The 461373-nt window shown below is 39.9% G+C and carries 379 protein-coding genes and 10 pseudogenes (1 of these 389 only partly in view); 160 read left to right on the top strand and 229 right to left on the bottom strand.

All coding sequences use genetic code 11. The features are described 5' to 3' along the window. From AAGD16_RS17340 to AAGD16_RS17315, 6 genes are all read left to right on the top strand, one after another. A protein-coding gene (locus AAGD16_RS17340) for a hypothetical protein (RefSeq protein ID WP_024600891.1) crosses the window boundary here: on the top strand, positions 1–189 show its 3' portion. 114 nt of this gene lie to the left of the window's left edge; 189 of the gene's 303 nt are visible here — the last part of the coding sequence; the start codon falls outside the window, past its left edge; it ends in the stop codon at positions 187–189. Positions 190–627: 438 nt separating this feature from the next. After that, complete coding sequence (betI, locus tag AAGD16_RS17335; protein WP_377115749.1) at positions 628–1203, top strand: transcriptional regulator BetI; 576 nt, start codon at positions 628–630, stop codon at positions 1201–1203. 1 nt (position 1204) lies between these two features. Further along, positions 1205–2668, top strand: a complete 1464-nt coding sequence (gene betB, locus AAGD16_RS17330; RefSeq protein WP_377115431.1) for a betaine-aldehyde dehydrogenase — start codon at positions 1205–1207, stop codon at positions 2666–2668. A 9-nt stretch (positions 2669–2677) separates the two neighbouring features. Further along, positions 2678–4345 carry a choline dehydrogenase gene (gene betA / locus AAGD16_RS17325; RefSeq protein ID WP_377115428.1) on the top strand — a complete coding sequence of 556 codons (1668 nt, stop codon included), beginning with the start codon at positions 2678–2680 and terminating at the stop codon, positions 4343–4345. A 166-nt stretch (positions 4346–4511) separates the two neighbouring features. Continuing rightward, on the top strand, positions 4512–5729 hold the full coding sequence (locus AAGD16_RS17320; RefSeq protein WP_013463220.1) for a BCCT family transporter: 1218 nt from the start codon (positions 4512–4514) through the stop codon (positions 5727–5729). A gap of 8 nt (positions 5730–5737) precedes the next feature. Beyond that, positions 5738–6442 carry a TorF family putative porin gene (locus tag AAGD16_RS17315; RefSeq protein ID WP_076921792.1) on the top strand — a complete coding sequence of 235 codons (705 nt, stop codon included), beginning with the start codon at positions 5738–5740 and terminating at the stop codon, positions 6440–6442. A gap of 97 nt (positions 6443–6539) precedes the next feature. Here the strand turns inward: AAGD16_RS17315 and AAGD16_RS17310 are convergent, their stop codons facing one another. Both AAGD16_RS17310 and fdxA read right to left on the bottom strand, forming a co-directional pair. Beyond that, entirely contained in the window at positions 6540–8786 is a 2247-nt protein-coding gene (locus AAGD16_RS17310; protein WP_377115423.1) for a DUF5916 domain-containing protein, read from the bottom strand. 142 nt (positions 8787–8928) lie between these two features. Next, on the bottom strand, positions 8929–9252 hold the full coding sequence (fdxA, locus tag AAGD16_RS17305; protein ID WP_008114035.1) for a ferredoxin FdxA: 324 nt from the start codon (positions 9250–9252) through the stop codon (positions 8929–8931). A 188-nt stretch (positions 9253–9440) separates the two neighbouring features. On the opposite strand from fdxA, the gene AAGD16_RS17300 reads away from it, so the two are divergent. Both AAGD16_RS17300 and AAGD16_RS17295 read left to right on the top strand, forming a co-directional pair. Beyond that, positions 9441–11048: an NAD(P)/FAD-dependent oxidoreductase gene (locus AAGD16_RS17300; RefSeq protein WP_377115419.1), complete on the top strand. Its 1608-nt coding sequence runs from the start codon at positions 9441–9443 to the stop codon at positions 11046–11048. Between the two features lie 92 nt (positions 11049–11140). Beyond that, positions 11141–12646 carry an amidase family protein gene (locus AAGD16_RS17295; RefSeq protein WP_377115416.1) on the top strand — a complete coding sequence of 502 codons (1506 nt, stop codon included), beginning with the start codon at positions 11141–11143 and terminating at the stop codon, positions 12644–12646. A 29-nt stretch (positions 12647–12675) separates the two neighbouring features. On the opposite strand, the gene AAGD16_RS17290 is transcribed toward AAGD16_RS17295, so the two are convergent. Then, positions 12676–13977 carry a DEAD/DEAH box helicase gene (locus tag AAGD16_RS17290; RefSeq protein ID WP_377115413.1) on the bottom strand — a complete coding sequence of 434 codons (1302 nt, stop codon included), beginning with the start codon at positions 13975–13977 and terminating at the stop codon, positions 12676–12678. Between the two features lie 317 nt (positions 13978–14294). Here AAGD16_RS17290 and AAGD16_RS17285 point away from each other — a divergent pair, with 317 nt between their 5' ends. Both AAGD16_RS17285 and AAGD16_RS17280 read left to right on the top strand, forming a co-directional pair. After that, complete coding sequence (locus tag AAGD16_RS17285; RefSeq protein WP_008115277.1) at positions 14295–14762, top strand: DUF3015 family protein; 468 nt, start codon at positions 14295–14297, stop codon at positions 14760–14762. A gap of 39 nt (positions 14763–14801) precedes the next feature. Further along, positions 14802–16619 carry a DUF4105 domain-containing protein gene (locus AAGD16_RS17280; RefSeq protein ID WP_377115410.1) on the top strand — a complete coding sequence of 606 codons (1818 nt, stop codon included), beginning with the start codon at positions 14802–14804 and terminating at the stop codon, positions 16617–16619. A gap of 72 nt (positions 16620–16691) precedes the next feature. On the opposite strand, the gene dapA is transcribed toward AAGD16_RS17280, so the two are convergent. Next, the gene (gene dapA, locus AAGD16_RS17275; protein WP_377115407.1) at positions 16692–17609 is read right to left on the bottom strand and encodes a 4-hydroxy-tetrahydrodipicolinate synthase; all 918 of its coding nucleotides are present in this window, start codon (positions 17607–17609) and stop codon (positions 16692–16694) included. A 171-nt stretch (positions 17610–17780) separates the two neighbouring features. On the opposite strand from dapA, the gene AAGD16_RS17270 reads away from it, so the two are divergent. Further along, positions 17781–18434: a DUF6058 family natural product biosynthesis protein gene (locus AAGD16_RS17270; protein WP_377115404.1), complete on the top strand. Its 654-nt coding sequence runs from the start codon at positions 17781–17783 to the stop codon at positions 18432–18434. A 137-nt stretch (positions 18435–18571) separates the two neighbouring features. Here AAGD16_RS17270 and AAGD16_RS17265 read toward each other — a convergent pair whose 3' ends face one another. The 6 genes from AAGD16_RS17265 to AAGD16_RS17240 all read right to left on the bottom strand — a co-directional run bounded on the left by AAGD16_RS17265 (position 18572) and on the right by AAGD16_RS17240 (position 23587). Next, a complete protein-coding gene (locus AAGD16_RS17265) occupies positions 18572–18886 on the bottom strand; it encodes a hypothetical protein (RefSeq protein ID WP_377115401.1) in 315 nt (104 codons plus the stop codon). 92 nt (positions 18887–18978) lie between these two features. Continuing rightward, complete coding sequence (locus tag AAGD16_RS17260; protein WP_377115398.1) at positions 18979–19530, bottom strand: hypothetical protein; 552 nt, start codon at positions 19528–19530, stop codon at positions 18979–18981. A 624-nt stretch (positions 19531–20154) separates the two neighbouring features. Then, entirely contained in the window at positions 20155–20718 is a 564-nt protein-coding gene (locus AAGD16_RS17255; RefSeq protein ID WP_377115395.1) for an AbiJ-NTD4 domain-containing protein, read from the bottom strand. A gap of 379 nt (positions 20719–21097) precedes the next feature. After that, positions 21098–21385: a putative quinol monooxygenase gene (locus AAGD16_RS17250; protein WP_377115392.1), complete on the bottom strand. Its 288-nt coding sequence runs from the start codon at positions 21383–21385 to the stop codon at positions 21098–21100. Between the two features lie 66 nt (positions 21386–21451). Then, entirely contained in the window at positions 21452–22267 is an 816-nt protein-coding gene (dkgB, locus tag AAGD16_RS17245) for a 2,5-didehydrogluconate reductase DkgB (RefSeq protein ID WP_013463211.1), read from the bottom strand. A 147-nt stretch (positions 22268–22414) separates the two neighbouring features. Further along, a complete protein-coding gene (locus tag AAGD16_RS17240) occupies positions 22415–23587 on the bottom strand; it encodes an MFS transporter (protein WP_024600898.1) in 1173 nt (390 codons plus the stop codon). A 115-nt stretch (positions 23588–23702) separates the two neighbouring features. On the opposite strand from AAGD16_RS17240, the gene AAGD16_RS17235 reads away from it, so the two are divergent. Next, a complete protein-coding gene (locus AAGD16_RS17235) occupies positions 23703–24590 on the top strand; it encodes a LysR family transcriptional regulator (RefSeq protein ID WP_377115745.1) in 888 nt (295 codons plus the stop codon). 113 nt (positions 24591–24703) lie between these two features. Next, positions 24704–25744, top strand: coding sequence for a metal-dependent hydrolase (locus AAGD16_RS17230; protein ID WP_377115389.1), 1041 nt, complete (start codon positions 24704–24706; stop codon positions 25742–25744). Between the two features lie 68 nt (positions 25745–25812). Here the strand turns inward: AAGD16_RS17230 and AAGD16_RS17225 are convergent, their stop codons facing one another. The 3 genes from AAGD16_RS17225 to AAGD16_RS17215 form a co-directional block, all read right to left on the bottom strand. After that, positions 25813–26724 (bottom strand): diguanylate cyclase, encoded by a 912-nt coding sequence (locus tag AAGD16_RS17225; protein WP_013463208.1) that lies wholly within the window; start codon positions 26722–26724, stop codon positions 25813–25815. Between the two features lie 4 nt (positions 26725–26728). After that, the gene (locus AAGD16_RS17220) at positions 26729–27535 is read right to left on the bottom strand and encodes an alpha/beta fold hydrolase (protein WP_013463207.1); all 807 of its coding nucleotides are present in this window, start codon (positions 27533–27535) and stop codon (positions 26729–26731) included. Positions 27536–27812: 277 nt separating this feature from the next. Beyond that, positions 27813–28082 (bottom strand): hypothetical protein, encoded by a 270-nt coding sequence (locus AAGD16_RS17215; RefSeq protein ID WP_013463206.1) that lies wholly within the window; start codon positions 28080–28082, stop codon positions 27813–27815. A 252-nt stretch (positions 28083–28334) separates the two neighbouring features. Between AAGD16_RS17215 and AAGD16_RS17210 the strand changes: the two genes are divergently transcribed. Both AAGD16_RS17210 and ykgO read left to right on the top strand, forming a co-directional pair. After that, the gene (locus tag AAGD16_RS17210; protein WP_013463205.1) at positions 28335–28601 is read left to right on the top strand and encodes a type B 50S ribosomal protein L31; all 267 of its coding nucleotides are present in this window, start codon (positions 28335–28337) and stop codon (positions 28599–28601) included. Beyond that, complete coding sequence (ykgO, locus tag AAGD16_RS17205; protein ID WP_004586489.1) at positions 28598–28732, top strand: type B 50S ribosomal protein L36; 135 nt, start codon at positions 28598–28600, stop codon at positions 28730–28732. Before AAGD16_RS17210 ends, ykgO begins: the two co-directional genes overlap by 4 nt. Positions 28733–28786: 54 nt before the next feature. Here ykgO and AAGD16_RS17200 read toward each other — a convergent pair whose 3' ends face one another. Together AAGD16_RS17200 and AAGD16_RS17195 are read right to left on the bottom strand one after the other, a co-directional pair. Then, positions 28787–29173 (bottom strand): OsmC family protein, encoded by a 387-nt coding sequence (locus AAGD16_RS17200; protein WP_016899710.1) that lies wholly within the window; start codon positions 29171–29173, stop codon positions 28787–28789. Between the two features lie 9 nt (positions 29174–29182). After that, positions 29183–29572 (bottom strand): cytochrome b562, encoded by a 390-nt coding sequence (locus AAGD16_RS17195; protein ID WP_377115382.1) that lies wholly within the window; start codon positions 29570–29572, stop codon positions 29183–29185. A 136-nt stretch (positions 29573–29708) separates the two neighbouring features. On the opposite strand from AAGD16_RS17195, the gene AAGD16_RS17190 reads away from it, so the two are divergent. Then, entirely contained in the window at positions 29709–30788 is a 1080-nt protein-coding gene (locus tag AAGD16_RS17190; protein ID WP_058155971.1) for an ABC transporter substrate-binding protein, read from the top strand. 52 nt (positions 30789–30840) lie between these two features. Here the strand turns inward: AAGD16_RS17190 and AAGD16_RS17185 are convergent, their stop codons facing one another. The 19 genes from AAGD16_RS17185 to AAGD16_RS17095 form a co-directional block, all read right to left on the bottom strand. Then, positions 30841–32619: a sugar phosphorylase gene (locus AAGD16_RS17185; protein WP_064663010.1), complete on the bottom strand. Its 1779-nt coding sequence runs from the start codon at positions 32617–32619 to the stop codon at positions 30841–30843. Between the two features lie 20 nt (positions 32620–32639). Then, positions 32640–33860, bottom strand: a complete 1221-nt coding sequence (locus AAGD16_RS17180) for a glycosyl transferase (RefSeq protein ID WP_028834751.1) — start codon at positions 33858–33860, stop codon at positions 32640–32642. Positions 33861–34136: 276 nt separating this feature from the next. Further along, on the bottom strand, positions 34137–35861 hold the full coding sequence (locus AAGD16_RS17175; protein WP_377115742.1) for an HAD-IIB family hydrolase: 1725 nt from the start codon (positions 35859–35861) through the stop codon (positions 34137–34139). A 146-nt stretch (positions 35862–36007) separates the two neighbouring features. Next, on the bottom strand, positions 36008–37246 hold the full coding sequence (locus tag AAGD16_RS17170) for a uracil-xanthine permease family protein (RefSeq protein WP_028834749.1): 1239 nt from the start codon (positions 37244–37246) through the stop codon (positions 36008–36010). A gap of 9 nt (positions 37247–37255) precedes the next feature. Then, positions 37256–37888, bottom strand: coding sequence for a uracil phosphoribosyltransferase (upp, locus tag AAGD16_RS17165; RefSeq protein ID WP_008115315.1), 633 nt, complete (start codon positions 37886–37888; stop codon positions 37256–37258). A gap of 133 nt (positions 37889–38021) precedes the next feature. Further along, positions 38022–38984: a kinase gene (locus tag AAGD16_RS17160; RefSeq protein WP_377115376.1), complete on the bottom strand. Its 963-nt coding sequence runs from the start codon at positions 38982–38984 to the stop codon at positions 38022–38024. Between the two features lie 225 nt (positions 38985–39209). Further along, complete coding sequence (locus tag AAGD16_RS17155; protein WP_055011978.1) at positions 39210–40316, bottom strand: serine hydrolase; 1107 nt, start codon at positions 40314–40316, stop codon at positions 39210–39212. Between the two features lie 108 nt (positions 40317–40424). Next, positions 40425–40739, bottom strand: a complete 315-nt coding sequence (locus AAGD16_RS17150) for a hypothetical protein (protein WP_008466158.1) — start codon at positions 40737–40739, stop codon at positions 40425–40427. Positions 40740–40851: 112 nt separating this feature from the next. Then, a complete protein-coding gene (locus AAGD16_RS17145) occupies positions 40852–41241 on the bottom strand; it encodes a hypothetical protein (RefSeq protein WP_377115372.1) in 390 nt (129 codons plus the stop codon). Between the two features lie 128 nt (positions 41242–41369). Next, positions 41370–41756 carry a hypothetical protein gene (locus tag AAGD16_RS17140; RefSeq protein WP_016899705.1) on the bottom strand — a complete coding sequence of 129 codons (387 nt, stop codon included), beginning with the start codon at positions 41754–41756 and terminating at the stop codon, positions 41370–41372. Positions 41757–41894: 138 nt separating this feature from the next. Continuing rightward, a complete protein-coding gene (locus tag AAGD16_RS17135; RefSeq protein WP_368485886.1) occupies positions 41895–42284 on the bottom strand; it encodes a hypothetical protein in 390 nt (129 codons plus the stop codon). Between the two features lie 113 nt (positions 42285–42397). Then, positions 42398–42910 carry a DUF4410 domain-containing protein gene (locus tag AAGD16_RS17130; RefSeq protein ID WP_010388992.1) on the bottom strand — a complete coding sequence of 171 codons (513 nt, stop codon included), beginning with the start codon at positions 42908–42910 and terminating at the stop codon, positions 42398–42400. A gap of 119 nt (positions 42911–43029) precedes the next feature. Next, a complete protein-coding gene (locus AAGD16_RS17125) occupies positions 43030–43734 on the bottom strand; it encodes a polysaccharide deacetylase family protein (protein WP_010388993.1) in 705 nt (234 codons plus the stop codon). Between the two features lie 239 nt (positions 43735–43973). Further along, positions 43974–44291, bottom strand: a complete 318-nt coding sequence (locus tag AAGD16_RS17120) for a heavy metal-binding domain-containing protein (RefSeq protein ID WP_008112402.1) — start codon at positions 44289–44291, stop codon at positions 43974–43976. Between the two features lie 322 nt (positions 44292–44613). Further along, positions 44614–46869, bottom strand: coding sequence for an acyl-CoA dehydrogenase (locus AAGD16_RS17115; protein ID WP_138765055.1), 2256 nt, complete (start codon positions 46867–46869; stop codon positions 44614–44616). A 293-nt stretch (positions 46870–47162) separates the two neighbouring features. Next, the gene (locus AAGD16_RS17110; protein WP_290190483.1) at positions 47163–48188 is read right to left on the bottom strand and encodes a zinc-binding dehydrogenase; all 1026 of its coding nucleotides are present in this window, start codon (positions 48186–48188) and stop codon (positions 47163–47165) included. Between the two features lie 8 nt (positions 48189–48196). Next, entirely contained in the window at positions 48197–49609 is a 1413-nt protein-coding gene (locus AAGD16_RS17105) for a TolC family protein (RefSeq protein WP_377115365.1), read from the bottom strand. Further along, complete coding sequence (locus AAGD16_RS17100) at positions 49602–52751, bottom strand: efflux RND transporter permease subunit (protein WP_096039071.1); 3150 nt, start codon at positions 52749–52751, stop codon at positions 49602–49604. Before AAGD16_RS17100 ends, AAGD16_RS17105 begins: the two co-directional genes overlap by 8 nt. Before the next feature lie 9 nt (positions 52752–52760). Then, on the bottom strand, positions 52761–53930 hold the full coding sequence (locus tag AAGD16_RS17095) for an efflux RND transporter periplasmic adaptor subunit (protein WP_013463181.1): 1170 nt from the start codon (positions 53928–53930) through the stop codon (positions 52761–52763). Positions 53931–54048: 118 nt separating this feature from the next. Here AAGD16_RS17095 and AAGD16_RS17090 point away from each other — a divergent pair, with 118 nt between their 5' ends. Then, positions 54049–54987: a LysR family transcriptional regulator gene (locus AAGD16_RS17090; protein WP_013463180.1), complete on the top strand. Its 939-nt coding sequence runs from the start codon at positions 54049–54051 to the stop codon at positions 54985–54987. Here AAGD16_RS17090 and AAGD16_RS17085 read toward each other — a convergent pair. Together AAGD16_RS17085 and AAGD16_RS17080 are read right to left on the bottom strand one after the other, a co-directional pair. Beyond that, positions 54984–56006 carry a GGDEF domain-containing protein gene (locus AAGD16_RS17085; RefSeq protein ID WP_377115360.1) on the bottom strand — a complete coding sequence of 341 codons (1023 nt, stop codon included), beginning with the start codon at positions 56004–56006 and terminating at the stop codon, positions 54984–54986. The genes AAGD16_RS17090 and AAGD16_RS17085 overlap by 4 nt on opposite strands. A 111-nt stretch (positions 56007–56117) precedes the next feature. Then, on the bottom strand, positions 56118–56981 hold the full coding sequence (locus AAGD16_RS17080; protein WP_377115357.1) for a DUF6279 family lipoprotein: 864 nt from the start codon (positions 56979–56981) through the stop codon (positions 56118–56120). A gap of 316 nt (positions 56982–57297) precedes the next feature. On the opposite strand from AAGD16_RS17080, the gene AAGD16_RS17075 reads away from it, so the two are divergent. After that, complete coding sequence (locus tag AAGD16_RS17075; protein WP_013463177.1) at positions 57298–58023, top strand: tetratricopeptide repeat protein; 726 nt, start codon at positions 57298–57300, stop codon at positions 58021–58023. A gap of 63 nt (positions 58024–58086) precedes the next feature. On the opposite strand, the gene AAGD16_RS17070 is transcribed toward AAGD16_RS17075, so the two are convergent. From AAGD16_RS17070 to dnaK, 11 genes are all read right to left on the bottom strand, one after another. Then, positions 58087–59505, bottom strand: coding sequence for a coniferyl aldehyde dehydrogenase (locus AAGD16_RS17070; RefSeq protein ID WP_096039069.1), 1419 nt, complete (start codon positions 59503–59505; stop codon positions 58087–58089). Positions 59506–59693: 188 nt separating this feature from the next. After that, positions 59694–61169, bottom strand: coding sequence for an SLC13 family permease (locus tag AAGD16_RS17065; RefSeq protein ID WP_377115353.1), 1476 nt, complete (start codon positions 61167–61169; stop codon positions 59694–59696). 11 nt (positions 61170–61180) lie between these two features. Continuing rightward, complete coding sequence (locus tag AAGD16_RS17060) at positions 61181–62137, bottom strand: porin (RefSeq protein ID WP_377115350.1); 957 nt, start codon at positions 62135–62137, stop codon at positions 61181–61183. Between the two features lie 174 nt (positions 62138–62311). Next, positions 62312–63673 (bottom strand): sigma-54-dependent transcriptional regulator, encoded by a 1362-nt coding sequence (locus AAGD16_RS17055; RefSeq protein WP_377115347.1) that lies wholly within the window; start codon positions 63671–63673, stop codon positions 62312–62314. Next, on the bottom strand, positions 63666–65396 hold the full coding sequence (locus AAGD16_RS17050) for an ATP-binding protein (RefSeq protein ID WP_377115344.1): 1731 nt from the start codon (positions 65394–65396) through the stop codon (positions 63666–63668). The genes AAGD16_RS17055 and AAGD16_RS17050 overlap by 8 nt, the downstream gene beginning before the upstream one ends. Before the next feature lie 171 nt (positions 65397–65567). Then, positions 65568–65831: a hypothetical protein gene (locus AAGD16_RS17045; protein ID WP_029609945.1), complete on the bottom strand. Its 264-nt coding sequence runs from the start codon at positions 65829–65831 to the stop codon at positions 65568–65570. Between the two features lie 163 nt (positions 65832–65994). Continuing rightward, positions 65995–66246: a hypothetical protein gene (locus AAGD16_RS17040; protein ID WP_377115341.1), complete on the bottom strand. Its 252-nt coding sequence runs from the start codon at positions 66244–66246 to the stop codon at positions 65995–65997. A 135-nt stretch (positions 66247–66381) separates the two neighbouring features. Next, a complete protein-coding gene (locus tag AAGD16_RS17035) occupies positions 66382–66750 on the bottom strand; it encodes a response regulator (RefSeq protein WP_058155943.1) in 369 nt (122 codons plus the stop codon). A 182-nt stretch (positions 66751–66932) separates the two neighbouring features. Continuing rightward, positions 66933–67394: a Cys-tRNA(Pro) deacylase gene (gene ybaK, locus AAGD16_RS17030; protein ID WP_377115339.1), complete on the bottom strand. Its 462-nt coding sequence runs from the start codon at positions 67392–67394 to the stop codon at positions 66933–66935. Between the two features lie 104 nt (positions 67395–67498). Then, positions 67499–68638 (bottom strand): molecular chaperone DnaJ, encoded by a 1140-nt coding sequence (dnaJ, locus tag AAGD16_RS17025; protein WP_013463168.1) that lies wholly within the window; start codon positions 68636–68638, stop codon positions 67499–67501. Between the two features lie 215 nt (positions 68639–68853). Then, positions 68854–70770, bottom strand: coding sequence for a molecular chaperone DnaK (dnaK, locus tag AAGD16_RS17020; protein WP_013463167.1), 1917 nt, complete (start codon positions 70768–70770; stop codon positions 68854–68856). Positions 70771–71009: 239 nt separating this feature from the next. On the opposite strand from dnaK, the gene AAGD16_RS17015 reads away from it, so the two are divergent. After that, positions 71010–71819: a thioesterase family protein gene (locus tag AAGD16_RS17015; RefSeq protein ID WP_377115336.1), complete on the top strand. Its 810-nt coding sequence runs from the start codon at positions 71010–71012 to the stop codon at positions 71817–71819. On the opposite strand, the gene AAGD16_RS17010 is transcribed toward AAGD16_RS17015, so the two are convergent. Further along, on the bottom strand, positions 71820–72590 hold the full coding sequence (locus tag AAGD16_RS17010; protein ID WP_368485788.1) for a substrate-binding periplasmic protein: 771 nt from the start codon (positions 72588–72590) through the stop codon (positions 71820–71822). It lies immediately after the preceding gene. Between the two features lie 130 nt (positions 72591–72720). Between AAGD16_RS17010 and AAGD16_RS17005 the strand changes: the two are divergent. The 3 genes and pseudogenes from AAGD16_RS17005 (at position 72721) to AAGD16_RS16995 (ending at position 76209) form a co-directional block, all read left to right on the top strand. Beyond that, a pseudogene (locus AAGD16_RS17005) lies at positions 72721–73949 on the top strand (PqiA/YebS family transporter subunit). Next, complete coding sequence (gene pqiB, locus AAGD16_RS17000) at positions 73946–75601, top strand: intermembrane transport protein PqiB (RefSeq protein WP_377115333.1); 1656 nt, start codon at positions 73946–73948, stop codon at positions 75599–75601. Before AAGD16_RS17005 ends, pqiB begins: the two are co-directional and overlap by 4 nt. Further along, positions 75601–76209, top strand: a complete 609-nt coding sequence (locus AAGD16_RS16995; RefSeq protein WP_028834116.1) for a PqiC family protein — start codon at positions 75601–75603, stop codon at positions 76207–76209. The genes pqiB and AAGD16_RS16995 overlap by 1 nt, the downstream gene beginning before the upstream one ends. A gap of 2 nt (positions 76210–76211) precedes the next feature. Here the strand turns inward: AAGD16_RS16995 and AAGD16_RS16990 are convergent, their stop codons facing one another. Beyond that, positions 76212–76721: a GNAT family N-acetyltransferase gene (locus tag AAGD16_RS16990; RefSeq protein WP_377115330.1), complete on the bottom strand. Its 510-nt coding sequence runs from the start codon at positions 76719–76721 to the stop codon at positions 76212–76214. Between the two features lie 302 nt (positions 76722–77023). On the opposite strand from AAGD16_RS16990, the gene AAGD16_RS16985 reads away from it, so the two are divergent. Continuing rightward, on the top strand, positions 77024–78406 hold the full coding sequence (locus AAGD16_RS16985; protein WP_008112356.1) for a Na+/H+ antiporter NhaC family protein: 1383 nt from the start codon (positions 77024–77026) through the stop codon (positions 78404–78406). A gap of 102 nt (positions 78407–78508) precedes the next feature. On the opposite strand, the gene AAGD16_RS16980 is transcribed toward AAGD16_RS16985, so the two are convergent. Next, positions 78509–81391: an insulinase family protein gene (locus AAGD16_RS16980; protein ID WP_377115326.1), complete on the bottom strand. Its 2883-nt coding sequence runs from the start codon at positions 81389–81391 to the stop codon at positions 78509–78511. Between the two features lie 153 nt (positions 81392–81544). Between AAGD16_RS16980 and AAGD16_RS16975 the strand changes: the two genes are divergently transcribed. Continuing rightward, positions 81545–81964 carry an MAPEG family protein gene (locus tag AAGD16_RS16975; RefSeq protein WP_377115323.1) on the top strand — a complete coding sequence of 140 codons (420 nt, stop codon included), beginning with the start codon at positions 81545–81547 and terminating at the stop codon, positions 81962–81964. Between the two features lie 44 nt (positions 81965–82008). Here AAGD16_RS16975 and AAGD16_RS16970 read toward each other — a convergent pair whose 3' ends face one another. Next, the gene (locus AAGD16_RS16970) at positions 82009–82752 is read right to left on the bottom strand and encodes a peptidylprolyl isomerase (protein ID WP_008112351.1); all 744 of its coding nucleotides are present in this window, start codon (positions 82750–82752) and stop codon (positions 82009–82011) included. Positions 82753–83047: 295 nt separating this feature from the next. On the opposite strand from AAGD16_RS16970, the gene AAGD16_RS16965 reads away from it, so the two are divergent. Together AAGD16_RS16965 and ushA are read left to right on the top strand one after the other, a co-directional pair. Then, positions 83048–83242 (top strand): hypothetical protein, encoded by a 195-nt coding sequence (locus tag AAGD16_RS16965; protein ID WP_377115319.1) that lies wholly within the window; start codon positions 83048–83050, stop codon positions 83240–83242. 75 nt (positions 83243–83317) lie between these two features. Next, on the top strand, positions 83318–84937 hold the full coding sequence (gene ushA, locus AAGD16_RS16960) for a bifunctional UDP-sugar hydrolase/5'-nucleotidase UshA (protein ID WP_290171996.1): 1620 nt from the start codon (positions 83318–83320) through the stop codon (positions 84935–84937). A gap of 169 nt (positions 84938–85106) precedes the next feature. Here the strand turns inward: ushA and AAGD16_RS16955 are convergent, their stop codons facing one another. Further along, entirely contained in the window at positions 85107–86054 is a 948-nt protein-coding gene (locus AAGD16_RS16955; RefSeq protein WP_377115316.1) for a hypothetical protein, read from the bottom strand. Next, positions 86054–86923: a hypothetical protein gene (locus AAGD16_RS16950; protein WP_377115313.1), complete on the bottom strand. Its 870-nt coding sequence runs from the start codon at positions 86921–86923 to the stop codon at positions 86054–86056. Before AAGD16_RS16950 ends, AAGD16_RS16955 begins: the two co-directional genes overlap by 1 nt. A gap of 235 nt (positions 86924–87158) precedes the next feature. Here AAGD16_RS16950 and AAGD16_RS16945 point away from each other — a divergent pair, with 235 nt between their 5' ends. The 3 genes from AAGD16_RS16945 (at position 87159) to AAGD16_RS16935 (ending at position 94779) form a co-directional block, all read left to right on the top strand. Beyond that, complete coding sequence (locus tag AAGD16_RS16945; RefSeq protein ID WP_377115310.1) at positions 87159–88013, top strand: S1/P1 nuclease; 855 nt, start codon at positions 87159–87161, stop codon at positions 88011–88013. Positions 88014–88056: 43 nt separating this feature from the next. After that, positions 88057–91263, top strand: coding sequence for a TonB-dependent receptor domain-containing protein (locus tag AAGD16_RS16940; protein WP_377115307.1), 3207 nt, complete (start codon positions 88057–88059; stop codon positions 91261–91263). Positions 91264–91590: 327 nt separating this feature from the next. After that, the gene (locus tag AAGD16_RS16935) at positions 91591–94779 is read left to right on the top strand and encodes a TonB-dependent receptor (RefSeq protein WP_013463148.1); all 3189 of its coding nucleotides are present in this window, start codon (positions 91591–91593) and stop codon (positions 94777–94779) included. A 48-nt stretch (positions 94780–94827) separates the two neighbouring features. Here the strand turns inward: AAGD16_RS16935 and AAGD16_RS16930 are convergent, their stop codons facing one another. Beyond that, positions 94828–95259, bottom strand: a complete 432-nt coding sequence (locus AAGD16_RS16930; RefSeq protein WP_028834128.1) for a MarR family winged helix-turn-helix transcriptional regulator — start codon at positions 95257–95259, stop codon at positions 94828–94830. 152 nt (positions 95260–95411) lie between these two features. Here AAGD16_RS16930 and hmgA point away from each other — a divergent pair, with 152 nt between their 5' ends. Together hmgA and maiA are read left to right on the top strand one after the other, a co-directional pair. After that, the gene (gene hmgA / locus AAGD16_RS16925; protein WP_028834129.1) at positions 95412–96713 is read left to right on the top strand and encodes a homogentisate 1,2-dioxygenase; all 1302 of its coding nucleotides are present in this window, start codon (positions 95412–95414) and stop codon (positions 96711–96713) included. 7 nt (positions 96714–96720) lie between these two features. Beyond that, positions 96721–97350 carry a maleylacetoacetate isomerase gene (gene maiA, locus AAGD16_RS16920; RefSeq protein ID WP_016899147.1) on the top strand — a complete coding sequence of 210 codons (630 nt, stop codon included), beginning with the start codon at positions 96721–96723 and terminating at the stop codon, positions 97348–97350. A gap of 9 nt (positions 97351–97359) precedes the next feature. On the opposite strand, the gene AAGD16_RS16915 is transcribed toward maiA, so the two are convergent. Continuing rightward, positions 97360–97593, bottom strand: a complete 234-nt coding sequence (locus AAGD16_RS16915; RefSeq protein ID WP_008112333.1) for a TIGR02647 family protein — start codon at positions 97591–97593, stop codon at positions 97360–97362. Between the two features lie 102 nt (positions 97594–97695). Here AAGD16_RS16915 and AAGD16_RS16910 point away from each other — a divergent pair, with 102 nt between their 5' ends. Both AAGD16_RS16910 and AAGD16_RS16905 read left to right on the top strand, forming a co-directional pair. Continuing rightward, on the top strand, positions 97696–97998 hold the full coding sequence (locus AAGD16_RS16910; protein ID WP_013463144.1) for a DUF1496 domain-containing protein: 303 nt from the start codon (positions 97696–97698) through the stop codon (positions 97996–97998). Between the two features lie 97 nt (positions 97999–98095). After that, a complete protein-coding gene (locus tag AAGD16_RS16905; protein ID WP_028834132.1) occupies positions 98096–98404 on the top strand; it encodes a VF530 family DNA-binding protein in 309 nt (102 codons plus the stop codon). Between the two features lie 42 nt (positions 98405–98446). Here AAGD16_RS16905 and AAGD16_RS16900 read toward each other — a convergent pair whose 3' ends face one another. From AAGD16_RS16900 to AAGD16_RS16865, 8 genes are all read right to left on the bottom strand, one after another. Beyond that, entirely contained in the window at positions 98447–100069 is a 1623-nt protein-coding gene (locus AAGD16_RS16900; RefSeq protein WP_377115300.1) for a diacylglycerol kinase family protein, read from the bottom strand. 308 nt (positions 100070–100377) lie between these two features. After that, a complete protein-coding gene (locus AAGD16_RS16895; protein WP_008464339.1) occupies positions 100378–100998 on the bottom strand; it encodes a TetR/AcrR family transcriptional regulator in 621 nt (206 codons plus the stop codon). Between the two features lie 138 nt (positions 100999–101136). Beyond that, on the bottom strand, positions 101137–102546 hold the full coding sequence (locus AAGD16_RS16890; protein WP_058155910.1) for an efflux transporter outer membrane subunit: 1410 nt from the start codon (positions 102544–102546) through the stop codon (positions 101137–101139). After that, positions 102546–105677, bottom strand: coding sequence for an efflux RND transporter permease subunit (locus tag AAGD16_RS16885; RefSeq protein WP_016899151.1), 3132 nt, complete (start codon positions 105675–105677; stop codon positions 102546–102548). Before AAGD16_RS16885 ends, AAGD16_RS16890 begins: the two co-directional genes overlap by 1 nt. Before the next feature lie 11 nt (positions 105678–105688). After that, complete coding sequence (locus AAGD16_RS16880; RefSeq protein WP_013463138.1) at positions 105689–106852, bottom strand: efflux RND transporter periplasmic adaptor subunit; 1164 nt, start codon at positions 106850–106852, stop codon at positions 105689–105691. Between the two features lie 200 nt (positions 106853–107052). Further along, positions 107053–108342, bottom strand: coding sequence for a hemolysin family protein (locus tag AAGD16_RS16875; RefSeq protein WP_013463137.1), 1290 nt, complete (start codon positions 108340–108342; stop codon positions 107053–107055). A 120-nt stretch (positions 108343–108462) separates the two neighbouring features. Continuing rightward, positions 108463–109116, bottom strand: coding sequence for an ABC transporter substrate-binding protein (locus AAGD16_RS16870; protein WP_231485748.1), 654 nt, complete (start codon positions 109114–109116; stop codon positions 108463–108465). A gap of 145 nt (positions 109117–109261) precedes the next feature. Next, the gene (locus tag AAGD16_RS16865; protein WP_008464328.1) at positions 109262–110371 is read right to left on the bottom strand and encodes an arginase family protein; all 1110 of its coding nucleotides are present in this window, start codon (positions 110369–110371) and stop codon (positions 109262–109264) included. A gap of 412 nt (positions 110372–110783) precedes the next feature. Here AAGD16_RS16865 and udp point away from each other — a divergent pair, with 412 nt between their 5' ends. Then, positions 110784–111539: a uridine phosphorylase gene (udp, locus tag AAGD16_RS16860; protein ID WP_008112319.1), complete on the top strand. Its 756-nt coding sequence runs from the start codon at positions 110784–110786 to the stop codon at positions 111537–111539. Here the strand turns inward: udp and cdd are convergent. Continuing rightward, positions 111528–112457, bottom strand: a complete 930-nt coding sequence (gene cdd, locus AAGD16_RS16855) for a cytidine deaminase (protein WP_273002622.1) — start codon at positions 112455–112457, stop codon at positions 111528–111530. The genes udp and cdd overlap by 12 nt on opposite strands. A gap of 122 nt (positions 112458–112579) precedes the next feature. Then, a complete protein-coding gene (gene ppc, locus AAGD16_RS16850; RefSeq protein ID WP_033104142.1) occupies positions 112580–115225 on the bottom strand; it encodes a phosphoenolpyruvate carboxylase in 2646 nt (881 codons plus the stop codon). 120 nt (positions 115226–115345) lie between these two features. Here ppc and AAGD16_RS16845 point away from each other — a divergent pair, with 120 nt between their 5' ends. The 5 genes from AAGD16_RS16845 (at position 115346) to AAGD16_RS16825 (ending at position 119224) form a co-directional block, all read left to right on the top strand. Further along, a complete protein-coding gene (locus AAGD16_RS16845; protein ID WP_138563375.1) occupies positions 115346–115744 on the top strand; it encodes a thiol-disulfide oxidoreductase DCC family protein in 399 nt (132 codons plus the stop codon). Then, on the top strand, positions 115741–116466 hold the full coding sequence (locus AAGD16_RS16840) for an SDR family NAD(P)-dependent oxidoreductase (RefSeq protein WP_377115290.1): 726 nt from the start codon (positions 115741–115743) through the stop codon (positions 116464–116466). Before AAGD16_RS16845 ends, AAGD16_RS16840 begins: the two co-directional genes overlap by 4 nt. Before the next feature lie 11 nt (positions 116467–116477). Then, positions 116478–117086 carry a flavin reductase family protein gene (locus AAGD16_RS16835; RefSeq protein WP_377115287.1) on the top strand — a complete coding sequence of 203 codons (609 nt, stop codon included), beginning with the start codon at positions 116478–116480 and terminating at the stop codon, positions 117084–117086. A gap of 138 nt (positions 117087–117224) precedes the next feature. Further along, the gene (locus AAGD16_RS16830) at positions 117225–118445 is read left to right on the top strand and encodes a M24 family metallopeptidase (RefSeq protein ID WP_377115284.1); all 1221 of its coding nucleotides are present in this window, start codon (positions 117225–117227) and stop codon (positions 118443–118445) included. A 119-nt stretch (positions 118446–118564) separates the two neighbouring features. After that, a complete protein-coding gene (locus AAGD16_RS16825) occupies positions 118565–119224 on the top strand; it encodes a DsbA family oxidoreductase (RefSeq protein WP_016899162.1) in 660 nt (219 codons plus the stop codon). Between the two features lie 36 nt (positions 119225–119260). Here the strand turns inward: AAGD16_RS16825 and AAGD16_RS16820 are convergent, their stop codons facing one another. The 5 genes from AAGD16_RS16820 to AAGD16_RS16800 form a co-directional block, all read right to left on the bottom strand. Continuing rightward, on the bottom strand, positions 119261–120070 hold the full coding sequence (locus AAGD16_RS16820; protein ID WP_016899163.1) for an ABC transporter substrate-binding protein: 810 nt from the start codon (positions 120068–120070) through the stop codon (positions 119261–119263). A gap of 77 nt (positions 120071–120147) precedes the next feature. Next, positions 120148–120426, bottom strand: a complete 279-nt coding sequence (ppiC, locus tag AAGD16_RS16815) for a peptidylprolyl isomerase PpiC (RefSeq protein WP_008464312.1) — start codon at positions 120424–120426, stop codon at positions 120148–120150. Between the two features lie 78 nt (positions 120427–120504). Next, entirely contained in the window at positions 120505–120924 is a 420-nt protein-coding gene (locus AAGD16_RS16810; protein ID WP_013463126.1) for a thiol-disulfide oxidoreductase DCC family protein, read from the bottom strand. A 23-nt stretch (positions 120925–120947) separates the two neighbouring features. Beyond that, complete coding sequence (locus tag AAGD16_RS16805) at positions 120948–121472, bottom strand: response regulator transcription factor (protein ID WP_013463125.1); 525 nt, start codon at positions 121470–121472, stop codon at positions 120948–120950. Then, entirely contained in the window at positions 121469–122707 is a 1239-nt protein-coding gene (locus AAGD16_RS16800; RefSeq protein ID WP_013463124.1) for a HAMP domain-containing sensor histidine kinase, read from the bottom strand. The genes AAGD16_RS16805 and AAGD16_RS16800 overlap by 4 nt, the downstream gene beginning before the upstream one ends. Positions 122708–123086: 379 nt before the next feature. Here AAGD16_RS16800 and AAGD16_RS16795 point away from each other — a divergent pair, with 379 nt between their 5' ends. Both AAGD16_RS16795 and AAGD16_RS16790 read left to right on the top strand, forming a co-directional pair. Next, on the top strand, positions 123087–124166 hold the full coding sequence (locus AAGD16_RS16795) for a ketoacyl-ACP synthase III (RefSeq protein ID WP_013463122.1): 1080 nt from the start codon (positions 123087–123089) through the stop codon (positions 124164–124166). Between the two features lie 80 nt (positions 124167–124246). After that, on the top strand, positions 124247–124633 hold the full coding sequence (locus AAGD16_RS16790; protein ID WP_008464296.1) for a VOC family protein: 387 nt from the start codon (positions 124247–124249) through the stop codon (positions 124631–124633). Positions 124634–124672: 39 nt separating this feature from the next. Here the strand turns inward: AAGD16_RS16790 and AAGD16_RS16785 are convergent, their stop codons facing one another. Together AAGD16_RS16785 and AAGD16_RS16780 are read right to left on the bottom strand one after the other, a co-directional pair. Further along, a complete protein-coding gene (locus AAGD16_RS16785) occupies positions 124673–126034 on the bottom strand; it encodes a M17 family metallopeptidase (RefSeq protein ID WP_013463121.1) in 1362 nt (453 codons plus the stop codon). Positions 126035–126117: 83 nt separating this feature from the next. Next, entirely contained in the window at positions 126118–126540 is a 423-nt protein-coding gene (locus AAGD16_RS16780; RefSeq protein WP_016899164.1) for a hypothetical protein, read from the bottom strand. 104 nt (positions 126541–126644) lie between these two features. On the opposite strand from AAGD16_RS16780, the gene AAGD16_RS16775 reads away from it, so the two are divergent. The 3 genes from AAGD16_RS16775 (at position 126645) to AAGD16_RS16765 (ending at position 131293) form a co-directional block, all read left to right on the top strand. Then, a complete protein-coding gene (locus AAGD16_RS16775) occupies positions 126645–126803 on the top strand; it encodes an oxidoreductase-like domain-containing protein (RefSeq protein ID WP_076921669.1) in 159 nt (52 codons plus the stop codon). A 332-nt stretch (positions 126804–127135) separates the two neighbouring features. Beyond that, positions 127136–129706, top strand: coding sequence for a TonB-dependent receptor plug domain-containing protein (locus tag AAGD16_RS16770; RefSeq protein WP_377115276.1), 2571 nt, complete (start codon positions 127136–127138; stop codon positions 129704–129706). A gap of 144 nt (positions 129707–129850) precedes the next feature. Next, positions 129851–131293: a sulfotransferase gene (locus tag AAGD16_RS16765; protein WP_058155905.1), complete on the top strand. Its 1443-nt coding sequence runs from the start codon at positions 129851–129853 to the stop codon at positions 131291–131293. On the opposite strand, the gene AAGD16_RS16760 is transcribed toward AAGD16_RS16765, so the two are convergent. Then, positions 131262–132170: an alpha/beta fold hydrolase gene (locus AAGD16_RS16760; RefSeq protein WP_377115273.1), complete on the bottom strand. Its 909-nt coding sequence runs from the start codon at positions 132168–132170 to the stop codon at positions 131262–131264. The two genes, AAGD16_RS16765 and AAGD16_RS16760, sit on opposite strands and share 32 nt — an antisense overlap. A 129-nt stretch (positions 132171–132299) precedes the next feature. Between AAGD16_RS16760 and rlmF the strand changes: the two genes are divergently transcribed. Together rlmF and ltaE are read left to right on the top strand one after the other, a co-directional pair. Next, complete coding sequence (gene rlmF / locus AAGD16_RS16755; protein WP_016899169.1) at positions 132300–133232, top strand: 23S rRNA (adenine(1618)-N(6))-methyltransferase RlmF; 933 nt, start codon at positions 132300–132302, stop codon at positions 133230–133232. 18 nt (positions 133233–133250) lie between these two features. After that, a complete protein-coding gene (ltaE, locus tag AAGD16_RS16750) occupies positions 133251–134255 on the top strand; it encodes a low-specificity L-threonine aldolase (RefSeq protein WP_377115269.1) in 1005 nt (334 codons plus the stop codon). On the opposite strand, the gene AAGD16_RS16745 is transcribed toward ltaE, so the two are convergent. From AAGD16_RS16745 to AAGD16_RS16730, 4 genes are all read right to left on the bottom strand, one after another. After that, positions 134238–134822 carry a thymidine kinase gene (locus AAGD16_RS16745; RefSeq protein ID WP_016899171.1) on the bottom strand — a complete coding sequence of 195 codons (585 nt, stop codon included), beginning with the start codon at positions 134820–134822 and terminating at the stop codon, positions 134238–134240. The two genes, ltaE and AAGD16_RS16745, sit on opposite strands and share 18 nt — an antisense overlap. A gap of 80 nt (positions 134823–134902) precedes the next feature. Further along, positions 134903–135370, bottom strand: a complete 468-nt coding sequence (locus AAGD16_RS16740) for a methylated-DNA--[protein]-cysteine S-methyltransferase (protein ID WP_058155894.1) — start codon at positions 135368–135370, stop codon at positions 134903–134905. Beyond that, positions 135367–136719: a DNA-3-methyladenine glycosylase 2 family protein gene (locus AAGD16_RS16735; protein WP_377115265.1), complete on the bottom strand. Its 1353-nt coding sequence runs from the start codon at positions 136717–136719 to the stop codon at positions 135367–135369. The genes AAGD16_RS16740 and AAGD16_RS16735 overlap by 4 nt, the downstream gene beginning before the upstream one ends. A gap of 70 nt (positions 136720–136789) precedes the next feature. Beyond that, a complete protein-coding gene (locus AAGD16_RS16730; RefSeq protein WP_016899173.1) occupies positions 136790–137278 on the bottom strand; it encodes a GNAT family N-acetyltransferase in 489 nt (162 codons plus the stop codon). A gap of 266 nt (positions 137279–137544) precedes the next feature. On the opposite strand from AAGD16_RS16730, the gene AAGD16_RS16725 reads away from it, so the two are divergent. Continuing rightward, positions 137545–138399 (top strand): cation diffusion facilitator family transporter, encoded by an 855-nt coding sequence (locus AAGD16_RS16725; RefSeq protein WP_377115262.1) that lies wholly within the window; start codon positions 137545–137547, stop codon positions 138397–138399. Positions 138400–138536: 137 nt separating this feature from the next. Here the strand turns inward: AAGD16_RS16725 and AAGD16_RS16720 are convergent, their stop codons facing one another. Continuing rightward, on the bottom strand, positions 138537–138698 hold the full coding sequence (locus AAGD16_RS16720) for a hypothetical protein (RefSeq protein ID WP_013463108.1): 162 nt from the start codon (positions 138696–138698) through the stop codon (positions 138537–138539). Positions 138699–139079: 381 nt separating this feature from the next. Between AAGD16_RS16720 and bfr (AAGD16_RS16715) the strand changes: the two genes are divergently transcribed. Both bfr (AAGD16_RS16715) and bfr (AAGD16_RS16710) read left to right on the top strand, forming a co-directional pair. Further along, positions 139080–139553 carry a bacterioferritin gene (bfr, locus tag AAGD16_RS16715; protein ID WP_013463107.1) on the top strand — a complete coding sequence of 158 codons (474 nt, stop codon included), beginning with the start codon at positions 139080–139082 and terminating at the stop codon, positions 139551–139553. 11 nt (positions 139554–139564) lie between these two features. Next, positions 139565–140029 carry a bacterioferritin gene (gene bfr / locus AAGD16_RS16710; RefSeq protein ID WP_036955020.1) on the top strand — a complete coding sequence of 155 codons (465 nt, stop codon included), beginning with the start codon at positions 139565–139567 and terminating at the stop codon, positions 140027–140029. A gap of 106 nt (positions 140030–140135) precedes the next feature. On the opposite strand, the gene AAGD16_RS16705 is transcribed toward bfr (AAGD16_RS16710), so the two are convergent. Together AAGD16_RS16705 and AAGD16_RS16700 are read right to left on the bottom strand one after the other, a co-directional pair. Next, positions 140136–140330, bottom strand: a complete 195-nt coding sequence (locus AAGD16_RS16705; protein ID WP_377115257.1) for a (2Fe-2S)-binding protein — start codon at positions 140328–140330, stop codon at positions 140136–140138. Positions 140331–140784: 454 nt separating this feature from the next. Further along, positions 140785–141144: pseudogene (locus tag AAGD16_RS16700) on the bottom strand (TIGR02391 family protein); the annotation flags it as partial. 163 nt (positions 141145–141307) lie between these two features. Here AAGD16_RS16700 and AAGD16_RS16695 point away from each other — a divergent pair. From AAGD16_RS16695 to AAGD16_RS16685, 3 genes are all read left to right on the top strand, one after another. After that, positions 141308–142651 carry a DUF4041 domain-containing protein gene (locus AAGD16_RS16695; RefSeq protein ID WP_377115254.1) on the top strand — a complete coding sequence of 448 codons (1344 nt, stop codon included), beginning with the start codon at positions 141308–141310 and terminating at the stop codon, positions 142649–142651. A 10-nt stretch (positions 142652–142661) separates the two neighbouring features. After that, positions 142662–143924, top strand: coding sequence for a DUF4041 domain-containing protein (locus tag AAGD16_RS16690; RefSeq protein ID WP_058155889.1), 1263 nt, complete (start codon positions 142662–142664; stop codon positions 143922–143924). A 388-nt stretch (positions 143925–144312) separates the two neighbouring features. Continuing rightward, positions 144313–145938, top strand: a complete 1626-nt coding sequence (locus tag AAGD16_RS16685; protein WP_377115250.1) for a methyl-accepting chemotaxis protein — start codon at positions 144313–144315, stop codon at positions 145936–145938. A gap of 95 nt (positions 145939–146033) precedes the next feature. Here the strand turns inward: AAGD16_RS16685 and AAGD16_RS16680 are convergent, their stop codons facing one another. Next, complete coding sequence (locus tag AAGD16_RS16680; RefSeq protein ID WP_013463090.1) at positions 146034–146345, bottom strand: hypothetical protein; 312 nt, start codon at positions 146343–146345, stop codon at positions 146034–146036. A gap of 364 nt (positions 146346–146709) precedes the next feature. Between AAGD16_RS16680 and AAGD16_RS16675 the strand changes: the two genes are divergently transcribed. Further along, on the top strand, positions 146710–147267 hold the full coding sequence (locus AAGD16_RS16675) for a TMEM165/GDT1 family protein (protein ID WP_013463089.1): 558 nt from the start codon (positions 146710–146712) through the stop codon (positions 147265–147267). A gap of 102 nt (positions 147268–147369) precedes the next feature. On the opposite strand, the gene AAGD16_RS16670 is transcribed toward AAGD16_RS16675, so the two are convergent. The 3 genes from AAGD16_RS16670 to AAGD16_RS16660 all read right to left on the bottom strand — a co-directional run bounded on the left by AAGD16_RS16670 (position 147370) and on the right by AAGD16_RS16660 (position 150029). Further along, on the bottom strand, positions 147370–147894 hold the full coding sequence (locus AAGD16_RS16670; RefSeq protein ID WP_013463088.1) for a DUF6436 domain-containing protein: 525 nt from the start codon (positions 147892–147894) through the stop codon (positions 147370–147372). After that, entirely contained in the window at positions 147878–149344 is a 1467-nt protein-coding gene (locus AAGD16_RS16665) for a methyl-accepting chemotaxis protein (protein ID WP_024601071.1), read from the bottom strand. The genes AAGD16_RS16670 and AAGD16_RS16665 overlap by 17 nt, the downstream gene beginning before the upstream one ends. Positions 149345–149474: 130 nt before the next feature. Beyond that, the gene (locus AAGD16_RS16660) at positions 149475–150029 is read right to left on the bottom strand and encodes an isochorismatase family protein (RefSeq protein WP_013463086.1); all 555 of its coding nucleotides are present in this window, start codon (positions 150027–150029) and stop codon (positions 149475–149477) included. A gap of 158 nt (positions 150030–150187) precedes the next feature. Here AAGD16_RS16660 and AAGD16_RS16655 point away from each other — a divergent pair, with 158 nt between their 5' ends. Next, on the top strand, positions 150188–154687 hold the full coding sequence (locus AAGD16_RS16655) for an EAL domain-containing protein (RefSeq protein WP_024601072.1): 4500 nt from the start codon (positions 150188–150190) through the stop codon (positions 154685–154687). A 42-nt stretch (positions 154688–154729) separates the two neighbouring features. Here the strand turns inward: AAGD16_RS16655 and AAGD16_RS16650 are convergent, their stop codons facing one another. Further along, the gene (locus AAGD16_RS16650) at positions 154730–155623 is read right to left on the bottom strand and encodes a cation diffusion facilitator family transporter (RefSeq protein WP_013463085.1); all 894 of its coding nucleotides are present in this window, start codon (positions 155621–155623) and stop codon (positions 154730–154732) included. Positions 155624–155846: 223 nt separating this feature from the next. Here AAGD16_RS16650 and AAGD16_RS16645 point away from each other — a divergent pair, with 223 nt between their 5' ends. After that, the gene (locus tag AAGD16_RS16645) at positions 155847–157271 is read left to right on the top strand and encodes a diguanylate cyclase domain-containing protein (RefSeq protein ID WP_377115243.1); all 1425 of its coding nucleotides are present in this window, start codon (positions 155847–155849) and stop codon (positions 157269–157271) included. A gap of 120 nt (positions 157272–157391) precedes the next feature. Here AAGD16_RS16645 and AAGD16_RS16640 read toward each other — a convergent pair whose 3' ends face one another. After that, positions 157392–157979 (bottom strand): cysteine hydrolase family protein, encoded by a 588-nt coding sequence (locus AAGD16_RS16640; protein ID WP_024601074.1) that lies wholly within the window; start codon positions 157977–157979, stop codon positions 157392–157394. 151 nt (positions 157980–158130) lie between these two features. On the opposite strand from AAGD16_RS16640, the gene AAGD16_RS16635 reads away from it, so the two are divergent. The 4 genes from AAGD16_RS16635 to AAGD16_RS16620 all read left to right on the top strand — a co-directional run bounded on the left by AAGD16_RS16635 (position 158131) and on the right by AAGD16_RS16620 (position 162636). Then, a complete protein-coding gene (locus AAGD16_RS16635) occupies positions 158131–159105 on the top strand; it encodes a GlxA family transcriptional regulator (RefSeq protein ID WP_016899609.1) in 975 nt (324 codons plus the stop codon). A 65-nt stretch (positions 159106–159170) separates the two neighbouring features. Next, positions 159171–160034, top strand: coding sequence for a patatin family protein (locus AAGD16_RS16630; RefSeq protein ID WP_058156112.1), 864 nt, complete (start codon positions 159171–159173; stop codon positions 160032–160034). Between the two features lie 337 nt (positions 160035–160371). Beyond that, positions 160372–162396, top strand: coding sequence for an ATP-binding protein (locus AAGD16_RS16625; RefSeq protein WP_138764181.1), 2025 nt, complete (start codon positions 160372–160374; stop codon positions 162394–162396). Positions 162397–162444: 48 nt separating this feature from the next. Next, a complete protein-coding gene (locus AAGD16_RS16620) occupies positions 162445–162636 on the top strand; it encodes a DUF3185 family protein (RefSeq protein WP_377115237.1) in 192 nt (63 codons plus the stop codon). Between the two features lie 95 nt (positions 162637–162731). Here AAGD16_RS16620 and ahpF read toward each other — a convergent pair whose 3' ends face one another. Beyond that, a complete protein-coding gene (gene ahpF, locus AAGD16_RS16615; RefSeq protein ID WP_028834166.1) occupies positions 162732–164309 on the bottom strand; it encodes an alkyl hydroperoxide reductase subunit F in 1578 nt (525 codons plus the stop codon). A 164-nt stretch (positions 164310–164473) separates the two neighbouring features. Beyond that, the gene (gene ahpC, locus AAGD16_RS16610) at positions 164474–165043 is read right to left on the bottom strand and encodes an alkyl hydroperoxide reductase subunit C (RefSeq protein ID WP_008115650.1); all 570 of its coding nucleotides are present in this window, start codon (positions 165041–165043) and stop codon (positions 164474–164476) included. 299 nt (positions 165044–165342) lie between these two features. Between ahpC and AAGD16_RS16605 the strand changes: the two genes are divergently transcribed. The 3 genes from AAGD16_RS16605 (at position 165343) to AAGD16_RS16595 (ending at position 167044) form a co-directional block, all read left to right on the top strand. Beyond that, on the top strand, positions 165343–165762 hold the full coding sequence (locus AAGD16_RS16605) for a DUF3429 domain-containing protein (RefSeq protein WP_013463075.1): 420 nt from the start codon (positions 165343–165345) through the stop codon (positions 165760–165762). 67 nt (positions 165763–165829) lie between these two features. Next, positions 165830–166228, top strand: coding sequence for a hypothetical protein (locus tag AAGD16_RS16600; RefSeq protein ID WP_377115232.1), 399 nt, complete (start codon positions 165830–165832; stop codon positions 166226–166228). Positions 166229–166234: 6 nt separating this feature from the next. Next, a complete protein-coding gene (locus tag AAGD16_RS16595) occupies positions 166235–167044 on the top strand; it encodes a class I SAM-dependent methyltransferase (RefSeq protein ID WP_377115229.1) in 810 nt (269 codons plus the stop codon). On the opposite strand, the gene AAGD16_RS16590 is transcribed toward AAGD16_RS16595, so the two are convergent. Then, entirely contained in the window at positions 167041–168651 is a 1611-nt protein-coding gene (locus AAGD16_RS16590) for a GMC family oxidoreductase (RefSeq protein ID WP_377115226.1), read from the bottom strand. The genes AAGD16_RS16595 and AAGD16_RS16590 overlap by 4 nt on opposite strands. 89 nt (positions 168652–168740) lie before the next feature. Here AAGD16_RS16590 and AAGD16_RS16585 point away from each other — a divergent pair, with 89 nt between their 5' ends. The 3 genes from AAGD16_RS16585 (at position 168741) to AAGD16_RS16575 (ending at position 171844) form a co-directional block, all read left to right on the top strand. After that, positions 168741–169742 carry an AraC family transcriptional regulator ligand-binding domain-containing protein gene (locus AAGD16_RS16585; RefSeq protein WP_377115223.1) on the top strand — a complete coding sequence of 334 codons (1002 nt, stop codon included), beginning with the start codon at positions 168741–168743 and terminating at the stop codon, positions 169740–169742. Between the two features lie 37 nt (positions 169743–169779). After that, positions 169780–170781 (top strand): Gfo/Idh/MocA family protein, encoded by a 1002-nt coding sequence (locus AAGD16_RS16580; protein WP_377115220.1) that lies wholly within the window; start codon positions 169780–169782, stop codon positions 170779–170781. A 193-nt stretch (positions 170782–170974) separates the two neighbouring features. Next, positions 170975–171844 carry a DMT family transporter gene (locus AAGD16_RS16575; protein WP_024601085.1) on the top strand — a complete coding sequence of 290 codons (870 nt, stop codon included), beginning with the start codon at positions 170975–170977 and terminating at the stop codon, positions 171842–171844. 76 nt (positions 171845–171920) lie between these two features. Here the strand turns inward: AAGD16_RS16575 and AAGD16_RS16570 are convergent, their stop codons facing one another. Then, on the bottom strand, positions 171921–173015 hold the full coding sequence (locus AAGD16_RS16570; protein ID WP_024601086.1) for an NADH:flavin oxidoreductase/NADH oxidase: 1095 nt from the start codon (positions 173013–173015) through the stop codon (positions 171921–171923). Between the two features lie 374 nt (positions 173016–173389). Between AAGD16_RS16570 and AAGD16_RS16565 the strand changes: the two genes are divergently transcribed. Then, positions 173390–175804, top strand: a complete 2415-nt coding sequence (locus tag AAGD16_RS16565) for a TonB-dependent receptor (RefSeq protein ID WP_377115216.1) — start codon at positions 173390–173392, stop codon at positions 175802–175804. Positions 175805–176154: 350 nt separating this feature from the next. Next, the gene (locus AAGD16_RS16560) at positions 176155–177738 is read left to right on the top strand and encodes a tetratricopeptide repeat-containing sulfotransferase family protein (RefSeq protein WP_377115213.1); all 1584 of its coding nucleotides are present in this window, start codon (positions 176155–176157) and stop codon (positions 177736–177738) included. Between the two features lie 200 nt (positions 177739–177938). On the opposite strand, the gene AAGD16_RS16555 is transcribed toward AAGD16_RS16560, so the two are convergent. From AAGD16_RS16555 to AAGD16_RS16520, 8 genes are all read right to left on the bottom strand, one after another. Continuing rightward, positions 177939–178235, bottom strand: coding sequence for a hypothetical protein (locus tag AAGD16_RS16555; RefSeq protein WP_377115210.1), 297 nt, complete (start codon positions 178233–178235; stop codon positions 177939–177941). 148 nt (positions 178236–178383) lie between these two features. Next, positions 178384–178689, bottom strand: a complete 306-nt coding sequence (locus AAGD16_RS16550) for a hypothetical protein (protein WP_377115207.1) — start codon at positions 178687–178689, stop codon at positions 178384–178386. A 128-nt stretch (positions 178690–178817) separates the two neighbouring features. After that, entirely contained in the window at positions 178818–179144 is a 327-nt protein-coding gene (locus AAGD16_RS16545) for a hypothetical protein (RefSeq protein ID WP_377111120.1), read from the bottom strand. A gap of 98 nt (positions 179145–179242) precedes the next feature. Continuing rightward, positions 179243–179506 (bottom strand): hypothetical protein, encoded by a 264-nt coding sequence (locus tag AAGD16_RS16540; RefSeq protein ID WP_064663381.1) that lies wholly within the window; start codon positions 179504–179506, stop codon positions 179243–179245. A 118-nt stretch (positions 179507–179624) separates the two neighbouring features. Then, positions 179625–180089, bottom strand: coding sequence for a hypothetical protein (locus AAGD16_RS16535; RefSeq protein WP_377115203.1), 465 nt, complete (start codon positions 180087–180089; stop codon positions 179625–179627). 80 nt (positions 180090–180169) lie between these two features. After that, on the bottom strand, positions 180170–180613 hold the full coding sequence (locus tag AAGD16_RS16530) for a T6SS immunity protein Tdi1 domain-containing protein (protein WP_377115200.1): 444 nt from the start codon (positions 180611–180613) through the stop codon (positions 180170–180172). Positions 180614–180871: 258 nt separating this feature from the next. Then, positions 180872–181723: a PA4780 family RIO1-like protein kinase gene (locus AAGD16_RS16525; RefSeq protein ID WP_377115197.1), complete on the bottom strand. Its 852-nt coding sequence runs from the start codon at positions 181721–181723 to the stop codon at positions 180872–180874. Between the two features lie 268 nt (positions 181724–181991). Beyond that, the gene (locus AAGD16_RS16520; RefSeq protein ID WP_377115194.1) at positions 181992–183977 is read right to left on the bottom strand and encodes a ligand-gated channel protein; all 1986 of its coding nucleotides are present in this window, start codon (positions 183975–183977) and stop codon (positions 181992–181994) included. Between the two features lie 121 nt (positions 183978–184098). Here AAGD16_RS16520 and AAGD16_RS16515 point away from each other — a divergent pair, with 121 nt between their 5' ends. Then, the gene (locus AAGD16_RS16515; RefSeq protein ID WP_064664095.1) at positions 184099–184983 is read left to right on the top strand and encodes a LysR family transcriptional regulator; all 885 of its coding nucleotides are present in this window, start codon (positions 184099–184101) and stop codon (positions 184981–184983) included. A 33-nt stretch (positions 184984–185016) separates the two neighbouring features. Here AAGD16_RS16515 and AAGD16_RS16510 read toward each other — a convergent pair. After that, positions 185017–185103 (bottom strand): annotated as a pseudogene (locus AAGD16_RS16510) (LysE family translocator); the annotation flags it as partial. Between the two features lie 139 nt (positions 185104–185242). Between AAGD16_RS16510 and uvrA the strand changes: the two are divergent. Further along, positions 185243–187834 (top strand): excinuclease ABC subunit UvrA, encoded by a 2592-nt coding sequence (gene uvrA, locus AAGD16_RS16505; RefSeq protein WP_377115190.1) that lies wholly within the window; start codon positions 185243–185245, stop codon positions 187832–187834. A gap of 43 nt (positions 187835–187877) precedes the next feature. On the opposite strand, the gene AAGD16_RS16500 is transcribed toward uvrA, so the two are convergent. Both AAGD16_RS16500 and AAGD16_RS16495 read right to left on the bottom strand, forming a co-directional pair. Continuing rightward, a complete protein-coding gene (locus tag AAGD16_RS16500; RefSeq protein WP_377115187.1) occupies positions 187878–188495 on the bottom strand; it encodes a LysE family translocator in 618 nt (205 codons plus the stop codon). A gap of 174 nt (positions 188496–188669) precedes the next feature. After that, the gene (locus AAGD16_RS16495) at positions 188670–191111 is read right to left on the bottom strand and encodes a prolyl oligopeptidase family serine peptidase (RefSeq protein ID WP_377115184.1); all 2442 of its coding nucleotides are present in this window, start codon (positions 191109–191111) and stop codon (positions 188670–188672) included. A 275-nt stretch (positions 191112–191386) separates the two neighbouring features. Here AAGD16_RS16495 and AAGD16_RS16490 point away from each other — a divergent pair, with 275 nt between their 5' ends. The 4 genes from AAGD16_RS16490 to AAGD16_RS16475 all read left to right on the top strand — a co-directional run bounded on the left by AAGD16_RS16490 (position 191387) and on the right by AAGD16_RS16475 (position 197956). After that, positions 191387–192610, top strand: coding sequence for a glycosyltransferase (locus AAGD16_RS16490; protein WP_377115181.1), 1224 nt, complete (start codon positions 191387–191389; stop codon positions 192608–192610). Positions 192611–192733: 123 nt separating this feature from the next. Further along, positions 192734–193960 (top strand): threonine/serine exporter ThrE family protein, encoded by a 1227-nt coding sequence (locus AAGD16_RS16485; RefSeq protein WP_083494678.1) that lies wholly within the window; start codon positions 192734–192736, stop codon positions 193958–193960. Between the two features lie 128 nt (positions 193961–194088). Then, entirely contained in the window at positions 194089–196137 is a 2049-nt protein-coding gene (locus AAGD16_RS16480) for a S9 family peptidase (protein ID WP_377115177.1), read from the top strand. A 151-nt stretch (positions 196138–196288) separates the two neighbouring features. Continuing rightward, positions 196289–197956 (top strand): pseudouridine synthase, encoded by a 1668-nt coding sequence (locus AAGD16_RS16475; RefSeq protein ID WP_377115737.1) that lies wholly within the window; start codon positions 196289–196291, stop codon positions 197954–197956. A gap of 359 nt (positions 197957–198315) precedes the next feature. On the opposite strand, the gene AAGD16_RS16470 is transcribed toward AAGD16_RS16475, so the two are convergent. After that, the gene (locus tag AAGD16_RS16470; RefSeq protein ID WP_013463037.1) at positions 198316–198729 is read right to left on the bottom strand and encodes a hypothetical protein; all 414 of its coding nucleotides are present in this window, start codon (positions 198727–198729) and stop codon (positions 198316–198318) included. 231 nt (positions 198730–198960) lie between these two features. Here AAGD16_RS16470 and AAGD16_RS16465 point away from each other — a divergent pair, with 231 nt between their 5' ends. The 10 genes from AAGD16_RS16465 to AAGD16_RS16420 all read left to right on the top strand — a co-directional run bounded on the left by AAGD16_RS16465 (position 198961) and on the right by AAGD16_RS16420 (position 215384). After that, a complete protein-coding gene (locus AAGD16_RS16465; protein WP_377115173.1) occupies positions 198961–201315 on the top strand; it encodes a TonB-dependent receptor in 2355 nt (784 codons plus the stop codon). A 14-nt stretch (positions 201316–201329) separates the two neighbouring features. After that, positions 201330–203483: an FAD-dependent oxidoreductase gene (locus tag AAGD16_RS16460; RefSeq protein WP_036955083.1), complete on the top strand. Its 2154-nt coding sequence runs from the start codon at positions 201330–201332 to the stop codon at positions 203481–203483. Continuing rightward, complete coding sequence (locus tag AAGD16_RS16455) at positions 203464–204288, top strand: DUF547 domain-containing protein (RefSeq protein ID WP_013463033.1); 825 nt, start codon at positions 203464–203466, stop codon at positions 204286–204288. The genes AAGD16_RS16460 and AAGD16_RS16455 overlap by 20 nt, the downstream gene beginning before the upstream one ends. Further along, positions 204275–205552 (top strand): ABC transporter substrate-binding protein, encoded by a 1278-nt coding sequence (locus AAGD16_RS16450; RefSeq protein ID WP_013463032.1) that lies wholly within the window; start codon positions 204275–204277, stop codon positions 205550–205552. Before AAGD16_RS16455 ends, AAGD16_RS16450 begins: the two co-directional genes overlap by 14 nt. After that, a complete protein-coding gene (locus AAGD16_RS16445) occupies positions 205549–207264 on the top strand; it encodes an ABC transporter permease (RefSeq protein ID WP_013463031.1) in 1716 nt (571 codons plus the stop codon). The genes AAGD16_RS16450 and AAGD16_RS16445 overlap by 4 nt, the downstream gene beginning before the upstream one ends. 24 nt (positions 207265–207288) lie before the next feature. Next, positions 207289–207927, top strand: a complete 639-nt coding sequence (locus AAGD16_RS16440) for an ATP-binding cassette domain-containing protein (protein ID WP_013463030.1) — start codon at positions 207289–207291, stop codon at positions 207925–207927. A gap of 28 nt (positions 207928–207955) precedes the next feature. Further along, complete coding sequence (locus tag AAGD16_RS16435; RefSeq protein ID WP_013463029.1) at positions 207956–208606, top strand: CDP-alcohol phosphatidyltransferase family protein; 651 nt, start codon at positions 207956–207958, stop codon at positions 208604–208606. Continuing rightward, positions 208599–209387 carry a sterol desaturase family protein gene (locus AAGD16_RS16430; RefSeq protein WP_013463028.1) on the top strand — a complete coding sequence of 263 codons (789 nt, stop codon included), beginning with the start codon at positions 208599–208601 and terminating at the stop codon, positions 209385–209387. Before AAGD16_RS16435 ends, AAGD16_RS16430 begins: the two co-directional genes overlap by 8 nt. A 271-nt stretch (positions 209388–209658) precedes the next feature. Then, on the top strand, positions 209659–212316 hold the full coding sequence (locus AAGD16_RS16425) for a glycoside hydrolase family 16 protein (protein ID WP_013463027.1): 2658 nt from the start codon (positions 209659–209661) through the stop codon (positions 212314–212316). A gap of 74 nt (positions 212317–212390) precedes the next feature. Further along, on the top strand, positions 212391–215384 hold the full coding sequence (locus tag AAGD16_RS16420; RefSeq protein WP_024602712.1) for a TonB-dependent receptor: 2994 nt from the start codon (positions 212391–212393) through the stop codon (positions 215382–215384). Positions 215385–215457: 73 nt separating this feature from the next. Here AAGD16_RS16420 and AAGD16_RS16415 read toward each other — a convergent pair whose 3' ends face one another. The 6 genes and pseudogenes from AAGD16_RS16415 to AAGD16_RS16390 all read right to left on the bottom strand — a co-directional run bounded on the left by AAGD16_RS16415 (position 215458) and on the right by AAGD16_RS16390 (position 220779). Further along, the gene (locus AAGD16_RS16415) at positions 215458–216930 is read right to left on the bottom strand and encodes a S41 family peptidase (RefSeq protein WP_290187438.1); all 1473 of its coding nucleotides are present in this window, start codon (positions 216928–216930) and stop codon (positions 215458–215460) included. A gap of 178 nt (positions 216931–217108) precedes the next feature. Further along, positions 217109–217366 carry a hypothetical protein gene (locus AAGD16_RS16410; protein WP_058155832.1) on the bottom strand — a complete coding sequence of 86 codons (258 nt, stop codon included), beginning with the start codon at positions 217364–217366 and terminating at the stop codon, positions 217109–217111. A gap of 42 nt (positions 217367–217408) precedes the next feature. Continuing rightward, positions 217409–217960: pseudogene (locus AAGD16_RS16405) on the bottom strand (GNAT family N-acetyltransferase). Between the two features lie 159 nt (positions 217961–218119). Continuing rightward, positions 218120–218242, bottom strand: coding sequence for a hypothetical protein (locus tag AAGD16_RS16400; protein WP_257720508.1), 123 nt, complete (start codon positions 218240–218242; stop codon positions 218120–218122). 104 nt (positions 218243–218346) lie between these two features. Beyond that, positions 218347–218956: pseudogene (locus AAGD16_RS16395) on the bottom strand (DUF998 domain-containing protein). 302 nt (positions 218957–219258) lie between these two features. Beyond that, positions 219259–220779 carry an aldehyde dehydrogenase family protein gene (locus tag AAGD16_RS16390; RefSeq protein WP_058155830.1) on the bottom strand — a complete coding sequence of 507 codons (1521 nt, stop codon included), beginning with the start codon at positions 220777–220779 and terminating at the stop codon, positions 219259–219261. A gap of 195 nt (positions 220780–220974) precedes the next feature. Here AAGD16_RS16390 and AAGD16_RS16385 point away from each other — a divergent pair, with 195 nt between their 5' ends. Both AAGD16_RS16385 and AAGD16_RS16380 read left to right on the top strand, forming a co-directional pair. After that, complete coding sequence (locus AAGD16_RS16385; protein WP_058155828.1) at positions 220975–221868, top strand: AraC family transcriptional regulator; 894 nt, start codon at positions 220975–220977, stop codon at positions 221866–221868. Positions 221869–221949: 81 nt separating this feature from the next. Beyond that, the gene (locus AAGD16_RS16380; protein WP_016900594.1) at positions 221950–222981 is read left to right on the top strand and encodes a LacI family DNA-binding transcriptional regulator; all 1032 of its coding nucleotides are present in this window, start codon (positions 221950–221952) and stop codon (positions 222979–222981) included. A gap of 73 nt (positions 222982–223054) precedes the next feature. On the opposite strand, the gene gtfA is transcribed toward AAGD16_RS16380, so the two are convergent. After that, complete coding sequence (gtfA, locus tag AAGD16_RS16375) at positions 223055–224527, bottom strand: sucrose phosphorylase (protein ID WP_058155826.1); 1473 nt, start codon at positions 224525–224527, stop codon at positions 223055–223057. A gap of 175 nt (positions 224528–224702) precedes the next feature. Here gtfA and AAGD16_RS16370 point away from each other — a divergent pair, with 175 nt between their 5' ends. The 3 genes from AAGD16_RS16370 to AAGD16_RS16360 all read left to right on the top strand — a co-directional run bounded on the left by AAGD16_RS16370 (position 224703) and on the right by AAGD16_RS16360 (position 229564). Further along, positions 224703–225932: a sugar MFS transporter gene (locus AAGD16_RS16370; RefSeq protein ID WP_024602703.1), complete on the top strand. Its 1230-nt coding sequence runs from the start codon at positions 224703–224705 to the stop codon at positions 225930–225932. Positions 225933–226100: 168 nt separating this feature from the next. Next, positions 226101–228494 carry a TonB-dependent siderophore receptor gene (locus tag AAGD16_RS16365; protein ID WP_013463014.1) on the top strand — a complete coding sequence of 798 codons (2394 nt, stop codon included), beginning with the start codon at positions 226101–226103 and terminating at the stop codon, positions 228492–228494. A 125-nt stretch (positions 228495–228619) separates the two neighbouring features. After that, positions 228620–229564: a carbohydrate kinase gene (locus AAGD16_RS16360; protein WP_368485864.1), complete on the top strand. Its 945-nt coding sequence runs from the start codon at positions 228620–228622 to the stop codon at positions 229562–229564. A 198-nt stretch (positions 229565–229762) separates the two neighbouring features. Here AAGD16_RS16360 and AAGD16_RS16355 read toward each other — a convergent pair whose 3' ends face one another. The 3 genes from AAGD16_RS16355 to AAGD16_RS16345 all read right to left on the bottom strand — a co-directional run bounded on the left by AAGD16_RS16355 (position 229763) and on the right by AAGD16_RS16345 (position 231612). Beyond that, complete coding sequence (locus AAGD16_RS16355) at positions 229763–230164, bottom strand: STAS/SEC14 domain-containing protein (protein ID WP_013463012.1); 402 nt, start codon at positions 230162–230164, stop codon at positions 229763–229765. 120 nt (positions 230165–230284) lie between these two features. Then, positions 230285–230977, bottom strand: a complete 693-nt coding sequence (locus tag AAGD16_RS16350; RefSeq protein ID WP_013463011.1) for a cupin domain-containing protein — start codon at positions 230975–230977, stop codon at positions 230285–230287. A gap of 14 nt (positions 230978–230991) precedes the next feature. Then, on the bottom strand, positions 230992–231612 hold the full coding sequence (locus AAGD16_RS16345) for a glutathione S-transferase (protein WP_013463010.1): 621 nt from the start codon (positions 231610–231612) through the stop codon (positions 230992–230994). Positions 231613–231790: 178 nt separating this feature from the next. On the opposite strand from AAGD16_RS16345, the gene AAGD16_RS16340 reads away from it, so the two are divergent. Next, positions 231791–232309, top strand: a complete 519-nt coding sequence (locus AAGD16_RS16340) for a TetR/AcrR family transcriptional regulator (protein WP_013463009.1) — start codon at positions 231791–231793, stop codon at positions 232307–232309. Between the two features lie 72 nt (positions 232310–232381). Here AAGD16_RS16340 and AAGD16_RS16335 read toward each other — a convergent pair whose 3' ends face one another. Continuing rightward, the gene (locus AAGD16_RS16335) at positions 232382–233845 is read right to left on the bottom strand and encodes a carbon starvation protein A (RefSeq protein WP_013463008.1); all 1464 of its coding nucleotides are present in this window, start codon (positions 233843–233845) and stop codon (positions 232382–232384) included. A gap of 349 nt (positions 233846–234194) precedes the next feature. On the opposite strand from AAGD16_RS16335, the gene AAGD16_RS16330 reads away from it, so the two are divergent. After that, positions 234195–234677, top strand: coding sequence for a putative 4-hydroxy-4-methyl-2-oxoglutarate aldolase (locus tag AAGD16_RS16330; RefSeq protein ID WP_377115154.1), 483 nt, complete (start codon positions 234195–234197; stop codon positions 234675–234677). 77 nt (positions 234678–234754) lie between these two features. On the opposite strand, the gene AAGD16_RS16325 is transcribed toward AAGD16_RS16330, so the two are convergent. From AAGD16_RS16325 to AAGD16_RS16310, 4 genes are all read right to left on the bottom strand, one after another. Next, entirely contained in the window at positions 234755–237385 is a 2631-nt protein-coding gene (locus AAGD16_RS16325) for a glycosyl hydrolase family 18 protein (RefSeq protein WP_036955091.1), read from the bottom strand. Positions 237386–237458: 73 nt separating this feature from the next. After that, positions 237459–239054, bottom strand: coding sequence for a lytic polysaccharide monooxygenase (locus tag AAGD16_RS16320; RefSeq protein ID WP_377115150.1), 1596 nt, complete (start codon positions 239052–239054; stop codon positions 237459–237461). 67 nt (positions 239055–239121) lie between these two features. Further along, entirely contained in the window at positions 239122–242292 is a 3171-nt protein-coding gene (locus tag AAGD16_RS16315) for a glycosyl hydrolase family 18 protein (RefSeq protein ID WP_377115147.1), read from the bottom strand. 229 nt (positions 242293–242521) lie between these two features. Beyond that, positions 242522–245029 (bottom strand): S8 family serine peptidase, encoded by a 2508-nt coding sequence (locus tag AAGD16_RS16310; protein ID WP_024602693.1) that lies wholly within the window; start codon positions 245027–245029, stop codon positions 242522–242524. 570 nt (positions 245030–245599) lie between these two features. On the opposite strand from AAGD16_RS16310, the gene AAGD16_RS16305 reads away from it, so the two are divergent. From AAGD16_RS16305 to AAGD16_RS16290, 4 genes are read left to right on the top strand one after another with little or no spacing between them, the layout of a single operon-like run. After that, positions 245600–247108 (top strand): curlin, encoded by a 1509-nt coding sequence (locus AAGD16_RS16305; protein WP_013463001.1) that lies wholly within the window; start codon positions 245600–245602, stop codon positions 247106–247108. A gap of 41 nt (positions 247109–247149) precedes the next feature. Beyond that, a complete protein-coding gene (locus AAGD16_RS16300; protein ID WP_024602691.1) occupies positions 247150–247542 on the top strand; it encodes a curli production assembly/transport protein CsgE in 393 nt (130 codons plus the stop codon). After that, complete coding sequence (locus tag AAGD16_RS16295) at positions 247536–247958, top strand: curli assembly protein CsgF (RefSeq protein WP_016900115.1); 423 nt, start codon at positions 247536–247538, stop codon at positions 247956–247958. Before AAGD16_RS16300 ends, AAGD16_RS16295 begins: the two co-directional genes overlap by 7 nt. Further along, a complete protein-coding gene (locus AAGD16_RS16290) occupies positions 247958–248731 on the top strand; it encodes a CsgG/HfaB family protein (RefSeq protein ID WP_024602690.1) in 774 nt (257 codons plus the stop codon). The genes AAGD16_RS16295 and AAGD16_RS16290 overlap by 1 nt, the downstream gene beginning before the upstream one ends. 52 nt (positions 248732–248783) lie before the next feature. Here AAGD16_RS16290 and AAGD16_RS16285 read toward each other — a convergent pair whose 3' ends face one another. The 4 genes from AAGD16_RS16285 to AAGD16_RS16270 form a co-directional block, all read right to left on the bottom strand. Next, positions 248784–249473: a LuxR C-terminal-related transcriptional regulator gene (locus AAGD16_RS16285; protein WP_013462996.1), complete on the bottom strand. Its 690-nt coding sequence runs from the start codon at positions 249471–249473 to the stop codon at positions 248784–248786. A 103-nt stretch (positions 249474–249576) separates the two neighbouring features. Continuing rightward, positions 249577–251073, bottom strand: a complete 1497-nt coding sequence (gene treF, locus AAGD16_RS16280) for an alpha,alpha-trehalase TreF (RefSeq protein ID WP_013462995.1) — start codon at positions 251071–251073, stop codon at positions 249577–249579. Between the two features lie 15 nt (positions 251074–251088). After that, positions 251089–252327 (bottom strand): sugar MFS transporter, encoded by a 1239-nt coding sequence (locus tag AAGD16_RS16275; protein WP_215522179.1) that lies wholly within the window; start codon positions 252325–252327, stop codon positions 251089–251091. 169 nt (positions 252328–252496) lie between these two features. Then, entirely contained in the window at positions 252497–253504 is a 1008-nt protein-coding gene (locus AAGD16_RS16270; protein ID WP_010389326.1) for a LacI family DNA-binding transcriptional regulator, read from the bottom strand. 280 nt (positions 253505–253784) lie between these two features. Here AAGD16_RS16270 and AAGD16_RS16265 point away from each other — a divergent pair, with 280 nt between their 5' ends. Then, positions 253785–256034 carry a TonB-dependent receptor gene (locus AAGD16_RS16265; RefSeq protein WP_377115138.1) on the top strand — a complete coding sequence of 750 codons (2250 nt, stop codon included), beginning with the start codon at positions 253785–253787 and terminating at the stop codon, positions 256032–256034. Positions 256035–256069: 35 nt separating this feature from the next. On the opposite strand, the gene AAGD16_RS16260 is transcribed toward AAGD16_RS16265, so the two are convergent. The 3 genes from AAGD16_RS16260 to AAGD16_RS16250 are packed head-to-tail and all read right to left on the bottom strand — an operon-like array spanning position 256070 to position 257723. Further along, a complete protein-coding gene (locus tag AAGD16_RS16260) occupies positions 256070–256687 on the bottom strand; it encodes a GDSL-type esterase/lipase family protein (protein ID WP_377115135.1) in 618 nt (205 codons plus the stop codon). Beyond that, a complete protein-coding gene (locus AAGD16_RS16255) occupies positions 256687–257211 on the bottom strand; it encodes a DsrE family protein (protein ID WP_377115132.1) in 525 nt (174 codons plus the stop codon). Before AAGD16_RS16255 ends, AAGD16_RS16260 begins: the two co-directional genes overlap by 1 nt. Before the next feature lie 47 nt (positions 257212–257258). Then, complete coding sequence (locus AAGD16_RS16250; protein WP_064663726.1) at positions 257259–257723, bottom strand: flavodoxin family protein; 465 nt, start codon at positions 257721–257723, stop codon at positions 257259–257261. Between the two features lie 98 nt (positions 257724–257821). Between AAGD16_RS16250 and soxR the strand changes: the two genes are divergently transcribed. Beyond that, positions 257822–258280: a redox-sensitive transcriptional activator SoxR gene (soxR, locus tag AAGD16_RS16245; RefSeq protein WP_377115734.1), complete on the top strand. Its 459-nt coding sequence runs from the start codon at positions 257822–257824 to the stop codon at positions 258278–258280. A 13-nt stretch (positions 258281–258293) separates the two neighbouring features. Here soxR and AAGD16_RS16240 read toward each other — a convergent pair whose 3' ends face one another. From AAGD16_RS16240 to tagH, 36 genes are all read right to left on the bottom strand, one after another. Further along, entirely contained in the window at positions 258294–259460 is a 1167-nt protein-coding gene (locus AAGD16_RS16240) for a lipase family protein (RefSeq protein WP_010389336.1), read from the bottom strand. A 27-nt stretch (positions 259461–259487) separates the two neighbouring features. Further along, complete coding sequence (locus AAGD16_RS16235) at positions 259488–260036, bottom strand: DUF6795 domain-containing protein (RefSeq protein WP_327077468.1); 549 nt, start codon at positions 260034–260036, stop codon at positions 259488–259490. Beyond that, positions 260023–260532 carry a DUF6795 domain-containing protein gene (locus AAGD16_RS16230; protein WP_081875097.1) on the bottom strand — a complete coding sequence of 170 codons (510 nt, stop codon included), beginning with the start codon at positions 260530–260532 and terminating at the stop codon, positions 260023–260025. Before AAGD16_RS16230 ends, AAGD16_RS16235 begins: the two co-directional genes overlap by 14 nt. A gap of 179 nt (positions 260533–260711) precedes the next feature. Then, entirely contained in the window at positions 260712–261497 is a 786-nt protein-coding gene (locus AAGD16_RS16225; RefSeq protein ID WP_377115127.1) for a hypothetical protein, read from the bottom strand. Between the two features lie 60 nt (positions 261498–261557). Further along, positions 261558–261824, bottom strand: a complete 267-nt coding sequence (locus tag AAGD16_RS16220; protein ID WP_377115124.1) for a hypothetical protein — start codon at positions 261822–261824, stop codon at positions 261558–261560. Positions 261825–261872: 48 nt separating this feature from the next. Continuing rightward, positions 261873–262472 (bottom strand): hypothetical protein, encoded by a 600-nt coding sequence (locus tag AAGD16_RS16215; RefSeq protein ID WP_377115121.1) that lies wholly within the window; start codon positions 262470–262472, stop codon positions 261873–261875. 107 nt (positions 262473–262579) lie between these two features. Then, the gene (locus AAGD16_RS16210) at positions 262580–263167 is read right to left on the bottom strand and encodes a hypothetical protein (protein ID WP_377115118.1); all 588 of its coding nucleotides are present in this window, start codon (positions 263165–263167) and stop codon (positions 262580–262582) included. Continuing rightward, a complete protein-coding gene (locus tag AAGD16_RS16205; RefSeq protein WP_377115115.1) occupies positions 263161–263934 on the bottom strand; it encodes a ChaN family lipoprotein in 774 nt (257 codons plus the stop codon). Before AAGD16_RS16205 ends, AAGD16_RS16210 begins: the two co-directional genes overlap by 7 nt. A gap of 590 nt (positions 263935–264524) precedes the next feature. Then, a complete protein-coding gene (locus AAGD16_RS16200; protein WP_377115112.1) occupies positions 264525–264968 on the bottom strand; it encodes a hypothetical protein in 444 nt (147 codons plus the stop codon). Between the two features lie 7 nt (positions 264969–264975). Next, positions 264976–265848 (bottom strand): hypothetical protein, encoded by an 873-nt coding sequence (locus AAGD16_RS16195; protein ID WP_377115109.1) that lies wholly within the window; start codon positions 265846–265848, stop codon positions 264976–264978. Positions 265849–266014: 166 nt separating this feature from the next. Beyond that, the gene (locus AAGD16_RS16190; protein ID WP_377115106.1) at positions 266015–266503 is read right to left on the bottom strand and encodes a hypothetical protein; all 489 of its coding nucleotides are present in this window, start codon (positions 266501–266503) and stop codon (positions 266015–266017) included. 60 nt (positions 266504–266563) lie between these two features. Next, positions 266564–267064 carry a hypothetical protein gene (locus AAGD16_RS16185; RefSeq protein ID WP_377115103.1) on the bottom strand — a complete coding sequence of 167 codons (501 nt, stop codon included), beginning with the start codon at positions 267062–267064 and terminating at the stop codon, positions 266564–266566. A gap of 27 nt (positions 267065–267091) precedes the next feature. Next, positions 267092–267844: a hypothetical protein gene (locus AAGD16_RS16180; RefSeq protein ID WP_377115100.1), complete on the bottom strand. Its 753-nt coding sequence runs from the start codon at positions 267842–267844 to the stop codon at positions 267092–267094. Positions 267845–267852: 8 nt separating this feature from the next. Then, positions 267853–272661 carry an RHS repeat-associated core domain-containing protein gene (locus tag AAGD16_RS16175; protein ID WP_377115097.1) on the bottom strand — a complete coding sequence of 1603 codons (4809 nt, stop codon included), beginning with the start codon at positions 272659–272661 and terminating at the stop codon, positions 267853–267855. Then, the gene (locus AAGD16_RS16170) at positions 272661–273506 is read right to left on the bottom strand and encodes a hypothetical protein (RefSeq protein WP_377115094.1); all 846 of its coding nucleotides are present in this window, start codon (positions 273504–273506) and stop codon (positions 272661–272663) included. The genes AAGD16_RS16175 and AAGD16_RS16170 overlap by 1 nt, the downstream gene beginning before the upstream one ends. Beyond that, entirely contained in the window at positions 273503–274528 is a 1026-nt protein-coding gene (locus tag AAGD16_RS16165; RefSeq protein WP_377115091.1) for a hypothetical protein, read from the bottom strand. Before AAGD16_RS16165 ends, AAGD16_RS16170 begins: the two co-directional genes overlap by 4 nt. 2 nt (positions 274529–274530) lie before the next feature. Further along, on the bottom strand, positions 274531–274821 hold the full coding sequence (locus tag AAGD16_RS16160) for a PAAR domain-containing protein (protein ID WP_058155797.1): 291 nt from the start codon (positions 274819–274821) through the stop codon (positions 274531–274533). 38 nt (positions 274822–274859) lie between these two features. Further along, entirely contained in the window at positions 274860–275219 is a 360-nt protein-coding gene (locus tag AAGD16_RS16155; RefSeq protein WP_036955207.1) for a hypothetical protein, read from the bottom strand. Beyond that, positions 275219–277072, bottom strand: coding sequence for a type VI secretion system tip protein TssI/VgrG (gene tssI / locus AAGD16_RS16150; protein ID WP_058155795.1), 1854 nt, complete (start codon positions 277070–277072; stop codon positions 275219–275221). Before tssI ends, AAGD16_RS16155 begins: the two co-directional genes overlap by 1 nt. Before the next feature lie 73 nt (positions 277073–277145). After that, on the bottom strand, positions 277146–277625 hold the full coding sequence (locus AAGD16_RS16145; protein ID WP_013462973.1) for a type VI secretion system tube protein Hcp: 480 nt from the start codon (positions 277623–277625) through the stop codon (positions 277146–277148). A gap of 220 nt (positions 277626–277845) precedes the next feature. Next, entirely contained in the window at positions 277846–280464 is a 2619-nt protein-coding gene (gene tssH / locus AAGD16_RS16140) for a type VI secretion system ATPase TssH (RefSeq protein WP_377115086.1), read from the bottom strand. Between the two features lie 23 nt (positions 280465–280487). Beyond that, positions 280488–281477: a type VI secretion system baseplate subunit TssG gene (gene tssG / locus AAGD16_RS16135; RefSeq protein ID WP_377115083.1), complete on the bottom strand. Its 990-nt coding sequence runs from the start codon at positions 281475–281477 to the stop codon at positions 280488–280490. Continuing rightward, a complete protein-coding gene (gene tssF, locus AAGD16_RS16130) occupies positions 281474–283300 on the bottom strand; it encodes a type VI secretion system baseplate subunit TssF (RefSeq protein WP_024602743.1) in 1827 nt (608 codons plus the stop codon). Before tssF ends, tssG begins: the two co-directional genes overlap by 4 nt. After that, on the bottom strand, positions 283297–283782 hold the full coding sequence (gene tssE / locus AAGD16_RS16125) for a type VI secretion system baseplate subunit TssE (protein WP_013462969.1): 486 nt from the start codon (positions 283780–283782) through the stop codon (positions 283297–283299). The genes tssF and tssE overlap by 4 nt, the downstream gene beginning before the upstream one ends. Positions 283783–283797: 15 nt before the next feature. Then, a complete protein-coding gene (locus AAGD16_RS16120; protein WP_024602744.1) occupies positions 283798–284577 on the bottom strand; it encodes a type VI secretion system accessory protein TagJ in 780 nt (259 codons plus the stop codon). Between the two features lie 2 nt (positions 284578–284579). Continuing rightward, positions 284580–286106 (bottom strand): type VI secretion system contractile sheath large subunit, encoded by a 1527-nt coding sequence (tssC, locus tag AAGD16_RS16115; RefSeq protein WP_028834236.1) that lies wholly within the window; start codon positions 286104–286106, stop codon positions 284580–284582. Positions 286107–286142: 36 nt separating this feature from the next. Next, positions 286143–287633, bottom strand: coding sequence for a type VI secretion system contractile sheath large subunit (tssC, locus tag AAGD16_RS16110; protein WP_013462966.1), 1491 nt, complete (start codon positions 287631–287633; stop codon positions 286143–286145). Next, entirely contained in the window at positions 287630–288133 is a 504-nt protein-coding gene (gene tssB / locus AAGD16_RS16105) for a type VI secretion system contractile sheath small subunit (protein ID WP_010389380.1), read from the bottom strand. The genes tssC (AAGD16_RS16110) and tssB overlap by 4 nt, the downstream gene beginning before the upstream one ends. Positions 288134–288148: 15 nt before the next feature. Continuing rightward, positions 288149–289264, bottom strand: a complete 1116-nt coding sequence (gene tssA / locus AAGD16_RS16100; protein WP_024602746.1) for a type VI secretion system protein TssA — start codon at positions 289262–289264, stop codon at positions 288149–288151. Between the two features lie 203 nt (positions 289265–289467). Then, complete coding sequence (locus tag AAGD16_RS16095) at positions 289468–290265, bottom strand: PP2C family serine/threonine-protein phosphatase (protein WP_033102984.1); 798 nt, start codon at positions 290263–290265, stop codon at positions 289468–289470. Beyond that, entirely contained in the window at positions 290258–290986 is a 729-nt protein-coding gene (gene tagF, locus AAGD16_RS16090; RefSeq protein ID WP_024602748.1) for a type VI secretion system-associated protein TagF, read from the bottom strand. Before tagF ends, AAGD16_RS16095 begins: the two co-directional genes overlap by 8 nt. Next, positions 290968–294477, bottom strand: a complete 3510-nt coding sequence (tssM, locus tag AAGD16_RS16085; RefSeq protein ID WP_028834238.1) for a type VI secretion system membrane subunit TssM — start codon at positions 294475–294477, stop codon at positions 290968–290970. The genes tagF and tssM overlap by 19 nt, the downstream gene beginning before the upstream one ends. A gap of 10 nt (positions 294478–294487) precedes the next feature. Then, positions 294488–295768, bottom strand: coding sequence for a type VI secretion system protein TssL, long form (tssL, locus tag AAGD16_RS16080; RefSeq protein WP_013462961.1), 1281 nt, complete (start codon positions 295766–295768; stop codon positions 294488–294490). A gap of 22 nt (positions 295769–295790) precedes the next feature. After that, on the bottom strand, positions 295791–297119 hold the full coding sequence (tssK, locus tag AAGD16_RS16075; protein WP_013462960.1) for a type VI secretion system baseplate subunit TssK: 1329 nt from the start codon (positions 297117–297119) through the stop codon (positions 295791–295793). Positions 297120–297134: 15 nt separating this feature from the next. Beyond that, positions 297135–297599 carry a type VI secretion system lipoprotein TssJ gene (gene tssJ, locus AAGD16_RS16070; RefSeq protein ID WP_013462959.1) on the bottom strand — a complete coding sequence of 155 codons (465 nt, stop codon included), beginning with the start codon at positions 297597–297599 and terminating at the stop codon, positions 297135–297137. Positions 297600–297614: 15 nt separating this feature from the next. Beyond that, entirely contained in the window at positions 297615–298886 is a 1272-nt protein-coding gene (gene tagH / locus AAGD16_RS16065; RefSeq protein ID WP_377115070.1) for a type VI secretion system-associated FHA domain protein TagH, read from the bottom strand. A gap of 393 nt (positions 298887–299279) precedes the next feature. On the opposite strand from tagH, the gene AAGD16_RS16060 reads away from it, so the two are divergent. Both AAGD16_RS16060 and AAGD16_RS16055 read left to right on the top strand, forming a co-directional pair. Further along, entirely contained in the window at positions 299280–301253 is a 1974-nt protein-coding gene (locus tag AAGD16_RS16060) for a serine/threonine-protein kinase (RefSeq protein ID WP_058155785.1), read from the top strand. Positions 301254–301429: 176 nt separating this feature from the next. Next, a complete protein-coding gene (locus AAGD16_RS16055) occupies positions 301430–301774 on the top strand; it encodes a PEGA domain-containing protein (protein WP_028834242.1) in 345 nt (114 codons plus the stop codon). A gap of 47 nt (positions 301775–301821) precedes the next feature. On the opposite strand, the gene AAGD16_RS16050 is transcribed toward AAGD16_RS16055, so the two are convergent. After that, complete coding sequence (locus AAGD16_RS16050) at positions 301822–302187, bottom strand: DUF1294 domain-containing protein (RefSeq protein WP_013462955.1); 366 nt, start codon at positions 302185–302187, stop codon at positions 301822–301824. Between the two features lie 51 nt (positions 302188–302238). Between AAGD16_RS16050 and AAGD16_RS16045 the strand changes: the two genes are divergently transcribed. Beyond that, positions 302239–302769, top strand: a complete 531-nt coding sequence (locus AAGD16_RS16045) for a hypothetical protein (protein WP_013462954.1) — start codon at positions 302239–302241, stop codon at positions 302767–302769. A gap of 104 nt (positions 302770–302873) precedes the next feature. On the opposite strand, the gene AAGD16_RS16040 is transcribed toward AAGD16_RS16045, so the two are convergent. Continuing rightward, the gene (locus tag AAGD16_RS16040) at positions 302874–303416 is read right to left on the bottom strand and encodes a carboxymuconolactone decarboxylase family protein (RefSeq protein ID WP_377115064.1); all 543 of its coding nucleotides are present in this window, start codon (positions 303414–303416) and stop codon (positions 302874–302876) included. Between the two features lie 113 nt (positions 303417–303529). On the opposite strand from AAGD16_RS16040, the gene AAGD16_RS16035 reads away from it, so the two are divergent. After that, on the top strand, positions 303530–304117 hold the full coding sequence (locus tag AAGD16_RS16035) for a TetR/AcrR family transcriptional regulator (protein ID WP_013462952.1): 588 nt from the start codon (positions 303530–303532) through the stop codon (positions 304115–304117). 124 nt (positions 304118–304241) lie between these two features. Here AAGD16_RS16035 and AAGD16_RS16030 read toward each other — a convergent pair whose 3' ends face one another. From AAGD16_RS16030 to AAGD16_RS16010, 5 genes are all read right to left on the bottom strand, one after another. Next, positions 304242–306359: a methyl-accepting chemotaxis protein gene (locus AAGD16_RS16030; RefSeq protein ID WP_033102988.1), complete on the bottom strand. Its 2118-nt coding sequence runs from the start codon at positions 306357–306359 to the stop codon at positions 304242–304244. Between the two features lie 113 nt (positions 306360–306472). Next, complete coding sequence (arsJ, locus tag AAGD16_RS16025; protein ID WP_377115059.1) at positions 306473–307693, bottom strand: organoarsenical effux MFS transporter ArsJ; 1221 nt, start codon at positions 307691–307693, stop codon at positions 306473–306475. 15 nt (positions 307694–307708) lie between these two features. Further along, positions 307709–308722, bottom strand: coding sequence for an ArsJ-associated glyceraldehyde-3-phosphate dehydrogenase (locus AAGD16_RS16020; protein WP_013462949.1), 1014 nt, complete (start codon positions 308720–308722; stop codon positions 307709–307711). 16 nt (positions 308723–308738) lie between these two features. Beyond that, positions 308739–309095, bottom strand: coding sequence for a metalloregulator ArsR/SmtB family transcription factor (locus AAGD16_RS16015; protein ID WP_013462948.1), 357 nt, complete (start codon positions 309093–309095; stop codon positions 308739–308741). A gap of 201 nt (positions 309096–309296) precedes the next feature. After that, on the bottom strand, positions 309297–309725 hold the full coding sequence (locus tag AAGD16_RS16010) for an organic hydroperoxide resistance protein (RefSeq protein ID WP_013462947.1): 429 nt from the start codon (positions 309723–309725) through the stop codon (positions 309297–309299). A 129-nt stretch (positions 309726–309854) separates the two neighbouring features. On the opposite strand from AAGD16_RS16010, the gene AAGD16_RS16005 reads away from it, so the two are divergent. The 5 genes from AAGD16_RS16005 to AAGD16_RS15985 all read left to right on the top strand — a co-directional run bounded on the left by AAGD16_RS16005 (position 309855) and on the right by AAGD16_RS15985 (position 316415). Next, positions 309855–310289, top strand: a complete 435-nt coding sequence (locus AAGD16_RS16005) for a MarR family winged helix-turn-helix transcriptional regulator (protein ID WP_024602753.1) — start codon at positions 309855–309857, stop codon at positions 310287–310289. A 47-nt stretch (positions 310290–310336) separates the two neighbouring features. Continuing rightward, complete coding sequence (locus AAGD16_RS16000; RefSeq protein WP_036955246.1) at positions 310337–311431, top strand: L-dopachrome tautomerase-related protein; 1095 nt, start codon at positions 310337–310339, stop codon at positions 311429–311431. A 429-nt stretch (positions 311432–311860) separates the two neighbouring features. Beyond that, a complete protein-coding gene (gene astB / locus AAGD16_RS15995) occupies positions 311861–313207 on the top strand; it encodes an N-succinylarginine dihydrolase (RefSeq protein WP_036955249.1) in 1347 nt (448 codons plus the stop codon). Positions 313208–313465: 258 nt separating this feature from the next. Continuing rightward, positions 313466–314146, top strand: a complete 681-nt coding sequence (locus AAGD16_RS15990) for an SDR family oxidoreductase (protein ID WP_377115052.1) — start codon at positions 313466–313468, stop codon at positions 314144–314146. A 181-nt stretch (positions 314147–314327) separates the two neighbouring features. Then, positions 314328–316415 (top strand): EAL domain-containing protein, encoded by a 2088-nt coding sequence (locus AAGD16_RS15985; RefSeq protein WP_377115049.1) that lies wholly within the window; start codon positions 314328–314330, stop codon positions 316413–316415. 26 nt (positions 316416–316441) lie between these two features. On the opposite strand, the gene AAGD16_RS15980 is transcribed toward AAGD16_RS15985, so the two are convergent. From AAGD16_RS15980 to AAGD16_RS15960, 5 genes are all read right to left on the bottom strand, one after another. Further along, a complete protein-coding gene (locus AAGD16_RS15980; protein WP_013462940.1) occupies positions 316442–317239 on the bottom strand; it encodes a response regulator in 798 nt (265 codons plus the stop codon). 120 nt (positions 317240–317359) lie between these two features. Next, positions 317360–320287, bottom strand: a complete 2928-nt coding sequence (locus AAGD16_RS15975; protein ID WP_377115045.1) for a TonB-dependent receptor — start codon at positions 320285–320287, stop codon at positions 317360–317362. A 256-nt stretch (positions 320288–320543) separates the two neighbouring features. Continuing rightward, complete coding sequence (locus tag AAGD16_RS15970) at positions 320544–321359, bottom strand: TlpA disulfide reductase family protein (RefSeq protein ID WP_013462938.1); 816 nt, start codon at positions 321357–321359, stop codon at positions 320544–320546. A 155-nt stretch (positions 321360–321514) separates the two neighbouring features. After that, complete coding sequence (locus AAGD16_RS15965; protein WP_024602760.1) at positions 321515–322234, bottom strand: Sir2 family NAD-dependent protein deacetylase; 720 nt, start codon at positions 322232–322234, stop codon at positions 321515–321517. A gap of 279 nt (positions 322235–322513) precedes the next feature. After that, positions 322514–322759 carry a YfhL family 4Fe-4S dicluster ferredoxin gene (locus AAGD16_RS15960; RefSeq protein ID WP_058155766.1) on the bottom strand — a complete coding sequence of 82 codons (246 nt, stop codon included), beginning with the start codon at positions 322757–322759 and terminating at the stop codon, positions 322514–322516. A gap of 122 nt (positions 322760–322881) precedes the next feature. Between AAGD16_RS15960 and AAGD16_RS15955 the strand changes: the two genes are divergently transcribed. Beyond that, positions 322882–323004 carry a hypothetical protein gene (locus AAGD16_RS15955; RefSeq protein ID WP_257720507.1) on the top strand — a complete coding sequence of 41 codons (123 nt, stop codon included), beginning with the start codon at positions 322882–322884 and terminating at the stop codon, positions 323002–323004. A gap of 49 nt (positions 323005–323053) precedes the next feature. On the opposite strand, the gene AAGD16_RS15950 is transcribed toward AAGD16_RS15955, so the two are convergent. From AAGD16_RS15950 to AAGD16_RS15930, 5 genes are read right to left on the bottom strand one after another with little or no spacing between them, the layout of a single operon-like run. Beyond that, complete coding sequence (locus AAGD16_RS15950; RefSeq protein ID WP_377115038.1) at positions 323054–323668, bottom strand: class I SAM-dependent methyltransferase; 615 nt, start codon at positions 323666–323668, stop codon at positions 323054–323056. A 36-nt stretch (positions 323669–323704) separates the two neighbouring features. Continuing rightward, a complete protein-coding gene (locus tag AAGD16_RS15945) occupies positions 323705–325381 on the bottom strand; it encodes a bifunctional protein tyrosine phosphatase family protein/NAD(P)/FAD-dependent oxidoreductase (protein WP_064664286.1) in 1677 nt (558 codons plus the stop codon). After that, the gene (locus tag AAGD16_RS15940) at positions 325378–325728 is read right to left on the bottom strand and encodes a TIGR01244 family sulfur transferase (RefSeq protein WP_016900098.1); all 351 of its coding nucleotides are present in this window, start codon (positions 325726–325728) and stop codon (positions 325378–325380) included. Before AAGD16_RS15940 ends, AAGD16_RS15945 begins: the two co-directional genes overlap by 4 nt. A gap of 13 nt (positions 325729–325741) precedes the next feature. Further along, on the bottom strand, positions 325742–326596 hold the full coding sequence (locus AAGD16_RS15935) for an MBL fold metallo-hydrolase (protein WP_016900097.1): 855 nt from the start codon (positions 326594–326596) through the stop codon (positions 325742–325744). A 12-nt stretch (positions 326597–326608) separates the two neighbouring features. Beyond that, positions 326609–327415 carry a sulfite exporter TauE/SafE family protein gene (locus tag AAGD16_RS15930; RefSeq protein ID WP_020476975.1) on the bottom strand — a complete coding sequence of 269 codons (807 nt, stop codon included), beginning with the start codon at positions 327413–327415 and terminating at the stop codon, positions 326609–326611. 274 nt (positions 327416–327689) lie between these two features. On the opposite strand from AAGD16_RS15930, the gene AAGD16_RS15925 reads away from it, so the two are divergent. From AAGD16_RS15925 to AAGD16_RS15915, 3 genes are all read left to right on the top strand, one after another. Next, a complete protein-coding gene (locus AAGD16_RS15925; RefSeq protein WP_368485645.1) occupies positions 327690–329759 on the top strand; it encodes a TonB-dependent receptor plug domain-containing protein in 2070 nt (689 codons plus the stop codon). 16 nt (positions 329760–329775) lie between these two features. Next, the gene (locus AAGD16_RS15920; RefSeq protein ID WP_377115031.1) at positions 329776–330282 is read left to right on the top strand and encodes a DUF2938 family protein; all 507 of its coding nucleotides are present in this window, start codon (positions 329776–329778) and stop codon (positions 330280–330282) included. Positions 330283–330406: 124 nt separating this feature from the next. After that, entirely contained in the window at positions 330407–330754 is a 348-nt protein-coding gene (locus AAGD16_RS15915; protein ID WP_016899617.1) for a rhodanese-like domain-containing protein, read from the top strand. A gap of 635 nt (positions 330755–331389) precedes the next feature. Here AAGD16_RS15915 and AAGD16_RS15910 read toward each other — a convergent pair. From AAGD16_RS15910 to AAGD16_RS15880, 7 genes are all read right to left on the bottom strand, one after another. Further along, positions 331390–333039 carry an amino acid ABC transporter ATP-binding/permease protein gene (locus AAGD16_RS15910; RefSeq protein WP_290191181.1) on the bottom strand — a complete coding sequence of 550 codons (1650 nt, stop codon included), beginning with the start codon at positions 333037–333039 and terminating at the stop codon, positions 331390–331392. Further along, complete coding sequence (gene cydD / locus AAGD16_RS15905; protein WP_377115026.1) at positions 333023–334750, bottom strand: thiol reductant ABC exporter subunit CydD; 1728 nt, start codon at positions 334748–334750, stop codon at positions 333023–333025. The genes AAGD16_RS15910 and cydD overlap by 17 nt, the downstream gene beginning before the upstream one ends. Next, entirely contained in the window at positions 334751–335752 is a 1002-nt protein-coding gene (gene cydB / locus AAGD16_RS15900; protein WP_377115023.1) for a cytochrome d ubiquinol oxidase subunit II, read from the bottom strand. Positions 335753–335755: 3 nt separating this feature from the next. After that, a complete protein-coding gene (locus AAGD16_RS15895) occupies positions 335756–337153 on the bottom strand; it encodes a cytochrome ubiquinol oxidase subunit I (protein ID WP_016899621.1) in 1398 nt (465 codons plus the stop codon). Positions 337154–337394: 241 nt separating this feature from the next. Beyond that, the gene (locus tag AAGD16_RS15890) at positions 337395–337973 is read right to left on the bottom strand and encodes a DUF3365 domain-containing protein (RefSeq protein ID WP_016899622.1); all 579 of its coding nucleotides are present in this window, start codon (positions 337971–337973) and stop codon (positions 337395–337397) included. Between the two features lie 55 nt (positions 337974–338028). Continuing rightward, the gene (locus AAGD16_RS15885; protein ID WP_290191183.1) at positions 338029–338898 is read right to left on the bottom strand and encodes an MBL fold metallo-hydrolase; all 870 of its coding nucleotides are present in this window, start codon (positions 338896–338898) and stop codon (positions 338029–338031) included. Between the two features lie 61 nt (positions 338899–338959). Then, the gene (locus AAGD16_RS15880; RefSeq protein WP_016899624.1) at positions 338960–339610 is read right to left on the bottom strand and encodes a peroxiredoxin; all 651 of its coding nucleotides are present in this window, start codon (positions 339608–339610) and stop codon (positions 338960–338962) included. A gap of 262 nt (positions 339611–339872) precedes the next feature. On the opposite strand from AAGD16_RS15880, the gene AAGD16_RS15875 reads away from it, so the two are divergent. Then, complete coding sequence (locus tag AAGD16_RS15875) at positions 339873–340394, top strand: rhodanese-like domain-containing protein (RefSeq protein ID WP_058155756.1); 522 nt, start codon at positions 339873–339875, stop codon at positions 340392–340394. A 46-nt stretch (positions 340395–340440) separates the two neighbouring features. Next, positions 340441–340887: a hypothetical protein gene (locus AAGD16_RS15870; RefSeq protein ID WP_138687053.1), complete on the top strand. Its 447-nt coding sequence runs from the start codon at positions 340441–340443 to the stop codon at positions 340885–340887. Positions 340888–341244: 357 nt separating this feature from the next. Here the strand turns inward: AAGD16_RS15870 and yegQ are convergent, their stop codons facing one another. Together yegQ and AAGD16_RS15860 are read right to left on the bottom strand one after the other, a co-directional pair. Next, positions 341245–342633, bottom strand: a complete 1389-nt coding sequence (gene yegQ / locus AAGD16_RS15865; protein WP_024602632.1) for a tRNA 5-hydroxyuridine modification protein YegQ — start codon at positions 342631–342633, stop codon at positions 341245–341247. 155 nt (positions 342634–342788) lie between these two features. After that, positions 342789–344084, bottom strand: coding sequence for a methyl-accepting chemotaxis protein (locus tag AAGD16_RS15860; protein WP_377115731.1), 1296 nt, complete (start codon positions 344082–344084; stop codon positions 342789–342791). A 300-nt stretch (positions 344085–344384) separates the two neighbouring features. Here AAGD16_RS15860 and ndk point away from each other — a divergent pair, with 300 nt between their 5' ends. From ndk to AAGD16_RS15805, 11 genes and pseudogenes are all read left to right on the top strand, one after another. Continuing rightward, the gene (gene ndk, locus AAGD16_RS15855) at positions 344385–344816 is read left to right on the top strand and encodes a nucleoside-diphosphate kinase (protein ID WP_008111339.1); all 432 of its coding nucleotides are present in this window, start codon (positions 344385–344387) and stop codon (positions 344814–344816) included. A 183-nt stretch (positions 344817–344999) separates the two neighbouring features. After that, positions 345000–346130, top strand: coding sequence for a bifunctional tRNA (adenosine(37)-C2)-methyltransferase TrmG/ribosomal RNA large subunit methyltransferase RlmN (locus tag AAGD16_RS15850; protein WP_010389431.1), 1131 nt, complete (start codon positions 345000–345002; stop codon positions 346128–346130). A 118-nt stretch (positions 346131–346248) separates the two neighbouring features. Continuing rightward, positions 346249–347148, top strand: a pseudogene (gene pilW, locus AAGD16_RS15845) (type IV pilus biogenesis/stability protein PilW); the annotation flags it as partial. Positions 347149–347538: 390 nt separating this feature from the next. Beyond that, complete coding sequence (locus AAGD16_RS15840) at positions 347539–348408, top strand: RodZ domain-containing protein (protein ID WP_036955299.1); 870 nt, start codon at positions 347539–347541, stop codon at positions 348406–348408. A 5-nt stretch (positions 348409–348413) separates the two neighbouring features. After that, on the top strand, positions 348414–349532 hold the full coding sequence (ispG, locus tag AAGD16_RS15835; RefSeq protein WP_013462930.1) for a flavodoxin-dependent (E)-4-hydroxy-3-methylbut-2-enyl-diphosphate synthase: 1119 nt from the start codon (positions 348414–348416) through the stop codon (positions 349530–349532). A 186-nt stretch (positions 349533–349718) separates the two neighbouring features. Next, positions 349719–350999, top strand: a complete 1281-nt coding sequence (gene hisS / locus AAGD16_RS15830) for a histidine--tRNA ligase (protein WP_013462929.1) — start codon at positions 349719–349721, stop codon at positions 350997–350999. A 45-nt stretch (positions 351000–351044) separates the two neighbouring features. Next, positions 351045–351665, top strand: coding sequence for a tetratricopeptide repeat protein (locus tag AAGD16_RS15825; RefSeq protein ID WP_013462928.1), 621 nt, complete (start codon positions 351045–351047; stop codon positions 351663–351665). Positions 351666–351675: 10 nt separating this feature from the next. Further along, complete coding sequence (gene bamB / locus AAGD16_RS15820; protein ID WP_013462927.1) at positions 351676–352854, top strand: outer membrane protein assembly factor BamB; 1179 nt, start codon at positions 351676–351678, stop codon at positions 352852–352854. A 93-nt stretch (positions 352855–352947) separates the two neighbouring features. Next, positions 352948–354417, top strand: a complete 1470-nt coding sequence (gene der, locus AAGD16_RS15815) for a ribosome biogenesis GTPase Der (RefSeq protein WP_010389444.1) — start codon at positions 352948–352950, stop codon at positions 354415–354417. 392 nt (positions 354418–354809) lie between these two features. Continuing rightward, positions 354810–356537, top strand: a complete 1728-nt coding sequence (locus tag AAGD16_RS15810; protein WP_377115009.1) for a DUF885 domain-containing protein — start codon at positions 354810–354812, stop codon at positions 356535–356537. A gap of 131 nt (positions 356538–356668) precedes the next feature. After that, on the top strand, positions 356669–357979 hold the full coding sequence (locus AAGD16_RS15805; protein WP_377115006.1) for a DASH family cryptochrome: 1311 nt from the start codon (positions 356669–356671) through the stop codon (positions 357977–357979). A 40-nt stretch (positions 357980–358019) separates the two neighbouring features. On the opposite strand, the gene AAGD16_RS15800 is transcribed toward AAGD16_RS15805, so the two are convergent. The 3 genes from AAGD16_RS15800 to AAGD16_RS15790 all read right to left on the bottom strand — a co-directional run bounded on the left by AAGD16_RS15800 (position 358020) and on the right by AAGD16_RS15790 (position 361494). Further along, the gene (locus AAGD16_RS15800) at positions 358020–358478 is read right to left on the bottom strand and encodes a TlpA family protein disulfide reductase (protein WP_377115003.1); all 459 of its coding nucleotides are present in this window, start codon (positions 358476–358478) and stop codon (positions 358020–358022) included. Positions 358479–358540: 62 nt separating this feature from the next. Then, positions 358541–360496, bottom strand: coding sequence for a hypothetical protein (locus AAGD16_RS15795; RefSeq protein ID WP_377115000.1), 1956 nt, complete (start codon positions 360494–360496; stop codon positions 358541–358543). Positions 360497–360615: 119 nt separating this feature from the next. Further along, the gene (locus AAGD16_RS15790; protein WP_013462919.1) at positions 360616–361494 is read right to left on the bottom strand and encodes a LysR family transcriptional regulator; all 879 of its coding nucleotides are present in this window, start codon (positions 361492–361494) and stop codon (positions 360616–360618) included. Between the two features lie 96 nt (positions 361495–361590). On the opposite strand from AAGD16_RS15790, the gene AAGD16_RS15785 reads away from it, so the two are divergent. Genes AAGD16_RS15785 through AAGD16_RS15770 form a run of 4 tightly spaced genes read left to right on the top strand, consistent with a single transcriptional unit; the run spans position 361591 to position 367399 of the window. After that, complete coding sequence (locus tag AAGD16_RS15785) at positions 361591–363159, top strand: NADH-quinone oxidoreductase subunit L (protein ID WP_013462918.1); 1569 nt, start codon at positions 361591–361593, stop codon at positions 363157–363159. Further along, positions 363156–365582, top strand: coding sequence for a YbcC family protein (locus AAGD16_RS15780; RefSeq protein ID WP_377114995.1), 2427 nt, complete (start codon positions 363156–363158; stop codon positions 365580–365582). The genes AAGD16_RS15785 and AAGD16_RS15780 overlap by 4 nt, the downstream gene beginning before the upstream one ends. Before the next feature lie 3 nt (positions 365583–365585). Further along, positions 365586–366383: a DUF6671 family protein gene (locus AAGD16_RS15775; RefSeq protein ID WP_013462916.1), complete on the top strand. Its 798-nt coding sequence runs from the start codon at positions 365586–365588 to the stop codon at positions 366381–366383. A gap of 8 nt (positions 366384–366391) precedes the next feature. Next, entirely contained in the window at positions 366392–367399 is a 1008-nt protein-coding gene (locus AAGD16_RS15770; RefSeq protein ID WP_013462915.1) for an L-threonylcarbamoyladenylate synthase, read from the top strand. A 1-nt stretch (position 367400) separates the two neighbouring features. On the opposite strand, the gene AAGD16_RS15765 is transcribed toward AAGD16_RS15770, so the two are convergent. Continuing rightward, positions 367401–369656, bottom strand: a complete 2256-nt coding sequence (locus AAGD16_RS15765) for an EAL domain-containing protein (protein ID WP_377114990.1) — start codon at positions 369654–369656, stop codon at positions 367401–367403. A 429-nt stretch (positions 369657–370085) separates the two neighbouring features. Here AAGD16_RS15765 and AAGD16_RS15760 point away from each other — a divergent pair, with 429 nt between their 5' ends. Further along, entirely contained in the window at positions 370086–370571 is a 486-nt protein-coding gene (locus tag AAGD16_RS15760) for a hypothetical protein (protein ID WP_013462913.1), read from the top strand. A gap of 36 nt (positions 370572–370607) precedes the next feature. Here AAGD16_RS15760 and AAGD16_RS15755 read toward each other — a convergent pair whose 3' ends face one another. Continuing rightward, positions 370608–371813: an anhydro-N-acetylmuramic acid kinase gene (locus AAGD16_RS15755; protein ID WP_013462912.1), complete on the bottom strand. Its 1206-nt coding sequence runs from the start codon at positions 371811–371813 to the stop codon at positions 370608–370610. A 153-nt stretch (positions 371814–371966) separates the two neighbouring features. On the opposite strand from AAGD16_RS15755, the pseudogene AAGD16_RS15750 reads away from it, so the two are divergent. The 4 genes and pseudogenes from AAGD16_RS15750 to AAGD16_RS15735 all read left to right on the top strand — a co-directional run. Further along, positions 371967–372275, top strand: a pseudogene (locus tag AAGD16_RS15750) (GNAT family N-acetyltransferase); the annotation flags it as partial. 275 nt (positions 372276–372550) lie between these two features. Then, on the top strand, positions 372551–372727 hold the full coding sequence (locus AAGD16_RS15745; protein WP_013462910.1) for a GNAT family N-acetyltransferase: 177 nt from the start codon (positions 372551–372553) through the stop codon (positions 372725–372727). A 172-nt stretch (positions 372728–372899) separates the two neighbouring features. Then, complete coding sequence (locus AAGD16_RS15740) at positions 372900–373928, top strand: NADP-dependent oxidoreductase (protein WP_013462909.1); 1029 nt, start codon at positions 372900–372902, stop codon at positions 373926–373928. Positions 373929–373976: 48 nt separating this feature from the next. Then, positions 373977–374594 carry a glutathione S-transferase family protein gene (locus AAGD16_RS15735; RefSeq protein ID WP_016899137.1) on the top strand — a complete coding sequence of 206 codons (618 nt, stop codon included), beginning with the start codon at positions 373977–373979 and terminating at the stop codon, positions 374592–374594. Positions 374595–374645: 51 nt separating this feature from the next. Here the strand turns inward: AAGD16_RS15735 and AAGD16_RS15730 are convergent, their stop codons facing one another. The 4 genes from AAGD16_RS15730 to AAGD16_RS15715 form a co-directional block, all read right to left on the bottom strand. Next, complete coding sequence (locus AAGD16_RS15730; RefSeq protein WP_033103016.1) at positions 374646–376181, bottom strand: HD domain-containing phosphohydrolase; 1536 nt, start codon at positions 376179–376181, stop codon at positions 374646–374648. A 19-nt stretch (positions 376182–376200) separates the two neighbouring features. After that, on the bottom strand, positions 376201–378315 hold the full coding sequence (locus AAGD16_RS15725; RefSeq protein ID WP_377114983.1) for an ATP-binding protein: 2115 nt from the start codon (positions 378313–378315) through the stop codon (positions 376201–376203). A 244-nt stretch (positions 378316–378559) separates the two neighbouring features. Continuing rightward, positions 378560–379228 (bottom strand): response regulator, encoded by a 669-nt coding sequence (locus AAGD16_RS15720; RefSeq protein WP_024602614.1) that lies wholly within the window; start codon positions 379226–379228, stop codon positions 378560–378562. Next, the gene (locus tag AAGD16_RS15715; RefSeq protein WP_290190470.1) at positions 379221–380546 is read right to left on the bottom strand and encodes a DUF4118 domain-containing protein; all 1326 of its coding nucleotides are present in this window, start codon (positions 380544–380546) and stop codon (positions 379221–379223) included. Before AAGD16_RS15715 ends, AAGD16_RS15720 begins: the two co-directional genes overlap by 8 nt. Before the next feature lie 205 nt (positions 380547–380751). On the opposite strand from AAGD16_RS15715, the gene AAGD16_RS15710 reads away from it, so the two are divergent. Genes AAGD16_RS15710 through AAGD16_RS15700 form a run of 3 tightly spaced genes read left to right on the top strand, consistent with a single transcriptional unit; the run spans position 380752 to position 384238 of the window. Further along, positions 380752–382206, top strand: a complete 1455-nt coding sequence (locus AAGD16_RS15710) for a TrkH family potassium uptake protein (protein ID WP_290190469.1) — start codon at positions 380752–380754, stop codon at positions 382204–382206. Between the two features lie 11 nt (positions 382207–382217). Next, the gene (locus tag AAGD16_RS15705; RefSeq protein ID WP_016899132.1) at positions 382218–382871 is read left to right on the top strand and encodes a TrkA family potassium uptake protein; all 654 of its coding nucleotides are present in this window, start codon (positions 382218–382220) and stop codon (positions 382869–382871) included. Positions 382872–382873: 2 nt separating this feature from the next. Beyond that, positions 382874–384238: a TrkH family potassium uptake protein gene (locus AAGD16_RS15700; RefSeq protein WP_033103020.1), complete on the top strand. Its 1365-nt coding sequence runs from the start codon at positions 382874–382876 to the stop codon at positions 384236–384238. 32 nt (positions 384239–384270) lie between these two features. On the opposite strand, the gene AAGD16_RS15695 is transcribed toward AAGD16_RS15700, so the two are convergent. The 4 genes from AAGD16_RS15695 to AAGD16_RS15680 form a co-directional block, all read right to left on the bottom strand. Beyond that, on the bottom strand, positions 384271–384573 hold the full coding sequence (locus tag AAGD16_RS15695) for a YkgJ family cysteine cluster protein (protein WP_013462899.1): 303 nt from the start codon (positions 384571–384573) through the stop codon (positions 384271–384273). A 149-nt stretch (positions 384574–384722) separates the two neighbouring features. After that, the gene (locus tag AAGD16_RS15690) at positions 384723–385130 is read right to left on the bottom strand and encodes a substrate-binding domain-containing protein (RefSeq protein ID WP_013462898.1); all 408 of its coding nucleotides are present in this window, start codon (positions 385128–385130) and stop codon (positions 384723–384725) included. 11 nt (positions 385131–385141) lie between these two features. Then, on the bottom strand, positions 385142–386215 hold the full coding sequence (locus tag AAGD16_RS15685) for a porin (RefSeq protein WP_377114975.1): 1074 nt from the start codon (positions 386213–386215) through the stop codon (positions 385142–385144). Positions 386216–386322: 107 nt separating this feature from the next. Continuing rightward, positions 386323–388263, bottom strand: coding sequence for an ATP-dependent DNA helicase RecQ (locus AAGD16_RS15680; RefSeq protein WP_377114972.1), 1941 nt, complete (start codon positions 388261–388263; stop codon positions 386323–386325). Positions 388264–388497: 234 nt separating this feature from the next. Here AAGD16_RS15680 and AAGD16_RS15675 point away from each other — a divergent pair, with 234 nt between their 5' ends. Further along, complete coding sequence (locus AAGD16_RS15675; RefSeq protein ID WP_377114969.1) at positions 388498–389802, top strand: NAD(P)/FAD-dependent oxidoreductase; 1305 nt, start codon at positions 388498–388500, stop codon at positions 389800–389802. 94 nt (positions 389803–389896) lie between these two features. Next, the gene (locus tag AAGD16_RS15670) at positions 389897–391396 is read left to right on the top strand and encodes a DUF2235 domain-containing protein (protein ID WP_016899129.1); all 1500 of its coding nucleotides are present in this window, start codon (positions 389897–389899) and stop codon (positions 391394–391396) included. Positions 391397–391451: 55 nt separating this feature from the next. Here AAGD16_RS15670 and nagP read toward each other — a convergent pair whose 3' ends face one another. The 5 genes from nagP to AAGD16_RS15645 all read right to left on the bottom strand — a co-directional run bounded on the left by nagP (position 391452) and on the right by AAGD16_RS15645 (position 398671). Continuing rightward, a complete protein-coding gene (nagP, locus tag AAGD16_RS15665) occupies positions 391452–392747 on the bottom strand; it encodes an N-acetylglucosamine MFS transporter NagP (RefSeq protein WP_024602609.1) in 1296 nt (431 codons plus the stop codon). A 32-nt stretch (positions 392748–392779) separates the two neighbouring features. Beyond that, positions 392780–393907 carry an N-acetylglucosamine-6-phosphate deacetylase gene (gene nagA / locus AAGD16_RS15660; RefSeq protein ID WP_036955336.1) on the bottom strand — a complete coding sequence of 376 codons (1128 nt, stop codon included), beginning with the start codon at positions 393905–393907 and terminating at the stop codon, positions 392780–392782. Further along, positions 393908–394906 (bottom strand): glucosamine-6-phosphate deaminase NagB-II, encoded by a 999-nt coding sequence (nagB-II, locus tag AAGD16_RS15655; RefSeq protein WP_013462891.1) that lies wholly within the window; start codon positions 394904–394906, stop codon positions 393908–393910. Further along, positions 394906–395817 carry an N-acetylglucosamine kinase gene (nagK, locus tag AAGD16_RS15650; protein WP_016899125.1) on the bottom strand — a complete coding sequence of 304 codons (912 nt, stop codon included), beginning with the start codon at positions 395815–395817 and terminating at the stop codon, positions 394906–394908. Before nagK ends, nagB-II begins: the two co-directional genes overlap by 1 nt. A gap of 163 nt (positions 395818–395980) precedes the next feature. Continuing rightward, positions 395981–398671 (bottom strand): family 20 glycosylhydrolase, encoded by a 2691-nt coding sequence (locus AAGD16_RS15645; RefSeq protein ID WP_036955345.1) that lies wholly within the window; start codon positions 398669–398671, stop codon positions 395981–395983. Positions 398672–399179: 508 nt separating this feature from the next. Between AAGD16_RS15645 and AAGD16_RS15640 the strand changes: the two genes are divergently transcribed. Continuing rightward, entirely contained in the window at positions 399180–400202 is a 1023-nt protein-coding gene (locus AAGD16_RS15640) for a LacI family DNA-binding transcriptional regulator (RefSeq protein ID WP_036955347.1), read from the top strand. A gap of 362 nt (positions 400203–400564) precedes the next feature. After that, positions 400565–401290, top strand: a complete 726-nt coding sequence (locus AAGD16_RS15635; protein WP_036955351.1) for a MauE/DoxX family redox-associated membrane protein — start codon at positions 400565–400567, stop codon at positions 401288–401290. 87 nt (positions 401291–401377) lie between these two features. On the opposite strand, the gene eat is transcribed toward AAGD16_RS15635, so the two are convergent. From eat to AAGD16_RS15620, 3 genes are read right to left on the bottom strand one after another with little or no spacing between them, the layout of a single operon-like run. Next, positions 401378–402790, bottom strand: coding sequence for an ethanolamine permease (eat, locus tag AAGD16_RS15630; protein ID WP_377114960.1), 1413 nt, complete (start codon positions 402788–402790; stop codon positions 401378–401380). 37 nt (positions 402791–402827) lie between these two features. After that, positions 402828–403712, bottom strand: a complete 885-nt coding sequence (eutC, locus tag AAGD16_RS15625) for an ethanolamine ammonia-lyase subunit EutC (RefSeq protein WP_377114957.1) — start codon at positions 403710–403712, stop codon at positions 402828–402830. A 2-nt stretch (positions 403713–403714) separates the two neighbouring features. Then, a complete protein-coding gene (locus AAGD16_RS15620; protein WP_028834301.1) occupies positions 403715–405115 on the bottom strand; it encodes an ethanolamine ammonia-lyase subunit EutB in 1401 nt (466 codons plus the stop codon). A 220-nt stretch (positions 405116–405335) separates the two neighbouring features. On the opposite strand from AAGD16_RS15620, the gene AAGD16_RS15615 reads away from it, so the two are divergent. Continuing rightward, positions 405336–406319: a helix-turn-helix domain-containing protein gene (locus AAGD16_RS15615; RefSeq protein ID WP_377114954.1), complete on the top strand. Its 984-nt coding sequence runs from the start codon at positions 405336–405338 to the stop codon at positions 406317–406319. Positions 406320–406692: 373 nt separating this feature from the next. Here the strand turns inward: AAGD16_RS15615 and arfA are convergent, their stop codons facing one another. The 4 genes from arfA to AAGD16_RS15595 all read right to left on the bottom strand — a co-directional run bounded on the left by arfA (position 406693) and on the right by AAGD16_RS15595 (position 413209). Continuing rightward, positions 406693–406893: an alternative ribosome rescue factor ArfA gene (gene arfA / locus AAGD16_RS15610; protein ID WP_016899107.1), complete on the bottom strand. Its 201-nt coding sequence runs from the start codon at positions 406891–406893 to the stop codon at positions 406693–406695. A gap of 185 nt (positions 406894–407078) precedes the next feature. Beyond that, positions 407079–409607, bottom strand: a complete 2529-nt coding sequence (locus AAGD16_RS15605) for a TonB-dependent receptor plug domain-containing protein (RefSeq protein WP_377114950.1) — start codon at positions 409605–409607, stop codon at positions 407079–407081. Between the two features lie 438 nt (positions 409608–410045). Further along, on the bottom strand, positions 410046–411203 hold the full coding sequence (locus AAGD16_RS15600) for an HDOD domain-containing protein (RefSeq protein ID WP_013462881.1): 1158 nt from the start codon (positions 411201–411203) through the stop codon (positions 410046–410048). Further along, positions 411200–413209 carry an EAL domain-containing protein gene (locus tag AAGD16_RS15595; RefSeq protein WP_377114946.1) on the bottom strand — a complete coding sequence of 670 codons (2010 nt, stop codon included), beginning with the start codon at positions 413207–413209 and terminating at the stop codon, positions 411200–411202. Before AAGD16_RS15595 ends, AAGD16_RS15600 begins: the two co-directional genes overlap by 4 nt. Positions 413210–413682: 473 nt before the next feature. Here AAGD16_RS15595 and AAGD16_RS15590 point away from each other — a divergent pair, with 473 nt between their 5' ends. The 4 genes from AAGD16_RS15590 (at position 413683) to hemH (ending at position 418955) form a co-directional block, all read left to right on the top strand. Continuing rightward, a complete protein-coding gene (locus AAGD16_RS15590) occupies positions 413683–414867 on the top strand; it encodes an FIST signal transduction protein (protein WP_090493532.1) in 1185 nt (394 codons plus the stop codon). Further along, positions 414864–416273 carry a sensor histidine kinase gene (locus AAGD16_RS15585; RefSeq protein WP_013462878.1) on the top strand — a complete coding sequence of 470 codons (1410 nt, stop codon included), beginning with the start codon at positions 414864–414866 and terminating at the stop codon, positions 416271–416273. The genes AAGD16_RS15590 and AAGD16_RS15585 overlap by 4 nt, the downstream gene beginning before the upstream one ends. Positions 416274–416519: 246 nt before the next feature. After that, positions 416520–417857 carry an HD domain-containing phosphohydrolase gene (locus tag AAGD16_RS15580; protein WP_215522149.1) on the top strand — a complete coding sequence of 446 codons (1338 nt, stop codon included), beginning with the start codon at positions 416520–416522 and terminating at the stop codon, positions 417855–417857. Positions 417858–417935: 78 nt separating this feature from the next. Continuing rightward, complete coding sequence (gene hemH / locus AAGD16_RS15575; protein ID WP_013462876.1) at positions 417936–418955, top strand: ferrochelatase; 1020 nt, start codon at positions 417936–417938, stop codon at positions 418953–418955. A 157-nt stretch (positions 418956–419112) separates the two neighbouring features. Here hemH and AAGD16_RS15570 read toward each other — a convergent pair whose 3' ends face one another. Further along, positions 419113–420270, bottom strand: a complete 1158-nt coding sequence (locus AAGD16_RS15570; RefSeq protein WP_128583680.1) for a benzoate/H(+) symporter BenE family transporter — start codon at positions 420268–420270, stop codon at positions 419113–419115. A gap of 369 nt (positions 420271–420639) precedes the next feature. Here AAGD16_RS15570 and AAGD16_RS15565 point away from each other — a divergent pair, with 369 nt between their 5' ends. Next, a complete protein-coding gene (locus AAGD16_RS15565; protein WP_377114939.1) occupies positions 420640–421353 on the top strand; it encodes a hypothetical protein in 714 nt (237 codons plus the stop codon). 72 nt (positions 421354–421425) lie between these two features. Continuing rightward, on the top strand, positions 421426–422169 hold the full coding sequence (locus AAGD16_RS15560) for a zinc-dependent metalloprotease family protein (protein WP_024602595.1): 744 nt from the start codon (positions 421426–421428) through the stop codon (positions 422167–422169). Between the two features lie 119 nt (positions 422170–422288). Here the strand turns inward: AAGD16_RS15560 and AAGD16_RS15555 are convergent, their stop codons facing one another. Continuing rightward, positions 422289–423509: an alkaline phosphatase family protein gene (locus tag AAGD16_RS15555; protein ID WP_377114935.1), complete on the bottom strand. Its 1221-nt coding sequence runs from the start codon at positions 423507–423509 to the stop codon at positions 422289–422291. A gap of 150 nt (positions 423510–423659) precedes the next feature. Here AAGD16_RS15555 and dgt point away from each other — a divergent pair, with 150 nt between their 5' ends. The 3 genes from dgt (at position 423660) to AAGD16_RS15540 (ending at position 428007) form a co-directional block, all read left to right on the top strand. Further along, entirely contained in the window at positions 423660–425123 is a 1464-nt protein-coding gene (gene dgt, locus AAGD16_RS15550; RefSeq protein ID WP_016899096.1) for a dGTPase, read from the top strand. Between the two features lie 392 nt (positions 425124–425515). Continuing rightward, positions 425516–426997 (top strand): hypothetical protein, encoded by a 1482-nt coding sequence (locus tag AAGD16_RS15545; RefSeq protein ID WP_377114932.1) that lies wholly within the window; start codon positions 425516–425518, stop codon positions 426995–426997. 161 nt (positions 426998–427158) lie between these two features. Continuing rightward, positions 427159–428007 (top strand): substrate-binding periplasmic protein, encoded by an 849-nt coding sequence (locus tag AAGD16_RS15540; protein ID WP_377114930.1) that lies wholly within the window; start codon positions 427159–427161, stop codon positions 428005–428007. Positions 428008–428578: 571 nt separating this feature from the next. On the opposite strand, the gene AAGD16_RS15535 is transcribed toward AAGD16_RS15540, so the two are convergent. The 4 genes from AAGD16_RS15535 to AAGD16_RS15520 form a co-directional block, all read right to left on the bottom strand. After that, positions 428579–429784 (bottom strand): type II toxin-antitoxin system HipA family toxin, encoded by a 1206-nt coding sequence (locus AAGD16_RS15535; RefSeq protein ID WP_377114927.1) that lies wholly within the window; start codon positions 429782–429784, stop codon positions 428579–428581. Continuing rightward, complete coding sequence (locus tag AAGD16_RS15530; RefSeq protein ID WP_377114924.1) at positions 429774–430073, bottom strand: multiprotein-bridging factor 1 family protein; 300 nt, start codon at positions 430071–430073, stop codon at positions 429774–429776. The genes AAGD16_RS15535 and AAGD16_RS15530 overlap by 11 nt, the downstream gene beginning before the upstream one ends. Positions 430074–430576: 503 nt before the next feature. Next, a complete protein-coding gene (locus AAGD16_RS15525) occupies positions 430577–430867 on the bottom strand; it encodes a putative quinol monooxygenase (protein ID WP_377114921.1) in 291 nt (96 codons plus the stop codon). Continuing rightward, positions 430864–431085 (bottom strand): DUF2798 domain-containing protein, encoded by a 222-nt coding sequence (locus tag AAGD16_RS15520; protein WP_377114918.1) that lies wholly within the window; start codon positions 431083–431085, stop codon positions 430864–430866. Before AAGD16_RS15520 ends, AAGD16_RS15525 begins: the two co-directional genes overlap by 4 nt. A gap of 81 nt (positions 431086–431166) precedes the next feature. Here AAGD16_RS15520 and AAGD16_RS15515 point away from each other — a divergent pair, with 81 nt between their 5' ends. From AAGD16_RS15515 to AAGD16_RS15495, 5 genes are all read left to right on the top strand, one after another. Continuing rightward, positions 431167–432027 carry a LysR family transcriptional regulator gene (locus AAGD16_RS15515; RefSeq protein WP_377114915.1) on the top strand — a complete coding sequence of 287 codons (861 nt, stop codon included), beginning with the start codon at positions 431167–431169 and terminating at the stop codon, positions 432025–432027. A 154-nt stretch (positions 432028–432181) separates the two neighbouring features. After that, positions 432182–432532: a hypothetical protein gene (locus AAGD16_RS15510; RefSeq protein ID WP_377114912.1), complete on the top strand. Its 351-nt coding sequence runs from the start codon at positions 432182–432184 to the stop codon at positions 432530–432532. 634 nt (positions 432533–433166) lie between these two features. Further along, on the top strand, positions 433167–436319 hold the full coding sequence (locus AAGD16_RS15505; RefSeq protein ID WP_377114909.1) for a DUF3427 domain-containing protein: 3153 nt from the start codon (positions 433167–433169) through the stop codon (positions 436317–436319). A 22-nt stretch (positions 436320–436341) separates the two neighbouring features. After that, positions 436342–436851: a hypothetical protein gene (locus AAGD16_RS15500; RefSeq protein WP_377114906.1), complete on the top strand. Its 510-nt coding sequence runs from the start codon at positions 436342–436344 to the stop codon at positions 436849–436851. Positions 436852–436925: 74 nt separating this feature from the next. Next, positions 436926–437744, top strand: a complete 819-nt coding sequence (locus AAGD16_RS15495) for a hypothetical protein (RefSeq protein WP_377114903.1) — start codon at positions 436926–436928, stop codon at positions 437742–437744. A gap of 416 nt (positions 437745–438160) precedes the next feature. On the opposite strand, the gene AAGD16_RS15490 is transcribed toward AAGD16_RS15495, so the two are convergent. Both AAGD16_RS15490 and AAGD16_RS15485 read right to left on the bottom strand, forming a co-directional pair. Next, positions 438161–439750 carry a S24 family peptidase gene (locus tag AAGD16_RS15490; protein WP_377114900.1) on the bottom strand — a complete coding sequence of 530 codons (1590 nt, stop codon included), beginning with the start codon at positions 439748–439750 and terminating at the stop codon, positions 438161–438163. Further along, positions 439747–440346, bottom strand: a complete 600-nt coding sequence (locus AAGD16_RS15485; RefSeq protein WP_377114897.1) for a class I SAM-dependent methyltransferase — start codon at positions 440344–440346, stop codon at positions 439747–439749. Before AAGD16_RS15485 ends, AAGD16_RS15490 begins: the two co-directional genes overlap by 4 nt. Before the next feature lie 452 nt (positions 440347–440798). On the opposite strand from AAGD16_RS15485, the gene AAGD16_RS15480 reads away from it, so the two are divergent. From AAGD16_RS15480 to AAGD16_RS15465, 4 genes are all read left to right on the top strand, one after another. Next, on the top strand, positions 440799–441581 hold the full coding sequence (locus AAGD16_RS15480) for a substrate-binding periplasmic protein (RefSeq protein WP_377114894.1): 783 nt from the start codon (positions 440799–440801) through the stop codon (positions 441579–441581). A 35-nt stretch (positions 441582–441616) separates the two neighbouring features. Next, the gene (locus AAGD16_RS15475) at positions 441617–443128 is read left to right on the top strand and encodes an ABC transporter substrate-binding protein (protein WP_377114891.1); all 1512 of its coding nucleotides are present in this window, start codon (positions 441617–441619) and stop codon (positions 443126–443128) included. Between the two features lie 142 nt (positions 443129–443270). After that, on the top strand, positions 443271–444002 hold the full coding sequence (locus tag AAGD16_RS15470) for a substrate-binding periplasmic protein (protein ID WP_377114888.1): 732 nt from the start codon (positions 443271–443273) through the stop codon (positions 444000–444002). A gap of 142 nt (positions 444003–444144) precedes the next feature. Beyond that, entirely contained in the window at positions 444145–445746 is a 1602-nt protein-coding gene (locus AAGD16_RS15465) for an ABC-F family ATPase (protein WP_377114885.1), read from the top strand. Positions 445747–446492: 746 nt separating this feature from the next. On the opposite strand, the pseudogene katG reads toward AAGD16_RS15465, so the two are convergent. Then, positions 446493–448677: pseudogene (katG, locus tag AAGD16_RS15460) on the bottom strand (catalase/peroxidase HPI). 872 nt (positions 448678–449549) lie between these two features. On the opposite strand from katG, the gene AAGD16_RS15455 reads away from it, so the two are divergent. Further along, positions 449550–450482, top strand: a complete 933-nt coding sequence (locus AAGD16_RS15455; RefSeq protein ID WP_377114882.1) for a tetratricopeptide repeat protein — start codon at positions 449550–449552, stop codon at positions 450480–450482. Positions 450483–450681: 199 nt separating this feature from the next. Here AAGD16_RS15455 and AAGD16_RS15450 read toward each other — a convergent pair whose 3' ends face one another. The 5 genes and pseudogenes from AAGD16_RS15450 to AAGD16_RS15430 form a co-directional block, all read right to left on the bottom strand. After that, entirely contained in the window at positions 450682–451002 is a 321-nt protein-coding gene (locus AAGD16_RS15450) for a hypothetical protein (protein WP_008467890.1), read from the bottom strand. Positions 451003–451011: 9 nt separating this feature from the next. Beyond that, positions 451012–451714: pseudogene (locus AAGD16_RS15445) on the bottom strand (nuclear transport factor 2 family protein). A gap of 90 nt (positions 451715–451804) precedes the next feature. Continuing rightward, positions 451805–452550, bottom strand: a pseudogene (locus tag AAGD16_RS15440) (ferredoxin--NADP reductase). A gap of 1192 nt (positions 452551–453742) precedes the next feature. Then, the gene (deoD, locus tag AAGD16_RS15435; protein WP_008110728.1) at positions 453743–454444 is read right to left on the bottom strand and encodes a purine-nucleoside phosphorylase; all 702 of its coding nucleotides are present in this window, start codon (positions 454442–454444) and stop codon (positions 453743–453745) included. 65 nt (positions 454445–454509) lie between these two features. Next, the gene (locus tag AAGD16_RS15430) at positions 454510–455727 is read right to left on the bottom strand and encodes a phosphopentomutase (RefSeq protein ID WP_377114879.1); all 1218 of its coding nucleotides are present in this window, start codon (positions 455725–455727) and stop codon (positions 454510–454512) included. A gap of 192 nt (positions 455728–455919) precedes the next feature. On the opposite strand from AAGD16_RS15430, the gene udk reads away from it, so the two are divergent. Both udk and AAGD16_RS15420 read left to right on the top strand, forming a co-directional pair. Beyond that, the gene (gene udk, locus AAGD16_RS15425; protein WP_013462847.1) at positions 455920–456549 is read left to right on the top strand and encodes a uridine kinase; all 630 of its coding nucleotides are present in this window, start codon (positions 455920–455922) and stop codon (positions 456547–456549) included. A gap of 17 nt (positions 456550–456566) precedes the next feature. Further along, positions 456567–457790: a NupC/NupG family nucleoside CNT transporter gene (locus AAGD16_RS15420; protein ID WP_013462846.1), complete on the top strand. Its 1224-nt coding sequence runs from the start codon at positions 456567–456569 to the stop codon at positions 457788–457790. 572 nt (positions 457791–458362) lie between these two features. Here AAGD16_RS15420 and AAGD16_RS15415 read toward each other — a convergent pair. The 4 genes from AAGD16_RS15415 to AAGD16_RS15400 all read right to left on the bottom strand — a co-directional run. Continuing rightward, positions 458363–459121: a substrate-binding periplasmic protein gene (locus AAGD16_RS15415; protein ID WP_377114875.1), complete on the bottom strand. Its 759-nt coding sequence runs from the start codon at positions 459119–459121 to the stop codon at positions 458363–458365. A 365-nt stretch (positions 459122–459486) separates the two neighbouring features. Beyond that, entirely contained in the window at positions 459487–459696 is a 210-nt protein-coding gene (locus tag AAGD16_RS15410) for a cold-shock protein (protein WP_008467029.1), read from the bottom strand. A 260-nt stretch (positions 459697–459956) separates the two neighbouring features. Continuing rightward, on the bottom strand, positions 459957–460670 hold the full coding sequence (locus AAGD16_RS15405; RefSeq protein WP_028834668.1) for a hypothetical protein: 714 nt from the start codon (positions 460668–460670) through the stop codon (positions 459957–459959). Beyond that, positions 460667–461373, bottom strand: a 707-nt coding sequence (locus AAGD16_RS15400; protein WP_377114870.1) for an iron transporter, incomplete at its 5' end; no start/stop codon positions are given. The genes AAGD16_RS15405 and AAGD16_RS15400, both read right to left, overlap by 4 nt.

The raw sequence follows: 461373 nt of genomic DNA, 5'->3' as shown, positions 1-461373 counted from the left end.
AACCTTGCTTATTACCGGGCACAAACGCATTTAAAGCGCGGTTTTTTACTTGCAATAGAACGCTTTGATTGGGTATTTGAAGCGACCGATAACATTGATGAAATTTGCGACCAAATTATGGCTGATGATTATATTGGCAACCGTTTGAGACGTTATCCTTTGCTCTTTAAAGGCGTTGTTGAAACCTAAACAGCGTCTTTATTTATCTCTTCACTTAGTTAACATTTCTGTAAATTAATCTCATATTTCACTTCCTAAATCTTTTTTCTTGGATCTTCCCACAAACTCGCCTTACCGCTTTTTAAAGTAACCTGCTCACAAAAAATACAATTAGTACTCTAATAGTTATCACACTAATAAATAAATCACTAAAAGTTTCAACAATTATGTAAACAAAAAAATACACCGAAAAAAGCAATCAAAAAAACACACGTAACAAATTGTTATTAAATGATATTTAATAAAAATCCAGCTTGTTAATATAACTTCATTTTAGACTTATTTTATTAATTATTTATCCACATTTCAGACACTCACCATTTGCACGAACCTTGAATTGTTAGAGCTATTACCTTAAGCTTATCTTTATTGAACGATCAATTAATAAAAATTATGCCTAAAGTTGGAATGGAACCTGTAAGGCGTCAGCAGCTAATTGACGCAACAATAGAGTCAGTTGCTCAAAAAGGGTTACAAGCAACCACAATTAATAGTATTAGCAAAAATGCAGGAATGTCATCGGGTATCATTAGTCATTACTTTGGTGGGAAACAGGGGCTAATTGAAGCAACTGTGCGTTACTTACTCTCGAACTTGAAAAACGACTTAATTAGTAAGGTTGATGAAAATACCACAGCAACTCAAAGGTTAATGTTTATTGTTGAATCAAACTTTGCGCTAGTACAACAACGAAAAGACACCACTCGGACGTGGTTAAGTTTTTGGGCGCAATCAATGCACGATAAGGAACTTCATCGTTTACAAAATGTAAACAGCAAACGCTTGCAAAGCAATTTAACCGTTTCATTTAAGCAATTAATGCCTTTATCGCAAGCAACCCTCGCGGCTGAATTAACCGCAGCAATGATCGATGGTTTATGGCTACGTGCCGTATTAAGCCAATCAGACGAAAATCAGTTTAAACACAGTGAATCACTAGCTAAAAACTACGTGCATTCACTTATCAAGCAATATGGAGCCTAACGTGACTACACCTATCTATCAAAACTTTATCAACGGCCAATTCCTTGCAAATAAAAGCGGCGAAACATTTGATGTAGTAAATCCTGCAACCGGCCAGGTAATTTATGCCGTTGAAATCGCTGACCAGCATGTTCAAAGCGCAGCGATAGAAAGTGCAAAACAAGGCTTTAAAGTTTGGTCAGCGATGACCCCTATTGAGCGCAGCCGTATTTTACTAAACGCCGTTGCTATTTTACGCGAGCGCAATGATGAGCTTGCCCTGGTTGAAGTGCTTGATACCGGTAAACCAATGCAAGAAGCTAACTGCGTAGATGTTGAAACAGGCGCAGATGTAATTGAATATTTTGCAGGCCTTGCCCCTGCACAAGTTGGTCAACAACAAATGGTTGGCGATGACTTTTACTACACACGCAAAGAGCCTTTAGGTATTTGCGCCGGTATTGGTGCATGGAACTACCCATTGCAAATTGCGTGTTGGAAGTCAGGCCCTGCCCTTGCAGCGGGTAATGCATTTATTTTTAAGCCGTCTGAAGAAACGCCGCTTGGTGCAATTAAATTAGCCGAGGTGTTTATTGAAGCAGGCGTCCCTGCTGGCGTATTTAATGTAGTTCAAGGCGCGGGTGAAGTAGGCCAATGGCTTACTGCACATCAAGATATTGAAAAAGTATCGTTTACTGGTGAAGTAGGTACCGGTAAGAAAGTCGTCGCCAGTGCAGCAGGTACATTAAAAGATGTGACTATGGAACTAGGTGGTAAATCGCCGCTACTTGTCTTTGACGATGCCAATATAGAGCAAGCAGTAAGCGCGGCAATGTTAGGGAACTTTTATACCCAAGGTGAAATTTGTACTAATTGTACTCGTATCTATGTTCACAAAAATGTGTACCAGCAGTTTATTGATGAGCTTAAAACTCGCACCGAAAACAATATTATTGCCGGTGATCCACAAGATTTAAACACTAACTTTGGCGCGCTTATTTCTAAAAAGCATCAAGATTTAGTAATGAGCTACATCAACAAAGGCCTTGAAGAAGGGGCAACGCTATTAACCGGTGGCTCAACGCTTTCACCAGCATCTGCGCCAAATGGTTATTTTGTAGCGCCAACCGTATTTGTTGATTGCAACGATGAGATGACGATTGTTAAAGAAGAAATTTTTGGCCCAGTAATGAGCGTTTTAGTATTTGATGACGAAGATGATGTAATTGCACGTGCTAACGGCACTCACTTAGGTTTAGCTGCTGGCGTTTTCACCAGCGATATTAAACGTGCTCATCGCGTTATTCATCAGCTACAAGCCGGTATTTGTTGGATTAATGCTTACGGTAACTCGCCGGCAGAAATGCCTGTAGGTGGCTATAAGCAATCAGGTATCGGCCGCGAAAACGGTATACAAACGCTTGATCATTACACGCAAACTAAGTCTGTTTATGTTGGTATGGCCGACATAGAAAGCCCATTTTAAGGAATCATTATGAACCACTCTTTTGATTATATTATTGTAGGCGCGGGCTCAGCAGGTTGTGTGTTAGCAAATCGCTTGTCTGAAGATTCAAGTAACAAGGTATTGTTACTTGAAACCGGCGGCAGCGATAAAAGCATTTTTATTAAAATGCCCACTGCTCTGTCGATTCCAATGAATACCGATAAGTATGCGTGGCAATTTCATACGCAGCCAGAAAAGTACTTAGATAACCGTGAAATGCACTGCCCACGCGGTAAAGTGCTTGGCGGCTCATCATCTATTAATGGCATGGTGTATGTACGTGGTCATGCGAAAGATTTTGATGAATGGCAGCAACATGGCGCTAATGGCTGGGATTATCAAGCCTGTTTACCGTATTTTAAAAAAGCAGAAAGCTTTTATCTAGGTGAAAACAGCCATCGTGGTGGAAAAGGCCCCCTTGGCGTTAATAACGGTAATAACATGGAAAACCCTTTGTATAGCGCCTTTATTGATGCTGGTGCTCAAGCGGGTTATGCCACTACAGCTGATTATAATAGTGCTCAACAAGAAGGCTTTGGCCCTATGCACATGACCGTTAAAAACGGTGTGCGCAGCTCAGCCTCTCGTGAGTACTTAGATCCTATTAAGCATCGTAGCAACTTAACAATCGTTACCGGTGCTCTCGCCCAGCGCGTTATTTTAGATGGTAAAAAAGCAACCGGCGTTGAATACAAACTCAATAACGCAGTAAAAACAGCGCAAGCAAATAAAGAAGTTATCTTGAGTGCTGGCTCTATTGGTTCACCACACCTACTTCAGCTTTCAGGTATTGGTGATACTCAAGCACTTGAGAAAGCAGGCGTTGAAGTAAAACATCACTTACCAGGTGTAGGCCAAAACTTGCAAGATCATTTAGAGTTTTACTTTCAATATAAGTGTAAACAACCGATTACTTTAAACGGTAAATTAGGCTTGTTTTCAAAAGGCTTGATTGGTGCAAAATGGCTGCTTACCCGTAAAGGTTTAGGCTCAACTAATCATTTTGAATCATGTGCCTTTATTCGCTCAAAACCGGGTGTTGAATGGCCAGATATTCAGTATCACTTTTTACCGGCAGCGATGCGTTATGATGGACGCAGTGCTTTTGCAGGGCATGGTTTTCAAGTGCATGTAGGTCATAACAAACCTAAAAGTCGTGGCAGTGTCACTATTGCCTCAGCTGATCCGACGCAGCCGCCAAAGATTGTGTTTAATTATCTTGAGCATCAAGACGACATTGAAGGCTTTAGGGCGTTCGTACGTTTAACGCGTGAAATTATTGAACAACCTGCCTTTGACGACTTCCGTGGTGAAGAAATTCAACCAGGGCAACAAGTTCAAACGGATGAGCAAATTGATGCCTTTGTGCGCCAAGCAGTAGAAAGTGCTTACCACCCTTCTTGCTCTTGTAAAATGGGTGAAGACGACATGGCTGTAGTTAACTCAAATACCCAAGTGCATGGCATGCAAAGCTTGCGTGTAGTTGACTCGTCGATTTTTCCAACCATACCTAATGGTAATTTAAATGCCCCTACCATTATGGTGGCCGAAAAAGCCGCTGACATTATTTTAGGTAATAATCCCTTAACTCATACAGGAGTTGATGTTGTGAATGCCACTGATTGGCAAACTTCACAACGAAATAAAACCCTTTAATTTAGCCTGCCATAAAGGCCACTCTTTTAAGCAAAATGCTTTAAGGAGTGCCTTTATGCGCCTTGCAGTGGCTCACAAGCATAAATAGGTTATGCCTGTGTTAATGCAAGCACAATAAAAAACGGAGTATATATGTGTTACTTTTATTCATTCTGGGAGGGCGATAATGACTATTTGGCTTAATGCAGGCATTATTTTCACCTTACTTGCCATTGTTACTATTTTAATAAAATGGGGCAATGTACGCGTAGTAGGCGTCACACCAGTGAGAACATTCACTTTTATAGCAATCCTGTTTACCTCAGGCCTAGACGTTGGCCTTATTATGTTTCCTTTAACCGAATTTGCCGGTTATGCAGACATAAAAGCAAGCCCAGAATATGCATTTGCCAATCCTCTCTCAATTGAGTTTGGTTATTGGGGATTTTTAATTTGGGGATTTTATTTTCTTACGTGCTTTTATTTCTGTGTAATAGAACCCAAAGTGAAGTTTTTTGAAATTCCATGGGTTAAGTTTTTAAACAACGTGGTCATTATTGGTACTTGTGCGTTTACCGCTTACTTATTACTGAGTAACTTGCCGTGGTATTTACCTGAACTCGGTGATGGCTCAAATGTTATTCCTGCGTTTTACTTAATCGTGCTTGCCGCTATTTGCTTTGCGGTGTATTCAAGTACCGATATTAAATATGTACGCTTTTTAAGTATTGCAACTACTTGGTTGTTTATAGCCCTAATTGGCTTTATGTGGGCTGATGCCTTCTTATTTGGCGACAGTGAACTCTCTGCATTTACTAAAAACATCGGATTAATTGGTAATTACTTTGCCAACATCAATGAGTTTGTATTACCACTGAATGATTACCATGAGTTTTACTTATTTTGGTGGTTTGCGTGGAGCATCATGATTGGTCAATTTACATCGCGTTTTGTGGGCGGTTTAAAAACCTATCAAGTCCTTGGTGCTATGCTGATTTTCCCATCGATTCCAATCGCTATCTGGTTTAGTGTGTTATATCACTACCATGAAGCTGGTATTCCAACCGAGGGAATCAAAAACTTTGCTATGGTGTTTGTAGGTATCGTATTTGTTATTAACTCGCTCGATTCACTGATCCGTCTATACACAGATAATTTAAACCTAACCGTAAAACGCTTTGGTAAATTTAAATATATTGCCATGAACGTTGTCGCTTTGTCGCTACTAACATTGCTATTTAAGCTTGAGTTTTTGCAAATTCAATGGGTTGGTGCTTTAGTTATAGGGTTATTCTTTATTTGCCTTGGTTTTATTGCCTACAGCAAACTTAAAACGGTCAGCAATATCGAAGGATCGCCTAAAGCGAATAAAATTGATTACACAAAAATAGAAACTATCAGCTAGGAAAACACATGAACAATAAATTAAAACAACTTTTTATCGCTTTACCGTTCACCGTTTTATCAACAACGGCAGCGGCGAACTGGTCAACAACGATTACGGCTGCATCTGATTACACCTTTAATGGTGTATCACAAACAGATAACGATCCAGCGCTACAAGCAAGCCTTGACTACGCGTATGATAACGGTGTTTATGCCGGTGTATGGGCATCAAATGTAGATTTTGGTGATGACACCGACTTTGAACTAGATGCTTATGTAGGCCGATACATTCAGTTAAACGAACAAGTAAGCCTGGATTACGGTATTGCTTATTACACTTACCAAGGTAATAACAGCGATGGTAACTACGCAGAAGCGTATACTAAATTTGGTTACACCAGTGACTACGGCCAAACAGAGCTTAACTTTTGGTACAGCTGGGATTACTTTGGCTACGATACTGGCCATGTGATTTCGATGATTGCGCACACTTACGAGCTTGCGCCAAATCATGCGATTCGTGCCAGCTTTGATATTTCAAACTCACTCGATGGCAATAAGTTCCAATGGGATGAAGCTAAGGGCGATAAATCGTATCATCATTACCGCTTAGCGTACCAAACAAGCTATGAAGGGTTTGGCATTGAAGTGGCTGCTGAGAATACCAGCCTAGATTACGATTACGCCGATGAGCGAATTGTACTCGCTATTTCACGTACTTTTGATTTGTAATAACTAGGTTTACCATTTAGTAAAACAAAAAACACGCTACTGGTTAGCGTGTTTTTTTATTGCCTAGCAAAATCTTACTTTTATATTATTTATAGCGTTATAACTGCCACGCATAACTGACTTTAGTAAAGAAAGTACGTTGGTCTCGCTCAATGCTTTTTAACGAGTCATCCTGATAACCTTTATCTGAATACCCTAAATAAAATAGCGTTTGTGCGTTAATTTTGTATGAGTACACCAGCTGACTACCGTAATCTTTGTTGATTTCGCTAACCTGATAAAAGTAAGCATCCTCATTTCTGTCTATATCTTCAAACTGTAAAATCAGCTTAAGCATAGCGCGCATACTAAACTTATAATAAAGCCTAAAATCAATAAGGTTTGCGGTAAAAACACGTCGCCCTTGGTAATCATCTAAATGGCTATAATTATGCCTAACATCGACCTGCCAATGGTTATTAATATCCCAAACAGCCTGCGATTGTGTGGTTAACACATCGCCTAGCTGCTCATTAGTGTAATCTATACGGCTTGCATATTCGGCATATAACGATAATCTCAGATCTTTTGACGGTCTAAAAGCCGTATAAAAATAACCAATATTTTGGTTATAAAACTTGCCGTTATAATTTTCATAGCGATTTAACAAACCCAGCTCAAATACAGACTGCTTTTGACCTTGAAAGGTCATGTAACCTTCGTATTCTTCTTCAAGTAACTCGCCATTTTGCGCCCAGGTTTTATCCCAATCGGCGGTGTATGACCAGGTTGTTAGCATGTCATGTTCATCACCATACCAAGTTTGTCCGCCACCAAAGCCTACTTTTTCATAGTCTACCTTTTCTTGATAACCTAAATCGGTCCGGTAATCCTCACCAATATTGTCATAGGTCGCGTAGAGCTTATAATCACGCTTATCGCGTGTCAGCTTTAATGCATACGCCATATCCGACTGAGAGTCTGCTAAATTGTAGTTATCAACTAAAAACGGCGAGTTATTGGTATCAGCATTCGCGATTTGATAATTAAGCGTATCTGACTGGTTAAACCAATAGCTGCCATCAACCGATAGCACCGTATTATGGTAGTCGCTACTTTCGCGATGTGTAGAAGTGACACCAATAGTACCTTGTTGGCCAATATCATATTGATAACGTGCCACCGCCGCTTTGGTTTTATCATTTAAGTTGGCAAAGCCCGAGCCTTGGTTACTTGGCAACAAAATATTACTGTTATCGTCATCTGCAAACATTAGCGCATAACTGTGGCTGTCGGTTTTACCAGTGAGCTTGGCGCCAATATTTGGCTCAGCTATGGTACGGGTGTAAAGGAGTTCAAATAAGTTACTTTTAAAGTAAGATGCGCCATCTAAGAAAAACGGGCGTTTTTCTGCGTAATAAATAGAATATGTGGTGTTTACATCCAGTTCTAACGAATCGGTTTCTACCTGAGAAAAGTCTGGGTTTATTGTGGCATTAATTACCGCATCTTTGGTAACCCCCCAACGAAGATCAAGCCCTACCTCAGTGTCTACATCGCCATTATCCCACGCACCAGGTACTTGTGTTTTTTGATCGTTTCTCAGTGCGGTTAATGTTGGCGTTAATTGCAGGTTTTTACTCGGTGCTAAATTATTAAATCCGCTTATTTTATCAAACTGACATAAACTACATTTAATATCACGGTCAAAGCCTGTGCTTGATAATTGATACAACACATCACGCTGATAGTTTCGCATTACAGCAAAACCCCAGGTAGATTGATCTTTATTTTGCGCAAATCGCAGCGCTTTAAACGGAATACGCATTTCAACCACGTAACCTTGCTCGTTTATGGTACCGGCACTGTCCCAAATGGCATCCCACGATAAGTCTGACACCCATTCATCGGTATCCGTCATGCGAAGGTCACCTTGAGCGCCCAGTGGGTTTACATAAAACTCATAGCCTGTACGTTCATCGTTAAAGGTATCAATCACCAAACCGACAGTATCATCTTGCCAGAGGGTATCTCTGTCACGAAGCGCCGCGCGAATTTTACTCGGATCGGGGTCGTAAGCTACAAACGCCACATATAAATTATGGCCATCGTCATAAAGGTATGCATCTGTTTTTACTGGCGGTGTGCCTTTTTCATTCGGCTCATCTTGATAATTTACCGCAACATGTGTTGCTTGTTGCCAATGTGGCTCGTTAAGCACGCCATCTACATCAATATTTTTATTAATGTGCGCGAGTTGATAATTAAGCTTATCGGCAAGTGCATTAGGGCTGAGAGTTAAACCGAGGCTGAAGCTGATAAAAAACAGCAATGTTGTTATTTTTATAGGTATAAAGTACTGCATAAACATCCATTTAGGTTTATTTACTTGTTAAAAGTAAACTTTGCTCAGGAGTGTAAATTATACAGGTACATTTGTTAATAGTTGCGCGCTATTATTTGCAATAAAATTAACAAAAAAACTAATAATAAGTTTTAGCAAGTGGTTATGTGTCGAGAAGTTTTAATTTATTAGCTACACCATTCCAGCTATCGGCATCTTCAGGTGCAGGTTTGACTTGCGTTATACGTGGCCATATTTCTGCTAGCTCCGCATTTAATTGGGTAAACTCTTTTTGCGATTCAGGTAATTCATCTTCTTGAAAAATAGCATCAGCGGCACACTCAGGTACGCATAAACCACAGTCAATACAGTCAATAGGGCTAATAGCCAAAAAATTAGGCCCTTCAAAAAATGCATCTGCAGGGCATACTGATACGCAATCAGTGTACTTACATTTTATACAGTTTTCGGTGACTACAAACGCCATAATGGTTTAATACCTAATGTTTCACAATAACAGTTGCGGATCATACCCAACCCTTACCAAAACACAATAAATAAGTGCCAAAAGTGGGCAATTTAACGTAACATATGGCGCTTATAAATCAGCGCTTTGTGCACACCCCTTATTGTGAGCGGAATTTAATCTCCGCTATGACACCTAAAGAGATATTAATGATACGTTTAACCGAAATAAAGCTGCCGCTTGACCATGACGAAAATGCCATTGGTCAAGCCATCATCAATAAATTAAATATAAGCCCAGAGCAGCTACACAGCTACAATGTGTTTAAACGCGGTTACGATGCACGTAAAAAAAGCGCCATTTTACTGATTTACACGCTTGATGTTGAAGTGGATAACGAAGCACAACTGTTAACCTCGTTTGAAAAAGACCAACACGTTAAAGTCTCCCCTGACACCAACTACAAATTTGTAGCGCAAGCCAATAGCAGTATTAAAGAACGCCCTGTGGTAATTGGCTTTGGCCCTTGTGGCTTATTTGCCGGTTTAGTGTTGGCACAAATGGGCTTTAACCCAATTATTTTAGAGCGCGGTAAAGAAGTGCGTGAGCGCACCAAAGACACCTTTGGCTTTTGGCGTAAAAAGGCCCTTAATACAGAATCAAACGTACAGTTTGGTGAAGGTGGCGCAGGCACGTTCTCAGACGGTAAGCTCTACAGCCAAGTAAAAGATCCTAAACATTATGGCCGTAAAGTGATCACTGAATTTGTAGAGGCTGGTGCTCCTGAAGAAATTTTATACGTTAGTAAGCCGCACATTGGTACTTTTAAACTAGTAACCATGATTGAAAAAATGCGCGCCCGAATTATAGAACTTGGTGGTGAGATTCGTTTTAGCACCCGCGTTGACGATATCCATTTAGACAACGGCCAAGTGACTGGGCTGACACTTTCTAATGGTGAAAAGCTTGAAACTCGCCATGTGATATTAGCGGTTGGCCACAGTGCTCGCGATACGTTTAAAATGATCCACGATAAAGGCATTTATGTTGAAGCTAAACCCTTTTCAGTGGGCTTTAGAATAGAACATAAGCAATCAATGATTGATGAATGCCGCTTTGGCGATAATGCGGGTAACCCTATTTTAGGCTCTGCAGATTACAAATTAGTACACCATTGTAATAACGGCCGTACTGTATATAGCTTTTGTATGTGCCCTGGCGGCACAGTAGTTGCCGCAACATCTGAAGAAGGCCGAGTCGTCACCAATGGCATGAGCCAATATTCACGTAGTGAACGTAATGCTAACAGCGCTATTGTAGTGGGTATTTCGCCAGAAAAAGACTTCCCTGGACATCCCCTAGCCGGCATTGATTTACAGCGTAAACTAGAAGAGCAAGCCTATGAACTTGGTGGTAAAAATTATGATGCCCCAGCACAGCTGATTGGTGACTTTTTAAAAGGTAAATCGTCTGCTAATTTAGGGGATGTACAGCCTTCGTATACGCCAGGTATAAAACTGACTGATTTAAGCAACGTATTACCTCCTTTTGCGATTGAAGCCTTGCGTGAAGCAATTCCAGCCTTTAACAAGCAAATTCGTGGTTTTTCAACTAATGATGGCTTGCTCACTGGGGTAGAAACGCGTACTTCATCACCAATAAGTATCAAGCGCGATAAAACCTTCCAAAGTATTAATACTAAAGGGCTTTACCCTGCAGGTGAAGGCGCGGGTTATGCGGGTGGTATTTTATCAGCGGGTATTGATGGTATTAAAGCCGCAGAGGCGGTTGCGTTATCGATGCTAGAAAACGCCTAACTCGATTTAATCGACCTTTATCGAAAAACCTCACAATGTGAGGTTTTTTTGTGCTAAAAATAACCTGTGTTTCCATAAAATAGATAATAACAATGAGTATAAAACGGCTACTTTTAACCTTATGTGTTTGTACAATAACTAACTTACACGCAGCGGCTAACAATACAGAGCTTAAAACCATTAGTGACATTCACAGCGCCTATAAAAATAATACCACCACGGCTGAGCAGCTTACCCGCACTTATATCGACAGAATAAACGCGCTCAATCCTAAATATAATGCAGTAATTAGTATTGAGCCCACTGCAATTGAACAAGCCAAACAACTCGATGCACTGTTTAAAGCCGGAAAATGGGCAGGCCCTTTACATGGTATTGCGGTATTACTAAAAGATAACATTGAAACAACAGGTACATTACCCACTACAGCGGGCTCATTAGCACTTAAAAATAACATTACCAATAAAGATGCCTTTGTGGTTAAACAATTACGCCAAGCAGGGGCGATTATTTTAGGCAAAGCGAACTTAAGTGAATGGGCTAATTTTCGCTCATCGTATTCGTCATCTGGCTGGAGTGCCATTGGCAGACAAACCCATAACGCCCATGATGTAACTCGTAATCCGTGTGGCTCAAGTTCAGGCTCTGCTGTCGCGGTTGCTTTAAATTTTGCACCTATTGCGCTGGGCACTGAAACCGACGGCTCAATTACCTGCCCTGCATCTGTTAATGGGGTGTACGCCATAAAACCCAGTATGGGACAAGTTTCGCGCGCAGGCGTGGTGCCACTTTCTAGTAGCCAAGATTCGGTAGGCCCCATGGCACATTCTTTAATAGATGCACTCGCGGTATTGTCCGTCATTCAAGGGGAAGACCCTAATGATGTATCAACACTCAACGTAAATAGAAAGCTTGATAGTATAGTGCCTAAGCCGTCACTGAAAATAGGCGCTTTACCTGCCAGTAAGTTTACTGTGGAAACACAAAAACTTTACGCTAAACAGCTACAAGCATTAAAAGACGCAGGTCATACCGTTGTCAATGTTGAAGTAAAAGATGATTTAAGCACACTTTACGTTGATGAATACGCCATCTTGCTTTACGACTTTAAAGCCGAAATTAATCACTATTTAAGCCAAACACCAACGCAAGTAACGGTAAAAAGCTTAGACGATTTAATCGCATTCAATACCGCAAATAAACAGCAAGAAATGCCCTACTTTGAACAAGATATTTTATTACAAGCTAACGCGGTCGATTTGAGTAAAAAACAACAATATCAAAAAACCAAGGCGCGTTATCGCGCACTAGCAAACCGCGCTATTAGCAATTTATACCGCAATAATAAGCTAGATATTGTGATTGCACCCACCGTTTCGCCCGCCTGGAAAACCGATTTAATTAACGGCGATAACTTTAAAGGCAGTAGTAGTTCATTGCCTGCCATTGCAGGAACAACCCATATCACTTTGCCAGTAGGTAAAGTAAGCCACTTACCGGTTGGGTTGTCGGTTATTGCTAATCAAAATGCTGAAGCGGCTGCTTATGCGTACGCTGCTATTATCGATAATGTATTAGGCATAAAAAAACCTGAGTAAACTCAGGTTTTTTTAATGGCTTAGCTATCTTACTTTTTAAGTGATAGCTTTTCGCCTTTTAAGCTTTTACGTACATTAGAAATACGCGAACGGTTCTTCGCTCTCGCTTCACCGGTAGCTTGGCCTGATGGCTTATTAGCACGGGTGCGGCGTAAATGCGCTGGCTTTTTACCAATTTTATCAATCAGTACTTCACGATTACTTACTTCGTAACCTTCTAAGTAAACACGTTTAATTTTTTGACCAATTAAGGTTTCAATTTCAAACAACATGTTTTCTTCTTCGCGGCTAACAAACGAAATTGCTTGTCCTTGGTTACCAGCACGGCCTGTACGGCCAATGCGGTGTACGTAATCTTCAGCAAGCCAAGGTAAATCAATATTAATAACGCGCGGTAAACCGTCAATATCAATACCACGTGCTGCAACTTCTGTTGCAACTAGAACGCGTACTTTGCCTTCTTTGAATTCACGTAACGCACGACGACGGTTACCCTGCGATTTATCACCATGACACACTGCCGCTGGGATACCGTCTAGGTTAAGTTCAGTGACTAGCTCATCTGCGGTTTCTTTCATGTTTACAAATACCAGCACTTGCTGCCAGTTTTTCTTACCAATCAGCTCAGAAAGCAACTCTTGCTTACGGCGCTCTTCTACTGGGTAAACCACGTGTTGTACTGTGCTTGCGGTGCTGTTAGTTTGATCAACACGCACAATTTCAGGTTGCTTTAGCACTTTAGAGGCAAATTGTTTAATTGCTGCTGGGAAAGTTGCTGAAAACAATAAGATTTGACGCTCATCAGCACAGCTTTTTATCACGCTTTGCATGTCATTAATAAAGCCCATATCGAGCATACGGTCAGCTTCATCAAGTACTAAGTGTTTTACTTGGGCAAGGCTTAAGTTACCTATACGAATATGATCAAGTAAACGCCCTGGTGTTGCTACTACAACATCAACACCTTCTTTGAGTGCAATTTCTTGTCCTGCAGTATTAACACCACCAAATAAACTCACTACTTTTAGCGAAGTGTACTTAGCAAAGTCTTTAAAGTTATTCGCTATTTGCTCTGCAAGCTCACGCGTAGGTGCAAGGACTAAGGCGCTTGGCGCATTCGTAGTACTGCTATCTGACTCAAATAACTTTTGGATAATAGGGAGTGCAAAGGCAGCGGTTTTACCTGTGCCGGTTTGAGCACTCGCTAAAACGTCTTTACCTTTACGAACAGCCGGAATAGCTGCGCGCTGAATGGGCGTAAGGGTGTGGTAATTAAGTTCGTCTAACGCCTGAATAAGTTCAGGGGCAAAACTAAAAGATTTAAAATTCATTGCTGTATAACCTGCGGCCACATTATCAAGGGTCGCAAATTATACAGTAAAATCGCTTAAACAGTTAGTTTTAAACACCAGAAACCACTAATTTATAAAATGCGGGGTAATTAGCTATTATTAGACGCTGTTTGAGTTAGCTAAATGATTTTAACTCGCAATATTAATCCTCGCTTATTCACTTCTTTATTGCGATTTTATAAACTTTACACCGTTCTTTTACATTGTGTTACATAACCATTTGCATTTAAATAAAAAAAGCAGGTACACTTTCCCGCCCATTTTGTTGGGTGAATATAAATTAAAGGAAATTAATAATGATAAAAAGATGTTTAACTGCTGCGGTATTAGTAAGCGCGTTTGTTTCAATGCCGTCACAAGCAAAAAGTGGCATCAACCCATGGCAACAATGTGGTATTGGCGCGATGGTTTTCCCAGATAATGGCGTTGCTGCAGCAATTTCTAATATTATTTGGGATTTAGGCACAACTGCAGTGTCTTCTAACATCTCTTCAGTAGAAAGTTGTGAAGGCGCTAACGTAAAAACAGCGCAGTTTATTCAACAAACTTTTCCTGTATTAGAACAAGAAATAGCACAGGGTGAAGGCGAGTATATCGCTGCAATGCTTAACGTACGTGGTTGTGATGTAACTGCACATCAACAAATTATCACTTCGGTACGTAACGATTACGCAAACGCGCCAATAGACAATGCACAAGCATTTTATGAATTAGTTGAAGGTAAAATTACAACTAACTTTTCATCTCAATGCGCTGCAATCTAATAATTAAAGGGCTTAACAGCCCTTTTTTTTGGTTAAACAATGAAACCTCTATTTTATTTAATTAGTGCTTTTTTATTCATCTCTTTCTCAAGCTCTGCCACGAAATCTATCTCTGTTTTAGCCAAACACCCAATATGGTTGAAATTAGGGCATTACAAAAACCAACCAGCTACCATCAGTTATATTACTAACGCATCATTTTTTATTGCAGATAACGGACGTACTGATCCGGCTGCCGAATTAAAAGCAACAATCCATGCTTTTAATAACCTGCCCTCAATGCCATGTCGCTACCCTGCTCGTTACCAATGGCTCAAAGAGCAAGGTTTAACCTTTTCAATGCCAGCTGCAGAGTGCCCAAAATTAAAGCAATGGCGAGAGCAACAAGCAATTCACTCTGTTAGTTTAGTATTTGCATCTGGTTATATGAGTAATCCCGCATCGTTATATGGTCATTTATTACTTAAACTTAATCGCTCGACCGAATCAAAAAACAAATTATTAGATTACAGTATTAACTATGGCGCACACGTTCCAGATAATGAAAACGGCTTGGTGTATATTATCAAGGGCTTGTTTGGTGGTTATAAAGCCGGTTTTTCAGATCAATTGTTTTATCGCCACCAGCACAACTATGGTGAAATAGAATTAAGAGATTTATGGGAATATACCCTCAATCTAAACGAGCGCGATGTGGTTTTTATTGCTAATCACTTATGGGAAATTTTAGGCACTGAATTTGATTATTACTTTGCCGATGAAAACTGTGCATTTCATCTTGCGCAAATTATTGAACTTGTTATTGGCGATCAACTAACCAGCGAAGGCGCTCCTTGGGTAATACCAGCCACTATTTTTTCAAGATTAAACACGGCCACTTACCAAGGCCAATCGGCGGTTAAAAATATCACATTTACCCCCTCGCGCGACACTGTATTTGCCAAGCACGTTCAATCTTTAAGTGAAAAAGAGCTCAGCTTTGCTAAACAAATCTTTGCTGAATCAGCAGTACTTAAAAGCAAATCTTTTTTAGCTTTGCCAGTACAGTCTCAAAAAGCCATTATTGGGGCTTTATTTGAACTCGTACAAGTAAAACAAATTCAAAAGCAAACCCCAGTAAAAATAAGTGAGTTAAAAAATGCACTTATTAAAGCGCGCTTAAAGCTGCCAATGGGCGAAAACAAAGTAAAATTTCAATTTACCCAACAGCCACCACATAAAGGGCAAAAGCCCTCTAATAGCTCAGTTTCTGCGGTGCACACGGCTGAGCAAACACAGTACACTTTGGGTTTTAGGTTGAGTTATTTTGATACCCTTGCCTCTGATATTGCCCGCATTCCATTTTCTAATTTAGAAATGTTAGATACCGAGCTGATGTTTACTGATGGCGAAACTTACATAAACAAAGTTCATTTATTAGATTTGGAGTCATTCAATCCAAACCAATTATCTTGGGCTAATGAATCTAAGTGGTCGTGGAAAATTAATGTTGGATTCGACAGACAACCAGCACTGTGCAGAACCTGTAAACACAGCTTTGTTATGGGGGGAGCCGGACAAGCTTGGCAATTTAGCAACAACACCTTAGCCTATAGCTTAATTAATGGTTATTTAGGTGATTTAGCTAAAAACAGCCACTTTTATGATTCGTCGGTAGAAGTGGGGATTATTACTGGTACTGACTCAGGTATTAAACTTAAAGCATCCTACGAAAAGTCATTCTTAAATGCCAAAAACCCTGCGCAAACCAAACTAGAAATGGCAGTGCCTTTAAGCCAAGATATTGATATTAGATTAGCGGTCACTCACGCTAATTCAGCTATGTGGCAGCTTAAACTCAACTACTATTGGCAGTGATATAAAAAAGCAGCCTCTGTGTTTACAGTAGGCTGCTTTGAAAATTTAGTATTTAATAAATAGTCTAACAGTTTAAGATAAAATCAAAACCTTACTAATATCCACACACTGCGCTCGACTACCGACAAAATCTTGCTCATTAAGCTGATTAATTAGGGTTTCACCTTGTTGCTGTTGCTCATCGCTAAGCGGCACATAAGGCATTCTAAACACTGGGTTAACCGCGCCTGTCATGATCATCGCGGTGTTAATGGCAATTGGGTTTGGCTCGCAAAACAGCCAGTTCATTAATGGTTGTAATGAATTATTTAGCGCATTATTTTTGCTATCCATTAATTGACGGAACAAACCCGGGATCAGGTTAGACGTAACTGAAATAACGCCATGTGCTTTATGAGTATGGCGTGCATCGTGTGCTTCGTCATCATTACCAGACCAACACGCAATCCCCAGTCGTTCATAGTGCGCTATACGCTCATTGCCACCACATTCTTTAACACCAATAAAGTGCTCATGCTGGGCCAGTGGTTCAATAATATCAGGGGTGAGGTCTTGACCTGTGCGCCCTGCTACGTTGTAAATAAACGCCGGACCAATATCAAGCACACGTTTAAAGTGCTCTTTAACACCGGCAATTGATGTGCGCCCGTAGTAAGGATTAATTTGTAATGAGGCATGCATGCCGCTGGCAAAACCATATTTTGTTGCTTTAATTGCTTCGCGCGTATTATTACTGCCGGTGTTACCTACAATCAGTAATTGCTCACCAAATTTATTGGCACTGTGCGCAATTAGCATTAAGTGCTCTTCCCAGTTCATTAACTGGCCTTCACCGGTGGTGCCACCAACAACTATGCCGTCAACACCCGCTGCAATTTGTATTTCAACGAGTTCATCATACTTTGCAAGATCGATCTCACCATTGGCTAAGTAAGGTGTTTTAATTGCAGTAATAAGGCTTGCTTGTTTAATTTGTTCTAGGGTGCGCATAAAAAATCATTGTTATTAATACTTGCCCTATTTGTACCATATTTACCGCGCTATTTGCAGTGATAGCCAGTATTTAATTATAAAATGGCTTGTGTTATTGAGTTTGATGATACAAAATAAATAACTGTATAAATAAACAGTATTTTATTTTTTACTATTAAGCGAGCCACTATGCGTTTATCTGACTATTTAAGCACTCACTTTTATCACACTGATGAGTTATGCCAAGCACTAAACATAGACACTGAAACTCTTGAAAATTGGCAAGCACAGAGCATTTTCCCTAAACCCAGTTATTGCATTAAAAATCAAATGAGCTGCAGCTCTTATTCAGGGTTATATGAATGTGAAGAATACGACGATTACTATCCCCGTGGTTGTGTAAATTGGGGGCAAGGATTAGTTAAGCAAAAAATTGAGTCATCTAACCAGGCGTTTAATTTGTTTGCCCAAAACTATACCCAATGTTTAGCAAAGCTTGCACAGCAAGGCTTTATATTTAACGAAGAATTGTTTGGCTGTGAAATAGAAGAACATTTACAGCAAGTATGGCAACAATTTTTATGCAGTAAATATGGGGTGCTCACCCAAAACGGCTTAATTGATGAAATTGTGGCTGTGGATATTGGCAGATTATTAGTAGACGATATAACCGAGCTGCGCAGCAAAGCCAGTTTAGATAAGGATGAGCGCACCCGCATTCACCCTGCCATGAAGCTTCTAAATAAAGCCCTTAGCCATGGCGCCGATCACGAAAAGCAACTCACATTACGTAGCCGCTATATTGATGCCCTTATTTTAAAATACGATTTATCGATTAAATAAAGGGTCGTGTTTGGCTGAGGAGTTTAGCTATGTATGGATTGTTGGTTTTATTAAACAATGCCAACACTGTGCTTTGCGGCTTATTTTTAGTGCAACGAGTCAAACAGTCCGACAACTACGCCTTGTTAATTGCAGATTTACGATTTAGATATGATTTCATTAACCGCATGAGATACATCATCTTTTATTACTGACTCTTCAATAATTGGTATTACCCATGAGACACCAAGCATTTCTAAAGAAAAGCGCCAATCTTTCCATAACTTTCCTTCAATGGTATCAAGACTATCAAGTCCAAATCTTGAAGATGCCCCCCACTGAGCAATTGAAGGAAGTTTAGGATCAACACTTTGCGCACCTAAAATAAACTGACGCTCCATATCTTCTGGCATAATTGCAAAATAATACTCTACTTTTTCAGTCTTATTTAGAAATCTCGAGATAATTACCATTTTTCACCGAGCTGATCGCGCTCAATTAGAACGCTAGAGTATTGAGTAAAGCTAAACAGAGAAAACAATTTTTATTTCATCTTATTGGCTTGTTAGTCATCTGTTTTTTTAAACACACTAATTGCCATTATTGCCTCTAAGCTATACCTGCGATAAAACTTAATGAAACCAATATAGAATGCATAAGATAATAATGATAAAGCAATTAGTAACATGGGGTTAAAACCAATGCGCCCTGTGAACATTGAAACAGCGCTTGCCCAAAAAATCAATATAAACACAAATGATACATTTCGTGTTAAACCATACAAAGCTACATAATTTTGTAATTTACTTGCATGGTGTTCAGAATTTTCAAAGACAAAGTGATATAACAATCTTAGATAATCTCCGTCAATTCCACGTTTAAGATCGAACTTATTTTCGTTTACTTCTATATGCGTTTCCAACACAGAAATACATTTATTAAACACATCTTTTCCTAAATGTTCTGGAAGAGGCTTAGCCTGATTGAACATAGAGATATTAAGCCAGCTTTTGAGAATAAGTTTAGGGAAAGAAATAGGAAAAATAATTAGCCATAAAATAAGTCGCCCAAAATTATCTCTTTTTTTCTTCCCACTCCAATATGACTTAGCTTTCACATTAAAGAGAAACTGAGAAGGATAGCCATTAGATATATTTGTGAACGCTTCAATAACAGCAGATGAACCAATTGCTAAGACATGTCAAAGTAGATAAGCACAAATAACAGCGGGAATGAAGCTAATTAATTGGTTCGCATTTGCTGAATTTTCAATGCTAAAAACAATAAAGATCTCTTTTGCCCCAAAAATTAATGCAACTAGGTACAAAAATACAGCACCTGGAATCATATACCCTAAAAAGTCATAAAAAGAAAATGGGTTCTGTTTCATATTACGCGTAACTCCATCACTTGGGTGAAATGTTTATCGCTTTAAACAACTTGTGGATTAAGCTGTCCTGCCTCATTAGTTTTACTCACTTATTTTACCAAGAATGTAATTTATAAATGCACTACAAGAAACAAGCATAAATTTTGCGTCAGTATAAGTGATATTGTCTTCCTCTAGTAACGCATGGCGTATTCCACCTTCGTCATTTGTAAACCCATAAAGATTAGATAATGCTTTCTTGAAAGCAGAATGAAGTTTATGAGTTTTCTCAATAACATTAAGCGCTGAGCCTAAAGTTGCTTTAGGGTTGTCTGAGACAATTTTACTTAACGACTCAACGGCGCTGATAGATTATTTAACTGAGTTTCTGTAATCAGGAGACTTTCTGTCAGTTAAAAATTTAAGCGCGGTTTTCAAATGTTGACTTACACCAGAGTATTTTGATGTATTCTTAATTGCGGCCTCAATTGATTCAATTTCTTCTTCACTTGTTAAATCAGTTAATTTTTTATCTACGAACCTATATGCAGAATTTTCTATTTCTAATATCTGATTGCAAAAAGGTACAAACTGTTTAGATAACTCATCTGGGCAATTTTGTGCTGTAAATTCGATAAAGTCGTATGCTTCATACCATTCACACTCAAAAAAATGTTTCCTAATAAGCTTTAATGCATTCTCAAAATACCCAGGCAAATTGTCAATAGGGAATTTAAACAGGCTATGCCAATACAATTGAAAGAGTAAATAAAGTTTAGAAGTCTGGAAGCTCTGGTTATATGAAAGATGATTATTATTCTCCCACAAACAAGTATGGAGGGCGTTCCATAACCCAAATCTAAGGTCATCATCCATACATTCTTTTTGAATAACGTCCTTTACTGGTGTTAATCCTTTTCGTTGAGAAAAGAGCATTTATCTATCCCTGTATGAAGTTAACAATTTAATCTACAACATCTGTCGTATCATAACCCATCAAATGTCCCTATATTTCTTTGTATTTATATTAACCATCAAAAAAATTTTGTAAACAATTAGTTAGCTTCGAACCTGTTTATGACTATGCAAAATTACACAAAAAGCGTGTGTTCAGTAACATCAGGCAAGCCAGTTCTAACGATGCAAAAACTATTGTCCTATTAAAAATGGCTATTATGAAATCGTTTTTATTCTGAAACAGCTTTGGGTTTAAGAGGTAGCTGAAAAGGATGATATTTGAGCGGTATTTGGAGATGATATTTCAAAAAAAGAGCTGTAAGTTACAGCTCCTGCTTTGCTATTAGCCTAGTGACAGTTAACCAATGGTTTTATACACATCAATATTGGTAGAGGTAATAAGTTCGCCTACTGCATCACCAAAGGCTTTAAAGTGGGGTGCGTTTTTATGGGCTTCAAAGTGCTCATTAGACGCCCATTGCTCACTCACTAAATAGGTGGTTTGCTCAGCCTCACTTTTAATTGATAGCTCGTAACGCAGGCAGCCTACTTCTTGGCGCGAGGACTGTTGTAAGTTTTCGAGCTCGGTTAATAGACGCTCTGCATCGCTATTTTCACTCGATAGTGTAGCAATTACCGTTAACATGGGTGTTCCTTGTTTCAAAAATAAAGGTGCAGCTCAACTGCACCTGTTTTAGTTCTGGCTTTTTGGTTATTGATCCCACTGTGGTGCAAAGTCAGGCGTTGCTTGGCGGTCGTTGCAATCAAGGCCATCAATTCGCGCTATATCTTCATCATCAAGTTTTACCTTGTCGTTAAAGTTATCTTCTAAGTTTTTACGCTTGGTCGATGATGGAATTGTGGTCATGCCGTTGGCATTTTCCCATGCAATAACCACTTGTGCTGGCGTTGCATCGTGTTTATTAGCAATATCTATAATGGTTTGATCGTTTAACACTTTACCAACCACAAACGGCATATAGGCTGTTACATGTATGTCATGTTGAGCACAAAAGGCGCGCAGTTTGGTATTGGTTAAATAGGGGTGCACTTCTACTTGGTTAGTAAATATTTCACGCGAGTCTAACGTTTGCATCGCTTCTTTTAAGTTCGCAATAGTGAAGTTTGATACACCTATATGTTTGGTTAACCCTAACTTTTTAGCTTTTAGTAGCTCAGTCAGGTATTCGCTCATAGGCTCATTGTTTGATGGTGCAGGCCAGTGAACTAGCAATAAATCAACCGAGTCAACTTGCAGCTTTTCTAATGACTTTTCTACACTTGCGATAAAGTCGTTTTTATTGAGTTTATTGTTCCATACTTTGGTAGTAATAAATAACTCATCTCTGGGAATATTACTGTCTTTAATGGCTTGGCCAACTTGCTCTTCGTTGCCATAAATTTGCGCGGTATCAATATGACGAAATCCTACTTCTAACGCCATTTTTACAGATTCATAAGCAGTTTTACCTTCTAAACGAAAAGTACCCATACCTAAGTCTGGCATTTCAATTACACGTTGTGTCATAGCTTTATCCTTATTAAATAATTGGTTTAAAATTCAAACGTCGTGTTTACTAAATACACCGATTACTTTTTGATTTAAAATTTCGACCTCATGAAAATACTGAGGTCATTCATTTTTATTTCAAGACTAACCTACATAAGTTTCGCTTTATTTAGCCTGAACATTTTGTTTATCTAGCCTGCCACTGTACCGGGTGACTATTAAAGCCAGCAATGAAACAACGGCGCCAATCCATGCGGTATCTTTTAGTTCCATGTGCTCTACTACAAGGCCCCCCGTAATAGAACCCAATGCTATGCCAATGTTAAATGCTGCTATATTTAATCCAGATGCAACATCGACTGCGTTAGGAGTATGTTGCTGAGCTTGCTTAACAACATAAAGCTGCAAACCAGGTACATTACCAAATGCAAATGCCCCCCAAACTAATATGGTTAATACGGCAGCAACCTTTGACTCCATGGTAAAAGTAAATATCAGTAGAATTACAGTAAGTGCACTAAAAATAATGCTCAGCGCACTGATCGGGCCTCGCTTGTCAGCTAATTTTCCACCCCATATATTACCAACAGCCACTGAGACACCATATACCAGCATAATTATGCCAATTGTTGAAGATGCAAATCCAGTCTGCTGCTCTAAAATGGGGGCCAAGTAAGTAAACGCAGTAAACGTGCCGCCATAGCCTAAAATTGTCATTAAATACACAAGCAGTAATCTAGGTTTAGTAACAACTTGAAGTTGCTCTTTAAAGGTTGCCGGTATTGATTGCTTTAAATTTTTAGGTACTAATACAGCACTTCCAATTAAAGCGATAATACCAAGTGATGACACCACTAAAAATGTAGCGCGCCAACCAAAGTGCTGCCCTATCCAAGTACCTAATGGCACACCCGTTACTAGCGCTACCGTAAGGCCGGTAAACATAATTGCAATGGCGCTAGCCTCTTTATCTTTACTTACTAAGCTTGTCGCTATCATTGAGCCAATAGAGAAAAATACACCGTGAGCAAGTCCAGTTAAAATGCGTGCTATTATTAACGTTTCGTAGCTAGGGGCTTGCCAAGCTAATAAGTTACCCATAACAAATAAGCCCATAAGACTTATAAGTACCACTTTTCGGCTCCAGCGACCCGTTAATGCAGTGAGAACCGGTGCGCCAATAGCTACACCAACCGCATATAAGCTCACTAGTAAGCCTGCTGATGGTAAGCTCACGCCTAAATCGTTTGCAATAGTTGGCACTAAACCCACTATAACAAACTCTGTTGTTCCAATTGCAAATGCGCTTAAGGTAAGCGCCCATAAAGCCAATGGCATAGTTACATCCTCATTTTTAAAATAGATGTACAGTGTGAGTAAAAATGCCTTTGCAATAAATGGCATAAATGGCAAAATACTTTTGTTTATTTTGCAAATATAAATGAGTGAATTTATGCCTGTTCAAGCTAAAACTGAAGATCTAGAAATGTTTATTACCATTGTTGATTGTGGCAGTTTTTCCGGTGCGGCTAGTTTACTTGATTTAAATGTAGCTAAAGTTTCAAGAGCACTATCTCGTCTTGAAAGCAGGCTAAACTGCACATTACTAAACAGAACAACTCGGCGCTTAGAACTGACCGAGGAAGGGCATATATACATAGAATATGCGCGAAAGGCTTTAAACACGCTGCTCTTAGGGGAAGAAACAATAAAGCTACTAAAGCAAGCACCTAGCGGGCACTTGCGTATAGATGCAGCAAGCCCTTTTGTTTTGCATCAACTAGCGCCACTAGTTAATGAGTTTAAAAAGCAATACCCGCAAATCACGCTCGATATTACCTCACACGACAATATTATTGATTTACTTGAGCGCAAAACAGATTTAGCTATTCGCATTGGAGACTTAAAAGATTCAAACCTGCATGCGAGAAAATTAGGCCAAAGTAAATTAAAATTGGTCGCAAGCACTGATTATTTAAAAAATGCGCCACCGTTACAGCAAGTTTCAGATCTTAAAAACCATAACCTAATTGGTTTCAGTGAACCCAATACTCTTAATCAATGGCCCTTAAAACATGAGTTATCACTGCACTTTGATTTAAGGGCTAGCAGCGGCGAAACCATTAGGCATTTATGTATTGCTGATCAAGGCATAGCACTTCTCTCACAATTTATGATTGCAGAAGATTTAGCCAAAAAACGATTAATAGAAGTTTTACCTCACAGCGTAAGTAGCCCAAATAATCGAGAATCTATTTATGGCGTTTATTACAAAAATGGGGCGGTTTCTTCCCGTATCGTTGCATTTTTAGATTTTATACAACCGCGACTAAGTTTATAAATCACTTTTAAATTGAGTTTAAAGAGCAACTTAATGAAATAATTTACATTATTGACGGTTTTAAGATTAAGCTGAGTATAAACACTGCAGTTGCATTATTTAGATGAGGTAGTATGGATTCTTTAACACAAGTTGCGTTAGGTAGCGCTGTAGGGTACGCAGTATTAGGTAACAAAGTGGGCCGCAAAGCGGTGTTATGGGGCGCTATTTTGGGCACTTTACCCGATTTAGATGTGTTTTTACCCTATGGCGGCAGTGTTGAAGCATTTACTTATCACCGTGGCTTTAGCCATTCATTTTTTGTGCACTTGTTAATTAGCCCTTTGATTGTTTGGCTAATTTTAAAAATACACACTGGCATGCAAGCGTATAAAACACGTTGGTTTTGGTTAGTGTTTTTGTGTTTATCAACCCATGCACTATTGGATGCACTTACTGTGTACGGTACGCAATTAATGTGGCCACTTACAGAGCATCCGTTTGCAATTTCAAATATGTTTATTATTGATCCCCTCTACACGTTACCGTTATTAGTAGGGGTTATAGGCACTTTAATACCAAAAATAACCGCCCCAACCGCCTACAAAATTAACGCAATTACGCTCACAGTAAGTACTCTCTATTTATGTTGTTCGCTTATTCTTAAAGTTGTTATTGACGATAAAGTCAACACTGCGCTGCAAAACAGAGACATTACTGTCAATAAATACATTAGCACTCCAGCACCGTTTACTACTTTACTTTGGCGGGTGGTTGTGATGTCGGATGGGAAATATTATGAAGGCTATGCATCGGTGTTTGATACACCCAACGAGGTTACCTTAAATGCATACCAAACAACCCCTTCTTTACTAAACGAGATTAAAAATGAATGGGGTGTTAAACGCTTGCAGTGGTTTACAAAAGGGTTTTATTCCGTTCGCGAGCAGCAAGACAAAGTTATTCTCTCTGATTTACGCATGGGCATGGAGTGTGCTTATGTGTTTAATTTTATTGTCGGTAAGAAAGATGGCTCAGCAATCAGTGTCGGTAATTTTGAAAAAATAAGTCAAAGACCCAACTTAAACAACCTACCTAAAATATGGGATAGAATTTGGCACCCCGATACCGTATTGGCATCGCCATTAGCAAAAAATAATTGTGTAGAGCAATAATACCAACTATAACTGCCATCTTTTGAGTAAACTCAACTCAATACCTTGTTGAGTTTACCTCTATTTAGTTAGGGGTTATCGTATAATTGGGTTCTGTTTTTTCCGCGCTCTTTGGCTTCATATACCGCATTATCGGCTTGGGCAAATAAATCAGTAAACGTCGTTTTCGCAGTACTCAAACTTGCCCCAATACTGGCGGTTACTGGGCGATTACCTACTTTAATTTCAGCAATTAATAAATGCAGCCTTTGGCAAAATGACAAAGTATCTGCTTTATTTGTATCTGGCACCATAATTAAAAACTCTTCACCGCCGTAACGAGAAATAAGGTCGGTTTGTCGACCAAAATGTTTAAGACGTTGCCCCAACTCTTTTAAAACTCGATCCCCTTCTAAATGCCCAAAGGTATCATTAACGACTTTAAAATTATCAATATCGATAATTAACAATGCAACCGACTGCTTTGATCGCATAGCCTGTTCGAGTAACAGCACGCTGCGGCAATTCATCTCTCTTCTATTTAATAAATTGGTTAACTCATCGGTAGACGCTAAAGATTGTAAGCGTTCAGTTTGCGCTTCTAACTTTTCCCGTGTTTTAATCAGCTCGTCGTAAAGCTTATCTCGCTGAGTCGCGTTAAAAAAGCTCCAGTATATATAGCCCTTTTCATCAAGCTGAGCATTAACGGTAACGGCCATACGCTCGCCTTGGGCGCTGAGCATAATTAACTGCATTTCTTGACACGCTTTTTCATGCAGTAAGGTAGGAAGCACATAACTTTGTAAAAATATTTTTGATGATTTAGTTATAATTTTATCAACCGACTTGCCAATAAGCTCATTACAATTCCACTGTAATTCCTTTTGAAAATAAGTATTTGCATAAACAATAATGTTATCTGCATTTGTCACTAATGCACCATTTAAAAAGTGATCTGCGGAATAATCAGCAAGCTTTTCATCTACTTTATCAAGTGACATGTGGCTAACTCACAAAATCAAAAATTAAACGGCTGACTGTTTCTGGGTGCGTCATATGAATACAGTGGCCATGCGCACTAATAACCTTAAGTGTTGCATTTGAAATTTCATTCGCTACAAACTCCCCAACAGAAGGCGCGGCTAAAGCATCATTTTCACTTTGTAAAATTAAAGTAGGCTGTTTTATATGTTCAAGTATAAAACGGTAGTCGGATAAAAACGTGGCTTCTGCAAAGGTTTTTGCAATAAGGGGATCGGTTGAGCAAAAACTTCCCGATAGTTCCGCTATAAATTCATCTGGATGAGAGTTGCCCATTACTAGAGGCGCTAAATAATTAGCCCAACCAATGTAATTTTTATCCATTAGGTTTAGTAATTCGTGAAGGTCTTGTTTTTCAAATCCACCAAAATAATCAGGGGGTAAATTTAAAAAGCACGGTGAGGGGCACACCATAACCAGCTTAGAAAATAGCTCTGGTTGCTCAATGGCAGCAAGTGCGCCAATGGTGCCACTAACCGAGTGGCCTATAAATGTAATATCGGTAAGTTCAAGTGCGGCACATATTTCTAGTACGTCTTTGGCATACCCATCAAGGGTTGAGTAGCGCTGTTTATTATATTTAGACACATCAGAGTTACCTGAGCCTACATAATCAAACAGCACTAAAGTAAAATGTTGTTCAAGGGCAGGAATAATAAATCGCCACATGTTTTGGTCGCAACCAAATCCGTGAGCCAACACCAAGGTTTTATCACCCTTGCCAATTATTTTGACGTTGTTTCTGCTGAGTATTTCATTTAAATGTTGCATGCTGAATTATCCCTTTCTTATTTCAACTTATTAATGGTAGTTCAACTACGAGCCGAAACTACTATTTTAACACTAAATGTAGTTTAACTTATTATAAAGCTTTAAACATCAATTAGTTAGTTTAAAAATAATCAAGGGGCAAAGTACATACTATTTTATTGAATAAGTGTAATTAATTATTTCGCTTATCTATAAAAACAATGCCTTTTTAACATTAAATTACAATCGTATAGCCAGTGTTAGCATAATGACTAATTAATATGCCTAATACAAACAGTTAGTTTTGGTGCTCATACTGTCCGCGATATACTTCAAATACTTTTAGCACGGTGTGTTGTTCTTTTGAAAGAGAGTCAAACCAGTCATCAAATAACTCATCATCTTCTTGTTCGCTTAATGCTAAATAATGAGCAAGCAATTCAATGATATCGTTATGAGAACATGCGAGTGAGTCAACTTGTTTTGCCAATACACTATGATCGCGCTCCCTTAGAGTGTCCATAACTCCTTGGTCGATTTGGTCCTGTTTTGTTTGAGCGTCACTCATAAACTACCTCTATTCTACGTGTTTAAATTTTTATTATTTTTTTTGCTGAAACTAGTTATAGCAGCCTAAATACTAATAGCCAGTACTTTTGATCTAAGTGCTTATTTTTTGACTAGATTGTGCAAATACGCAGCAATTACGGTGCATTAAAGACTATTTAACCAAAGTTCAAGCTATTTAAAATGATTTGCAAAGGGAAATTAAATGCGCTAAATTAAATGATATACTATCACATAACATTAAAGGCGTTTAATGAAACCAAATATTCACCCTGATTACCATGTGGTTGCTTTTCATGATACTGCAGCCGATTCATATTTCATTATAGGTTCAACCATCAAAACCGACCGCACTATCGAAATAGACGGTAATACATATCCCTATGTGCCTATTGATGTTTCATCTGACTCACACCCATTTTATACAGGCAAACAAAAAACGCTCGCATCTGATGGCCGCGTTGCGCAATTTAATCGTCGTTTTAAAAACTTATCTTCGGCTAAAAAGGAAAGCAAATGAAAGTATTAAGTTCATTAAAAAGCGCAAAGCAACGACCTGGTTGTCAAATTGTAAAGCGTAAAGGGCGCGTGTTCGTGATATGTAAAGATAATCCTAGATTTAAGGCCGTACAGGGTATGAAGAAAAAATAGTGGGATAAAATAATAATGCCGAGTTTATTACTCGGCATTATTGTTAAAGGGTATTTACTTTACTTCAACAGAAAACTCAGGCACTGCCTGAATAACCTTTTTCACGGTACATGTATTTACAGCAGCAATAAGTGCTTTTTTATATTTATCGGGGAAACCTTCAGGCAACCCAATTTCAATAGAAAAACGTTTTTTACCGTTTTCATCTACATTCTCGTTATTTTGTGTCAGCGTCATGCCGTCGGTTGAGATCTCTCTTTGCTGACAAAATTTACGCGCATAAAAACCAGCGCACAAAACCATGCTAACCAAAAAATAGTCAAATGGTTCTGGGTGCTCTGCCCCACCACCGGCATTGATGCTTTGATCGCTTATTACTTCATGCTCACCAAACTTAGCACTCAACTTTTGACCGTCTAACATTGAAACTGAAATTTCCATTGCTAATCCTTATTTTCCAAACAGTAATTCAAAAAAGCCTGGAGGCTCATATAATTTATGATATTTTTTGCGTAAATTATCGATGGCTTTAAGTGGTTTTTTTGCAGCTTCGAGTCCCTGCTCATTCGCTACTTTTTTTGCCAACTGGGCTTGAACCAGTACTTTATCGAGCCCTTGCACCGACTTCTCAGCTTCTTTATAAAATTTGGCTTTCTTACCTTGCTCTATCAATCCAATAAATTGATCGATAGCACCATTAAATTCTTGCAGCTGGGTTGCTTCAACACTTTGTTTATAAGCCAGCCCAATATTTTTCATGGTCTTTTCTAAATCACTTACGTCATTAGCGGCAACTGTTTGACTAAAGAGTAATACTATTAACAATAAAACTGCTTTCATTCATAAATCCTAAAAAAATTAATTGCTGCATACATGCTAAACTTACTGGGGTATTATATAGCATAACGCTTAGATGTCACCACGGAGCTAGTTAGCAAGGTAAAAATCGAGCTTTATAAAATCTATAGAGAAACATATGCCTTTGTTTAAATTATACCGCCTGATAACTTATACCTGCCTGCTATTCAGTAGTTACAGTATTAATGCCTTAGAGATCATATTCATCAATCCTGGCTTTTCAAATTCAACTGAAGCTAATAGCAATAAAACCGGTGATTTTTGGTTTCATGTTTCTAAAATTATGCAAAATGCTGCCACAGATTTAGATGTGACATTAACTATAAAATACGCCAATCGAAATCATATTTTAATGAAAGAGCTGATCCAGCAGGCCATTAACGATAAGCCTGATTACCTGTTATTGGTAAACGAAAAAAATGTCACCAGCCAATACCTATCTAAAATAGACAGTAACAAGGTTCCCATTTATTTTTTATTAAATCGTCCTTCCCCTGCGTCTCTCGAGCAATTGCAAAAAAATGGCGTCAATGTGGTCGGCAGTATTACCCCAAATAATCGTGTTGCAGGTAAATCATTGATGCAGCAGCTTTATAAAAAGTTTACCAATAAAACAAAAACGCCAGCTCATACATTAGCTTTACTAGGGGACTACACAACCCCTGCTTCCACTTTACGTACCCAAGGGTTAATGGATTTTTTAGTGCAAACATCCAAAGTAACCTTAACCGCTAAAGAGGTTGCAAATTGGTCTGAGCAAGAAGGCTATATAAAAACCATGGCCTATATGCAACTTGCGCCTGAAATTAACATTATTTGGTGCGCTAATGATGCCATTGCGTTTGGTGCTAAAAGAGCATTAACGCAACTAAACAAACAATCGCAGGTTATTGTGGGTGGGATTAACTGGGATTCTGCGCCTAATAACGCATACACGCTTGATATATCGATAGGGGGTCATGTTTTATTAGGGGCTCATGCAATTATAAACTTATTTGATAACCATACTGATTTAAAGCATTGGCCACTTTTTCACAGCACTAATGATATTTTTCAGCCACTCAACGATACAAATAAGCCTTTATATAATGCAATTAATGCGAATAACCTAGCCGAAATAGACTTTTCGCAGTTTAGTAAAACCCGCCCAGACAAAGTTGAATTTACTATAGAAAACTTACTACTCGCGCTTGAGTAATGTAACTGTAAAGCCCCTTTACAGTTACATTGATTACTTTAAACGTCGTTAATTATGCCCTATTAGATAACCAGAGTGTTTGATACGGTGCTAATTGCATAGTTTTAAGCTCTTCATCCAGCACTGTTTTAGAGAGCAGCTCATGCCATTGCTGTGTATTTATTAAGTTCAAATCGGCCAAGGTTAAGCTTTGTGGCTGACTGCTGATATTATAAATACAAAAAATACTTTGCTGGCGGTCAATGCTTTGTCGCCAAAAACCAAATAACCCCTCTCCTAAATGCAAAGTGAACTGTGTTGCATTAGGATGAAATGCCGCTTGCCTTTTACGCACTGCTAATAACTGTTTTACTCCGTTGAATACTTGATGATGATGACTATATTTTTCTGCAATTGCCGCTAATAATTTTGACTCTTGCCATCGATGACGGTTAATGGCGCGATTGTGCTGCGAATTATCAAAGCGTTCATAGTCATTAGTGGTGCCAAGTAAACTATGTATATACAGCCCTGGGATCCCCTCCATTGCAAACATAATGGCGTGAGCACATAAAAAGCGCTCAAGGCCAAATTTATCCGCGCCATTATGCGTCCCTTGTAAGGCATCAAACAAGGCAATATTTAGCTCATACGGGGTATGTGTGCCATCGTGACTAGTACGCATTGAAACGCGCCCACCAAACTGCATGGTGGTACTGACTAATGAAGCAACCTCACTGGGTTGCAGCAAGCCTTCAATTGGCCTTAAACCAATGCCATCGTGAGAAGCAATAAAATTAAAATACGCAGTGCCGTTTTGTGCAGGCGGCATACTCATCATCCAATGCTTAAGCGCCGTACTATCGCCACTAAGTAAGGTATGCAACAACAACGGCGGCAAGGCAAAGTTGTAAATTGCATGGGCTTCGTTGGCATTACCAAAGTAAGACAAGTTCTCCTGATTGGGAATATTAGTCTCCGTGATGATCACCACGCTTGGCTCGGCATGCTCAATCAGCGTTCGTAATAAACGCACTACTTCGTGGGTTTGTGGTAAGTTTATACAACTGGTATTGAGTTGTTTCCATAAAAAGGCCACAGCATCAAGGCGAAATAAGCGAATACCGTTGTCTAAATAATGACGAATAATGCCGACAAACTCTTTTAACACCTCGGGGTTTTCAAAATCAAAATCCACTTGATCATGACTAAATGTGCACCATACATGTTTTTCACCACTGGTTGTTGTTACCGTATTTAATAGTGGCGACGTACGAGGACGAACAACTTGGCTTAAATCGTCAGTTAAACTGGCTGTTTTAAAGTAATCTTTTCCGGGGTGTGTGTCGGTTAAAAAGTTTTCAAACCAAATACTTCGACTAGAGCAATGATTAATGACTAAATCAGCCATCAGTTTTACATCATTTGCAATCGCGTTAATGTCTTGCCAGTCGCCCAGCGCTTCATTAACGTGTGCATAGTTCATCACCGCAAACCCTTCATCTGAGCTATACGGATAAAAGGGTAAAATGTGCAGTGCATTAAGCTGATGATCGCACTGCTCTTTTATAAAGCGATGCAAGGTTTTTAAAGGCGCCTCTAAAGGGGTGCCTACGGCTAAATCACTGTCTTCATGGTTTATTATCGAATCGCCATAGGCAATTAGCACAACATCTTGTTCATCCCAGCGGTTAGTGTGTGGCGTGGGATCGCGAAGTGGGTTATCACCTAAAATTAAGGTGATCAATTCTTCAGTCAATTCGCTTATTGCTATCGGTAATTCAACATCTTGATAAATAGCATGTAAATGTTGTTCAACTCGTTGAAAAAACTGTTCTTTAACTATACTCACAGGCGCCTCGTTTAATGATGTTAACTGTATTGCTCGTTATCTAGCTCAACGGCTTCTTTTAAACGCTCAAGTACGTCTGGCATTGCCGAGGCCACACGATTCCAACTCGGCACAAAGGGGGCTTCCATTGGGTTTTCTAAAAAGTGCTGACCAGCATTCATGATATTTTGCGCAAACATTTCAACGGCTTTTTCTTCTTGGTGAATATCAAGGGTTAAACCGTTCATTAGTGCATCATTATGATAGGTTTCAATAAAATCTAAACCAATACGGTAATATGTGGCTTTTAATGAGCGAATAGTTTCGCTGGTAAAGGTAACCCCTTGCGTTGCTAACTTTCTAAATAGTGCTTTGGTGATATCAATCGACATTTTAGAAAGGCCAGCGGTTTGGTCGTCGAGCGATAACGCCTGATGTTTATGATCGTAGTTATCCGCAATATCGACTTGGCATAATCGATTATGAGAATAATTACGATACATTTCACTTAATACGCCAATTTCTAACCCCCAGTCACTAGGAATACGAATATCGTTTAATACGTCTCGTCTAAACGAAAATTCACCGGCTAATGGGTAGCGAAACGAGTCCATGTACTCAAGGTAATCACGGCTGCCTAAAATGGTTTTAAACGAGCGCAATAACGGAGTAACCAATAACCGAGAGACACGGCCATTAATTTTTCCATTGGCGGTGCGCGGGTAAAAGCCTTTACAAAACTCATAGTTAAATCGAGGGTGTGCAACAGGGTATATTAACCGCGCTAATAAGCCTCGGTCATAAGTTAAAATATCACAGTCATGCAAGGCGATTGATTCAACCTCAGCGGTGGCTAATTTATACCCCATGCAATACCACACATTACGCCCTTTACCGAGCTCGCGTGGCGCCACACCTAAGGCTTGAAGCTCTTTGTCGAGCGCTTGTAAGCGTGGCCCGTCGTTCCAAAGTACTTTGTGGTTTTGATCAAGCGCTTTAAAAAAGTTCAGTGCATAACGATATTGGCTTTCGTCGGCTCTGTCTAAGCCTATGGTAATTTGTGATAAATAAGGTACTTTTTGCAGCTCTTTAACAATATTTTGTAGCGCGGGGCCTTCTAACTCACTAAATAATGAGGGCAAAATAAGCCCCATGGGTCGCTGCTTACTAAAACTCAGCAACTCTTTTTCTAAATCGTCTACGGGTCTGTTGGCAATATTATGTAACGTTGTAATGATGCCATTTTGATAAAAATCAGCCATGTAAACTATACTCCTCAGAACTAGGGTCTGTTGACCTTTGCGGATTAAAATTTGTTCAAACTAGGGGCGGTTTAATCGCGGCGCGAGGTTTGTAACCTAGTGGGCTAAGTAAAAACCGAGCAACAAAGAGTAAATCGCCCCTAGGCAGAACCCTTCGGGCAGCGCCTGTTTGGCATTGATGCTGCGTTATCACCTATTTATGGGGAATAACCACACCACATAGGCGCTGCCTTGCCTAAATACCAAACAGACTGCTGCAAATTTAACCTTAAAAGGTCAACAGACCCTAAATAAAATGCTGTTAATACAAGGTAATGCAGTGATTTCTTCTACCCAGCCTAACGGCGCTGGCAACTGAGAATAGCGCGCTTTGTTATGGGTTAATTTAACCGGCTTTTTACTCTCTGGATTGGCAATAATAATGGCAATATCTGCCTCTTCTAGCATTTGCTTATCGTTATCACTATCCCCAAGCGCAATAATGCTTAGCGGCTTAGTAAACTGCGCAGTAAACTGTTTCACCAGCCATTGCTGCGCCATGCTTTTATCGGTATTTTTACCAATGTGGATAAAGCGCCCGCCTACTTTAACGTCGTAGCCGTACACTGTTATTGCGTTTATAAATTCGTTAAGTTTGTGCTCTTCGCCATGCCAGCAGAGCGGATCTGAATATTGACGATTCTGTGCTTGCGCCGCCTGTATCGCGTTTAACCCTGTGATGTGCATTACCTGCTCACACGATAACTCACTGAATAAACTATATTGGTCGCTGTAGTCTTTTTTTAAATGTGTTAAATCAGCCCATAAATTGCTAATGGGCGCCGCAAATGAATAACACCAATAGCCTTGGTATTCGCTGCAGCCAATGGGTCTGAGGGTAAAGTAATTTTCAGGAATATAGACAGCCGAGCCATTTTCAACAATAAAAGGCTGTTTAATATTGAGCGCTTGTTGCAGTGCCACCACTTCACTAAACGTTTTACTGGTGTTAAATACCACCGGCACACCGCTGTATTGCAGCTCTTGTAATAAAGTGTCGACCGCTTCGGTGTTGTAGTCTCTATGATTTAGTAACGTACCATCTAAATCGGTAAAAATAATGGGCTGACCAATATTGTCGCTAGTTAACTGCATTGCGACTACATCACGGTGACTATCAAGCTCTATTAATGCATTCGCTTTGGCACTGAGGGTATTTAAATTTTCTCGGGTAATACGCTCAAAGTGAGAAATAAACCAAAGCAGCTGCTCGTCGGTCATGGTGCCTGCGCCTTGGCCTTGTTTTACGATTAGCTTGTGCTCTTGCTCTTGTCGCCATGCAAATACATCATCAAAACTCGGGGCTTTGAGCATAATTGTGTAATCGATTTTATCAAAAACGGCTTTATATTCATTGGCTAAACAGCTGTTAATACAGCGACGCCATAGTCCTTGCTGATCGTATGATTTTTCTAGCTCATTAATGGGCTCAATTAAGGTAAAAGGCTGCTGTGGCTCACTGGCTACACACCACCCTTCTAAAATAACAATATCGACTGGCTGGCTATTGGTTAACCATTTATTTTTTGCTACGGGTTCATCTTGTTGCTTGTCAAAACGTGGCAGCGGTACATTAACCTCTTTATTTAACAAGCGACTAATGGTTTTATCCATAAGGGCAACATCATGTGTGCCTGGAACTCCACGGGTGGCAAATAAACAATGCACATCTTGTGCTAGCTGCTGACGTTTTTGGGTTGATAAATAAAAGTCATCAATAGAGAGTGCGACACAATTTAGGTGGGTGTTTTGCTCAAACCAAGTCACTAAATAGTCACCAAGCGTGGTTTTTCCTGAGCCTTGGCAGCCGTTGATGGCAACAAATAAAGGCGCATTTTTTTTGCTGGTTAAAATATCCTGAGCAATCACAGAAAAATACTGCTCACTAATATATTGATATTTCAACGGCAATTGATGTTTTACTAAAAAAGCATTTATATCCACACTATTGGCCTCCAATATAACAATCCCTGATTCAACTATAGGGTATGAATAAGGAAATGCAGTTACTAGACCAATATTATTTATTGTTACTTTTTAGTAGGTTAAAAAAAAAGCGCATTTTAAATGCGCTTTTTTGGTGCAATATTTTTAACCACAGTGCAAATTTAATTCTCGTTGCTCTGTGCTTTTGGGAATACTAAATTTAATACTATGCCTAAAACAGCGCATAAGCTCACACCTTCAAGGCTGAACTGGCTGCTACCAATATGCATACCACCAATACCGCAAATTAAAATAAGCGCCACAATACTTAAATTGCGTGGTTCGCTTAAGTCATCGCCCGATTTAACTAAGGTATTTAAGCCAATAACGGCAATAGAGCCAAATAATAAAATCATTATGCCGCCCATTACAGGGACCGGAATGGTTTGCAAGCCCGCGCCCATTTTAGCCACAAACGCCAAACAAATTGCAATAATGGCAGTCCACATCATCACTTTAGGGTTAAAGTTTTTAGTTAGCATTACCGCACCGGTTACCTCTGAGTAAGTGGTGTTAGGTGGGCCGCCAAATAATGACGCAGCAGACGTGGCTAACCCATCACCAAATAAAGTGCGATGTAGCCCTGGCTTTTTCAAATAGTCTTTTTTTGTAACTTGGCTAATTGCCATCATGTCACCAATGTGTTCAATAGCAGGCGCAATTGCCACCGGCACCATAAACAAAATGGCTTGCCATTTAAACTCTGGCAGTACAAAGTTAGGCACTGCCAACCACTGTGCATTACTGACTGTTTCAAACTGTACTACACCCATAAATAACGATAGCGTGTAACCGGCAACAACACCGGCTAAAATAGGGATCAGTTTAAATACCCCTTTGCCCCACACGGCAAACACTAAAGTTACTAGTAATGAGAACATAGAAATAATAATGGCACTGTCGTAGGCAATAATTTGTGTACCACCATCGCCACTTTTACCCATGGCCATATTAACCGCAGCTGGCGCGAGTGCTAGGCCAATCACCATAATGACTGGGCCTACCACAATTGGCGGCAAAATTTTATGTAAGGTTTTTGTGCCTTTAAACTTCACCAATAAACTCAACAGCATATAAGTAAAGCCCGCTGCCATTAAGCCGCCCATAGTGGCGGGTATGCCCCACATTTGCACTGAGGCAATAATAGGTGCAATAAACGCAAATGACGAGGCTAAAAAGATAGGCACTTGGCCTTTAGTGACAAATTGAAACAACAAAGTACCTAAACCTGCGGTAAACAAGGCAACACTCGGATCAAGGCCCGTTAAAATAGGCACTAATACCAGCGCACCAAACGCTACAAATAGCATTTGGGCACCCGTTAAAATGGTTTTTATTGAAAACGTAGAATTATTTTGCACTGCTAAACCCTAGTAAACCGTACCGAAAATTTTATCACCTGCATCCCCTAATCCTGGGATAATATAGCCTTTTTCATTAAGGTGGCTATCAACTGAGGCAGTAAAAATCTCTACATCTGGGTGAGCGGCTAATGTTTTTTCAACGCCTTCAGGTGCAGCAACCAGTACGATTACTTTAATTTCTTTACAGCCCGCTTTTTTAAGCATATCGATGGTGGCGATCATAGAGCCACCAGTAGCCAGCATAGGGTCAATCACTAAGCTCAAACGCTCATCAATATTACCTACTAGCTTTTCAAAATAAGGTACTGGCTCAAGTGTTTCTTCGTTACGCTCTAAACCCACTACACTCACTTTAGCCGCTGGGAGTAATTGCATTACGCCGTCCATCATCCCAAGGCCTGCGCGTAAAATTGGCACAACGGTAATTTTTTTACCTTTAATATGCTCAACTTTAAGTTTATTACCGTCCCAACCTGTAATTTCGTTATCTTCTAATTCTAGGTTTTTAGTGGCTTCGTAAGTTAATAATGTGCCAACTTCTGAACACAACTCTCGAAAACTTTTCGTGCTAATTCCATGCGCGCGCATTAAACCTAACTTATGTTGAACAAGGGGGTGAGAAATAACGTGAATAGCCATAGTAATAAACCTAGTGATAAAAAATTTGACGTATTTTATATTAAAACAGGCCGTTTGACTGTTAATTTTAGCCCTGATTTCATAGTTCGTGCCAAAATATTTAATTTAGCCATAACTGTTCAACTTTTTGTGTTTATGAGTTGTTACTGGCTAACCAATTATTTACCTGAGCATGCATGTAGCCGTTAATTTTTTTGTGCTCGGGGCTCCACCCAAGTAAAAACCGATAAAAGTCTGCCCACGCCACCGGCCATAAATGAGCCCATTGTGCAATAACGTCATCCGCATTCACTGCTGGTTGGTAGTGACTGAGTGCGTTTTTAAACTGGCTAAAATAATAGTTGAGGTAAGTTTGTGCGTGTTTGTGAAGCTCAGAATCATCCATACCACTGGTCATAAAATACATAACATCTACCACCCCAACACCCGCACCCACATATTGAAAGTCATAACCGAGTATATGCCCTTGGCTATTAGCGGCAAAATTAGCAAGCTTGGCATCACCATGAATTAACGTTTGGTAGTCACATTGTTTTAACGCGTTATTTAATTGAGTAGCTGCCTGTTTAATATCGGACTTTTCGGGCAAGTTATTAAATTCATCAGGCCGGGTATCTAAATGCCAATAACTTCCTTGCTGCCATAAACCATCAAACTTTGTATTTAAATGAAAGGCATTTAAATGAAAGGAATGAAAATGTGCCAACCACTTTAATATGGCTTTTATATTCTCGGTGGTTGCTTGGGTGTATCCCAGCTTTGAAAAATCTTTAAACACCAAGGCAAATTCATCGCCTTTGTTGATTGCTTTAATGCATTCAATAGCTGCCGCTTGCTTGGGCAGTTTATGGCTAAATTGCTGATAAAACGTATATTCAACGTGGTAAGAGTCACGCTTTCTATTAAGCGCAAAGCTGCTTTGTTTAATTTTAGGGTGATTAATATGATCGGGTACTTTAATCGCTTTAATCACACAGGCTTGCTCATCAAGTTGACACTTCACAATTTGACCACAGCCGCTCCAAAGTGAGGTTAGGGTTTCGCCAATAGCTATACGTTCAAAATGCGGGGTAAGTAACGAAAGATAAAAAGACATAGCCAAATTAGGTTGCTAAATTTTAGTTAGTTTAACATTAGACGGTGTTTTTAATAACAGGTCTTAAAACAAAGCTCTTAATAAATAAATCCATATGGTTTTACACAAACCAGTATGTAAAAAACGAATGCTAGTTTTTGAATGGGTGGCAAAATTAACTATGCCACTACAAACTTATCGTCGAATTGAGCGCTTTACCCGCTGAAATACTTTGTTGTATCCATTTTAGTTATGGCTTTGTTTAACAATAGAAAGGATAAGACTATCAATGTCATTATTCACTGCGCCAATACTACTATTACTTAAAATCACATAACCAAAGTTAAGGTCAGTGATAGAGCGTGATAGCGAGACCCAACCACGATTAAATCCAGCAAAGCCAAGACTGCTATTCTTTGCGTCAACAACATAGCTCATACTCCAGCGCCCATTAGTGTTTGGCGCGGGCTTTATCATCAGATCAATTAATTTTTCTGGTAGTAACCCTAAACCATTATAATCACCATCGTTGTTGCGCAACACAGCCATATTAAAACGGGCTAAGTCTATTGGCGTTGTCTGTAAACCAGCTGCTGCTTTCTCATTAAAATAAACCATGCCCGTGACTTTGCCGGAATTATCGTAAGGTGTTGCCGACTTTTTGATAACTTTTTTAGTAATTTTAAAAGTAGAATCCTTCATATTTAGAGGCTTAAACACGTATTGCTGCATATAGTCTTCAAATGCCATGCCTGACACATCTTCAATTAAAAGTTGCACCACTGAATACCCACCACCAGAATAAGACCATTTTGTATCGGGCACATGAATAAGTTCAACAGATCCGGCGCCATTGTTATTGCCATTTAGTGAGTCAACTATAGATGTTAACTTTTCTGGAGACTCCCAGCCTGTATATGGGCCAAGTGACAAGCCTGAAGTGTGAGATAAGATATTTCTCAATGTTACTTTTTTTGCGTTAAACTCAGACTTAGGGATCTGCCAACGTTTGAGGTATTGGTTTATTGGCGCATCTAAATCGACTTTGCCTTGAGCTACAAGTTGCATTACTCCCCAAACAGTAACCAGCTTAGAAATAGACCCTACGTTAAACATTGTGCTTTGGGTAATCTCAGTTTTGGCTGCTACGTCGGCAAAACCATAGGATCGAAACTCTAGAACTCTATTTCCATTGACAAATGCAAGTGCAACACCAGGAGCTTTGTGTTTATCTAAAATCTTTGGTATGTCATCTTCCAAGCGCTCTGTGATCTCAGACACATCAGTAAACTCTTCAGCGGTAGCAAGACTAGCTAAAAACAATGTAAATATTATCAGTATTGATTTAATCATAACTTTCCTTAGTTCGTAAAACGCCAATATAAACAGACTTGAAATAGTTGGCTAAAATATTAAACAGTGTGAAAACAGCCAACGGTTTTTTTCGTTTGAATATTCTTACTAAATACCGTTTGTTACCGATAAGTATTTGCTTTTACCGAAACTGACATAATAAATAGTTAAAAAAAGCAATTTGAATATATTACTACCAAAAGAATTTTTAATAATAATTCCTTTGTCAGTAATTGAGGCTACAGGAAAAGTTTGGCTTGAACACCAATCTATTTTCGCTTGAATAGTTTTAGTTGAATCAGGGATGTTTACTGTTTGCGTAACCCCTCTTTTTATAGTGGCAACTTCTACGTCATCCGCAAACAACTTATAGTCTCTCGCCATATCTACAAATTGTTTTGGTCTAAAAACTTGAATATTCATCTAAACTCCATTTAGGTATTTAACGCCCCAAAAAAGGCAATACAATAGCTGGCAAAATTAGAGACGCAGGAACAAAAGCCAACTGTTTTATTCTGCTTAATGTGTTTGTTGACTAAATAAAGCTATTAGCAAGTAACCCTACGCCAAGCCCTAAACCAAATATAGAGAAGTTGCGCAATATATATACTTTTTTTGAGATATCATAAATAGTTTTACCTTTTGTTAATGACTCAACTATATAGTCTTGAGCAATTAAAGAGTTAAGAATTGAAAAACAAAAACAACCTAAAGGAATATAAACCTTTGAGCCAAAGGTAAGTACTTTTAATTGAATAAGTATAACAACAGCACCTATTATTGCTGATGATAGCCATGCATACTGTTTTAACAACTCAAAATGTAACTCTGTTGTAATTGTTTCATTTTGGATTTTATTTTTTTCTACACTTCGAGATTTCTCTGTACTATCTTCATTATTTTCGACTTGAACTGATTCTTCCATAATTAAAATAAAACTCCATATTTTGATGAAAACCTAAAGCCCGGATAATGGGCTGATAATTGTTGGCTAAAATGTGTAACGAAGCGAAACTGAGTCAACTGTTAGCAGTTCCGCGCTCAAAGCGCCTGTTATGTGCACTTGTTGACCGTTGCTAAACCTAAATCTATATTTGCAACAATATAGCCATACTCTTTCTTAGTTAACTTTTTAGCCTGATATTGTTGCTTAGCTAATTCGTGAGTCCAAGCCTTTTCACATGGGGCTAATGGAATGGTTGTATCAACCATTAAAAGGTGTTCTTCCTGAATCACGCCCCCTTTTTTGACAATGCTTTTAGCGCAAAGGCTTAAAGCATATTCAACAGCAAATTTATCAACTCTTGGCATACCTACAAATTCTACATCACAACCAAGTTTCTCATTACCTTTAGTATCAACATAATAAAGCTGACCTGACGTGGTGCAACCAGATATAAATAAGATGATAACGAGTAATAAAATATGTCTGATATTCACTTTGCCTCCTTGTGCATATAAGCCCGCATATAGGGCACAAAAACGTAACGGCGATTTGGTTAAATTATGCAGAGCACCAAACTCAATCGCCGTATAGTTTTGATATCCAACGAGCCTGCGAGTGCATTGATGGTTTTGTTATTTGCCAGACCTTGAATATATTGATAGCAAAGGAAACTTACTTTCACCAAAGTTGATAGTTAGCGATAGTGTCTCATCTGCTTTGAATGATTGTAAAAACTCCAATGGCGCAATTCGCTGCCCATCTGCAACGATAGCCATTAGGTGTTTACTAGTTAGACTTCGTCGACCTGATGCCATATTAGTCAAGGTTACTACCGCCCAACGCTCACCAGAATCATTACTCATTAATACAAAATTATTTACACTAAAATCACTCTGCTCTGGCTGAATGTTTGATTCATTTGGGAAGGCCAAATCAAAACTATTAGGTACAACTCTATCAATGGAAAGTACCTCTTCACCCGAATGGGCACAAAATGTAAAAACCAGCAATATCCAAGACATCCTTTTCAACACAAATCTTCTCCTAATTTCATATAACACCTTGCAACAGGGCTAATGGAAGCGCTTTGGCCGTTTGTTTGGCCAACGAGCATTTGTTCCTGCCTGATTGCTTGTTAGCTATTCTTTGCACTTGAATTGATGATATCAACTATCTTTTTAGACATAGCTTCTAACTGTCTAGAAGTTGTAGCACCGAATATTCCTTCACTAAACTCTGAACGAGTGTCTAGTTGCGATTCACTAACTATTTGGTTTGTGGATAGGTCTACGAGCTTAACGTTTAGCATCAATTCGGCATCACCTACCATTACACCTGCCATAAATCGACCAAACCCTGAAACATAACGAAAATGCTCTATTGTTATTTCCACGGAGATATCAGCCTGATTAGATGAGTTGCTTGGTATCAAATTACCTTTGTAATCTGTAGTTATTAATGTATTAAGTTCAGTGATACTTTTAGTTAAATCTCTACTTTTAGAGATTGAATTAGATGAGGATATAGCTACTGATATACTATTTGGTATGGCTCCTTGCTGCATGTTCGATGTTTTTACTGATTGCTTAATGTTTGCAGCACAACCCGCAATTAAGCTTACTAAGATGATTAAAATAAAGTTTTTCATTGAATGCTAAATTTCCTTGAATAGCTAACGCTTTGCTAAGAGGCTAAAATGGTTGGCTGGCTTTTTTGCGGTACTTTGCAAAAAACGAGCAAACTGTTTTAGTCCTTTTAAGCACCTTGTTATGCGCTACTGCCTATTAATTCTGATACTGTAACAAAGCGATAACCTTTATCTTTTAACTGCTGAACAATTAAAGGTACCGCAGCCATTGAATTACCTCTAGATTTAAACATTACATGTAAAAGAATAATTGACCCTGGCTTAGTATTTTGGACAACGTAATCGGATATATCACTTGCACTAGCATTTTTATCTAAATAAGTTTCAGGCTCCACATCCCACGTAACGGTAGTTATATTATTATTATTTAGATAATAAGGTAGCGAAAACAATTTTTTACCATAAGGTGGTCTAAAATGTATTTCACCTTTATAACCTGCCTCTGTAATTAACTCATTAGTTTTTTCTAGCTCATCTGCAACAAAGTTATAACTTTTCAAAACCATACGTTGATGAGTATATGAATGGTTTCCAACTTCATGACCTTTATCAATGATATTTTTTGTTTCTTGAATGTTTTCTTCTATAGCTTTGCCGACTAGGTAAAATGTAGCTTTAATTTCTGATTCATCTAGGATTTGGAGAATTTCTTTTGTTTTAAGTCTGGTCGGACCATCATCAAAAGTTAATGCGACTACTTTTTCAGTTGTTTCTACTCGATCTATAAGGTTACCAAAAAATTGAAATTTTTCATTCTTACTCAGCTGCCATAAAGCAATAAATATGATCAGCACTAATGCTGATAGTTTGATTATTTTACTCATGCAGACTCCATTTGCGCATAACAATTTTATAGTGTGCTCATCGCGCATATCTCTGCCAGCGCCCCACTAATATATTTATTAATTTCTTTTTAACAAATAAGTTAACTCATTGCCAGCTTAAAACTTTTAGTAAGGCTGTTCTTTTAATACAGTGCAGAAAAGAGGAAAGCGTCCTCATTTCTTGGCTTTGAAAGAAAGCACCAAAATGCCACGTGTTGCGAATCTGCTTAAATTGTTTGTTATGTTCGAAGTTTAACTGCTGTGCCAAACACTAATATTTCTGATGCACCATCAGTAACTGAGCTAGTTGTAAATCGTATTCCTACTATTGCATCGGCATTTAACTTTTTTGCATCTTCTATTAATCGTTCTACCGCTACATTTCGAGCTTCCATCAACATCTCGGTATAGCCTTTGAGTTCGCCACCCACAATCCCTTTTAAACCAGCCATGATATCTCGACCAACATGTTTAGACTGAACCATGTTGCCATTGACGATTCCCAATACAGCTTCGATTTCCTTGCCAGGAACAGTTTCCGTTGTCGTATAAATCATAATTTTTCCCTAAAACATAACAGCTCATTAAACACCACTTTGGGAGTTATAACCCTCAAAACAGCGTATATTATATACGCTCAATAATTCCACTAAACAACTCTAATGTAAACAAGTAATTACGTAACTTATTTACCACCCATTGTTAAAATACACTAAAACAACGTTTAATAATGTTCTGTACCATTAAATTAGTCGCATTAGTTATGGGCTTAAATTACACCCATAAAAAAGCCCCGCTTGATATTACTCAAGCAGGACTCCACACTAATTTTGTATCAATAAAAGCGCCTAAACTGCAGGCGCTTTGCATTATTGAATTTTATTGGTTAACCACGCTTTTAAGCGGATTAACTGGCTGTGCGTTGTCGTCTAGAATGTTCATATCGAAGTCGAACTCATCAACACGAATCGCTTTTTCACGCTTTTTGTTGTAATCACTTAACTGAACAAATTCAGCGTCGTTAATTACTTTTGCAGCAAGTGCATTTTCAAGCGTGATTGAAAAACGCGTACCCGGCTTAAAGGTTTTAGCACGTAGCGCTTTTTTCACTTTAGCTAATAGCTCAAGTGACGCCATTTTAGCTTTGTAAGCTTGCTCATTGATGTGATGACCATCACCTTCAATTGGCTTAACTAAATGTGTGATTTGCGCTTTAAATGCCGTATCAAGCTGAGCTTGTTTTGCTAATTCACGAATTAAATCATCGCTAATTTTTGGCATTTTAGTTGAGTAGTTCATAGTAATGAAACGAATGAACTTACGAGTACCACTTGCAGGGAAGTTGTCTAAGAACTTGTGCAATGCTTCTTCTGCACTTTGTAGTGCAAAACGAGTCGCATAATGGAAGTAAGGAGCCGCTTGCTCACGCTCGCTGCTTGCTACTTTTTGCTCGTAATACTTAATAGATGCCATAGCTGCATACAAGAAGCTCATTACATCGCCTAAACGTGCTGAAAGCATTTCAGCTTGCTTTAACTTACCGCCAAGTACTAGTAACGAGAAGTCAGCATATACAGCTAATTTAGCTGATAGTTTATGAACTGCTTTTTCGTAGTCACGTACTTCTGGTAGTGCCGAGTTTGCACCAGCAGTAAACGGTAATACACCTAAACGGAATGCACGTAAGCTATTTGCTGTACTGTAGCCAATTGTTTTACGTAAAATACCATTAAATTCTGCATCTGCGTTTTTGTCATCGCTGTGGATAGACTCAACCATAGATTGTAAGTATGGGTGACAACGCATAACACCTTGGCCAAATATCATCAGGTTACGAGTCAGAATGTTTGCACCTTCTACCGTAATGGCAATAGGCTGCGCTACATAACCACTCGCTAATGTATTTTGTGGACCGTTTTGAATCGCTTTACCTGCTTGAATATCCATTGCTGAGTCAAGCACATCACGACCAAGCTCTGTCATATGGTATTTAGCGATTGCAGTCACTACCGATGGTTTTAAGCCCATGCCTAAACCTTCAGTTGTCAGTACACGCATTGCTTCTTGTAGGTATGTTTTACCTGCAATGTCAGCTAGCTTTTCTTGAATACCTTCAAATTGACCAATTGATAAACCAAACTGTTCACGCACTGCTGCATACTCAGAAGCTGATTTAAATGCAACTTGGGCAGTACTTACGCCCAGTGCTGGTAATGAAATACCACGCCCTGCGCCTAAACAGCTAACTAGCATTTGCCAACCGCGACCGATGTTTTTCTGACCACCGATAATAAAGTCCATTGGTACAAATACTTTGTTACCACGTGTAGTACCGTTGTAAAAACGGATACCCATAGGATCATGACGGTTACCAAGTTCTACACCAGGGTGCTCTTTTGGAATAAGTGCACAGGTAATACCTAGGTTTTCTTTACCACCTAGTAAACCATCAGGGTCAACCACTTTAAACGCTAAACCAAGTACAGTAGCAATAGGTGCTAGAGTAATGTAGCGTTTGTCCCACGTAATTTCTAAACCAAGTACTTCTTCGCCTTTGTACATACCTTTAGTTACGGTACCTACATCTGGAATACCGCCTGCATCAGAGCCTGCTTCTGGGCTTGTTAATGCAAAACATGGAATGTCTGTACCATTTGCAAGACGTGGTAAGTAGTGTGCCTGTTGCTCCTCTGTACCAAAGTGAAGAAGTAACTCACCCGGGCCTAACGAGTTTGGTACCATTACAGTTACTGCAACAGCTGAACTTTTAGTTGCGATAGTACCTACAATTGTTGAGTTAGCGTATGGGCTGAACTCTAAACCGCCAAACGATTTAGGGATGATCAGCGAGAAGAAACGCTCTTTTTTCAAAAACTCTAAAATGTCGTTTGGTAAATGAATACCATTTTGAATGACTGAATCATCAATCATGCCAAGTAGTTCTTGTACTGGGCCGTCTAGAAACGCTTGCTCGTCTGCGGTTAATTTTGCCGCAGGTACATCGCGTAGCGCGCTGAAATCTGGTTTACCTCGATAGATAGACCCTTCTAGCCATACATCGCCAGCGTCTAGCGCTTCTTGCTCAGTAACTGAAATGCTTGGTAATACTTTTTTTAATTTTGTACGTAAACTCATAACGAACTCATCCGACCAGATAAATAATACCTACATTACGTCATAAAAATCGCTTTAGATCAATTACTCTATTCAATTAATTAACAGTTTTTGCAATTTATTTTCTTTACCTGAACGTAAACTGTTGAAATAAAAAGGCTTACACCTGTACGCTGAATTGTTATTTTTTTTGTTAAAAATTTAATAATTCTGGTTGTTGGCGCCGCAAATACGGATTTGGTAATAAAGTAGAAACAAAAAAACGCAGCCTAAAATTAGGCTGCGTTTTTTAAAAGCGAGAGATTAAATCGAGTCTAACTTATTTTAACTACCTGTTTGCCAGTAAAACCACCTGCTAACTGGTTATTTAGTGCAGCCGAAACAGCGTTTGCATTAAAATCAACAGCTAAAACTTCTGGAGGAATTATCTCGCCATTTGCTACCGTTTCAAGCAACAAATTACCCATAAAGCTCATCCGCTGCTGCGCACAGAGGCTGTTGGCCAACCACGCGCCTCCTAAGGAGACAATACTAATATTAGGCGCACGCCGATACATTAGCTGCTGTTCGAAGTTAGGGAGTGGATTTAAACAAGCAATACGACCACAAAAACGCATTAGTTCGATATTTTGAATGGTCGATTCCCCACCCATAATATCAATAACAGCGTCAAACCCTTGTGGACCTAACTCTCGACGAATTTTGTCACATAAGGCTTTATCGTTGTAATCAAAGACCACATCGGCGCCGAGTTGCTTAACTAACTTATGATTGCGCTTAGAGGCGGTGGTAAATACATCTGCACCGCGCTGCTTGGCAAACTGAATAGCAAATTGCCCTACAGCGCCAGCACCACCTTCAACAAAAAGTGTATCGCCCTCCGTTACTGATAGTTTATCTAAGCTGATCAATGCCGCCATTCCGGCGCAGGGTAAAGTTGCAGCTTTGTCACTGGCTAATTGCTGAGGAATGATAGACACCGCATAATTAGGCACTTTTGCGTATTCGCTCAGTACCCCTTGCTCACCTACGCTGGCGTGCCACATAACACGCTCTCCTACCCCCGGAAAAATACCTTTACCCGCTTTAACCACTGTTCCCACTGCATCCAAGCCTAAAACATGCGGGTATTGCCACGTACAAAAGCCAGACTTGGCAAATTGTGCATCCACCGGGTTTAAACCAACGTACTCTACTTTTACTAATAGCTCATTACCTGTGCACTGAGGCACAGGTAACTGAGTATCCGATAAGTTAATATCCTCATTGGGCTCATTTAACACAATAGAGCGCATTAATGTAGGAATAGTATTTGGGTTTGTATCTGCAGTATTAGGCATCAAAAACTCTACTTGTTAGTATTACTTAACGCGTAACTCCATCGCCCATTAAATGACTGGTAGGCATTTACTTTGGCAAGTAGCGATAAAATAGTTGAATCAACGGCATTTTCTTGAGCTATTAAAACATCCTGACGCGCATCTAACAACTCTAAGTAAGGAATTTGCCCTTCTTCGTACATTGCTTGTGCTTGTAAAAATGCATTATTAGCAAATTGATAACGCTCATCAGCAAAGCGCGATTGCTGTGCTTGATTGACCAAGTATTGCAATGAAAGTTCACTCTCGTTAATCGCTTTTAATACCACTTGCTGGTAGTCAGTATACGCCGCTTGGCTTAAAAACTGCTGCGCATCGCGTTGTGCTAAAAGCGCAGGGTAACTTAATAATGACCACTGCAATTGCGGCGCTACTTGCCATTGCTGCTGGGTATCACTAAAACCGTTGCTCCCTAAACTTAACACGCCTGCAAAGCCGCTTAAGCTAATATCCGGCAATAAAGCTTTGCTGGCTGCTACACTCAGGCTATTTGCTTGGCTAAAATCAAATAAAGCACGACTTATATCAGGTCTTAATGCTATTGCATCATTAGGCTTTGCAAATGACACCGCAAAAGCCTTAGTTAATATAGTACGTTCATCATTAATGCTCAGTGATTGCGTAGTTTGCGCGCTTAATACGGCCAAAGTAGATAAGTCACGGTACTTGGCATATTCAATTGCCGGCACCAAGGCTTGCTGCTGTCTAAGTTGCGCCATAGTGCGGTTTAAGTCGAGCTCATTAGCCACACCTTCATCAACTTGGGCCTGTAGCACCTGAATGCTTTGTTCAAGCGCTTCTATTTGCATCTCAATAATTTGCTGCTTTTGCAGATTACCTTGATAACTAACAAAGCCTTTAACCACAGCCGACACCACTTCAATTTGCAATAACCTAACTTGCTCAGCTTGGCTCATTGCTTGTGAATTCGCGGCATCGACTAGCGCAGTAATTCGACCAAATAAGTCGAGCTGCCAATCAAGTGCTACATTCGCACTTGATTGTCTGCTATTGGTATCGCCTAGCCCGCTTCGCTTTGCACCAACCGCAACACCGCCTTGCGGTAAGTATTGCGCCTGTTGCTCGCCAATACGCGCCAAAGCACTTTTTAATACCAGCTGACTAGTTTGTAAGTCGTAATTATTAGCAAGTGCGTTGCTAACCAGTTGGTTTAGCTGCGTTGAGCCCAGCTTGTGCCACCAGTTTTGCTCATCTTCACCCATAAACTGCTCTGCAGATATTGCCTTGGCAACAAACTCATTAATCTGTTGTTGCTGAGCGGCTGTGTCAATTTTACTCGCACAACCTGATAACACAGCAACCGCTAATGCAGAACTCAACCATGGCGATAATTTAAGGGCGCTTAAGTTAAATTTAGTCATGCGAAGGCTCCTCAACGCGCTGCTTTTTTACCACCAGCATATAAAACACCGGTGTAAATAATAGTCCAAACACAGTTACACCAATCATACCCGAGAACACCGCATTACCCATGGCATGGCGCATTTCTGCCCCAGCACCGGTTGCCAATACAAGCGGTATAACACCTGCGGTAAAGGCAATTGATGTCATTAAAATTGGACGTAAACGTAATCGACACGCCGCTAACATCGCCTCAAGGTGCGATAACCCAGTGTCATGCTTATCTTTAGCAAATTCCACCATAAGGATGGCATTTTTAGAAGCCAATGCGACCAGTACAATCAACGCTATTTGCGTAAATATGTTGTTGTCTGAACCTACAAACCACACTCCTAATAAAGCTGAGAAAATAGTCATAGGTACAATTAAAATAATGGCCAGTGGTAAACGTAAGCTTTCATACTGTGCGGCCAGTACCATAAACACGAGTAATACAACCAGAGGGAATACATACACCATGGTATTACCGGCTAATACTTGCTGGTACGTTACCTCAGTCCACTCATATTCAATGCCAGTAGGCAATGTTTTTGCTAATACAGCTTCAATCGCCAATTGCGCTTGATCAGAACTATAACCAGGCGCTGGGCTGCCATTAAGCTCTGCACTTGGGTAGCCGTTGTAATGCATTACACGATCAGGACCAATAGTAGGCGTTACCGTTAATACTGAGCCTAGTGGCACCATGTTACCGGCACGATTACGCACTTTTAGGTTTAGTATTTGCTCTGGGTCTACCCTAAAATCAGCATCAGCTTGAGCATTAACCTGATAAGTACGACCAAACAAATTAAAGTCGTTTACATACACTGAGCCTAAATAAATTTGCAACGAGTTAAACACTTCATCTAATGGAATACCTTGAATAAGCGCTTGCTCACGGTCAATATCAATATCCATTTGTGGTACTTGAATTCTAAAGCTTGAATACAGCCCCATTAACGCTGGATCTTTTTGCGCCGCTGCAATCACTGATTGCAAACTGTTAAATAAGGCTTCAAAGCCTTTGTTAGCTCTATCTTCTATTTGCAATTTAAAGCCACCTGTGGTGCCAAGGCCTTGAATTGGTGGTGGTGGAAACACAGCGACAAAGGCTTCATCAATGGCCGCAAAACGTTGGTTTAGTTGCGCTGCAATAGCCGAAGCCGACATACTCGGATCAGTACGCTCTGCAAAAGGCGCCAGTGGCGTAAATACGATGCCGCTATTTGGGCTATTAGTAAAACCATTCACTGAAAGACCAGGAAACGCTACCGTGTTCGCAACCCCAGGGACCTCTAATGCAATTTGCTGCATTTGTTTTACCACCGCTTCTGTACGGTCTAAACTGGCAGCGTCAGGTAACTGCGCAATAGCGACTAAGTATTGCTTATCTTGTTGTGGAATAAAGCCACCCGGTACTGCATCAAACAATTTAATCGTACCGCCAACTAAAGCAATATACGCAACCATAACCACAACACTCATACGAATAAGCTTTTGTACCAGCTTTTCATATCCTTTAGCACCACGGTCAAACACGCGGTTAAAAGGTTGAAATAACCAACGGCCAAATAATTTATTAAGCACGCGGGTAAACGCATCAGGCTCGGCATCATGTGATTTTAACAATAAAGCGGCCAGTGCTGGCGACAGCGTTAATGAGTTAAACGCCGAAATTACCGTTGAAATCGTAATGGTTAATGCAAATTGTTTATAAAACTGCCCTGAAAGCCCAGTAATAAAAGCCGTCGGAATAAATACCGCACATAATACTAATGCAATCGCAATAATAGGGCCGGTTACTTCCGTCATTGCCACGCGGGTGGCTTCAAGCGGTGATAAACCATCTTCTATATTTCGCTCAACATTTTCTACGACCACAATTGCGTCATCAACCACGATACCGATTGCCAGTACTAAACCAAATAGCGATAAGGTATTAATAGACACTCCAAGCCACTGCATTACGGCAAACGTACCAATGAGTGAAATAGGCACCGCAATTAACGGAATAATAGATGCGCGCCAGGTTTGTAAGAACACAATAACCACAATCACCACCAGCACGATTGCTTCGAGTAAAGTGGCGATCACCGCATCAATTGAACCACGCACAAATACCGTTGGATCATAAACAATGTCGTATTCAACACCTGCTGGAAAGTCTTTTGATAAGCGTGCCATAGTTTCACGCACCTGATCAGAGAGCTCAATGGCATTTGACCCTGGACGTTGAAATATTGGCATCGCTAAAGCGGGTTGATTATCAAGCTCAGCACGCAATGCATAAGAATCTTGGCCTAAATCAACACGTGCTACGTCTGACAAACGGGTAAGCTGCCCTTGCTCCCCAACTTTAATAATGACTTGTTTAAACTCTTCAATGCTATTAAGGCGTCCTTTGACGTTTAATAAAATTTGGAACTGACTGTCATTTGAAATCGGTTGCGCACCTAAACTACCCGCTGCAACTTGCTGATTTTGAGAGCGCAGTGCATTGACCACGTCACTTGCAGTAAGCTCACGTGATGCTAGCGCATCGGGGTTAAGCCAAACTCGCATTGCATATTTACCACCACCAAATAGACGAATATCACCCACACCAGGTAAACGCGCTATTTCATCTTTAATATTTAAATCGGCATAATTTGATAAATACGCGGTGTCATGGCTGTTTTGAGGTGAATATAAATGCACCACCATGGTTAAATCGGGTGATGATTTTTCAGCAACTACACCTAAACGCTGCACTTCTTGTGGCAAACGCGGCAGCGCACTATTTACTCGGTTTTGCACTTGCACTTGGGCACGGTCTAAATCAGTGCCTAACGCAAATGTCACCGTGAGCGTCATACGTCCGTCACTGGTTGCTTGTGAAAACATATACAGCATGTTTTCGGTGCCATTTATTTCTTGCTCAAGCGGTGTTGCCACTGTTTGTGCAATAACCGTCGGGTTCGCACCTGGATAACTGGCAGTCACAACCACTGTCGGTGGAACGACTTCTGGGTATTCACTGACAGGCAGCTGAAATAATGAAATGCTACCTGCAATTAAAATAATCAACGACAGCATGGCCGCAAAAATCGGTCGCTGTATAAAAAAGTGTGAAAATTTCATCTAATAACCTTATTGCTTAGCAACTAAATCGGCAGGGTTAGCACTTAGCGTAAATGCCACGCCTTGGGTATTAATTGCCACTTTATTTGGTGATATCGGCATACCGGGTCCTACACGAGCAGGGCCGTTTACAGCAATAACATCGCCTTGCTCAAGTCCTGATGTGATGGCTCGCAACGGTCCATAGCGCTCACCTACAGTAACCAATTTATATTGCAGCACATTATTTTCGCCTACAGTTAACACAAAGCGATTTTTTAAATCTGTGCCTATGGCTCTGTCTGGAATAATGACAGTTTCACGCACTGCATTAGCAGCTAACTTAATGCGTGCAAATGAGCCCGAACGCAGCTCATTACTGCGATCATCAAATACCGCACGAACGCGTAAAGTGCCTGTAGATGCGTTAATTTGATTATCTATAAAGTTAATATGGCCGCTATAGTTAAAATCGTCTTGCCCTACTTTTTGCATTACAACAGGCTGTTTGCTTGCAGCTGTTACTTCGTCAAATGCGCTATTCCAAGTACGTTCATCTACATCAAAGTAAGCGTACATTTTGTCATTAGAAACAATTGAAGTAAGCACGCTTTGCCCTGCAAGTACGTTGTTACCTTTGGTAATATTTGCGCGAGAAATCACGCCATCAATAGGAGAAACCACTGACGTAAACTCTAAATCGAGCTTTGCAGCTTTAAGCTGCGCTTGCAGTGCAGCAAGTTGTGCTTCACGCTGACGTAAAGTCGATGTACGCGCTTGTGCTTGCTCAGTCGAAATGGCTTTTCGCTCAGTTAAGCGTACAGCACGCGATGCTTCGCTTTTTGCTTGTTCAAGTGCTGCTTGAGCACTTTTTACCTGAGCGCTTAAACTGTCAACGGTTGCAGCGAATGAGCGATCGTCTAAACGAAATAATACATCGCCTTGTTTAACGCTATCCCCTTCTTTAAATTCAATTTGCTCAATAATGCCGGATACACGCGGCATTAATGCCACTTTTTGCGGTGACTCTAAGCGTGTTGTATAGGTATGCCAACTTTGAACTGGCTTAACCAAGACTTCGGCTACATCAATAGCTTGTTGTTGCTGTGCGGGGGCTGATTGCGCTGTACTTTCATCGGCACAACCGGCCAGTGTGATTAATGCAACAGATAGTGCTGTAGCAATTAAGTGTTTGTTCATAACGACGCTCCTTTTAATTTAGCATTGCATAATACGGAACATACTTGATGACAAAAACAATAGATTTTTAAATTCATTAGTGCCAAAATGGCATCAATACTCACTAAGTAATGAAATAATGGATACAACCAGTCGACTATTAATGCTGCTTGAAGTGGTAGAGCAAGGCTCATTTGCAAAAGCAGCCGAAATACGAAATATTGACCGCTCAGTGATCTCTAAGCAAATTAGTCGGTTAGAGGATGAACTTGGGGTAAGACTATTAAACAGAACAACCCGCTCATTCTCTCTTACAGCAGCGGGCGCTGAAATGATAAAAAAAGCGGGTGAGCTGCGAAGCCTGCTTGGCGAAACGGTGCGCATGGCAGAAAACTACCACCAAGAGCCTCGCGGCGTATTAAAAGTGACCGCATCGACTTTAATAGGTCGACGCTACTTACAGCCAGTGATCAACGATTTCCAAAAACGCTTTCCACAAGTGGAAGTAGAACTGCGTTTAGATGACCGACTGGTTGATATTGTATCTGAAGGATTTGATTTAGCGTTTAGAGTGGGTGAACCCAAAGACTCATCATTAATTGCTCGTAAAATTGCCCGTAATCGTTTGTTACTATTAGCCGCGCCAGCGTTTATAGAAACATACGGTATGCCAATAACAATCACTGATTTGGCACAATTGCCAGCGGCCAGTTATGCCAGCAACTCACTGCGGGTAGAAGGCATAAATTACTATAACCACACTGGCGAGCACTGCGAGCAAAAAATAAAAAGTGTGTTTAGAGCAAACGATGCAGAAGTATTACTGATGAAAACCCTCTCTGGCACCACCTACTTTTTAGCGCCGGCATTTATTTTAGATAAAGAAGTGATTGATGGGCAACTGGTGCCCTTACTTACCGATGTAAAATTAATGGAACACAGTGCAATGTATGCTGTATACCCACACCGAGATTTACCGGTAAGAACACGATTGTTTTTTGATGCCGTGCGTGAATACATTGGCAAAGAAAGACCGATTTGGGAGAACAGTATTCCTAATTTTGATCAAATGTATTAAGCCGCATTTGCACAGAGGTTAATATCAGAAAAAACCGCATTGCGCCCCGCATCTTTTGCCTTATAAAGTTGCTTATCTGCTTGCGCTATTAATTCAGCCAAATTTTGTTGTTGGTACTTAACAACGCCAACACTGGCTGTTAAATTTATGGTTATACCATTGGCTTCAATATATTTATTTGCAACGGCTTGTCTAAGATTTTCAGCCTTTGCCAGCGCGGATTGTGCACTATCAAAATTGCTCATTAAAGAAAATTCTTCACCCCCTACCCTAAACACATACCCTTTTGCAAAAGTAATCCTAAATAGAGTTGCCAACTCAACCAGCACTTTATCTCCTACATCATGGCCGTATTCATCATTTATTTGTTTAAAGTGGTCAAGATCAATTAAAAACAAGTACAGCTGTGACTTGTCTTTTATCTCCACTTCAAAATAATGACTCATAGATAAACGGTTTCCTGCCCCCGTGAGAGGATCAAGTAAGGCCAAGTTTTTAAGTCGCTTCGAAAATTCGGCCCTATTTCCTTCAAAAACATGAGAAATGACCCATATAATAATATAAATAAACAGTAAGTTGAGCGCTAGGTTAAAAGAGGAAAAATAAGGGCTTGGTAATTTATAAATCAACACTGATGATTGCATAACCAAAAGTGTGGCCGATAACACAATACCGTATTTTCGACCAAGAAGTAGATAATACAAAATGGGTAAAGAAAACGCCCATAAAAACAGACCATTTTTAAGTGGTGCCAAAAAGGTTCCACATAATATAACGAGCGTTACAGTCATACAAACCGTTATGGCATACCAGTTTCGTTGCTTGTTTTTAACCAATTGTATAAAAATATAAAAACAAAGTGCGGAAAAACACACCTCTAAGCCGCCTACAATATAAAAATGATTTTTTGTTAGGTTAAACACAGCAAAAATAAATGACAGCAAACCAAAAAATAAACACATCCATTTTAAGACATGCTTACGTAATATTTTTGTACTGTTAAGAGCGGCTATATCCATAAAAAACTTAAATCAAAACTAATCGTTTATATTAACCCTGAAATGCAATAATCACAATTTTATGCTTAACAACCCCCTTTAAAATAAGCAAAAAGGATTGGTTAAATGCAGCTATTCTGTAAGCAGTTCATTAACTGTGCCAACCAAGTCAGCAAATTCCTCATCAACATGTGCGATTTGTTTAGAGCTTAAGGTTTGATTTAATTTAACCAGCAACTGTGCGTATGCCCTTAAATTTTCCTCATTTCTCTCAATGAGTTCAGCACTCATAAACAGCTCTCGTTCTGTAATGATAGTGCGTAACTGCTGCGCAAATTGGGCATCATCAAGGGTTTGCTGATTAAACAGTGCTTCAAGTGCACCTAACCGAGTTAGTTTATAGTCATACCATAAATTGCTGGTACTGATATATTCACTGTTGGCTTGTGACACTAGCGTTCGCTGCTCTGAGGTGAGCTTACCAAGCCATTGTTCGTAGTAGTCTAGTTGCTTGTCTAAATGAGACTGCTGATGCTCCTCTTTGGTTAATGAAGCGTGCTCTTTTATTTCATCATTAATTTGCTCACGAATGTTTTCTACCATTTCACTGCGTTGTGATGGAGTTAACGTTTTTGCCAGCTCGATTAAGGGATCACTCGCGTACAAAAGTAAATTGCGCCAATGCTGCTTTACCTGCGTTATTTTTGCCATTAATTGCGCTGTATCGGCTTGTTTATCGAGCAACTGCCTTAAGTCGAGTAAATCGGCTTTATATTTTGGTAACTCAATCTCTCGGTGCCAATCTCGGGTGTTATTAATAATCACTTTTAACTGCGTTGATTGGCTTTTGTTTAAGTCGACATAATCGTCTATCCAAAACGAAGACAGCCAACCAAGGTTGTTATAAGCAAAGGAAGTAGAACAACTGGCAATAAACAATAAACTGGTTATAAAAATAATTTTGCTTAGTTTTATATTTTTTAAATTATTTAACATTAACAGACCCCGTTTTATGATGCTTTGGTTGCCAAAAATCATCATAAGTAATTATGTAAGCTATTGCTCGCTTTTATTTTTTTCATTTTTCTATAGAATCGCAAGCTAACGCAATTTATATCATGACTATATGCTTAAGTTTAGAATTTTTGAGCTATAGTTAAAGCTACTTGTTAATACGTTTGTATACCTAGGTTATAAACGTTGGCGTTATTAATTTAGCTCATAATTTTTTACCTATCCCTAATAGATTCACTAGGTAAGTTTTACTTTTATGGCGCTTACATAGAACGACAACTAATTTGGAGACATGCTTATGTCACAGTCTAATTTTAAAGCACTGCTACTGGCCGGTATTATGCTCGCTACCCCTCTTGCCCATGCTGGACTAGAAGAAGGGATCAGAGCTGCTAATGCGGGTGAATTTGAAGAAGCACTTAAAGAGTTTAATTATTTAGCTGACAAAGGCTATGCACCGGGTATTTACGAATTAGGTAAGCTATACGAAGGTGGCCATGGCGTTACCCGTGATTATTACAAAGCAGCTGAGCTGTACCAACAAGCCGTTAAAAAGAACCATGTAGATTCAATGTTTGCACTTGCGGTTTTATATGACGAAGGCAATGGCGTTAAATTAGACAAACAAATGGCCATAACCTTATTTGAAAAAGCAGCAAATAAGAACCTTCCCGCAGCACAGTATAATTTAGGTGTAATGTACGCAAATGGCGATGGTGTTAGCCAAGATTATAAAGCCGCCAGAACATGGTATGAAAAAGCCGCTGCTAATAATTACACATTGGCGCAGTTTAATTTAGCACTGATGTATTTTGAAGGCTTAGGAATGCCAAAAAATCTTGAAATGTCGTATGTGTGGAATACCATTGCCGAGTATAACGGCAACATGCAAGCCAGTCACAGCCGTAAACTTGATGAACGTACTATGCTTCCTAAAGAGGTAGCTGAGGCCAAAGAAAAAGCCGATGCAATTTATACCAAAATTTTAGCGGGAACGTATGCTGGCGAAGGACGCCTGTTTTAAGTTAGCTATTAAAAAAGCTGAATGAAGTGATTCATTCAGCTTTTTTGTTTTAAACGCTACAGGCTATTTTACATAAAGCCACTTTAGCACTTTGATCAGTAATTTATTTTGTTTAAGTAATAAACCAATGCGCGGGTTAACCGAGCCAGAGACTAAGGTATTTTTTGCATGGCTAAAGGTGAGAAAACCTTCTTTGCCGTGATAATGCCCCATCCCCGAATGCCCCACGCCACCAAACGGCACATCATCGGCAGCTACTTGTATTAATGTGTCGTTTACCGCAACTGTTCCGCTAAGTGTTTGCTTAATAATGTACTGTTGCGCCTGTTTATCTTGACCTAAAATGTAAAGGGCTAATGGGTGGTCGCGTAATCGAATATAATTAAGCACGTCCTCTAATTTGTCGTAACTCATAATGGGTAAAATGGGACCAAATAGCTCTTCTTGCATTAATGTCATCTCATCTGTTACGTGCGTAACAATATGCAGACCCATACGATGCTTTTCGCCATCTTGCTGGTTTTGTTCAAGCGGTTTAGTAATTTTAGCGCCTTGCTCTTGTGCTTGCTCTAAATAACCGAGCAAACGTTGATAATGTGCAGGGCTTATAATCGAGGTCAGGTTTTTACCTTCAACACCTTGCTTAAAGTGTTTTTTATAAAGGGTACAAAGCGCTTTAATGAATTGATGCTCTACTGCTTTAGGAACAAACACGTAGTCAGGCGCTACACATATCTGCCCTGCATTGGCCATTTTTCCAAATAATAAAGCACGCGCGGCTTTATTTACATCGGCTTTTTCTAACACAATAACGGGCGATTTTCCGCCGAGTTCTAATGTTACTGGCGTTAAATTTTTACTGGCCGCGGCCATAACTAACTTGCCAACAGCCGTCGAGCCTGTAAACAGTAAATGCGCAAACGGCAATGATGAAAACTCACTTGCCACGTCGCTACCACCTTGAATAATTGTGCAGTGTTGGCTTAATTCATCTGCAAATATTTTTTCAATAACGGCATTGGTGTTAGGCGTAAATTCACTGAGCTTTAACATCACCCTGTTACCCGCTGCAATCGCAGTAATAACAGGTACCAATGCTAGTTGAATGGGATAGTTCCATGGTGCAATCACACCCACCACACCAATAGGCTGATAGGTGACACTTACTTTTGAGGGCCATAAGCTTAACCCCGCGCTGCGCTGACTAGGCTTAGACCAGCGAGGTAGCTTTTTAATAATATGCGCAAGTCCCTGCATGGTGGGCAAAATATCCCCCACTAAGGTATCGAACGCCGTTCGGTATCCAAAATCTTTAGATACTGCAGCAATCAAGTCTTGCTCTAACGTTACAATGTTAGCGCGTAATTTTTTGAGTAAAGCAAGACGTTGCTCAATGGGTAAATAAGGGGTGTCTTCAAAAGCATGCTTTAGTTCATTAAATTGCGAACGCAAAGACCCTGTAGATAATGTGTCAGTGTTCAAAATAGGCTACCCGATTTATAACGTTTTCAAGACTATAACCTTGTTCTGTTACTCGAGCAATAAAGAGTGATTTTGCAACACGAGGTAAAGGATTGCAAAAACACTCAACAGGTTGGTTGGAACGCATACCGATGCACTGCTTTTGTGTGCATCGGTTATCTGTTTTGTTAGTTGATTAAAGTGGGTTATTAAAAACCAAAAACTTGGGCTGCTATGGTCATTGTTACTAAGGTAATTAAAACAATAGCGACAATATTTAACACAAAGCCAGCACGGATCATGTCTTTCATTTTAATTTCACCCGAGCCAAACACAATCGCATTGGGTGGTGTGGCTACTGGCATCATAAACGCACAACTACACGCAATCGCAGCTGGAATAACCCACACTAACGGACTGCCTGTTACTGACTCAGCAACGGGGCCTAGCAGTGGTAAAAAGCCTGCTGCTGTTGCCGTATTACTGGTTATTTCGGTTAAGAACGTAATCAGCGCAACCACAACAAGAATGCTCATGACTAATGGAATAGTACTCGCCCCTTCAATCATATTGGCAATGTAGTCAGCTAATCCTGATGACTTTATTTGCGAGGCAAGTGTTAATCCGCCACCAAATAAAAGCAACACACCCCACGGCACTTTAGCGGCACTTTCCCAATCTAAAATACGCGCATCACTGCCTTTATTTGCCGGTAGTACAAACAGTAATAATGCAGCGGCAATAGCAATACCGGTATCTGAAATTTTAAGCCCGGTAACATCGCCTAATAAAGGTCTAAATATCCAACAAATAGCGGCAAGCACAAATACAAACAACACGCCCTTTTCAGCACGTTGCATTAGACCTAAGTCTTTTAATTGTGAAGAGAATACCACTTTAGTATTAATACGCTTGTTCGCTTGTACATTCGCATCGACCTTATAAGTGAATTTAGTTAACCAAATCCAGCTGATCAGCAACATACCGAGCGCTAAAGGCACACCAACAATCATCCACTCGGCAAAGCCAATTTCAATCTGATAACTGTCTGATAGGTACGCCGCCATTAATGCATTTGGTGGAGTACCGATTAAAGTAGCAATACCGCCAATACTCGCGCCATAAGCAATCGACAGTAAAAGGGCTTTACCAAAACCTTCATTACTAGGATCTGAGCTTTTAACTAAATGGGTAATAGATAAAGCGATAGGTAGCATCATTACTGCTGTAGCGGTATTAGACATCCACATTGATAAAAATGCAGTCACTAACATCATCGCTAAAATTTGTAAGCTTGGTTTTTTACCCGCATAAAGCATTGTTTTTAATGCAATACGCTTGTGTAATCCCCAACGCTCCATCGCTATTGAGATTAAAAAGCCACCTAAAAATAAAAAGATCAGCGGATGCGCATAAGGCGCTGCAACACTTTTTATCGCTGCTATATCAACAATCGGCGAAATCACTAAAGGGAGTAACGCAGTAGCAGGAATAGGCACTACCTCACTCACCCACCACGAGGCCATCCAAAATGCTAAGCCTGCGGTTTTAAACGCTGCCGCCGACATACCTACTGGCGGCTCAACTAAGCAAGTAAGTAGCATGACACATGGACCAAGTAACAATAACAGCCATTGCATAAATGGCTTTTTATTCGCGTTATTTTCTAAAATACGTTTTGTCATTTGTTCAGCCCTTAAAATTTATATTTAAGACCAAGTGCAACACTGCTATCAGCATTTTCTTCTAGGTCGAGGTCAGTGTATAAAAGGTAAGCTGTGGTTTGCTTGTCAAATACATAATCTACACCCGTGGTCCACTGGGTAGCGTCTGATGTTTGACGTAGTTTTGAATCATCTTTTGCAAATTGTACTTTAGGTACCCATTTGTCTAACTTATAGCTTGCGCTTAGTACATAACCGTTGCCAGACTTAGCGCCGTCAATCGATTCTGAATGCTGGTACAATGCCCCTAATTGTAATTTTTCAAACTTATACACACCCGCAATACGGCTTGCTTTAATGTTATTAAGCGAATCAACATGGCTGATTGAAATAGAGTAAGGTGTTTTATTTAAATTACGGTCGCCGTAAATTAGCGTAGCAGCAAATCCTGCTTCGTTATCTTTGTTGTCATCTTTTGGCGCATAGGTAAATGAAAACTGCGCGTTATGCCAATACTTAGAGGTATAGGTGATGGTATCGCCTAAGCGGTCTTGCCCTGCAATTACTTGAGCAATATCAGCTTGGGTTTCGTTAAAATTATCAAGCTTACCTTCTGAATATTTAAAGCGCGTGTCATTTCGCCCAACCACCACTTCACCAAAAGCACCTTTTAGACCAAGGTAAGTATTGCGTGCTGCAAAAGGCTCATTGGTGTCGTCGTGCTCAAAACCTTTTACTTGAACTTCGTATTTAAATACCGCGGTAAAATACTCATTTAATTTATGGTCACCTTTAATGCCAATACGCGAAAAAGGGGCATCTATTTGCGTGCCTTCGTCAGCGTAACGCATTATGCCTGTATCGGTGTTAGCAATTTGTACTTCGGCTTTACCATACACTGTGTAGTCTGCAGCAAAAGTGGTTGCAGGTAACGTGACAGCACTGCATAACGCAGCAAGTACTGAACCTTGGAATATATTGTTTTTCATTATGTGTCCTAATTATGTGATGCTACTTGTTGTCTGCACCTACAAAGCAAGAACATGACCAACTAAAAAATAACAATAATTTTCAGTGATTTAAAAAATAAAGGTTTAAAAATAAACATTGAAATGTGCGGGTTTCCACACATAAAAAACACTCAATATCACCATTTCCACCCATTAATCGGTGAACATATCTCGATTAAGGTTATATTTACTCATTTTATCGTAGAGGGTTTTACGCGCAATTTGTAAGGTTGCCATAGTATCTTTAATGCTGCCATGGTTAAGCTCTAGCGCCTCTTCAATTAAGGATTGCTCATAAAAGCTGACCTTTTCGGCTAGGCTCAAATCTAATGATAGCGTGCTGTTGCTTGAGTCACTTTGTGCAAATGCCAGATCGGGGCCTAGCAATACCGCGCGCTCGGCTTGATTTCTCAATTCCCGCACATTGCCAGGCCAATCGTGCGCTAGTAAACGTTGTTGTAGTTCAATATTGAGCGCCCCTAACGGTTTATGAAAGCGGGTCGCAGCAATAGAACTAAAATGCTTAAATAACAGTGGAATATCTGCTTTTCTATCTCTTAATGCAGGGATGCTGACTTTTACTAAACTAAGTCGGTAATATAAGTCGGCTCTAAACTCACCTTTTTCTACCAGCGAAAGTAAATCGACTTTGGTGGCTGCGACAATACGAATATCAAGCTCGATGGCTTTATTAGCACCAACGGGGGTTACTTTTCGCTCTTCAAGCACCCGTAGTAATTTAACTTGAAGCGATAAAGGAGTGCTTTCAATTTCATCTAAAAAAACGGTGCCGCCTTGTGCAAACTCAAATTTACCTTTGCGATCGTGTGTTGCGCCAGTAAAGGCTCCGCTGATAGCCCCAAACAGTTCGCTTTCTATTAATTGCTCTGGGACTGCGCCACAGTTAATAGCCACAAACTGACAGCTTGAACGGTTACTATGGTCGTGTAAATAACGGGCAACCAATTCTTTACCTGTGCCAGTTTCACCTTCAATCAGCACATCAGCCGGAGTATCTATCACCGTGTTGAGTAGGTTCATCATATGCTGCATTTTAAGCGTATCACCTAAAATACGCACACCGGGCGCCGACGTTTTCTCAACCGCGCGCTTCAGCGCTCTGTTTTCCATTACTAAAGCACGTTTATCTGAGGCTCTGGCAATACAATCTAATAAATTTTCGTTCAGTGGTTTTTCAAATAAATCATACGCGCCCAATTGCATCGCTTTTACCGCAACAGAGACATCAGCATAACCGGTTAAAAATATCACGGGTAGTTCGCTATCGAATGCTTTTACCTGCTCAATAAAGGTTAAACCATCCATAGTGGGCATGTTTATGTCACTAAGTACAATGCCACAAAAACTGCGATTTAAGCGACTTAAGGCAACACTTGCATCACTAAAACACTGTACCTCATACCCCTCAAGCGTTAATAGCTGATTCAATGAATCGCGGATCATCGCTTCATCATCAATAACAATAATCTGTTTGCAAACAACGGCTTCAATCATTTTTAGTGGCCTCTATGCTTGATAAACTAATAATAAATTGCGCACCGCCTTCAGGGCGATTATGTGCAGTTAAGTAACCATTAAATGATTCAATAATTTGCTTTGAAATCGACAAGCCCAGCCCTAAACCGTTACTTGATTTAGTACTATAAAAAGGTTCAAAAATAGACCCCAGCACATGATGCTCAATACCAGGGCCACTATCTAATATAGAAAGCTTAACGCGCTCTTCAAAGCATTCAACATCAAAACTGAGCTCTCTAACTGGCTCACCTTTCATTGCCTGTGATGCATTGGTGATCACATTAACCAGTACTTGCTCAAATTTTAATGCATCAACCCACACCGTGATCTCTTGCGAAAACTGCGGTGCACTTACGTTAACATCGTCTTGTTTAAGTTGCGGATGGGTGATCATCAACGCATTGTTTAATAACGCCGACAGTGGATGAGGTCGCAGTTGCATGGCCGCCGGTTTACTAAAGTGTTTAAGCTGCGCCACTATTTTATGCACCCGCTCTACCAAATTCTCGATAATGATTAAGTTTTCACTTAATGCGTTGAGCTTTCCCTTTTTTAGGAAAATTTTAGCACTGGCTAAATAGGTGTTCATTGCGCTGAGCGGTTGGTTAATTTCGTGATTAATGCCCGCACTCAATTGCCCAATAGTGGCTAATTTTGCCGACTGTACTAATGCGGTTTGGGCTTTTTCGAGTGCTTGGGTACGCTCTAGTACTTCGAGCTCTAAACTGTGACGCGAATACAGTAATTTTTTATACCCGGCAAAGCGTGCCAATAAGCTATATCCAACAAAAATAAACACCCAATAAAACAACACTAGCCATAACAATCTAGGCACCTGTAAGGCGTTAATGTTTGAAATATCAACAAGCACTGTCATGGTTGCATTCAGATGCGTTAAGGGTCTTGAGGCGGCAACGTATTCATCTTTAGCAATTTTAAATTGCTCAATGCCCTGGCTTTTGTAGCGCTGTTGTTTAATTTGTAGCGGTTGATGATCTAAGTAAGCACGGCGCTGTTTAATATCACGACGCGCGGTAATATCAAGCTCTGTAAAACTATTTAAACGCCATTCGGGTTCATCCGACATGGCAATAATATTATCGGCAAGTTGCAAATAAAAATGGCTTCCTTTTGAGGTATTTAAAAGCGAACGATCGTTTTCAAATTTAGCGACATTAATTTTAAGCGCCACCACGCCAATGGCTTTTCCATCTAGGTAAATAGCTTGGGAAAAATAAATTCCGCGCTCTTTTGAGCGCTGACCAAGTGCAAAGTATGCGACCTTTTCACCGGCAAACGCTTGTTTAAAATAAGGTCTAAATGCAAAGTTACTACCTAAAAATGTATAGTCGGTTTGCCAGTTACTACTGGCAATAACATCGCCATGAGTATCTAGTATGTATACATCTGAGGCACCACTGGCTTGTTGAATATCAGCAAGGTAATTGTTAATTGCATTAAAGTGTTGTGATTCATTATTAGTAAAACGAATCAATACGTTATTTTCAGTTAGCAGCTGAGGGATAGCCGCAAATCGAGCGAGTTCGTTATCGATATAATTATTTAATTGGATGACTTGTTGATCAGCTTGAATTTTGGCTTGCCCTAAATCATAAGCACGACCAAACGAAAAGGTGACCACCAATAATAGTACTAACAATATACAGGCAAAAATAATTTTTTTGGGGATGGAGAACATAAACGCCTATGACAACTATGATGCCAATAATAAGTAATAGCTAATATTGTAACGAGTTATCCCCCTTTGCAGAAGAAACTTTTTGTTAACAATTGTACTGAAACTAAAAAACCGTGAAATATTACATTCCACGGTTTAATCACCTTTTAAGGTGTGCTGTTTTAGCTTAATTTACGCTTTTACAACGACAGGTTTGTCTTTAAAGTATTTGTATAAGCCAATTAATGAGGCTGCAATCCAAAATATTTCAATCACAAAGCTTGCTAAGTTAAAGTTATAACAAAGGCTAATAAGTAACAAAATAGCGCCACTTAAATTCATTAAGTTATACGTTAAACTTTTAGGTGAAACTTTATTTAGTTGCAGCAAAAAAAATGAACCAACCACTAAAAAAGTGCCACTCATACCAACAATATCAAATAAAAGTGCGATCACACGTCTATCCTTTTCCATTTTAAAACCCAACTGACTGGCCCAATCCATGGGGAGGGTTTTTTTCAATCATTGAAACAGCAAAACCAGCGAAGTTTACCAGTGCAAAAAAAGCAAACAAGGGCTTATGTCCGCCCCGCACTACTTTAGGCTATAAACGAAACGTTTATTTAAACGTGACTTTACCACCAATCATTTTATAGGCAAGGGTTCCTCTTATAATTGTGGGGCGGGCAAAAGGTCGTTCACAGCCTGGACATACGCATTCAGTATGGGTGTGATCTTGGGTTATTCTTTCTATAAAACATTTTACTAAAGCACCTTTGCCACCTTTACGGTATTTGAATAACGGTGCCTTACACGCAGAACAAAATATATCGACCGTTTTTGTAGGCCCTTTTTTATTGGGCTTAGCCATACTTCCTCAATAATTACTTTACGATTAGTTAATAGCATAATGCTATCACATCAGGGTAGAAAATAATGAACGGCTGTTGCGCTAATACATTTTTTAAACAGTCGGTAGATAACTCTACTTTATAAACGATTCGCTTTAGGCTTTTATCGATAAACGGGTTAATTGAGCTGATAACACATTCATATTAAAAGGCTTTACGATAAACCCTGACACTTTAGCATTAATCGCTTTTTTGACAGTCGAAGAACTATCTTCACAGGTCACCATAAGTACAGGAAGGTTTTTCAGCTCGGCATCTTTTCTAATATTATCAAGTAAAGTAATGCCATCCATTTTAGGCATATGAAGGTCTGTTATAACCAAATCAAACATTTGATTTTGCAGTATGTTTAATGCTTGAAGCCCATCTGTGGCTTCAACAATATCTTTATAATTTAACTGCCTTAACATATTAATTAATACATGACGCATTAACGGCATATCATCAACAACAAGTATTTTCATGCGTATGTTTTACCAAAATAGCTGCGAGCAAATTTTCGTTAAAACAAAGTAAAGGCGACACGCCAATCTAAAAGGTATTAACAAAAACGTGTTATGTGTAGTAACAACATTAGTTAACAATACCTATTGCCGCAAGTAATCAGATGGATACTTGTATCCCCTTATTTTAGCTAAACAAAAGTTTAAAAAACTGCAAACGAAGCTTGGGTTACATGTGCTAAGCTTTTTGCACTTAGTGTTACTTCTAACCCTCGTTTTCCGGCACTAACATATATCATTTCAAAATCTAACGCACTGGAGTGTATGTATGTTTTTAGCCGTTTTTTTTGGCCAAGGGGGCTTACTCCTCCCAAAATATAACCGGTACTCGCCTGCACTTTATGTGGGTCTGCCATCATCACTTTTTTTACTGCACAAAGCTTCGCAAGCTGTTTTAAATTAACCTGCTGAGTGACGGGAGTCACCGCTACAATAAGCTGTTGCTCTGAGGTTTCAAGCACTAGGGTTTTAAATACTTGGGCGCTATTTAGATTAAGCTTTTCAACCGCTTCGAGGCCGTAATTAGTATTGTTTATATCGTGCTCGTAACTAAGTATGTCAAACTTAATATCGCTTTTTTTTAGCTGCTCTATAGCGGGGGTCATCTGATAAAGTCCAAAATAAATTTCCCTAATAATTTAGCACATTAAACATAAAAAAACGGCGCTAAAAAAGCGCCGTTTTTACTAGGGTCTATTGATCCGACTAATTACTTAGTTAAGTCATCAAAAAACTTTTTAACCCCATCAAAAAAACCTTGCTCTTTAGGGCGGTTTTTTGAGCTGTCTTTGCCCATACTTTCATCTAATTCTTTAAGTAAGTCACGTTGACGCTCGTTTAAATTAACTGGCGTTTCAATCACAACCTTACAAATTAAATCGCCTTGAGCGCCACTGCGTACTGACTTAACACCTTTGCCACGCATACGGAACATTTTGCCCGTTTGTGTTTCTGACGGTATTTTAAGCTTTGCACGCCCATCAAGCGTTGGCACTTCAATTTCACCGCCAAGGCCTGCGGTGGTAAAGCTTATTGGTACTTCACAATATAAATTATTAGCTTCACGAACAAATATTTTGTGTTCACGAACAGATACTTGCACATACAAGTCACCTGCTGGTGCACCATGCATGCCTGCTTCGCCTTCACCTGATAAGCGAATACGATCGCCAGTATCTACGCCTGCCGGGATTTTAACCGATAGCGTTTTAGTTTTTTCTACACGGCCTTGCCCATGACATTTATTACAAGGATCTGAAATGATCTGACCTTGGCCATGACACGTCGGACAGGTTTGCTGCACGGCAAAAAAACCTTGGCGCATTTGTACTTGGCCTGCACCATGACAGGTTGTACATGTTTTTGGTTTAGAGCCCGCTTTAGCACCACTGCCATCACATGGTTCACAACTAACCCAAGTAGGTACTTTAATCTCAACGTCTTTACCACGAACCGCTTCTTCTAAGCTTAAGTCCATGTTGTAACGTAAATCTGAGCCACGTTGCTGGCGTGATTGACGTCGACCACCGCCGCCACCAAAAATATCACCAAATACGTCACCAAAAATATCACCAAAATCACCTTGGCCGCCGCCAAAGCCACCGTGACCACCGCCACCACCTTGTTCGAAGGCTGCATGGCCGTATTGGTCATACATTTGACGCTTTTGCGCATCAGTCAGTATTTCGTAAGCTTCTTTAACTTCCTTGAATTTAGTTTCAAGGTCTTTATCACCGGCGGTACGATCGGGGTGATATTTCATCGCTAAGCGTTTATACGCTTTTTTTATGTCTCGCTCACTCGCATCTTTGCTTACGCCGAGGACTTCGTAATAATCGCGTTTTGACATATCTATCACACTACTCTTTTCTATTTACAGCGTTAGCTGCTGGACAAACCGATAAATCATATCGATTTATCATTGAATTTTTAAAGCGTTTTATTCACTTCTCTTTACATGCAAAAGGCGCGTTAAGCTTTAGCCTACGCGCCTCATGTGTTCATCCTAACTCAAACACTTGATTTGGTCATGTGTTTTAAATTAGCGAGAAGCGTTAGCAACAATTACTTGTCGTCTTTAACTTCTTCGAACTCTGCATCAACAACATCGTCATCTTGTTTAGCTGACTGTTGTTGTTCACCAGCGTCACCACCAGCTTGTTGTGCTTTAGCTTGAGCGATTTCCATTAGCTTTTGAGACTTTTCAGCAAGCGCTTGCGTTTTCGCTTCAATCTCTGCTTTGTCGTCACTCTTAATTGCTGCTTCTAGGTCCACAACAGCCGCTTCAATCGCGTCTTTGTCTTCGCTTGGCAGAGCATCACCCGCTTCTTCAATTTGCTTACGTGTACCGTGAACAAGTGCATCAGCTTGGTTACGTGCAGCTACTAACTCTTCAAACTTTTTATCGTCTTCAGCGTGCGCTTCTGCATCACGAACCATTTTTTCAACTTCTTCATCGCTTAAGCCAGAAGATGCTTGAATAGTGATTTTTTGCTCTTTACCTGTATCTTTATCTTTTGCAGATACATGTAAGATACCATCGGCATCAACATCGAATGTTACTTCGATTTGTGGCGTACCACGTTGTGCTGGGCGAATGCCTTCTAGGTTAAATTGACCTAGCGATTTGTTATCACTTGAACGTTTACGCTCACCTTGTAACACATGAATAGTTACTGCAGATTGATTATCTTCTGCTGTTGAGAATGTTTGCGATTTCTTAGTAGGAATCGTGGTGTTTTTCTCAATCAGTGCTGTCATTACTGACCCCATCGTCTCAATACCTAGAGATAATGGTGATACGTCTAGTAATAGTACGTCTTTCACGTCACCTGCAAGTACACCACCTTGAATCGCAGCACCCACAGCTACCGCTTCATCAGGGTTAACGTCTTTACGTGGCTCTTTACCAAAGAATTCAGCAACTGTTCTTTGAACAAGTGGCATACGCGTTTGACCACCCACTAGAATGATATCGTTGATATCGTTCACAGACAGGTCAGCATCAGCTAATGCGCGTTTAAGCGGTTCAATCGACTTAGTCACTAAGTCTTCAACCAGTGACTCAAGCTTAGCACGTGTTAATTTCACGTTCATGTGCTTAGGACCTGATGCATCAGCGGTTACGTACGGAAGGTTAACTTCTGTAGATTGTGCTGATGAAAGCTCAATTTTTGCTTTCTCTGCTGCTTCTTTAACACGTTGCATTGCAAGCGGATCATTTTGTAAATCGATACCTTGATCTTTCTTGAATTCAGCAACTAAGTAGTTGATTACACGGTTATCAAAATCTTCACCACCTAAGTGAGTGTCACCATTTGTCGCAAGTACTTCAAATGTGTGCTCGCCTTCAACTTCATCAATTTCAATGATTGATAAATCGAAAGTACCACCACCTAAGTCGTATACCGCTACTACGTTTTCGCCACGGTTTTTATCCATACCGTATGCAAGGGCTGCAGCTGTTGGCTCATTGATAATACGTTTTACTTCAAGACCCGCAATACGGCCCGCATCTTTTGTAGCTTGACGTTGTGAATCGTTAAAGTATGCCGGTACTGTGATTACCGCTTCAGTTACTTCTTCACCTAAGAAGTCTTCAGCCGTTTTCTTCATTTTTTTCAGTACTTCAGCAGAAATTTGTGGTGCAGCGCGTTTTTCACCGCCTGCTTCTACCCATGCATCGCCATTATCTGCTTTGATAATTTTGAAAGGCATGATGCCGATATCACGTTGTACTTCTTCGTCTTCAAAGCGACGACCAATTAAACGTTTGATTGCAAATAACGTGTTTGTTGGGTTAGTTACCGCTTGACGTTTTGCAGGTTGACCTACTAACGTTTCACCGTCTTGCGTATAAGCAATAATAGACGGGGTTGTGCGATCGCCTTCCGCATTTTCAATAACACGTGCTTTGTCACCATCAAGTACTGCAACACAAGAGTTAGTAGTACCTAAATCGATTCCAATAATTCTACCCATGAATCTTCTCCAACTTCTAAATTCGTTAATACATTCGATGACTAGTTAATAGGGATGCCATAAACTTAATTCAACTGTAAAAATGAAAAAAAACGCATTTTTTTTAATTTATTTACTAAATAACCCTAAAAAGAGTAGGGATTGCTCATTTTTTGTAATTTGGGAGCTTATTTATTATCTGGTCTGATGAGTTTGGGTGTGATATAAATTTAGCAAATAACAGCAAAAGGACATTATTTGTGCACTTTGAACAATTATTAAAACAAGCAGCCCAAGCGAGTCAGGAAACTGACCCGTTAACCGATACCATGCAGTTTCCTGCTAACTGGTGCCAAGGTCGTACTGCTTTTGGTGGCCTCTCTGCTGCGCTACTTTATCAAGCAATGCGCAATAAAGTTGATTCATCAAGAAGACTGCTTTCTTTAAGTACAAACTTTGTAGGGCCATTATTGGCTGAAAAACCGTTTTCATTATCGGTAGAAATATTACGTGAAGGTAAAAGCAGTACCCAAGTGCTCGCCAAAGCGATTCAAGATGATGCGGTGTGTGTCATCGTGCAGGCCTGTTTTGCAAAAAATCGTAACTCATCAATTAATGTGCCGGTATCAAAGTCGTTAACCTTACACCCTGTAAACGAAGGCCATTGTTTAGGCTTTGTACCTGGGAAAATGCCAGAATTTTTTCAGCATGTTGATTTATGCCCGCAACAAGGCGCCATGCCGTTTAGTAGTGCGCAAACCTCTCACCTTGGTGGTTGGATGCGATTTAAACACACGCCTGAAGAAATTACAGAAGCTCATGTTATTGCTCTTACTGACGCATGGCCGCCAACATTACTACAAATGTTTAAGCAACCTGCACCGGCTAGTAGCATGTCGTGGTATTTAGAATTTGTACAAGCGCCTAATTTAGCACCAGGTGAATGGTTGGGTTTTGAAGCAATCACTCATCATTCAAAAGATGGCTACGGCTTAGAAGATGGCTGTATTTGGTCGCAATCGGGTGAGCTTATTGCACTCACCCGCCAAACGGTTGCCTTATTTGATTAATTAAAAACGAGTGAAGTCGCGCTGGGTATATTGCTTATCTAAGTTAAGCATTATGGTGCGATATTCACCGCTTTGAATTATATTTGCTAAGCCTTTGTCAAACTGCTGTCTCAGCAAATCATTGTTAAAATACGCAGGCCTTGCCGCAGGTGGAAAAATAGCATGAATAACAAAATCTTTAGTGGCATTGGTTTTTTGATATTCCTTTAAGTAGTGAAGAAATATACGCCTATCGAGAATAATCGTATCAACCCACCCTGCCATTAAATGGTGTATCTGCGCTTGTTGATTGAATACCTCTTCATAGCCTCTCAAGTTTTCCAAGTTATGACCAAATTCTTTGGGTAAATAAGCAGGCGCATTTTGAAATGCTAAAACACTTTTAGTCGCCAGATCGTAAATACTATTAATAGTGAAGTTACTCTTTTTAAGACTCACCACCACATTCTCATAACTAACAACCGATTGGCTTCGATATATGCCAGCAATTAAAATACCCGAGTAATTTAATGCAATATCAACATGGCCTTGATTCAATAAAGCATCTGCACGCTGATTTGACATGTAATGTACATCAACCTCATTTATGTCTTGATTGTTAAGTGCTGCCTTTACAATCTCGAGCTGAATACCTGAATCATTTTCACTTATTACATAAGGCGCAACAGTAGGGTTAGCCGCAATTATGACTCGTTGCTGCTTAATATCATTAACAAATGCAAAACTATCGCCACATAAACACACTAAGGCCAATAAAAATACAACTTTCACTCTTTCACCTAATCCGTTTTTATTTTCAGTTATTGGGGTTACTTTTCTTTAGTAATTTAGCCGCAGCGTTTGTATTTAACTATTATTTATAGCAATATTTAAATTATTGAATTAATTATAAGCTAACATTTTGCAAACTGCCTGCCCAAGCTGTGATCTTATCATTGATATTCCCGAGATTAATGCCAAACAAGTGGCATTGTGCCCACGCTGTAGCCATAAAGTCCGCGGTATTAATATAAACCATGACACTGAAATAGTCGCACTGAGTTTAAGCGCATTATTAATGTTGCTCAGCAGTATGTTTTATCCGTTTATCTCTTTTAGTAGTAATGGCATTACCCAAACTATTACTCTGCCCGACGCAGCACGGATTTTATTTAACTATGATAGTGACTTACTCGGCCTATTTATTGATATCAGCATTATTATTCTGCCTATGAGTTTACTGATTATTTTGATCCCTTTGCATTTAGGCGCACTCAAAGCACTGCCGCAAGCAGTTGCAAGAAAACTATTAAAATTCACATTAACGCTAGAGCCTTGGATCATGTCAGAAATATTTCTGATTGGTGTTTTAGTTAGCATGGTAAAAATAATGTCATTGGCTGAAGTTAGCTTTGGTATCAGTTTTTTTGCCTATGTGGGATTTGTTATTTTTTATGTTAGTGCATTGACGCGTTTAAATCGTGCTAGGCTGTGGTCACAAGTAAGCCCTGCCACTACACTTCAAAATACTTCAACCGCTGAGCGGGCTATTGATGAGAATATAAAAGCCTGCCATGTTTGCCATCAACTAAGCGTTGAATCAATCTGCCCTCGTTGCCACAGTAAAACGTATTTAAGAAACCCCTACAGCGTACAAAAAGCGGCTGCATGGTTAGTTACTTCTCTGATTTGTTATATTCCTGCGAATTTGCTCCCCATTATGTACACTATTAGCCTAGGGGATGAAACACCTGCAACCCTTATTTCGGGTGTTATTACGTTATGGAATAGTGGATCGTATCCTATTGCTATTATTATATTTTTTGCCAGTGTGGTGGTACCGTTAGCCAAAGCGCTTATTTTGAGCTTTTTGTGTTTTATGGTTACAAAACCCGCTAACCTGCATACAAAAGGTTACACAAAAGTGTATCAACTTACTGAATTTATAGGTAAATGGTCTATGATTGATGTGTTTGTTGTGGCTATATTAGTTGCACTGGTGCAGCTAGGAAATTTAATGTCGGTTACACCCGGTTTGGGCATTGTCTTTTTTACCGTTATGGTATTATGCCAAATGATGGCGGCACACGCATTTGACCCTCGCCTACTGTGGGACTCACCAAAAATAATAACGCAGAGAATAAAGCATGACTAAAACAGCTAACATAGCACAAAAATCAAGTATTTCTGCAATTTGGATTATTCCTGTGGTTGCCTTATTTGTTGGTGTTTGGATGCTTTATCAGTATCAATTAAATAAAGGGCAAACAATCTACATCACTATGCCCCAAGCAGAGGGGATTATTGCTGGTAAAACAGAAATAAAAGTGCGAAGTGTTAAAATAGGTCAAATTGATCACGTCCGCCTTTCTGACAGCCAAGACAGTGTAATTGCCCGAGCACAAATAGATAAAAACTATGATAATTTACTCACCGAAGATGCCAGTATTTGGGTAGTAAAGCCGCGCATTGATGAAACTGGGATCAGTGGTATGAGTACCCTACTTTCAGGGGTTTATTTAGAGCTTTCACCGGGAGAAAGTAACCGACTTAAAAAGCGCTTTACCCTGCAAGAAGAGCCCGCATTAATTGGTAAACATGTTCAAGGTGGACGCTTTAAGTTACTCAGTTACAATGCTGAGGTACTTGATGTGAGTACTGGTATATTTTTTAAAAACTACAAAATAGGCCAAATAGAAACCGCCACCTTTGATTGGAAAAACCAAGCAATGCAATACGGTATTTTTATTAAAGCCCCCTATGAGAACCTGATCACTTTAAACTCTATTTTTTGGGTTAACTCAGGTATTGAGATAGATCTTTCTGCTGATGGCATAAACATTAATACCGGTTCACTAAGCAAATTATTAAAAGGCGGTATTTCTGTTGGCTTACCTGATCAGCAAGCCCCTGGCGATTTAGCACAAGATGGTCATAGCTTTTCTTTGAGTCAAAGTTATAAGCAAGCTTTAGAAGAGCGTTTCTATGATTTTGATTATTACCTTATTGAATTCGAACAATCGATTAGAGGACTCCGTGTTGGTGCGCCAGTTGAGTATAGAGGTACTCGCGTCGGCACAGTGGTTGAAGCGCCCGCCAATGTAATTATAGATGGGAAACCGGCTCATTTTCGCGCTAAAAATACCGCAGTTCCGGTATTGATAAAAGTAGAATATGGTCGTTTATACCATATCACCTCGGTAGCAAAAGAGTATTGGGAAACAAGCGTTAACGAGTGGATTGAAAATGGCATGAGAGCGTCACTTAAACCGGGTAATTTGCTAACCGGAGCAGTTTACGTCGATTTTGACTTTTATACCGACACCCCAAAAAGCGAGCTTAAAAAGCTTGCTCAATACGATGTGTTTCCTAGTGTATCGAGCGGTATAACGGTACTTGCCGATCAAGTATCGGATGTACTTAATAAAGTGAATAATTTAAAAATTGAAGACAGTTTGGCAAAAATGCAATCAACCTTTAGCGAGTATCAAGCTCTGGCCAGTGAGATGCGCACATTATTAAATAAGCCCGATACACAAAATTTACCTGGCGACTTTAATCGTAATCTCGAAAAAATAACCAAAAGTATGGAACAATTTGAAATAACCATGCGCCAGTTTGATAAAACCATGGCAAGCTATCAAGCAGGCTCTCAAATGCACTATCAACTTGAGCAAACACTGCTACAAATTAAACGTTTAACAGAAGAGTTTCAGCCTCTTACCCGTGGCTTAAACGAGCAACCTAATATGCTCATTTTTGACAAATCACTACCTAACGATCCACAACCGAGGAAGCAATAATGAAGGCACTATTTTTACTTTTAACGGGTGTGATCTTTATCAGTGGTTGCAGCTCTGCTATTCAAACAACAATTCAGTATTACCAATTTGAGCAGCCCATTAATGACTCTTCGCGAAATGTGCAAGATACACAGGCACAACTGCGCGTGCAAACAGTCACCCTAAGAGGCGCATTGAATAATCGGGGTATTGCTATGAAAGTAGATAGTAATCAAATCCATGCTGCTAATTATCATCTATGGGGTGAGTCGCCAGATGTTATGCTCAGTGCCAGCGCGCAGCAAACATTATTTAATACCATGACAAACTGGATGGTTATTAAAGGCTTACCCGTTATTACTGACCAACAGCAACAAACATTTTACGAATTAGAATACGAACTACACCACTTTAACGGTGATCTGCAAGGTAATGCAGATATTTCAGGGCTATGGCGTTTATACTACACTCACCCAGAATCGGGTAGGCGTTTACTAAGCATCCATAATTTTTCATCTGTTATGCCAATCGATGATGATGGCTATGATTCATTGGTGGCTACTCTTGAAAAAATGTGGCAACAAATCAACATCCTTGCGGCAAAAGAAATTGAAAAAGCGCGAATTTAATTTCACTCTGTATTAAGTAAATATACATCTACCGCAATGTTAGTGCTTTCTATGATCACTTGACCTTGGGTTTTAAAACCGAGCTTTTGTAATACATTTTTTGATGCGCGGTTATCACAGCGGGCGATCGCCGTAACCTGGTTAATCCCCAAGTTTTTTCTATGGCTTAGCAAGGTATTTGCCGCTTCAAAAATATAGCCCTTTTTTTCAAAACCGTCTTTTAGCGCAAACCCTAAATCGGGATATTGCAGAACAGCTCGCTGATAAAACCCAACAATACCAACTAGTGTTTCATCATGTAATGCGATTATATAAGGCCCAAAGCCATGCTGCTTATGGGCAGATATAAAACTGTCTTTGATGTATTTTTTAGCGTCGTCTAAGGTATAAATACCTTTATCACCAATGTATTTGGTGAAATTAGCCTGATTAACCAACTTAAATAACTCTGCCGCATCTGCTATTTGTGCGAAGCGAATGTGTAAGCGCTCTGTTGTAAAAGCAATATTCAAAATAACTCCTAATAAATTTTTAACGACCCGATATTTTTTTATTGACTGAAATAAAAAAGAAGATTATTTTTGCGCCGATGTTTTTAAAGGCACAACAATAGCGGCATGCATTCCTTGCGCCGTCTGGCGCCAAAGCCAACGCGTTTCACTAAAACTATTAATTTAACATAATTTTTTAAGTGCCCTCCACGCGTGCAAAAGCAGTGACTTGGAAAATGATTTAACAACAAACTTATCATCTTCTTTGTTTTTGTATAAGCAGTTTACTTTTTAAATCTGCTTTTAATTTTGTGATCTTATAAATGCTTGAACCTTCTGCGTTAACTCTACTGCCGCCTGCGGTAGTGGTTGTATTGGCTGTTGTTTTACGCCGCCCTATTTTATCGTTACTGATTGGTGCATTAGTTGGCCTTGTTTTAGCTGACCCTAGCAAAGTTCTCTCAAATTTTGCCAGCACATCACTCAAAGTAATGACAGATGAAACCATTGGTTGGTTAATACTTGTGTGTGGCGGCTTTGGTGCGCTTATTGCCTTATTAGTGCGCACTGGAGGGGCTTCTGCGTTTGGTAGTTTGGCTTTAAAGTACACCCGAGGTAAACGATCCTCCTTATTTATGACCTTTTGTTTGGGTGTCGTGATATTTATTGACGATTATTTAAACGCGCTTACCGTGGGTGAAACCATGAAGCGGATCACCGACAAATTTAAAGTGAGTCGTGAAATGCTCGCTTACGTTGTTGATTCAACGGCAGCGCCTATTTGTGTACTCGTCCCTTTGTCAACGTGGGCTGTATTTTTTGGTGGCCTGTTAGTGGATAACGGCATTGCAGAAGAAGGCAAAGGCATTGCCGTTTATATTCAAGCCATTCCGTACATGTTTTATGCCTGGTTTGCGGTGTTGACTGTGGTGCTGGTTATTGCCGGCGTGATCCCTACTTTTGGCCCCATGAAAAAAGCCGAGCAACAGGCGCTAACTCACGCTCCTACTTTAGAGCCTGCGATTTATACTCAAGTTCAAACCGCCGATGAATATGCAGTAAAAGCAGCGGAGGAACACTTTGAAGATGCGGATCCTAAAGGTAAGTTATATAACTTTTTGTTGCCGATTATTTTATTAGTCGCATTTACCGTATATTTTGAAATAGATGTGTACAAAGGTCTATTAGCGACAATGGCTGTCACTTTACCATTTTATGCGTTACAAAAATTAATGAGCTTTAGCGAAATGATTGAGCGTATGCTGGATGGTTTTAAAAGTATGATCCCCGCAATTGGAACCGTGATTGCCGCCTTTATTTTTAAAGATGTATGCGACTTAATTGGCTTACCACAATTTGTGATTGGCAGCTTAAGCCCATATATGACCGCTGGCTATTTACCTGCGGTGGTATTTATTGCGATGTCGATATTAGCGTTTGCGACGGGTTCAAGTTGGGGGATTTTTGCGGTTTCAATTCCTATTGTCATGCCCCTTGCGACGGCGGTTGATGCAAATATTCCATTGGTGATTGGCGCATTACTTTCAGCGTCTTCATTTGGTAGCCAAGCCTGTTTTTACTCTGATTCAACCGTACTAGCAGCACAAGGCTCTGGCTGTAATTTGATCAGTCATGCTGTAACGCAATTACCTTATACCTTAATTGCTGCAGGCTTTGCCATCATTGGCTTTTTACTTATGGCCTAACATGGCCATGGTAGCCATTTTACTAAAACCATAATTAACGCCGTTAAAACAAAACCCAGTCAACAATGGCTGGGTTTTGTTTGGTTTTTGAGTAATTTCAACTTACTTTTGCAATTTTATATCGCTGTAGTAAGCATCTAAACTCGTCACTTTAGTTTGGTTTGGCAAATCAGCAAACTCGCTATCACTAAACTTACTGCCACGTAATTGCACATTTAAGCGGGCTGCTTGTGGATTTAACATGGTTTGCTGGTAGTAGTCTTTAATATCAGCAAGGGTGACCTTTTCTACTTCTGCAATTAGCTTTTGTTTTGAATCAAAATCAAAGTTTTCACGGTACCAATCGTTAATCAATGGACTCATTTCGTCACTTAAATTCTTTGGCTGTTCTTTTAACGAGACCAACGTTGCATTTTTAAGCTGTGCAAATGTCTCTTCACTCATGGCATTAAGCTCAGAAGCGTACTCTTTTTTGAACTTATCAAAGCGTACTTGAATTTCTTTTGGCCCTTTAACCGGCGTTTGAATAAACAATCCAATACCAGAGTAATCCTCAATAGGACGCGCTAATGCCCCTACCGCATAAGCTAGTTGTTCTTCGGTACGCATTTTGTCAAACGCGATTGTTCTAAAGTGTCCTTGTAAAACCGCCGCCTGCGCTTTTTGTTTGTAACCTGGCGTTGGGTGAATGGTCATATCGACAACGGCTACATCGGCTACATCAATATCTTTGTGTAATACGCGCGCTTCACCTAGTTGTGGTAACCAAGCTTTACTGCGGGCAAACTCAGATTTTGTATGATTATTTGGTAAAATAGCCGTTAATTCAGCAGCAATGGCATCAATATCTTTTTGGTTATAGTTACCATAGCTAAATACGCGTAAGTTATTATTCGCTAAGGTGCTTTGTTTTAAGGCTTGTAAATCAGCGAGTGTCAGTGATTGAGCTGCCTTAATAAGCGCGTCAGTATCAAAACTACCGGTTCGAGTCAGTTTTGAATATTCACTAAACGCTTGTGCATACGGGAACTGTTTTTGCTGATTGAGTAAATCACGTTGATAACGGTCAATCGCTTGGTTAAATGCTTGCGCTGAAATTTTATCGTCAAATCCAGCTAACGCTTGTTTAAGTAAGGTATCTTGTTTATCGGTAAAACCACTTAATGATAAAACTAAACCATTGCTTGAGCTTAAATTAACATTCATACCGGCAATAGCCGCTTCGGTTCGTAGCTGACTTAATTGAGTGTTATATAAATCTGCCCACACAGAATAAAGGACGGTTGAGTTAATATCACGCAACCCTGTTTGTGTGTTGATATACACCTCAACTAAACCTTTGGGTTGCTCTGCAAACTGCTGGCTTGCTTGGCGCCAAATTTTTACACCGTTTTTATCATAGCTAAGTTCTGGGTGTTTTTGCTCTTTAAAAGCCTGCGTTTTAATTGCAAAACTCTCTGGCAGTAAGTTGTTAACACTTGGTAAGGCTAAATTAAATTCACTTGGTTTTTCCCAGCTGGCAATTTCTGCGTCGCTAATATCACTAATTCGGTATTTACCATCATAAAAATGTAATTGTGAATCAGTGTCTTCTTGTTGAGAAATATACCAAACACGTAAGGTGTCTGCGTTAAGTTGTTTTAGTACATTATTAACCGCATCAGCATCAAACTTAGCGTAGTAGTATGGTGCGTTTATCGCATGATTTAACGGATAATCTTGCATGCTTTGAGTCAGCGCACTGACGTAGTTAAACTCATCGCCTTTTTCTAAAAATTTAAACTGGTTATTCAAAGAGGTACGAATTTCATTAAAGTACTTACTATTAACACCTTCACGTTTAATTAAATCAATATATTGCATAATAGTCGCAACAATGGCTTCGCGGTTTTTCATGCCCTCATCAGTCAGCTCTATGTTCACATTTAAAGAGCCATAGTTACCATATTGATTTGGTGAAGCAGATGCTGATAACTGCGATACCCAGCCTTTATCACGTAATATTTGTGCTGGGCTACCTGGCATTTCATTGCTAAGTAAATAGGCAACAAAACGATTAGGTTTTACTGCAAATTCAGTTTGATTATTAGTGATTGTAAAGTCGAGCTGTAATTGTTTAACGTCTTCGTTTGGCGAGTAAAAAACACGTTTACCACCGGCATTATCAAAATCTAGCTTGGCTGATACTTTTGGCTTTTCAATATTTTTATTTTTAATATCAGCGAAGTATTTTTCTGCTTTTTTCTGCATTTCTTCAAGTGGTAAATTAGAAATTAACGCCACTTTCATAATATTTGATGAATAATATTTATTATAAAAATCAACAGTTTCTTTGTGTAATGAACTATCAGCTTTATCGCCTAACGTTTCTAGGTTACCAATTAAGAATCGATTAGCTGGGTGTTCACCCATCATTTTACGTGCAAGTTTAAATTGGCCAAAAAAGTCCATTTCACGACGCATTGACCACTCAGCATTCACTGCATTTTTTTCTTTTTCTGTGTATTCTGGGTAAAGCTTAGGGGCTTTAAAAAAGTCTGAAAAGCGGTCTAAGCCTTCATCAAACGCATCGTTATTAATTTTAAACATGTAGTTTGTAATATCGAGCCACGTATAGGCATTATGCGCTCCGCCGTTTTTAGTCATAAAATCGGAGTACCCTTTAGTGTCAGGGTAGCGCTCAGTGCCTAAAAACAACATATGTTCTAAATAATGCGCCATACCTTGCTGGCTCATTGGGTCGTGCAGCAGGCCGACGCCGACACTCAATGAAGCAGCCGATTTTTCTGCGCTTGGATCAGAAACTAAAATCACTTCAATATCATTGGCAAGTGTTAGTGTTTTATATTCACGGTTATCGTTAGGACTGACAACAAGCGTTGGTGATAAAAGTGATGTTTGTGGTGATTGAGTAAGTGTGGCGGTATTCGAACAACCGCTTAATATTGCCAGTGCAATTGCACTTAAGCCGATGATGTGTTTCATTTTAGTTATATCCATTGCTGTTAAATATGGGCTTAGTGTTATAAAAAGACTAAATCACTTATAAACTACCATTATCAATTAATACTATGCTACTAATTAGCACTTAATTGTGTAACACATTGTGAATAGTTAATATAAATAATAAGGTAAGTTATGGAAAAGATAATAATAATAGCCATGTTCGTTCAGGTAACACTTTCATTAGTTGTGATGGTAATAATGGGAAAACGACGTTTTGCGGCGGCTAAAAACAAACACATACAGTTAAGTGACTTTGCTGCTATGCGACTTGATAATGCGGGCGATCATGTCAGAGTCGCTGATCGTAATTTTAGCAATCAATTTGAAATACCTGTGCTTTTTTATGCGGGTTGTTTACTTGCTTTACAGCTTAATATGGCGAGTGTCCCTATTGCAGTCTTGGCGTGTATATTTGTAGCGACACGCATTATTCATAGCATCATTCACCTTGGTAGTAATCATTTAAGAGCCCGTTTTAGAGTATTTTTGCTAGGCTGCTTATCTGTGTTTGTAATATGGGTAATGTTATTGGTGAGCGTACTTTACAACTAACTAAAAAAACGGCGGCTATGATAAGTCGCCGTTATTTTTACGGCTTATTTAGTGCGTTTTAACCTAGGTGCTACAAGCAATAGTGCGCCTAATAACCATGCCATACTGCCACTAGAGTCTGAACTTTGTGGTGGTGTCACTTCTACGTTATCAATTAATGTATTCTCTTTAGGTGTTAAATTTTGTGCTGAATTAGGATCGTCATCAAGCACAACCACCGTTTGTATTGATACTAAGTTTTGATTACTAATAACTACATTTTCATCTGAACATTGCTCTTTAGTAATACCAACCAATGGTACCTCTGCACAATGAACTAAGGCCGCTATTTTATCTAAAGTTTCTTGGCTTTGTGCTGTTATTTGTCCGAAAACGGTAAACCCACCATTTTGTAAATCTAAGTTTTGGCTGTTATCACTCATATTAAAAAACCATTGGCTAGTGGCGCTGTTTTCGTTGCCGCCCTGCTTTGCCATGGCAATTGTGCCTTTTACATTTGAGTAAACAGGTTCGTTAATAACCGCTGGCTTGGTTGTAATGGGATCCATTTCATCAGAAAAAGTAAAACCTCCCCCTTGAATGACAAACTTATCAACAGAGCGGTGTATTACTGTTTGGTTATACGCTGCATCATTAACATAACTTAGGAAGTTTTCTACTGTTTTAGGTGTTTGTTGATCAAACAAGTTAATTTCTATCGTTCCTTGGCTCGTTTGCATTTCGACTATGGTTGCTGCGCTTGAAAAGCTCGCTGCAGTTAAAATTGACGCTAAGATAAGCTTCTTCATTATTATTCCTATTTTTTATTGTCATTAGGCGTCATAGAGTAGTGTTATTCATTTTATAAATCGATACATAAGTACTTAACGCTACAATTCATATCAAAGTAATTACACTGCAGTTACAACTGTTTACATTTTAATTTTAAACACGTTATGAATAGTTAATTCTCTGAGTGCCTTGGTGTACATCACGGTGACTCTTTTTTTATTAACTTTAAGCCTAGCAAGGTACTTAAAAAGCCCCTTATCAATCACTCTTTTTTTGTTATCATCAGCCTACACAGTGATAGGAGTAAATATAATGGCAAACAACACGACTATTTGTGACTTTGGGCTACACCAAGGTGAACCATACACCCAGCTTCCCGTCAGCTTTTTGAAATGGATGATTGATGTAAATCATCAAAAATCTCAATACGCACATGATGAGCTCGCACGCAGAAAACAGGTTGTAGAGCAGCAACGTGAAGTCTCATTGGCTGAAAAATATGAATAAGTGCGTTTTTTTAACCTCGAACTAGTTTAAACTAGCCGCCTACTATACTGAGTTTTGTTAATCGATAGGTATTTTATGCGTACTCTTGTTTTTCTCATTTTATTTCTTGGTTTATATGGCTGTGCCAGTGACTCAGTCAATAAACCTGCAGCACACTATTTAACTGTTCTTCATACCAATGATAATCATGGTCGTTTTTGGCATAATGAAAAAGGCGAATATGGTATGGCCGCGCGTAAAACCCTAATCGACCAGCTAAGAGCCGATGCAAAAGCACAAGGGCATCAGGTGTTATTATTATCAGGTGGCGATATTAATACCGGTATTCCTGAATCAGACCTGCAATTTGCTGAGCCCGATTTCAAAGGCATGTCGAAAATTGGCTATGACGCAATGGCATTAGGTAATCATGAGTTTGATAATCCATTAAGTGTATTAAGACAGCAACAGCAATGGGCTAATTTCCCTCTTTTATCGGCTAATATCTTTGATAAACAAACTAACGAAACTATTTTTGAACGTTATAAAATATTCAACAAAGGCGGCTTAACCATTGCCGTAATTGGGTTAACAACGACAGACACCGCTAAAATTGGTAACCCGCAATACATTGGTCACTTAGATTTTAAAGATCCGGTTGAAATAACCGCCTCACTTACCCAAACATTAAAAGCAAAATACAATCCCGATATTACTATTGCGGTAACGCACATGGGGCATTATGTAGATGCCAATTATGGAATAAATGCCCCAGGTGATGTTACGCTTGCCCGCTCTTTAGATAAAAATACACTGGATATGATCATTGGTGGCCATTCCCAAGAGCCAGTGTGTATGGCTGCAGAAAATGTCACAGATGAGAATTTTAAGCCAGGTTTAGCCTGTAAACCTGATCGACAAAATGGAACCTGGATAATGCAAGCCCATGAATGGGGTAAGTATGTGGGTAAAGCGGAGTTTAAATTAGAAAACGGTCAATTATCACTGCTAAGTTATCAATTATTGCCCGTTAATTTATACGTAGATAAAAAGCAAAAAGACGGTAGCGTAAAATCCGTACTTGCTGCAAATTACATTAAACCAGATCCAGCGCTACAAACCTTTTTAGCGGCGTACCAACAAAAAGGGGCAAAACAAATTGAGGGTAAAATTGGCTTTGTGAATGACAGACTCGAGGGTGATCGTAACAAAGTACGCTTTGAGCAAACTAACCTTGCTCGCGTTATTATTCAAGCGCAAATGAATACCGTAGGTGCCGATTTTGGCATTATCAGTGGTGGCGGTGTTCGCGATAGCATCAATGCGGGTGACGTGAGTTATAAAGACATACTCAAAGTACAGCCTTTTAAAAACCGTGTCGCTTATATCGATTTCAAAGGCAATGATATTTTAACCTATTTAAATGTCGTGACGCGTTTCCCACCAGACTCTGGAGCCTACATGCAATACCACAACTTAGCCTTTGAGCTTAAAGAGGATCAAGTAACTAACGTGTTCATCGCCGGCAAGCCGCTTGATATAAACAAAACATACCGCATGAGTATTAATGAATATAATGCTTCTGGTGGCGATAGTTACCCTAAAATTACTCACATGAAAGGATTCGTAAGCACCGATGAAACGGACTCTCAGGCATTAAAACGATTTTTTGCAGAGCACAGCCCTGTTGATGCACATGAGTTTGCACCTAAATAGTAATCTGTATTGAACAGTGATGAGTGTCATTGATATATAATGACACTCATAATTCAGGTTTATGTTATCACCAAGCCAATTTAAGCGCACTTCAACCCACAAACCTCTCACACTCTATTTAAGTTGGTAGCTCTCTTAACCAGAGTTAAGATTAAGTAGCAAAGCACGATTACTTTCCTATTATTTCTATATTTCCTTGACCCACATTTGCTAACCCATAACTGTGCATTCGTGAGCGTGAGCCCTCTCCAAATGCTTTCGGTGGGTAGTATAATCCCTTTTGTTCAGGGCAATCATTTAACACATCATCCAGTGACGCACGAATTTCACTCAATGTTTTCTCTAGACTGTTATTAAAGTTTGGACGTTTTCTTACTGTATGACCAAGCTCAACTAAACGATAGAAATATTTATTGGCAAGCTCTATCAATTCCTCGGGTACATTCTTGTTATGATTAAGCTTGATCTCTGGATTGTTAGTGCAATATTCCACAAGCGCTAAATAAAAACATAACGGTTTGTTTGCCAAAGCTACTTGGTGCTCCAAAGAAACGCTACTCGATAATGTTTTACTTTTTAAATCAATAATCAGGGTTAATGGTTTTGACTCTGTAGTATTTGATTCTGCGTGAACAACCTGTTTTTCATCACTTTTTTTAATATAGGCTAATTTTATTAGGTATGTTAGTAATATGCTAAGAATAAAAAGCATCCCATAAATAACTACCACATCACCCGTAAAATACGGCTGTCTCAAAGAGAAAACGATGAACACCACACCATTATTACTATTTAACTCTCGAATAAACTCTGTGTAAGTTTTTAAAGAAGCATCAAATTCATGCTGTGGCGTTATAGCTACAACCTCAATACCGGTACTATCAATAAAGGTGTTTAAGGTTTGAATATAATTAAGTAAAGCTGCTTTATTACCTGAGTGTTTAAGCAGCTCATTAGATAAATCTAACAAAGGTAAGTCTAAAGCGATTCGTTTTTCTATTTGTATTATTTGTAATTTATTTACTTGCTGTTGTTTTTGCATTGTCGAAATATAAAAAACAGACGAGAAAACCAAGAATAAAAAAATTGTGCATATTATCCATATTAACCTATTCATTACGATTCCCCTATAAAGGTAACGGGGTAACTGTTGCACTGCCAATATGGCTCAACATCTTGATAATATTGAAACGATTGTTCTTTAGACATACTCAATAAGTGAGACTGTACAGCACAGAGTAAATCAGTATTGTTATGCTGCATTTTTAAGTACCAACGGGTGCCTGCCACATTACTACTAATAGGCGTAATATAATTTTTTGAAAAACGCTGACTGTCACTTTCTCTCCAAAAAGAGGCAATAAGGTCTACTTCCCCGTTCGCCAATAATTCTCTCAACTCATTGTGTGAACTCGCATAGGTTATTTTTAGCTGAGCAATGTTTAGGCCTAGCTCTTTAAAGGCTTGTTTGGGTAAAATGTGTCCTGAGCGACTCGTTGGATAATCTAACAGACCGATTTTTTTATCTAAAAAATATTGTTTGCTGATCTTAGGTTTTTCTTTTGAAGAGATAAAAAATGCAGTGTAATCAGAAAAGCCAACCACAGGCTGATAGTTGTAAGTAGATTCAGCCTTAAACGCATCCATAATATTATTTTTCGCTAAAATTAAATCTGCAATACCTTTACCTACAAACTCTAAGCTATCAACGGTTCTATATCCCCAATAGCCAATGACAGAGCCATACTGCTTTGCCACAACTTTATCATCACACAAGTTTTTAGTAAGTAATTGAGCAACGTATTTTGAGGGGGTAAATACTATAAGTTGACTCTTATTAGCCGTTGCCGTTGTTTGACATGTCGTTGATGTCTCTATTATTACTGGAAACGTTATATCTTCCTCGCCCACAATAACTTGACCTGAAAACCAACTTAGCAACACGCCCAGAAACATAAATGTAACAATTGCTGTTTTATGCAACATTAACTTCTTAATATTCAAAAAACACCCGTTTAAATTAGAGTAATAGCTCATTTGAACAATTTTAATTACTTATTACAATAGGTAATTTTACCTGTCAAACCCAAGCCATTGAATAAAAACAACTTTAAACAAGAAAATATGAATATTATTGAGTCCTTTCTATCAACTAAAAAAATGAGGACAATTGACCTTATCAGCGTTTACAAAATAAATGTCACACTACTAGGATGCTTCAATGTACAAAAATGTAAAATATTCGCTTTCTTTAACACTTTTAATTAGTGCAATATTTGCAAGCACAGATTGTAATGCTTGGGGCCAAAACGGGCATCGTGTAGTGGGTAAAATTGCAGAGTCGCACATAAGCGAAACTACTAAGACTGCACTTATCCCCTATCTCAACGGCGAATCTTTAGCTCAGATTTCAACATGGCCTGACGAAATGCGATCTGCACCAGGTGACTTTTGGCAAAAAAAATCATCTCGTTGGCATTACATTAATGCTGATGACAACGCGACCTTTAGTTTTGACCACGACCACACTAAACACAAAGAATCAGTAACAAACATATTAGAAGGCATTCACTACTCTATCCGCGTGTTAAAAGATGATAAATCAAGCCTTGCGGCCAAACAGTTTAGCTTGCGTTTTTTGGTGCATTTAGTGGGTGACAGCCATCAACCATTTCATGCAGGAAGAGCAGAAGATAGAGGCGGCAATCGCGTTAAGGTTTCTTTTTTTAACCAACAAACCAATCTTCATAGCTTATGGGATACCAAGTTAGTAGAAAACGAAAACTTATCTTTTACTGAATACGCTCAGTTTATAAATACCAACAACAGCGAGCTAATTAGTGAATATTTACAAAGTACACCAACAAGCTGGCTTGAAGAGTCGCACAACTTAGCCCTAAAAATATATGAATCAACAGAAGAACAGATTAGCTACGACTATATCTACAACAACACCCCTATTGTGAAAACACGCTTGCAACAAGCGGGAATTCGCTTGGCTGGATTGTTAAATACATTATTTGATCCTACTAACACGCAATCAAAAATGGCCTTAACACAGCAAACACAAAAATAAATTTAGTTTCTTACTTAAATCATCTACATGGGAAATCAACATTATGACTAAGCTTCGCCTTTCGAAATTAACTGGGGCTGTAATTCTAGCTCTAGGAGTTTCAACAAGCGCTATGGCTGCTGACACTTCATCTGCAATGCGTGGTAAAATAACCACACCTTCAGGTGCGAGCGCTGCAAACGTTAAAATTAAGGTTGTTCATCAACCAACTGGCACAATTAGTGAACTAACGACCAATGAAAGTGGTACTTTCATTGCGAATGGTTTGCGTGTTGGTGGACCTTACACTGTGATCATCGACTCTGATACGTTTAACGATACCACCGTTGAAAACATCTTTTTAAACCTTGGCGAAACTTACAGATTAACATCGCAATTAGCGCCGCTAAACATTGAAAAGATTGAAGTCTCTGGTTATAAAATTGTACAACAGTCAGGTGGCTCTAGTAGTATGTTTGGCGAAGATACTATCAATAATATGCCTAGCTTTAACCGTGACATTAAAGATATCGCACGTTTAAATCCGCTTGCGAGTATTAATGGCAGTGGTGAGCTAACTTTTGCTGGTAGCAATCCACGTACGAATGGTTTAACCGTAGATGGTATTGGCCAAAATGATGACTTTGGTTTAAGTTACGGCGGCTACCCGACTTCACAGCCTCCAGTAGCCCTTGATGCAATTGAGCAAATATCTGTTGATGTTTCTCCATTCTCTGCCTCTAAAGGTAACTTTGGTGGTGGTACTATTAACGCGGTAACTAAGTCAGGTACTAACGAACTTAAGTTTTCTGGTTTTTACGAAACATCAACACCTGATATTGCAGGCGATGTAGACAGCATATCTCAAGTGTTTGCTGATAACCGCCCAGTTTTAGATGACGATGGTCACCGCACATATATTGTTGAACAAGTAGAACCTAACCAAACTGAAAAACGCTACGGTTTTAATGTTGGCGGCCCGATTATTGACGATACCTTATTTTACTTTGTTAACTACAATAAATGGTCAAGCGAACTAGATTTAGACTATGGTTTCGAAGGTTCAGGTGCAACTAACGAATACGATGTGAGTGAAGAAAGCTATAACCGTTTCCTTAATATTCTAAATAACGAATACGGTTTAACCGATTCTCTTGGTGGCGATCCTAAAGACACCAACGAAACATTACTTGTAAAGCTAAGCTGGAACATTGCCGATGATCATCGTTTAGATTTTACCTATCAGTGGCAAGATGACAAAGATGAAACAAACTTTGGTACTGGTGGCACATCAGTTCAGTTTGCATCAAGTCGTTATACCTACGCAACCAAGTTTAATAACTTTGCTACCAAGCTATATTCAGATTGGAATGAAGACTTTTCAACTGAAATCGGTATTGCATACAAAGATGTATCATCGAGAAGTTTAACAAATTCTGATATTGGTAGCGTTAAAGTTGAAGAATACTTCCGCGGGCCTTCTTATAACTTTGGTACCGATGAGTTTCGCCATGCAAATAGCTCAGCAACAGAAAATTTAACACTTTCTCTTGATGCCACTTATTTAATGGACGAGCATGAAATTAACTTTGGTATGCAATATGAGTCGTTAAACTTATACAACCTTTTTGCAGCTAACTCTCTCGGTTCATGGGAATTTGATAACTTTAATGGTTTCGAAAATCGTGAAGTAGGTAACTACAAAGGAAAGTACGATTTTAGCTACAGCAATGCCTTTACAAATAACCCTAATGACACTGCTTACGACGCAACCCGTAATCAATTAGCACTTTACATTGAAGATACTTTTTATGTTGGTGATGATTTAGAAGTAACGGCAGGTGTTCGTTATGAGCGTTTATCTTCTGATGATAAACCAACACTCAACGAAAACTTTTTAAACACCTATGGCTTTAGCAATCAAGAAAACCTCGATGGGTTAGATATTATTCTACCGCGTATTGGCTTTAAGTATTACGCTACAGAAGCATTAACAGTTAACGGTGGTGTAGGTCGTTTCCAAGGTGGTATCCCTAACGTTTGGTACAATAACTCATTCCAAAACGATGGCATTACTTTTGTAGATGCACCTCAAAGTGCTATTAACGATTATTATGCTAATAATCAAGCTGATATCACTCAAGTACCAGATGCCATAAAAGGCTCTTTAGTTCAAGGTGCAGGTAGCACTAACTATGTTGACCCAAACTTTGAACTACCGTCAAGTATTCGTGCACAACTTGGATTTGAGTACGACTTTGATTCTGAATTACTAGGTGAAGGCTTTAAATGGCAAGCAGAAATTGCTTATCACAAAAAAGAAAACGAAGCTGTGTGGCATAACACCGCCATTAAACCTGTAGGTGTAGCGGCCGACGGCGAGCGTATCATCTATGAAAGTATTTACAGCGGTGATTTAGCTGATAACTTTGATATAGCAATGACTAACTCAACTGATGATGGTCGTTCTGTTATTATTACAACAGCACTAGCTAAAGAGTGGGAAAATGGCCTTTATATTTCAGCAAGCTATGCACATCAAGATGTAACAGAAGCGTCTTCAGGTTCTTCATCACGTGCACAAAGCAACTATCAGTACAATATCACTAAGAGCCGAAATGAAGACTTTGCTGCCCGTGGTGCATATGAAGTAGAGCATAGCTTTAAAGTTAATTTAGCTTATAACACTGAGTTCTTCAGTGGCTATGCCACAAGATTTAATGTGTATTTTGAACGTCGATCTGGTCGTCCATTTAGCTATACTATGGGTATGTATCAAGATAGTGATTTAGGTGATACGCGTGACTTTTATTCAAGCTCAGCTTATTTAGCGTATATTCCAACTGGTGCAGATGATGCAAACGTAAACTGGGATGAATCAGGGCTATCATGGAGTGAACTTGAGACACTACTTAATAGAGCGGGTATTTCTGAGCGAGGTCAAATCTTAGACCGTAACTCAGGCACGCAACCATGGGTTACCACTATGGATATTAGCGTTAAACAAGAGATCCCAGGTTTTGCAAAAGGTCATAGCGGTGAGGTTTACTTTATGATTGATAACTTTGCCAACTTATTAAACAGTGACTGGGGCGTAGAAAAGCGCTTAGGTTTCTCTGACCAAGCAGTTTACGACTTTGGCGGCTTAGACGATCAAGGTCGTTATATAATTGATAGCAGATTTAATGGCGCTGATGTTCGTAACTATAGCCAATATCAAACTAGCTCATCAGCTTGGCAAGCTAAAATTGGTGTTAGCTATAAGTTTTAATACATAGCCTGTACATCAAAAACTCGTAAAATTAAAAAAGCCATTACATGAATGTAATGGCTTTTTTTATGGAAAAAATCACTTTTCATCTGTTTGTCATAAAAACTACTTACTATTTGAACGGTAAAATATTGAAACATAGATAAAATGCTAAATTTCATAAATAAAGTGTTTTATAATAAAAAAATTACAGTTGTATTTTATTTGTAACAAACAAATGAGGTACACTATGTAAGTATTTTGGGTTAAGTGTATTTTGCGGTCGCTTAATCCAAAATTAAAATAAAAAAGCTATTAAAAGTTTATTTAACTACACGGGAAAATAAAATGAAAATTCAACTTCGCAAAACAGCTCTATCACTTGCTATAGCAGCATGTGTTGGTGTCAGTGGTGCTGCAATTGCAAACGAAACAACCTCTGCAATTAAAGGTCAAATAAAGGGTCCTAACGGTAACCCTGCTGCAGGAACTAAAATTACTATTTTACATGTTCCTTCAGGCTCTGTTAAAACAACTGAAGTAAATGACGCTGGTTACTTTACTGCTAAAGGTCTTCGTGTTGGCGGCCCTTACAAAGTAATTGTAGACTCAGACATCTACGCTGACCAAGAGTTCAATAATATTATCTTGAACATTGGTAGCGACTACCCTGTTAATACTTCACTTGAAAATATCTCAGATGTTGAACAAATTGTAGTAACTGGTCGCCCTATTAGCACTATGTCTGGTGGTACGGGTCCTGCTTCAACATTCACATTAAGCGATCTTGAAAATCAACCAGCTATTAACCGTGATTTAAAAGATATTATTCGTATTGACCCTCGCGTTGCTATCGATGATAGCCGTGGTTCAATAAACTGTGGTGGTGGTAATCCACGTTTTAACAGCTTAACCCTTGATGGCGTTCGTATGAACGATAACTTTGGTTTAAGCTCAAACGGTTACCCTACTATTCGCGCTCCATTCTCTTTTGATTCAATCGAGCAAGTAGCGGTAGAATTAGCACCATTTGATGTTCAATATGGTGGTTTTACATCATGTAACATCAATGCAGTTACCAAATCTGGCGGCAACGACATTCACGGTGGTGTATTCTACGATTACACTAACGATTCGATGAAAGGCGATAAGATTGAAGGTAATGACGTTGATAACGGCGATTACAGTGAAAAGCGTTATGGCTTTAATGTTGGTTTACCGCTAATTAATGACACGCTGTTCCTTTTCACTTCTTACGAAAAACTTGAAGGTGTTAAACAGTTTAACTATTCATCTTTAGTGTCTTCTGCAGAAATTGATGAAATTAAACAAATTACACGTGATGTTTATGGTTACGAAGCCGGTGCAACACCAGCTAGCTCACCAGTAGAAGATGAAAAAATCTTAGTGAAGCTAGATTGGAACATCAACGATGACCACCGTGCTAACCTAATTTATAACTACAATGATGGCTTTACTTTATCGCAATCAGATGCAGATGGTGATGAGCTCGCATTTGACAGCCACTTTTATGAGCAAGGCGCAGAGTTTACTTCAATCGTTGCATCACTTTACTCTGATTGGAATGACAACTTTTCAACTGAAGTTCGTTTAGGTAAATCAGAGCTTGACGCTCGCGTTCAATCTTTAGACGCAGCAAGCGGTTTTGGTGAGTTCCAAATCAGCACAGACAATGCCACGGTGTACGTTGGTCCTGATGACTCTCGTCAATCAAATGATTTAAACTACGATACCACAACAGCTAAATTCTCAGGTACCTACTACCTTGATCAGCACACGATTACCGCTGGTTTTGAGTATGAAAAGTTAGAAGTATTTAACCAATTCGTACAACATACTGAAGGTGAATGGCGTTTTGCTTCGATTGACGCATACAGAAATGGGATTGCTAATGCAGTTTATTATAATAACTCTGCAAGTACGAATAACCCAAATGATGCAGCTGCTAACTTTGCTTATTCACAAAATACATTTTATGTACAAGATGAATACAGCTTTTCAGATATCGATGCATCATTAACATTTGGTCTTCGTTACGACAGCTATTCAAGCGATGACAAACCAACATTAAATCAGAATTTCACTAATCGTTACGGTTTTAGCAATCAGTCAACGTTTGACGGTATTGATTTAATTCAACCACGCGTAGGTTTTGAGTGGTATGCAACCGATGCACTAGAAGTACGTGCGGGTGTTGGTTTGTTCTCAGGCGGTAACCCTAATGTATGGTTGTCTAACTCATATTCAAATGATGGTATCACCAATATTGGTGCTTATATCAGCGATATCAGTAATTCTTATAAAGTTGGTTCTGGTGATGATGAAGTCACTCTAGTTGACCTATTTGATACGCCAAATGTAAATGGTGGTACTCCAGGTTACGACGTTCCACAAGATATGTTTGACAAAGTAGCAAATACTGAAATTGGTTCGGGTGATGCTACAACAAACGCGGTAGATCCTAACTTTGAAATCCCATCAGAGTGGAAGTACTCCTTAGGTGCTACATATACTACAGAAAACGACTATGTTATTGCTTTGGATTACCTTTACACTAAGAAGCGAGATGCAGCGACTCTTGTAGATATTGCTTTACAAGATTCTGGTAAAACTACTTTTGATGGTCGTCCTATCTATGAAAGAAAAGAAGATCCATTAAATCCAGGTAAATATCGTAGTGGTGAACTATTACTAACAAATGTGAATGGTGATAGTGGTGAGTCTTCAATTATATCTGCTGCAGTAAGTAAAGCTTTTGATAATGGCGTTAGCGTTCAGTTCTCATACGCTTACACTGATGCAGATGATGTAAACCCAATGACTAGCTCTGTAGCCAGCTCAAACTACGGTAACCTAGCAACATCAAACCCAGGTAACCCTGGCGTGGCATCATCTGATTACGAAATCCCACATCGCTTTACATTAAACCTAGGTTATAAACACGAGTTCTTCGATGGTTATAACACCCGCTTTAACCTATTTGGTGAAGCATACAAAGGTTTACCATATAGCTTTACCTATAAGAGTAATCGCGACACCGGTGCGGGCGATATTCAATTTGGTGATAGAAACTCTAATGGCGCGCGTCAATTATTGTATGTACCACTTGAAAATGATCCAAACGTTGTCTACAACATGAGTGCTGATGAAATCAATGAGTTTAACGACTTTATTGCATCTGAAGGTCTTAAACGTGGTGAAATCACTGGTCGTAACCAACAGAACTCTGATTGGTTTGTTAAATTTAACTTTAAAATCACTCAAGAAGTACCTGGCTTTATGGATGGCCATAAAGGTGAAGCATTCTTCGTAATCGATAACTTAACGAATATGTTAAACGATGATTGGGGTGTATTAAGAAAAGGCTCTTTCGTGGGTAATAAGATGGTTGAAGTAAATATTAATGACCAAGGTCAATACGTTTACTCAAACTTCAGTGCACGTAGTGCTGAACAGTCTGTACAACGCGATGCCTCTTTATGGGAAATGCGTGTAGGTGTTCGTTACACGTTCTAATTTGATTGATTAAATTAGTGTATTTAAAAGCCCACTTTGTGGGCTTTTTTATGCCTGTAATTTATTTTTTAATTTATCAAAAATTGCGATTAGCTGATGCTGTTCAGCATCCGACAGGCAGCTTAATAATGCACGCTCCCACTGCAATGCTTGTGGCGTTATTTTTTCATATAAAGCCATGCCCTTATCACTTAGCATCAAAAATGCAGCGCGCTTATCATGCTTATTTAACTCGCTATAAATAAGCCCTTCATCAATTAGCGTTTTTACTGCCCTTGATACTGTCGACTTATCCATATCTGCTTGAATGCATAATTGCTTAGCTGTGCTTTGCCCAGATTGCGCTAAATTAGCTATTATTCGCCACTGAGGAATAGTTAAATCAAACTCTTTTTTATAAATACTCGAAAAATCATTACTTACCTGTGTTGCTAAGTGTGTTAATTGATAAGGTAAAAATGTCGTTAAATCTATTTTCATATTGAATCACTTATTTATTTACATACGACTTTTATTTGTTCACTTTTATTTACAAGAGTCATAATCAGTGTGTTTGATATTAGTCTCACTTGAGAGTATCTTAGCGTAAATAACAAAAATATAACACTCCCCCACTTTCACAGGAGTCAGTAATGGCGACACAATTAAACTATATGACCGGCTTTGGTAATGAATTTGAAACTGAAGCGCTGCCTGGTGCATTACCGATAGGGCAATTTAGCCCGCAAAAAGTAAAATACGACTTATACGCAGAGCAATTTAGTACCACTGCATTTACTGCTCCGCGCGCCGATAATCGCCGCACGTGGATGTACCGTATTCGTCCATCTGTTGTGCAAGGTGATTACACAGCCATAGACAATGGCTTAATTAGAACAGCACCCATTACTGAAGTGCCAACGCCGCCCACCATGCTTCGTTGGGATCCCATTGATATACCAGCAGAACCTACTGATTTTATTGATGGGTTGATCACAATGGCTGCAAATGGCAGCGCCAATGGGCAAGCCGGTATTGGCATTCATGTTTATGTCGCTAACAAATCAATGGACAAGCGCTTTTTTTATAACGCCGATGGCGAAATGTTATTTGTACCACAACACGGCGAGTTATTACTTAAAACAGAACTCGGGCATTTAAGTATTAAAGCCGGTGAAATTGCGGTCATTCCGCGCGGCATTAAGTTTCAGGTTCAATTATTAACTGACACAGCCCGTGGGTACATTTGTGAAAACTACGGCCATGCTTATGTTCTTGCTGAGCGCGGCCCTGTTGGCGCAAATGGTTATGCTAATGACCGTGACTTTCAATATCCAGTAGCGGCTTTTGAAGACATCGAAGGCGAATTTGAACTGATTGCTAAATTTAATGGCAATATGTTTCGTTGTGATATTGGTCATTCTCCTCTTGATGTTGTTGCTTGGACAGGTAACAGTGCGCCTTACAAATACGATTTGGCCCGATTTAATGTCATGAATACCGTTAGCTTTGATCACCCCGATCCATCAATTTTCACGGTACTAACCTCGCCATCAGGCACTGAAGGCGTTGCAAATATCGATTTTGCTATTTTCCCACCGCGTTGGATGGTGGCTGAAAACACCTTCCGCCCGCCTTACTATCACCGTAATATTATGAGTGAGTTTATGGGTTTAATTGAAGGCGTTTATGATGCAAAAGAGCATGGTTTTGTACCTGGAGGGATGAGCTTACATAACTGTATGTCGCCGCATGGTCCTGAGGCGGATGTATTTGAAAAAGCGTCAAACGCGGACTTAGAACCACAACGCTACGATAATACGCTGGCGTTTATGTTTGAGTCACGTTATGTAATATCTCCAACTAAATACGCATTAGAAGGTAAAGAGCGCCAAGCTAATTACACTGACTGCTGGCGCACAATTAAAAAACACTTTAACGGCAATCAAGGGTAATTAGATTATGAAGCTTTATACTTATTTTCGCTCATCTGCAGCGTATCGTGTGCGCATCGCATTAAACCTAAAAAATATTGATCACCAGTTGGTGCCGGTAAACTTACTAAAATCAGAGCAACAAAGCACAGATTACTTACAGAAAAACCCCCAAGGACTTTTACCTGCTTTAGAAACAGAAGACGGCGTATTAGGTCAATCTCTAGCAATTTTAGAGTACCTTGAAGAGCAATACCCTGAAACACCATTACTGCCTGGTAATGCATGGCAAAAAGCACATATTCGCAATTTAAGTTATGCAATTGCCTGTGATATTCACCCGATTGATAATTTACGTGTGCTTAAGTATTTAAGTAGTGAACTCAATGTTGATGATGAAGCAAAAAATAAATGGTACCGCCACTGGGTTGAAGTGGGTTTTGAAAAAATAGAACGCATGCTCGATAGTAAAAATACATTTTGCGCAGGCGAGTCGCCAAGCTTAGCTGATGTATGTTTAGTACCGCAGGTATTTAATGCCATTCGTTTTAAAGTAGATATGGCTGCCTACCCTAAAATAGCAGCCATATATCAGCGTTGTAATGAGTTGGCAGCCTTTATTGATGCAGCCCCTGAAAATCAACCTGATGCAAACTAATAGAGTAAATTAACTTTTAAGTGCACTGTGTATTACCGTCACATGCTCAATTAAATCTAAGCCCAGTTCGGTTAAATAACCGCCATCTGGGCTATCTATAACCCCTTTATCGAACAAACGTTGTGCTGCGCTTAGTAAGGCGGGTTCAGCGTCTGAATGAAGTTTAATTCCCTGCATTTTGCTCTCGCGTGGAAATTTTGCTAGTAGTGTAAATTCGTCAATCATGGTTTGATTAAATAGCATATCTGTTCACCTTTTTATTGTTCTGTGTTTTACTTATATTGTCTTACTTACCCTAGCATGTTTTTTGCTAAGTGTACTTATTTTAAACACTGGAGGTTTTTGATGCGTTATTATTTTACTTCGTTTATTACTGTTTTATGCTTGTGTTTTTCAGCTTTAAGCTTCGCTAGCACAATAAAAACGCTTCCTATTGTTGATGCTACCCAGCTTATAAACACTAACACTGAGTGCTGGTATGATAATAAACGTTACAGCGAAGGAGCTATACTGCAGGTTCACTCAGTTACGCTTATTTGTGCTGCAAAGTACCCCCAACATAACAACAGTCAATTGATTTGGCTAAAGCTTGATAAGCAAGGTAACCTTATTTACCCCAAGAAGCCTGCAACTATTACTGTAAATTAATCAAGATTAACAATCTGGAATCTGCCAGCCATCTCCAAACTATTAAGATGCGGTGGGATACGTTACAATACATGCAGTTTAAAAAAGCAGTGTGACTATGAATAATCAACCAAAAAACCCGCTACATGGGATAACTTTAGAGCAAATTCTTGTAGAACTAGAGCAACGCTTAGGCTTTAAAGCAATGGGTGAACAAGTAAACATAAAATGCTTTACTGATTCTCCGAGTATCAAATCAAGCTTAAAATTTTTACGTAAAACCCCATGGGCAAGAGATAAAGTAGAAGCACTTTATATTCATACCATGAGTAATAAACCGCTACGAAAACCCAGAAATAAACCAAAACTAACAGAGCCCACGCAACCTGATACATCAGATTTTGTATGGCCCTCTATTAAAAAATAAATGAGTGCTAAATGGCGTAATATTTACGCCATTTTTAGTCAGTTAGTTTTGTTCTTGGCATATTACATTCAATGAAGCAGGGTGAATACTCACTACCACTTTATCGGCAGATTTAACCTCACCATCAATTACATAATCTAGCGTTTTATCTGCGCTTATCTCTACACGTTTTGCGTTAGTATAATGCGAGTTAATAGCAAAATGTGTTTGCGTGATACTGCTAAACATTAGCTCAGCAATACTCAATACTGTGGTTTCATTGTCTTTGTTTGGCGTTAACCAGTTTACGTCTAATAATCCATCACGGTGGTCGGGTTGTCCCCCACCTTGGGCTAAAAGGGTTGTAAATGGGGCAGCATTAGCGACAATAAAGCTATTTGTATTAATAGCTTCAGGCTCATTATCATCGAGTTTAACCATCAGCTTTTGCGCTTTATTCTCGCCAAAGGAATGTAAAAACCCATTTAAATAAGCAAGCTGGCCAGATTTATTTTTCGACTCTCTATCTGCTTTTTCAATCATTGCATGCTCAAAGCCAATGCCAATTAGCAATAACATCAAATCGTTATTACAATATGCGGTATCGATCAGGTTTGTCTGACCATCAATTATTAAATCGCACGCTTGCTCAACAGGAATAAATTTAGATTTTATTCCCATCAGCACATGGGCCAACGCATTAGCTGTCCCCAACGGTATAATTCCTAATCGACAAGACGTACCCACTAAAACACTCGCAACCTCAGTGACTGTGCCATCTCCACCGCAGGCAATTATAATATCAGGCTCGTGCTCTATAGCTTGTTTAGCCAATGTAATGCCGTTTTGTTCCGGTGTAGTTTTTAAAATGGTTAAATCATAATAAGCAGATAAACGTGTAACGATTAAATGCTCTTTTTCAGACCATAACTTAGTGCCTGATACAGGATTAGCAATTAAATATGCTTTATTTTTTATCACTAGCTCACCTCTTCGGTGGCGCTTAACTAAATGGCGTAATTGGCGTTTATTAAGATTGGCTGTTTCACGTGTTTCTTTGATTTGAGCAAGAATGTCATGTACATCAGCTTCTTTATTTTGACTCAATAAATACGCTGCCATAACAAACACCGAACGTCCGCGACCTAATGCACAATGCACCACAACACGACGGTCTTTCTTTATATGGTGATGGATCCAGTTAATTGCCTGGTTTAATTGCGAGTGAGTAGGCACACTATGATCAAGAACAGGAATGTTTAAATAACTAATATTTTCTTGGGTAGATGTCCACTCAAGTCCATCAAATTCACAAGTCACATCTAAAATAGCGGTAATGCCATTTTCTTTTAATGTATCTATATCAGAGGGAAACAAACGACATGCTAAAAATAAGTTATCGTTTATTTGTTGAATTGGGGGTACCTTATCGTGTTTGCGTGACCATGCATTATAAATTTGTGCACCTAACAAAAAAGGAACAAATGCCCAACGAATGTAAAAAGGGATAACGCCATTTTCTCGCTTTCTGAATATTTTTCCCGCATTAAAAAAATAAGCACCGCTGACCAATATCAGCGACAGCGCCGTCCAAAAAAATGCAACCGCGAAGTAAACAGAATTAACCTTCAATCCCAGTACTATAAATACTAATGCTGTTACAAGATAACTGACTGCAGCCCACATGTGCTCTCCTTTAAGTTGGCAGCGCCATATTAGCGCCTTTAATATAGTCCTAACCTGCAAATAATACGCCAAAAAAGCAATTTATCATGTTTGATGCCACTGCACCACCGGTGTTGAAACCACATAACTTAACCATAACCCACTGTTAATAATAACTTTTTTAATATCAAAAGTTATGACTTCACGCTAAAACATCGTACTCAGTTTTTATCGATTACGCTTAAATAAAAGCAGCTAAATTGATATAACTCTTTCATATTTACAACAATATCAGTCAAATATTCATAGTTATTTAATGCTTCAACTTATTATTTATCAAATGGCATAAGTAATGTTTTCATCGCTGGGCGCAGTGCAATCAATACGGTTTCCTCGGTCAATTCAGGAAATAACATTTTTCGTAATAGCAATCCGGCCATCACTGAGAAAATCACATTAATGCGGCTTTCGAGTTCTTGCTCTGAATGTGATTTTATTAAACTACTTTCACTGACTAATAAATCACGCATTCTGTTACGTGCTTGCGTATCAGCCTCGCGTAGTAATAAAGCGACTTTTTTGTTTCTACTGGCCTCTGCCATCATGTCTAAGTCAACTACGCAGGCCCCCGTGTCCATATGACGCTGCACACCATGGTGTAAGCCATCAAGTAACACCGTTAAAATATCGCCAGGTTGATCTTCAAACTCTTGAAATATGGAAAACATTTCTTCCATATCTTGTTCAATAATACTTTCAATTATGGCTTCTTTACTTTCAAAGTAATTATAAATATGGCCAGCACTCATCCCGGCTGTTTTAGCTATTTCTGCCATACCTGCGCCATGGTAGCCTTTGCGACGAAAACAATCAGCAGCGGCGGTTAATACCTGCTCGCGACGCGCTTGTGCTTGCACCGGATCTAGGTGTTTTTTATTTTTAGGTTTCATTTGAAACTCCAGTATCGAGTCTCTCAACTCGAAATATTTAGCGTTTACTGCTTTGATCACAAAAAATAAACGCTAAACGGACATTACTTTAATCACGCATAAAACCTTTTATAGTTAACAGGCTTTATGCGTACTAATTTACTTAACGGTTGAAGTAGTGGTCTGCCAGCCACCGCCAACCGCTTTGTATAAATTGATTTGGCTTGCAAGCACAGCTTGTTGGCCCGTGATCAATTGCTGCCTTGCGCTATACCAAGTTCGCTGAGCGTCAAGCACTTGTAAAAAGCTATCAACCCCTTTGTCGTAGCGCGCCTGCGATAATTCAAAGGTTGTCTTTCGGCTTTGTAATAACTCCTCAAGAGCCATTAACTGTGCGTTATAGCCTTCTCTATCCGCAAGTACATCAGCAACTTCACGAAATGCTTGCTGTATTTTTTGCTGGTACGTTGCTACAGCAACTTGTTGCTCTGCGTTAGCGACATCTAAATTTGCTTGATTTCGACCCATATTAAAAATAGGTAAATTTACCGATGGCATGAAGCTCCATGTGCCTGAGCCTGCATCAAATAAATTACTTAAATCACGTGATGCAGTTCCTGCATTGGCAGTTAAACTAATGCTCGGGTAAAACGCTGCACGGGCAATACCAATGTTAGCGTTAGCGGCTAACAGCTGATGCTCTGCTGCTTTTATATCTGGTCGCTGCGTTAGTAAATCAGAAGGTAAACCCACAGGCACACTAGGCAAGTCTAATAAATAATTTAATGACTTACTTGGCAGTAAATCCTCACCTACCGTTTTACCTACTAATAAATCAAGCGCGTTTTTATCGCGTTTCACTAAACGTTGGTATTTAGCAATATCAACTTTCGCTGTGGCTACCGTACTTTTAAGCTGTTCCAGCGTAATTTTAGAAGCGGCACCTAAATCAACACTTTTTTGGGTTAGTGATAAGGATGCTTGCTGCGATGATAACGTCTCTTGTGCCAACGCTAACAACTGTTGATCGGTCGCGTAATTTAACCAGGCATTAGCAAGCTCTGTAATTAACGACACTTGCATGGTGTATTGGCTCAGCTGAGTTGAATAAAGCGTTTGTAATGCTTGCTCTGACTGATTGCGTACTTTACCCCATAAATCTAACTCGTAAGCCGTCATGCCTACCGTTGCACTGTATTGAGAACTTATTTGTGGTTGACCACTTGCTGATAAATCGCTGGGTAAACGCTGACGACTTCCTGATGCATTAAAATCCAGTGATGGATATAACGCTGAATCTTCAATCTGATACAAGCCACGCACGCGCTGAACATTTAAAGCAGCTATTTGTAGGTCTTTATTATGTTCAAGACTTTGCGATATCAGTGTTTTAAGTTTTTCATCATTAAAAAACTGCTGCCATTTTAACGAGGACACCTGCTCATCCCCTGTCTCTGATGCATACGCATCAGGGACAGGTAAATTTAGCGCTTCTTGTTGAGGAGCTAACTGACATCCAGATAAAATTGCTAAAGTAAAAGCACTAAAACTGATTGCTCTTAAACTCATTATACTTCCTCCTCGGAGGTGGTTTTAGCTTTTCCTGAAAACAGTCTACGTACTAAAACAAAAAACAACGGTACAAAAATAACAACCAATGACGAGGCGGCAAGTGTTCCACCAATAATTGAAATACCTAATGCATTTTGTGCACCTGAACCAGCACTTGAGGCAATAGCTAATGGAAGCACACCACACACAAAGGCCATTGAGGTCATTAAAATAGGACGTAAGCGAAGGCGTACAGCGGCAATCGCCGAGTCAACTAAGCTTAAGCCTTCTTCCATTTTATGAATCGCAAACTCAACGATTAAAATGGCATTTTTAGAGGCTAAACCTATGGTGGTTAATAAACCCACTTGTAAGTAAATATCGTTTGATAAGTTACCCATAAAGGCGGCTACAATCGCACCAAAAATACCCAGTGGCACAATCATCATTACTGCAAATGGTACTGACCAACTTTCATAAAGCGCTGCTAAACATAAGAATACAAATAACAGTGATAATCCATATAACAACGGCGCTTGACCGCCACTTGATCGCTCTTGATATGAAATACCAGTCCATTCAGAAGCAATACCTTGTGGTAACTGCTTAACTAAACGCTCCATTTCATCCATGGCTTGACCTGTACTGTAGCCTGGCGCTGCACTGCCTTGGATTTCCATTGCTGAAAAGCCGTTATACCTTTCCAAGCGAGGCGAACCATAAGACCAATAAGAACTAGCAAATGCTGAAAATGGCACCATATCGCCGTTTTTATTACGCACATACCATTTGTTTAAGTCCTCAGGCACCATTCTCGCATCGGCTTGACCTTGCAGGTATACTTTTTTCACGCGACCACGGTCGATAAAGTCATTTACATAACTACTACCCCATGCTGTCGAAAGCGTACTATTAATATCACCTTGCGACACACCAAGCGCTTCTGCTTTTGCAAGATCAATATTCAGCTGTAACTCAGGCATATCTTCTTGCCCATTAGGGCGAACACCTGCCAATATTGGACTTTGACTCGCCATACCTAATAACTGATTACGCGCTTTTAATAGCTCATCATGACCTAAACCCACACGGTCTTGTAGAAACATATTAAAGCCATTTGCGGTTCCAAGTTCAACAATCGCCGGAGGTGGAAATGCAAATACAAATGCCTCTTTAATCGTTGAAAAATACCCCATGCCTTTTCCTGCAACGGCGCCCACTGATAGGTCGTCACGTTGGCGCTCATCCCAGTGCTTTAAGCTAACAAAGCCAATTGCTGAGTTTTGTCCAGAGCCTGCAAAACTAAAACCTGTTACCGTAAAAATTGAACTAACGGCTTCAGATTGATCTTCTAAATAGTGGTTTTCAACTTTTTTAACCACTTCAAGCGTTTGCTCTGTAGTAGAGCCTGCAGGAAGCATTACTTGGTTAAACAAAATACCTTGGTCTTCATCAGGTAGAAATGCCGTTGGTAAGTTTGAAAAAATAGCCACCATGCCGCCTACAATTAATGCATAGCTAAGCAGGTAGCGCTTAGAATGTTTGATCATGCGGCCAACAAAACCTTGCGCACCTTTATTGGTTTTATCAAAACCACGGTTAAAGCCTGAGAAAAAACGACCAATAAAACTACCATCGGTGTGAACATGGCTAGGCTTTAATAACGTAGCACACAGCGCGGGAGTTAAAATAAGCGCAACCAGTACCGACAGTCCCATCGCCGACACTAAGGTAATAGAGAACTGACGATAAATAACCCCAGTAGAGCCACTAAAGAATGCCATCGGAATAAATACAGCCGACAGCACCATAGCAATACCTACCAGTGCTCCTTTAATTTCATCCATCGATTTTCGCGTTGCTTCAACCGCAGAGAGCTTTTCTTCGGTCATTAAACGCTCAACGTTTTCGACAACAACGATCGCATCATCTACGAGTAAACCAATGGCCAGTACCATCGCAAACATCGTGAGGGTATTAATGGAATACCCAAAGGTAAATAGAATACCAAACGTACCTAGCAATACGACAGGCACCGCAATGGTTGGAATAATAGTTGCTCTGAAGTTTTGTAAAAATAAGTACATTACAACAAATACCAAAACAACCGCTTCGATTAGGGTATGTACTACTTTTTCGATTGATAATGCAACAAAAGGAGTGGTGTCATAAGGCACAACCGCCTCTAAACCTTCTGGAAAAAATGGTTTAAGTTCTTCAAGTGCATCTTTTACACCTTGTGCTGTATCTAAGGCGTTTGCGCCACTGGCTAATTTAACCCCTAAACCCGATGCCGGTTTACCATTAAAGCGCGCTACAACACCGTAGTTTTCACCACCGAGTTCCACATCAGCAACATCTTGTAAACGCACTACCGAGCCATCGCTGTTGGTTTTAACTAAAATATCTTTAAACTGCTCAGGTGTTTGTAATCGGCTTTGGGCCGTTACCGTTGCATTAAGCTGTTGACCAGCCAATGACGGCATACCACCAAGCTGACCTGCAGATACTTGCGCATTTTGTGCTTTTATTGCCGCAGAGATATCGTTTGGCGTTAGTTTATAGCTTTGTAACTTAGCCGGATCGAGCCAAATACGCATTGCATATTGAGAGCCAAACAATTGTACTTCGCCCACCCCATCGACACGCGCTACAATATCTTGCACGTTTGATGACACATAATCACCAATGTCAATGTTGGTCATACTGCCATCTTGCGATACAAAACCAACAACGAGTAAAAAACTAGACGATGACTTAGCAACCACAACGCCCTGTCGTTGCACTTCTTCAGGTAATAATGGCGTAGCTGTTGCTAGTTTATTTTGCACTTGTACTTGTGCAATATCAGGGTTAGTTTCTGCATCAAAGGTAAGAGTCAATGTTGCTGAACCACTTGATTCAGAGGTCGATGACATATACAACAAGCCATCTAAACCTTTCATTTTTTGCTCAATAACCTGGGTCACCGAGTCCTCTAAAGTACGCGCAGAAGCACCAGGGTAGTTAGCAGTAATCGTAATAGCAGGCGGTGCAATTGACGGATACTGAGCAACGGGTAAACTTTTAACCGCAATAATACCTGCAAGCATCACCACAATAGCCAGTACCCATGCAAAAATAGGCCTGTCGATAAAAAATCGTGACATGAAATTCTCCGTTATTGGCTGTTATTTGCTGATGACTGTACTTGTGATGCAGCAACCGGTGCGCCTGGGCGAATTTTCTGTAGCCCTTCCACAATCAATTGATCGCCATCAGCTAAACCGTCGGTTACCAACCAGTTAGCGCCCAAAGTACGCTCTACCTTTAATACACGGCTTTCAACGGTGTTGTTTTTGCTAACAACCATAGCTGTAGGTTCGCCTTTAGTATTGCGACTAACACCGCGTTGAGGAGCGAGTATTGCATTAGATTTCACTCCTTCAACAACCTCAGCACGTACATACATACCAGGGAGCAATAGTTTTTCAGGGTTTGGAAACTTAGCGCGTAACGTTACCGAGCCCGTACTTGGGTCAACCGTCACTTCAGAGAACTGTAATGTTCCCTTATGAGGATACGCAGAGCCATCTTCCATAATAAGTTCAACATCTGTTTGAGTGGTTGAATCAACCCCTAAAGAACCCGATGCCAATGCTCTTTTTAGCTTGGTTAGTTCATTGCTTGATTGGGTTAAATCTACATAAATTGGATCAAGCTGAGTAACGGTTGCCAATGCTGTGGTTTGAGCTGCGCTAACTAGTGCCCCGACAGTGACACTTGATTTACTAATTTGGCCGCTAATTGGCGAAGAAACATGGCTATAATCAAGATTAATTTGCGCGCTTTGTAACTGTGCTTTCGCCGTTAATAGTTCTGCAGATGCTTGCTTGTATGCTGCATCTGCTTCATCAAAGTCTTGCTGGCTTACCGCTTTAATTTCTAGTAATTCTTTATAACGCGACGCTTTAGATTTACTGCTTGCAATACTAGCCTCTGCGCGCGCAACGGCCGCTTTGCTGGCTGCGAGTTCTGCTTCAAAAATGTCAGGATTAATTTGATAAAGCGCTTGGCCTTGCTCAACCTGTGTGCCTTCTTCAAATAACCGAGATTGAACAATACCACTGACTTGAGGACGAATTTCAGCAATTTGAAACGCACTAACACGCCCTGGTAATTCTTTTTTAAGTGTAATAGCTTGGCTTGTTAAAGTGACCACACCAACAGGTGTCGCTGCAGGAGCAGAAGCCTTAGGTTGTTCAGCTACCTGATCACAACCACTTAGAGCAACAGAACCAACGAGGGCCGAAAATACAAAAAAAGCGATGCGGGAACGCTGCATGTCAAATACCTTTTAGTTTAGAATGAACGATCATTCTAAACTATAGTACAGCAATTAAAAATAGCCACTGAGCAACATTTACACATTTTTACAATTGAATAGATAAGTAACACAAACAATAGCTGAGTTATTTAAGCGACACCCATAAAAAAGCAGCCAATGAACTTTCATTGGCTACTCTTAAGCTATGTTGGCTGTCATTATTCGTTGTCAGTATTAACTCTAGATACTAGTAACTGCTCAATACGAATTCCTTCCACGTCCACAACTTCAAATTTAAAACCTGCAAATAAAACAAACTCTGCGCGTTTAGGAATATGTTTCATGGTATAGATTAAATATCCGGCCACGGTTTCATAATGATTTTGATCAGGAAATTCATCAATTTCAAGTACCTTGGCCAGCTCAACAATCGGGGTTAAGCCATCCACTAACCAAGAACTCGCGTCGCGCTCAATAATTAACTCTTCACTTTGATGAGTAATTAAATCGCCCATAAAACCTTTCATTAAATCTTTAACCGTAACAATCCCAACCACCAAAGCATACTCATTAACTACCACCGCAAAAGGATGCACAGCGGTTTTAAACGCATTTAACGCTTCAGATAAACTCAATGTTTCGGGCAAGTAAAAAATATCTTTATCAAGCATGTCATCGTTAATATTTGCCGCCTCACCTTTGAGTACTTGGCGTAAAATATCTTTAGACTCAACAGAGCCAATTAACTTATCAAGATTGCCTTTGCACACTAAAAAGTGATTGTGCGGGTGATCTATAATTTTATTTGCTATATCGTCGCTAGATTCATCAATATCAAAATAAACAATTTGCTCACGCGGTGACATAACGCTTGATAAGAAACGCGCTTCTAAATCAAATACATTTCCTATTAAATCATATTCTTGCTGCTGTAAACTGCCATACTCAGCACCGGCATCCATCATCGCAACAATATCTTCAGTGGTCACAATATCTTCACGTTCACTGGGCACTTTAAACACCCGTAAAACAATATTGGTTAAGCCATTAAAAAATAATACCAGTGGCGTGAGCGCAAAAGTAACCCAGCGCATAATTGTCACCACCCTCACGGCAACGGCCTCAGGTAAAATCATCGCTAAACGCTTTGGGAGTAAATCGGCAAATAAAATAAATAACGAGGTAATAATTAAAAACGATAATACAAAGCTAATTTGCCCAAGTAATGGACCTTGATAAAACAGCTGTAGTATTTCTTGCATGTAAGGAGACAATGCTTGCTCGCCAACAATCCCGCCTAATATAGCAATCGCATTGAGCGTAATTTGGATCATGGCGAAAAAAGCCCCAGGCTGCTCTTGCAGCTTTAAAACCGCCAAAGCGTGCACATTGCCCTCGTCCGCCATTACTCTTAACTTAATTTTGCGTGAAGCGGCAATCGAAATTTCTGACATCGCAAATAACGCACTCATCAAGATTAATAACGCAATCCCGATTAAATCACCCATTTATAACTCCAAAATAATCGCTTTTACAAGCAAAAGCAGCTGGATTATAGACGCTTTTATAGACAGGGCAATTGATATTTAAATAATATTAATAACTAATAAAAATCAAAAGCTTAATATTTATAGTTTAGACTCATATGAAGAAAAAGCCGCGCTAAGTTGTTGCTTTACGTTATCGGGTAGATTTTTATTACAGGCGAAATATAAAGGGGCTTGATGGGCGTTAATGGGCATGAGTAATTCGAGTTGTAATTTATTTAATAAATGAGATTGTTCATGGTTTATTCGCTGCGCTGGTATAACAACTAAATCAATACTCGAACTTCGGGTTTGGATTATCTTAAAAATATTATCAAAACTACTAAACAGCATTAAATTTTCGTTTTCTTTAAAGCCCTTTGAAAGTAAGTAATGATGGCTGTAGTTATCTTTTAAAACCGCAATACGGTATTGCTTTGCCTGCTCTAAATTAGTTAAGGAAATACCTTTGCTTTTAAGGGAGTAAAAATTAGTGTCAAATTGGGCAAGCTTAGCAAACCAAATAAAATTATGTTCCCGCTCAGGCGAACGAGAAATAGAAAATATACAGGTTTGGGGATCTCTCAGTGCAATATTGTAAGCCATACTCCAATCGTTTACAGAAATTGAATAATCAATACCTACGCTATCAAGCACTAATCGGACTTTATCGGCAGCATCACCTACTAAATTGTTATTCGCGTCCAGATACTGCGCAGGCGCAAAGTTCTCTGTCACAACAGTAAGTTTAGCCACACAATGATGACTTACAATGAACAATAATACACAATACCACTTAGTCACAATAACCCACTATATAAAATTTAAGATGTTACTTTTTTGATAAAAGCAAATTTAATATAGCGGATTATTTACAAATAGCCAACTTTGACCTTTAGGATTAACGATTCATTGCTGCAATTAAGAATGCTGAAATTTTAGCGCCTTCTCTAAGCGTCGTCTCTGAGCTTGATTGACCCACTAATGAGCTGTCGGTAAACGGCGCGATTTCCATCATATCTGCACCGGTTATTGGAAACTCATCGGCAATGGCTGACAAAATATCAAGCGCATGCTGTGGTGTTAATCCATTTTCTTCAGGTGTACCTGTTGCTGAGGCAAATTGAGCATCTAGTGCGTCAATATCAAAGCTTACATACACTTCATCAACCTTGTCAGCCTTTAGTTGCGCGATTGTATCGGCAGCAACAGCGGCTGCGCCACGCTCAATAATTTCAGCAGCCCAGTGCTGTTTAACGCCAAAGGTACTTTCCCAATGTGATTTAGGCTTACCACTTGAGCGAATACCAAATTGAATTAAATGATGTGGCGCGGGTAAAAATTCTAAAATATGGGTACACCAAGAGCCAAAACATAAATCGATGCCTAAACGCTCAACCAATAAATCGGTGTGGGCGTCAAAATGAATAATAGCCGTACGCTTACCTTGACTACGCTTTGCTTTTAAGTACGCTTTTGTCAGCGGGTAACTAATAGAATGATCGCCACCAATGCCAAAAATGCCTTTATCTTGGAATGTTGCATAAAAGCTGTCACATACATCTTCGGTAATAGACAGTGGACTTACGAAATGATCGTTATTGTCATTGCCATAAAGCGCTTTTTGGCAATTGGTAATTGTTGCCTCGTTTAAGTATTTATCGTGTAATAAATGCGGTATTACGCGCACATCACCTAAATCAAATGAACGACACTGTGTTTGCTGGTCAATTAAAGCTGAACGTAAAAATAAAGGCCCCCAGTTTGCACCGCGTAAAATACCACCACCACAATCAGAGCTAATCCCCAGCATAACCGCTTTGTGGGGTGAGTTAGGTAATTCATTTAGCGAGTCACGCCATAAAGCATCGACATTTTCAGTTTGACCATATAATTTATTTCTGAGTGCTGCTTTGCGTTCTTTTGCCGTATTAACCGTAAATACACCGTCGCCAGGTGCACATAAACAGTGTTCAACTTTATTTTTAAATGCTTGAAATTGTGTGCTCATTGTAAACCCTTTTTCAATCTGAATATCTTGTCTATTATTGAGTAGTTATGCAAAACGACGAACGCTGAATAAATTAAAAATTAATTGTATGTGGTTATAAAAATCACTGAACGTTGTGTTTTGCGAGGTTAGGTCAGTGGCAAAACAATACAAAACCTACTAACTAACCTTATGAATATAAACAATTTAAAATTTAGCTAACAACTCTTTTGGCTAGCTACTGGTTTGCTCTGAGGTATGAATATAGTGTCTGAGCAAACAAGTCAACTGGCTCATTTTGTTAGTAATTTTAGCCATTGATTGAATATTCAGAGTTGATGAATAAATCAATACGGACATCCGTCCTGTACTTCATTTAGGTTTCTCGTAATCATGTTAAATTGACAACAACTCTTATTAAAAAGGCTTAGTTATGGAAAAGGTATTTCACTTAGGACTGTGTATTGATGATTTAAAAGGTGCAAAACTGGCTATTGTTCCAGGGGATCCAGATCGTGCAGCACGCATTTCACAGTTCTTAGATAATCCAACCTGCCTTGCTCAAACGCGTGAGTTTCACATTTATTTAGGCCAATTAAACGGCCACTCAGTGGTTGTATGTTCAACCGGTATCGGCGGCCCTTCAACGTCAATTGCGGTTGAAGAACTGGCTCAACTTGGCGTACGTAGCTTTCTTCGCATTGGCACAACAGGCGCGATTCAGCCGCACATTAACGAAGGCGATATTTTAATTAGCCAAGCCTCAGTTCGTTTGGATGGCGCGAGTCAGCATTTTGCACCGCTGTGCTACCCTGCTGTTTCTGATTTTTTTGCCACTCAAGCGATGGTAAAAGCCTGTGAAAACCTAAACATCGATTTTCATATCGGTATCACCGCTTCAAGCGATACCTTCTACCCAGGACAAGAGCGTTACGATACGCATTCTGGTTATGTTCCTAAGTCATTACAGGGTAGCTGTGAAGAATGGCAAAAACTAGGCGTGATGAACTACGAAATGGAATCGGCTACTTTATTTACTATGTGTGCCGCTCTTGGCCTACAAGCAGCCTGTGTTGCAGGTGTATTAGTAAATAGAACACGTCAAGAAATTCCTAACGTAGACCACGGCGAGATTGAGAAAAAATCGGTTGCCGTGGTACTTGAAGCCGCTAAAGTGTTACTTGGCTAATGTTGCGCTAATAACCTCAAGTGTTGGCAAGCCAGTAAAGCTTGCTAACACGGCTTTTGCCACCCCTGATTGGTTTTCATGACCAGCCGTTTCTAATAACGTAACTGATTTAACTGTTTGCTTATCAAAGCTCAGTCCTGCTAAAAACAACTGACTCACAGCACTTTGTAATGGCGATAAACTCGGGCTGTACGCTGCATTTTCTGCATAGCTGCCATAAAAATCACCGTTTTCAAACGTACTTATTTTTACTGCACTGTAATTTTGGCTGTATGGCACATAAGCCGCTAAAGCATAGCTCATCAGCTTTTCATCAAGTTGTTTGTTTTCAAAACAATTAGTTTGCTCTGCTGGGTTAAATAAGCTGTGCTCATTGCCTAAATCGGTTGGTCCAAATGAATGAGGTAATAACTCTGCCAATTTAAAGTTTTGTGCTGGCAGTAAAATATCAAGCTCTTTCGCATCAGCGAGTTCATTCATAAATTGACGACAGTACCCACATGGGACATCACTAATCGCTATTTTAAGAATTTTTTTACCGCCATTTAACCAGGCATTATTAATTGCAGATTGCTCACCGTGCACCACTAAACTAAGTGCTTGATGGTCAAACTCAGCGTTAGCGCCAAAGTAAAAAGTGGTGTTTCCTTGTGAATCGAGCCCTTTTACAATTGCGCCGACATGAAATTTGGAAATAGGTGCAACGGAAAACTCTGAAGCCATAGGCACTAAGCCTTGTAATAAAATATCTTCGCTAACATTAAGCTCGGTGCAAAGCGCTTTAATATCGCTTGAATATAAAATACCGCGTTGAGTTTTTAATTGACTGCGTAGAGCTTGCGTTTGCGCTACGTTTAGAGAAATGTGTGAATTGCTAAGTGCTGTATTATGTTGCACTTTAAAAGTTGCTGAAGCCATAATAGTTTTTATTTGTTCAATGGCCAAGTAGTGTAAAAGGTTGGCAAACTAAATACCAGCCTATTCAACGTAAAAAAAGGGAACACGTCGTGTGTTCCCTCTAAAACTAATCTAGTTTTGGATTAACCTGTATTACGCATACCCGCTGCAATACCGGTCATAGTGATCATCAAGGCATTGTCTATATCGTTTTCATTGCCTTTATCATCGCCACGAGAGCGACGTAATAACTCAACTTGTAATACATTAAGCGGGTCGGTGTATGGATTTCTAAGCCCGATAGACTCTTTGATCCAAGGCTGATCAGCCAATAAGCTTTTTTGTGGGCTTAATGATTGCACTAACGTCATCGCCTCACCAAGTTCCTCTCGCAAGGCAACACCTAAGGGCTTATACATCTCTTCCACCAGCGCATTATCGTAATGCTCACTCAACCAGCTATCCGCTTTACTAAATACCATTTCTAGCATTTCTAAACGTGCTCTAAAGAACGGCCATTGCAAACTCATTTCGCTTAAGGTTTCAATCCCATATTTTTCAAGCGCGGCTTTAAGTCCACTTAATGCACCTAACCATGCAGGTAACATTAACCGGTTTTGACTCCACGCAAAAATCCATGGAATAGCACGTAAGCTCTCAACCCCTCCATTTGGATTTCGTTTTGCAGGCCTTGAGCCTAACGGTAATTTTGACAGTTCCAATTCAGGTGTCGCCATTCTAAAGTAAGGCACAAAGTTTTCATCGTGGCGCACCACATTGCGGTAATGCTGACACGACACATCGCTAATTAATGCCATCACTTCACGCCATTGTGATTTAGGCTCTGGTGGTGGCAATAAATTACTTTGTAGTACCGCACCTGCATAAATATTTAAGCTTTGTAATGCAACATTAGGCAGGCCAAATTTAAAGCGGATCATCTCACCTTGCTCTGTTACCCTAAGCCCGCCTTTTAATGACCCCGGCGGCTGAGAATGCAATGCTTGTGCAGCAGGCGCACCACCACGTCCAACCGTACCACCACGTCCATGGAATAAAATAAGCTCAATACCGCGTTCATCCGCTAGTTGTACGAGCTTATCCATTGCCTCATATTGTGCCCAACCAGCAGCCATCATGCCTGCATCTTTGGCTGAGTCTGAATAGCCAATCATTACATTTTGGGTGTTTTTGATGTGTCCACGGTACCACTCGTTATTTAAAAGCGTAGTGATGACGTTGTGGCCATCGTTTAAATCGTCCAAGGTTTCGAATAAAGGCGCCACAGGCAGTTCAAAACCACAGCCAGACTCTTTAAGTAATAGCTGCACTGCTAATATGTCAGAGGCAGTTCGTGCCATAGAGATAATGTATAAACCAAAGGTTTTTTCATCTTGCTGTGCAATAACATCAAAGGTGTCGAGCACCTCTTGCACTTCTGGACTTGGTTGCCAATGCCTAGGAATTAGCGGACGACGTGAATTGAGCTCTGTCAGTAAAAAAGCTTGTTTGTCTTGCTCTTCCCACTGATTGTAATCGCCAATACCTAAATGACGAGTTAATTCTGAAAACACATCGCTGTGTCTTGACGAATCTTGTCGCACATCCAGTTTAGCCAAACGCAAACCAAAGCTATTTACACGATGGATCACATCTAATAGCAAGCCATCAGCAACCACTTGCATATTGCATTTTAATAATGAGCGATAACACACCTCAATTGGGTGCTTAATTTGGTTAATATCAGTAATTAAATCTTGTGATTCAGTACGCTTATTTTTAATTTTAGCGCTCAAATGCATCACCGTTTCTGCAACTTGGTTTTTAACATCTTTCAAAACAGCACGGTACGGTTCAAACTCTTGCCCAGCCAATTTAATGAGCTCATCGCTGGCATCAGACATAGAAAGTTCAGCACACAAAGTTTCTAAATCACGCTGGTATAAATCCAGCGCCATCCAACGGCCATGATCGAGTACTTGCTTAGTCACCTCGGCGGTTACAAACGGGTTACCATCACGATCTCCCCCCATCCACGACGTAAATTCTATCGGGCTGTAGTTGGCAGGTAGCTCAAGGCTCAAATGCTGTTTAACATGCTGGCTAAACTCACGTAAAAAACGTGGCACGGCATCCCATAAGCTATTTTCAATTACCGCATAGCCCCATTTAGCTTCATCAACAGGGCTTGGGCGAGAACGACGAATATCGTCGGTATGCCAAGCTTGGCTAATTAGCTGCGCAATTCGATTTAATATCGCTTCGCGCTCTTGCGCAAGGTTATCGGTACGCTCAAGTGATGCTAAACAATCGCTTAGTTCAACATGTTTGTTAATAATAGTACGGCGAGTCACTTCGGTTGGGTGAGCGGTTAGTACTAAGTTTATGTGGAGTTTTGAGAGTGTGTCGGCTAAATGATTATGATTAAGCTGACCTTGTTCGGCCTTTGCTGCTAACGTTTTTAATGTTTGAGTGAGAGGATTTAGTTGGCAAAAACCAACATCATTAAAACGTGATACGGTATGAAACTGCTCTGCAACATTAGCTAAGTTTAAAAAATGATTAAATGAACGGGCAACCGGTAAAAGCTCCTCATCACTAAGCGCATGGAGTACATCAATTAACGCTTGGCGATCGGCTTCATTGCCACTGCGAGATGATTTTGATAAAGCCCGAATTTCTTCTACTTTATCTAAAATCTCTTGGCCTTGGGCATCTTTAATAGTTTGTCCTAATAATTGACCAAGTAGATTAACATTACCTCGCAAGGCGGCATATTGTTCACTCATTTCTAGCTCTCCTTCGTTTCTTGGAGACCTATTAATATCATTAAGCGGGAATATTTAATAGATCCATTTGCATCGCCTTGTCGTAAAAAAGCATATGTAAAATAAACACAAAGCGACAAAATGATCATTTTTTACGATGGCAATTGCCCACTGTGCAATGCAGAAATGCAACATTTAAAACGTGCCGATGTTGATCATAAAATTACACTAGAAGATTTAAATGCGGATGATTTTAGTGAGCGTTTTCCTGCAATCGATAAACAAAATGCCATGGATTTATTGCACGCCCAAACAGATAAGGGGCAGATGATTTACGGCTTAGACGTCACTTATCAAGCTTGGCGCATCGTTGGAAAATACCGCTGGCTTAAAATAATTCGTTTGCCAGTAATTCGCTTTTTTGCCGATCATGCTTACACTTTTTTTGCAAAATACCGCCATCATATTAGCCGTTTTTTAATGCCCAATGCGCAGTGTAGTAATGGTCAATGCAATATCAAATCTAAAGGTGAAAAATGAAAACAGTGATTTTATTTGGCGCCAGTAGCGCCATTGCACAATCCTACGTAAGTCATCTAAATCAGCAAGCAACACAATTTAATATAATTTGTGTCAGCTCATCGAATATTGAGCATAATGATGACAAGGTAACCTATTTCCACAGTGACTACTCGGCGCAAAGCCTAAATGAGCTAACCCAGTCGTTAAAGTCACAACAAATTGAGCTTGCTCAGGTAATCATATTTAATGGTCAATTACACAACAACCAGCACATGCCAGAAAAAAAGCTCGAAGAAATTAACAGTGATTATTTTATGCAGCTTTTGCACTCTAATACGCTTGTACCCCTGCTGTGTTTGCAAAGTATAGTGCCGCTGCTTAATCATAAAACTCACTGCACAATTACTGCTTTAAGCGCTCGTGTAGGCAGTATTAACGACAATAAATTGGGTGGCTGGTATACCTATCGCGCATCTAAGTCTGCGCTGAACATGTTATTTAAAACAGCCGCCATTGAACTTGCTCGTCGCGCTAAAAATACCAAACTTGTTTTATTTCACCCGGGTACTACAAATACACAGCTTTCTAAGCCATTTCAAAAAAATGTGCCCGCAGATAAACTGTTTACCCCTGACTTTGTTGCTCAGCAATTATTTAAATTTACTTACGAAAACCCACAGCTAGAACTCAACGGCGAACCTGCCTACCTAGATTGGCAAGGAAACACCATAAAATGGTAAGGAATCAACACATGCATTTTTCGAAAGACCGCATAGCCGCACTTGAAAAACATACCCGTACACACTTTATCAACTCACTTTCAGGGTTTAAAAGTGCAAACTTAATTGGCACACAGGATGAGCAAGGTAATACCAATTTAGCCATCGTTAGTTCGGTTATTCATTTAGGCGCACACCCACCGCTAGTAGGCATGATAATGCGCCCGCACAGCGTACCAAGGCATACATTCGAAAATATTATAGAAACAGGCGTTTATACTATTAACCAAGTAAACAGTGATATTTACCAGCAGGCACACCAAACATCGGCACGTTACGCTAAAGATGAGTCTGAGTTTGATGCAACGGGTTTAAAAACAGAGTACTTAAACGACTTTAAAGCGCCTTTTGTTGCACAAAGCCGACTAAAATACGCAGTAAAATTTGTAGAGAATCAGCATTTAGCTGTTAATGGCACTGAGCTGGTTATTGGCGAAATAATGGATGTTTATGTAGATAAATCAGCACTCCAAAGTGATGGCTTTTTAGACTTACAAGCCATCGATACCGTTGCAGTAACCGGATTAGATAGCTACCACACGGCGAATAAGCTCAATCGTTTACCCTACGCGAAAAAATAGCCCAAGGTTATCAAGTCCTTGGGAATGAGGGACTTGATAACTCCCCCTATTTGTTCAATCCCTTGTTCACTAATCGCAATTAATTTGAATTGAACGCATTTAGCCTACACACTATGCAAAATTTTGTAGGAGAAATATATGACCACAGTTGGTATTGGTACACACACACCCGAACAAGCACTTGCTAGTTTAAGCAATATGACCCACTCAGTAAGGCCAATTCAAGCCGATGAGTATTTAGTGCGTATGGCCAAAGCGCAAGCTTATATGCAAGCTAATAATATTGATGCGATATATTTAAATGCAGGTACCAACTTAACGTATTTTACCGGTATGAAATGGTACGCCAGTGAACGACTAGTCGGCGCTATTTTACCCGCCACGGGTGAGGTGCAATACATTGCCCCCCACTTTGAAATTGGCTCTTTAAATGGCTTTAAAGTCATTGATGGCCCAATACACGGCTGGCAAGAACACGAGAACCCTTTTGAGCTATTCGTTAAAGTGCTGAAACAGCTTAATATTAGCGACACCGCTACCGTGGGCATTGATGAAAGCGCACAGTTTTTTATTTTTGATGGCATCAATAAAGCCAGTTCAGGATTAGAACTAGTTAACGCACAACCTGTAACCGCACATTGTAGAATGCATAAATCAGCCAATGAATTAGCATTAATGCAATGCGCCATGGATATGACTTTAGCGGTTCATCAGGCTACTGCGAGCATGCTTTATGAAGGAATTAGCACAGTAGAAGTCGAAGAATTTATAAAAAAAGCGCATCAAAAAGTAGGTGCCCCGGGAAATTACTTCTGTATTGTATTGTTTGGCCTTGCTACCTCATTCCCTCATGGTGTAAAAGATCCACAAATTTTGAAAAAAGGCGACATGGTGCTTATCGATACTGGATGTAAAGTGCACGATTACCTGTCTGATATTACGCGTACTTATGTATTTGGTGAAGCAACCAGCCGCCAACGCCTATTTTGGGATTTTGAAAAAGCGGCCCAGTTAGCAGCTTTCAATCAAGCCGCCCTTGGCGAAACCTGTGAATCGGTTGACGAAGCAGCTCGCAGCTACTTAGCAGCTCAAGGCTTAGGCCCTGAATACCAAACACCAGGTTGCCCACACCGCACAGGCCATGGTATTGGCTTAGACATTCATGAATGGCCATACTTAGTGGGCGGCGATAAAACCCCGCTTGCCACAGGCATGTGTTTTAGTAACGAGCCAATGCTGGTTATTCCAGATGAATTTGGTGTGAGATTAGAAGATCACTTTTACATGACAGATAACGGCCCGCGTTGGTTTACCCAGCCAAGCCACAGCATTGACGACCCATTTGGCTTGAACAGCTAACCTGAAAACATTCAATAAACGAGCAGCACTTTCGCTGCTCTTTTTATGTTCGATGATTGATAAACTAAACTTCATCCCAATATCCATTGTTATTAAAAAGCAATCCTTCAAGGATCCCTATGAAAAACTTAAAAATTGATATCGTCTCAGATGTAATGTGCCCGTGGTGTATTATTGGGTATAAAAACTTAGAAACCGCATTGGCAGAATTAAAAGACGAAATGAGTGCGGATATTACATGGCACCCTTTTGAGCTTAATCCAGATATGCCACTTGAAGGACAAGACTTAAACGAGCACTTGCAGCAAAAATACAGTTTAACTGAAGAAGAAAGCGCGCGGAATCGTCAAAACATGGCGGATGCGGGTGAACGAGCTGGGTTTACCTTTAATTTTGACGGTAAACGCATCATGATCAACAGCTTTGATCTACACCGCTTGCTAATGTGGGCGCGTGAAGAAGGCAAACAAACTGAGCTGAAATTGGCGTTTTTTGAAGCACACTTCACCGATTTAAAATATTTAAATCAAGAAGATGCGTTACTGGATGTGGTAGAAAAAGTCGGCCTTAACAAAGACACAGCCAGAGAAATTTTACACTCAGATAAATACGTACAAGCGGTACGCCAAGAGCAAAATAACTTTAAACAAATGGGAATAACCTCAGTACCTACTTTCATTATAAATGATAAGTACGCGCTTACCGGTGGGCAACCGAGTGAATCGTTTATTCAAGCACTTAAGCAAATAAGTGAAGAAGAAGCCAAGCAGGAGCAATAATTTTCGGGTTAGGCTACATTTTGCGGCCTAACCTTATTAATTTTTTAAGTTAAACACCCGTCTGTTATTTAAATTAAGCCCGTCCTCAACATCACGATAATAGTGTTCATAAAGCGCATTTAACTCGCCGCTATCTGCTAACTTTGTTAAGCCTTGCTCTAATAACTCAATGATTGCTTTGTTATTTTCGTTTGCGTAAAAATAATAGTAATTATCGTATTGCAGCATAATATGAGGCTCAATAACAAAGTTATACTGAGGATGTTTACGTATTTCGGCTTTTATAGCAGTTACTGAACGCGGAAAATAATCGCCAAGTCCTTCATCTAACGCTTTTAACATGCTTTCATAACTCAAATCACCATTAACTGTTAAGCCATTGTTCTTTAATACATAATAATCAGACCAACTTTGCTTTTGTAAGGCTATGAACGGCTTTAGTTGTTCAAGGGTTTTTATATCAGAAAATTCTTTTAACCGGCTTTGTTTAACCATGAGCAAGCGCTTTGAATGCAGCCCATTATAAATAGGATAACTTGTGCGGATTAAATGTCTTTGCTCTGCAAGGGAGTTTGGCAAAGTTAACCAAGCTAAATTAACATCATCGTTACGTGTGAGCTCTTCTAAAATTCTTTTAGTATTCATTGGCTCAAGACTATAAGCAATATTGAGCTTTACATTAACCTTTGCAAAGCTCTTTTCTAATAATGTTAAAATATAGTGGTTTTTTGGTATGTCTTGGGTGCTTGGTTTGCCAAGCTTAAGGGCGATCGTTTGCTCAGTGCTACTGGCAAAAAATGACACTGCCATTAAAATTAAACTGCAGCATAAAATAATAAGCTTCATAGTTATTCCAAGTTGCTTTAGCAATGTAACAAACTAAACAAATGATAAGTATAGCGGCAACTTAAAATTGCGTTAGTTTATGTACGATAAAGCACCTTAATCACATGCCAACCAAATTTCGTTTTTACTAAATGCGGTTCTAAAATTGCACCACTAAAGGCCACCTTATCAAACTGTGGAACCATTTGGCCTCGTCTAAACTCACCTAAATCACCGCCTTTTTTACCCGATGGGCATGACGAATACTTTTTAGCTAAAGTTTGAAACTTTGCGCCTTTGCCTAATTGCTTGATGATGTCTTCTGCAATCTCTTTATGTTTTACTAAAATATGCAGTGCGTGCGCCGTATTTGCCATGTAAGTGCCTTTTTAATGCTTAAATTTAAACGCCGCGATTTTAGCACAGCCAATACATTCAGGCATCTATTAAAGCACTTATAAATAGTGGGCTTGGTCTTGCTTTGAAGGGATCCTGCAATAGTGATATTTACCAAATAAGGTATATCGATTTGATGCAATTTTATCATAAAGCCAATTGTTAAAACGATTTGGCAACACACTAAATATACCACTAAGTTTCCACGGATAGCCTAGCTGTTTAATCACCTCAAAAAATGCATGGCTTTGTATAAATGCTTGAGCGTTTTCAATGTAAACCATAGAGGCAAAATCAGTTGTCGAATAGCCAAAGTGCATTAATATTTGTTGTCCTTTTGGCGATTGTACACTGCACAGTTTAAACATGGCCTGAGGATCGTGAGCAATAATAAAATTACACCACGCACTACAAAGCTTGCACTGGGCGTCGAACAGTATAATTTTTTGGCTTTTTATTAGCGCGGCGGTATGAGTCATTAATTGCTTGCTCAAGTGAGGGCTTATTGCTGCACAGGTTTTTTTTGTAGCTTGCGCTGCAAAGTGCGTCTATGCATATTAAGCTGCCTTGCAGTCATTGATACATTACCGTTGTTACTGTGTAATACATGTTGAATATGCTCCCACTCTAAACGCTCGGGTGACATAACCTCTTCAGGAATTTCGGTTACTGTCGATACCGGCTCTACTTTTAGCGCTTTTAATAAGCTTGCCATATCGACAGGCTTAGTTAAATAGTCATTAGCGCCCAAGCGCATCGCCTCTACGGCTGTAGCTATACTTGCAAAGCCGGTAAGCAATACAATATGAGCATGTGTGAGTAAATGGCGCAGCGGTGCAATAAGCGCCAGCCCATTTTCATCTGCTAACTTCATATCTAATAAAATACAATCAGGTTGCTGCTGGCGAGCCCTAAGTAAAGCCTCTGTTTGGTTATGTGCAACCTCACAGTTAAAGCTGTGTTTTGTTAAGCGCCTTGCCAAAGTGGTAGCAAGGTTAATGTCATCTTCAATAATTAGCAGCTTCATAGCGCCGACTCGGTTATTAATAGTGGCATTTGTATCTTGGCCACCGCCCCACCATCGGGGTGATTATAAACAGTTAACGAACCATTTAAACGCTCAAACGTGACATTTGATAGCATAACCGCTATTCCCATGCCTTGCTCGCTGGGCATGAGCTGCCCGCCTAACTCCGCTAACTCTGAGGATAAAAAACCAGCGCCAAAATCCCGAATAATTAACGCAATACTTTGCGCATCTGGCTGTTGCCAACTCAACTCTAATTGCATTTGGCCTTTTTTTTCGTTAGCAAGCGCTGCATTTTGTAATAAGTTTAAAATAGCAGGTAGCAGCATGGCATCACTTTTTAATGTGGCTTTAGGCGCCTCATTAAGCCAGTTTATTTGTTGATTAGGGTATTGTAATAGCAACGTATCATGAATTTGATTTTGCAGCTGCTCTGCTTTTATAGGTGTTTGCGTGTTTTTATCTCGTAGCTGCATAGAGAGCTTTCTAAAATCATTAAGCTGAGTGCGGCATTGCAGCAAGGGTGATTGCATTTGCTGAATAATTTCATTGTTGGGATACTCTTCTACAAGCTCTTCAAACAATAATTGTAAATTAGCAATAGGCGTTGCTAATTGATGAGTAATTTGCGCCGCTGCGCCATCGAGAGTAACCAGTTGTTCACTACGCAACTGTTTCTCTCTAACTTTGGCAATAGTGCGCTCACGTTGTTGTAAAGCACGGTTCATTGCACCAATAACCAACGCAATCACGCAGGCACTGATAACAAAATTAACCCACATGCCAATAAAGTGGCCACTCATGTTCATTTGGTGCATGCTATGCTCTGGCATTTTAATCAGTAGCATGCTGTAGGCAGCGATAGCCAGCACAGCAATATAGGCAAGCCCACGAGCGCTCAATGTAATTGCCGCTATCATAATAGGTAACAATAATAACGACACAAATGCGTTAGTTGCACCGCCACTTAAAGACAACAAAATAGTTAAAAAAAGTACGTCAGCGGTCAGTTGCATCAGCATGCCAACTGGCTTTGCTTGGCTAACATTTCTATAAGCAAAGATACTTGCTAACTGAAAAACCGCCTCAAGCGTAATAACGGCTAGCAACGGCATGAGCGCAATTTGATGCTCTAATAAAAAATAAACGCTTAACACCGCAATAAGCTGCACAGCAATGGCGCCACTGCGCAGCATTAATAACCGGCTAATAGCAGGATCGGTTTTAATTAACACAATAAGATTCACCTGACTGAATATACATTGCTTTGTTATCCATTATAAATAATGCTTTTTAAGTAATGATTTCATAATATGCGCCCCATATTAGCTGCTCACTCAGCCGCACTCAAGCATATATGGTCAACAAAGTATTCGTATTCTATTAAGCTTAGAAAGCCTATGAGCTATCGTGTAAAACACGCAAAATCATTAAAAGCATTTAATTAACACAATAAAAACAAGCCACTTACCTTTAAACAAAAATGCAGCAAATAGTCCGTAAAATAGCAGTAATTACTAAGCAAACCATGCTTTAAACTAGTGTTAACAGCTAATTTTTGATATAACGTCCTCATTAGACGAACACGTCATACCACTTTTAAGAGAACACACTATGCCTTACGCACATATCACTGGTTGGGGTAAATGCATTCCACCAGCAAGCATCAGCAACGACGAAATAAGTGAAATTGTAGATACAACCGATGAGTGGATCACCACACGCACAGGTATCAAGGCACGAAGAGTTAGCCATGTAAGTACTGCTGAACTTGCTAGTGTGGCTGCAAAACATGCCATTGCTTGTGCTGGCGTAGATGCAAAAGATATCGATTTAGTTATTTTAGCAACGTGCACCCCCTCAACAGTAGTCGCAAACACCGCCTCATTAGTACAAAAAAATATTGGTGCCACAGGCGCTGCAGCCATGGACACCAACGCGGCATGTTCTGGTTTCTTATATGCTTTACAAGCTGCGACAGCGCAAATTCAAGCTGGCATGATCAAAAAAGCTGTCGTTATCGCGGCTGAGCGCATGACGTGGTATGTAAACTGGGCACGACGCGACAGCGCAGTATTATTTGGTGATGGTGCCGGTGCCGTTGTGCTTGAAGCAGCAGAAACTCCTGCAGGCTTATTAGGGACTAAAACCGGTTGTGACAGCGAAGATCGTGATATTTTACACATTACTAATTTTGGCAGTGATTTAAATAAATATGAGCCAATTGGTCCATCAGACCTTTTATTTGAAGGCCGTGAAATATTTAAACGTGCCGTTAAAGGCATGAGTGAAGCCTGTGACGACGTGCTTGAACAAGCCAATCTTAAGTTAGACGATATCGATGTACTAGTTCCGCATCAAGCCAATCTACGCATTATTCAAGCTATTCAAAATCGCTTAAAAGTGGATGACGAAAAAGTAATGGTCAATATTGGTGAATATGGCAACACCTCTGCTGCCACCATTGCAATTGCATTGTGTGAAGCCGTTGAGCAAGGCTTAATTAAACCGCATGCAAACATTATGTCGGCGGCATTTGGGGCTGGCCTTACTTGGGCGGCAAGCTATATAAAATGGGGCGAGCGAGTAACGCCTATTGCTGTTAGTGATGCTGAGCTTCCACCGTGTGATAAAACGGGTTTAGAGCTTGTTGCACCGGCTGTAAAAGCGTGTAAAGACGCAGAGCCTAGCTAAAAGCTAATATATAAACATGCACATGTATTGATAAACAGCGCACTGCTTTTAGTGCGCTTTTTGCTTTTTAAGGAAAATATATGCAACTACTAGGCATTCATCATGTAGCCATCATTTGTAGCAACTACCCACGCTCTAAACATTTTTATAGTGAAATATTAAAACTCACGATTATTAATGAGCATTATCGTGCACAGCGTCAGTCTTACAAACTCGATTTAGCTTTACCTGATGGTAGTCAGTTAGAATTATTTTCGTTTAATGATGCGCCAAGTAGACCAAGCTACCCCGAAGCACAAGGACTTAGACATTTAGCATTTAAAGTTGGGTGTATTAATACTGCTAAACATTATTTAGAGTCACACAATGTCATCGTCGAAAATATTAGAGAAGATGAAATAACCGGCAAAAAATTCACCTTTTTTGCCGATCCAGATGGCTTACCCCTTGAGTTATATGCACTTTAACATCAAATAACTCAAGGTAAACCTTAATCCAAGTTCAGGTTAGTTAAATCGATTTTGTAGGTAAGTAAATACTGCACGAATACCCAGTGCTTCACCACCAGCTGGACGCCCGGGTAATGCACGTAAATTCCATGCCATTACGTCAAAGTGAACCCATGGTGTATTTGGCTCTATAAACTCTTTCAAATAAAGCGCAGCGGTTATTGCGCCACCAAATGGCGTACTTGCACAGTTAGCCATATCAGCCACATCGCTTTTCAAAAATGGTTTGTATTGTTCGAATAACGGCAATTGCCAAACAGGGTCGTTAACTTGCATTCCCGAGTCCATAATGGCATTTGCTACAGCGCGATCCGTTGAGAAAAACCCCGGTAACTCCGTACCTAACGCAATACGGCACGCACCAGTTAGTGTAGCAAAATCAATGATTAATTCAGGATCATCGTTTTGTGCTTCGCTTAGTGCATCACACAGCACTAGTCGCCCTTCTGCATCGGTATTGTCTATTTCGACCATAATACCTTTACGGGTTTTTACTACATCGCCAGGGCGAAATGCATTACGCGAAACAGCATTTTCAACCGCAGGCACTAAAACACGAAGGCGTATTGGTAAGTTAGCGGCCATAATTAGCTGAGCCAGGGCAATAACATGCGCGGCCCCACCCATGTCTTTTTTCATGTTGCGCATGCCTGAACTAGGTTTTAAATCCAGTCCACCGGAATCAAAACACACGCCTTTACCGACTAACGTAATTTGTGGCGCATCGACTGCCCCCCATTTCAAGTCAAGTAATCGTGGTTTATTTTCACTCGCGCGCCCTACCATGTGAATAGTTGGGTAATTTTGCTCTAATAACTCATCACCTATCCACTGCGAAAATTCACCGTCGAATGTATCTGCTAGGTCACTCATTACCTGCGATAAATGCTGCGGCATCATATCAGCAGCTGGGGTATTAACTAAATCGCGTGCTAAATTAATGGCGTCCGCTTGTTGTTTTACTTGTTCATATAATGTTTTATCAGCAATGCCAAGCTGAGCTTTTGCTGTGGCTTTTTGCTTGTACTCACTAAACTCATAACCACCTAACACAAAGCCTAAAGCAAGTTGAGCAACTAAAGACTCATCACCTTGAATTTGATAACAACCCGCAGGTAATTTACTGGCAAGCTCGCCAGCAGCCCAAAAATCATCAGTGCTTTGCATTACACAAAATACCTGACTTAGTTCACCCGTTTCTGGGTTTGGTACTAGTGCGAGTCCTGATTTTTCAAAATCTGTGTTTGCTAGCCAGCGCTGTACAAAACTCGGTTGCTGCGTAAGCCAATCGGTTAGTTCGTTTTTAACGATAAAAGATAGAGGAATTCCTGAAGAGGTATGACGAAGTAAAGCACTCATTAAATGACTCACATAATAGAAAATGATGCCTTAGCATAACAATAAGCACTATTAAAAGGTATAGCTAATTATGTTCTGCTAGCTTACTTCTTCTTTGAGGGCGTTGAGTCTTGCTCTTGGTTTTGTTGAGCAATTTCTTTATCAATTTCTTTAATCGGCTTATTCATACTAAAAGAACTCGGTAATACATCAACACCTACTAACTGCCCTAGTTTAACAACCAGTGGAATAGTTAATGGTGCAAACGGTAATAACGCAAAAACGCCTAGCCCTAGTCCTTTTAATATATCAACAAACTGCTCGTTGGCGCGTTTTAGTTCTGCTTTATTTGTTTGCCCTTGGGTATAACGCCTGTAAATTATTAGCATTTCTTTGGTTTCTTGCCTTTCTTGGGCAAGCGCAATTTTAAGCGCGACCATAGCACGACGAAAGCGTAGTTGTTGCCGCTTTTTACTTATTTTAGCAACCCGCCAGGGTGCACGATGGATAACTTTATATAATCGCATAGCCTGTATTCTCACACAGCGCTTTCAGTTCACAAAGAATAATTTACACGCTTTATTCAATCATTTATTCTTAAAGTTCATTTTCCTCAGTTTTAATTAAAAACATGCAAAAAAACATACCCAACACTAAACCCGAAAGGCCAAAATCTGATGAGTGCTGCGGCGGCGGTAGTTGCTGTCCATGTGTATGGGATGAGTACAAAGAAAAACTTGCACAGTGGAAAAAACATCATGGTGAAAATATCAATAGCAAGTCAGTTTAATTCAATAATAGAAAGTAGCTAAAATAGCTTATTTAATTAATAACTATGTATCAATGCCTGCTTTTACCCCTTTTCCCTGCCCTACTTATGATTAACTCTGCGTTATTTTTAGATAAATCATTTGTTTCAACTTGTTAAATAGTGGTTAATTGCCCATTGCCCTCTTTAGTTTTTTTATCTATAGTCTATTTCGAGGACTCACAGGAGGTGCGCTTAGTTTATTAAGCTTTTAGGAGTGAGTTAGCAATATCTGCTCCCCATTGAATGTGAACCGTCCACAATAAAGTCATTAAATAGACTATACAAATCAATTCTAACTGGGGATATTTAGAATGAAATTAAAAAGCAATGCGCTTCAACAGGCCATCAAATTTGCTCTAGCAACAACAGCCGCAGGCTTATTTGTTTCTGGTTCAGCAATTGCTCAAGAAGAGCAAACCGAAGTTAAAGTTAACAAAAATGTAGAAAAAATTGCCGTAGTAGGTACGCGCTCTGCGCCTCGTTCTATTGGTGACTCTCCTGTACCTATCGATATTATTGGTGGTGAAGAGCTAAGTAAATCAGGTAACACTGATATGCTAGAGCTATTAAAAGGGGCTATTCCTTCTTTAAACGTACACTCAATGCCAATCAGTGATGCTGCTTCATTAGTGCGCCCTGCAAACTTACGCGGACTACCTTCAGATAGCACACTAATTTTACTTAACGGTAAACGTCGTCACCGTGCTTCAGTTATCGCCTTTTTAGGTGGTGGTATTAACGATGGTGCGCAAGGTGCTGATATTTCAGTAATTCCAAGTATTGCACTGAAACAAGTAGAAGTACTTCGTGATGGTGCCGCTGCACAATATGGTTCTGATGCGATTGCTGGGGTTTTAAACTTCCAACTTAAAGATGCCTCTGAAGGCGGATCTTTCGAAGTTCGCAAAGGCGAATATTATGAGGGCGACGGTGATACAACTCAAATTTCAGGTAATGTGGGCTTACCATTTACCGATAGCGGTTTTGCTAATTTAAGCTTTCAGTACAAAACAGCCGACGCAACCAGCCGCTCAGTACAAAGAGCGGATGCTACCGCACTTGATGCCGCTGGCGTACCAAACATTGCCCCGATCACCCAAGTATGGGGTGCACCTGAGGTAGATGACGACATCTCTATCTTTGGTAATGTTGGTTTAGAACTTACTAACGACTCACAATTTTACATGTTTGGTAACTACTCAGAGCGTGATGTACGCGGTGGTTTTTATTACCGTAACCCACATACTCGCCCTGGTGCATACTCAAATGATGGTGGCGAAACACTGCTTGTTGGTGATTTAACCGGTGATATGAGCGGTAACTGTCCAACCATTATGATTGATGACAACGTTCTTGATAACCCTGACTACATTAATGGTGTAGCAAATAACCCTGATTGTTTCGCATTTAACGAAATGCTTCCGGGCGGTTTTACACCAAACTTTGGTGGTAATATTACAGATACGTCACTTACTATCGGTACTAAAGGTGAGTTTACTGGCGGCTTTTTAGAAGGCGCTTATTATGATCTAAGTGGTACGGTAGGGTATAACGAATCTCGCTACTTTATATACGACACAATCAATGCTTCACTGGGTCCAGATAGCCCGCGTGATTTTAGCCCAGGTAAATATGAACAATTAGAGAAAAACTTTAATTTTGATATTTCAAAAGGGTTTGACTTTGATTTAGCTTACGATGTAAACATTGCCGGTGGTTTAGAGTGGCATGAAGAAACCTTTACCGTAGTGGCAGGTGATGAGGCTTCGTTTATTGCAGGTCCATTAACTGATCAAGGTTTTGGTATAGGTTCTAACGGTTTCCCTGGATTTAAACCATCAGATGCAGGCGAATATGACCGTCGTAACTATGCAGCTTATATTGATATTGAAGCGCCATTTACTGAAGAGTTCCTAATGGGCTTAGCGCTTCGCTACGAAGATTACGATACCTTTGGTTCAACCACTAACTATAAGTTAATGGGTCAATACCACTTGACTGAAGATCTAAATATTCGTGGCTCTATCAGCACCGGTTTCCGTGCACCTACCGTAGGCCAAGCGAATGTTAGTAACGTACAAACTAACTTAAGCAGTGGTGTACTAGTAGATTCGGCTTTGTTACCACCTACAAACCCAATTGCTATTCAACTAGGTGGTACTGAACTTGAGCCTGAAGAATCACAAAGCTACACCTTTGGTGCGGTGTATACTATTGGCGATTTATTCTTAACGGTTGATTACTACAACATCCAAGTAGATGACCGTATTAGCCAATCAGATAAAATTGAACTTAGCCAAGCAGATAAAGACACGCTTGAAGCTGCGGGCGTACCTAACGTACAAAACCTTGCGCAAGTTAGTTTCTTTACTAATGACTTTGATACCACTACACAAGGTGTTGATTTAGTTGCTAACTACTCAGCTGAATTGCTCAGTGGTAGCTCTACATTTAGCTTAGCGTACAACTGGAATGAAACAGAAGTAACACGCTCAAGTGATATAACTGGTGCATTTAAAGTAAGCCGTCTTGAAAATGACTTACCTAATCACCGTGCAACACTGAGCTGGGCACAACAATGGGAAAGCTTTTCAGCATTTTCTCGCCTTAACTACTTTGGTGAGTACCAAGGCGTTCACGTAGATTATGATGAAACAGCTAAAATGGCTGACGCAGCAGTCACGTTAGATGTTGAAGTCACTTACTTCATGAACGATTCAATTAGCTTCTCATTGGGTGCACAAAACTTACTGGATCAAGAAGCAGAAAAACTTGATTTCACAGTGGCACCAAATAACAACTGGGGTGGTAAGTACTACGAAACATCTCCATACGGAATTAATGGTGGCTTTTACTACGCTAAAGCAACCTATACTTTCTAACATGTGTTAATGATAATCAAAGGCGAAATGTGTAATGCATTTCGCCTTTTTATTGCCCTTTATAAACCCATTTAAAATGACTTTTACACTCGCATTTTTTGTGACTTTGGGGTTATAGTAATTAAAAAGAATATTAGTTGTATTATGCTACTAAAAAAAGCGGACCAGTTATTATCACAAAACAAGCTCAGAGAAGCTGAGTTTCATTACAAAATGCTATTACAAGCAGAGCCTGATAATGGTGACGCCCTGTTTGGCTTAGGTAAAGTAGCACTACGTTTAGAACAATTTGATGCCGCTGTTTATATACTACAACGAGCGTGTCAGCATCTCCCTTTTGCATTAGAACCTTTGTATGCACTAAGTGATGCATTTAATGCGGTCAACTCTCCTGAAGATGCGCAAAAAGTACTCGAATACGCAACAAGTATTGCCGCAGACAACCCAGACACTCATTATTATTTAGCCCAGCACTATTTAACCTTTGGCGAGCTTGATAAAGCGCATGCCACGTTTGAGGAAGCATTAAAGCTTGGAATAGCACCAGTTACGGCTTATGTTTTATTTGAATTGGTACAATTAGGGCGCTTTAATAAAGCAAATAATTACATCGATCAGTTACACCACTTTTTAACGCAAACAAATAACCTACGCTTAAAAATGGTCTGCTACTATGCTTTAGCTAAAAGTTACGACAAGTTAGACGATACTGATCAAGCGTTTAACTATTTTGTGATTGCCAATCAGCAACAACACAAACTCAGTGAATTTAATACTGAAGATTTAATTGGGTTTTATGATCAACTTATTGAATATAACAATGAAAGTGTGCTCAATTTAGCAAACCTAAATAAGCAGTATCCTGTTACGCCCGTGTTTATTATTGGTATGCCACGAAGCGGCTCAACCTTACTGGAGCAGATGTTATCAGGACACAGTCAATGGGCAACGCTTGGAGAAGACACCAGTATTAGTAATAAGGTAGTCGCTTTTTTAGAACATAAAACAGGGTTACGCTACCCTCAATGCTTAACTAAGCTAACAACGCCTTTAATTAACCAAGCCAGAGCTATATATTTAGATACCTTAAGTTCTTCTGGGAGCAATTGCGCATTTGTGATCAATAAACTGCCTAGCAACTACCAAAACTTAGGGTTAATTTATATTTTATTCCCAGACGCTAAGTTTATTAACCTGACCCGCAACTTTAACGCAACCGCATTTTCAGTGTTTACTAATTACTTTGCTGAAAACGAACCCTATTTTTGTGATTTAAATGAATTTACTTTGTACCATCAGCTTTATGAAAAACTGATGAGCCATTGGCAGCAATTTAACCGCTTAGCTATTTATAATTTAAGTTATGAGCAGTTAATTGAAAACCCTAAAGATCAATTAACCGCACTATTGAGTTTTACTGGCTGTGAATTTGAACAGACTTGTTTAGACTTTTACAAAAATAAAAGCGCCGTTACAACGCTCAGTAAACATGCCATCAGGCAACCTGTAAATAACAAAAGCCTTGATAAATGGCAGCGTTATGAAGCCCCTTTACTTAGTTTGCTCTCGTTGCCTCAAACCAATTAAGCACATCCATAAACTGTTCTTGGCGTGCCTGTGGGTGAGTAAGCATATTAATATGGTCGTAATCTACTTTGTGCCCAAAGCGGCGGCCATATATTTGCATTTTTTGCACCCCAGTACCTGACTCATCAATAAACTTTTGAATATCGATAGGCTGTGCCAATGCTTTATCTTTTACTGCCGCAATATGTAACGTTGGAGGAAGCGTGAGATTTGCTAATGTTTTAGCGTAATCAAAGCCATCATCACTGTCTATCCACGGATTTTTCTTAGCCCACTGCATACTTTGATAATGCGACTTTTGAGTTTCATCATCACTGCCCCACTTTAAGCGTTTTGCTGGTAAATAACCGTGCTTTTTCGCTAATATTGGCGCCATAAAATACCAAATCAAATTGGCCTGAAATAACTTTTTAGGGTGGTTATTAAATAGCGAACGCTTTGAACCAAAATAGGCACACGCTTTTACATCGTTTATCAGCTCAGGGAAGCGAGCAAACACGCTATTAAGCAACACCCCACCCCAAGAATGAGCAACTAAAAAGTCAGGTTTTTTACTCTCTAACTGTTCAATTTTTTCAATAAATGCCGGAATATCTTCAACAATCGCCTCAGTTTGTCCATACCGTGCTTGCTTACAAATAGCAGGTTTACTTTCACCACGCCCGCGTAAATCAGCGACATAACAACAATACCCGTGTTCAGCTAAAAAAGGCGCTAACCCTTTATTGCTATGAGTGTAAAATATTTTGCCATTTTCTACCGCACCATGAATTAATAACACCACAGGACCACTTGGCTTCTGGTTGGCGATACGGCGTAAATGCAGTGTTTGATGGTCATCTAATTTAATAAAAACAGACTCTTGAGTAACTGCCAAAGCGAATTCCTTATAATTGCTAACAACTCATCCTACCAGTAATGCCTGGTAAGCCAAAGGGAAAATTATGCACTTTTTTTGTCTGTATTTGTTACTATTGGCTTTTATTCCTGTTGTTAAAAAAGCCTCATGAAAGCAAAATCAGCTCGTTCTAAATTACATCCGCGCAATCAACACAAAAATGGTTACGATTTTAATTTGCTTACCTCGCAAACCCCTTCGTTAACTGCTTTTTTAATTACGACGCCAGCAGGCAATCAAAGTATTGATTTTAGTAATAACTTAGCTGTAAAAACCTTGAATCAGGCGCTATTAAAAAGTCATTACAACATTAACTTTTGGGACATACCTGAGCACAACTTATGCCCACCTATTCCAGGAAGAGTTGACTATATTCATTACTTAGCTGACTTACTCAGCGAAGATAATCAGCAGGTTATTCCCACTGGCCGACAAATTAAAGTGCTTGATATAGGCACTGGCGCTAACTTAGTTTACCCGCTAACGGGCAATAGCGAATACCAATGGCACTTTACTGGCAGCGACATCGATTTAGCAGCAATAAAAATAGCCAAGCAGCTCGCTCAGTTTAATGATTTAAAAATAACGCTTAAACAACAAAAAAATCCCGAGCATATTTTTAAAGGGGTGGTTAATGCGAAAGATTTATATCACCTCACGATGTGTAACCCGCCATTTCATGCCAGCGCAGAAGAAGCCAATAAAGGCAGTGAGCGTAAATGGAAAAACTTAGGTAAAGCCCCCAGTAACGCCCTCAACTTTGGTGGCCAAAGTAATGAGTTATGGTGTGAAGGCGGCGAGCTGACCTTTATTTCTAACATGATCAAAGAAAGCGCTCAGTTCAGTGAGCAAGTGATCTGGTTCACCTCGTTGGTTTCTAAAAAAGAGACCCTTGCTGCTTTACAAACACAGCTAAAACAGCTCCCTATTTGCGACTATAAAATCGTTGAAATGGCACAAGGGCAAAAAGTCAGTCGCTTTATTGCGTGGAGTTATTTTGATAAAACGACTCGTGAACAAATTTGTGAAGAATTCATATAACAACCATAAGGACTACTCATGATAGATTTTCGCTCAGACACAGTGACCAAGCCTTGCAATAAAATGCGAGATATTATGTATCATGCCCCGGTTGGCGATGATGTATACGGTGATGATGAAAGCGTTAACCAATTGGAAGCCTATGCTAGATTGCGTTTTAATGTGGCCGATGCATTATTTTGTAGCTCCGGCACGCAAGCAAACTTATTGGCATTAATGGCGCATTGTGAGCGAGGTGATGAGTATATTTGTGGGCAAAGTGCTCATAACTACAAGTTTGAAGGCGGTGGCGCTGCCGTTTTAGGCTCTATTCAACCACAACCTATTGAAAATGAAGCCGATGGTAGCCTATGTTTTACTAAAATTGCTGCTGCAATAAAACCCGATGATAGCCACTTTGCGAAAACGCGATTACTGAGCCTTGAAAACACCATAGGTGGCAAAGTACTGGGTATTGATTATTTAATTAAAGCACGTGAATTTGTTGATCAACATAACTTAGCACTGCATTTAGATGGCGCGCGAGCATTTAATGCCGCAGCCGAGCTTAACCTTGATATTAAAGAAATCACCAAACATTTTGATTCAATCTCTATTTGTTTATCGAAAGGCTTAGGTGCGCCAGTTGGCTCATTATTATTAGGTTCTGAGCAGTTAATCGCTAAAGCAAGACGCTGGCGTAAAGTGCTTGGCGGCGGTATGCGCCAAGCGGGTATGTTAGCTGCTGCGGGGCAATATGCGTTAGAAAATAACACTCAACGTTTAGTCGATGATCACGCTAATGCGCGTTATTTAGCACAGCAGTTAAGTGAAATTTCAGGCTTTGAAGTAAATATGAGTAATACCACAAATATGGTTTACGCTACGTTTGATAACAGCATAAACATCACAAAGCTAGCAGCCGATTTAAAAGCACATGACATTGTGTTTAGCCCAAGTAAGCAACTTAGGCTCGTAACCCATTTAGGTATTACCCAAGCGGATATAGATACCTTTATTAAAGTCTTAACGGCCCATATTTAACGCCGCTTTGTAATGCTTGCGGCACACCGATTCATAACGGTCGTTGCCGCCAATTTCAACTTGATTACCATCGGCAATAGCCTCGCCATTTTCATCGGTACGTAATACGTGATTTGCTTTGCGCCCACAATGACACACCGTTTTAAGCTCAATTAGCTTATCAGCCCAAGCAAGTAAATACTGTGACCCTATAAACAGCTCCCCTCTAAAGTCGTTTCGCAATCCGTAACACAATACGGGTATTCCTAACTCATCAACCACATCGGTTAACTGCATAACTTGGTCTTTTGATAAAAACTGACATTCATCTACCAGCACACAATGGCGTTTTTTATCTGCATTAAGAGCTTGAATAAGCGCAAAAACATCTATATCTGCATCATAAATATGCGCATCTGCTTGCAAGCCAATACGTGAGGATACTTTACCTACTCCGGCTCTATCATCGATAGCCGCCGTGAGGATCACCGGCTCCATACCACGTTCTTTATAATTGAATGCAGATTGTAGTAAGGTGGTTGATTTACCTGCATTCATTGCAGAGTAGTAAAAGTATAATTGCGCCATTGTCGTGCCTTCAAATAAAAAGTGCGCTTATGCTACCTTAAAGTGCTCAGAATACAAATTTGGATACGTTATTTAGCTATTTATTTTGCTTCATGCTCTAGCAACCATTGCTTGCGCTCTAAACCACCTGCATAACCAGTTAGTTTTTTATTTGCACCAATAATACGATGACACGGCACAATAATACTGATTGGGTTTTTACCATTTGCAGCCCCTACCGCTCTCACAGCTTTAGGGTTGTTTAACTGCTCGGCAATATCTTTATAAGTCGCCACTTTTCCAAAGGGTACGCTACACAATGCCTGCCATACGCTTTGCTGAAATGGCGTGCCGCCAGTATCGAGTTCTAAATCAAACTCGGTACGCGAATGAGCAAAGTACTCATTAAGCTGCGCCATACAAGATAAAACATGTGAATTAGTCACCTTATTTAAAGGCGTACTGATATAACTGGCCGGTGGATAAAACCCCACATAACTAATACCGTTTTCAGTTGCCTGAATAATAATATCGTCAATCGGGCTGGGTAAACTGGTTTGCACTATCATAATTGCTGCCAAAGTTGAAAAGTTAAGTAAGATCGAAATGGTGCGCAGTTCTTAGGTTCAAAAGAACGTACTGCCGCTTGGGCTTTTTTAACCCCTAAATCACCATCGAGTAAAATATCGGGCTGGCTTTGGCCGCGTAACTTTGCATAATTAACCGTCCATGGGCCAATCCCTTTTAAACTAAGCCATTGGTCTAAATCATCACAATCGGGATTCACGGCACAAAATTCAGCGAGGTTATGCAGTGCATTTTTACGCGCCTGTGGCATTTTAAAGAATGCAAAATCACTGTGTGCTAACACTTCAGGCTCAGGAAAATAGACCTGTTGGTGTTGCTTTTCACCAAGCTGTGTTACTAAATTAGTCACTAGGTTGTGCGCCGCCGCTACACTGACTTGTTGCCCAAGTATAGCCCTAACTCCCGCCTCAAAACTTGACCAAATACCCGGTAACCTTAAGCCTTTAGTAAGTGGAAATGCATTATTAATGTGTTCGCTTAAATGCGCCTCAATTAAATAAGTATCTGCATCTAAATCAAGTACACGGCGAATGTTGTTAATAACTGGCTGTAAATATTGCGTATTATCTATATCAATTTGCACCCGAAAATGATGTTTATCTGCAACAAACTCAGCATCAAAACGCCCTCTACACGATTTATAAGTAAAAGTACGCCCATAACTGGTTGGCGTTAACCACTCTATTGGCTGAATTAATCGTTTTGCTAAAAACCCATGCAATGCCTGCCAGTTATACGGCGGACGAAAAGGCAAAATTAAGGTGAGCCCAATATCAGCTGGGTGCTTGGCGGTTCTGAGCGCTGAGGGCGCAATATTAAGTTGTTTTAAAAAAGCATCATTAAAACGCCTAACACTTTTAAAGCCTGAGGCAAACGCTATCTCGGTAAGCGGTAAGCTAGTTTCTTGAATCAATTTTTTTGCAAAATGACATTGGTTAAACAATCGATATTGCGTGATAGAAATGCCAAAATATTGAGAAAATAATCGCCTTAAATAACGGCTGCTTATTCCTAAACGCGTGGCGAGCTTTTCGCAGTCGTGCTGATTATCCTGATCAATTAATTGCTTGGCTCGTAGAGCCGTTGTTTTTGTTCCCTGCCAAGCCGCACTTCCTGGTGCACTATCGGGCCGACAACGAATACAAGGCCTGAAACCAGCCTGCGCGGCAGAGTGTGCAAACTGATAGTAGACTACATTTTTTTCGTGAGCTGTGGGCGCAGGGCAAATTGGCCTGCAATAAATACCGGTACTTTTAACGGCTACATAAAAAAGCCCATCGAAACGCGCATCACGACTTTGACGTGCTTTTTGCCAGTGCTGATCACCCATAAAATGCTCTTGTAAATTAGGTAGCGCTTAGCTTAGCAAAAACTAAGCGTATTACTGGCCATATTCGGCACTAATCTTTATTTGCAAAATCAATTAATGCCTGACCCGTTAAACGATATATAATCCATTCATTTTGTGGCTCAGCGCCCATACTATTATAAAAATCAATCGCGGGTTTATTCCAATCAAGTACCACCCATTCAAAGCGGCCACAGTCTTTATTGATTGCTCTGTTTGCTAGTTCTTTCATAATGGCTTTACCAGCCCCATTTCCGCGGCTATCAGGGCTCACGTATAAATCTTCTAGGTAAAGACCATTTTTACCTAACCAAGTCGAGTAATTGTAAAAATACACGGCAAAACCAATTGGCTCATCATCTTGTAAACATATTAAACTGTGCGCCGTTGCGCCTTCACAAAACAGGGTGTTTAAAATGGCTTGCTCATCGGTTTTAACTGCATCAGGTTCTTTTTCGTAAATAGCAAGCTCATTGATAAAGTGTAGAATTGTTTTTGCATCACTTGGCTTTGCATCGCGAATTTCTATTGCTGTGTTCATTGTTATTGACCCTTAAAAAACTACTTTTATGCCTGGTAAGCATCTAATTTAATATAAAAAGTGCTTAACTAATTATGATAATTTAAGCCATTAATACATTTATTTATACCCTAGCATATCGTTTTATATTCAATAAGTAACGTTCATGAGCTTATTTCAATTTATTCATTAGGGCATTAAAAAAACAAATTAAAACAACGCTTTTATATATGGCAAAAAGTTGTCATTATGAGTACACAGTAAAGCAATGAGGAAGTTTAACTAAAATGGGTCATGGTCATTCACACAGTCACGTTGATGATAACCAAAGTGATAAACAGCTCACTCTTGCCGTATTTATAAATGTTTTACTGACTGCAGTGCAAGTTGTTGGCGGCGTATTTTCCGGCAGCCTTTCATTAATTGCCGATGCATTACATAACCTAAGTGATGCGGCCTCAATTTTTATTGCCCTCGTTGCTCGAAAAATTGGCAATAAGCAAGCTGATACAACCCACCATTTTGGCTACAAACGTGCAGAAATACTAGCAACTCTTTTTAATAGCACCACGTTGATAGTCATCGGTGGTTATTTAATTTTTGAGGCCATAAGTAGTTATTTAAACCCTCAACCTATCAATGGCTGGATCATTGTGTGGGTTGCTGCAGTAGCGCTAATCATTGATTTAGTCACTGCATTATTAACCTTTAAAGCCGGCGCTAAAAACAACATGAATATAAAGGCGGCGTTTATTCATAATGTGTCTGATGCCATGGCCTCTATTGTGGTTATTATTGCCGGTACTTTAATTATTTTATACCAGTGGTACGTAGTTGATTTAATAGCGACGATATTGATATCACTGTATGTTATTTATCACGGCGTATTATTACTTAAAGCCAGCTGCAGCATTTTAATGCAGGCAGCCCCCATTGGTTTTGACCAGCAACTTATCAGTAAAAAGTTACTGCAACAGTTTGCCATTACTCAAATAAAATCAATAAAAGCATGGCAACTTGACGATAACACCACACACTGTGAAATTGTGATGCAAACAGATACCCCTATTGAGCTTAACGCCATTAAACATTATTTACATGATGAATTTGCAATTGAGCACTGTGTAATCGAGTGTTACTAATCACTGTTTGCAATAACCAAAATGATTACATTAAAGCTCTAAGTAGGTTTACTTATATTTTAGATAGACTTCTCAGCGGTTTTTATTTAAACCGCTACAAAAATACGATAGATAAGTATTATCACAAATTAATTAAATTAAAGAGTACTGATAGTTGCTGCTGCAAGGGGCAGCATTAAGTTTTCAGCTTTATCTGCTTTTTTCACGGATATTTGTGTAAACAATAAATGTCCACTTCCCTGCTCCTTAGCCTTTCTTACTTCATTAATTACAGAGCCGTGAGCTGGGTGCAAAGACATCCCCCCGCTACAATAGCAATAATTAGATTACGAGAGTGGCTACAAAATAAATTGAGTGAAAAAACTCAGTTGTGTAAATATTTCAGTTTTACTGTATTCATCCCAGAATTCGAAGTAATAAAGCGTAAAAGAACAACCTCAACACTTAGAATAGCTGCAATACTTTACTTAATAACCTTAGTAAGTATGCCTTTTTATGTTATAAAAAATGTAACTTGCTGATCTAAAATACAAATAACAACTTGTCCATTTGTCAGCCAGCAATGCAAACTTAAACGAGAATCAAAATCAATATTAACCATATGATTTATAAGTAAATTACTTGCAATTCTGTGCCTATATACTAGACTAGCCACAATTAGAATTTTTAGGATAAGCGCTATGAAAGGTAATCAAAAAGTAATCGACGCCTTCAATACATTGTTAGCTAACGAATTAGCTGCTATTGACCAGTATTTTATTCATTCTCGTATGTACGACGATTGGGGCTTAAACAAACTTTATGAGCGTCTTAACCATGAAATGGAAGAAGAAAAAGACCACGCTGATTGGTTAATTAAACGTATTCTTTTTTTAGAAGGCGTACCAAACATGACCAAACGTCGTGATCTGTTAATTGGTGACGATGTAAAAAGCATGATGCAAAACGACTTAACCTTAGAACTTGAAGTGGTTGAGTGTGTTAAAGAAGTTATTGCCATCTGTGAACAACAGCAAGATTATCAATCACGTGAAATTCTAGAAAAGCTATTATTTGATACCGAAGAAGATCACGTCTACTGGTTAGAGCAACAATTGGGTCTGATTGACAAAATTGGCACTCAAAACTATCACCAAGCTCAAATGGGCGAATAAGGACTTATATTATGAAAGGCGATAAAGACGTTATTGCAGCGCTAAATAAAGTACTTGCTAATGAGCTTGTGGGTATTAACCAATACTTTTTACATGCACGTATGTTTAAAGATTTTGGTTTTAGTAAACTGGACAAAGCTGATTACAAAGTATCGATACAAAAAATGAAAAATGCTGATCGTTTAATTGAGCGTATTTTATTTTTAGAAGGCTTACCAAACCTTCAAGATTTAGGACGTTTACGTATAGGCGAAAACAGCGAAGAAATGATTGCCGCTAACATGAGCTTTGAGCTTGATACCGTAGACGAGCTGCGTACTGCCATTAAACTAGCTGAAAGTAAAAAAGATTACATTAGCCGTGAAGCGCTCGATAACATTTTAAATGAGCAAGAAGAGCAAATTGATTGGCTCGAAACACAGCAACTGCTGATCAAAAACACTGGGCTTGAAAACTACTTACAATCACAACTGTAAGTTAAAGTTATAAATATAAAAAAAGCAGCTAAGGCTGCTTTTTTTATGTTTAATTTTTAAATGTTAAACCAATTCGTTTAGATAGGGACTATTATATAGACTACTATTAGGCCACTTGATCGGTTATATCTGCTATTTGAATCAGTTTACGATTGAGGATCTTTTTAGTACAGCCACAACACTTACCGCACTGGCTGCCTACTTTAAGCTCTTTAGTTAGCTCGCGCATGGTAGTAGCACCATCGTCGATGGTTTGCTCAATTTTTTTATCGCTCACACCGTGACAAAGACAAACATACATGAATACAAACAACTCTCAATTTCATTTAGTAGGTTTATACTAATCTAAACGAAAATAGTTATCAATTGGTTTTTTATAAAAATTGATTTTTTTGCATTTTTTTTTGGCCAGCGCCACTTAAGTTGAGAATTCACGGCAGCTTGAGAATTGTTTGAATTTCATTCGAAGTATGGCACTTAAATTGAGATTTATTAACTAAAGTCTGACCTTGAATTTAAATAGGTTTAGATTTAGGTAAATAGTTGAATGATTGAAATGAATTACATTAAGTCTGAAGAAACCTTAATGTATAAATATAGAATTAGTGCGTGGGCTATTTCCGGTTTGTGCCACAAGCGGACATTTGTAACGCCGCTATAAAAGACGCGCGTTAGCGCGTCCAGTGGAGGCCGTTTTTTGGCCGGAACGATTTTTGATAGCCTTGTTAACACGGGTGTTACACACAATTTTAGCTTTAATGGGCATTGTCTAGCTTCCTGTGAATAAATGATACCGTTGACAAAATATCCTGTACATCTAGCTCACTCATGGGCCACGATGTTTTTGGCGCATGAGCTACAGGATTCCTAACTGCGCCAAACAACCCTACAATCATATTGCTAAAGCCTTTTTGTTCACTGATTTCTGTATCTGTTCTCAGAGCGTTTATCTTTAAGATTGGGTGCTTAACAGAAAATGCGGTATTAAATAGATCTGCGCCATCTGTTGTTAAAGATGACATATTGCGAATTCGTTCTGCAATACCCTTTACGGCTTCAAGGACAGCATGAAAGTAATTTTCATCGACTAGTTCAGCCCGACAATAATTGAAAACCACTACACGTTAATAAATGTAAAAGCTGAGCATGTTGATATGGTAATTATGGTTTGGATTTCGACAAAAGTGCGATTAAGGAAGTTACAGTTCGGAGGTAGTGTTGAATATATTCCATACAAAAGATAAGGTAATCCAAAAGCATAATAAAATGAAGTGAAATATGATTGAGGGAATAGACATACACGTTTACTTATGGGCGCTATTTTGCGGAGCCATAATTGTTCTCGCCATCAAAGCGAAATCTAATCACACGAAACGAATTGAACAAATTGCTGAAATTCAACGTCAAAAGGAAAACCTTGAAAAGGAATCTGTTGAAAATCAGGTTGCCAAACTTGAAGGTGAGTTAGAAGAAGTGAAAAGGAAAATCACTTCTGGTCAAGAACATTTTAAAACACTCGAGGAATCCACTGAGAAGCTTGAGCTAGAGAGACAATATATCGAAGTTGGATTACTGCCACCTGTTTATAGCTTTGATGACAGAGAGGAACTTAAAGCTCAAATCAATAAATGTTATGCGGATCAGTATCGTGTCATAAGCAGAGGCCTGGCAACAGACGCATACTCAAAATGGGAATGGTTTGGCTGCGAAAAAACTGGTGCACGAATGGTCGAAGATTACCGATATCTTACGCTCAAAGCATTCAATGCAGAATTTGATGCCATACGAAAAATAATGCGCCATTCAACTTATGATACGGCGGTTAATAAACTACATCGTGTAAACGAACAACTTGGTAAACTGGGCGAGACGGCTAATGTAACCATCTCAGCAGAATTCTTTAACTTGAAAATCAATGAGTTAAACGCTTGGCATCGAGAACTTTTATACAGAGAAAGACAGAAAGCGGAGAGGAAAAAACAACAAGCTATCCTCCGTGAGCAAAATAATCAATCCGGAGATGAAGCCGATGACCTTGAAGACGAAATATCTTACCGGAGCTCTGATCTGAAAAAAGCCCAAGCCTTAGCTTTAAAACTGCACGGGGCAAGCGCTAAAGTCATAGAAGAAAGAATCCAAAAGATGAAATCTGAAATTGCCAAGTTAGAAAATAAATTTCAACGCGCAACCTCGCAAGCACAGATCACAAAGGTCGGCTACATATATGTCATTTCAAACCTAGGTAGTTTTGGAGAGGGTGTTGTTAAAATCGGAATGACTCGTAGACTCGAACCGATGGATCGCATTAATGAACTCGGTGACGCAAGCGTACCGTTTAAATTTGATGTGCACACGATGGCATTTGTGCAGAATGCTCCAGAAATAGAGAAGAAACTTCATAGAAAGTTTGACGAACAACGAGTGAATGTGGAAAACAATCGAAAGGAGTTTTTCAAGGTAAGCCCCCAGCAAGTAAAAGCTGCAATGGACGAACTGAATGTGTCAAGCGACTGGTACTTTGATGTAGAAGCCAAGGAATACAGAGAAAGTATTTTGATTCGTGAAGCAATGAACAAGCAATCGCACGAAAACCTAACTGGGTTAATTCCGGCATCAATATAAGGACATAACCATGCTCATAACAATTATATTATTCATTTGTGCATTAGGTGCATTTTTCTTGTGGAGGAAATCATGCGCAGCGCTTGAAATGGTCGAAGCAGATGGTAAGAAAGTTAGAGATGCGTACTTCCCTGTATCGAGGGCAGAAGACAAGCTAAAACAAATTAAAGAGAAATATTCAGACTTACAGATAAAGTACAATAAGACATTCAGCAGACTACGTGACAACAAAAAAAAGCTTTCATTGTACAACCTTGGCGTGGGTACCTCTGATGATACTTCTTACGCATTTATATCGGAAACGAAAGAAGTCAGAAAAATTGAAGCAAAACTTGCTCAAGTTAAAGAAGACTTAAAGGAAATGGTAAAAAACAAAACAGCTTGTATCTGCAGTATGAGTAAAGACGTAAGAGTTAATGGTCGCAAAGCTGGCGCTACAAAACTATTCAATCGTGAAATAAAACTCCGGATCCGCTGTTTAGATAATGAGTTTAAAGCGGCATGTTCAATGGTTGATTGGAACAACATCAATAGGCTATCTCAACGCGCCCGTGAAACATTCGACGATATAAACAACTCAGGCCGTATAGTTAAGACGCAATTGTCTGAAAGTTATTTCAGGTTAAAGAATAAAGAGCTCCAACTAACATATGAATTGAACCAGATCAAAGCTGACATCAAAGAAGAACAACGTGAGGAAGCACGTATAGCAAAAGAAGCAGAGCGAGAAGAAAAGCGTATAATTGATGCTGCGAATAAAGCTAGGAAAGATCGTGAGATTATGGAGAAGCTGGTTGCGCAGGAGTTGAGCAAACTAGAGTCCAGCTCTGATGAGCAAAAGGAACTGTACGAGCTGCACAAATTGGAACTGGAAGTGTTGAAGAAAAGAGAGGTTCGCGCACAATCGCTCGCTCAACAAACACGAGCTGGTTACGTTTATATAATCTCTAATAGAGTGTCATTTGGGGAGGGGATGGTAAAAATTGGCATGACTCGAAGAGCAGATCCAGATGAGAGAGTCAAAGAACTCGGAGATGCTTCTGTACCAGAACTGTTTGATGTCCACGCATATATATATTCGGAAGATGCCCCCAGTTTAGAGAAATTTCTACATAACGAATTCAGCAAACAAAGAGTCAACCTAGTAAATCATCGCAAAGAGTTCTTTAAAGTGGATGTTCAAAGCGTTGTTAAGGCACTCGACAATTACCAAGAAGATTACGAGATCGAATTGGAGCCGCATAAAGACACTGACACGTTAGCAGTGGCATAGTGGCAAGCTGCTGTGGTAGCTTTTGTATTGCGCTAGCAAGGCGTTACCAACATCTTTCTCTAGCACAGAGCGGTTCTTCGGCTCTAACACGTTTTTGTCCAAAAACGAGTTTGAGCGACCGTCTGTTTCTCGCTCTAAGCGCAGCTCAATCACACATAATTTGCTTGGCTTTTTGCAAACAATGACAAGATTACCTACCCCCCTATCTGCAGTAACAATAATAAAGATTGATTGGGTTATGCGAGTAAAAGCATTTTTAAATTAGGCAGGCATTTTTTAACTTAAAACACAAAAGAGTTATTAAACCTGAATAATTTTCATATAAAAATTCAGTAAAATTTTTTATCCATATTATACTTTTTTATTATTGCTGTAATTTTGGATAACTATGTTAAACAATTATTCTGTGCGTACCCGTTTAGCCGTGCTTGCATTGCTACCAATTATGATTTTTTTAATTACATCGTTTTTTTCAATAAACACAATGGGAAGGTTAGTAGCAGGGATTGATAGTTTATACGACGATCGTGTCGTACCACTTAAGCAAATTAAACATGTGTCTGATAATTACGCTGTAAATATTGTTGACTTACTTCATAAGTATCGTGCTGAGTCTATTACCAAATCAGCGCTTTTAGCGAATATTAATGATGCTAGAAATACGGCTGATGATGAATGGAAAGCCTACCTGAGCACACAGCTAACAGCTGAAGAAAAGCGCTTAGTAGATAACGTTGAAAGCAAACTAAAGCCCGTGCTTACGCACTTAAATAATTTGATTTTAAGCATTAATAGTGGTGAATTTTTATCACTACCACAAAAGCAATTTGTTTATGAGCTTTACCAACTCTTTGATCCGCTGAGTGCCAGCTACCAAGCTTTAATTGATTTACAACTTAAAGAAGCAAGTGATTTTAAAGTTAAAGCTGATGAGAATTATCAATTTATAAAATTGATAATTAGTGTGACAATCGCGATATTGATTTTACTGTTACTGATTGTTGCTTACTTTATTTATTCCTCGATACAAAATCCATTAATGTCATTACGCGATACCATAACGCACATTGCGACCAATGCTGATTTAACAGCTCGTGCTGAGGTTCAAGGTAAGGATGAGATTGCAGATACCGCATCTAACTTTAATGATATGCTACTTCGGATCCAAGGTTTAGTAAAAGATATGGCAGGCGCAACACTAACACTTGCCTCAGCAGCTGAAGAAATGAACTCTATTAGTATTCAGGTTGCCAGTACAGCAACGCAGCAAGAGCAACAATCGGCTATGATTGCAACTGCAATTACTCAAATGAGCAGTGCAATAGAACAAGTTGCTCAAAACGCGCAAACAACCTCCGACAAGGCAACAAGTGCCGACATTAAGGCAGGCCAAGGGCAACAAGCTGTTGCTGATAATATAGAGTCAATAAATACGCTTTCAACTTTAGTTAATACTAATACGCAGCTCATCACAGATCTAAATACACAAACCAATGATATAAACCAAGTTGTTATGATGATTCAAAGCGTTGCTGAGCAAACTAACTTGTTAGCTTTAAATGCAGCTATTGAAGCAGCAAGAGCTGGCGATTCTGGTCGTGGTTTTGCCGTTGTAGCCGATGAGGTAAGGCAACTTGCCCACAATACTCAAAAGGCAACCGCTAGTATTAATGAAATGATCACTAAACTACAAGGCATGGCTCAGCAAGCTGTTAATGCCATGGGTAACGCAGAAAGCAGCGCTAAAGAGAGTGTTGACCATGCTAATTATTCTTCGCAGGTGCTCAGCGAAATTAACCGTGAAGTTACTGAAATTGCAGATATGAATACTCAAATATCAACCGCAACACAGGAGCAAAAAATGGTCGCAAATGAGCTAAGCAGTAATATTAATGAGTTTAGCGCGAGTATCACGTCGGTTAGCGAAAGCTCACAGCAAAATGCACAGGCATCGCAAGAACTCGCACAGCTTGCGGCAATGCTACAAGGGCAAGTTAATGTATTTAAAGTTTAGGTACTTTCATTTTGCCGCATGTTAGGAGTTATACCTTAAATGAAAGCCTTATTTGCCATCAATTAAAATTATTAATTGATGGCATGCTTGTTACTTTAAGCACTAGTTTGATTTGACAATATATTTATCCAATCACTAGGGTTTGAGAGTATAAACTGATACGAGCTTCCATCTTGCGTGAAAACCTCTATCGCATCAGCTGTTATTGGAACAAGGCCTGCGCCTTTGCCTTTACATTCAACCACTTTTAAAATTGTATCACGGGCAATTGTATATGGTTCTAACCCTAATTTTTCATTAAAAGGTTCAAAATTTAAGTCGGTTTGCGTAATCCAAAACTTTCCGTCCGCTTTCATAACTCCATTTTGAATGGTTGCCATTGTTGATTTAACCACAGTTGATTGCATATTTAAATTCCTTTACACGTGAATATAATTTCAAATTGTTCAACTTCCTTCTGTTTATTATTACAGCTAACTTGATAGCCAAAAGCAAGTTTATTTGTGCACTAACGACACAAAGCCACCTTTTAAATTTAAAAGTTACCCGCATATATTTACCTACTTTAAACTTTGTGGGATAATTGCCGCCCTCTTAGGGGAGTAGCCCGCTCAGTAATGAGTAAACTTATCAACATAATTGCACCTCATGTGCATGGTAAGTTTGTAATGTTGTAGCAAGCGTTATCGGCGAGACCTAGGTAGACACTATCCTCATGGCGGGAGATAGCTGTTTGCCTTGGTTTAGTATTCCCGCCTGAAGATTATATTAATGGATATTTTTTTAACCTCTACCGTCACTGTTGCCCTTGCTGAAATAGGCGATAAAACCCAGCTTTTATCTTTACTATTAGCTGCTCGCTTTCATAATAAAATTGCACTTATTTTAGGCATTCTCGCTGCTACTATTATTAATCATGGTTTATCTGCATGGTTTGGTGATTGGCTAAGCGGAAACTTTGCCGTCGAATACTTACCTTGGATAGTCAATATAAGCTTTATTGTGGTAGGGCTGTGGCTACTTATTCCAGATAAAGATGAAGAAGTGAGCCATAAATACGACCGCTATGGTGCATTTTTAGTGGCCTTAATCTTATTTTTTATTGCTGAAATTGGGGACAAAACACAAATTGCAACCGTGTTGCTCGGTGCACAATATCAATCAGTACTTTGGGTTACGGTGGGTACTACAGTAGGCATGTTAATTGCCAATGTCCCTGTTATTTATGCCGGTAAGGCGTTACTAAAAAGAATTCCATTAAATACCGTAAGAGCGATAGCAGCCAGTGTTTTTGTACTGTTGGGTATTTATGGTTTAGTGACTATATAATGATTAAATAACGTTTAAATCACTCTTTAATCGTTAAACAATAAAAAGCGCTTGCCTACTTTTATACAAGTTGTAAGCGCTTTTTATATAAGGGTATATGATTTAGGCGTTATTTACACAATAGCAGCCTTTTGTATCCGCTATTAATAATGATGAGTTAAATCCGGCCTGTAAATTACTAATAACGGTTTCCACAAAGCCACTACCTTGAGAGCATGCCAGCCCTTCAGATAAAGGCCCTGCATAAACAAACTCACCATTTTTATCAATTAAAACGGCGGCAGGTGTGGCAGGGATCACTGACTTTAACTCATTATTTAATACAAAATTTTGCACTTCAACCCCTTGGTTTGTAGCAAAGCGTTGCAGGGCTGATAAATGAGGCTGTGCTTGAATTGTACAGCCGCAATTTTCTTGCGTAATAATCACAAGTTGAGCACTGTCTTTGTTTTGCCACAGTACTTGGTTTTTAAATTGCGAAAACCAGTTTTGCTGTTTAAGCATATTACCCTCATCAAAGGGCTTTAGCTGCCCTAGCTGAAAGTAAACAAGTGCCGACACAACAAAAGCAAGCCATATACAAATTAAGCTAATGGTGAAATAACGAGACTTACTTAAATTTTGCAATACTTTGCTCTAATACATCAATACTTACGTCTATCAGCTGCACTTTAGCCGTTAACTGCTCAACTATTTTAGTCTCTTGATACTGATTTTGGCGCATTTGATCTGTACTCATTGCTATTTGCTCTGTATTTCCAGCCTGTTCGGCAACCACTTGAGCTACTGAGTTAGTGCTGGCAGATACCGCTTGAATTTGATCACTCATTGACGAAATATTCTCTTTCATCGTTGCGCTTATTTTTGTTAAATCAACCACAAATTCTACACATTGATTCATCGACTGAGTTGACGTGCGACTATTATTTACCAGATCTGTAAGCGTAGACGCTATTTTGGTTGTTGTTGCTTGGCTGCTATTTGCAAGCGAGCGTACTTCATCGGCAACAACAGCAAACCCTCGGCCATGCTCACCCGCTCGTGCGGCCTCTATTGCAGCATTAAGGGCTAATAAATTAGTTTGGTCGGCTATGCCTGAAATTTCATTGAGTAAACTAGTAATAACATCCCCAGCGGCCACTAAATGGCTTAACTGCTCTTCAGTGTTTGTTAACAAGGTGAGTAGCTCGGTGCTTTTTCTGTCGGTTTGTAATACTTCCTCCAGCGCAACATTGGCTGATTCAGTAATGCTATTAACTTGTTGTTTTAAAGTATCGCTTTCTTGTTCAACTAACTTAAAACCATGCGCAACTTGTGCGCCTGAATTAGCAATATCATCTGTTTGCGCGTTTCGTTGCTGCGCGCTATTGGCTAACTCATCATGAACATGAATAAGCTCTTTAGAGTTATTTTTTAAAGAGTCTGACTGAACTTGAACTTGCTTAATCACATCTGATAAGTACTCAAGCAAAGTATTAAAACCAACTACCGCTTTGCTTGTTGTGTCATCTGCTCGCATAGAAAGCTTAACTTGATTTGGATCTTGCATTATTTGCTCTGTGGCATAACTTAAAGATAGACCCGCACGGCGTTCGCGATTTAATGTTACGGCAATAAAACCAGCTACAAGCGCTTCCACAATGGCATACGCTGCGTGAATAAGCACTGTTGAAAAGGCAAGTCGGTCTGGATCAAATACGTAAAAACCAGTATTTTGTGTTTGCAAATAGTAAAAAGATAAATGGTGTATAGCTACAAACACAATAGCGGTAATAAACACTCGCCACTCTATGAACATTATTAGCATGGCTAAGAAAATGAATATTTCGAAATGCACTTCGATAAGGCCATAGGCTTGTTGAATATGTAAAAATGAAAACATCATAATTGCAGCCGCAACAACATGCGGTGTCATTTTGCTATCGGGTTGGGTTTTTAAAAGCCAAATGGGGAGCAAACATAACGGTAAGCCGACAAGAAATGCTTCTGTCAGGGTGCCAAAATAAAGACCAATACCTATAGACTCAATAAACAAAAGACTAAAAATAATTGTGAATAACCGACTTACACTAGACATAAAAACCTTAAATTAATTGTGTTCTAATTTAAACACGTTCAGCTGATATTTAAACTCAAAACAGCTAGCTATTTATTATTTCAAATCAAACAAAGTACAAATTATTTGATTTAAAACCGTTTTTAATGCGCTACTTAACAATTGGTAGTATTTGTTTAAAGGTAGACGTCCCTGCTTTTGTTGTCCATTGAAATATGATGGTCTCTACACAAGAGACTATAGCACCGGCTTGACGAAGCTGTTCTAGTGCAATAGCTTTGTGCTCTGTGTTTCTTGATGCTACTGCATCAGCTGCCACAGTGACCGCATAACCCTGCTGTAATAAATCTAAGCATGTTTGTAACACACAAACGTGCGCTTCAGTGCCAATTACAACTATATGTGGGCGATTTAATTGCGCAAGAATATCTAAAAACCCCTCTTGTGCACAGGCACTAAAGTTAATTTTTTCAAAATAGCGTGTATTAGGTAACACAGATTTTATTTTCTCATCACTTTCACCTAGTCCTTTTTTATAATGTTCTGTAATTATTGAAGGAATTTGATGAATAGCACTTGCTTTTGCTAACTGCAGAGCACAATCTAGCGTGTCATTAAACGAAGCAATCGCTGGTGCTAACTTACTTTGTAAGTCGATAACTAAAAGTATACTGTGCTCTGCTTTAATATTTCCTGCGTAATTCATACTATGTCCTTACGTTATAACTAGATTAACCTTGTAACAAACAACAAAAACACAACAAACAGTTTACATTTAATGCTTTTTGTAATTTTTGAATTAAACTCATGTTATATTACGCCAATATTTAATACCAACCTTGTTCGTTGTAAGGGTAAGTGCTTTTGAGTAAGTTTTTCTTTATTGTTTATATGTTTTTATTTGTTTGCTCGCAGCATAGCTTTGCTTCACAAACTTATTCAGAACAATTACAACGTATCACTAACAACGAACAATTGTCGCAAAGCTTTATAGTGAAATCACTCCAAGATGACATGGGCTATGTATGGATTGCTACAACTGAAGGTTTATACCGATTCGACGGATACCAAGTCACGCCTTACGAGAGCGAATTGGGTTTAAAAAATAACTACATTAATAGTATTTATAAAGCAATTGACGGCCAAATTCTGGTTAATACTCAACTTGCAGGAAGTTATTTGATTAACCCTAATACCTTGCAAGCAGAGCTAATATATTCAGGGCACTTAAACCAAAATCAAGAAAAGTTCTCTCCTGTTCAGGCCGTTGCTGAACAACCGGCGCATTTTTATTTTTCTATTGATTCGCACATCTACCGATATGGTAAAACATCAAAAGACCTAACACTCATCTCATCTTTGCCCGATGAAAATATGTTTATTAGAGCATTATCATTATACCAAAACACATTGTATATTGGTGCCGATCAGGGGCTATATGTTTATAACTTTGCCAATAACGACCTACAACAAATAACACTTAACGACATTCAAGAAGTTACAAACGATAGCAACAATGTTAAATTTTTATCCATAGATGATGAGCTTGGTTTGCTAGTTGGTACGGTTGAAGGAATGTATCGGATTGCTTTTGATGAAATTAAAAATATAAACCCTTCAGCATTAACAACTTTGATAAGTGACTATAATATTTGGGATTATATAAACACACCGTATGGTGAGTTTATTGCCACAGAAAGTGGGTTATTTGAATTCGATAGAAAAAACACAAGTATTAGCCCTATTTTAAACTTCAAAGATAGTAACTACAACGTAACAGAGAACACGATAAACGATATTATGTTTGATGAGTCGGGCTTACTCTGGTTAGGCTCTAGAACACATGGAATATTTACTTGGGCAGCACAAACAAAAAAGTTTAAAAAAATAACCTTACCTGAAAATAATATTGTAAACACTATTTACCAAGATAATAGTAAATTACTGTGGATAGGCACTGACGATGGGCTTGTTCAGTATAACTTAGAAACCCAAAAGAGTGACTTATATCTACAATCTAAAGATAGCAAAGCGGTCTATGGCCTATCGGCTATAGGTGATATTTTCCCTGCATATGGCAAAGGCGATAACTACCTATGGCTAGCAACTTTTTCCGGGCTCGATCTCTTTAATAAAGAAACAACAACATTTGAAAAAAACAAATACATTACTCAGTACAAGTTAAATACCGACTATACGTTCGGCATTGCACAAGTTGCACCCGATACTTTTGCTTATATAAACAATGATAACTTTTATATATTTAATGGTAACACAGGCGAAAACCGAGTTATTAATGGACTAAAAGAGCAGGTATCGCCCATGCTTGCATATACGTTTCATACTCCCTCTGAGGCTTTCCCTGGCGAATTACTGTTAAGTACCTCTGACACGCTTTATCGATACAACGAAGAAACAGCGACTTTAATTACTATTTTTGAATCTAAAACAGCAAAAAAAAATCTTTACCATACAGTAGAGAATTATTATTACGATGCTAAGCGAGAGCTGCTGTGGTTAGCCACCACCCAAGAAGGCTTAATTGCAGTAAACGCTAAAACATATCAGCAAGTGCATGTATTTGATAAACACAACTCATTAAATACTAACTCTATTTTTAAACTTATTGCAGATAATAAAGACTTTTTATGGATAAGTACTGATAACGGTCTTTATCAACTTAATTTAGATACGCTTAACATCACCACGTACACAATAAAAGATGGCTTAAGTAACAATCACTTTACAGCTCTAGCAGCATTAAGATTACACAACAACGAGTTAGCGTTTGGTAACCGTAGCGGCGTGCTAATGTTTGACCCAGAGCAATTTGATAATGAACAGCGAAAAATCAATAATAACTTAGCAATTACTAATATTAGTTTGTTTTCACAAGCCCTTAATTACTCCCCTTCAAAATACAGCACTGATCCATTAATGCTTAAGCACGACGATATGGGCTTAACGGTTCGGTTTTCAAATTTTGATTATAAAAATATTAATAAAACCTACTATAAAGTTGAGCTTACAGGCCCTTCGTCTTTGAGCTACAACGATTTAAAATCTAACCAGGTGTTTTTTACTAAATTACAACCTGGTGATTATATTTTGTCTGTGTCTACTCAACAGCGAAATGGAGTGATCACAAGTGACCCCATACAGTTAAAATTTAGTGTAGCTTACGCCCCTTGGCAGTCTCCTATTGCATATACTTTATATTTTATTGCTATTGCTGTTATTTTGTTTTTATTTTTCTGGCAATACCGAAGCCGTAAAATTGCAATTGAACAAGCTCACCGCGCCGCTGTGCACTCTAAAACACAAACTGAGCTGGCACTAAAAAGTAATAAAAGCGGTGTATGGAACTATAGCTTTGCAGATAACTCAGTAAATACAGATAGAGGCGCAGAGCTTGGCTACGAGAATTTACCTGAACGCATCGATATAAGTAGTTTTTTTAATATTATGCATCCTGATGAGCGTCGCAGGCTACAAAGTAAATGGAATACTTTTACAAACCAAACTAAGCAAAAACATTGGCAAGCTACTTATCGTTTACGGCACAAAGATGGGCACTGGTTATGGTTTCATGATTTGGGGCAAACTATTTATAATGAAGACACTAAAGAGCCTCTTTATGTGTCGGGTATTTTTACTAATATTACCGAGCAGCTGGCAAACGAACAACAAGCCAAGATATTAGGCGAAGCATTTAGTCAAATAAATGACTTTTTACTTATTTTAGATGAAGACCTCGTGCCATTTTCAGCCAATAACAGCTTTATGGATGTGTTTTCTGATGAAGGCAGAGAGGGGATTGTTACCTCAAAATTATTTATTAATGCCATTGGTCAAGCTAAGTGTAGAGAGTTTGCAACAATTTTAAAAGCACTTAAACCAAAAGAAAACTGGCGAACAAATGCTTATGTAAAGACCACAAAAGCTGAAAAACACCCTATTCATTTAAGTGCCACAGCCGTTGCTAATGAAAAAGATAAAGTCAGTTATTATGTTATTGTTATTACCGATTTAACAGAGCAAAAACGCGCTGAAAATGAGTTACGCTACCTTGCTAATTACGATGCGTTAACGGGCTTACCTAATCGTAGTTTAATGAATCAAAAAATCGAAAATGCCATTACAAGCGCCGCTAAAGACGATTCGCAATGCGCTGTAATATTTATAGATTTAGATAAATTTAAACCCGTCAATGACTCCTTTGGCCATGCTGTGGGTGACAAACTATTGTGCAATATTACCGAGCGAGTGAGCCAATACTTAGGTGATGACGCTACATTTGGCCGCCAAAGTGGTGATGAATTTTTAGTGTTAGTTGAAAACGTTACCTCAATGGCTTCTTTACAACACACCCTCAACGAAATGAGCAAAGAGCTGGCTAACAAGGTTATTATTGAAGACTTCGCTATTAATATATCAGCCAGTATTGGTATTGCATTGTACCCATACGATGCAACATCGACCGATGCCCTCATACGTAACGCAGATATTGCCATGATGCATGCTAAACAAGCAGGCAGAAATGGATTTCAGTTTTTTAATGAAAAAATGAATGAGCAAATTAAACAAAAGCTTATTCTTGAAAACGACTTAAAAGATGCTGCTAGGGACAATCTGTTTTTTAATCACTATCAACCTATTGTTAATACACTAGATAAAACAATAAGTGGGGTTGAATTACTCATGCGCTGGGAAAACCAAGGCAAACCGGTTTCTCCCGCTTTATTTATACCTGTTGCTGAAGAGACTGGCTTAATTGATATGTTAACTGAGCAAGCATTACAGCGTGCAATTACTGAGCTTGCTCCACTTTTGAACATTAACCCGTTGTTTTACATATCGTTAAATTTGTCTCCAAAACATATTTTAAAGGCCAACATAACGCAGCAGCTCAGCTCCATACTAGAAAAAGCACAGATAAAACCACAACAACTTCGTTTAGAAATTACAGAAAACACGCTATTAGAAGATAAATACAAAGCGGCTAAGCAACTAAAAAGCTTACAGGCTGCTGGTTTCAAACTGTATCTTGATGATTTTGGCACTGGCTATTCATCGTTAACTTATTTGAGTCAATTTCCAATTAATGTGATAAAAATAGATCAAAGCTTTGTTAATAGTATTGGCATTGATAAAGGGGATGAATCTATTATTAAAACGATTTACTCACTCGCTGAAAACTTAGAGTTATATTGTATTGCCGAGGGTGTAGAAACGCGTGAGCAGCTAGACTTCTTGCGTAATATAGGCTGTTATCAGTTACAAGGGTATTACCTTGCTCGCCCTATGAGTGCTAACGATTTAATGAGCCCGGAGTGCTTCGAAAAAATTATTGATTTGATATGAAACTAAAAGCGACTTAGTTAAGTCGCTTTTAGGTTTAACGCATTAGTGTATGTGCTTGCATTCGTAGCTTTCTATTTGTAATACGCTGTTGCGCACATTAAATTTATCTGCAAGCAGTTTAATTACCTTTAAGCGGCACTCTTCATCATGTTTTTCTATAGTACAGTGTTGTTTTAGCACAACATGAGCACCAACAATAACCTTTTTGTTTTTACGAACAACAGTGACATTGTGCACATTTGCAACATGTTCCATGGTGGTTATTTCTGTTTCAATATCGGCCACTTTAGGTAACTTAGCTTTATTTGAACGCAACCCCTTGAGACAGCTAATAATGACCTTAATACCGGTAAACAAGACAAAAGACGCAATTAACATGCTCGATAAAATATCAATTACATTCCAGCCTGTTATGTATATAAGTACACCAGCAGCAAAAGTAGAAACCGTTGATATTAAATCAAAAAACGAGTGTAAAAACACGGCATACACATTAATGCTCGCCTTACGACCTTTATAAAGCACCCATGCCGCTGCGCCATGAAATAAAAAACCAATAGCAGCAATTACCGACATCAAGTAACTATTAATAACCAGCTCATGTCCCCCTTTATGATGCATAAAGCGCTCAGTGCCCTCATATAAAATAAGTGAACTAATGGCTAGGTATAAAACGCCGTTGATCAACCCCCCTATTAGCTCTGCTTTTTGATGGCCATCGTTATAGGTTTTAGCTAAATGAATAGCAAAGCTAGACGCAATGAGAGCAATGAACAAAGAGCTATTATGAACAAACAAATGCCCTGCATCAGCAAGTACTGCAAGTGAGTTTGCGTAATACGCACCCACTAATTGAATCACCATAAATGAGCAGGTAATTGCAAGTGCAATTAACAAACGGCGACGAGAAGCATGATGTGTGGTTATTTCTGTCATGAAATATAATAGACCTTCACTAAAAATAAAGTAAGCTTATGAAATAAAGCAAATTGGGAAATACGTAATGATATACAGTCACAATTGTAATACGTAGGCCAAATAAACGCACTAAAAACTTAGTAAAACACAAAAAACTGTACTAAAAATAACTAAGCAGATACAAAAATAATAATTAATTCATAAATATGGTCAGTTATCATATTTTAATGCGGAGAAACCCGTGAGCCATGACTCAAACAATACAATTTGGCAGGTTTTTAATCTAATTAATTTGGCGGTGATTGTTTATGACAATAAAACACATAATTACATCTTAAACCAACATGCCAAAACGTTACTTAACATAAATAGTGACGACGCGCTTAGCAGCGATGTTTTTAACAATATTACGCTTCGCGACTTTAATGATGATACGGTTGTTACCGTTGAGCAATTATTCACATCTACTATAACAGCTGTTTTATTAGAGTGTGAATTCACGCCTCAGCTTTTAAATGTGAACCACTCAATCATTGATGACTCTGTTTCTATGATCACTTTAGAGCAAGACCATAGTCATGCAGAGCAATATAATTTTGACCATATTATTTCAAAAATATCCACCAAACTAATTGATATTCAAAATGACAACATTGATCAACAAATTAACTTTGCACTCAAAGCCATAGGCACCGTTTGTAAAGCAGATAGAAGCTACTTATTTGAATTTAATACCGATAGTGAAACTTTAACCAATACGCATGAATGGGTGAACACCGGCATAACTGCCTACAAAGACAGGTTGCAAAACGTCCCTAAAGCCGAGCTACCCTACTTTTTTGATGTAATGAACTTAACACACCTATTTAAAGTTAATGATGTTGCTCAGTTACCGCCAGAAGCGAATTCAGAAAAAGCAGAGTTTGAAGCGCAGAGTATTCAGTCTGTTTTATGTGTTGGCCTGCGCTTTGACAAGGAGCTTGTTGGTTTTATTGGCTGTGACTGTGTTAATACAAAACGCCAATGGAGCAAAATAGATTTAATAAGAATCAAGCTCGTAGGCGAAATTATTAATAACGCACTCAAAAACATAAACTATAAAAAAAAGCTGCAGTTAGCCCAAAAACAATTAATTAACGCTAATACAAAATTAAATAAGTTAGCAAACACCGATGCACTTACTAATATTGCCAACCGCCGATTTTTTGATACTTCCCTAAAGAGCGAAATTAAACGCTCTGCAAGACAACACCAACCAATTAGTTTAATTATGTGTGATATCGACTTTTTTAAGCGCTATAACGACAATTATGGCCACCACAAAGGCGATGAAACGTTAAAACACGTTGCTCGTGCATTAAAAAGTTTATGTAAACGTGAGGGTGACATAGCAGCTCGCTATGGCGGTGAAGAATTCGCAATCATTTTACCTGCTACGAATATAGAGCAATGCCATAAATTTGCTTTGTTAATTGAGCAAAAAATAAAAGCACTGAATATTACGCATGAGTTCTCTCCTATTGCCCCTTACATAACACTTAGCTTTGGTTGCTTTTGTAGTTATCCAAATGCAGATACACACACAGAAACCCTAATAAAAAGCGCTGACATTGCTTTATATAAAGCAAAGAAAGCTGGCAGAAATCAAATATGTATTTTTGAATAATAAACAATCATAAATTACTCTTTTCACAATGAAAGTCATATCATTATATTAATAACCACTTTGTGCTATTTAAATGAACAATAAATTGCCCATTTAAATTTATAAATTAAAAACACTTTCTTAGCTTAAGTCATCAGCACTTGGTATAACCACGCCATATAAGTCATTAATGGTTGCTAAGGCACTTTTATGTAGATCAGATGCCAACACATCACTTACTGAAGTTTGTAATGACCTTGTAGCGCACGCGTCAGCGACTACCGTTGCGTGGTTACCTCTTAAAAATGCACCTTGCGCTGTAAATGTCACACACATGTGGGTCATAAACCCAACAATGATCAATTTATTATTACCAATTACATCTACTTGTTCGCCTAAGTCTGTTCCTACAAAACTATCGGGAGCTGTTTTAACGATAACTTTTTCATCCGCAATTGGCGCGACACTTGAGTGTATTTGGCCTATTTCGGCATTAATATCGTAAGGCGAGCCTTCACCACCATCATGCATAATATGAATAATTTTAGAACCAGCAGCACGTGCATCAGCCAGTAAAATTGCCGCATTATTAAGAGCATCTTGCCACCCTTCTAACTCCATAACACCTTGTGTATAAGTATTTTGATAATCAACAAATATAAGTGTGGCGTTTGTAAGTGAAGCGGGTGTTGAGTCAAGCCCATTAAGTTCACGAAGTGTCGTCGTCATAATTTATCCTTTAATACCGAGTTAAATTTAAGTTTATAAGCTATCACGGCTGTGACAGCCGTGTTGCTGCGTTTGCACCGTGACAGCTTATACTTTATAGTCGGTTGCAAATAGTGTCCTAAAGGACGGTAGTCGATGATATTAGGCCAAAATGACATTGCTCTGTGAACATACCGTTGCGATTGTTGCTTATAACAATATCAGTTTGTTTCACCTATCTATTCCGTGTAGTATTTTTGGTGAAGACTTAGACCGCGTGGGCGCTCGTCCATATAAAGTCACAGTATGTACAGAAACGGTAGGTCTGGTGCCAACACTTTCTGGCTTTCCCATAGAAATAAAACAAGACCTGTCAATACTTGAAACTGCTGATACTGTCATCGTACCCGCGTGGTGCGATCCTGATATACCCGCCTCAACAGCTTTACTTAATGCACTTCGCCGTGCACATGCTCGTGGAGCAAGAATGGTAGGTTTATGTTTAGGCGCTTTTGTGCTTGCTGAAGCAGGTATATTGGATGGCAAAACAGCATCAACCCACTGGGTATGGGCTAACGACTTCGCACAAAAATACCCAAAAGTAAACTTTGATAACGATGTACTGTACATTGACGAAGGAAATGTTTTTACCTCAGCAGGCGCCGCTGCCGCAATTGATTGTTGCCTACATTTATTACGTCGTGATCACGGCGCAGATATTGCCAACAGCGTGGCCAGACGCATGGTTGTGGCGCCTCACCGCAGTGGAGGACAAGTACAGTACATAGAAAAACCCATTCCTCGACACATCGATAGTAACCGTTTAGAGCCGGCTATCACTTGGGCACTAAAAAATTTAACTAAACCTTTAACAATCGATGAACTCGCCAGTAAAGCAAGTATGAGTCGCCGTAATTTTTCTCGACTTTTTAAAAAAGCAATGGGCACTACATTTACACAATGGCTGCTGAGTCAACGTCTAACCATCGCGCAGCAGCTATTAGAAACAAGTAACCACAATATAGATAGAATTGCTAATCAATCTGGGTTTTCATCGAGTGTTAGCTTTCGACAACAGTTTTTAGCCGCTTTCTCTATTTCACCTTCCGCTTACAGAAAGCAATTTAAAAGTAGCGAGCCGCAATAAAAAGTTACTCGCACATACGCAAATCACTTGTTAGCATGAGGTATTATCAAAGGATGGAAATGAGCATGACGAACAATAATCATACGTTAGTCGTTGAAGGTGGTGCAATGCGCGGTATTTTTGCTGCAGGTGTACTTGATGAGTTTTTAGAGCAAGGATATCAACCCTTTAATCGGTATTTTGGAGTATCAGCTGGTGCTACAAATGTGGCAGCCTATTTATGTAAGCAGCCAACACGCAACTACAAAGTGATCACCGATTACTCCTGCAGGCCAGAATTTATTAATCTCGCACGTTTTATCAAAGGCGGCCATCTATTTGATTTAGATTGGCTGTGGCAAGAGACAGTTCGTGAAATCCCCTTGAATACCGACGAATTCTCGCAATCTCCTTACGATTTTTATATTGTTGCAACGGCAATAGATTCAGGTAAAGCTCACTATTTGCAAGCAACGGGCAATGAAATGGTTGAGCAATTAAAAGCCTCTTGCGCCATCCCAATCGCTTATCGGGATTACCCAACAATAAACGGGATCGCAATGACCGATGGTGGCGTTGCCGATTCTATTCCGGTAAAAAAAGCCTATGAAATGGGTGCATCAGAAATAACAGTTATCCTTTCCCAACCTTTAGGCTATCGTAAAAAAGACAACAAAGTACCGTGGTTAACTAAACAACTCTATAAACAGAGCCCTGCGCTTGCAGAGGCCGCCATACAGCGTTCTAAAAATTATAATGACAGTATTGATTTTTTGCACAATGCTCCGTCAGATTGCAAAATAAATATTATTGCACCACCAACAGGGTTTAAAGTCGGCCGCACCACTAAAAATCGAGCTATACTCAATTCAGGCTATCAAATGGGCATAAGTGAAGCTAAAAGTTACTTGGATAACCCTAGATTTGGTAGCAATGGTTATGAGCGATAAAACCATTTCAAACAGATTGCCCGAAGTCAAAATTGCATTTACTCATACACCCAAAGCTATTGAAATTATAAAATATGTTTATGGTGAACGTTACTCAACGTGCTTGAGCATACACAGGTAATACAAGAAGGGTTATTAATAAACAGTATGGACTCAGAAGAAATATATAGTGATATAACCCTGAATTTACATCTAATTCAAGCTATTAATTTTTAAACCCGCGAGTTAATGTAGTAAGGAATTATGTGTTAATGGCTTATTGTCAAAAAATAGATTATGTTTAGGCATAGTGCTTGCTTGTGTTCTTGTGTACGTACTAAATAAATTAAGGTTTTTTGTGAATTTTCTTCGATGCTTTCATAATATAGTCTCTGATCAACAGCTTAGCTTTGATCAAAAAATTGCAGACTTACTTGCTTTTGGGCTCGATGTTTTTCAGCTCGATTTGGCTATTATCAGCCGCGTAAAAAATAATTCTTACACTGTTTTACATGCTATTACCCCTGACAATTCTCTTGCTATTGGTACTGAGTTTGAGTTAAACGGCACCTACTGTACACATACTTTGTTGGCCAACTCTGCACTGGCATTTCATAATGCGTCGCAAAGTAGTATTGCAAATCATCCTTGCTATATTAATTTCCAATTGGAGGCGTATATTGGAGCGCCTATACGAATAGGTACAGACGTATTTGGAACTGTTAACTTTTCATCAGCTCAGGAATGCGCCCCTTTTAGCGACGAAGCTTATGATTATATTGAATTATTGGCTCAGTGGTTGGGCTCAGAATTTGCGCGCAATCAGGATAAAGTTAATCTCACTAAAAATAGTGACACCTTATTGAAACTTGAAAGCGTTGCAAATATAGGCACATGGGAAGTCGACCTAATAGACAATAGCATTTTTTGGAGCCAGCAAACTCGACGTATTCATCAAGCCGAAGAAGGCTATACTCCAAACATGGAAACAGCCATTGAATTTTATAAAGCGGGTAAAAGTCGAGATAGCATTAATAAAGCGGTAGAAAATGCGGTATCTAAGGGTGAAAAATGGCATTTAGAGCTGGAAATAGTTACCGCAAAGCAGCAAAATATTTGGGTGTCGACTTTTGGAGAGGCCGAGTTTAACAACGGCAAATGTGTGCGATTATTTGGTACTTTTCAAGATATAACTGAAGCCGTTAAGTTACGCGAAGAGTTAAAACAAAAAAAAGCACTTGCAGAACAACTCCTCCAAGACCGTAGTATGCTGTTTGCCAAAATTAGTCATGAGCTTAGAACCCCGCTTAATGGTATTACGGGAATGTTAGCGACTCTCATTGATGAACACGATTATGACAAGCGGGCAGAAAAAATTAAAGTCGCCCTTCGAAGTGCTGACATTTTATTAAGTATTATTAATGAAGTACTCGATTTTTCAAAAATAAATCATGGTGAGTTAAAACTGGAGCCTCACCACTCTCTACTTAAAACGGTATTTACCGATTTGGTTTCTTTATATTCGGTATTGTTTAGTAATAAACACATTGAACTGCTAGCCACTAATCTCATTCCTAATGATGTTTGGGTATACTGCGACACCTCTCGATTAAGCCAAATTGTCTCTAATTTACTAAGTAACGCGTTAAAATTTACAGAGCATGGATCTGTTTCTCTCTATTCGCAATTAGCATTAGACACAAAACACCCTTTACTTACCATTAAAATAACCGACACGGGTCGCGGCATGAGTAAAGCGTATTTAAACTCATTATTTAAGCCTTTTACCCAAGAGGTTGATGCTAACAACAATAAAGGCGGCACCGGATTAGGTTTAGCAATTGTTAAAGAACTCGTTGGTTTTATGAATGGCAAAATTGAAGTAACGAGTGAGGTTAATGTGGGTACGTGTTTTACCTTAACTATCCCGATTGAACTTGGCAAACAACAAATACAGACACCGAGTCTTAAATTGATTAATAATCATGGTGCCAAATTATCAGTACTGGTGGTTGATGATAACGAAATAAACCGCCTTGTATTAGAAGCTGCGCTGGATAAGTTTAATATAAAATCAGACTTTGCCATAGACGGCCAAGACGCAATTTTAAAGTGCAAACAAAAGCATTACGATCTTATTTTTATGGATTGTATTATGCCAATACTTGATGGTTTTGAAGCTACCAAACAATTAAGATCTAATAACATTTGTAGCCCCAAAAGCACATATATCGTCGCTCTGACGGCTAATGCTTCTTCCCAAGATAAACTAAGCTGTAAACAAGCGGGCATGGATATGTTTATAGCCAAACCATTTAAGCTTCCAGCAATAGAAGAAGCAATTACAAATACATTAAAAAGGCTGAGCGTAGCCACATTATAATAACGAGTGTCGCTCAGATTAACTTGCACTAGAAAACAAAGGATCATTATGACAAATAAAATTATTGGTATTGTACTTATTGTTATTGGTATCGCACTGGCAATATGGGGCTATGACGTTTATGACTCAGCAGTCTCTCAGGTTACCCGCGCATTAAACGGCGAAACACCTATGGAAGCCTGGCTTGGCTTTATTGGTGGCGCAGTCTGTATTTTAGTGGGTATTACCCGACTTAAATAGCGCTCAAAAAAGCCGCCTTTGGAGAGGGCGGCTTGGGTGAACAAACAGCTATGGGTGAGAGCTGTTATATCAAGAGACTTTAAGCTAAAACACTATTAAGCAGCGCTTTGCTCTGCATCGGGCGTTTGACGAATTAAATAGTCAAACGCACCTAGGCTTGCTGTTGCGCCCGCCCCCATCGCAATAATAATTTGCTTAAATGGCGTAGTGGTTGCATCACCTGCAGCATAAACGCCTTGTAACGATGTTGCGCCTTTGGCATCAATGAGTATTTCACCAAATTGGCTCAGTTCAAGGTCGCTGTCTTTCAACCATTCGGTATTAGGTATTAAACCAATTTGTACAAATATACCGGCTAAGTTCAACTGTTTACTCTCGCCGCTAAGGCGGTCGGTATAACTTAACCCCGTTACTTTTTTGCCATCACCAAGTACTTCCGTGGTTTGGGCGTTTTTAATAATAGTGATGTTTTTTAAGCTATTAGCTTTACGAATAAGTACCTCATCGGCGCGTAACGTATCAGCAAATTCAAGTACAGTAACGTGTTCAACTATATTGGCTAAATCAATTGCCGCCTCAATACCTGAATTACCACCACCAATAACCGCAACCGGTTTACCTTTAAATAGAGGCCCATCACAGTGCGGGCAGTATGCAACGCCATGGCCTTTATATTGTTGCTCACCGGGTACATTCATTTCGCGCCAGCGTGCACCGGTTGCTAGCACGAGTGATTTTGCTTTTAATACAGCGCCATTTTCTAGCGTAATATCATACCCATTACTGCCTTTTTGCAGGTTTGCCGCGCGTTGGTTGTGCATAACATCAACATCGTATTCTTTAACGTGTTCTTCCAACTGAGCCACCATTTTCGGCCCTTGCGTTGCTTTTATTGAAATAAAGTTTTCAATCGCTAATGTATCAGCAACTTGACCGCCAAATCGCTCTGCTACAACCCCAGTATTGAGCCCTTTACGTGCTGAATAAATAGCTGCCGAAGCACCAGCTGGCCCACCACCGACGACAAGTACATCAAACACCGACTTTTCATTGAGTGATGCTGCTTGGCGCTGTGCACCTTTGCTATCCACTTTATTTAAAATATCAGTGAGGCTCATGGCCCCTTGGCTAAAGGGTTCACCATTTAAATATACAGCGGGTACAGCCAGTATGTTTCTTTGCTCAACTTCATCTTGAAATAATGCCCCATCAATCATGGTGGCTTTAATATTGCTATTTGTTGCTGCCATAGTATTAAGTGCCTGCACAACTTGCGGGCAGGTTTGGCAACTCAAGCTAATGTACACTTCAAAATTAAGTGTTTGCTCAAGTGTTTGTATTTGTTCAATGTCATCTTTACTTGCTTTACTAGGGTGACCACCCGTATGTAATAGCGCTAACACTAAGCTAGTAAATTCGTGCCCCATAGGTACACCTGCAAAGGTAATATGGGTATTTTTTTCTGGTGAATGCACCACCATAGAAGGCCTGCGGGCGCTAGTATCGGGATTATTTATTACACTAAACTTATCGCTTAGTGACGCTAAATCGTTTGCTAGACTTTCTACTTCTGTTGATTTTTTGCTGTCGTCCAAGGCGATAAGCAGCTCAACAGGCTGAGTCAGCGATTCAAAATGGCTTTTTAGTTGGTTCTTTATGTTGTTGTCTAACATGGCTTAGCCCCTTAAGGAAAATTAAAACAGCAAGGTTCCCATGCCATCAGTGCATGTGCGAAATTTTAGAAACGTGTGATGGCGTGGGAGAGTGCCCAGTGAACCTATACAGGCTCACTGGTATTAGAGTCATGTTCTACTCTAAATTTAGTTAGTGGTAAGGTTTAAATCTTACCAACTAGGTCTAGTGAAGGTGCTAATGTGTCTTCACCTGGCTGCCAAGATGCAGGACAAACTTCGCCATCATGTGTTGCAATGTATTGCGCTGCTTGTACTTTACGAACAAGTTCTTTAGCACTGCGACCAATGCCTAAGTCATGTGTTTCAACAACTTTGATTTCGCCCTCTGGGTTCATTACAAATGTACCGCGAAGTGCTAAACCGTCATCTTCAATCATGACACCAAAGTTGCGTGTAATACGCCCTGTTGGGTCACCAATCATTGGGTAAGTAATTTTACCGATTGTATCTGACGTGTCATGCCATGCTTTATGCGTAAAGTGTGTATCAGTTGATACTGAATAAACTTCAACGCCCATTTCTTGTAACTGTGCGTAATGATCTGCAAGGTCACCTAGCTCTGTAGGGCATACAAATGTGAAATCTGCAGGGTAAAAGAAAAAGATAGACCACTTACCTAATACGTCTTTTTCAGTGAGTTCTACAAAGTCACCATTGTGGTAAGCTGTTGCATTGAAAGGTTGTAATTTTGTGTTAATCAATGAAGTGCTCATAGTATTCCTCATTTATGTTTAGTGTATTTATAAAAAGTTAACGCTGTATGCGTTGGCTTGATTAATACAATAAGGCCATTGAGAAATTAAATAAAATTGATTGTTTAGATTAAAACAATCGATTTTTAAGATTGCAAACCCAAGGAGTGATCTACTGCTTACTTTTAAGCGTTAAAGCAGTTACAACTCAACTACCACTCATAGTCAGTTGCGTTATATTGATTTTAATAAGATTACACTGCACATCCTTGCTACAATAACGTGGTTTACATTACACAACCTTCAAAGGCATTTCGTTTATGGAAAAATTCGTCAATCACATTCAACTAGGCTATTTAGGCTTATTGCCATTTTTAGGCTGTGTGGGCTGGCCGCTTATGTTTGGCAGTAACAGTGTAAATTTAGAGTTTTTTAGTTTTTACAGCATTGCTATTTTAGCGTTTATGGCGGGTAACTTATGGCATGCAGGCCAACAAAGCTTTGCTGATGCGATTAAAGCTGTGCTACCGGTTATTCCTATTCCGTTTTTATCATTCTTACCGATTGAGTGGATGCTTGCTTGGTTAGGCGCGAGTTTTTGGTTAGTACTGATTTTTGAAAAGGCCACAATACAGTGGCAGGGTTATCATAAAGATTATCAAAAAATGCGTTTTGTGCTCACATCAGTGGTATTTGTGTGTCATATCTTAATTATTGGTATGAGTATTTACCCTAAATAACACGCCATGGCTTAACCATTGGTCTGTAATAGGGTAACATCCGCGCACTGTATTGAGAGGACACACCATGATAGACCAATTACGCCAACAGCTTACTGACCTTGGTGAGAATTTTGTAGAAAAAAACGCGGCTTTTAAAATTAAAGTGATCCCGTTTTTTTGCGCTATTAGCATAAAAAAAGATCATAAAAGTGAGGGGCGTCTTTCTTTTTATTCAAATCAGCTCATTGAAATATTTATGGTGGTGTTGTTTGTTTTATTTGGCTTAGCCATTTACGACCCTCAAGCCGGTTTTACTCATGGCCCTATTCATATTGTGTTTGCTATTTTGATTACCTTTAACTTAATTCTTAAACAAGTTGCCATCGAAGGGTTAAAAACGCGTTTAGCTATGTATAGGTTACATCATCAGCTGATTAGTACACCGCATCCTGATACATCGCCTGTTACTAATAAAAACATATAATTTAATATGTACTTAAACCCAAATTGGAACATACTCACGGTAGGTGATGGCGACTTATCGTTTTCACACGCGCTTTATAACCACATTAAACCGCAAAAGTTAGTTGCCTCAACCTATGATTCAGCTGCAACTCTTACAGAAAAATATCCCGATAACGCGCTTGCCTCACTTAAAGCACATAAAGTTAATGTGCTTAATGAATTTGATGTTACCAACACACAATGTTGGCAACAACTAGCCGAGCACCTAAACAGCTTTGATGTAGTGATTTTTCAATTTCCACTTATTCCTGCGTTTATTGGTCGCGACGCATTTGAGAAAAATACACGTAATAACAGCATGAACGTGCTTAACCGTGCGTTACTGCATCAATTTATAAAATATGCCAATGAGTTTGCCTTGAACCCACAAGGCCCTGGGTTATGCTATATAACCTCAAAAGATGTTAAACCGTATCGTGAGTGGAATATTGAGGGGAGTTTAAATACCCATTTAAACGCGGCATACCAAGGACAAATGCCATTCGATATCAGTCGCTTTGATGGCTATAAAATTCGCAATGTCGACCGTGACAAACACGTCAAAGACACCAGCGGTATTACCTATGTATTTAGTGAAAATACACCACCCGAATTAAGTGGTATGTTAGCAACTCCTAACTATTTAACTGATAATTATTGCCCGCTTTGTCGTGTGGGGCCGTTTTTAGCGGATGAAGATAAAAACAAACATTTTGCCGCTAAAAAGCACCAGCAAATGCTCAAACTAGAGCAAGACTGGCAGCAATGGTTAACAGCGTTTTATAAGTCAAGTTAGTCACAAAGTGCAGCTTGCTTTATTAAGTCAGCTGCTTTTTCTGCAATTGCTATTACCCCAGCATTGGTATTTCCGGTAATAATACTGGGCATAATAGAGGCGTCTACCACCCGTAAATTTTGCACACCGTGAACACGTAATTCGCTATCAACCACAGCCATATCGTCTTGGCCCATTTTGCAGGTTCCTACGGGGTGATATTCTGTATCGGCTGTTTGCCTAATAAACTCAATAAGCTGCGCATCATCATTAATATCAAGCGGATACACCATATCTGCACGAATAGTATCAAACGCTTTGCTTTGCATTATGCTCAATGTTTTTTTAAGCCCAAGTAGCATAACCTGTAAATCATCGGGGTGGCTTAAATAATTAGGATCAATGAGTGGCGCACTTAAAGGGTTGGCATCCGCTAAACGAATAGTGCCGCGGCTTTTAGGGTGCATTATGCTGCTATGAATACTGTATCCATGGCCATAATGCAGTTTACGGCTGTGATCGTCCACCAGCCCAATAACAAATTCAAGTTGCACATCGGGCACAATAGAATCTGTAAATAAGTTTACAAACGCATGCGACTCGGCAAAGTTACTGGTCAGCTTTCCTTCGCGTTTGGCAAACCAATCAACGCATCCTTTTGCAATATTAAACGCACCGCTGGCACTTATTCCAAATGTGCCTTGCGAATATTTTGCTTTGTATAATGGCACAACGGTTAAGTGATCGTGCAAATTACTGCCTACACCTTCTAATGGCGTTACAAGCTCAATGTTATGCTGCTTTAAATGATCTGCAGGCCCCACTCCCGATAACATTAAAAGTTGGGGGGAGTTAATAGCACCGGCACTTAAAATAACTTCTTTATGGGCATTTAGCACATAGCTTTTATTATTAACTGCAACTGTTACACCAGTTGTTGATTTCCCGCAAAAATTAATTTTATGCACCTGCGCATCAGTGAGCACGGTTAAGTTTTTACGAGCTAAATTAGGTGTTAAGTACGCTTTTGCCGCACTGCAACGCTCCCCTTTATGTTGAGTGACCTGCGATAACCGCGCACCTAGCTGTTGCTGCGCATTAATATCGTCATTAAGGGCAACGCCTTGCTCTTGGCATGCATTTAAAAACAGCTGATTAACTGGGCTTGGTAAACTTAGCTCTTGCACATGTAAGGGGCCATTTACACCATGATATGGGCTGTTGGTAAAGGTTTTGTTGTTTTCAGCTTTGATAAAATAAGGCAGCAAACTGGTATAATCCCAGCCGGTATTTCCCATAGCGGCCCAGTTGTCGTAGTCTTTTTTATTCCCTCTTATGTAAACCATGGCATTGATTGAACTTGAACCACCAAGCACTTTACCTCTGGGCATAAACCCACAGCGGTTATTAAGCTCTTTTTGTGGCACCGTGTTGTAATGCCAGCTATTAATGCCATAAGGCACACTAGCTGCAACTCCCGCAGGCATTTGCACCAGAGCACTTTGGTCACGGCCGCCGGCTTCAATTAAACACACACTCACATTTTTATTTTCAGATAATCGCGAGGCAACAACACAGCCGGCACTGCCTGCGCCAATCACAATGTAATCAAATGAGGTGGTATGCATAAAATATCTCCCATTAAAAAAACTACTTTGCATGGATTATCTACTAAAAACTTGATATTTTTAGACACCTCTTCACTAATGCAATTGTTATGAGCAGCCTAATTAAAGCCACTTCTTTACAGGGAATTGATACATTAATTACCGAACTAGGTGGTGATACAGCAAGCATTATGCGCCATTGCGCCATTGAGGTAACGTTAAACTCCCTTGAAACCCAAAGCTTAACTTATCGCCATTATGCCGAACTTTTAGAATACTGCGCTCATAGCTTAAACTGCCCAAGTTTTGGTCTTAAACTCGCTAGCAAACAAAGTTTTGATATTTTAGGGCATATCGCTATCGCCGCTAAAAGTGGAACTAATTTAGGTGAAGCGCTTACATGGGTAATTAAATACCTGCACTTACATACACCCGCACTTAATTTAACCACGCATACACTTGAAGATGACCAAAATATATTTTTATCATTCGAAATAAAACTCAAGCCTTTACCTGTTATAAATCAAGTTATTGAATTAACAATTGCACTGGCGCTCGCTACCTTAAAAAAAGTGAGCCAAAATCAATGTAAACCCATTAAGGTATTTTTACCGCAAAAGCTTGATGCAAATCTGCGCGCTTACCATCAACACTTTGGCTGTAACGTTATTGAACACAGAAACAGCGCCGGTATTTTAATCGCCAAAAACGATTTATTATTGCCACTTAATGTTTCTGATCAACACAAAGTACAAGCCGCATTAAACTTTTTAGCCGCTAATAATGCGCATACTCAGTCGTTACCTTCGCAAGTAAGTGCACTTATTCGACCCATGCTGCCCCTTTTTCAATGCTCAAACCAAACGATAGCAACGGCACTTAATCTGCATCCTCGCACCTTGCATCGTGAACTTAAAAAACATAACACCAGCTTTGTGAAACTAAAAGATGCCACTCGCCGCGCATTATGTGAACACTATTTAATGCAAAACCAATTTTCTATTTCACATATTTCCGAGCTGTTAGGTTATCAAGAACAAGCCACATTAAGTGCCAGTGTAAAACGCTGGTTTAACTGCTCTGCTCGCGCATTTAGAGCAAAATATTGTTAAACTGCAAAGCTGTGTAAAATACATAAAAAGGCTAAACATGAATTTTGTAATTGTAGGTACCAATTTTATTAGCGACACCCTACTTGATGCGGCAAGTACTCTGAGTAATTTTAATTTATACGGTGTGTGTTCTCGGGCAGAAAGTAGCGCTGAGCGATTTTTAGCTAATCACGCCACTCATTCTCAAGCAAAAATATTTACCTCCATTGACGCTGTTTGCCAAGACGAGCTTGTAGAGGCAGTATATATTGCCGCACCAAATAGCCTGCATAAAGACTATGCTGTGCAATGTTTAGCTGCGGGCAAACACGTACTTGGCGAAAAACCCTCAGCAGCAAATAGTCATGAGCTTACTGCTATTTTAACGGCTGCTCAAAAACATCAACGTTTGTACATGGAAGCGATGATGACAACGCATTTACCTAACTTTGCTGTTTTAAAAAACGCATTAAAAAGAATCGGTACACCGCGTAAATTTATTGGCCAATTTAGCCAATATTCGTCTCGTTACGATAAGCTCAAAAACGGCGAGCGCCCTAATACCTTTTTGCCTGAATTTGCAAATGGCGCATTAGTAGACTTGGGTATTTACCCACTTTATTTACTTATAGCACTGTGGGGCGCACCAAACAGTGTGCACGCCAGTGGCGTATTACTAGAAACCGGTGTTGATGGTGCCGGCGATGTACTTTTAAATTATGCAGATAAACAAGCGGTAATTAGTTATTCAAAAATATCGCAAGGCGAGAACATAACCGAAATACAAGGTGAGTTAGGCCGTATTCGTATTGAAGCTGTATCGCAACTTAAAAAAGTGGAATTCATCGCTAATAATGGTCAAAAAGAAACAATAAGTGCAGATTTTGATGAGCATTTTATGAAGTATGAAGTGGCGCACTTTATTGAGATGATTGAGCAAAATGCATTAGAGTCACATATTAACAACCACCAGCTTTCACGCGATGTGATGACGGTACTCGATACCGCCCGCGCACAATTGGGCGTTATATACCCTGCCGATAGTAAAGCTGAGCTATAAATTTTTACTCAATCAGTCAGCCCTCATTACCCGCCACCTCAATCTTAAAAAAGAGTAACGCTTATTTTTCATTCAGCCCAGTGATAGCCTCTCATCACTGGGGACTCCATGTAAAACGTTAATTTACATTTACCTGCGTAGGTAAAAGCAGGTAATATGCGCCGCAATTAAATGGCAATATTTAAGGACGACCATGCAAAAATCAACCAAAGAGCTATTACTGGCTATTTTATGCATATTGCTTGCAATGATCACTATTCAGTCTGGGGCTTCACTGGCTAAGCAGCTTTTCCCTATTGTTGGCCCTGAGGGCACAACGGCCTTACGTTTAGGTTTTTCTGCCGCTATTCTTTGTTTGATTTTTAAACCTTGGAGACACTTTCCGGTTGCAAGCCAGCGTTTACCCATCTTAATTTATGGTTTGAGCCTAGGCGGCATGAACATTCTATTTTATTACGCCATTGAACGTATTCCACTGGGTATTGGTGTTGCGCTTGAATTTACCGGGCCACTTGCCGTTGCGTTATTTTCATCAAGACGAAAGCGTGATTTATTTTGGGTTGCTTGCGCAATAACCGGAATATTATTACTGTTACCCGATATGAAAGGCCAAGAAAGTTTAGATCCAATTGGCGTGATTTTAGCTCTAGCAGCGGGTGCGTGTTGGGCAGGTTATATTTTATTCGGTAAAAAAACCGGCAGCCAAAGCTCTGGTGGCGCAACGGTAGCGATGGGCATGACCATTTCAGCTATTGTGCTTGTACCTTATGGTGGCATATCACAAAGTGCCGCATTTACTTGGGATATTATTCCGTTAGGTATTGCCATTGCGGTACTCTCTAGTGCCCTACCTTACACTTTAGAAATGATCACGCTGCGTAATATGTCGCCGCAAGGGTTTAGCATTATGATGAGCCTTGAACCCGCTATTGCAGCACTCGCTGGCTTAGTTATTTTAGGTGAACTACTTAGCATTTGGCAGTGGCTTGCTATTTTATTAGTTATTATTGCCTCGGTTGGCAGCTCAACGTCAAACAGTAAAAAGCAGCCAGCTCCTGCTTAATATTTAATTAAATATTAAGCTACCGAGACACACAAAACCCACGCTATTTGCTTGGGTTTTGCAGTTAAGTTATTCACTATTTTATAGGGGATGGCTGGCCATGTGGGCTTGAGCGCAAATATTGCTTTGGTGCCTGCACTTGCGCGCCCAACTCGGCCGCAGCATGCCAAGGCCAATGTGGGTTATATAAAATACCCCGCGCTAAAGCGACACCATCAGCACGTTCATCACTGAGAATACTTTCAGCTTGCTGCGCCTCGGTAATTAAACCCACCGCTATCACTGGCATATTCACAACCTGTTTAATGGCGGTTGCAAACGGCACCTGAAAATTCTTAGCAACAGGTATATCTTGCTCAGGGCTTAAACCCGCAGTGCTTACATGAATAAAGTCACACCCTAACGCGTCAAGCGCTTTTGCCAGTTCAATTGATTGCGGTAAATCCCAACCACCATCAACCCAATCGGTTGCTGAAATACGTACACCCACCGCTTTATTGCTTGGAAATGCCGTTCTTACAGCTTTAAATACGTCGAGTAATAATCGCATTCTATTTTCTAGGCTACCACCGTATTGATCATCACGTTTGTTTGCCAGCGGCGATAAGAACTGGTGTAGCAAATAACCGTGTGCGCCATGTATTTCTATTAAATCAAGGCCCAACTCGTCAGCGCGCTTTGCCGCATTAACAAAGTCACTTATGAGCGAATCTATATCATCTTGGTTCATCGCTTTGGGAGTGGGGCTGTTTTCATCATAGGCAATGGCTGATGGCGCAACCGTTTGCCAACCATTGAGGTGATCGGGCATAAGTACCCCACCGCCATCCCATGGTTTATCGGTTGACGCTTTTCGACCTGCATGGGCTAATTGAATACCAATAGGCATTGGGCTGTATTGTCTTACGGCCGTTAAACTTTTTGCTAATGCAGCTTGGGTAGTATCATCCCATAATCCTAAATCGGCGTAACTAATTCGCCCTTCGGGATTAACGGCCGTCGCTTCTAAAATAAGTAAACCCGCTCCACTTAAACTCAATTGCCCTAAATGAATGGTATGCCAGTCACTTGCAGCGCCATTGTTGGCCGAGTACTGGCACATGGGTGCAATAATAATTCGATTATCTAGGCTTAACTTACCAAGTGACAATGGTGAAAACAGCTTTGACATTATAAATCCTCATATAACTAACTCACAGCCACAACTAAATTGTGCTGTTGGTGTTATCAATAATTAAACGTGTATTTATAAAGGTTATGGGGGGGAATATTCATTTTTATAGTGTTTATAAAAATATAAGTAATGACGTTTTAAACTATTCATTATCCAGTTTTTATCTATATTAGGCACAGTTATTATTTTGGTTGATTTTAAAGCAACGCCTTTGTTTATTTAATATACAGCGTGAAACACTCAAACTCACTTTTATATTTTTATTCTAAAAAAGTGAATTAAAATTCATATTTTTATTTCCATCACTAAAACACCCTGATACTATTAGCGCTCATTTATAAACACATTTTATTGAACTAGGATCACTTTTTATGTTTAAACCAAGCCTGTTAACCTTGGCTGTATCAAGCGCACTGAGCGGTGTATTATTTAGCAGTAATGCAGTGGCACAAGAGCAAGTTATTGAAAAGAACAAATCGCTTGAAGTTATTGAGGTTACAGCAACGCGCCGAAGTGGCTCAATTCAAGCTGCGCCTCTTAACATTACCGCGCTCGATGCTGATGTAATGAAAGATCAAAACATCAGTGAGTTGGCCGATGTAGCACGTTGGGTACCGGGCTTAACAATTACAGATCAAGGTGGCCGTGCCGGTTCACCTATTATAGTCCGTGGTTTAAATACTAATTCATCAGGGCCTTCATCAGATGGTGGCACTGTTGCCACTTATATTAATGAAATTCCTGTCTCAGTTGATATGCGTTTAGTTGATGTAGAGCGTGTGGAAGTGCTTATTGGGCCGCAAGGCACATTATATGGAGCTGGCACACTTGGTGGCGCTATTCGCTATATGCTTAAAGAACCAGAACTTGATTTCACCTCAGGTGAAGTATTTGGTGATGTTTTTCAAACTCAAGAAAGTGATTCGGTCGGTGGTGAAGCGGGCTTTATCTTCAATTTACCATTAATTGAAGACAAACTTGCTGTTCGTACCAGCTTAAATATTTATGAAGACCCAGGGTTTATTGACTACGGCTATACCGTTCGTGAACCAGGTGTGTCGATAACCGACCCTGATTGGACAAACCTTGATGCAGTCAACAGCAATTTTAAAAATGTAAAAGACGCGAACGGTGAAACAACCACAACTGGCCGTATTTCTTTGCGTTACAAAGCAAACGAGTCATTCGAAGGTACATTAAACTACTTCTATCAAAAGCAAGATACTGAGGGTCGTTCCATTGTTCATCACAACAGCCTTAATGCTAACAATGGCTTAAGTGATCGCATTGGCAAATACGAGTCAGCGTACCGTTATGAAGAGCCACGGATAAAAGAAGACCAATTATTGAGCCTTGAACTTAAAGCTGACTTAGGTTTTGCTGAGCTAGTATCAGCTACCGGTATTTCACAATTTGACGCCGATGGGCAACGTGATCAAACAGATCTTTTAATTCGCTTAGACTATGGCTACGAAGAGTTTCCTTCGTTTTCAGCATTTACCCGTGAAATTGACGAAAAAGACACCTTTACCCAAGAACTGCGTTTAGTCTCACAAAGTGATAGCGATTTAAGCTGGATTGTTGGTGGTTTTTACAACAAAACTGACACCGATGCATCAAGCAGAGAGTACACACCAGGGTTTGATCAATTCGCGGTTGATAATTTCGATGGCGCACAACTTAGACCAGACTCTTTAGAGTATTTAGAAATTACTGGCAGCAAAGTGACTGAATCAGCGCTTTTTGGTGAAGTGGGTTACCAAGTAACCGATAAACTCGACATTACCATTGGCGCGCGTTTTTACGAATACGATGTTGAGTCAAAAGCGGCTTTTGACTTCCCATTAGCAAATACCTTGTATGAAGGTGCTGCACCTGATGCAATTTCAGTTAATTTTGAAGAAAATAAAGCAGGTGACAACGGTAATCTATTTAAATTTAATGCTAAGTATCAGTTTACTGATACTGTAATGGGATACGCCACTGTTAGCGAAGGCTTTAGAATTGGTGGCTCAAATGGCCTAGTGCCTTGTCCTGTGCCCTTACCTGAGGATCAACAAACAGGCTGTGGTACACCTGATGAAATGCTATACGATGCCGATACCACAACTAACTATGAGCTAGGCTTTAAAAGTACATGGTTTGGAAGCCAACTACACTTTAACGCCGCCCTATTCAATGTTGATTGGGATAACGCACAAATTGCAGGGGCAACCACCGTTGGCCAATTACCGTACCTGTCAAATGCAGGTAGCGCTAATGCTAAAGGGATTGAGGTTGCCACACGTGCAATTTTATCAGACTCATTTACTGCCTATGCAACTTATGCCTATACAAAAGCAGAGCTAACTTCAGACGCACCGTATTTATTTAATTCTGACGGGAGTGATGGCGCGGTAGATGGCGACCGTTTACCAGGCTCGCCAGAGCATCAGTTCTCTATGGGGATTAACTACCAAACAGACGTGTTAAATGATAAAACCTTAGATATTAACTACGGTTTAACTGCACAAAGTGATGTAATTTCAAAAGTAGGCCTACGTGACAACGGTGAAGCACTCCCGGGTTATAGCTTAAGTAATATTTCAGCTAAATTAACCGCCGATGCATGGTCGACTACTTTATATGTAGATAACCTATTTAATAAATATGCGGTTACCTCTGTTCGTCGTTCGGATGCGGATATTACAACAGCCAATGGCGCAGACATACAACGTAACTATGGTTACTATATTAATCGCCCGCTTACTGTTGGCATTAAATTTAACTATAAGTTTGAAATATAATTAGGGCCTGCTGTTCTTTATGGATTAAATTTGTTCAAACTAGGGGCGATTTAATCGAGGCGCAAGGTTTGTAACCTAGTGGGCTAAGTAAAAACCGAGCAACAAAGAGTTAATTGCCCCTAGGCAGAACCCTTAAGGGCAGCGCCTGTTTGGCATTGATGCTGCGTTATCACCTATTTATGGGGAATAACCACACTACATAGGCTCTGCCTTGCCTTAATACCAAACAGACTGCTGCAAATTCAACCTTGAAAGGTCAACAGGCCCAACGATAAGTTTAAGTACAATCAAGAGGCTCAAATTAATTTTGAGCCTTTTTATTTGTAAGCACATTATTTATAAGAGTATTTATGCAGCCAAACTTAAAGCAAATACACCAAAGCGCTATAAACAACTTAAACCAAGGCAACATTCAGCAAGCGCATAAAGCACTGGTTGAGCTAGTGACACAGCAGCCTGACTTTGCTGATGGCTACTTTTTACTCGCCATGGTTAATTTACAGGTTGGCCAAATTTATAAAGCAATAAAGCTAATTGAAAAAGCATTAAGCTTTACTAAGTCTATTGAATATACAGCGCAACTTGCCAAGTGTTACGCCCTTACTGGCGATTTACAAAAAGCGAAAAGCACCGCACTCAGCGTTAAGCTTGAACATATTAGTAAAGCACTTGATGCCGATACATTAGGCGTCGCACTAACCCAAGCGGGTTTACATCAGCAAGCGGCTGACTACTTTACATGCGCGTTAAGTTTGGCTGAAGCGAGTAATACTCGTCAGCCGCAGTTTTATTATAACTATGGGGTATGTGCTAAATTTTTAGGCCAGTTTGAAAAGGCGCAGCACGCGTTTGAAAATGCCATTGCACTGAATCCGCTTCATCATCAAAGTCATTTTGCTTTAGCTGATTTAACTAAAGTCACTGAGCAAAACAACCACATAGCGCGATTAAAAAACGTATTTACACAGGTCAATCATCCTGACGCTAAACTGCATATAGGTCATGCGCTCGCAAAAGAATATCAAGACCTAGGAGAATTTTCAGCAGCCTTTGCCGCGTTACAACAAGGTAAAAAAGCAAAACACGCTAATAAGGCGTTTGATAATCAAGCGTCTGAGGCTTTATTTTCACATATAAAACAGCTCAGTGTTAAATATAAAAACCAACAAACAGCTGGCAACCAAAGCTGTGAGCCAATTTTTGTGTTAGGTATGCCGCGCTCTGGCACCACATTAGTTGAGCGCATTTTATCAAGCCACAGCGACGTACAATCGGCTGGCGAGCTGCAAGATTTTGGCCTAAGTGTAAAAAAGCTTAGCCAAACACCCACGCCTCAAGTACTCGATACAGACACCTTAAGCCAAGCTTACCAGCTTGATTTTGCAAAACTTGGCAGCACTTACCTTGAAGCGACCCGTGTAGTTACCGGTAGCCATAAACACTTTATTGATAAATTACCGTTTAACTTTTTTTATATCGATTTAATTACCAAAGCACTGCCTAATGCTAAAATCATTTGCCTACTTCGCGACCCCATGGACACCTGTATTGGTAACTATCGTCAGCTATTTACCATTAACAACCCGTATTATGCTTACTCGTTAGACTTACTCGACACAGCTAAATTTTACAGCCGCTTTTATAAACTAATGCAGCACTTTAGCGCCCTACACAGCAATATTAAACTAGTAAAATACGAAGAACTTGTAGCCGCACCAGAGCAAAAGATAAAAGAGTTAGTGAGCTATTGCGACTTAGACTGGCAACCACAGTGCCTTGATTTTCATTTAAACACCGCACCGGTTTCAACCGCCAGCAAAATGCAAGTGCGCCAACCGCTTAACAACAAAGCCATAGGCCGCTGGAAAAAGTTTAAGCCCCATACCGATGAAGCGCAGGCTTACTTTTTAAAGCAAAATATACCAATTGAATAAAGATTTGGGGTGCAGGGGGTAGCTCTCATTTTTTCAGCCCCTAAATACGGGGAGTTTTAAAACGTGAGATTGGTGTTTAATTTTTATGTGGGTTAGGTTGAGCGAAGCGAAACTCAACGAAAAAAGGCTGTCTCAATTAACGTTAGCGTTTTGTATTTTCGATAGTCTGCAACGTGCCATAATCACTTTTTATGTTTTGATTACTGCGACATACCTATTATCCAAGGCATAGTAATACCTAAACTGACCGACGATACTCCAAGGATAAACTTTAGATGATTCATAGAACTACATTTTGAATACATATATATCCCTGAAAAAAGCGCAATTACCGACCACATGGCAGACCCCATAAAATATGCTCGAATTGCACTTTGATTTAGTGCCGTTGTATAAGCAGGGTCTGCAATAAAATTTAAAAGAAGTGCGACGAATACCCCCATGAACGGTAAAAAACCTATCATAAAAATTCTTTTCTTGAGCACCCATTTCTTCATATGTAAATCCATTCGATTAAAAACATAACTTTCCAATAACGGGCGCAGGCATGTAGGGCATAACGGCGAAGCCGCCCCGCGTGTATGCGTCCCAGCGAACGAAGTGTGTGTTTATTGGCTTGTTATGTGGCATTCGAGACAGCCGCTGTTATAGAAGTAAACACAGCAACTGAAAGAATGAAGAACAAGAGGAAGTTGCTAGAACGTTTCTTCTGGAGACTCTTTTCATGATGCTGGAGAATTTTAGCGGAATCTCCTTTAAAACGTCCAAACCTATTAACTTTATATTTTTTGATTCAGGTAGTTGAACAAAATAGTCTGGATACACTGATAAATAACTATATAGCGTCTGGCTATCTATTCCAGATGCATTAGCTAACGACACCAAGCTACTGCCTTTAGATCCAGACTTTTCCATACAGGCCATTATTTGTGTCAATTCATTTTGAGTCATTGTCCACTCCTTGTTGCCACATCACGCCGCAAATAAACGACAAAAATTAGTTGGCTAAAATTTGTGAGGTACGAACAAAGCCAACTAGTTTTTGTCCGCACTTTTTAATTTGCTTTGTTATATGCCGATTACCAATTCGCCTGCTTAGTTTTTTTATAACCTAGCCACATAGTAATTGCTAGCGTTAAACATCCCAACAAAATGAAAATAGCTGTTACATTTGGGGACTCTTGCACAATGCCAAGATTTCCATTTAACCATGCAGGGAAGAATATACTAAATGGGATGTAGGTAACGATAAACAACAGAAACCAAATATATTGGCTAAACACGTTTAACAAACTACGACGATTAACCAGTTTAAGTTTATCTGCTAAATGTTTATGGAACTTTACGATACTCAAGCAGAGCCAAACATAGACCACAAATGAAACTACAAAAATAGCAATATTCACATAACTCTCTTAGGCATATAACGCCCTAATTTGGCGGCACAAACACGTGGGCTATACTGCGAAGCAGCCCGCGTGTTTGTGTCCCCAACATCTGATTGTTATGCATAGCCAAACTCTAAAAGAGCCATAAATGCTAACAGAGAAACAACACTACCGACCAAGTAAACCCTGGATTGCTTGTAGCTGTGAGGGTTCTCTGTTTTGTTTAACATTTTGGCCAAACCTGATACAAACGTTTGCCCGCTGGCAGTAGATATTTTTCTTTCTAAAACAACCATACCCAAATTGATACCAAAAAACATAAACAAAATTAAAACAAAAAGCGTTGAGATAATCGTTGCTGTACTTTCAATATTTACCAAGCCGAGTCCTTTTTATGCATAACGCCGTTTTAAGCGGCAAATTGCAGTTGGCTAAAATAAGTGAGGAACGAACAAAAGGCCAACTGTAATTTGTCCGACTTGAAAACCCTTGTTAGGTTTACTTACGCAAAAGCTTTATATTGTTCTGCTTTTTAATTATTTCATTAACAGCATATTCAGCCATACCAATATCACCAGAATCTACTTTTTGCTGCAAAATTGAGATATCTATTGCACGCTTAGGGTATTCTTCTCGGCTTTTATTTACTGTTTCAAGTTTACTCTTTAGACTTGGAAAGTTATTGAAATTTAAATGTCGGTATTTAATGTTTCCATCACCTTTATATTCATTTAAAACTTCATCCATATTTTTCACTTTAAAAGTAACATCATTGTTAGGTGTAGTAGATAAAGATGAAATATTGGTACTTTGGTTTTTATCTACTCCTATACCTTTCCCATAGAAAGAATAAGCAAATTGATAAAGCTGTGGTGATAGTGAAAGTACAGCAACCAAAGTTCCAATAGCTGTATATTTGCTTGGGAGACTCCATGAATTCCACTGTTTTCTTGATGGTATCAATATAACCTCTTTCGTAAACCTAACGCCCCAATATGCCGACGAAACGAGCACAGCGAGTTGAGGTCGGAATAATTGGCTTGTTAGCTTTCACTTCTACCAACTTGTTTTGCTATTTGCCCACTCAAAGAAAAATGAACCTCGATGTCTGTTGGGTTAATATTGCTAATTTTATATTCACCACCTAACAACCAAGGTTGTATTAAACTATATATTTGGCCGTTAGATAATACTTTGCCAGATTGAATTAAATCACCGACCATTTGTATAGCAAAACATTCAACAACAAATTCTTTGTCTGATAGAAGTTCGTTAAACTGTTCAGGTGACTCAGCTACCTTAGAAAATTCTGCTCCGCCAGTATCTAACCACCAAACTTCTCCATTTTCGAAATGCTGTACAAATGCGTCACCAGACGCTGACATCAGAATTGGTAAGAATTTACCCTCTAAAAGCCACTCCCAATCACTGAGTAAAGAGTCTCGATTTAGATGAGAAAAATTTACGGTTAAATCATTCAGAGTCATCGACACTTCCTGTGAAAGCTAACAATTTAATAGTGCGCTCATCGCGCATATTTCTGCCGACTTAACGCTCATTTATCTAGCTTATATAGTTTTAACAAATAACCTAAGGTATTACTATCACAAAGTTTTCTAAAACTTTTAAGTAAAATTAAATGAAACAATATGCGCGCGTCGCTCATTTTCATGAATATATGAGCAAAGGGCTATTTAGCTAATTAATTAACGACGATTTTTTTTGCCAATCTCAATGCCCGGTTATTACTCATCGGCGTCGCGAATACGTTCTTTACGTTCTTGCTCTTCATCAAAGGCGGCTTGAATTTCGTCAAGTACTGAATCTACATCTGCAACTTCGCTGTCGTCTTCAAATTCGCCACTGAGTTGTGAGTGCGGGGTTAAGTTAGCATCTGCAAACAATGCCCACATTTCTTTGGCGTATTGCGTGTGTAATAACGCAGGTGCAAATTGGCCATAATAGCGGCGCATGTTATTTACATCACGGGCAAACATCGCCTCGGCGCTATTATTAGCAGAGGCGTTAACCGCTTGGGGTAAATCAATAATTACTGGGCCGTTGCTATCAACAAGTACATTAAACTCCGATAAATCACCATGAATAATCCCAGCGCACAGCATTAATTTGATGTAATGCATCATTAATGTATGTTGCTCAATGGCTTGTTGTTCGGTTAAATCAACTGCACCAAGCTGAGGTGCAACATCGCCTTCATCATCACTTACAAGTTCCATTAACAAAACACCGTCAATGCAGCCGTAAGTTTGCGGTACGCGAACACCTGCTGAAGATAAACGCGACAGCGCGTCAACTTCGGCATTTTGCCAAATTTCTTCTTCTAATTGACGGCCATAGCTTGAACGCTTACCCATAGCACGGGCTTGGCGGCCACCACGTACTTTTCGCCCTTCTTGGTACTGTGCTGCCTTTTTAAAACTGCGCTTACTGGCCTCTTTATATACTTTAGCGCAGCGAATTTCATCGCCACAGGCCACCACAAATACATCGGCCTCTTTACCGCTCATTAACCGGCTGATCACTTCATCAATAAAACCATCATCAACTAATGGCTGTAAGCGTTTAGGTATTTTCAAACGACACCTACTAAAAATACAGGGTTGGCTTTTTGTTTTGCTATGTGGTTCAAACGAGGCATACCTTTGGGGATTGAAGAAAGTTATAAATTATTAGTAAACTTTAAAGTTACATTTAATGACTAAATTACTCAGCTAGAATAAGCGACTACAGCGAAAAAGCCAACCGCCTTTTGTGCTTTTAAACATTATTGAACAAGAACCGAGATGAAACCAAAAAACGAGTACGGTTTAGCGTACTCGTTTACTTTGTATTATTAAAAAGTGTTTAGAACTGCCACACTAAAGACGCCCAATAGCGACGGCCATCTTCAACATAGCCATACTCTTGCTCTGTGATCTCTTTATCAAGCAAGTTGTAAATTCCAGCACCAAGTTTAACGCTGTCACTTAGCTGATAATTAGCGCCTAAATTGGCAATGGTATAATCAGGAGCAATTAAACTACTTTGTGAAGGCCCTGTGGTAGGCTGGCTTTCTTCTCCACGATATTGCACACGTAACCATCCGCCTAATTTATCTGTTGGACGCCAATTTAAAGACGTTTGTAAACTATGTTTTGGTAGCTGATTAAGTGGGCTCCCCTTATATTGACCGGTTTTTTGCTCTGAGTCGGTGTAGGTATAACTGGCACTCACATCAATTTCAGTTGAAATATCGTAATCTACTGATAGCTCAATACCTTGGGTTATTGCTTCATCCACATTAATGTACGTAGTTGGCATGGAGCCGAACTGATTTGGGCCATCTGTGCACTGCGTTAATGGGCAAGCTATACGGGTTATTTTGTCATCAAATTCATTATAAAAAACGGTTGTCGATATGCTTAAATCGCGTCCAGAATCATAATAAACACCCATTTCATAGTTAACTGATTGCTCAGGCTTTAAGTCAGGGTTACCATAAATATTACCGCCACGACTCACTTGTCCCCATTGGGCGGTAGATTGGCGAATATTTGGCGCACGGAAACCGGTTGATATGCCGCCTTTAATAGTGATCGCTTTAGATGCGCTATAAACACCATACAAACGTGGGCTCCAGTGACCTGCAAAATTGCCATCATGATCGTAACGTAGGCCTGCGGTGAGCTTAAAGTCATCAGTTGCTGCCCATTCGTTTTCACCAAAAACAGACCATTGCTCGTTTTCTACATGGGTTAAGTCGCTAATTTTATTGCTTGTATAATCATCCAATGACTCTTTTAAATAGGTCGCACCAAACGTAGAGTTATGATTACTATATAGCGGTAAACTCCATGTCGTTTGAATGTCGGTATTTTCGACAAACATTTCACGTGAATTATTATCAAACTTATCATATTTAATATAAGTTCGCGACGAGCCAAAGTCATAAAAACCATTGTGTGACATAGAGTATGTTTGTTGCTCATACTCAGTAGTTGCTGATTCAGGGCAGCCACGTCGACCACAGCTTTCTCCTGGGGCAAGTTCGGCAACTGTTTTACCAAGTGTTTCATCTAATGTTTGTTTTGCCGAGCCAAGTTCAAACATTAATTCGTGACTATCATTAGGTGTTAATGTGAACTTAGCTTTTACATTACTTTGTTCTTTGCCTCGAAATCCAGCTGTAAACTCATCTTCATTTCGCTTTGAAAATTGACCGTATAACTGCACGCCCAATAGATCTGGAATAATGCCTCCAGAAGTGAAAAAGTTGGCTTGGTTTATATCACCTGACTGACTTTGCTCTTGAATGGTGCTGTCTAGACGCAGTTCTCCATACCACTGCTCTGGCGCTTTACGGGTAATAATGTTGATCACACCACCAATTGCATCAGAGCCATACAATGAAGACATCGGCCCTCGTATTACTTCAATACGCTCAATCGCAGAAATTGGCGGCGTCCAAGCACCTTCTACGCCCGGGCCATCACTATTTGGTCGTGTTTCTCTTGAACTTTGGCGTTGTCCGTCGATAAGAATGAGTGTGTATTGGCTTGCCATACCACGCAAGCTAATATCTTTTCTGTCACCTCCGCCAGTCACTATTACACCCGGAATATCAGCCATTGCGTCGGTTAAGTCACGATAAAAGCGTTTTTCTAGCTGCGCTCTGTCGATAACACTAATACTTGCAGGTGCCTCTTTGAGCATTTGTTCGTAACCAGAAGCAGTGACAACCATTACTTCCATATCTTGTTTTGTTTCATCAGCAAAAGCAGGGTTAGCAATTGCAAAAGTACTTAAAATAAATGCAGTTACCGGCCTTAACTTACAACTTACCGTGTTCATGATATTTCTCCGTGACATTCAGCATGTAAATGATAATAATTAGCGTTTGCGATAATAGTGAGAAGTTCCCTTCTTCTCAACGCTATTTTTATTAAAGCTAATTTAAGTAAGGCTTAATGGTATGAGTGATAAGTTAACTAAAACCCTGAATATATTTGTTCGCACAGTGCAAACGGGAAGTATGAGTAAAGCTGCCGCAGACCTTTTAATGACAACCTCTGCAATTAGCCAGCAAATAAAACAAATAGAGCAAGATGTAGGTTTGAGTTTATTTAATCGCAGCCCTCGAGAATTAACGCTTACCGAGGCGGGTGAACTTTATTATCAAAGTTGTTTACAAATGCTTGCCGTTGCAACAGCTACATCAGAACAATTACAGCATTTACAAAATTGCCCGAGTGGGCAATTAAAACTAGCAGCCCCTGTTGGTTTTGGAGGTGGGTTACTAAGTGAGCCTGTAAAGCATTTAATTAGCCAATTTAGTGATATAGATGTGCACTTAACGCTTTCTGACGAGCCCATTGATATGATCAGAACAGGTATAGATTTAGTGCTGGCGATTGGCCCTCTCGAAGACTCAAACTTAATTGCACGCCAGCTCGCTAGTTGGCCATTAATACTGTGTGTTCATAAAAATCATGCACTAGCACAGCAGCCAAAAATCACACTGGATGACCTAAAAGCGCATAACCGCATTGCGCATATAGCTGTTGATCCGGCGCTTACGCACCTTACTCGCGGCGTAAGTACAACACTACCAAAAGCGCGTATTACCATTAATAATATGCAAACTGTGATTCAATTTGTTCTCGACGAGTTAGGCTATGCTATTTTGCCTGAGCCTGAAGTACGCAATTTCTTAGCTACAGGAGAACTTTTAGAAATATGCACTGATTGGCAACTTCCCCATTACGATGTATTTGCTCTAACGCCTGCACGCGACACGTTAGCAGCAAAAACAAAAGCTGCAATTAAAGCACTTAACGCATCATTTTCAGCTATTTAAATAACCTAAGTTCAGGTTAAGGCTTGTTTATAGTTAACTAATTGCAAGCCAAACTCCTACTAGCACCATTAAACTCCCCGCAATACGATTCATCCACTTAATATTATTGCCTTTGGTTAGAATTTATACTTGCAGTTTTTCTGTTATGTAAACGCAAAACAAGCATATAGCTAAGCGCTCATTCAGTAAGACTGCATTATTATTAATACTTTACAGAACATTAATAAACACAGGATTATTACACAGGAGTATACATTACATGGCAACCACACCTAAAAAGTCACATGAGGTTAATAAGATACAATCGGCTTTATTAAACCCAGAGCACAGCATTCAAGTAAGAGGCGCACGTGTTCATAACTTAAAAGATGTGGATGTAAACCTGCCCCGTAATTCACTTGTGGTGTTTACCGGTATATCGGGCTCGGGTAAATCATCGCTCGCCTTTGGAACATTATTTGCCGAATCGCAACATCGTTATCTTGACTCAGTTTCACCTTATGCACGCAGATTAATTGATCAGGTAGACGAGCCTGATGTAGATTCGATCGAAGGCCTGCCACCAGCGGTCGCACTGCAGCAGCAGCGTGGTGCACCCTCGGTACGTTCATCGGTGGGTAGTGTAACCACTATATCTAACGCGCTGCGAATGCTCTACTCACGCGCAGGCGAATACCCCAAAGGGCAAGGCATACTTTACGCCGATGCGTTTTCGCCCAATACGCCACAAGGCGCCTGCCCAGAGTGCCATGGTATTGGCCGCGTTTTTAACGTCACCGAAGAGCTACTAGTCCCCGATCCCACTAAATCAATTAAAGAGCGCGCCATTGCAGCATGGCCGCCTGCTTGGCAAGGTAAAAACCTAAGCCGTATTCTTACCTCTTTAGGCTACGATATTAATAAACCGTGGAATACCCTGCCTAAAAAAGCCCGTGATTGGATTTTATTTACAGACGAAACACCTACAGTGCCCGTGTTTCCTGAGTACACACTTGAGCAAACACAAGTGGCAATTAAAAATGAAGAAAGCCCTAGCTACATGGGTACATTTACAAGTGCTAAACGTTTTGTTTTACAGTCGTTTGCGAGCACTCAAAGCCCACGTACTAAAAAGCGCGTATCGCAGTATATGCAAATATCACAGTGCCCGCAGTGCGAAGGAAAAAAACTCAAAAAAGAGTCGTTATCGGTTAAAGTAGCTGGTCTTGATATAGGCGAAATTTCGCAGCTAACACTCAATGAGCTGGCAGATAAGCTAAGTTTTGCTGCTAATAATCCCGCTAAAAGTAACGCTGCAAACCCCGAAAAAGCCATAGTTGCAAAGCGTATAGCGGGCGACATTCTTAAACGCGTTGAAGCACTTACCAAACTTGGTTTAGGGTATTTATCGCTTGAACGCACCACCCCATCGTTATCGCCAGGTGAATTACAACGCTTAAGGCTTGCAACACAAATTCGCTCAAAATTATTTGGTGTAGTGTATGTGCTAGACGAACCCTCTGCAGGCTTACACCCTGCCGATACACAAGCCTTGTTAGCGGCATTAGATGAGCTAATAGCCGCTGGTAACTCAGTGTTTGTGGTTGAGCACGACGTAAGTGTTATTCGCCATGCTGATTGGGTGGTAGATGTAGGGCCAAATGCGGGCTCCCATGGCGGTAATATTGTTTATAGCGGCCCAGTTGAAGGCTTAAAGCAAATTAGCAGCTCACACACGAGCCAGTATTTATTTAAAAATATCGAAGCGCAACAAACTCACATACAACGTAAACAACGCCCAGCAAAAGCATGGCTAACGCTTAAAAATATTGAGCGTAATAACTTACAAAAACTTAATGTAGAATTTCCGCTTGGGGTTATTACAAGTGTTACAGGGGTATCAGGCTCAGGTAAATCAAGCTTAGTAAGCCAAGCACTTGTTGAATTGGTTTACGATGCACTAGGGCAAAAATCGCAGCCACAAGTACCTACCGATGAAGCCGAGCTACTCGAGCAAGAGATTGATATAACAACCGGCGGGCAAATAACTCACGGCATTGAACACATAAAGCGCCTGGTAACGGTTGATCAAAAAGCCATTGGCCGCACACCTCGTTCAAACCTTGCAACTTACACGGGCTTATTCGATCACGTACGTAAACTGTTTGCCAATACCAAAGAGGCAAAAGCGCGTAAGTACGATGCCGGTCGTTTTTCGTTTAATGTTAAAAAAGGTCGCTGTGAAAATTGCGAAGGCGTAGGCTTTGTAAGCGTGGAGCTGTTATTTTTGCCTAGCGTGTATTCGCCCTGCCCTGTGTGTAACGCCAAGCGCTACAACCAAAAAACACTCGAAATTACCTATAAAGATAAAACCATTGCCGATGTACTTAATTTAACTGTTGAGTCTGCGCATACCTTTTTTGCCGATGAACCCGCCATTTTACGTGCGCTAAATGCGCTGCTACAAGTGGGCCTTGGCTATTTACGTTTAGGCCAACCTGCTACTGAGCTTTCGGGCGGTGAAGCCCAGCGCATTAAACTTGCCACCGAGTTACAGCGTACACAGCGTGGCGATACGCTTTATATTTTAGATGAGCCAACCACTGGCCTGCACCCTAAAGATGTAGCAATGCTAATGGCGCAGTTAAATGGCTTAGTTGATGCGGGCAACACCGTCATTATGGTTGAGCACGATATGCAAGTAGCCAGTAACAGTGATTGGATTATTGATATTGGCCCAGGAGCCGGCGACGAAGGCGGGGTAATAGTTGCACAAGGTAAACCTGAAGAGGTTGCGCAATCTAATAAAAGCCGTACTGCGCCGTTTTTGAATAGCGCTGTAAAGTCACGCATACTCAGATTAAAAGGTTAGCAGTTTTGTATGCTCAAAATAAAAAAGAGCCACGGGCTCTTTTTTAACCCAAAGCTAACCAAACTCCTACTAGCACCATTAAACTCCCCGCAATTCGGTTCATCCACTTGATGTTATTGCCTTTGGTTAAAAATAACCGCAGGCTTTTACCACCTGTTGCGTAAATCATCATACAGATAAACTCTGAAAGTAAAATAATGGCCACCAACACCGCTAACTGTGGCGCAACACTGTATTGCACGTTAATAAAAGGAGGTAATAAGGAAATCATAAACGCCCATCCCTTTGGATTGGCAATGGCGGTTACAAACCCCTGTGAAAATAATGAATATCGGCTCACGGCTGTTGTGTTATGCGTATCAACCGACATTTTTCTTTTCGCACGCCACATATTAATGCCAATGTAAATTAAATAAGCGCCACCTAGCCATTTTAAAATATCAAATGCACTGGGGTAATTAAGCATAACACTGGCTACACCAAGCACCGCGGCTACCGCAACTGTTGCTACACCGAGTAGTTCACCTATCATCATCCATAAAGTTCGTCGCACGCCAATACTCATGCCTAAGGTCATGGCCAGTGTCATACACATACCGGGTGTAATTGATACAAAAAAGAAGGTAGGAATAAATACCGCAAGTGCAGCTACATCAATCATTTAAAGCTCGCAATAGGTTAATAAATTAGTGTTAATTATGAATGAAAGGGTAAAGGAAAAAAGCCAAAGGTGAAATAGCTTCCGATAAATTAGAAGTAACAGCGTCGAGACTCGGGCTACGGGCAACGAGCTTAGCCCGAGGCCCGAGACCCGTAGCTCGAAACTCTTAGCAAATTAATTTACTGTTGTTTCAGTGTCTACTTCGTTATCACTTAGCAAGTACTTATCAAGCCATTGCTCTTGCTCCCACAGTACATGTAATAAGCTTTTACGGGCACGGTAGCCATGAGCTTCGTAAGGAAGCATCACTAAACGCGCTTCTTTACCCAAGCCTTTAAGCGCTGCGTACATACGCTCACTTTGCATTGGAAAAGTGCCCGAATTAGGGTCCTCTTGACCGTGGATCATTAACATAGGTTCGTTAATTTTTTCAGCATGGAAAAACGGCGACATGTTTGCGTACACACTTTGTGCTTGCCAAAAATCACGTTCTTCACCCTGAAAACCAAACGGCGTCAATGTGCGGTTATACGCACCACTGCGGGCAATACCAGCCTTAAATAAATCGCTATGTGCTAATAAATTAGCCACCATAAACGCACCGTAAGAGTGCCCTGCAATAGCAATGTTATCTTTATCGGCAATGCCCTTTTCAACCAGTACATCAACCGCTGCTTTAGCGCTAGAAACCAGCTGTTTTCTAAAGTGATCATTTGGCTCACTACCATCAACGCCTACAATCGGCATTTTAGGATCGTCAAACACCGCAATCCCTTTCGCAAGATAAGGCATAGGGCCCCAGTAACCTATGTAGGTAAATTCGTATTCTGATTCACGCACTTGTGATGCAACTGCTTTATCTTTATATTCAAGTGGATATGCCCACATCAATACCGGTAATGGCCCTTGTGTTTTGTCATACCCTGGTGGTAAATAAAGCGTACCTGAAAGCTCAACACCGTCATCACGGGTATAACGTAGTTGCTCTTTGGTTACGCCTTTAAATGCAGGGTAAGGATGCTCAAACTGAGTAAGCTGTGTTAGCGAGCCTTTATCTAAATCGCGAATGAAAAAGTTTGGCTGCTGCGTTTTAGACTCACGAATAGTAATGAATTTTGTGCCTTCATCGTCTAACAATGCACGCACACGCTCGTAATAAGGCGCTGCTGATTGCCATAAACGTTTGGTGCTATTCGTTTTAACATCGTACTGATCTAAAAAAGGAATGTTTCCTTGCTCAGACGCGCCATCGCCACGTAAGTAGATGTAACGTCCGCCAACAACTTTTATTACGCTAACACCTAAATCGTTACGCTCGTAAATTGCACTCCCTGGATCTTTATAGGCATCGTTATAACTGCGCTCTGAAAATAACACGCGGTTACTATCGGCATTACGTGGTTGAATTACATAAGTGCGCACTTGTCGGTCACTAAAACGCCAATCACTTAGCATAGCAATATTATCATTACCCCATTGTATGCCAGCAAAACGACGCTCTACTTTGGCAAATAATTTAGGGTCGCGTTTAAATGGCGCTCGTAAACTGTAAAGGTAGTCATGATATTCAACCTCAGTTTTCATATCACCGCCATCTTGTGCCTCGGCCCATATGACTTCAGCACCTTGATCGGCTCGCCACTCAAAATCACGACGACCTGTACGCACACTGTCATACCCTTGTGGAATGTTGTCGGCAAGAGGTTGCTTTGCCAGCTCTACTAATGCATAGCCACGCATTCCCCATATTTGCCATGTAGTTGCAAAACGACTGTAAGGGACTTGATACGAAAATGGCTCGTCGATGGTCGCGACTAAAATATTGGTTGAATCAGGCGAAATTGAAAACGATTTAAATAAACCGGCACGGCCAATCGGCTGTGCTTTGCCATCAAGCGTGATATACGCTAATTGACCTTGACCATAAAATTTAAATTGTGCTTCATCAAACGGGCTGGTCAATAAGTTTTGATAAGTCCTTGCTGGGGCTTTTTCGCCAGTACTTTGTTGAATAACCGGCACTGTGCTTTGGGTATCATTGGTTAATCTGGGTTTGTCTAAGTTAACCGCTAAATTCGCCACAATCGCTGTGCTATCGGGTAACCACTGATAAGGTGTAGCGGTTAATACTGAATTTAGTGCAAACTCATTTAACTGCTTTGCTTGCTTGGTTTTAACGCTATAAACCCAAAGTCGTGCGTTATCCGGTTGTTCAACAATAAACGCTAAATACTCGCTATTTGCTGACCAGCGAGGAGAGCGAATGATCCCCTGCGGCAAATTATTTACGTTAACCACAGTACCACTTTCTACATGCTTAAGTTCTAAAGCACTGTATTTGGCACTTACCCGTGAGCGTGAAAAGTTAGCTGGGTTGAGCTTGATCCCCGCAAGCTTAAATTCTTCTTTTGCCAGCTCATCAAGCGACACAACACGCTTGCGTTCAAACAAAGCCAGCCACTGTCCATCACTTGATAAAGAACTAGTTGGTGCTAACTTAGCATCTACGAGTGTAGCAAGCGCTGGTGAAGGGGTTTGATATCCTTGCTCTGCATAACTTGCAGGCAATAAAACAATGCAGCCTACCAAGGCAATTAACAGCCTAAAAGCATTCATGTTTTCATCCTTTTTATTGTTAAATATTACCGGATATATAAACACGTTTTGCACCATTCATAAAGTGTTAAGCTAAGTAATGACTTAAGTAGCCTGAATACGCTAAAATACACGCCTATTTACTCAACGCTAAAATCGGTTGTTTATGTCCATTAATTTGCAGCATTTTAGTTTTTCGAAATCATACTCTGCTTTTTAAATACCGTTACAGCTTTTAAAAATATACCACTGTGTTTGAGTCTGTTTTTCCATCAAATAATTAGAGAATCTAGCCAATGAAAAAAGTGCTGGTAATTGGCTATGTATGGCCAGAGCCCAATTCATCTGCTGCAGGTACGCACATGATGTCGTTACTAAATGCGTTTAGGGCGCAAAACTGGGATGTTGAGTTCGCCACGCCCGCACTGCCTACCGAACATATGGTTGACCTTGCCGACTTTGGTATAACCAGCCAAAGCATCGCTCTTAACTGCGATAGTTTTGATGACTATGTTAAAGCTTACAACCCCGATTTAGTGATGTTCGATCGTTTTATGATGGAAGAACAGTTTGGCTGGCGCGTGGATAAGCATTGTCCTAATGCGCTTAAAATTTTGGATACCGAAGATTTACAATGCCTGCGTAATGCTCGCCATGAGGCGCATAAAGCTGAGCGTGAATTTAACCACAGCGATTTACTATCAGACATAGCTAAACGTGAAATAGCCGCTATTTTACGCTGTGATCTCAGCTTAATTATCTCAAGCTATGAGATGGAGCTACTCAATGAAGTGTTTAAAGTTGAGCCTAGTGTGTTGCATCATTTACCTTTTATGGTTGATTTAAGTGCCTTACCTGAGCAAACTAAATCGTATGAACAACGCCAACACTTTATGACCATTGGTAATTTCAGACATGCCCCAAACTGGGATGCGGTACTCTATTTACAAAAAATTTGGCCGCTTATCCGCAAACAACTACCGCAAGCAGAATTACATATTTATGGCTCTTACCCACCACCAAAAGCCACTGCACTTAATAATCCTAAAACCGGCTTTTTAATTAAAGGCTGGGCCGATGATGCGTATGAAGTAATGCAAAGTGCGCGTATTTGCTTAGCTCCTTTGCGTTTTGGGGCTGGTATTAAAGGTAAACTTTTAGAAGCCATGATCATGCAAACCCCAAGCATCACCACGCCTATTGGCAGCGAAGGTATGCACAGCACGTTGCCGTGGCCAGGTGTGGTAACAGCAGATACGCAAGCTTTTGCAGATGCCGCAGTCTCTTTATACAACAACGAGGCTAAATTTAGTGAAGCACAAGCCGCTGGCGGCCTTCTGCTTAATACTCTGTATGACAAAGTACAGTTAAGTGCTCAATTAATTGAAAAAATCGACTCAATAAGCAGTAATTTAGATGCTCACAGGATGAAAAATTTCACGGGTCAAATGCTAAAACATCACACCATGCGCAGCACACAATACATGTCGCAATGGATAGCAGAAAAAAATAAAAAATAACGGTGAGAAATGACTAGACAGACGGCGATTTGTGTTTAAAATCGCCGCAAATAAACTTGGGCAATTTTAGCATTATTGCCTATATTTTTAGCTTAGTTATTTAATAGTTGGTTCAAAACAAATTTGAAAACCGCAACGTTTACAGAAAAACGCAAATTTATCGTTAAATTGGGCAAAATGCTTCATAAGTACGGTACACCGGCATATCGCCTAGAAGCCCATTTAATGGAAGTGGCGACTTACCTCGGTCTTAAATCATCGTTTGTCATGTCGCCAACATCGGTTACCTTTGTTATTTGGACTGATGGCCACGAAGATGAATACACCCATGTTGCTCGCGTAGACCCTGGCGATCATGACTTAGGCTCACTTGCAGATACCGATGATCTCGTTAATAAAATGCTTAATGGTGAATTAACGTTGCAAGAAGTTGATCAGCAACTTGATATCATTTTTGATGCCCCAAACCCTTACAATAGAGTGATTACAGGTATTGCCTTTGCTACCTCTGGCGGCGCATTTGCAATGCTTATGGGCACCAGTTGGAATGACGTGCTGTGGTCTGGTTTATTAACCTTTGTTGTTTATTTATTTGTGCTGTGGTCGGCACGTTCCAAGCGCGTTGCCCACATGTTAGAACCCTTAGTGGCCATTGTTTCAGCGGTACTGGCGTGTGCCATTAGCGTTCATTTAGATGCGCATATTAATATTCGTTTAATTGTTCTGTCGGCCATTATTGTGTTTATTCCAGGCCTAGCACTGGCACTTGGTTTAGCTGAACTCGCAGCGCGGCATTTAGTATCTGGCACAGCACGCGTTATGGACTCGTTTATGTTGCTGTTTAAACTTTATTTTGGTGCATTTATTGGTATTGCTATTGGCTTTGCTATTTTTGGCCAAGCTGATTTTGTACAGCCAGAGCCACTGCCTAAATGGACAGCTTGGTTAGCTATATTTTTACTATGTAGCAGCTTAATTGTGATATTTAGAACTAAGTTTAAACATGCTGCTTGGTCTATTGCTTCAGGATTTATAGCCTACGGCACCAGTATTGGCTCCGCCATGTATTTAGATTACACGCTAGGTACGTTTGTTGGCGCATTTTCTGTCGGTGTATTTAGTAACTTATTTAATCGAGTTGCTAATGCCCCTGCTTCCATTGTAGCTATGCAAGGCTTAATTGTGTTAGTGCCGGGGAGCAAAACGTACATAGGTTTAAACTCACTCATTGAAGGCCAAGACTTTGTTTACGCTGAGCATATTGGACAGCAAACGTTTTTAATATTTATGTCGCTCGTGGCAGGGCTTATTTTTGCAAACGTGGCGCTCCCTCCTAAAAAGAGTCTATAAATGTATGCGCGGTATTGCACAAGAATCACTTCACTTAACGTCCTCTTTTGAGGATTAATCGCATTTTTTAGTATATTGGTTACACATTGTTATAATGAGGTAAATCTTATAAAGCAAAGGAAATAACAATGCTAAAAACTAGCTTAGCGCTGGCAATTGGGCTTTCAAGCTCAGTTGCATTTGCGCAATCGGCCATCACTGTTGAAGACATTCCAAAAATTAAATCTGTGATCCAAACCAGTGTTAGCCCAGATGGCGACAACGTTGCGTTTACACGATCGTTACCGCGTACATTATATGTTGATGAGAATGGCAGTAATTACAGTGAGCTTTATGTTGTGGATGATAAAGGCGTTGAACGTCCTTTTATTACCGGCTCGGTTAACATTAAAAGCATAGAATGGTCAAACGACAGTAAAACAATTTACTTTTTAGCGAAATTAAAAGACGATAAATTTACCTCGCTTTACCAAATACCTGTTGATGGCGGCCAAGCACAACCTGTTCTTGCTTTAAAAGACACATCAATTTCAAGCTACAAATTAAGCCCAGACAACAAACAGGTGGCTATTTTAGCCATGCCTGCAGCAGACAAGTCAGAAAAAGAACTTAAAAAACTTGGCTTTAAAGCTGAAGTATATGAAATGGGCTTAAAAAACAAGCAGCTTTTTATTGTTGACTTAGCTAAAGCGGATAAACCACTTACCCCCACCGCACTCAACGTTGATAATTACGTGAGTGATGTTAACTGGGCTGCTAATGGTGAAAAGCTACTGGTTAAAACTCAACCTACCGCATTGATTGATGATAAATACACAAAATCTATGTGGCATTTGTTTGATATTGCTAGCAATAAAGTAACCTTATCGTTTAAAACTGAAGGCAAGCTAGGTGATGCAGAGCTGTCGCATGATGGTAAATACATTGCTATTTTAGGTGCAGAAGATAAGCACGACCCTGCAACAGGCCGCTTATTTATTGCTGACACTAAAACCGCTGAAATCACTGAATGGTTACCTGACTTTATGGGGCACGTTGTTGATTTTGAATGGTCGCATAAGCGTAATACACTTAACTTTATTGCCAATGTAGGCACGCAAAGTTTTGTAGCGAGCATTAAAACGGGTTCTAATAAATACAAAAAATTAGTCAAAGAAGGTGAATTTATTGCCTCACAATTGAGTGTTTCAGATTCAGATAAAACACTCGCACTTCGTGGTAATACCGCAAAACACCCTAACGAAGTGTTTATTGTGCGCAGCAATAAAGCAACACGTTTAACCGATTCAAATAGCTGGTTAAATGATAAACGCTTTGCCAAGCAAGAAACCATTACCCTTAAAGCACGCGACGGCGTTGAGCTTGATGGTGTGCTTGTTTACCCATTAAATTATGAAAAAGGCACACGCTACCCACTGATTATGTCGGTACACGGTGGCCCTGAAAGCCATGATAAAGACGGCTGGGTAACTAACTACTCGCGACCAGGTCAAATGGGTGCAGCACGTGGCTATGCGGTGTTTTATCCTAACTACCGTGGCTCTACAGGAAAAGGGGTAGATTACTCAAAATTAGGCCAAAACGATTACGCAGGTAAAGAGTTTGACGATTTAGTTGATTTTAAAAATCATCTTGTTGATATGGGTTTAGTAGACACTAAACGTGTTGGTATTACTGGGGGATCTTACGGTGGTTATGCATCGGCGTGGGGCGCAACAAAACTAACCGAACACTTTGCTGCAAGCGTTATGTTTGTGGGTGTCACTAACCAACTGTCTAAATTTGGTACTACTGATATTTCTAACGAAATGAACCTAGTTCATGCGCGTTCATACCCATGGGATAAATGGCAGTGGTACTTAGAGCGCAGCCCTATTTACTGGGCAGGCCAATCTGAAACACCTCTGCTTATTATGCACGGTAAAGACGACCCTCGTGTTCACCCTGCACAATCTATGGAGCTTTACCGCTACATGAAAGTGCAAGGTAAAGATGTACGTCTTGTTTATTACCCAGGTGAAGGTCATGGTAACCGTAAAGTGGCAGCGCAATACGACTACAGCTTGCGTTTAATGCGCTGGATGGACAACTATTTAATGGAAGGAAAAAAAGAGATGCCTGCATTTGAAATTGACCATGCTGCTAAGTTAAAAGAAGTCAAAGACGCAAATAAATAAGCACTTATAAACGCGTTTAATTTTAAAAGGCCAACATAAAAATGTTGGCCTTTTTTATAGGTCTAAATTGGCGAGCACGCATCCTTAGTGACATAGCACAGCTTATGTTAAACTCTCGGCAATTATTTTGTTAACTGCTAATTTTACTGCCATGTCAAACTCTGCTAGCTGCTTTACCGTTTTTGATCAAAACGTCGATTCCCTTGCTCTGCCTGAGCAGTTTACATTTCCATTTTATTATAAACCGCACCCTTTGGCCGTTGTCGCTGCACAGCAATTACAACAGCAATTAAAAAAGCTAGATAAGGCTATTTTAGATACGGATGATATTGATGCGGGTAAAATGTTTGGTGTGCTAGTCGTTCAAAATCAGGCGCAACAACTGGGGTTTATTAGCGCCTATTCGGGGCAAATAGCGGGCATAGATGAGCAACTGAACTTTGCACCTAATGTGGCACTTAAACACATAGACGATGCTGTATTTAGTCAGCAAAGCCAAATCATTAACGCCATTAATGCGCAAATTACGGCATTAGAAAACAGTGAAGATTATCAAGCCATTGAGCAGCAATTAGCTACAGCACGTAAAAATTATGAACAGCAACTTGTAGCCAAACAACAAGCCATGCAAGTGACCCGCAAACAGCGAAAAGAGCAACGCCAAACTGGCCAAGAGCAACTCAATGCCGATGACTTTGAACAACTTAAAACAACCTTAGCTGGGCAGAGTATTGTTGAGAAAAAACAACTGCAGGCATTAAAGCAAGACTGGCAAACGCAAATTACAGCGCTTGAGCAAACCCAAGCAGCTATGCTGGGTGAAATTAACGGATTAAAAAAGCGCCGCAAAACACTCTCAAAAAACCTACAAAAGAAATTATTTGCTCAATACCAATTTTTAAATGCACACGGTGAAGTGACCGATCTGAATGCTATTTTTGCCAAACTTCCTGAGCACACTCCACCTTCGGGAGCGGGGGATTGCGCCGCCCCTAAATTATTACAATATGCATACAAGCACGATTTAAAACCAGTGGCTATGGCCGAATTTTGGTGGGGTGCACCGCCTAAATCAGCAATTAGGCATCACTTACATTATTACCCATCGTGTTATAGCAAATGCCAACCCATTTTAGGTCATATGCTAAAAGGCTTAAATGTTGAAGAAAATCCATTACTAACAAACCCTGCAAAAGGAAAAGACTTAACTATTGTTTATCAAGACGATGATTTACTGGTAATAAACAAACCCGCGGAGTTTTTATCGGTGCCAGGGATTAATATTGATGATTCAGTGTACATGCGTATAAAAACTCAGTTCCCCGCGGCTTCTGGCCCACTTATTGTGCATCGGTTAGATATGTCGACCTCAGGGCTGTTAATTATTGCGCTTAATAAGCGCGCGCATAAAGCGCTGCAAAAACAGTTTATTGAACGCACAATTGAAAAGCGTTACGTTGCTTTAGTGGCGGGCAATATTACTGAGAATAGCGGAGTGATTAATTTACCTCTTGTGCTCGACTTTGATGATAAACCACGCCAAATGGTGTGTTATAAAACCGGTAAACCGTCGTTAACAACATGGCATGTACTGGAGCGCAAAAACAACACCACCCGACTGCAGTTATACCCTAAAACAGGGCGCACACATCAGTTACGGGTGCATTGCGCTCATCAATTAGGTTTAAATACCCCGATAGTTGGCGATACTCATTATGGTGAAGAGGCAGAGCGCTTACATTTACATGCCGAGTATTTAGCCTTCACCCACCCTATTTCTCATCAACGTTTAGAATTTGAAGTAGCCGCTGATTTTTAAATCAGCGATACTAAAACTCCCCTCTGTTTTAAAAAGCCTTGCCATTTTTTTATATTGCAAAGTCGGTAACCTTTACCGTTGCAATATAGAAAAATTTACCTGCATTATGCAAAGCCTCTACTTATAAATAATAAATAGCTATATATTTCAATGCATTAAAAGTTGGCATTAGCTTTGCTTTTATAAAAATAAGTATTTATTACAGTCCACTTTATTTGATTAACAGCGCCAATAAGCGCTTTTGATGACACACAGTAAATGGGTAACTAACCGTTTACTGCGTACAACAGAACTTCCTACACTCCCTGTGTACTTTATTGGTTATAGGCTAACGCTTATAACCATTTTTTTTGCCTTTATTATTTAATCGTAAATTTTACGTCTTGATCGCGTAATAAATAAAGCGCAAAACACGCAGCCCACATCGGCCATGCCGCAAAAAACAGTAAATTATTAAAGCCATCAATGTATTGATTATATGAAGAAAGCGTAGATAAACCATGCATTATAAAAATAGCACCGTAAGTAATACGTTTTTTAATACCGACCAAAAATGCTATTACTAGCAATAATTGCAGTGCACCTAAAATATAAGCAATAGTATCGGTAGAGCCACTGATCCCATAAAAGTGTTCAAAAATTCGGGCGCTATGCCCCGGATTTACAAATTTATCTAGCGTCCACATTACCATCACTATAAACACCCCACACCGAAGCGATAATAAAGACCACTGCAAACGATTTTGTACATCAGTATTCATTGAACCTGTCATAAAATTTCCTTAAAAAAGATATAAATAAACTAATAAGCAATAAAGACCGTACAAACTCCCTTTTATTTCATAATAATTGTAAATAGCTGTTAAGCTTGTTTAATAAATCGATTAACAAAGCAGCTATTTTTAATATTTTAATAAATAACAATATTGTTAAATTGCTGAAAGTTATTTTTAAGCCTTTCGGTCTTTTATAACCATCAACATACAATTACAGAGAGAAAACGTTTGAAATATTCATCCTTGGCCGTATCTATAGCCGCTTTATTAAATACACCCGCTATTGCTTTTGCTACAACAAAGCCTGTAACAGAAAATGCCATAGAGCGTATTGAAGTAGCGGGCCAAAGTTTAAATTCTCAAGGACTTTCTGTTAAAGATGCAACCATAAATGGCCCCTTTGGCGATAATTTAGCACTGCAAGATATAGCACGTTCAGTCACGCCTATTTCAAAAGAGCTAATAGAACAACTTAACATTACTACCTTGCAAGACGTACTTGCTGTGAGCCCTAATACGTATGCCGCCAGTGGCTTTGGGGCACCAAGCTTACCCACTATTCGAGGCCAATTAGGTGAGCTTTTTCAAGATGGAACTCGTCGCCAAGCGGGTAATAACGGCTTTGGTGTACCGCTATCATTTAACGCGGTAGAACAAATAGATGTAGTTAAAGGCGCTCCTCCAGTATTGTTTGGTTCAAGCCAGCGCAATGGTGGCTTTGTTAATTTACACTCTAAGCAAGCCTCAACTGAAGAACACAAAGGTAAAGCGAAGCTCTCTGCGGGTCGTTGGGATCAATACACCGCTCAGCTTGATTACACCACACCGATTGTAAAAGACAAAATTGGTTTTCGTGTGAGTTATGAACACCTTGATCATGGAAGCTACTACGATTACTCAGGGACTAAAAGTGACAGTCTTTTTGCAGCACTGCGAGTATTGCCTGATGATAAAAGCAGCTGGGATATTAACTTTGAGCTATATCAGGTTGAGTTTACCGACAACGCCGGTATTAACCGCCCTACTCAAGCACTCATCGACCATGGTCTTTACATTACCGGCCAAGGCGTTCAAGCAAACGGCAGCACAGTACCCGCAGCGGGTTCAATTGTATCTCCTACAGGGTTAGTTAACATTGATCGCAGCACCGTACTTACCGACCCTGATAACCAAAACGAAGCCACTACTTACCTACTACACAGTATTTATAAGCGCGAGCTTTCAGATAAAGCGTCGCTTAAAAATATTAGTTATTTTCAGCACTTAAAACGTGATGAAGTGGCTCAAAACAGTTTTGTTGAAATTATAGATGGTGCCGATACCGCACAAAACCGCACTGAACTAACGTATCAATGGAATAATGAACAGCAAACTATCTTAGCCTTTGATGTACGCTACAACAAAGTACTTGGCTACAGCCAATTTACCACCGAGGCCGACACGCCAATTGATTTAACGGGTCCACTTTCAAACCGTCGTATTCCATTAACCGATGCGCAAAAAGCACGCTTAGTTGAGCTGCGCCCCGGTGTATTTGTATCTCCAGGTGGTCAATACGATATAAACGGTGATGGCAGTGGTGATTTTAACTTATCAGACACTACCGACTCGCGCTCTTGGCAAACTGGCTTTGCTATACAACAAGACTCACAGTGGACAAATAAACTGCGTACCAGTGTGGGTTACCGCCTTGATTATTATGATGTAGAAGCACACGATCCCATAGCGCCACAAGGACAAACAGCAGCCAGTGATAGCATTAACGACACGCTGCAATCTGGCCAAATCAGTTTTAATTACAAGCTCAATACTGATTTTACAAGTTACGGCGCAGCAAGTTACAACGAAGCGACTTCAAATAGTATGGCCGGTGGTAACACCTTAGGTGGTGACAACACGATTAGTGCGCAAAACTTTGCAACCGAAAACACGCTGGTAGAATTTGGCTTAAAATATGCGCCTACCAACAGCGATTGGTATGCTGATGGCGCCCTATTTAGCCAGCGCCGTAGTTTACGCAACCGCGATGGCAGCAATACCGGTATTCGTACCTCAGGTTTTGAAGGCCAAGTATTTTACGACGCTTACCCATATTGGTTAAGTGCAGGTTATAGCTATATTGACGCACGCTACGATAACTCTGCGACTGGCCAAGACTCGGCGCAAATTGCTGATGCGTTTGATAACTCACGCCCAGATATTATTGCCGGTAATGGTATAGGCGCGCCAAGTTATACAGCGTTTGCCCCTTCAAATAGCCAAGTACAAGGTATTCCTGAGCAATCGTTAAGCGTTAATGGTAGTTATTCAATTAATGAGAAATGGCAGGCAGGTTTTTCAGCTTTATATACAAAGAGTTACCCGCTAGATTTTTTACAAACAGTGAAAATTCGTGACCAATACACGTTAAACGTCAATACCAGCTACGCGTTTACGCCTAGCACTAAGTTGCGATTAGATGTGAACAACGTCACAAATCAAGATAACTGGCGTCCAGTGTTTGAAGGCGGCTATTTTGGCGCAACATTAGCATTCCCTGAATTACCAATAAACGCCAAGCTTACCCTAACGCATAACTTTTAAGCCCAAGAGATAATATGATTAAAAAACTATTGTTATTATTGATTGCAGCAGCCGGTATTGGCATGTTCTTTCATTTTAATTTGCACCAGTTACTTACACTCGATGGCTTAAAAGGGTCGATGGATCAGTTTAACCAATACAAAGCGCAATCGCCGTTGTTAGTTATTGGCGGGTTCTTTTTACTCTATGTGGTAGTAACGGCTCTCTCTTTACCCGGCGCAGCTATTTTAACATTGGCCGCAGGCGCATTATTTGGCTTAGTAGAAGGCTTACTGGTGGCGTCGTTTGCCTCAACGATTGGTGCTACCCTTGCCTTTTTAGTGTCACGCTATTTATTACGCGACACCATTAAAAAACGGTTTCCTGAGCGTTTAGCTGCTATCGATAAAGGCGTAGATAAAGAAGGCGCTTTTTACCTTTTTACTTTGCGTTTAGTACCGGTATTTCCGTTCTTTTTAATTAACCTATTAATGGGCTTAACCGCTATTAAGTCGTGGACTTTTTATTGGGTGAGCCAAATTGGTATGTTGGCAGGCACCTTTGTATTTGTGAATGCCGGTACTCAACTTGCACAAATTGAGCGTTTATCGGGCATTTTGTCACTAGATTTAATTCTGTCATTTGCTCTATTAGGTGTATTCCCACTGATTGCGAAAGCGATTTTAAATGTATTTAAAAAACAACGGGTTTATAAAAACTACACTAAGCCCAAAAAATTCGACCGTAACATGATTGTTATTGGCGCGGGTGCAGGCGGCTTAGTTACCAGCTATATTGCCGCCGCAGTAAAAGCCAAAGTCACCTTAATTGAAGCCGGCGAAATGGGTGGTGACTGCTTAAACACTGGCTGTGTGCCTAGTAAAGCGATTATTAAAAGTGCAAAAATAGCACAGCAAATGCGCCATGGCGAAAACTATGGCCTTGAAAACACTACACCGCAGTTTTCCTTTAAAAAAGTAATGGCACGTGTACATCAAGTCATTGCTGATATAGCCCCGCACGACAGCATAGAGCGCTACACAAATTTAGGTGTGGAGGTTTTAAAAGGCTATGGAAAATTGATTGACCCGTGGACAGTGGAAATTAAACTTAACGATGGCAGCACGCAAACTCTTACCGCTCGCACACTTGTTATTGCCACCGGTGCACGCCCGTTTATACCGCCACTGCCAGGTATTGAAGAAACCGGTTACGTTACCAGCGATACTTTATGGAGCAAATTTGCCGAGCTCGACGAAGCGCCCAAAAAACTGGTTGTTTTAGGTGGGGGCCCGATTGGTTGTGAGCTTGCACAAAGCTTTGCTCGTTTAGGCTCAAGTGTGACGCAAGTTGAAATGACTCAGCGCGTTATGATCAAAGAAGATGTTGAAGTGTCAGCTTTTGCACACCAATCATTGGCCGATAGTGGCGTTAATATTTTAACCTCACACCAAGCGCTGCGCTGTGAAGCACGCGAGGGTAAAAAGTACCTCGTGGTGAAGCACAACGACACCGAAATTGATATTGAATATGATGAGCTACTGTGTGCCGTTGGCCGAAGCGCACGCCTCAAAGGCTATGGCCTTGAAGAGCTTGGTATAGAAACTAATCGAACCATAGTAACTAACGACTACTTAGAAACACTCTACCCTAATATTTTTGCCGCAGGCGATATTGTAGGCCCGTACCAGTTTACTCACGTTGCGGCTCATCAGGGGTGGTACGCGGCGGTTAATGGCTTATTTGGCCACTTTAAAAAGTTTAAAGTAGATTACCGTGTTATTCCATGGACCACCTTCATTGATCCAGAAGTCGCGCGCGTAGGCCTAAACGAGCAAGAAGCGATTGATAAAGGCATAGACTATGAAATCACCCGCTTTGAGTTTGAAGAGTTAGACCGCGCCATTACTGAGAGCGCCAATAATGGCTTTATTAAGGTGATCACCCCTAAAGGAAAAGACAAAATACTCGGAGTTACTGTGGTTTCTGAGCATGCAGGCGATTTAATTGCTGAATTTGTTTTAGCCATGAAACACGGCCTTGGCCTTAATAAAATTCTAGGCACAATTCACAGCTACCCAACATGGGCAGAAGGCAACAAATATGCCGCTGGTGAATGGAAACGTAACCATGCTCCACAAACTGTTTTAAACATGCTTGAAAAATACCATGCATGGCGCCGAGGTTAAGCCTTTGTATACGTTATTGAAGTTTTTAGTTTTAAGTGCACTACTGGTCACGGCGTTTAAAAGTAGTGCACAAAACCTGCACGATAGTTGGAACACGCTATTAACTAAACATGTTGTCGCTATTAATCATGGGCACAGCACTGAGGTTGATTACGCTGCAATTAAACACGAGCATACCCAATTAAAAGCATATTTAAATACGTTAACAGCCATCACACCAGGTGAATTTAACACGTGGGGTAAACACAAACAGTTGGCGTTTTTAATTAATGCCTATAATGCCTTTACCGTTGAACTAATATTAACGCAGTACCCTAATATTGAATCAATCAAAGAGTTAGGTAGCTTTTTTAGTTCACCGTGGAGCAAAGAGTTTATTTCGCTGCTAGGTAAAACACGCAGCCTTGATGATATAGAGCATGAGTTAATTCGTGGTAGTGGTAAATACAACGACCCGCGTATTCACTTTGCAGTAAACTGCGCCAGTATTGGTTGCCCTGCACTTCGTGAAGAAGCCTACTCGGCCGATAAACTAGAAGAGCAATTACACCAGCAAACTGTTCGTTTTTTGTCAGACAACACCCGCAACATGGCAACAGGCAATACTTTAAATGTATCGTCTATTTTTAAATGGTACGGCGGTGATTTTGAACAAGGCTTTAAAGGAGCAAACACATTACACCCGTTTTTAGCACAATACGCTGATGCATTAAAACTGCTACCCGCTCAACAAAAAGCGCTGCAAAATAATGACATGAAAATTAAATTTTTAGATTACAACTGGAATTTAAATGCACGTCGTTAAGCCAATACAAATACTCAGCCGATATTGTTTTTTGAGTATTGCTTTGTGCATTGTTTTAGTTGCTAGCTTTAAAACCATGGCAACCTCTCCCTCTGATACTCGCTGGCAAACTATCCAAAGCCAAGGTAAAAACCAACCCGTTTATTTTTATGCATGGGGCGGCGATCCGCAAATAAATGCCTACATTCAATGGGTGGCTGAGCAGGTCAAAGCGCAATATGATATTGAATTAGTGCATGTAAAATTAAGCGATACCAGCGAAGCAGTAAGCCGAGTATTAGCAGAAAAATCAGCCAATAATCACGCTCAAGGCAGTGTCGATTTAATTTGGATCAATGGCGCTAACTTTGCCGCTATGAGTAAGCATGACTTGCTGCTTAAAGACTGGGCCCAGACGCTGCCAAATTTTGCATTAACCGATCCTAATAATAACCCCGCGGTAAACTTTGATTTTGGTTTGCCTACAAACGGGATGGAAGCGCCTTGGGGGCAAGCGTCGCTCACTTTTTATTACGACAGCCTAGCAATAGATGGCAGCACAACGAATCAATTACCCACCACCCTACATCAGTTATTAACTTGGAGCGCGCAAAACCCTGGGCGTTTTAGTTACCCAAAGCCGCCTGATTTTTTAGGCATGAGCTTTTTAAAATACGCTTTAGTGGTACTACATAACAACAACGATGATGAATTAAAAGCACAGCTAAACCAGCCAGCTACAGATAAAAACACCACTGAGGTGCTCAACCCTTTGTGGGTATTTTTAAATAAATTACACCCTACGCTTTGGCGTAGCGGCAAACATTTTATGCAAAGTGGCGCACAAATGCGCCGCTTAATTGACGATACTGAGCTTAGTATCGGGTTTACCTTTTCAGCGCCAGAAGTGCCCGCTGCAGTACAACGCTTTGATTTACCCACCAGCACCCGCAGTTATGCTATGCATGATGGCAGTTTAAGTAACACCCATTTTGTAGCAATACCGTATAATGCAAGCCATGCACAAGGCGCACAGTTAGTCGCTAATTTTTTATTAAGCCCTCAAGCGCAAGCTCATAAACAAAAGCCCACTATTTGGGGCGATAAAACCGTGTTGATCCAATCAATGCTAAATACCCAGCAACAAGCCTTATTTAAAACCACACAACCGCACCCAAGTGCGCTGCCTTTTAATAGCATAAAACGCACACTCAGTGAGCCTCACCCAAGTTGGGTTAATGCCATAATGCAAGGTTGGCAAACGCGCTATGGGGTTAGCCAATGAATAAAGTACCCGCTTCAAATAGCCTATTTACCTTTTTGGTCAAACTAAGTCCTTACTGTTTGGTTGCATTGCTTACTTTACCCGTTTTAGGGGGGGTAATCGGCGTGCTTTTACCTGCCTTTGGTTGGGCGCCGGCACTCAATGAAACAAATATTGGCTTAGCAGGATTTAACGCATTATGGCAAACGCCTGGATTGACACACATGGTAGAGCTGAGCATACGAACAGGGCTTATTAGTACCTTAATCGCGTTTGTGCTGATGATCATTATGCTTGGCGCGTTTTTTAATAGTGTGTGGCTTAAACGCATTGAATATATTTTAAGTCCAATATTGGTTATTCCGCATGCCGCTGCCGCGATTGCGGTGAGTTTTTTAATTGCGCCATCGGGGTTATTTACTCGTTTATTTTCTCCATGGTTAACTGGCTGGCAATTAGCGCCAGAAGGCGCGTTACCTTACGACGCTTTTGGCTGGAGCATTATTATTGGGCTTGTGCTTAAAGAGTTACCTTTTTTACTACTGATTGCATTGAGTGTTTTGGCGCAACCCGAACTTGGCAAAAAGCTACGCAAACAGCATCAAATTGCGGTTAATTTAGGTTATTACCCTATGGTGGCGTTTTTTAAAGTGGTGCTACCCAGTTTATACCCACTGTTACGTTTACCTATTTTTGCAGTACTTGCTTATGCCAGCGCCAGCGTTGAAATGCCACTCATTCTTGGCCCAAATACCCCTCCCACTTTAGCCGTTGCTATAATGCACTGGTTTAACGATGTAGATTTAAACCTGCGAATAAAAGCCTCGGCGGGTGCCCTGTTACAATTAGCGGTCACTGTTGGACTACTCTTAACGTGGCTATTGCTTGAAAAAATCATTGCTCTAGTTTTTAAGCAATCACTTATTAATGGCCGCCGCCAGTATGCACATCAATTGATCTGCACATTTACTCATGTTTTCACGAGTCTAATTTTAATTTTTATTGTTGCTGCGCTAATTGGGTTAGTGATGTGGTCAATAGCGGGCTATTGGCGTTTTCCGGATACCGTGCCCTCAAGCGTGGTATTTCTGCATTTTCAACATGCATTTACACAAATACATACTCCCTTGTTTAATACCTTAATAATAGGGGTAATAAGTACGCTGTTTGCTATCACTATGGTATTGCTGTGCTTAGAAGCCGAGCAGTTAAACACGAAACCCATGTCGAAATGGACACAGTTAATTATTTATCTTCCTTTATTAGTGCCCAGTATTGCGTTTTTATTTGGTATTGTGTGGTTACAACAACTGCTCAATAGCCAGCATGCCTTTTTTAATGTGATATTTGTGCACGTTTTATTTGTTTTACCGTATGTTTTTTTATCTATTGCCGATAGTTACAGGCGTTTAGACCCTCGATTAGCGCGCGTTGCCGCAAGCTTGGGGACAAGTCCCTGCAAGGTGTTTTTACAGGTTAAATTGCCACAACTATTCGCCCCTATTTTAATCGCGATAGCGCTTGGACTGGCGATTAGTTTTGGCCAATATTTATCTACACTTTTAGCCAGTGGCGGGCGTATAAGTACCATTACCACCGAAGCCGTAACCCTTGCTAATGGCGCAAGCAGACGCACCAGTGCAGTTTACGCCATTTTACAAATGGCATTACCGCTAATTGGTTTTGGTGTGGCATGGGTGTTACCTAAATACTTTTTTAAAGCGCGCGCTTAACTATAAAACCATTAAGGCTATTTAATGCAGTCATCATTACACATCAAAGATTGTCAGCTTTACCGTCAAGGCGAGCTGTTACTAAGCTTAAACGAGCAAGTAAATGGCGGCGAAATACTCACCATTATGGGGCCATCGGGCAGTGGCAAGTCAAGCTTATTAAATTGGCTTACAGGCTGTTTGCCCAAAGACTTTAGGGCACAAGGCGAAGTATGGCTAAATGATCAAAATATAGATAACACACCCCCGCATTTACGCCATATTGGGGTGCTCTACCAAGACGCTTTATTGTTTTCGCATTTAACAGTGGCAGGAAATATTGCCTTTGCTATGCCCAAAGGCAATAAAAAGCAGCGTCTTGAAAAAATAGACCACGCCCTAGAACAAGTTGGCTTAACAGGATTGGCAGCCCGCCATCCCGACAGTCTATCTGGTGGGCAGCAAGCGCGTGTTGCACTACTACGCATGTTGCTCAGCGAACCTAAAGCTATTTTACTCGACGAGCCTTTTAGTAAACTCGACACCCAATTGCGTGTTGATACCCGCGAACTGGTGTTTAGTCAAATACGCGAGCATAAATTGCCTGCCATTATGGTTACGCACGACCACAGTGACGCCGAGGCAACAGCTGGCAAAGTGATTACTTTAGGCACTGATGCTTAAAACCTGACTCATATTCAAGGCAATACGTATGTTAGATAAATTTGTTACCCCCATTATAAAGCCACTACTAACACCGGTTGTTATGCTCATTAATAAAAGCGGCATTACAGCTAATCAACTCACTGTTTTTGGTTTTTTAGTGGGTATGTTTGCCGTGCCTTTACTTGCCTTTGAAATGTGGTATGGCGCATTAATCGCCATTGCGTTGAATAGAATTTTAGATGGACTGGATGGCGCATTAGCCCGCTATGCTAATCAAAGTTCTAGCGCGGGTGGGTTTTTAGATATTACTCTCGACTTTTTATTTTACGCAGCGATTCCACTGGGCTTTATTTTGGCTAATCCAGCACAAAATGCCATTGCAGGTGCTATTTTACTGGCTACTTTTATAGGTACCGGTTCCAGCTTTTTGGCCTTTGCGATTGCCGCTGAAAAATTTAAACTCGACAAACCACAATTTAAATATAAAAGTTTTTACTACTTAAATGGCTTAACCGAAGGCACAGAAACCATTGCCTTATTTGTTGCCTTTTGTATTTGGCCGCAGCACTTTGCCATAATGGCCAGCTTATTTGCTGCAGCTTGCGCCATAACGATTTTCACCCGTATTTATGGCGGTTATCACACATTAAAACAACTAGAAGCTAATATCAGTAAAACGGAGGCTATCAATGGATAACGAATTATGGTGGCGGCTTGGATGTTTTGTAAGTATTTTAGTCATAATGATGCTGCTTGAGTGGCAAGCCCCTGCACGGCAATCGCCCATAAAAGCCACTAAACGTTGGGTTGCGAATTTTGGTCTTGTATTTACCTCTTCAGTGATTGCTCGGTTAGCGGTTCCTTTAGGGTTAACCGCCGCCGCGCTTTATAACCAAGAACATAGTATCGGTGTGTTTAATCAACTAACTATGCCTCTTTCAGTAGCAATTATACTTAGCCTGCTGTTGCTAGATATACTGATTTATTGGCAACACAGATTATTTCATAAAATTCCAATTTTATGGCGTTTACACCGTGTTCACCATGCTGATGCGCACGTAGATACAAGCACTGGGCTGCGCTTTCACCCTATTGAAATAGGTCTTAGCATATTGATAAAGCTTGCCGCCATAACTGCTCTTGGCGTGCCCGCCATTGCAGTACTTATATTTGAAATAACACTCAATGGGTTAGCACTGTTTAACCACGCAAATATTCGCTTGCCAAGCGCAATAGAAAAACCACTGCGCCTCATCCTTATCACCCAAGCGCTGCACCGCATACATCACAGCCAAAACCCCGAAGAAACAAACAGTAACTTTGGGTTTAGTGTAACTTGGTGGGATAGACTTTTTGGCAGCTATAAATCACAGGCAAGCCAGCCTGATAAACGTATTGCACTTGGTTTGAGCCAATACCCAAACCCCGAACAAAATTCATCCTTGTGGCAATTGTTAATAATGCCATTTAAAAAATAGCAATACGGCTAATGAAAACGCCCATGTACACCTTTTAAACCTTTATTTATAACATTACTTGGGCGTTTAACCGTTCCTGTTAACAAAAACACCCTATCAAAAGTAAATCAATTGTAAATTATTTAAACAAATTCTTGACCCAGTTAAAAATCCCCCATATTATTTGTAAGCGCTTACATTTATCACACATGAAAATGTAAGCGCTTACAAAAATGAAAAAATCAACAAATACACTATATTCTGACAATAATCAGTTGAACGGGGTTCAGTTATGAACATTGAAACAACACGCATTACTCGCCTTTTGGCTGCTATTTCATTAGCATCTCTGGCGGGTTGTGGTGGTGACGCAGCAACCACTACTACAGATATTGAAAAAGTAAACCCTACTGAACCAGTCTCTGACTGGCGTATGGTATGGAACGATGAGTTTGACAGCACTAGTATTGATACTAACAAGTGGAACTTTGAATTAAACTGCGCTGGCGGTGGTAACAACGAGAAACAATGTTATACCGACAGTGAAGAAAACGCCTTTATTAAAGACGGTGTACTAAACATAGTCGCCTTACCTGCAGAAGAAGGCGCAGAAAAACCATACACATCAGCCCGTTTAAACACCCGTTACAACGCAGACTTTACTTATGGCCGCTTTGAAATGCGTGCAAAGTTACCTTCGGGTCAAGGTAGCTGGCCAGCTTTTTGGATGATGCCAACCGATGAAGAATATGGTACTTGGCCGCGCTCTGGCGAAATTGATATTTTAGAAGCGGTAAATTTAAAAACAGTTGCTGAAGATGGCACCGTTGAAGCTAATATTCATGGCACACTTCACTATGGTCGCGAATGGCCAAATAACTCAAGTTCTGGTAAAGCGTATACATTCCCTGAAGGGATGAATCCTGCAGACGATTTTCATACTTACGCAATTGAATGGCAAGAAGGCGAAATTCGCTGGTACGTAGATGGCTATTTATACGCCACTCAACGTCGCTCTGAAGTTCGTTACAATTCAAAAGATGAACCTGTTGGCTTAAAGCATAAAGGTTGGTTTGCTGAATACTTTGAACAAGGTAGCGGCGAGCTAACAACGCATTGGGATAATGCCCCATTTGATAAAGACTTTTACCTTATTTTAAACAATGCTGTTGGTGGTGATTGGCCTGAAAACGTAAATAACTTAGGCGTTGACGCTGCAGCATTTGCAGAAGGTCAAAGTTTTGAAATTGATTACGTGCGTGTTTACGAATGTGCCTCTAACCCAACCACAGGTAAAGGCTGTGAAACAGTACGCCCAGGTTACGATAGCCTAGAAGATGCACTTGTTGAAGGTAAAGCCCCTGTACCTACCCCGCCAAGTGATGGTGTTGCAAAGAATCTTGATATTTTTGATGGCAGCTTAAATGCCAACTGGATCGCATGGGATTGTTGCGGTGGAACAACACCAGAAACCATTACTGACGCTGACAAAGGCGAGGTAATTAAGTTTAACATTAACGATAATAACGGGACTGTGCTTGGCTTCTCTACCCGCGGTGGTCACTTCTCTGATGATTTTACTGGCACTTCATCTCCATTTGATGCATCACCTCTACTTGATTTAAATGGCCGACTCACCTTTGATATGAAAGTAGTAACGCCACCAACATCTTCAACTACTTGGTTATTAAAAGCCGAAGCGGGTGATGGTGGTCCTAATACCGGCGATGTAGCCCTTAGCGATAGTAATGAAGGTGTTACTCCTGTTACTGGCCAATGGCAAACCTATACATTCCCACTTTCTTTACTACAAGAAAGAGGCTTAGATTTAAGTGCCATTGATGTATTAATGGTATTCCCAGCATGGCAAACAGGTGCAGGCGCTGAATATTTAATTACCAATGTTGCGATTGAAGGTGATTTACCTGGAAGCCCAGAAGTTGACCTATTCACAGACGGACAAAATCTAGATTGGCCAATGTGGGATTGTTGTGGCGGTTCAACACCAATTGAGGTAGTAGATGATGAAGAACACGGTTTAACCGCAGAGTTTAGCATTGGCGAAGCACCCACTGTAATGGGCTTTAATACTCGCACCTCAGCCGGTGGTAGTGGTAAACCATTTGATGCAACAAGTATTTTAGAAAATGGTGTACTACAGTTTGATGTAAAAGTAATGTCAAATCCAAATGATCCAGCAGCTGTTTGGACAATGAAGATTGAATCTAATGAAGGCGATACAGCGGTAGAGCTTCCATTAACCGATGCTGGCGATGCACCCGTTGCTGGTGAGTGGAAAACTTATACCTTTACATTCGCTGACTTAGCGGGCGCAGGTTTAGATGTTAGTGCCATTGATGTAGTGATGATATTCCCAGCATGGGGCACAGGTGAAGGTGCGGTTTACCGTGTTGATAACGCTAAAATGTACGATCCGAGTGCATCAGCAGGCGATGAAATCACTATTTTCCAAGATACAGCCGCAGATATGTGGAGTATTTGGGACTGTTGTGGTGGCTCTACACCGACTGAAGAAACTGACGATGCTGAACACGGCACAGTGGCTGAGTTTGTTATTGGTGCTACACCAACAGTAATGGGCTTTTTAGCTGACGAAGGTGTTTCTTTTGATGCATCAGCAATATTAGCAAATGGTGTTGTGCAATTTGAAATGAAAATGGTGACACCACCAAATGATCCTGACTCAGTGTGGACATTTAAAATTGAGTCAACAGGTGCAGCAACGGCGGTAGAGCTTCCTCTTGCACAAAGCGTTGAAGGTGAAGTACCGGTTATTGGGCAATGGCAAACATACACGTTTACAGTGCAATCATTATTTGATGCAGGTTTAGACATTAGCGATATCAATGTACTGATGGTTTTCCCAGCGTGGGGAACAGGTGAAGGTGCAGTTTATCGTATCGACAATGTGGTTATCGCTAACCCATAAACCCTAATTCAGTGGTAGGTACTAAATTAAAAGTACCTACTTACCGTAATAAATTAAGTAAAAGCAGAGCAATTATGAACACAAATAAGTTTAAAAAAAGCCCACTAGCGGCTTCTGTGTCACTTATCATCGCTGCAAGCACATTTAACTTCGCTTATGCTGCGCAAGAAAATACTGCCGAACCTGAACTAGAAGTTATTGAAGTAAAAGGTATTCGTGGTTCATTAATCCGTTCAATGGATGTAAAGCGTGACGCATCAGGCGTGGTTGATGCCATTTCTGCTGAAGAAATGGGTAAATTTCCAGATACTAATTTAGCTGAATCGCTACAACGTATTACGGGTGTATCGGTAAGTCGCTCAAACGGTGAAGGTAGCCAAATTACCGTACGTGGTTTTGGCCCATCGTTTAACCTTGTAACACTTAACGGCCGTCAAATGGCAGGCACCGGTTTTACGCGTTCATTTAACTTTGAGAACTTATCATCTGAAGGCGTTAGTTCACTTGAAGTTATGAAAACAGCGCGTGCGGATACACCAACAGGTGGCCTTGGTGCAACTGTAAATATTGTTACCGCTAAACCTCTACAAAAGCCGGGTCAGCGCTTTTCATTGATGGCTAAAGGCATTCACGATACATCGGTAGAAGAAGGTGATGAAGTAACACCTGAAATTGCAGGTATTTACAGCAATACTTTTGCTGACGAAATGTTTGGTTTTTCAGCTAACTTTTCATACCACCGCCGTGATTTTCAGCGCCAAGCAGCCAATGTACGCTCTTGGTTAGTCAACCCTAACCTATCGGTTGATGCTGAAAACATAATTGATAACCGCCCAATGGATGCAGATGGTAACCCAGCTAAGCAGTTTTTCGATCCAAATGCTGGGGATAATGGTGAGTTTGTATCTGCCGCTTTCTTCCCACAAGAAGTCAGCTTTTCAAAAGATGATATTCAGCGTGAACGTTTAAATGCGCAAGCCACTTTTCAGTTTGCACCAACAGATAACTTAACGTTTACACTAGATCATACAATCTCAAATGCAACAACAGGTAATAACTCACTATCGTGGGGTATTTGGAACGGTTCGTTTGGTGGTAATGGTAATGCCTATGAGCTAGATGAAAATGGCACCGCTATTTACTATAACTCAGCCGGTGATGATGCCTCATTCACGGCATTTCGTGAAACTGCCGAGGTAGACTCAAAAGCAACCGGTATCAATGTTGAATGGTTAGCAACAGAAAACCTTAGTTTTAACTTTGATGCCCATACTTCAAAAACCACAACAGATAATGGCAAAGATCCTGGCTTAAATTCTAATGCCCGTATTATTTTGGGCTCAGCAGAGTTATCTACTAAAGAATACTTTTTCCGCGAAGGCGATGTACCGGGTTTTAATATTAATTGGAACAACGGCACACAAGAAGTAAGTCCAAATCAAATTGGTTCTAACTTCAGTATTTTTACCAGAACACCAGGTGAGTCAGAAGTTTCTCAAGTACAATTAGACGGTAAATTATTTACTTATACAGATATTGGTCTTGAAACCGTTAAATTTGGTGCGGCTTACACTAAGCAAACACTCAGTGGTTGGGGCGGCTCTAATAACGCCAATGCACCTGGCTTTAACAACGGTACATTCGCTGAAATTTTCCCAGATGCGATGTTCGAAAGGATTGATTTAAGCGGATTCCTTGATGAATTTTCATTTGGTCCTAACGGCGTAGCGCCAGGTTATGCTTACACTTATGACCTTGATGAAGCATTTGCTCGTCAAAGTGCTTATTTGACCGAAGACGTAATTGGTAGTGATTATTACCGAATTGGTAGCTTTGATAACTTCCCAACTAACGAAGTAGAAGAAGAAACCATTAGTGTTTACCTTTCTAGCAACTGGGTATTTAACGTTAGCGACTACGACGTATTTGTAAACTTAGGTCTTCGTTATGAAGAAACTGATATTGTAAGCCCAGCAAAAAGTCGTGTAGCGGAACAAGTTTACTGGGCAGGCGGTTCAGAGTGGTTAACTCAATTTGCCGCTGGTGGCGAATTAGTTGAAGTAGACTATGAAGGACAATACGACTTACTACTTCCTATGATTGATATTAAAGTCGATCTTACGGATGACTTAGTAACCCGCGCATCATGGGGACAAACAATCACCAGACCAACTCTTGGCGATATGTTAGGTAACTTGGCTTTAACACCATCACCTAAATTAAATTCAAGAAGTGGTAGCCGTGGTAATCCAAACTTAGAGCCATTTAAATCAACTAATCTAGATTTAAGCCTTGAGTATTATTACAGCGAAGGCAGTTACGCTGCTGTTGGTCTATTTTGGAAAGACGTAGATAATTGGATTGATAACACCCAGGTAAAAACTACCTTTGAAGGTTTACATGATGTGTATTTAGGTGAGCGTTGGAACAATGCAGTAGCCGCCATTGAAGGTCGTGGAGATCAAGCAACTGACACTGCAATTTACAATGAAATTGTAGCTAATGGCGTAGGCATTGGTGAAAACAACCGTATATTACCAGATCCAGCGACTGATCCGCTGATTGAATGGACCATCAATTCACCTGAAAACGTTGGTTCACGTAAAGTAAACGGTTTTGAATTTGCTGTTCAGCACTTGTTTGGCGACTCAGGCTTTGGTGCAGGCTTTAATGCCACCGTTGTTGATGGTGATGTAGAGTACGATAACTACTACCTTGCCTCTCAAGCAGTATTAGCTGGTTTAAGTGATTCTGCAAACATACAAGGCTTTTACGAAAAAGATGGCTTATCGGTGAAAATTACCGGTGCATGGCGTGATGAGTACTTAATTGCGCAAGGTTTACCTGACTCAGGTGCTACGGCTCCTCCACAATACGCAGAAGAGTACTTACAGTGGGATATTAGTGTGAACTACGAAGTTAACGAAAGCACAACGGTATTCTTTGAAGGTGTGAACTTAACCAACGAAACCGAGCGTTCATTCAGTCGCTTCGAAAGTCAGTTCTTAAGCGCGGCTCAATACGGCCCTCGTTATGCCTTTGGCGTTAGATACTCTATGGGCAATTAATACATTGCCCAAATACAGTTTTTGATTACCCCTTATAGTTGAAAAGTCAAAGCCGCTCATTGAGCGGCTTTTTTTATAACTGTTTAATTTTTTCTAATAGCTTATCGGTTGTCCAATCAATATCGTTATAGGCAATATCGGGTTTATAATAATCGCCCTTTCCTCTTGCTCTATTCACATACACTTTATTAGGCACTATCACTTTACCTAAACCTGAGGGTAACTCAGCTAATCGAACATCCATATACAGTGAGTCAGCACTGCTTGGCGCGCCAAATAACTGAGTGTTTGAAAACTGCTTAAATACATCAATGGCATCAAGACACGCACTTGCACACTGTGGCGGCACAATAACAAAAACCTGTGTTTTAAAGTCACTCTCTGGCACCGTGCTATCGCTTTGGTTTGGTTTACTTTGCGGCTCTTCGATGTAAAATAGCTTATTATTTTCAAGTGACTGCGCCATACCTGCAGCTATTTCTTTAAACTCTTTTTGTGCTTTAGGTTGATCTTTCAACACTTCAATTAATGATTTAACATGGCTAGTATTATCTTTTGACGCTCTCCACCAAACTCGGCTATTTTTTGAGTAGTTATCCATTTTTTGTTCAACAACTTGCTCACCCCACAACTCTTTTGCAAGCTTTAAGCTCCAATACGACGAGCCACCTTGGTTATGACGAAGATCTAAAACCACCGTTTTTGCACTGAGTAACTTAGAACGTTGATCAGTCACTTTTTTATACAAGTTATTGTAATCATGAGTTTGCTTATCGTTATTTGCAAAACTGGGCATAGCAATCCACGCTATGTTTTGCGCAGGCCAAGTTAAATCGGTTGTAAGCTCATCCCCATTATAGGCATGTGTTAAATGCTTACTTACACTCTTTGGCCGAACAGACCAATCAAGGGTTTTACTGTAAGCTTGCCCATTGGCTTTAACAAATTGACATTCTTTTAGAGGTGTTAAAAATGGGTTGCCCTCATCAATTAGTAACCGCCAACCTTGCTGCCACCAATGCCCAGGTTGTGTAACCTGTCCATGAAATTTAAACACTCTTTGTCGCATTAACGTCTCGGTACTTTGCCCATCGCAACCACTTATCACATCACCTTTATTTATATTATCTGTTTCACTGTAATACACTTTTAATGCATCACCCCGCCAAACGGCACTAAAACCTGGCCAACGACGAGCAGGTCGTTCAACGCTTGAAAACACACCTGCATGACCATCTTGTAGCACAGTACTAAAACGCGCAATTGCCGCAACATGAACCTGCGGCCCACTCGCTTTGGCAGACAGTGCAAGTGCTTCTGCTTTTGCTTGCTTTAATAGCTCAGGAAAGACTGGGTTGTTAACATCAAACATACCGGGGTGGTTTTTTGCCGAAATACTGTAAGCAGCTTCAATATCACGTTCAGTAACACTGCGCCATTGCTCTGGTGTTTGAGGAGTAACTGCTAATTCTGCCATGCTCAAGGTAGGCGTAATTAATAAAGCACTCAATAAAGTACGGCTAACTATTTTTGTTTTTATGTTCATGAAAATCCATTTTAAATTAGGTTATATAATTACTGTAAACTCATTTGGTGGAACTAAAAATACCTTAAATCAAATAAGTATCAGCAAATTATTTTTATAGCAGTAACTTAACAACATTAAAAGCAGCTAACAACGAGTAAGATTTGAAATGAACTGGCTTTAAATTTAGAGCAACACCTTACTTAGACGTTTGTTCAATTTTGGTTTGCAGTAGTGTTATGCGGGCGTTGAGTTTTCTAAAGCTATACTGTGAATAGAAAAAGTTCAAAAAGAAAGCAGCAAAACCTGAACAAGCAAGCCCTATCAATGGGCTGAAATAAAACATTAACAACAAAACAATAACAGCCATCGCTATCGTAAGTCCCAAATTATGAGATGCACTAAATAACTTTCGGTTGTTTTTTTCAAGTTGAACTATGTGAGAATCTATATCCATTAAAATTTCCTTTTAACAAATCAACGTTAACTATCTTGAGCTTTAGATGGCCACATAAGCAGCATCTAAAGAAGTCCATTTACTCCACTGCGCTTTAGTTAATCGATATAACTGTACAGCACGACCATGAAATTCATGAGTGCTATAGTCTGTAAAACCAATTTTCTTTGCTACTTTCAGTGACGCAATATGCTCAGGTTCAATAATAACAACGACGGATTGATGAGTAGTTTGAGTAAACACATACTTTAAAACACCTTAAGCCGCTTCGCAGGCTAATCCTTTATTCCAAAAATCGCCCGCTAATCGATACCCTAAATTAGGCTCTTCGTTACCCGCGACACTTTGTGGAGAAACACCACAAAAACCTATAAGTAGGTTACTGTTTTTATCTATTAGTGCCCATGGGCCCAAACCGTATGAACCGTAGCATTGTAAACACCACTTTATAAATTCACGAGTTGCAGCTTCATCGCACACACCACGAATTGAGTATTTCATCACTTCATCGTCATTAAGAATTTCACTTAATGCCGACACATCATCAATTGAAAATGGCCGAATAAGCAACCTTTGGGTTTCACAAATTTTCACTCAAACCTTCTTGTTATCAAAGCTAAAAAATTTCAACAAACCAAGTGATTAAGGTTGTTATCTCAGTTATTTCGCTCTTTTTTATATTTCGAATGCCATAAAAAGTATCCAAATAATATGCCTACTAAAGGAAATATTATTAAAGATGTAATGATTCCATCAAAAAAAATCTTGCTCACCTGTAAAGTACATAATTAATTGAAATAAAATAGCTGTAGGAATTCCCCAGCCTAGAACACCTTTTAGTAAAATAAAACGGAATTTAGCGTGGTTTATATTCATGAGCCTTCCTTGAGTTGTGGCGCCAAATAATAAGCTGAAATAAATCATAGTCGTTAGTGAGTTAAGTCTCTAAATTATTGAAGACGATTTAAATTAGTTTAAAATTACATTAACACTATTGAAAAAACACTTAACCAACTTAATTGGATACCATAAGAGATACGTTGATAGGTACCTGGATTACTTTGAAGCTTAACCGCTTTAGCCATAGCAAACAGATAATAAACAGTAGCGATAACAGAAACAATTGAAAAAACACGAAAGTATAAAGGAGTAATTTCTGTGGTTGGACTGATCGCTATTAATATTGGTGCTAAAACGAGCGAAAGCAACATAATGAAACCAGCCCAAGAGTGAACCTTGCAGCTAAAAGTTGGGTGTTTAGTAAATGGGTCAGCATCCATAGGAAAATAACCCGCAACCCAGGTACCAATACCATGCACTATAACTAACCAACCAACCAACAATATTAACCAATATAGAAACATTAGCCAATTGCGCCAAATACCAGCCAAAAAAGCAAAATAGAAAACCTAAAGGATAATTATTAATTAGCGGTGACAGTTTTTCAGTTGGGCTTCCCGTTGCACCTAATTCACTACAAAATTGTTTAGAATGGCTGTAGCCTTCATAAAATAGACTTGCTACATAGACACCAATGAATATCCATAATGTGGCTATTAACCCTGAATAAATCGCAATCGTTTCAAACATCACCATAATCCTTTTTGTGATTAATTCATTAAAGCCTTTTTGAACATAGAGGAGAAAATGAGCCGGCTTCGAGTGACGAGCTGTGAGCTTGTACAAACAGCCTGAAACCTAGTCATAACAGCCCTGAGCTAGAACCTTTAATCTACTTTTTCAACCCAGCGCCTCATTATTAAGCCATTTCTTTATTGTTATAATTGGCCACTAATTTAATGCAATGGGTATTGGGTTTTAAAAAACAAAGCGCTACAAAAATGTAGCGCTTTCATTACTTATAGGTTGTTTGTTTAAACTAAAACGCGTTATTAAAAAAAGCCAAGCGGATCTTCGCTGTAACTTACTAGCAAGTTTTTAGTTTGTTGGTAATGATCAAGCGCGAGTTTGTGAGTTTCGCGGCCTATACCAGACTTTTTATAACCGCCAAACGCTGCATGTGCTGGGTACATATGGTAACAATTAGTCCATACACGACCTGCTTCTATTTTGCGACCAAAGTGATAAGCACGATTCATATTACGGCTCCATACCCCTGCGCCTAAACCAAATTCTGAGCTGTTAGCCAGTTCAAGTGCTTCGGCTTCGTCTTTAAAGGTCGACATTGAAATAACGGGGCCAAAAATTTCTTCTTGGAACACGCGCATGTCATTACGTCCTTTTAATAGTGTAGGTTGAATGTAATACCCGCCGTTTAGCTCGTCGCTTAATTGCTCAACATGCCCGCCAGTTAATACTTCAGCACCTTCTTCTTTACCAATTTCAATGTAGCTTAAAATTTTATCAAACTGCGCTTTAGAGGCTTGTGCGCCTACCATGGTTTCACTATCAAGCGGGTTGCCACGTTTAATTTGTTTAGTACGTTTTAAAATACGTTCTATAAATTGCTCATAAATATCTTCTTGAATGAACAAGCGTGATGGACAAGTACATACTTCACCTTGGTTAAAGTAGGCAAGAATGGCACCCTCAATTGCTTTATCTAAATATGAGTCGTCTTTTTCCATAACATCGCTAAAGAAGATATTAGGCGATTTCCCCCCAAGCTCGACCGTTGAAGGAATAATATTCTCGGCTGCACATTTTAAAATATGTGAGCCCACAGGAGTTGAGCCTGTAAAGGCAATTTTAGCAATGCGCGTACTAGTTGCCAGTGCTTCACCTGCTTCTTTACCAAAGCCGTTTACCACATTTAAAACACCTCCTGGCAGTAAATCGCCAATAATTTCCATTAACACTAAGATTGAGGCAGGTGTTTGCTCGGCGGGTTTTAATATTACACAGTTACCTGCTGCAAGTGCAGGCGCTAATTTCCATGCGGCCATTAATAATGGGAAGTTCCACGGAATAATTTGCCCTACAACGCCTAGTGGCTCATGAAAATGATACGCCACCGTGGTTTCGTCTATCTCGCCAATGCTGCCCTCTTGAGCACGCAAACAACCGGCAAAGTAACGAAAGTGATCGGCGGCCAGTGGAATATCAGCGGCAAGGGTTTCACGAATCGCTTTGCCGTTATCCCATGTTTCGGCCACAGCAAGTAACTCTAAGTTTTGTTCAATGCGATCGGCAATTTTTAATAAAATATTGCTACGCTCGGCGACTGAGGTTGTGCCCCACTGGGTTTTTACAGCATGCGCTTTATCAAGTGCTAAATTAATATCGTCTTTATCAGAGCGAGGAATTTTACAAAATACTTCGCCATTAACTGGGCTTATATTATCAAAGTACTGGCCGTTAACTGGGGCAACCCACTCGCCGCCAATGTAATTACCATACTGCTGTTTAAATGTGACGAGTGCATCTGCTGAACCTGGGTTTGCGTAAATCATATATGTGTTCTCTTGTTGTTGTTAGCTAAAAGTCTAAGCCGAAATTTGTTAGAGTAATGTAGCAACTTGCTTTATATTTAATCGGTATTGATTGACATTAGACCATTAAGCGCTTAAAAACTTGCTTAGCTGTCCAAAAAAGTTGTCTGTGAGTCCATATTAAAAACGCTCTATAACGATTAAAAAAGGCTGAACATGCACACATCTCAGTTAAATAAAAAACGCCAACAACTTGATGTACTGATTGAAAACAAAGTGACCTTTGCTGCCGATAACTCCGAGCTAAGTATTTACGATACCTATAAAAGTGCGCAAAAAGTGGCGTTGCATTCTAACGAATTACTGTTTTGCGCTATGCTCAGTGGTAAAAAAATAATGCATGTTGAGAGCAGTCAATACCACAAAGCGTTTTTACCACATGAATCGTTTGTATTAGCACCCGAGCAAAGCGTGCTGATTGATTTCCCACAGGCAACTATCAACTCACCTACCACCTGTTTGGCGATTGAAATTAGCACCGATAAAATAACCAATGTGGCTAATGCGCTTAATATGCAGCAAAATTTTGCAAACGATGCCTTGTTTGAATACAGCCCTAATTTAGTGCATACCCAACATAATACTCAAACGCAGCAGTTATTAGAGCGCATGGTTCATTTATTTAGTGAGCAAGGCGCCGAGCGACACTACTTGATTGATTTATCGTTAAACGAATTGATCACCCGTTTATTACAACAACAGAGCCGTGATTTATTGCTGGCCAACTGTGACAAGCTGCGCCTAAAAAGTAACGTGAGTGATGCACTGCATTATATTGAAGAGCATTTAAACGAAAACCTCGACATAAACACCCTTTGTAAAATAACCTGTATGAGCCGTAGTAAGTTTTATCAGCAGTTTAAACTTGCTTTTGGTACAAGCCCTGCGCTTTGGCAACAACAACTTAGGCTTAAAAAGGCCCGTACGCTTTTATTAGAAGGCCACGCTATAAGCAAGGTGTGCTACGACCTGGGTTTTAATAGCGCCAGTCATTTTAGCCGTTTATTTAAGCAAACTTTTGGTATTGCACCAAAAGCGTGTCGCCACTAACCTAACACGACAGTTTTTGTTATATTAAACAGCCTAATATGCTAGATTGTTTGCAATGTTGTAAGTAGTAATGAGTCACCGATGAGTAAACCCACCCGCTGGACATTAAAGAGTATTGCCAAAGAGTTAGGTGTGTCTAATGCTACGGTATCAAATGCGTTTAATCGCCCTGATCAACTCTCTGCTAAACGCCGCGAAGCCATACTTAAAGCGTGCAAAGAGCTGGGGTATTATGGCCCTAATAAAGCGGCGCAGTCTTTGCGAAGTGGCACCTTTAATATTGTTGCATTAGTCCTTCCCGATAGCGTGGAATACATGGTATCAGACCCTGTTGCGAGCAGTTTTATGCGGGGAGTAACCTCGGTACTTGAAAAAAACAATATTAATGTTTTATTGTTTTCAGGCAATAGTGACAACCTCAACAGCGTTGTTGATTTTGTCGATGGTTTTATTTGTTATGGTCGCCCGCGCAATAAAGCACTAGTAGAGCAACTAAAAACAGTCTCCAAACATGTGGTGACGGTTGATTTTGACATTGCCCGTAACGCCTCAATTAATGTTAATAACGAGCAAGCCAGTTATGAAATAGCCAAACATGTTTTGCATAATCAAGATGATAAAGTGGCTATATTAGGCTTAAGATTACTTGATGAAAATGTATTGTGCCGGGTATACGAACATCACGAATTTGAAACTGGCCAATCTATTTCGCATCAACGTTTGCGTGGTTATCAACGCGCCTTAAGTGAGGCTAATATAACGGTTGCCGACGACCGCATTTGGAATATTCCTGAAAGCAGTGAGCGCTTTGCAAATATTGCCGCAAAAGAGGTATTAACAGCCTCCCCTCGCCCTAACGTGATTATATGCATGAGCGATTTAATTGCCCTTGCCACCATGCGAGAAGCCATAAAACAAGGGATAAAAATAGGCAGTGAGCTGCGTATTGTGGGGTTTGATGGCATAGAAGAAGCCGCTCGTTTTGTACCTCGCCTCACTACAATTCATCAAAATAGCCAAGAAAAGGGCGTTATGGCTGCTAACTTATTTATTTCTAAAGAAGAAAAACAATATGAAGTAGGTTACGCACTCGATATTGGTGCAAGTAGCTAAGCACTGTTAATAAAGCAAATAAAAAAGCCAAACAGAGGCTGCTTGGCTTTTGGTTTTCAACAAATAAAGCTATTTAAGCCAATAAACTTTGTAAGTTTAGAGTGCTTTCTTGAGTGCCATTAACCTGCGTAATAAGTGCAGTACGGCTTGCAAAGTCAATCCTCAATGAAATTGATTGTTGTTCAAGCTTCCACATTAAACAACAAACACTTGCGCCGCCTTGAGCCGAAAATTCACCTGCAAATGCGGGATGTTCATTACGCATTTTAATTAGCTCTATGAGCCCTTTTACTACCGGTTTATTAAGGGCTTGCTCTATTTTAGCCGCGTTCAAATATGGGCGATTTATATCACGGCCAACATTGGTTTTTGCTAACAGTTCCATATCGTTTTCACAGGCAAATAAGCCGCCGTAATAAACTTGCGGTACACCTGGCGCAAAAAATTGAATTGCGCGCGACAGCAAATAGTCAAAATCATTAGCGCCTAATGCATTGTAATAAGTACAGTTTACTTGATATAAATCGACATTACTGGCAGCCGCGCCTGTTGCTTGACGGCTTTGATTGTTACTATTTGCATGCATGGTTTCTACTAGGTTATCAATTTGCTCTGCATTTAATAAGCCTGGTTTTTCACCCATTGGGCCTGCATCAATAATGCCTATGCCATCATGGGTGTCTAGTACCGTTAAACAGTTACGCGGCGATATTTTTAGCCATTTGAGTAATGCATCCGCATTGTTATTAAACAAGCTATGTAGAATTAGTGGTGGCAACGCAAAGTCGTAAACCATATTAACGCGCTTAGCTACATCTACTTGTGTTTGATAATGGCTATGAATTTCTGCAATGGTTTCCATGCCTAAATCGTTGGCTTGCTTTGATAAGTTATCTAAGTAGCCAAACGTTTCATCTAGCATAAAACAATTAGTACCCGCCTGCTTAATGGCATAACCCGCTGCATCTAAACGAATAATATTAACGTTGTTAGCAGAGAACTTAGTAAGTACATTATTTAAATACGCAATTCCTGCCTCTACTTTTACGTTTATATCAATTTGATTGTCGGTAAAAGTGGTCCAAAAATCATACGTTTGACCATCACCGCATTTCATTGGCGTAAAACAACTGCCTGGGCGTGGACGGTAAATAGCTTGCTGCTCAGCCTTGCTCATACCATTGGGAAACACGTCTTCTTTGGTTAAAAATAAATCCCAAAATGCTGACGCTTTACCTTTAGCCAGCACATCTTGAAATTGAAAAGATTGCGCCGACACATGGTTCACTATTAGATCAGCCATTAAATCATGGTCTTTACCGAGTGCCTTTATGTCGTCCCAAGTACCGATTCGAGAATCAACTTCACTATGATCAATCGGGTCAAAGCCTGCATCGCTGCCATCAATTGGGTTATAAAATGGCAATAAGTGCACACCACCAAAAACGCCCTCTAATGGGCCATGTAAAAGAGTGGTAAGTGCATTTATATCTTGGCCAGTAATTCGATCAGCGTATGTGATCAATTGAACTTTATTCTTCATCATTGTGTGATTACCATGTTGAAACTTAATCGATTAAGATATATCTTTAACTAGCACGTACGAATTTACAAGTTATTTTTATAAATTTTACATACAAATATCGTGGCGACATTAATACTATAATCAGTAACTGACTGACTTACTGAGTGTTAAGAACGCATTTAACGAGGAAAAGCACATGACAAAATCACACACACACGTAAGCAGCGATCCGTTGCAACAAATTCGCTGGCTCACATATATGATGTTTTTTATGTTTGCCATGACCTCCGATGCCGTTGGCATGATCATTCCCGAGCTCATAACTGAATTTGGTTTAAGCATGACCCAAGCCAGCGCATTCCACTATGCGCCTATGGCACTCATTGCCTTTAGCGGATTATTTTTAGGCTTTTTAGCCGATAGCCTCGGGCGTAAAAAAACGATTATGCTTGGGTTATTAATATTTTCTGCGAGTTGCTTTTTATTCGCCATTAGTAGCAGCTTTATATTTTTTGTTTTTTTGCTTTGCTGTATTGGTTTAGCTATTGGCTTATTTAAAACCGGCGCTTTGGCGTTATTAGGCGATATTTCTCATAGCAACGCAGAGCACACTAAAACCATGAACAAAGTAGAAGGCTTTTTTGGTATTGGTGCCATTGTTGGACCTGCACTTGTTGGTGTATTACTGGTACAAAATGTAAGTTGGACTTATTTATATATTATTGCCGGCATTATGTGCTTAATTTTAGCGTTTTTAGCGTGGCGTGCAGAGTATCCAAGCGTTGTTAAAAGCACTGAAAAGCCCGCTTCACTTGCTACCACCATGAAAATGATTAAAAACCCCTACGCGCTTGGCTTTTCGCTCGCCATTGCGCTTTATGTTGCAACCGAGGTTGCCATTTACGTATGGATGCCGACGCTGTTAAAAGACTACACAGGCTCTTGGCCCCTTTTGGCAACCTATGCACTCACCATATTTTTTATACTGCGTGCCGCAGGGCGTTTTATTGCGGTGTGGTTATTAAACCGCTATAGCTGGCAAGGTGTTATGGCTTACTTAAGTTTAGGTATCGCATTGTGTTATGTGGGTACTTTAGTCGGTGGCGTTGATTGGGCTGTTGGTTTATTGCCGCTTTCAGGGTTATTTATGTCGATGGTTTACCCGACCTTAAACTCCAAAGGAATATCGTGCTTCCCGGTACAACAACATGGCGCAGTTGCTGGGGTTATATTATTTTTCACTGCACTTTCAGCCGCATTAGCGCCTTTATTTATGGGTATGATCAGCGATTACTTTGGTCATGTACGTTATGGTTTTTACCTTGCAACCGGCTTTGCCATTATTTTATTTTTAGCGATGCTGTTTAACTATTTCCGTGACCCATCAGCCTGCGCTTTACAAGAGAGCAACCTAATAACTGAGTAAATCAACAAATTGGGGGCTAAAAAAAACACTATATAAATCAATAGATGAGTAAAAAAACAGCAAATAAAGAATAAAATAATTTGCTTATTGTAAAAGATTTGTTATTTTTACTTAATCGATTAAGTAAAAATAACAAACCCCTTCGGGCTCACAAAGCGAGGCGTTCACATGACAACACACAACACACCTTTATATTTAATGAGTGCTTTAGCGCTGGCTGTAAGCCAAGGCGTTTATGCACAACAAGAAGAGCAAAACACACAAGCGCAAGCTAACAAAGGTCTTGAGACTATCGTTGTAACCGGTGTACCACGTCGTACAACCATTATGGCATCAAGCTCATCAGTGAGCAGTTTATCGCTTGCTCAAGTTGAAGTATCTACACCGCGTTCAACTGCTGAAGCGTTTAGAATTATTCCGGGCGTACGCTCAGAGTCAACCGGCGGTGAAGGTAACGCAAACATTGCTGTACGCGGCTTACCTGTGGCCTCTGGTGGTGCTAAGTTTTTACAATTACAAGAAGACGGTTTACCCGTTATGCAATACGGTGATATTGCTTTTGGTAACGCTGATATATTTATGCGCCTAGATAATACCGTACAAACTATCGAATCAATTCGTGGTGGTTCGGCCTCGACTGCAGCAAGTAATGCACCGGGCGGCATAATTAACTTTATATCTAAAAATGGTGAAAACGAATCAGGCAGTGTTTCTACAACACTGGGCCTTGATTACGACACTATTCGTACAGACTTTGAATACGGCACTTACCTTAGTGATAGCGTACGTTTTCATGTAGGTGGTTTTGTGCGCCAAGGTGAAGGCCCGCGTGAAACAGGTTACACATCAAATAAAGGTGGGCAAATTAAAGCCAACCTTACCAAAGACTTTGAAAACGGTTACGTGCGTCTTTATTACAAACATTTAGATGACAAAAGCGTGGGTTACTTACCAATGCCAATGTATGCAAATGGTGACTCAATCCCAGGGTTTGACGCACAATCAGATACCCCGCATTCAGCATTATTTACTAAAACAGTGCGTTTAAATGGCGAAAATCAAATTAGTAGCGGCGATATTCGCGATGGCATGAACCCGCAAGTTGACTCAGTGGGTTTTGAAGCTGTATTTGACTTAGATAACGATTGGCGTATTGAAAACCGTTTTCGTAAATCCTCTGTTAGCGGTAACTTTAATTCACTTATTCCTGCTGAAGTAGGCAGCGCGACTGCTATTGCACAAAGTATTGGCGGCGCAGGTGCAACGCTTAGTAATGCCAATACCGGAGCTGCATTTAATGACGATTTAGCTATGCGTATTCATACGTTTGACGTCACAATGAACGACTTTGACTCTATTGTAAACGACTTCAAACTGACTAAATCACTAAGCGATGATACAAGCGTTACGTTTGGTTACTATGCTTCAACACAAAATATTGCTATGTCATGGTTATGGAACTCTTACCTAATGGAGCTTAAGGGCGATAATGCGGCGCTACTAAATGTAACAGCTGCCGATGGTACAGCGTTTTCTGAAAATGGTTTATATGCATACGGAACGCCTTTTTGGGGTAACTGCTGTCAGCGTGATTACGATACAGAATACGATACCCGCGCCCCGTACGTTTCATTTTCAACAAAAGTGGGTGATGTAAGTATTGACGCAAGTGCTCGTTACGATAGTGGTGAAGCACGCGGCAACTATGCAGGTGCCGTTACCTCAACGGTCGATATGAATCGCGATGGAGTGATTTCAGTTCCTGAACAAAATGTAGCAGGCATTGATACCGCAAATGCTAGCCCAGTAAATTACGATTGGGATTATGCATCCTATTCAATTGGGGCTAACTACCAAATAGATTCAAGCCTTGCGACATTTGCAAGACTGAGTAAAGGTGGCCGCGCAAATGCTGACCGACTTTTATTTGGTAAAGTACGCGCTGACGGTTCGGTTGCTGATGAAGATGCCGTTGATGAAGTAAACCAGTATGAATTTGGGGTTAAAAAACGTTTTGATTCACTTTCAGTTTTCGCAACAGCGTTTTATGCAGAAACAGAAGAGCAAAACTTTGAAGCAACATCGCAAACCTTTTTTGACCGTGAATACGAAGCAAAAGGGATTGAAATTGAATCAACTTACTTCATCGATGCATGGGATTTTCGTGGTAACTTAACATGGACAGATGCAGAAATTGCTAAGGATGCACTTACCCCTGAAGTGGTAGGTAATACGCCACGCCGCCAAGCTGATTTAATCTACTCTTTAATGGCTCGTTATAGCTTTGATAAAGGTGCTGCCGGTGTGAACTTTATTGGTACTACTGATGCTTACGCTCAAGACAACAACGACCTTAAATTTGACGGTTACACTCAAGTAAATGGCTTTGTAAGTTACGATTTATCTGAAAACCTTAATATTGCACTTAATGTAAATAACTTATTCGATACGGTAGGTATTACAGAAGCTGAAGAAGGCTCAATTCCAGATAATAACATTATTCGCGCCCGTACTATTAATGGCCGCACAACATCAATAACGCTTAAATACGCGTTTAACTAACCATCGTTAGTGTAACAAGCGCAGAAGCTATGTTTTTCAGCGATTGTTACACTAACTTTAATTAGTTTTAATAATTCTCCCTTGAATTTTGACCTAGCTCTGCTGGGTTTTTTAGGATTTACACTATGACCAAATTACTTAGCCTCGGCGAGCTACTTATTGATATGCTGCCACAAGATTCTCAAAACAGTGCTTATTTGCCCATTGCAGGAGGTGCCCCTGCCAATGTAGCGGTAGGTTATGCAAAGTTAGGCGGCAAGGCTGCTTTTTGTGGCGGTATGGGTGATGACTACTTTGCTAAACAATTAAGTAAATCGCTTGCGCAATATAAAGTAAGTACAGAGTACTTATTTACGATTAAAGACTCTCAAACGGCCGTGGTTATTGTGAGTTTAGATGAAACCGGTGAGCGCAGCTTTAATTTTTATCGCCACAATACCGCCGATTTACTGTTAACGAGTGATCACTTATGCCATATCAAATGGGATGAATTGAGTACCCTACACTTTTGTTCCAACACGTTAACCAATCCAGCCATTGCAAACACCACCGTGTGTGCTTTAAAGCTGGCTAAAAACAACCATAAACTCGTTAGCTTTGATGTAAATTTACGCTATAGCTTGTGGCAAAATAGCAATGACATTGAACACAATGTACACGCGTGTTATGCGTATTGCGACATTGTTAAGCTATCGCGTGATGAGCTGAACTTTTTAGCTGAGCAAACACAGCATGCACCTGATGATTACTTACAATCTATTTTAAATATAGGTGTTAAATTGGTATTTTTAACCGATGGCCCTGCACCGGCAACGGTTTACCATAAGGGATTTATATTAAATGAATCGGCGCCAATCATTAATGCTGTGGATACTACCAGTGCCGGTGATGCGTTTATTGCAGGCGTGTTATATTATTTAAATCACACCGATGAAAATAGCCCGCTCATCGAAAAAATTAATAATGAGCATCTAGTAAAACACGCTTTAAGTTTTGGTTTGCGCTGTGGCTCTAAAGCCTGCTTAGCTAAGGGGGCATTTCCCGCATTACCTACACTTCAAGAGGTATAATACCAATCCGCAATAATACTTAATCATTTTACGGGGCTAAACGTGTTGCTATCTGCGTTAAAAAATTCTCATTTAGAACAACTAAATAGCAAATTTTTTGCCTAGCTATCAACACGTTTTTCCAGCCTCAAAATAGATCACTTAATTAAGCGAATTGGTATAAATACTTTAAAAATAAAGGCCGATTATGGCCTTTATTTAAGCATCCGCTTCTTCATCATTACTTTTTAACCATTCTAAAGCCGCAGTGGCGTTCTCAAAATATTGAATTTCACCTGATACAAACCAACTGCCTAATTTAGCGATGGTTGATTGCCAGTCTTTGTTGCCGTATATGGCTATTTTTTTAAATTCTTTGTTATGCTTTAAGCCAAGTTTTAAATCATCCCATGCAGCTCTAAGTTCCCAGCCATCAAGCTCAGTACCATCTATGAGTACATTAACAATAGGATGTTTAACTTCGCCAAGCGCAGAGTCAATCATCGGCGTGATCACCTCATAATCTTTATGAGTGAGTGTACCTATAGCTTTTAAGGTTAAAAAAAACTCGCAACCAGAGCGCTCAATACCAATAGATAAGCCGTGTGTTAAATTTACCATAACCCGAACTCCACAATAATATGAGCATCAAGTATAGGTGATAACTTATTAACCAATAGTGAAGTAGATCAAAAAACAGGCACATCACTTTTATTGTGCCCATTTTAATTAAATGCTGAATTATGCATTTTTAAGCCGTGCTATTTGGTTTTCAACATCTGTTAAATGACCGATTTTAAGCCACACTCTGGCTCCTTCACTGCCTGCTGTTGCTTTAATTTCGCTGTTAGGCGGCACTCTTAACCAGCTGTGCTGTACTAATGTATCGCCTTGCTCTTCAAGCGAGCCCTCAAGTACTAAAAGCTCGCCCCCACCTAAGGCGTTTAACGATATTTCACTGTTAGGTGAAAATGCTAAAATACTCACCTCTTCAAAGGCATCTTTATAAAGAGAAACTACATTTACATTACTAAACTCAGGGTGAGGAACGCTGCACATGGTATTAGTTTGCAAGCGAACATGCTCTCTATCCTCTGGCTGAAACTGCCATAATTTCACAAATATCACGCACCCGTTTTCAGAGCTTGGTGTATGTTTTGACTCAGGCGGATTACGAATATAAGAGCCCTTGGGGAAATCACCATGTTCATCTTGAAAAACACCTTCAAGCACAATAAATTCTTCACCGCCGGTATGTGTATGGGCAGAAAAATGGCTGTTTGGCGCATATCGTACAATGCTGGTTGCGCGTGCAACCTCATTGCCCACTCTATCAAGTGGACGCCTATCAACACCCGCCATCGGTGAGGCTATCCATTCTAACGATTCGCTATGTACAACAACACGTTCGCTAAAATCAGCTGCAATTTTCATATTTGACTCCATATCTAAGCGGCAATACTTGGACGCTGAGCGACCTTTTCTTGCCATGCTATTAAATGTGATAGCTCACTAGGAATAGCTATTTTTGCAAAGCCTGCAAACACCAGACCGGCGTACAAAGTAATATCTGCAACACTGAAATTCTCACCAGCAACATAAGCAGAGTTGGCTAACACTGTATTAAAATAAACAAAGCCTTGGCGCGCTTTTTCACCTTGCTTTTCTCCCCAAGCAACATTTTGATAGGTTTCAAGCGCTGGGCCTAAACCATCCGTTGCATGATGAAAGTAAGTGGCTACAGCATCAAGTACCATTGACTCCGCACGTTTTTGCATCATATTAATCACTGCACGCTCTTTTGCCTCAACACCGGTTAATGAAGGGCCTGCAAAAGCGGTATCAATATATTCAGTAATTGCGGTGCATTCTGCGATGAACGTTCCATCATCTAGCTCTAAAACAGGTACGCCTGCTAAGGGGTTTTTAGCTAAAAAAGCCTCAGTACGGTGCTCACCATTTAATAAATCGACAGCAACAAATTCTACTTTATCAGTCGCCTTTTTTTCAGCAAGCGCAATACGTACACGTAATGGATTAGGAAAGTTTTCTACATCATAAATTTTCATAATTATCTCTTTATATTTTTAATCACAGTTTGAGCTAATACTGGCAAGAATAAATCACCTACCTACTGGTAGGTAATTTATATTAAGATCTCGACCTTTGCAAACTAAAAATAAAAGAGCTTGAAAATAACTACCTACTGGTTGATAATTTTTTGCAGCGATATGAAGGAAGTTTAAAATGACAAAAAAAGCAGCCCTGTTAAAAGCAGCAGAAAACAAAGTTAGACTTGGTGGCTATAGCAATTTTAGCTTTAGAGAGTTGGCCAATGAAATTGGTATTAAAAGTGCCAGTGTGCATTATCACTTTCCAACTAAAGCTGATTTAGGTGCAGAGCTTGCGCATCAATATACCGATGCCTTTATCGCTGTACTTGGTGAACCAGAGGCACACAAAGCAAACGGTAAAAACCCTATTGATATTTACACTCAGTTATTTAGAAATGCACTCGTGATTGATAAAAAAATGTGTTTATGTGGCTTGCTCGGCGCAGAAAGCGACAGCCTACCTGATAAAGTGCGGGTTGAAGTTCAGCGGTTTTTTAATAAAAATTTAGCCTGGTTAACCCAAGCACACGCTGCGAATGGTGAAAAAAACCCTGCTCGCGCGGCAATACAAACAGTGAGCTTATTAGAGGGGGCGATGATGATTAGTAAAACCCTAGATGATATCAGCTACTTCGAACAAGCCACTTTTTAGCGATTGGCGATCAAGTATAAAAAAAGCGAGCCTTTATAAGGCTCGCTTTTACATTTTTGAGATTACGATTTATTAAGCCGTACGCACTTTATGCTTTGAATGCACAACAGCTAATACAATAAACCCTATAACAGCCACCGCTGCACCAATCGGTTTACCTAAATCACTTGATAAGTTTAACCCTATTGCCGCAGTCATTATGTATGACAAGGTCACTGCTGTAGCGATTACTGCTGGTATACTAGTGATCCAGTGGAATGTACCACGGTCAAATAAATACTTGGTCGCAAGCCACAACACACTGGTAGAAAGCAGCATATTTGAGAATGCGAAGTAGCGCCAAATCACAGAGAAATCGAGCTTAGTCATAAAGTAGGCAATGGTTAAAATAGGGATTGCTAGCAATAAACGATTACGTAAACTTTGCGGAATACTAAACGCATCAACCACGGTCAAGCGCAGTGAACGAAACGCCGTATCGCCTGAGGTAATAGGGAAAACAGCAACAGCAATAATTGCCATAATACCGCCAAATACACCTAAGTAGCTGTTTGCAATATGGTTAACCACCAAACCTGGGCCACCAAGATCAAGCATAGCTTTTAAACCCGCATAGCCTTCTGGGAATGCAGCAATACCAGCAAGTGCCCAAACACAACCTACAATGCCTTCACACATCATCGCACCATAATAAACTGGGCGTACGTATTTTTCGTTGGTTAAACAACGGGCAATAATAGGTGCTTGCGTTGAGTGAAAACCACTAATAGCACCACAGGTAATGGTTATAAATAGCAGCGGCCAAGTGGGCAGTCCATCAGGATTGGGTGCTAAGAAGTCATGAGCGTGATCGGCCTCAAAGTATGCTAAAAAGTCGCCCGCTACTGGTAAATGCGGTGCGTTTATTAGTAGTGATACCGCAATAGCTACTGTCATCACAATCATTAACAAACCAAAAATAGGGTAAAACTTAGTGATGATTTTATCAATGGGTAATAACGTGGCTAAAAAGTAGTAAGCTAAAATGGCCAAAACCCAAAAGGTATTATTTGCAAATATTGTATCCTTAAATATATCAAGGTTACTTAATAATCCTGCCGGGCTCATAATAAATACAACACCAACAAAAAATAGTAGCATCGCAGTAAAAATAAGCATAAAACCTTTAAATACAACGTTGTAGTAGTGCCCTGCTATTTCCGGTAAGCTTTTACCGTCTTCTTTTATACTCATTACTCCTGAGAAGAAGTCGTGTACAGCGCCACCCAAAACATTACCAAGCACAATCCATACAAGCGCAACCGGACCATATAATGCACCCAATATTGGGCCAAATATGGGGCCTACGCCTGCTATATTTAAAAATTGAATCAAAAATGCACGAACAGGGTGAATTGCAACGTAATCAACACCTTCGCTAAAGCGTTTTTGTGGTGTGTCGACCGTTGAATCCATGCCCGCTTGCTTTTCAACAAACGGGCTATAAAACTTATAGCCTAATATTAAAATAGTTAGGCAAATAAAAAAGATGATCATAAAGCACGCTTCTCTTTTTGTATGTGTGTATAGGGCCAAGTATTGCAGCCCAAATTTTAAAATAACAATTGAACGTAGCATATGAAAAAGCACGCAACAATGAGACGTTTGGCTAATGCTCTGGCAAAATCAAATTTATTTAAAAAAATAAAACTAAGTAACAGCATAAGTTACTTATAAAAAAGCGTTAAAAAACGTTAAAAGTGCTTATATTGCGACTAAAATCTATACGCCAATTTACAACAATAGCTACACCTGAATAATTAATTAGCCTACGATAAACATTATTACTACTTTTAATGTACTGCCGTTGGCCTACGTGGCTTTATAAAAAACAAGGATGCCCTCAATGACACAGTTTACTACGCCCGATTTATACGATGAACATCGCGACCATGTGCAAGTCGCTGACAGTGGCTTGCAACACTTTGGTAATAAAACTCTCTTTTATGGTCAAGTAGTGACTGTCACCTGCCCAGACGATAACTCGTTTGCTGGCAACATATTACATGAAAATGGTGAAGGCAAAGTGTTGGTTGTGGATGGCTTTGCTAGTAAGCGTTTTGCCTTCATTGGCGATATGATTGCAGAGCGAGCCCTAAAAAATGGCTGGCAAGGCATTATTATTAATGGTTGCTGCCGCGATATTGAAATTCTTGCCACGCTTGATTTACCCGTGATGGCGCTAGGCGCTACGCCGCGCTGCACCACTAAGCGCGGTTTAGGTGCCAAAGATCACCCGGTTAATATGTTAAACACCACAATTTATACTGGTGATTGGGTGTATGCTGATGTCAATGGATTAATTATTAGTAATAAAGCCTTGTTTTGAACAATCAAAGTGGCTGTTCGCGATAAAAAAGCAGCTCGAGAGCTGCTTTTTATAAAATCAAACAATAAAGTTTTACATTAAAGTGCTAACCATACATCGGTTGAACCAGGTTCGTTCCCTTGAGTCCACCATTTAGCTTGGTACTTATTACCTTGATAAGAAACTTCATCACCACTGTTATAAATAGCCGTTGGCTGCCAAACTTCGACACCCGTACCATCTGTAGGCTGTGTTGTTGCCTCCCACGCACCACCTAAATCAGGACGCTCGCCTTGAGTCCACCACTTTGCTTTATATTCAACGCCGTTATAAGTGACGACATCGCCACCAACGTATGCAACACTCGCATCCCAATCTCCTGTTGGTGGAGTGGTAGTATCACCATTTGTCACTGTTACGCTAAAGCTTTGCGTTGTAGTTAATGCGCCATCACTTACTGCAACTGAAACAGTGAAGTTTGTATCTGTATCTACAGCGCCTGCCTCAATACTTACATTTGCACCGCTGCCCACTAACGTTAAGCCTGCTGGTACTGTCCACGTATATGTAAGCGCATCGTTTTGTGCATCGTTTGCAACTACAGCAACACTTGCTGATGCGCCTTCTTCAACACTAACATTAGCAATTGCATTAACACTCGGTGCTGTATTTTCGCCGCCTGATGTCGGCGCAATAACATTAACAACAACATCACGATTTACTGTTGCTTGACCATCTGATACCGCAACGGTTGCAACATACTGTGTATCTGTAGTCACTGTTGGCGCATTAATAACCAGTGATGATGTATTTTGTCCAGATACTACTAGCGCGCTATCAGCACTCCAGCTAAAGCTCAGTGGATCGTTATCTGCATCGGTTGCAGAAGCCGTTACTGTGATGCTCTCTCCTGAATTAACAGACACAGATGAAGACACTGAAACAACCGGTTTTTTATTACTTGGCGGCGCAACTACGCCCCCTAAGCCATCATGCATTGCATTTAGAATGTCACCATTGTCAGCATCAATTTCCCATGCAAATAAACCGCCTAAGTTATGCTGATTAACATACGCACCTTTGGCCAGCACAGACTTACGGCTATCATAGGTGATCAGTTTACCAGTTGAGCGATTCCATACATAAGCGGCTTGTGCTTGCTCATCATAACCCACTTCAAAACCATTAATACCGGTGCCTGCCGCACCAATCATATTGGCTTTAACGCCTTTGTAATCAATAACTCCATCTTCCCATACACCTTGTGCCGTGGAGCCTTTTAACGGGCCATTACCAGAGGCGGTCATTGGGTTACCATCAACCGCTGCATTTTGCGGGTAAACACCTTCCCAACCACGGCCATACATGGCTGTGCCCACGACGATTTTTTTCGATGGTACATTTTGCGCAAGTAACAGCTGTACTGCATTATCGGTGGTATAAGCAGGGCCTTTACGAGGTTCGCCATTTTCATCAAGCCCAGTGCCATTACATTGACCAACACTCATGTGCTCGCCACAGTAAAGTGCAGTTTGATGACCAGTTACGTTACTCCATGCGCCATAAAAGTCATAGGTCATGGCAAAAATGTAATCCATGTACTGGCTTGCGGCTTGATAATCTACATCTTCAATTTTATCGTAACCAGCACCAATGGCTGAGGTTAACTCGTAAGTACGACCCGTTTCTGCTTCTAGCTTATCAAGCATAGCGCGCAGCTCTTGCATAAGCGCCACATAGGCTGGGCCATCGTTAATTGGATCGCCAATATCAGGATTGGGGCCGTCACCACCTGGGAATTCCCAGTCAATATCAACACCATCGTAAAACTTCCAGGTTCTTAAAAACTCTTCCATTGAGGCAACAAAGGTGTCGCGGTTTGCTTTATTAGTAAAACCACCAAATGGGTCTGATAACGTCCAACCACCTACAGATGGTAAAATTTTAATATCTGGGTAACGCTGTTTTAGTGCCATTAACTGCGAGTAAGTACCACGAATGGGATCTTTAGCATCAACCCCTGGCAATGCTTTTTGTACTGCGGCCCATGGGTCGTGAATAACCACTTCGTAATCTGCAGAGCCCGCACAGGCTGTTTCCAGTGCGCGCTTAGGACCGCCAGTTAACGACGCATTTTCACCACAAATTGGAATGAAGCCATACAAAATATGACTCAGGTTTTGTGCTGGCATATTCGTTACATCGTAATCACGGCCATAGATCCCCCACTCAACAAAGTAAGCGCCCGTCACTAAATCTTGCTTAACGCCAATATCTCGGTTATTTGGGTCAACATCCATAGGTAATGGTGCTAAATGTCCGCCGTCAGTGTCAGCAATTACAATTGGCTTACCCGCACTTCTCGCACAGGTCGTGCCGCCTTCACATAGTTCAACATACATTGTATGGCGGCCTGCTTTATCATAAGGGAATGAAATAGTGCCACTTTTAGAACCAGCAGCAAGCGTGCCCTCATTTACTAGCATGTCATCAAAGTACACTTTATAGCTATCGCCGCCATCACCGCTCCACGCACTCCATTCAATGTTGATATTAACTTGCTCAACACGGGTAACCAGCTGTTTGTAAGAGCCGTTTCCCTCAAGGTCTACCTCAACAAACGAATATTGCTGTGGCTCCCAATTAATACTTGGTGTAGAAGGCGCTGCCGATACAGAACCGGCAAATAGTGCAACACCCATAGCTGCGGTTAATTGTTTAATATTCATATTTCTCTCTTATCTATTTTTAATGTGATTATTTTGGTTTAATAAGTTTGAACTACAAAACTTAGGCTTTTAGTTACAGTGTTTTCCATACATCGGCTTGTCCTGGCGTATCGCCTTGAGTCCACCAATTAGCGCGATAGCGCTGTCCTTGATAGATTATTTCTGCGCCCGCTTGATAGGCTTTGTTAATACTCCATGCTGCTGGATTAGTACACTCCTCAACAAGCTCCCACGCACTTGAACTATCGGGCTGCTGACCTTGATTCCACCATTTAGCTAAGTAAACACGCTCTTGAAAACTCACTTTATCTGTTGCTTGATAAACCTCAGTAGTGCTCCAAGGCGCTATAGCAGGATCATTGATAACGCTGTCATTAACGGTGACAACAAACTCGGTTTGGGTCGTTAATTGGCCATCAGAAACAGATACCACAACGGTATAATCTGTAGGTGTTGAAACTTCAGGTGAAATTAAGTTGATATTGGCATCGCTACCGGTAAAACTCAGTGGTGCCGGTACTGACCAAGTATAAATTAACGCATTTTGCTCATCATCAAACGCATGTAAATGCACAGCCGTGGTGGTGTTTTCATCAACTACTAGGTTTTCTGGCTTACTAACAATAGGCGCTGTATTATCAGGGGTGCCCTGCACGCTTAATGTATAAGTGTAATTTGGATTGCTTCCATAGACTTGGTTTGTTAGTACATCAGCGCTGTTAAATACAACATCACCAACTTGATTTTGCACACCAATCTGCACTAAATGCGCATAATCAAGGTTAAGTTGTGACGCCAACACTTGCTGCCAATTTGCTTGATTATCGGCACTGATCTTAAGTTGTTGGTTGATCACCTCTTGGCCAGATTCATCAAATAAGCGAGCCCATACAGTGTCGCCTGCAATGGCATTTTGCCCTTGACGTACAAAGTACCCAAGGCTTGCCCACGCATTCGGATTGGTTGGAGCAGCGTCGTTTACAATATTTATATCACTACAGTTATAAAAGCCTTCACCCACAACATCGTTTCGTTGCCAGCGGCTGTACAAAATAGCATCGCCGCTGCGCCCTTGTGGAATAGCCACACTCATTTGATAATAACGCTCACCATCGGTGTCTTTAATCACGTCAACATTTTGATGCTCCTGAACTAGCTCTAAGTCTTGCCAGGTCAATACATCAGTAGCGGCATTAAAAGTTGGCTTAGTTAAGTAAAACTGCCAAAAGCTGGGGTTATGTGGTGTTGATGCAAGGTAACGAACTTGAATTTCACCATTAGCATTGGGTACTACATCGCTGCGCTGCCAATGTGGTGATGGTAAATCCATACCCCGTTTGGCTGTATCGCCACCAGCACATAAAGTGCCGTTTGGTACACTGGCCTCAACTGCGGTTTGATTTAAATAGTCAGGAGTATTAACAGAAAATTCAATCGCTTGCACAAACTGCACCGTGCCCGATTCTAAATATGCTGCTCGACAAGCAAGGTTAGGAATATTTGTGCCATCTTCTTGCCACCAGTACCCGCCATCATCTTGGCAAAATGCTTGGCGCGCTTTAGGGATATCCATATAACCATGTGCTTGCACTTGCGGTGCTAGTGTACTGAGTAGTAAACCACTAGTAATTGCAGATAGCGTAATCGTGTTAAGTTTAATTGATGCCATTATTTTATCCTTTATTAGACTCAATACATGGGGCAAGCTCAGGCCTACCCCTCATTGTTTTTGAAAATTACAGGCTACAACTTAGGGTCCAATCAGCCGTTACACCCGGCTCAGACGTTGTCCACCACTTGGCTTTGTATATCGCGTTGTTATGAGACATTAAGTCACCTGCTGCGGCATGGCTTGGGTTGCCCGCCCAGTCAGTTTGAGGGAAGTTTGGATAAACAGGTATCGAGGCTATATCAACTCCTTCACACGTACCTGCAGGGTCACCGCCACCGTTATCTGGATTGCCCGTGCCATCACCTGGTGTTGCATCTGGTAGCATTGGGTATTCAGCTTTGAATGCGTAAGTTTTTCCATCTTTTTCAATGGTAAAGTTGCTAGGCCCAGTGATTGGCATGTAGTACATCACTTGTGCATTCACAGTTGCACCAGCACTAAAGTCTTTTGGTTGACCGCCCCATTCATTGTTCAGTGTGATTGAGAAACGGTGGAACTCGTTCTCAAAACCGCCAATATTATTACCCGCTGCGTTCGAGCCATTTACTTCTACTGCCATGCCCAGTTTTTCTTGTGCATTCCAGTTGGATTTAAAAATAGCGGAGGTTGATACCGGTACATCAAATGAAATTTTTGCACCGCTTAAATCAAGGCTTGAGTTATTGGTAAACGCAAATGTTGGGCTGATTGGGTAGTTATCATCACCGACAGGGAAGTCTTTGGCTTCAAATGTGATATCTACAGCTTCAGCAGGCACTGTAAAGTTTGGATTTCCGCCATGTACATCATATGCAACACCGCTTTGATTAAACTTATCGTATGCAAGTGAAGTAAGCGTTGACCCCATGAAGTACTCGCCTTTTGCTGAGTCGTAATCAAAATCACCAGCAAGCTCCCAGAACATGATACCGCCAAGGCCATTGTTAATAACATAATCAACTTTAGAGGCCATCGACTCTTCATCTTCTATCGACAGAAATACTTTTTTATCGGCATTCCAAAGCCAAGGTGCGACGGCAACACTGTCGTAATAACGTGTGTAAGAACCTGTTAAGCGATCGTCAGCATCGGTATCGGGGGTTAAGCCATACACTTCGAGGTAAGAGCCAACAATACCATTTTCGAGATTTTTAGCGTGCCATAAAGGATTTGAACCGGCGGGCATTTCTTGACCTGCGTCGTTCTTATCGTGCCAAAGGTTATCGATACCTAATGCACCATTACCACACTTGTTCTTTTCACCAACCCCTGTACCTGTGGCACAATCAGCTTGGTTTGGTAAAGCCGCTTGACCCCATAGACCATTAGTTCCGCCCGACACATCTTTAAAACCTCGAGTATAATAAGGAATACCGATATTGATTCGACCGGCAGCCATTGCCCCTCGGAAATAACGAACCGCCCAATCGGTGTTTAAGTAACCAATCCCTTCAAATTCTTTAGTGCCGTATACGTTCCATTGTGTCAGTTCTGAGTCTAAACCGGTGTCAAACAAGGCAGCATTGTGCCCTACATGTGAGTTCCATGCGCCATGTAAGTCGTAAGACATAATGTTTACATAATCCAGATATTTAACCGCTTGAAAGGTTTCCATACCTCGTAGTAAATAACCAGAAGATGGAGACGCAATAGTGAGTAAATAGTGCTTACCTGCGGCTTCACCTGCACGATCTAGCTCTTCACGTACTTTTTTCATTAGCACTTGGTATGAGGCATTCAATCCTGCACGGCGCGCGTTGGATATAGGAAAATCATCGGGGTGACCTGAGTCGTTCATTGAAGATGGGTATTCATAATCAATATCAACGCCGTCAAATCCATATTTTTCAATAAACTCAACGGTGCTTTTTGCAAATGCATTAATACCTTCATAATTGACTGAGCCATCAGCATGGGTGGTCATGGTATAAAAGCCACCACTTTCAACGCGGCCGGTTTCATCAAAATACCCCCCCGTTTCAGCCCAGCCACCCACCGATACCAAGGTTTTAACGTGTGGGTGTTGTTTTTTATATTTATTTAAAAGATTAAAGTGCCCTTTGTATGCAAACTCAGGATCCATTTCAGCGCCAATAACGCCTGGCCATTCCATGTTTGTGGCAGGATTATTTGCTGAATTTGGATCGCCAATAGATACTTTATTATTGGCATCAACATGCGCAAAGGCATAATTAATATGAGTAATTTTATCCCATGGAATATCATTAACTAGATAACTTGGTTGGTCATTAGCACCATTTCGCCAACTAGTAAAATAACCAATAACACGACGCGGGTGGTCAGCTCCCATAACTTCACGACCATCAGCATCATACACAGTACAATAAGGCGTATTAACACCGGGGGTTTGATATAACCCTTGTGGTTGACAATCAGTTACACCACTGCCGGGCGCTGCAGAGTCAACAACATTTAGGGTTTTTGTGGTTTGTGCTGTAGCCCCTTCGTTATCAGTCACTGTAAGTGTAAAGCTGGCTTGCCCAAGAGCTGTAGCCTGCCATGTATACTGACTAGTTGCTGATGTCGCTTGATGAGTATCATCACCATTTATAGCAAAATTAAGCGCGGTGATCTCACCATCGCTATCGCTACCTGAAAGCTCAAACACAACTTGTGAACCCACAATTAGCTGTTCAGGTAAGGTACTCAATGAAATTGATGCAACGGGTACTTGATTAACAGGATTAGTAACGTCATCTGCAACTGTTAAGGTATTGATGATTTGTAATGACTGCGCACCTTGATCATCCGTTGCAATTGCACTTATTTGATGAGAACCCGCCACAGCTTGCCAATCAACGCTGTAAGGTGATGAAGTATCTGCAGCTAGAAAAATACCATCAACAAAAAACTCAACGGTGGTTACCTCTCCATCGTTATCAATTGCTTGCGCCGATATGACAACGCTGTCTTTATCGGTTAGTTGAAAACCGTCTGCAGGCATTAACTCGCTAATTACTGGAATTTCATTATCAATGACAGCGCTGTCACATACACCCAAAATTTTCCAATCTTTATAATCACCAGCATTCTCCACTGGATTGGCTTGCGTCCACCAGCTAGCTTCATACGCTGTGCTTTGCGCTTGCACTTGATCTCCAGCAACGTGTGTCTGGCCTGTTTGCCACTGTTCTAACGCACTGCAATCAATAGACGCGTGTACATTTAAACTAAGAAAACTTAACGATAAAGCACTTAGATTAAAGGCATTTGTTATTATTTTACGTGAGCTCATTGGCTCCTCCATTAACGATGTTTATACTCATTATTTTTTACCTTTCAGGTACAAACTTAACATGGATATCGTAAATATCAAGAAAATAATGCACAAATAACAAACAAAATAAATACGAAATAGTTACATTATAAAATTAACTAATTATTTATTACTATAAAATTAAGAAGGGATATTCCATAAAAAAGCCCAGCATTGCTGGGCTTTGAATGTCTAAGGGGTAAACGTTTTATTCAGAAAATGAAACCGTAATAATATTCGAACATACGTTTTCAGATACGCATAACTGATAGTCGTATGCCGGTAATGTTGCGTTACGCACATAATCACGGTAACGGCCATTATCTGATACGGTATCTACTAGTTCGCCATTTCGGTATAGGCTAAGTGACTCAGCCCCTACTTCTGCCCAGTTTAACTCAACACGCATAGTATCAAGACGTGACTTGTTAGCGCGTTTTAAGCTCAATTCAATTTCAACATCACTAACAACCACTGTTTGAGTGAATGTATCTGAGTTATTTTCACTATCCGTTACGGTTAATTCAACCTCATAGCTTCCTGACTGAGCGTAAACATGTGTAGGATTTGGGTTTGTTGATGTTGAACCATCACCAAAGTTCCAGCTCCACTGTGAAATGTCATCATTTACATCACGACTTGTATCTACAAATGTAGCAGTTAAACCTTGTGCTGAAACACTAAAGCCAGCTTGTGGTGGTTGTGGGCTTACCTCACCAATAGCGCTAAATGTAAGTGACCAACCATTGATATTACCCGTATCTGCACCAGCTGTATCTTCAACATGAAGTGTCCAATCTCCGGTTGCCACTTCAGAATTAAATACGCTTGATGTAAATGACTTAACAATATCGTCTGCACTGCCACCTTCATTGCTTTGTAAAGTTACTTCTGTACCTTGCGCTGAAATAAGCGTAAGTACTAAGTCACCAGACCAAGTATGCGTAATATCTACATCAGCAGTGGTGCCAAAAATAGTTAAATCATCAGCAACCGTAATAACTGAGCTTGCGCCCTCTGGAGAATTATCTGGAATAGCGATGTTTTCATCACTGCTGTAAGTAAAGTCATTTAAACCAGCAGGTTGAAGCATTAAGCTAACAGTTTGTTCTTTAACTTGCTCTTCAGTTGTTGCGGTAACAGTAAAGTCGTAATTTCCCCACTGAGTATCGCTGTTAGTTGCAACCGTTAGAACAACTTCATCGCCCGGACGAGCGGTAGTTGCGCTTAGTGATGCATCGGTAAGATCTGAAGCTAAAGCCAGTGAAACGTCACCTTCCCATTGTGCAATTGAGCCAATCGTAAAGGTATAAGTAACCGTATCACCTACAGTCGCTTGCTGAGAAACCGGCGATACAGATAATTTAAAGCCTGGAGTTGGATCAGCATCAATTAGCGCTTGGTTAACATTTAGGCGTGTACCTGCAACCGTTTTACCATTTAATGCCGCATTAGCATCACCACTAGACATAAGTAATTCTTTAAGCTCTAGTGTTGTTAAATCAGGATTAACTGAAAGTACAAGTGCAGCAGCACCAGCTACATGCGGTGTTGCCATAGATGTACCTGAATAAGTAGCATAGCTATTACCAGGAACGGTCGACAAAATACCTGAGCCAGGTGCGCCCATATCAACACTTGTTAGGCCCCATTGAGAAAAGCTAGACATATTATCTCTGCTATCAGTACTAGCTATCGATAATACGTTGTCGTTTTCATAATTAGATGGGTAGTGTGGATTTTGATCGTTATCAACCGCATCGTTACCCGCAGCAGCAACAAATAAAATATCAGCTTGCTCACTAGCCGTAATCGCATCAGCTAACGCTTGGCTAAAACCACCGCCGCCCCAGCTATTATTTAACACACGCAGATTAACACCCGCATTTTTAAGGCCAACCATGTAATCGATACACTTAATAGCACCAGAGGTAGAACCTGTACCATCTGCGGCTAAAAACTTACAACCAACAATAGAAACATCATGGTTTACACCAACAACACCGACACCATTGTTACCACTGGCACCGATTGTACCCGATACGTGTGTACCATGGCCTTCGTCATCCATCGGATCACCAACATCAGTAATTGCATTAATACCGTGAACGTCATCAATGTAACCGTTTCCGTCATTATCGATACCATCACCGGCAATTTCACCACTGTTTACCCACGCGTTCGCAGCTAAATCAGGGTGACTATAATCAACACCCGTATCAATAACACCTACTACAACATCACGACTACCTGTAGAGATTGACCATGCTTCTGGTGCATCAATATCGGCATCAGCCGTGCCACCAGTTTGGCCTTCGTTGTTTAAGCCCCATAAATCATCAAAACGAGGGTCATTAGTTGCGCTTGCTATGCTCACTCGGTAATCAGGCTCAACATACTCAATAGCTTGATGCGATTTTAAGCGCTCAATTGCTTCTTTAGCGCTCATTCCTGATATTTTAAATTTTGCGAGGCGGCCAGAAAATAACGAGGTGAAGTTATCATCAATTTCATCGTTATTTAGATCAGATATTTTGGCTTTTACTAACGAACGAGCTTGCTTACGCATTTCCGGCGAAGCATTCTTTTTATACTTAACAATAATCGAGTCACTGCTCGCAGTTACTTTTTGAGTTGTACTGTTAACATCAGGCAATTTAGCCGCAGCTAAACAAGGTAAAAGTGCAAGTGTAATAATAGATAATTTTGTTTTCATTGTTCTATCCGTAATTAAGTTAACTTAGCTTTACTAAGCGAAATATTTACGTTTATGAATTTAAGTAATCACGTGGCAAGCGTTAAGAAAACGGGTAATCAGTCACTAACTCAAGTAAAAAAAGCAAAATCAGGAACAAAACCATTATTTTTAACTAGAAATACAGTAAAAAAAACATTAATAGCAGCCATTTTAATGAATTAAATAACTTATTTTTAACATGGCATTAACTCATTATTTTTTACTGGTTTTTGATGTAAATAGATAGAAAATACAAATTAAACTGGTAAGTAATTGAAATTTATAGATTTAAATTACCATTAAAAAAGATGATTCAAAATGAACTCATTGAAGAATACAGTGACTGAGCAGTTATGAATTAGTGAATGGCAAACCACCTTACCAAGTACTAATGACCAAACCCTAGTTCATATTTAAAACAGCATTTTACGTTTAAGAATAAAAAGCTAATCACACATTATGGCAGCACGGCATGCTGCAACGAAAATACCTTTTTAAAACTTAATAAATAATCAAGGTATTTTATTTTATCTTTCAAGGAGAATAATAATGAAATTGAATAAATCACTTTTAAGCTGTGCAATTGCAATTGCAATGGGCGCCAGCTTTACAGCAAACGCAAACACAGAAACAAAAGCAGGTTCAACTTCTGAGCTTGCAGCTAAAGTATCTGTAAGTAGCATTGAGAATGCTGTAACAGTTAAGCAATCATTTTCTGACAACACGGCATTAGTCTCTCAAGATGGCGATGGCAATACTGCACTAGCTACTGAAATCGGTAACAACAACGATGTTAAAATAGCTCAATTACAAAATGGTAATTACGCCGAAGTTGAAACAACAGGTGATAACAACCAACAAACTTATGCTCAAGATGGTGTTGCTAATGGTTTCATTACGCGCATAACGGGTGATAACAACGGCGTTTATGTTTCTCAATTCGGCCAAGGGTTATTTCAAAACAATGAAGCAATCAATATTATCACTGGTAGCGACAATAATATTGACGTTGAACAAGGAAATGGCGGTCACTGGTTTTACAACATGGACATGAGAGGTAATGGTAACGAAATTATTTCATCTCAGTCTGGTATGTGGCAAGAATTTGAAGTACTTAGCTTATCAGGCGATGAAAACATTATTGAAATTGAACAAACAGACACCTGGAATGAATTTAAAATAGGCTCATTACGCGGTAACGAAAATGAGATTGACGTTAGCCAAGATGGTTCACGTAACATCATTACATTTACTGATATTGCTGGTGATGACAACGAAATAGCTATTGAACAAAGCAGCGGTGATAACAATACCATTACTTTTGCAGCCGTTACTGGTAATGATAATGAAATAAAACTAGACCAAGAAGGTTCGAATAATGCTATTGAGTCTGGTCTTTTTGACGGTTCATTCAATGAAGTAACAGTTAATCAAATTGGTGATGAAAACCTTGCGACTACTGAGCTAATGGGCGATAACAATGAGCTTACAGCAATGCAAGTTGGTAACACTAATGAAGCATACATGGGTGTCATTGGTTCAAATAATGAATTTACAGTAACCCAGGTTAGTGATTTTAACTCGGTTCATTTAGCTAACTTTAATGGTAGCGGTAACGATGTTGATCTTAGCCAATCAGGTGGCGATGAAAACGCAATTTTAGTGCAGTCTTCATACCCTGATGTTTCTCTCACTTCAAACGATAACGATATTGATGTTAATCAAGTCGGTAATCAAAACGAGGCGATTGTTACACTAGCGGGTATCCTTGATAGTAACGCAAACCAAATTGATATTGCTCAAAATGGTGATATTAACGTTATTGACTTAATGGTAGAAGGCAGTAATCACTCTATTGATATTGCACAGCAAGGCGAAGGTAACTGGGTAGGTGGAACTGGAGATTCAGCGTTTTTATTAGGCGGTGAAAACGTTTCATTCTCTGTTACTCAAACCGGTAACTACAACACTGTTGAAGGTAACGTAATTGGCTTTAACAGTACATTCTCTGTCACTCAACTTGGTGATGGTAATACAGCAACAATTACACAAATGTAATTGATGAGACGGGGAGAGTAACCCTCTCCCTTATTTTAACTATGAAAAATAAACAATATATCTATCTTTTTATACTTTTAACTTTTTATACTCCTTTGAGTAATGCCAGTGCTGATTTAGAAATCGATGGATTATTACTAAACAAAAGTATTAGTCGCTTTGGGTATCAATTTTATAGTGAATTTTCAAATTATTGGCGTGAACTGCCTTCAACAGCTGGCTTTAATGTAGAAATAAAAGAAACGGTTATACCCCGTGCTGGTACTAAATTAGTTTTAATAATGAATCATAAGATTATTTATGCAACCCATTTGGGACGAAAGTTAGAGCCTTTGGACGAGCGAGTAGAGCAAGCAGTGCACTCTGTAATGGACGCCATGGCGCGATCGAATATGCAAACAGCGAGTCCTGATATGGCATTGAATGGATGGTAACAATGAAAAAAATAGCATTAACAATAATAACAACTTTAAGCTTTTCAGTCTCCGCAACTGAAATTATTTATACCCCTATTAACCCTAGTTTTGGTGGCAACCCTCTCAATGCAAATATGCTGCTTAGTAAGGCACAAGCACAAAATAAACATAAAGCGCCGGTTGTCGAAAAAGGGTATGCAGAGCAGTTTCAAGATTCATTAGAGCGGACATACTTAAATCGAATGGTGAGAGAAATCACCGACATGGCTTTTGGGGAAAATATTGAAGACAGTGTTTTTAATCAAGACTCCATTTTTATGAGTGGTGATTATCAAATAGAAGTGATCACCAGTACAACCGACACTATCACGGTTAGAATAACAAATGTAATTGATGACTCGGTTGTGGTTATCGAAGTACCGAGGTTTGGATAATGTATAAATTAATAATAATAACAATCGCTCTTTCTCTTAGTGGTTGCTCTACTATGGGTAATTTAATCCCTCCGTCAAAACAAAGTGCGGTAACGTTAGAGCCAACAGATGTCTTTTCTGATTTAAAAAGCTTACCTAAACCTGCGGGCAGCATTCCAGTCTCGGTTTATTCATTTCGCGATCAAACCGGTCAATATAAGCCACAAACTAATGTTAGCTCGTTTTCAACGGCCGTCACTCAAGGTGCAAACTCTATTCTAGTGCAAGCATTACATGAGTCTGACTGGTTTACGCCGGTTGAACGTGAGGGTTTGCAAAATATTTTGACTGAGCGAAAAATTATTAGAGCGGCACAAGCGACTAACCCTAATCAAGGCGAGCTACCGCCGTTAACCACTGCGAAAATCATTTTAGAAGGCGGTATAATTAGTTACGACACCAATGTAAAAACGGGTGGCTTAGGAATGGAATATTTTGGTATTGGCGCATCAGAGCTATATCGTGAAGATGCAATATCAATCTATTTACGTGCCGTAGATGTAAGAACTGGCCAAGTATTGTTATCAGTAGCCACCAGCAAAAAAGTATTGAGCCAAGAAATGCGAGCAGGTTTTTTTAGGTATGTTAGCTATAAACGTCTGGCGGAAGCTGAGGCGGGCTTTAGTGATAATGAACCAATGAGCATTTGCGTAACGCAAGCAATAGAAAAGGCGCTTACAGATCTTATCACCAAAGGTATTGATAAAGGCTTATGGGCTAAACAGGCAACTTAACCTACTCTTGCAGATGGCCACAACGTCATTGATGTGGCCAAACAAATAACGATTAGCTCTCAACGGGTAATAATACTGAAATATATCTTTGCGCCCAATTGGCCAATTCAACTCTATTACGCGAATTAGTTTTTTTAAATGCGCTATAAAGGTGAGTTTTAACAGTGTGGTCGCTAATGTTTAGTTTGTCCGCTATTTTATTATTACTCGCTCCTTGTGCTATTAAATGAATAACCGATTTTTCTCGTTTAGTTAAATGCTTATAGTCAGCTTCATTTAACGTGATATCTTCGCTTAAGGAGCTAAACGAAGAGGCCACACTTAGAATATCATTAAAGGCCTTAGAGATTACTTTACGAGTAAACCAAAGCTCACCAGTAGAAATTCTTACTAAGCCTTTAAATATATCTTCTGCTGCTGCCGATTTATAAAATACCCCATTAAAATGATTGAGTAATAAGTTTTTTTCACATACTTGCTCTAGTTCTACATTAAAAAGCACAACTTTATACTGTTTAGCCAAACAAATTAAATCTGCTGGGATCAAGTCCTGCCAATCATTTTGAGAGCCATCAATTAGAAAAATGTCATAAGCACCACGCTGATCAATATGTGGGATAGTACTGTCCATTTTTATATCACCAAAAATGGCTTGAAGTGTTCTTAAAATAACTGTGTAGTTTTGAGAATGGAAAGACGATTGAAGCGTTGTCTTAATAAAAGCCGAGCTTTTTTGCAACATATAACTCATCCTTGAAACATTAGATTTACAACAATCGTCACATTACCTAAATTAACTACAAAACACAATGCTCTTTTGGTATAAGCCAATGAGTTTAGTTACCCTATAAAAGTGTATAAAAGCGTGATGTAACACCGTTAGTCCAACCAAATCCTTGTTGTACTTGATATTCACCCCCGCTGGCTTTTTGTTGCGGTGTGCATACGTTATATTTTTCGAGCAAGCATTTATTTTCAATAAAATCTTGTTCTACCATTGTTAGCCAGTTTTTCATTATGCGTGTAGCTAACTGATCAATACCATAATTACGCAAGCCTTTTACCGCAAACCATTGTAATGGAGCCCAGCCATTCGGGCTGTCCCATTGCTGTGGAGTATCAACAACCGTTGTTACAATACCACCTACTTTTAAAAACTGCTCGCTCAATACGTTTGCAACCAGTTCAGCTTGCTGTTGCGAGGCTAAATTAACAAAAAGCGGGGTACTTGCCGCTGCACTTAAAATAGCAGACGGCTTAGATAGCTTATGATTATAATCAACAAAAAAACGCTGCTCATTACTCCAAAGATATTGATTAATAAGTGACTTTCTTTTTACAGCATAGTCGCTGTACGTTTGTGATTGTTGCTCATTGCCAAGCAATTTAAAGCATTCACTAAGCTGATTTTCTAAATTGTACAGTAGGCAATTTAAATCTATAGGTACAATATCTGTCGTTTGAATTGAGCTTAGTAAGTTTGACTCGGCTAACCAGCGCGAGCTAAAGTCCCACCCAGATTCGCACGCAGCACGAATATTACGATAAAACTCAGTTTTTTTATCATCACTAAACCCTGATGCAAGCGCTAAGTCTTCTCTTAATGACTCTGCGCGAGGAGCCGCCTCATCATCCCAATAGCGATTTAATACCCCACCACATGGCATTGTTACCACGCGTTTTACACTTGTTTGCGTATCACTGAGTGTATCTGCTCCTTGCATCCAAAATGCGTGCTCTTTTGTTAAAGCTTCAACACACAATTTAAGCCAAGCTAAATTATGTGTTTTACTGTGAGTGTGCTGCCATAAAAGATCAACCATCAGCGCTAAAATAGGCGGTTGTGAACGCGATAAATAATAACTGCGGTTACCATTTGGAATGCAGCCGTAATCGTTAATTAAGTCTATAAAGTTTTGTAGCATGTCTTCTACTACATCACTTTTATCTGCATCAATTAAACCTAGCGCAGTAAAGTAACTATCCCAATAATAAATTTCTTGAAAACGTCCACCAGGCACAATATAGCTGTGCTTTAAAGCGAGTAAAGAATTAGCTTTGGGTGTATCGGCTTCACGTCGAAGGCCGCTCCACAGTGAGTTTATGTAGCCTTTTACACTGGTGGTATTTGCAGCCCCTTTCATTGTTAATAAGGGTGTTGTTATAAAATGCGCATCAACAAAGTCTCTTAATTGAGTTTTATCAAGGGGTGCTATTTGCTCATACTGTTTACAGGCACTTTGCCAATCAACACGCGCTGTTGCATCAGCAAACGTTTTACAGTCGCTAAATATGTGCTGTGTTTGTACATCTTTAAATAATTGGCTATTAAAAAAACTCATAACTGTCCTAATCTATTAACTATTGACTGCGTGTTGTGAAATGGCATGGGTGCGTTTTTTAAAAATAATCACGCTAATAAAAATTAAACTAATGGGCACAAGTGAAAGATAAAAAGCATGCTGGCCACTAAAGTGCTCAAATACATACCCGGTTATCACCGACCCTGTGGTGCCACCAAGTGCTGAAAACACAACGATTAACCCTGTCATTGCAGCATGTTGATGCTTTTGAAGCGCACTGAGCATGACTGAGTTGAGTACCGGATAAATGGGTGCCATAAAAAAGCCAATTAATGGCAAAACAAACGCCGCCAGAGGCGCATCAAATAAACTATTCACCTCGCTTTTAGGTAAGTTTTCCGTTAGTGGTAAGGTAATAATGATCAATGCAGCCATAGCAACTAAACAACAGCTAAGTACTACAAACCAATGAATATGCTTTAATACTTGGCCCGCCACTAAACGCCCTAAAGCAAGAGCTGCGGCAAAAATACTCGCTAGTTGAATACTAATAGCTACTGGTAATTGCAAAACTTGATTATTAAATGTAGGCAACCAAGTCCCTACCCCTTGCTCGATTAACACATACAAAAATGCACTAATAATAAAAATCAGCACTAACGGTTGATAGGTAAGTTTGAGCATAGCAATAAAGTCATTCCAACCCGAGTTGCTTTTTTGACCTTTGATAGCAGGCTTTATTGGTGCTATTACGACACTGATAATCACCAAAAGCGTAAGCGCTGCTAATACGTAATAAACGTTCAACCAGGCATTGCTATCAACAGGGTCTATAAATGCGGTGAATACCCAATAGCCACTTAATACACCCACCATAAAAATGCCTTCTATGGTGTTCAGTAATGATGAGTGACTATTTGCATCCTCAGTCACTTGGCCAATAATTGAATAAACCGACACCTTAACGACCGCAAAACCACAACCCACAGCAGCAAATAACACTTTAAACATGTAAAAGTCACTTATTACAGCCGTACTCAAACACGCTATAGCGACAACTATCAGTGCTAGCAGCATTGCAAGCTTGTAGCCTAAACGTGGTATAAATGAAGCAACAACAAATGACATTATTGCAATTGATAAGTCTTTAAACCCCTCTAAAACCGACGCTTCTGTTTTGCTTACCCCTAATGTGTTTATAGCCTGCAAAATAACAGTGCCTACGCTATTTAATAAAATTGCGAAAATAAAATAGCTTGCAGCAATTGCCAGTGTGATTTTTATTTTACTCATTGCGTGCCTCGTTTATAGCGACATACGCCATAACGTTTATAAAGCAAATTACCCATAACTGGTAAATTACCGTGTGTGTTAGTCAGTGAATCCTGAGTTTAGAGTAGAATAAATATCATTGCAATCGTTTGCATTTTAAATTTAACAATTAATATACATGCATACTAGATTAACGTTTGCTTGACTGGCGAGTAATTAACTCTATATCAATAACTTGTGATTCGACTTTTTCACCTGAAAACTGTTGTATTAACTTTTTAACTAACAAAGTCGCAGCAAATTGGGTGTTTTGTTTAATTGTAGAAAGTGAAGGATGGCTGATATCAGCCATGGCAATGTCATCAAATCCAACCAGAGCCACATCGTTGGGAATACTCACGTAGCGCTCTTTCAGCGCTTTCATCGCCCCCAGTGCAACCATGTCACTACAGGCCATAATCGCGTCAAAATACAACCCTTTTTCACGTAATAATTGATTAATTGCTTGATACGCAGAGCGACTGGTAAGATCAATGGATATAACATGCTGCTCAAGTTTATGGGTAGAAAGTGCAGCAGCGTAACCACGATGCCTTTCACTAATTTCACCATGCTCAGGATCGCCTAAAAATAAAATGTTTTTAGCACCGTGTTCTATTAAATGAGCGGTCGCTTGCATTCCTCCTAAGTAGTTATCGCTGCCGACAATAGGATAATTGCTTTGTGTTTTTGGATCCCCCCATACAACTAAAGGAATACCTGCATCGGCAGCCGCTTCTATATTAGTTTGGTTTTTTCCTTGCCCCACAACAATAATGCCATCTGCTCGGCGGCCATTAATAAAGTAATTAGCCCAGTCATCTTGCGCCATAATAGAGTTAGATAACAACAACTCTAACCCCTGTTGATTAAGCGCAAGGTTAATTTCGCTCACTACCTTGAGTAAAAATGGATCGCTGATTGATTGCTCGGTTTGCTCATCAAGATTAATAATGACGGCAACAACATTGGTCTTTTGCGTACGCAAACGGCTAGCCGCCGTGTTAAGGCTAAAATTATGTTTTTTTGCAAGCTGCTGAAGCTTGTCGCGGGTTTCTTGCTTAATGAGCGGGTTATTATTCAGCGCGCGCGAAACCGTTGAGGTAGACACCCCAGCAAGCTTTGCTAAATCAGCTAATTTAATTTTTTTATTATTCATAAAACCCTAAACGCTCCACTGCGGCTGTTGCTATATCTAACTTACTGACAATATAGCATTATTATTTTTTACTGGCTTGCCCATTAACTCAAAAATTACGCTCTTGTGTAATTACGCTCAATAAAACAACAGCCCTTATTAATAAATAATTTACAAATAAATATTGCAAACGTTTGCATTTATCTCTAGAGTTTCAATTTATACAGCCTGTTTACATTAAAATTTAATCAATCTCGCTGTAATACACACTGTTTAACACACTAAAAACGGGATCTCACACATGAAATTCAATAAAGCAAAAAGCATGCTAGCCTGTGCAATTACTTTAGCCCTAAGCACACACGCTGCTCTTGCAGCAGAACAAGCAAAAGAAAAAAAGGTTGAGCGAATTGTCGTTTCTGGTACACCCGCAGGTGTTGGGATCAGAAAAATTGATGCCAGCTACGCTGTAACAAATATTGATTCATCACAAATTATAAAATTATCACCTAAAAGTACTGCTGACTTATTTAAAGCCGTTCCCGGTGTGTGGGTTGAAAGCTCTGGCGGTGAGTCTGGTGCCAACGTATTTGTGCGTGGGTTTCCAGGAGGTGGTGATGCGCCATTTTTAACACTCAGTATTGAAGGCTCGCCAGTTTACCCTGCGCCTACTCTTTCATTTTTAGAAAACTCATCGTTATTTAGAATCGATGAAACGATCGAAACAATGGAAGCACTGCGTGGTGGTCCTAATCCTGTGCTATCCAATGGTCAGCCTGGTTTAACAACCAACTTTAGATTAAAACGTGGCAGTGAAGATACTCAAGGCTTATTTAAATACACCACCTCAGATTACGACTTACAACGGGTTGATGCTGTAGTAAGTGGTGAAATCACCGACGACCTATATTTTATGGTAGGCGGCTATGTTAAAAGCTCTCCTGGTATCCGTGATGCAGGCTTTACTTCTGAAAAAGGCAGCCAATTTACAATTAACATTACTAAAGAGTTAGACAATGGCGAGCTTAACTTTTATACCCGTCAAACAGACGATCATGGCGCATGGTACCTACCAACACCACTCAATGTTAATGGCATTGATGCTGAATATACCCAACTTGGCACACTTAACCGTCAAGCGACGATTTTTACCGGCCCAAATGCGCAACCACACGACATTGACCTAGGTGATGGCCGAGGATGGGATGGCCATGTATCCGGCGGTAGTATTAAACTTGAATTTGATAATGGCTGGCAATTTATTGATCGCTTCAATATTACCAAAGGCGATGCCAATACATTTGGCCTAGTACCCAATGGTTCAGCAACAACCGTTGGTGAAGTGGCCGACAATGGCCAAACGGCATTCGGTGCGGTAACTAACACCGAATATGCTAGTGACACTGCGATTCAGCAACTGGGTCGCTGGGTAGTATTAAAAGAAATAAGCTCGTTTACTAACGACTTAGCTTTTTCAAAACAATTTGGTGACTTATCAGCCACTTTTGGTTATTACACAGCAAGCACATCTGCGAGCGATTGGTGGAGCTTAGGTAATACCGCGTATCATGTGCTGGAAGCTGGTGGTGAGTTATTAAATGGTATTGAATGTAACCAAAACACTGACGGGTGTGGTTTTAATTACGATATTAGCTCAACAGGCGATGCACACACCAATGCCCTTTACTTTACAAGCCAATATAAATTTGCAGATGCATTTACGCTTGATTTAGGTGTACGTAAAGAAAACCATGATGTGCAGTACAGTGTTGATGAAGACCTTGACGGTATTATCACTAAAACTGTTGATTACGATGAAAGTAAAACCTCATGGACAACCGGTTTAAACTATTCAATTAATGACGACATGGGCGTGTTTGCACGTGTTAACCGTGGTTATAAAATGCCATATTTTGATGACTTTAGAGATAACTTTGGCGCATACCAAGGGGGTGAAAAACTCATTAAAGAAGTAACGCAGGGCGAACTAGGTTACAAGCTTATTTCAGACTCTACCGACTTCTACGCCACCTTTTTTGTCAATGAAGTAAAAGGCGATACCTTTGTAAGTCGCCCGGGTGTGCCGGCTGAAATTTTAACCAACGAAGCGTATGGTGTTGAACTTGATTACAACTTTAATCATGAATCTGGCTTTTCTGTTAATTTAAATACCACATTACAACAAACCGAAATCACTGAAAGTCCAGAAAATAAAGGCAATGAAGCACAGCGCCAGCCTAAATGGCAAGTACGTGTAACACCAAGCTATGACTTTGAAGTAGACGGCATGTATGCCACTTTATATGGAACAATTTCAGCGGTGGATGATCGCTTTGGTAATAACGAAAACACCGTGACACTCGATGGCTACGAAAAAGTAGACTTAGGTTTAATTGTTGAACCAATGGAAGGCATTAAACTGCAATTAGCCATAGATAACCTAACCGACGAGCAAGGTATCACTGAAGGCGACCCACGTAATGCCGACGCGCCCAATGGCCGTTACATTATGCCGCGTACAACACGCTTAAGCGTTAGTTACGCATTTTAATACACTCCCTAAGCAATAAATTAAAGCCGCTGTGTTTAATACACGGCGGCTTTTTTTATTATAGGTGTCAACCTATTAGCAAGCTCTCTATGCTCACTAACAGGTAAGTGTATGCCCTCTTTCTTGCAAGATTGTATCAGCAGATAACAATCTAAAAATACACACATGTGACGATCAGCGGCGGCTTTGAACTCAATGGATAATTGTTCAGCTTTTTTACCTGCACCTGCGTAAATGCTTTTATAACTTCCTACTTCATGAACCTTGGGCGGGCTTATAATGATTATCTTTGGTATTGTTTTACAGTGATAATAGGCTTTAATGGCTAAAATTAACTCTTCAAGCGCTTTGCCAATATCGATAGCAGACAGTGCAAAACGTGCTTTTAAGTCATTGGTGCCAAGCTGAATAATAACAACATCAACAGTGTGCGCTTCCAGATACGGTTTTAAATATTTAATGCCCGATTTATCTCCCATAAACGGGGGGTTATTGACTAAAGTACGATTAGGCTCCCCGGCTTCAATCACTTCAAAGCCGGTGTCCAACTGCTGCTTTAATAAAGTAGGCCAGCGTTCAATTTCGCTCAGCCGTTTGCCATCAACAGGAGAAATACCAAAGGTATTGGAATCACCAAAACACAAAATATTCATTAAAACGGATTCAATGTATAGCCTTGTTGCTGTAACTGCGCATGCGCAGTCATCGCAGAAAGCGCCATTTTCACCCCAGGTATAAGCTGTTCTGCTGCTACCTTCATATGCATTGCCGACTGCCCGCATACATATACCTGCGTGTTATTAGCAAGCAGCTGTTTAATTAAAGATTCGGTTTTGTTATCTTTTTCAAACCGAGCTTTATAATCACTGTTTTGCAGTACATCAACGCTGGCTCCACCGTGTACCACCAGCGCAAGCTGAATATTTTCTGGTTTTACGCCGTGAGCCACATGCATATTAATAAATCGCGCTAGCGAATTAATATGATTATTTTGCGCGCCCTTTTCAGCGCCTTTACCTACATCAAAAGCTATCTTAAACTGCGCTTGGCTTAAATCAGACACATGCTCGGGCACATTATAAAAATAACCATAGTCTTTAATAACAGGCGCAGGCTCTGCAGCAAGAGTACTAAAGCTAGCCAAAAGTAAGCTTGAGCCAATAAGTAACGTTTTCATACATCATCCTTTTTACTTTTTGTTTAGCCTAACGCTATTTAACGTGATTAACTAGCCTGAACATGTGAATGCGCTTTAAAAGTCATTCCTAAATAATTAAAGGTATGTTTAAACATATCGATAAATGCGTCTGGCGCAGAGGGAGATGCGGCATTAGACAGCAGTGAAAACTGCTTTTGACGTAAAGTTCTAAGCTTCGGTTTTAACGCCTCATCATCCATGTAATCTGTGATCCTGTCCATAAATGCTTTCATTTGTGGCGTGGTGTTATACCAGTACACAGGCGATGCGAACACCCAATGTTCGTAACGAAGTAACACTTCAAACAAATTATAAAAATCATCATTGTGATACTGCTTATCGTAGCGATAAGGTGAAATAACATAATCATCTAAGCAAAAAACAATGCCGCTTTGTTGCTTACTATAGGCATTAACTTGCGCGGTAGTATTGCCATTTTTACGTCCACTTGAATATATGATTGCGATATTGTGTGCTGACTTTTCTTGCATTGGGTTAGCTCCTTTTCTTATGATGGAGCAAAGCTTAAAACCTCAAGTTAAGTTCAGGTCAATAAGAAATAATTTAATTTTTAAAAGGAATTAAAGTGATGGCGGTACAAAAAAAGCTTACTGAAGCCAACTTAACGGTTGGGTTTGTCGCTAAACGCAGTGGCGTTAAGGTATCTACACTGCACTTTTACGAAAATAAAGGGCTAATACGCAGTTGGCGAAACAGTGGCAATCAACGACGCTTTAAACCAGATGTCCTAAGGCGAGTCGCAGTTATAAAAGCAGCACAAGCGATGGGGATCACGCTAGAAGAAATTAAACAAACTCTGGCAACGTTACCAGAGCAGCGCACACCTACCCAAAAAGACTGGTCTGCACTTTCAAAACAATGGCAAAAGAAACTTGATGAGCGTATTGCTTATATGCAACGTTTACGTGAACGGGTTGATGGCTGTATTGGCTGTGGGTGTTTATCAATGAGTAAGTGCCCTATTTATAACAAAGGCGACCACTTAGGTGAAACCCAAAGTGGTGCCATTTTGTTAGAGCGAGATTAAGGCTTATAAAACCTTAATCTAGACCATTTAAGCCTTCTCGGGCAGCGCGATATAATGCCCCTAGAGTTGAATCAAATACCGATTTAATAAAACTGTAAGTCAGCTCTACGGCTTTACTAATAACTTTGCCAGCAAACACTAACATGTGCCCGAGTAAACCTAAGGTTTGTGTTGCAAATGAAGCTGACGCTTTGGCTATTTTATCAAGCGTTCGCGCGAGCATATCGTAAAAAGTTAAACCTGTACCTATGGCTGCTTGCGCCGCAACAGCACTGTAGTAGCCCGAATCTTTTAATAAGGTAACTAACGCAGCGCCAAGTTTATCTGCCCAATGCGAACTAAATGAAGCTTGATTTCTGTCTTCAAACTTCAAACGTACCGGCGTGCTTAAAAAGTGGTTTGCTTTTACAGTTAAATTACCCCAATCATTACTGTTTGCAGTATTAACATAGCCTGGCGTACCACTTAACTTGTGTGCTGCGCCTTTAAGGCCCTGACCATTATCAAGACGAATTTCTTGGCCATTGTAGGGCGCATGTGAAAATGGCCACAAAGGCACTTTTGTAACTGGATCAGCGCCGTGTGTACAGCGGTATATTTTATCAATACGAGAGGTGGCAGCCCGTGAAAAGTTATCAAGCCCCACTCTTGGTGAGCCGAACGTATATAATTTAACCGGCAACGAATACTCTGCTTTTATCCAATCGGCTGAAAGCGTAGCCAATGCCCCACCTAAACTATGACCAACAATGTGCACACAGCCGGTCATTTTATCTCTTATATTTGCAGCAACGAACTCTTGTAGTGCAGGTTTCATACTATAAAAGGTTTTATTAAACCCAGCATGTACCATACTTCCGTTAGAGCCACCGCTTAACCCAAAATGTGCATCTGTTAGGCCATCTCTAAGAGAAGCCGTCCCACGAATTGTGATTACTGAATCACCTTGAAATGAATTTTTACCGTGTGCAACAAGGCCAAACCCAGTACTTAAACCAAATAAATGAGAGAAAAACCCGCCTGACACACCTTGTATGGATTTATTATTGATAGAAAAATCAAACTGATCTCGTAAGGATGCGTGCAATAACCCATTTAATAATTTTGTATTTTTTAATTCTTTAGCATCATAAGCAAGTGATGCTAATTGGACTGCCTGAGTAGGTGTTAACGTATTCATTTTAAATCCTTTTATTGGTTTTAAACGTTAGAGCTTGCAGGTGGTAAAAACTGCAAATGTATGCTGCTTATTATCTTTAGCGGCTATATCAAATGTTTCTGGCTCATTTGCGATATCACAAACCAAATTACTTAAGTATTTGGTTAGCGTATCTTTATGCTCATAAGGAAATAGCCTAACTGCCCAAATAGTAACTTCCTTTGCATTCTCATCTAATGTGTATATGTGTTGTATAACAGATTCGTTGTCGAACATGTTTGATGGCTTTGATGTTTTGATAACTTTTTTAGGGAAAGAAAAACGACCATCACTGCTTGTTGTTACTTCATCAATATATTCATCGCCATAATTTAGTCTACGAAATACCTTTTTACCAGCAACAGGCTGCTCATCAAAAAGCAAGCGCCCTTCAACTGGAGCTGATAACACAAAATCTTCCTTACTAAAAAAACCAAACATATTTGCAAAAACCTGTGTTGTAGTAAATAAAATTAGAATAGCCACAACTACAATGAGTAATGGCAACTTAAACCGCTCCATCAAAAATATAATCTCCAATAAATCAAATGCATGCACCATATACCGTAAAGAAGTGCTCTGGCGCTTCTTCTATAGGTATGTCGTATGTTTGTGGGTCTTTGGCAATATCACACTCTAAGTCAGCGAGTAAGCTTTTTAGGGTATCACTCCCATCATGCATAGACACGGTTATGTACCAAAGAACAACGCCCTCAGGCGTACCATTTTCTAAATAAACATGTTGAACCAGTGATTCATTATCAAACATGTTTGCAGGCTTACTCGTTTTTATAGATTTTTCTGTGAAGGTAAAAAAACCATTATGATCGGTTATTGCTTCATCTTTATATTCATCACCATAAGTAAGCGCACGTACAACCTTAGCATTTGCAACAGGCTGCCCTTTATCTAATAATTGCCCCTTCATCGGAGCCGATAAAACAAAATCCTGCTTATTAAAAAAACCAAATATATCTGCATAAGCCTGTGTTGTAGTAAAAATAATAGCAATAGATATAATTACCAAAATGTGAGCTTTAAAACGTGATAACAAAATATACAAGCTCCCAACTATTAAACTCAAAATACACGTGTCGTATTGCTATTTAATGACGTTTTAAACTCTTAACTATCAGCGTTAATGAAATTGCCCATTTCAACTAAAATTTATTCTAATTGGGTACAAAGCGCACTGCAAGCATTTAGAGCAAAAAACAAGCAATAAATCATTCCCTAAAAAAACAATTCATAAACCAGCTTACATATAATGCTAAACCCAAGTCCCATCATTAATATATAGCCATATAAAATAGCAATAGCGCCACCCGATGCATCCCCTATTTTGTCTATTTCAATACATGTAGAGCACACTATAAAAAAGATAAAAAAATTAGCAATTAAGCCTAATATATAAGCTTCGCCAAATAGTGGGGAAATGCCTACTAATATAGCACTTAGCATAATAAGGATACCTGAAAGCGCCTCCTTCAAAGAGAACTTGTACTCAATAATTTTGAGCACTAAGGTCACGACCATTAATGCTAAAAAATAAACCGTAGGTTTAAACTGGCTATACAAATAATCCACACTAAACATTTGGCTAATCGTCAATGAGGGCTCTTTAGCTGGGCTTAAATCTTCTGTTATCGCGCTTGAAGCGTCATCGGTAAAAAAATACGCAGCCGCAACAATAATTAACTTTATCATTCCAAAAAAGATAAAACTGGCGACCATAAACCCTATTGAATCGTCTCTGGTCAATCGCTTGTTTGCCTTACTTTCTACAATTTTAGCTAGCAATACACCCAACAAGCACACACTACTTAAATAAAGCAGCGCGACCCAAAACTGATCAAGATAAAAAACCGATAAGCCAGGGGCAATAAATAAAAACATTGAATCTTCATTATCTAACGAGCTTTTGGGCTTAACACTGTATTTTGACTGTTTAAATAGTGCTAAATAAACAAATAATGGCTGTAAAAACAGCATTAAAATGCAGGTGTTTATAAGAGTCATTTATCATCCTTGATTACAGCCAATACACTGCGCCGAGAGTATTGGCAATTACGAAACTAATTAAAGGTTTATTTTTTGCAGGTAGGTTTTAAGCTTTAATAAGCCCGACTCAAGCTCAAACTTTTGTATTTTAGGGTTTTTAAACTTAAACCCGTTTGATATGTGAGTATTAATCATCGTCGCCATGCCTTCAAAACCCGCAGGCGCAGTTGCGACTAAATCGCTCAATAGTGGTTGAATAAGCTCTTGATGCTTTTCAATTTTGGTTGGATCCTCGTAAATATCGTATACAAGGTTGGTTAATGTGTGTTGGTGTTGTTGTTCCATAATAATTCTATAACGCCTTAAATTTAGCGTTTATAGCTCCTTTTTGTATCAGTTTTTATTCAATGATTTTTTAATCAAAATTTCTTTTTTAGCTAACTCTAACAAATCAACAGCTCGTTCTTTATCATAAGCTAAAGGGCTGTGGTCAATAACATATTGTGCATGCTCATTTACTGCAAGCCAATTCTGCTGCGATTTATATAAGTTTGCCAACTTAAAGTGCGCAGCTGCAACTAACGGATTTGGCAATTCTGCATCTAATGCTAAAAATTCTTTGTAAAGGGAAATAGCATAATTAATATCTTGCTCCACAAACATACCACTGCCATATAACCAAGCTAAAGTTGAATAAGCTTTTGGCTCTTTTGCCGCAACCCGCTTTTTGGCCTCCTTTAATAATCGAGTTCCATCTCCATTATGAAAGCTTAGTGTAACCAATGCCTTCCAGTATCCCATTTCATAAGCTTTTTCACACCACTCTTCGAGATACTCAGGCGCGTTAATTAAGCTTTTATGGCACTGCTCTGCGGCAGCTGATACAGTCAAATCTGGAGCATTTATATCTATTGAATTACCCCATCGAGGGCCAGCTGCATTACAAATTAAGCTAAAAGTAAACAGTGTACTAATTAATAAATACTTTATCACGTCACATTGCTCTACTTTAAATTGATCCTAACTGCGCCTAAATAACACTCTTAATAACAGTTTTAATTATATTGCTTGCGTTTCTAAAGCTAAATACAAGTGTAAACTCACAAATTACTTTCTTTCAAAGATGTTTCGGCCTCATCTCGCCATCTCTGTGCAAGCTTCCTACGACCCTCTCTTTTTGCATTATTAATTACATATTTAGTATGAGTTATTACTTCATCCCACATACCCAGCTTTCTATAAATTGTGGCTAACTCAAAATGTGTAGAAGTTTTAAGTGTAATTGCTTGATTATTTTCTTGAGCTAAATAAAGCTTGTATAAGCGTGTAGCTTCACTTAAATCCTTTTTAACTAAACGGCCGCTTTGGTATAACCAAGCTAATGTGTTAATAGCATTAGCTTCACCTTGTTCAATTCGAGTATTTAATTCATTCAAATAACGAGAACCATTCCCAGTATACATACCAATATAATACAAGGACTCTAAGTGGCCCATTTCGTAAGCTTTTTCACACCATTCTTCTAATTTGTTAGGTGCGTGCATATAGCTTTTTTCGCATTGCTTAGCTGCAATTTCAACGGTTAAGTTCGGATCATTAATATCAATATTCGCAAACATGGATGCTTTAGTATCCATAGAGGCAAAAAAACTAATTGCTAACACAAGTGTCACTAGTGCTTTTACCATTGGAATGACCCATCATTATTAATACGCTTTTCTGGTAGGTGGACTTGAAATGATTTAACCGTACTTTCATACGGAAAACCCTCTTTGTAGAAGTATTGTCCTTTCAAAGTCTCTTGTTGGCTAGACATGCCCTTACATGGCCTGTCGCTGTAACAAGATAAGCCACCAATAAAATCAATAAAACGAACATTTTGAATACCGTGCTCTTTAATTAACGAATCAATACCTATTTGATACTTTAAATTCTTAACTGCGTGCCATCGACTCATAAAAGCAACAATTTTATTCTGCTTAGCTCTCTTGAGGATTGTAGCTAAATTATAAGCCCAAAGATCGTTTCTAAACGTATGCGCGTCAAAACACTCTCCAGTCACGGCTTTTGTCGATGGGCATACACTATCCATTACTTCCATCGTTTCTACAGAAACATCCAATGCAACTATCTTCATTCCTGCATTGCGTGCCGCCTTTACCAGCTCACCATAGGCTTGAGGAGTAAAATCACCATGTGTCCAATATTTATCAAAATATTGCTGTATTACGTTAAAGCCTTTACCTGTTCGTTGATAAAATTCTATTTTTTCCTGCATCGAGCTAGGCAGCATTTCTATAGCAAAATGTGTAAAACCCGCAACCTTTAACTGCCTAATAGCTTTTATAGCTTCATATTTATAGCCGGCAGCACTATGGCTCGATTCGCCAAGCATCACTAAACGCGCATTGCCCGCCATTGTTCTGTAGTTTACATCCGTGTTTATTTTATTCATTACCTATCCTTGTTCTTTATTTAAATTTTCAAAACACCATTTATAAAACTCAATAGCGTTATTATTTTCAGAGCTGTAAGGAGCAACTGCATATTCATAGCTCATTGCAAATAAAAGCTAAAAATAGAGCATCGTATTTCAATAACTTTGCACATAGAAAAGAGCCTTGACTAACTTTAAAGTTTAAAAGGCAAAACATAATTCCAACGGAAAACAAAATACCCAACAGACACTCAGGACTTGTATCAAAGTACTGTGTTAACAATGTCATGCCTGAATAAACAGTTCCTATAAGTAAGATAACCGTTACTAATAAGAACCTACTTAAAAGCTTCTATGGGGGAAATAAAAAAAGATTTCGGTACCTTTAGCCATTAAAACCATCCCCACAGACCTAACTTTAAATTTTAGCTAATCAAAACTCTTGAGCTTTTTTGAAACGTACCAAACCATACCTATTTATTTAAGTAATTATTTTAGATAGTTTGGAGCCGTTATTACATTTAAAATGTTAAATATATGTCCATTAAAACTTGAATCATTAAAATCATCACAAATGTGAACGGTATTCTCACCACAGTTTATCCCAACTACTCTGACTCTGAACGGTGACAAACAAGTGGAGAAAAGTCTGTATTTTCAATCTTAATTGAACAATTCATATTAACCACATTTTGGCTTAGTAGAGATAGCTCCAACTCAAATGTTAGGGTCTGAGATTCAACACTCAGATTGTAGATATCTAAAAATGATAACTTTTTAAAATCATGTGTAACTTTTAAAGCTTCATCATACACGTTACAAATATTCTTTCGTTTGATAAGCGCATTACTACCTGCTTCTAAAATCTCTAATCTTAAACATGGGAACTCGCTATCAGGATGAAATTTTATCCAGCGGAATAAGTTATCATTAACCCTTTCCACATTCATCTCTATAACATCAAAGCTAACATAAGTTTTGTCATCATTACTTATTGCTTCAGTACAAAAAAAAGTAAAAATCAAATAAATGCTAATCATCAATTGTTTCATCATACACCTATGAGTTTATGTATTTAATACGCGCCTGTTGCCTGGCAAGCGGTATACCACCCCAGTTAGCACTTTTATTTATTTCAGCTTTAAAGGATATTAAATCATTGTTCGCAACATGTTTTTGTAAAATTTTACGACTAGCAGGGCGGTAATCTCCTCTAAACCTTAAATCTATCAAAACATTTTTTATCTTCGGATCTAAATTTAGCCAATCTGTTTTTCCATATGTTTGACTTGTTATAGGTTTATTACATATCCGCTTTACATCAGCTTCCATTTCTTTATAAACAATTTCAAATAGCTTTAATTGCACCTGTGCTGATACTTCAAAATCAAGTAAGTCTTTTTCTATAACAAACTGCTTAGCTGCATTACCCATTTTACCTGCAGCAAGGGCTATAACATTAGCCACTTTATTATCGATGCCCGATTGAATAAGTTGACCACTAATTTTGGAAGATGTTTTTTCACGCATATCGTAACCCCGACCAATGGTTAACCCAGACCTATTGGTTGGCACATGGAAACAGCGGCTGTGATAAACCCCACCTTCTGTACCCTCAGCATCCCATGTTAAAATACCGTAGTTAGGCTTTGTAATTGAGACTTTGGTATAAATGCTAGACAAAAATTCAACTAACTTTCTAAAAGTCCCTCGGTTCGCAGAAACTATGCCATCTGGATTCCCCATTTTTATAACTTGTTTCTGAAAGTGCTTAATTAGGTCAATAAAGTGGTGATCGACCTTACTATTCACAATAAGGGATAACCCCGTTTTACGTGCATAAGCATTTAAGAGTGAGCGTATCAGTTGTACGTCAGCCGATTTATTTGCTGATTTTAATCCAACACTTGCAGTCATATTTAAGTTGAACATGAAATTCCTTTTCTATAGAAGTGTATTATTTTAATAATTTTTATTAGTAATAACGGTGCTAATTTGTACTTTAGGTTTGATTTAAAGCGCCGCAGTTATAGTTAATTGAAGTACTGGTTAATGTTATTAATCTCTACGCTTGAAAAAGCCATTTGCATATTTATTATTAATTTGAATCATCTAAGTCAATCTCAGTGCCAAATGGAACCATTAAGGCTTTCTCTACCATATGCTCTACTTTTTCGTCATTTAGTTCCGACAACGAATCAAATAACATTTGACTGAACAGCGATGGTTTTTTAGCCTCATCCCTACTAAAATCTGCAAAAGGTGAATTGTCATAATTCTCTGACACTTTAAACCCTTTTAATTTACTTACTTGAAATTCCAGGCTTTTCAAATCACCTAACTTTTTAACGTAATCAGTTACCTCTTCATCATCTTCTGGAAAGTGGTATAAAAAAATACCGTTTTCTGGTAAGCAGTACTTTTTAACACATTCATCGCAGTACCAAGTTAAATCATAGCTATCATCGAGGAAATCGATTGCGTAAGGAATTGGCTTTATCTTGCTTTTATTTACAATACTTTTTGCTAAATGACTACACACCTTTTGTGCTGTAATAAATTTATTTATCTCTTCTTTTGTAGGCATTTTTTCTCCGTTTTAATCTAAGCAAAACATTAAAGCATCTTTTAAATTCGATTGAATTTTTTACTCTTCAATCAATACTACGATAGATTTTTTCTGCTCTGCGGCGTCTCTAAACGTAACAAAGTAGCGATCGCGAACTATCTCATAAGCTTGCGGGTCGAGCTCACCAGCCCTATGCTCAACTTCATCCACTAACTCTTTATTTTCACTATTATCTATATCAACCTCAAAATACTTTTTTAGCAAAGGAAATAGGTCTTGCACCATCTCTCTTGAAAAAAAACCAAAAGAACCACTTATGTTAGCATCGGGGCCAATTAATTGATGAGGAAAATAGTTAAATGTACAAACTGGCAACAACCCTTGGCCACCTACCACTGCATCTAGTAGCTCAATAGCAGGAATAAAACCACGCATGTTTAGCTCTATAGATTGCCATCTAGTAGCTTCATCTTGGGTTATATCTAACAACTCTTGATATCTTTGCTCATCACTTAAATTCAGTGTTGTGGGATAAACATCTTCATCAACAATAAAAAGATTAATTACACTACTCATCATTACCTCTTAAAATTAGTGGTGAAAGATTTAATCATTAATTAAATATAACGGTAAATAAAGTGAATCAGTTTTACACTGCCAGCCATGTATGTCTTTACCTAATTTAGCCATACTAAGCGCATTTAATGACATGACCGCATTTCCATCTTCTTTGAAGTCACCGTATTTACATTCATCAGCGTGCCACGCAATTACTTTGTCAATGCTTGATTGCCATAACAAATCATCGCCAACGGTAAGACCTTTAATGGCCTCAATCAGAGGGACAATGCATTGTTGTACATCTTTATCTTTAGTTGATTTGGCCTCAGTAAGCGCATTTTCAATTTCTTCTTCCGGCGGTACTTTACCTGTGCCTATTTTTATTAGTAAGTGATCATATAAAAAAATAGCTTTTTTAGTCACGCTGCTGGTTGTAAAGTCATCAGCATGAGCTCGTAACTTGCTTATTATTGAGTCATCACCGAACAACAGAGCGACATTTAACTCACCTTGGATTGTCCACTCATTGTTGTGTCCTTTTAATTCAGGATCAAAGCCTGTTAAATACGCGAATGGCGCTGCTTTTTTTAAATAACACTTAGCTTCTTCATAATTTTCTAAAACATAGTGTGCGTACGCCAACTCTTGGTACTCCTCAGAAAGAACCCAACAAGCTCTCTTTTTGATACCAACCTCAACAGATTGATCACTCATATGTCTCAGTCTTATCTCTATTGTAATAGGCGATTCTTCAAATAACTCATCAAATTCAAAATCATAATTATTTAGTTTTAACATATTTTTTCCTATGGAAGAGGCTGAAGCTTTCCACCAATAATTTTACCTTCGACCTCTTTGGCTTCAATTACTAATTTAGTTACTTTAGGATCATCATTTTTTATAGCTTTTAAAATATCTTTACCTAGTTTGTTTTTCTCTTTATATTTTTTTGACTTTTTCATTGATTTCAAACTATTTTTAACCCACGGGTCAGTCATCTGGTCGCCTTTGTTTGCACCAGTTAACAATTTCGCACCAGGGCCTTTAGCTTCAACAACAAAGTACTCTATGACTTTGTCATTTTCGTCTCGTTTAGCCCATACCTGATCGACTCCTGGACCCGGACCAAAACCCATCTCCATGGTTGCAGGTGGTGGTGGGTCTGAAAACTCTTTTTCCATATACATGGAAGCACCAAGTTCACCTTTAGCCTCTGTAATCTTGGCTTTAAAAGCACCTTGCCTTCTAGCTGGGTCTCCTGCCTTTTTTGAATCTTTTAGTCGCGCTTCATAGTGTTTTTTATACTCTTCAACTGCTTTAATATGTTTTTGAAGAGTAGCATCTTCGGATTTAGGCTCTTTTTTGTCTTGATCTAGCTTTTTATGAGAAGGGTCTAGCTTTCCTTTCATTAACTTATGCGTAAACACCTTAACTTTTCGATCTTCAATGTTAGAATCATTAGGAACATTCTCAACACCTCCAGCTTTCAACACATCAAATACATGGGTTAAACAACTTTGATTAACAGGATCATATAATGGTGTGTCCAAGTTATCTGGATTCCAATCAGCTCTATCGAGAGCCATGTCGCCCTCTCTAAGTAGCTGCCTTTGTAAGTCACTTGCAGCTATCGCATTTGGTAACTTAATCGTCGCCTTTTCAATCGATTTACCTGCAAAATCTTCCTCATCGTAGCCGATGATAAGCGTATTCGTTCTCGTGCCATCCTCTTCAGTACCACCATGTTGGTGAGTTTTAGTCGTATCAAACTTTGTTTTGACCTGAATCGCAAAATGCATGTCACTACCATGACCGATTTTTAAAACTGTGGCAGTCCCTTCTTTACAACTCAACCCCATCGGATCCACCCAATTCACCGGGTTTGGCGCATATTGATAATGGTTTATCCCACCTACTAAACCAATTGGATCTTGGTTAATAAAGCGCTGTTGTTTGGGGCTGTAGTAGCGATAACGGTTGTAATGAAAGCCGCTCTCTTCATCTAAATATTGCCCCTGAAAACGAATTGGCTGAGTGAAGCTATTTTCTTTACTAAAGTCAGCGTCTGCTTCAAGCTCTTCATAACCATACACATCGGCTTGGTTTTCCCACACGACTTCTGCTTTGTTATTGGTTACAAAGCGTGGGGTATTCAATTGGTCTAGGTGGTAGTAATAGACCTCGCCTTGTTTAATCAGCGCGACTGGGTGAAATTGATTAGGCAGGTTAATATACCAGGTATATTCACCGTGTTGGTATTCGCCAATTAGCTGGTCGTTATCCCAAATGTAGTCTATTTTACCCTGCTCGGTATGCTTGGCAATACGACGCCCCAGTGGGTCGTAATCGTATTGGGTAAGCGTACCGTTATTGTTAAAGCAACTTAGCTGATTAAACGCGTTGTATTCACGGCGGGTTTTTATGCCTTTACCGGTTTCGCGTATTTGGTTACCAAATTCATCATAATGAAAGTCGCTGTCGCCAAAGTGAGTTAACCGGTCAGCGTCTGTAGAGCCTTTAATAACCCCATCGTCTTTGCTTAGGTCACTGGAAAGTGTTGCTGACTTTGAGTCACTATACTCACTGTGAAGCACGTTATTTGTGTTAGCTGACTGGTTACTTTCAACCTTATTGCTGGCGTCGCTATCATCATTGTGCTGAGGAGTTTGCTGCTCGGCTAATTGGTTATTTTGAATTTTAGATTGGCTAACTGGGTTACCAAAACTATCCCACTGGTATTGGGTAGTTTTTGTGTTCTCAGAACTTACTAGATTTTGCTGAATTAACTGGCCAAGGCTGTTGTACTCAAAATTAATATTATGGCTACTAACGCCTTCCTCTTTACGCGCAATCAACTGGTTTACGCTGTCGTAATTGTACGTACAGGTATCAAATAGCGCTTGCGCAGGATGGGTTAACTGTTGCTGTGTTAAGCGATTAAAAACATCAAACTTTTGAGTAAGGGTTATGTCATTACCAAATTGTTGCGTTTGGATATTACCTTGGCTGTCGTAGCTAAGCTGTGCAAGTTCAACAGCCGTGCTGTTAGCTTGCTGTAAGTGAATAGCACTTAGCTGGCCAAATTTATTGTAGCTATATTTAAGCGTACTTGAATCTGGCAGGGTAAGGGTTTGTCTTCTGCCGTAATCGTCGTAACTATACTTTAAGGTATGCGCTTGTTGCTGATTATGTACTTGCTCAGCACGCAGTAACCGCCCGCCTTTATCAAACTGTTGCTTTAAGGTTGATTGTGCATTGTGCGCACGAGTAATTTTACCTTGCAGGTTATAGTTGTAGTAATTGGCATTATTTACGATGTGAGTATCGGTTGCCAAACTTGCATGCTGCGCAATCACGCGGCCTAATTTATCACGCTCTATTTTTACATGGCGTTTATCGCTCTGTGTAACAGAGGTTAAGCGATTGCAGGCATCGTATTTATATTGCTGTAGCGTACCGTCAAACCCAGTAACTTGCGTTGGGTTTTCGTTAGCGTCATAACTTATGCGGTATACATGGCCGTCGCTGCGCTCAATGGCGGTTAAGTTACGCTCTTTATCGTAAGTTAAATGCAGTGCGCTGCCATCGGGCTGAATAACACAATGTGGCTGGCTTAGCCCTTCAAAGTGTTGTTCTGTGGTATCACCCTTGCTGTTTTTTGAGCTTATCAGTCTGCCCGCATCATCGTAACTAAAATATTGATGCTGTTTGTTCTCAGGGTCTTTTTCGTCAAAGGCAATAGTTTGCGCAAGCTGACCGTGCTCATTGTATTTATATTGAGTCAACAAACCTGCGTTATTAATGGTGGCATTTACACGGCCTAAACTGTCGTAACTGTAACGAATAAGCTCATCGTTATGGTGTTTTGCTAATAGCTCACCTTGTTCGTTCCATACAAATTTAGTGACTTGACCATTTTTATTTATGTGCTGGGTTAGTTGGCCAAATTTATCATAGCTGTAAAGTACTGTGCGACCGTCGCCAAAGGTTTCACTTTGCAGTAAACCCGCCACACTGTATTTACGTGTAATGGTTTGACCATCAGGCAAAGTGGTTAATACACGCTGACCCAATTGGTTGTAAGCAAATTTAGTGACACTGCCATCTGGCTGCGTTATTGATTCTAACTGGCCGTAAGGCGTATAACTGTATTTTATTTTACTGCTATCAGGTTTTATTTCAGTAACTTTTTGGCCTTGTGCGTTATAGCCGTAGTGCCACACATTACCATTAGGATCGGTGTGCTTAACTAACTTACCTTGCGCGTTATGTACAAAGTGTTCTTTATGACCACGCGAATCTATACAGGTTGTTTCACCAGCATCTAAATTATATTCAAACTGATACGTATAGGTGTTGTTATCGCCCCATTGTTTTATACATTTAGCACTTGATGAGTAACTGTCCCATTCAAAATGATGGCTAAAACCACTGGCACGGGTACGCTTAGTTAATAAGTTAGCCGCGTTATAGCCATAATGCTCTGTTTCACCTTGTTGATTGGTTGCACGAACGAGATTTTTGTTTTCATCATAATCATATTGTGCAAGTAGCGGCGTAAGTAATACAGGCTTATTGTTATCACCTGTACGGTATGCCGAAATGTTTGCCAGCAGCCCTTGCGGGTTATATTTTAAAATACAGCCGCGTGCTTTATTTACCTCAACGCGATGCAAGCGCTCTTTCGCATCGTAATAAAAACCAATACTTTGGCCTTTTTCGTTAATAACCTTTTCGAGCAACCATGAGTTTTCGCCGGCTTTAAACGTAAGATGCTGATCATCTGGCGTTACCAATACTTGCTTACCATTTGTTTGGTAATGCAACGCCAAATTACTGCTTAACTGATAGCTCGATTGCCCCGGTTTTACTTTTTCAAAACGGTGTTTAGCGCCATGCTCATCTTGGTATTCTAACCAGTAGGTGCCTTTTTGTTTTGGGCCTACTTTAGGTGGCGGTAAATAGTGCTCAGTTAGCTGCACCATAAAGTCATGTCGCCAACCATTACCCATTACACTGCATACATCCGCATGCGATGAACGGTATAGGCGTCGCCAAATTAATTGTTTGCTGCCTGCTAAGGTGAAATCAATAAGCGGCAGTATTTCTTCACCTGAGAGCATAGAAACTGGATCAGAACGACACTCTTGTTTAGTGATAGGTTCTTCACTTGGGGTATTATTACTTGCACCGCCACTGTTTTTAGCCGGCGCTTGAGAGGCACTTTTACCTGAGGCTGTTGAACTACTCTTGCTACTTGGCTTTTTACCTGCTGCGCCGCTATTGGTGTTATCGCTTACCTGAATAGCCGATTTAACTTTTTGGTGATAACAACTAATAGTACCTGCAACCAAAGCTTGGGTTAATACACTCGCGGTTTCACGTGCAGACGCACCACGCGAACAGCTCACTCCTGCAAGATTAAGCAAGTTAATAACGTCTAAACGTTTAGCGGCGTCGCTTGTAAGCGCACTGCCTATTTGCGCAATTTGATTTTTGGCACTTTCAGGCGTGTTAGCTGCTACAGCAACAAAGCCCGACGGCGCAGAACCTTTACCAGCGACGAGGCAAATTGGGTAACTTATTCCTTGTAAAACAACGGTATTACTTTGCATTAGCTGTCTACTTCCTCACTTATCCATAAGTATGATGCTGCACCTTGATGCTTTGCTTGCTCTTGAGAGAGCATTAATGCATAACTAAAATGCTCAACAATTGCAGGGCTTGTGGTTAATTGGTACAAATTAACTAACCCTTCTAGTGCGCCTATTTTCCCTAATTTATAATTGGGTAGTTCGTAATATGTGTGCTCATCAATTAAGCTAGTAAGTAGCTGTAAATTGTTTAGCCAACTATCATCATCTACCCCATTTCCTGGTGCAAAAATTAGATCAATCTTATTCTCTGATTGTTCAGCTAATCGCGTAAGCATACCTGCTAGCTGATTATGTTTGCTAAAATCAATAGATGCTGCAATTTCATGGCTTACCTGCGACCACCCACAAGACACCATTTCCACTAAAGCCAATGCGCCACCTACACCTTGATAAACAAACTGCTGCTGTTTATTTACTTTAAAGGTTGCATCTAAAGCAATTACATTAAATTTTTGCCATTTTTTTTCACCGGCCAAGGCTATAGCAGAGTGCGCGGCTGTAACGCCATGAAAAATCAACTCGTTGCTATGATCGGGGTATAACTGTTGCAAGCTCTGAGTTAATAACTGTTTGAGCTCATCTTGAAATGATAACGCCGGTAGTAACCAAATCATCGGCAATGTGCTGTCGGTGACTTCTGCCATTAATTCTTTAGATTTAATTATGCAATCGTAAACACAAGCATCCCAAGACTGCCATTGCAGTTCATTAAAAACAGCACTGTTATCTTCAAATAATAATGTGTCTACGCTGCTAATATTTGGGGCAGAAAAGCATGTCATCTCGATTGAAAATGCACTCATGATGCCACCTCGTCCTGAGTTTTATTGGCTGCGAGATTTTGATAATAGCGATATAAATTAAACACTCCTTGGCTATAGCTATCCATGGCAGATAAATAAATGGCATTAGGCACTTCATCAAGAGGGTGCCCTGCAATCAGTCGTAAACTCGACATGGCGGTTTCATATTTAGGCCAGTTATGTTTTAACTGCTGCTGAAAATTTATTAGCGCGCTTTCATCACCTTGCCAAGCGAGTCGCTGGATATCGTACTCAACTAACTGATCGAGTTTATCACCTAACATGCGTCTTATTAGCGCAATAATTAACGCGGGTTGCTCTACTTGTTTTAATAAAGAATTGGCTAAAACAATCAGTTTTACAAAACCACTTTGTAATAAAATATGCAGTGTTTGATCAACCGATAAGGTATTACTAGCATGATTGCTTAAGCTATTTACTTGCTCAAAATTTAATGACAACAAAAATAACGACATTAAAGGTGATAGATGGGCTTGCTCACTTAATGCATCAAAAATAGCCGTTAATATCTGTCTGTCGTGGTGCTGCGTAAGGCTAGTAATTTGATTTATAGTGACCAGTGTTTGCGGGGCAATTTCATCATCAGCACTGTAAGCAAAAAACAAGGTGTTTAAATTTAATAGCCGAATTAAGTTAAAGCTATGCTGTTGAATAACGACTTTATTTATAATGATTTTAAAAAAGGTACTCAGCGCTGGCTCATTAAGTAATTCATTTATAAATATAATATTTTTATTTTGTGGCAAGTTAGCCATGACTTCAATACATGCTTGGGCAACTAATTCATCGTTTTTGGTGTTAGTTATTATTTCGACTAGTTGCTCAGTGGTGGGCAATTCAAAGTTATTTTTTTGATTATTGTTTTTTGCGTTTACCCAGCAGCTTTCTAATAGGGTTTTTCTTAAATAACGAACATGACCTACACACGTAAACGGGCACAGTTGAGCATTACTAATTTGTAGTAATTGTGCTTGATGATCACTTAAATAGGTCGCTAGCAAAGTTAACCACCAATTAACACAGTTGGGTTGCCCACAACGATTTTTCCGCCGTGGCTACTATCATCGCCCATTCTAGCCGCAGGTTTACCATTAATTTGAACACTACCCGAGCCTGTTTTCACACTGTCTGGCGGTCCAACACACACTATCATGTCGCCTTTGCGGGCAGCGGGCATGCCACCTATTAATACATTGCCAGAGCCAGCAACTATAGGTCCGCCCACATGTGGAACTTTAGCGGTCACTTTAGGGCATACATGCATATGACCAATTGTAGCAGCGGGTTTACCCATTTTGACTCCTTGTCGTGTCTTTGTTGGTTTATGAAATGCTATTCATAAAGCGGGATAACTAATAGCTTGTTACTGGTTACCAGTAGCGAAATTTCTTCAATTAACTCATCTTTACTGTGATCAGCAAGTGCCACAGCGCTTTGAGTTGCATATTGATATAAGTTTGAAATTACATTTTCACTATTAAGTGCATCACTTAAATGAATAAAAAACTGCTGAGCATAATAGCCATTCATGGCTTTTAAATGACTTAAAGCTGGGCTTAGTAATGGATCATCTGGCCTATTTATCGGTAAACACACTAAATGCGGTAAACCATAACGGCAGTAAACAACGTGCCCGTTATTTGCAATGCCGTTTCTAAATCCTGATTGAAAGTTATTGACTATTTCCATCATTAATTTAACTTAATTACACCAGCAGATAAGGTAATGGCACTGCCATCTACTTTTACATTACTGCCTTTAATATCAATGTTTGTACCTTCAATAGTAATATTACCACTACTGCTCATTTTAATTTGCGCAGAGCCTGTTTTTATCACTATTTCGTCACCCGCTTCAATATTAAGTGTTTTACCGACTTTTAAGGTGTCATTTTCACCCATTTCAGCAACACGGTTAGCTGTGACTTTGAGATTATCGTTATTAAGGATTTCAACATTACGGTCGTTATCTATTTTTTCGTTTTGATCGTTTTTAACGTAAAGCTGTTTATCTTTTTCGGCTTGCATATACACAAGCTCGCTGCCTTTTTTATCCTCAAAACGTAATTCATTAAAATTATCTGCCCCACCTTCTTTAGTTGAGCGGGTTTTAATACCACTTTGCGTTTTTTCGCCAGGTAATGCGTACGGAGGCATTAGGTCTGCGTTATAAACAGCACCGCTTATTATAGGTTGATCTGGGTCGCCATTAATAAAGTCGACGAGTACTTCTTGACCTACGCGGGGAAAGAAAAAGGCGCCCCACTTTTTGCCAGCCCAGTTTTGTGCAACTCGGATCCAGCATGAACTTTTAGAGTCTTTTTTACCTTCACGATCCCAATCAAATTGCACCTTAACGCGGCCATATTGGTCAATCATAATTTCATCGGCGCTATCACCCGTTACTAGGGCTGTTTGTACGCCGTTGATAACCGGTTTCTTTTTGCTCACTTGCGCTCTGTATGGAATGTCTTTTGGCACACATTCAAAGTGGTTAGAATACACTTCTTCACTCGATGCTTGTGCAGCGCCTGATTGGTTTGGTACCACAATCGACGTCATCATCGAGGTGATAGCAAAGGTTTTACCTTCAAGGCGTGGGTCTTCATGTTTTTTGAAACTAAACAGTTTACCAACAGAGAATGAGCGGCAGTCACTGCGCCCGCTCGAGAGCTTCATGTCTCTTTGCAGTGACTCTAGTTGAACTGATGCCAAATTAGCCGCGCGGGGATGACACTCTGCTTCAGCTGTATATTCAAAAATTTCTGATACCGATTGGGTCGGTAATTCTGCGTTTGCTTGCTCTGCATCAGGGTAACGTGATGGCTGTTTAAAATCGTAGCCCAAACGTTTGAAACTACCTGGCGCTAAGCTTAATCCGCCCTGCCAACGCGAAACATGAGACTCACTTAAATGGCCAGTTGAATGAACAACTTTAGCCTCACCACACATTTCATATGCGGTAATATCATCTGCTAAAACTAATGTATGGTTACTTTTTGTATGCTCAAAGAAGTAAAAAATCCCCTCGCTTTGTAATAAGCGTTGGATAAAGTCAAAATCTGACTCTTGATATTGCACACAGTATTCGTATTTGGGATAGGTTTTACTGGTTTTGTCTGAAAAAGCCACGTTGTGTTGGCCAAACAAATCAGCAAATATATCTTTAATTGTTTTCTTTTGGAAAATGCGACTGTTTTTGCGATTACGCATAGAAGCAGCAAAAGGCACAATGGTAGCTTGATAATCAATGTAATTTTTTTGCTCATCAACATCCGCCGTACGGCTTCCGTTAGAAACAAGCTGACTCACAATACCGTGATAATAACGTTCTCCCCCACCCTCGGCATTTTTTACCTTGATAGAAACAGGCTTGCCAACCAGATCTTCATGTGCAATTTGTTGGCCTATGGTGTACATATTGACCGACATAACAAACAAATCTGACATGGCTTCTTGCGCAACGAAGCGTGTTAAATAAAGGGCGTCTTTACCAACAGGAGTACTAATTTGAATTACGTTTTTATCTTGTGTTGCTTTTTGCATTCCTTGCTTTTCCCATCCTGAAGATCAAAAAAAGCCCTGGGCAAAGCCCAGAGCTACAATCGGGTAACAAATATTACATTTGTTGACCTTTAACACCGCTGTAACCATATACAAGTGGTGCAGTGATGTTGTTTTGGTCGTCAGTAGGTGTAACAGTCATCATCATTTCAGTGTAGCTGATAGTGATTGTTTCAATTGGACGGTCGTTTTGAACTGATACTGAGTAGCTAGAGATCATGGCATCTGTAAGTTCGATTTTCATGATTTCTTCAACTTTATCACCTTGTTTAGTGATATGGAAAACAGCAGGTAGACCTTTACCAATAGTTGCTTCTTTGAAAAGATCCGGAGATGCTTTATCTTGAAGTTTAGTAATAGTCACATCGCCTAAACGAGTAGAGCTAGATTCACGATCCATCGCCGTACCAGTCGCTGCGCTAATTTCACGGCTAACGTTCCAATCTAAAGATAAAACTGTAATTAAATCTTTGAAAGACTCAGCAGTAGTTTCGCCTTTGATTGAACCGTATTTTAAATATGTATTTGCTTGCATTTGATAATGCTCCTTTTTATTAAACAATATTATCCATTATGTGGATTCGTTTACTTTGGTTACCCAAAATTCCTTGAAATCATTATCTTTAAAACAGCAATGAAAAGGTCTTCAGAATTCCTTTCCCTAGATGAAGACAATGTCTCAAAAATTCCTTGTTTCTATATAAGACACACGAATTATAATGCCCTAAAACTAAAGAAACAACCTTAAAAACAAGTTATTTTGAATTAACTTTAGTTAATTCAACATCGAACTCATTATCTTTAATTAACAATGAGATAGATGTCACTTTTTCACCTTCAACCATGCTTGAAAGCAAGATCTCAGACAATAGAGGTAGTACTTTATTCTGTAATATGGTGTGAATATTTCGTGCACCCGATCCGGCATTTTGACAATTTGCAATAATGTGCTCAATCACATCATCGCTATACGTTAATTGCGCATCATAGTGCTTTTTAACACGCTTAATTATTTTACTAATTTGCAACGCAGCAATCTGGGTAAGAATTTCATCACTTAACGGAATATATGGAATAACGTTAATTCGTCCTAAAAATGCAGGCTTAAATGCCCCTAATAAATCATCTTGTAGTGCTTTTAATAAGCCTTTAATACTTGGCTTACTTTCTTCATCTTCAAATAAGCTCATTGTGGTATCAGTACCCACATTTGAGGTCATAATGATGATGGTGTTTTTAAAGTCGATGTCTCGGCCTTCACCGTCTTTTATGGTGCCTTTATCGAATACTTGATAGAAGATATCTTGTACGCCAGGATGCGCTTTTTCCATTTCATCTAGCAGCACCACACTGTATGGTTTTCTTCTTACTGCTTCGGTTAAAATACCGCCTTCGCCATAACCAACATAACCTGGAGGTGAGCCAAGTAGTAATGACACTTTATGCTCTTCTTTAAACTCAGACATGTTGATAACCGTTACGTTATCTTCACTGCCATACACTTCTTGTGCTAGTGAAAGTGCGGTCTCTGTTTTACCCACTCCGCTTGGGCCTGCCAGCATAAATATACCATTAGGGCGACTTTCATCTGCAAGCTGAGCACGGGAGGTTTGTACTACTTTAGCCATAAGTTCAAGCGCATGATCTTGGCCAACTACGCGTTGTTTCATTTGCTCAGCTAAATTTAAAATGCCATGAATTTCATCTTCATGCATTTTACCAACAGGAATACCAGTCCAATCAGAAATAACCTGTGCAATCAACTCTTCATCAACTTGCCAATGCACCATATTATGTTCGTACGAGGCTAGCTTAAGCTTGCTTTCTTTTAACTGCTCAAGTACTTCAACAGAAGAGTCTGCATCGGTGGTGTTAATCGATTCAAGCGCTTGATTTAATTCTGCAACGATGCCTTTTTCAACGTTGAACTGCTCATTTAATGGTTCAAGTTGCTGTTCAATCTCAACTAGTTCAGATTTAAGTGCTGATAAATGTTCGCTGTGATCTAAACCGGTTTTTTGCTCACGATTTAACATTAAAACTTGCGCTTCAATTTCACTAAGTCTATTCATTAACTGCTCAATCGCATTAGGTGTCGATGCTTGGCTCATAGCAACACGAGCACAGGCCGTATCTAACAATGCAACTGCTTTATCGGGAAGTTGTCGCGCAGTAATGTATCTGTGCGATAGATGCACCGCACTTTCAAGTGCTTGCTCTGAAATAAACACTTTATGATGCTTTTCCATAACAGGAACTAAACCACGTAGCATAGCAACCGCTTTTTCTGGCGTTGGCTCTTCAACTTTAACTACTTGGAAGCGACGTGTTAGTGCAGCATCTTTTTCAAAAAACTTTTTATATTCAGCCCACGTTGTTGCTGCAATAGTACGTAATTCCCCTCTTGCTAAAGCAGGTTTTAGTAAGTTAGCCGCATCGTTTTGACCCGCTTGTCCGCCACTACCAATCATAGTGTGAGCTTCATCTATAAAAAGAATCACAGGGTCAACAGCGTTTTTAACTTCGTTAATTAACGACTTTAAGCGATTTTCAAACTCACCTTTCATGCCCGCACCTGCTTGAAGCAAAGCCAAATCTAGGCTGTGCAACTTAACGTTTTGTAATACTGCAGGTACGTCTTTTTGGGCAATTCTTAGGGCAAGTCCTTCAACCACAGCGGTTTTACCTACACCCGCTTCACCCGTTAAGATTGGGTTGTTTTGACGACGTCTAGTTAAAATATCAACCATTTGACGTATTTCAAAATCACGACCTAGAATAGGGTCTATTTTCCCCGCTTTTGCTTGAGCGGTTAAATCAACTGTAAATTGATCTAAGCTTGGTGTTTTAGATGAACCATTTGCAGGTGTTGTAGCACTTGCAGTGCTGGTATTACGTTCTTGCGATTGGGCAACAATTTCAGGCCATGCATGTAACAGTTGTCCAGGTTCTATATTATTGAAAAGCTTACTACAACGCGTTACTAAACTAGACAAGGTATCATCTTTTGTGAGCGTGTAAATAACGTAAGCACTACGAATTTGCTCATCAGTAAATTCTATACTGGTACTTAACCATGACTGCCTTAATAATGTAGTCACATGCACTGATAGGCTAGGCGATGAATCACTGCCCGTTTTAAATGACTCTAGTGATTGGTTTAAATCTTGCTTTACCTGATCAATATCAATATCGAAAGAACCGAATATGAGCCTAACATCGTCTAGTTGCTGCTCAATCATAGCTAACAACCAATGCTCTAACTCAACCGTAAAGTGGCTTCGGCTGTTACATATTGCAACAGCTGCCTCTAAGCTTTTTCTACAATCTGGGCTTAGTTTTTCAACTAATTTATTTAATGTCATCGTTGACATACGCTGTTCCTTTTAATTTTTAATTATCCTTTAAACGATAACTTAATAGGGTTAAATTTAGGTGGGTTTTTACTCGCCATTAAAAAGCTATTAGCGCCAAGTTTGCATTCCCGTTTAGACAACTGCACCGCATCAAGTTGTTGAAAATCTGATTCGATGATAAGTCGAAATGAAATCGCATTGCCCGCATAATCTTTTACAATCTTTGTAGCTAACTCAAATAACTTGCCTTTCGGTAACAAGGATTTTGCTTTATCAATATCAGTAGTGCTGATATGAATCTCAATATTAGAAGAAATATCCCATATCTTTTTACCTATTACGGTATCAACGCCTAAGCGAGCATGTTGTCCCTCATATAGGCGCTCACTTGCTAAACAAGTTTGTTCTTGTGGTTTCAGATCATGCCACTTTCCTACCATTTGTTTGATGACAACATCACAACCAAGGTAAGAGCTCAATACACTTTTTAAATCAAAAGCGTTACGAATTTTTCGGCTATAAAGGCCTGAAAAGTGCAACTGATGATCATTGTAGCCGCCACTTAAAAGTCCCAATATTTGTGTATATGGGTCTTTGTTTTTATCTTTGTTCACATGATTTAAAGACGGCTTATATTTTTTCCACGCTCGATAATATAAAGACACCAAACGATGATTAAACATATCGTAAAAGTCACGCATGGTGGTATCTTTATAGCGAAGACGCTGCATCACCAGCTCGCTGTAAAATTGGGGTAAAGCACCTGAGCAACCCGTTAATCCCATAAAAGAGATCTGCATGTTGACTTTATGCAACCCATCTTCAAAGCTAGCTTGCTCTAATTTTGTGATAGCGTTACCTGGGTAACCAAATTTTTGTGTTGCGGTAAATTTAATTAACTCTTGCTTTGGGCTACTGTCATACCCTACATAGCGATACTCTAAGCCATGCTTTTTCAGCTGGTTTTCAATAATGAAAACAGCTTTATAAAAATCAACTTGTGACGCTTGAGAAATAATATGCTGGATCATATTAACGGGCTTTCCCCAACTCGAGCAGGCCATTGATAATACACTTGCTCTTGTTCTTTGAGCCTTAAACTAACACGCGTGAAACTATTGATTGCCGCAAATTGTGCAAAGAAATGATCAAGAATAGAGGCAAAGAAAAACATGCCACTTCCCGAGAAATCATCATTGGCGAAGGTAATTTCAATTTCACTTCCCGTTGCAAAGCTTACTCGCCCTTTTTGCACAACACGCGCCGTTGCGGGTTCTACAATCACGCGGTAAATATTATCGATAAGGCCTTTTGTTTGCGGTGAAGCTCTAAAGTCATACAGCCGTAACACTTCTTTAAGCTTGTTACATGCATCTTCTCCACTAAACGCATCAAGGGTTAAATGATTAACTAATTGCCAACGAGTTGCATCGGCTAATATCGGTCTAACTGCATGAGTAAATGGGATTAAACAACGTATTTTTTTAATTACATCGCCACGTTCAGGCATTAAAAGCCCGAGTTCATCATCTCCAAAAGGCATGCTTGCAGGAAGATTTCGATTACTACAGTTAGCGCGTACTGTTAATACCGTGTTCCCTTCAGCATAATCCATAGCGCTATTTTCAAATCGTGCATCTACCAATGATAGAAACGATTCCGTACCTGACTCAACATAGCCACCGGCCCATGAGGCGGTTTCTCTGCGGATGTGCCAAAATAAATCATCATGGCCTTGGTATCGTGGATGAGTCTGCCCATAAAAAGGACACACTATTTGTTTGTTCCCTTTGTGATCAAACGCAATAACTTCTGAGATACCAATCACCTCTGAGATTTCAGAGTCCATATAGCGTGGTGTTAATTGGTATTCGTATTCACTCAGTTCAGGGCGAATCGGTTCTAGTTCTTGCTCAAACATATTGATAATGGGTGTACATCCCATTAAAAACATATTTTTGTCTACTTGCTTTTCAAGCTCGGTTGACTCTGAATCAAGATAAATATACACACTGCATTTGTTAGACTTTTTAGGCAGTGATGAACGAATATTTTCAAGTTCAACAAAGCGAAACTTTTCCGGAAAGGTAAAGTTTTCCACCAGTAACCGATAACCAGCACTTGAGCGCTGCGAATAGGGCACCACCGCTTCATTTGCATCAAAGCCTACGGCTTTTAACTGGTTTTTAGAAAGGTACTTTATACCCTCTTCACCATTATCAAAAGCAATACCAATAGCGTGTTTAAATAATAGTTCATACACTTTAAGCGTATGATGCCATTGGCCATTTATAAATAATCGTAATTTTTCCAGCCCGGTTTCAGCAAGTGATACACCCGGATATTCACCGGTTAGCTCAAGTTTAAAAATTGACTTAGCTTTTTCATGCCAACGAGGCTTAGGGGCAACAAACGGACTATTATCAAATTGGGCACTTGTGATCTCAACAGGCCATAAATAAGTTTCGTAACAGGTTTGAAACTTACATTGCTTCATCGACTCAACATTGGTTTCTACTTCACTGCCTCTTGGAATGACCACGCCCGTGGTGGACAGATTTTCAGCTTCTAATTTTACTACCGACATTGAAGGGATAGGCGCTTGATAGTCTGGCAGCATTTGCCCCAATAGCGCATCAGTTAGCTCAGGAAAGCTGTCATCGAGTTTTTGCCTAATATTAGCAGTTAAAAATGCGAACGATTCGATTAGCCTAGATACATGAGGGTCTTCAATATGGTCATCGCTTAACTTTAATCGCCCAGCAACTTTAGGGTACTTTTCAGAAAAGTCTTTACCCATGTGGCGAACAAACGCTAGTTCGCGGTTGTAGTACTTTAATAACTCATCGTTCATAAAGAGGCCTCAATAATCTTCATACCTAAATTAACCGGCTCAACTTCAGAATCAAAGCTGATAAATTCAGGTTCTGGATCGGCATACAACAAGGCGTTAATCCTTAGATTTAATACTCTGTTCACGGGTACTTCATCATCGGTAAACACTTCTACTTCAATAAACCGCGGTTCAAATTTTAAAATTGTATTTCTTACGGTTTCGCATAAAAGTGCACGCCCTTCGTGTGAGCTTACAGACATACTCGAAAAGTCAGGCAAACCATATGATAAACACGAAGTCGACAACTCAGCATATTGTGATGGCCAGGTATGCCACTGAATTCGAGCATTTAGCAGCGCTTCTATGTCTCTACGCACATTTTTTCTCAGCTCACTAATGCTGATCCCCTCAGTACGAGAAGGTGCATCTTGAAAGTCAGGCTCATCGTCAATGAGCCTATCTAAAATAGATGCTTGGAGTTGCTGCTTATGTTCAATCATAATCGTTTATTGCGCTTACTCTGCTGTTTCAACGGCGTTGATTTTTAGACTAGGAATAGTGATTGCTTCATCGTTGACAAATAACATTTTCATTCCTTTACCTACAATAAACTCATCTTGTAGCTCATCCCAATCAGAAACCTGACCTAACTTTTCCAGCTCAGTATTTGAGTTTGCATAAACCAGCGGTAAATGTGCAGTACCTGACGGACCGTCTTTGATAGTGATCTCAACGCGTAACCAAATGCTCTCTAATAAAGACGCTACAGGTTCTACTTTTAATGTTTCAATTTCATTAAAGTTTGCAAGGTAAAACTCGCCATTCGTGCCTAGCACTTCTAAATATGGGCTTAAGCTATCATCTAAATCTCTAATTGCTGAATGCTCATCATCAACGCTTTCAAGACGGAGTGCTTCCATTTGTTTTGCAAGCGTTGCCGCTTCAGATGTTTCGCCTTCAAGTAAGGCTACGTGCATTTTTAAGAACAAGGTGTCTAGCTCATTAGCTTCATGAAAGAGTTTAGGAATGCCCTTACCTTGATAAAAATCTACACGCGATTGTTGTGCGCGAATTAAATGCCTAAGATTAACCGCACCTACAGCAAATTCAGGGTTCTTTTGCACCATAAAATCTAGCTGTTTATCTGCTTTTTCAAGTTCACCGTTAATGCAAAGTAATTCAGAATAAAGACTTCTAATATCAAAATTTAAAGGCTCATCTTGCAACTCTGTAGCGCAACATAATAAAGCATCAGCAAGTTTTCCCTCGCGAATTAAACTGTGTATTTTCTTCATGACTATTCCTTTATTTTATGATGAGGACTGAGCTCTGTTATTAACTTAATACTCGAGACCATTTGGTCTAACTGAAAATGGGGCTGTAACTGCAAAACCGAAAAGTAATGACCCGGATTAGCCTTGTTTTCACTTACTTTTATTTTTGCATTACTGAGTGGGTATTTACTTCTAATGTGCTCAGACGCAGAGTCTGACGCGGTTGTGTAGTTATTGATCCACGCTTGTAAATCTCTTTCACACGCTTGAGCCGTGCTGTAAGAGCCTACACGGTCTCGGGCCAATAATTTTAAATAGTGCGCAAAGCGCGATACACATAAAATGTATTGCAACATAGACGATAAACGCGCATTGATATTAGCAGCGCTTGAGTCGTAATTTTTTGTCTTTTGAACCGACGCATTACTGTAAAAAACAATATGTTCGGTATTTGTGACTGAAGAGGCTGGGATAAAACCGAGTTCAGAAAATTGCTTTTCAAACTTACTGGTTACTAACAAATCCAGTGGCGGCTTGGCTTCTTTTTGATAAGTATCATTAGCAAAACTATCACGAGCAAGCCCTGTGACTAAGCCTTTTGACACTTTTCCTGGCTCTATACCACGTATATGCCCAAACCAGCCGCTATCGCAGTAAGCCCTGATTATTGTTGATACAAATTGATAGGCTGCATTTCCCCACAGCATATCGGTTTCTGGATTAATAATTTGTTCTTTGAAATAAAATTCTTGATGGCGCTTGCCATCATTAGCATAGGGCGGCCTAACTAGCACATGAGGGAGTGTAAAACCCATGAATCTAGCTTCTTCCATTTTTCTAAAGCTTTGCCATTTTATATATTCAGGCTGTTCAAAATGATTGAATAAATCAGAGTAATAACCTAAGTCGGAAAAACTATCTGCGCCAAATAAGTTAGCCGATGCCGAACATATAAAAGGAGAAAATGCGGCGGCAGCCGTTCTTGACACTTCTTTAATAGTATCTATGTCGTTGTAAATAGTGCCCGCTGAGCAACCATTACTAATTTCATAATCACCAATCACAATACCAAAGGGCTCGCCGCCGGCACTGTCAAATTCGTTTTGATAGAGTAATTGAAAAAAAGTACTTTGATCGAAATCTATCGCTTTATTTACGTCTTTTGAGAGCGTTGGCCAGTCACAATTAAGCAATTTAACTTTTACTTTTTTTTCTTTGTCTTGTTGCTCTGTTTGTAATAATAGCCACCATAGATTTCGCCAACTAGCTTCTAAATTTTGAAAGCTTTTTGCATGAATTATATGATTGAGTTGTGCAGAAATCAGTTGATCGAGTTCAATGATCACACGCTGTAAATAAGGACTCAATGACTCCTTATTCCAAGAAAGTGGAGAATCAGAAGAGCCTTCAAGCCATAGTAATAACGCTTTATCTAGGTTTTTTTCGTTCAAAAACCTATCGAGTAAAGCGTCATTATCACTTATTCGAGACTGCGACTTTTGTTGAAAAGTGAAGTCTTGATTGATAAATGAAAACTCTTCGTGATTCATTCTATTGCATCATCCTTAATGCAGAGAGCGGTATTATTAACCGATCTCTGGGATTTTAGCTACAAGGCGTAAAGAAGAAGTAAGCTCTTCCATTTGTAACCAAGGTTTAAGCCAAGCAACAGCGTTATAAGCACCAGGTTGTCCTGGGATCTCTTTTACAGATACTTTCGCATCAGCAAGAGGGTAACGTGCTCTAATATCTTGACCACCGCCCTCTGTCGCATTTACATAAGACAGAATCCAACGGTTTAACCATGATTCAACGTCTTCGGCTTCCATAAAGCTACCAATTTTATCGCGCGCCATTACTTTAAGGTAATGAGCAAAACGAGAAGTCGCCATTAAGTAAGGTAAGCGTGCTGAAATGGCAGCATTAGCGGTTGCATCAGGTGTTGAGTAGATTTTTGGTTTTTGACAGCTTTGGCCACCAAAGAAAACAGCATAATCAGTGTTTTTATAGTGACATAAAGGCAAGAAACCTAACTGGCTTAGCTCAGCCTCACGACGGTCTGTAATGCCAATTTCTGTTGGACATTTTAGATCTGGATCGCCATCATCACTTGTAAATATGTGCGTTGGTAAGCCTTCTACTTTACCACCACCCTCTGCGCCACGAATAGCAGTACAGAAACCATATTGAGAGAAAGCAGCGGTCATGTTTGTTGCCATAGCGTATGCGGCATTACTCCAACAGTAATCACTATTATCAGTGCTGACTGAACGGCCATCTTTCGCTTCAACTTCAAACTCTTCGTAGTTAAATTCTTCAACTGGTTTTGACGCTGCACCATAAGGTAAACGCGAAAGGAAACGCGGCATAGTAAGTGATACAAAGCGTGAATCATCGCTGTCTCTAAATGAGCGCCATTTAGTGTATTCTAGTGATTCAAACACTTTTTCTAAATCACGTGGCTTAGTTAATTCTTCCCAATTATCAAAACCAAATAACGACGGTGATGATGCGGCAATAAATGGACAGAAACCAGCGGCTGCAACATTAGACATTAAGCTTAATGTTTCAACATCTTCTGGGTGATTAGTAAATTCAAAGTCACCTACAATCGTGCCATACGGTTCACCACCTGGGGTACCAAATTCTGACTCATATATTTTCTTAAAGGTTTGGCTTTGATCAAACTCAACAGCTTTACTTAAGTCTTTATGCAGCTCTTTCTTTTTCATGTTTAAAACACGAATTTTTAATGTTGAGCTAGTTTCAGAATTCATCACTAAGTGATGTAATCCGCGCCATGAGCCTTCAAGTTTTTGAAACTCATCCGTGTGCATTACGACACTTAACTGCTTTGAGATTTTTTGATCGATTAATTGAATTGCTTCATTAAACGTCACAGTCATGTTTTTGTTCCATTGAACTGTGCCTTTTAATGCTTCTTCAGTTAACGTTTTCAGTAACTCTTCAGCACGGCTTGACTCTGTTTGTTTAGTCGCACCAATTGCTTGCTCTAAAAGTGAAGAACTAACTTCTGCTACTGATTCTGATTCTGTTGCTAATTGTTCAGTGCTCATTTATCAGTCTCCTCTAAGTTAAGTTCTTTCGCCATCGAATCTAAGCTTGCTGTATTACTTAAAACTTCTTCTAGTACGTTTTCAAGTTCTTCTGAGCGGTCAATCTTCGTCATCAAGTCACGAAGCTTGTTACGCGTTTCCATCAATTTGCGTAACGGCTCTACTTGATTTACAACGGCTGCAGGCTCGAAATCGTCAATCGATTTGAAGTTCAAGTTAACTTCAAACTGAGAACCATCATCCGTTAATGTGTTGTCTACTTTTAAACGTAGAGATGGGCTCATACGCTTTAAAACATCATTAAAGTTATCACGATCAATTTGAATAAAACGTCTATCTTTTAGTGGCTTAAGCGCTTCTGTATTATCACCAGAAAAATCGCCCATTACACCCACTACAAAGGGTAATTCTTTTTTTACTGCCGCGCCCTCAGTTTCCACATCATAAGTGATATGTACTCTAGGTTTACGAACTCGTTTTAACTTATCATGGATACTCATTGAGAACTCCTTTTACTATGTTTCAGTTTCGCTGATCTTAATGCCAGACAACTTAAAGTATCCAGTCCTAGCATCACTATCTGTAATTAACTCATTTAATAACTCAGGTAGCGATAATTCGCTCCATCGAATAACTTGTTCTATCGTGTAAGACATCGGTGAATGAGGTTCAGTCTTTCTGAAAAAAGTCGCAATTTCTTGAAGTTTTTTAATTGCGTTTTCTCTTGAATTAATCTCATCACTGCTAAGCTTTTTAGGTTGCTCTGAGTCAGCTTGAATCGCATCCTCAACGAGTTCCTCTTCAGGCTCAGCGTTAGCTTTATCTAGTGCAGTTTGCGCTGCTTCAAGCTTATCTGCTGCTACGTGTTTTACCGCCGCTAAGCTCACTTCTAATGCTTGTTTGATGTTAGACGTCGGTTGTGGCTCACCTGTCACCTCATCCATAACTTCGCTCAAGGCAGCAAACTGCTCTATCGCATCTTCAATATCGTTTTTTAAAGACACAAAAAATTCGGTACTGGTCTCAGCGGCACTTTTTTCTAATTGCTCAAAATCAACTGCGCCTTGGGCTATTTTCTTTTCGCGCTTTTCATCATTTAAACGCGAAATATCATACCCTTGCTGATACTCCCAAAAAGAAAAAGGATCCATACTGACACTGTCTGTCATATAAATGCTTTTTATTGGGATGATCAACGTGCCTTCACCGGCTGTACCATTTAAGCCAACTAAGGCAGACACTTTGTCTGAAATTTCATCACCGTCATCAAGTGTTGGATAAAGGGATTCAAAATGGTGTTCAAGCAAATACTTGGCAACGCGAAAACCAAACGCTATTCCTTTAAACCCGTGAACGCGGCATAAACCTTCAATTAGCCATGCAAGGTATTCAATATCCTTGCTTTCGCTTTTAACTGCCTCACTGCATTGTTCAAGTAATGGCAGCCAATCTCGCGAAAGTGAAGCAATTCCCTCTTCATCGACTAAGGCATTTCTTTCAGCCGCACGAAGTTGGTTTCTTAAATCTTTTAAGGCATAGTAAGTAGACGTTGGAGAGACGTCTGAGCGCGGATCAATACCTGCAAACTCAGCATCTGAAATAGGGGAAATATACTCTTCAAATAAAAACATTCCATTGTCCTAAATATTATCCATGTGCTCTAAGAAGCAAAGCGGAAATTATATTACATTCTTTAAATTAAATTACAAGCCTTGACGCTATTATGCCGATAAGCTGGCTAATGTTATTTTATAAATAATTGAAATAACAGTTTTTTTGTTCCTGATTTATTTACAACTTTTTTTCTTGATTATACTAAAACAGGCTTAATCAGCTACTTAGTGAACAATGGAATCGTTGCCTCATCTTGCAAATTGCAAGATTGTATCGATTGATTGGCATCCACATCATCATATTTTACTAAAATACAGGTCACGTTATCTTTGGCTCCTCTGACTAACGAAGAATGCATTAACGCCATTCCTGAATCAATAATACTAGAGGGCTCTAATGACAAACATATTTCTTCATCTGATAACTCGCCAGTAAGACCATCTGAGCACAGTAAAAATATATCGCCTGTGTTTATATCCCCTTCAACAACATCAACTTTTACTTCATCCATTACCCCTACGGCACGGGTAATTACATTAGATAGTGGATGATTTTTAGCTTCTTCAACAGAAATCATTCCTTCATCTATTAAGTCGTTAACTTGGCTATGATCTCTAGAAACTTGAGTCAACTTACTATTGCGCAACAAATAAGCTCTGCTATCGCCAACCCATAAAATGTAATAGCGCTCATTTTTAACAAACAAAGCTGTCACCGTGCTGCCCGCTGTTTTGTTGCTTAAGTATTGCGCGCTATATTCAGTTAATTGTTTATTTGCATCTTCAATAGCTTTAACAATGTCACTGACGTTTAAATCTTCTAGTTTAAACTTTTCAACATGGGTTCTTATAACATCAACAACTAATTGGCTGGCAACTTCACCCGCTTCATGTCCTCCCATACCATCAGCTACTACCCATAAATTATGGCTGTTAATTTCTACATGCGCGTCTTCGTTAAGTTGCCTAACAGCACCTCGGTGGGTAATGGCATAACTTGAGCTTAAATTATTAATCACTATTTTTTACCTGTGTAAAATTCCATTCCCAATGTTTCCATCGTCCATCTAGCATAGCGGCCACTTGATTTACAGGCGGTAGAGCCGAAGTGATCAACACCATAGGCTTAATATTGCATGAGCCATGAGTCCACCAAACACTGTAATCACCATACTTTTTATATAAAATGGCATGCATGGCATCTTGTAAAATGTGATCACTTAATTCGGTACCAGAAAACTCCAATGCTGTAGCCTGTTTATTCTTATCTAGCGAGTTTGCAAAACTAACTTGCTTTTTAGTTGAAGTAATTTCGCTCAAAGTATTAGCTAACTCTTTGCGCCAAGAAAATAAATCAACGGAGCCATCAAGTACTTTGAGTACTGCATCTTCGTACTCCAACGAAAAAACACCAGAATGAAGCACATCGACAGGAGCAATATGTGTTGTTCGCGTTACCGTGAGAGGATAATGCCTCCCCACAGCATCCATACTTGGCAATAACGTGCCCATAACGCCAGTATCACCCACAATATTTGGGCTTAAGGCAAAATGCCAAACAGGACCTGTTAAATAGTTTTCTTGCCAAACATCACCAAGCTGTTCTTTACTTACAGCAATGGCAGCCTGAAGCCATTGCTCCCAATGCTCTGAAAACTCTTTAGTAACATTATCTTGAACAAAGTCGCCTAAACAAGGGACTTTGCCAAGATAACCAATATCTACAATCGGGTCGGACATGAGAACTTCTCTACACTGCTATTCCAAAAAGGATGCCTGATTGAACTCGGCAATAATTCTACTTTTGCATTGTTACCCATTAGTGAGAAATGCAGCTCTAAGTCTTCACGCGTTTTACTTCGCTTTTCACTCAGTTCATCTAGCATTCTGTAAAGTGACCACTCACCTTGGTAGGTGGTGTTAATTGAACGCCCACCATTTGGTGGAGTAAACACCACTCGAGTTTTGCTTTGACCACTTGCACCAGGCCAAACAAAGTTGGTCACCTTAAGCGGACCATGACGATAAATCATAGATTGGCCATCAATTTCAATCATGAAGCTTGAGACCGTTTTGTCTAATTTAAAGGTACGCAAGCCAAACTCAATTCTTGGAGTATTACTACCACGGTCAAAAAATGCGGTTTGAATTTTGTAAGCATGCTCGAACATTTTTAACGTGTTGTTGCTAATACCAATATCTTTTTCAAACTTCCAAGGGGTTGAACTCATGTCCACACTCGGGGCTACGTAGCTATTGAAAAAGTTGTCTATGGTGCCATTAGGACCAAAGAAGCGGGTAAAGTCTTTAATGCTGACTTCTTTTTCAGCCTGCGGAGCAAATGGGTAACGGCCCACAATCGCCGCGTTATACTCGCGTAAAACTTTACTTTTCCAAATTTCATTTAGATGCCTGTTAGCACTATTTTTGGTTATGTTGCTAGTATCTCTACTAATATCCAGTAACCAACTATTAAATGGATAAGGTAAGTCGCTGCTTTGATACTCTAATTGGCGAATAAAGCTAGGTTTACTCTTACCGCTTATTTGATCTTTAATGGAGTACTTAAGCTGATCGCCTCTATCAAGCTTGGTTAAATAAATATTTAACTCTCTTAAATTTTTCTGAATATTATCAAGTTGCTGAACATCAATATCAATAATATCTTCAAAGGCTTCTTCTACTTGGTAACCTGGTAGATCAATTTCAAATTTTGGAGCTTCATCAGGTAAAAAGCGCTTAATTCGATTTGCTTTAGTTTGCATAGCGACTTTAGCAGCATTGGCTGCCACATCACCGGCTACTTTTTGATTTTCAGATACTGGTAGTTTAGTAAGCTGAACATTCTTTTTCACCGCATTAATGATATTTTTAATCGGTGCTTCAGAGCCTGCTAATACATCAGTAATATTGACGCCTTCAGCGGGTGAGCTGTATTGATTAAGACTCAAGTCATCTAAAAATGACTGCCAATAATAAATGTAATCTTGGAAATAGCGCTGCTCTAGTTTCTTCTCTATCTCCGCTTTAGAAATATCGTAAGTTCCTGAGGCTTCTTGCCCGTAAACCCAGCTACTAGCCATTAAGTTGCCAAGCATTTTTCCTTTTTCAATATTAAAAATGCCATGAAAACCATTGAAGGTGTATAACCCTGGAATGCTTCGCGTTAAGTCGCCGTTATTACGAAAAGTAAACTTTTGTGCACTTTCAAAGCTAATAATATCGGTTAGTCTGAAAGGCGGAATACTACTATCGAGAAAATCAGCTTGAAGACGCTGGTATGCTCTTTCCGCAATCGGTAGTTTAGTTAACTCTGCACGTGCAACTCGCACAGCTTGGTTATCTATTTCGGTTTGCGTGATTCCCTCATTAAGTAAAGCTGAAATATGGTTCATTAACTCACCACGCGTTTGCATATTCAAATCACCGGGTAAGTTTCTGTCTAAATAAGCACTGAACCACACCACAATATCTTCACTTTCAAAGTATTCAGGTTTAAACAACATTAAGTAACACTTTAGCGTTTCATATAAATAGCTTAGGTGTTCTGGATGCGCTTCCATTTCCTTAATTAAAGTATTAGCAACAAATGGCTCTAAATACGTTTGTAAAGAACGCTTGTAAGCATTAGTAGAAGATTCTTTAATTTCGGTTAACTTATTAAAACCAACTGATGAAGCATCCTCAGGGTTAATAAGCTCAGAGTTAGTAGCAGGTAGATTTCTCAGTGCATTTAGTCTGTCGTTCAACACCAATAAATTATTTCTATCAAACGAAGAGGCATCGAGCTCTTGGTAAGTAGTAATTGCCTCATCGGTGGCGTCTATTAAGTTGCTATTCCATGCAAAACTAAAGTACCACGAAACTGAAAAACCTAATAAAGCAACACACGCAGTTGAAATACTTGCAACGCGAAGCCATTTATTTTGCTTATCATGATGTTTGTTAGTGCTTGCTAAGTTTTGCTCAGGAAAAATAACACTTTCTAAAACATTCTTAATAAAGAAACTTTTAGATTGATTTATGTAATCTGTTTTCCCTGCACTCGCATCATTTAAAAAGCTTGACGGTGTCCCTTCTTGCGTCGCACTGGTTAAGTACACCCCTCTGAACATGGGTAATTCTTCATAGGCATTGGGGGTGAAAATTTCTTTTAAAAAGTCATCACCTACGCCCTGCAATACCCGTAACTGTCGAGGGAATTCAAAAATTTTGGCACGGATAGCTTCGTTTCGCTCATTGATAAGCCGACGATTTAACATCTCTGTAAGCTTAGAAATTAAAGCATGGAACTCTTTATTGAACGCATCTACCTGAGTATCTTTATCTAAATCAAGTTCAAAGGTAATTCCCCAAACCTGCTCACATTCTTCTTCAGTTAGCTCAGCAAAAAACTCTCTAAAGCCTTCAATTAAATCAACTTTAGAAAAAATAACATAAACAGGAAATGTCATCCCTAGTTGGTTTTGTAATTCTTGAAGACGCTGTTTTATAGCACGAGCATGTAGGTTTCGCTCAGTTTTGGTCTGGCTCATTAGCTCAGAAATACCCATGCTGATCATCACGCCATTAATAGGACGTAACGGACGATGCTTTCTTAATAACCCTAAAAAACCTTCCCATGCTCTTGAGTCATGTTTTGCGTGGCTACTTTGTGTTGTGTAACGCCCTGCGGTATCAATTAATACCGCTTTATTGGTAAACCACCAGTCACAATTACGCGTACCGCCTACACCATGAACTAAGTCAACGCCTAGCTTATCTTTTAATGGATAATCGAGGCCTGAGTTATGAATAACCGTTGTTTTACCTGCACCCGGAGGGCCAATCATAATATACCAAGGTAACTGGTATATATTTTTACCTTTAAATAGCTTTACATCTTTTAGTAGATCTATAGCTTCATTCATTCTCGTTTTAAGAGTAGTAATTTCTTCGTTTACTTCACTACTATTGGCATCATTGTTATCAATTAACTCATCTGCCATTTTTTCATCGCGCTTATTTTGCTGCATAAGACGATAAATTTTGGTCACTGAAAAAACTAATAATACCAATAAAATAGTTAATAATCGTGATGCTACACCTGCAAGCGGTACATAGTCTGCCACTGCGATTAAAGGGCCACCAAACCAAATTAATAATGATAAGGCTAAAAAGCCGATAATTAATATAGCGGTTCGTGATGTTAGTGCGTAGGTTATTTTTTTAAATTTTTGTGAGAAACTCATTGCAGCCTCATTAAAATAATAGATCGATTTCAATTCGTCGGTTTAATGACCGAGAAGCTGAATCTGAATTGCTGGCGATAGGCTCTGCAGCGCCCTTTCCTTCTGGCCATAAACGACCGCTTAAGTTGGTACTTTTAGCCATTAAATTAGCAACCTGTGTTGCTCTGGCTAAAGAAAGATGCCAATTAGAAGGATACTTATCTGTACTAATTGGTAAGTCATCTGTGTGGCCCGTTATAAGCACTCGCCCTTTAGTTCCCTCTAAGCTTAACGCTAACTTTTCTAAAATAGGCTGAAATGATGGAAGTAGTTGAGAATCCCCTTGTTTAAACAAATTTTCACTGTTTATCGTTATGCGGATCCCATCGGAATTTTTTGCAACAGCAACAATCCCCATTTTAATTTCTGTTTGCAGTAACTGTTCAAGTACACGCAGCTGCTGATCTTTTTTATCAACCGTTTGATTAACAGCTAACGGATGAATGCCCGCTAGTTTTTCATTAATCGCAAAAACATCGTTATTTAGCTTCATATTTATTGATAGATAAATCATCAATAATATCAGCCCCAGCACAGAAAATATGACCCACAGTGGCACTTGATTTCTTAGTTCAACACCTGCAGCAACTCTTTGTTGCCAGTTTGGAGATAGTTTATTATTAATCGGGCCATCAAGCTGATTGAGTAAATGATAAAGCTGTGAACGATACTCTTCGACTTTTGTATCGCCGCCGGCATCTAATCGATATTTCCCTTTAAAGCCTAAGTTTAAACAGTGGTATTGCAACTCCAAAAACTGTTTGTTTTTTTCAGGTTGCCCTAACCCGGCATCAAGTAGAGTATAAAAATATTCACCACCAAAGGTTTCTTTGTGAAAAGTCGACAGCAGACTTTCATCAGCCCACTCCATTGAGCTCCACTTTGAATTCAATACAGACTCATCAAGAATAGCGCATAGGCAATAGCGTGAATTATTAATCACTTCTTTTGATAGGTGCTGGTTACGGACTTCCACTTCAAAACGCTTTATAGCCTCAACACAGCGGTGTTTGAGCGCTGCTAGATTGCTCATTTCAAGCGATTGATTTATGGATATCACAAGAGAAAAGCAATCTGTTGCCGCTTCTAACAAGGGATTTTTAAAAATTGATACCTTATTATTGCTCATCGGCTTTGCAGAGGGTGGCTCAACCGACATAACGGTTTTATCAGCATCATTTTGCGCTGCACCACTGCTTGGGGTATTTCGCCCTAGTCGGCCAGGGCGTGGTTTTATAATGGTTTCGTCCATTGAAACTCTTCCTTTTAAAAAGTTAAGTTCTAATAGCCCAAAGGCTTAATTGGAGTTCTGGGTAACTTCCTGAGAGGTGGATAGCAATTCCTCCGCTGGAGCGCAGTTTTTCCCAATGTTCACCATGGCGATTTAATTCAAAATAATGAAAACCAGCATGGTAAGGGATCTGTCTTGGCGCTGTTGGCAAGTTACTAATTGTAATACCTGGGATCTGGTTGTTAACAAGATCACGAATGGTTTCAACGCTGCCAATTTTAATTTGCGAAGGTAGAATTTTTCTCAACTCTTCATGCGGAACGCTTGCTTTAATTGCTAAAACAAACTGCGCTGAATTTAAAATAGATTTATCTTTTAAGGCACCAAACGAAATACCAAACTTACTTTGTTCAAGCTTAATTTCAGTCGCGGTTTGCTCAATTACATGACTTAATGATTGGTATAAAAAGTTAACCACTTCACTAAACACTTGCCCTAAATTTGTGTGATCATAATTAGGTAATTTAGGCACTCTTTTATTAGCCGTGCTAAAGGTTGATAACTCACCTGCCAGTTCAATTAAGCGGCTATAAAACACGTTCGGATGTAAACTATTAACGCTGAGCAAATTATTAAATATCGCGTCATATTTATTTAGTGTTTGCAGCATTATAAAATCTGCAACTGACGTACTACCCGCATAACCTTGGCACAACCTAGCAGCAATGCTTTCAGCGCGTTGCTTTATCATTGAGCCAATTTCTCTCACTAGCCCCGATAAAGGTTTACACTGCCCTACTTTTAAAGAGGGAGGAATGTACTTTGCATCTAACTTTATTTGCCCTTCGCTGCTCACATCCACTATTCGTGCTAAAGGCAACACGATATACCCTGAATGATCATCAGAAGACAGCATCAACTTACTGTATACTTTTGCAACTTGAATTATTTCTTGAGACTGCGCTCCCAATAAGTCATCACTCACTGCCAAATCGTTAAGCTTATAGCGAGTAACCATATTATCGTCAGTTGACGATATATTAACACCACTATTTTTTAGCGCAGGAATAGCCAAATAAACAATTTCATCAAACACATCTTTATTAACCACTAAAGGCTCAGGTAAAGAGGTTGACTGAGGCATATCAATTGGCAATAGATCCGGGGTGATTGCAGTTAATGAATCAACAGCGAATTGACCACTGTTAAGTAATTCATTATCAATACTAATATCAATTATTCCCCATGGATCAGCAAGATTTCCACTGCATACTTGCTTAATCACATTTGAAATATATTTATCTGATTGCTGAAAGTGCTGAGGTCTTAAAAACATCCCCTCAGTCCAAGCAACACGAGTGTTATCACCCATTTTAAAAATCCTTTTTTATTGCTCTCTCATGTATGTAGCAATCGCTTCTACATTTACATTGATGTCGTCATAACCGGTGGGGTCAACTTCAATAACCGCTCTCCACCTTGCTTGGTCTATATTTCTGTAAGCAACAACAACCCCAACATAACGAGTATTACGATTAAGGCTCATTTTATATTGCTGTACTGAATCAGGTTGAAGCTCTAACTCATCCTTTTTTAATAAATCAGGGCCTAATATCTTTTCTGGCGTATCATATAAGCTAAAAAAATCCTGCGTGTCAAAAATTGTTCTTGAGCTCAACTCAAAAATTTTCATCACCACCGGAGAAGGGCGTTCTGATGTATCCGGATTAACATTTTTAGATACATTGATGATCAGATCTGTAGAAGGAGGTACGATTTTATTCATCGTAGTACATCCCAGTACCAAAAATAGTAAACTAAAACTCATTAAATAGAGCTTAACTTTATGCATTATTTACTTTCCTTTCTAGAGCGTTTCTTTGATTCGATCGTTATATGCTTTTAAAAAATCATCAGACATAGCCATAGCGCCTTTCGCGTTAACTTCCTGAGAAATATCATCATATAAACTTTGATATAACTTCCAGCATTTAGACTCTATTTGGCCTGGAATAATTTTTAACACGTTAGAATTATCGTTTGCCTGTTGATTAATTTGCACGGGAGAAACTTGCGATAACATCCCTTTGAGCACGCCATCTGCACCAGCGAGCAGTGCTTGCTCGTGCTTGCGTGTATCTACAAAGCTTTCTTTAATAGATTCATTCGAAGACAGAAAGCTTGCACTATTTTTTATGAACAAGTTCTGAATAACATCATCAATATTGGCAGAAAACTTCAATGGGTTGTTCTGTTCGGTCTGAAACATTGTATGGTTCAGTCTTAATTTGTTCTTTACAATCGCACGTTGGCGTAAAGATTCCATAAGCTCTGTCAGTAATAAACTTAAGCCCTGCCCCATCTCAAACCACAGTTTTTCATTATCTAGAGCACTTTTAAGCTCATCCTTAATCCCCAATCCGTTTAAAAAGGCATCACAAAACACTTTATCATTTTGAGCAAAGCTTTTTACAGGCGCTGTTTGTTTTACAGCTTGCTGCTCAGCATTATAACGTTTAGTCGGCGCACTTTCTTTTATTGGAGCTGGAGTGTCAACTGGCGCTGAAGAATTCACTTCGTCATTACCAAGATCAAACTCATCGGTATTCATAAGGCGAGTTAGTTCATCCCAATCTTCTGGAATATGATTATCCGCTGTTGCTTGTTGTGAAATTACAGATACCGCAGGCATAGACTCATTCATAATTGAATCATTGAATAACGGCGCAGACTCTGCAGTTTGACTACTATGTGAAGCAAATGTACTTACTTGTTGAGAACTGTTTGAAGTAATAGGATTACTAATATCTGCGTGTGGCTCATCAGCTAAACTAACATCAACCTGAAAATCACCAATAGTTAAGACATCACTATCTGACAAACGTTGTTTATTACCTTGGCCTAAAGGCGCCACTGCAAAATTAATAAACAAGCCATTGGTTGAATTATCGTATATGTAAAAAGAATCGCCTTCTTTTTCAATTTTACCGTGCTTACTTGAGATAATTTTTTCAGGATCGGGGAGATGCCAATCGCATCCCTCAGAACGACCAAAAGTGAGTGAATCTTTTACAGTTTTGGTAGCTTCGATTTCCGGCGAAAGTCTGTGATAACTAGTGATGTTTAGTATCAGTTCCATTTGATAAGTCTGTCCCTATAGCATTATTGTGAACAGGATAAAGTAGAAGCGAAACTATTGTCAACATTGAAATTAACACAGAGAAATGTCGCATTGTAGATTTTGTCTCTAAAACAATACGCCCTATATACTCATCGACGGCGTTTGTTACTTTTCTTTTTAATGCTTTTTAACTAGGCCAAAAATAAACACTTTAGAGACATCTTCTGGCTTTAAACCGACTTTTTCAATTCACTATAAAGCGAGTTCACCGGCAACAATATGCTATTCAGGCATTGCTATAATTGTATATTTTTGTAAAATACATGCTTATATCAGAGGGAAAATTGATAGGTAAGTAGAGATTATTTACCTTTGTAATTATTTAACTAAACACAATAAAAGGATTTTTTAATGAGCAATATTAATGATAACAACGATAAAACTCAGATTGCTTCTCTAGACTCCAGCACAAAAAAAACATCAAGCATCCATAAACAAAACCTCCTCGGCAAAAAGATATCCGATCGCTACCTAATTGAAGAGCTCATCGGGCAAGGTGGAATGTGTTATATATATCGTGCGCGAGATACCTTTTTAGAAAACAGCGGTCGCTCTGAAGCATCGGTCGCTATAAAAGTGCTCCAAGAAGAGTTTTCCAACTCTGAAGAAGCTATTTCATTATTGAAAGATGAAACAGCAAAAACACAACAACTTGCTCACCCTAGTATTGTAAAAGTGTACTCAGCAGACTCTGATGGCGATTTATATTATGTCACTATGGAGCTCATTGAGGGAGAAACTCTAGAACAAATTATTAAGCGAAATAAACCATCAGGTTTAGCGTTTAAAAAAGCGAAAATTATTTTAGAGCAATTAACTGACGCCCTTATATATGCCCACTCACGTGGCGTAATACATAATGATCTTAAGCCTTCGAATATTATTTTTGACTCTAATGGTAACCTCAAAGTGCTTGATTTTGGTATTGCTAAACACAAAAGTTTGGACGACCAATATGCTGTTAAAAACGAAAGTGAGTTTGCAACCATTGGTGGTTATACTCCAACGTATGCTAGCCCTGAGCAGCTAAAAGGCGGCGAAGCATCCATTAAAGATGATGTATTTTCATTTGCCTGTATTGCTTATGAGCTTCTGAGCAGTAAGCACCCATTTAACCGCATTGCTGCAGATAAAGTCCCTAAAAATACTACTGTAAAAAAACCAAGTAATTGCCCTCTCCTTTTATGGAAAAATTTACATAAAGCATTATCTTTAAGCGCCAGCCAAAGACTCGATTCACTAGAACAAATTTCAAAAACGCTAAAAGTGAACTTAAAACCCGCTATTTTTGCCAGTGTGGCTAGTGTGGCAATTATTGCCTTAATCACTCAAAATTATTTTTCAAGCTCAGATAATACCAAGCAATTACAGGCACAACTTGATAACGCCAAGGCAATCAACCAACAAGTGGAAGCATGGATGTCTTGGCAAGGCCCTACTATTTTAAACAAACTAGAACAAATTCCGCCACAGTATGAGGTGCTTAAACAAGGATTACTCAGATCAAATCAGCAAAGTATATTAGATAGCTTTAATGATGAAGCAAGCCAGTTTAATAATATTGCGGGCCGTAAATTTAAAGATTTTGATAAAATAATAGCGGTCTATTCTAATGCACTGAACTACTATCCCGATTCAGAAAAACTTTCGATGCAATTAGAAAGTGTATTGAGGGAGCGCCAATCAATTATTTTTGATATTACCGCGAGAATAGATTTATTACTCGAACAATCACGCTACAACGAAGACCAGCCCAATAGTATTGCTCATCTCGTTAAAGATCTAAAAGAAGTAGATAAAACTTACCGTTATCAACCAACAGACCTGCATCTTGATAACTTTACTGTTGCGTTAAACACAGCCATAGAAAGCGATGATGTCATCTCACAAAAAGTACTTTTAAATGTGGGTAAAATTGTATTTTCAAATAACAAAAAAGCAGAAGAGCTTCTTGCTAATTTAATGAAGCGTGAGTCTGCAATTAATGCACTGACCGCATACCAACAAAAGATTAATTTAGGCGAACAAGCTGAGTTTCCTCGTGCCGATGCGGTCGTTTTTTATGGTCCAAAGTTTCAACGCTTTTCTGCACAATTAGAAACTATTGAAGATCATAAAGCTTTAATGGAATTTGAAGAGTTTATTAAATCCGAATCGACAGCACTACCCAACGATTTTTCTCTTTTGGTATCGCTTAGAAAAGAATTATCGAGACGTTACATTAGTACAGCGAACGATTTAATGAAAAAAAGAATGTATAAAGCAGCTGAGCGTTTGGTTGAAAAAAGTGAGGCCATCACGCAATCGTTAGACAATATGCTTTAAACAACTCTTATTTATTGCTCAAAAATAACACAGATATAATTGAATATAGATTAGTTAGCTATTAGACTAACCCAAAATATACACAATAAAGTCAAGGACGACGAGTGCATTTTCATCATCATACACTCCGCCAAGATTTTAAAATATATAGACTTTTTATAATTAATGGAGTACCTATGAAAAATTTAAGCTTATTAGCTGCAGCCGTTATACTTACGGGTTGTTCGACAACTTCTAGTGTAAACAAAACAGAGGAAGTAGTTATTGAGCCAACGCCTCAAGTTAGCGAAGAGAATGCGCCAATATCACTGACTGTTATTACTAACCCTGCTGACTCTAGAGTACGTATTATGAATATAGTGCCTGTATATCAAGACGCTATTGAACTAGATGCAGGTAAATATGATATCGAAGTAAGTAAAGCAGGTTATGTGACTTATAGGAAATGGGTAACGGTTGACAAAAAAACCATCTTAACTATTGAGCTAGATGAAAAACAGCTAAGCCAGTCTGCGCAATAAGCGAATGATCAATTTAAAATGCCTTTATTACGCTCAATAAAGGCATTTTAAATACGGTAATAGGCAAACCACGCATAACTAATTACACTAATATTAACTACAATACATACCCATAGCACTGCAATAAAAACTCTTTTTTGTGACTTATGCCGTAAACTTTGCTGCGCTATAAGTGCACCGGGCCATCCTCCAAATAAAGCCAATAGATGTAAGTGTCGTTCAGGTATACGACTGACTTTTTTATGGTTTGATTGTACCGCTTTTCGCTTATCCCATGCGTAATATATATATGTAATACAGCTGATCAAAGAAACATATATGGGTAAGTACATTTCAACTTCATTATTTAAGTAAGCTAACCAAAATAAGGCTATAAACAAGCTGGAAAATATAATTAAGCTACTTTTTATCAAAAAATAATCGCCTATAATGAAGATAATTAAAAGAAACACCAAGGTTAAATTATGACATATTTAAAGGCTTCGATGCTGCTGTTTTCACTATGTATATTCAGTATTCAAGCAAATAATAAAACGGATTTACTAGAGCCTGAGCTTGCGGTATTCACTCCTTACTTAGGTACTTGGCAAGCTGATTTTCATATAGATAAAAACCCGCTTCCAACCCAAGATGTGACCAAATGGGAGCGCACCTTAAATGGTAAAGCCATTCGCACTACGCATTCTATAAATGAAGGTGAGTATGGGGGCGAATCAATGATTTTCTATGATCGCAAAAAACAGTCATTAGTATTTTATTATTTTACTACGGCTGGCTTTTATACCAAAGGAGTCATGAAAGTGTTGAGCCCAACACAATTTGTTGCTTATGAAGACGTCACTGGCAGCCAAGAGGGCATCACTAAAGTTAAATCAACTAGTGAATTCAAAGATGAGCAATTTGTTGTTTCCACCAGTTATTTAAAAAAAGGTGAATGGACTAAGCCGCAAATTCGCACCTACCATCGCAGCAATAAAGAAGTAAAGTTTAAATAAGTTTTACTTATTGCCTTGTATTACCTAAAAACGTATTAGTTCTTTAAAAAACAGTGTTCTAGCCATTAATAATTACGATTTTGAACTAGAACACTGATCTTAAGTTACTTTATAAATTTTTTAAACGCATTATCAACAGGCGTATCTGCAAGATGGTTGGTGTAATTACTCATCACCTTTTGCGCAAGACCCAACACAATTTCAAGAAGCTGTTGTTTTGTATACCCTGCTGCAAAAAACTTTTCCTGCTGTGACTGACTTAACACACCACGTTCTCGTGTCATTTCAAGCGTTGTCTCACGAAGTGTCTCAAGTTTAGGATCAGCAAGCGGGGTTTTATTGACTAATGCATCCACAATATTCTCATCAACTTTCATGGCAGCCGCTATACCACTGTGTGCTGGCACACAATAATGGCACACGTGCTCAACATTAATTGATTGCCAAACAACCGTTAACTCTTGTGCATTAAACGATGTTTTTTGAAATAACTCATGCAGTACTTGATAACCCTTTAGCAATGTTGGTGCCTCAGCCATCACAGCATGAAGATTAGGCAACATTCCAAAAGCGGCGACAGAGTCTGTTAATAAAGGTTTTGCCTCTGCTGATGCATTTTCTTGCGTGTATAAGGTAAATTCAGCCATAGTTTGCTCCTATATAATAAATAGTATTAAGTCGTGTTGAGAAACATATTATTTGATTTTGAGCGGTCGCTCAAGTTAAAATTGAACAGTCGCTCAAATTAATAGAAACTATTATGGCCAATAAAATTAAATTTGAACGTGAACATGTTGTTCGCGTGGCAAGTCAGCTGTTCTGGGAGAAAGGCTTTCATGCTACTTCTACCCGCGATTTACAGGAAGCTATAAATATGCGACCAGGAAGTATTTACTCTGCATTTGGCTCTAAAGAAGGGTTATACAGTGAATCTTTAAAAGACTACACCGTACAGATGAAAAGCCAAATTGAGGGCTTTATAGCAAACTCTGATTCGATTTTAGGTGGTTTGCGGGCATTTGTTGAAAATGTAATTATTAAAACCAAGGACTGCAGTCCAAGTGCTATTTGTATGTTAGTAAAAGCAAATACCGAATTTGCTGAAAAAGACACGGCTTTAAGTGAGTTAAGCGCAGGCTTACTGACTAAATTTGAATCTTATTTAACCACATTGTTTACCCGCGCTATTGAAAATGGTGAGCTAAGCGGTGATTTAACTGCAACTGCATACGCACAATTTTTCCAAGTGCAATTTACAGGATTACGAGGTTACTTTAATCGCCCTGCAGTCGAGCATTTGGCGATGCCGATGATCAACCAAATGTTTGTACTAATCAAAAAACTGTAATCCTATTGGGTGGCTTGTCTTTGCGCTTAAATAAACTCTTTTTATATTCAGTTTGATTACTCAGCGATAAAAAAGCGGCTAATCTGTATTAAATTAGCCGCTTGTTTAACTCTAAATAAAAAATTTACGTTTTCAACTTATTCAGCTCAGCGTCTTGCTGTGCAACCAACTTATTGAGTTCTTGGCTGCTATCGCCTGCCTGAGCAGATAAATCAGAGAGCTGAGATGCCGCATCAGAAATAATAGTTAAATTACGATTTATTTCTTCAGTGACCAAACTTTGCTCTTCAGCTGCGGTTGCAATATGGGTGATTTGGTTAGTTATTTCATCCACTTTTACAACAACACTGTGCAGTGCATCAAAGGCAGTAGAAGTTTCATCAACTGCATTTTCAGCACGTACAACGCCTTTTTCGATGACAGTTGAGGCATTTCCTACTTCTGATAACAAGCTATCAATTAGGCTGCTAATATCGTCGGTGGATGAGCGAGTTTTAGACGCTAAAGCCCTAACTTCATCCGCAACAACAGCAAAACCTCGGCCATGTTCACCGGCACGTGCAGCCTCAATGGCGGCATTCAATGCCAGTAAATTTGTTTGCTCAGAAATAGTTCGGATCACATCCAAAATTTGCGTAATATCATTACTACGTGAGGCCACTTTTTCGACTGCTTGGTTGGCTTCTTTGATTTCCTCAGACATTGTTTTAACTTGGGTCATCGCAGAAGATAAACTCGACTCGCTGCTAACCACTAAGGTATTGATTTCATCAGCTTGTTGCGCAGATTGCTCAGAAGCTTTTGCCACTTCAAGTGCTGTCGCGCTCATTTCGTTCATTGCCGTCACAACACTTTCAATTTCTTTAAACTGTGCCTGAACATTATGCTTGGTTTCTACGGCAATATTTGAGGTAACTTCGCCTTGATGCTTGGTTTGATCCGAGACCGCTTTTAGCTCACTAATAAGTTCACGCAGTTTTGATAAAAACTTATTAAATCCTCCGGCCAAAGCTATAAGCTCAGCATGCGTATCAACATGTAGTGTTTGTGTTAAATCACCTTCAGAGCTGGCTAGGTTATCTACACGTTCTTGTATTTGTTTAAGTGGCGCTACAACACTGCCTACTACAAGCTTCATTACTATAAATGCCAATACCGCAATCACAGTCCCCGTGATCAAAATAATCACACCCAGCTCTTTTGCAGCCTCAGACATCCCAGCAGTTAATTGAATAGGTCCTTCAAAGGCAAGTTCAGCGGGTACTTCAATTAGCAGCATCCATTTCACATCAGCAAGCTTAATTTCAATCGGGTAAGACACCATTATTTCAGCGCCTTGTTTGTTTGTTCCTTTGGTGCCTTTTAGAGCTTTATAACTCTCATAACTTTTAGCGCTAACCGCTTCTTTTAGCGGGCGACCTAGTTTTTCTTTGTAGTGGCTCGTACCGACAATTAAACCTAAATGACTAAGTAACGTTACTTTTGCTTTACCATCGTAAAGCGCTTTTGAAAGCTCTTCTGTCAATTTTTGAAATACAGGTAGTGTAATATCCGCGCCTGTTACCCCTACAAACTGGCCTGATTTAATAATAGGTACCACTAAAGAGGTCATCATTTCAGAATAACCCGGTGTTATTTCATAGAGGTAGGGTTCCATAATGCAGGGTTTTAATTTGTCTTTTGCACATAAGTACCATTCGGCTTCACGTAAACCGAATTCATTAATTTTATCAACATATTTTTCTGAGGCATCTTCTACTACTTGTTGTTCAACAACGCCGTTCGAACTTCTCGTTAGATAAACCTCTAGTGTGCCAGCTCCAGCAACTGAATGATCGTACCCTTGGGTAAAATCACTATCTTTGCCATCAAAGCCATTTTTTTCAAACTGTGAGTAAATACTAGAAATAACATCATTGCTTTCTAATATTGAGCGATTTAGTAGAACAACAGACTCTCTGTTTATGGATGTTTTATCGGCGTCTTCTAAAATACTGCCAAGAGAGTATGGGATCCGATAAGCTTCATTGATAAATGCCGCAATTTTCTCACCATATGCTGCTGCATTTGCGGTTAAGCGACCATCTACTTCACTGACAATTAATGCTTCTGCCTCTGAAGAGGTTTGTGCATTACTTGATGATAATTTAGACCACAATATTCCTGAAAATAGTACAACCGTTAAAAGTATACTTCCAACACTTATCCACAATAACTTTTTTGCTAACGCTATTTCCCGCATTAAAATTACCTTACCTTACATATGTATTTTTTAGTTTAGACCAATTAAAAGAACATACTATAAAATATTTCAGAAATACCGTTTAGTGACTTATTTTAGTATTTAGTGTTCGGCTAACTTTGTTTAGTTAACCGTTGAGTGAGTAAACAAACGAGCAAAAGTAAGCTAGCGCTTACCCACAAACAGGCCTGCAGTCCATATACTTTATACATAAAACCAGAAAGTACTGTCCCGACCAGTCTTCCTGCAGCGTTAGCCATGTAATAAAAACCTACATCCAGAGAAACACCATCACTTTTAGCAAGGCTAACAATTAAATAACTGTGTAATGATGAGTTAATAGCAAATGCAGCACCAAAAATAAATAACCCAACAATTAGCGTAGTGTTTACAGCTATATTCAACTGCATCAAACAAGCTAATAACAAGGTGACACACGCCAATACTCCCCCCCAGTAATACGCTTTCTTTATCGCATCATTACTGACAAGTGACTTGCCTGTAATTTTTGGTGCTTGAGATTGCACTACCCCATAAGCAATCACCCATAGTGCCATAAAACCACTAACCCACCAGTGTGGCCAATTAAATTGCGAGGCTAAATAAACAGGCAGTGCAACAACAAACCATACATCACGAGCAGCAAATAAACAAAACCGAGCGGCACTGAGTAAATTAATTGCCCTAGACTTAGAAAATAACGCTTTAAATTTTGGTTTATTTTTAGCTTTGCCTATATCACCCTCTAAATACACTAAGCTAATGATCCAAGCGATAGTTAAAAGCATAATTAAAGCAACTAACGCTCCAACAAATCCTTGTAAAGTAAGTAATAGCCCCCCTAAAAAGAAGCCAACTCCTTTTAATGCATTTTTAGAGCCCGTTAATATAGCAATCCATTTGTATAATTGGCTTTGCTGATTGTCACCTTCGGGAACTAAATATTTAATCGCACTTTTAGCGCTCATTTTATTGAGATCTTTGGCAACCCCACTTAAGGCTTGCGCTAACATTACATAACTTACCGATAACCAATCGCTTGGTGCACACAACATAGCTAAAGCCACAACTTGCAACCCTAATCCTATGTTCATGGTTTTATTTAAACCTAAATGCGCACCTAACCAACCGCCAATTAAGTTAGTAATGACCCCAAATAACTCATAAAACACAAACAGCATGGCAATCGCGAGCGCGCCATACCCTAACTGATGAAAATACAGCACCACCAGCATGCGAAGTGCGCCATCTGTTAGTGTAAAAGCCCAGTAATTACCCGTAATAATGCCATACTGTTTTAAAGCCGATGGTAAATTGGCGATTTGCGAAAACATCTTCAATATCCTGAACTAGTTTACTAAATCACTTTGTCCTACTTTGAGCATCAGCTCAGCAGTCCGGTTGGCATAACCCCATTCATTGTCATACCAAGCATAGAGTTTAAGTTGAGTGTGGTTTATAACCATTGTCGAAAGCGCATCTATAATTGTGCTACGAGGGTCTGTTTTGTAATCAATAGATACCAATGGCTTTTCTTCATAGCCTAAAATGCCTTTTAGCTCGTTATTAGCCGCTTGCTTAAACCATCCATTCACTTCTTGTTCGGTTACACCACGCTCTAGTTCAAACACGCAATCAGTAATTGATGCATTGGTTAGGGGGACTCGAACTGCATGGCCGTTTAATTTTCCTTTGAGCTCAGGGAATATCTGCGTAATAGCCGTTGCACTGCCGGTAGTGGTAGGAATTAAACTTGTTCCGCATGAGCGCGCGCGACGTAAATCTTTATGAGGTGCATCTATAATGGTTTGGGTGTTGGTAATGTCATGAATCGTTGTTATGGATCCATGCTTAATTCCTACTTTTTCTTGCAATACTTTTACCACAGGCGCTAAACAATTTGTTGTGCATGAAGCCGCGGTAACAATTTTATGTAACTGCGGATTATAAAGATGATCGTTCACCCCTATTACCACATTTAAAACACTTTCTTCTTTAACTGGGGCAGTAACAACCACACGCTTTACACCTTGCGCTAAATAAGCGTTAAGTAATTCTGTTGTTTTCATTTTACCGCTGGCTTCAATCACCACATCACATTGTGACCAGTCAGTCTCTGCAATCGATTTATTATTTGTTACTTTAACCGTATGCTTTGCTACAGAAAAACTATTATCATCGGCTTGCACCTCATATTTTAGGCGCCCGTGAACCGAGTCAAATTCTAATAAATGGGCATGTGTTTTCGCATCAGCAGCCACATCATTAACATGTACAAATTCAACCTCAGGCCAATCAATTGCCGCTCGTAAGGTTAAACGTCCGATTCGTCCAAAACCATTTATGCCTACTTTAATCGTCATTATAAAATTCCTTTAGTTAGTCACAGCATTTTAAAATTCGCTCAGGACGCTTGCCCATCACATTTAAACGCTGTAATTGATGCTCATAAAATGTAGGGGTGGCATGTAATGTTTTTGTAATTACATCTTTCGCCCAATCAGGTAGTGATTTATTTAAGCTATAGAACACCCATTGATTTTGCTTACGATCAGCAAGCAAACCGCATTGACGTAATACAGCTAAATGCCGTGAAATTTTAGGCTGGCTTACATCAAGTGCCGCCACTAATTCACATACACATAACTCATCTTCATGCGCAATAAGCAGTATTGTCTTTAAGCGGGTGTCGTCAGCGATACATTTAAAAAAATGCAGAGGATTTAGTTGATTCATACAGTGTAGTCTTGTTTTGCATACAACAACAATATATGAAAAGAAAGACATATGGAATAGTGAATATATGAAATTTCATATATTCAGGTAAAGTTATCTATTTTCCGCGTCAACTCAAGTTTGGCTTTTAGAGGTGTGCCCAATAAAAAACACGCAATGATCACTCATGGCGTGTTTTTATAAACAATATAAAGAGGTTAATTAAATAACCGACAGCTCTACTTCAATATTGCCACGAGTTGCATTTGAATATGGACATACTTGATGTGCTTTCTCTACCAAGGCTTGTGCCGCTGCTTTGTCCATATCACCTAGTGATACAGCCAATTTTACAGCAATACCAAAACCGGCATCAATCGCACCAATAGACACTTCAGAGTTAATGTAAGTATCACTTGGTAACGCAATTTTTTCGCTACCCGCTACAAACTTAAGTGCACCAATAAAACAGGCAGCATAACCTGCTGCAAATAATTGCTCTGGATTAGTGCCTTGTCCATCGTCACCACCTAACCCTTTAGGTGTTGATAAGTTAACATTTAAACGACCATCATCCGATTTAGCAACGCCTTCACGTCCGCCTGTTGCCGTTGCTTTTGCTGTATAAGCTACATTTTGTAATACATTCATAGTGAACTCCTAAGGTTAAAATTTCTAAGTTAATTAGTTTGCATGCAAAATAATAGATCAACTAAATTCCGATTGCAAATACTTTGCATGCAAACTAAAATACTCTGTATTGAAATGAAGGATAAAGCGATGTCGTTTGAACAGTTAAAATTAAAAAATCAGTTATGCCATCGTTTATATATGGCGTCCAACAGCATAGCCCGTGCCTATCGAGAACCTCTAGCTGAGCTTAACCTTACCTATCCTCAGTATGTTGTTATGATGGCGCTGTGGGAACAAGATGAAGTAACCATCGCTGAGCTAATAGATAAAACCGCAATTGATGGTGGCGCGCTTACTCAAATATTAAAAAAAATGACCGACAAGTCATTACTTAACGTTATAAAAGACGAACACGATAAGCGTAAGCGTTTGGTGCAACTGACTCACACGGGCCACTCTTTAAAACTTGAAGCTGCCGACATCCCAAAAAGGATTTTTTGCAAATTTGACAGTATCGACACAACCCAAGCACAACAATTAATGCAGTTACTCGACTTAGTGGTCAATGATCTGACCGACTAAAAACCCAGCTTTACCCAGCTATAACTTAACAAACAAGGCGTTAATTAATGACTCATTTAAAAAAACGACTTATTGCTATTACTTACAGCATTACATTACTGGTAAGTAATGGAGCACTTGCCAATAATAGTGAATTAACCACTGTTGCGACATTTGATGCACAACACCCGCCTGGCAACATAGCCATTACGCCATCTGGCCGTAAGTTCTTATCTATACATGGTTTTTATGGGCAAAATCAAAAAATCATGGAGCTATTAAGTGATGGCACCACTAAACCCTACCCTAATGAGCAATGGGCTTACGCATATAACAAAGGTAAGGGCTTTTACGGGGTACTCGGTGTTAATGTATCAAGTGACGGCATACTATGGATGCTTGATACCTCAGGGCCCGATCATGCGGGGCGATTAGTTGGTTGGGATACCAACCAAGAGCAACTGCATAAAATTATTTACCTAGCCAAGCCAACAATTACCGATACCTCGTTTTTAAACGATTTAGTCATCGATAATAAACACGGCGTTATTTACATTGCCGATACAGCACAAGGCACTCAGGCTGCGATTATTATAGTAAACCTAAAAACCGGTGAAGCGCGAAGAGTATTACAAGATAGCCAATACACCACCGCCGAAAATATTGATATGGTTATTAATGGCCGAACAATGCGCCTGGGCGGACAACCTGCGCGTTTAGGTGTTAACCCAATTACGCTTGATCCTAACGAAGACTGGCTTTACTTTGGGTCAATGTCGGGGACTTCGGTTTATCGTATTGCCACCAGCGCAATTAACAACGAGCAGCTTTCAGCAAAAGCGCTAGAAGCTAAAGTAATGCGCTACGGCACTAAACCCATTTCCGACGGCATTACGGTGGATGGGGGCGGTAACGTCTATGTGACCGATATAACCAATGGTGCAATTGGCGTCGTAAAACCAAATGGCGACTATGAAGTGTTATTTAAAGATGATCGCCTAAGCTGGCCAGATGGCTTTAGTTATGGTGCAGATCATAAAATATATTTTACAGTAAACGATTTGCACAACTCGCCAGTTTTAAGCAATGATAAAACTCAAAACCCTAATAAGTTTAAAGTGATGTCGTTTACGCCCCTTGTAAAAGGTAAAGTAGGTCGTTAATAACCTAACGCAATTACCCTAGCCCTGTCATGTAATGCAGGGCTTTATAACATCACACCAAAAAAGTGCATATTTTATAATTACTCCCCCAATTTGGTGCCTCAGCCAAACTAGCAATTAATCGAATAATACTAAATATCTGATTTATATTCATAAAATATTCAATAAACAATTGGCATACTTCTTCCTTATATTTAATTGTCATTAGTTACACCAAGGAAAAAAATTATGTCTAATTTATACAACACTCTTTATTTTTTATGGCGCTTAGATATCACAGTGTGGCAAGTTAATGAGCCAACAAATACGCATACCACCAGTGAGAAAGAGCGTATCTACTCGCGTTAAAAACTATTTTTGAACAGACTTTGCAAGCTAAGTCATAGCGTTGTATTGTAAAAGACTATTTAATTGGTTAGTGGAACGTGTATGCATGCTTTAGAAGTTAATTTTGACGGCTTAGTCGGCCCTACTCACAACTACGCAGGTTTGTCGTATGGCAATGTTGCCTCGTTAAATAACGCGGCGAGCTTTTCAAATCCGCAAGAAGCAGTATTGCAGGGCTTGGCTAAAATGAAAGCCATGCGCGATAAAGGCTTAACCCAAGGGGTATTTGCGCCTCATGCTCGCCCAGATTTAAATGTATTGCGGCGTTTAGGGTTTACTGGCAACGATGCACAAGTCATTAATAAAGCCTTTAAAGCCGATCCTATTTTATTGCGCGCTTGTTACTCTGCCTCAGCCATGTGGACCGCTAATGCAGCCACCGTATCGCCTTCACCTGATACTAACGACGGCAAAGTACACTTCACTGCGGCTAATCTAAATAATAAATTTCATCGCTCTTTAGAGCCAAACACCACTACACGTTTGCTCAAAGCGATGTTTAATAACGAACAATACTTTGCACACCATTCACATTTGCCTGAGCAAGGTTTTTTTGGTGATGAAGGCGCAGCAAACCATACTCGCCTGTGCGACAGCCATGGTGAAACCGGGCTAGAATTATTTGTATTTGGTGCAAGTGCCTTTAACAGTCAGCTTGTTAAACCCGTTAAGTTCCCTGCAAGGCAAACCTTGGAAGCGTCTGAAGCCATTTGTCGATTGCACAATATAAAAGATACCAGCCAAATACTATTACAACAAAACCCTGATGTGATTGACCAAGGGGTGTTCCATAATGATGTAATCGCGGTGGGTAACGCTAATGTTTTATTATGCCATCAGCAGGCGTTTTTAAATCAAACGCAAGCATTAGACGATATCCGCGAAGCCTATGTAGGTAACAAACAGCTTTATATTATTGAAGTGCCAACCAGCAAAGTGAGTATTCAAGATGCCGTTAGTAGCTATTTATTTAATAGCCAACTGGTTAGCCTTAGTGACGATAAAATGTTGCTCGTTGCCCCACAAGAATGCCAGCGTAATCCTGCTGTAAAAGCGTATATTGAAGAAATGATTATTGACGATAACCCCATAAATCAAGTGCAGTTTTTTGATTTACGCCAAAGCATGCAAAATGGCGGCGGACCTGCTTGTTTGCGTTTACGCGTGGCGCTTAATAGCCAAGAATTAGCAGCGGTAAATCCTGAGGTTATTTTAGATGAGCAAAAGTACACCCAATTATGTGATTGGGCTACGCGCCATTACCGCGATAAACTCGGTGCTAACGATTTTGCCGATCCAGCGTTATTAACCGAAAGTTATCAAGCGCTTGATGAGTTAACCCAGTTACTTAGCCTAGGATCGGTATACCCATTTCAACTAGAAGCTTAATTGCTTTCGGCTACTAGGGTTTGAAACATACGTTCAAACCCTTATCGCTAATCTCTCTAAATTCAATTAAGGTTAAGTTTATATAATTATACTTATAGCTTAACTATTCAAAAAAATATGATTCTATCTATTAGGGTAATGAATTACTCCTGATAGCATGCTTAAACGACATTACTGTCACTCAATTAACCCTAACTAACTCATTTAATTGAGTCTATACACTCAAGCTTGGCAGAATTCCAAAAAAGGAGACAAACCATGGCAACACATAAAGTAATTTTAATTACCGGCGCATCGAGCGGCATTGGCGAGGCAACCGCTAAAACATTGGTTAATAATGGCCACAAAGTGATCTTAACCGCGCGCAGCGAAGATAAACTCAATAAACTAGTTGACGAGTTAGGCCATGAAAATGCATTTAGCGTTTCAGCCGATGCCACTGAATTTAATGAACTTGAGAATGTAGTGAGTAAAGGCGTTGAAAAATTTGGCCGATTAGACGCAGCATTCGCTAACGCCGGCATGGGTGTGTCATCACCTGGTACAGAGAATGGCGATCCTAAAGAGTGGTCAGCCATGGTTGACCTTAATATTAAAGCACTACTGTGGACCGCCAAACTCACTTTGCCTCATTTACGTGAAAACCAAGGGCATTTTATTTTAACCAGCTCTGCAGCAGGGCGAAGACCCATTGATGGCTCTATTTATGGTGCCACTAAATGGTTTGCTCATGGCTTTGGTCAAAACCTTGCAGAGGAAATGAAACCTTGGCATGGCCGTTGTACCACTATTGCACCAGGCATGGTGAACACGCCTTTTTTTGATGAAGCAAAACCAGATAAGCTCGACCCTCAAGACGTGGCCGATGCGGTATTATTTGCCATTGAAGCTAGTCAGCGTAATAGCGTACGCGAAATCTATTTAATGCCCACCAACTAATAATAAAATATAAAGGCCAATATTTATTGGCCTTTGCTTTAAAAGTGCTTACCTGTGCTTTATTCAAATCACTATCTATTCAATCAATAAAAAATCACTTATTGAATCGCCACTTACCATGCTAAATCACAACTTTATGTCTACTATATAAATAAAGTAATTCAATAACTGGACCCATTTAATGGCCCCCAATAAAACTAATAATATGCCGACTCATCAATATGTTACTAATGACCCGTTGCACCAGCTTTTTGATGCTGTCGATTCTATTTCAGTACAAGGTTACGATGAGCAACGACGTGTTATTTATTGGAATAAAGGCAGCGAATTACTTTATGGGTATTCACACCAAGAAGCCATTGGCAAAAAACTCGAAGATTTAATTATACCCGCACCAATGCGAGAGCCCGTTATTGAGGCACATAGAAATTGGATTAAGCATAATATTGAAATTCCCGCCTCAGAACTCACTCTTAAACATAAAGAAGGTAATGATGTAGCCGTATTTTCAAGCCATGTTATGTTTACCAATCAGTACAATACCAAACAAATGTACTGTATTGATATTGATCTGTCTGAGGTTCACAAAGCACAAGCAGAAGCCGTATTTAATGCCACCATGCTCAAAACTTTATTTGAGGCAATTCCTGATTTATTTTTTGTACTAGAACAAAATGGCACTATTACTGACTACCATGCAAATAATGAAAACGATTTATATATTTCACCTAACCAGTTTATTGGCAAAAAAATGGAGGATGTATTACCTGAAAAAGTAGCGCAAAAGTTTCAGGTTCATATAGAAAAAACGATAACACAAGACAGTATGGTCAGTTTTGAATACGAATTAAGCATGCCTGAAGGCGTAATTTATTACGAAGCGAGATTGCGTTTACTGCCCAAAAAAAACCAAATTATGGTGATTATTCGTGATATTAGCGAACCACACCGCTCCGCTGAACTAATTCGCCATCAGGCCCACTTTGACAGTTTAACCGATTTACCTAATCGCTTTTTATCCCTAGACCGCTTATCACAAATATTACTGGAAGTACAAAAGAGCCACGAAAAAGCCGCGGTGTTCTTTTTAGATCTTGATGACTTTAAAAAAGTGAATGACTCTTTAGGCCATGAAGTCGGTGATGAACTATTAATTGCGGCAGCAGCAAGATTACAGCAAACACTTAAAAAAAGTGACACAATAGGCCGATTGGGCGGCGATGAGTTTATTGTTTTAATATCCAATTTAAATGATGAAAACGATGCTTTAGCGATTGCTGAGCGGTTACTTCAAGCATTTAGGAAACCCTTTAAACTTGTAGGTAGAGACTTAATACTGACATTAAGTATTGGGATTGCTATTTCCCCTAAGGATGGCACCTGCGCCTCGGTGTTGTTACGAAATGCCGACACCGCTATGTACCAAGCAAAAACCATGGGGCGAAACACATCCTCTTTTTTCACCCCACAAATGAACGTCGCCATGCGCCGCCGCTTTGAAATAGAAGAGCAAATGCATGGTGCACTGGAGCGAAACGAATTTGAGCTTTATTACCAACCACAAATAGATGTAAAAACAAACACCATCGTTGGCGCTGAAGCCTTGCTTCGTTGGCATAATATAGTGTTAGGGGAAATCACACCAGATGAGTTTATCCCAATTGCAGAGCAAACCGGCTTAATTACGCCTATTGGTGTATTTGTTCTTCAACAAGCCTTACGCTTTTTAAATGAATGGCAATCAATTAACAAGCAAAACTATACCATGGCGATTAATTTATCACCGCGCCAATTCAGAGACCCTGAACTGGTCAATATAATTAAACACACTCTGCATAAAAATAGTATTAATAATGAATGTTTAGAGCTGGAAATTACCGAAGGGGTGCTGATGAATAGCCAAGCGTCAATTCATGATGCCTTATTGCAAATTGATGAGCTGGGCATAAAACTGTCAATGGACGACTTTGGCACCGGCTATTCATCATTAAGTTACTTACGAGAATACCCTTTTGATGTGCTAAAAATTGACCGCAGCTTTATTACTGGCATAACAGATAACAAGGCAGACTGTAATTTAGTGAAAGCGGCCATAGCTATGTCGCACAGCCTAGAAATAAAAGTAGTGGCTGAGGGGGTAGAAACCAAAGAGCAGCTAGATTTACTCAACGAGCTAAACTGCGATATTGCTCAAGGATTTTATTTAAGTAAGCCCTTGCCGGCCGCCAAGCTGCTCAATTTTTCATTGCGTTACTTAAAAGCACTTTAGTTAAAAAGTGCTTTTATAGTTATGTTTTAACTCATGATTTTAAAGAGTAAATCGCGCACAGTAGCAGGTTCAAATGGTTTGTCACAAATGGCATCCACACCCGCTTGAGCAATATTAGCTAAATGGGTATCGTTAGCTTCTGAGCTCACCATCAAGATTGGAATATGCGAGTACGCATTCGATTGCCTTACCGTTTCAGTTAATTCTTTACCATCCATTTCTGGCATATTGTAGTCAGTAACAATTAAATCAAATGATTGGCTGTTTAACATTTCAATTGCTTGTTTACCGTCTTCGGCCTCTACCGGTGCTGGAATTCCCATCCCCGCTAGCACTCGTATTATGTGTTTTCGTGCAAAACGGCTGTCATCAACTACAAGCACTCTAAGAAGCGTCACATCAAAGTGCTCTAGTTCCACTTCTTGCTCGCTAATAATATCCAAAGTCGCTTTAAGCGCTCGGGTTATTTCGTCGGCACTAAACGGTTTAGGTAAAATCGCTAATACCCCCGATTGCCTAAGTTGCTCTAAATGGCGCTTATTACGCTCGCTCGATACCAACATAAATGCCTGTTGCTCGGTATTACTATTACTGCGTATTGCCTGTAATAAAGAATCTGCAGTACCGTCACTAAAATACATACTACTAATGACTAAATCAGGGTGATAATTTGATAAAGCAGCCAGCGCGTTTTCTTGAGTGCTGGCCGTTTCAATTTGTGTAACACCGCACTGAGCCAGTGATTTTTTTATTAGCTTTTGTTGAACTTCAGAAGGCTCAACTAATAAAATAGATAAGTTGGCTATTGCCGTTAAATCACTCATTTCAATCCTGTTAATATTAATTCTATAATTTTTATAACGCTCATTATAAAGTAATAACTTACAAGAAAAAGCTAAAACAGCAACAAAACAGCTTGTTTACCTAAACTCAACACACTCAGCTTAAAAACGGTAGTTTATGCCCGCATAATAACGTCTTCCCGAATAGCTTGAGTTTAATAACCGAGACTCTGTATCGTTACCTAGGCGCTTTACCGACTCAGATTTAGTTAAATTAATAACTGCAGCGGTCAAACTCAAATCCTCTAATAAATTAATCGAAGCATTTACATCAACTTGCTCGTATGGGTCTTGGTATACATTTAAGCCGCTATTTAAACCCAACACAGTTTCACCGCGTTTATTATAAGAAGCTCGAATATTAAAGGCATCTCCCTCATAATATATCGAGGTATTGTATTGATACTTAGCACTGCCTATTAGTGGCGATTTACCAAACTCTTTACCATCCACTTCTACATCGGCTTTATTGGTTTTGTTATAAGTGTAGTTTGCATAAAAACCAAAACCACTATCAAAGGCATGCTGTATAAATACTTCCGCCCCTTTAGATACGGCATCAGTGCCATTACCTACTGTGCTATATGGCGATATAGTAATATTTCCTGCCTCAACAATGCCCTCTTTACCAGCAAAATCTTGTTGTACATCAATGACTAAGGGTACAACAAAATTATCAACAGTTTTATGAAACAGCGCTAAACCAATGGCAGAGCCTTCGCTGTAGTAATATTCAATAGATAAATCAGCTTGCACCGACTCAAATGGCTTTAAGTTTTTATTACCGCCACTGCCACTAAAACCCGGAATTTCATTAAACTCAGCTCTATCGTCTGCCCACTCATCTGAGACAAACGTAATGCGTTGTTGTGCGCCTAAATCGGCATAATCAGGTCGTGACATCACTTTAGCAACCGCGCCTCGTACCACTACATCATCACTTATATCCCACGCAATATTAAAGCTAGGAAGAATTTGAGTATCGGTACTCTCTTGAGTAATAAGTTGATAGTCTTCAACAAATCGATCATCTCCCGTTACCGGCTCGCCGGTGTCATCATTGGTATGATCTAATAAATAAGTATATAGGTCGGTTGATGATGTCATGGTTTTAGTGCGCACCACACGCACCCCTAAATTACCTCGCACGCTATTAAACTCAAAGTCACCTTGCAGATAAAACGCCGCTATTTGCTCTTCAATATCATAAATAAAGTTATCTTCTTTGCGTGTATACGGCACATAATGACTGGTCACAATGTCACGATATTTTTGCCAATCAATACCGGGCATTTGGTTTATATTAAAACCACCAGCAATGTTACCCTCGTTAATAAACACGTCTTGTGCTAGTGGCATACCGTTGTTCCACTGATAACTGTCAAAACGTGTGATCCCCCCCTCGCTGGCTTCTCCTGCAGCAATATCAAAATTAGGATCTAAAAAGAAGGTATTACCGGTTTCGCGATGCAGCGTAGCTTCTCGGTACTTTACGCCGGTTTTAATTGTTCTTAAAATGCCCCAATCGGTATAAATATCAAAGTCAGCTTGGTAGTAATCTTCTTCGAGTTCACTGCGTACAAAACTTGAATTTGACGAGCCCGGATCGCGACCGCCTCCCACGCCATTAAGTAGGTTTGCTAGCGTATTTGGGTCTATATTTAAACTAATGTCGTTTTCATTAATTTGCCAACCCGCTGTTTGCGATGCATTTTCTATACGGCTTTCATTTTCACCGGCGTTTGAACTTTTATACGCCGCTTCCCAACTCTCCTTTGGCCCGCCTTCAGAGCGCGTATTGCCCGCCACAAAACGGGCTTTAAAATAATCGCCTTCATAGGTTAAATTAAAATCAAAGGTGTTTGAGGTCGACTCTTCACGCACATAACGGCCTCGCATCCACGGCAATTGCATATCATTCTCTGCGCCACTCGCAGCTGCATCAAATTGCATCCCATTGATAATAGTGCCCGACTCATCCAAACTTACATCGGTTAAAAAGTCAGGATTTAAAGACCACTCAGGTATATCAATCACCGACTCTGTTCTATTTTTATCAAGTGAAAATCCAAAATAGTTAAAGCCAATTTCAACACGGCTGGTTGGACGCCACTGCGTGCTAAATTGCACCCCTTCTCGCTCACGTAATTCGTTTACAATTGAGCCACGAACCACTTGAGGAAACCAAACATCGTTATAATTATTACCCTGAGCATCACTTATTGAGCCCCACTGATTATTATTTTCAACCAGCTCGCCATTGGTATCTACCGGGTTATCACCGGCAAAGCGCCATACGTTTGCATCTGTGCCTCCTGAGAGAGTTCGGTTAGTGCGTTTTTGTGAGGTATAACCAAACAACATGCCAAAGGTATCAGCCTCGTTCTTCCAAGAATAAAGCGCGGTTAACTGCGGCTCAGATTCTTCAGTCACATCGGCATAGGTGCTTTCCATGTTAATTACCCCAGAGTTTGCCTCCATACTCAGCGGTTTACGACTATGCATTAATACCGTGCCGCCTACGCCCCCCTCATCTAAACGCGCTTCTGGCGATTTATACACTTCCACGCTTTCAATCATGGCTGAGGGCAGTAATGCATAATCAAATGAGCGAGACGGCTCACCTGGTGATGACGCAATAAAATTACCATTTAGCTGAGAAAAGGTTAGCTCAGATGATAACCCCCTAATACTTACCGATGAGCCTTCGCCTCCGTCACGGTCAATCACCACGCCAGGTACGCGTTGTAATGAATCAGCGACATTTTTATCAGGAAACTTACCAATATCTTCTGCTGTTATGGCATCAACCACAGAGCTCGATAAACGCTTTATATCTAAATTAGCCGCCATACTGGAACGAATACCACGCACCTCAATGACTTCCATATCTTTGCTTTTTAATGTTTTATCTTCTGCTTCATCAGCATATGCATGATTGACAACAGATAGAATAGACACGCATAGCGTTGATTTAATAAAAAGTGGAAGAGAGTGATGTGCAGCGTGGGTTATCCGATGAGCGGTCATAGTTTTAACAGTTCCATTTAAAATACAGTTAATACTTAAAGATGAGCGTACCGGCTAAAGCTGATACGAAAAAAGTAGCTGTATTTTACACAACCAAACTTAATAGTTTGTTAATGTAAACTGATAAGTAACTGAATAACCTATCAAAAAATAGTCAATTCGAATAAAGGTAGGAAGTTAAGCAGCAAAATTGCTATTTAGCTGCTTATTAAAAGAGCATAAAAAAGGAATGACGCGATTAAACAGCAATACACCGTTATTTTTTATCACTAATAGCCTGAATATAATAGCCTAAACTCGCATGAGAAAGTTCTCCCATATGACTGGTAACTAACTCACCTTGGCTATTATAAAACAAAGTTGTTGGTAAGCCCGCAGCACCTGATTCGCGACTCACATTACTACTTTGATCAAAAAACACATGATTTAGGTCGAGTTGCTGTTCATCAAGGAACGCTTTTACCGTGTGTAAGTCTTCGCCTTGATTGACAAATGCCACCGTGATATTCGGGTTATTTTTTTGAGCCGCTTGCAGTACCGGCATTTCTTTTCGACACGGCGGACACCACGACGCCCAAAAGTTAATCACCACCGGCTTACCTTTGAAGTTTTGTAAGTTAACTTGCTGCCCTTGAATATTATGCACAACAGACTGCGGTAACTGCACACCCGTTTGATAAATAGACAGCGCAAAATTAGGAATAATCATTGAACAAAAACCAACAAACCCAGCAATAGCGTAGTTTTTCATTACCGCTTTTTTACCACGTGCATAAAACGCTAAAACCACTATACCGCTGAGCCAGCCATAATAACCAATAAAGCCGCCATCGCTAATATTAAAAAGCTGCCACCAGTTACCTTGATAGGCATCCCACATAGTAAAAACAAACGCTAACCGAGAGACTAAAAACCCCACCACAATTGCTTTAAAAACAGTGTCTAAAATCGCTTTTTGTAATGGATGTTGGCGTGTCAATAAATAGGTAAGCCCCCAAAAAATGCCTAACCCTAAAAAAATGATCAACTGTGAAATGGAAATAACCAAAGGCCCAAGAGAAATACTTAACATTGCTGTCGTCTACTTATAATGTATTTTAGTACTTAAAATAACCGGTACATAGTGTGAATTAAAGACTAACAATAACATAGCCTAAACTGTACTGATTATTAATAACGCATAATAGGTTATGTATACCAGCAGCAATACAAAACCTATTTACCTAGTTAACCTTGTTGCTGTATGTACTCCAACGCAGTCATTTTTTTATAACTTACATTTGAGTGCAATACATGAGTAGGTTCAGGATCAACAATTTCAATAGGAATAGCGTAATTACGTGCAATCTCTAATGCCATTTGGGTAATATTAACGCTGAACGAAGTACCCATAAACACCATTTTATCGGCATCAATCATTCGCTGCTGCGCTTCAGTAATGCGGTATAGCTCGGTGTAATATTCATCAAATAACAACACAAAGGGCTTTAAAGAATGATTAAGCTTTGGCTGATGGTTTTCAATATTGAATAACGCAAGTAGAGAGCGATGTAAGTTGCTCTCATCAACATTACTCCATAGCGTAGCTTGTGGTGTAACGTTATCACCTTGATGATGAAATACAGTCATTTGATCAAGCCGACCATGAATCGCAATGTAATTTTTATTTTCCGCCTTACCATCTAGCCCATCAATATTTTGAGTTATTAAGTTTTTATCACTAAGCCAATGATGCACTTCGTTAGGACCATGATGACGATAAGTTGCAAAGCGATGATAATACCAAGCTAAAAACTCACTTGGATTATTTTCATACATTGCACGTGTCGCCATTTCCATTGGCGTATAGTTTTTACTACCAATAGTCCAAAAGCCATCTTCACCGCGAAAGGTGGGAATACCGCTAGCAGCACTTACACCTGCTCCAGTAATGTATAATGTATTCATAAAGTCATCTCTTATATTCAATAACCCTATAATACTTTATAAGATTGTATATTTGTGACCTTTACTCTTTAGCTATTAAATTATTTAAGCTTCGGCCATTTAGCTGAAAATAAAGTTGGGCACCAAGAAAGCTCTTTATATTTTTAATTTCGCTCAAGAGCACTTTAAATCCTTTTTTAATTGTATGTGGGAACTATGCCAAAAATAAACAATAACTAATTAGTTACAATGCACTTAGCTTTCTCAGAAAAACATATAATTAATCTACATATTAAGTAACTAACCCATTAACCTCACATATTTTTCTGCCAGCTCATCTATAGTTTCTCGGTGATTAGGGTCGGGCTTTATACAATCAATGGGGCATACGCTCACGCACGTTGGCTTGTCGTAATGACCCACACATTCGGTGCATTTATCTGAATCTATTTGATAAATTTTAGCGCCCATATAAATGGCTTCATTTGGGCACTCGGGGTCGCACATATCACAGTTAATGCATTTATTATTTATTAATAAAGCCACTTTCTAACCTCATTGCTTATTACTAGCATAAAATTACAGTCGTAAATTATGCACTTTATTCTTTGTTACTTTATTGATCTCAAACAATAAAAAATTTTGAAATTACTCGACTAATTTCATTCATGCAGCTATTACTTTTTTGGCAAACACTCGACGACTTAACTCGTTTATATGACTTAACAAAAGTGCCAACTCAAGGCAAGAATGCGCCAACGTCTATCGAACAGGTATTAAAGCGTTATTAAATAATATCGATTCAAAGTTTATGGTAGTTTGTGTTTTTAATTTTAAGCTTTAATTATGATCTCGATTTAACGCGACGAGTTGCAATGTGTTACTTTTACCACAGTGATAAACCCCTTCACTTATTTCTCGCTCTACTTCATGAAAAATAATAAATGAAAGTGCTGAAAAATCATTAATAAACATTGGTTGAGTATATAGAAGCGATTCGTCTTTTGGGCCACCGGTGTTGTTATTAAGTTGCAAAGGCGTATAACCTTCAATTATAAATACACCATTGTCTGATAATCCAGACACACACTGAGAATGCACCTGCCTTCTAATTGCTGGTGGAAGGTGTGCAAATATCATAATAATTGCATCCCAGCTATTTTCAGCTATTTGATACTGTGACAGATCACTTTGAACAATTGTTATCTCAACTTGTTGCTCTTGTGCTAAGGCTTTAGCCTTAGAAAGGGCGGCACTTGAAAAGTCAACTAAAGTAACTTCGTAACCTAGCTTGGCTAGATAAACAGCATTACGCCCTTCCCCTTCAGCTAAACACAATATTTTTTCGCCCGTAATGTAATGTGTATTTGCTTTTAAAAAATCATTAGGCTCTTTGCCATAAGCATAGTCACTTGATGCAAATCGGTCGTCCCAAAAGTCAACAGGATTATTCATTATTAAGCCTTATTGTTATCAAAGTTAGTAGGGTTGCTAGTCTGATTTATCTGATAACTTCTCTGGTTTTGCCATCCACTCTCTGCCTTTTAACATGCCTAACCAATAAATAGGCGGCAACAACTTTTCTTTTAGTAGCCAAGCAAGTCTAGATGGGCGTTTACCATTAATAATCCATGACGGAAAGCTATTCATTACTTTACCACCATAACCAAATTCAGCTAATACGACTTTGCCAAGTTCAACAGTCAGTGGACAGCTACCATAACCGTTATATATAGCTTGATATTTAGATAATCCTCTCGCATATAAAAGATTAGTAGCAACAACTGGTGCCTGCATTCTTGCAGCAGCAGCCGTTTTTGCGTTTGGCGCATTAGTAGCATCACCTAATGCAAAAATATTACTAAACTTTTTATGCTGTAGTGTTGATTGGTCAACATCTATCCAGCCATTTTCATCGACAAGTGGGCTCACTTTAATAAAATCTGGAGCAGATTGAGGGGGCACGACATGCAACAGATCAAATTTAACTTTTTCCACAGATTCATTTTCGCCATTAACCACTTTAAAAGTCGCTATTTTTTGCTTTCCATCAACAGCAATTAACTCATGATTGAAATTCATATTGACATCGTACTTTTTAATATACTCTAGTAGAGCAGGTACATACTCTTTAACACCAAAAAGAACTTCGCCTTTATTGTAAAACTCCACATCTATATTATTAATTACTTTGTTTTTAAACCAGTAGTCGGATGATAAATACATGGCTTTTTGGGGAGCTCCGGCACACTTTATCGGCATTGGTGGCTGAGAGAACACCGCCTTTCCCTTCTTGAGGTTTTGCACCAACTCCCAAGTATAGGGTGCTAAATCGTACCTATAATTTGAGGTTACGCCATTTTCACCTAATGTTTCGCTGAGCCCATCAATTTTATGCCAATCAAGCTTAATTCCAGGACATACTACCAAATGTTCGTACTTAACCGTTCTACAACCGTCAATTATTATCAAGTTTTCATCGGGTATAAATGCAGCTGCTGCACCTTTAAGCCACTTTACACCATCAGGTATTACCGACGCTGTAGTTTTAACCGTTTGTTCAGGAGTAAAAACCCCTCTGCCAACTAATGTCCAACCAGGTTGGTAATAATGTATTTCATTGGGCTCAATGATAACTATTTCACTCTCTGGTGAACGTGACTTAATACTCGCAGCAACAGCGACACCACCTGCCCCAGCACCTATTATTACAATAGGGTAAGCAAAATCAGCTTTACTGATTTGCGTTTCACCATTATTTTTTAAACGTCTAATAACACCACTTAAATCATAGCCCGCTTTTTGTGATAAATTTAAAATCTCTTCATGAGAATATGTTTTTGGTGCACTCATGGCCCATAGCGTGATTGAGCGAGTACCTGTTCTACAATAAGCTAAAATAGGTTTCGGTAAGTCTCTAACAATATTTTCAAAGTTTTTAATATCATCATCGGTCACCTTACTACTTACAACAGGTAAGTAATGGCAATTTAAGCCTAAATTATTTGCTTGTTTTTCTATTGCAGCAAAACTAATTTGATCAGCCCCCTCACCATCAGGTCTATTACAGACAATAGATTTAAAGCCTTGCTCTTTTATATGCTGCAAATCGTTCAGCGTTATCTGTGCTGATACAGATAATTCAGGTGTTACTCGCTTAAAGGTCATAATCGTTCACCCTCACTATTTGCACTAACCATTGAATAAAGAATCCCTGAACGAGTGCCCGTTCTGCAATATGCAAGAATAGGTTTTGGTAGCTTACTAAGGGCAAACTCGAATTCTTGCTTGTTTTCTTCTGTAATAGCACCGCTAATGACTGGTAGATAATAAGTTAATATACCAAGCTCATGAGCTTGTTCATTAATAGAAGAAAATGAGGGCTGTGTTTCGCACTCACCATCGGGTCTGTTACAAATAATGCTCTTAAACCCCATTTTTAATATTTCCGTACAGTCTTCAATATTTATTTGGGGTGAAACTGATACATCATCAGATAACTTTTTAATATTCATAACATCTCTCCAACTATATTGAATTAACAGGAACTCTAATAAAAGGTTTGCCTGTCTGTTCAGATATTAAAAATTGGCCATTTCTCAAGTTACATTGAATTGCTGGTAGTAGTAATTTAGGCACTGCTAATGTCGCATCTCTTTTTTCACGCTTGGTAATGTATTCTTGCATTGTTACACTTGGCGAGACTTGAACATTTTCAGATTTGGCTTGAGCAATTGAAATACAAGAGAGTGGTGATGAACCTTCTTTAGGGTAATCATGACCTAAGTAAACCTTTGTATCATCACTCAAAGTAAAGAATCGCTGGATTGTATTATATAAATCTTTTGCACTACCGCCTGGGAAGTCACATCTAGCAGTCCCAAGGTGGGGTGCAAACATGGTGTCACCGACAAAAATTGAGTTATTAACTAAATAGCTTGCGCAAGCAGGTGTATGACCCGGTGTATGCCAAACGGTTACATTAAGATCACCAATATTAAATGTATCACCTTCTTCAAATAATACATCGTACTGACTTCCATCGCTTGGCGTGTCATCACACATTTCGAATACAGGTAACCAAGTATCTAATACTTCTTTGATACCGCTGCCAATGCCTATTTTTCCTCCAACCTTTGTTTTTAGATAGTGGGCAGCTGTTATGTGATCTGCATGAACATGAGTCTCTAAAATCCATTCATTCTGTAAATTGTTGCTATTAATAAACTCAATCACTTTGTCTGCATTAACAGTTGATGACTTTCCTGAAAAAGCGTCATAATCAAGTACAGAATCAATAACAGCGCACTTACTTGTTGCTTTATCAACAATAACATAAGTAAAAGTAGCGGTTGTTGTGTCGTAAAATGTTTCAACGTTCATAGTTTTTTCCTTCTAGATTAACTCTTTAGAAATAATAAAAATGGCGATTATCAAAGTGAAAAAGGCAAAGAACTTTTGCAATGAAGCACCGTCTAATTTACTCGCTACTTTTGTTGAAATAGCCATACCGATAAAGGTGGCAACGAGCATAAGTGGAAGCAACGGCACTTCGAGAGAAATACCTGCTTGTAAATCGCCAACAAATCCGAGTAATGATTTAAGCGCAATAATAAAAAGTGAAGCACCAACCGCGTTTTTCATCGGCATACCTAAAAACAAAACAAGTGCAGGTATAATTAAAAAGCCACCTCCAGCCCCTAAAACACCTGTCACTAAACCAACTACAGCGCCTTCAGTCATTATTAAAGCAACTCTAGAACTAGAGTTTGAGATAGCAGGTGCGGAGTTAGTTACAGTTTGAGATTTATACGCTTTACGTAACATCATTACAGCCGATGCCAACATTAAGATGGCAAATAAAACCATAATCGCTGTATTTTTAGTGATATGTATGGGCGACAAAAGTATGTCGTCAGGGATATTTGGCATTAAAAAAGCACGAGTAAGATATACAGCTACAATTGACGGTATCGCAAAAAGTATTGAAGCTTTTATGTCAACTAGCCCTTCACGAAAATATCGAATTGCTCCAAATGCAGCTGTAGCTCCAACTAAAAGTAATGAATATCCAGTTGCGATATCTGGTGAAATTCCCATTAGGTAAACAAGTATAGGAACTGTAAGTATTGAACCCCCTCCCCCTATAACACCAAGAATTAGCCCCATAAAAACGGCCATTAAATATCCAAGAATAACCATACCGCAAACCTCAAACCAAAAAGAATATAATATAATTAAATGTTATAACAACTGAGAGGGAATATGTCTAATTAAAAAAGGTGAATCACGCAATCTATTTTTAAGATAATGGAAAATCAGCCAGCGAAATAATTTTTATCAACATTAAAGCCATTGATTTATATGAATAAAAATCAACATTAGACAACACTAATGTTTAAAACAAACAAACCCAACCTTGTCAATTTAATTTTTAAGATATAATATAACATCTTACTTTTTGTAAGGGCTAAGTATGAATCAAATTAAATTGATATTTTTTTTACTGCTGTTTTCTAATTCTTTATTTGCAAATCAAGACAAGCATAGTTATTCAGAAATAGACCGAATAACTGTAACCGCTTCTCCTTTCGCTACTAAGGTTCTTGATTCTGCAGCAGCAATAAAAATACTAGATGGGCAAGAAAAGAGCTTAAAACAGACTTTATCTTTAGGTGATTCATTAGCCAGTTACAGCGGTGTTAGCTCAATATCAACAGGCAGCCAGTCTGGGAAGCCAGTGATCAGAGGTTTGAGTGGAAATAGAATAAAAATTTTATGGAATTCAGTGGCGCAAGACTTTTTACAGTTTGGTGTTCGTCATCCTCCAGGTTTAACACCTGTACTGGCCCAAAGAATAGAGTTAGTAAAAGGGCCGATGAGTGTCTTATATGGTGCAGATGCAATAGGTGGCGTTGTTAATTTAATAAGCAGCGATATTCCCATTGGCGCAGATAACATTATTTCTGATGCTAATTTAGGGCTATCCTATCAAACGAATAATTCACAAAAAGATTATAATCTTAGTTTGTCAGGTGGCTCAAACCGATGGGGCTGGAACGCAGCTTTAACGGAGTCTGCGGCTGATAATTTCAAAACACCAAACACTCAATCTTATTACGATTCACAAACACTAAATGCCCCGAAGTTTACAGGTGAAATTCCTTTTACAGACTTCAATATTAAAAATGCTGATGTTGCCATAGGGTATTCTGCCCACCACTTGGATGCGGATTTTCGCATAAATATTTGGAATAACGATCAAAACTTCTTACAACCGAATGGCCTTCCTACAGGTCAAAAGTTACGCAACGAAAACTTTGCAGCAAACTTAAATTATGAATTTTTATCTGAGTGGTCAGCTAATATTAAACTAAGTCTACAAAAGAATGAGAGGGATGCAGTAACAGGCGCTTCCTATCAACAATTAACGGAATATAATAAAGATTTAGCTATCTCTTTAGAGCGAAAGCAAGCCACTATTTCACTCAATCACCCACAAGTACATGGTTGGAAGGGCCAATTTGGCACTGAGCTTGTTAGTAAAAATCAGAATACCTCAATCGGCACACTTGTACCGGATGCTGACTATAATTCCAAAGCGATATTTTTATATGAAGTATTAGACTCAGATCTATATATAGCTGAGTTCGGTGCTCGCTATGACTCAATAAAACAACAAGCTATTAATAAAGAACAAGCATGGGTTAATGATTTTACAGAACACCAATGGCAGGCACTGAGTGGATCAATTGGTATAACATGGAAGCTTGACAACCAATGGCTATTGATGAACAGGGTTGCACGAGGTTTTAGAGCTCCTTCAATATTCGACCTTTACGCAAATGGTGTTCATGGTGGTGTGGCTGCATATCAAATAGGTAACCCTGAACTAAAAGAAGAATATTCCTTAAATAAAGAAATTGGCTTAACTTATTTAGGAAATAAACTAGGTAGTACAATAACCTATTTCCATAACAAAATAGACGACTATATATACCAAGCAAACTCCTTATCGTTTGATCATAACTCTTCGCTCCCCATATACGTTCAAAAACAAAACAACGCCACTATAGATGGTGTAGAAGCTGAACTAAATTGGAAGATTAATGAAAAAACGTCCGTCGAAGCAAACTATACATGGATTAATAGTGAGTTAGCGCAAACAACTGAAGAACTTCCTATGATGCCCGCGGATAGTGGCTACATTGCAGTGAATTATTTGTTTGACGATACCAAGCTAGCAAAAAATCTACAGCTCAACGCTAACTATTCTTTTTATGCAGATAAACAGTCAGCTGGGGCTTATGAGCCATTCTCCCAATACGATGATTTACCTTTTGGAACCGCGTCAACTAAAAGCTATGGACTTTTTGGGATTAGTGCATCGGCAGATTCGCTGTTGCTTGATAAGCCTTTTTTTATTCAACTTAAAATAGATAACCTTTTTGATAAATCATATCGAAATTTTTTAGATACTTATAAAGGTTACACATTAGGAATGGGGCGAAATGTTCGTTTATCTGTATCGATTCCTTTGATATAACCCTTTGGAGATTAAAATGAAATACCTCGTCAAGCTCAGCTTTTATTCAATTATATTAGGTACTCTCGCAACTGCAATGTTAGATACTTGGAATTGGAGTCGACATTACCTATTTGATACCCCGTTGACCAAATATGAATTTATAGGCCGGTGGATGCTTTATATGCTTGATGGTCAGTTTTACCATGCTTCTATAAAAGCATCTCCAGCACTGCCCTATGAGCTATTAGCTGGCTGGTTAGGCCATTATTTTATAGGTATTGTATTTGCTGCCCTTCTACTCCTTGTATTTGGATTAAAATGGCCTGAAAAGCCAATGTTTAAACCTGCAATAATCATAGGTATGGTTACCGTTGTTATTCCTTATTTAATCATGCAACCGGGTATGGGAATGGGTATTGCCGGTTACTTAACTCCCAACCCCATGTTTGTTATTACAAAGGTAATTGTATCTCATGTTGCTTTTGGGGTTGCACTTTACCTCGGTGGAATATTAATCAAAAGCGTTAAAACTAACAGGTAAAACCAATGCAATAAGCTTCACACCAGCCGTATTGCTGTGAGCTGAAAATTAAAAGCGAGAGGCTTTATGAAAAATATCCTATCTAATATTTTAAATTTACTACTTTATAACTAAAAGGTGACCTATGAAATACACTGAAAAATTTCAAAACTTGGCAAATATAGCCCAAACTCAAGTCGAAAAAGTAGAAGCCAATACGGTCAATAAGTTGATTGCATCGGGGGCAATAGCACTTGATATAAGAGACCCTGATGAACATGCAAATGGTCATATTACAGGCTCATTAAATATAAGTCGGGGGAAATTGGAAATGCTCATAGAATCTAAGCTCCCAGATTTAAATACTGAAATATTATGCTACTGCAATGCAAATAACCGAGGGGCATTATCGGCGGCCACCCTCAGGTATATGGGTTATGTAAATGCGAAATACATTGCAGGCGGTCTAAATGAATACAAAAAAGTAGCATAAAAATTAGTTAGATTCTTGTTACAAATGCTTGTCCTGTCCCCGCAAAAGGACTGGGATTAGAGCTTAGGTTAAAAGTAAGTATTAATTTAAACTTACTTTTAACTATGTATTATTAAAGCCCTCACTTAACTCTAAAAAAATTTTTTTTTGATATTTAGTTTTTTCATATTATGAACGAAGAAAAAGCTAATTACGTTAGGGTCTGTTGATCTTTCAAGGTTAAATTTGCAGCAGTCTGTTTCGTATTTAGGCAAGGCAGAGCCTATGTGGTGTGGTTATTCCCCATAAATAGGCGATAACGCAGCATCAATGCCAAACAGGCGCTGCCCGAAGGGTTCTGCCTAGGAACGATTTACTCTTTGTTGCCTACATGGATGTAGGTAAGGGGCGTGAGCAGGACGCGGAAGCTTTGCTTGGTTTTGACTTAGCCCACTAGGTTACAAACCTCGCGCCGCGATTAAACCGCCCCTAGTTTGAACAAATTTTAATCCGCAAAGGTCAACAGACCCTAATATCTAACCTTGAGTTATAGAGCATTTCGACTTATTCAATTAAATATTAACTTTAAGTATAGACTTCATTCAAAACTTATACTTGTCAGTCATCAAAAATCAACAAGTTAAAATTTACATAAATTAATCAAGCGATATTACTAAATCAGCAGTTTTATTCCTTAAAAATTGAGGGGTTTCATGAGTTAACAACACAATTGTTTTTTTAGCTAACCAAGGAGCCATATTAGCCCATACTCGACACGCCATTGATTCATCAAGATTACTAAAGGGTTCATCTAAAACAACTAGTTCAGGGCTTCGAAGTAATAATCTTGCCAAACAAATACGTCTTGCCTGTCCGCCAGAGACAATACCTCCGGTTTCACCCAACCAATAATTTAAACCATCAGGTAAATTAATCGCCCAATCGTATAGCTCTACTGTTTTTAGAACTGACCAAATATCACCCTCTGAAATGCCATCTAAACCTAATATTAAATTATAACCAAGTGTTCCTGAAAAAATGGCATCACTTTGAGGTAGGTAGCTCACTTTTTTATACCAACTATTAGATGCTATCTCTTGCAGGTTTATTTGGTTAATGTAAACACCTCCATGAGCTGAATCAATGCTTTCAATACCCATTAACAAATTAGCAAACGTTGATTTACCAGTACCAGAGCGGCCAATAATTGAAACACACTGGGTCTGTTTTATAGATAAACTAAGAGGCGTATCTAAGCTTTTAGGTATTTTATTATGATTTTTTATATCAATTTTAATATCGCTTAGGGGCTTAATCTCTTTGTATTTACTTGATGGATTAGAACGGGATAAAGCTGCTAGTTTTGTCGCTGCAAAAGAAGTCTGCCCCCAAGAGCTAAAATGATTAGGTAAACTTTGAACAACCTCATAGGTACCTATCAGCATCATTACGAGCATAATTGCTTGTGCTTCACTTATGAGCTGTTCATTAACTGCAAAAAAAGCACTCACAACCACAACAAACAATGCAATATTTAATAATGAATCAAAAATTAGCTGAACATTAGCAATTCTTGCATTCAGCTGTTCTTGCAGAGAGTTAAATAACGCCAATTCGTCAATAATAATCTGCTCATGATGTTGCATTAACCCTATTGACTTTAGCTCAAAGGCGCCACTTAAGTGCTCAATTATTTTTTGCCTAAACTCGTCCATCATACTGGCATATTTATATGAAAGCTTAGCTGTAAACTTGGTTGTTATTGCAATTACTGAGGTAATACCAAATAATAAAAACAAAGCAAAATACAATGCAAAGTCCAACCAAATAAAGCCGGTAAATACAGTTAATATAGTGATCAGTAATACTGAAATAATTGGCGGGACAATATAACGAAGAAGTAAACTATCAAGTGCATCTAAGTTAACCGTTAGCTTACTAAGCCATTCGCTATCAGAACGAGCTCTCAACTGCTCTATGGTTGATTTTGAAAGATTATTAAAAAGAGATAATCTAAAAACAGATATTAATCTTAAAATAGTATCGTGGTTGTAAATTCTTTCTATATACCGAGAGATCGTTCTACTTAATGCAAAAAAACGAATACCGGAGCCGGGTATATATAAATTTAATATAGAAGTAATGCCCAAGCTTATTGCAATACCCGTTAATGCTGTAGCTGTGATAAACCAGCCCGATACCATCAATAAACTCACACCTGAAATAACAGTTAATAAAGCCCAGAAAACACCTAAAAAAAGACGTTTTTTTTGACTTTGGTATAAAAGTTTAAACCAATACTTCATTGTCATCCTCTGTGCTTGTTATTGATAAATCTAAATGGGCATCAGCAATATTCAAAAGTAATGGGTCGTGCGAGGCAACAATTAATATACGCTCTTTTTTAAGCATTTTAAGCGCACTGATAATATATTTTTTACTCAATCTATCTAACTTAGAAGTGGGTTCATCTAATAAAATCAATGGTGCTGGATTTAATAATACTCTTGCAATACTAATACGCTGAATTTGCCCGCCAGATAAACCTTGCCCATGTTCGCCAATAAGAGTATTTAAACCCGTGTGTTTTTGTAATAACTCTTTATCAAGACCAACAATTCGAAGCGCATCAAACATCTGCTCTTTTGTGGCATTAGGTGCTAACACTTTTAAATTATTAAAAACGGTGTCATTTTTTATCCACCCTCTTTGAGGCAAGTACGCAATGGGTGCTGCTTGCGGATAAATACTCATAGTGCCCGCTATCGGTGCTGTATATCCTGCAAGTGTGTTTAAAAGTGTTGACTTACCTGCACCCGAAGGCCCCGTAATACTTAACATTTGTGCTTGTTGTATATCAATATTAATTGTATGAGGAAGTGGTAACTTCTGGTTGTATCCAATGACTAAGTTTTGCAATCTAACCGCAATGTGTTGCTCTGAACCACTATCAGGTACACTTAAATTATAATACTTTTTACTTGTAGTGCTTTTTTCATCACATTCATCGCTATCAAGCAATAAGACGAGGTTATTAGCAGAGCCTAAAGCAGTCGCTCTGTCATGGTAAAATGCAGCTAAATTTCTAAGTGGTTGAAAAAATTCAGGTGCTAAAATAAGAATTGCTAACCCTGAAAATAAAGTAAGTTCGCTTGCGGGTCCCCAATCGATTGACCCATATAAAGAAAAACCAATATAGATTGCCAAGCTAGCAATCGCGACACTTGTAAAAAACTCTAATACCGTTGAGGATAAGAATGCGAGCTTAAGCGTTTTCATTACAACGGTTCTGTAACCTTCACTATTAACTTTAACCTCGTCATAAATTGCGCTTTCTGAGCGCAATAATTTAATATAATCAAGATTTGCCACTCTATCTAAAAAGTGACCAGCCAAACGCTGACGGATCAATGAATACTTCTGATTAACTTTTTCAGCGCCCATTCCCACCAAAATCATAAATAACGGAATAAGAGGCGCAGAAATAAGTAAAAGCAATGCCGATAGCCAATCAAGCCAAGCAATAACGCTTAATATTAAAATAGGAGATATAATAGCTAAATTTTGCTGCGGCCAATATCTAGAGAAGTAGCTATCCATAGATTCAACTTCTTCTATCCATTGAGCTGCAGAGGCCCCTGCGGAGTGTTTTTTTAACACCAAAGGGCTCGACATCCGCCATTTAGCTAAAATTGATAGCCGAATATCATTTCTGATTCGCACACTGGCTTTTTGACTCAAATTAACTTGCAACCTTATAAATAAAGGTTGGCCAATTAGTGAGGTAAAAAGCACGATAAGGGAGCCATATAAATCATTTAATTGTGCTTTTTCAATGAATAAGGAGTGCGCCAAATAGCTAAAAGTAACCCACTGAATTAAAAGAAGTAACGTGGAGGCTGTTCCTGACAATACAGCCGCATATAGTAAAAATGACTGTTTTTTACTGTAGCGTTTTAAAAACAGCTTGCCAGTGAGAGCTGCACTCTCACTGGCGGGTTTATTTTTCTTAAGCATCTAGTGGTAACCAGTATCCTTAACTTTCCCTCTAAATACCCAGTAACTCCAGCTTGTGTAACCTAATACAATAGGGATAACAAAAAGAAACCCTATAAGTAAAAATAACTGAGAATTATACGACGAAGCAGCGTCCCAAATAGTAAACTTAGGTGGGACAATATATGGCCATTTACTGGCTAATAAGCCTATGTAACTAAACAAGAAAATACCCATTGTTGCTACAAACGGCATACCGTCACTTTGCTTTTTAACTGAACGATAAACAACGTAAGCACAATAAATCACTAAAACAGGAATTATCCATAACAAGCTTATCTCATCAAACCATCTGCTCATAACGCTGTCATCGATGTAAGGGGTATAAACACATACAATTGCAAACATAACTAAAAATACGACTAGTAATTTTGGCGTAATTTTATAAGCCCACTCTTGTACTTCACCATCAGTTTTCATTATGAGCCAAGTACTTCCCAATAATGCATAACCTACAACCAATCCTAATCCGGTCAATATGGTAAATACACTTAACCAATCAAGCGGGCCACCAGAATATACAAAACCCTCTGTTTCAAAGCCCTGTATATAAGCACCAACGACCGCTCCTTGAGCAAATGAGGCAACAATAGAACCTACTGAGAATGACCAGCTCCATAAATGTTTTGACGTTTTTGCTTTAAAACGAAACTCAAATGCAACTCCTCTAAAAATCAGTCCAGCCAGTAATAAAAAAACACCTATATATAGTGCAGGTAAAAAAACAGAATAAACCAGTGGAAATGCCGCAAGTAAACCCGCACCACCAAGTACTAGCCAAGTCTCATTTCCATCCCAGACAGGGGCGACTGAATTCATCATTTTGTCGCGTGCTTTTTCGTTTGGGGCAAAGGGAAATAAAATCCCCTGCCCTAAGTCAAAACCATCCATTAATACATACATCATGATCCCAAAACCAATAATGCCTGCCCAAATAATGGTTAAATCAAATGGTTGTTCCATAATTTATTCCTTTTCATCGATAGCAACATGTGCTGCAGAAAACGGACGCATAGGGCGCTCAATTTCATCCATCTCATGTGGTGCACTCGCCTTTTCTATTCCGCCTTTAAACACTTTTAATAAGTAGTAAACACCAGAGCTGAATACGAGTGAATAAACGATGATATACCCAACTAAAGTAAATAGTGCCATACCGCCGGTTAGTGAAGGGGTTAGTCCTTGAGCATGGGTCATTTGACCATAAATCAACCAAGGCGCTCTGCCAGTTTCTGTTACTATCCAACCAGCTAAAACAGCAAAAAACGGGCTTAAACTCATTAATCTTAAGCCATTTAAAAATAAAGGCGATTTATAGTACTGTCCTTTTCTTCTTAAGATTAAGCCCCACAATGCAAACCCTATCATTAAAAAGCCAAGCGCAACCATGATTCTAAACGACCAAAATACAATAAATACTGGTGGCTGCTCTTCTTTGGACACTTCTTTAAGGCCTGGTACTTCACCATCCCAGTCATGAGTTAAAATGAAGCTGGCTAGTTTTGGAATTTTTACTTCAAAATGATTTGTTTGCTCTTCTTTATCAGGTATTGCAAATAGTAACAGTGGAACACCTTTTTGTGTTTCCCAGTTACCTTCCATTGCAGCTACTTTCATAGGCTGATATTTAAGTGTGTTAATTCCATGAAAATCACCTACAAGCGCTTGTGCCGGAGCTAAGAAAAGTAAAAACCATAATGCGATTGAAAGCGCTTTTCGGTTAGCTTCAAACTCTCTGTTTTTAAGCAGGAACCATGCGCTTACGCCTGCTACAACCAATGCCGCAGTTAAAAAAGAAGCCAAAGCCATATGTAGAAAGCGATATCCAAACGAGGGAGTAAACAATGCCTCAGACCATGAAGAAACATGATAAATGCCATTTACTAATTCTAATCCCTGAGGCGTCTGCATAAGGGAGTTAGCTGCAAGTATCCAAAAAGAAGATATAAATGTACCTAACGCAACCATACAGGCGGCGAATAGATGAACACCTTGTGGCACTTTATCTCTACCGAATAATAGTACACCTAAGAAGGCAGCCTCTAAAAAGAACGCAGTCACAACCTCGTAACTCAGTACTGGACCCAAAAAGTTTGCGGTTGCATAGGAGAAGTTACTCCAGTTAGTTCCAAACTGAAAGGACATGACGATACCGGATACAACACCAATACCAAATACGACTGCAAAAACTTGAATCCAAAATTTAGAGAGCCTTTGCCATATTGGATTACCCGTTTTAAATGATAAGAATTCAAAGCCAGCAATTGTGCTTGCCAAGCCTATAGTGAAGACAGGGAATATTGCATGGAAACACACAACAAACGCAAACTGTATTCGGGATAGTAAAAGTGGATCTAGTTCCATATCCATTCCTAATATTTTAAAAATTACGCTCTGATCTATTGACCTTAGCAGAATAAAATTTATTTAACTCACCAGTAATTCATAACAGTAAAAGGCTTTTAATAGCCTTTATTCCATTTTAATATATGCACCTTAAATTTTAATATAAGGATTATATTTGATCTGATCAAAAAATCAACTCTCAAATAAAATATATAATAAAAAATTCATTGTGCTAATACTAACCTCAGTACTGTTTACATTAATTAGTTGCTTTTAATTGTTTTATTAGTGTAAACGCGCCGCGAATATCACCCACATTAAATCCAATTGCTTTATCTTCAGGGTAATAATGCTGAATAACTTTTTTGACTTCAGGTTTGACTGAGGAGCCATGACAAGCCAAGCACAAACCGCCGGTTGGTATCGCTTTCATGTAACGAAAACTTTGTTCATCGTAACTCGACTTTGCCAATGTATTAACCTCAATACCTTGTTGTTTGAGTTTTTCAAAATCAACCAGTGTTTTTAGCTCCCATTGATCAGCCGTATTGCTGGTGTTTCTGGTGCGTAAGCTAGTACGACCAACAGACCAACCGTCAGTTGACAACTGCTCAGCTATTTTTGGTGCCTGCTCACTACACACTTTAACACCAGCGCTGAGCCCTCCTTTATTGATAGCTGACTTTAACTGCGACTTTAAACTGCTCGAGAATTCTTTTATTCGCTTTTGTGCTTCTTGCTCCAATACACTTTTATCATTTTCACCAAGTGATGTTGAATTTACAGCTAAAGGAGTAAAACCCATGATTAAAATTAAAACTAAGTAGTTTTTTAACATTACTCTTCCCTCTGAGCTCTTGTAAAATAGATTAACTATAAAAGTAGCTATAATTTTAAAGCTGATTTAGTGGTACTTTTAAATAACTTACACCGTTATTATCTGCAGGTGGAAAATTACCAGCCCTCACATTAAGTTGAATTGCAGGCAAAATAAGGCGCGGCATAGATAGCGTTTTATCACGTGTTTCACGCATTTCTATAAATTGCTCTTTTATTACGCTATTGTTGACATGGATATTAGACTCCTTTTGCTCTTTAACCGTTACGCTATGGCGATAATCTCGATCTTCGTTTGGGTAGTCATGGCATACTTGAATCGTTGTTTCATCCGGCAAAGCCAATACTTTTTTTATCGAGTCAAAAAGCTGTGAACTGCTCCCACCCGGAAAGTCACAACGCGCAGTTCCAACGTCCGGCATAAAAATTGTATCTCCAACAAATACAACACTTTCATCAATTAAATACGCCAAGTCGGCAGGTGTATGCCCAGGTGTATGCATTACTCGGATAGTAAGTTCACCTATATGAAATATTTCACCATCTTTAAATAATTTATCGAACTGAGTTCCATTTGGTAGAAATTCTTTTTCTAGGTTAAATAACGTTTTAAATGTTTTTTGGACCGTTTTAATATGTTCACCAATCCCAATTTTTGCACCAAATACCTTTTTGAAGAATGGAGCACCTGAAATATGATCAGCATGTGCGTGGGTTTCTAGCACCCACTCAAGATTTAGCTCATTTTTCTTAATATAATTCGCTATTTTCTCAACCCCCTCCTCTGAAGTGCGGCCAGACTTATAATCGAAGTCCAATACAGGGTCTATGACTATAGCTTTCTTTGTCTGTTTATCAAAAATGACATAGCTAAATGTTTCACTGTCTTGATCAAGAAATTCTTGTATCTCATAGTTTGTTTTCATAAATATTCCCTCGAAGTTAGCCCAAGGAGAAATCCTTGGGCTAACGTTTCATTAAACAGTATTAAAGAGATTTTTTACTAAAGTACCAATCAACGTAATCGTATCCTTTATCTTTACGACCAGCAGCGTCTTCAACGGTATGCGGTGGTGGTACAATAACTGGTTCGCCTTCTACCCAATTCTCTGGTGTAGCTACTGAATTTTCATCACTTGTTTGTAGTGCTTTAACTAAACGTAAAAATTCATTTACTGAGCGACCATTACTCATTGGGTAATAAACCATCGCTCGCATTACCCCCTCAGGGTCAATGATAAACGTAGCTCGTACAGCTGCAGTATCGCTTGCACCAGGTTGAACCATGCCGTAAGCATGAGCCACTTCCATTGAAAGATCTGCAATAATTGGGAAAGGTATATTCACACCAAAGTTTTCTTCAATGTTACGTACCCAAGCAATATGCGCATGAATACTGTCAATCGATAAACCTAATAATTCAGTATTCATCGCTGAAAACTCTTCTGCTGCATTTGCGAAACCCATGAACTCGGTAGTACATACCGGAGTAAAGTCTGCTGGATGCGAGAAAAGCACTAACCACTTACCTTTGTAATCTTCAAGTGTACGATTACCATGAGTTGTCTTCGCATTAAATGCAGGTGCTGGCTTGTTTAATTGTGGGAACTGTAATTGTCTTTCATTTTGTTCAGTCATAACATTCTCATAATTGATGTTTATCGTTTTGACAAGATCAATATCGCATAAGCATATAACTAAAAGCAATATCAAAAAACAGATTAACTTAATCAATATTATCGATGAAAAAGTAAGCTTTAAGAGTTAAAAAAGATTACCAACCTCGAAAAGTAAAACTCAATTTTATAAATTTAGTAAAGTATTCACCTTTTATATTAGAATAATCTAATATAAAGTACAGCTTGTTCTAAATAATTTTATTTCATGAGGAAATTAAAAAATGCAACCAAAAGAAATATCTGCAAATGAAGCTTTCATGTTAATTGAAAGGGAAGATGTAGGAATAATTGATGTTCGTGAACCAGCAGAACACATGACTTCACACATAGAGGGCTCTGAATTACTCCCTTTGAGTAAACTAAAAGGAGAAGATATTAAACATGAGAAAAGCGCTTATATAATATATTGCCAAAAAGGCGGTCGTGGTAAAAGTGCGTGTGAAAAGTTACTTGCCCATAACCCAGATTTGAATATATACAATATCAGCGGAGGCATAAATGAGTGGGTCAATGAAGGATATAATGTTCGTAAAGGTGAAAAATCAATTTTGCCACTAGATCGTCAAGTTCAATTATCTATAAGTACTCTAATTTTAGTGTTCTGTGCTCTTTCTTTAACAATTTCGACCGCTTTCATTTGGCCAATAATATTTATTGCAGCAGGCTTGTTTGTTGCTGGCGCAACCGGTTTTTGTGGTCTAGCAAGAATTATAGCATTGATGCCGTGGAACCAGAGAGTGTAATTAAAAACAAGTGCCCTCAATTACTGAATTAAAAAAGGTAAATTTTATGCGAATATTAACAGTCATCTTATTATTGGCTTCTACTATTAGTTTCAGTGCTTTTGCAGACGATAATAAGGCAGGCACTAAACCTAAGCTTTTATCATTTATAACATCTGACAACACACAAACTCAGTTAATGGGTATGGTTTTATCATTACAAGCTTTAAAACAAGGTGCTGAGGTCAATATCCTTTTATGTGGGCAAGCCGGCGATATTGCACTGATCGATGCTCCTCAATCAGTTTTAACACAGCTAAAGCCTAAAAATATGAGCCCACAAAGCTTAATGAAAAACATTATAAAAATGGGGGGAACAGTTCAAGTTTGCGCTCTTTATCTACCTAATAAAGGTGTTAAAAAAACTGATTTGATTGAAGGTATTACCCCTGCTTTACCTCCCCACATAGCTAAAAAAATGCTTGATGCTGAAACAAAAGTCATATCATTTTAATCACTGTGAGTAACTGATTCAGGCATTACGATTCGTATTGTCCTGAATCAACATAAATCTAGAGCGTGTAGATCCTCCAAGCTCTATTCTATTAGAAGCTATTCATGCTAAGTGTGTTTAGCTTTTTATACTGTTCTAATATGGTTATGTGTTTTCAAATTTTTTAGTTAGTGCAATTTGCTTTTTTGAGCCGTTTTTAAGATACTAAGTAAGTGCTGACGAGTTACGTAAAATCGTAGCACAAACCATAGCACGACAAAGTAACAACCTGTTTTTAAAGACTTTAATTGAAAACCTTATAACTGTCACAGTTAATGCATTTGCTGTTTATAAGTAAAGCCATGATTAAACTCTCTATTATGAAACAGCTTGTTTGAAAGGATTGCGGGTGTCTTGGTTTTCATCCAAGTTGCGCATCAGTATCGCGTGCTCTAAATCAATGTTGTCAGGCAGTGGAATTTTTACGATATGGCCTGAGCCTTTAGCATCAGTAATGCTTTCGCCTTTTTTGTTTTCCATACATTCAAGCACAAAGCTAATATTACCTTTTGGCGTCATTAATTCTAATGAATGGCCAACGCAAAATTTATTTTTTACATCTATTTCAACCAAACCATTGGCATTACGCCCTAGTACTTCGCCTACAAATTGCTGCTTGGTAGATACAGAGTGACCGTATTCGTAATTTTGATAATCTTGATGGGCGTGGCGTTTTAAAAAACCTTCGGTATAACCGCGGTGTGCAAGGTTCTCAAGAGTTTTAAATAAATCAGCATCGAATGGTTTACCTGCAACCGCATCGTCAATCGCTTTACGGTATACCTGTGCGGTACGGGCAACATAATAAAATGACTTAGTACGCCCTTCTATTTTTAGGCTATGCACCCCCATTTTTGTTAGCTGCTCTACGTATTGCACGGCGCGTAAGTCTTTTGAGTTCATGATATAAGTGCCGTGCTCGTCTTCAAATGCAGGCATATATTCACCCGGGCGACCTTGCTCTTCTAGCATAAATACATCGTTACTTGGTGCGCCTTCACCTAACGTAGGTATAACCGTTTTAGGGTCAATTTTATGTACCATTTCACCGGTTTCGTTTTCTGTACCAGGTTTAACATCATACTCCCAACGACATGCATTGGTGCAGGTGCCTTGGTTGGGATCGCGTTTATTAATATAGCCTGAGAGTAAACAACGCCCTGAATAAGCCATACACAGTGCGCCATGCACAAATACTTCTAGTTCTGTTTCTGGGCACAGAGCACGAATTTCGCTGATTTCTTCAAGCGATAGCTCGCGAGACAAAATTACCCGCTCAATACCTTGTTTTGCCCAAAACTGTACGCTTGCGTAGTTCACTGCATTGGCTTGAACCGACAAATGAATTGGCATATCAGGCCATTTTTCACGTACTAGCATAATTAACCCAGGATCTGACATGATCAATGCATCCGGTTTCATAGCAATCACCGGCTCTATATCACGTAAATACGACTTAACTTTTGCGTTATGCGGGGCAATATTCGACACTACATAAAACTTTTTATTCAGCGCATGTGCTTCGTTAATCCCTATTTGTAATGTATCTAAATCAAATTCGTTATTGCGCACTCTTAAACTGTAACGCGGTTGGCCGGCATAAACCGCGTCGGCACCATAGGCAAAGGCATAACGCATGTTTTTTAAGCTGCCTGCGGGGCAAAGTAATTCAGGTACAAATAAGGTTGAAGAAGAAACAGCTGACATGTGCGCTCCATACATCGAACCGGGTTCAAGCCGGTTGCATGAATAATTAAGGGAAATAAAGCGCGCAAGTATAATGAGATGGCAAAAGAGAAACCTTGATCAAGATCATCAAAATTTCTCTTCTGCGCTAATAAATGAAGAGCTGTAAATTTAAGTTATTTTTTACTGCTTAATTGGTTCGAGAATTGACTAACGGCATCAACAACTTGTTGCGCGCCTTTTTTAATATCACTCATTACATCACCAGATTCTTTGGAGAGCGCTAGACCTTGTTGCGCTTTATTTTTACCTTGCTCAATTACTGCAACGGTTGATTGAGTTAAATTTTGGTTTTGCTGTACAACATCCACGATTTCTTCGGTAGCTTTACTGGTTCTGGAGGCAAGTAAACGCACTTCATCAGCCACCACCGCAAATCCACGGCCTTGCTCGCCTGCACGCGCGGCCTCAATAGCCGCGTTAAGTGCCAATAAATTAGTTTGATCAGCAATACTGCTAATGCTCTGCACTATGCTCGCTATCAGTTGCGACTGTTTATCTAATGCTGAAATTTCTTGAGCAGCTTGCTCCATTTGTACCGACAATTCGTTCATAACCTGAACTGTTTTTTGTACCACTTCAGCACCTTTATCCGCGTTATTATCAGTTTCGATAGAAGTGCCATGCGCAATACTCGCCGCTTGCTCTGTAGCCAGTTCTCTTTCTACTTGGTCAGTGATCACTGTGGCAAATTTAACTACTTTATAGAGCTCATTTGCTTCATTAAAAATCGGATTATATGAAGCCTCTAACCAAACTACATGGCCGTGTTTATCAATACGTTTAAATCTGCTCGCAATAAACTCACCATTACGCAAACGTTGCCAGAAGGCCTGATACTCTTTACTACTCGCTTCTTGTTCGTCACAAAACATACCATGATGCTTGCCCACCACGTCTTGTCTTGAATAACTCATACTTTTTAAAAAGTTGTCATTAACACGTAACACCATACCTTGAGTATCAAACTCAATAACCGCTGTTGAACGATGCAATGCTTTGATTAAATCTTCGTTTTCTCTTGAACTCTCAATTATTTGTGTAAGCACAGTGCAATGCAGGGTTAAATACTCAAGCTGACCTTGCTCGTTTTTTATAGGATGTAAAATGCAGCGTAACCAATCTCGTTGTCCGTTTGGGTGGGATACTTGGATAGCGCCGGCAAAATGTTCTACTTTACTTAGCGCTTTTTGAAAGGCATGAAAATCCGCGTTATTTCTAGCATTTTCAGGAATGAAGTCTAAAATATTTTTATTAATTATTTTGTTATTTGAGTAGTTAAACTCTCGCTCAAAATTTTTATTTTGTCTTAAAATAGCACCTTGCTTATCAAGCTCTAACACCAGCATTTCACTGTCTAAGCTTTGCTTAACCTGCTCCCTTACAGAAAGCTTACTTTGTAAATCAGCGATTTAATTTTTTAAAGATTGGTTAAAAAACATATTGTTACCTTAGTGTTTAAATGTATCGGCATGCATATTGAGTCTATAAAAAGTGTACTATGAATAAAAAGTCTCACCACTTAAACAAAAGTATAGCTCATGTTTATAAACACATAGTAAACGTAAAAACATTGTTTTTAGTTCATAAATCGGGGTTAGCAAATTAAAAAAAGCAAGCAAGGTAGAATAAATTAGGTTTTTTTGACTAAAACGCGTATAATTCGCGCCCGTTAATATTCAACCTTTTATTTAAATTATTGGAGCACAAAGATGGCTTTAGAGCGTACTTTTTCAATCGTAAAACCTGATGCAGTTGCTAAAAACCACATCGGCGCAATCTACAACCGTTTCGAAACTGCAGGTCTTAAAATCGTTGCAGCTAAAATGGTTCACCTTTCACAAGAGAAAGCTGAAGGTTTCTACGCTGAGCACAGCGAGCGTCCTTTCTTTGGTGCTTTAGTATCTTTCATGACTTCTGGCCCAGTAATGGTTACCGTTCTTGAAGGCGAAAACGCTGTTCTTAAAAACCGTGAAATCATGGGTGCTACTAACCCAGCTGAAGCACTAGCGGGTACTTTACGTGCAGACTACGCTGATAGCATCGACGAAAATGCGGTTCACGGTTCTGACGCTGTTGAATCTGCTGCTCGCGAAATCGCGTACTTCTTCGCTGACGAAGAACTTTGCCCACGTACTCGTTAATTCGAGTTCACAGCTAACCCTGTGATGCAAAGTATGAAAAGGGCTTTCGAGCCCTTTTTTAGTCATTACGTAAAGTATTAACCGTTTATTTATGATGTTTTACTTAATGATTATAGTGGATGAATTGTGTACAATTCGCCCTTGTAAATTTTTACCATCACCGCCACCGATTGAGGTTGTTACATGACCGAGCAAAAAAAGATTAACTTATTAGATTTAAACCGAGATGCAATGCGAGAGTTATTTGTATCATTCGGTGAAAAGCCATTTCGTGGCGATCAGGTGATGAAATGGATTTATCATTTTGGCGTAGATAATTTCGACGAAATGAGCAACGTAAACAAAAAGCTAAAAGAAAAGCTTAAAAATGAGTGTGAAATCGTTGCACCTGAAATTTCAGTTCGCCAGCAAGCCAGCGACGGTACAATTAAATATGCACTCGTACTTGAGGGCGGCCAAGAAGTTGAAGCTGTTTGGATCCCAGAAAAAGATCGCGCCACATTATGTGTATCGTCTCAAGTGGGCTGTGCACTGGAATGTACTTTTTGCTCAACGGCACAACAAGGCTTTAACCGTAATTTAAAAGTGTCTGAAATTATTGGCCAAGTATGGCGTGTAGCCAAAGACATTGGCCTTGATGGAAACAGTGAAAAACGCCCTGTCACTAACGTCGTTATGATGGGAATGGGCGAGCCGCTACTGAATGTTAAAAACGTAGTCCCGGCGATGGAGCTGATGATGGACGACTGGGGCTTTGGTTTATCTAAGCGCCGCGTTACATTAAGTACCTCGGGTGTAGTACCTGCCCTTGATTTATTAAAAGAAAAAATAGACGTAGCACTGGCTATTTCACTTCACGCTCCTGATAACGCACTGCGTGATATTTTAGTACCGATCAATAAAAAGTACCCAATTGAAGAATTTTTAGCGGCCTGTCGTCGTTATATTGATGGCTCAAAAGCCAATAAAGATGTCACCATTGAATACGTTATGCTTAATGGCGTAAACGACAGTACCGACCAAGCACATGAACTGGTTAAAACGCTAAAAGGTACGCCATCTAAGGTAAACCTTATTCCGTTTAACCCGTTCCCAGGTAATGAGTATACGCGTTCAAGCAACAGCCGAATTGACCGTTTTTCAAAGGTATTACAAGCTGCGGGGATTACCTGTATTGTTCGTCGTACACGAGGGGACGACATTGACGCTGCCTGTGGTCAGTTAGCTGGCGATGTGGTTGATAGAACAAAACGTATGGCTAAAAAGAAAATGCGTGATGACAATGCAATTGCAGTAAATATTCACCAAGCCTAACTAAGTAACTCTGTGCCTTTGTGCCTTTGTGATAAATTGTTTATTTTTAAATAAATGATGCAACACAAAGGCTTTGAGGTAAGATAGAGGCTATGGAAATAAATAAAGAGACAAGGTAATGCGATCTTTACTTGCTTTAGCACTATCAACACTACTTTTAAGCGGTTGTGTGACTGAAAATAGTTACAACGGCAGTGACAAACCCGTCGTCGAAAATAAAATAAACAACGCAGGCGCAGCACGTACCCGCATTGCTTTGGCATTACAATATTTAAACACCGGTAATAATTCCCAAGCAAAATACAACCTTGAGCGTGCGAGCGAATATGCACCAAATCTTCCCGAAGTTCATTATTCTTTAGCCTATTACTACCAACAAGTTGGCGAAAATGCATTAGCCGACAAAGCCTATCAAAAAGCGTTGGCGATTAAGCCTGACGATCCGAACACCCTAAATAACTACGGTACGTTTTTATGTAGTATTGATGAGTATGATCGCGCGACCGATCAATTTTTAAAAGCGATTGAAATTCCTAGCTATATTCGTGTAGCACAAAGCTATGAAAATTTAGCCTTATGCGCCATTGAATTTAATGACTTTACCAATGCAGAAAGCTACTTTCAACAAGCGCTAAACCACAGCTCGCAACGCGCCTCTACATTAATAAGCTTAGCGGCTTTGTATTACGCAAAAAGTGACTTATATAAAGCCAGTACTTTAATAAAACGTTATGACGACACTGCACAGGTTTCTTCGCGAGCATTGTTACTCGGCTACTTGGTTAAACAACGCATGGGTAGAATAGAAGATGCTGAAAAAATTGCAGCTACCATTTTGCAAACGTACCCAAATAGTGTTCAAGCTAACGCCATTCGTGACAACCAATTAAGGCAAACAGAGTTTGAAGTGCTGCGAGAAAAGTACCGTCAAGCACAACTTGATGAATTACAAGAAAGCAGTAATAACAATCAAATTATTGTAGAGCCAAAAATAAAAATTATTCGTAAAAAAAGCCCAACATCTGCTGTAAACTCTGAAGATTCAGTAAAGTAAGCTGCAAAAAATACAACAGAGACACAAATACCTTTTTAAATTAGTAAAATAAGAGTAAAAACGAGTGTATCGATTGATATCGCTCGTTTTGCTGTAAACCAATTTAGCATTTCAGTGTGATTCAATGCTAAACTGCTATATGTTAGGTGCATTAAAGGGCTTTAAAAATAAAAACAGCAAAATTTTAAAAGGGCGATACTAACGTTTTTATAAAACCGCAGCTGATGATACCCTTTAAAAGCGTGCATTCTAGTAGCAAGAATAAACGAACACTAAAAAATAAAAACAAAGTCTTACTCTGGTTATTAAGCCAAAACATTAACTTTTACTCGTGGATCCAGACTCATACATATTATGAATGAAGATAATACACAACCGCAGAGCGACGAACCCTCTGTAGGACAAATACTAAAATCGCATAGAGAAAATGCAAATATCAGCATTGCTGAAATCGCCTCGCTATTAAAGCTAACAGAATCACAAGTTGAGCATATTGAAAGCGACGAGTATCATTTACTCGGTGCAAAAACGTTTGTTAAAGGCTATATAAAAAATTATTGTCGTACACTAAACATTGATAGCGCAGCTATTTTAGCGATGCTGCCGGCCTTTAGCACATCAGATAAACCGGTCGATATGCAAAGCTTTTCAAGGCGCACAGAAAAAGAAGCCCATGACAGCCGACTTATGACCGTAAGTTACTTAATTTTAGCTATCGTTATTGGTTCTTCTGCAGTGTGGTGGTGGCAAAATGCAATGCCTATTGATGAACAAACTAAAACTATTAATGCTAATAACTCGCTCATAACTCAACAGCAAGAAAACACCAAGCTGTTAGCTGAAGCCGCCGACGAGGCACTATTAAATGACATTGAATCTACAGAAGAAGTAGATTCTGCTTTACAAAATGAACAACAAACAATTCAAGCTGCGCCAGTTAATAATGCACAGAGCACCAGTGAGCCAAAAAACAGTGATTTAAGCACCATTTTTATGATGTTTAACGATGAGAGCTGGGTAGAAATTCACGATGCCAATGATGAAAAAATTGCTTTTGGTGTAAAAAAAGCAGGCTACGAAATGACCCTAACCGGAGTAGCGCCTTTTTCAGTGGTATTAGGCAAGCATGATGTTGTTCGTATTACCCTAAATGGTGAGCCAGTTGATATTTCGGCCTTTCCTAAAAACCGTTTAGCTAAATTTAAATTACCCTTAGCAGAGTAGTCGCTATGTTTTCAGAATCTCCTATAAAACGCAGAAAATCCACACGCATAAATGTGGGTAATGTTCCTATTGGTGATGGTGCACCTATTGCCGTGCAGTCGATGACCAACACAGATACGATGGACGTTGATGCCACTGTAGCCCAAATTCAAGCTATTCAAGATGCCGGTGCAGATATTGTTCGCGTGTCAGTACCTACCATGGACGCCGCTGAGGCATTTAAAAGTATTAAAGAGCAAGTGTCGATACCCCTTGTCGCCGATATTCACTTTGACTATCGCATTGCATTAAAAGTAGCAAAATACGGTGTTGATTGTTTGCGTATCAACCCAGGTAACATTGGCAGTGAAGAGCGCATTAGAGCGGTAGTTGATTCAGCGCGTGAGCATAACATTCCTATTCGAATAGGGGTAAATGGCGGCTCACTTGAGCGCGATTTACAAGAGAAATACGGCGAACCTACTCCAGAAGCCCTATTAGAATCGGCTATGCGCCACGTAGATATATTACGCCGTTTAGACTTTGATCAATTTAAAATTTCAGTAAAAGCATCAGACGTATTTTTAGCGGTAGGCGCATATCGCTTGCTCGCTAAAGAAATAGACCAGCCACTGCATTTAGGAATAACTGAAGCTGGCGGCATGCGCTCTGGCTCTGTTAAATCGGCCGTTGGTTTAGGGATGTTATTAGCAGAAGGCATTGGTGATACGCTGCGCGTATCTCTCGCTGCAGACCCAGTACAAGAAATAAAAGTTGGCTTTGATATATTAAAATCACTGCGTATTCGCTCGCGCGGGATTAACTTTATTGCTTGCCCAAGCTGTTCACGCCAAGAGTTTGATGTGGTGAGCACCATGAACCAACTTGAAGAACGTTTAGAAGACATTATTGAACCGGTTTCAGTGTCTGTAATTGGCTGTGTTGTTAACGGCCCAGGCGAAGCGCTAGTCAGTGATATTGGCCTTGCCGGTGCAAACCGTCGCTCAGGCTTATACATAAATGGCGAACGCCAAAAAGCCCGTATTGATAACAATAATATTGTTGATCAGCTCGAAGGCTATGTGCGCGATTTTATCGAGCAAAAGCAGCAACAAACACCAATCGATATAAAAATCGTAGAGTGATTTAAACGCCAGCAATATGCATTCAATTGACTTTTTTAGTAGCGGCATTCACAGCGCAGTACAAATTACATACACACCGCTATACTCGCAATTACCTTGTAGTTAGGGTTATAATGCGCGGTCGATTTTTTTAGTTTTACGTGGTTGCAGTCTAAGACTGCACATAAACAGATTTAGGATTTATCAGTGGCAAAACAAATTCAGGCAGTTCGCGGTATGAACGATTGCCTGCCAGGCGATACGCAAGTTTGGCAGAAAGTAGAGCACATTTTACGCGAGACCGTATCATCGTTTGGTTATCAAGAAATTCGTTTTCCAATTGTAGAATCAACCGACCTATTTAAACGCTCTATTGGTGAAGTAACCGATATTGTAGAAAAAGAAATGTACACCTTTGCCGATCGTAACGGTGATAATTTAACTCTGCGCCCTGAGGGTACCGCGGTGTGTGTACGTGCAGGTAACGAAAATGGCCTGTTATACAATCAAGAACAACGCCTTTGGTACATGGGCCCTATGTTTCGCCATGAACGCCCACAAAAAGGTCGTTACCGTCAATTTCACCAATTTGGTTTAGAAACCTTTGGTATTGCCAGCGCCGATATAGACGCTGAAGTTATATTACTCACGGCGCAACTTTGGGAAGCATTTGGCATAAGCGACCATGTACGCTTAGAGCTTAACTCATTAGGCTCAAATGAAGCGCGCGCGCAGTACCGTGATGCCTTAATTGCCTTCTTAGAACAACATACCGATGTACTAGATGAAGACTCTAAGCGTCGTATGTACTCTAACCCGCTGCGCGTTTTGGATACTAAAAACCCAGATATACAGGCAATATTAGTGGATGCGCCAAAATTATCTGAACATTTAGATACTGAATCAAAAGAACATTTTGAAAATTTATGTGAACGATTAGATGCCGCAGGCGTCAAATACACGGTTAATGAAAAGCTAGTTCGTGGCTTAGATTATTACAACCGTACTGTATTTGAATGGGTAACCGATAGCTTAGGTGCACAGGGTACAGTATGTGCCGGTGGTCGTTATGATGGCTTAGTTGAGCAATTAGGCGGTAAATCAACCCCGGCAGTTGGTTTTGCGATGGGATTAGAGCGCCTAGTTTTACTACTTCAAGCACTTGAATGTGTAGGTGACATACGCCGTAGTACTGATGTATATTTAGCAGCCATGGGCGACAAAGCCAGCATTCAAGCGCCTATTATTGCATCTACGTTACGTCGAGACGTACCTGGATTACGCGTTATGGTGCATGCTGGCGGTGGTAACTTTAAAAAACAATTAAAACGTGCTGATAAAAGCGATGCATTAGTCGCGGTTATTATCGGTGAAGATGAATTAGAGCAAGGCGTTGTGACCATAAAGTATTTACGTGAGCGTAAAGAACAAGTCACATTAGAACTAGAACAAGCTAAAGCGCTACTTGCAGAACTAATTAATAGTTAAAATTACATAAAGCGCAGCGAGTAAAGCGCTTTAATAGAGGTAAGCATGGAAATTTATTCAACTGAAGAACAACAAGCAGAAGCGATTAAACGCTTTTTTCGTGAAAACGGCCTATCACTTGCGTTAGGTGTAATTGTTGGCTTAGGTGGTTTGTACGGTTGGAAGGCCTACAACCAAAACCAAATAACAACAGCAGAGCAAGCATCTGATGCCTACACTAAGCTTGTTGAAAGTGATGACGTATTAGCCTCTGCTGATGCCTTCATCAGTGAAAATAAAGACACTCAGTACGCAACTTTAGCGGCATTTGTTGCTGCAAAAGAAGCGGTAGATGCACAAAAATTAGATGTAGCGAATGAAAAGCTAAGCTGGATTGTATCAAATGTCGATAACGCGCAGCTAAAAGCCATTGCCACTACGCGTTTAGCGCGTGTGCAAATTGCTCAACAACAATACGATGACGCATTAACTACATTAAATTCACCATTGCCAGAGGCATTTAATGCAAATATTGCTGAGTTAAAAGGCGATATTTACACTCAGCAAGGCAATAAAGAACAAGCACGCGTAGCCTACCAAGCTGCGGTTGATGCCGGTGGATTAACCAGCAATCCTCTATTACAAATTAAGTTAGATGACCTAGCAGTAACTAGCCCAGCGGCATAAGGTTTTAGGCATGAGAAAAATAACAACAGCAACGCTCGCCCTTTGTATAGCAACACTTATGGGCTGTTCATCAAGTGATGATGATGAAGAACTGGTACTTCCTGAAATAGCCAATCAGTTTGAAACAGAAGTTGTTTGGCAAGAATCAATAGGTAGCGGTGTAGAGCATTACTTCTCACGCCTATCACCAGCTGTTTATAAAGATACTGTGTATGTAGCGAGTCGCGAAGGCCAAGTAGAAGCGTTATCACTTGCCAATGGTGATACGCTTTGGGAAACCGATGTTCGTCATGATTTATCGTTTTGGCCTTGGAGCGATAACGATAGTGCAAAATTATCAGGCGGAATATTACAAGCTTATGGTAAAATCTATTTAGGTTCAGAACATGGCTATGTCATTGCCCTTGATCGTGAGACAGGTAAAGAGGTATGGCGTAAAAAAGTGCCAGGCGAATCACTGTCTAAACCTGCTGCAGGCGATGGTTTAGTGTTTGTTAATTTAGCATCAGGTAAGTTACTGGCCCTGCATCCTGATACGGGTGAAGAGCGCTGGAGCTTTGAGCAAGAAGTGCCAGCACTTACCTTACGCGGTCAAAGTTCACCAACCGTCGCTAATGGTGGTGTGTTGGTTGGCCTTGAAACAGGTAAGCTCAGTGTTTTAATTTCTGAGAGCGGCTACTCAGCGTGGAGCGCAGAAATTGCAGTAGCAAAAGGCGCATCAGAGTTTGAGCGTTTAGTTGATGTAGATACACAACCACTTATTAGTGGCCCGTTTGCTTATGCGATTGCATACAATGGTAACTTATCAGCAGTTGATATTCGTTCTGGTAATGTTGTATGGAAACGTGAATACAGCAGCTACCGTGAAATTGCCATGGATTTGCAAACAATTTACGTTGTTGATAGTAACGGCGTTGTTTATGCACTTGATAAAGATTCAGGCATTGAGCGTTGGAGCCAACCCGCTCTTCGTGGCTGGTACTTAACAGGCCCAGCGGTTGCCGGTAATTATTTAGCGTTAGGTGACCAAGAAGGCAATTTGCATTGGTTAAATAAAGACACTGGCGAGCTAGTATCTCGTGAAGACTTTGACAGCTCAGGTTTTTTTGTTGAGCCTGTTGTTGCTGACGATAAGTTAATTTTATACACCCGTGATGGTGAAGTTAGCGCGGTAAAAATACCGAACTAACTGTCTACTATTAGTGTAAGGCACTAATAGTTAATTATTTTTTGTAAGGCTTCGCACTGCGAAGCCTTTTGTTGTTTTTTAAAGAGGTAGTTTATGCTTCCCGTGATCGCTCTTGTAGGGCGACCCAATGTGGGCAAATCCACATTATTTAACCGTTTAACACGTACTCGTGATGCACTCGTTGCCGACTTTCCTGGCTTAACGCGTGATAGAAAATATGGCCAAGCAAATTACGATGGCTTTGAATTTATCGTGGTAGATACGGGCGGTATTGATGGCTCAGAAGAAGGTATCGAAACCGAAATGGCTGATCAGTCATTACTAGCCATTGAAGAAGCGGATATTGTTTTATTTTTAGTTGATGCTCGCGTAGGTATGACAGTGGCTGACCAAGCTATTGCTAACCACTTACGTAAGCAAGAGAAAAAGTGCTTTGTGGTAGCCAATAAAACCGATGGGATTGATGCTGACTCGAACTGTGCTGAGTTTTATCAACTTTCACTCGGTGAAGTTCATCATATCGCTGCCGCTCATGGTCGTGGTATTACTTTACTGCTCGAACAAACACTTCAGCCAGTTATTGCTGAACTTGCCGCACTTGATGAAGATGTAGCCGATGACGATGAAGAACTTATCGACTTATATCAAGAAGGTGAAGAAGATGACACAGATCACCAAGCGTTTGCCGACAAGCCGGTAAAGCTGGCTATTATTGGTCGTCCTAACGTTGGTAAGTCAACCCTTACTAACCGTATACTGGGTGAAGATCGCGTTATTGTATACGATATGCCAGGTACAACGCGCGACTCTATCTATATTCCGATGACCCGTAATGATAAAGAATATATTCTTATCGATACAGCCGGTGTGCGTAAACGCAAAAAAGTAAGTGACGTGGTTGAGAAGTTCTCAGTCATTAAAACACTACAAGCAATCGAAGATTGTAACGTGGTGCTATTAGTGGTTGATGCCCGCGATGGTATTTCAGATCAAGATTTAAGCTTATTAGGCTTTGCCCTTAACTCAGGGCGCTCATTGGTGATTGCCGTGAACAAGTGGGATGGCCTAGATAACTACGTTAAAGATCGTATTAAAACTGAGCTTGATCGTCGTTTGGGCTTTATTGATTTTGCCCGCTTGCACTTTATCTCTGCGCTACATGGTACGGGTGTTGGTCATTTATTTGAATCAGTTGACGAAGCGTATGAGTCGGCAACTAAACGTATAAGCACCGCTATGCTGCGTCGTATTATGGACATGGCACAAGCGGATCACCAGCCGCCACTTGTTCGCGGTCGTCGTGTTAAGCTTAAATATGCGCATGCTGGGGGTTATAATCCGCCGCGTATCGTCATTCATGGTAACCAAGTTCATGATTTACCTGATAGCTACAAACGCTACCTAATGAACTACTACCGTAAAGCACTTAAGATTATGGGTACGCCAATCAAAATTGAATTTAGAGAAGGCGATAACCCATTTGCAGGGCGTACTAATAAAGTAACCCTGTCGCAAAAACGTAAAATTCGTGCGTTTAGTAAAGAAAACCGCAATAAAAGCTAGGTGCTAGATGCTAGATGCTAGATGCTAGATGCTAGATGCTAGATGCTAGATGCTAGATGCTAGATGCTAGGTCAAAATTAAATAGCGTACAATAAAAGTACGCTATTTTTTTATCTAAAATAAAGTAATAGTACTCGTAAAAGGGTTATTTGACGTCAAAGTGCAAAGCGTATGGTTGCCCCACATACCCTTGGTAAGCTGTCTATGTACTGTTTAAATCATTATTCTTAAAAAATTATTTCTCCATTGTTTATATAAATAAAATAAGTAAGGAGAGCAATTAAACACACGCCTTAATGTTATAAAACAACGCATTAATTGAGTGAAATTGTTATTATCATAAAATCAGCGCGCATAAGTAATAATTAAAATTTTAAAAAGTGAAATTCAACATGCTAAAAAAAACAATCTTAGCTATTGCCTTAGCAGCCACCTCGCTGCCAAGCTTAGCCGACAGTAACAGCGATTTAAAAACCATTATTGATAACCACTGGCAAAACGCCAAAGCTGAGAAAATATTTTTTAGAACCGATCCTGATGGTTGGAAGCCCAACGGCACCCTACCCGATTGGAGCGAGCAAGCCATTGCGAAGCGCCAAGCTTACAACAACAGCGTACTAAAAAACTTAGCCAGCATTGATCCTAAAACGCTCAATAGCGAGCAGTTAATGAACTACCGCTTGTTTAAATATGAGCGAGAAACCGAGCAGCAAAGCTACCTTTACCAAGATAAATACTTTCCGGTTAATTTTTTAAGTGGCTGGCATACTTACTTTGCAGAAGCGCCGGCTAACATGGCCTTTTTAACCGCCGAGGATTACGATGCCTTTTTAGTGAGCCTTGGTGATTACCCGCGCTTTAATCAGCAAAACATTAATTTAATGAAGCAAGGCATTCAAACTGGTTTTACCCACTACTGCGAAACGTTTAAAAATTATGGCCAAAGTATTAGCGCCCATATAGTTAAACAACCTGAGAATAGCGCCTTATATGAGCCATTTACCCGTATCCCTAATACATTTAGCGCAGCGCAAAAAGAAACTTACCAAAATAAAGCTAAAGCGTTAATTGCCTCAAAAGTCGTGCCTGCTTACGAGCACTTTTACGACTTTTTTGAAAACGAGTATATGCCACATTGTAGAGCGCAGCCCGGTATTGCAAGCATCAAAGGGGGCCTTGATTATTACAAATATACAGTAAATTATTACACCACAACAAATGCGACCCCCAAGCAAATCCATGAGCTTGGCCTTAAAGAAGTGGCACGCATCAAAGCGCAAATGCAAAGTATTATTGATGAAGTTAGCTTTGATGGCAGCTATAGCGAGTTTTTAGAATTTTTGGCAACCGATGAGCAGTTTTACGCAACCGATCCCCAAGACTTGCTCGAAAAAACCGCCTTTATAACCCAAAAAATGTATGGCAAACTCCCTACTTACTTTGGCCACTTACCGCGTAACACTTTTACTATTAAAGGCTCAGCGAGTCGTGGCGCATTTTATATGCCACCGCCAGATAATCGTTCACCGGGGACTTACTTTTTAGCCTCAACTCCAAAGCTACAGCCTTTATATAATTTAGAAGCACTTAGCCTACACGAGGCCATACCTGGGCATCATTTACAAAACGCCATTGCGATGGAGTTAGACGTTCCTGAGTTTAGACGCACACTGAGCCACTCTGCTTTTGGCGAAGGCTGGGCACTTTATACAGAGCGTTTAGGTAAAGAAGCGGGCTTTTACCAAAGCCCATACAGTGACTTTGGCCGTTTAGGCTACGAAATGTGGCGCGCTGTGCGCTTAGTGGTTGATACCGGTATTCATGCCTTTGGCTGGAGCCGCCAAAAGGCGATTGATTATTTGGCTGATCATACCGCTTTGCCACAAAGCGCAGTGGAAGATCAAATAGACCGCTATATTTCTTGGCCAGGCCAAGCGCTTTCATACAAAATGGGCGAAATTAAAATACGCGAACTACGTGCCAAAGCAGAAAAACAGCTAGGCGCACAATTTGATATACGCAGCTTCCACGACACCGTTATTGGTCAAGGTTCACTCCCTATGGCGGTACTTGAAGATGTAATTAATGACTGGATAGCACAGCAAAAATCAGCTATTTAAAATAAAGCTAGAACAAATTGAGAGGCGGTATTGTTACCGCCTCTTTTTAAAACCCTATTAAACACCTCAAAACTAATCCCTACCCGCTTTTGCTTCGTAAAGTTAATGATTTTAAAAACCAGAGCTTAAGTATGAAAAAACGTATTCTGTATTGGCTGCAAAATGATTTGCGCATTGATGACAACCCCATACTCAATGATTTATCACAACAACAATGTGAACTTGATATCGTATTTGTGATCAATCCTGCTTGGTTTAAAAGCAATAACTATCAACAAAAACCCTATGGTGTACATAAACAACGCTTTCTAATGCAAAGCCTATACGAGCTACAGGAGTCTGTTTTAGGGCTTGGCCAAACTTTACATATTATTGAAGGCGATCCGGTAAGGGTATTAACACAGCGTATTAATGAGCTTGGCATTGATGAAGTTGTTTATAGCGAGCAAATAGGCGTTTATGAGCAACGCCAAATTACCGCACTTAAATCGAAATGCGCTACTGTGATATTTAAATCTGTGATGCAAGATACCTTATATCAACAGCAACAACTGCCCTTTGAACTTGCTGATTTACCAACCGGCTTTACCCCTTTTAGAAAAAAAATCGAAGCCACTGGTATCAGTTTATCCGCAGTGCCGTTCTCAGCAAAAAGACTTCCACCGCCTATTATTTTATGTGCTAAACAGCCTATATCAGAGCCGCCAACAGGAAACCCTTTACTCCAAGGTGGACACAAAGCCGGCCTTGCGCATTGTCTACAGTACTTTTCATCAGCTTTACCAAGCAGCTATAAAATCACCCGTAATGAGCTGGATGGCTTTGATAACTCGACTAAATTTAGTAGCTGGCTGGCTTTTGGTTGTATTAGTGCCAAGCAAATTTTTTGTGCAGTAGATGCTTATGAAGCGCAGCATGGGGAAAATGAATCAACATACTGGATCAAGTTTGAATTGCTCTGGCGTGAGTATTTTAAGTGGCAAGCAATTAATGTGAAGCATCAGTTATTTACTTTTAAAGGTAAAAAACAAAGCTCGCCACTTACCACTTTTAGCCCGAACCGTTTTGCAAAATGGTGCCAAGGCAGTACCCCATTTCCGCTGGTTAACGCTATTATGAAAGAGCTTAACGCAACGGGCTTTATCACTAACCGTTCACGACAAATTGCAGCCAGCTGTTTGGTCAACGAACTACAACTAGACTGGCGCTATGGCGCTGCTTACTTTGAACAACAACTTATTGATTACGATGTAGCCGCTAATTGGGGCAACTGGCAATATATTGCTGGGGTTGGGGTCGATCCGCGCGGTGGGCGACACTTTAATTTGGCAAAACAAACCCAGCAATACGACCCACACGGTGTATACATTGCCAAGTGGCAAGGAAATGAGCACTGCGATGCACAATTAGATGACTTAGACGCCGCTGATTGGCCTGTGTAATAACAAAACCTCAAACATAATACTGGCTAGCTGACTCTCGTTATAAGCCCAAGGTTAAGTCTTGGGCAAGTGTGCCGCTAGGCTTTTCTACTACGCGGTTAACTTCAACCCCGTTATGCTTAATAATAAAAGTGGGGGTATATTGTAAGTCATGCGCCAGCGCAATACCTGCCTCATCACGTTTGTCATAACCTACAGTAACAAAGGTTATTTTCGAAAGTTCAACCTTAGACTCATCAAGTAACTTTATTAATCGAGGTACTTCGCGAGCACTGTCATGACACCAGCTACCTAAAAGCACTAACAACTCTTTACCTGCTAATTTTTGCATCAATGCAACGTCTTGCGGTGTAGGCGAGAATGTTTGGTATTGCTTAGCAAATTTATCGTGCTCGCTTAATAAACGCTTAGCAGTCATAGCGTCCGAGTGTGGTTTGAGCGCTGCATTCACTGCCAGTGGTAAACTCAACATTAAAAGTAAAATTAATTGTTTAAACATAATCTTATACTTAAATAGTGTTTTAGCTACTATACCCATAATCGAGCTTAAGTAAATAAAAGTCACTTGCTTTTATCCATAAAATCATCCACTTGTGATAAAACGGCTAAGTACTCACGTTTGGCTTCTTTGTTTTGTTCTAATTTATCTAAGTCACCGATTAACGTTACTAATTGCGTATGTGAATAACTCGATGTTGTTCTAAACTCGTTCGACGCCCCCACACCACTGAGTCGTTTTCTTTCATCCATACTATGACTATCTTCATTTTTCTCGAGCCAAATATCATTAATAAGACGAATATTACTCTCACTGGTGGTGGTTTCTTTCAATTCTTTTTTTAGCTCGTATTGAGATATTTCGGGATTAAACTGATACACTTTTTTATCTACATCCACCTCATGAGCCTGATCAAGGGCAACCAATTCGTTATTTTTTACAGCGGTACCAATAGTGTAACTTTCTTGTTTGTCATAATAATCAGGAGGGATGTCAGAGCGGTTACCTTCTTCATAATTAAAACGCGTGCTCGCCGTTTTATCTTGAGTAACTCCAGTTAACCCTGCTGATTTTTGGTGTTCTGTATTTTGACTCAGCTTTGTGGTGCTTGTTGCTATGTAATCACCTTGATCCATTGCAAAAGAGAATTTTGCATCAAAATCAGCTAACTTAGATATACCATCACCTAAGGAATTTTTATTACTGCTTCCTAGCCCTTGATAGCGTGGATCACGGGTGATCATATTGTCAACCAAATCAGCTACTAGCTCGCGTCCGTTAGTAAACTGCTGTGTAGCTACTGACTCTATTTGACTATAGCGCTCAGCGGCTGATGACATACTACTAAACGCACTTTTAAATACAGCCAACCCTTGTTTCATTACTTCATCACTTTTTTGGCCAAACGCCGAACGCGTACTTTTCTCTGAGCTATTGAGCTGGCTATCTTCTAAACTTTTATCGAGCGCTTTTATGTATTGCTGCATTTGGCTTTTGTCTTGCGCGCCAATGGTTGACATATCGAGCGAAAAATCAATGTTGTTCTGACCATTTACCGATTCAAACTCGAGTATTTGCTGCTCTGAATCTTCATCAAGGGTATAACTTAAATTAAGCTCATTGTCTTTTCCAAGTAGCGCTCCATCAGCATCGGCAGTATTTCCCTCTGACGTTGAAAAATACAAATCAAAACCCGAAAGCTGTTTATTATCAAAATTGCTTAAAAAGCTTAAATCTAAATCAGTTTGGTTTGCGGGTACATAACGACTGTAAGCGCTTTGTTTAGCTTTAAAAAATTCATCTGCCATTTCGCCTACACCAGAAAATACTTGCGTTAATGCTTGGTGTTCAGCCTCAGATAAGTCGCCATCTACTTCATAACTTACGCTAAATTCGTCAGTGGTTTCGCCTGTTTCCTCATCGTAACCTTGCGCAGAATGAAAAGTGATTTTAATAACATCACCTTCTTTGGTTTTTACCGACAGCTCAAATCCATAGTTATCATCATCCTCATATCGCTCGCGGTTAAAACTTTCCATAAAGGGGTCTAGCGAGCGTTCAACACGCTGCTGACTAGACGCTAAAAACGTTTTTTGATTGAACCCAAGCTGCCCCAAGTTTGATAAAATATCGCTAGTGTTAGCATAAGCGCCCTGAATATTTTTTACCGAGCTGTTTAAACGCTCAATTAACTGATCACTACGTTCATTTTTTAATAGGCCCTCTTGCTGAGAACTTATAACCGTTCGCAGCGCAACCTCTTCACTGGAGAGTTTATAATTTGAGCCACTGGGTGCGCTGGAAATCGTGAGTAAAGAGGATAATTGCTGATTAAGTATTTCATCGACTTGTTCGTCACTAAACTGACTGAGCATTTCATCGGTGATTATTGCCGTGCTTGGCGCTAAGTGAGCACGCGATTGCAAACCTGTGGGCATACTGGTTTGGTTTGAATTATTGACTGATTGGGCAAGCAACGCATTTAGGTTAGCATAATTGCCTTGTAGTTTATTAACCATGATTATCCTTAATCTTCAGTACAATTAAGTACTTTGTCGGCCATCTAATTAAAACCTTTAATTCTTTTTTTATTATTCAAGCATAAAATATTTTAATAAAAACGTTAGTTTAAAAGTAATTAACACGTTTTGGCGAGCAATGATTTGAGTATATCAGGTACAAATTTGCGCTGTGCGGTAATGGCATAAAAGTGCTCAAATGCATCAGGTAAACGTTGGTATTCAACTAATAGGCCTTGTTCTATTTCATCCTTTACTACAACTGATGGCAATACCGATAGTGCACCACTATCACGAGCAAGTAATCGCAGCATAGCCATATCATCAGCCTCTGCTTTTATTTTTGGCTGATATTGCCAGCGGGCACACAAAGCATTAAATGAGTCTCTAATCGCGGAGGTTTTACTGGGTAGCACCCATTGTGCATCTGTGTAACCGGTAGGAAATTGACCGCGTGTTTTTTTATCTGCAGGGCCCACTATGGCTAATGGCTGACGAGATACCAACTGGCTTTGCCACAGTTGATCGTAGTGCTCAAGTCCGATGGGTTTATTGGTTAAAACTAAATCCAGTTCGTGCTCTGCCAAACCATTTAATAGCCCATCCATACGCCCTGCAGTAAGCGAAAAGCGTACTTCGTCGTTACTCATTAAAGGGTTAATAAATTCCTCGATAAAGTTACGAGAGAGCGTATTAAGCACCCCGATTGATAAATGCTGAGTTTGGGAAATCATCCCTTTATGAATAAAAGACGACAGTTCTTCGCCCTTAGTGAATATATCGTTAGCGTACATTTGCACCCGCTTTCCCATATCGGTTAATGCCAAGGTACGTCCTTTACGTTCAAATAACTGAATATTAATGGTGTGCTCTAGCTGTTTAATTTGAGTGGAGAGCGCTGACTGCGATAAATGCAGCTCTTTAGCTGCTTGGGTTAAGTTACCAATTCGGGCAACAGACCAAAAATAATACAAGTGATGGTAGTTCAAACGGCTCATTGTAGTTCTCTTTTATAGAACGTTTATATGCATTATATCTATTTTTATTTAGTTATCTAGTTTGTCATACTCCAATAACTAAATAAGGAGCACTGAATGAGCGAGTATATTATTTCGTTGTTATTACTAATGATGCCATTAAGCACATTTTTAGCGGCGTGGCTAATTGGCCGACAACCTTGTGCCTCAAATGGCAATGTACTGTTTAAAGTGATGCTATTTAATAGTGTTGCATTTATCAGTGCCGTTGCACTTTATCGTATTTATGCCTTTGATTTACTGAGTTTCTTATCGCTCTCAGTGACCCGCGCTATTATGCTAGGACTAATCCTGTTCATAACGCTAATATTAATTCGGTTTTGCAAACACTATATGCAAGGTGAGCCACGTGTAAACTACTTTTGGCGCTGGCTGCTATTAACCGTAACCGCAGTGATGATTGTAGTTATGAGCAATCACTTAGCGCTATTTTGGCTAGGCTGGGTGGCAATTAGTTTAGCACTGCACAAGCTATTAATGTTTTATCCTGAGCGCCCTCGTGCGGTACTCGCCGCTCATAAAAAGTTTATTGTGGCACGCGTAGCCGAATCCTTATTACTCGTCGCATTTATTATTTTATCGGTTACTCACAATAGCCTATACATTAGCGATATCACTACTTTTTATCACACCACCACACTACCGCTATCTTTGGCTGAACAACTCGCGGCCTTTTTAATCGCTTTTGCAGCTTTAATCAAATGTGCTCAGTTGCCTATGCATGGCTGGCTAATCAAAGTGGTTGAGGTGCCTACACCCGTCAGTGCCTTATTGCATGCTGGGGTGATAAATTTAGGTGGCTTTTTATTAATTTTATTTGCGCCTTTGTTTATTCAAGCTGCGGCTGCACAGTGGTTAATTTTAATTATTGCTGGTTTAACTACGGTGATCAGCGCTTTGATAATGACTACCCGAATAAGCGTTAAAGTAAGGCTTGCTTGGTCTACCAGTGCGCAAATGGGATTAATGCTCATAGAATGTGCGCTGGGATTATTTGAACTGGCTCTGCTTCACCTTGTTACTCATTCAACCTATAAAGCCTTTGCATTTTTAAACTCAGGCAACGGTGTAAACGAAGATCTGATTCGCCGCCACATTCCAAAACAATCACCCACGTGCTTTGCTTGGTTAACGGGGGCATTGGTGTCGATTACCCTAGTTAGCGCTGCATGGACCATTAGTGGCTATCAAGGCGCGGTCAGTGTGTGGCTACTTTTAGCATCGGCTTTAACTATTTTACTGGCCAACCAACATGGCGCTTCTAGCGTGCAAACTCACAGTAAAAAACTGCTAGTCGCACTATTAGTTGTTATTAGTTATGTGGTTGCTAAAAATATATTTACTTTAGCACTAGAGCTTGAGCAGTGGCGCGAAGCTGCATTTAGCCTCGCCGATAGCTGGGTAATAGCCCTTATTTTAACGTTAATGATTGCCAGCTACTTTTTACGCTACCAGTCTTGGCGACCACAGGTTAAATCACTTTCCACCCTATTATTTGCAGGTTTGTATTTAGATGAGTGGTTTACGCGGTTAACCCTAAAAATATGGCCGATAAATTTACCTAATAATGGCCACACCGATTTAAAAAATCATGCAGCTGGAATCACCGTTGAGGAATCAAAATGAGCAATCAAACGCATTCAAATCACACGGCATTATCGTTAAGTGACACTGAAAACAACATACTTAATAAAGTATGCGGTTACATAGCACCAAACTGGCCTTTAGATCAGATGATTGCCGTTAACCCATTTTGGGAAATGCGCCACCTTCCTATTGAAGATGTAAGCGCACGCATTGATACCTTATGTAATGCCAATATGCTAATGCCTAAAGACTTTTATCAGCACAAGTACGACAACGGCATTATTACTGATAACCACTTAGCCGATGCAGCCAAGTTACTTAACAGTGACTTTACGCATGAGCAACTCATAAAAACCCTTCACATTGATGTTCCTTTAGTGGATTGGCACAACATTGCAGATTTACTCGACCAGCAGCGCAATAAACATAAAATGGCTTGGCATGATGAAATCACCCATCAATTGAGCCAGTTTTGTGCCGCGCATTATCAGCAGCTTGGCCCTATGCTTCATGGTGATGACACATCATCACAATCACCTTTATATCGCCATTGGTTAACCGTTATTCAAGCGGATAAAGGCATTAGTATTGTAATGGATGAAAAGCATTTAAATGGCTACTTTAAGCGACTGCCCACTTGCGCTGATGAACTGATTGCACTAACACTCTCAACCCTTAATATAGATAACGACTCGTTAGAGTTATATGCTCATTCGCTGCTTTTAGATATTAATGGTTGGGCATCGTGGTTGGCGTATTTACGATTCCAAGGCCAACTTTACGCTAAACCCAAAGATGATATGAAACAGCTACTGGCCATGCGAATGGCATGGGACTTGGTTATTTGGCAGTATCTGGCAGATCATGATAGTGCTTCATTTAAACAACTACAAAGTCAGTGGCAGCAAGAAAAGTCACTCGTAATTGAGCGCCTGCATGCACACAAATTGGCACAAAAGCCATTATGGGTGTGGGCAAAAGCACTGGAGCTGAGCTATCAATACCCGCTTAATCATGCGCTACAAAACGCCACTAAAACGCCAGTGAACAACGCTCAATTACAAGCAGTGTTTTGTATTGATGTACGCTCAGAGGTTATTCGCCGCGCGCTTGAATCGCAAAGTAAAAATATAGAAACCTTCGGCTTTGCCGGTTTTTTTGGCTTGCCACTAGAATATCAAGAAAATGGTAGTGCAATTACTCGTCCTCAACTACCAGGGCTACTCAAACCAGCCATACATGCCACACAAACACACAAAGACGCGGCGCTTGAAGCATCTCGTCAAAATAGTGCTACATGGCAAAGTTGGTCAAAATCAGCCCCCTCATCGTTTTCTATGGTTGAATCAGCAGGCTGGCTGTATGCATTTAAATTAATAAAAAATACCTTTTTATCTAAAGGTAAAGCTAAAAAGTGCGCAACCACCGACTGGCAATTAACACAAAATCAGCAAAAACTGACCCTAAAAGACAAAACCGACTTAGCTCAAAAAGTGCTTAACACCTTAGGAATAAAAGAGTTTGCGCCGCATGTTATGTTGGTGGGCCACGCCAGCCATACAACTAATAACTTGCACAGCGCTGGCCTAGAATGTGGAGCCTGTGGAGGGCAAAGTGGCGAAGTTAATGTACGCGTGCTGGCTAACTTACTAAACGATACCCAAGTGCGCCAAGCGCTTAAAGAGCGAGGGCTAACACTGGCACAGAGCACGCAATTTATTGCCGCTATTCATAACACAACCACGGATGTCATCACCGCTTACGATACCGAGCTTAATGACAATCTAAAAAAATGGCTAACCGTTGCCACGCAAACCGCTCAGCAAGAGCGCTTAGTAAATATCGACCCGCAGTTAGTTAATAAAACCGCAGATGAAATTAACCATGCTTATCATCAGCGTGCCCGTGATTGGTCGCAAGTACGCCCAGAATGGGGACTTGCTAATAACGCCGCCTTTATTGTTGCACCACGTGCCTGGACTCGCAGTGTTAACTTACAAGGACGCTGTTTTTTACATGATTATGAATGGGAAAACGATAACGAATTTGCGGTATTAGAACTGATTATGACCGCACCCATGATAGTAACCCATTGGATCAATAGTCAATATAATGCCTCGGTTACCGACAACCATAAATACGGCAGTGGTAATAAAATACTCCACAATGCAGTCGGCGGTAATATTGGATTATTTGAAGGTAATGGCGGTGACCTTCGTATTGGCTTAGCCATGCAGTCACTGCACAATGGGGAAAAATGGATGCACGAACCAATTCGCCTTAATGTATATATTGCTGCGCCGCAATCGGCAATCGCGGCAATTTATAACAAACATGTCATGGTGAAGGAGCTGATTGATAACCATTGGCTCACTCTCATTCGCTGGGGCGATGATAATACCCTAGAGCAGTTCGAAAATGGACATTTCTCAACTATTTCAGCCTCTAATGAGCCAATATAAGCTATGCCAAAGATAGTCATTGCTACTAAACATAAAAAGGCGCCTTTAGTAGCTCCCGCTTTGGAGCCACTTGGTTTTGAGGTATTCACTACTGATTTATTTGATACCGATACACTTGGGATGTTTAGTCACGAAGTACAACGTCATTGTAGTGCCAATACAGCGGCACTGACAAAAGCTCAGCGCGCATGTGAACTCACAGGCGAGCAATTTGGGCTTGGCAGTGAAGGCAGTTTTGGGGGTGGGCCGTATCCGGGTTTAATGAACTGGGACGAAGAAGTTATTTGTTTTTATGATAAACACAATAACAATGCTATTTATGGATACGCTGGTGGGCCATTTTCGCCCAGCAGCTTAAGCATTAGCAGTGAAACCAGTGCTGAATCAATCACTACTGCATGTCAGCGCTATGAAAACCAGCATTGGATACTTGACGACACCCAAACGCTTCATAAAGGGCTTAGCATAGAAGCGCTTATTGCTTTGTATACAGAAAAAACGCCAAGCACAGGTACAATCACGCCTGATCTGAGGGCCATGTATAGCCCGCAACGCCAAGTAATTATTAGCCGAGCTGCAGAAGATCTTGCAAGGCGACTATCATCAACATGCCCACAGTGCCAAAACCCTAACTTTGTTGCTAAACAAGTTACAAAAGGCTTGCCCTGTGAGCTATGCAATATGCCAACAGAACAAATGAAATCAACTACTTCAGTGTGTGATAGTTGCGGCTTTAGCCACATTGAAACGAATAAAAAACGCGTTGCTGATGCAACATATTGCCAGTTTTGTAATCCTTAAGAGTTATTATGACATCATTACAACCCACTCAATTATTGAATACTGAAGAGCGTATTAACCAAGCCGTGGCACTATTAAAAGCGGGCGAATGCGTTGCCTTACCCACAGAAACTGTGTACGGCCTTGCTGCCGATGCGAGCAATAGTGATGCTGTAGCAAAAATATTTGCCGCGAAAGGACGCCCGACAAACCACCCGTTAATTGTGCATATTCCTGAACTATCACATGTGCACCACTGGGCAAAAAATGTAAATAAGGCAGCGATTACACTTGCTGAAGCCTTTTGGCCAGGGCCGCTCACACTTATTTTAAATGCAAAAGATAATTTAAATAGCCCTGTAACAGGTGGCTTGAATAGCATTGGTTTACGCGTACCAGCACATCCGCAATTTTTAGCAGTTTTAAAACAATTAAATACTGGACTTGCAGCTCCCTCAGCTAATCGCTACAAACAACTAAGCCCAATAAACACAGCCCATGTTATGCGCGATTTAAATGGCCGAATTAGCGCAGTATTAGAGGGCGGGCAATGTGATGTGGGTATTGAATCAACGATTGTTGATGCCACCACTGAGCAGCTTCGCATTTTACGCCCAGGACCTATATCCGCTGCAGATATTTTGCAGAAAACCGGACTGAATGTCACTACACCGCTTTCACATAATGAGGCAGTGCCTGGCAATGTAAAAGCGCATTATCAGCCACATGCTCCTGCAATACTTATTAATAGCGCAGATTTTCCAAGTGTTTTGAGTAACACTCCCCATTTGCAAACACATTATTTAATCTATTCAACCAAGGCAGAGCAACAGTTATTAGCTAATCACATTTCGCCTCAGTACATTACTAAGCTAAGTGCTTGCCCTGTTGAGTATGCTAAAAACATGTATAAAACGCTGCATCATATCGATGAGACAACACCGATGAATATTTATATCGAAAAGCCGCCAGTAAGCAGTAAGTGGGGGGCTGTGAATGACCGCCTTAGCCGTGCCACCACAGTATTTGCAGGATAAGTTAATTAACCGTTAGGTATTCAATAACCGTTGCTGCTGCCACTGGTTTATAAAAGTAATACCCCTGAAAACGTTTACAGCCAATATCAACTAACATATCAAACTGTGCCTGTTCTTCCACGCCCTCAGCTATAACACTTAAGTTATGGCTGTTGGCAATGGCAATAATACTTTGCACCATACTATTTGATTTAGAGTCCACCAAAATATCATCAACAAAGCTCTTATCTATTTTCAGTTCATCTATCGGTAAGCGTCTCAAAAGACTCAGTGATGAATAGCCTGTGCCAAAATCATCCATTGAAAAGCGTATTCCACGTGACTTTAAGCTCTTAATCGTATCAATCACATGTTCAAGATTATCCATAAAGAGGGATTCTGTTATTTCTAAAATGATACTTTGCGCAGTAACATTGTGCGTCTCTAAACTGTGTAATAATGTAGGAATAAATACACTACTTTGAAATTGCATTACTGAAATGTTTATTGCCAATTCAAGAGGGGTATCGCTGTGTTGCTGCATTTTTGCAAACTCACCAATAGATCGCGCTAAAACAAAGTCACCAATTTTAAAAATTAAATCACTTTGCTCTGCAATAGCAATAAACTCAGCGGGTGATACCATACCAAGCTCACCATCTTGCCAACGAATGAGCGCCTCCATAGCATGGATTTTACCCTGTTCATTTACTTGGCACTGATACGCCATAGACAATGACTGCTCGTTTAACGCCATATTAAGCCGCTCTTCTACTTTTAAACGACGTAAGTAAGCTTGTTTAATATCAGCATGATAATGACACAGCCATTGGCCGGTATCTTTTGCCCACTGGTTAGCTAAATGCGCACTTCGTACGAGCTTACTCTTTGTTATACCATGCTCTGGATAACAGGCTATGCCCACACTTATATTAAGTAATCGTTCACTATTGTTGGTTTCATATTGCTGGATTGCTGACTCTAAAATATGCTCGAATGCACGTCTGTTTTGCTCATCAAAAGTGTGAGGTGCAATAATACAAAATTCATTCCCACTATTTCTAAATACTAAATAGGGTGATAAAAATGTTGTTTTTAAAAAGCCAGCAAAGGTTTTTATCGCTTTATCGCCAAACTCCATGCCAAAGCGATTATTCATAGAACGCAAGTTGGTAATGTTAATGATTGCTAAGCTAAACGATGTTTCTTTTTTCTCTTCAAAGCTATCACGTAACGCTTTTCGATTTGGGAGTTTGGTCAAATCATCATGTCTTGAAAGATGGAATAGCTCATCAATACGCTTTTTTTCAGCACGTGCAATAAGCCTAAAACCAAAAAATAGCACCATACAAATAAACACATAAACTAGGACATACAAGCCAACTTTCCAATAATACAGATTTTTTATTGGTTGCATCGCCATTTGTGACAGAGTCCACAACTGATAACGGTTATCAAATTTTGCTGAGGTGATATACGGTTTGCCTTTTACCGTCGTTTCTATGCTAAACACTTCCTCGGAAGATTTAAGTGTTTGCTTTGTTTTACCTGTTTGCTCTATCAAAGCATTACCCGATAACCCCAATGCCTCTTTAGTCTGGGTTTTTATATAACTTGCTATATCTGCATCTCTAACCGAGCTGTATTGAATAAAGCCATCTATTTCTCTTGCTAGCATGATGTAATCATCACGATTACTTTGCAAAATATTTAAGTACTTAGTCCCTCTCGGCACCGCCATACCTGCCGTCATAACCGCGATTACTGTGCCGCTCTTATCGCGTAATGCTTTTCTTATTGGGATGACCCACTCTTGTAAAGATTCATTAAAGTAAGTCTGTCCTAATACCATTTTGTCTGATACGAGGGTTTGCGCAAAGCTTTGGCGTGTATTTTTATTTTCTTTCAGGTTGATCATGGTTGAAGCGTTTAAGTTTGAGCTGTAATAAATAATCTCGCCTTGCGGATTAAACAGTCCAAAGCCTAATAACACGGGATTTTCTAGCAAAATATTATCAAGAAGTTTAATTGTCGACGTTTTTTCATGTAAATTATTATTAGAGAGAATATCTCTACCAATTAAATCTAGCATCAGCTCTTTATTTCTAAGGGTGCTTTTAAGTGCTTGCGCAGAAAATTCCACACGATTTTGGGAGCTCGTGCGGTAATCTTTTTTGATGTTTTTCCACTCGTAAACCAAAAGCACGCTTAATAAAATTAAGCCACCCAACAGCAAAAAACAGAAGAGTTTCCATAAATTATTTTTTATTAGTGCCATCTAATTCTCACAACCCCGCCACAACCTGTTTGGTAGTGTGTTATGTATTTGGGCTCTTAAAAGCACTTTATGGCTAGCTTGGTTTTTTTTCAAGCTATTTTATTGCAAAATTAAGAAAACACACACAAATAAACACCTTTAATTAACAATAAAGGCAACATTAATTAACAACCAGCAAGCTCGATAAAAGCATTATTGTTATTGCTAAGCTAAGGCCTCGTTGTGTCCTTGCATTTAATAAACGATATTATTAAGCGACCATTGTAGTTTATTTATTAAATATAATATTGATTTAAAACAATAGCTTTAGTTGTAAAATGTAATTTAAACCAGCTCATGTATGAAGTCGTTTTGTTTAGTCATAATTTTGCAATAATGAGCGGTAATAATAGCTGCATTATTAATCAAAAATAGCATTTGAAGCCCCTCATGAGCGAATCTATAGTGCAACTTACCTTTGCACTTCCGTCATTTGAAGATCCTATGTCTGCGGCAATGAGTCACAGCATGGAATTTGAAACGCTATCGCAGGATGCTAACAGTCAGCATCAAATCACACTGCAATGCGTTTTACCTGAGGCTGCTCATGAAAGTGATATTATTTCACTCAGCGCAACTGAGCCAAATGCACGAGCGGCTCAATACTACACAGAAAAAACACTCAACCTATCTGATCTAGAACAAGGGCGAGTCAACCTAACTTTGAGTCAAATAGCACATAGTCATGATTTTGTGATGCAAATGATTTTGCATGGTAAGCACGGCACGTTAAAAAATAGTTTGCAGTTTGATATGCATATTAACCAATTTGGTAGTGGTTATACTGCACCTGCAACTTATATAGCGCCGCCTAGGCCGCATCGAGTACGTCAGTATTTCGCTAATATGGGAACAGCTTTACTTTCGCTTTTTTAGTTATTGGCGCACACTTTTCCACTGGTTTTTTATTACTCAATCAGCAAAGCTCACTTTACCCATAGTGATATCTAAAATCCCTTGGTTGTTATTATTTAAGCCTTGACGTTGCCCTGCCAAACATTCATTTGCCAAAATAGCAAACAGCACGGCCTCTTTGGCATCAGGATTTACGCCTAAATTCTCGGTGTTTTTAAACGCCTTAATGTTTGGGCAGTGCATCAGTAATTGCTCCATTAATAATGGATTATGAATACCTCCACCACTGGCATATACTACACAGTCTTGAGTATGTTGAGCACAGTCATTTAACGCCTTGGCAATCGTAGTGGCAGAAAGGGCATTTAAAGTCGCTAAAACATCTTCGTGGTTTAGTCTTTGTGTCGTTGAATGCATTTGTGCCGCCCGTAAATAAGCTAAATTAAACACCTCAGGTCCGGTTGTTTTAGGCAGTGGTAATTTAAAAAACGCGTTATCGGTAAGCGCAGCAAGAAGCTTTGTATTCACTTTACCAGCTTTGGCAAGTTTAGCTCCCTCATCATAATGGAGCCCTTTAAAATAATGCTGTACATAAGCATCCATAATAGTATTGCCAGGGCCAATGTCAGAGCTAAAGACCGCTCCAGTATCGCCGTTTTTAGGTAAAAATGTTAAATTAGCAATGCCCCCCATGTTGAGTAAAATACGATTTTCATTTGGGCTGGCAAAAAACAAATAATCTCCATACACAGCTAATGGTGCGCCTTCACCACCAGCAGCAATATGCTTTTGCCTAAAGTCACCTATCGTGGTAATGCCTGTAGTAACCGCTATTTGATCGCTGTCGCCAATTTGTAGCGTGCCATTTTTAAAATCGTGGTGGTTATGTTGGGATTGCGGGCAGTGATAAATAGTTTGCCCGTGACTGGCTATTACATCAATATCGGCTGGATTTACTTGCCACAGTGCTAAACACTGATTAACCATAGCACCATGGAGTTTACCTACCCACGGATGTAACAAAGTCAGCACTTCTAAATCGCATTCGCGCTTAGCAAACACCTGTTTTATTTTAGTTTTATACTCATCGTTGTACTCAACCGTGGTGAATTTTAATACCTCTATTTGGGTATGCAAACCCGCTCCGGTTATTTTACATAGCGCCACATCTAAACCATCTAAAGAGGTGCCACTCATTAGGCCAATAATTAAACGACTAGGCTTTTTAGCGCTATTATAAAGGGCGGCAATGTGTGGGTGCATAGTGACTCTGTGTAGGTACTTTTTATTATATTTTAAAAGAGTTTAAAGCAAAGTTATAGCTGTATACACTTTAATTTTAAAAAGATAGTTTCATTGTTTAAACGCCTAAAGCTTGCTAGGTTATTGGTTGATAATAATAAACTTATTTACCATATGATGATTTTACGTGAGTTCAAGCAACACGATACCTTTCAAATCGTAACCATTTTGAACAATCAACAAGTAGCTCGCTATTTGTCCTCTAAAATTCCATTTCCGTATACGCAGGCAGATGCGAATTGGTGGATAAACGAGGGAGCAAAATGTGGCATCATTAAAGCCATCGAAGTTGATGGCCTGTGTGTTGGTTGTATTGGTGTTATTCCTGGTGAATTTGAGTATAGCCGCAGTGGCGAAATTGGCTATTGGCTTAGTCAGCAATATTGGGGGCAAGGTATTATCACCCAAGCCATTGGGTTGATTATTAGGGTCTGTTGACCTTTCAAGGTTAAATTTGCAACAGTCTGTTTGGTATTTAGGCAAGGCAGAGCCTATGAGGTGTGGTTATTCCAAATAAATAGGCGATAACGCAGTATTAATGCTAAACAGGCGCTGCCCTTCGGGTTCTGCCTAGGGGCTATTTACTCTTTGTTGCTCGGTTTTGACTTAGCCCACTAGGTTACAAACCTCGCGCCGCGATTAAACCGCCCCTAGTTTGAACAAATTGTAATCCGCAAAGGTCAACAGACCCTAAAGAAGTGTTTAAAAGTACTAATTTAAACCGTATTTATGCGGCTGTATTTGCTGGTAATGCGGGCTCAATAAAGGCGCTGCTTAAAAGTGGCTTTAATACCGAGGCTATTTTAAAACAAGCAATTTATAAAAATGGTCACTATTTTGATAGCCATATATTTAGCATGCTAAAAACAGAGTAATTATTCTAATTAAATGTTTGCAAAGGTTGAATTAACCCCCTCTCGCCCAAAGCTCGTGTATCAAGGTACAAATTTTATCTGCCTATCCGCGCATTATTGTTGAGCCGTGTATTGTTTTAAAGCTTAAACATTCGGTAATAGGTGGTTTTTTCACTTTATTTTGGAGATTTTTATGTCTACAACTAGCCGTCAATTTACTTTAGCCTCGCGCCCACATGGCGCCCCTACCAATGACAACTTTGAATTTAAAAGCAAAGAGCTTCCATCGTTAAAAGAGGGCGAAGTACTGTTGCGTACAATTTACTTATCATTAGACCCCTACATGCGTGGCCGTATGAGCGATGCTAAATCGTATGCCGACCCTGTCGAAATTGGTGATGTAATGGTTGGTGCAACGGTGTGCCAAGTAGAAACATCTAAAAACGATAAATTTAGCGAAGGCGAATGGGTATTAGCGTACACAGGTTGGCAAACTTACGCCATCTCAAATGGCGAAGGCTTAATGTCATTAGGTAAAGAACCAACAAACCCTTCATACGCATTGGGTATTATGGGTATGCCTGGCTTTACCGCCTACATGGGTTTACTCGATATTGGCGCCCCTAAAGCAGGTGAAACCGTGGTCGTTGCAGCAGCAACGGGACCTGTTGGTGCAACGGTTGGCCAAATTGCTAAAATTAAAGGCTGTAAAGTGGTTGGAGTTGCCGGTGGCAGCGAAAAATGTGCTCATGCCGTTGAAAAGCTAGGCTTTGATGCCTGTATTGATCACAAAGCCGATGACTTTGCCGAACAATTAGAAAAAGCATGTGACCAAGGCATTGATGTTTATTATGAAAATGTGGGCGGAAAAGTGTTTGACGCCGTATTACCTTTGCTTAATACCTCAGCGCGCGTGCCTATCTGTGGTTTGGTATCGCAATATAATGCGACCAGTTTGCCTGAGGGCCCAGACCGAATGGGCATGTTAATGGGACAATTACTAACTAAGCGCATCAAAATGCAAGGCTTTATTATTTTTGATGATTATGGCCACCGCTATGACGAATTTGCACAAGACATGCAAAAATGGCTACAAGACGGAAAAATTCAATACCGCGAACATCTGGTAGAAGGCATTGAAAACACCATCAGTGCATTTAACGACATGATCAGTGGGAAGAACTTTGGTAAAACCGTAGTAAAGATTAACAGCCCACTATAATAACATTCAGGCTGTGTTGTAATTCAACACAGCTCAATAAGGAAGAAAATGATTAAACTACACCATTTAAATAAATCTCGCTCTAAACGTATTATTTGGTTACTAGAAGAGCTTGAGGTCGATTACGAAATTGTTGCTTACCAACGTAACACTGAGACTTTTTTAGCCCCTGATGAGCTTAAAAATGTGCATCCGCTGGGTAAATCGCCAGTTATAGAAGATGATGGCTTAGTGATTGCCGAGTCTGGCGCTATCACAGATTACCTGATCACTAAATATGGCAAAGGTAAATTTGCCCCAAAAGCAGGCACCCCTGATTACGTTGACTACCAGCAATGGCTACATTTTGCAGAAAGCTCAGCAATTTTACCGCTTTTACTCAAAATGTTTGTGCAAAAAGATGGTGCTAAAACCCAGTTTTTAGAGGGCTATGCTGATGCAGAAACCGCTAAAGTGATTAGCTATTTTAACAGCCGTCTTGAAGGCAAGCGTTATTTAGTGGGCGAGACCCTAACCGGTGCCGATTTTATGATGTCGTTTATTGTTGAAATCGTTAAAAATGCAGGCCAGTTAGAGCACTTTAAAAACCTGGTTAAATACGATGAGCAATTACAATCTCATGAAAAATTTCATACCGCTAACGAGTTAGAAGCCAAGTACGACTAACTTACCTTTCGCTTTGATTGTGGTTTCACAGTCAAAGCGATACCCGCTTTTCTATTCAGGTCTATCAAGATAAATTTGTTTAAAATCATTAAAATGTGCTTCAAAAAGTGCAACTAAGTTTGGATCAAAATGATTACCTGCACCTTTAATTATTTCCGCTTTTGCGTCATCCATACTCCAAGGCTCTTTATAACAACGGCGACAACATAACGCATCAAACACATCAGCAATCGCAGTAATTCGTCCCTCTAAACTGATTTCTTGCTGTTTTTTTGCGTGCGGATAACCGGCTCCATCCCAACGCTCGTGATGATCAATCGCAATGTTTGCAGCCATATCAATAACAGGATTAGCTGTCCCTTTGAGAATTTCCCAGCCCTTAGTGGTATGCTGTTTCATAATTTCCCACTCGTCAGCATCTAATTTTGCTGGCTTATTTAAAATGAGATCTGGTACCCCTACCTTTCCTACATCATGTAATTGCGCAGCTAGGCTAATTTTATCGCAGTACGCTTGATTTTGATTATGCAGCTGCGCGAGTAATTTTGCATATAAGCCAACCCTAATTACGTGAGATCCCGTTTCCTTGGAGCGCGACTCCATGGCACCTCCCATCAGTGAAATAGCCAGCTGCTGGGTTTCTTCAATTGAATTAGCTAATAATAAACTTTCAAATGTGAGAACAACATTGCCCAAAAACAAGTCAACAAGCTGTTGCGCTTCTTTTTTAACCGGTTGCAATGATTGAAATGCGAGTATTGAATCTAGACCTTTTTGTGAATGATGAAAATAAACATAATGATCTTCTGCAATAAAATTCTGCTTGGTTTGTTTCGCCCTTAAAAAGTACTCTTGATGCTTTTTCGGAATACTATCAATACCACTTCCCGTGAACAGATGTATACCTGAGACTTCCCCTTCAATCATTTGCAACTTTTCATCTAACTGACAAATACCAAATACTTTAGGCGCATCTATATATAAATTGGCCGAGCTCATATTCAGTACAAGTTTTAACTCTTCCATGACAACAGAGGTAAACTCTACCAAGTCACCAATTTGGGTAATGGTAGAGATAGCTTTTATTAGTCTTTTTAAATTATAGCGGTGAGTTTGTAGCATACAAATATCGCGGTAGGCTCGTAAAGAGGTATAAAAAATCAATTCAAGATCTTGGCTTTGCAGTTGGCTCTTCGCTTTATAGCCATCAATATCATAATCGCGAATAACACTGCGCTCAGGCGCAACCCCAGGCTGACCTGTTCGCAAAATAATTCGACTATAACCATTTTGTAAGTCTTGGCGAATAAATCGCGCAAGATCTAATCCTGCATGTTCTGTTTCCATTACGACATCTAGTAAAATTAATGCGTAACGTTCTGAGCTTTGTAGTTTCTCTTTCGCCTCAGATGCACTGTAAACACTGTGTAGTTCAACAGGGCGTTGCTCAAATTCAAAGCGCTTCATTGCAAGTTGAGTTACCTGATGCACCGAGTCATCGTCATCAACAATTAAGATTTTCCATGGCTTAGCATTGCTGTTGGCAACCGCTTTATCTGACACTACATCATCTTGTAACCACTCCATAAACACACCCTGCTATTAATTAATTCGGTGGCGTTACCGGAAATTGAATGAAAAAATAAACGCCTGTGGATTCTTTTTGCTTTACTGCAATTTGCCCTTTCAGGCGGTGAACTACGAGGTTATAAACAATATTCATCCCCAAGCCACTGCCGCCACCCGCTCTATTTGTGGTGTAAAACGGGTCAAACACTTTTTTCTGAACTTCATCTGTCATGCCTTGACCACTGTCTTGATAATGAATACAGACAGAGTCTGAGTACTCAATATGAACACTTATCTGCCCTTTTTTTCTACCATTTTGAAAACCGTGAATAATTGAATTCATTACTAAATTAGTGAAAATTTGCGCTAAGGCACCAGGATCAGAATACACTTCTGGCTCAGGCTCCGTTGCACTAATGGTAATATCAACCGGTGTTGCTTTAAGGGTATGATAGAGGCTTTTTAGCACCTCATTAAAATAACTACTTACATACAAATTACGTAATTCTTCGGTTGTTTGATCAACCGCTACACGTTTAAAACTGCTTATTAAATCAGCGGCACGTTGCATGTTTTTTAGCAAAATGTCACAGCTTAAATCAACTTCACTAATAAACTCACTAAACTCTGTTTTACTTAAGGTGCCAGAAGCCACTTTGTTTTTAGTTTCGATTAACATTTCTCGCAAATGAGATGTCGCTGTCACACAAACACCTAACGGTGTATTCACCTCATGTGCCACACCACTGACTAAACTTCCAAGTGAAGACATTTTCTCTGCTTCAACAAGTTCCTGCTGAGTGCGACGAAGCTCTATGGTTTGCTCAAGTAGAGCCTGCTCTGCCTCATGGCGTTTACTCGACATTAAATTAATAGAATCACTTAAACTGTCATAAGGGCTGCGCTTAGAAACTGTTTGAGAAAAATCCCCAGCTGCAATCGCAGAGCAAACCTGATCAATATCTTTACTGGCTTTAATTAAACGCTCAAAGCTTCTAAACATGGTGCCAAGCTCATCCTTTTGAGTCATATACTTTTGAACATGAATAGATAAATCTCCATTAGCTAGCTGTTCAACAGATTTAATCGCAATATTAATACGCTTGGTTGTTCGGTTAATAAAATACCAAAAGAGTAAAAACACCAGTAATACACTTGCAAAAGCCGCTGCCAATAATGGGCTAAATTGCGCTTGAATAGGCCCAATAATATCGGTTTCAGAGCGACGCACTATCACTGTCCAATGCCCAGTGGCAACCTTGGCTTTATCAAAATAGAATATTCCAGAATCAAAAGGATCGTTAGCAGATAATATTTCTCTTGCTTGCCCCTGTAATTTTAGCTGTTTGGCTATACTTGCATAATCTGTGTCTAAAATGGCTTTCGTTTTTAGTCCTGAATGATTTAATGTCGTGGCAATCACGTTGTCACGTTGGCTGAGTAACAAAACATCAATTTTTAGTTGCTGCTTTATGGTTTGTAAGAATTCCGTTATATCAGCAAGTGCTCTATCTACACTTGCCATACCGACAAATTCGCCATTAATAATAATTGGCGAACTTTGTTCAACCAGCATTCTTCCCTCGTAAACATAGGGCTCAGTGATCATCGTCTCGGTATTACCATCACGTAAAAACTGTTGACGTACTCCCTCATAATAAAGACTTGATTCCATATCGACCAAGGGCTCAAGTAACAAACGTTCAGAGTCATTAAAATCACGATGCCAATAAGGTAAAAAACGGCCAGTTTGGTCTACATAAACGCCCTCTTTTAACGGTGGAGCATTAATATAGGCTTGATCTTGATTATCGGCATTAGGCTCATAACCAAACGAAGCCCCCACAAATGAAGGGTTCATTTTAAGCACTGCACGAACAAAATTAATACTTGCCTCTCTATCACCAAACAACCCATTTTGCTGTGCTAAGGCCATAATCTCTGTAGTGCGTACCGCTAATTGCGTTTCTTCATTTACCTTCGCGGCAATCGTATCTGCCGTCTGGCTTAAATTTAGTTTTGCTTGTATAACAGCCTGATTAAGGCTAGTTGAATACCAATAACTCAAGATACTGGCAATAATGAGCATGACGGGCAATGCCAAATACAGCAGCATCTTTCCTTGCAAAGAGTGTATGAGTGGTAGTCGCATAATTTTAGGCTTAAACAAGCAAGCCAACATCCTGAGGATCTGAAGTATTAAGCTTAAAAATTAGACTATAAAAACTTTCTAGGCAAATCAATTGTGTAGAAATTAATGCAGAAGCGGGGTATTAAAATACCCGCTATATAACGGACAAGGTTGTTAAATAGAGTATCGCTTGGAAACAAAAGCGTTATTTATATAATTTATCAGACTCGCTGAGTTGTAGAGCAGACTGTAAAGTTCTTATTGTTTAATCGACCAACCGATAACCCACAGCGGGTTCAGTTAATATGTATTTTGGACTAGCAGGGTTAGCTTCTAGTTTTTGTCTGAGCTGCGCTACATGTACCCGCACATATTCAGGACGGTCTATGTACTGCGCTCCCCAAATATGGCTTAAAATTGCATTATGAGTGAGTACTTTATCTTTATTTTGAAACAGCAATAATAATATTGCGTACTCTTTTTTAGTCAGTTTTATCTCATTCCCCGAGGTGGTTACTATGTGCTTTTGTGGATCTATTTTTATATTCCCACAGGTAAACGCCACACTCGGCTGACTTTGGGTGCGCAATAACACCCGAATTCTGGCGAGTAACTCATTCGCGCTAAACGGTTTGGTAATATAGTCATTTGCTCCATTATCAAGCGCGGTTACCTTTTCAACTTCGCCATCTCGCGCTGACAGCACCAAAACAGGTAAGGCACTCCATTGTCGAAACTCAATCAGCCAGTCTTGACCGTCCATATCTAACAAGCCTAAGTCTAATAACACAAGATCATAACTTTGCTCACTTAAACGTGCAAAACCATCTAAGCCTTTATCACAAATACTTAGCTCGTAACCACTGGCTTGCAACAAGGTTTTTAAAAAGCTTTGTAAAGGGGGAGAGTCTTCCAATATTAAGATTTTAGTCATTGTCTTTTTCCCAGATCAATTTTGCGTACGCCATCTGTGTCTCGTTGTTAATTGTTAATGTAAATGTACCTTGGTGAAATTTAGCCACCACATCACAAATAATACTGCCCAGCCCAACGCCTTCATCGCTACTTGTTTGCGCTTTAGTGATCACGTTATTAGTGAGAAGTAACTGATAACATACCTTTTGCTGATTGCTACTTTGAGTAAATTCAACGCTCACCTTCCCATCACCATAACGCCATGCATTTTCGAGCATATTAGCTAGCGCAATTTCTAATAAAGTCACATCCCCTATGCATTTTGACTGAGCGTCTATATTGGTATCTATAACAAAATGGGTGAGTTGCTGCTGTCTGCGAGCTTTGGCTTCACTGAGTAATGCTTGTAAGTTTATTGTTTGCCAACATAGATTTTCACCCATTTTATTAACTCGGCTTAACTCCATGACTTTATCAAAGTGTTGATTAAGTATTTTACTTTGCTCATAAATATTACTCGCTTGCTCTTTTATCACGCTGTCGCTGAGGGTAATTTCATCATCTGCAAGCATGCTGGATGCGCCCATAATAGTTGCCAATGGTGTGCGTAAATCATGTGACAAACTACGTAAAAGTGCATTTTTAGCGCGTTCTAATTCCGCTTGCACCGAAATAGCAGCCGACTGCTGGCGTAATAACGTTTTTTCATGTACTTGATAAAGCAGCGAGATAGCGGTATCAGCAAAAGCTTTTTGCCCTTGCGTTAACCGTTTAGTAAAATTAAACCCGCCCCTGCTCGGGTTAGCCTCACTAAGTAATATAAATTCACTGTTGCCTCGCGGTGCTGCAGGCATAAATGTGCAAGATGCATTTAAATGCTTACCGATCCGCTGTACAAAGTACTTTTTTTGTTCGTCCAGCGTATCTAGGCTATTTAGGTCTTTTGCCAGTTCATACAAGGTGCGGCTATTACTTGCGTGTAATTGCACATCTCTGACTTTAGTACTGAGCTCCCCCGCCAATTGACTGATCACAAAACCAACAATTAGCATAACAATAAAAGTTACTAAATATTCTATGTTTTCAATATGAAAAGTAAAATTAGGGGCAACAAAAAACCAATCTGTACATGCGACACTTACTAAGGTGGTCAGTATCGCAAGGCGACGGTTACTACGTACAGCAACCCAAGTCACCCACAATAACTGAAGCATTACAATATCGGTTGTAGTAAACCAGTTACGTACAGGGAAAATGGCCATAACCACAATTAATGGCATTATTACCGCCAAAAAAAATGCTTTATACCACCTTGGTTTGGCCTCGACCTGATTCATTAATTATTCCTCTAACATTTGAGCACTTAGGTTACTGCCTTTTCGATATTGCCTCTATAAAGTTTTTATAAAGTTTTTTATCTCGTTCGTTAAATCTTTATAAAGCTTTGCAGTGCAGCGCTGACTTTAGTATTTGATCCCGTATATTCAACTCAACTTTAGTGATTGCGTGTTACCTGCAATAGGTATTTGATAAGGCGTATTGATGATAAATTGGAGAATCACCTTAAGACTACTCGCCTTTCCTATTATTTGGATGGGAGTGGTGCAACTAGTATTCGCAGCGCTTTCATTATTTATTTTTAAAGATCGCGTTATTAGTGCGTTTCTTATTTCTGGCGCAACGATGATCTCAGTCGCTTTAGTGCTACTTATCAATTTACGTAAAACAGATTATACCGGTGCAACATTCAGAGATGCACTCATTTACGCCACAGTAACGTGGATTATAGCCGGTGTGTTAGGCGCTATTCCCATTTTGGTTGTCACTGGCGTTAACTTTAGCGATGCAGTATTTGAGTCAATTAGCGCCTTAACTACTACTGGTGCAACCGTGCTATCAGGGCTCGATAACATGCCTGCTAGCTTTTTATTGTATCGACAATTTTTACAATGGATGGGCGGTTTAGGCATAGTAATTTTTGTAGTGGCTATTTTACCTATGCTGAATATTGGTGGCATGAAATTATTAAAAGCAGAAACCCCAGGCCCCATTAAAGACGAAAAATTAACTCCGCGCGTTGCCAGTACCGCGCATTATTTATGGGGTGTTTACTTTGCAATCACGCTACTTTGTATTTTAGCCTATTACGCTGGCGGAATGAGTTTTTACGATGCGATTGCACATGCCTTTACCACAGTTTCAACTGGGGGGTTTTCAACGCATGATGCCAGTATGTGGTATTACCGCAGCCATTTACTGCTGTGGATAGCTAATGTCTTTATGCTTGCAGGTGCGATTAACTTTGCCTTGCACTTCAAAGTGGCGCACAAAAGAGCCATTACTAGTTATTATCACGATGAAGAAACACGTTATTTTATTTATATCGTCGTGTTTTTATCAGTTCTTTTAACTACTATGTTGCTGCTTAAAGACAGCTACTCAAATGTACTTGAAGCATTTAGTTTCTCCACATTCCATATTATTTCTTTTATTACCAGCACCGGTTATGGCGCAGCAGGCTTTACTGACTGGCCAGCTGAGGCTGGGGTTTTACTGGTTATTGCTGGCTATCTTGGTGGTTGCGCAGGTTCAACCGCTGGCGGAAATAAAATAATTCGTAACATTATTGTTGGCAGAATGATTAATAACAATATTAAACAGCTACTCCATCCAAGAGCGATATTTACACTTAAATATCAAGGTTCGCCCGTTAAAGAAGATGTACGCCATGCAATTATGGCATTTATGACCTTTGCTGTTGGTACAAGCTTACTGTTTACAATGTTGCTTATGGCAACGGGTCTTGATTTTTGGAGTGCATTTACTGCGGTAGCTGCTTGCGTCAATGTACTTGGCCCTGGGTTTGGTGAAGTTGGCGCTAACTTTCAACCCGTTTCAGATACCGGTATTTGGATACTCTCGGTCGCTATGATCGTGGGCCGGTTAGAATATTTTACTGTTTTTGCACTTTTTACTCATAGCTTTTGGAAAAAATAACGAGGAATAATATGGCACATTTTACAGTGATTGGTTTAGGTCGCTTCGGCATTGCAGCAAGTCTTGAGTTAATTCATTTAGGGCACACAGTGACTGGCGTTGATAGTAACCCAAAACTCGCCGAAAAGTATGTTGAGCATTTATCTGAAACCGTCGTTTGCGACTCCACCGATGAAGCCGCGCTTAAAGAGCTTGATTTAGCGAGTAGTCAGGCTGTTTTAGTGGCGATTGGGGAAGATATGCAATCGAGCATTCTGTGCACGCTTGCATTAAAAAACTTAGCTGTTGAGCAAATATGGGTAAAAGCGAGTACTAAAGCCCATCACACTATTATCTCTAAATTAGGTGTAACACGCATTATTCACCCTGAGGAAGAAATGGGGGTGCGCGTTGCACAAGCGCTTAATTACCCGATAGTGAACGACTATATTTCATTAGGCAATGGCTTATACGTTGTTGAAGTAAGTATAAAAGCTCACCTACATAAAACAAAACTAGGGCATCTACTCAGAGAAATAAAAGGCACTGTAGACCCTCTATTGGTAAAGCGCGCCAAGCAAACGTTTGTCAAACTTGATGACGACTTTGAGTTACATACCCACGACACCTTACTGCTATCAGGTAGCCGAGTCGAATTAAACTATCTAGCTCCAAGGCTCTTATAATCATGGTTTTATGGCACCCTCTCAAAACGCCTATTGAGCGCAAAGTCAGTGGGCATAAAAAAATCAATGCGGCTCCGCCTCTTATTTTATGTTGCAGTTTTTTAATATTAATAACGCTAGGAGCATTGGCATTAAAACTGTCTTTTGCAACCTATGAGCCTATTTCATGGATACAAAGTGCGTTTACGGCAACCTCTGCGGTGACTGTAACTGGACTGGTTGTAGTGGATACCGGTTCAGTGTTTACCCCTTTTGGACAAGGCGTTATTGCGTTATTAATTCAACTGGGTGGTCTGGGGTTAATGACCTTTGCGGTTGTAACTTTAATGGCACTGGGTAATAAAGTTGGCTTTATTCAAAAAACAGTCACCAAAGCTGCTTTTAATCAAACAGATACATCTACGTTGGTCAATACCGCTAAGTCTGTTTTACTGTTTGCACTAATCGTAGAATCCATAGGCGTTGTTATTTTAACGCTGTATTGGCTACCTGAAATGGGTTTACAGAAAAGCTTTTTTCATGCTCTTTTTTATACCATTAGCGCTTTTAACAATGCAGGGTTTGCATTGAGTCCTAACAGCTTAATGCAGTATGTTGATGACCCCGTTGTGAATTTAACTATTACCGGTTTGTTTATTATTGGTGGGCTTGGCTTTACCGTATTAATGGATTTATATAAATCAAAGCGTTGGGCAAAGCTCAGTCCCTACAGTAAATTAATGTTGATCAGCACAGTTATTATTAACGTTATTGCATTATTGCTTATTTACGCGATTGAATACGATAATCCAAAAACACTGCAACCACTGTCTGAAGTAGGTAAATGGTTAGCTGCTTGGTTTCAAGCTGTCACTCCCCGTACTGCGGGATTCAATACCATTGCTATTGAAGAATTAAAAAATGCCAGCACCGCTTTAACTATGATGCTTATGTTTATTGGTGGCGGCTCTTTAAGTACCGCAAGTGGCATTAAAGTCGTTACGTTTATCGTTTTAATTTTAGCAACCTATAGCTACCTAAGACGTGACAAAGGCGTCACTGTGTTACGCCGAGAAATAGACAAAGAATCTGTGTATAAAGCATTAGCTTTAACCATTATTTCAGCAGGAGTCACTTGGTTAGCTATTTTTACCTTACTGGTCGTCGAAGATGCGCCTTTTTTAGATGTTGCTTTTGAAGCGGTATCTGCACTGGGGACGGTAGGGCTTTCACGTGGTTTAACATCCTCGCTATCACCACTGGGAGAGTTTATTATTATGTTTTTAATGTTCATGGGCAGAATAGGTCCGCTCACTATCGCCTATTTTTTAGCAAGTCCACGCACTAAAAAGCTAAGATACCCAAGCGCGCAACTCTCTATTGGCTAACAAACATTCACGCGGGTTAATCAGCCCGCGTTTTAAATACCCGCTAGCTCCCGCTCAGTAATACACTCACCCGATGCCATTTCAAATTCTCGACACGTTAATGGGCGATTTTCGTAAATAGTACACATGAGGGTATTTCTATCAAGTGCTTCGCACCAGCCATCGTCGCCGCGCTTCATGACCTCACTGCCCCATTTGTCGTAATCAATATATCGAAAAGGAACACCGGTATCAGTGACAATACGCACTTCTAATTGGCAGCAACACGCTTGGCAGTTAGCGCAAGTGACTGGTTGGGTATTGATATTTTCAACAGCAATGATTGAGTTTGGCATACAGACTTTTGATAAATGATATACAAGCTATAGGATACACGAGCGAGGCAAGGGTGACAGTAAAATAACGTCAGATATTAAACATCGTTATATTGTAATTAACTAATCACTAAAAAAGCGTGCTGATTAACCAGCACGCTTATTTAAGATTAAAAATTGAAAACCACTTTAACGTTATCCGATACAGCTGATGAAGAGACAAAGCCAATGGTGTCAGGGTTAGCTGCGACCATTTTGATTACTTCACTGTCATTTTCTAACTCTTTAGGTGGTGTGCCCTTTCCTGTGAAAATTAGTTTTGACCAATATGCTTTTAACTGAGAAGACGTTTTATTAAGTAATTTACTATTAAATTGCTCGGTTGCAGCACTACTTGGTTCTTGAGATATTGGAATGATCTTATTGCCATTGCTAAATGACTTTTCTTTTCCTGTATAAATTCGGCTGATAACAGACTCATCAAAGCTACTTTCATTTGAAGGATGCACGATAATAGCAAAATCTGCATAGGCGAAGTTCGTAAACAGGAATATTACACTTAATATTAATTTTTTCATTTTACTTCTCCTTAAAATACAACATCGACACCAAGCGTGATAGCTTTACTATCACCGGCCACAGCTAAATCAAACGAGTCATCTTTGACTCTATCGTATTGCACTTTAAATGCAGCTGACGGATGAAAGTCCCACCTCACACCAACAGCAAATGTATTATGCTGCTCTGTATCACCTTCACCTTCTTGTTCGAAGTCTGAAAACATGACATAAGGTGTAATAGAGTCAAAACGATAGCCCGCACTGATCATATAAGTGTCGAGATTACCATCTAAGTCTAAGCGGTTAAGCTCACTTAAAACGAAAAAATCACCAAAATCAAGATTTGCAGCTAAACCATAAAATTTACCATCTCTGCTATCTTTGCCGTCCCACAAAACCGATTCACCCGCACGAAAACGCTTGTTGGTGTATTGCATGTGGGTCACTCTTAGTTCGAGCCAGTCACGATTTAGTAACAGTACGCCGCCTAACATATCTTCCCAAATTTCTCTTGTTGGCTCTTGAAAGAAGAAGTCTGATAATAGCTTGTTATCGTCATCGTCCTCTTTACCGGTATAAATATTCGCAGACACTCCCCAGTCACCTATAGAACCTGAGTAGAGTAAATTAACGCCCTCGTAGTTAAATACTTGCCATGTATAGTTATCTGCAGGGGCTCGCATCCATACATATGCATAACCTACATCGAAAAAGTCTGAGTAGTAAAATAGTGGTAAACGCTTTTTACCTGCTTGAATAGTCCAATTATCATTAATATCGTAAGAAATATAAGCCCATTCAAAGTTTGCCTCAAAGTCGTTGACTCCTCTGGCAACTAGCTGACCTGTTACAGAAAGACCTTCACCCAAATCGCCTGATACCTGTAATCCAATCAAAGACTCTGGCGAAAAGGATAAATCTTCAGTGTATGCACTAACATTTGGATAGTCCGCAAGAAATGTTGGTTCAACGCCATATTGCGGGACACCTGTACCGCTCAGTACCTTACCTGCATTAATACTTGCAAAACCCGAAATATTAATTTCAGCATAACTACTTGCTGATATAAATGCTCCCAATAGTATAATTTTTTGCAGTTTCATTGATCACCTCATTATTATAATGGCTGTCATAGCCAAATTGAGTATAGTAAAGCAAGAAAAAGAAACAAAAAATTAACACTCTTTTATTTTTATACTGATTTCTAATATTATTTAGCCATCGACCTTGATAGCAATGTCCCTTTAATTTCGCTGTAGCGCTGTTGCTCGCACAGTGCAAAACCACTTAGTTGACGTACTTTATTACGCGCAAACAGTGGCACGCTCATTCCCGCCAAAAACCGGCATTGGGTTTCAATACCTACATTGTGTACACCTTTAGTTGCCATGTGCGCTAAAAACTCATCGACCTTTTGATAAATAAGCGCTGTATCAATCGTTGCAGGGGGAATTGAATATTCAAGCTTAACTGAATGCCCACGACACACCGAGCAATGTCCACACTGCTGTGGCGCATTCGCATCATCAAAGTAACGGGCTAAGTTATAGCTTAAGCAAGATTGCAGCTCAAAAAAGCGTACTAAAGCAGCAATCCGTTTTATTTCCGCTTGCTCTTTATCAGTAAAATAATCGTGTAACTGCTGGGCAAGTGCAGGATTATTAATCACCTCGCTATGCACTTTGTACACGTGAGTAATACGTTTGGTTTCAAGGGTGATAAGGTTTTTTTCAGCCAAATAGTCAAGCGCGGCTACCACACGTTTACGGTCAACCTGCGCGGCTTGCGTTAGGGAGTCAAAATTAAGTGTGCCCCATATTTTTTTAAAGTCGGTATGACTAAATATTTGTGTTAAAAAAGCTTGGCGCTGCTCATCAAACTGGCTAAGTAACTCATTTTTATCAACCAAAAATTTATACTTAAAATCGGCATAATAAGCATACTGCGGGGTTATTGCGCCTTGCATTTCAAGCTGTACCAGCAAGGTTTTAAGGGCAAGTTGGCGAATATTACTCTCGCTTGAAAGGCTATATTCTTGCATTTCCCATTGCTGTTGAGCTTGGCGAATATCGTTAATAACATATTCAATACCGCTGAGCTCTGGAGTATCGCCGTAAATAAAGTTTTCTACTGTATTTAAGCCATCTAAATTAGCCAGGGTATAACAATTTGATGGGTTGCCGTCACGCCCTGCGCGGCCAATTTCTTGGCTGTAGTTTTCTATTGATTTAGGTAAATCGTAGTGAATTACAAAGCGTATGTCTGATTTATCAACCCCCATACCAAAGGCAATGGTAGCAACCACTACATTTATTTTGCCTGCCATAAAATCGTCTTGAATTTGCCCGCGTAGGGTGTCTTCAAGCCCTGCATGATACGCCACCGCGTGCAGGCCCTGCGCGCTTAACATATTGGCCACTTGCTCAGCACTTTGCTGCAGCGTGACATACACAATACCGGGGCCGGTTTGCGCACGGACAATTTTAGTAAGCTCATTGTTTTTATCCGCCGTTTTAACACTCAGCACATTTAAATCTAAATTAGCGCGATAAAACCCCGTTTGCACAATACATTGTGGCTCAATAGCAAAGCGCTCGGCCATATCGCGTTTTACTTTTTTAGTGGCGGTAGCGGTTAATAGTAGCACTAACGGAATATTTAGCTCTTCACGGTAACGAGGTAGTTTTAAGTAATCGGGTCTAAAGTTATGCCCCCATTCAGATATACAATGCGCTTCGTCAACAACCAACATAGAAAGCGCCACTTGGCTTATAAACTCCCTAAAGCGTTCGTTTTTAAAGCGCTCAACCGACACCATTAACACTTTAACTTTACCACTTCGTACGTCGTTCATTACAGTGCTACTTTGCATTTGGTCTTGGCTTGAGTCGAGGCTGGCGGCATAGATGCCTTTGCTATTTAAAAAGCTAATTTGATCTTTCATCAAGGCCAATAACGGCGATACCACCAGCGTTAAATGCGGTAAATGTAACGCGGTGAGTTGATAGCACAACGACTTACCCGATCCTGTAGGAAATATTGCCAATGATGATTGGCCATTTAGCAGCTGCTCTATGGTTTGTTGTTGCCCTGTTCTAAACTGATTAAAACCAAAATGTTGCTCAAGAGACTGAACTAGCGAGGTACTCATAAAAGCGTCCTTTTTATGTCGGTGCCCATAAATGCTGTAAATGCGCAGTAGATGAAATATTTGCATATCAGTATACATCAAATGACGTGATTTATTGCTGACATATCCTTTAATTAGGCGCACACTATAGCCCCATAAAAACGTGCTTTGCCAAAATAATTTTTTGATACCCAAGTCATTTTAAAAATCAACGTACAGAAATTGCTTCGGTATATTCTTTTTAAGGGCATAGTCATGGATATAACCATACCAAAAATCGTCATCATCGGCGGTGGCGCTGGTGGGCTGGAGCTAGCAACTCAATTAGGGCACAAACTAGGAAAGAAACAACACGCAAATATATTACTCATCGATAAAAATCGCACTCATATATGGAAACCGTTATTGCACGAGGTTGCAACTGGCTCTATTGATGCCGATTTAGATGGGGTTGTTTACTCCGCGCATGCTGCCAAACATCACTATAACTTTCAACTTGGTACCTTTTGCAACCTCGATAACAACAATAAAACCATCACCTTAAGCCCTCTATATGACGAGTTAGGGCATCAAATTTTACCTAAACGCACCGTTCACTATGATCATTTAGTTATTGCTATTGGCAGTGTGAGTAACGACTTTAATACGCCAGGCATTAAAGAGCATTGTTTTTACCTAGATTCAAATCAACAAGCAGAGCGCTTTCAACACGCGCTGCTGGATAACTTTACTCGCCTTCATCAAGACGATGACCCATTACACTCATTAAACATCGCCATTGTTGGCGGTGGAGCAACTGGGGTTGAGCTCTCGGCTGAGCTGTATCATGTTTCTGATTTACTAAAAATATACGGTTTAACCAATATGTCGGCTAAGCGTTTACATATTCATCTGATTGAAGCGGGCCCCAGGATTCTTCCGGCGCTGTCTGAGCGAATTGCCAGTTCGGCCAAGCGTGAGTTATTAAGATTAGGCGTCACCGTTCGGGAAAATACCCAAGTTAAACAAGCAACCGAACATGGCTTTATCACCAATGATGATGAGCAAATAAATGCGGATATTATGGTGTGGGCGGCGGGCGTAAAAGCACCTGACTTTATTAAAGAGCTGGGTATTTTTGAGCTGACTCGTAATAACCAAATAAAAGTAAACGAGTACTTACAAAGCAACCTTGACCCACAAATATATGTGCTCGGTGATTGCTGCGCGTTTACGCAAGATGATGGTACGCAAGTGCCGCCACGCGCACAATCGGCACATCAAATGGCACAATGCGTTGAAAAAAACTTAATCGCCACATTACGTGAGCAGCCCCTTAAAAAATTCGAGTATAACGACCATGGCTCACTGGTTAATTTATCGCGCTACAGCACAGTAGGCAGCTTAATGGGTAACCTAACCAGTAGTAGCTTTTTTATTGAAGGTAAAATTGCCCGCTTTATGTATATTTCATTATATAGAATGCATCAGCGCGCTATTCATGGCAGTGCCAAAACCTTTGCTTTGTGGATCAGCGAAAAAGTGCTGCGTGTTGTGCGTCCTAAAATGAAGCTGCACTAGCCAAAATTAAAGACAGTGGTAATTTAAGTTACCACTGTCTTTAATTTTTAATATTAGCTATATAAAGTACACAAAAATTTTAAGGAAACAGGCTATGTCGGATAAAACGCTTATTTTTAATTTTGATGGTACCGGCAGTGAACCCCGAGACGCAGATCAGTTTAGTACAGAGCATTTTAAAGAAGACGCCAGTATTTCTAATATTTTAAAACTACACTTATTGCTCGGTGGTAAACTTGATGATTCTCCCACCACCCCATTTTCCAAACAGTTAAGTTTTTATTACCAAGGCATAGGCACTAAAGGTAGTCGTTTAAAACGAATTTTAAATCAAGCACTCGCCCCACGTTCAGACGATGTAGCCAGCATTTTAAATCAAGCTATTAATGATTTTAAACAGCATTACCAAAGCGGCGATACCCTCTTACTTACTGGCTTTAGCAGAGGCGCTGCATTAGCGCGGCGATTTGCAAAGTGCTTAGAGCCACTCATACATGAAAAGGTGTATTTATGTGTGTTTGATACAGTGGCCTCGATTGGCATGTCAAAGGTGAGTAAAGCCACTTGGGGTGCAGAGCATGTTATTTTTGAAAATCACACCATTGCCAGTAATGTCTCTGAGGCGCTGCACTGTGTAGCGCTTGATGAAAAACGTCGCGCCTTTGAACCGACGTTAATGAACCAGCAAGCTAACATTACCGAGCTGTGGTTTGCAGGAGCCCATTCCGATGTGGGAGGCGGCTACTATCGCGATGGACTTGCCGATATTTGCTTGCGTTATGCACTTGAGTGGCTTATTGCTCAGCCACTGTCAGTTTCATTGCTAACCAGTCATGACATCGATTACGAAAACCTTTTACCTGAGAGTAACTTAGTTGCCCAAGACGATGTGACTGTTATTCCCGATCCACTGGCGTTAAGTCATCAGCAAAATTACTTTTGGCTAAACCCATTTTTTAAACTTGTTGATAGGCAGTGCTGTGTATTAATTGACGATGAAATCAGCCACGTCGCCCCATTAATACATCACAGTGTTGCACAGCGAATTAATAAACTAACCAGCTATCGTCCCGAATCGTTAAAAAACTTACATTATAAAATGATTTACAGCGACGACAGCACGTTAAACTTTATGGGACTCAGTGCCCATATAATGCTAGCCAACCAAAATATGAGTTTACTTAGCATAAACCAAAGCCAAGATGTGATGGTATATGCCAGTGAAGCCTACAACGCCACCGGCTTAATGCTTGCCCAAGGTGCGACCTATCGCTTTACTCCTTATCCTAATCAATATTGGTATGACGATGGTATAAAGTGCTCTCCTTCTGGGTGGCATCGCGATAACGTGCAACTCGGCGTTAAAGAAATCCCCATGGCATTACTTGAGCCATTTAGACGTTTAGCTACAGCGCAGTGGTTTAGCTTGATCGGCACGATTGGTCAAAGCGATGAACATGCCTTTGAAATTGCTGAAGGCGTTGAAATAACCATTAAAAAATCGGGAGAGTTTTGCCCTTTTGCTAATGATTTAAGTCGTTTTTATGGTGCGAATGCCGGTAGGATAAAACTTAAAGTAACGCGATTAAGCTGATAATCAGTGCACTTTATACTGCAAAGTGCACTGAGCTAGGGATAGCTGGTGGAGGTTATTGCTTTTTCATTTTATGGCCTTTCACGGCATAAAATAATATGAATAGATAACAAGGTAACAACACCGAGTAGCCTGTTTGTAACGAGGTAAAGCCACTCAGTAGCCCCCATAAAACGGGACCAAATGCACCTCCGGCAATCCCCATAATTAAAAGCGCAGAACCAGTACTAGTAAGTTTACCCAATCCTGATAATGCTAGTGGGAACACCGCAGGCCAAACAATGGCATTTGCTAAGCCTAAAAAGGCAATCAGCAGTAAAACATCAGGCAAATTAGCGCCGCCTAAAGGCACCAATAACGCATTGGCAATAACAAACGACTGTGCATCGAGCAGTAAAATACATAATGTAATAACAATCCCTAATACAGCCGATGCGGTTAAAGCGCTCTGCTGAGAAATAAATTTAGGGATAAGTAAAATACCTAAAATATAACCAAACACCATAAACATCATAGTGTATGAGGTCATTACCCCATATTTTTCGACGCCCAGCGATAGTGCAAAAGTACCTATGGTATCGCCTGCAATAACCTCAACCGCCACGTACAAGAATATCGCAATAGCGCCTAACACTAAGTTTGGATGAGAGAGTGTTTCACGAATTTCACCCTTATCGTTTATTGCTTCAACTTCATCATTAATAAGTTCAGGTAGCGGCGACTTTTTAACCGCAAAAGCTAATAAACCAATAAATATGGCCATGCCTAAGTAAGGTAAAATAAGGCCGTTGGCCATATCATCAACTTGCTCTTGGCTAAGCTCTGTGCCTACCGTACCGGTAAAGTTGCTTAAAATTAAGGCCGTAAATACCATCGGAGAAATAACCCCTGCGCCTTTATTTAAAATACCCATAATACTAATACGCACAGCCGCCGATTCTTCTGGCCCTAAACGCACTACGTACGGGTTAACCGCAGTTTGTAATAGAGTTTGACCTGCCCCCATCACCAACTGGGCTAATAAAAACAGAGGAAAAAACTGTGACATAGCAGCAGGAATGAACAGTAAACCCGCTAACATCATACACCCCATGCCAAGCGCCATCCCATTCTTATAGCCAACTTTTTTAATTAACACGGCCGAGGGAAGCGCAGTAAAGGTGACGGCAATATAAAAGGAAAATAAAATTAACGACCCTTGAAACGGAGTTAACTGTAAAATCTGACTTAAATACGGCATTAATGAGCCATTTAGCCAAGTAGCAAAGCCCAGTATAAAAAATAATACCGCAACAATGGCCATTGGAACCACGCTACTATTTTTGGACGTATCCATAACATTGGTTGTCATGTTATTTTCCTTTATTTATATTTATTATGTTGTTAACAAACCTGAGCGCCGCCAATCCACGTGCTAATGACTTGTTGTTGTGTGTTTAATTGTACAAAATTTGCTGGACTGCCCGGTATTAATCGCCCGTGTGTGGCGGGCAACTGTAAATACTGAGCAGGATATAAACTTGCCATATTAAGCGCTTGCGCTAATGGCTGCTTTAAATGGGTTACTGTATTTCTTACTGCGGTTGCCATATCAAGCGCAGATCCTGCCAGTTCACCCGTGGTAGAGGTGAGCTTACCATTATCTAAGGTGACGGTACGGTCAAAAAAAGCAAATTCGGTGTCATTCGTACCCACTGGTGGCATCGCATCAGTGACTAAAAAAACACGACCCATTGGCTTTGCTTTTAACGCAAGCTGACATGCAGCGTAATCAACATGATGCCCATCAACAATTAGGCCGCAATAGGTGTCATCGTTTAATAATGCACAGCCTACAACACCTGGCTCACGCCCCTGTAATGGCGACATAGCATTATATAAATGCGTAAATCCGGTTGCGCCAGCATCAACCGCGCGCTGAGCTTGAGCAAAGCTTGCATTGGTATGACCTAAACAAACGTGTATGCCTACCTCACGCATTTTAGCGATATCACTTGGCAGAACATTTTCAGGTGCAACTGTTACCACCACTTTACCTAAATCTTGGCGAGATAATACCTGCCATTCTTGTTCAGAAATAGGGCGAATATAATCAGCACTATGAGCGCCTTTTTTTGCAACAGATAAGTGCGGGCCTTCAAAGTGAATGCCAATAATACCGGGAGTCTGCAAAGCAATAGCATCAGCAATGACATCGGCTGCTTGGTGCATCACTTCAACCGTGTCAGTAATTAAAGTCGGCAACATGGCAGTTGTGCCATACTTGGCATGTGCCAGCAGCATTTGTTTAACCCCAGCAACACTGCTAGTACGATTAAACAATACACCACCGCCACCATTCACTTGCAAGTCAATAAAGCCTGGTGCAACTAACCCCGTTAGGTGCTCATCTGCCTGTTGCACGTTATCATCTATTGCCGTAATAATACCCGCATCAATGCTCAACACTTTGTCGTTAACAAATTGCTCGCCATCAAAAAACTCTGCTACATGAATACGTTTTACTGACATTTATAATGTCCTTGTTACTTTTTTAAGCCCCTTAGGCTCATCAGGGTTAAAACCACGGCTTAACGCTACTTTTGCCACATCAAGATAAAAACGCTGCAATACTAAAAATGGCGCTAATCGAGGGTGTACGTTAATACCGTTTTGATTAAGGCTAATCACGTGTGCACCGCGTTTTTTAACCTCAGCAATTTGCTGCTGATGTGACTCTTTAGTTTCATCATCAACCGAGCAATCTAAAATCACTAACCCTTGCTCAACTAAGGTTACCGGACCATGTAAAAATTCTGCACTACTGAATGACTCAGCATGAATAGCACACACTTCTTTAAGCTTAAGTGCCATTTCTTTTGAGATAGAAAACCCTAAACCACGGGCTAATACCACCATGTTCTTAATGTTTGCAAACTCACTAGGCTGTAACTGAGTTGGCGAGTCTATCATTGCATCAAGCGCGCTAGGCAGCTCTTTAAGCCCTTGTAATAATGACTCATTTTGCGTCCAATTAGCAACAATATGTACCAATGCCGATAACGTGGCTAAGTAACTTTTTGTTGCCGCCACCGAAATTTCATCACCGGCTTTAAGGGGGACAAAATCATCTACTATGTCTTGCAATGGTGACGCTTCATCGTTAACCAGTGCAATACAATAAGCGCCCGCCTCTTTCGCCATTTTTGCTTGAGCGAGAATATCTGGGCTGCGTCCTGATTGAGAAATTACAATCACCACAGCGCCTTCAAGCTTTAATGTTTTACCATATACACTCGCCACTGATGGCGCTGCTGAACTGACCGGTACACCGGCTTCAATTTCAATTAAGTATTTACCAAAAACGCCAGCATGATCTGATGAACCGCGACCAATCATCATCACCACCTTAGGGGCCATATCGCGAAGCTTATGACCAATTTTTTCCACTAAAGGTTGGTTGGCAATAATTTGCTTTTCAATAACATTTGGCGTTTGCGCCGCTTCTTTTTCCATTAGGGTGTTAAACATCATAACTCCTGGCTGCTGTAATTAACGTGCTGTTGTTTAGCGTAAAGTACAGACCCCATTTCTGGTGACGATAATGGGGCTGATAAAATAGCTTGAATGTCTGGATCTAACCATGTTGTCATCACGGCTGATAAGCCACCGATAAACGAAAGCCTTGGTGGGTTTTTATCTAATAGTTGACGTGCAATATCGCTTAAGTACGCGCCACCTTCTTTTAAAATGGCAATCGCAATGGCATCGTTTGCTTGTGCTGATTGAAAAACACAACCTGCAAGTTGCGCAAAAAAGGCGGCGGGTTTATTCGCAATTACTTCAACAAGTTGCATTGCATCACGCACTTCTAAATACTTCATAATCAAATTAGTAAGCGCACCACTTGGGATTAACTTGTCTAGGCTTAACAACACCTGCTGACAAGCAGTAAAGCCTATCCATGCACCGCTGCCTTTATCGCCATGCGGGAAACCATGACCACCAATCATAAACGATTGACCATTAACGTATGAAAATCCACACGAGCCAGTACCTGCAATCATCACTGCGCCATCACTACCTTGATGAGCGCCCATACAAGCAATGAGTAAATCAGTCGTTAAATGCATAGTTTTAAATGGGTGTTGCCACTGGGTCATTTGATTATGCAAACTTGGTAAGTTAACTCCCGCCAGGCCAACCCCTGCGATTAATGCAGATAAAGGCGTCTCTTTGAGTCCTGCATCTTGCAAGGCTAAACGCGCTGATTGTTCAATGGAATGCGTTGCTTGGCTAAATCCATGTAACGGGTTACCAGGGCCTGCCACACCGGTGCCTACTATTTCATTACAGCTATTGACGATAATTGCTTTACATTTAGTGCCACCGCCATCGATCCCCACAAAGAGTTCATTGTTATTAATATTGTTGGTGATCATTTTTGCCTCTTAATTTGTTCGACCGTTTTGCAAAACACTGAAAATAAAACCGGACTGTCATACTGTATGAATCTTATACTAGCACAAATGACAGCGTTGTCATTATTTTTATTTACAAATAAATAACTTCTTTCATCTTCAATAATTTAAAGGAAAACGCACCTTATCGGTGCGTTACTTTGAGCTTTCTGCTTACACGACTTGCTGATGGAGTCTTAGAGCGAATCCATACATCTTGTGTTACTTTGACGGGTTGTTTATAGGTTTGCCATTGGCCGCTTCCTTGTTTGTATTCAATTACCAAACCAGGGTAGGCAATATTGGCGTACAACATGCCGTTCTCAATTTTTGCGCCCGCATTTGCAAGACGATAATGCACATCAGCCATTTCTAGCTTAGGAAATTCTTTTAGTCCCATTGTGGCTGCAAAAGTCTGCCATTGCTGATCGCGCTGCTGTTTTAATGCTGAGCTAAAGCGATTTGTTTGTTGGCTATAAACAAAGCCATTGTGATCATACGGTACCGCCCAATCTGCCTTATGCCATGCTCTTTGTGCCAACGATAATAACCGTGGGAAGAGCTTATATTCGGCCATATTATTGGTGCGCGTATTTTCACTCCATAACTGCCCTTGAATACCAATAAAGCGTTTATCTTTTGCCAAAGGCGCTGATACTACCTTGCCTTGCTCATCACGCTGTAACGTGTCATCAGCGACATAGGGGTTATCTTCTCTATCGAGCCAAAATTCAGCATGAATAGGTAAATTATCTGGCATAAACTGAAATATTTTTTCGGTATTTATATGCCTTGAAGCCCAGTAATAACCGTGTTCTTGTGGGTCTGCTTCATACGGAAAGTCAAAATACAGCACATCTGGCGACGAGAGCACCACTTGCCAATTTCTATTAGCAAATTCATGGGCACGTTGATGGCCGTTCCACATTAATAAATCCCAGCTATTACCTTGTACAACCTCTGGCATATTCTCTGGGTTAGTATGCGATAAACCATCGCTCCATGCAGCAGTTTCAATATTCATATCAGCCAACATATTCGCAATACGTTCAATAAAATAGCTGCCCAGCTGACTCGCTTCAGTAATTTCTAACTTATTTTGTTTAATAAAATCAGCACAAGCTGGTGAGTCAACCCACGCTCCGGCGGTTTCATCGGCGCCTATGTGATAACGGGTTAACGGATGCTGTGCATCACTGTGTATGCCTTTTACCTGTTCCATTACTTCACGAATAAACGCATACGATGAGTCTAAACACACATTAATCGTATTGTCGTTATAGTGCTGTACCGACGAATACACGGTTGTATCAAGCGGATCATAAAGTAAAAACTGCTCGGCTTTTTGTTTATCGCCTTGTTTTATGTATTTATTATAACGCGCTTGCATGGCTTTAATTGCAGCGCGAGAATGCCCTGGCATATCAAGTGATGGGATCACTTGAATATGACGCGCACTCGCCGCTTTAAGTATTTCTTGATAATCAGCCACCGAATAATAGCCGTTTGCTGCACTTGAAGTATCAAGCCCTGCGCCCAACTGTGGCATTAAACATTGTTGCTCGCTTTGATCAAAACAACGCTTCGCCCCTATATCTGTAAGTTCAGGAAGTGATGGGATTTCTATACGCCAACCTTCATCATCACCTAAATGTAAATGCAGCTTGTTAAGTTTATAAGCCGCCATTTGATCAAGCAGCTTTAAAATAAAGCCTTTGTCGCGAAAGTTACGCGCAACATCCACCAACACACCTCTAAACTGATAATGCGGTGCATCAATTACTTCTCCCACAGGTAACATATTACTGTTAACCTGATACAAACTCGCTAAGCTTTGCAAAGCATAAAAAATGCCCGTTTCATCAGCGGCATTAATCACAATTTCATCAGCTTTAATCGCTAACTTATAGCTGCCTTCAAATTCATCATTTTTAGTTACTGTATTAAGTGTGACCTTAATGGCCGCTGCATCATCGCTTATATTAATACCTAGTAGTGCTAACCTTTGTGTTGCGGCAGATAAATGTGTTTTATCTATTCCTGAGTAGTTAATATTAAGCCCTTGGCTTATATCTAGCGTTTGAGTTTGGCTAAATTCGCTAAAACGTGGAGTGGGTATAATTTGTTGAGCAATCACATTGCTCACTTGATTTTGCGACGTTAAATAAGCAGAAAAGTCATATTTTTCATTGCGCTCAAACAAGCGTTCAGCGCTAAGCCACTGCGTTTTATCATTCGCGGTACGTTTAAACTGACGTTCATAATCGGTGTAAGGCATAACATGTGGCAACACCTCTAACCCTGTCTCTGGGTCAATTTTAGGTTTTGTGCTTTCAATCACTTTAGCGGTGTCATTATTATTAACAACTATATAATTAGGAATTGCGTCGCTTTGCGATAATGACCAAAAGTGCGCATAAAAAGTAATCGTTTTAGTCTCACCCGCTTTAAAGCCAGTAAACCCGTCTTTAAGCTCAATGACATGAATATCGCCATTAACGCGTTTAATAGTAAATTCATCGCTAACCGCCGTTTGAATAGGTGTAATTTGACTAAAATAAATTTTCCATTGGTCAACGTTAATCGCCGAGTTGGCGGTTAAATGTAAATACGCTTTAAAACAGTGACCGTTTTCTATATCTGGATCGCACTGTGCTGATGGACGGTTATCAACCTGCTGATATTTTATTTGTAACGTTTTAGCAAGTAACTCTACGGCGCTATCGTTTGCGGGGCTTAGCTGAACCGATACAGTATTTTGTTCATCAACATTGCCCTGACACGCACTCAAACCCAGTGCTAAGCAGCATGCTGTCAGTAATGATTTAATCTTCATTCGCTACTTTCCCTCTATTGTTATTAATTAGTCACTCAAGTATCTCTTTCAGATACTTAAATTAATCCCGCTTTTAAATCAATCACTATTCACATCTAGCAATTGCTACCTTAGCGCACACAATCCGCTACCTTAGGGTTTAAATAATAATTAACAGCGCGCACCAACTTATGACAACGCTGTCATAAAGTTGTTAATGTATCCTTTTTTTTCTTTTATAGCTACACAGAAGGGCAAAAAAGATACAAAAAATTTACATGTATGTGCTTAATATTCTTTTAAACTATTGTATTTAAATTAAATTTAAATATTACTAAATTATTACCTAAAACTTTATCTACCATTCTCACAAGAAAGGCGTATAAATTAACTGTTAATATTCAATGATGTCTTTATAATTTAGCCGTCAAATAATAAAAACCGAGCACTGTTAACTGCTTTTGCTGTAGTTGTTAACCGATAAAGATAAATTAGTACCCAAAATGATATGTAAAGGTCTATTAAGCCTATGAGAACAACAATAAACGACGTGGCAAAAGATGCCGGGGTATCAATAAAAACGGTATCACGAGTAATAAATAACGAAACCTCGGTGCGTGACAACACCCGTGAGAAAGTCATGGCGTCGGTTAAAAAGTTAAACTTTCAGCCTAACCTTGCTGCAAGAAGTCTCGCAGGAACAAAAGCTTACAGCATTGCTTACATTTACGACAATCCAAATGCCTACTATATTATAGATATGCAAAACGGCATTTTAGATGCGTGTAAAAAGCAAGGATTTGAACTACTTATCCACCCATGCGATGCCAAAGAAGCACATATTATTGACGAAATAACCAGCATGATAAAACGCACCCGAATTGCCGGTATTTTACTCACGCCGCCATTTTCAGAGATGCCACATTTTGTTGAAAAGCTGACACAGCTTGACCTAAAAGTTGTGCGTATTTTATCAGGACACGACGCGCCCGATACATTAACGCCCTGTATTATGATTGACGATAACCTCGCCTCTAAATCAATTACCGAACACCTTATAAATAATGGCCACACACGCATTGGCTTTTTAGCTGGGGGCAGCGAACATAACTCCACCAAAGAGCGCTTAGAGGGCTACAAAGCGGCTTTAAAACAATACGACATTACTATAGACCCTAGCTTAATTATTGATGGCGAATACTCATTTGAATCCGGGGTTGAGGGTGCTAAAACACTCATTACTCAACAAAACAGGCCAACCGCTATCGTCTCATGTAACGATGAAATCGCCGCCGGTGCGTTATTTGCAGCCAGATTAATGAACATTGATATACCCAGCGAGCTTTCTATTACAGGGTTTGAGGATAGCCCATTCTCACGCCAAACATGGCCAAAGCTCACTACAGCGCATCAGCCAAATAATAAAATTGCTGAAGATGCAGCCAGCTTACTGATAGCGCAAATTCGTAATGGCAATGACCGCGATATTATTAAACTATACACACCAGAACTGGTTGTCAGAGATTCAACAGCCCCTCCTATAGCTTTATAATTCATTAGCTGGCACGCGCTGCAAGTCCCCCTTCAGCGCTTAAAGCATTAAAAGCGGCCTGATTTTTGAACGCATAGCCTGTACCACTGAGTTTATTAACAATAAAACGGCACATGTTGTAAATTTTACACTTAGGGTCTGTTGATCTTTCAAGGTTATATAACTCAGTTAACCCCTCTAATACCAATTCGCTTAATTAACTGAGCTATTTTGAGGGAGGAAAATCGTGTCGATAGCAAGGCAAAAAATTTCGTTATTGAGTTGTTCTAAATGAGACGTTTTTAACGCTGTTAGCGTCTAATCTGCCCCCTCAAAATGATTAAGTATTATTGCAAATTGGTATAAATATACAGGAGTAAAATATGGCCAAGTCAGCCCAATTGTATAGAATGGCAACCGATGAACATATTTGCCCATTTGGTTTAAAATCTAAAGATTTACTTGAACGTCAAGGCTTTGAAGTAGACGATCATTTACTCACTTCAAGAGCCGATACCGATACCTTCAAACAAAAATACGATGTAAAAACAACACCACAAACATTTATAGATGATGAGCGTATCGGTGGGTATGATGAACTCAGAGAATACTTTAATAAATCCCCTGCAGGCCAACAAGGCACAACGTATACGCCGGTCATTGCTATTTTCGCGGTTACCTTGTTGCTCAGTTTAGCCTTTTCGTTAAGTGGTGCAGGGCTAAGCATGTATACACTTGAGTTATTTGTTGCGTTAACCATGGCGGTACTGGCCATTCAAAAGCTGCAAGATTTAAACAGTTTTTCAAATTCCTTTATCACTTACGATTTACTCGCCATGAAAGTGATCCCCTATGCCTATGTTTACCCATTTTTAGAAGCTTTTGTTGGCGTGGCCATGATTGCATCACTTCCAGTTTACTTGGTTGCACCTATCTCTTTGTTTATTGGTAGTGTCGGCGCAATATCCGTTATTAAAGCCGTGTATATAGACAAACGCGAACTTAAATGTGCCTGTGTTGGCGGCGATAGCAATGTACCGCTTGGCTTTATTTCACTAACCGAAAACTTATTTATGATAGCAGCCGGTATCTGGATGCTAGTTAAATAATAAAAAGGCGCGATAGGTTTAAAACCTACCGCGCCACTATTAAGTCTGTATTTATAAAGTAAAATTAACTCACTTCATAAACAAAAATTAACCCTCACTTATGGGGATGTTTAAACCGGCCTCTGCATCGGCTAGCATAGCAAACTCTTCATCTGCACTTTTGGCCACTAAATGTTTAGAACTAAAGCCAAAGTAATACGCAGCTCCCACTATAAATAACACCATAGTGTATAAAAAAGCACGGGGATCAAAGGCGTACACACCGGTCAGTGCAATCAACGATAAGCACAATGCAATACTTGAAGTCACAGTCCCGCCAGGCGTTTTATAAGGACGAGGTAAATCTGGCTGCTTATAGCGCAGTAAAATATGACTTAGCGCCATTAACGCATACGATACGGTTGCACCAACCACCGCCATAGCTAACATTAAATCGCCCTCACCACTCAGTGAAGCTAAAAAACCAAATACAGCAGGTACAATAAGCGCTCGTGCGGGCACTTTACGCGCGGTAGTAATTGATAACGAACGGGGTAAATATCCCGCACGCGACAACGCAAACACCAATCGACTATAACCATAAATAATAGAGAAAAATGAAGCCACCAGCCCTGCTAGCCCTAATATATTAACCACGGTTGCTAAATCGTTATTGCCCGTCGCATTTAACGCATCCACCAGCGGAACTGCACTTGCGCCCATTGCTGTTGCACCTGCTGCCCCGGGTACTAATACAACCACTAATAACGCGGTAAACAATAAAAACACCATAGCGCCAATAATGCCTTTAGGCACATCTTTCGCCGGATCTTTTGCCTCTTCTGCCGCCAATGGTACCCCTTCAACCGCTAAAAATAACCACATAGCAAAAGGTAATGCTGCCCATACACCATACCAACCCAGAGGTAAAAATTCACTCGCGCCAGCAGCATCGGTTACGGCAATATCAAATAAATTTGTCGCATCAAAATTGGTGATTAACACCACAGCGGTGGCAACAATGGCAAGTACCGCCAAACCGCTTATTACCATCATTACTTTTAGCGCTTCACCAACCCCAGCTAAGTGAATACCCACAAACACCAAGTAAAAGAGCGCATAAACCCAAGGGCCATTAAACCCCGTTAATGCCTCCACCGCAGAGCCAATAAAAATAACAATAGCAGCCGGTGCTAACGCATATTCAATTAATACCGCAAGGCCAGTTAAATAACCCCCCGTTGGCCCCATTGCTTGGCGAGCAAAGCTATACCCTCCTTCCGCAGCGGGAATAGCAGCCGACATTTCAGCCAGCGATAACACTAAGGTGAGATACATAATAGCCATTAATACTGCCGCTATGGCAAAGCCGCCCCAGCCTGCTTCTGCAATACCAAAGTTCCACCCAGCAAAGTCTCCTGAAATCACATACGATACCCCTAACCCCGCCAGTAATAACCAACCTGCAGTGCCACCTTTGAGCTGCCTTTTTGCTAAGTATTCTGAATTATTAGTAGGCATAACATCCTCTTTATCGATTTTTTATTTTTAGTTACCGTTATTCCGCATTTAAAAAATGACGGCTCGATTGTTGATGCTCAATCACATCATCCTGTGTACGATCTTTTAAGTTCACTCCTGTTAGTTTTAATTTTTTTGCCTCACGTAATAAATAAACTGCACGCCTTGCAGCCTCACAGTAAGGCAAGCCCGCAGGGCGAATATTTGAAATACAATTGCGACAGGCATCGTTAAGACCTGTTTTAGGTGCCCAAGTTAGATATAAACCAAGGCTATCGGGCGAGCTAAGCCCTGGTCGCTCACCAATTAACACCATGACTACTTGTGTATTTAAAAGCTCTCCAATGTCGTCACCAATCGCCACCCGACCTTGCTCAACCACACTAAAAGGCGCAATGTTTAACTCACTGTTACCACCTAGCTGCGCTAATAATTCATTAATAAAAGGATAAGCATTTTTTTGCACCGCTAGCGACGATAAGCCATCAACCACAACGATGGCTAAATCATATTTTGCAGCCGTGTTTTGCTGCCCAGCGGTGAAATTAAGTAGGGTTTGTCGGCCGTTTTCATCTAACCTGCGTCCTAAATCGGGGCGTTGTAAATACGTCATTCGGTCAACAGCCTGGCTATGTAAGCGCAAAGGAGCAGCCAGCTGTTTCTCAGCACTGAGTTTGCTAAGCTGTTCGGTTATTGCATTAATATCGAGCGGAAAGTTCACCGCATCACGCGCTTGTGCATGGGATAATTGAAACGCCAGCATTTCACTGGTCGGTAAGCTTATTCCTGCGCGGCCAAGGCCAATCCGTGCATCAGTAAAACGGCGTAAATCGCGCCATGGGTTATGCACCACGTTGCCATTATTTTTATGTGTATTATCGCTGTTGTTTGTAACAGACGTTGCGTTAAAATTTGATTTCATACTCAGCCCCCTTTAATCGCATTCAGTGGTTTAGCAAAAGCGGCAGGTAACGTATCAGATAAAATAATATCGTGACTGTTGCGCATAATATTCATATCAGTAAGCCACTTTTCAAACTCTGGCGCGGGGCGTGCGCCCAGTACTCGGCGCACATATAACGCATCATGAAATGAGGTGGTTTGGTAATTAAGCATAATGTCATCAGAGCCCGGAATGCCCATCACAAACGAGCACCCTGCGACCCCAAGTAGCGTAAGTAAGTTATCCATATCATTTTGGTCGGCCTCGGCATGATTGGTGTAACACACGTCGCAGCCCATCGGAATACCCAATAACTTGGCACAAAAATGATCTTCAAGCCCTGCGCGAGTAATTTCTTTACCATCAAACAAATATTCAGGACCAATAAAGCCCACCACGGTATTAACTAGTAGCGGATTAAATTTTCGTGCAACGGCATAAGCACGGGTTTCGCAGGTTTGTTGATCAAGCCCATGATGTGCGTTAGCCGAAAGCGAACTGCCCTGCCCCGTTTCAAAATACATCACATTATCGCCTACAGTTCCGCGCTTTAAACTCAGTGCGGCATCTTGTGCCTCAGCTAAGGTATTTAAATTAAAACCAAAGCTCGAGTTGGTTGCTTCTGTTCCACCAATAGACTGAAACACTAAATCAACCGGCGCTCCCGCTTCAATGCATTCAATCGTATTAGTAACATGAGTAAGGACGCAGCTTTGGGTAGGAATTTCATATTTTTGAATCACCTCATCCATCAATGTCATCAACTTAATGGCCTGCGCTACGTTATCGGTTGCAGGGTTTATACCTATTACCGCATCACCATTACCGTACAAAAGCCCATCTAAAATACAGGCGGCAATACCGTTAATATCATCCGTAGGGTGGTTAGGTTGCAATCGCGTGGATAAGTGCCCTGGTAAGCCAATGGTATTTCTAAACGCACTGGTTACATGGCATTTTTTAGCAATTAAAATAAGATCCTGATTTCGCATTATTTTGCTTACAGCCGCAGCCATTTCAGGGGTGATCCCTTGCCTAACACTTGCCAACACAGCGGGAGTTGCAAAGTCACTTAATAACCAGTTACGAAAATCGCCTACGGTTAAATGAGCAATCGCCATAAATGCATTGGTGTCGTGATCGTCCATAATTAAGCGGGTTATCTCATCGTCTTCATAGGCAATCAGCGCCTCATTTAAAAACGTTTTAAGCGGAATATCTGCCAGTGTCATTTGCGCCACAGCTCGCTCTTGTGCTGAGCCTGCTATCACTCCTGCAAGACGATCGCCCGATCGCCCAGGGGTAGCCTTTGCCATTACTTCAGCCAAGTTTTTAAAATTGTACACCTGCGTGCCTAACGTATATCGGTACCTTTGCCCCATGATCTACTCCACATAACAACTAGTTCAAACCTTGGTACAGGTTTTGCTGACCTATAAGCTATAAATCAATTTTGTTTAGTTTCAAGAGAGCTTAATTCGTACCAAGACACTATCGAATTTTGGCAAATCATCATTTTTAGCTTTATTTCATATAGTTAACTATAGTTACTGGTGGTAACTTAATCTTAATAAAAATAAAAAAGCAAAGAGTAATTCCATTATGACGCAGCAAGATTTAGCTAGCGCACCACAAAAGAGCATGGTGCATACCCAAGATATAGATGAGCAAGCGAATAACCTAACGCAGTGGCAGCAAAAATATGATCAGCTCAGTGAAGGGCGATTTTTTGGGCGTATAGAAAGCGTGGATTATTCTAATATTCATGCATTTGAAGAATACACAGAGCGTGCTCTTCACCAACAATGTGCAATAGCGCCGCAATCTATTTGGCTTGGGATCCCAAAGCAGTCTCAGCAGAGCAAAATTAATGGCTTAAATGTGGCAAGTAATCAATTTATGTGTCGAACCAGTGAGAGTAACTTTGAGCTTATTACACCTGAGCAGTTTAATATTTATGGTTTAGTAATAGACACGCAATCGTTAGAACATATGGCTCATATACAAGGGATATACTTAAAAAATATAACCTCTTCAGGTACTGAGCGACATACAACAAGCAACGCCATGTTAAAAAGTGCCCGGGGTATAATAAACAGTATGGTTAGCAGTAACGCTTTTGGCCTAAGTGCCGATTTACAGCAAGACATGCTTAATATGTTGGCATTACATTTACTAAACGAACAGACTCCGTGTCAACGTATCGCTCCCAGTTATAAACACCGAAAAGCGGTGGTTGATAAAGTTAAAGAGTATGTAAATGCAAACCCACAAAGTAGCGTGACCATTACTCAGCTATGTGAGCTCACTTTTGTTAGCAGGCGCACGCTACAATACAGTTTTGAAAGTATTTTAGGGATTAATCCGCTGCGATTTTTACGTTTAACCCGATTAAATAATGTCAGAAGAGAACTAAAATTAGCAAAACAAGATAAGCCAATTTCTGTCATCGCAGCCAATTGGGGATTTTGGCATGCAGGGCAATTTACTAAAGATTACACCCAATTATTTGGTGAAAACCCTTCGCAAACACTAAGCAACCATGCTTCTTATTTGGCGAATTCTAAATCGATAATACATGGATAACGAGGATACGGATTTCGGGTGGCGAGCTACGAGCTGCGGGAGGCGCTGCGCTGAAAGAATAGATTTAAGGGCTGATATGACTAGGTGCTAGACTGTTTGCACAAGCTCGCTACTCGTCACTCGAGGCCCGTTGCCTTCTCATTTACTCCTCACTCACTTCTCATTTTGCAAACATGTTTTAAGTGATTTATTCACAAAGAGGTTATGAGACGCTGCGCTGAAAGAGAAGGCTAAAGGCGCTAGGTTCTAGGGAAGTAACTAGGCGCTAGGTTGTGTTCGCTGCTCGTGACTCGTAGCCCGAAGCCCGAAGCCCGCCTTATTTCAGCAAACACTTAGCTAACTCGCAACAAAAGCCCTATTTGATCGGTGCTATTTAAGCCGCGATTAAATAGGACTCTTGTCCTGCATGTTTGTTACTGCGTTTAAACGAGCCTTTGCCTTTTTTGGCTTTAACCACTTGCGGTTTAAATACTTTAGAAGTCACCAGTGCTGCCAATGCGTTGTGTTTTATCACGCCGCGCCCAGTGTCTACTGCGGATTTGTTACCCGCTTTTGTTTTGCTTTTTTTCGCCATTTATTTTTTCCTATTAATAAAATGAGTATAACGAGGGATATATATCCCACAGTGTTATTGATGGCGATTGTATGCTTAATTTTCAAGCATGCAATCATTTTTAATGCTGTTTTAAATATATATTTTAGCCATAAAAAAAGCGCCGTTATAAACGGCGCCTTTGCTGGTTTAACTTAACCTAAAAATTAAAAACTAAAGCTTACTTTTGCGTAGTAAGTGCGACCATCAAAGCCATAGGGTACGGCTCGTAACGGATATTTAAATGCCCCATTTGAAATAGCGTTTAATACTTCATCATCGCCTAATTCATCCGGTGTTTCATCAAATACATTGTCTGCACCTACCGATAGAGCAAACATATCGTTAATTTGATAACTTACATTTAAATCCACTAATACGGCTGATTCTACCGTACTGGTTGCTTTAAATGAGCCATCTGTTGCAAGTTCAATATGGTCATTACCAAAGTACTTCACATCGGTTTCGCCAAAGTAATTAAAGCGGATCATTGAGCTATACGCGTCACGCTCATAATCAAACGTTAACGTTGCACGTTCGCCCGGCTGCCCATCAGTTAAAAAACTACTTTGAATATCATCAAGTGCTACATTTTCAGGAATACCCGGTGCTGCATTAACACTGTCAATTTTAGTTTCGTTTAAATTACCGGCAAACGTAGCAGAGAAATTACCCTCATATAAATCGGTGCGATAGGACGCAATAATGTCAACACCCTGCGTTGTCGAATTCACTGAGTTTGAAAAGTAATTCGCTTGTACTGCACCCGTTGCCTGTAGCGCGGCAACTGCATCAGGACTAAATGCCACATCATCAGCCGATAACAAGCTGCCCAGTGTAATACGGTCTTCAATTTCTACACGGTAAAAATCCACCGTTAACGATAAATCACTGGTCACATCATAAACAAAGCCCGCACTGTAGTTCGTTGATGTTTCAAGCTTTAAGTTATTAACGCCTAATGCAGCTGGAAATGCTGAGCCCGTTGTTGCTGTAAACGACTGGCTTAATGTGCCGTCAGAACCTAAGTTAGTGGTAAACGCAGTGTAACCGCTTTGCTGTAATGATGGCGCTCTAAAACCCGTTGATAACGCACCACGTACTGCAAAATCATCATTAAATTCATAACGCGTGGCTACTTTACCAATTATGTCGTCACCCGCATTAGAGAAATCTTCGTAACGAAGTGCACCGCTAACATTCCACGCATCGGTAACCATGGTTTCTGCGTCAATATAAACGGCGTAGCTATCGCGATCACTTTTATTTGATGCTTCAGGGCGAAGGCCGTTGTAAGCTTGAAAACCACATTGTGCAAATTGATTCGGATCGTTCACTGATGGGTATGAAGTATCTGTGTTAGCAGTGCCACACGCGTATGAGGCTTCTTCACCGGGTACAATTTCATAGTTTTCTTTACGGTATTCAGCACCAATTGACACGTACACAGGCTCACTGCGGCCAATATCAACAATCCCGTTCACATCCGCGTTGAATGTTGTTTGGTCAAACCTAAAGCCACCCGAATACCCCTCAGTTGGCCCTGCATTTGCAGCAATATCGGCATCACTTGCACCTGGGTTATTAAATAAGTACTCAGCAGCATAAGAGGCATTTAATGTATTGCGTGAGGTAAAGTCGTATTGGTTTTCACCATATACCGCCGATACATCGTAATTCCAATCAGGGTTAATATCGCCTCTAAAACCAATTGAAACAGAGATATCCTGTGCTTCATTGTCTATTTGCGGTAAAAATCCATCGCTATAAACTTGGATCACGTTTTTAGATGCTTCATTAAAGTTACGATAAAAGCCGTTACCTAGTGCAGTACGCTCAGAATAGCCACCAAATGAGTAAAGCTCGCCCTCACTCATTGGCAATGCCATATTGTAAAATACCGAAGTAAATTCACTCTCTGCATTACCTTGTCCCCAACGAACTTCGTCCGATAAAGTACCTGGTGCGACATTAAGTGAACCTCCAGTATCTCGCTCGGCACGATTGGTTTTATCTGCATCGCGATACTCAAGCGATAAATTAATAAAACCACCTTCGTTGCCTAGTTCAAAACCACGATTTAAACCTGCAGAAATTGTTTCCCCATCGCCTTCTGCCGTTTCACCGTATTGCACATAACCTGTGGTTAAATCTGTTGAGTTATTAAGTGATAAATTGATAACCCCCGCAATCGCATCTGAGCCGTACTGCGCCGCCGCACCATCACGTAAAACCTCAACCCCTTTTAAGGCAATAAGCGGGATCGCATTCATATCAGTCCCCGCAGAGCCACCGCCCACGGTACTAGTTAAACCAAAAATAGATTGATTATGGCGGCGCTTACCGTTGACTAAAACCAGCGTTTGATCTGGCTGTAAACCGCGTAATGTTGCTGGGCGAAATAAATCGGAACCGTCAGAAACTTGTGTACGAGAAAAGTTAAACGATGGCGCTGTCGCTTGTAAGCTTTGCCCAAGCTCGGTAAAGCCGCCTTTGTTTAAATCATCCGCGTCAATTAAATCAATAGGTGATGACGACTCTGTTGCTGTTCGGTTAGAAACTCGCGACCCTAACACAGATATTTGTTCGATATTTTTTTCAGCTTTAGCAGGCGCTTCTTGTGCATTAACCATACTTGGCGCACTGAAAGCAAAAGCAACCGCTACAGCCAAGGTGTTTAAACGATATGTTGACATAATGATGACCCTGTTTTGTGTATTCTTATAATGTGTGTGGGGTATATTCCTGTATCCCATTGCCAACATCCTAGCAACATACACAAACAAAAAGAAACAAAAAATTTGATAAAATTAGCATAAGAATGCAAATAACTTTAAAAACAGGAAAATAACACCTATAAAAGCTCAAAATACAACCAAAGTAGCAATTTAATATCACACCGCCCAAAGTTAATACAATGTTAATATTGAGGTTTTATTCATAATTAGTGAAAATAACGGTTTTGTATATTTTTTACTCTGAAATGAGCAAAAAATACACTCCAAATGAGGTTTTATGCGGTTTTTATAAGACTAAAGTAGATACTAAAGGTAAGAAAGGGTACTCAGAAAAAACTATACATAGGTAGTTATGTAGTACTGTCCATTTTTAAACAATATTTTATACAGGCCTATTTAAGAGGTATAACTATGCCAATCAAATTCACTAATTAGATGGCAAAGTATAGGGTCTACACCTTTTGAGTCACAGTATGCGCGTAACTGCATGGGGGAGTGTTTATCAAAAAGAATTTGCCTAACAATAAATAACGTATGATTAAGCGGAATTAACTCATTATCATCAGTGGCGGCTAAATCATGGCAACTCATTAATAAGCTACACATTTTCGTGTCGTATCCCCATAACTTTAAAACATAGGCCGAAATAAAGTTAGAACTAGCATATTCTTCACTCACGGCTTTTTCATGCTCAAAAGACGCTTCACTTTCCCCTTGAGACAGCAAAATAATTTTGCCAACAAAACTCAATAATGCCACTGAAAATAATAGTTCTTGATCATGTAAGTTAAAACCTGCCTGCTTAGCAAAACGCTTAACACAACTAGCGTAATTCGCCGCTATATCCAATTGTTTCTCATGGATAGCCGAAGGAATAGACGATTCAAAATTTTTGGCAACTAATAAAGAAGTGGTGATAGCCATTAATATCGTTGTTCCGAGCCTCGACACAGCTTCATCAATTGACGATGTTGGCCTTACAAACCCAAGATAAGATGAGTTTGCAAGTTGCAACAATTTAGCAGTTATTATTGGCTCTTGAGAAACAACATGGGCAATGTCGTGTAAATCAAATTCATCGCTTTGTACTAACTCCCTGAGTTCTTTCAAAATAAGAGGATAAACAGGAAAGCTGATCATAGCCCCTAACTGCCTGCGCACATTAAAAGCAAAGGGTAACGACTTTAACGCCGCCACATTGTTAAAAAGTGCGGTTATGTCTGCCTCATTAAACGGTTTAGCAAGATAAGCATGCACAACATTAGGCTGTCGCATCATGGTACTCAGTGTCATATCGCCAGTAAGTAATGCCCTCACTGGGTAAGGGTTTTGCGACGAGCATTGCTCTAAAACATCCAAACCATTCATTTGCGGCATTAAATAATCACTTAATACTAAATCTAGGTCTTGCTTAGTGTTTAGTAGTTGCCAAAATTCATCAATATCAGAGGTTGTCATTATATCAACCTCTGGAAAGGCTCGATGAATAGTTCTTTGTAATACTTTTAATAAAAAAGCATCGTCATCTAGTATGACTACCGCTATTGAACTCATTGCGCACCTTGAGAATTGAAATGGCTTAAGTAATTACAAAAATCATCCTGCTCTAAAGGCTCACTATAGTAATAGCCTTGTATGTAGTCACACCCTAACTTTTTAATTAATTCACATTGATAGGCTGTTTCTACCCCCTCAGCAACAACTTTAAGATTTAGATCATGTGACATACGCGTAATATTACGAATCATACTTTGCATCGCTAAAGACGACTCTATATCAGCAATAAGGGCTCTATCTAGTTTAACACCATCTACTGGCAGCTTAGAAAGGTAGCCAAGTGATGAGTAACCTACACCAAAGTCATCAATCAATAACTTAAACCCCAACGTTCTTAATTTTATTAACTGTTGTTCGCAAATAGCAAAATCTTCTATTAAATAGGTTTCTGTTAACTCAAAAACCAACTGTGATGACTCTAAATTATTGCGACTTAAACACTCGAGCATAAAGTCAATCCAATCGGGATCATCTTTTAATTGTCTAGCAGATAAGTTAATTGCCAATACACGCACGCCTGTATTGTTTTCTGTCCAATATTTTAACGTTTTACAACTTTGAGAAATAACCCAGCGTCCTATTGATATAATTTGGCCATCACATTCAGCAATCGGGATAAAATGAGCTGGCGGTACCCAGCCATGTTTACTCGGCTCATACCAGCGAATAAGCGTCTCAGCAATCAATATTTGCCCTGTTTTAGTGTCTACTTTTGGCTGAAAACGCAACGACAGTTCATCATTACTTACCGCTGTTAATAATAAACGGCTTAACTCAAAGTTCTTTTTATAATCGGCTACCAGCTGAGGATCAAACCGAGAGCAAATACGCTGTTGTTCACTTACTTGGTAATTCATCGTCAACTGCATTTGATTAACGAGTTCTTTTCCTTCCAAACTATCCTCAGGAAACAACCCATACACGCCATAAAGCTGCACATGGGCATCGTTATATTTACTAGGGAGTAGTTTTTTCAGATCATTCATCGCCTTATTTAAATCGGTTAAAATTTCACTATCAGATTTAATTTCAGGAACAAATAATACAAACCGATCGGCGCTCTTATGAAGAACTTTCACCGGTTGCTTTGATACGCCTTTTAGCACCTCCAAAACCAATTTTATAAGGTGGCTGCCATCTTCTGCGCCTAACAGATCATTGATTAATTGAAACTGCGCAATACCTATATAAACGAGGGCATAACATTCTTTATTCGCTTCACACAGGGCTAAATGATGATAAAAATCAGACTCGTTAGTCACCACTGATGGTGTTCTGGTAAGTTGAAAAATATTACTCATACTATTTGAGTTAATTGATAACTTTAAAAGCTGGCAAAAACCGTCATGTAAACAACGCTCAATCATAACTTCTTCGCTTTTAGCTAGATCAGAAGTGCAAGCATAATTAATAAAAAGTGTACTGCTTTGCTTATCAACAAACGACTGACTTACCGCTTTGTTTTGAGCTGTATCTAAATTGGCGAGGTGTTTGTTTTCGTATAAATGAATATCTGAAATGATTTCAGCGGCAGGTGCATTAAAACGATTAATAATGCCGTCATTATCTATTTCTATTAATGCCGACATACTGCCCATTAATAACTGATCTCTTACTCTTTTAGCTCGGCGCTGTTCATATTTTACTTTCGCCTCGCTAATGTTTTCAAGTAGCTCACTATCAACCCATGGCTTTTCTAAAAAACGAAATACCAATCCCTGATTTAATAACTCAACCACAGACTTAAAATCAGCATACCCGCTGAGCACTAAATTTACGCAATCGGGCCAATTAATTTTAACTTGGCGTAATAAATCAGCGCCGTTCATTTCTGGCATTCTAAAGTCAGTAATGATTATCTCAACTTGATTAGCCGCTAATATTTCAAGTGCCTCAAAACCACTGGATGCCGTCATTACATCATAACCTGAACGAACAAGTACTCGTTTTAAAGATTTCAATACATTGAGTTCATCGTCTACCAATAAAATTCGCAAAGCCACTATTTATACCTCAAATGAGTTTTACTTGTGCCTAGTAAATTGTTCACACAGCTCATCCATGTATCGTTACTTAATGATTTAAATAAATTCACATCAGCATGTTGTGCCTAAACACATAAGCAATAAAGTTATTTACTCGTAGCTATAATTACCTCGCTCAGCTAATGAGTGCCCTTTTAGGCCTCCTACATTGATCCAGTGTTTCTATACACTGATGAGGATATAAGTAATTAGCAACCTTATTCAGCTTTACCGGGGCTGAAAATGTCAATATTATTAGCTTGATTTTAACGCAACGCTAACATAAATTTAAACGCAGCACGACAAATAAAACTCGTGGGCAAAGGTGATATCGACTAATAATTAGCAGCTAAATTCATTCTATTTAATATATAGTCTAGAATAAATTCTAAGCGATTATTAATAATTAAAACATCCACGGTTGTGGCTATTGTTATTACCAAGGGGCATCTATGTTCGCCATTGATACTTTTCACACTCACGGCAGCGATATAGATAAATTTATCCAACCTGTTAGTCAGTTTACGAACAACAGCCCAGATTTACTGCTTGGGTTTGCTACAACCGATACCATTAAATACCTTTTTAATAACCAGCCAGGCTTTTTAAAAAACACTCACAATTGTTTAATCATCTCTTCGTGTCTTGGGTCATCAACCGACCAAACCCTATCATTAAATGAGCAAAGTATTAGTTTATTTTCGATTAAAGACTCAAATGGGCATTATGGTGTTGCTAGTTGTAATGCAACCGATAACCTAAGAGAAAATGCCGCTCAAACTGTACTTAAAGCCATTGCTAATGCAGGCCAAGCAGGCCTCGCCCCAAAAATGGTCTGGTGCTTTCAAGTCCCAGGTAATGAGGAGCTGGTTTTGCAGGGAATTCAAGATGCTATCGGGCAGCGTATACCTGTTTTTGGAGGAAGTTGCGCCGACAACGATATTTCTGCCAAGTGGTGTTTTAGCGATACTGAAAATGTATACCAACAAGGCTTTATTATTGCGGTGTTATACCCCAGTGTAGAAACATTCGGCTTTTATAGTTCAGGCTACGATAAAACTGACCAGCAAGGTACAGTGACAGACGTGGATGGTCGTTTATTAAAAACAATTGATAACCAGCCCGCGTTTGATGTTTATAATCAGTGGCGAAAAAACATAGGTTTAAACGCCTTAACTTCAGGAAATATCCTTGCTCAATCAACAATGACCCCATTGGCAAGCGCCCTTTCTTTAAATGATGAAATCCCTCGATTACTGTTAAGTCATCCAGCGGTAGCTGAAAATGGCACGCTAGAATTATTTTCAAATTTAAGCGTTGGCGATACTATTTATTTAGCTTCGGGAAGCCCAGAGCAACTAATTAAACGAGGTGATATGGTTGTCACCTCATTAACTAAATTGGCAGAACTCCATGCCATAAAAAATATTACCGGCGCTATTATTATTTTTTGCGGAGGCTGTATGCTGTCAATTAAAGACGCCATGCAAGAAGTAAAAGAGTCTATTGCAGCACAACTACCCAACACCCCATTTATTATGGGCTTTACTTTTGGGGAGCTCGGCACATTCAGCGATTCAACAAGTAAACATGGTAATTTAATGATTTCATGCGAAATCTTTGGTGGCCCTGAATGAGTAGCAATGAAATACTGTTAGAAAAGCTACACTTATTACAAGTTCATAATTTAGCACTTGAAGAAAACCGTGCCTTTAATAGCCTGATCTTAAATGGCTTAGATGCCATTTTAAAGAACGACAAAACTGAAACCTTACTCACTGAGTTTTTTGATATTTTGCAGCAAGCCATTGCTTTTTCTGCGGCTATTTTAATTAAAATAAACCCCAGCAATGAAACCACGACGTTAATTACAGCATCGCACCCACAAAGTGATGAAATAATTACCCAACTCAAAGCACTAAATAAACCCAATAGAGACATTAAAAATGTATTTAACTTACACCAACTTCCTGATTGGCAAGTAACTGATCCTTTTTGGCATTCGCAGCATGCAATGCTCACCACCCCAGTAAGTACCAGTACAGAAAGCTACCAGCTCTATATTTTTTCAGAAACAATTGGCGCATTTAATCAGCACGATATTACTTTAATGCAACGCTTTGTCAGCTTTGCAGGGAATACAATTTCACAATTTGAAAAACGAAATTTACTTGTTAAACAAAAAGAAATGGAAGAAAAACAAAGTAACATTGAACAAGTGTTAATCAACTCTGAAAAAATGGCTTCGTTAGGGCAAATGGCGGCAGGCGTTGCACACGAAATAAACAACCCTTTAAGCTACATTGTCAGTAATATCCAAAATTTGGCTTACAACCTTGAGCAATTTAGTCATTTAATTAACGCACTCAAAGCTGAAAAAGCCATAGCGCAGCAACCATTAGCAGATACGCTGCAACATTATCAATTTGATGAATTAGAAACAGACTCAAGCGATATCATTGCTGAAATGACTGAAGGGGCTGATCGTGTTAAGGAGATTGTTCAAGGATTAAGGCAATTTGCTCATCCGGATCAAACCCAAATTGGCGATATTGATATAACCGAGCTCATTGATAATACATTACGTGTTGCTTGGAATGAAATTAAATACAACGCCAACGTTGAAAAACACTACGACACAGAACCCGTTATCATCACAGGACGTTCGACCCAGCTCTCTCAGGTATTTTTAAATTTATTTTTTAACGCCGCTCAAGCCATTTGCGACAAAGTCGGTGTCATCAGTATTACCACTAAAGCCGATAAAAAAAATGCCTATATAACTATTGCCGATAATGGCAGTGGAATTGATGAGGACAAATTAAATAAAATTTTTGACCCTTTCTATACTACAAAACCAATAGGCCAAGGCACAGGGTTAGGGCTAGCTATAAGTAAAGCAATTATAGAGCAACATAGTGGCCAAATTCGAGTTGAAAGCCAGTTAAACCAAGGCACTGCTTTTTATATTACGTTACCTAAAAAGCCCACATTAACTGACGACGTACTGACCATATTACATGCCAACAAACAAATTGAGTAAGCTATGTCACACTCTCGATTTTGCTTAGATTCGATTTTATTTAAATAAGTACTCATCTAAATTACAGAGAATTACAGTAAAAATAGATGCAAACTACAACACAGCGTTACCTTATTTAATCCTAACAACAATGATTTGCGTATTGTTCAAATAGTATACTTGGAAACGGCTTAAATAAATCAGTTGTTTACAACCAAAGCTTAGACTAAATTTAGCTATAAAACTCACTATCTTATTGGTAAAAAAATGACGGACATTGATGTATTAGAGCAATTAAATGAACAGCCGCCGAGCATTTTATGCCTGGATGATGAGGCTAATGTACTCAAATCTTTAGTACGACTTTTACGCCAGTATAAATTTGATGTGAGTGTTTCAACCAGTGGCCATGATGCACTTGAAAAAATGCAAAAAAAACAGTTTGATGTCGTAATTAGCGACATGCGTATGCCACTAATGAGCGGTGCTGAGTTTTTAGCTAAAGCAAGAAAAGTTGCCCCCGATAGCCAGCGTATTTTGTTAACTGGTTTTTCTGATTTAGAGTCAACAATTAGTGCTGTTAATGAAGGAGGCATTCACGCCTACGTGCAAAAGCCTTGGCAAAACGATCACTTAATTAGCGTTATCCAATCAGGCGTCGAAAAGTTTAGACTCAAAAAGCAAAATGAGATTTTACAGCGCCATGTAAATCAGCAAAATGAACAATTAAAAGAGCTGAATACTAACCTAGAGCAACTCGTCGAAAAGCGGACAAAACAAATTAGAAGCGTATTAAAAAAACTTGAAGTCGCTAATGAAAGTGAAAAACGAGAGCACCAATCTACTGTTGAACTGCTTTATAATTTTATCAATGCGAATCCTTATCTCGATGGTAAAAGAGCAGAAAATATAGCCGGTACATGTACTCAAATAGCGCGTTACCTTAACGTATCGCAAAAAAGCATTGAACTTGCGCCTATTGCGGGGTATTTGGCTCAAATTGGTTTACTTGCTATGGACCCTGAGCTTTACAACAAACCCATTAACGAGCTTAATGAAGTTCAAAGAAAAACGTTTTACACCCACCCAAGTATTTCACAATTAATGCTCATGCCTGCGACTCATTTAAGCGATGTGTCTGATGCAATTTACCACCAATTCGAACGCTACAATGGCCAAGGTATTCCCAAAGGACTTGCTAAAAACGATATTCCCATTGGTGCTATGGTGCTCAGTGTTGCTCGTGACTATTGGGAGGGTTACGAGCAAAGTGAGCCGCTACTGACAACAAAACAACGCCATCAATTTGCGCTCAATAGTATTAAATCAAACAGTGGCAGCTTATATCATCCGCGTATTGTCGATGCACTTGAAGCCAGCCACGCTAAACTCATTACCTCTGACAGCTCTATTGGTTCAATAAAGGTGATGAGCGCACAAGAACTCGAAGAAAATATGATATTGGCAAACTCACTGCACAGCCATACAGGTATTATGCTTTTGCCTAAAGGACATATTTTCAATACGAAATCGATTGTTAAGCTACAACAACTCGAAGCTAAAAAGCCGACCCCATTTAGAATTATGGTTAAAATGGCTAAATGATTGATCTAAAATACTCTTTTATTCGTTATACTAAGCCTAAATAGATACCTCTAAATCCATTGCTTGAAGGAGCACAACGTGTCGCGATTTTCTGCCGTTACCGACAATCCCCACGACGGGCGTTTTAACCAAAAAACGGGAATACTTCTGACCAACTTAGGTAGCCCCGATGCCCCAACAGCAAGTGCATTGCGTATTTACTTACGTGAGTTTTTGTCAGACCCTCGTATCGTAGAAATACCGCGTATTGTGTGGATGCTTATTCTGCATGGCATCATTTTGCGTATACGCCCAAAGCGCTCAGCTAAATTGTATAAAAGCATATGGACTGAAAATGGCTCGCCACTGACCCACATTACACGCCAACAAAGCATTAAATTAAATGCCTTATTAAAACAGCACGGCTATACCAACACCGAAGTGGTTATGGCGATGCGCTATGGTAATCCATCAATCGAAGCGGGCCTTGAAGAGCTCAGAGATAAAGGCTTAACCCGCATTATTGTGTTACCACTTTACCCACAATATTCAAGTCCAACCACAGGCTCAACATTTGATGCCGTGGCAAATGTATTAAAAAAATGGCGCTGGGTGCCTGAGCTACACTTTGTAAATGGGTATCACAAAAACCCAACCTACCTAGAGTCGCTTGCTAACAGCATTAGCGAAGATTTAGAAAAACACGGCATGCCACAAAAAATGGTGTTTTCGTATCACGGCATGCCTAAACAGTTTTTAGATAATGGCGACCCCTATCACTGCCTATGCCAACAAACCACCCGTTTAGTGGTAGAAAAGCTAGGCCTAGATAAAAACAAAGTGATCACCACTTTCCAAAGCCGTTTTGGTAAAGCTGAATGGTTAAAACCTTACACAGATGCAACTCTTGAGAGCTTACCTGGCGAAGGAATTAAAGATGTGGCTATTATCAGCCCTGCCTTTAGCGCCGACTGCCTAGAAACACTTGAAGAATTAGAAGGTGAAAACCGAGAGATTTTTGAAGAAGCCGGCGGCGAAAAATACCGTTATATAGCAGCGCTTAACGACCGTGACGATCACATAGACGCCATGTTTGATGTGTTAAAACCAATGCTATAAAAACGGGAAGAGCAGCGGTTAGGTTTTAGCTGTCAGCGATCAGCAAGAGATCAGCTAAGTGCGGTGATCGACTGTAGGCGTGAGTTTACCTCGCGCGCACAGTACCAAACCCGTTGCTCGACACCCGATCCCCGCACCTAACACCTAAAATCTGCTCTTAGCTCTTACGTGTCACCATTAACGTGAGTGCCCCTGCTATTATCCCCCAGCATGCAGAGCCGACTGACCATAATGTTAAATCAGAAGCCGTAACTAAAAAGGTAATAATGGCCGCCTCAGTATATTCGGGGCTGTGCAAAGATTGCTGCAAACTATTAGCGATGGTGCCAAACAGTGCAATACCCGCTAACGCCAATACCAGTGCCTGCGGCAGGCTTGCTACAATCGCCACTAACATTGCGGCACACAGCGCCATAATAATGTAAAACACCCCACCAGCAATACTCGCCCAGTAGCGTTTATCGGGGTTTTTATCGGCCTCTTCGCTCATACAAATAGCAGCCGTAATGGCCGCTAAATTAATTGAATAAGTGCCAAATGGCGCGGTTACTAAATTTATTAACCCGGTCACAGTTAATGACGATGATATTGGCGCTTTATAGTTATGCGCTTTTAAAATTGCAAACCCAGGTAAGTTTTGTGAAGTCATAGTTACTATATACAAAGGAATACTAATACTTATAAATGCCTGCAAACTAAAGTTTGGTGCAATATAAGCAAAGCTGCTTGCCTGCCAATGCACGGTGCTAGTATCGATATTTCCCATATACCAGGCTAAAAATATACCCGCTAACAATACACTTAGCATTGCAAACCGAGCAAAAAAGCGCTTGCCAATAAAGTACACCACCACCATTAAACAAATCACTAATGGCAAGTCGTTCATAAAGTTAAACACATCAATACCAAATGTGACTAATACCCCCGCTAACATAGCACAGGCCAGTTCACTGGGAATACGGTTCATGATTTTTTCAAACCAACCGGTAATGCCAGACACCAGCACCAATAAGGCTGATAGCATAAATGCGCCTATCGCTTCATGTAAACTGTAGCCCTGGGCACTTGAGATCAGTAATGCTGCACCGGTAGTCGACCATGCAATTAAAATGGGCACCTTATAATAAAACGACAGCACAATAGACGTACCGCCCATTACTAGCCCCAGCATTAATATCCAGCTTGCCACAAGTTCAGGTGTACCACCTAAGGTGATCACCACTTGATAAATCAATGCAATAGAACTTGAAAAACCAATAATGACCGCAACAAGTCCTGCCATAATTCGACTAAGTAACTGATCAGTCCCTGCCATAATTCCCTCTTTTAATAGGTGTTTAACGATACAACATACTTTGCCTATTTATACTTTGCAATTAGCCCTTTGAATAATGAAAAATGATCACGTTACTAAAAAATTTTATTGGTCAGTTTTACTTGTCAAAATCGGTGTGATTTAAAAAACACACACGTACCCAAAAACATGCCACAGGGTGCGCCATTACTACAAAAAAGCCATCCTATTAAACCAAAAAGGTATACCTAAAAAAGGTAAAGCAAATACTTACAATAAGTTATAAAAAAAGCAATTACCACTTTATGATTACAATTTAAATTTGATCTAATTCTTTTTTTAAGATAAAACTTAACAATTAGTTCACCATTTAACCTAAAAGAGAAACAGATGAAACGTTACATTGTTTTAACTATCGCTATTCCTTTGTCTGTATTTGCCTTGTATACGCTGCTTAATGATCAGAAAAAAACCGATGAGGTAGAAGCGCCCATTGCTATTGATATCGTTCCTGTTGATTCTGAGTTTGCAAAAAAAACACATAACCCATCGCCCATTGATATGAGTAAAGACCCTATTGCAGCAAAACCCGCTAACATTGAATCAAACGTACCTTCAAACTCATTTGACGCAATTAATAAACCTTCAGCAAAGGCTAAAGAAATACTTAAAGCGGCAAAAGTACTGCCAACCGATTTACAAAATGAAGCCTACATAGAATTTGATCTAGCGGCGCTAAAAACCCTCAAAACGGGTGATAATTTTGACCTTGCAATACCACAAACCGCAGAAACCTACAGCGCTGAAATAACCAATGTTACCCATGCCAGTAACGGCGATAAAAGCATTGTTGGTCAGGTTATTGGGGCCAATGGCGCAATGCACACCACCATATTAACCGTTGGCAATGATGCGGTTTACGGTCAATTTACAGCCCCAAGTGGTAATTATGTTTTTGAAAGTAAAGGTCAATATGGCTGGATTGCAGCTAAGCGTGACCTATATAAAACACATATAGAGCATCAGGTTGGTGAACCTGCACCAAAAAATGCGGATGACATAGACCCATTTGCACCTCGTGCTGAAAACACGCCCTCTTTTTAAACAAACCTGTCAACGCAGGCAACAAGACCTAGCAGTAAACACTGCAATCGTAAAAAGTAAGGAAATACAACAATGAAAAAAGTAATTTCAACAGCCGCTATTGCAACGGCGCTATGTGCGGCCAGCACAGTGTCAGCAGAAACCATTGATATTGGTATTTTATATACCGATCAATCTGCAGCAGCTACCAGTAATATCAATACCAAAATTAATCAGCTTATTGCTTTTAGTAACCAGGTATACAGCCAAAATGGCGTTGACATTACGCTACGTTTAGTTGGGACTCAAAATTTAGGTGACTATGCAGTAACCCCTTCTGAAGATTGGTTAAATGCCGTCACAAATAGTAGTTACGTAGATGGTTTACGCAATGATTGGAAAGCCGACATGGTTGCCGTACTCGGTACAGGCCAAAGTGCAGGTAACGGTTTAATTTCATGTGGCTTAGCATGGGTTGGACAAGGCACAAATGGTAATTTATACAGCTCAATGAGCAGTCGCATGTACTCAATCACCGCAATCGATTGTGGAGCCACAACCTTTGTTCATGAGCTTGGTCATAACCAAGGTTTAGCGCATTCACGTAAGCAAGGCGATACAGCCGGTGGTGTATACGTTGATGGTATGGGGCACGGTGTACAAAATGAATTTGCCAGTATTATGGCCTACCCATTTGTATTTGGCAGTGCAACGCAGTACGACTATTTCTCAAACCCTAACTGGAGCGTAAACGGTATTCCATTTGGGGTGACCAATCAGTCGTACGCCATTCGTACCGTTACCGACACAAAAACCAGTATCGCTAACTTTAAATAAGCTCAATGCTGAATAATAAATGTATTCTCAAAATTCAGCTTAAATAACAATATCAGCATGGGTAAATTACCCATGCTAACCAATTAAGTTTCCCTTGCGGAGCGCCTCGGCGCTCTTTTTTAATGATTAATCATTTTCTGTTGTATGGCAGTGAGTAAGGTTTTACCATCGCTATCCACTTTACTCATTAGCTTTAAACCCATCACCTTAGCAAGCACAGGGTAAATATCTAAATTATTCACTCGCTCAATGCTCACCCCTTTTTTAAACGCCGGCCCGGTAGCAATAAATGTCGCTGCCATATCATCGGTATAGGCATAGCCATGCGTTCCTAAGTAAGGCACTTTAGCACTACTGCTAAATACCGCAGGCGCTGTCGTTTGTACCACAATATCGCCCACACGAGTGCCTTTATTATAGTGATATCCTGCAAGCTGCTCCTCTGTTAGTACCGTGTAGCGTCCTTTTGCTGCATGTTGTAAACGGGCTTTATAAGCCTCTACATCTGCATTTTTAGCATCGCTTTTAGTATAAATGAGTAATCGAGGACCGGTATTAACAACCATAAAATTATCATCTTTAGGTAAGCTGCTCACAACAATGCTCTGCTCAGGCTCAACTTGTGCCATACCATGATCAGACACAATCACCAGATTTACCTCTTGCTCTAACTTACTCAAGCGGGTTTTTAATTGCCCCATCAGCGCATCTAGCTGTTTAACGGCATCACGCGTTTGCACCGCATCAGGGCCATATTCATGCCCCATGCTATCGACTAACGAAAAATAACTCGCCACAAAACGTGGGCGCTGTGCTTTAGGTAAGCTTAACCATTGAATGATTTGATCAATTCGGTCTTGGTAGTCACCTTGTTTAGAGTAATGAAAATAATAGTCAGGCGTCATACCATTAAAGCGCGCATCCGACTCAGGCCAAAAGTATACCGCCGATTTAAGCCCATGCATTTTAACTAAATTCCACAGTGGCGTGCCGCGTACCCAGGTACTGTCTTTTTGTCCTTTCCCCATGCTGTAGCATTCATTATTGCGCGCTTTGTCACAAAACTTATTATCTACAATGCCATGGTTAACTGGCAGTAAACCGGTGATCACCGAAATATGATTTGGAAACGTTTTAGTAGGATAAACAGGCTGCATTTTTTGCGCTCTTACGCCTTGCTCACCCATTGCTTTTAAATTAGGCGCACCGTGCTTTTCAATGTAATCCCAACGCAAGCCATCAATAGAGATCATAACAACCGTTTGCTCTTTAGCGGCAAACGCACTATTCACACCCAATAAAAGGCAAAAACACATTACCTTAGTGATCCACAACTTCATTTTAAATACCTAGATGTATGTTAATTTTATAAAAAATAATACTAAAGCAAGTTGTTACTTTATGATACATGCTGATAAATTAAAGCAAACTATTAAAAATAAATAATCGTGCGTTTAAAAAGTGCTTAATTCACATAAAAAAGGATTACCATGATCAACTTCAGTAGCAAAGTAACCCCTGCACGTATGCAGCGCACCACTGCCAATTTACAAATGGCGCTTGAGAGCGATCGTGGCCGAATTATTAATAGTGCAGCCATTCGTCGGCTGCAACAAAAAACCCAAGTATTTCCGCTGGAGCGCAACGCGGCTGTGCGTTCGCGCCTAACTCACTCATTAGAAGTTCAGCAAGTTGGCCGCTTTATTGTGCAGCGCATCTTTGCCAATTTAAATTACCAGCAACAAAAAGAATATGGTTTATCGGGTTTAGAGCGCCCACTAGAAACCCTAGTAGAAATGGCCTGCCTAATGCACGATATAGGTAACCCGCCGTTTGGTCACTTTGGCGAAGCGGCTATTAATAATTGGTTTAATGCTAATTTAGCCAGCATTACGCCAGAGCGTTGCCAAACCACAAACAGCAGCATTGGCGTTATTTTTAAACATTTAGCCCAAGATATTTGCAGCTTTGAAGGCAACGCTCAAGGCATACGCATTATTCACTCTTTGCTGAGCCTAAATTTAACCTATAGCCAAACTGCCGCTATTTTAAAATACACCCGTCCAGCAAGTTTAGCGAAGCAAGATATTCCTCAAAATAAAAACTACATTATGAAAAAAGTGGGGTATTACTACAGTGAAAAAAGCTTTGTTGAAGCACTGCAAACTGAGCTGAAAATGGAGCCCTATTGCCGTCACCCTGCCAGTTATATTATGGAAGCCGCTGACGATATTTCTTATTGCCTTGCCGACATAGAAGACGCCGTAGAAAAAGACATTATCACCACACAGTTATTATGCGAGCAACTAAAAAAGCAGTATCAAAAAGCGCTAATTAACTTAGCCCTTAACGACACCCAACACCAAAGCTTTGTGGACGACGCCATAAACTACGCCATAGAACGAGCACAAGCACAGCCCTTTAATTTTAATAGTGAGTTTTTTATTTATTTACGCGTGTCATTACTGCACCCGCTAGTAAACCATGCCGCAAAACGCTTTATTGAAAACATAGAGCCAATTTATCATGGCGACTTTAACCATGCATTATTAGAAGATCGCAGCTACCTGCATGCAGCAACCCAAGCGCTCAAACAAGTCGCGCTTGAACATGTATTTTCGCACAAAGAAGTCGAAAAGCTCGAACTGCAAGGCTACCGTATTATTAATGGCCTACTCGATTGTTATAAACCTTTGCTGCTTTTGAGTAGCGATGACTTTAAACGTGCATTGCATGGCGACAACCGCTTATTAATAGAATCGAGACTCGTTAAAAAGCTCTCTAAAAAGCATTTAAGTAGCTATCAGCATGCCATAAATGCGATGCAAGAAGAGCCCGATCATTTTGCCGCCTATGAATTTTATTATCGCTGTCGGTTAATTCAAGACTACATTAGCGGTATGACCGACCAATTTGCTTACGACGAGTACCGAAGCTTAATGGTAATTGACTAGGGTCTGTTGACCTTTCAAGGTTAAATTTTCAGCAGTCTGTTTGGTATTTAGGCAAGGCAGAGCCTATGTGGTGTGGTTTTTCCCCATAAATAGGCGATAACGCAGCATCAATGCCAAACAGGCGCTGCCCTTCGGGTTCTGCCTAGGGGCGATTTACTCTTTGTTGCCTACATGGATGTAGGTAAGGGGCGTGAGCAGGACGCAGAAGCTTTGCTCGGTTTTTACTTAGCCCACTAGGTTACAAACCTCGCGCCGCGATTAAACCGCCCCTAGTTTGAACAAATTGTAATCCGCAAAGGTCAACAGACCCTAATTAACGCTAGGCGCTTCTAGATAATTTTTCACTTTACGCTTAAGATTAGGGCATTGATGCTTAACCACTTTTGAGTTTTATGAAACCGTTACTGAGTTGCTTACTTTTTTGTTTTGCTTTGTTATATAGTGCCAGCAGTGCCGCTTATAACGAAGCTATGTGTATTCTTATAAAACAAGAAATGCAGCAACACAGCAATAATAAAGCCAGCCGTAAATACCGTAATGCTGCGCGAGACTTTGAAAAAAACTGCAGTGATCCGCAAGCGGCACGCACTTTGCCAGTACCAAAGCCTAAACCGCAGCCGGTTATTGAACAATCGACCCCGGAGGTTGTAAAACCACAACAAACAGAACCCACTTTACAGCCAACGTTTCCAGACGCTGCAACTGAGCAAAGTGCAACTGGACCCCAAAATAATGTAATCGAACAAAGCGCCACTCAAACTATAGAGCAAGCTAAAAGAAATGCCCCAGTAGCATCAACCACAACAGCACCTGGTGAGTCACAAGTCAATGTAACAGCAGCGGCTGAACAAAGCGGCGCTTCTGAAAAAAATGCACAGCCCGGCAAAATACCGGCCAGTGAATTATCAAACACTGAGGAAAATACGCAACCAGAGGTAAAAAAAGCCACCGTTGAGCCTGCACAAACCGCCGTACCTATCACTATAAAAGCCAGCGAGCAAACAGCCGTTATTGCCTCTTCAATGCCCAAAGGGGCTAATATAATCTCGCTAGTATTACCAAGTGTGGCACTATTGTTAATTGTGGTAATTACGGTTGTGGTATTAATGCGCCTGCGCAATATTAAGCAAAATAAACAAGCGGCTGATACTGGCATACCATTGCAAATGCCCCTAAGTCACGACAATGATCAAACTCACAGTGTTGTTACTGAGCCGATGGTGACTGGCTCTGATCTGCAAAACTCAGCTGTCGAAAGCAAGGGTAAAGAGCCTGATTCTAGTCGAGTTAATACCGTGAAAATAAAGCCGGAGCCTAACACGGCAGAGTTTGAAGCAGCTGCTAAAGCAACCTTAGAGCGGATAAAAAATGCAACAGAGTTTGCCGAGCCACAAGTAAGAGATTTTGACCCCGAAGCCAAACAAACCAAAATTCAGCGTAATCCTATAAATCAGCCAATCAAAAAGGTACAACAAGAAGCGCCTATAAAGCCTTCACACAGCGCACCTGAACCCATTGTACCCCATCAGCCACAAGCTGATTTCCATCCTGCAAAAACGCAGCGTTCATCATTAAGCTCAACCACTGAACACGACTTTAAAGAGCCAGAAGTACGCACTTTCGATCCCGACGCGCCACTACCAACTAAAAAAATAAAAGTAATGCCTGAGCAAGTAAAGGTTGCCCCTGAAGAGCCAAGTAAGCCCGATAACTCACCACAAAGCAGCAATCCATTTGCTAATTTATCGCTTGATGAAAGCTGGGATCCAAATTCACCACAAAAACCAAAAATAGAAGAAAAAAAACGCGCGCCTAAATCACAAGCACTCATCGATGCAGAAGAACGCGCAAAAAACATGCAAACAAAAGAATAACGCGGTAACATAAAAATCTTAAAATAAGTCTGTAAAGCGACGGTATAGCCCTTAAGCCTACATTCAGTTAACGCCTTTAAAATAGCCTGTTTTTTAAGCAACGCTCAAAGCCGCTTTATATCCAAAAAGGGTATATTTAATAGAAGGAGAGACTTATACACATGCATGTTATGTTATCAGCTAAATTAAGATACCGTATTTATATCGCATCTTTTTTGCTGATGGCTTTTACCAGTCATTACACGCACGCAATTGAAGCAATACAACCCTCAAGCAAAGCGCCTAATCACCATGCTACTTTAAATATAAGTACAGGCGAATGGCCGCCTTTTTTAAGCGAATCGCTGCCTCACAAAGGCGTGGTTGCGCATTTAATTACCGATATATTTGCACAAGCTAACATTAAAGTTAACTTTACCTTTTTACCGTGGCCACGTGCTTACCACGACACCATTAATGATAAATACGCAGCCACTGCCGTATGGATGTTTGAACAACAACGTACTGAGGATTATTTTTACAGTGAGCCAGTGCTAAACGAGCGTTTTGTATTTTTTTATCATAAACAACGCCCTTTTGATTGGCAAAATCTAAACGATTTAAAAGGCTTATTACTCGGTGGTGGGCTTGCCTACAGTTACGGCAAAGACTTTGATAAAGCAGCCGATGAAGGCTTATTCGATATGTCGCGAGTAAGTACCACAGAGCAAAACTTTAAACGCTTAGCTATGGACAGAATCGACGCCTTTGCCGAAGAGCAAAGCGTAGGCTATTTCACATTAGCGAGTAAATTACCTGACCTATTCAGCGCTATTAATCACCACCCCAAAGCATTGTTGGTAAACCAAAGCTTTATGATGTTCCCTAAAAATAACCCACTCAGTGAACAGCGGCTTGAAATATTTAACCAGCAATTACTTAAATTTAAACAAAACGGCCGTTATCAAGCCTACTTTGATGCGTTAGATAATGGCGCTTATCAACCCACAAATAGCGCCCTGGCCGACTAACCTGTAGGCAGGGCTTTATGCAGCGCGCTTTATGTTTGGAACGCGGGTTTCGGGCTACGAGCTAGGTTTTAGGTTTTAGGTTCTAGTGTTTGCACAAGCTCGCTGCTCGTCACTCGAAGCCCGCAGCTTTCTCATTCGCTTCTCTGTGTTCAAACATGTTTTAAGTGATTTATTCACAAAGAGGCTATGAGACGCTGCGCTTTTAGAGGAAATAAAAAAGCCAAATATTATTCTGTAGCAGCAATTTTATATCGCGTATTTATAGGCTTTTGCATTTTACCCGCACCTCGTCGCTCGAAGCCCGTTGTCTTCTTTGTGTTCAAATAATTTTTAAGTAATTTATTCACAAAAAGATTATGAGACGCTGCGCTTTTAGAGGAAATAAAAAAGCCAAATATTATTCTGTAGCAGCAATTTTATATCGCGTATTTATAGGCTTTTGCATTTTACCCGCGCCTCGCCGCTCGAAGCCCGCTGCCTTCTCATTCCCGCTTTGAGGTTCATATAAGCGCCAATTAATAAATGACTACTTAATCAGTCATTAAACCAATAATGACTGCTTTATTAGCCTTTAACTTATAGAAGGTATTACGCTTTCTAAGCGTTTTATGTCAATATCACTGATATTAGCAAAACGTTTAAAGTGCGTTGGCCACTGGCGAGTATAGCTCTCAACCTCTGTAATTATTTTTGTTGCTTGAGCCTTGTTGAGGCCAAAGCGTTTGGCTTGCGACAGTAAATTATCGATACTAGCATATCGGCCATCATCACCAAGCCCTATGCCATGCTGCTTTGAGTTATTAATAGGGGTGATATCATAAGCGGGGCTCATACGCCACGTTTGGCCAGCAAAGTGATACAAAAATGCATGATTTCGGCTGTGATCATCAGTATTACCAATAAATACGTTAAATACCATTCGCTTGTAGAGCTCTGTAGCATCAGCAGCGAACTCACCTGTGTGGTGGCGAATAAATTCAGCCAATTCACCGTAGCTATAGTATGTTGCTAAGTCGCTTATCGCGACTTTTGGTTTTTGTAATAAGCTATTGGCGCTTAAAAAGTGATGAGTTGGTAAGTCATCGCTTACATCAAAACGTTCAACTAACAGAACATCACCATTTTCTGTTTCATGAATACGGGTATTTGCAGTGCGAATCCCCAATTCATTAGCCATACACATAGCGCCATGCTCAGCCCTAGCTAAATTAAACAAATCGTCTTGACGATTAAACTTTGCCAAATAAAGTTTTTGGTCAATTTTCACAGAGGTTTTAGGTCTTGCTCCCCCCATACTTTGGCCAAATTCAAAGGCTTTTTTTGCTTCTTGTGAAATCGTTTTATTGGCGAGCAAATCGTCCTTTGCTTGATCTAACAAAGCTAAATCGGCTAATGTATTTTTATTCGCTTTATGTTTTGATGCGCTGCGCGACAAACTAAATACCAAGGCGCCAACACCATACCCAGACCCTGCGAGTAAAAATTCTAGCTCATTTTTTGGTTTGGTATTATGTAGCGACAGTATAAGCTTACGCCCCCACGAATCAGCTCCCGCATCACTTAACACCCCAAACACACCTTTATTGGCAGAATAACTAACTATGCCAGGCTGTAATGGTAAATGCAGCGGATCGAGCGCAAACGCATCAGAGCGCGCAAGGTAACTTTTACCATAATTAAACTCACCTCGGCCTGTTTGTGTATTTAACTTAAAAAAACCACAAATTATGGGGCTGTCTTCTAAACCGTCAATAAATACATAAGCTTCAGAAGTCATCGTTAATCACCTGAGTTTTATTGCTTTTACGCTGTCTTGCATTATAACCGCCCACATCTGCGGCAAGCTCGTTAATTTCATCCAGCAATGAGCCTTGCAATTGAAGAACAACAAGGGCTTCAAACAATATATCGCTTTTTACTACCTCCCCTTGCTCAAGCTTTTGTATCGTGGAGCGAGATACACCAATCATCTTAGCGAACGTGCTCTGGGTATAAAGTAAAGTACGATGCTGGCGAATTAAATCACCCAATCGACGCGCCAGTTTTAATGCTTGTTCAGATCTCATAAATGACTACCTAATCGGTCATTAATATACTAATGATTAGTTTAGCGGTATTTAATATGATTGCAATATTATTTAAATAGATACGAAATGAGTTTCGAGCTTCGAGCTTCGAGCTTCGAGCTTCGAGCTTCGAGCTTCGAGCTTCGAGCTTCGAGCTTCGAGCAGCGAGCTTATAGTGCCTAGTCCCTTTTGCATTACCTCTTCAGCGCAGCGCTTCATAACCTCTTTGTGAATAAATCACTTAAAACCATATATGCACAAAGAGAAGACAGCGGGTTTCGAGCAGCGAGCGACGGGCTATAAATTCAGACTAGGCCCTAGCGCCTTTAACCTAAAATCTTTTACCTATTCCCACCGTAGGCGTTAAGCTTGATGACGCGAAAAGCTCAAAGCCCGATTCCCGCCACTCGATACTCGTCACCTTTATTTATAAATGTCGCGTTAGCGAGTGCCGACCGCCCCGAGGCTCACACTCCCCACTCCAATGAAGTACACACGATAAATTAAACTTGCTCAATCGCGACTAATTTATTTACTTCTACCGGTTTTGCTAACGCTGTTTCATAAAATGCAAACACCTTTTTTACGTAAGGCTGTGAATAATGCGTATCCAAAGCAGCTTGCGACGTAAATTGTTCGACTAAAAACAAGCATGTTTGCTCACTATTGCTGTATAGCTCAAATCGAATACAGCCAACCTCAGCCTGTGTAGGCTTTAAAATTTGCTGTAAACGCCCTTTACAGTCATCAAATAATGAAGCTTGAGGTGTTATTTTTGCCACTATATTAATCATCTTTCATCCTTATTAATTAATTTAATAACCACAGCACGAATTGGCGGTGCTACGGTAAAGGCCACTAAAAAAGCCGCAGGCCAGGCATTAATGAATGCAGTTAGCCAACTTTGCACAAAGGTATCGCTTAAACCTAAATTAACGTAGGTCACCCATGCAGATAGTAAAAACGACATCATGAACGAAAATGCCAATGTAAATATAAAATGAATTTTCATCTTTCCTCCTTGGCGTTACTATATTCAAAAGCTTGGAGCCTCCATACTCACAAAAATGCAAACTAAGATTGAGAAACAGAAATGCTTGATGACATTCATTTATTTATAGAGGTAGCTAGGCGTAAAAGTATGAGCCAAACGGCAAAAGATTTAGGCTTAAATTTATCGACGCTATCGCGACGTATTCAAGCACTGGAAACCAAATTAACAGAGCCATTATTGCAACGTACAGCACGAGGAATCGTGCTAACAGCAAAAGGAGATCAGCTCTATACATCGCTTGCAGATTCAATGTTAGCGCTTAATAATCAAATAACTGCTCTTAATTGTGATAGCAATAGCAGCAATACTTTTTATTTATTATGCCCACAGAACATCATTGCAGATCTGCTTATGCCTGCGCTAAATACATTTATAAAAGATAATCCTTCGCTCAATTTTCACATATCACCGAGTAATGCCAATAGTCAGTTGAGCCAACAACGCTTTGACCTCGCTATTCGCATTGGTCAACAACAAGACTCAAGTTATTATCAAAAACGCTTAGGCGCTATTGCAGTTAAGCTGGTCAGTAAAAAAAGTGCACCGCAAACTCGCCTAATTTTACCTTACACTCAAACTCAGTTACCAACAGGCATGCTTAACAAACTAACAGAACTCTACAGCGATATAAGTTATTGCTTTGATATAACAATAGCCCGAAAAATGGTTGAAGAAGGAAATGGGGTTGGTTTATTACCTATGAGTGAAATTAGTTGTATTACTAACAAACAAGCTTTTGACTATATTGAATTTCAGCCTGCTTTTGCAAACAGGCCTATTTATGCCCTATGGCATAACACACGCCAGCCAAGTAAAACGGCAAGTCAGTTAATTACTTTAATACAGGGCGTAATTGAGCAAACGCCATGCTTACAGGGTGATATTATTAAGTTAGGTTAAGGGATTATTTATGCTGTAGGCGTGCAGCTTTTGTGTTGTCGGTTTAAGTTTCTACCCGGCTTGATTTTACAGCAAGTATAAAAATGAATAAATTTATGAAAAAGACTTTTGAAAATATATACGATAGACAACCTCTAACAAAAGAAGTTTTCTAATGCCTATATTAGAAATACTATTATACAGCAGCATCTTTTTCTTTTTTTATCTTATGATAATGGCTGTTTTATTCCCCCGTGTTTCAATTAAATACATTGATAATAAAATGATACAAGATGGAATTAGCTCACCAAGCTGGGATAAAGGAATCGGGGCAAGTGCGCCATTTTACGCTATGGCTATTTTTTGTAAAAGAGCACGAAAACCAACACCACTATTTGATGGCAGCCATGTTGCAAAGTATGCAAGACCAATAGACAAGTTTTTAGCTTTCTTGCACCTTATCTCTATTACAGGCTTTTTGTTGAGTATATTTTCTATGATGATTTTAGAGGCTTTTTTTTACTAGGCCTACAAATTATTTGTAGATGTCGCGTTGGCGACGGCAACCAAAGAGAAGTAACCGCCGACTTCTCTTTGGAATCACTCGGCGCCCCGAGGATCACACTGCTTCCTCAATTTAAGTTAATGATATGAACGTAAACGCGATGAAACACGTCCGTGTGTAAGCATCACTTAACGCGCATCCATGCGCTGCTATTACTCATCATTAATTCAATTTCGGGTGTGATCACGGGGGAGTTGACTTAACAGCTCCCTTTAAATTTTACCGAAGGCGTTAAGCTTGCTAACGCGAAAAGCGCTCGAAGCTCGATGCCTTTATTTATAAATGTCGCGTTGGCGACGGCAACCAAGGGGCAGATACCGCCGACCGCCCCTTGGAACCCCACGGCGCCCCGAGGATCACACTATTTTCTCAATTTAAATTAATGATATGAACGTAAATGCTGTGTATTCGCCGTCCATGGCGAAGTCACAGCTTAACGCGCATCCATGCGCTGTTATTACTCATCATTAATTTAATTTCGGGTGTGATCACGGGGAAATTGTCTTGGCAGCGGTCTTTAATTCAAAAATGAGTTAATGCTTGTTTACATTGCATTTTTTAGTAAACTAAATGCTCGCAAACAGGGAGCGATTTAATGCAACAAATTGGTATTTACGAGCAGTTAATTACACAAGTAATTGAGCAGAACTTAAATCGTGACCAATTTTATGTGGGCGAACGCCAACTAGAATCGGCTGAAGCGGCAACATGGCTTTCGCGCTTTTTAGGTAAACTTGTTGAACATGCAATTGATGCAATCCCTAATTCAAGCGAGCGTTTGCAAGAGCAAATTAACCTCGCAAACAGCCTTGTGCTTTGGCTTAAAGATCATATTCGCGATGACGAGCTGATCAACGAAAACCTTATCGACAGCCAAGGCCGTATTCTTACTGCACTGTTTAATACCCAAAACCCCATTGCTGCAAATCTTAAAGATTACTCACACGATATATTCCCGTTAACAGGGCTTACCCAAAGCGAATTATTCAGCGGCGCAAATGCGGGGATATCGCTCGAAACCGAGCTAAAACGCGAGATTAAATCGTCCGACACTATTTACTGGCTTGTATCATTTATAAAATGGACGGGTCTGCGCATATTTAAAAATGAGCTTGAAGCGTTTACTAAAAGCGGCAATAAACTCAAAGTAATTACCACCTCGTACATGGGTGCAACGGATGCTAAAGCGGTTGAGTTTTTAGCAAGCCTGCCAAATACCGAGGTAAAGCTTAGTTACAACAATCAGCAAGAGCGCTTACATGCAAAGTCATACTTGTTTATGCGTAATACAGGTTTTCATACCGGTTATATTGGCTCGTCTAATTTGTCGCATTCGGCGCTTACCAGCGGCCTTGAGTGGAACTTAAAAATTACCGCTCAAGAAATACCACACATCATAGCTAAAACCAAAAGTACCTTCGAAACCTATTGGCAATCGCCAGATTTCGAGCTATTTACAGGCAAAGCTGAATGTAAAGAAAAGCTCATTAATTCACTCAAGGAACAACGCGGTGTTGGCCAAGCAAGCAGCCAGTTTTATTTTGATATAACACCAAAAACCCATCAGCTCGCTATTTTAGAAAAACTAAGCGTTGAGCGTAGCGTTCATGATCGCTTTAAAAATTTAGTGGTTGCCGCAACGGGCACGGGTAAAACAATAATATCGGCGTTCGACTTTAAAACCGTTTACGATAAAAACCCAAACGCCCACTTTTTGTTTGTAGCCCACCGTGAAGAAATACTTAAACAAGCGCAAAGCGCTTATCGTGGCGTGCTTAAAAATAACGACTTTGGTGAGCTGTGGGTAGGTAACTACAAACCACAGCGCTACAACCAATTATTTGCGTCTATCCAAACATTAAACAGCCAAATTGAATCGCTCAACTTAACAAGTGATTACTACGACTTCATAGTAATAGACGAAGTCCATCACGTAAGCGCTGCAAGTTATCGCGCTATATTAAATCACTTTACGCCCACAATATTACTTGGCTTAACTGCTACACCAGAGCGACAAGATGGCGCAAATATACTCGATGATTTTTGTGGGGTAATAGCCGCTGAAATTCGCTTGCCAGAGGCAATAAACCAACGCCACTTATGCCCGTTTCAATACTTTGGAGTAGATGATGACACCGACCTAAGCCAAATAACATGGCGTGGTGGCCGTTACGATATAAGCGAATTAAGTAACCTTTATACAGGGGAGAACAGCCGCGCTAACAAAATTATATCCAGTCTTGCTGATATAGTGACTAATGTTCACGATATAAAAGCGCTGGCATTTTGCGTAAGCCAAAAACACGCAGAGTTTATGGCATCTAAGTTTAACTTAGCAGGCATAAACGCCGATGTGCTGACCAGTAAAAACACCAATGAACGCGCGGCCAAACAACAAGCGCTGCGCCAAGGCGAAATACAAATACTTTGCGTGGTTGATATTTTTAACGAAGGGGTCGATATTCCAGAGGTTGATACCCTGTTATTTTTACGCCCAACGGAAAGCCTAACGCTGTTTTTACAGCAACTCGGCCGTGGTTTGCGACTGTCCGACAACAGTCAAAAGCAATGCTGTACCGTACTCGACTTTGTCGGTAATGCCCGCCCAGAATACGACTTTGCCAGTAAGTTCCGCGCATTAATTGGTAAAAGTAATCAACCAATTAAAACCGAGATCGAAAACAACTTCCCACATTTACCGCTGGGTTGCCGTATTGAGCTGCAAAAACGTACACAACAAACAATTCTAAAAAACATTCAGCAAGCCATAAACACTAAACGCCGTTTACAGCAGCTGATAAATAGCTATTCGCAACATACCAATGACACGCTAACGCTAAGTAATTTTTTACGCATAAACCCACAAGTCACGCTTGAAGATATATACAAACCAAAAGATAAAAAGCTCGGCGGCTGGCACTGGTTAAAAGGCGATGAAATCCCTGCCGAGCAAGCCGATATTTACGCCGCGTATTATCGCGCAATCAACACCCAATTACTCGGCTGCGACTCGCTCAGTTACTTATGCTTTTTACGTGATTTATGTAACAACGACTTTAGTTTTACGCCAACAGCGCAAAACCAACAGTACGCGCTTATGGCGCATTATAACTTTTGGGATGCCAAAGGTACGAGTTTAGGGTTTAAAACCCTTAAACATAGCTTACAGGCACTTAAACACAAAGAACTACAACAGGAACTTGCGCAAGTGATTGCGCTTTTAATAAACCGCATTCACCAGCAAGAAAGCGATTTAACTTGCTTACCAAACTACGCAATAAAATTACACAGCCGCTACACACGCCAACAAATACTCGCAGCATTTGGCGCTCACACGTTTGAGCAAAAGTCATCAGCTCGTGAGGGTGTTCTTGTATTTAACGACCAAAACCTAGAACTGTTATTTGTAACACTCAACAAGTGCGAAAAAACCTACTCGCCCACTACGCTATATCACGACTATGCAATTAGCCCCACCCTGTTTCATTGGCAAACGCAAAACAGCGCCCGCCCAGAACACGGCCGTGGCCTTAGTTATATAAAGCACCAAAAAACAGGCAAAACCATCCTGTTATTTGTGCGCGAACAAGGCAAAGACGAAAACGGCCGAACCATGGGGTTTGTAAACTATGGCGAGGTTAAATACCAAAACCACAACGGCAGCCAGCCGATGAATATAACGTGGGAATTAACCAACCCCATGCCAAGTGAAATGTGGCATGAGGCAGGGAAATTAGCGGTTGGGTGATAATTTTAAACTAAGGAATTCGATGAAACCTTTAATATCAAATTATAAAGTAGATTTTAACGAGATTAGACGCCTAGCTCTCATATGCCATGGTTTAGATCTCACAACAAACTCATTTTCTAAAGGTGAGTCAGAAATAGTTTTATCTGAAAACCTAGAAAACTCATTGCAGCTCTTAATTTCGAGTAATTTATTGAACTTGGCCATCGCAATAAGAGTTAATATTTATCAATCAAATATAAGCAGCCCCCACTTTAAGATTAAAGAGGGGGCAACAATCTATTATGACGATGCATCTCCTTTAATAGAATCACCCGCAACCCTCAAGCAAGTATGCGATAAAATAATTCATGCAGATACAGTTGAGAAACTCATTTATCCAAAAGAATTAGTTCCTGTAGATTGCAAAGTAACTCTACAGTTAAAAGGGAAAGAACGTAATAGAAAATGGACTCTAAACTTGGTTCTCGAGATATTTACAGAACAGCTATTAAAAACATTAGACAATTTAGAAACTAAAATAAATCATTAAATTACAAACCCAACCCAACAAAAAATTAACGTGTAAACACATGAAACTTACAATGTTTCATATGGAGATCATAAATGGAAGATTCTTTGCTAAGAGTTTTAAAGAAGTTTTTACTTGTTGTTATAGGTTCTGGCTTATTAAGCAATGCACTATATATACATGGTTTAGCTTATTATGAGGGCTATATTGATAGACTTGGATTTGAATATAGCTTTTTCCCTTTACCTAGTACTGATGTACTGTTTTGGACTTATTATGCAAGTAGAGAACTAGGCGCTAGTTCCATAGTTGCAATAACCCAATTTAAACTTCCAATACTATTAATTACAGTAATAAGTGTGTACCTACTATCACGAATCTGGATGGAATCTTCAAAGAAAAAAGTTAATAGCCAGCTAAAGGCTCCAAAGAAAAACAATATTAAGCTATTCAAAAAAATATATAGGTTCAAAGTTAAACATAAATTAATATTCTACTCAGTATATATTCCAATCAGATGGTTGATTCTAAAAGAGCAATCGTTAATTGCATTTTTTGCCTCTTATTTCTTTTTAGTTTTTTTACTTTTCCTTCCTGTTTTCTTATTTATTTGGGTTTATTTTCCTATGATTGGCTTTGAACACGGAAAAAGTGTCGCTGAGTCAAGAATTGAGTTTTATAAAGGTAATCTTTGTGGTGATAGAAATGATTATTGGAGTGAATGTGTAACCTTTAAAACAAAGCATCTTAAAAGTTATAATTCACCGGACCAAGTGATTGGCCGCCTAATATTAAAAAAAGGTAATTTTGTAGGTGTATATACAAAAAAAGGGCCTGTAGTCTTTACATTGCCTACAAATTATTATTTAGAAACAACAAAAAACATCAACTTTAAAAAACCTGAAATTGAATAAATATTATCTCTTAGAACAATCCCCGTGATCACAGCTGAAACTGAGTTAATGATGAGTAATTTACAGCATGGATGCTGTAAAAAGCGTAGCTTGGCTATGGATGGCCTATCTACGCTGGTTAAGTTCACATCATTCACGTAAGTTGAAGATAAAGTGTGATCCTCGGGTGCGCCGTGGGATTCCAAAGGGCGGTCGGCGGCAGCCGCCCTTTGGTTGCCATCGCCAACGCGATAAAACCTCGAATAGAGGTTATTAAATCCCTTTTCCCAAAACCATGTAAAAATCACGGCTCAAGCCAATTCCTACGCTTTAAAAGCGCGAGGTAAACTCCCGCCTACGGCACATCCTACAAATTTAAAAGCTGCGCTTTTCGCGTGAGCAAGCTCTGCGCCTACAAGCTAAAACGCGACTATAAACTACTCTGCAACCACTTGTTTAAACCGTGCGAATGTTCGCATGCTTTCATCTGCAATCATTACTTCGTAATCTGGGTTTTGAGCAATTAGCTCATATTGCCCGTTAGGTAATTTATTAACCTTACGCAGTAAATACTGCCCTTCCCCGCCTATATCATCTCGTTCTATTGCCACTATTTGGCCGCGTAGCGATCCTGCTTTATCGGAAGTTATAAGCTCAAGTAGCAGTAAATCACCATCAAGTATTGGGTGTTTACCGCCATTCATAGAATTACCCGATGCGTGCGCTAAAAAATGCACTTGCGGGTCGAGCTTGCCCGCGCCAAGTGGCGCGTCCATCAATTCCATATCGCTTTCATCCCCTGTTTTAAAATGCCCACAGGCTATTTTTATATTGGGGAAATACGGCAGCTTTAATGCGTTATCAATTGATTTTAAACTAACCTCAGGCTTAGCAACTTGATTTAACTCCGGTTGGGATGCATTTGGGAACGTAAACAACTCAGCAGTTGGTTTTGCTTGTTCGAAACTGTTTTTGCCAAGCCATAATTTAGCACTGCTTGATTCGGCAACCTGATACGCCCAGTTGCTTACTGCAAGCGATTTATCTGCATCGCAATAAAAGTAAGGTTGCAGTTTATTAGTTATTTCGGCTTTGTGAATATCAAGGTTTTGTTCTAGCCAGCGGTCGCGGTGAACAAAAGCTGCGAGGTGGTCTCGCTTATTATTATTACAATCAGCATGCGCAGCAACAAAGTTATGTGCCAAGTCGTTTGGGTAGCGCTTAAAAGGAATAAAGTGGTCGATCTGTGGTGTTTTTTTGGGTTCTTTTTCGTTTTTTAAATTCATTGGCTTTTGGCAGTAAAAGCAAAGCCCGTTTTGAATATCTATTAATAGTGGAGTGACCACTTTTAACGCAGCTCTATTACTGCCAAACAAGAACTCTTGAAGCTGGCTTTGCGATCCTAATAGTGTTTGGTTCGCTTTTATAGTTTGTACTTTTTCTATCCATTCAGTAACACTAAGATGCACAACTAAATCGTAAAAACGCCTAAAACACTGAGCTATACCAGCATTTAAAACAATTCGCTTGGGCTCTCTGCCTTTACCTAAAAGTATATGGGGGTATAAAAAACACTCTGCTTTACCCGAAAGTAACTGTAACCGCCAAAGAGGGCCCTTAGTGAATGTTTCTCTTAAAGATCGAATTACGTTGCTATATTGCTGACAATTTTTAAACGCGTTATAGCTTTTAACACCCGAATTTTGTAGCTTAAATATTTCGGTGATGAACTTTGCCTGTCCTTGGCTATTTTGCTTTAACAGCATGTCTTCAGTATTAGTAATAATATCGGTAGAGTGCGCAGCGTAAGGCATTGAGTGGTTCCAATAAAGTTGAATAAATTTATCGACTAACGTGTCGATTTTTATTTCCATTGGAGCACTCTGATCTTCATTTTGCTGTTCTACGCAGATATCAGCAATAGCATGTAATAGTGCATATTTATAAGTTGCGGTGAATTCGCCCTCAACCAGCATGCGCTGAATATAGGCGATAAAGTCGAGTTGCTGCTGCATTGCGCCAATCATAAAACGGGCACTGCTTTAATTAGGGCATTGAGCCACACTTCACTTTCGCGCTCTGGGCGTTGATCAACCGTTTGCCATTGTTTTAGTATTTTAAGCTCGGTGTGATGGGTAATTAGCGCGGTTAGGCCATCTTCATTTAAATCGGTAAATTCGCGGCCATTATGCACGCGTTCTTGCGTGCCGTATTTAAACGATACATACAAAACACCGTTTGGTTTTAGGGCATTTTGCAGTTTTAAAAACACCTGCGGTAACTCTACTTTTGGAACGTGCAATAAGCTGGCGCAACACCAAATGCCATCGTACTTATTAGTACAATTAAGTTGCTGAAAGGTTTTAACCTCAACGGCTTGCTGTAAGTAATTACTGGCTAACTTTGCAAGCTCGGGACTTGCGTCAAATGCGCTAACAGTAAAATCTTGCTGTTTAAAATACATGGCATCGCGGGCACTACCGCAGCCAGCATCTAGAATATGGCCGTGTTTAGGGATAAGCGGTAAAAACTCAGCGTAAAGCGCCGACATATCAACATTAAGCGTTGAGTCGCTAAAGCTTTGTGCGTTTTGGTTGTAGTAACTGAGTGTTTTAGTAGGCACTAAATTCACCGCTCCTTGGTTTATTTATTAATCTGGCATTCATTTATAACTAATCTACAGTATCAACATTTAAAAATATAGAGCTACGGCAATATATACGCCCTAAGTAGTATGTTTTTATTACAAAAAAATACAGTTTAACCTTATAAATCCATGTTATTTACACTTTTACCTAATAGCTCTACACCTTTGAAAAGATTTAGGTTGTATAAAAAACACGCGCAGCTGTTTGAATCATTATCGCTTGTAAAACTTTACGAACACTTGCTTTAATCCCCTTAAAAACAGGGTTATTAATTAACCACTTTAGAGTTAAAATGATGCTATTTTACACCGTTCACTTATTGGTCATTATAGTGTGCTATGTTTACCCATAAGATCGTTATTCAACTTTTTCTAGTATGAATTTACTGTTGGTGTTGCTGTGTTTAAGTACCGAGGTGTTACTTACAATGAATGTTAGGTTTAGGTGGTTTTTAGCTGTACTTTTAGCGCTTTGTTTAGGCGTGCCTAGCAGTGGTTGGGCGTCGAGCGATATTAAAAAAATTGTACTGGCTACCGATACCATTGACGGGCTGGTAGAAAAAGACGGCTCTGGCCTTTATGTTGATATGCTTACTAAAATTTTTGCTGCGCAATCGATTGAACTTAATATTATGATTGTACCTCAGTCTCGTGCTTATCGATGGACGGCCAATGGCAATGCTGATGCTATGTTGAGCGCAAGGCAAAATGAAGTGGAAGGCTTGTACTTTCCGGTGTGGCATTACGATATTACTTTTGTGTCGGCGATGTTTAAAAAAGATCGGTTTAAAGATTGGCAAGGCGAGTATTCGTTACAAAACAGATCGGTGGGTACGTTAAGGGGCGCTAACTACAATAATTATTTGTATGTGCCGATTGATTTGCAGCAGGTTACCCAGCGAATTGAAGGCATTAAAATGCTAAAGCTCGATAGGCTTGATTTCTTTTTAGATAACCGTAAAGCGCTGCAGCAAACCCTGATTGCTAACGCCACTGAGTTATCAAAAATGAATTTTGACCCGCAGCAGTATCAAATCGAAAACATTGTGCCTGTAAAACAATACATTGCCTTTACCGATAACGCCAAAGGCCGCGAGTTAGCACAAATTTTTGACGCCGGATTTGCAAAATTACTTGCCAGTGGTGAGTTAGAGGCGTTGTTTATTGCTTACAATTACCTGCCTTTTCCCTTTCCGCAAAATATAGACTAGAGTAGTAATTACATATTGCTGTGGTTGAGTTTTTTATGAGAGTTGTATTTGCTTTAGTTATAAGCTTAATGTTTGCTTTTCAATGCGTTGCACAAATTACCCGGCCCCACTCTAAAATAGAAAGCCAACCAAGCACACCACAACAAGCCACTACCCAGCTCAATGTGCTTACAGTTGATTTAGGCACCCTCATTAGTAAACCTTTAATTCAACGAGGCTTAGAGTTTGAACAACAAACTGGTATTAAAGTTAATGTCACCAAAGTGCCTTTTGGCCAGTTATATAACGAAATAAACAAAGATTTAAGCTCGCCAACGAGCCAATACGATATTATTGCCTATGCCTCACTCTGGATGGTGGATTTTGCAGAAAATAATTACTTAGCGCGTTTAGATAATTACATAGCCTCCGACTCTTTAATTGAATGGAATGATGTATCGCGTTTTTTTAGAGACTTTAGCTCTAAATATAACGGCCAAATTTACTCGATTCCGCTCGATGGTGATATACATTTACTTTATTACCGCCTCGATATTTTAGAAAAATATGGTTTGGCTCCACCTAGAACCTGGGATGATTACCTTGCTATTGCTAAGCAATTAAATGGCGTTGATATGAACGGGGATGGCGAGGGCGATTTTGGCTCGTGTATTTCTAAAAAAGCCAATGAGCAATCGTATTGGTCTTTGCTTTCGATTGCGGGCAGTTTTTTGCAAAGCAAAGGCACTTCTCAAGGCATATTTTTTAATACAAGAACTATGGCGCCATTAGTGAATAACGATGCCTTTAAAAAAGCCTTAAAAATTTATAAAAAAACCACTGAATTTGGCTCTGCTGATGAGCTTAACTTTGATACCAACGATGTAAGGTATGCGTTTATAAGCGGTCGCTGCGCCTTAGCCATTGAATGGGGCGACATTGGTACTATGGCCGTGTTACCTGAGTCTAAAGTGAAAAACAAAACTGGGGTGAGTATATTGCCCGGAGCTACTGAGGTATTAAACCGTAAAACAGGCCAGCTTGAACGTTGCAATGCTAACTTATGCCCGTTTGCCATTAGCGATATTAATTATGCTCCTTATGCAGCTTTTGGTGGTTGGGTAGGCTCAATTAATAATGCCAGCTCAAAACACAAAAAAAACCTCGCTTATAACTACTTGTCGTATGTTACTCAGCCTTTGCAATCGAATGAAGATGTAACCATAGGTGCCACCGGTATGAACCCGTATCGTACCTCTCAATTGGTTAACCACAAAAACTGGCTTAAACAAGGGATGAGTAAAAGTACGCTGCATTTTTACTTGGGCTCTATTTCTAAAACCGTTAATAACGCCAATATTATTCTTGATTTGAGAATTTTTGAAAACAACCGCTACTTTAGAGACATACTCGACACTGAAGTGGCTAAATACCTAAGGCACACCCAAACCGTAGACCAAACGGTTGAAAACATTGAGGCCGGCTGGAATAAATTAACCGATGAAATTGGCCGCGACATACAGCTAAAAGCTTATAGGGCGTCGTTAGGATTAGTACCAACCCCTTAGTGATAGTATTATTTAACGTATTTGCCATTATTAGATAAAACATAGGAAGCCAGCATTGTTGCTTTAATTGATGTAAAACGGGCTAAATTTGTAGTCTGGTTTATACTTTAGTGATGATAACGCTGTAGCCTCGAGTAATAAAATGCTTAAAGTCGCTTTTGTTGTATTACTGCTTAGCAGCTGTAACGTATTTGCTTGCTTTAAAACACTTAAAGTAGGCACAAATGAAAACAATTGGCCACCCTATGTAATTGCCGTTAACGGTAACCTGACGGGCGTTGAAATTGACGTGTTAAACACGATTTTTAACGGCTCATCTTTTTGTTTAAAATTTATGTTGCTGCCTACCTCATCGCGCGCTTTTGAAGAATTAAAAGAAGGCCGTATTGATGTTATTTTTGCCGCCAGTAAAACATCAGCAAGAGCTGATTTTGCCTATTTTAGCGATGCCTATCGTGATGAAGTAGTTCGCCTGTATAAATACACCGAATCGCCTGATTTAAATAACATTAGCGATATTTTTTATAAAGATTTAACCTTGGCGGTTAACCGTGGCAGTTATTATGGCGTTGCGTTTGAGCTGTTTAAACAAAACTACCCCGCTAACGTTATTATGATGCCTACCGCCGAGAAACGTTTTGCAATGCTCAATAAAAATAGAGTTGATTACGCAATTGAAGACGAACTAGCAGCGCAATATTTTATAAACCAATACCCTGCAATAGAAGCTGTTACTAATATGGCGGCCATCAATAAGAGCTCTATTCATTTAATGCTCAGTAAAAAAACCATTAGCCAAATAGAGTTACAAGCTATAAATGAGTTAATTAAGCAAAATAAATCCGCTATACAAGCCATTTACCCACATTACTGAACCCGTAGATTATTCTTTTACCTTTCATCTTGAAGCGCGGATCTGTATAATTCGCGGCCTATTATTTACTCTATTGCTTGTTTATTTATGCGGCGCCTTGCTGCAGCTTAACCCTGCCATTAATTTTCTAGGATTACTTTTTTTGATCTCCACCGCAAATATTACGATGCAGTTTGGCGCAGAGCCGTTGTTTGAAAACATTTCAGCTAAATTTGGTAACGGTAACCGTTACGGTTTAATTGGCGCTAACGGCTGCGGCAAGTCGACATTTATGAAAATTTTAAGCGGTGCGCTTACGCCTAGTGCAGGTAATGTGTCTATTACGCCGGGGCTAAAATTAGGTAACCTAAGCCAAGATCAGTTTGCGTTTGAACAATACAGCGTGGTTGATGCGGTAATTATGGGTGATGTGGAGCTTTGGAAAGTAAAACAAGAGCGCGACCGTATTTACTCTTTGCCTGAAATGAGCGAAGAAGACGGCATGAAAGTAGCCGAGCTTGAAAGCGTATTTGCTGAAATGGACGGTTACACCGCAGAAAGCCGCGCAGAGGAAATTCTGCTTGATGCGGGTATCGATATAGAGTTTCATTATGGCTTAATGGCAAACGTAGCCCCAGGTTGGAAATTACGTGTGCTGTTAGCACAGGCGTTATTTGCAAACCCTGATATTTTGCTACTTGATGAGCCTACTAATAACTTGGACATTCATACTATTACGTGGCTTGCCAATGAGCTTAACCAACGTAAATGCACCATGATCATTATTTCCCATGACCGTCACTTTTTAAACTCGGTATGTACTCACATGGCCGATATTGATTACGGTGAGCTGCGTATTTACCCAGGTAACTACGAAAAGTACCTTGAAGCTTCAGGCTTACAACGCGAGCAATTACTTGCTGAAAACGCGAAAAAGAGCGCTGAAATAGACGAGTTACAAGACTTTGTTAACCGTTTTGGTGCTAACGCCTCTAAAGCGAAACAAGCCAGCTCGCGCGCTAAAAAAATGGATAAAATTAAGCTTGATGAAGTTAAATCATCGAGTCGTATGAGCCCATCACTCAACTTTGATGAGGGCAAAAAAATGTATCGCCAAGCGCTTGAGCTAACCAAGCTTGGCCATGGGTTTGACGGTGAAACGTTATTTACTGGTGGTGATTTACTACTCGAAGCCGGTGCTAAACTGGCGGTTATCGGCGAAAACGGCGTGGGTAAAACCACCTTTTTACGCTGTTTAGTTAACGAGCTTAAAAGCAACGAAGGCGAAGTTAAGTGGTCAGAAAATGCCACGTTTGGTTATTGCCCACAAGACAGCACCAAAGACTTTGATAACGATTTAACCTTGTTTGATTGGATGTCGCAATGGCGTACCGCTAAGCACAACGATTTAATGGTACGTGGTATGTTAGGGCGTTTATTATTTACCGCAGACGATTCAAATAAAAAAGCGCGTAACTGTTCAGGTGGTGAAAAAAACCGTTTGTTATTTGGTAAGTTAATGATGCAAGACGTTAACGTACTGATAATGGATGAACCAACTAACCACATGGATATGGAAGCCATTGAAGCACTTAACAATGCGCTAAAAGACTTTAAAGGCACGCTTATTTTTGTAAGCCACGACCGTGAGTTTGTATCGTCACTGGCAACCCGTATTGTTGATATTAAAGACAAGCAGGTAATTGACTTTCAAGGTACGTTTGACGAATACCTTGCGAGCTGCGAAGAAAATAAAGTAGCTTAAGAGCTAGGTTAAAGGTTAAAGAAATAGCCTAAACCATTTAAAAGCGGTGCTTGTTTAAGCGCCGTTTTTTTGTGCCTGTAATTTGGGTTCTGGGTTCTGGGTTCTGGGTTCTGGGTTCTGGGTTCTGGGTTCTGGGTTCTGGGTTCTGGGTTCTGGGTTCTGGGTTCTGGGTTCTGGGTTCTGGGTTCTGGGTTCTGGGTTCTGGGTTCTGGGTTCTGGGTTCTGCAGAATTTTGCTTGGTATCAATTCAAACGCAATTGGTAATTTATTTAATAAAAAAGGCAAAGAAAAGCTGTATTTTTATTTGCTCACTTGCCTCTCATTCTTTGCTCTTTGTGCAAATAGGTTTTAAGTTATTTATTCACCACAGAGATTAAGAGGCACTGCACTTTTAGAGGAAATAAAAAAGCCAACTACTATCCTGCAGCAGCGATTTTATAGGCATTGCATTTACCCGCACCTCGCAGCTCGAAGCCTGTTGGCTGCTCATTTTCTCCTCATTTTCTCCTCATTTTCTTCTCTTTGTTCAAATAATTTTTAAGTGATTTATTCACAAAGAGGGCGAAGAGACGCTGCGCTTTTAGAGGAAATAAAAAAGCCAACTACTATCCTGCAGCAGCGATTTTATAAGCATTGCATTTACCCGCACCTCGCAGCCCGCAGCTCGTAACCTTTAACCTTTAACCTTTAAGTAATTATAAAAAAAAAAAGGAGCATTGCTGCTCCTTTTTAAATTTTACTTAGGTTTATTTAATATCAAACCGGTCGGCGTTCATCACTTTTACCCATGCGGCGACAAAGTCGTGTACAAAACGAGTTTTGTTATCGTCTTGAGCATAAAACTCTGCCAGTGCACGGAGTATTGAGTTTGAACCAAATACTAAATCAACCCGCGTAGCCGTGTACTTAGTTTTTTACCACTAGCGCGGTCAACTATGTTGTACTCGCCTTTAGCTGCAGGCTCCCAGCGGTTGTTCATGTCGGTTAAATTAACAAAAAAGTCGTTACTCAGTACGCCTACCTTGTCGGTAAATACACCATGTTCACTATTGCCATAGTTAGTGCCTAGTACGCGCATACCGCCTAGTAATACGCTCATTTCTGGTGCTGTTAGCCCCATTAATTGGCTGCGCTCTAGTAATAGCTCCTCGGCGGATACAGCATAGTCTTTTTTCAGCCAATTTCTAAAACCGTCATGAATTGGTTCTAATGGCTCGAATGACTCTGCGTCGGTCATGTCATCACTAGCATCGCCACGCCCTGGGGCAAACGGTACGGTCATATCAACCCCTGCCTTTTTAGCAGCTTGCTCAACCGCAGCGGTGCCGCCAAGTACAATTAAGTCGGCCAAACTTACTGGCTTAGCTAAACTTGCTTTCAGTTTTTCAAGGGCTGCAATCACATTGGCTAAACGCTCTGGTTCGTTACCTTGCCAGCTATTTTGCGGAGCTAGGCGAATACGGGCGCCATTTGCACCACCACGGTGATCGGAACCTCTATAAGTACGTGCGCTATCCCATGCGGTATTAATTAAGTCGGTTTCACTTAATCCACAATTAAGTAGCTTCGCTTTTAAATCGGTTATTTCAGCGTCGCTCAGGGTGTAATCAACTGCAGGAATAGGATCTTGCCAAATTAAATCTTCACTGGGTACATCGGCGCCCAAATAACGTGATTTTGGCCCTAAATCACGGTGGGTTAACTTAAACCATGCGCGGGCAAATACGTCAGTAAAGTACTCAAAATCGTCATTAAAACGCTCAATAATTTTACGGTACGCTGGGTCGAGCTTCATTGCCATATCGGCATCGGTCATTATTGGGTTTAAACGAATCGAAGGGTCTTCCACATCAACGGGTTTGTCTTCTTCTTTAATATTAACCGGCTCCCACTGATGAGCCCCTGCAGGGCTTTTGGTTAGCTCCCACTCGTAATTAAGCAGCAGTTTACAATAACCGTTGTCCCATTTAGTTGGGTAGGTTGTCCATGCGCCTTCAATACCTGAGGTCATGGTATCGCGGCCAATGCCACGGGTTTTATGGTTATTCCAGCCAAGGCCTTGCTCGTACACATCGGCGGCTTCTGGCTCTGGGCCTAAGTTTTCTTCTTTGCCGTTACCATGCGTTTTACCTACTGTATGGCCACCGACCGTTAGCGCTGCGGTTTCTTCGTCGTTCATTGCCATACGCGCAAAGGTTTCGCGCACTTGTTCTGCGGTTTTAAGCGGATCGGGTTTACCATTTACCCCTTCTGGGTTTACGTAAATTAAACCCATTTGCACTGCCGCTAATGGGTTTTCCATGGTATCGGGTTTATCAACCTGGGTATATCGCTCATCACTTGGCGCAAGCCATTCTTTTTCTGCGCCCCAATAAACGTCTTTTTCTGGATGCCAAATATCTTCACGGCCACCACCGGCAAAACCAAAGGTTTTTAATCCCATTGATTCGTACGCCATATTACCGGCTAAAATAATTAAATCGGCCCATGAAAGCTTGTTGCCATATTTCTTTTTAATTGGCCATAATAAACGGCGCGCTTTATCTAGGTTAGCATTATCTGGCCACGAATTAAGTGGTGCAAAACGTTGATTACCGGTACCACCACCGCCTCGACCATCAGCTAAACGGTACGAGCCCGCAGAGTGCCATGCCATACGGATCATCAGGCCTCCATAGTGCCCCCAATCAGCTGGCCACCAAGGTTGGCTTTGAGTCATTAAATCTTTTAAATCGGTTTTAAGTGCTTCTAGGTCGAGTGAATTAAAAGCGTCGGCGTAATTAAAGTCGCTGTCGTAGGGGCTGCTTTTGCTATCGTGCTGATGAAGAATGTCTAAATTAAGTGAGTTTGGCCACCAATCTGTATTGGTGTTTTCGGTTGTGGTATTACTGCGTGCATAACCGGGCATTTACCCGCTTTATGATTATCCATATTGAGCTCCTTTTTAAGTATAAATAAAAACGCCCATGCTTACCGCTTTTGGTATTCACCAATTGGGAGCGCTGTTATTTTATTGCCATTATATTAGGGTATGTTGACCTTTGTGGATTAAAATTCGTTCAAACTAGGGGCGGTTTAATCGCGGCGCGAGGTTTGTAACCTAGTGGGCTAAGTCAAAACCGAGCAACAAAGAGTAAATCGCCCCTGGGCAGAACCCTTCGGGCAGCGCCTGTTTGGAATTGATGCTGCGTTATCGCCTATTTATGGGGAATAACCACACCACATAGGCGCTGCCTTGCCTAAATACCAAACAGACTACTGCAAATTTAACCTTAAAAGGTCAACAGACCCTAATGACGTTTATGGTCTCTGCTTATTCAATATACGTGTAGCTGCTTTGATACGCTAGAGCAAAGTAATGCTTTAAAACGATTACTCTCATTTATAAATATGATGATGCTGCCAATGTTTCTGCTTAGCGTAAATAAATATCAAAACTTTTTATAAAATAGATGATCGTTATTAAAAATAGCCACGTAATGTACGGTGAAGGGTTTGAAAGTGACTTAGGTTTTCTTAAGTGCACAGTGGAATACCCCCCTTCGCCATGAAATTATAATTATAAAAGGTGTATAAGTTACTTATGCACCTTTATTTCTTTCTTATTTTTATCTATTTGAATTTAGTTAAGTAAAAATTCAGGTAGGCAAACTTACAATAGCACCTATCTCCTATTGTTCCCTTGATATGTTGATGTAGTTTTTTCCAGCCCAACTTGGGCTGGATTTTTTTTTGCCTGTAATAAAAGATTTTTGAGTTAATTCCAGCTTCCCTATCCTCACCCTAGTACCAATGATGTGCGCATGTTAAAGTTAATAAAGCGATTAACTAATTTTTTAACTAGGCATATCAATGCGTTTTTATTTTTTACTATTTATTGTATTTTGGTGTTTTTTTCATCTGCGGTGCAAGCTGCTGATAAAAACACCGCAGCACTCAACGAGCAACAACAGCGTGAATTAGCACAGCTAGAAGCCCCTTTGTACAAACCATTACTTGAACGTTATATTCTCGACGAATTAAAGTCGGTTCGCCAAGATCAACAAAAACTGCGTGAAGACGTGACCAAACAAGTTACGCATGCACAGTTAGACACCGCCGATCGGGCGCTTACCTACACCACAGATACCATTAATAATGTATTTTTTATAATTACCGCCACCGCGTCTATTTTGGTATTAGTGGGCTGGAACTCGTTACGTGATGTAAAGAACAAAGTAGAAGATATAGTAAACACCCGAGTGAGTGTTATTACTGATGAGTATGAAGATCGCTTGAAAATATTAGAAGAAAAACTGCGAGTACGCTCTGAAGAAATACTCAGTAACCAAGAACGCATATCAATCACTAATGAAGTTCATTCGTTATGGATGCGAGCCAACCTTGAAAGTGATATTGCGAATAAAATTGAAATATTCGATGAAATTTTAAAACGTAAACCAGAAGATGTAGAAGCCATTGCCTACAAAGCGGATGCTTTATTAGAATTAAATGAGACTGAGCAAGCTATTGAGCTTTGTAATCAAGCAATTGATATAGATAGCGACTATGGTTACGCATACTGGCAGCGCGCCTGTGCGTATGCTTTAACGCATGAGCATGCAGATGCTCTAGCCGATATAAAAATGTCGCTTGAATACTCACCCAACTTACGAAATGAGCTACTTCATGAAAGTGCCTTTGCCAGTCTGCATGATAACGACAGCTTTAATGCGATAGTTTCAAACGAAGCCTAAACTTCGTTGCCTACAGGGAGGGTGGTAAAAAGCGTGAGCAGAACGCGAAAGTTTTGCTCAGTTTTTACTTATTATTACAAGGATGTAAGCCAGTAAAATAACTTAGACGCAGTCATCAAGCCCACTAGGTTAGAAGCTCGCGCCGCAAATAAACTGCCTCTAGATTAAACAAATATCAATCTACAAAGGCCAATAGAGCTTAGCGTTTAAAGTATAAGTCTATTGACTTAGTAAGCAGCTCGTCGAGCTGCTCTTCAAAGTCTTCTATGTTGATTTCAAAATGATTTAAATACGCTTTAGCCTGCACTTGAGATAAGTTGCGGTTTTTAACGCTGTATTGCCGCTCATCTTTTTGCTTATCGTATCGAGGTAAAAATAATAACTGCGCATAATAAGGCGACTTAATATGCTTGTTCGCAAAGCGACAAAAGTCTTCAATGTGGTCTGCGCCCTCAGGGCCTAAACAGCCAGGCTCTACACGATACATTACACGAATTTTTTTCTCGTCACTTAGCTGCATAATTAATAATTACCTAAAAAATAATACCCTAACCACTTTGCCATCTTTAATTTGATAGCTTGAAATAAGCTCTGAACGTTTATCTATCACGTTCGGATCGTTAGAGCAGGTTTCTGATAGCTCATGGTCAATCACAATGTCACCATGCACAATACGCTTAATAGGTGATGAGTGAAGACACTTTAGCTTTTTAAACATAATGCCATAACGCGCAATTAATTTTTCTTTACCTTTAAATAATAGCTCATTCGGGAAAATATAAAACTCAACATCTTCATCATACATACGAATAAATTCTTCAATGTTACGCGCGTTGTAAGCTTTAACTAATTGCTCGATAACAGCAAGTGACTCACGAGACTGTTTTGCTTTGGCTTGTTGCCTTGCTGTAAGTGCCTCTTTTGCTTGCGTTACTGCTTGCTCAGCCTCGACGACCGCTTGTGCTTTATCTACTTTACTTTTAGGCTGTTCAACCGGCTTCGTTGATTCGCTGCCAAGTACTTTAGAATCATCTGCAGTCACTTTCTTTATATCGGGTTGTTTAGGTATGTTAGCCTCTTGAGTTAACGTATCAAGTGCATCTTGTTGCGACTGTACTTTTTCTGGCTGTGTCAGTTCGGCATTGTTTTGATGATGCCGATTGCTCTATGGCATGACAGTTTAATGTGAAAGCGGCGAATAAACACGCATATATAATGAATGAAGGTTTCATGGTTTTCCTAAGTACAAAGACAAAATGCAATTAACGCGCAACATAGCAAATTTTACCCTCATGAGATAGTTATTATAGCGTTATAGCTCATTACCAATACTGCTCAACCGTAATATGCCCCGGCTCTTTTCGACGATTACGCTTATAGTTTTGAGCCACTAATAACTCACTGGTATCTTTAACCATTTGCGGATTACCACACAACATAAACTGCGCATTATTGGGAGTAGCACACAGCCCCACATGTTCAGATAGCGCGTTATTTTTTATCACTGTGGTTATTCGCCCAGCTAAACCTTGTAAAGGCTCCTCACGGCTAACTACTGGCACATAATTAAGCTGCCCTGGATGAGCCTTTAATAACTTATTAATTAGCTCCTGATAGCTTAAATCGCTATTTAGGCGCACCCCCCATGCACTAAGTTGATATGTTTGTATTTTTGCCATACCTCACTTTGCTGCAATATAGATAAAAACGGGCCAATAGCGGTGCCGGTGCTAAGCATCCAAAGTTGTTCACTCGCTGGCACTTCGTCAAGGGTAAAAAAACCGCTAGCACGGCGCTCTATTAGTACAGTGTCACCTGGGGTAAGTTGTGCTAAATGCGATGACAATTGGCCATCGACTACATTAATTAAATAAAATTCTAAATTTGGATCATCTGGTGCGTTAACATACGAGTAAGCACGAGCAATGCGTTTTTCACCGTCCATAACAGAGAGCTTTGTAAATTGCCCTGCTTTAAACGGTTCTACATCGGCGTTAACCGTTAAGCTAAATAACGATTCATTCCACCATTTAACTGACTTTACTGTGGCATCAATCCAATTAGACATAATTACTCCAGAGTGTAAAACGTGTTTTAGCTACCAGCTACCAGCTACCAGCTATCAGCTATCAGCTATCAGCTATCAGCAGCTATCAGCTATCAGCTATCAGCTATCAGCTATCAGCTATCAGCTATCAGCTATCAGCTATCAGCTATCAGCTAAAACTTTAAAGTGGTTCATTTTAAAAGCAAGTTTTATAACTTAAACATTAGCATTAAGTTATAAATACTGACAGGGAAATAAATGAGAAGGCAGCGAGCTACGGGTTTCGAGTATCGAGCAACGAGCTAGTGCTAAAACCTGAGACCTTTAATCTACTCTTTTAGCGCAGCGTCTCTTTGTCCTCTTTGTGAATAATGACCTTGCGCGGCATAAAGCTCCGCCTACAGTAAATTCAGAAGTTAACCATATCAGTAGGCGGGAGTTTACCTCGCGCATTTGTGTTTAATATCCTAGACCTGACGCGATATAAAATCGCTGCTACGAAAGGCACTTACTGCTAAAAACAATTTTTCACCACAGAGGGTCCGAGGCGCTTCGCGCTACACAGAGGTGAATTGGTATTTTTTTTAAGCATTTCTCTGTGAACTCTGTGTTCTCGGTGGTAAATACATATCTGACACGATATAAAATCGCTGCTACAGATCAATATTTAGGTTTTTCTTCCTCTAAAAGCGCAGTGTCTCTTCGCCCTCTTTGTGCAAAATTCACTAAAACTGTTTGAACAAAGAGAAGACAACGGGCTTCGAGTGACGAGCTGCGAGCTACTGCTAAAACCTTTGACCTTTAACCTTTAACCTAGAACCTGAAACCTAGGAACCTAGGAACCTAAAGCCCGTAGCTCGAAACCCGTGGCCCGCCCCCCGAGGCCCGAATCTCACACCTAAATTTCAGGCATAAAAAAAGCCGCATAAAATGCGGCTTTGGGGGTTTAGTCTCACTTCACTTTGGGCGTGTCTCCAAAACTTAGTGAATACGTTACCAAGGAACTGTTGTATTTAACCTGAACTCTGGATAATAAATCTATCTCAAGCAGCTATTTACAGCGCTAACTACGTTGAATTCACTTACAATAGGCGAGCTATTGACGCGTAAATTCGCCTTGTTTTCACTGGAAATCTCTGGCTAGAGAAAATAAACATAAATATCAATTTTGATTCAATACGTTAGTAAATCTCTTAACCAAAGTTCAGGTTATTTAAATTGACTCTAGGGCAATTTTAACCATTTCGTTGAACGTGGTTTGACGCTCATCTGCAGGTGTTGCTTCGCCGGTGATTACATGATCACTGACGGTAAATAATGCCATTGCTTTTGCGCCGTATTCTGCTGCTACGCCGTATAAGCCAGCTGTTTCCATATCAACAGCGAGTACACCTAGCTTGTCTAGATCTTTATAAAACGTGTCGTCTGCTTGATAAAAAGTATCGGTAGTAAATACGTTGCCTACTTTTGCATCAATACCTAAATCTTTAGCTGCATTTACGCCGTTTAAAAGTAGGTCAAAGTTAGCAATAGCAGCAAAGTCAGTACCACGAACGCGGGCACGATTTACGTTTGAATCTGTGCTTGCACCTTGTGCAAAAATTACGTCGCGAATTTTAATATCGCTACCAATACCACCACAGGTACCTATACGAATAATATTTTTAACGCCAAAACTGACAATAAGCTCACGAGCATAAATTGACATTGAAGGAATGCCCATGCCAGAACCCATAATGCTCACTGGCTTACCTTTGTAAGTTCCAGTAAAGCCGTACATGTTACGTACGCCGGTTACTTGCACTGCATCATCTAAAAAGTTTTCAGCAATATATTGTGCGCGTAGCGGATCGCCTGGCATTAATACTGTTTCGGCAAAATCACCTACGTTTGCACTGATATGCGGAGTACTCATCGATTGTTTTCCTTTTGTTTGGCTAAAAGCCCTATTACTTTAAAAATAACGAGCGTATTTTTAAGTTACTTAACTGTGTTCAGCTTATCAATAAAGCCATCACCATATTCTAACGCTTTAAGATTAAACCATTGTGCAAGCGTTTGGCCAATATCGGCAAAGCTATTGCGTTCACCCAGTGGCGTGTTGTTCATTCCTGGCTGATAAGCAATAACTGGAACATACTCACGAGTGTGCTCTGACCCTGGAAAGGTCGGGTCACAGCCATGATCGGCGGTGATCATTAATAAATCATCCGGCTTTAATTGCGCTAAAATAGTGGGTAAGTAATCATCAAACTCTTTGAGCGCTTTCGCATAGCCAACAGGATTTCGGCGGTGACCAAACTTTTCATCAAAATCAACTAAATTGGTAAAAATCAAACTGTGATCCGGCGCAGTCGCCACCACTTCGCTGGTTTTTTCTAGCAAGTTCATTAACCCTGGCGCTTTATGCTTTTGGGTAATGCCTTGATGCGCATAAATATCTGAAATTTTACCAATACTGATAACTTCGCCACCGTCTTTTGCAAGTACATCAAGCAATGTTGGCGATGGCGGTAATACTGAATAATCACGACGATTACCTGTTCTGGCAAAGTCTTGATTATTAGAACCCAAAAATGGCCGCGCAATCACTCGCCCTATATTCATTTCATCAAGCAGCGCCCGTGCGATTTCGCAAACTTGATAAAGCTTCTCTAGGCCGAATGATTCTTCATGCGCGGCTATTTGAAACACACTGTCAGCTGAGGTGTAACAGATTGGTTTACCTGTTTTTACGTGCTCTTCACCTAGCTGCTCTAAAATCGTGGTACCTGAGGCATGGCAATTGCCTAAAATGCCCGGAATACCTGTGCGAGCAATAAACTCGTCTACAAATTCTTGTGGGAAACTCGGCTGTGTTTTAGGGAAGTAACCCCAATCAAATAACACTGGCACGCCTGCCATTTCCCAATGACCCGATGGCGTGTCTTTACCGCTTGAAAGCTCTTTTGCGTAACCCCATGCACCTTGTGGTTCATGTCGCTCAGCAACTAAACAGGGTTCTTTACCAGCGGCTTCACATGCATCCACTAACCCTAATTTTGAAAGGTTAGGAAGCGAAAGCTTACTGCCAGTCTCGTCATAATATGCCTTGAGTAAATGTGCGAATGTATTAGCACCAACATCACCAAATTTATCTGCATCGGGTGCTGCGCCAATTCCTAAACTATCCGCCATTAAGATAATTGCTCTTGCCATTGTGACCTCACATCTGTTCTAGGTGGTTACTTTATCTGCTCTTCGAATTTTCCGTACAGGACATAAGTCCTGTTTCATAAAACCTAAACATTATAAATTTGCACTCTTAAGCGAAGCAAAAGAGATTAATCGTGTCTTTTTTGCTATTGTGATCTACCAACAATATATCCTTCTGTGTGGGTGAGAACTTTAGTGACACGAACTATTATAGCTATTGCAGGCGCATCGGCGTCCGGCAAATCTCTATTTAGCCAAACTATTTACAATGAATTGGTAAATGAGCTTGAACCAGGCGCTATCGCCATTATTGAAGAAGATGCTTATTACAAGGATCAATCGCATTTGCCGATGGCACATCGTACGCAAACGAATTACGACCATCCTGATGCATTTGAACACGAGCTATTGCTTGAGCATTTAACGCAACTTCGTAATGGCCACTCTGTTGAAGTACCAACTTATGATTATGCCCAGCATACACGTAGCGATAAAACGCGACGTGTGGCTTCGGCTAAAATACTCATTGTAGAAGGTATTTTATTACTGAGTGATAAAGCGCTTAATAAAGAATTTGATATCAAGGTGTTTATAGATACGCCATTGGATATTTGTTTAATGCGCCGAATGCAACGCGACATGGAACAAAGAGGCAGAACATTACAATCTGTTGTTGAGCAATATCAAGCAACTGTTAGACCGATGTTTTATCAATTTATTGAGCCTTCAAAGCATAACGCTGACTTAGTTGTGACTCGAGGCGGTATGAATCGCGTTGCGATTGATATTATAAAAAGTAAAATAAAGTACATTTTACAAGAATAACAACGGGAAACGTTTGTATGACAACATTTATGAGCTTAGTAGGCATGCTAGTGCTACTAGGCATCGCTTTTGCGGCCTCAACTGATCGCAAAGCAATAAAACTAAGAACCGTGGGTATCGCATTTTTAATGCAAGTCATTATCGGCGGTTTTGTACTGTTTTTTGAAGCAGGCAAAAATGTATTAGCGAGTATGTCTCGCGCCGTTTCATCGGTTATTGGGTATGCCAACGATGGAATTGGCTTTTTATTTGGCCCATTAGCATCGCAAGATACACTTGGGTTTATTTTTGCCATTCAAGTATTGCCAGTTATTGTGTTTTTCTCAGCACTTGTTGCTGTGTTATACCACTTAGGCATCATGGATTGGATAATTAAAATTTTAGGCGGTGGTTTACAAAAATTATTGAAAACCTCTCGCACCGAGTCGCTTTCAGCCACCGCAAATATTTTTGTTGGCCAAACTGAAGCGCCACTCATTGTTAAACCGTTTATTGCGACAATGACCAAATCTGAGTTATTTGCCGTAATGGTAGGTGGTTTGGCCACCGTAGCAGGCTCTGTAATGGCCGGTTACGTAATTATTGGTGTAGACCTTAAATATTTAATTGCAGCCAGTTTTATGGCAGCACCAGGTGGTTTCTTAATGGCAAAAATGATAGTGCCAGAGACAGAAACACCTAAAGATGATTTAGCCGATATAGATTTAGGCGACGATAAACCGGTTAATGTTATTGACGCAGCAGCATCAGGCGCAGCAAACGGTATGCACTTAGCATTAAACGTAGGTGCTATGCTTTTAGCATTTGTTGCACTGATTGCGTTATTAAACGGTTTATTAGGCGGTATTGGTGGGTTGTTTGATTACCCTACATTAACGCTACAAGAAATTTTAGGCTACTTATTTGCCCCTGTTGCATGGTTATTAGGTGTACCGTGGAATGAGGCAATTTTAGCCGGCAGCTTTATTGGTCAAAAGTTAGTAGTAAATGAGTTTGTTGCTTACTTAGACTTTATAAATTATCGCGATACGTTAAGTGCGCATACACAAGCAATTGTTACCTTTGCCTTGTGTGGCTTTGCTAACTTATCATCGATAGCCATTTTACTAGGTGGATTAGGCGGTATGGCGCCTAGTCGGCGAAAGGATATCGCACGCTTAGGGCTCAGAGCAGTGTTAGCAGGATCTATGGCTAACCTTATGAGCGCAGCAATTGCTGGGTTTTTCCTCTCGCTAGCTTAGAAACTTAATGAGACGATCCAACTGTTGCAAAACAATAGGATAGCGCTTTAAGGGGTTAAAGCACTATCTGACTTGAACGATACTTCACCAAGGGCCGCAAGGCCCTTTTATCGTTTTTATAGCCTCTACTTTCTAAATCCTCAGCAATTCATACCTAAAAATTCCTAGCAAAGCTTTCATTCACGCACTCCTTACGCCATCAAAAGCCATCATTGCACTTATACCAATCCGCAATAATACTTAATCATTTTGCGGGGCTAAACGTGTCGCTACCTGTGTTAAAAAATTCTCATTTAGAACAACTAAATAGCGAATTTTTTGCCTAGCTATCAACTCGTTTTTCCAGCCTCAAAATAGACCACTTAATTAAGCGAATTGGTATTACTAAAAAATATGAACAACTGTGTAACTGCAGAAGCATTTACTTATTAGCCCTTTACAAGGCACTTGTGAGTATAAAAGGTAGCGAAGTTAACAAGAATGAATGGCTGTGAAGAGGTAATATAGGCATTATTGAGTGGGAACTTTTTGAATTTTTCTGTGCTTAGGCGTGTTTATTATTGTCTATAGGCTTAATTTTTTACATAACGTTTAATGTAAGCTTCATAGCCAGACTCAGCCTTAAGCTGCTCAAGTGCTTGATTAAAGCGTTTTACTACCACAGGTGAAGTGGCTTTGTTAAAGCCAATATAGTTGCCTTTAAGCTCATCCACATGAATTTGCTTGAGCTTCACCAAGTCATCCCTAGAGTACCCAAATGGCTCAGTTTGATGATCAATAGTAAAGTCAGAGCCAATAATTAAATCGATGCGTTTTTTAAAAAACAGTCGCATAAATGAGTCTGCTTCACTAAACAGTAATAAGTTTTTATCGGTAACAAACCCAAGTCGACGCACCAGTATTTCATAAATGTCGCCTCGCACTATCCCCAACGAGTAGTTTTTAGCTTGTGATATATCATTCATCACAATATGGTCGCTAGTTTTTAATTTAAAAAAGTAGGTTTGGCTCGATACCAAAGGTCCCACCCATTCAAAAAGAGGAATACGTTCTTGCGTTTTTGCTAGAGAAATGATGGCTGAGTGTGGATTATTTTGCACTAACTGGTAAGCACGCTTCCAAGGTAACATAATAAATTCGCACTCTAGTGCGGCACGAGCACAAGCATCTTTCACTATGTCATGATTAATACCCGCTAGCTGCCCAGCTTCATTTTGAAAATTGTAAGGGGCAAAGCTTTCGGTATAAATAACCAATTTAGGCGCTTTAGCCTGGATATTATGGCTAAATAGCAACCCTAACGCTAATAATGTAAATTTAAAAATAAACACCCCCTATAATTTAAGTAAATAACCTTAACCTAGAAAGCATGTAGAAACTATTAATTTATAGCACTTTTATAATGTTAAAAATAGCAGGTGATTTGAGAATGACTATCGTTAATAATACCAATCCGCAATAATACTCAATCATTTTGCGGGGCTAAACGTGTCGCTATCTGTGTTAAAAAATTCTCATTTAGAACAACTAAATAGCGAATTTTTTGCCTAGCTATCAACCCGTTTTTCCTGCCTCAAAATAGACCGCTTAATTAAGCGAATTGGTATAAATTTACAGATGGTGGGGAAATATTCTTAAATTTTAGACACAAAAAAAGCGCCTTAAGCGCTTTTTTTCATTTTACTTAAAAGTAAAATTATAGAGCTGTGATGTTATCAGCTTGAGGACCTTTTTGACCTTGTGAAAGAGTGAACTCTACACGTTGGCCTTCAGCTAAAGTTTTGAAACCTTCGCTTTTGATTGCTGAGAAATGTGCGAAAACGTCTGGACCATTTTCTTGCTCGATGAAACCAAAACCTTTAGACTCGTTGAACCACTTAACTGTACCTGATACGATGTTAGACATAGTATTATTCCTGATATAAAAATTAAATTGTGCCCTAATGGGCGGTGTAGCAAAAAATGAGATGGTACTTAAAAACTTCAGGACGGTACTACAAGTATTACTTATACAACAACGAAATGGAGATTTATAAATTATCATGCTTTCTTTCTAGCTGCGGACTACTATATAGAGTTACAGACTCAAGTCAACCCTTAATGCGATTTAATTTATAAAATAGCTTAAGCAGCCCGCTTTATAAATTAAGTACTTGTTTAAAGAGCTTAAAATTCAAATTCTAGTGCCATTCTAAAGCTATGATTTTTCTCTGACTGGCTGATTTCAGTAATAAAACCGGCTTCCCACTTTAATTGTTTTTGCCCATCAAAGCGATGTAACCCTATAAATCCGGGGCCAATACCGACAAAGTCTTCGCCAAGGTAAACCTCAACCGCGGGCTGAAAAGCAGACAAATAGCGGTAGCGATATTGCGCTCTAAATTCGCTTTCCCACTCATTTTGTATATCTTGGCCCCACTCGTACACTAAAAATGCATTCATAGTGAGACTTGCACGACCAAACTCTTTTTCAATCACAAAACCGGTGGTTGCTTCGTATGCGTCGGCGTCATGCTGTTTTTCAAATTCAAATAACGCGCCCCAATCAGCCCATAGCCTGCCCTGCTCTATTAACTGCCAACGAAGTTCTAACTCATACGCTTGCAAGCCAAAGTCACCATTATCATCGCGCTCGCCCACTAAATAGCCTTCCAATGCCATGGTGTCGTTAATTGCGCCGCCTAAGCCAACGCGCTGCGCTAAAATATTACCACTGTCGGTTTGATGTGACACAAGCCGCCACTCTAGCTCGCGCTCAAACGGCAACACATAAGGATGATAAACTTTATCAACCACTATGCCATCAGCATAAGCCAGCTTAGGTATTAATAAACAAAAACCAATTAATACAGTGGCTGCAAATAGGTTTATTGCTTTCATGATTGTTCCTTAGTTATTGATTTAGGAATAAAATAACAAACTGATAAAAATAACACGCTGCTCAGCACATAACTTAAAACACTGGTTAAATTAGGCGTAGCCTCATAACCGATAAGTGCGCGCAAAACCCGTCCAAACTCTGAGTTTTCAGTTAAAATAGCACGTAAATCCCATACGGTTGCCGTTGTTGCTATCAAATCAATTTGGCTCGCCAAATCAAGTGCCACAACCAGTTTTGCCGCACTGTTTAATGCTAACAATACCAATAAAGGGATAAGCCCAAAGCGCTGTTTGATTGCACTCAATAAAAAATACAACAACACACTAAAGCTACTGCATATCCCTAAGCCTAAAAAAGTGCCAATAAATAAGCTTTGTGCTGCTTCGTTGTTTTGCCAAAAGCCAATCAGGTAAATAATGTAATGACTTAAATAAAGAGTCATTACACTGATAATCGCAATCATAAATGCAGGCGTTGCTTGTTTAATGGCGTAGTACAGCGCACTGATAAACACTAAAACACATAAAGCAATTTGGGTATATTCTAAACCCTGGTAGTCGAACAAGGGACTAATTAGCGGAGCACTTTTTACAAATAAAAATGATAGCCCCACACCTAAAACAAGCATCCCCAGTACCTTCACTAAACTTTGCTTGGCAATCACTTGGAGTAAAATAAGTAAAATGGCCACCGGCAATAACT

The sequence above is a fragment of the Pseudoalteromonas sp. M58 genome, assembly GCF_042604605.1.
Taxonomy (GTDB): domain Bacteria; phylum Pseudomonadota; class Gammaproteobacteria; order Enterobacterales; family Alteromonadaceae; genus Pseudoalteromonas; species Pseudoalteromonas tetraodonis.
The sequence above is the reverse complement of the archived record's forward strand: the minus strand, read 5'-3'. Positions and strand labels throughout refer to the sequence as shown.

Excerpts from the sequence above, each read along its gene's own strand:
- tssK (WP_013462960.1), bottom strand. The coding sequence starts at position 297,119 with ATGGGTGATAACACTCGTGTTGCTTGGACTGAGGGGATGTTTTTAAGA.
- AAGD16_RS15735 (WP_016899137.1), top strand. The coding sequence starts at position 373,977 with ATGATTAAACTACACCATTTAAATAAATCTCGCTCTAAACGTATTATT.
- ispG (WP_013462930.1), top strand. The coding sequence starts at position 348,414 with ATGTTTTCAGAATCTCCTATAAAACGCAGAAAATCCACACGCATAAAT.
- AAGD16_RS15985 (WP_377115049.1), top strand. The coding sequence starts at position 314,328 with ATGGCCCCCAATAAAACTAATAATATGCCGACTCATCAATATGTTACT.
- AAGD16_RS15795 (WP_377115000.1), bottom strand. The coding sequence starts at position 360,496 with ATGGTTAATAAACTACAAGGCAATTATGCTAACCTAAATGCGTTGCTT.
- AAGD16_RS16270 (WP_010389326.1), bottom strand. The coding sequence starts at position 253,504 with ATGAATAATAAAAAAATTAAATTAGCTGATTTAGCAAAGCTTGCTGGG.
- AAGD16_RS16030 (WP_033102988.1), bottom strand. The coding sequence starts at position 306,359 with ATGCGGGAAATAGCGTTAGCAAAAAAGTTATTGTGGATAAGTGTTGGA.
- ltaE (WP_377115269.1), top strand. The coding sequence starts at position 133,251 with ATGATAGATTTTCGCTCAGACACAGTGACCAAGCCTTGCAATAAAATG.
- AAGD16_RS16250 (WP_064663726.1), bottom strand. The coding sequence starts at position 257,723 with ATGCAAGAAAAGTCAGCACACAATATCGCAATCATATATTCAAGTGGA.
- AAGD16_RS17115 (WP_138765055.1), bottom strand. The coding sequence starts at position 46,869 with ATGAGTTTACGTACAAAATTAAAAAAAGTATTACCAAGCATTTCAGTT.
- astB (WP_036955249.1), top strand. The coding sequence starts at position 311,861 with ATGCATGCTTTAGAAGTTAATTTTGACGGCTTAGTCGGCCCTACTCAC.
- AAGD16_RS16220 (WP_377115124.1), bottom strand. The coding sequence starts at position 261,824 with ATGGAACAACAACACCAACACACATTAACCAACCTTGTATACGATATT.
- der (WP_010389444.1), top strand. The coding sequence starts at position 352,948 with ATGCTTCCCGTGATCGCTCTTGTAGGGCGACCCAATGTGGGCAAATCC.
- AAGD16_RS16440 (WP_013463030.1), top strand. The coding sequence starts at position 207,289 with ATGCAGTCATCATTACACATCAAAGATTGTCAGCTTTACCGTCAAGGC.
- tssC (WP_028834236.1), bottom strand. The coding sequence starts at position 286,106 with ATGAATCACGAAGAGTTTTCATTTATCAATCAAGACTTCACTTTTCAA.
- AAGD16_RS17145 (WP_377115372.1), bottom strand. The coding sequence starts at position 41,241 with ATGGAAGAATCAGTTCAAGTCGAAAATAATGAAGATAGTACAGAGAAA.
- AAGD16_RS16840 (WP_377115290.1), top strand. The coding sequence starts at position 115,741 with ATGAAAACAGTGATTTTATTTGGCGCCAGTAGCGCCATTGCACAATCC.
- AAGD16_RS16480 (WP_377115177.1), top strand. The coding sequence starts at position 194,089 with ATGCTAAAAACTAGCTTAGCGCTGGCAATTGGGCTTTCAAGCTCAGTT.
- AAGD16_RS17100 (WP_096039071.1), bottom strand. The coding sequence starts at position 52,751 with ATGAAATTTTCACACTTTTTTATACAGCGACCGATTTTTGCGGCCATG.
- gtfA (WP_058155826.1), bottom strand. The coding sequence starts at position 224,527 with ATGATGAAGAATAAAGTTCAATTGATCACATACGCTGATCGAATTACT.
- AAGD16_RS16725 (WP_377115262.1), top strand. The coding sequence starts at position 137,545 with ATGGGTCATGGTCATTCACACAGTCACGTTGATGATAACCAAAGTGAT.
- tssF (WP_024602743.1), bottom strand. The coding sequence starts at position 283,300 with ATGAACGATGAGTTATTAAAGTACTACAACCGCGAACTAGCGTTTGTT.
- AAGD16_RS17085 (WP_377115360.1), bottom strand. The coding sequence starts at position 56,006 with ATGGATATAGCCGCTCTTAACAGTACAAAAATATTACGTAAGCATGTC.
- AAGD16_RS16835 (WP_377115287.1), top strand. The coding sequence starts at position 116,478 with ATGCATTTTTCGAAAGACCGCATAGCCGCACTTGAAAAACATACCCGT.
- AAGD16_RS15895 (WP_016899621.1), bottom strand. The coding sequence starts at position 337,153 with ATGGAACTAGATCCACTTTTACTATCCCGAATACAGTTTGCGTTTGTT.
- cydB (WP_377115023.1), bottom strand. The coding sequence starts at position 335,752 with ATGGAACAACCATTTGATTTAACCATTATTTGGGCAGGCATTATTGGT.
- AAGD16_RS17225 (WP_013463208.1), bottom strand. The coding sequence starts at position 26,724 with ATGTCACTTGATAAAGTAGATGAAAAGCTTGCTGATTATTCCGCAGAT.
- ykgO (WP_004586489.1), top strand. The coding sequence starts at position 28,598 with ATGAAAGTATTAAGTTCATTAAAAAGCGCAAAGCAACGACCTGGTTGT.
- cydD (WP_377115026.1), bottom strand. The coding sequence starts at position 334,750 with ATGCTTAAGAAAAATAAACCCGCCAGTGAGAGTGCAGCTCTCACTGGC.
- betA (WP_377115428.1), top strand. The coding sequence starts at position 2,678 with ATGAACCACTCTTTTGATTATATTATTGTAGGCGCGGGCTCAGCAGGT.
- AAGD16_RS16145 (WP_013462973.1), bottom strand. The coding sequence starts at position 277,625 with ATGCAAGCAAATACATATTTAAAATACGGTTCAATCAAAGGCGAAACT.
- AAGD16_RS15705 (WP_016899132.1), top strand. The coding sequence starts at position 382,218 with ATGGCACATTTTACAGTGATTGGTTTAGGTCGCTTCGGCATTGCAGCA.
- AAGD16_RS15475 (WP_377114891.1), top strand. The coding sequence starts at position 441,617 with ATGAGAGTTGTATTTGCTTTAGTTATAAGCTTAATGTTTGCTTTTCAA.
- AAGD16_RS15910 (WP_290191181.1), bottom strand. The coding sequence starts at position 333,039 with ATGAAGTATTGGTTTAAACTTTTATACCAAAGTCAAAAAAAACGTCTT.
- AAGD16_RS15670 (WP_016899129.1), top strand. The coding sequence starts at position 389,897 with ATGTCGGATAAAACGCTTATTTTTAATTTTGATGGTACCGGCAGTGAA.
- AAGD16_RS15850 (WP_010389431.1), top strand. The coding sequence starts at position 345,000 with ATGACCGAGCAAAAAAAGATTAACTTATTAGATTTAAACCGAGATGCA.
- AAGD16_RS15920 (WP_377115031.1), top strand. The coding sequence starts at position 329,776 with ATGAAATACCTCGTCAAGCTCAGCTTTTATTCAATTATATTAGGTACT.
- AAGD16_RS15405 (WP_028834668.1), bottom strand. The coding sequence starts at position 460,670 with ATGAAAGCAATAAACCTATTTGCAGCCACTGTATTAATTGGTTTTTGT.
- AAGD16_RS17270 (WP_377115404.1), top strand. The coding sequence starts at position 17,781 with ATGCGTTTATCTGACTATTTAAGCACTCACTTTTATCACACTGATGAG.
- AAGD16_RS17155 (WP_055011978.1), bottom strand. The coding sequence starts at position 40,316 with ATGATTAAATCAATACTGATAATATTTACATTGTTTTTAGCTAGTCTT.
- AAGD16_RS16695 (WP_377115254.1), top strand. The coding sequence starts at position 141,308 with ATGATTGAGGGAATAGACATACACGTTTACTTATGGGCGCTATTTTGC.
- AAGD16_RS16330 (WP_377115154.1), top strand. The coding sequence starts at position 234,195 with ATGACACAGTTTACTACGCCCGATTTATACGATGAACATCGCGACCAT.
- AAGD16_RS17150 (WP_008466158.1), bottom strand. The coding sequence starts at position 40,739 with ATGAATATTCAAGTTTTTAGACCAAAACAATTTGTAGATATGGCGAGA.
- AAGD16_RS16975 (WP_377115323.1), top strand. The coding sequence starts at position 81,545 with ATGGAAAAGATAATAATAATAGCCATGTTCGTTCAGGTAACACTTTCA.
- AAGD16_RS15645 (WP_036955345.1), bottom strand. The coding sequence starts at position 398,671 with ATGAAGATTAAATCATTACTGACAGCATGCTGCTTAGCACTGGGTTTG.
- AAGD16_RS17210 (WP_013463205.1), top strand. The coding sequence starts at position 28,335 with ATGAAACCAAATATTCACCCTGATTACCATGTGGTTGCTTTTCATGAT.
- AAGD16_RS17300 (WP_377115419.1), top strand. The coding sequence starts at position 9,441 with ATGATACGTTTAACCGAAATAAAGCTGCCGCTTGACCATGACGAAAAT.
- AAGD16_RS16845 (WP_138563375.1), top strand. The coding sequence starts at position 115,346 with ATGATCATTTTTTACGATGGCAATTGCCCACTGTGCAATGCAGAAATG.
- AAGD16_RS15870 (WP_138687053.1), top strand. The coding sequence starts at position 340,441 with ATGCGAATATTAACAGTCATCTTATTATTGGCTTCTACTATTAGTTTC.
- ahpF (WP_028834166.1), bottom strand. The coding sequence starts at position 164,309 with ATGTTAGACAACAACATAAAGAACCAACTAAAAAGCCATTTTGAATCG.
- AAGD16_RS15965 (WP_024602760.1), bottom strand. The coding sequence starts at position 322,234 with ATGAATACATTATACATTACTGGAGCAGGTGTAAGTGCTGCTAGCGGT.
- soxR (WP_377115734.1), top strand. The coding sequence starts at position 257,822 with ATGGCGGTACAAAAAAAGCTTACTGAAGCCAACTTAACGGTTGGGTTT.
- AAGD16_RS16650 (WP_013463085.1), bottom strand. The coding sequence starts at position 155,623 with ATGACAGAAATAACCACACATCATGCTTCTCGTCGCCGTTTGTTAATT.
- fdxA (WP_008114035.1), bottom strand. The coding sequence starts at position 9,252 with ATGGCGTTTGTAGTCACCGAAAACTGTATAAAATGTAAGTACACTGAT.
- AAGD16_RS16660 (WP_013463086.1), bottom strand. The coding sequence starts at position 150,029 with ATGAATTACGCAGGAAATATTAAAGCAGAGCACAGTATACTTTTAGTT.
- AAGD16_RS16905 (WP_028834132.1), top strand. The coding sequence starts at position 98,096 with ATGAATAATCAACCAAAAAACCCGCTACATGGGATAACTTTAGAGCAA.
- AAGD16_RS15695 (WP_013462899.1), bottom strand. The coding sequence starts at position 384,573 with ATGCCAAACTCAATCATTGCTGTTGAAAATATCAATACCCAACCAGTC.
- AAGD16_RS15635 (WP_036955351.1), top strand. The coding sequence starts at position 400,565 with ATGGCCAAGTCAGCCCAATTGTATAGAATGGCAACCGATGAACATATT.
- AAGD16_RS15990 (WP_377115052.1), top strand. The coding sequence starts at position 313,466 with ATGGCAACACATAAAGTAATTTTAATTACCGGCGCATCGAGCGGCATT.
- AAGD16_RS16490 (WP_377115181.1), top strand. The coding sequence starts at position 191,387 with ATGAAAAAAGTGCTGGTAATTGGCTATGTATGGCCAGAGCCCAATTCA.
- AAGD16_RS16195 (WP_377115109.1), bottom strand. The coding sequence starts at position 265,848 with ATGTTCAACTTAAATATGACTGCAAGTGTTGGATTAAAATCAGCAAAT.
- AAGD16_RS16520 (WP_377115194.1), bottom strand. The coding sequence starts at position 183,977 with ATGAACACGGTAAGTTGTAAGTTAAGGCCGGTAACTGCATTTATTTTA.
- AAGD16_RS16035 (WP_013462952.1), top strand. The coding sequence starts at position 303,530 with ATGGCCAATAAAATTAAATTTGAACGTGAACATGTTGTTCGCGTGGCA.
- AAGD16_RS16500 (WP_377115187.1), bottom strand. The coding sequence starts at position 188,495 with ATGATTGATGTAGCTGCACTTGCGGTATTTATTCCTACCTTCTTTTTT.
- AAGD16_RS16300 (WP_024602691.1), top strand. The coding sequence starts at position 247,150 with ATGAAAAATAAACAATATATCTATCTTTTTATACTTTTAACTTTTTAT.
- AAGD16_RS15615 (WP_377114954.1), top strand. The coding sequence starts at position 405,336 with ATGACGCAGCAAGATTTAGCTAGCGCACCACAAAAGAGCATGGTGCAT.
- tssA (WP_024602746.1), bottom strand. The coding sequence starts at position 289,264 with ATGTTTTTATTTGAAGAGTATATTTCCCCTATTTCAGATGCTGAGTTT.
- AAGD16_RS16915 (WP_008112333.1), bottom strand. The coding sequence starts at position 97,593 with ATGCTATTTAATCAAACCATGATTGACGAATTTACACTACTAGCAAAA.
- AAGD16_RS16880 (WP_013463138.1), bottom strand. The coding sequence starts at position 106,852 with ATGCAGCGTTCCCGCATCGCTTTTTTTGTATTTTCGGCCCTCGTTGGT.
- AAGD16_RS15500 (WP_377114906.1), top strand. The coding sequence starts at position 436,342 with ATGAAACCTTTAATATCAAATTATAAAGTAGATTTTAACGAGATTAGA.
- AAGD16_RS16370 (WP_024602703.1), top strand. The coding sequence starts at position 224,703 with ATGACAAAATCACACACACACGTAAGCAGCGATCCGTTGCAACAAATT.
- AAGD16_RS16345 (WP_013463010.1), bottom strand. The coding sequence starts at position 231,612 with ATGAAAATTTATGATGTAGAAAACTTTCCTAATCCATTACGTGTACGT.
- AAGD16_RS17220 (WP_013463207.1), bottom strand. The coding sequence starts at position 27,535 with ATGCAACATTTAAATGAAATACTCAGCAGAAACAACGTCAAAATAATT.
- AAGD16_RS16290 (WP_024602690.1), top strand. The coding sequence starts at position 247,958 with ATGTATAAATTAATAATAATAACAATCGCTCTTTCTCTTAGTGGTTGC.
- AAGD16_RS15535 (WP_377114927.1), bottom strand. The coding sequence starts at position 429,784 with ATGACTTCTGAAGCTTATGTATTTATTGACGGTTTAGAAGACAGCCCC.
- AAGD16_RS16805 (WP_013463125.1), bottom strand. The coding sequence starts at position 121,472 with ATGAAGCTGCTAATTATTGAAGATGACATTAACCTTGCTACCACTTTG.
- AAGD16_RS16885 (WP_016899151.1), bottom strand. The coding sequence starts at position 105,677 with ATGTCACGATTTTTTATCGACAGGCCTATTTTTGCATGGGTACTGGCT.
- AAGD16_RS16495 (WP_377115184.1), bottom strand. The coding sequence starts at position 191,111 with ATGAATGCTTTTAGGCTGTTAATTGCCTTGGTAGGCTGCATTGTTTTA.
- AAGD16_RS16995 (WP_028834116.1), top strand. The coding sequence starts at position 75,601 with ATGAAGGCACTATTTTTACTTTTAACGGGTGTGATCTTTATCAGTGGT.
- ppc (WP_033104142.1), bottom strand. The coding sequence starts at position 115,225 with ATGAGTGAACAATATGCCGCCTTGCGAGGTAATGTTAATCTACTTGGT.
- AAGD16_RS16255 (WP_377115132.1), bottom strand. The coding sequence starts at position 257,211 with ATGAAAACGTTACTTATTGGCTCAAGCTTACTTTTGGCTAGCTTTAGT.
- AAGD16_RS15605 (WP_377114950.1), bottom strand. The coding sequence starts at position 409,607 with ATGTCAACATATCGTTTAAACACCTTGGCTGTAGCGGTTGCTTTTGCT.
- AAGD16_RS16240 (WP_010389336.1), bottom strand. The coding sequence starts at position 259,460 with ATGAATACGTTAACACCTACTCAGGCAGTCCAATTAGCATCACTTGCT.
- AAGD16_RS15775 (WP_013462916.1), top strand. The coding sequence starts at position 365,586 with ATGCCAAAGATAGTCATTGCTACTAAACATAAAAAGGCGCCTTTAGTA.
- AAGD16_RS16335 (WP_013463008.1), bottom strand. The coding sequence starts at position 233,845 with ATGATCATCTTTTTTATTTGCCTAACTATTTTAATATTAGGCTATAAG.
- AAGD16_RS16045 (WP_013462954.1), top strand. The coding sequence starts at position 302,239 with ATGACATATTTAAAGGCTTCGATGCTGCTGTTTTCACTATGTATATTC.
- AAGD16_RS15740 (WP_013462909.1), top strand. The coding sequence starts at position 372,900 with ATGTCTACAACTAGCCGTCAATTTACTTTAGCCTCGCGCCCACATGGC.
- AAGD16_RS16400 (WP_257720508.1), bottom strand. The coding sequence starts at position 218,242 with ATGAATATAAACCACGCTAAATTCCGTTTTATTTTACTAAAAGGTGTT.
- AAGD16_RS16720 (WP_013463108.1), bottom strand. The coding sequence starts at position 138,698 with ATGTCTTTGCACCCAGCTCACGGCTCTGTAATTAATGAAGTAAGAAAG.
- AAGD16_RS16550 (WP_377115207.1), bottom strand. The coding sequence starts at position 178,689 with ATGACTCAAAATGAATTGACACAAATAATGGCCTGTATGGAAAAGTCT.
- AAGD16_RS15875 (WP_058155756.1), top strand. The coding sequence starts at position 339,873 with ATGCAACCAAAAGAAATATCTGCAAATGAAGCTTTCATGTTAATTGAA.
- AAGD16_RS16425 (WP_013463027.1), top strand. The coding sequence starts at position 209,659 with ATGAACATTGAAACAACACGCATTACTCGCCTTTTGGCTGCTATTTCA.
- ppiC (WP_008464312.1), bottom strand. The coding sequence starts at position 120,426 with ATGGCAAATACGGCGCACGCACTGCATATTTTAGTAAAACATAAAGAG.
- AAGD16_RS17255 (WP_377115395.1), bottom strand. The coding sequence starts at position 20,718 with ATGCTCTTTTCTCAACGAAAAGGATTAACACCAGTAAAGGACGTTATT.
- AAGD16_RS15410 (WP_008467029.1), bottom strand. The coding sequence starts at position 459,696 with ATGTCTAACATCGTATCAGGTACAGTTAAGTGGTTCAACGAGTCTAAA.
- AAGD16_RS16780 (WP_016899164.1), bottom strand. The coding sequence starts at position 126,540 with ATGCGATTATATAAAGTTATCCATCGTGCACCCTGGCGGGTTGCTAAA.
- AAGD16_RS17095 (WP_013463181.1), bottom strand. The coding sequence starts at position 53,930 with ATGAACAAACACTTAATTGCTACAGCACTATCTGTTGCATTAATCACA.
- AAGD16_RS16225 (WP_377115127.1), bottom strand. The coding sequence starts at position 261,497 with ATGACTCTTATAAACACCTGCATTTTAATGCTGTTTTTACAGCCATTA.
- ybaK (WP_377115339.1), bottom strand. The coding sequence starts at position 67,394 with ATGACCCCCGCTATAGAGCAGCTAAAAAAAAGCGATATTAAGTTTGAC.
- AAGD16_RS16955 (WP_377115316.1), bottom strand. The coding sequence starts at position 86,054 with ATGAATAGGTTAATATGGATAATATGCACAATTTTTTTATTCTTGGTT.
- AAGD16_RS17050 (WP_377115344.1), bottom strand. The coding sequence starts at position 65,396 with ATGTTCTCCATCCCCAAAAAAATTATTTTTGCCTGTATATTGTTAGTA.
- AAGD16_RS16930 (WP_028834128.1), bottom strand. The coding sequence starts at position 95,259 with ATGAAAATAGATTTAACGACATTTTTACCTTATCAATTAACACACTTA.
- AAGD16_RS15825 (WP_013462928.1), top strand. The coding sequence starts at position 351,045 with ATGGAAATTTATTCAACTGAAGAACAACAAGCAGAAGCGATTAAACGC.
- AAGD16_RS15940 (WP_016900098.1), bottom strand. The coding sequence starts at position 325,728 with ATGAATATTAAAAAGTTATCTGATGATGTATCAGTTTCACCCCAAATA.
- AAGD16_RS15450 (WP_008467890.1), bottom strand. The coding sequence starts at position 451,002 with ATGCAGCTAAGTGACGAGAAAAAAATTCGTGTAATGTATCGTGTAGAG.
- AAGD16_RS15935 (WP_016900097.1), bottom strand. The coding sequence starts at position 326,596 with ATGAACGTTGAAACATTTTACGACACAACAACCGCTACTTTTACTTAT.
- AAGD16_RS15970 (WP_013462938.1), bottom strand. The coding sequence starts at position 321,359 with ATGTTAAGTATTTCTCTTGGGCCTTTGGTTATTTCCATTTCACAGTTG.
- AAGD16_RS15470 (WP_377114888.1), top strand. The coding sequence starts at position 443,271 with ATGCTTAAAGTCGCTTTTGTTGTATTACTGCTTAGCAGCTGTAACGTA.
- AAGD16_RS15680 (WP_377114972.1), bottom strand. The coding sequence starts at position 388,263 with ATGAGTACCTCGCTAGTTCAGTCTCTTGAGCAACATTTTGGTTTTAAT.
- AAGD16_RS16570 (WP_024601086.1), bottom strand. The coding sequence starts at position 173,015 with ATGTCAAAGCTGTTTTCACCATTGTCACTTGGTAAGTTAAGCCTAGAT.
- AAGD16_RS15690 (WP_013462898.1), bottom strand. The coding sequence starts at position 385,130 with ATGAAAAAATTAATATTAAGTGTAATATTCCTGTTTACGAACTTCGCC.
- AAGD16_RS16980 (WP_377115326.1), bottom strand. The coding sequence starts at position 81,391 with ATGAAACACATCATCGGCTTAAGTGCAATTGCACTGGCAATATTAAGC.
- AAGD16_RS16935 (WP_013463148.1), top strand. The coding sequence starts at position 91,591 with ATGAAAATTCAACTTCGCAAAACAGCTCTATCACTTGCTATAGCAGCA.
- AAGD16_RS16360 (WP_368485864.1), top strand. The coding sequence starts at position 228,620 with ATGACCAAATTACTTAGCCTCGGCGAGCTACTTATTGATATGCTGCCA.
- AAGD16_RS16445 (WP_013463031.1), top strand. The coding sequence starts at position 205,549 with ATGAATAAAGTACCCGCTTCAAATAGCCTATTTACCTTTTTGGTCAAA.
- AAGD16_RS17315 (WP_076921792.1), top strand. The coding sequence starts at position 5,738 with ATGAACAATAAATTAAAACAACTTTTTATCGCTTTACCGTTCACCGTT.
- AAGD16_RS16730 (WP_016899173.1), bottom strand. The coding sequence starts at position 137,278 with ATGAACACAGCAATAGAAATTCGCGATGCAAAGCCAAGTGATGCAAAA.
- AAGD16_RS17235 (WP_377115745.1), top strand. The coding sequence starts at position 23,703 with ATGCCTGTTCAAGCTAAAACTGAAGATCTAGAAATGTTTATTACCATT.
- AAGD16_RS15710 (WP_290190469.1), top strand. The coding sequence starts at position 380,752 with ATGATAAATTGGAGAATCACCTTAAGACTACTCGCCTTTCCTATTATT.
- AAGD16_RS16435 (WP_013463029.1), top strand. The coding sequence starts at position 207,956 with ATGTTAGATAAATTTGTTACCCCCATTATAAAGCCACTACTAACACCG.
- treF (WP_013462995.1), bottom strand. The coding sequence starts at position 251,073 with ATGAGTTTTTTTAATAGCCAATTATTTAAAGATGTACAAACACAGCAC.
- AAGD16_RS16015 (WP_013462948.1), bottom strand. The coding sequence starts at position 309,095 with ATGAATCAACTAAATCCTCTGCATTTTTTTAAATGTATCGCTGACGAC.
- AAGD16_RS16120 (WP_024602744.1), bottom strand. The coding sequence starts at position 284,577 with ATGAAGAAAATACACAGTTTAATTCGCGAGGGAAAACTTGCTGATGCT.
- AAGD16_RS16515 (WP_064664095.1), top strand. The coding sequence starts at position 184,099 with ATGAGTGATAAGTTAACTAAAACCCTGAATATATTTGTTCGCACAGTG.
- AAGD16_RS16185 (WP_377115103.1), bottom strand. The coding sequence starts at position 267,064 with ATGATGAGTAGTGTAATTAATCTTTTTATTGTTGATGAAGATGTTTAT.
- AAGD16_RS16595 (WP_377115229.1), top strand. The coding sequence starts at position 166,235 with ATGTACTTAAACCCAAATTGGAACATACTCACGGTAGGTGATGGCGAC.
- AAGD16_RS16175 (WP_377115097.1), bottom strand. The coding sequence starts at position 272,661 with ATGCAAAGTAATACCGTTGTTTTACAAGGAATAAGTTACCCAATTTGC.
- AAGD16_RS15930 (WP_020476975.1), bottom strand. The coding sequence starts at position 327,415 with ATGGTTATTCTTGGATATTTAATGGCCGTTTTTATGGGGCTAATTCTT.
- AAGD16_RS16320 (WP_377115150.1), bottom strand. The coding sequence starts at position 239,054 with ATGGCATCAATTAAACTTAACACGATTACGCTATCTGCAATTACTAGT.
- AAGD16_RS15720 (WP_024602614.1), bottom strand. The coding sequence starts at position 379,228 with ATGACTAAAATCTTAATATTGGAAGACTCTCCCCCTTTACAAAGCTTT.
- AAGD16_RS15700 (WP_033103020.1), top strand. The coding sequence starts at position 382,874 with ATGGTTTTATGGCACCCTCTCAAAACGCCTATTGAGCGCAAAGTCAGT.
- AAGD16_RS16775 (WP_076921669.1), top strand. The coding sequence starts at position 126,645 with ATGCAAAAAAACATACCCAACACTAAACCCGAAAGGCCAAAATCTGAT.
- AAGD16_RS17180 (WP_028834751.1), bottom strand. The coding sequence starts at position 33,860 with ATGGCTGATTTTTATCAAAATGGCATCATTACAACGTTACATAATATT.
- AAGD16_RS16740 (WP_058155894.1), bottom strand. The coding sequence starts at position 135,370 with ATGATAGTGCAAACCAGTTTACCCAGCCCGATTGACGATATTATTATT.
- AAGD16_RS17295 (WP_377115416.1), top strand. The coding sequence starts at position 11,141 with ATGAGTATAAAACGGCTACTTTTAACCTTATGTGTTTGTACAATAACT.
- AAGD16_RS16895 (WP_008464339.1), bottom strand. The coding sequence starts at position 100,998 with ATGAAACCTAAAAATAAAAAACACCTAGATCCGGTGCAAGCACAAGCG.
- AAGD16_RS16790 (WP_008464296.1), top strand. The coding sequence starts at position 124,247 with ATGCAACTACTAGGCATTCATCATGTAGCCATCATTTGTAGCAACTAC.
- AAGD16_RS16530 (WP_377115200.1), bottom strand. The coding sequence starts at position 180,613 with ATGACTCTGAATGATTTAACCGTAAATTTTTCTCATCTAAATCGAGAC.
- AAGD16_RS17035 (WP_058155943.1), bottom strand. The coding sequence starts at position 66,750 with ATGAAAATACTTGTTGTTGATGATATGCCGTTAATGCGTCATGTATTA.
- AAGD16_RS16450 (WP_013463032.1), top strand. The coding sequence starts at position 204,275 with ATGCACGTCGTTAAGCCAATACAAATACTCAGCCGATATTGTTTTTTG.
- AAGD16_RS15805 (WP_377115006.1), top strand. The coding sequence starts at position 356,669 with ATGAAAAAACGTATTCTGTATTGGCTGCAAAATGATTTGCGCATTGAT.
- uvrA (WP_377115190.1), top strand. The coding sequence starts at position 185,243 with ATGGCAACCACACCTAAAAAGTCACATGAGGTTAATAAGATACAATCG.
- AAGD16_RS17160 (WP_377115376.1), bottom strand. The coding sequence starts at position 38,984 with ATGTCTTTTTATCTTTCGTTACTTACCCCGCATTTTGAACGTATAGCT.
- AAGD16_RS16795 (WP_013463122.1), top strand. The coding sequence starts at position 123,087 with ATGCCTTACGCACATATCACTGGTTGGGGTAAATGCATTCCACCAGCA.
- AAGD16_RS15945 (WP_064664286.1), bottom strand. The coding sequence starts at position 325,381 with ATGACCTTTAAGCGAGTAACACCTGAATTATCTGTATCAGCACAGATA.
- AAGD16_RS16000 (WP_036955246.1), top strand. The coding sequence starts at position 310,337 with ATGACTCATTTAAAAAAACGACTTATTGCTATTACTTACAGCATTACA.
- AAGD16_RS16765 (WP_058155905.1), top strand. The coding sequence starts at position 129,851 with ATGCTACTAAAAAAAGCGGACCAGTTATTATCACAAAACAAGCTCAGA.
- arsJ (WP_377115059.1), bottom strand. The coding sequence starts at position 307,693 with ATGTTTTCGCAAATCGCCAATTTACCATCGGCTTTAAAACAGTATGGC.
- AAGD16_RS16385 (WP_058155828.1), top strand. The coding sequence starts at position 220,975 with ATGCACACATCTCAGTTAAATAAAAAACGCCAACAACTTGATGTACTG.
- AAGD16_RS15620 (WP_028834301.1), bottom strand. The coding sequence starts at position 405,115 with ATGGGGCAAAGGTACCGATATACGTTAGGCACGCAGGTGTACAATTTT.
- rlmF (WP_016899169.1), top strand. The coding sequence starts at position 132,300 with ATGAAAGCAAAATCAGCTCGTTCTAAATTACATCCGCGCAATCAACAC.
- AAGD16_RS15725 (WP_377114983.1), bottom strand. The coding sequence starts at position 378,315 with ATGCGACTACCACTCATACACTCTTTGCAAGGAAAGATGCTGCTGTAT.
- AAGD16_RS16460 (WP_036955083.1), top strand. The coding sequence starts at position 201,330 with ATGATTAAAAAACTATTGTTATTATTGATTGCAGCAGCCGGTATTGGC.
- AAGD16_RS15810 (WP_377115009.1), top strand. The coding sequence starts at position 354,810 with ATGCTAAAAAAAACAATCTTAGCTATTGCCTTAGCAGCCACCTCGCTG.
- AAGD16_RS15515 (WP_377114915.1), top strand. The coding sequence starts at position 431,167 with ATGCTTGATGACATTCATTTATTTATAGAGGTAGCTAGGCGTAAAAGT.
- AAGD16_RS16910 (WP_013463144.1), top strand. The coding sequence starts at position 97,696 with ATGCGTTATTATTTTACTTCGTTTATTACTGTTTTATGCTTGTGTTTT.
- AAGD16_RS15530 (WP_377114924.1), bottom strand. The coding sequence starts at position 430,073 with ATGAGATCTGAACAAGCATTAAAACTGGCGCGTCGATTGGGTGATTTA.
- dkgB (WP_013463211.1), bottom strand. The coding sequence starts at position 22,267 with ATGACACAACGTGTAATTGAAATGCCAGACTTAGGTATGGGTACTTTT.
- AAGD16_RS16275 (WP_215522179.1), bottom strand. The coding sequence starts at position 252,327 with ATGAGTAAAATAAAAATCACACTGGCAATTGCTGCAAGCTATTTTATT.
- AAGD16_RS15640 (WP_036955347.1), top strand. The coding sequence starts at position 399,180 with ATGAGAACAACAATAAACGACGTGGCAAAAGATGCCGGGGTATCAATA.
- nagK (WP_016899125.1), bottom strand. The coding sequence starts at position 395,817 with ATGATCACCAACAATATTAATAACAATGAACTCTTTGTGGGGATCGAT.
- AAGD16_RS16665 (WP_024601071.1), bottom strand. The coding sequence starts at position 149,344 with ATGTCTAGTGTAAGTCGGTTATTCACAATTATTTTTAGTCTTTTGTTT.
- AAGD16_RS16970 (WP_008112351.1), bottom strand. The coding sequence starts at position 82,752 with ATGAAGAAGCTTATCTTAGCGTCAATTTTAACTGCAGCGAGCTTTTCA.
- AAGD16_RS15890 (WP_016899622.1), bottom strand. The coding sequence starts at position 337,973 with ATGTTAAAAAACTACTTAGTTTTAATTTTAATCATGGGTTTTACTCCT.
- AAGD16_RS16785 (WP_013463121.1), bottom strand. The coding sequence starts at position 126,034 with ATGAGTGCTTTACTTCGTCATACCTCTTCAGGAATTCCTCTATCTTTT.
- AAGD16_RS17120 (WP_008112402.1), bottom strand. The coding sequence starts at position 44,291 with ATGATTTATACGACAACGGAAACTGTTCCTGGCAAGGAAATCGAAGCT.
- AAGD16_RS17290 (WP_377115413.1), bottom strand. The coding sequence starts at position 13,977 with ATGAATTTTAAATCTTTTAGTTTTGCCCCTGAACTTATTCAGGCGTTA.
- AAGD16_RS16160 (WP_058155797.1), bottom strand. The coding sequence starts at position 274,821 with ATGGGTAAACCCGCTGCTACAATTGGTCATATGCATGTATGCCCTAAA.
- AAGD16_RS15715 (WP_290190470.1), bottom strand. The coding sequence starts at position 380,546 with ATGAATCAGGTCGAGGCCAAACCAAGGTGGTATAAAGCATTTTTTTTG.
- AAGD16_RS15675 (WP_377114969.1), top strand. The coding sequence starts at position 388,498 with ATGGATATAACCATACCAAAAATCGTCATCATCGGCGGTGGCGCTGGT.
- AAGD16_RS16965 (WP_377115319.1), top strand. The coding sequence starts at position 83,048 with ATGGCAAACAACACGACTATTTGTGACTTTGGGCTACACCAAGGTGAA.
- AAGD16_RS16180 (WP_377115100.1), bottom strand. The coding sequence starts at position 267,844 with ATGTTAAAACTAAATAATTATGATTTTGAATTTGATGAGTTATTTGAA.
- AAGD16_RS16380 (WP_016900594.1), top strand. The coding sequence starts at position 221,950 with ATGAGTAAACCCACCCGCTGGACATTAAAGAGTATTGCCAAAGAGTTA.
- AAGD16_RS15510 (WP_377114912.1), top strand. The coding sequence starts at position 432,182 with ATGCCTATATTAGAAATACTATTATACAGCAGCATCTTTTTCTTTTTT.
- AAGD16_RS16365 (WP_013463014.1), top strand. The coding sequence starts at position 226,101 with ATGACAACACACAACACACCTTTATATTTAATGAGTGCTTTAGCGCTG.
- AAGD16_RS16170 (WP_377115094.1), bottom strand. The coding sequence starts at position 273,506 with ATGAGTGCATTTTCAATCGAGATGACATGCTTTTCTGCCCCAAATATT.
- AAGD16_RS16635 (WP_016899609.1), top strand. The coding sequence starts at position 158,131 with ATGACATTGCTCTGTGAACATACCGTTGCGATTGTTGCTTATAACAAT.
- AAGD16_RS15840 (WP_036955299.1), top strand. The coding sequence starts at position 347,539 with ATGAATGAAGATAATACACAACCGCAGAGCGACGAACCCTCTGTAGGA.
- dnaJ (WP_013463168.1), bottom strand. The coding sequence starts at position 68,638 with ATGTCAAAACGCGATTATTACGAAGTCCTCGGCGTAAGCAAAGATGCG.
- AAGD16_RS16020 (WP_013462949.1), bottom strand. The coding sequence starts at position 308,722 with ATGACGATTAAAGTAGGCATAAATGGTTTTGGACGAATCGGACGTTTA.
- AAGD16_RS15525 (WP_377114921.1), bottom strand. The coding sequence starts at position 430,867 with ATGATTAATATAGTGGCAAAAATAACACCTCAAGCTTCATTATTTGAT.
- AAGD16_RS17285 (WP_008115277.1), top strand. The coding sequence starts at position 14,295 with ATGATAAAAAGATGTTTAACTGCTGCGGTATTAGTAAGCGCGTTTGTT.
- AAGD16_RS15880 (WP_016899624.1), bottom strand. The coding sequence starts at position 339,610 with ATGACTGAACAAAATGAAAGACAATTACAGTTCCCACAATTAAACAAG.
- AAGD16_RS15955 (WP_257720507.1), top strand. The coding sequence starts at position 322,882 with ATGCAGCTATTACTTTTTTGGCAAACACTCGACGACTTAACTCGTTTA.
- AAGD16_RS16940 (WP_377115307.1), top strand. The coding sequence starts at position 88,057 with ATGACTAAGCTTCGCCTTTCGAAATTAACTGGGGCTGTAATTCTAGCT.
- AAGD16_RS16675 (WP_013463089.1), top strand. The coding sequence starts at position 146,710 with ATGGATATTTTTTTAACCTCTACCGTCACTGTTGCCCTTGCTGAAATA.
- upp (WP_008115315.1), bottom strand. The coding sequence starts at position 37,888 with ATGGCTATTCACGTTATTTCTCACCCCCTTGTTCAACATAAGTTAGGT.
- dnaK (WP_013463167.1), bottom strand. The coding sequence starts at position 70,770 with ATGGGTAGAATTATTGGAATCGATTTAGGTACTACTAACTCTTGTGTT.
- AAGD16_RS15570 (WP_128583680.1), bottom strand. The coding sequence starts at position 420,270 with ATGGCAGGGACTGATCAGTTACTTAGTCGAATTATGGCAGGACTTGTT.
- AAGD16_RS16475 (WP_377115737.1), top strand. The coding sequence starts at position 196,289 with ATGTCAAACTCTGCTAGCTGCTTTACCGTTTTTGATCAAAACGTCGAT.
- AAGD16_RS16010 (WP_013462947.1), bottom strand. The coding sequence starts at position 309,725 with ATGAATGTATTACAAAATGTAGCTTATACAGCAAAAGCAACGGCAACA.
- AAGD16_RS17190 (WP_058155971.1), top strand. The coding sequence starts at position 29,709 with ATGCCTTTGTTTAAATTATACCGCCTGATAACTTATACCTGCCTGCTA.
- AAGD16_RS15520 (WP_377114918.1), bottom strand. The coding sequence starts at position 431,085 with ATGAAAATTCATTTTATATTTACATTGGCATTTTCGTTCATGATGTCG.
- hmgA (WP_028834129.1), top strand. The coding sequence starts at position 95,412 with ATGGCGACACAATTAAACTATATGACCGGCTTTGGTAATGAATTTGAA.
- tssL (WP_013462961.1), bottom strand. The coding sequence starts at position 295,768 with ATGGACGAAACCATTATAAAACCACGCCCTGGCCGACTAGGGCGAAAT.
- AAGD16_RS15505 (WP_377114909.1), top strand. The coding sequence starts at position 433,167 with ATGCAACAAATTGGTATTTACGAGCAGTTAATTACACAAGTAATTGAG.
- udp (WP_008112319.1), top strand. The coding sequence starts at position 110,784 with ATGGAAAAGGTATTTCACTTAGGACTGTGTATTGATGATTTAAAAGGT.
- AAGD16_RS16605 (WP_013463075.1), top strand. The coding sequence starts at position 165,343 with ATGGAAAAATTCGTCAATCACATTCAACTAGGCTATTTAGGCTTATTG.
- AAGD16_RS16355 (WP_013463012.1), bottom strand. The coding sequence starts at position 230,164 with ATGGTAAATTTAACACACGGCTTATCTATTGGTATTGAGCGCTCTGGT.
- deoD (WP_008110728.1), bottom strand. The coding sequence starts at position 454,444 with ATGAGTACTCCGCATATCAGTGCAAACGTAGGTGATTTTGCCGAAACA.
- AAGD16_RS17320 (WP_013463220.1), top strand. The coding sequence starts at position 4,512 with ATGACTATTTGGCTTAATGCAGGCATTATTTTCACCTTACTTGCCATT.
- AAGD16_RS15540 (WP_377114930.1), top strand. The coding sequence starts at position 427,159 with ATGCATGTTATGTTATCAGCTAAATTAAGATACCGTATTTATATCGCA.
- AAGD16_RS16590 (WP_377115226.1), bottom strand. The coding sequence starts at position 168,651 with ATGCATACCACCTCATTTGATTACATTGTGATTGGCGCAGGCAGTGCC.
- dgt (WP_016899096.1), top strand. The coding sequence starts at position 423,660 with ATGATCAACTTCAGTAGCAAAGTAACCCCTGCACGTATGCAGCGCACC.
- AAGD16_RS16265 (WP_377115138.1), top strand. The coding sequence starts at position 253,785 with ATGAAATTCAATAAAGCAAAAAGCATGCTAGCCTGTGCAATTACTTTA.
- cdd (WP_273002622.1), bottom strand. The coding sequence starts at position 112,457 with ATGGCTTCAGCAACTTTTAAAGTGCAACATAATACAGCACTTAGCAAT.
- AAGD16_RS15800 (WP_377115003.1), bottom strand. The coding sequence starts at position 358,478 with ATGTTTAAACAATTAATTTTACTTTTAATGTTGAGTTTACCACTGGCA.
- AAGD16_RS17065 (WP_377115353.1), bottom strand. The coding sequence starts at position 61,169 with ATGACAAAACGTATTTTAGAAAATAACGCGAATAAAAAGCCATTTATG.
- betI (WP_377115749.1), top strand. The coding sequence starts at position 628 with ATGGAACCTGTAAGGCGTCAGCAGCTAATTGACGCAACAATAGAGTCA.
- AAGD16_RS15430 (WP_377114879.1), bottom strand. The coding sequence starts at position 455,727 with ATGGCAAGAGCAATTATCTTAATGGCGGATAGTTTAGGAATTGGCGCA.
- AAGD16_RS16900 (WP_377115300.1), bottom strand. The coding sequence starts at position 100,069 with ATGTGGGCTGCAGTCAGTTATCTTGTAACAGCATTAGTATTTATAGTA.
- ushA (WP_290171996.1), top strand. The coding sequence starts at position 83,318 with ATGCGTACTCTTGTTTTTCTCATTTTATTTCTTGGTTTATATGGCTGT.
- AAGD16_RS17055 (WP_377115347.1), bottom strand. The coding sequence starts at position 63,673 with ATGATTGAAGCCGTTGTTTGCAAACAGATTATTGTTATTGATGATGAA.
- AAGD16_RS16580 (WP_377115220.1), top strand. The coding sequence starts at position 169,780 with ATGAATTTTGTAATTGTAGGTACCAATTTTATTAGCGACACCCTACTT.
- eutC (WP_377114957.1), bottom strand. The coding sequence starts at position 403,712 with ATGAAATCAAATTTTAACGCAACGTCTGTTACAAACAACAGCGATAAT.
- AAGD16_RS16890 (WP_058155910.1), bottom strand. The coding sequence starts at position 102,546 with ATGAGTTTAAGAGCAATCAGTTTTAGTGCTTTTACTTTAGCAATTTTA.
- AAGD16_RS16810 (WP_013463126.1), bottom strand. The coding sequence starts at position 120,924 with ATGACTCATACCGCCGCGCTAATAAAAAGCCAAAAAATTATACTGTTC.
- AAGD16_RS15590 (WP_090493532.1), top strand. The coding sequence starts at position 413,683 with ATGTTCGCCATTGATACTTTTCACACTCACGGCAGCGATATAGATAAA.
- maiA (WP_016899147.1), top strand. The coding sequence starts at position 96,721 with ATGAAGCTTTATACTTATTTTCGCTCATCTGCAGCGTATCGTGTGCGC.
- AAGD16_RS16410 (WP_058155832.1), bottom strand. The coding sequence starts at position 217,366 with ATGGATATAGATTCTCACATAGTTCAACTTGAAAAAAACAACCGAAAG.
- AAGD16_RS16200 (WP_377115112.1), bottom strand. The coding sequence starts at position 264,968 with ATGAAACAATTGATGATTAGCATTTATTTGATTTTTACTTTTTTTTGT.
- AAGD16_RS15455 (WP_377114882.1), top strand. The coding sequence starts at position 449,550 with ATGTTAAAGTTAATAAAGCGATTAACTAATTTTTTAACTAGGCATATC.
- AAGD16_RS16005 (WP_024602753.1), top strand. The coding sequence starts at position 309,855 with ATGTCGTTTGAACAGTTAAAATTAAAAAATCAGTTATGCCATCGTTTA.
- AAGD16_RS17080 (WP_377115357.1), bottom strand. The coding sequence starts at position 56,981 with ATGTTAAATAATTTAAAAAATATAAAACTAAGCAAAATTATTTTTATA.
- ndk (WP_008111339.1), top strand. The coding sequence starts at position 344,385 with ATGGCTTTAGAGCGTACTTTTTCAATCGTAAAACCTGATGCAGTTGCT.
- nagB-II (WP_013462891.1), bottom strand. The coding sequence starts at position 394,906 with ATGTTTAACACCCTAATGGAAAAAGAAGCGGCGCAAACGCCAAATGTT.
- AAGD16_RS16040 (WP_377115064.1), bottom strand. The coding sequence starts at position 303,416 with ATGGCTGAATTTACCTTATACACGCAAGAAAATGCATCAGCAGAGGCA.
- AAGD16_RS16865 (WP_008464328.1), bottom strand. The coding sequence starts at position 110,371 with ATGAGCACACAATTTCAAGCATTTAAAAATAAAGTTGAACACTGTTTA.
- AAGD16_RS17280 (WP_377115410.1), top strand. The coding sequence starts at position 14,802 with ATGAAACCTCTATTTTATTTAATTAGTGCTTTTTTATTCATCTCTTTC.
- AAGD16_RS16295 (WP_016900115.1), top strand. The coding sequence starts at position 247,536 with ATGGTAACAATGAAAAAAATAGCATTAACAATAATAACAACTTTAAGC.
- AAGD16_RS16340 (WP_013463009.1), top strand. The coding sequence starts at position 231,791 with ATGACAAAAAAAGCAGCCCTGTTAAAAGCAGCAGAAAACAAAGTTAGA.
- AAGD16_RS15560 (WP_024602595.1), top strand. The coding sequence starts at position 421,426 with ATGAAAAAAGTAATTTCAACAGCCGCTATTGCAACGGCGCTATGTGCG.
- AAGD16_RS15980 (WP_013462940.1), bottom strand. The coding sequence starts at position 317,239 with ATGAGTGATTTAACGGCAATAGCCAACTTATCTATTTTATTAGTTGAG.
- bamB (WP_013462927.1), top strand. The coding sequence starts at position 351,676 with ATGAGAAAAATAACAACAGCAACGCTCGCCCTTTGTATAGCAACACTT.
- AAGD16_RS16560 (WP_377115213.1), top strand. The coding sequence starts at position 176,155 with ATGCAGCCAAACTTAAAGCAAATACACCAAAGCGCTATAAACAACTTA.
- yegQ (WP_024602632.1), bottom strand. The coding sequence starts at position 342,633 with ATGTCAGCTGTTTCTTCTTCAACCTTATTTGTACCTGAATTACTTTGC.
- AAGD16_RS16875 (WP_013463137.1), bottom strand. The coding sequence starts at position 108,342 with ATGGGTGATTTAATCGGGATTGCGTTATTAATCTTGATGAGTGCGTTA.
- AAGD16_RS15790 (WP_013462919.1), bottom strand. The coding sequence starts at position 361,494 with ATGAGCCGTTTGAACTACCATCACTTGTATTATTTTTGGTCTGTTGCC.
- AAGD16_RS15585 (WP_013462878.1), top strand. The coding sequence starts at position 414,864 with ATGAGTAGCAATGAAATACTGTTAGAAAAGCTACACTTATTACAAGTT.
- eat (WP_377114960.1), bottom strand. The coding sequence starts at position 402,790 with ATGCCTACTAATAATTCAGAATACTTAGCAAAAAGGCAGCTCAAAGGT.
- AAGD16_RS16350 (WP_013463011.1), bottom strand. The coding sequence starts at position 230,977 with ATGAAAATTGCAGCTGATTTTAGCGAACGTGTTGTTGTACATAGCGAA.
- AAGD16_RS16820 (WP_016899163.1), bottom strand. The coding sequence starts at position 120,070 with ATGAAGCTTATTATTTTATGCTGCAGTTTAATTTTAATGGCAGTGTCA.
- AAGD16_RS16205 (WP_377115115.1), bottom strand. The coding sequence starts at position 263,934 with ATGAATAAAATAAACACGGATGTAAACTACAGAACAATGGCGGGCAAT.
- AAGD16_RS16155 (WP_036955207.1), bottom strand. The coding sequence starts at position 275,219 with ATGATGGAAATAGTCAATAACTTTCAATCAGGATTTAGAAACGGCATT.
- pqiB (WP_377115333.1), top strand. The coding sequence starts at position 73,946 with ATGACTAAAACAGCTAACATAGCACAAAAATCAAGTATTTCTGCAATT.
- AAGD16_RS17135 (WP_368485886.1), bottom strand. The coding sequence starts at position 42,284 with ATGTCTTGGATATTGCTGGTTTTTACATTTTGTGCCCATTCGGGTGAA.
- AAGD16_RS16950 (WP_377115313.1), bottom strand. The coding sequence starts at position 86,923 with ATGTTGCATAAAACAGCAATTGTTACATTTATGTTTCTGGGCGTGTTG.
- AAGD16_RS16390 (WP_058155830.1), bottom strand. The coding sequence starts at position 220,779 with ATGATTTACGCAAACCCAGGTTCAGCAGATGCACTCGTCACATTTAAA.
- AAGD16_RS16555 (WP_377115210.1), bottom strand. The coding sequence starts at position 178,235 with ATGAAGAAATGGGTGCTCAAGAAAAGAATTTTTATGATAGGTTTTTTA.
- AAGD16_RS16690 (WP_058155889.1), top strand. The coding sequence starts at position 142,662 with ATGCTCATAACAATTATATTATTCATTTGTGCATTAGGTGCATTTTTC.
- bfr (WP_036955020.1), top strand. The coding sequence starts at position 139,565 with ATGAAAGGCGATAAAGACGTTATTGCAGCGCTAAATAAAGTACTTGCT.
- AAGD16_RS16310 (WP_024602693.1), bottom strand. The coding sequence starts at position 245,029 with ATGAAAACAAAATTATCTATTATTACACTTGCACTTTTACCTTGTTTA.
- AAGD16_RS16190 (WP_377115106.1), bottom strand. The coding sequence starts at position 266,503 with ATGCCTACAAAAGAAGAGATAAATAAATTTATTACAGCACAAAAGGTG.
- AAGD16_RS17195 (WP_377115382.1), bottom strand. The coding sequence starts at position 29,572 with ATGAAAGCAGTTTTATTGTTAATAGTATTACTCTTTAGTCAAACAGTT.
- tagH (WP_377115070.1), bottom strand. The coding sequence starts at position 298,886 with ATGGAACTGATACTAAACATCACTAGTTATCACAGACTTTCGCCGGAA.
- AAGD16_RS16630 (WP_058156112.1), top strand. The coding sequence starts at position 159,171 with ATGACGAACAATAATCATACGTTAGTCGTTGAAGGTGGTGCAATGCGC.
- tagF (WP_024602748.1), bottom strand. The coding sequence starts at position 290,986 with ATGTCCGACCCGATTGTAGATATTGGTTATCTTGGCAAAGTCCCTTGT.
- AAGD16_RS16945 (WP_377115310.1), top strand. The coding sequence starts at position 87,159 with ATGTACAAAAATGTAAAATATTCGCTTTCTTTAACACTTTTAATTAGT.
- AAGD16_RS16430 (WP_013463028.1), top strand. The coding sequence starts at position 208,599 with ATGGATAACGAATTATGGTGGCGGCTTGGATGTTTTGTAAGTATTTTA.
- AAGD16_RS15495 (WP_377114903.1), top strand. The coding sequence starts at position 436,926 with ATGGAAGATTCTTTGCTAAGAGTTTTAAAGAAGTTTTTACTTGTTGTT.
- AAGD16_RS15950 (WP_377115038.1), bottom strand. The coding sequence starts at position 323,668 with ATGAATAATCCTGTTGACTTTTGGGACGACCGATTTGCATCAAGTGAC.
- AAGD16_RS16585 (WP_377115223.1), top strand. The coding sequence starts at position 168,741 with ATGAGCAGCCTAATTAAAGCCACTTCTTTACAGGGAATTGATACATTA.
- AAGD16_RS15490 (WP_377114900.1), bottom strand. The coding sequence starts at position 439,750 with ATGATTGGCGCAATGCAGCAGCAACTCGACTTTATCGCCTATATTCAG.
- AAGD16_RS16305 (WP_013463001.1), top strand. The coding sequence starts at position 245,600 with ATGAAATTGAATAAATCACTTTTAAGCTGTGCAATTGCAATTGCAATG.
- AAGD16_RS17110 (WP_290190483.1), bottom strand. The coding sequence starts at position 48,188 with ATGCCTAATACTGCAGATACAAACCCAAATACTATTCCTACATTAATG.
- tssE (WP_013462969.1), bottom strand. The coding sequence starts at position 283,782 with ATGATTGAACATAAGCAGCAACTCCAAGCATCTATTTTAGATAGGCTC.
- AAGD16_RS17130 (WP_010388992.1), bottom strand. The coding sequence starts at position 42,910 with ATGAAAAACTTTATTTTAATCATCTTAGTAAGCTTAATTGCGGGTTGT.
- tssC (WP_013462966.1), bottom strand. The coding sequence starts at position 287,633 with ATGAGCACTGAACAATTAGCAACAGAATCAGAATCAGTAGCAGAAGTT.
- AAGD16_RS16575 (WP_024601085.1), top strand. The coding sequence starts at position 170,975 with ATGCAAAAATCAACCAAAGAGCTATTACTGGCTATTTTATGCATATTG.
- AAGD16_RS17060 (WP_377115350.1), bottom strand. The coding sequence starts at position 62,137 with ATGAAAAACAATATATTCCAAGGTTCAGTACTTGCTGCGTTATGCAGT.
- nagP (WP_024602609.1), bottom strand. The coding sequence starts at position 392,747 with ATGACAACCAATGTTATGGATACGTCCAAAAATAGTAGCGTGGTTCCA.
- AAGD16_RS15580 (WP_215522149.1), top strand. The coding sequence starts at position 416,520 with ATGACGGACATTGATGTATTAGAGCAATTAAATGAACAGCCGCCGAGC.
- AAGD16_RS15685 (WP_377114975.1), bottom strand. The coding sequence starts at position 386,215 with ATGAAACTGCAAAAAATTATACTATTGGGAGCATTTATATCAGCAAGT.
- AAGD16_RS15785 (WP_013462918.1), top strand. The coding sequence starts at position 361,591 with ATGAGCGAGTATATTATTTCGTTGTTATTACTAATGATGCCATTAAGC.
- AAGD16_RS15770 (WP_013462915.1), top strand. The coding sequence starts at position 366,392 with ATGACATCATTACAACCCACTCAATTATTGAATACTGAAGAGCGTATT.
- AAGD16_RS15915 (WP_016899617.1), top strand. The coding sequence starts at position 330,407 with ATGAAATACACTGAAAAATTTCAAAACTTGGCAAATATAGCCCAAACT.
- AAGD16_RS16285 (WP_013462996.1), bottom strand. The coding sequence starts at position 249,473 with ATGTTGCAAAAAAGCTCGGCTTTTATTAAGACAACGCTTCAATCGTCT.
- tssI (WP_058155795.1), bottom strand. The coding sequence starts at position 277,072 with ATGCAAAAAGCAACACAAGATAAAAACGTAATTCAAATTAGTACTCCT.
- arfA (WP_016899107.1), bottom strand. The coding sequence starts at position 406,893 with ATGGCGAAAAAAAGCAAAACAAAAGCGGGTAACAAATCCGCAGTAGAC.
- AAGD16_RS15730 (WP_033103016.1), bottom strand. The coding sequence starts at position 376,181 with ATGGAGTGGTTACAAGATGATGTAGTGTCAGATAAAGCGGTTGCCAAC.
- AAGD16_RS17265 (WP_377115401.1), bottom strand. The coding sequence starts at position 18,886 with ATGGTAATTATCTCGAGATTTCTAAATAAGACTGAAAAAGTAGAGTAT.
- AAGD16_RS17090 (WP_013463180.1), top strand. The coding sequence starts at position 54,049 with ATGGATACAACCAGTCGACTATTAATGCTGCTTGAAGTGGTAGAGCAA.
- AAGD16_RS17250 (WP_377115392.1), bottom strand. The coding sequence starts at position 21,385 with ATGTTAACGGTAATTGCTACACTATCGAGTGAAAATAGCGATGCAGAG.
- AAGD16_RS16260 (WP_377115135.1), bottom strand. The coding sequence starts at position 256,687 with ATGAATATTTTGTGTTTTGGTGATTCCAATACCTTTGGTATTTCTCCT.
- tssG (WP_377115083.1), bottom strand. The coding sequence starts at position 281,477 with ATGATCCAGCATATTATTTCTCAAGCGTCACAAGTTGATTTTTATAAA.
- AAGD16_RS15565 (WP_377114939.1), top strand. The coding sequence starts at position 420,640 with ATGAAACGTTACATTGTTTTAACTATCGCTATTCCTTTGTCTGTATTT.
- AAGD16_RS16455 (WP_013463033.1), top strand. The coding sequence starts at position 203,464 with ATGCATGGCGCCGAGGTTAAGCCTTTGTATACGTTATTGAAGTTTTTA.
- dapA (WP_377115407.1), bottom strand. The coding sequence starts at position 17,609 with ATGCGCACCCTAGAACAAATTAAACAAGCAAGCCTTATTACTGCAATT.
- AAGD16_RS17105 (WP_377115365.1), bottom strand. The coding sequence starts at position 49,609 with ATGACTAAATTTAACTTAAGCGCCCTTAAATTATCGCCATGGTTGAGT.
- AAGD16_RS17310 (WP_377115423.1), bottom strand. The coding sequence starts at position 8,786 with ATGCAGTACTTTATACCTATAAAAATAACAACATTGCTGTTTTTTATC.
- AAGD16_RS16420 (WP_024602712.1), top strand. The coding sequence starts at position 212,391 with ATGAACACAAATAAGTTTAAAAAAAGCCCACTAGCGGCTTCTGTGTCA.
- bfr (WP_013463107.1), top strand. The coding sequence starts at position 139,080 with ATGAAAGGTAATCAAAAAGTAATCGACGCCTTCAATACATTGTTAGCT.
- AAGD16_RS15925 (WP_368485645.1), top strand. The coding sequence starts at position 327,690 with ATGAATCAAATTAAATTGATATTTTTTTTACTGCTGTTTTCTAATTCT.
- AAGD16_RS15780 (WP_377114995.1), top strand. The coding sequence starts at position 363,156 with ATGAGCAATCAAACGCATTCAAATCACACGGCATTATCGTTAAGTGAC.
- AAGD16_RS16830 (WP_377115284.1), top strand. The coding sequence starts at position 117,225 with ATGACCACAGTTGGTATTGGTACACACACACCCGAACAAGCACTTGCT.
- AAGD16_RS16985 (WP_008112356.1), top strand. The coding sequence starts at position 77,024 with ATGCTTGAACCTTCTGCGTTAACTCTACTGCCGCCTGCGGTAGTGGTT.
- AAGD16_RS15545 (WP_377114932.1), top strand. The coding sequence starts at position 425,516 with ATGAAACCGTTACTGAGTTGCTTACTTTTTTGTTTTGCTTTGTTATAT.
- AAGD16_RS16705 (WP_377115257.1), bottom strand. The coding sequence starts at position 140,330 with ATGTATGTTTGTCTTTGTCACGGTGTGAGCGATAAAAAAATTGAGCAA.
- ahpC (WP_008115650.1), bottom strand. The coding sequence starts at position 165,043 with ATGAGCACTTCATTGATTAACACAAAATTACAACCTTTCAATGCAACA.
- nagA (WP_036955336.1), bottom strand. The coding sequence starts at position 393,907 with ATGTCAGTAAAACGTATTCATGTAGCAGAGTTTTTTGATGGCGAGCAA.
- AAGD16_RS16470 (WP_013463037.1), bottom strand. The coding sequence starts at position 198,729 with ATGACAGGTTCAATGAATACTGATGTACAAAATCGTTTGCAGTGGTCT.
- tssB (WP_010389380.1), bottom strand. The coding sequence starts at position 288,133 with ATGAGTATCCATGATAAGTTAAAACGAGTTCGTAAACCTAGAGTACAT.
- AAGD16_RS16210 (WP_377115118.1), bottom strand. The coding sequence starts at position 263,167 with ATGGTAAAAGCACTAGTGACACTTGTGTTAGCAATTAGTTTTTTTGCC.
- AAGD16_RS16055 (WP_028834242.1), top strand. The coding sequence starts at position 301,430 with ATGAAAAATTTAAGCTTATTAGCTGCAGCCGTTATACTTACGGGTTGT.
- AAGD16_RS16825 (WP_016899162.1), top strand. The coding sequence starts at position 118,565 with ATGAAAAACTTAAAAATTGATATCGTCTCAGATGTAATGTGCCCGTGG.
- AAGD16_RS16415 (WP_290187438.1), bottom strand. The coding sequence starts at position 216,930 with ATGAACATAAAAACAAAAATAGTTAGCCGTACTTTATTGAGTGCTTTA.
- AAGD16_RS17075 (WP_013463177.1), top strand. The coding sequence starts at position 57,298 with ATGTCACAGTCTAATTTTAAAGCACTGCTACTGGCCGGTATTATGCTC.
- AAGD16_RS16680 (WP_013463090.1), bottom strand. The coding sequence starts at position 146,345 with ATGCAATCAACTGTGGTTAAATCAACAATGGCAACCATTCAAAATGGA.
- AAGD16_RS16640 (WP_024601074.1), bottom strand. The coding sequence starts at position 157,979 with ATGACGACGACACTTCGTGAACTTAATGGGCTTGACTCAACACCCGCT.
- AAGD16_RS15885 (WP_290191183.1), bottom strand. The coding sequence starts at position 338,898 with ATGAAAACAAACTATGAGATACAAGAATTTCTTGATCAAGACAGTGAA.
- tssM (WP_028834238.1), bottom strand. The coding sequence starts at position 294,477 with ATGAGTTTCTCACAAAAATTTAAAAAAATAACCTACGCACTAACATCA.
- AAGD16_RS15760 (WP_013462913.1), top strand. The coding sequence starts at position 370,086 with ATGAGCGAATCTATAGTGCAACTTACCTTTGCACTTCCGTCATTTGAA.
- AAGD16_RS16735 (WP_377115265.1), bottom strand. The coding sequence starts at position 136,719 with ATGGGTGATCAGCACTGGCAAAAAGCACGTCAAAGTCGTGATGCGCGT.
- AAGD16_RS16565 (WP_377115216.1), top strand. The coding sequence starts at position 173,390 with ATGTTTAAACCAAGCCTGTTAACCTTGGCTGTATCAAGCGCACTGAGC.
- AAGD16_RS15975 (WP_377115045.1), bottom strand. The coding sequence starts at position 320,287 with ATGACCGCTCATCGGATAACCCACGCTGCACATCACTCTCTTCCACTT.
- AAGD16_RS15420 (WP_013462846.1), top strand. The coding sequence starts at position 456,567 with ATGACAACATTTATGAGCTTAGTAGGCATGCTAGTGCTACTAGGCATC.
- tssJ (WP_013462959.1), bottom strand. The coding sequence starts at position 297,599 with ATGCATAAAGTTAAGCTCTATTTAATGAGTTTTAGTTTACTATTTTTG.
- AAGD16_RS16770 (WP_377115276.1), top strand. The coding sequence starts at position 127,136 with ATGAAATTAAAAAGCAATGCGCTTCAACAGGCCATCAAATTTGCTCTA.
- tssH (WP_377115086.1), bottom strand. The coding sequence starts at position 280,464 with ATGTCAACGATGACATTAAATAAATTAGTTGAAAAACTAAGCCCAGAT.
- AAGD16_RS17240 (WP_024600898.1), bottom strand. The coding sequence starts at position 23,587 with ATGCCATTGGCTTTATGGGCGCTTACCTTAAGCGCATTTGCAATTGGA.
- AAGD16_RS16325 (WP_036955091.1), bottom strand. The coding sequence starts at position 237,385 with ATGAATATTAAACAATTAACCGCAGCTATGGGTGTTGCACTATTTGCC.
- AAGD16_RS16620 (WP_377115237.1), top strand. The coding sequence starts at position 162,445 with ATGACAAATAAAATTATTGGTATTGTACTTATTGTTATTGGTATCGCA.
- AAGD16_RS16745 (WP_016899171.1), bottom strand. The coding sequence starts at position 134,822 with ATGGCGCAATTATACTTTTACTACTCTGCAATGAATGCAGGTAAATCA.
- AAGD16_RS16060 (WP_058155785.1), top strand. The coding sequence starts at position 299,280 with ATGAGCAATATTAATGATAACAACGATAAAACTCAGATTGCTTCTCTA.
- AAGD16_RS17200 (WP_016899710.1), bottom strand. The coding sequence starts at position 29,173 with ATGGAAATTTCAGTTTCAATGTTAGACGGTCAAAAGTTGAGTGCTAAG.
- AAGD16_RS15480 (WP_377114894.1), top strand. The coding sequence starts at position 440,799 with ATGAATGTTAGGTTTAGGTGGTTTTTAGCTGTACTTTTAGCGCTTTGT.
- AAGD16_RS15600 (WP_013462881.1), bottom strand. The coding sequence starts at position 411,203 with ATGAGTTCAATAGCGGTAGTCATACTAGATGACGATGCTTTTTTATTA.
- AAGD16_RS17215 (WP_013463206.1), bottom strand. The coding sequence starts at position 28,082 with ATGAGTGACGCTCAAACAAAACAGGACCAAATCGACCAAGGAGTTATG.
- AAGD16_RS17125 (WP_010388993.1), bottom strand. The coding sequence starts at position 43,734 with ATGAGTAAAATAATCAAACTATCAGCATTAGTGCTGATCATATTTATT.
- AAGD16_RS17040 (WP_377115341.1), bottom strand. The coding sequence starts at position 66,246 with ATGGCTAAGCCCAATAAAAAAGGGCCTACAAAAACGGTCGATATATTT.
- AAGD16_RS15765 (WP_377114990.1), bottom strand. The coding sequence starts at position 369,656 with ATGGCACTAATAAAAAATAATTTATGGAAACTCTTCTGTTTTTTGCTG.
- AAGD16_RS17230 (WP_377115389.1), top strand. The coding sequence starts at position 24,704 with ATGGATTCTTTAACACAAGTTGCGTTAGGTAGCGCTGTAGGGTACGCA.
- AAGD16_RS15755 (WP_013462912.1), bottom strand. The coding sequence starts at position 371,813 with ATGCACCCACACATTGCCGCCCTTTATAATAGCGCTAAAAAGCCTAGT.
- AAGD16_RS16315 (WP_377115147.1), bottom strand. The coding sequence starts at position 242,292 with ATGAGCTCACGTAAAATAATAACAAATGCCTTTAATCTAAGTGCTTTA.
- AAGD16_RS16600 (WP_377115232.1), top strand. The coding sequence starts at position 165,830 with ATGATAGACCAATTACGCCAACAGCTTACTGACCTTGGTGAGAATTTT.
- AAGD16_RS15555 (WP_377114935.1), bottom strand. The coding sequence starts at position 423,509 with ATGAAGTTGTGGATCACTAAGGTAATGTGTTTTTGCCTTTTATTGGGT.
- AAGD16_RS16685 (WP_377115250.1), top strand. The coding sequence starts at position 144,313 with ATGTTAAACAATTATTCTGTGCGTACCCGTTTAGCCGTGCTTGCATTG.